410 protein-coding genes, 3 tRNA genes and 3 riboswitches (2 of these 416 running past the window's edge) are annotated in these 461,373 nt (G+C 34.6%); of the genes, 212 read left to right on the top strand and 201 right to left on the bottom strand.

Annotated elements, in window-relative coordinates; genetic code table 11:
- From JHL15_RS02560 to JHL15_RS02545, 4 genes are all read left to right on the top strand, one after another.
- Nucleotides 1-253, top strand: the 3' portion of a protein-coding gene (locus tag JHL15_RS02560; protein ID WP_200242429.1) for a cation:proton antiporter. 1,034 nt of this gene lie to the left of the window's left edge; the window shows 253 of its 1,287 coding nt (coding positions 1,035-1,287); the start codon falls outside the window, past its left edge; it ends in the stop codon at nucleotides 251-253.
- A 13-nt stretch (nucleotides 254-266) separates the two neighbouring features.
- A complete protein-coding gene (locus JHL15_RS02555) occupies nucleotides 267-986 on the top strand; it encodes a DNA alkylation repair protein (protein ID WP_200242427.1) in 720 nt (239 codons plus the stop codon).
- Nucleotides 986-1,315 carry a DUF6122 family protein gene (locus JHL15_RS02550; protein WP_200242426.1) on the top strand — a complete coding sequence of 110 codons (330 nt, stop codon included), beginning with the start codon at nucleotides 986-988 and terminating at the stop codon, nucleotides 1,313-1,315. Before JHL15_RS02555 ends, JHL15_RS02550 begins: the two co-directional genes overlap by 1 nt.
- A 65-nt stretch (nucleotides 1,316-1,380) precedes the next feature.
- On the top strand, nucleotides 1,381-2,451 hold the full coding sequence (locus tag JHL15_RS02545; RefSeq protein ID WP_200242425.1) for a calcium:proton antiporter: 1,071 nt from the start codon (nucleotides 1,381-1,383) through the stop codon (nucleotides 2,449-2,451).
- Here JHL15_RS02545 and JHL15_RS02540 read toward each other — a convergent pair.
- Entirely contained in the window at nucleotides 2,448-2,831 is a 384-nt protein-coding gene (locus tag JHL15_RS02540; protein ID WP_200242423.1) for a group III truncated hemoglobin, read from the bottom strand. The two genes, JHL15_RS02545 and JHL15_RS02540, sit on opposite strands and share 4 nt — an antisense overlap.
- Before the next feature lie 125 nt (nucleotides 2,832-2,956).
- Here JHL15_RS02540 and JHL15_RS02535 point away from each other — a divergent pair, with 125 nt between their 5' ends.
- The 3 genes from JHL15_RS02535 to JHL15_RS02525 all read left to right on the top strand — a co-directional run bounded on the left by JHL15_RS02535 (nucleotide 2,957) and on the right by JHL15_RS02525 (nucleotide 4,850).
- Nucleotides 2,957-3,928 carry an ion channel gene (locus tag JHL15_RS02535; RefSeq protein ID WP_200242421.1) on the top strand — a complete coding sequence of 324 codons (972 nt, stop codon included), beginning with the start codon at nucleotides 2,957-2,959 and terminating at the stop codon, nucleotides 3,926-3,928.
- A complete protein-coding gene (locus JHL15_RS02530; protein ID WP_200242418.1) occupies nucleotides 3,928-4,416 on the top strand; it encodes a YkgJ family cysteine cluster protein in 489 nt (162 codons plus the stop codon). The genes JHL15_RS02535 and JHL15_RS02530 overlap by 1 nt, the downstream gene beginning before the upstream one ends.
- 119 nt (nucleotides 4,417-4,535) lie before the next feature.
- Nucleotides 4,536-4,850, top strand: a complete 315-nt coding sequence (locus JHL15_RS02525; protein ID WP_200242416.1) for a hypothetical protein — start codon at nucleotides 4,536-4,538, stop codon at nucleotides 4,848-4,850.
- A gap of 41 nt (nucleotides 4,851-4,891) precedes the next feature.
- Here JHL15_RS02525 and JHL15_RS02520 read toward each other — a convergent pair whose 3' ends face one another.
- The 4 genes from JHL15_RS02520 to JHL15_RS02505 form a co-directional block, all read right to left on the bottom strand.
- Entirely contained in the window at nucleotides 4,892-5,260 is a 369-nt protein-coding gene (locus JHL15_RS02520) for an iron chaperone (RefSeq protein WP_200242414.1), read from the bottom strand.
- Between the two features lie 128 nt (nucleotides 5,261-5,388).
- On the bottom strand, nucleotides 5,389-6,747 hold the full coding sequence (gene gdhA, locus JHL15_RS02515) for an NADP-specific glutamate dehydrogenase (protein WP_200242412.1): 1,359 nt from the start codon (nucleotides 6,745-6,747) through the stop codon (nucleotides 5,389-5,391).
- Nucleotides 6,748-6,937: 190 nt separating this feature from the next.
- The gene (dprA, locus tag JHL15_RS02510; protein WP_200242411.1) at nucleotides 6,938-8,047 is read right to left on the bottom strand and encodes a DNA-processing protein DprA; all 1,110 of its coding nucleotides are present in this window, start codon (nucleotides 8,045-8,047) and stop codon (nucleotides 6,938-6,940) included.
- Nucleotides 8,048-8,081: 34 nt separating this feature from the next.
- Nucleotides 8,082-8,849: a rhomboid family intramembrane serine protease gene (locus JHL15_RS02505; protein WP_200242398.1), complete on the bottom strand. Its 768-nt coding sequence runs from the start codon at nucleotides 8,847-8,849 to the stop codon at nucleotides 8,082-8,084.
- A 270-nt stretch (nucleotides 8,850-9,119) separates the two neighbouring features.
- Between JHL15_RS02505 and JHL15_RS02500 the strand changes: the two genes are divergently transcribed.
- Nucleotides 9,120-10,043, top strand: coding sequence for a DUF3078 domain-containing protein (locus JHL15_RS02500; protein ID WP_200242383.1), 924 nt, complete (start codon nucleotides 9,120-9,122; stop codon nucleotides 10,041-10,043).
- Nucleotides 10,044-10,108: 65 nt separating this feature from the next.
- On the opposite strand, the gene sufD is transcribed toward JHL15_RS02500, so the two are convergent.
- The 5 genes from sufD to JHL15_RS02475 all read right to left on the bottom strand — a co-directional run bounded on the left by sufD (nucleotide 10,109) and on the right by JHL15_RS02475 (nucleotide 14,668).
- Entirely contained in the window at nucleotides 10,109-11,416 is a 1,308-nt protein-coding gene (sufD, locus tag JHL15_RS02495) for a Fe-S cluster assembly protein SufD (protein WP_200243740.1), read from the bottom strand.
- A gap of 118 nt (nucleotides 11,417-11,534) precedes the next feature.
- Complete coding sequence (sufC, locus tag JHL15_RS02490) at nucleotides 11,535-12,278, bottom strand: Fe-S cluster assembly ATPase SufC (RefSeq protein ID WP_200242380.1); 744 nt, start codon at nucleotides 12,276-12,278, stop codon at nucleotides 11,535-11,537.
- A gap of 18 nt (nucleotides 12,279-12,296) precedes the next feature.
- Nucleotides 12,297-12,803: a GNAT family N-acetyltransferase gene (locus JHL15_RS02485; protein WP_200242378.1), complete on the bottom strand. Its 507-nt coding sequence runs from the start codon at nucleotides 12,801-12,803 to the stop codon at nucleotides 12,297-12,299.
- A 4-nt stretch (nucleotides 12,804-12,807) separates the two neighbouring features.
- The gene (gene sufB / locus JHL15_RS02480) at nucleotides 12,808-14,256 is read right to left on the bottom strand and encodes a Fe-S cluster assembly protein SufB (RefSeq protein WP_200242375.1); all 1,449 of its coding nucleotides are present in this window, start codon (nucleotides 14,254-14,256) and stop codon (nucleotides 12,808-12,810) included.
- Between the two features lie 82 nt (nucleotides 14,257-14,338).
- Nucleotides 14,339-14,668, bottom strand: coding sequence for a HesB/IscA family protein (locus JHL15_RS02475; RefSeq protein WP_200242371.1), 330 nt, complete (start codon nucleotides 14,666-14,668; stop codon nucleotides 14,339-14,341).
- A 212-nt stretch (nucleotides 14,669-14,880) separates the two neighbouring features.
- Between JHL15_RS02475 and JHL15_RS02470 the strand changes: the two genes are divergently transcribed.
- Both JHL15_RS02470 and JHL15_RS02465 read left to right on the top strand, forming a co-directional pair.
- Nucleotides 14,881-15,837, top strand: coding sequence for a GLPGLI family protein (locus JHL15_RS02470; RefSeq protein ID WP_200242369.1), 957 nt, complete (start codon nucleotides 14,881-14,883; stop codon nucleotides 15,835-15,837).
- Between the two features lie 13 nt (nucleotides 15,838-15,850).
- Nucleotides 15,851-16,711, top strand: a complete 861-nt coding sequence (locus JHL15_RS02465; protein WP_200242367.1) for a GLPGLI family protein — start codon at nucleotides 15,851-15,853, stop codon at nucleotides 16,709-16,711.
- Between the two features lie 45 nt (nucleotides 16,712-16,756).
- On the opposite strand, the gene ypfJ is transcribed toward JHL15_RS02465, so the two are convergent.
- The 14 genes from ypfJ to JHL15_RS02395 form a co-directional block, all read right to left on the bottom strand.
- Nucleotides 16,757-17,614, bottom strand: coding sequence for a KPN_02809 family neutral zinc metallopeptidase (gene ypfJ / locus JHL15_RS02460; protein WP_200242365.1), 858 nt, complete (start codon nucleotides 17,612-17,614; stop codon nucleotides 16,757-16,759).
- Nucleotides 17,615-17,705: 91 nt separating this feature from the next.
- Nucleotides 17,706-19,784 (bottom strand): LTA synthase family protein, encoded by a 2,079-nt coding sequence (locus JHL15_RS02455; protein ID WP_200242363.1) that lies wholly within the window; start codon nucleotides 19,782-19,784, stop codon nucleotides 17,706-17,708.
- Between the two features lie 12 nt (nucleotides 19,785-19,796).
- Entirely contained in the window at nucleotides 19,797-20,315 is a 519-nt protein-coding gene (gene ribH, locus JHL15_RS02450; protein WP_200242361.1) for a 6,7-dimethyl-8-ribityllumazine synthase, read from the bottom strand.
- 3 nt (nucleotides 20,316-20,318) lie between these two features.
- A complete protein-coding gene (locus JHL15_RS02445) occupies nucleotides 20,319-21,026 on the bottom strand; it encodes a YfgM family protein (protein ID WP_200242359.1) in 708 nt (235 codons plus the stop codon).
- 70 nt (nucleotides 21,027-21,096) lie between these two features.
- On the bottom strand, nucleotides 21,097-21,633 hold the full coding sequence (locus tag JHL15_RS02440; RefSeq protein WP_089028495.1) for an adenine phosphoribosyltransferase: 537 nt from the start codon (nucleotides 21,631-21,633) through the stop codon (nucleotides 21,097-21,099).
- Nucleotides 21,634-22,827 carry a hypothetical protein gene (locus tag JHL15_RS02435; RefSeq protein WP_200242356.1) on the bottom strand — a complete coding sequence of 398 codons (1,194 nt, stop codon included), beginning with the start codon at nucleotides 22,825-22,827 and terminating at the stop codon, nucleotides 21,634-21,636.
- A gap of 114 nt (nucleotides 22,828-22,941) precedes the next feature.
- The gene (locus tag JHL15_RS02430) at nucleotides 22,942-23,805 is read right to left on the bottom strand and encodes a GLPGLI family protein (RefSeq protein WP_200242353.1); all 864 of its coding nucleotides are present in this window, start codon (nucleotides 23,803-23,805) and stop codon (nucleotides 22,942-22,944) included.
- Nucleotides 23,806-23,834: 29 nt separating this feature from the next.
- Nucleotides 23,835-24,857: a hypothetical protein gene (locus JHL15_RS02425; RefSeq protein WP_200242352.1), complete on the bottom strand. Its 1,023-nt coding sequence runs from the start codon at nucleotides 24,855-24,857 to the stop codon at nucleotides 23,835-23,837.
- A gap of 151 nt (nucleotides 24,858-25,008) precedes the next feature.
- Nucleotides 25,009-26,340, bottom strand: a complete 1,332-nt coding sequence (locus tag JHL15_RS02420; RefSeq protein ID WP_200242350.1) for a quinol:cytochrome C oxidoreductase — start codon at nucleotides 26,338-26,340, stop codon at nucleotides 25,009-25,011.
- 8 nt (nucleotides 26,341-26,348) lie between these two features.
- Complete coding sequence (locus tag JHL15_RS02415) at nucleotides 26,349-27,047, bottom strand: c-type cytochrome (RefSeq protein ID WP_200242349.1); 699 nt, start codon at nucleotides 27,045-27,047, stop codon at nucleotides 26,349-26,351.
- Nucleotide 27,048: 1 nt separating this feature from the next.
- Nucleotides 27,049-27,570 (bottom strand): DUF3341 domain-containing protein, encoded by a 522-nt coding sequence (locus JHL15_RS02410; RefSeq protein ID WP_200242347.1) that lies wholly within the window; start codon nucleotides 27,568-27,570, stop codon nucleotides 27,049-27,051.
- Complete coding sequence (nrfD, locus tag JHL15_RS02405) at nucleotides 27,557-28,954, bottom strand: NrfD/PsrC family molybdoenzyme membrane anchor subunit (RefSeq protein ID WP_200242346.1); 1,398 nt, start codon at nucleotides 28,952-28,954, stop codon at nucleotides 27,557-27,559. The genes JHL15_RS02410 and nrfD overlap by 14 nt, the downstream gene beginning before the upstream one ends.
- 25 nt (nucleotides 28,955-28,979) lie before the next feature.
- Nucleotides 28,980-32,027 (bottom strand): TAT-variant-translocated molybdopterin oxidoreductase, encoded by a 3,048-nt coding sequence (locus tag JHL15_RS02400; RefSeq protein ID WP_200242343.1) that lies wholly within the window; start codon nucleotides 32,025-32,027, stop codon nucleotides 28,980-28,982.
- Between the two features lie 22 nt (nucleotides 32,028-32,049).
- Nucleotides 32,050-33,405, bottom strand: coding sequence for a c-type cytochrome (locus JHL15_RS02395; protein ID WP_200242338.1), 1,356 nt, complete (start codon nucleotides 33,403-33,405; stop codon nucleotides 32,050-32,052).
- A gap of 185 nt (nucleotides 33,406-33,590) precedes the next feature.
- Between JHL15_RS02395 and JHL15_RS02390 the strand changes: the two genes are divergently transcribed.
- Entirely contained in the window at nucleotides 33,591-34,127 is a 537-nt protein-coding gene (locus tag JHL15_RS02390) for an SPOR domain-containing protein (RefSeq protein WP_200242336.1), read from the top strand.
- Between the two features lie 54 nt (nucleotides 34,128-34,181).
- Here JHL15_RS02390 and JHL15_RS02385 read toward each other — a convergent pair whose 3' ends face one another.
- Nucleotides 34,182-35,456 (bottom strand): DUF6080 domain-containing protein, encoded by a 1,275-nt coding sequence (locus JHL15_RS02385; protein ID WP_200242334.1) that lies wholly within the window; start codon nucleotides 35,454-35,456, stop codon nucleotides 34,182-34,184.
- A gap of 320 nt (nucleotides 35,457-35,776) precedes the next feature.
- Between JHL15_RS02385 and JHL15_RS02380 the strand changes: the two genes are divergently transcribed.
- Genes JHL15_RS02380 through JHL15_RS02365 form a run of 4 tightly spaced genes read left to right on the top strand, consistent with a single transcriptional unit; the run spans nucleotide 35,777 to nucleotide 44,620 of the window.
- Nucleotides 35,777-37,390 carry a T9SS type A sorting domain-containing protein gene (locus JHL15_RS02380; protein WP_200242331.1) on the top strand — a complete coding sequence of 538 codons (1,614 nt, stop codon included), beginning with the start codon at nucleotides 35,777-35,779 and terminating at the stop codon, nucleotides 37,388-37,390.
- A gap of 23 nt (nucleotides 37,391-37,413) precedes the next feature.
- Nucleotides 37,414-40,542, top strand: a complete 3,129-nt coding sequence (locus JHL15_RS02375; RefSeq protein WP_200242329.1) for a hypothetical protein — start codon at nucleotides 37,414-37,416, stop codon at nucleotides 40,540-40,542.
- A 6-nt stretch (nucleotides 40,543-40,548) separates the two neighbouring features.
- Nucleotides 40,549-44,064, top strand: coding sequence for a DUF6443 domain-containing protein (locus JHL15_RS02370; RefSeq protein WP_200242326.1), 3,516 nt, complete (start codon nucleotides 40,549-40,551; stop codon nucleotides 44,062-44,064).
- A gap of 1 nt (nucleotide 44,065) precedes the next feature.
- A complete protein-coding gene (locus tag JHL15_RS02365) occupies nucleotides 44,066-44,620 on the top strand; it encodes a hypothetical protein (RefSeq protein WP_200242324.1) in 555 nt (184 codons plus the stop codon).
- Nucleotides 44,621-45,009: 389 nt separating this feature from the next.
- Here the strand turns inward: JHL15_RS02365 and JHL15_RS02360 are convergent, their stop codons facing one another.
- The 5 genes from JHL15_RS02360 to JHL15_RS02340 all read right to left on the bottom strand — a co-directional run bounded on the left by JHL15_RS02360 (nucleotide 45,010) and on the right by JHL15_RS02340 (nucleotide 51,872).
- The gene (locus tag JHL15_RS02360; RefSeq protein ID WP_200242322.1) at nucleotides 45,010-45,963 is read right to left on the bottom strand and encodes a T9SS-dependent choice-of-anchor J family protein; all 954 of its coding nucleotides are present in this window, start codon (nucleotides 45,961-45,963) and stop codon (nucleotides 45,010-45,012) included.
- A 75-nt stretch (nucleotides 45,964-46,038) separates the two neighbouring features.
- Nucleotides 46,039-47,580, bottom strand: a complete 1,542-nt coding sequence (locus JHL15_RS02355) for a protein adenylyltransferase SelO (protein ID WP_200242319.1) — start codon at nucleotides 47,578-47,580, stop codon at nucleotides 46,039-46,041.
- 73 nt (nucleotides 47,581-47,653) lie between these two features.
- Nucleotides 47,654-50,035, bottom strand: coding sequence for a transglycosylase domain-containing protein (locus JHL15_RS02350; RefSeq protein ID WP_200242317.1), 2,382 nt, complete (start codon nucleotides 50,033-50,035; stop codon nucleotides 47,654-47,656).
- A 6-nt stretch (nucleotides 50,036-50,041) separates the two neighbouring features.
- A complete protein-coding gene (locus JHL15_RS02345) occupies nucleotides 50,042-50,503 on the bottom strand; it encodes a gliding motility lipoprotein GldH (protein ID WP_200242310.1) in 462 nt (153 codons plus the stop codon).
- Nucleotides 50,496-51,872: a PSP1 domain-containing protein gene (locus JHL15_RS02340; RefSeq protein WP_200242309.1), complete on the bottom strand. Its 1,377-nt coding sequence runs from the start codon at nucleotides 51,870-51,872 to the stop codon at nucleotides 50,496-50,498. The genes JHL15_RS02345 and JHL15_RS02340 overlap by 8 nt, the downstream gene beginning before the upstream one ends.
- Nucleotides 51,873-52,148: 276 nt before the next feature.
- Here JHL15_RS02340 and JHL15_RS02335 point away from each other — a divergent pair, with 276 nt between their 5' ends.
- The 5 genes from JHL15_RS02335 to JHL15_RS02315 all read left to right on the top strand — a co-directional run bounded on the left by JHL15_RS02335 (nucleotide 52,149) and on the right by JHL15_RS02315 (nucleotide 57,955).
- The gene (locus JHL15_RS02335) at nucleotides 52,149-53,384 is read left to right on the top strand and encodes an OmpP1/FadL family transporter (protein WP_200242308.1); all 1,236 of its coding nucleotides are present in this window, start codon (nucleotides 52,149-52,151) and stop codon (nucleotides 53,382-53,384) included.
- Nucleotides 53,385-53,394: 10 nt separating this feature from the next.
- Nucleotides 53,395-54,852 carry an SGNH/GDSL hydrolase family protein gene (locus JHL15_RS02330; protein WP_200242307.1) on the top strand — a complete coding sequence of 486 codons (1,458 nt, stop codon included), beginning with the start codon at nucleotides 53,395-53,397 and terminating at the stop codon, nucleotides 54,850-54,852.
- Nucleotides 54,853-54,937: 85 nt separating this feature from the next.
- The gene (locus JHL15_RS02325; protein ID WP_200242306.1) at nucleotides 54,938-55,876 is read left to right on the top strand and encodes a ribose-phosphate pyrophosphokinase; all 939 of its coding nucleotides are present in this window, start codon (nucleotides 54,938-54,940) and stop codon (nucleotides 55,874-55,876) included.
- A 55-nt stretch (nucleotides 55,877-55,931) separates the two neighbouring features.
- Nucleotides 55,932-56,573: a 50S ribosomal protein L25/general stress protein Ctc gene (locus JHL15_RS02320; RefSeq protein ID WP_200242304.1), complete on the top strand. Its 642-nt coding sequence runs from the start codon at nucleotides 55,932-55,934 to the stop codon at nucleotides 56,571-56,573.
- A 161-nt stretch (nucleotides 56,574-56,734) separates the two neighbouring features.
- On the top strand, nucleotides 56,735-57,955 hold the full coding sequence (locus tag JHL15_RS02315; protein WP_200242302.1) for an aminotransferase class V-fold PLP-dependent enzyme: 1,221 nt from the start codon (nucleotides 56,735-56,737) through the stop codon (nucleotides 57,953-57,955).
- 41 nt (nucleotides 57,956-57,996) lie between these two features.
- Here the strand turns inward: JHL15_RS02315 and JHL15_RS02310 are convergent, their stop codons facing one another.
- Nucleotides 57,997-58,122, bottom strand: coding sequence for a GNAT family acetyltransferase (locus tag JHL15_RS02310; protein ID WP_200242299.1), 126 nt, complete (start codon nucleotides 58,120-58,122; stop codon nucleotides 57,997-57,999).
- A 209-nt stretch (nucleotides 58,123-58,331) separates the two neighbouring features.
- On the opposite strand from JHL15_RS02310, the gene JHL15_RS02305 reads away from it, so the two are divergent.
- Nucleotides 58,332-59,150: a T9SS type A sorting domain-containing protein gene (locus JHL15_RS02305; RefSeq protein WP_200242297.1), complete on the top strand. Its 819-nt coding sequence runs from the start codon at nucleotides 58,332-58,334 to the stop codon at nucleotides 59,148-59,150.
- 93 nt (nucleotides 59,151-59,243) lie between these two features.
- Here the strand turns inward: JHL15_RS02305 and hemE are convergent, their stop codons facing one another.
- From hemE to hemA, 4 genes are read right to left on the bottom strand one after another with little or no spacing between them, the layout of a single operon-like run.
- The gene (gene hemE / locus JHL15_RS02300) at nucleotides 59,244-60,275 is read right to left on the bottom strand and encodes a uroporphyrinogen decarboxylase (protein WP_200242296.1); all 1,032 of its coding nucleotides are present in this window, start codon (nucleotides 60,273-60,275) and stop codon (nucleotides 59,244-59,246) included.
- Nucleotides 60,276-60,321: 46 nt separating this feature from the next.
- Nucleotides 60,322-61,005, bottom strand: coding sequence for a uroporphyrinogen-III synthase (locus JHL15_RS02295; RefSeq protein WP_200242294.1), 684 nt, complete (start codon nucleotides 61,003-61,005; stop codon nucleotides 60,322-60,324).
- A gap of 36 nt (nucleotides 61,006-61,041) precedes the next feature.
- Nucleotides 61,042-61,950, bottom strand: coding sequence for a hydroxymethylbilane synthase (gene hemC, locus JHL15_RS02290; protein WP_200242293.1), 909 nt, complete (start codon nucleotides 61,948-61,950; stop codon nucleotides 61,042-61,044).
- Nucleotides 61,937-63,211: a glutamyl-tRNA reductase gene (gene hemA / locus JHL15_RS02285; RefSeq protein ID WP_200242292.1), complete on the bottom strand. Its 1,275-nt coding sequence runs from the start codon at nucleotides 63,209-63,211 to the stop codon at nucleotides 61,937-61,939. The genes hemC and hemA overlap by 14 nt, the downstream gene beginning before the upstream one ends.
- A 242-nt stretch (nucleotides 63,212-63,453) precedes the next feature.
- On the opposite strand from hemA, the gene JHL15_RS02280 reads away from it, so the two are divergent.
- The 6 genes from JHL15_RS02280 (at nucleotide 63,454) to JHL15_RS02260 (ending at nucleotide 69,803) form a co-directional block, all read left to right on the top strand.
- Nucleotides 63,454-64,479, top strand: coding sequence for a rod shape-determining protein (locus tag JHL15_RS02280; protein ID WP_034680746.1), 1,026 nt, complete (start codon nucleotides 63,454-63,456; stop codon nucleotides 64,477-64,479).
- A gap of 26 nt (nucleotides 64,480-64,505) precedes the next feature.
- The gene (mreC, locus tag JHL15_RS02275; RefSeq protein ID WP_200242291.1) at nucleotides 64,506-65,360 is read left to right on the top strand and encodes a rod shape-determining protein MreC; all 855 of its coding nucleotides are present in this window, start codon (nucleotides 64,506-64,508) and stop codon (nucleotides 65,358-65,360) included.
- Nucleotides 65,353-65,859, top strand: a complete 507-nt coding sequence (locus JHL15_RS21190; protein ID WP_089028523.1) for a rod shape-determining protein MreD — start codon at nucleotides 65,353-65,355, stop codon at nucleotides 65,857-65,859. The genes mreC and JHL15_RS21190 overlap by 8 nt, the downstream gene beginning before the upstream one ends.
- Nucleotides 65,856-67,886, top strand: a complete 2,031-nt coding sequence (locus JHL15_RS02270; RefSeq protein WP_200242290.1) for a peptidoglycan D,D-transpeptidase FtsI family protein — start codon at nucleotides 65,856-65,858, stop codon at nucleotides 67,884-67,886. The genes JHL15_RS21190 and JHL15_RS02270 overlap by 4 nt, the downstream gene beginning before the upstream one ends.
- Nucleotides 67,883-69,112: a rod shape-determining protein RodA gene (rodA, locus tag JHL15_RS02265; protein WP_200242289.1), complete on the top strand. Its 1,230-nt coding sequence runs from the start codon at nucleotides 67,883-67,885 to the stop codon at nucleotides 69,110-69,112. Before JHL15_RS02270 ends, rodA begins: the two co-directional genes overlap by 4 nt.
- A 109-nt stretch (nucleotides 69,113-69,221) precedes the next feature.
- On the top strand, nucleotides 69,222-69,803 hold the full coding sequence (locus tag JHL15_RS02260) for a pentapeptide repeat-containing protein (RefSeq protein ID WP_200242287.1): 582 nt from the start codon (nucleotides 69,222-69,224) through the stop codon (nucleotides 69,801-69,803).
- A gap of 165 nt (nucleotides 69,804-69,968) precedes the next feature.
- Here JHL15_RS02260 and JHL15_RS02255 read toward each other — a convergent pair whose 3' ends face one another.
- From JHL15_RS02255 to JHL15_RS02225, 7 genes are all read right to left on the bottom strand, one after another.
- The gene (locus JHL15_RS02255) at nucleotides 69,969-70,679 is read right to left on the bottom strand and encodes a C40 family peptidase (RefSeq protein ID WP_200242285.1); all 711 of its coding nucleotides are present in this window, start codon (nucleotides 70,677-70,679) and stop codon (nucleotides 69,969-69,971) included.
- A gap of 304 nt (nucleotides 70,680-70,983) precedes the next feature.
- Nucleotides 70,984-72,090, bottom strand: a complete 1,107-nt coding sequence (locus JHL15_RS02250) for an efflux RND transporter periplasmic adaptor subunit (protein ID WP_200242282.1) — start codon at nucleotides 72,088-72,090, stop codon at nucleotides 70,984-70,986.
- Nucleotides 72,091-72,121: 31 nt separating this feature from the next.
- Nucleotides 72,122-75,391 (bottom strand): efflux RND transporter permease subunit, encoded by a 3,270-nt coding sequence (locus JHL15_RS02245; RefSeq protein WP_200242280.1) that lies wholly within the window; start codon nucleotides 75,389-75,391, stop codon nucleotides 72,122-72,124.
- A 32-nt stretch (nucleotides 75,392-75,423) separates the two neighbouring features.
- Entirely contained in the window at nucleotides 75,424-76,815 is a 1,392-nt protein-coding gene (locus JHL15_RS02240; RefSeq protein ID WP_200242277.1) for a TolC family protein, read from the bottom strand.
- A gap of 102 nt (nucleotides 76,816-76,917) precedes the next feature.
- Nucleotides 76,918-78,270, bottom strand: a complete 1,353-nt coding sequence (locus JHL15_RS21335; protein ID WP_200242275.1) for a sensor histidine kinase — start codon at nucleotides 78,268-78,270, stop codon at nucleotides 76,918-76,920.
- On the bottom strand, nucleotides 78,267-78,959 hold the full coding sequence (locus JHL15_RS02230; RefSeq protein WP_200242273.1) for a response regulator transcription factor: 693 nt from the start codon (nucleotides 78,957-78,959) through the stop codon (nucleotides 78,267-78,269). Before JHL15_RS02230 ends, JHL15_RS21335 begins: the two co-directional genes overlap by 4 nt.
- Nucleotides 78,960-79,099: 140 nt before the next feature.
- Nucleotides 79,100-81,295: a glutamine synthetase III family protein gene (locus JHL15_RS02225; RefSeq protein ID WP_200242271.1), complete on the bottom strand. Its 2,196-nt coding sequence runs from the start codon at nucleotides 81,293-81,295 to the stop codon at nucleotides 79,100-79,102.
- 283 nt (nucleotides 81,296-81,578) lie between these two features.
- On the opposite strand from JHL15_RS02225, the gene JHL15_RS02220 reads away from it, so the two are divergent.
- The 3 genes from JHL15_RS02220 to JHL15_RS02210 all read left to right on the top strand — a co-directional run bounded on the left by JHL15_RS02220 (nucleotide 81,579) and on the right by JHL15_RS02210 (nucleotide 85,947).
- Nucleotides 81,579-83,270 carry a DUF6909 family protein gene (locus JHL15_RS02220; protein WP_200242269.1) on the top strand — a complete coding sequence of 564 codons (1,692 nt, stop codon included), beginning with the start codon at nucleotides 81,579-81,581 and terminating at the stop codon, nucleotides 83,268-83,270.
- A gap of 220 nt (nucleotides 83,271-83,490) precedes the next feature.
- Nucleotides 83,491-83,964 (top strand): DinB family protein, encoded by a 474-nt coding sequence (locus tag JHL15_RS02215; RefSeq protein ID WP_200242267.1) that lies wholly within the window; start codon nucleotides 83,491-83,493, stop codon nucleotides 83,962-83,964.
- Between the two features lie 138 nt (nucleotides 83,965-84,102).
- Entirely contained in the window at nucleotides 84,103-85,947 is a 1,845-nt protein-coding gene (locus JHL15_RS02210; RefSeq protein ID WP_200242265.1) for a M1 family metallopeptidase, read from the top strand.
- A gap of 41 nt (nucleotides 85,948-85,988) precedes the next feature.
- Here the strand turns inward: JHL15_RS02210 and JHL15_RS02205 are convergent, their stop codons facing one another.
- On the bottom strand, nucleotides 85,989-86,171 hold the full coding sequence (locus tag JHL15_RS02205) for a bacteriocin-like protein (protein ID WP_200242263.1): 183 nt from the start codon (nucleotides 86,169-86,171) through the stop codon (nucleotides 85,989-85,991).
- A gap of 242 nt (nucleotides 86,172-86,413) precedes the next feature.
- The gene (locus JHL15_RS02200) at nucleotides 86,414-86,602 is read right to left on the bottom strand and encodes a bacteriocin-like protein (protein ID WP_200242259.1); all 189 of its coding nucleotides are present in this window, start codon (nucleotides 86,600-86,602) and stop codon (nucleotides 86,414-86,416) included.
- A gap of 232 nt (nucleotides 86,603-86,834) precedes the next feature.
- Here JHL15_RS02200 and JHL15_RS02195 point away from each other — a divergent pair, with 232 nt between their 5' ends.
- The 3 genes from JHL15_RS02195 to JHL15_RS02185 are packed head-to-tail and all read left to right on the top strand — an operon-like array spanning nucleotide 86,835 to nucleotide 89,134.
- Complete coding sequence (locus JHL15_RS02195; protein ID WP_200242255.1) at nucleotides 86,835-87,593, top strand: type III pantothenate kinase; 759 nt, start codon at nucleotides 86,835-86,837, stop codon at nucleotides 87,591-87,593.
- A complete protein-coding gene (locus JHL15_RS02190; RefSeq protein WP_200242252.1) occupies nucleotides 87,593-88,123 on the top strand; it encodes a GNAT family N-acetyltransferase in 531 nt (176 codons plus the stop codon). Before JHL15_RS02195 ends, JHL15_RS02190 begins: the two co-directional genes overlap by 1 nt.
- A gap of 54 nt (nucleotides 88,124-88,177) precedes the next feature.
- On the top strand, nucleotides 88,178-89,134 hold the full coding sequence (locus JHL15_RS02185) for a hypothetical protein (RefSeq protein ID WP_200242249.1): 957 nt from the start codon (nucleotides 88,178-88,180) through the stop codon (nucleotides 89,132-89,134).
- A 3-nt stretch (nucleotides 89,135-89,137) separates the two neighbouring features.
- Here the strand turns inward: JHL15_RS02185 and JHL15_RS02180 are convergent, their stop codons facing one another.
- The 11 genes from JHL15_RS02180 to JHL15_RS02130 all read right to left on the bottom strand — a co-directional run bounded on the left by JHL15_RS02180 (nucleotide 89,138) and on the right by JHL15_RS02130 (nucleotide 97,763).
- Nucleotides 89,138-89,569, bottom strand: coding sequence for a nucleoside deaminase (locus JHL15_RS02180; protein ID WP_200242246.1), 432 nt, complete (start codon nucleotides 89,567-89,569; stop codon nucleotides 89,138-89,140).
- Nucleotides 89,569-90,198 (bottom strand): energy transducer TonB, encoded by a 630-nt coding sequence (locus tag JHL15_RS02175; RefSeq protein WP_234047667.1) that lies wholly within the window; start codon nucleotides 90,196-90,198, stop codon nucleotides 89,569-89,571. Before JHL15_RS02175 ends, JHL15_RS02180 begins: the two co-directional genes overlap by 1 nt.
- A 56-nt stretch (nucleotides 90,199-90,254) precedes the next feature.
- A complete protein-coding gene (locus JHL15_RS02170) occupies nucleotides 90,255-91,175 on the bottom strand; it encodes a helix-turn-helix transcriptional regulator (protein ID WP_200242244.1) in 921 nt (306 codons plus the stop codon).
- A 195-nt stretch (nucleotides 91,176-91,370) separates the two neighbouring features.
- Nucleotides 91,371-91,544 (bottom strand): hypothetical protein, encoded by a 174-nt coding sequence (locus JHL15_RS02165; RefSeq protein ID WP_200242242.1) that lies wholly within the window; start codon nucleotides 91,542-91,544, stop codon nucleotides 91,371-91,373.
- A gap of 188 nt (nucleotides 91,545-91,732) precedes the next feature.
- Nucleotides 91,733-92,290: a hypothetical protein gene (locus JHL15_RS02160; RefSeq protein ID WP_200242241.1), complete on the bottom strand. Its 558-nt coding sequence runs from the start codon at nucleotides 92,288-92,290 to the stop codon at nucleotides 91,733-91,735.
- Nucleotide 92,291: 1 nt separating this feature from the next.
- Nucleotides 92,292-92,975, bottom strand: a complete 684-nt coding sequence (locus tag JHL15_RS02155; protein WP_200242240.1) for a hypothetical protein — start codon at nucleotides 92,973-92,975, stop codon at nucleotides 92,292-92,294.
- Nucleotides 92,976-93,047: 72 nt separating this feature from the next.
- Nucleotides 93,048-93,620, bottom strand: a complete 573-nt coding sequence (locus tag JHL15_RS02150) for a DUF2589 domain-containing protein (RefSeq protein WP_200242239.1) — start codon at nucleotides 93,618-93,620, stop codon at nucleotides 93,048-93,050.
- 373 nt (nucleotides 93,621-93,993) lie between these two features.
- On the bottom strand, nucleotides 93,994-95,031 hold the full coding sequence (locus JHL15_RS02145; protein ID WP_200242238.1) for a patatin-like phospholipase family protein: 1,038 nt from the start codon (nucleotides 95,029-95,031) through the stop codon (nucleotides 93,994-93,996).
- A gap of 191 nt (nucleotides 95,032-95,222) precedes the next feature.
- On the bottom strand, nucleotides 95,223-95,723 hold the full coding sequence (locus JHL15_RS02140; protein WP_200242237.1) for a M15 family metallopeptidase: 501 nt from the start codon (nucleotides 95,721-95,723) through the stop codon (nucleotides 95,223-95,225).
- 296 nt (nucleotides 95,724-96,019) lie between these two features.
- The gene (locus tag JHL15_RS02135) at nucleotides 96,020-96,631 is read right to left on the bottom strand and encodes a YdeI/OmpD-associated family protein (protein WP_200242235.1); all 612 of its coding nucleotides are present in this window, start codon (nucleotides 96,629-96,631) and stop codon (nucleotides 96,020-96,022) included.
- A gap of 4 nt (nucleotides 96,632-96,635) precedes the next feature.
- Nucleotides 96,636-97,763: a serine hydrolase domain-containing protein gene (locus JHL15_RS02130; protein ID WP_200242233.1), complete on the bottom strand. Its 1,128-nt coding sequence runs from the start codon at nucleotides 97,761-97,763 to the stop codon at nucleotides 96,636-96,638.
- Between the two features lie 98 nt (nucleotides 97,764-97,861).
- Between JHL15_RS02130 and JHL15_RS02125 the strand changes: the two genes are divergently transcribed.
- On the top strand, nucleotides 97,862-99,175 hold the full coding sequence (locus JHL15_RS02125) for a M48 family metalloprotease (protein ID WP_200242231.1): 1,314 nt from the start codon (nucleotides 97,862-97,864) through the stop codon (nucleotides 99,173-99,175).
- A gap of 23 nt (nucleotides 99,176-99,198) precedes the next feature.
- Here the strand turns inward: JHL15_RS02125 and JHL15_RS02120 are convergent, their stop codons facing one another.
- Nucleotides 99,199-100,731, bottom strand: coding sequence for a hypothetical protein (locus JHL15_RS02120; protein WP_200242228.1), 1,533 nt, complete (start codon nucleotides 100,729-100,731; stop codon nucleotides 99,199-99,201).
- 76 nt (nucleotides 100,732-100,807) lie between these two features.
- Complete coding sequence (locus tag JHL15_RS02115; RefSeq protein WP_200242224.1) at nucleotides 100,808-102,349, bottom strand: glycine--tRNA ligase; 1,542 nt, start codon at nucleotides 102,347-102,349, stop codon at nucleotides 100,808-100,810.
- Nucleotides 102,350-102,634: 285 nt separating this feature from the next.
- Between JHL15_RS02115 and JHL15_RS02110 the strand changes: the two genes are divergently transcribed.
- The 3 genes from JHL15_RS02110 (at nucleotide 102,635) to JHL15_RS02100 (ending at nucleotide 105,516) form a co-directional block, all read left to right on the top strand.
- Entirely contained in the window at nucleotides 102,635-103,690 is a 1,056-nt protein-coding gene (locus JHL15_RS02110) for an alpha/beta hydrolase (protein ID WP_200242222.1), read from the top strand.
- A gap of 24 nt (nucleotides 103,691-103,714) precedes the next feature.
- Entirely contained in the window at nucleotides 103,715-104,410 is a 696-nt protein-coding gene (locus JHL15_RS02105; protein ID WP_200242220.1) for a pseudouridine synthase, read from the top strand.
- An 83-nt stretch (nucleotides 104,411-104,493) separates the two neighbouring features.
- Nucleotides 104,494-105,516, top strand: a complete 1,023-nt coding sequence (locus tag JHL15_RS02100; protein ID WP_200242219.1) for a quinone-dependent dihydroorotate dehydrogenase — start codon at nucleotides 104,494-104,496, stop codon at nucleotides 105,514-105,516.
- Between the two features lie 470 nt (nucleotides 105,517-105,986).
- On the opposite strand, the gene JHL15_RS02095 is transcribed toward JHL15_RS02100, so the two are convergent.
- Nucleotides 105,987-106,871 carry a hypothetical protein gene (locus JHL15_RS02095; protein ID WP_200242218.1) on the bottom strand — a complete coding sequence of 295 codons (885 nt, stop codon included), beginning with the start codon at nucleotides 106,869-106,871 and terminating at the stop codon, nucleotides 105,987-105,989.
- A 31-nt stretch (nucleotides 106,872-106,902) separates the two neighbouring features.
- Nucleotides 106,903-108,147 carry a DUF445 domain-containing protein gene (locus JHL15_RS02090; RefSeq protein WP_200242216.1) on the bottom strand — a complete coding sequence of 415 codons (1,245 nt, stop codon included), beginning with the start codon at nucleotides 108,145-108,147 and terminating at the stop codon, nucleotides 106,903-106,905.
- A 104-nt stretch (nucleotides 108,148-108,251) separates the two neighbouring features.
- Between JHL15_RS02090 and msrB the strand changes: the two genes are divergently transcribed.
- The 4 genes from msrB to JHL15_RS02070 all read left to right on the top strand — a co-directional run bounded on the left by msrB (nucleotide 108,252) and on the right by JHL15_RS02070 (nucleotide 110,617).
- A complete protein-coding gene (msrB, locus tag JHL15_RS02085) occupies nucleotides 108,252-108,695 on the top strand; it encodes a peptide-methionine (R)-S-oxide reductase MsrB (protein ID WP_200242214.1) in 444 nt (147 codons plus the stop codon).
- Nucleotides 108,696-108,701: 6 nt separating this feature from the next.
- Nucleotides 108,702-109,091 (top strand): DUF7079 family protein, encoded by a 390-nt coding sequence (locus JHL15_RS02080; protein ID WP_200242213.1) that lies wholly within the window; start codon nucleotides 108,702-108,704, stop codon nucleotides 109,089-109,091.
- 338 nt (nucleotides 109,092-109,429) lie between these two features.
- Nucleotides 109,430-110,188, top strand: coding sequence for a murein L,D-transpeptidase catalytic domain family protein (locus tag JHL15_RS02075; protein WP_200242210.1), 759 nt, complete (start codon nucleotides 109,430-109,432; stop codon nucleotides 110,186-110,188).
- A gap of 48 nt (nucleotides 110,189-110,236) precedes the next feature.
- Nucleotides 110,237-110,617: a cupin domain-containing protein gene (locus JHL15_RS02070; protein WP_200242209.1), complete on the top strand. Its 381-nt coding sequence runs from the start codon at nucleotides 110,237-110,239 to the stop codon at nucleotides 110,615-110,617.
- A 231-nt stretch (nucleotides 110,618-110,848) separates the two neighbouring features.
- Here JHL15_RS02070 and fabF read toward each other — a convergent pair whose 3' ends face one another.
- The 7 genes from fabF to JHL15_RS02035 all read right to left on the bottom strand — a co-directional run bounded on the left by fabF (nucleotide 110,849) and on the right by JHL15_RS02035 (nucleotide 116,919).
- A complete protein-coding gene (gene fabF / locus JHL15_RS02065; RefSeq protein ID WP_200242207.1) occupies nucleotides 110,849-112,090 on the bottom strand; it encodes a beta-ketoacyl-ACP synthase II in 1,242 nt (413 codons plus the stop codon).
- 2 nt (nucleotides 112,091-112,092) lie between these two features.
- Nucleotides 112,093-112,518: a PaaI family thioesterase gene (locus JHL15_RS02060; RefSeq protein WP_200242206.1), complete on the bottom strand. Its 426-nt coding sequence runs from the start codon at nucleotides 112,516-112,518 to the stop codon at nucleotides 112,093-112,095.
- A 10-nt stretch (nucleotides 112,519-112,528) separates the two neighbouring features.
- Nucleotides 112,529-113,797: an acetyl-CoA C-acetyltransferase gene (locus JHL15_RS02055; RefSeq protein WP_200242204.1), complete on the bottom strand. Its 1,269-nt coding sequence runs from the start codon at nucleotides 113,795-113,797 to the stop codon at nucleotides 112,529-112,531.
- A 10-nt stretch (nucleotides 113,798-113,807) separates the two neighbouring features.
- Nucleotides 113,808-114,413 (bottom strand): TetR/AcrR family transcriptional regulator, encoded by a 606-nt coding sequence (locus JHL15_RS02050; RefSeq protein WP_200242203.1) that lies wholly within the window; start codon nucleotides 114,411-114,413, stop codon nucleotides 113,808-113,810.
- A 98-nt stretch (nucleotides 114,414-114,511) separates the two neighbouring features.
- Nucleotides 114,512-115,492: an alpha/beta hydrolase gene (locus JHL15_RS02045; RefSeq protein WP_200242201.1), complete on the bottom strand. Its 981-nt coding sequence runs from the start codon at nucleotides 115,490-115,492 to the stop codon at nucleotides 114,512-114,514.
- A gap of 48 nt (nucleotides 115,493-115,540) precedes the next feature.
- Nucleotides 115,541-115,957, bottom strand: coding sequence for an OsmC family protein (locus JHL15_RS02040; protein WP_200242199.1), 417 nt, complete (start codon nucleotides 115,955-115,957; stop codon nucleotides 115,541-115,543).
- An 89-nt stretch (nucleotides 115,958-116,046) separates the two neighbouring features.
- Entirely contained in the window at nucleotides 116,047-116,919 is an 873-nt protein-coding gene (locus JHL15_RS02035) for a helix-turn-helix domain-containing protein (protein ID WP_200242194.1), read from the bottom strand.
- 355 nt (nucleotides 116,920-117,274) lie between these two features.
- Between JHL15_RS02035 and JHL15_RS02030 the strand changes: the two genes are divergently transcribed.
- The 14 genes from JHL15_RS02030 (at nucleotide 117,275) to JHL15_RS01965 (ending at nucleotide 141,575) form a co-directional block, all read left to right on the top strand.
- On the top strand, nucleotides 117,275-118,267 hold the full coding sequence (locus tag JHL15_RS02030; protein WP_200242190.1) for an EndoS/ChiA family endoglycosidase: 993 nt from the start codon (nucleotides 117,275-117,277) through the stop codon (nucleotides 118,265-118,267).
- A 226-nt stretch (nucleotides 118,268-118,493) separates the two neighbouring features.
- Entirely contained in the window at nucleotides 118,494-119,372 is an 879-nt protein-coding gene (locus tag JHL15_RS02025) for an AraC family transcriptional regulator (protein ID WP_200242187.1), read from the top strand.
- 431 nt (nucleotides 119,373-119,803) lie between these two features.
- On the top strand, nucleotides 119,804-122,764 hold the full coding sequence (locus JHL15_RS02020; protein WP_200242184.1) for a SusC/RagA family TonB-linked outer membrane protein: 2,961 nt from the start codon (nucleotides 119,804-119,806) through the stop codon (nucleotides 122,762-122,764).
- A 15-nt stretch (nucleotides 122,765-122,779) separates the two neighbouring features.
- On the top strand, nucleotides 122,780-124,414 hold the full coding sequence (locus JHL15_RS02015) for a SusD/RagB family nutrient-binding outer membrane lipoprotein (protein ID WP_200242181.1): 1,635 nt from the start codon (nucleotides 122,780-122,782) through the stop codon (nucleotides 124,412-124,414).
- Nucleotides 124,415-124,584: 170 nt separating this feature from the next.
- Nucleotides 124,585-125,877 (top strand): MFS transporter, encoded by a 1,293-nt coding sequence (locus tag JHL15_RS02010; protein WP_200242178.1) that lies wholly within the window; start codon nucleotides 124,585-124,587, stop codon nucleotides 125,875-125,877.
- Nucleotides 125,878-125,919: 42 nt separating this feature from the next.
- On the top strand, nucleotides 125,920-126,891 hold the full coding sequence (locus JHL15_RS02005; protein WP_200242175.1) for a glycoside hydrolase family 130 protein: 972 nt from the start codon (nucleotides 125,920-125,922) through the stop codon (nucleotides 126,889-126,891).
- A 105-nt stretch (nucleotides 126,892-126,996) separates the two neighbouring features.
- Nucleotides 126,997-129,231: a GH92 family glycosyl hydrolase gene (locus JHL15_RS02000; protein WP_200242173.1), complete on the top strand. Its 2,235-nt coding sequence runs from the start codon at nucleotides 126,997-126,999 to the stop codon at nucleotides 129,229-129,231.
- 32 nt (nucleotides 129,232-129,263) lie between these two features.
- Entirely contained in the window at nucleotides 129,264-130,691 is a 1,428-nt protein-coding gene (locus JHL15_RS01995) for a glycoside hydrolase family 125 protein (protein ID WP_200242172.1), read from the top strand.
- Between the two features lie 46 nt (nucleotides 130,692-130,737).
- Nucleotides 130,738-133,062 (top strand): glucosamine-6-phosphate isomerase, encoded by a 2,325-nt coding sequence (locus JHL15_RS01990; RefSeq protein ID WP_200242170.1) that lies wholly within the window; start codon nucleotides 130,738-130,740, stop codon nucleotides 133,060-133,062.
- The gene (locus JHL15_RS01985; protein WP_200242168.1) at nucleotides 133,034-135,517 is read left to right on the top strand and encodes an endo-beta-N-acetylglucosaminidase H; all 2,484 of its coding nucleotides are present in this window, start codon (nucleotides 133,034-133,036) and stop codon (nucleotides 135,515-135,517) included. Before JHL15_RS01990 ends, JHL15_RS01985 begins: the two co-directional genes overlap by 29 nt.
- Nucleotides 135,518-135,704: 187 nt before the next feature.
- A complete protein-coding gene (locus JHL15_RS01980) occupies nucleotides 135,705-136,571 on the top strand; it encodes an ROK family protein (protein ID WP_200242166.1) in 867 nt (288 codons plus the stop codon).
- A 12-nt stretch (nucleotides 136,572-136,583) separates the two neighbouring features.
- Nucleotides 136,584-138,854, top strand: a complete 2,271-nt coding sequence (locus JHL15_RS01975) for a GH92 family glycosyl hydrolase (RefSeq protein ID WP_200242164.1) — start codon at nucleotides 136,584-136,586, stop codon at nucleotides 138,852-138,854.
- Nucleotides 138,855-138,888: 34 nt separating this feature from the next.
- Nucleotides 138,889-139,386, top strand: a complete 498-nt coding sequence (locus tag JHL15_RS01970; protein ID WP_200242162.1) for a cupin domain-containing protein — start codon at nucleotides 138,889-138,891, stop codon at nucleotides 139,384-139,386.
- 77 nt (nucleotides 139,387-139,463) lie between these two features.
- Nucleotides 139,464-141,575: a glycoside hydrolase family 97 protein gene (locus JHL15_RS01965; RefSeq protein WP_200242159.1), complete on the top strand. Its 2,112-nt coding sequence runs from the start codon at nucleotides 139,464-139,466 to the stop codon at nucleotides 141,573-141,575.
- A gap of 34 nt (nucleotides 141,576-141,609) precedes the next feature.
- Here the strand turns inward: JHL15_RS01965 and JHL15_RS01960 are convergent, their stop codons facing one another.
- The 10 genes from JHL15_RS01960 to JHL15_RS01915 all read right to left on the bottom strand — a co-directional run bounded on the left by JHL15_RS01960 (nucleotide 141,610) and on the right by JHL15_RS01915 (nucleotide 156,334).
- Nucleotides 141,610-142,956: a sugar porter family MFS transporter gene (locus JHL15_RS01960; protein WP_234047666.1), complete on the bottom strand. Its 1,347-nt coding sequence runs from the start codon at nucleotides 142,954-142,956 to the stop codon at nucleotides 141,610-141,612.
- 5 nt (nucleotides 142,957-142,961) lie between these two features.
- Entirely contained in the window at nucleotides 142,962-144,716 is a 1,755-nt protein-coding gene (locus JHL15_RS01955) for a class I mannose-6-phosphate isomerase (RefSeq protein WP_200242154.1), read from the bottom strand.
- A 32-nt stretch (nucleotides 144,717-144,748) separates the two neighbouring features.
- Nucleotides 144,749-145,669: an ROK family protein gene (locus JHL15_RS01950; protein ID WP_200242153.1), complete on the bottom strand. Its 921-nt coding sequence runs from the start codon at nucleotides 145,667-145,669 to the stop codon at nucleotides 144,749-144,751.
- 8 nt (nucleotides 145,670-145,677) lie between these two features.
- Nucleotides 145,678-149,007 carry a glycoside hydrolase family 38 N-terminal domain-containing protein gene (locus tag JHL15_RS01945; RefSeq protein WP_234047665.1) on the bottom strand — a complete coding sequence of 1,110 codons (3,330 nt, stop codon included), beginning with the start codon at nucleotides 149,005-149,007 and terminating at the stop codon, nucleotides 145,678-145,680.
- 68 nt (nucleotides 149,008-149,075) lie between these two features.
- Nucleotides 149,076-149,831: a GntR family transcriptional regulator gene (locus JHL15_RS01940; RefSeq protein ID WP_200242152.1), complete on the bottom strand. Its 756-nt coding sequence runs from the start codon at nucleotides 149,829-149,831 to the stop codon at nucleotides 149,076-149,078.
- 328 nt (nucleotides 149,832-150,159) lie between these two features.
- The gene (locus JHL15_RS01935) at nucleotides 150,160-152,838 is read right to left on the bottom strand and encodes a TonB-dependent receptor domain-containing protein (RefSeq protein WP_200242151.1); all 2,679 of its coding nucleotides are present in this window, start codon (nucleotides 152,836-152,838) and stop codon (nucleotides 150,160-150,162) included.
- A gap of 67 nt (nucleotides 152,839-152,905) precedes the next feature.
- The gene (locus JHL15_RS01930) at nucleotides 152,906-153,268 is read right to left on the bottom strand and encodes a hypothetical protein (protein ID WP_200242150.1); all 363 of its coding nucleotides are present in this window, start codon (nucleotides 153,266-153,268) and stop codon (nucleotides 152,906-152,908) included.
- A gap of 19 nt (nucleotides 153,269-153,287) precedes the next feature.
- Complete coding sequence (locus JHL15_RS01925) at nucleotides 153,288-153,938, bottom strand: hypothetical protein (protein WP_200242149.1); 651 nt, start codon at nucleotides 153,936-153,938, stop codon at nucleotides 153,288-153,290.
- A gap of 78 nt (nucleotides 153,939-154,016) precedes the next feature.
- Nucleotides 154,017-154,703: a response regulator transcription factor gene (locus tag JHL15_RS01920; RefSeq protein ID WP_007842513.1), complete on the bottom strand. Its 687-nt coding sequence runs from the start codon at nucleotides 154,701-154,703 to the stop codon at nucleotides 154,017-154,019.
- Nucleotides 154,704-154,786: 83 nt separating this feature from the next.
- Entirely contained in the window at nucleotides 154,787-156,334 is a 1,548-nt protein-coding gene (locus JHL15_RS01915) for a sensor histidine kinase (protein WP_200242147.1), read from the bottom strand.
- Between the two features lie 200 nt (nucleotides 156,335-156,534).
- Between JHL15_RS01915 and JHL15_RS01910 the strand changes: the two genes are divergently transcribed.
- The gene (locus tag JHL15_RS01910; RefSeq protein WP_200242145.1) at nucleotides 156,535-157,032 is read left to right on the top strand and encodes an SRPBCC domain-containing protein; all 498 of its coding nucleotides are present in this window, start codon (nucleotides 156,535-156,537) and stop codon (nucleotides 157,030-157,032) included.
- Nucleotides 157,033-157,132: 100 nt separating this feature from the next.
- Here the strand turns inward: JHL15_RS01910 and JHL15_RS01905 are convergent, their stop codons facing one another.
- From JHL15_RS01905 to JHL15_RS01890, 4 genes are all read right to left on the bottom strand, one after another.
- Complete coding sequence (locus tag JHL15_RS01905) at nucleotides 157,133-157,474, bottom strand: hypothetical protein (RefSeq protein ID WP_200242135.1); 342 nt, start codon at nucleotides 157,472-157,474, stop codon at nucleotides 157,133-157,135.
- Nucleotides 157,467-159,518: a S9 family peptidase gene (locus JHL15_RS01900; protein ID WP_200242132.1), complete on the bottom strand. Its 2,052-nt coding sequence runs from the start codon at nucleotides 159,516-159,518 to the stop codon at nucleotides 157,467-157,469. The genes JHL15_RS01905 and JHL15_RS01900 overlap by 8 nt, the downstream gene beginning before the upstream one ends.
- Nucleotides 159,519-159,691: 173 nt before the next feature.
- Nucleotides 159,692-160,432, bottom strand: coding sequence for a uroporphyrinogen-III synthase (locus JHL15_RS01895; protein WP_200243733.1), 741 nt, complete (start codon nucleotides 160,430-160,432; stop codon nucleotides 159,692-159,694).
- 12 nt (nucleotides 160,433-160,444) lie between these two features.
- Entirely contained in the window at nucleotides 160,445-161,206 is a 762-nt protein-coding gene (locus JHL15_RS01890; RefSeq protein WP_262895613.1) for a DUF4271 domain-containing protein, read from the bottom strand.
- On the opposite strand from JHL15_RS01890, the gene JHL15_RS01885 reads away from it, so the two are divergent.
- From JHL15_RS01885 to JHL15_RS01870, 4 genes are all read left to right on the top strand, one after another.
- Nucleotides 161,190-161,906: a polyprenol monophosphomannose synthase gene (locus JHL15_RS01885; protein WP_200242127.1), complete on the top strand. Its 717-nt coding sequence runs from the start codon at nucleotides 161,190-161,192 to the stop codon at nucleotides 161,904-161,906. The genes JHL15_RS01890 and JHL15_RS01885 overlap by 17 nt on opposite strands.
- Before the next feature lie 85 nt (nucleotides 161,907-161,991).
- Nucleotides 161,992-162,360 carry a DUF4296 domain-containing protein gene (locus tag JHL15_RS01880; RefSeq protein ID WP_200242124.1) on the top strand — a complete coding sequence of 123 codons (369 nt, stop codon included), beginning with the start codon at nucleotides 161,992-161,994 and terminating at the stop codon, nucleotides 162,358-162,360.
- A 62-nt stretch (nucleotides 162,361-162,422) separates the two neighbouring features.
- Nucleotides 162,423-163,553, top strand: a complete 1,131-nt coding sequence (gene tgt / locus JHL15_RS01875) for a tRNA guanosine(34) transglycosylase Tgt (protein WP_200242121.1) — start codon at nucleotides 162,423-162,425, stop codon at nucleotides 163,551-163,553.
- A gap of 9 nt (nucleotides 163,554-163,562) precedes the next feature.
- Nucleotides 163,563-164,675, top strand: coding sequence for an LptF/LptG family permease (locus JHL15_RS01870; RefSeq protein WP_200242118.1), 1,113 nt, complete (start codon nucleotides 163,563-163,565; stop codon nucleotides 164,673-164,675).
- Here the strand turns inward: JHL15_RS01870 and JHL15_RS01865 are convergent.
- Entirely contained in the window at nucleotides 164,669-165,382 is a 714-nt protein-coding gene (locus JHL15_RS01865; RefSeq protein ID WP_200242116.1) for a biotin--[acetyl-CoA-carboxylase] ligase, read from the bottom strand. The genes JHL15_RS01870 and JHL15_RS01865 overlap by 7 nt on opposite strands.
- Nucleotides 165,383-165,468: 86 nt before the next feature.
- On the opposite strand from JHL15_RS01865, the gene rsfS reads away from it, so the two are divergent.
- The 5 genes from rsfS (at nucleotide 165,469) to JHL15_RS01840 (ending at nucleotide 170,112) form a co-directional block, all read left to right on the top strand.
- A complete protein-coding gene (rsfS, locus tag JHL15_RS01860) occupies nucleotides 165,469-165,837 on the top strand; it encodes a ribosome silencing factor (protein WP_200242114.1) in 369 nt (122 codons plus the stop codon).
- Nucleotides 165,838-165,852: 15 nt separating this feature from the next.
- Nucleotides 165,853-167,841: an ATP-dependent zinc metalloprotease FtsH gene (gene ftsH, locus JHL15_RS01855; protein ID WP_200242108.1), complete on the top strand. Its 1,989-nt coding sequence runs from the start codon at nucleotides 165,853-165,855 to the stop codon at nucleotides 167,839-167,841.
- Between the two features lie 135 nt (nucleotides 167,842-167,976).
- The gene (locus JHL15_RS01850; RefSeq protein ID WP_200242107.1) at nucleotides 167,977-168,558 is read left to right on the top strand and encodes an LUD domain-containing protein; all 582 of its coding nucleotides are present in this window, start codon (nucleotides 167,977-167,979) and stop codon (nucleotides 168,556-168,558) included.
- Between the two features lie 24 nt (nucleotides 168,559-168,582).
- Nucleotides 168,583-169,455, top strand: a complete 873-nt coding sequence (locus tag JHL15_RS01845; protein ID WP_200242106.1) for a phosphatidate cytidylyltransferase — start codon at nucleotides 168,583-168,585, stop codon at nucleotides 169,453-169,455.
- A 3-nt stretch (nucleotides 169,456-169,458) separates the two neighbouring features.
- Nucleotides 169,459-170,112, top strand: coding sequence for a phosphatidylserine decarboxylase family protein (locus JHL15_RS01840; RefSeq protein WP_200242104.1), 654 nt, complete (start codon nucleotides 169,459-169,461; stop codon nucleotides 170,110-170,112).
- 179 nt (nucleotides 170,113-170,291) lie between these two features.
- On the opposite strand, the gene JHL15_RS01835 is transcribed toward JHL15_RS01840, so the two are convergent.
- The 4 genes from JHL15_RS01835 to JHL15_RS01820 all read right to left on the bottom strand — a co-directional run bounded on the left by JHL15_RS01835 (nucleotide 170,292) and on the right by JHL15_RS01820 (nucleotide 174,045).
- Nucleotides 170,292-170,642, bottom strand: coding sequence for a DUF1801 domain-containing protein (locus tag JHL15_RS01835; RefSeq protein ID WP_200242101.1), 351 nt, complete (start codon nucleotides 170,640-170,642; stop codon nucleotides 170,292-170,294).
- Nucleotides 170,643-170,665: 23 nt separating this feature from the next.
- Nucleotides 170,666-172,504, bottom strand: coding sequence for an ABC transporter ATP-binding protein (locus tag JHL15_RS01830; RefSeq protein WP_200242098.1), 1,839 nt, complete (start codon nucleotides 172,502-172,504; stop codon nucleotides 170,666-170,668).
- A gap of 53 nt (nucleotides 172,505-172,557) precedes the next feature.
- Nucleotides 172,558-173,481, bottom strand: a complete 924-nt coding sequence (locus JHL15_RS01825) for a M28 family peptidase (protein ID WP_200242095.1) — start codon at nucleotides 173,479-173,481, stop codon at nucleotides 172,558-172,560.
- 174 nt (nucleotides 173,482-173,655) lie between these two features.
- Nucleotides 173,656-174,045 carry a DUF4293 family protein gene (locus JHL15_RS01820; protein WP_200242092.1) on the bottom strand — a complete coding sequence of 130 codons (390 nt, stop codon included), beginning with the start codon at nucleotides 174,043-174,045 and terminating at the stop codon, nucleotides 173,656-173,658.
- A gap of 143 nt (nucleotides 174,046-174,188) precedes the next feature.
- Between JHL15_RS01820 and rho the strand changes: the two genes are divergently transcribed.
- Entirely contained in the window at nucleotides 174,189-175,991 is a 1,803-nt protein-coding gene (gene rho, locus JHL15_RS01815; RefSeq protein WP_200242087.1) for a transcription termination factor Rho, read from the top strand.
- A gap of 176 nt (nucleotides 175,992-176,167) precedes the next feature.
- The gene (locus tag JHL15_RS01810; RefSeq protein ID WP_234047663.1) at nucleotides 176,168-176,764 is read left to right on the top strand and encodes a superoxide dismutase; all 597 of its coding nucleotides are present in this window, start codon (nucleotides 176,168-176,170) and stop codon (nucleotides 176,762-176,764) included.
- Between the two features lie 48 nt (nucleotides 176,765-176,812).
- Here JHL15_RS01810 and JHL15_RS01805 read toward each other — a convergent pair whose 3' ends face one another.
- Together JHL15_RS01805 and JHL15_RS01800 are read right to left on the bottom strand one after the other, a co-directional pair.
- Nucleotides 176,813-177,235: a DUF6146 family protein gene (locus JHL15_RS01805; protein WP_200242084.1), complete on the bottom strand. Its 423-nt coding sequence runs from the start codon at nucleotides 177,233-177,235 to the stop codon at nucleotides 176,813-176,815.
- 30 nt (nucleotides 177,236-177,265) lie between these two features.
- On the bottom strand, nucleotides 177,266-178,453 hold the full coding sequence (locus JHL15_RS01800) for an endonuclease/exonuclease/phosphatase family protein (protein WP_200242081.1): 1,188 nt from the start codon (nucleotides 178,451-178,453) through the stop codon (nucleotides 177,266-177,268).
- 216 nt (nucleotides 178,454-178,669) lie between these two features.
- Between JHL15_RS01800 and JHL15_RS01795 the strand changes: the two genes are divergently transcribed.
- Both JHL15_RS01795 and JHL15_RS01790 read left to right on the top strand, forming a co-directional pair.
- A complete protein-coding gene (locus JHL15_RS01795) occupies nucleotides 178,670-181,537 on the top strand; it encodes a carboxypeptidase-like regulatory domain-containing protein (protein WP_200242077.1) in 2,868 nt (955 codons plus the stop codon).
- Between the two features lie 31 nt (nucleotides 181,538-181,568).
- Nucleotides 181,569-182,870: a DUF5689 domain-containing protein gene (locus tag JHL15_RS01790; protein WP_200242074.1), complete on the top strand. Its 1,302-nt coding sequence runs from the start codon at nucleotides 181,569-181,571 to the stop codon at nucleotides 182,868-182,870.
- 66 nt (nucleotides 182,871-182,936) lie between these two features.
- Here JHL15_RS01790 and JHL15_RS01785 read toward each other — a convergent pair whose 3' ends face one another.
- The 5 genes from JHL15_RS01785 to JHL15_RS01765 form a co-directional block, all read right to left on the bottom strand.
- Nucleotides 182,937-183,407, bottom strand: coding sequence for a DUF6702 family protein (locus tag JHL15_RS01785; protein ID WP_234047662.1), 471 nt, complete (start codon nucleotides 183,405-183,407; stop codon nucleotides 182,937-182,939).
- 58 nt (nucleotides 183,408-183,465) lie between these two features.
- Complete coding sequence (locus tag JHL15_RS01780; RefSeq protein WP_394369163.1) at nucleotides 183,466-184,218, bottom strand: LOG family protein; 753 nt, start codon at nucleotides 184,216-184,218, stop codon at nucleotides 183,466-183,468.
- Between the two features lie 8 nt (nucleotides 184,219-184,226).
- Nucleotides 184,227-184,940, bottom strand: a complete 714-nt coding sequence (locus tag JHL15_RS01775) for a nucleotidyltransferase family protein (protein ID WP_200242068.1) — start codon at nucleotides 184,938-184,940, stop codon at nucleotides 184,227-184,229.
- Nucleotides 184,941-185,001: 61 nt separating this feature from the next.
- Nucleotides 185,002-185,409, bottom strand: a complete 408-nt coding sequence (locus tag JHL15_RS01770) for a RapZ C-terminal domain-containing protein (protein WP_200242065.1) — start codon at nucleotides 185,407-185,409, stop codon at nucleotides 185,002-185,004.
- Between the two features lie 77 nt (nucleotides 185,410-185,486).
- A complete protein-coding gene (locus JHL15_RS01765) occupies nucleotides 185,487-186,506 on the bottom strand; it encodes an aminoglycoside phosphotransferase family protein (protein WP_200242062.1) in 1,020 nt (339 codons plus the stop codon).
- Between the two features lie 198 nt (nucleotides 186,507-186,704).
- On the opposite strand from JHL15_RS01765, the gene xrtF reads away from it, so the two are divergent.
- The gene (gene xrtF, locus JHL15_RS01760; RefSeq protein ID WP_200242059.1) at nucleotides 186,705-187,235 is read left to right on the top strand and encodes an exosortase family protein XrtF; all 531 of its coding nucleotides are present in this window, start codon (nucleotides 186,705-186,707) and stop codon (nucleotides 187,233-187,235) included.
- Nucleotides 187,222-187,656 (top strand): exosortase F system-associated membrane protein, encoded by a 435-nt coding sequence (locus JHL15_RS01755; protein WP_200242056.1) that lies wholly within the window; start codon nucleotides 187,222-187,224, stop codon nucleotides 187,654-187,656. Before xrtF ends, JHL15_RS01755 begins: the two co-directional genes overlap by 14 nt.
- A gap of 14 nt (nucleotides 187,657-187,670) precedes the next feature.
- On the opposite strand, the gene JHL15_RS01750 is transcribed toward JHL15_RS01755, so the two are convergent.
- From JHL15_RS01750 to JHL15_RS01735, 4 genes are all read right to left on the bottom strand, one after another.
- Nucleotides 187,671-188,651 (bottom strand): cation diffusion facilitator family transporter, encoded by a 981-nt coding sequence (locus JHL15_RS01750; RefSeq protein ID WP_200242053.1) that lies wholly within the window; start codon nucleotides 188,649-188,651, stop codon nucleotides 187,671-187,673.
- Between the two features lie 69 nt (nucleotides 188,652-188,720).
- A complete protein-coding gene (locus tag JHL15_RS01745) occupies nucleotides 188,721-189,713 on the bottom strand; it encodes an aspartate-semialdehyde dehydrogenase (protein WP_200242050.1) in 993 nt (330 codons plus the stop codon).
- A gap of 30 nt (nucleotides 189,714-189,743) precedes the next feature.
- Entirely contained in the window at nucleotides 189,744-190,175 is a 432-nt protein-coding gene (locus JHL15_RS01740) for a hypothetical protein (RefSeq protein ID WP_200242039.1), read from the bottom strand.
- 136 nt (nucleotides 190,176-190,311) lie between these two features.
- Complete coding sequence (locus JHL15_RS01735; protein WP_200242037.1) at nucleotides 190,312-190,644, bottom strand: DUF2845 domain-containing protein; 333 nt, start codon at nucleotides 190,642-190,644, stop codon at nucleotides 190,312-190,314.
- Between the two features lie 235 nt (nucleotides 190,645-190,879).
- Between JHL15_RS01735 and JHL15_RS01730 the strand changes: the two genes are divergently transcribed.
- From JHL15_RS01730 to JHL15_RS01715, 4 genes are all read left to right on the top strand, one after another.
- Nucleotides 190,880-191,167 carry a class I lanthipeptide gene (locus JHL15_RS01730; RefSeq protein WP_200242035.1) on the top strand — a complete coding sequence of 96 codons (288 nt, stop codon included), beginning with the start codon at nucleotides 190,880-190,882 and terminating at the stop codon, nucleotides 191,165-191,167.
- Nucleotides 191,168-191,263: 96 nt separating this feature from the next.
- Nucleotides 191,264-192,469 (top strand): lanthionine synthetase LanC family protein, encoded by a 1,206-nt coding sequence (locus JHL15_RS01725; RefSeq protein ID WP_200242032.1) that lies wholly within the window; start codon nucleotides 191,264-191,266, stop codon nucleotides 192,467-192,469.
- 24 nt (nucleotides 192,470-192,493) lie between these two features.
- A complete protein-coding gene (locus JHL15_RS01720) occupies nucleotides 192,494-195,592 on the top strand; it encodes a lantibiotic dehydratase (RefSeq protein WP_234047661.1) in 3,099 nt (1,032 codons plus the stop codon).
- 20 nt (nucleotides 195,593-195,612) lie between these two features.
- A complete protein-coding gene (locus tag JHL15_RS01715; RefSeq protein ID WP_200242028.1) occupies nucleotides 195,613-197,814 on the top strand; it encodes a peptidase domain-containing ABC transporter in 2,202 nt (733 codons plus the stop codon).
- A gap of 29 nt (nucleotides 197,815-197,843) precedes the next feature.
- Here JHL15_RS01715 and JHL15_RS01710 read toward each other — a convergent pair whose 3' ends face one another.
- From JHL15_RS01710 to JHL15_RS01625, 18 genes are all read right to left on the bottom strand, one after another.
- Nucleotides 197,844-198,584: a nucleotidyltransferase domain-containing protein gene (locus JHL15_RS01710; protein WP_200242026.1), complete on the bottom strand. Its 741-nt coding sequence runs from the start codon at nucleotides 198,582-198,584 to the stop codon at nucleotides 197,844-197,846.
- A 74-nt stretch (nucleotides 198,585-198,658) separates the two neighbouring features.
- Complete coding sequence (locus JHL15_RS01705; protein ID WP_200242024.1) at nucleotides 198,659-201,292, bottom strand: TonB-dependent receptor; 2,634 nt, start codon at nucleotides 201,290-201,292, stop codon at nucleotides 198,659-198,661.
- Nucleotides 201,293-201,501: 209 nt separating this feature from the next.
- Nucleotides 201,502-202,362 (bottom strand): carboxylating nicotinate-nucleotide diphosphorylase, encoded by an 861-nt coding sequence (gene nadC / locus JHL15_RS01700; protein ID WP_200242022.1) that lies wholly within the window; start codon nucleotides 202,360-202,362, stop codon nucleotides 201,502-201,504.
- A gap of 15 nt (nucleotides 202,363-202,377) precedes the next feature.
- A complete protein-coding gene (gene nadB, locus JHL15_RS01695; protein ID WP_200242020.1) occupies nucleotides 202,378-203,949 on the bottom strand; it encodes an L-aspartate oxidase in 1,572 nt (523 codons plus the stop codon).
- A gap of 29 nt (nucleotides 203,950-203,978) precedes the next feature.
- On the bottom strand, nucleotides 203,979-204,605 hold the full coding sequence (locus JHL15_RS01690) for an NAD(P)H-dependent oxidoreductase (RefSeq protein WP_200242018.1): 627 nt from the start codon (nucleotides 204,603-204,605) through the stop codon (nucleotides 203,979-203,981).
- A 124-nt stretch (nucleotides 204,606-204,729) separates the two neighbouring features.
- Nucleotides 204,730-206,724, bottom strand: a complete 1,995-nt coding sequence (locus tag JHL15_RS01685; protein ID WP_200242015.1) for a T9SS type B sorting domain-containing protein — start codon at nucleotides 206,722-206,724, stop codon at nucleotides 204,730-204,732.
- A gap of 137 nt (nucleotides 206,725-206,861) precedes the next feature.
- Complete coding sequence (locus JHL15_RS01680; RefSeq protein ID WP_200242014.1) at nucleotides 206,862-209,123, bottom strand: T9SS type B sorting domain-containing protein; 2,262 nt, start codon at nucleotides 209,121-209,123, stop codon at nucleotides 206,862-206,864.
- 117 nt (nucleotides 209,124-209,240) lie between these two features.
- Complete coding sequence (locus JHL15_RS01675) at nucleotides 209,241-211,502, bottom strand: T9SS type B sorting domain-containing protein (protein ID WP_200242001.1); 2,262 nt, start codon at nucleotides 211,500-211,502, stop codon at nucleotides 209,241-209,243.
- Nucleotides 211,503-211,689: 187 nt separating this feature from the next.
- Nucleotides 211,690-212,166: a ribonuclease HI gene (gene rnhA, locus JHL15_RS01670; protein ID WP_200241997.1), complete on the bottom strand. Its 477-nt coding sequence runs from the start codon at nucleotides 212,164-212,166 to the stop codon at nucleotides 211,690-211,692.
- A gap of 32 nt (nucleotides 212,167-212,198) precedes the next feature.
- Nucleotides 212,199-213,785 (bottom strand): replicative DNA helicase, encoded by a 1,587-nt coding sequence (dnaB, locus tag JHL15_RS01665; protein WP_200241989.1) that lies wholly within the window; start codon nucleotides 213,783-213,785, stop codon nucleotides 212,199-212,201.
- Nucleotides 213,786-213,942: 157 nt separating this feature from the next.
- Nucleotides 213,943-216,069, bottom strand: a complete 2,127-nt coding sequence (locus JHL15_RS01660; RefSeq protein WP_200241986.1) for a T9SS type B sorting domain-containing protein — start codon at nucleotides 216,067-216,069, stop codon at nucleotides 213,943-213,945.
- A gap of 114 nt (nucleotides 216,070-216,183) precedes the next feature.
- The gene (locus JHL15_RS01655) at nucleotides 216,184-218,262 is read right to left on the bottom strand and encodes a T9SS type B sorting domain-containing protein (RefSeq protein WP_200241984.1); all 2,079 of its coding nucleotides are present in this window, start codon (nucleotides 218,260-218,262) and stop codon (nucleotides 216,184-216,186) included.
- Between the two features lie 11 nt (nucleotides 218,263-218,273).
- Complete coding sequence (locus tag JHL15_RS01650) at nucleotides 218,274-218,891, bottom strand: tetratricopeptide repeat protein (protein ID WP_200241983.1); 618 nt, start codon at nucleotides 218,889-218,891, stop codon at nucleotides 218,274-218,276.
- A gap of 88 nt (nucleotides 218,892-218,979) precedes the next feature.
- Entirely contained in the window at nucleotides 218,980-220,215 is a 1,236-nt protein-coding gene (locus JHL15_RS01645; protein ID WP_200241982.1) for an MFS transporter, read from the bottom strand.
- Nucleotides 220,216-220,307: 92 nt separating this feature from the next.
- A complete protein-coding gene (locus JHL15_RS01640; protein WP_200241981.1) occupies nucleotides 220,308-220,670 on the bottom strand; it encodes a hypothetical protein in 363 nt (120 codons plus the stop codon).
- Between the two features lie 69 nt (nucleotides 220,671-220,739).
- Nucleotides 220,740-222,239, bottom strand: coding sequence for a GH3 auxin-responsive promoter family protein (locus JHL15_RS01635; RefSeq protein WP_200241980.1), 1,500 nt, complete (start codon nucleotides 222,237-222,239; stop codon nucleotides 220,740-220,742).
- A 125-nt stretch (nucleotides 222,240-222,364) separates the two neighbouring features.
- Nucleotides 222,365-222,664, bottom strand: coding sequence for a hypothetical protein (locus JHL15_RS01630; RefSeq protein WP_200241979.1), 300 nt, complete (start codon nucleotides 222,662-222,664; stop codon nucleotides 222,365-222,367).
- Between the two features lie 183 nt (nucleotides 222,665-222,847).
- The gene (locus JHL15_RS01625; protein ID WP_200241978.1) at nucleotides 222,848-223,240 is read right to left on the bottom strand and encodes a hypothetical protein; all 393 of its coding nucleotides are present in this window, start codon (nucleotides 223,238-223,240) and stop codon (nucleotides 222,848-222,850) included.
- A 257-nt stretch (nucleotides 223,241-223,497) separates the two neighbouring features.
- On the opposite strand from JHL15_RS01625, the gene mfd reads away from it, so the two are divergent.
- The 7 genes from mfd (at nucleotide 223,498) to pth (ending at nucleotide 232,096) form a co-directional block, all read left to right on the top strand.
- Nucleotides 223,498-226,860 carry a transcription-repair coupling factor gene (gene mfd / locus JHL15_RS01620; RefSeq protein ID WP_200241976.1) on the top strand — a complete coding sequence of 1,121 codons (3,363 nt, stop codon included), beginning with the start codon at nucleotides 223,498-223,500 and terminating at the stop codon, nucleotides 226,858-226,860.
- Nucleotides 226,861-226,999: 139 nt separating this feature from the next.
- Complete coding sequence (locus JHL15_RS01615; RefSeq protein ID WP_200241974.1) at nucleotides 227,000-227,821, top strand: hypothetical protein; 822 nt, start codon at nucleotides 227,000-227,002, stop codon at nucleotides 227,819-227,821.
- 3 nt (nucleotides 227,822-227,824) lie between these two features.
- Nucleotides 227,825-228,640 (top strand): hypothetical protein, encoded by an 816-nt coding sequence (locus tag JHL15_RS01610; RefSeq protein WP_200241972.1) that lies wholly within the window; start codon nucleotides 227,825-227,827, stop codon nucleotides 228,638-228,640.
- A 3-nt stretch (nucleotides 228,641-228,643) separates the two neighbouring features.
- Entirely contained in the window at nucleotides 228,644-229,387 is a 744-nt protein-coding gene (locus JHL15_RS01605; protein ID WP_200241970.1) for a hypothetical protein, read from the top strand.
- 140 nt (nucleotides 229,388-229,527) lie between these two features.
- Nucleotides 229,528-230,415: a hypothetical protein gene (locus JHL15_RS01600; protein WP_200241967.1), complete on the top strand. Its 888-nt coding sequence runs from the start codon at nucleotides 229,528-229,530 to the stop codon at nucleotides 230,413-230,415.
- Between the two features lie 102 nt (nucleotides 230,416-230,517).
- Entirely contained in the window at nucleotides 230,518-231,447 is a 930-nt protein-coding gene (locus JHL15_RS01595) for a hypothetical protein (protein WP_200241964.1), read from the top strand.
- An 85-nt stretch (nucleotides 231,448-231,532) separates the two neighbouring features.
- Nucleotides 231,533-232,096 carry an aminoacyl-tRNA hydrolase gene (gene pth, locus JHL15_RS01590; protein ID WP_200241962.1) on the top strand — a complete coding sequence of 188 codons (564 nt, stop codon included), beginning with the start codon at nucleotides 231,533-231,535 and terminating at the stop codon, nucleotides 232,094-232,096.
- 44 nt (nucleotides 232,097-232,140) lie between these two features.
- Here the strand turns inward: pth and JHL15_RS01585 are convergent, their stop codons facing one another.
- The 8 genes from JHL15_RS01585 to JHL15_RS01550 all read right to left on the bottom strand — a co-directional run bounded on the left by JHL15_RS01585 (nucleotide 232,141) and on the right by JHL15_RS01550 (nucleotide 238,812).
- Nucleotides 232,141-232,563 (bottom strand): hypothetical protein, encoded by a 423-nt coding sequence (locus tag JHL15_RS01585; RefSeq protein WP_200241960.1) that lies wholly within the window; start codon nucleotides 232,561-232,563, stop codon nucleotides 232,141-232,143.
- Nucleotides 232,564-232,782: 219 nt separating this feature from the next.
- Complete coding sequence (locus JHL15_RS01580; protein ID WP_200241958.1) at nucleotides 232,783-233,418, bottom strand: carbonic anhydrase; 636 nt, start codon at nucleotides 233,416-233,418, stop codon at nucleotides 232,783-232,785.
- Between the two features lie 56 nt (nucleotides 233,419-233,474).
- Nucleotides 233,475-235,067, bottom strand: coding sequence for a SulP family inorganic anion transporter (locus JHL15_RS01575; protein WP_200241957.1), 1,593 nt, complete (start codon nucleotides 235,065-235,067; stop codon nucleotides 233,475-233,477).
- A gap of 142 nt (nucleotides 235,068-235,209) precedes the next feature.
- A complete protein-coding gene (locus JHL15_RS01570; RefSeq protein ID WP_200241956.1) occupies nucleotides 235,210-235,509 on the bottom strand; it encodes a hypothetical protein in 300 nt (99 codons plus the stop codon).
- 20 nt (nucleotides 235,510-235,529) lie between these two features.
- Nucleotides 235,530-236,198, bottom strand: a complete 669-nt coding sequence (locus tag JHL15_RS01565) for a carbonic anhydrase (RefSeq protein WP_200241955.1) — start codon at nucleotides 236,196-236,198, stop codon at nucleotides 235,530-235,532.
- A gap of 314 nt (nucleotides 236,199-236,512) precedes the next feature.
- A complete protein-coding gene (locus JHL15_RS01560; RefSeq protein ID WP_200241953.1) occupies nucleotides 236,513-237,070 on the bottom strand; it encodes a serine acetyltransferase in 558 nt (185 codons plus the stop codon).
- 36 nt (nucleotides 237,071-237,106) lie between these two features.
- Nucleotides 237,107-238,255 (bottom strand): glycosyltransferase, encoded by a 1,149-nt coding sequence (locus JHL15_RS01555; protein ID WP_200241951.1) that lies wholly within the window; start codon nucleotides 238,253-238,255, stop codon nucleotides 237,107-237,109.
- Nucleotides 238,255-238,812 carry an acyltransferase gene (locus JHL15_RS01550; protein WP_200241948.1) on the bottom strand — a complete coding sequence of 186 codons (558 nt, stop codon included), beginning with the start codon at nucleotides 238,810-238,812 and terminating at the stop codon, nucleotides 238,255-238,257. Before JHL15_RS01550 ends, JHL15_RS01555 begins: the two co-directional genes overlap by 1 nt.
- 58 nt (nucleotides 238,813-238,870) lie before the next feature.
- On the opposite strand from JHL15_RS01550, the gene JHL15_RS01545 reads away from it, so the two are divergent.
- Nucleotides 238,871-239,101: an acyl carrier protein gene (locus JHL15_RS01545; protein WP_200241945.1), complete on the top strand. Its 231-nt coding sequence runs from the start codon at nucleotides 238,871-238,873 to the stop codon at nucleotides 239,099-239,101.
- Here JHL15_RS01545 and JHL15_RS01540 read toward each other — a convergent pair.
- Genes JHL15_RS01540 through JHL15_RS01520 form a run of 5 tightly spaced genes read right to left on the bottom strand, consistent with a single transcriptional unit; the run spans nucleotide 239,098 to nucleotide 243,817 of the window.
- Entirely contained in the window at nucleotides 239,098-239,736 is a 639-nt protein-coding gene (locus JHL15_RS01540) for a GNAT family N-acetyltransferase (protein WP_200241942.1), read from the bottom strand. The genes JHL15_RS01545 and JHL15_RS01540 overlap by 4 nt on opposite strands.
- Nucleotides 239,733-241,178 carry an AMP-binding protein gene (locus JHL15_RS01535; protein ID WP_200241939.1) on the bottom strand — a complete coding sequence of 482 codons (1,446 nt, stop codon included), beginning with the start codon at nucleotides 241,176-241,178 and terminating at the stop codon, nucleotides 239,733-239,735. Before JHL15_RS01535 ends, JHL15_RS01540 begins: the two co-directional genes overlap by 4 nt.
- Before the next feature lie 36 nt (nucleotides 241,179-241,214).
- Nucleotides 241,215-242,387 carry a glycosyltransferase gene (locus JHL15_RS01530; protein ID WP_200241936.1) on the bottom strand — a complete coding sequence of 391 codons (1,173 nt, stop codon included), beginning with the start codon at nucleotides 242,385-242,387 and terminating at the stop codon, nucleotides 241,215-241,217.
- A 51-nt stretch (nucleotides 242,388-242,438) separates the two neighbouring features.
- Entirely contained in the window at nucleotides 242,439-243,272 is an 834-nt protein-coding gene (locus JHL15_RS01525) for a glycosyltransferase family 2 protein (RefSeq protein WP_200241933.1), read from the bottom strand.
- A gap of 5 nt (nucleotides 243,273-243,277) precedes the next feature.
- A complete protein-coding gene (locus tag JHL15_RS01520) occupies nucleotides 243,278-243,817 on the bottom strand; it encodes an acyltransferase (RefSeq protein ID WP_200241930.1) in 540 nt (179 codons plus the stop codon).
- Between the two features lie 158 nt (nucleotides 243,818-243,975).
- Here JHL15_RS01520 and JHL15_RS01515 point away from each other — a divergent pair, with 158 nt between their 5' ends.
- Nucleotides 243,976-244,746 (top strand): class I SAM-dependent methyltransferase, encoded by a 771-nt coding sequence (locus JHL15_RS01515; RefSeq protein ID WP_200241926.1) that lies wholly within the window; start codon nucleotides 243,976-243,978, stop codon nucleotides 244,744-244,746.
- A gap of 86 nt (nucleotides 244,747-244,832) precedes the next feature.
- Here the strand turns inward: JHL15_RS01515 and JHL15_RS01510 are convergent, their stop codons facing one another.
- From JHL15_RS01510 to JHL15_RS01420, 19 genes are all read right to left on the bottom strand, one after another.
- A complete protein-coding gene (locus JHL15_RS01510; RefSeq protein ID WP_200241923.1) occupies nucleotides 244,833-245,771 on the bottom strand; it encodes a glycosyltransferase family 2 protein in 939 nt (312 codons plus the stop codon).
- A 49-nt stretch (nucleotides 245,772-245,820) separates the two neighbouring features.
- On the bottom strand, nucleotides 245,821-246,762 hold the full coding sequence (locus JHL15_RS01505; RefSeq protein WP_200241920.1) for a glycosyltransferase family 2 protein: 942 nt from the start codon (nucleotides 246,760-246,762) through the stop codon (nucleotides 245,821-245,823).
- A gap of 5 nt (nucleotides 246,763-246,767) precedes the next feature.
- Complete coding sequence (locus JHL15_RS01500; protein WP_200241918.1) at nucleotides 246,768-247,703, bottom strand: glycosyltransferase family 2 protein; 936 nt, start codon at nucleotides 247,701-247,703, stop codon at nucleotides 246,768-246,770.
- A complete protein-coding gene (gene asnB, locus JHL15_RS01495) occupies nucleotides 247,703-249,499 on the bottom strand; it encodes an asparagine synthase (glutamine-hydrolyzing) (protein WP_200241915.1) in 1,797 nt (598 codons plus the stop codon). Before asnB ends, JHL15_RS01500 begins: the two co-directional genes overlap by 1 nt.
- A 14-nt stretch (nucleotides 249,500-249,513) precedes the next feature.
- Nucleotides 249,514-250,272, bottom strand: coding sequence for a class I SAM-dependent methyltransferase (locus JHL15_RS01490; RefSeq protein WP_200241912.1), 759 nt, complete (start codon nucleotides 250,270-250,272; stop codon nucleotides 249,514-249,516).
- A gap of 21 nt (nucleotides 250,273-250,293) precedes the next feature.
- On the bottom strand, nucleotides 250,294-251,211 hold the full coding sequence (locus JHL15_RS01485; RefSeq protein ID WP_200241909.1) for a glycosyltransferase family 2 protein: 918 nt from the start codon (nucleotides 251,209-251,211) through the stop codon (nucleotides 250,294-250,296).
- Nucleotides 251,212-251,223: 12 nt separating this feature from the next.
- Nucleotides 251,224-251,892: an NAD-dependent epimerase/dehydratase family protein gene (locus JHL15_RS01480; protein WP_200241907.1), complete on the bottom strand. Its 669-nt coding sequence runs from the start codon at nucleotides 251,890-251,892 to the stop codon at nucleotides 251,224-251,226.
- Between the two features lie 21 nt (nucleotides 251,893-251,913).
- The gene (locus JHL15_RS01475) at nucleotides 251,914-252,846 is read right to left on the bottom strand and encodes a glycosyltransferase family 2 protein (RefSeq protein WP_200241905.1); all 933 of its coding nucleotides are present in this window, start codon (nucleotides 252,844-252,846) and stop codon (nucleotides 251,914-251,916) included.
- 9 nt (nucleotides 252,847-252,855) lie between these two features.
- Complete coding sequence (locus tag JHL15_RS01470) at nucleotides 252,856-253,794, bottom strand: glycosyltransferase (RefSeq protein ID WP_200241894.1); 939 nt, start codon at nucleotides 253,792-253,794, stop codon at nucleotides 252,856-252,858.
- Nucleotides 253,791-254,615 (bottom strand): glycosyltransferase family 2 protein, encoded by an 825-nt coding sequence (locus JHL15_RS01465; RefSeq protein ID WP_200241891.1) that lies wholly within the window; start codon nucleotides 254,613-254,615, stop codon nucleotides 253,791-253,793. Before JHL15_RS01465 ends, JHL15_RS01470 begins: the two co-directional genes overlap by 4 nt.
- A gap of 3 nt (nucleotides 254,616-254,618) precedes the next feature.
- Nucleotides 254,619-255,518: a glycosyltransferase family 2 protein gene (locus tag JHL15_RS01460; protein ID WP_200241889.1), complete on the bottom strand. Its 900-nt coding sequence runs from the start codon at nucleotides 255,516-255,518 to the stop codon at nucleotides 254,619-254,621.
- Nucleotides 255,518-256,618: a DegT/DnrJ/EryC1/StrS family aminotransferase gene (locus tag JHL15_RS01455; RefSeq protein WP_200241886.1), complete on the bottom strand. Its 1,101-nt coding sequence runs from the start codon at nucleotides 256,616-256,618 to the stop codon at nucleotides 255,518-255,520. The genes JHL15_RS01460 and JHL15_RS01455 overlap by 1 nt, the downstream gene beginning before the upstream one ends.
- A complete protein-coding gene (locus JHL15_RS01450) occupies nucleotides 256,611-257,390 on the bottom strand; it encodes an N-acetyltransferase (RefSeq protein WP_200241883.1) in 780 nt (259 codons plus the stop codon). Before JHL15_RS01450 ends, JHL15_RS01455 begins: the two co-directional genes overlap by 8 nt.
- Nucleotides 257,391-257,425: 35 nt before the next feature.
- The gene (locus tag JHL15_RS01445; protein WP_200241880.1) at nucleotides 257,426-257,821 is read right to left on the bottom strand and encodes a sugar 3,4-ketoisomerase; all 396 of its coding nucleotides are present in this window, start codon (nucleotides 257,819-257,821) and stop codon (nucleotides 257,426-257,428) included.
- A gap of 6 nt (nucleotides 257,822-257,827) precedes the next feature.
- Complete coding sequence (locus JHL15_RS01440) at nucleotides 257,828-259,081, bottom strand: ABC transporter ATP-binding protein (RefSeq protein ID WP_200241877.1); 1,254 nt, start codon at nucleotides 259,079-259,081, stop codon at nucleotides 257,828-257,830.
- 61 nt (nucleotides 259,082-259,142) lie between these two features.
- Nucleotides 259,143-259,991, bottom strand: coding sequence for an ABC transporter permease (locus JHL15_RS01435; protein ID WP_200241863.1), 849 nt, complete (start codon nucleotides 259,989-259,991; stop codon nucleotides 259,143-259,145).
- 171 nt (nucleotides 259,992-260,162) lie between these two features.
- Nucleotides 260,163-261,026: a glucose-1-phosphate thymidylyltransferase RfbA gene (rfbA, locus tag JHL15_RS01430; RefSeq protein WP_200241860.1), complete on the bottom strand. Its 864-nt coding sequence runs from the start codon at nucleotides 261,024-261,026 to the stop codon at nucleotides 260,163-260,165.
- A gap of 57 nt (nucleotides 261,027-261,083) precedes the next feature.
- Nucleotides 261,084-262,163, bottom strand: coding sequence for a dTDP-glucose 4,6-dehydratase (gene rfbB, locus JHL15_RS01425; RefSeq protein WP_200241858.1), 1,080 nt, complete (start codon nucleotides 262,161-262,163; stop codon nucleotides 261,084-261,086).
- A gap of 142 nt (nucleotides 262,164-262,305) precedes the next feature.
- Nucleotides 262,306-263,619: a UDP-glucose dehydrogenase family protein gene (locus JHL15_RS01420; protein ID WP_200241856.1), complete on the bottom strand. Its 1,314-nt coding sequence runs from the start codon at nucleotides 263,617-263,619 to the stop codon at nucleotides 262,306-262,308.
- Nucleotides 263,620-263,834: 215 nt separating this feature from the next.
- Here JHL15_RS01420 and rimP point away from each other — a divergent pair, with 215 nt between their 5' ends.
- The 3 genes from rimP to infB all read left to right on the top strand — a co-directional run bounded on the left by rimP (nucleotide 263,835) and on the right by infB (nucleotide 268,599).
- Nucleotides 263,835-264,302, top strand: a complete 468-nt coding sequence (gene rimP / locus JHL15_RS01415) for a ribosome assembly cofactor RimP (protein WP_200241855.1) — start codon at nucleotides 263,835-263,837, stop codon at nucleotides 264,300-264,302.
- Nucleotides 264,303-264,318: 16 nt separating this feature from the next.
- Entirely contained in the window at nucleotides 264,319-265,554 is a 1,236-nt protein-coding gene (nusA, locus tag JHL15_RS01410) for a transcription termination factor NusA (RefSeq protein WP_200241854.1), read from the top strand.
- A gap of 78 nt (nucleotides 265,555-265,632) precedes the next feature.
- Nucleotides 265,633-268,599, top strand: coding sequence for a translation initiation factor IF-2 (gene infB, locus JHL15_RS01405; protein ID WP_200241853.1), 2,967 nt, complete (start codon nucleotides 265,633-265,635; stop codon nucleotides 268,597-268,599).
- Between the two features lie 54 nt (nucleotides 268,600-268,653).
- On the opposite strand, the gene JHL15_RS01400 is transcribed toward infB, so the two are convergent.
- On the bottom strand, nucleotides 268,654-269,331 hold the full coding sequence (locus tag JHL15_RS01400) for a hypothetical protein (RefSeq protein ID WP_200241851.1): 678 nt from the start codon (nucleotides 269,329-269,331) through the stop codon (nucleotides 268,654-268,656).
- A 357-nt stretch (nucleotides 269,332-269,688) separates the two neighbouring features.
- Between JHL15_RS01400 and JHL15_RS01395 the strand changes: the two genes are divergently transcribed.
- From JHL15_RS01395 to pckA, 8 genes are all read left to right on the top strand, one after another.
- Nucleotides 269,689-272,553: a SusC/RagA family TonB-linked outer membrane protein gene (locus JHL15_RS01395; RefSeq protein WP_200241849.1), complete on the top strand. Its 2,865-nt coding sequence runs from the start codon at nucleotides 269,689-269,691 to the stop codon at nucleotides 272,551-272,553.
- Nucleotides 272,554-272,565: 12 nt separating this feature from the next.
- Nucleotides 272,566-274,152, top strand: a complete 1,587-nt coding sequence (locus JHL15_RS01390) for a RagB/SusD family nutrient uptake outer membrane protein (RefSeq protein ID WP_200241833.1) — start codon at nucleotides 272,566-272,568, stop codon at nucleotides 274,150-274,152.
- 138 nt (nucleotides 274,153-274,290) lie between these two features.
- The gene (locus JHL15_RS01385) at nucleotides 274,291-276,228 is read left to right on the top strand and encodes a putative porin (RefSeq protein ID WP_200241816.1); all 1,938 of its coding nucleotides are present in this window, start codon (nucleotides 274,291-274,293) and stop codon (nucleotides 276,226-276,228) included.
- Nucleotides 276,229-276,242: 14 nt separating this feature from the next.
- Nucleotides 276,243-277,829: a bacillithiol biosynthesis cysteine-adding enzyme BshC gene (bshC, locus tag JHL15_RS01380; RefSeq protein ID WP_200241814.1), complete on the top strand. Its 1,587-nt coding sequence runs from the start codon at nucleotides 276,243-276,245 to the stop codon at nucleotides 277,827-277,829.
- A 38-nt stretch (nucleotides 277,830-277,867) separates the two neighbouring features.
- Nucleotides 277,868-279,811, top strand: a complete 1,944-nt coding sequence (locus JHL15_RS01375; RefSeq protein WP_200241805.1) for a LysM peptidoglycan-binding domain-containing protein — start codon at nucleotides 277,868-277,870, stop codon at nucleotides 279,809-279,811.
- 68 nt (nucleotides 279,812-279,879) lie between these two features.
- Nucleotides 279,880-280,755, top strand: a complete 876-nt coding sequence (gene fabD / locus JHL15_RS01370) for an ACP S-malonyltransferase (protein WP_200241775.1) — start codon at nucleotides 279,880-279,882, stop codon at nucleotides 280,753-280,755.
- Nucleotides 280,756-280,765: 10 nt separating this feature from the next.
- Entirely contained in the window at nucleotides 280,766-281,668 is a 903-nt protein-coding gene (locus tag JHL15_RS01365; protein WP_200241771.1) for a GYDIA family GHMP kinase, read from the top strand.
- Between the two features lie 130 nt (nucleotides 281,669-281,798).
- Nucleotides 281,799-283,415: a phosphoenolpyruvate carboxykinase (ATP) gene (pckA, locus tag JHL15_RS01360; RefSeq protein ID WP_200241770.1), complete on the top strand. Its 1,617-nt coding sequence runs from the start codon at nucleotides 281,799-281,801 to the stop codon at nucleotides 283,413-283,415.
- Between the two features lie 79 nt (nucleotides 283,416-283,494).
- On the opposite strand, the gene JHL15_RS01355 is transcribed toward pckA, so the two are convergent.
- Nucleotides 283,495-283,899 (bottom strand): type II 3-dehydroquinate dehydratase, encoded by a 405-nt coding sequence (locus JHL15_RS01355; protein ID WP_200241769.1) that lies wholly within the window; start codon nucleotides 283,897-283,899, stop codon nucleotides 283,495-283,497.
- Between the two features lie 246 nt (nucleotides 283,900-284,145).
- A riboswitch (SAM riboswitch) is annotated at nucleotides 284,146-284,242 on the top strand.
- An 85-nt stretch (nucleotides 284,243-284,327) separates the two neighbouring features.
- On the opposite strand from JHL15_RS01355, the gene JHL15_RS01350 reads away from it, so the two are divergent.
- Together JHL15_RS01350 and JHL15_RS01345 are read left to right on the top strand one after the other, a co-directional pair.
- Nucleotides 284,328-287,243: a SusC/RagA family TonB-linked outer membrane protein gene (locus JHL15_RS01350; protein WP_200241768.1), complete on the top strand. Its 2,916-nt coding sequence runs from the start codon at nucleotides 284,328-284,330 to the stop codon at nucleotides 287,241-287,243.
- A 17-nt stretch (nucleotides 287,244-287,260) separates the two neighbouring features.
- Nucleotides 287,261-288,754: a RagB/SusD family nutrient uptake outer membrane protein gene (locus tag JHL15_RS01345; RefSeq protein WP_200241767.1), complete on the top strand. Its 1,494-nt coding sequence runs from the start codon at nucleotides 287,261-287,263 to the stop codon at nucleotides 288,752-288,754.
- A gap of 148 nt (nucleotides 288,755-288,902) precedes the next feature.
- On the opposite strand, the gene JHL15_RS01340 is transcribed toward JHL15_RS01345, so the two are convergent.
- Nucleotides 288,903-290,129 carry a protein O-mannosyl-transferase family gene (locus JHL15_RS01340; protein ID WP_200241766.1) on the bottom strand — a complete coding sequence of 409 codons (1,227 nt, stop codon included), beginning with the start codon at nucleotides 290,127-290,129 and terminating at the stop codon, nucleotides 288,903-288,905.
- A gap of 151 nt (nucleotides 290,130-290,280) precedes the next feature.
- Between JHL15_RS01340 and JHL15_RS01335 the strand changes: the two genes are divergently transcribed.
- The 20 genes from JHL15_RS01335 to JHL15_RS01240 all read left to right on the top strand — a co-directional run bounded on the left by JHL15_RS01335 (nucleotide 290,281) and on the right by JHL15_RS01240 (nucleotide 314,312).
- Nucleotides 290,281-290,604, top strand: a complete 324-nt coding sequence (locus tag JHL15_RS01335) for a DUF6660 family protein (protein ID WP_200241765.1) — start codon at nucleotides 290,281-290,283, stop codon at nucleotides 290,602-290,604.
- 139 nt (nucleotides 290,605-290,743) lie between these two features.
- Nucleotides 290,744-295,102: a CusA/CzcA family heavy metal efflux RND transporter gene (locus JHL15_RS01330; protein ID WP_200241764.1), complete on the top strand. Its 4,359-nt coding sequence runs from the start codon at nucleotides 290,744-290,746 to the stop codon at nucleotides 295,100-295,102.
- A 1-nt stretch (nucleotide 295,103) separates the two neighbouring features.
- Nucleotides 295,104-296,351, top strand: coding sequence for an efflux RND transporter periplasmic adaptor subunit (locus JHL15_RS01325; RefSeq protein ID WP_200241762.1), 1,248 nt, complete (start codon nucleotides 295,104-295,106; stop codon nucleotides 296,349-296,351).
- A gap of 40 nt (nucleotides 296,352-296,391) precedes the next feature.
- Entirely contained in the window at nucleotides 296,392-297,132 is a 741-nt protein-coding gene (locus tag JHL15_RS01320; RefSeq protein ID WP_200241759.1) for a methyltransferase family protein, read from the top strand.
- A 30-nt stretch (nucleotides 297,133-297,162) separates the two neighbouring features.
- Complete coding sequence (locus tag JHL15_RS01315) at nucleotides 297,163-298,035, top strand: bestrophin family protein (protein WP_200241756.1); 873 nt, start codon at nucleotides 297,163-297,165, stop codon at nucleotides 298,033-298,035.
- 23 nt (nucleotides 298,036-298,058) lie between these two features.
- Complete coding sequence (locus JHL15_RS01310) at nucleotides 298,059-298,955, top strand: cation diffusion facilitator family transporter (RefSeq protein ID WP_200243716.1); 897 nt, start codon at nucleotides 298,059-298,061, stop codon at nucleotides 298,953-298,955.
- Between the two features lie 15 nt (nucleotides 298,956-298,970).
- On the top strand, nucleotides 298,971-299,390 hold the full coding sequence (locus JHL15_RS01305; protein WP_200241754.1) for a Fur family transcriptional regulator: 420 nt from the start codon (nucleotides 298,971-298,973) through the stop codon (nucleotides 299,388-299,390).
- A 44-nt stretch (nucleotides 299,391-299,434) separates the two neighbouring features.
- The gene (locus JHL15_RS01300) at nucleotides 299,435-301,393 is read left to right on the top strand and encodes a heavy metal translocating P-type ATPase (RefSeq protein ID WP_200241751.1); all 1,959 of its coding nucleotides are present in this window, start codon (nucleotides 299,435-299,437) and stop codon (nucleotides 301,391-301,393) included.
- Between the two features lie 180 nt (nucleotides 301,394-301,573).
- A complete protein-coding gene (locus JHL15_RS01295; protein ID WP_234047660.1) occupies nucleotides 301,574-301,933 on the top strand; it encodes a hypothetical protein in 360 nt (119 codons plus the stop codon).
- 134 nt (nucleotides 301,934-302,067) lie between these two features.
- Nucleotides 302,068-302,343 (top strand): YHS domain-containing protein, encoded by a 276-nt coding sequence (locus tag JHL15_RS01290; RefSeq protein WP_200241748.1) that lies wholly within the window; start codon nucleotides 302,068-302,070, stop codon nucleotides 302,341-302,343.
- Nucleotides 302,330-303,013 carry an SCO family protein gene (locus JHL15_RS01285; RefSeq protein WP_234047659.1) on the top strand — a complete coding sequence of 228 codons (684 nt, stop codon included), beginning with the start codon at nucleotides 302,330-302,332 and terminating at the stop codon, nucleotides 303,011-303,013. The genes JHL15_RS01290 and JHL15_RS01285 overlap by 14 nt, the downstream gene beginning before the upstream one ends.
- A gap of 140 nt (nucleotides 303,014-303,153) precedes the next feature.
- Nucleotides 303,154-303,828 (top strand): superoxide dismutase, encoded by a 675-nt coding sequence (locus tag JHL15_RS01280; RefSeq protein WP_200241742.1) that lies wholly within the window; start codon nucleotides 303,154-303,156, stop codon nucleotides 303,826-303,828.
- A 3-nt stretch (nucleotides 303,829-303,831) separates the two neighbouring features.
- Nucleotides 303,832-304,200, top strand: a complete 369-nt coding sequence (locus JHL15_RS01275) for a hypothetical protein (RefSeq protein ID WP_200241739.1) — start codon at nucleotides 303,832-303,834, stop codon at nucleotides 304,198-304,200.
- Between the two features lie 200 nt (nucleotides 304,201-304,400).
- Complete coding sequence (locus tag JHL15_RS01270) at nucleotides 304,401-305,237, top strand: MbnP family protein (protein ID WP_200241737.1); 837 nt, start codon at nucleotides 304,401-304,403, stop codon at nucleotides 305,235-305,237.
- Nucleotides 305,224-306,276 carry a cytochrome-c peroxidase gene (locus JHL15_RS01265; RefSeq protein ID WP_200241735.1) on the top strand — a complete coding sequence of 351 codons (1,053 nt, stop codon included), beginning with the start codon at nucleotides 305,224-305,226 and terminating at the stop codon, nucleotides 306,274-306,276. Before JHL15_RS01270 ends, JHL15_RS01265 begins: the two co-directional genes overlap by 14 nt.
- 12 nt (nucleotides 306,277-306,288) lie before the next feature.
- Nucleotides 306,289-307,248 (top strand): transporter, encoded by a 960-nt coding sequence (locus JHL15_RS01260; RefSeq protein WP_200241733.1) that lies wholly within the window; start codon nucleotides 306,289-306,291, stop codon nucleotides 307,246-307,248.
- 101 nt (nucleotides 307,249-307,349) lie between these two features.
- Nucleotides 307,350-307,534: riboswitch (cobalamin riboswitch) on the top strand.
- 113 nt (nucleotides 307,535-307,647) lie between these two features.
- On the top strand, nucleotides 307,648-309,672 hold the full coding sequence (locus tag JHL15_RS01255) for a TonB-dependent receptor (RefSeq protein ID WP_200241731.1): 2,025 nt from the start codon (nucleotides 307,648-307,650) through the stop codon (nucleotides 309,670-309,672).
- A complete protein-coding gene (locus tag JHL15_RS01250) occupies nucleotides 309,669-310,805 on the top strand; it encodes a YncE family protein (RefSeq protein ID WP_200241729.1) in 1,137 nt (378 codons plus the stop codon). The genes JHL15_RS01255 and JHL15_RS01250 overlap by 4 nt, the downstream gene beginning before the upstream one ends.
- A gap of 12 nt (nucleotides 310,806-310,817) precedes the next feature.
- Nucleotides 310,818-312,011, top strand: coding sequence for a cell surface protein (locus JHL15_RS01245; protein WP_200241728.1), 1,194 nt, complete (start codon nucleotides 310,818-310,820; stop codon nucleotides 312,009-312,011).
- 27 nt (nucleotides 312,012-312,038) lie between these two features.
- Entirely contained in the window at nucleotides 312,039-314,312 is a 2,274-nt protein-coding gene (locus tag JHL15_RS01240; protein WP_200241727.1) for a T9SS type A sorting domain-containing protein, read from the top strand.
- Between the two features lie 287 nt (nucleotides 314,313-314,599).
- On the opposite strand, the gene JHL15_RS01235 is transcribed toward JHL15_RS01240, so the two are convergent.
- From JHL15_RS01235 to JHL15_RS01225, 3 genes are all read right to left on the bottom strand, one after another.
- A complete protein-coding gene (locus tag JHL15_RS01235) occupies nucleotides 314,600-315,388 on the bottom strand; it encodes a T9SS type A sorting domain-containing protein (RefSeq protein ID WP_200241725.1) in 789 nt (262 codons plus the stop codon).
- Between the two features lie 307 nt (nucleotides 315,389-315,695).
- Nucleotides 315,696-316,904 (bottom strand): MFS transporter, encoded by a 1,209-nt coding sequence (locus tag JHL15_RS01230; RefSeq protein WP_200241723.1) that lies wholly within the window; start codon nucleotides 316,902-316,904, stop codon nucleotides 315,696-315,698.
- Nucleotides 316,905-316,961: 57 nt separating this feature from the next.
- Nucleotides 316,962-317,621: a FadR/GntR family transcriptional regulator gene (locus tag JHL15_RS01225; protein WP_200241721.1), complete on the bottom strand. Its 660-nt coding sequence runs from the start codon at nucleotides 317,619-317,621 to the stop codon at nucleotides 316,962-316,964.
- A gap of 213 nt (nucleotides 317,622-317,834) precedes the next feature.
- Here JHL15_RS01225 and JHL15_RS01220 point away from each other — a divergent pair, with 213 nt between their 5' ends.
- Complete coding sequence (locus tag JHL15_RS01220; RefSeq protein ID WP_200241719.1) at nucleotides 317,835-318,215, top strand: tautomerase family protein; 381 nt, start codon at nucleotides 317,835-317,837, stop codon at nucleotides 318,213-318,215.
- Between the two features lie 82 nt (nucleotides 318,216-318,297).
- Here the strand turns inward: JHL15_RS01220 and JHL15_RS01215 are convergent.
- From JHL15_RS01215 to JHL15_RS01190, 6 genes are all read right to left on the bottom strand, one after another.
- Nucleotides 318,298-318,369: transfer RNA gene (locus tag JHL15_RS01215), tRNA-Glu, on the bottom strand.
- A gap of 74 nt (nucleotides 318,370-318,443) precedes the next feature.
- Nucleotides 318,444-318,515, bottom strand: a tRNA-Glu gene (locus JHL15_RS01210).
- An 11-nt stretch (nucleotides 318,516-318,526) separates the two neighbouring features.
- A complete protein-coding gene (gene rpsT / locus JHL15_RS01205; RefSeq protein ID WP_200241716.1) occupies nucleotides 318,527-318,781 on the bottom strand; it encodes a 30S ribosomal protein S20 in 255 nt (84 codons plus the stop codon).
- Between the two features lie 67 nt (nucleotides 318,782-318,848).
- The gene (locus tag JHL15_RS01200; RefSeq protein WP_200241714.1) at nucleotides 318,849-319,169 is read right to left on the bottom strand and encodes a hypothetical protein; all 321 of its coding nucleotides are present in this window, start codon (nucleotides 319,167-319,169) and stop codon (nucleotides 318,849-318,851) included.
- An 11-nt stretch (nucleotides 319,170-319,180) separates the two neighbouring features.
- Nucleotides 319,181-319,255 (bottom strand) — tRNA-Glu (locus JHL15_RS01195).
- 58 nt (nucleotides 319,256-319,313) lie between these two features.
- A complete protein-coding gene (locus tag JHL15_RS01190) occupies nucleotides 319,314-320,609 on the bottom strand; it encodes an N-acetylmuramoyl-L-alanine amidase family protein (RefSeq protein ID WP_200241712.1) in 1,296 nt (431 codons plus the stop codon).
- A 53-nt stretch (nucleotides 320,610-320,662) separates the two neighbouring features.
- Between JHL15_RS01190 and JHL15_RS01185 the strand changes: the two genes are divergently transcribed.
- The 3 genes from JHL15_RS01185 to JHL15_RS01175 all read left to right on the top strand — a co-directional run bounded on the left by JHL15_RS01185 (nucleotide 320,663) and on the right by JHL15_RS01175 (nucleotide 324,237).
- Entirely contained in the window at nucleotides 320,663-323,263 is a 2,601-nt protein-coding gene (locus JHL15_RS01185) for a putative LPS assembly protein LptD (protein WP_200241710.1), read from the top strand.
- 138 nt (nucleotides 323,264-323,401) lie between these two features.
- The gene (locus JHL15_RS01180) at nucleotides 323,402-323,782 is read left to right on the top strand and encodes a RidA family protein (RefSeq protein ID WP_200241708.1); all 381 of its coding nucleotides are present in this window, start codon (nucleotides 323,402-323,404) and stop codon (nucleotides 323,780-323,782) included.
- A complete protein-coding gene (locus JHL15_RS01175) occupies nucleotides 323,782-324,237 on the top strand; it encodes a hypothetical protein (RefSeq protein ID WP_200241705.1) in 456 nt (151 codons plus the stop codon). Before JHL15_RS01180 ends, JHL15_RS01175 begins: the two co-directional genes overlap by 1 nt.
- A 57-nt stretch (nucleotides 324,238-324,294) precedes the next feature.
- Here the strand turns inward: JHL15_RS01175 and JHL15_RS01170 are convergent, their stop codons facing one another.
- On the bottom strand, nucleotides 324,295-325,830 hold the full coding sequence (locus JHL15_RS01170) for a trypsin-like peptidase domain-containing protein (RefSeq protein ID WP_200241703.1): 1,536 nt from the start codon (nucleotides 325,828-325,830) through the stop codon (nucleotides 324,295-324,297).
- Between the two features lie 405 nt (nucleotides 325,831-326,235).
- Between JHL15_RS01170 and trhO the strand changes: the two genes are divergently transcribed.
- Entirely contained in the window at nucleotides 326,236-327,600 is a 1,365-nt protein-coding gene (gene trhO, locus JHL15_RS01165) for an oxygen-dependent tRNA uridine(34) hydroxylase TrhO (RefSeq protein ID WP_200241700.1), read from the top strand.
- A 50-nt stretch (nucleotides 327,601-327,650) separates the two neighbouring features.
- Nucleotides 327,651-328,196 (top strand): 5-formyltetrahydrofolate cyclo-ligase, encoded by a 546-nt coding sequence (locus JHL15_RS01160; protein ID WP_234047658.1) that lies wholly within the window; start codon nucleotides 327,651-327,653, stop codon nucleotides 328,194-328,196.
- On the opposite strand, the gene JHL15_RS01155 is transcribed toward JHL15_RS01160, so the two are convergent.
- Together JHL15_RS01155 and JHL15_RS01150 are read right to left on the bottom strand one after the other, a co-directional pair.
- Entirely contained in the window at nucleotides 328,145-328,729 is a 585-nt protein-coding gene (locus JHL15_RS01155) for a hypothetical protein (protein WP_200241695.1), read from the bottom strand. The two genes, JHL15_RS01160 and JHL15_RS01155, sit on opposite strands and share 52 nt — an antisense overlap.
- Nucleotides 328,713-329,891 carry a hypothetical protein gene (locus tag JHL15_RS01150; RefSeq protein ID WP_200241694.1) on the bottom strand — a complete coding sequence of 393 codons (1,179 nt, stop codon included), beginning with the start codon at nucleotides 329,889-329,891 and terminating at the stop codon, nucleotides 328,713-328,715. The genes JHL15_RS01155 and JHL15_RS01150 overlap by 17 nt, the downstream gene beginning before the upstream one ends.
- Nucleotides 329,892-330,074: 183 nt before the next feature.
- Here JHL15_RS01150 and JHL15_RS01145 point away from each other — a divergent pair, with 183 nt between their 5' ends.
- On the top strand, nucleotides 330,075-330,416 hold the full coding sequence (locus JHL15_RS01145) for a hypothetical protein (RefSeq protein WP_200241693.1): 342 nt from the start codon (nucleotides 330,075-330,077) through the stop codon (nucleotides 330,414-330,416).
- A gap of 58 nt (nucleotides 330,417-330,474) precedes the next feature.
- Here JHL15_RS01145 and JHL15_RS01140 read toward each other — a convergent pair whose 3' ends face one another.
- From JHL15_RS01140 to rmuC, 4 genes are all read right to left on the bottom strand, one after another.
- Entirely contained in the window at nucleotides 330,475-331,251 is a 777-nt protein-coding gene (locus JHL15_RS01140) for a TrmH family RNA methyltransferase (RefSeq protein WP_200241692.1), read from the bottom strand.
- A gap of 20 nt (nucleotides 331,252-331,271) precedes the next feature.
- Complete coding sequence (locus tag JHL15_RS01135; protein WP_200241691.1) at nucleotides 331,272-332,063, bottom strand: CPBP family intramembrane glutamic endopeptidase; 792 nt, start codon at nucleotides 332,061-332,063, stop codon at nucleotides 331,272-331,274.
- 89 nt (nucleotides 332,064-332,152) lie between these two features.
- Nucleotides 332,153-333,007, bottom strand: coding sequence for a LytTR family DNA-binding domain-containing protein (locus JHL15_RS01130; RefSeq protein ID WP_200241689.1), 855 nt, complete (start codon nucleotides 333,005-333,007; stop codon nucleotides 332,153-332,155).
- Nucleotides 333,008-333,060: 53 nt separating this feature from the next.
- Nucleotides 333,061-334,563: a DNA recombination protein RmuC gene (rmuC, locus tag JHL15_RS01125; protein ID WP_394369161.1), complete on the bottom strand. Its 1,503-nt coding sequence runs from the start codon at nucleotides 334,561-334,563 to the stop codon at nucleotides 333,061-333,063.
- Nucleotides 334,564-334,787: 224 nt separating this feature from the next.
- Between rmuC and JHL15_RS01120 the strand changes: the two genes are divergently transcribed.
- From JHL15_RS01120 to JHL15_RS01100, 5 genes are all read left to right on the top strand, one after another.
- Nucleotides 334,788-335,462: a response regulator transcription factor gene (locus JHL15_RS01120; RefSeq protein ID WP_200241683.1), complete on the top strand. Its 675-nt coding sequence runs from the start codon at nucleotides 334,788-334,790 to the stop codon at nucleotides 335,460-335,462.
- A gap of 1 nt (nucleotide 335,463) precedes the next feature.
- Nucleotides 335,464-336,825: a sensor histidine kinase gene (locus JHL15_RS01115; protein ID WP_200241681.1), complete on the top strand. Its 1,362-nt coding sequence runs from the start codon at nucleotides 335,464-335,466 to the stop codon at nucleotides 336,823-336,825.
- A gap of 102 nt (nucleotides 336,826-336,927) precedes the next feature.
- Nucleotides 336,928-338,202 (top strand): TolC family protein, encoded by a 1,275-nt coding sequence (locus JHL15_RS01110; protein WP_200241675.1) that lies wholly within the window; start codon nucleotides 336,928-336,930, stop codon nucleotides 338,200-338,202.
- A gap of 2 nt (nucleotides 338,203-338,204) precedes the next feature.
- On the top strand, nucleotides 338,205-339,323 hold the full coding sequence (locus tag JHL15_RS01105; protein WP_200241673.1) for an efflux RND transporter periplasmic adaptor subunit: 1,119 nt from the start codon (nucleotides 338,205-338,207) through the stop codon (nucleotides 339,321-339,323).
- Complete coding sequence (locus JHL15_RS01100) at nucleotides 339,323-342,421, top strand: efflux RND transporter permease subunit (protein ID WP_200241670.1); 3,099 nt, start codon at nucleotides 339,323-339,325, stop codon at nucleotides 342,419-342,421. The genes JHL15_RS01105 and JHL15_RS01100 overlap by 1 nt, the downstream gene beginning before the upstream one ends.
- 119 nt (nucleotides 342,422-342,540) lie before the next feature.
- On the opposite strand, the gene JHL15_RS01095 is transcribed toward JHL15_RS01100, so the two are convergent.
- From JHL15_RS01095 to JHL15_RS01070, 6 genes are all read right to left on the bottom strand, one after another.
- A complete protein-coding gene (locus tag JHL15_RS01095; protein ID WP_200241667.1) occupies nucleotides 342,541-342,777 on the bottom strand; it encodes a hypothetical protein in 237 nt (78 codons plus the stop codon).
- A gap of 241 nt (nucleotides 342,778-343,018) precedes the next feature.
- Nucleotides 343,019-343,993: a DUF6624 domain-containing protein gene (locus tag JHL15_RS01090; RefSeq protein ID WP_200241665.1), complete on the bottom strand. Its 975-nt coding sequence runs from the start codon at nucleotides 343,991-343,993 to the stop codon at nucleotides 343,019-343,021.
- A 39-nt stretch (nucleotides 343,994-344,032) separates the two neighbouring features.
- Nucleotides 344,033-344,626, bottom strand: a complete 594-nt coding sequence (locus JHL15_RS01085) for a hypothetical protein (protein WP_200241662.1) — start codon at nucleotides 344,624-344,626, stop codon at nucleotides 344,033-344,035.
- 1 nt (nucleotide 344,627) lies between these two features.
- Entirely contained in the window at nucleotides 344,628-345,098 is a 471-nt protein-coding gene (locus JHL15_RS01080) for a YciI family protein (protein ID WP_200241660.1), read from the bottom strand.
- Between the two features lie 66 nt (nucleotides 345,099-345,164).
- A complete protein-coding gene (gene pncB, locus JHL15_RS01075; protein ID WP_200241657.1) occupies nucleotides 345,165-346,343 on the bottom strand; it encodes a nicotinate phosphoribosyltransferase in 1,179 nt (392 codons plus the stop codon).
- A 94-nt stretch (nucleotides 346,344-346,437) separates the two neighbouring features.
- Entirely contained in the window at nucleotides 346,438-346,914 is a 477-nt protein-coding gene (locus JHL15_RS01070) for a Dps family protein (RefSeq protein WP_200241654.1), read from the bottom strand.
- Nucleotides 346,915-347,016: 102 nt separating this feature from the next.
- On the opposite strand from JHL15_RS01070, the gene JHL15_RS01065 reads away from it, so the two are divergent.
- From JHL15_RS01065 to JHL15_RS01030, 8 genes are all read left to right on the top strand, one after another.
- Entirely contained in the window at nucleotides 347,017-348,609 is a 1,593-nt protein-coding gene (locus tag JHL15_RS01065) for a hypothetical protein (RefSeq protein ID WP_200241651.1), read from the top strand.
- Nucleotides 348,610-348,718: 109 nt separating this feature from the next.
- Nucleotides 348,719-349,132, top strand: coding sequence for a 30S ribosomal protein S12 (gene rpsL, locus JHL15_RS01060; RefSeq protein WP_002983146.1), 414 nt, complete (start codon nucleotides 348,719-348,721; stop codon nucleotides 349,130-349,132).
- A 23-nt stretch (nucleotides 349,133-349,155) separates the two neighbouring features.
- A complete protein-coding gene (rpsG, locus tag JHL15_RS01055) occupies nucleotides 349,156-349,632 on the top strand; it encodes a 30S ribosomal protein S7 (RefSeq protein ID WP_200241649.1) in 477 nt (158 codons plus the stop codon).
- Between the two features lie 6 nt (nucleotides 349,633-349,638).
- Nucleotides 349,639-351,756, top strand: a complete 2,118-nt coding sequence (gene fusA / locus JHL15_RS01050) for an elongation factor G (protein WP_200241646.1) — start codon at nucleotides 349,639-349,641, stop codon at nucleotides 351,754-351,756.
- Nucleotides 351,757-351,772: 16 nt separating this feature from the next.
- On the top strand, nucleotides 351,773-352,078 hold the full coding sequence (gene rpsJ, locus JHL15_RS01045; protein ID WP_002661363.1) for a 30S ribosomal protein S10: 306 nt from the start codon (nucleotides 351,773-351,775) through the stop codon (nucleotides 352,076-352,078).
- 158 nt (nucleotides 352,079-352,236) lie between these two features.
- Nucleotides 352,237-353,061 (top strand): GLPGLI family protein, encoded by an 825-nt coding sequence (locus JHL15_RS01040; RefSeq protein WP_200241643.1) that lies wholly within the window; start codon nucleotides 352,237-352,239, stop codon nucleotides 353,059-353,061.
- 210 nt (nucleotides 353,062-353,271) lie between these two features.
- Nucleotides 353,272-355,455, top strand: a complete 2,184-nt coding sequence (locus JHL15_RS01035) for a TonB-dependent siderophore receptor (protein WP_200241640.1) — start codon at nucleotides 353,272-353,274, stop codon at nucleotides 355,453-355,455.
- A gap of 109 nt (nucleotides 355,456-355,564) precedes the next feature.
- Nucleotides 355,565-356,056 (top strand): low affinity iron permease family protein, encoded by a 492-nt coding sequence (locus JHL15_RS01030; RefSeq protein WP_200241638.1) that lies wholly within the window; start codon nucleotides 355,565-355,567, stop codon nucleotides 356,054-356,056.
- 40 nt (nucleotides 356,057-356,096) lie between these two features.
- Here the strand turns inward: JHL15_RS01030 and JHL15_RS01025 are convergent, their stop codons facing one another.
- The 7 genes from JHL15_RS01025 to JHL15_RS00995 all read right to left on the bottom strand — a co-directional run bounded on the left by JHL15_RS01025 (nucleotide 356,097) and on the right by JHL15_RS00995 (nucleotide 365,078).
- Entirely contained in the window at nucleotides 356,097-358,805 is a 2,709-nt protein-coding gene (locus JHL15_RS01025; RefSeq protein ID WP_200241637.1) for a hypothetical protein, read from the bottom strand.
- Nucleotides 358,806-358,847: 42 nt separating this feature from the next.
- Nucleotides 358,848-359,849 carry a hypothetical protein gene (locus JHL15_RS01020; RefSeq protein WP_200241636.1) on the bottom strand — a complete coding sequence of 334 codons (1,002 nt, stop codon included), beginning with the start codon at nucleotides 359,847-359,849 and terminating at the stop codon, nucleotides 358,848-358,850.
- Entirely contained in the window at nucleotides 359,849-360,262 is a 414-nt protein-coding gene (locus tag JHL15_RS01015; RefSeq protein WP_200241635.1) for a hypothetical protein, read from the bottom strand. The genes JHL15_RS01020 and JHL15_RS01015 overlap by 1 nt, the downstream gene beginning before the upstream one ends.
- Before the next feature lie 133 nt (nucleotides 360,263-360,395).
- The gene (locus tag JHL15_RS01010) at nucleotides 360,396-361,196 is read right to left on the bottom strand and encodes a hypothetical protein (protein ID WP_200241634.1); all 801 of its coding nucleotides are present in this window, start codon (nucleotides 361,194-361,196) and stop codon (nucleotides 360,396-360,398) included.
- Nucleotides 361,197-361,214: 18 nt separating this feature from the next.
- Entirely contained in the window at nucleotides 361,215-361,946 is a 732-nt protein-coding gene (locus JHL15_RS01005; RefSeq protein WP_200241632.1) for an MIP/aquaporin family protein, read from the bottom strand.
- A gap of 25 nt (nucleotides 361,947-361,971) precedes the next feature.
- Complete coding sequence (glpK, locus tag JHL15_RS01000) at nucleotides 361,972-363,468, bottom strand: glycerol kinase GlpK (RefSeq protein ID WP_200241630.1); 1,497 nt, start codon at nucleotides 363,466-363,468, stop codon at nucleotides 361,972-361,974.
- Nucleotides 363,469-363,482: 14 nt separating this feature from the next.
- Entirely contained in the window at nucleotides 363,483-365,078 is a 1,596-nt protein-coding gene (locus tag JHL15_RS00995; protein WP_200241628.1) for a glycerol-3-phosphate dehydrogenase/oxidase, read from the bottom strand.
- Nucleotides 365,079-365,192: 114 nt separating this feature from the next.
- Between JHL15_RS00995 and JHL15_RS00990 the strand changes: the two genes are divergently transcribed.
- From JHL15_RS00990 to rplQ, 29 genes are all read left to right on the top strand, one after another.
- Nucleotides 365,193-365,957: a DeoR/GlpR family DNA-binding transcription regulator gene (locus JHL15_RS00990; RefSeq protein WP_200241625.1), complete on the top strand. Its 765-nt coding sequence runs from the start codon at nucleotides 365,193-365,195 to the stop codon at nucleotides 365,955-365,957.
- Nucleotides 365,958-366,184: 227 nt separating this feature from the next.
- Nucleotides 366,185-366,811: a 50S ribosomal protein L3 gene (gene rplC / locus JHL15_RS00985; RefSeq protein WP_007839520.1), complete on the top strand. Its 627-nt coding sequence runs from the start codon at nucleotides 366,185-366,187 to the stop codon at nucleotides 366,809-366,811.
- Nucleotides 366,802-367,431 (top strand): 50S ribosomal protein L4, encoded by a 630-nt coding sequence (rplD, locus tag JHL15_RS00980; RefSeq protein ID WP_200241622.1) that lies wholly within the window; start codon nucleotides 366,802-366,804, stop codon nucleotides 367,429-367,431. Before rplC ends, rplD begins: the two co-directional genes overlap by 10 nt.
- Before the next feature lie 3 nt (nucleotides 367,432-367,434).
- Nucleotides 367,435-367,725, top strand: coding sequence for a 50S ribosomal protein L23 (gene rplW, locus JHL15_RS00975; protein WP_200241619.1), 291 nt, complete (start codon nucleotides 367,435-367,437; stop codon nucleotides 367,723-367,725).
- A 22-nt stretch (nucleotides 367,726-367,747) separates the two neighbouring features.
- Entirely contained in the window at nucleotides 367,748-368,569 is an 822-nt protein-coding gene (gene rplB, locus JHL15_RS00970; protein ID WP_184164778.1) for a 50S ribosomal protein L2, read from the top strand.
- A gap of 2 nt (nucleotides 368,570-368,571) precedes the next feature.
- Nucleotides 368,572-368,850: a 30S ribosomal protein S19 gene (gene rpsS, locus JHL15_RS00965; protein ID WP_034702850.1), complete on the top strand. Its 279-nt coding sequence runs from the start codon at nucleotides 368,572-368,574 to the stop codon at nucleotides 368,848-368,850.
- 2 nt (nucleotides 368,851-368,852) lie between these two features.
- Nucleotides 368,853-369,251 carry a 50S ribosomal protein L22 gene (rplV, locus tag JHL15_RS00960; RefSeq protein WP_089028766.1) on the top strand — a complete coding sequence of 133 codons (399 nt, stop codon included), beginning with the start codon at nucleotides 368,853-368,855 and terminating at the stop codon, nucleotides 369,249-369,251.
- A 7-nt stretch (nucleotides 369,252-369,258) separates the two neighbouring features.
- A complete protein-coding gene (gene rpsC / locus JHL15_RS00955; RefSeq protein ID WP_034684829.1) occupies nucleotides 369,259-369,993 on the top strand; it encodes a 30S ribosomal protein S3 in 735 nt (244 codons plus the stop codon).
- A gap of 78 nt (nucleotides 369,994-370,071) precedes the next feature.
- Nucleotides 370,072-370,497, top strand: coding sequence for a 50S ribosomal protein L16 (rplP, locus tag JHL15_RS00950; protein ID WP_200241617.1), 426 nt, complete (start codon nucleotides 370,072-370,074; stop codon nucleotides 370,495-370,497).
- 12 nt (nucleotides 370,498-370,509) lie between these two features.
- Nucleotides 370,510-370,698: a 50S ribosomal protein L29 gene (gene rpmC, locus JHL15_RS00945; RefSeq protein ID WP_200241614.1), complete on the top strand. Its 189-nt coding sequence runs from the start codon at nucleotides 370,510-370,512 to the stop codon at nucleotides 370,696-370,698.
- A gap of 11 nt (nucleotides 370,699-370,709) precedes the next feature.
- Nucleotides 370,710-370,967 carry a 30S ribosomal protein S17 gene (rpsQ, locus tag JHL15_RS00940; RefSeq protein ID WP_053073319.1) on the top strand — a complete coding sequence of 86 codons (258 nt, stop codon included), beginning with the start codon at nucleotides 370,710-370,712 and terminating at the stop codon, nucleotides 370,965-370,967.
- On the top strand, nucleotides 370,967-371,335 hold the full coding sequence (gene rplN / locus JHL15_RS00935) for a 50S ribosomal protein L14 (RefSeq protein ID WP_007839504.1): 369 nt from the start codon (nucleotides 370,967-370,969) through the stop codon (nucleotides 371,333-371,335). The genes rpsQ and rplN overlap by 1 nt, the downstream gene beginning before the upstream one ends.
- 22 nt (nucleotides 371,336-371,357) lie before the next feature.
- Nucleotides 371,358-371,684: a 50S ribosomal protein L24 gene (rplX, locus tag JHL15_RS00930; RefSeq protein ID WP_179469468.1), complete on the top strand. Its 327-nt coding sequence runs from the start codon at nucleotides 371,358-371,360 to the stop codon at nucleotides 371,682-371,684.
- 13 nt (nucleotides 371,685-371,697) lie between these two features.
- Nucleotides 371,698-372,249, top strand: coding sequence for a 50S ribosomal protein L5 (gene rplE / locus JHL15_RS00925; RefSeq protein ID WP_200241613.1), 552 nt, complete (start codon nucleotides 371,698-371,700; stop codon nucleotides 372,247-372,249).
- A gap of 3 nt (nucleotides 372,250-372,252) precedes the next feature.
- Nucleotides 372,253-372,522 carry a 30S ribosomal protein S14 gene (gene rpsN / locus JHL15_RS00920; RefSeq protein ID WP_027387207.1) on the top strand — a complete coding sequence of 90 codons (270 nt, stop codon included), beginning with the start codon at nucleotides 372,253-372,255 and terminating at the stop codon, nucleotides 372,520-372,522.
- A gap of 144 nt (nucleotides 372,523-372,666) precedes the next feature.
- Nucleotides 372,667-373,065: a 30S ribosomal protein S8 gene (rpsH, locus tag JHL15_RS00915; RefSeq protein WP_089028771.1), complete on the top strand. Its 399-nt coding sequence runs from the start codon at nucleotides 372,667-372,669 to the stop codon at nucleotides 373,063-373,065.
- Between the two features lie 17 nt (nucleotides 373,066-373,082).
- Nucleotides 373,083-373,628 (top strand): 50S ribosomal protein L6, encoded by a 546-nt coding sequence (gene rplF, locus JHL15_RS00910; RefSeq protein WP_200241612.1) that lies wholly within the window; start codon nucleotides 373,083-373,085, stop codon nucleotides 373,626-373,628.
- Nucleotides 373,629-373,642: 14 nt separating this feature from the next.
- Nucleotides 373,643-373,996, top strand: coding sequence for a 50S ribosomal protein L18 (gene rplR / locus JHL15_RS00905; RefSeq protein WP_172284525.1), 354 nt, complete (start codon nucleotides 373,643-373,645; stop codon nucleotides 373,994-373,996).
- 19 nt (nucleotides 373,997-374,015) lie between these two features.
- Nucleotides 374,016-374,537 carry a 30S ribosomal protein S5 gene (rpsE, locus tag JHL15_RS00900; protein WP_200241611.1) on the top strand — a complete coding sequence of 174 codons (522 nt, stop codon included), beginning with the start codon at nucleotides 374,016-374,018 and terminating at the stop codon, nucleotides 374,535-374,537.
- A 10-nt stretch (nucleotides 374,538-374,547) separates the two neighbouring features.
- A complete protein-coding gene (gene rpmD, locus JHL15_RS00895) occupies nucleotides 374,548-374,724 on the top strand; it encodes a 50S ribosomal protein L30 (RefSeq protein WP_007839493.1) in 177 nt (58 codons plus the stop codon).
- 18 nt (nucleotides 374,725-374,742) lie between these two features.
- Nucleotides 374,743-375,192, top strand: a complete 450-nt coding sequence (rplO, locus tag JHL15_RS00890) for a 50S ribosomal protein L15 (protein WP_089028775.1) — start codon at nucleotides 374,743-374,745, stop codon at nucleotides 375,190-375,192.
- Between the two features lie 9 nt (nucleotides 375,193-375,201).
- Nucleotides 375,202-376,581 carry a preprotein translocase subunit SecY gene (gene secY / locus JHL15_RS00885; RefSeq protein WP_089028776.1) on the top strand — a complete coding sequence of 460 codons (1,380 nt, stop codon included), beginning with the start codon at nucleotides 375,202-375,204 and terminating at the stop codon, nucleotides 376,579-376,581.
- A 3-nt stretch (nucleotides 376,582-376,584) separates the two neighbouring features.
- Entirely contained in the window at nucleotides 376,585-376,800 is a 216-nt protein-coding gene (gene infA / locus JHL15_RS00880) for a translation initiation factor IF-1 (protein WP_047401287.1), read from the top strand.
- Nucleotides 376,801-376,863: 63 nt separating this feature from the next.
- Complete coding sequence (gene rpmJ / locus JHL15_RS00875) at nucleotides 376,864-376,980, top strand: 50S ribosomal protein L36 (RefSeq protein WP_007839480.1); 117 nt, start codon at nucleotides 376,864-376,866, stop codon at nucleotides 376,978-376,980.
- 9 nt (nucleotides 376,981-376,989) lie between these two features.
- Nucleotides 376,990-377,367, top strand: coding sequence for a 30S ribosomal protein S13 (gene rpsM, locus JHL15_RS00870; RefSeq protein ID WP_002983260.1), 378 nt, complete (start codon nucleotides 376,990-376,992; stop codon nucleotides 377,365-377,367).
- A 12-nt stretch (nucleotides 377,368-377,379) separates the two neighbouring features.
- Entirely contained in the window at nucleotides 377,380-377,769 is a 390-nt protein-coding gene (gene rpsK, locus JHL15_RS00865) for a 30S ribosomal protein S11 (protein WP_200241610.1), read from the top strand.
- A gap of 19 nt (nucleotides 377,770-377,788) precedes the next feature.
- The gene (gene rpsD / locus JHL15_RS00860) at nucleotides 377,789-378,397 is read left to right on the top strand and encodes a 30S ribosomal protein S4 (RefSeq protein ID WP_200241609.1); all 609 of its coding nucleotides are present in this window, start codon (nucleotides 377,789-377,791) and stop codon (nucleotides 378,395-378,397) included.
- 33 nt (nucleotides 378,398-378,430) lie between these two features.
- Complete coding sequence (locus JHL15_RS00855) at nucleotides 378,431-379,426, top strand: DNA-directed RNA polymerase subunit alpha (RefSeq protein ID WP_089028779.1); 996 nt, start codon at nucleotides 378,431-378,433, stop codon at nucleotides 379,424-379,426.
- Nucleotides 379,427-379,432: 6 nt separating this feature from the next.
- Entirely contained in the window at nucleotides 379,433-379,960 is a 528-nt protein-coding gene (rplQ, locus tag JHL15_RS00850; RefSeq protein ID WP_200241608.1) for a 50S ribosomal protein L17, read from the top strand.
- A 148-nt stretch (nucleotides 379,961-380,108) separates the two neighbouring features.
- Here rplQ and JHL15_RS00845 read toward each other — a convergent pair whose 3' ends face one another.
- Nucleotides 380,109-380,537, bottom strand: coding sequence for a hypothetical protein (locus JHL15_RS00845; RefSeq protein ID WP_200241606.1), 429 nt, complete (start codon nucleotides 380,535-380,537; stop codon nucleotides 380,109-380,111).
- Nucleotides 380,538-380,711: 174 nt separating this feature from the next.
- Between JHL15_RS00845 and JHL15_RS00840 the strand changes: the two genes are divergently transcribed.
- The 11 genes from JHL15_RS00840 to JHL15_RS00790 all read left to right on the top strand — a co-directional run bounded on the left by JHL15_RS00840 (nucleotide 380,712) and on the right by JHL15_RS00790 (nucleotide 393,387).
- On the top strand, nucleotides 380,712-382,574 hold the full coding sequence (locus JHL15_RS00840) for a glycoside hydrolase family 35 protein (RefSeq protein ID WP_200241604.1): 1,863 nt from the start codon (nucleotides 380,712-380,714) through the stop codon (nucleotides 382,572-382,574).
- Nucleotides 382,575-382,706: 132 nt separating this feature from the next.
- On the top strand, nucleotides 382,707-383,339 hold the full coding sequence (locus JHL15_RS00835) for a response regulator transcription factor (RefSeq protein WP_200241602.1): 633 nt from the start codon (nucleotides 382,707-382,709) through the stop codon (nucleotides 383,337-383,339).
- Between the two features lie 5 nt (nucleotides 383,340-383,344).
- Nucleotides 383,345-384,193 carry a hypothetical protein gene (locus JHL15_RS00830; protein ID WP_200241600.1) on the top strand — a complete coding sequence of 283 codons (849 nt, stop codon included), beginning with the start codon at nucleotides 383,345-383,347 and terminating at the stop codon, nucleotides 384,191-384,193.
- Between the two features lie 618 nt (nucleotides 384,194-384,811).
- Nucleotides 384,812-385,600 (top strand): sensor histidine kinase, encoded by a 789-nt coding sequence (locus JHL15_RS00825; RefSeq protein ID WP_200241598.1) that lies wholly within the window; start codon nucleotides 384,812-384,814, stop codon nucleotides 385,598-385,600.
- A gap of 115 nt (nucleotides 385,601-385,715) precedes the next feature.
- Complete coding sequence (locus JHL15_RS00820) at nucleotides 385,716-386,042, top strand: hypothetical protein (protein WP_200241596.1); 327 nt, start codon at nucleotides 385,716-385,718, stop codon at nucleotides 386,040-386,042.
- 17 nt (nucleotides 386,043-386,059) lie between these two features.
- The gene (locus JHL15_RS00815; RefSeq protein ID WP_200241595.1) at nucleotides 386,060-386,260 is read left to right on the top strand and encodes a hypothetical protein; all 201 of its coding nucleotides are present in this window, start codon (nucleotides 386,060-386,062) and stop codon (nucleotides 386,258-386,260) included.
- Nucleotides 386,260-386,841, top strand: a complete 582-nt coding sequence (locus tag JHL15_RS00810) for a hypothetical protein (protein ID WP_200241592.1) — start codon at nucleotides 386,260-386,262, stop codon at nucleotides 386,839-386,841. The genes JHL15_RS00815 and JHL15_RS00810 overlap by 1 nt, the downstream gene beginning before the upstream one ends.
- Nucleotides 386,842-387,050: 209 nt before the next feature.
- A complete protein-coding gene (gene eno / locus JHL15_RS00805; RefSeq protein ID WP_200241590.1) occupies nucleotides 387,051-388,343 on the top strand; it encodes a phosphopyruvate hydratase in 1,293 nt (430 codons plus the stop codon).
- An 84-nt stretch (nucleotides 388,344-388,427) separates the two neighbouring features.
- Nucleotides 388,428-389,714, top strand: coding sequence for a citrate synthase (locus JHL15_RS00800; RefSeq protein WP_200241587.1), 1,287 nt, complete (start codon nucleotides 388,428-388,430; stop codon nucleotides 389,712-389,714).
- Nucleotides 389,715-389,879: 165 nt separating this feature from the next.
- Nucleotides 389,880-390,941 carry a helix-turn-helix domain-containing protein gene (locus JHL15_RS00795; RefSeq protein ID WP_200241585.1) on the top strand — a complete coding sequence of 354 codons (1,062 nt, stop codon included), beginning with the start codon at nucleotides 389,880-389,882 and terminating at the stop codon, nucleotides 390,939-390,941.
- 79 nt (nucleotides 390,942-391,020) lie between these two features.
- Nucleotides 391,021-393,387 (top strand): TonB-dependent receptor domain-containing protein, encoded by a 2,367-nt coding sequence (locus JHL15_RS00790; protein ID WP_234047657.1) that lies wholly within the window; start codon nucleotides 391,021-391,023, stop codon nucleotides 393,385-393,387.
- 37 nt (nucleotides 393,388-393,424) lie between these two features.
- Here the strand turns inward: JHL15_RS00790 and JHL15_RS00785 are convergent, their stop codons facing one another.
- A complete protein-coding gene (locus tag JHL15_RS00785; protein WP_200241583.1) occupies nucleotides 393,425-393,589 on the bottom strand; it encodes a hypothetical protein in 165 nt (54 codons plus the stop codon).
- Nucleotides 393,590-393,858: 269 nt separating this feature from the next.
- Between JHL15_RS00785 and JHL15_RS00780 the strand changes: the two genes are divergently transcribed.
- The 5 genes from JHL15_RS00780 to JHL15_RS00760 all read left to right on the top strand — a co-directional run bounded on the left by JHL15_RS00780 (nucleotide 393,859) and on the right by JHL15_RS00760 (nucleotide 399,408).
- Nucleotides 393,859-394,773, top strand: a complete 915-nt coding sequence (locus JHL15_RS00780; RefSeq protein WP_200241582.1) for a dimethylarginine dimethylaminohydrolase family protein — start codon at nucleotides 393,859-393,861, stop codon at nucleotides 394,771-394,773.
- Nucleotides 394,774-394,855: 82 nt separating this feature from the next.
- The gene (locus JHL15_RS00775; RefSeq protein ID WP_200241581.1) at nucleotides 394,856-395,263 is read left to right on the top strand and encodes a four helix bundle protein; all 408 of its coding nucleotides are present in this window, start codon (nucleotides 394,856-394,858) and stop codon (nucleotides 395,261-395,263) included.
- A gap of 58 nt (nucleotides 395,264-395,321) precedes the next feature.
- Nucleotides 395,322-396,251 carry a citrulline utilization hydrolase CtlX gene (gene ctlX, locus JHL15_RS00770; protein WP_200241580.1) on the top strand — a complete coding sequence of 310 codons (930 nt, stop codon included), beginning with the start codon at nucleotides 395,322-395,324 and terminating at the stop codon, nucleotides 396,249-396,251.
- Nucleotides 396,252-396,420: 169 nt separating this feature from the next.
- A complete protein-coding gene (locus tag JHL15_RS00765) occupies nucleotides 396,421-398,175 on the top strand; it encodes a discoidin domain-containing protein (protein ID WP_200241579.1) in 1,755 nt (584 codons plus the stop codon).
- 21 nt (nucleotides 398,176-398,196) lie between these two features.
- Nucleotides 398,197-399,408 carry a serine hydrolase domain-containing protein gene (locus JHL15_RS00760; RefSeq protein WP_200241577.1) on the top strand — a complete coding sequence of 404 codons (1,212 nt, stop codon included), beginning with the start codon at nucleotides 398,197-398,199 and terminating at the stop codon, nucleotides 399,406-399,408.
- A gap of 55 nt (nucleotides 399,409-399,463) precedes the next feature.
- On the opposite strand, the gene JHL15_RS00755 is transcribed toward JHL15_RS00760, so the two are convergent.
- From JHL15_RS00755 to recJ, 7 genes are all read right to left on the bottom strand, one after another.
- The gene (locus tag JHL15_RS00755) at nucleotides 399,464-400,315 is read right to left on the bottom strand and encodes an alpha/beta hydrolase (RefSeq protein WP_200241574.1); all 852 of its coding nucleotides are present in this window, start codon (nucleotides 400,313-400,315) and stop codon (nucleotides 399,464-399,466) included.
- A 77-nt stretch (nucleotides 400,316-400,392) separates the two neighbouring features.
- On the bottom strand, nucleotides 400,393-402,693 hold the full coding sequence (locus JHL15_RS00750) for a TonB-dependent receptor domain-containing protein (protein ID WP_200241572.1): 2,301 nt from the start codon (nucleotides 402,691-402,693) through the stop codon (nucleotides 400,393-400,395).
- Nucleotides 402,694-402,764: 71 nt separating this feature from the next.
- Nucleotides 402,765-405,026 carry an outer membrane beta-barrel family protein gene (locus JHL15_RS00745; protein ID WP_200241570.1) on the bottom strand — a complete coding sequence of 754 codons (2,262 nt, stop codon included), beginning with the start codon at nucleotides 405,024-405,026 and terminating at the stop codon, nucleotides 402,765-402,767.
- Nucleotides 405,027-405,410: 384 nt separating this feature from the next.
- Entirely contained in the window at nucleotides 405,411-405,752 is a 342-nt protein-coding gene (locus JHL15_RS00740; RefSeq protein WP_200241568.1) for a DUF3817 domain-containing protein, read from the bottom strand.
- Nucleotides 405,753-405,757: 5 nt separating this feature from the next.
- Entirely contained in the window at nucleotides 405,758-406,450 is a 693-nt protein-coding gene (locus tag JHL15_RS00735) for a hypothetical protein (protein ID WP_200241566.1), read from the bottom strand.
- Between the two features lie 116 nt (nucleotides 406,451-406,566).
- Complete coding sequence (gene nadD, locus JHL15_RS00730; protein WP_200241564.1) at nucleotides 406,567-407,151, bottom strand: nicotinate (nicotinamide) nucleotide adenylyltransferase; 585 nt, start codon at nucleotides 407,149-407,151, stop codon at nucleotides 406,567-406,569.
- A 165-nt stretch (nucleotides 407,152-407,316) separates the two neighbouring features.
- A complete protein-coding gene (gene recJ / locus JHL15_RS00725) occupies nucleotides 407,317-409,029 on the bottom strand; it encodes a single-stranded-DNA-specific exonuclease RecJ (protein WP_200241562.1) in 1,713 nt (570 codons plus the stop codon).
- A 260-nt stretch (nucleotides 409,030-409,289) separates the two neighbouring features.
- Here recJ and JHL15_RS00720 point away from each other — a divergent pair, with 260 nt between their 5' ends.
- The 3 genes from JHL15_RS00720 (at nucleotide 409,290) to JHL15_RS00710 (ending at nucleotide 411,762) form a co-directional block, all read left to right on the top strand.
- Nucleotides 409,290-410,000: a ferritin-like domain-containing protein gene (locus JHL15_RS00720; protein WP_200241559.1), complete on the top strand. Its 711-nt coding sequence runs from the start codon at nucleotides 409,290-409,292 to the stop codon at nucleotides 409,998-410,000.
- 25 nt (nucleotides 410,001-410,025) lie between these two features.
- Nucleotides 410,026-410,841 (top strand): ferritin-like domain-containing protein, encoded by an 816-nt coding sequence (locus JHL15_RS00715; RefSeq protein ID WP_200241556.1) that lies wholly within the window; start codon nucleotides 410,026-410,028, stop codon nucleotides 410,839-410,841.
- 108 nt (nucleotides 410,842-410,949) lie between these two features.
- The gene (locus JHL15_RS00710) at nucleotides 410,950-411,762 is read left to right on the top strand and encodes a M48 family metallopeptidase (protein WP_200241554.1); all 813 of its coding nucleotides are present in this window, start codon (nucleotides 410,950-410,952) and stop codon (nucleotides 411,760-411,762) included.
- Nucleotides 411,763-411,831: 69 nt separating this feature from the next.
- Here JHL15_RS00710 and JHL15_RS00705 read toward each other — a convergent pair whose 3' ends face one another.
- On the bottom strand, nucleotides 411,832-413,454 hold the full coding sequence (locus JHL15_RS00705; RefSeq protein WP_200241552.1) for an ABC-F family ATP-binding cassette domain-containing protein: 1,623 nt from the start codon (nucleotides 413,452-413,454) through the stop codon (nucleotides 411,832-411,834).
- 119 nt (nucleotides 413,455-413,573) lie between these two features.
- Between JHL15_RS00705 and smpB the strand changes: the two genes are divergently transcribed.
- The 5 genes from smpB to JHL15_RS00680 all read left to right on the top strand — a co-directional run bounded on the left by smpB (nucleotide 413,574) and on the right by JHL15_RS00680 (nucleotide 418,307).
- Nucleotides 413,574-414,032 (top strand): SsrA-binding protein SmpB, encoded by a 459-nt coding sequence (gene smpB, locus JHL15_RS00700; protein WP_200241550.1) that lies wholly within the window; start codon nucleotides 413,574-413,576, stop codon nucleotides 414,030-414,032.
- A 77-nt stretch (nucleotides 414,033-414,109) separates the two neighbouring features.
- Entirely contained in the window at nucleotides 414,110-415,618 is a 1,509-nt protein-coding gene (locus tag JHL15_RS00695) for an OmpA family protein (RefSeq protein WP_200241548.1), read from the top strand.
- Nucleotides 415,619-415,712: 94 nt separating this feature from the next.
- Nucleotides 415,713-416,453: a YebC/PmpR family DNA-binding transcriptional regulator gene (locus JHL15_RS00690; RefSeq protein WP_200241546.1), complete on the top strand. Its 741-nt coding sequence runs from the start codon at nucleotides 415,713-415,715 to the stop codon at nucleotides 416,451-416,453.
- 58 nt (nucleotides 416,454-416,511) lie between these two features.
- The gene (locus JHL15_RS00685; RefSeq protein WP_200241544.1) at nucleotides 416,512-417,339 is read left to right on the top strand and encodes a UDP-2,3-diacylglucosamine diphosphatase; all 828 of its coding nucleotides are present in this window, start codon (nucleotides 416,512-416,514) and stop codon (nucleotides 417,337-417,339) included.
- Complete coding sequence (locus JHL15_RS00680; protein WP_200241542.1) at nucleotides 417,336-418,307, top strand: glycosyltransferase family protein; 972 nt, start codon at nucleotides 417,336-417,338, stop codon at nucleotides 418,305-418,307. Before JHL15_RS00685 ends, JHL15_RS00680 begins: the two co-directional genes overlap by 4 nt.
- On the opposite strand, the gene JHL15_RS00675 is transcribed toward JHL15_RS00680, so the two are convergent.
- Nucleotides 418,296-418,586 (bottom strand): GNAT family N-acetyltransferase, encoded by a 291-nt coding sequence (locus JHL15_RS00675; RefSeq protein ID WP_200241539.1) that lies wholly within the window; start codon nucleotides 418,584-418,586, stop codon nucleotides 418,296-418,298. The two genes, JHL15_RS00680 and JHL15_RS00675, sit on opposite strands and share 12 nt — an antisense overlap.
- A 105-nt stretch (nucleotides 418,587-418,691) precedes the next feature.
- Nucleotides 418,692-419,441, bottom strand: coding sequence for an RDD family protein (locus JHL15_RS00670; RefSeq protein ID WP_200241536.1), 750 nt, complete (start codon nucleotides 419,439-419,441; stop codon nucleotides 418,692-418,694).
- A 27-nt stretch (nucleotides 419,442-419,468) separates the two neighbouring features.
- Here JHL15_RS00670 and JHL15_RS00665 point away from each other — a divergent pair, with 27 nt between their 5' ends.
- The 8 genes from JHL15_RS00665 (at nucleotide 419,469) to JHL15_RS00630 (ending at nucleotide 426,737) form a co-directional block, all read left to right on the top strand.
- Complete coding sequence (locus JHL15_RS00665) at nucleotides 419,469-420,452, top strand: stage II sporulation protein M (protein ID WP_200241533.1); 984 nt, start codon at nucleotides 419,469-419,471, stop codon at nucleotides 420,450-420,452.
- Nucleotides 420,439-421,398, top strand: a complete 960-nt coding sequence (locus tag JHL15_RS00660) for a DUF4013 domain-containing protein (protein ID WP_234047656.1) — start codon at nucleotides 420,439-420,441, stop codon at nucleotides 421,396-421,398. The genes JHL15_RS00665 and JHL15_RS00660 overlap by 14 nt, the downstream gene beginning before the upstream one ends.
- Nucleotides 421,391-422,188 (top strand): DUF4129 domain-containing protein, encoded by a 798-nt coding sequence (locus tag JHL15_RS00655; RefSeq protein WP_200241527.1) that lies wholly within the window; start codon nucleotides 421,391-421,393, stop codon nucleotides 422,186-422,188. The genes JHL15_RS00660 and JHL15_RS00655 overlap by 8 nt, the downstream gene beginning before the upstream one ends.
- Before the next feature lie 13 nt (nucleotides 422,189-422,201).
- Nucleotides 422,202-423,365 carry a hypothetical protein gene (locus JHL15_RS00650; protein ID WP_200241525.1) on the top strand — a complete coding sequence of 388 codons (1,164 nt, stop codon included), beginning with the start codon at nucleotides 422,202-422,204 and terminating at the stop codon, nucleotides 423,363-423,365.
- A 71-nt stretch (nucleotides 423,366-423,436) separates the two neighbouring features.
- Nucleotides 423,437-424,468, top strand: coding sequence for an AAA family ATPase (locus JHL15_RS00645; protein WP_200241523.1), 1,032 nt, complete (start codon nucleotides 423,437-423,439; stop codon nucleotides 424,466-424,468).
- A gap of 107 nt (nucleotides 424,469-424,575) precedes the next feature.
- Nucleotides 424,576-424,869: a four helix bundle protein gene (locus JHL15_RS00640; RefSeq protein WP_317193018.1), complete on the top strand. Its 294-nt coding sequence runs from the start codon at nucleotides 424,576-424,578 to the stop codon at nucleotides 424,867-424,869.
- A gap of 45 nt (nucleotides 424,870-424,914) precedes the next feature.
- Nucleotides 424,915-426,237 (top strand): DUF58 domain-containing protein, encoded by a 1,323-nt coding sequence (locus JHL15_RS00635; protein ID WP_200241521.1) that lies wholly within the window; start codon nucleotides 424,915-424,917, stop codon nucleotides 426,235-426,237.
- 80 nt (nucleotides 426,238-426,317) lie between these two features.
- Nucleotides 426,318-426,737: an OsmC family protein gene (locus tag JHL15_RS00630; protein WP_200241519.1), complete on the top strand. Its 420-nt coding sequence runs from the start codon at nucleotides 426,318-426,320 to the stop codon at nucleotides 426,735-426,737.
- Nucleotides 426,738-427,036: 299 nt separating this feature from the next.
- Here the strand turns inward: JHL15_RS00630 and JHL15_RS00625 are convergent, their stop codons facing one another.
- Nucleotides 427,037-429,643, bottom strand: a complete 2,607-nt coding sequence (locus JHL15_RS00625) for an MGH1-like glycoside hydrolase domain-containing protein (protein WP_200241517.1) — start codon at nucleotides 429,641-429,643, stop codon at nucleotides 427,037-427,039.
- A gap of 189 nt (nucleotides 429,644-429,832) precedes the next feature.
- Nucleotides 429,833-429,942: riboswitch (SAM riboswitch) on the top strand.
- Between the two features lie 62 nt (nucleotides 429,943-430,004).
- Here JHL15_RS00625 and JHL15_RS21180 point away from each other — a divergent pair.
- From JHL15_RS21180 to metF, 7 genes are all read left to right on the top strand, one after another.
- A complete protein-coding gene (locus JHL15_RS21180; RefSeq protein ID WP_234047655.1) occupies nucleotides 430,005-430,979 on the top strand; it encodes an alpha/beta fold hydrolase in 975 nt (324 codons plus the stop codon).
- Nucleotides 430,980-431,006: 27 nt separating this feature from the next.
- Nucleotides 431,007-432,545, top strand: coding sequence for an ACT domain-containing protein (locus JHL15_RS21175; protein ID WP_234047654.1), 1,539 nt, complete (start codon nucleotides 431,007-431,009; stop codon nucleotides 432,543-432,545).
- A 118-nt stretch (nucleotides 432,546-432,663) separates the two neighbouring features.
- Entirely contained in the window at nucleotides 432,664-433,824 is a 1,161-nt protein-coding gene (locus tag JHL15_RS00615) for an O-succinylhomoserine sulfhydrylase (protein WP_200241515.1), read from the top strand.
- Nucleotides 433,825-433,893: 69 nt separating this feature from the next.
- A complete protein-coding gene (locus tag JHL15_RS00610) occupies nucleotides 433,894-434,904 on the top strand; it encodes a homocysteine S-methyltransferase family protein (RefSeq protein WP_200241512.1) in 1,011 nt (336 codons plus the stop codon).
- An 81-nt stretch (nucleotides 434,905-434,985) separates the two neighbouring features.
- Nucleotides 434,986-436,077, top strand: a complete 1,092-nt coding sequence (locus JHL15_RS00605; RefSeq protein WP_200241509.1) for a fatty acid desaturase family protein — start codon at nucleotides 434,986-434,988, stop codon at nucleotides 436,075-436,077.
- Nucleotides 436,078-436,084: 7 nt separating this feature from the next.
- The gene (gene metH / locus JHL15_RS00600; protein WP_200241507.1) at nucleotides 436,085-438,745 is read left to right on the top strand and encodes a methionine synthase; all 2,661 of its coding nucleotides are present in this window, start codon (nucleotides 436,085-436,087) and stop codon (nucleotides 438,743-438,745) included.
- Between the two features lie 6 nt (nucleotides 438,746-438,751).
- The gene (gene metF / locus JHL15_RS00595; protein WP_200241505.1) at nucleotides 438,752-439,711 is read left to right on the top strand and encodes a methylenetetrahydrofolate reductase [NAD(P)H]; all 960 of its coding nucleotides are present in this window, start codon (nucleotides 438,752-438,754) and stop codon (nucleotides 439,709-439,711) included.
- Nucleotides 439,712-439,764: 53 nt separating this feature from the next.
- Here the strand turns inward: metF and JHL15_RS00590 are convergent, their stop codons facing one another.
- Entirely contained in the window at nucleotides 439,765-440,919 is a 1,155-nt protein-coding gene (locus JHL15_RS00590; protein ID WP_200241502.1) for a hypothetical protein, read from the bottom strand.
- 97 nt (nucleotides 440,920-441,016) lie between these two features.
- Here JHL15_RS00590 and folE point away from each other — a divergent pair, with 97 nt between their 5' ends.
- From folE to JHL15_RS00555, 7 genes are all read left to right on the top strand, one after another.
- Nucleotides 441,017-441,682 carry a GTP cyclohydrolase I FolE gene (gene folE, locus JHL15_RS00585; protein ID WP_200241500.1) on the top strand — a complete coding sequence of 222 codons (666 nt, stop codon included), beginning with the start codon at nucleotides 441,017-441,019 and terminating at the stop codon, nucleotides 441,680-441,682.
- A 189-nt stretch (nucleotides 441,683-441,871) separates the two neighbouring features.
- Complete coding sequence (cysS, locus tag JHL15_RS00580) at nucleotides 441,872-443,338, top strand: cysteine--tRNA ligase (RefSeq protein WP_200241498.1); 1,467 nt, start codon at nucleotides 441,872-441,874, stop codon at nucleotides 443,336-443,338.
- Between the two features lie 267 nt (nucleotides 443,339-443,605).
- Complete coding sequence (locus JHL15_RS00575) at nucleotides 443,606-444,772, top strand: T9SS type A sorting domain-containing protein (protein WP_200241497.1); 1,167 nt, start codon at nucleotides 443,606-443,608, stop codon at nucleotides 444,770-444,772.
- A 125-nt stretch (nucleotides 444,773-444,897) separates the two neighbouring features.
- On the top strand, nucleotides 444,898-447,549 hold the full coding sequence (locus JHL15_RS00570) for a 4-alpha-glucanotransferase (protein WP_200241496.1): 2,652 nt from the start codon (nucleotides 444,898-444,900) through the stop codon (nucleotides 447,547-447,549).
- 140 nt (nucleotides 447,550-447,689) lie between these two features.
- The gene (locus tag JHL15_RS00565) at nucleotides 447,690-448,646 is read left to right on the top strand and encodes a hypothetical protein (RefSeq protein WP_200241495.1); all 957 of its coding nucleotides are present in this window, start codon (nucleotides 447,690-447,692) and stop codon (nucleotides 448,644-448,646) included.
- A gap of 185 nt (nucleotides 448,647-448,831) precedes the next feature.
- A complete protein-coding gene (locus tag JHL15_RS00560) occupies nucleotides 448,832-449,278 on the top strand; it encodes a hypothetical protein (protein ID WP_200241493.1) in 447 nt (148 codons plus the stop codon).
- Between the two features lie 126 nt (nucleotides 449,279-449,404).
- Complete coding sequence (locus JHL15_RS00555) at nucleotides 449,405-449,914, top strand: ferritin (RefSeq protein ID WP_200241491.1); 510 nt, start codon at nucleotides 449,405-449,407, stop codon at nucleotides 449,912-449,914.
- Nucleotides 449,915-449,984: 70 nt separating this feature from the next.
- Here the strand turns inward: JHL15_RS00555 and JHL15_RS00550 are convergent, their stop codons facing one another.
- From JHL15_RS00550 to JHL15_RS00510, 9 genes are all read right to left on the bottom strand, one after another.
- Nucleotides 449,985-450,452, bottom strand: coding sequence for a hypothetical protein (locus tag JHL15_RS00550; RefSeq protein WP_200241489.1), 468 nt, complete (start codon nucleotides 450,450-450,452; stop codon nucleotides 449,985-449,987).
- 187 nt (nucleotides 450,453-450,639) lie between these two features.
- Nucleotides 450,640-451,176, bottom strand: coding sequence for a hypothetical protein (locus tag JHL15_RS00545; RefSeq protein ID WP_200241487.1), 537 nt, complete (start codon nucleotides 451,174-451,176; stop codon nucleotides 450,640-450,642).
- Between the two features lie 2 nt (nucleotides 451,177-451,178).
- Nucleotides 451,179-451,790, bottom strand: coding sequence for a hypothetical protein (locus JHL15_RS00540; RefSeq protein WP_200241485.1), 612 nt, complete (start codon nucleotides 451,788-451,790; stop codon nucleotides 451,179-451,181).
- Between the two features lie 5 nt (nucleotides 451,791-451,795).
- Complete coding sequence (locus JHL15_RS00535) at nucleotides 451,796-455,899, bottom strand: PAAR-like protein (protein ID WP_234047653.1); 4,104 nt, start codon at nucleotides 455,897-455,899, stop codon at nucleotides 451,796-451,798.
- 4 nt (nucleotides 455,900-455,903) lie between these two features.
- A complete protein-coding gene (locus JHL15_RS00530; RefSeq protein ID WP_200241483.1) occupies nucleotides 455,904-456,707 on the bottom strand; it encodes a hypothetical protein in 804 nt (267 codons plus the stop codon).
- A gap of 443 nt (nucleotides 456,708-457,150) precedes the next feature.
- Entirely contained in the window at nucleotides 457,151-458,335 is a 1,185-nt protein-coding gene (locus JHL15_RS00525; protein ID WP_200241480.1) for a hypothetical protein, read from the bottom strand.
- Between the two features lie 15 nt (nucleotides 458,336-458,350).
- A complete protein-coding gene (locus JHL15_RS00520; protein ID WP_200241477.1) occupies nucleotides 458,351-458,797 on the bottom strand; it encodes a hypothetical protein in 447 nt (148 codons plus the stop codon).
- Between the two features lie 7 nt (nucleotides 458,798-458,804).
- Nucleotides 458,805-459,734: a DUF3289 family protein gene (locus JHL15_RS00515; protein ID WP_200241474.1), complete on the bottom strand. Its 930-nt coding sequence runs from the start codon at nucleotides 459,732-459,734 to the stop codon at nucleotides 458,805-458,807.
- Nucleotides 459,735-459,744: 10 nt separating this feature from the next.
- Nucleotides 459,745-461,373, bottom strand: the 3' portion of a protein-coding gene (locus tag JHL15_RS00510) for a type VI secretion system Vgr family protein (RefSeq protein ID WP_200241471.1). The gene runs 297 nt beyond the window's last position; only the last 1,629 of its 1,926 coding nucleotides appear in the window; its start codon lies off the right edge, out of view; its stop codon occupies nucleotides 459,745-459,747.

The raw sequence follows: 461,373 nt of genomic DNA, 5'->3' as shown, positions 1-461,373 counted from the left end.
TTTTAGAACGAGATTTAGCCCGCAAACAATTAAAGTTTTGTTCTGGGGCGGAATTCGTGGTGGAGTGTCTATTGCACTGGCGATGTCTATTCCTAAAAGTGAATACAGTAATATTATTTTAAGTATCACTTATTGTGTGGTGGTTTTTTCGATTGTTGTACAGGGGCTTACAATTGCTAAGGTTGCCAATCCTAAGAAAATTGCTAAAGAAGAATTGGAACAGGAAAGTATCGCTTTAGATGATAATGCTTAAATAATTGATTTCGATGAGTTCTATAATTAAAGAAATACACGAAGCATTAGCTGTTTTATCAATTCCTGAAAAAGCAGCATTTTTTCCTAAATTTTTCAAAACAGGAAAAGGAGAGTATGGTGAGGGAGATGTTTTTCTGGGAGTCAAGGTACCAGACCAAAGAGTTGTTGCCAAAGAATATTATTCCAAGATTACCCTGAAGGAACTTGGTGAATTGCTTTCCTCAAAATTTCATGAACATCGATTAACTGCATTGTTCATATTGATCACAAAGTTTGAAAAGACAAAAGATCCGAAGCAGAAAAAAGAGATTATAGATTTTTATCTCGATCATTTACCCCATATAAATAATTGGGATTTGGTTGACTCAAGTTGTTATAAAATTTTAGGACGATATGCATTTGAGAATCAACAAGAAGACCTTTTGAGAAATCTTTCTCATTCCGATGACATGTGGCACAAAAGAATTGCTGTTGTAGGAACAATGCACTATATAAAAAAGGGTTCTTTTGATTTGACTAAAGAATTTGTAACGAATAATCTGAAACACTCCCACGATCTCATGCATAAAGCCAATGGTTGGCTATTGAGAGAAATGGGTAACAAAAATGAAGAAGAACTGATTCTTTATCTGAATACCCATTATAAAGAAATGCCCAGAACTTGTTTGAGGTATGCTATTGAAAAATTGGACGAGGAAGTAAGACAAGATTATTTAAAAGGAAGAATCTAATGGATTGTTTATTTTGGAAAACATGTATGCATTATTTTTTGCACCTTGTGTTTCCGGTTTTTATCGCTTTGGCCTTTTATAAAGATAACTGGAAAAAAGTCTATCTTATTTTGTTAGCTACTATGCTGGTAGATCTGGATCATTTATTTGCTAGTCCTATTTTTGACCCTACAAGAAACAGTATTGGATTTCACTTTTTACATTCTTATTATGCGATTGCGGTGTACTTTTTGATGCTTTTCTTTAAAGGAAATATCAGAATTATTGGCATAGGGTTGCTGTTTCATATGTTCACCGATTTTCAGGATTTTAACTTCTGGTGCCATTAAAATATTATTAATATTTTCTTTTAATATTTTAATCTTCATTGATTTTTTGTATTTTGTAGACACTTATGAAATTAAAAGAACTTTTACACTATACATTCATTTTTCCTGTTTTAGCAGTGGGTTATTACTTCTCAGGGCTGATGGAAAATGGTGTTATTTATGAGATTATTGCTGGAATTTTACTTACTGGAAGTGTATTATCGGCTGTTCACCACGCTGAAGTGGTAGCTCATAAAGTAGGAGAGCCTTTTGGTACTATTATTCTTGCACTGTGTATTACTATTATTGAGGTAGCGTTGATCATTTCTTTGATGGTCGCAGGTGGAGATCAAGCGGTTACGTTAGCCCGGGATACTATTTTTGCTGCAGTAATGATTATTCTTAACGGGATATTAGGAATATGTATTCTGGTTGGAGGGGTAAAGTACTATGAACAGTTTTTTGCAAGAACCTCAGCTACAACCTATCTGGTAAGTATCGTTTCTATATTGGTTCTGACATTGATCCTTCCTAATTTTACGTCAAGTGTAAACGGACCTTTTTATAATACACCCCAACTCATTTTTGTTTCTATTGCGTGCTTGGTTATTTATGGAGTTTTCCTGATGGTTCAAACTGTAAGACATAGGAATTATTTTATTATCGCTGGTGATGATCCTGATTCTCATTATGTTCCTTCAAAAGCTGCAACGATCATTAGTTTTATATTCCTGATCATCTGTCTTATAATTGTTGTATTAATGGCCAAAGGTCTTTCAGCAACAATTGAGGATATGGTACAAAGCGTAGGAGCTCCAAAATCACTAGTTGGAGTTATTATTGCAGGAGTTGTGTTACTTCCGGAAGGAGTTGCGGCAATACGCGCAGCAAGAAATAATCAGATACAATCGAGTGTGAATCTGGCATTAGGATCAGCATTGGCAAGTATTGGATTAACGATCCCGGCTGTGTCTGTGGTTTGTATTATGTATGATATTCCTTTTGTACTGGGACTTGATAGAAAAGATATTATTTTGCTTTCCTTATCTGTATTTATTGTAATGCTTTCTTTAAGCAGGGGAAAAACAAATATATTGTATGGAACCGTTTTACTTGTGAACCTGGCAGCATACATTTTTACTGTAATAGTTCCTTAGTTAAGCTTTCTGGCCATTTCCATTTTGTAAGACATTAATTTGGCGATATTTTCAGATTTATAGATCGCCATATCTGCACTTTCACCAAAGAAATTTTCTTCGATGGTTTTTTTCCATAGGGAAAGCCACTGATCAAAGTGCTTTTTCTCCATTGCCTGAAGTTCGTTAATAGGGAAATGAACAGCCATTGGGTTTCCTTTGTAGCTCATTTGGCCAAATAGAATAGTTTCCCAGAAAGAATACATTTTCGGAAGGTGTTTATCCCAGTCTACCTTAATAATATCCTTAAAGAAAAACCCAATAGTTTCATCCTGAACTACTTTTTCATAAAATGAATTAACTAAAAGTTCGATGTCTTCTCTTGATTCAAGCTTTTTCATATCTCAAAGTTAACTTAAAATGAATTGACAAATTCAATCATTGACTTGATAAATTTCATGAAAACAATATTTTATCTTTGCATATTGTGATACACCCTTATTAATAAGAAAGAAATTAATTAAAAATGGCAAGAGGATTCAGGCAAAAAATTCGACAAAAAGATACCGATAGTAGTGGCTTTGGAACTAACGCCTCAGGAAGGTTTATTAATAAAGACGGTCTGCCAAATGTTCGAAGAAAAGGGGTCAATGTTTTCAATAGATTGAGCTGGTATCATACCATGCTTAATTTATCAACATTCCGTTTCCTTTCTTATCTGGTTGTTGCCTATATTTTGGTAAATATTATTTTTGCATTAATTTATTACTCAATAGGGGTTCAGCATCTTACGGGGATTGATAAAAGTGATCCGGTTAATGAGTTTATTGATGTGTTTTTCTTCAGCTCACAAACATTTACAACTGTTGGATATGGGAGAATTGCCCCGGTAGGTTTTCTTGCGAGCTTAGTAGCTACTTTTGAAGCCTTCCTGGGATTGCTTACCTTTGCGATTGCAACGGGTTTGTTTTATGGAAGGTTTTCGAGACCCAGGGCGTATTTAAGATTCTCAGATATTGCTTTAATTTCGCCCTTTCAAAATACAAATGCTTTAATGTTCAGGTTGGCTCCATATAAAAATAATGCACTTACAGATGCGGATGTTATTGTATCTGCTGCTATCGAGGTCATTGAGGATGGAGTGGCTAAAAGTAATTTCTATAGACTGGAAACACGGTTAAATAAGATCAATACATTGGCGCTGAATTGGACCGTGGTTCATATTATAGATGAAAATTCGCCGTTTAATGGCTTTTCTGAAGAAGACTTTAAAAATACGGATATAGAAATTATTGTACAGGTTAGGGCTTTTGATGAAGTATTTTCCAATACTGTAGTTCAAAGATCATCTTATGTGACCCGGGAAATAATTTATGGAGCTAAATTTGTTCCGATGTACTATCCGAATAAAGACAGCCAGTCTACCATTCTGGATCTGGATAAAATTAATGAATATCAACAAGTAGATCTTCCTGTTTTAGCTGAAGAGAAAGGATAATGAATATAGAATTGTACAAAACACAGGCTTTACAGAAGCAAAAAGAGCACAAGAAGTTTTTAGACGGATTAAAGAAAAAACCGCCTAAAAACCTTGATTATATTGTTCAGGAGACGCATGAGGAAGTCTTTGAAAAGGTGGATTGTCTTCAATGTGCGAATTGTTGTAAAACAACAGGTCCTTTATACACCGAAAAAGATATTGAGCGTATTGCAAAACATCTTCGGATGAAGCCCATGGACTTTGAATCAAAATTTTTGCGCGTAGACGAGGATAATGATAAAGTGCTGCAAAATCTTCCTTGCTTTTTTCTTAACGATGATAATACATGCTCGATATATGAAGTAAGGCCAAAAGCATGCAGGGAATATCCACATACGGACAGAAAGAAGATTTATCAGATCAATTCTCTGATGATAAAAAATACAGTTATTTGTCCAGCTGCATTTGAATTTGTAGAGAGAATTATGAAAAATTTAGGAAAATAACCTATAATCAAAAATCATCTTAAAATAATATAAAGTACGTTAAATAAGAAACTTAGATATAATTTAATATAATAAACGGCGTTCTAGAATTATCAAACACCTATTTAAAATATTAGAATATGAAAAAGTTAATCTTAACAGCAGCGTTTTCTTTAGCAGGAATCGTTGCCGTTTCTGCTCAGACAGAAACACCAAAGAAAGTTGATCCTAACCAGACAACAACACAAACGCAGCCGCAAACGATGCAATCGAACACCAATGCGACTACGCAGAATAAAACTCAGGATATGAGTTCAACAGCTACTGTAGATGCATCAAAAAACACTTCAATGACAACTGATGCAACTGTAAGTACTGATACTAAAGTAGAAGCGACCAAGCCAACAGAAATGACTAAAGAAGAGAAAAAGGCTAAGAAGAAAAAATCTAAATAATCAGTTAAAAAGTAGAAATGGGATCCTGAAATAATATTATTTCAGGATTTTTTTTGATGTATAGTTGCTATTTTAAACTGAATGATTTTCCGGATCAATGCTGAAGGGATTTCCTTATCAAGTGAAAACTGAACAGCCCCTTTTGAGAATTTATATTTATTTTCTAAAAAATCTTTCTCGAAGTTTTTAATGCCTTGATCACCGGGATAAAATCCAATGTGGTTTTTATAAGCTGCGAAATAAACCAAAGGCTTTCCTTTATATCTGAAAGCAGGCATCTGGTACCCGATATACTCTTCTATTTCTGGATTTTCAGAATGAATAATTGCTCTTAACTGGTCGAGCTTCTTCTGAACGTCTTCAGGAAACAATAAGATATATTCGTCAATATTTTTAAATGTATTTCCCATCTTATAAAAATAAAAAAAGCATTGAATATATCAATGCTTTCTCCTTTCACTTTTTACTTTTTTCCCATTTTCCCGGGAACAGGCTATAAGAAAAAAGGTCGGGAATTTCCCAACCTTTATATTTTGTTTTATACTACTCCTTGAGCTAGCATTGCTTCTGCAACTTTTACGAAACCAGCAATGTTTGCACCTTTTACATAGTTTACATAACCATCTTCTTCTTTTCCGTAGTCTCTACAAGCTTTGTGGATTCCGATCATGATTTCCTTTAATCTTGCGTCTACCTCTTCAGATGTCCAGTTTAGACGGATAGAGTTTTGAGTCATTTCTAGTCCTGAGGTAGCAACACCACCAGCGTTAGACGCCTTTCCAGGAGAGAATAATACTTTGCTGTCTAAGAAATAGTTGATTGCCTCAAGTGTTGAAGGCATGTTTGCAGCTTCTGTTACACAAAGAACTCCATTTTCAACCAATACTTTAGCATCTTCAAAATCTAATTCATTTTGAGTAGCTGAAGGAATAGCCACGTCACATTTAACCTCCCAAGGACGTTTTCCTGCATGGAATTCAGCTGATGGATATTTTTTAGCATAATCTTCAGCTCTGTTATTTCCTGAAGATCTTAACTCTAATAAATAATCAATTTTATCACCATCGATACCATCTTTATCATAGATGTATCCGTCAGGTCCGGAAATAGTTACTACTTTTCCTCCTAGTTCAGATACCTTCTTGATAACTCCCCAAGCTACGTTACCGAAACCTGAAACAGAAACAATTTTATCTTTAAATGTTTGATCAATAGTCTTAAGCATTTGCTCAGCGAAGTAAACAACACCATATCCTGTAGCTTCCGGACGGATCAATGATCCTCCGTAAGCAAGACCTTTTCCTGTAAGAACACCAGTGAATTCGTTTCTTACTTTTTTATATTGTCCGAAAAGATATCCGATTTCTCTTGATCCTACACCGATATCTCCTGCTGGAACGTCAGTTTCTGGTCCAATGTGCTTACATAATTCAGTCATGAAAGCCTGGCAAAAACGCATTACTTCCATATCAGATTTTCCTTGTGGATCAAAATCAGATCCTCCTTTACCTCCACCCATTGGAAGAGTAGTCAATGAATTTTTGAAGACTTGTTCGAAAGCTAAAAACTTAAGAACTGACAAGTTTACAGTTGGATGGAAACGGATTCCTCCTTTATATGGTCCGATTGCGGAGTTCATCTGAATTCTGAAACCTCTGTTTACCTGAATTTCTCCTTTATCATCAACCCATGGAACTCTGAAAATAATGATTCTCTCAGCTTCAGCCATCCTTTCAAGAAGCTTCATTCCTGTGTATTCTTTCTTTGTAGCGATAAACGGAATTACTGTAACTGCAACTTCTTTTACGGCTTGTAAAAATTCTGGCTCGTTAGGGTTTTTTGCCTCAATTTTTGCAATAAACTCCTGGATTTTCTGGTCAATATTATATTGTTCCATATATTAAGGTTGAATATTATTGCCAACAAATTTAATTTTTTTTTCAAGATTCACAACACCTTAATTGATGATTGTTGAAAATTTAATACTTTTGAGAGAAATTATTATTAAATTGATAATTTGTCTTTAATTTTTATTAAAAATTAAATGTTATTTGTGAAATAATGCAATATTAAGAAATAGTTAAATTTTAAATTACTTCAAATTGCCTCCCAGAAAATGATTTCACTTTACCTAAAAGCTCTAATTCTAAAATTATGGGTAAAATTCTATGTGTTGGAAGCGATATTTGCTGTGATAAATCATCTAAATTAATTTGTGGATTTTCTGCAATGTAATTATATATTATGCTCTGATTTTCAGATAATTGTATGGTTTCGGAAGAGTCAGGGAAAAGTTCTTCGATTTTTTCCTTTGGCTTATTAAAACCTAGGTTCGTTATAAGATCTTTGATCGTAGAAATAGTGGCTGCTTTATTGTGGAAAATGAGCTGATTACAACCTTGACTATAGGGATCCGTAATTTTTCCGGGAAGGGCAAAAACATCTCTATTATAACTATTGGCAAAAGTGGCAGTACTTATAGAACCTCCACCAAAAGCTGACTCTACAACTATTGTTGCCGGAGATATTCCTGCAATAATTCTGTTTCTTTGGATAAAATTTTCTCTATCGGGCTTTCTGGATGAATTAAATTCTGTAAAAAGCACACCGTTTTCTTGTAAGATTTTATCAGATAATCTTTTGTTCTTTGCAGGATATAGCGTATGAAAACCATGTGCTAAAATGGCTGCGGTAGGAATTTTGCGATGTAAAGATTGTTCATGAACTTCTTTATCCACTCCTAAAGCTAATCCGCTTATTGAGATGAATTGACTGGATTTGGCTTCTTCAAAAAAATCTTTTATAAACTGTTTGCCATAAGGAGTGATATTTCTTGTACCTACAATACTTAAAGGCTGTAATGTGTCATTGTATGTTCCTTTTTGATATAAAATAGCGGGAGCGTCATCGCATTCCCCAAGGAGGGAGGGGAGTTCTTTAAGGTGTCTTAATCTGATTGTAATAGAATTGTTTTCGCAGAATTTTAATTCCTTTTCAGCAAAGTGTAAATGAACAGATTTACCAATATCAGATATGACCTTCTGACCTAATCCATCTACTTTTCTATACTCTTTCTTAGCATGCTCCCATGCGTTTTTAGCATTTCCAAATGCTCTTATAAGTTTAAGGAAATTAATATCACCAATTAGATTACATTCGCGTAATGCGATTGCATAGAGATGTTCTTCGGAAACCATTTGTGCTTTTTATTCAAATGTAGCGAATTAAGATTTATCTTTTTCTTAATTCATCCAAATGATCCCAGATATCATCTCTTTTTTTATAAGGTAATTCTAAAAAGTCTTCAGGATGATTTTCTTTATACTCCTGCCACAGTTTATCATCTTTTTCACTGTAGTAATTCGGAAATTCCCAAATATATTTTTTCTTTTTTTCACCAATATTCTTAAATGCAAAAGCGATGATACTTCCTACTACAGCTCCGGAAAGGTGGGCTTGCCATGATATTTTGCTGGGTTCCTGAAGATTATAAAACAGCTCCTCTGGAAACATTCCCCAAACTAAACTTCCATAATAAAGTACAACCAGTAGAGAAATGGTCAATAGTTTCATATTCCATTTAAATACACCACTAAAGAACAGAAAAAATGCTAGAACATATACAATACCACTGGCGCCAATAGTGCATGTATACATATATTCACCTGTAAGTATATCGATTGGAGGAAGTAACCATAGTAGTAGTCCTGTTGCCAGCCAGCCTATAACAAATACCTTGTTTGCAACTAATGGATAAAATTGATATAAAAGAAACATCAGTACACCAATAGGAATGGAGTTACTGATAATATGATCCATATTTCCATGCAAAAGTGGAGAGGTGACAATTCCCAAGAGTCCTTCTGGCAATAAGGGAATAATTGCACCAAAGCAACTTTTAAAAAAACCTTGTGTCTGTAAAAAGTAGCCCAGCCACATTGCAGAAAGCATGAGCAATGGACTTATAATAGCCTTTTTGGAAATTGCGTTTTTAAACATGAAGAGATAATGTCAAATCAAAAGCCAATAATAAATTTCGGAAAATTTGGCGATGATTTTTAAATGGAAGGATAATTTTTAAGACAAAAGGTACTGATTTTAATCAGTATTTATATTTTAAAGAATTATTAGGGATTTAAATGCATAAAAGTGGCTCGTTTTTAGTAGGTTAAAGAATGATTTGTGAATTAAACAGGCTATTTGCTGTATAAATTGTCGGTCTGCACAAATTATATTTTATACTTTTGTAATGGAAAAATTTTTTATTTTATGAAGAAGTTTTTATTGCTTGTGGGCATTGCAGTTGAGATTTTCGTAAGTGCTCAGGATATAAAAAAAGATTCAGTAGTTGTAGACACTGTAAAACATTGGTCAGTTTTAGGCAAAAATACTTTAATGTTCAATCAGGCGGCCTTTTCGAATTGGGTTGGTGGGGGAGCTAATAATGTTGGCTGGCTAGCAGGAATTGATTATAATCTTACCTACGAAAAAGATAAAGATTTGTGGGAGAACATTATTATCATGGGATATGGACAGAATAATACAAAAGGGGTAGGAACTCGGAAGACCCAGGATGTTCTTAACATTTCTACAAACTATGGAAGGCAGTTTTCTAAAAGCTGGTATATTTCTTCGGGAGCAAGTTTGCAATCACAATTTTCGGCGGGATATGAAGATGGAAATAATCCTGAAGCCAAGAAGATATCTAATTTTATGGCTCCCGGATATTTTAACATGGGTTTGGGGGTTACATACAGGCCTGATGATAATCTAACCGTAACACTACGCCCTGTCAATGGTAGATGGACATTTGTTTTAGATACAGACCTTCAGAAAGCTGGGAATTATGGTTTAAAAGCAGATGGAGATAGTTCTTTATTACAATTTGGTTTTTTAGGAAATGCAGTGTATAAAGTGAAGCTGATGGAGAACGTAAACCTAACCAATACAGCATCTGTATTTTCAAACTATCTCGATCATCCTGAAAGGTTGGTATTGGCTTATGGAGCCGTTTTAAATTTAAAGATCAATAAGTATATTTCATCTAATATAACCGTTGATGTTCTATATGATCATAATCAAATTAAAAAGACACAGCTTAAGCAAACCTTGGGTATTGGTTTAGCCTACACGCTTAATAATGGGGTGAAGAGATCAGACAGAAAGGATAATCAATGGTGGATTAAGAAATAGAACATAGCGAATTATAAAAAAAAGCACTTCATTTGAAGTGCTTTTTTGGGTATCAATTTATTTTCTTAGAATTCAATGTCTACTTCTAATTTTTCTGCCAATAGTTTTGATATTTTTTCCTTTAAAGGTTCGATATCAATGTTTTGCATTGCATCATTAGCAAATGCATATAATAATAATGCCTGAGCTTCTTTTTTAGATATTCCTCTTGCTCTTAAATAAAACAAAGCATCTTCATTCAACTGACCAACGGTACAACCGTGAGAACATTTTACATCGTCTGCAAAAATTTCTAACTGAGGTTTTGTATCAATTGTTGCTCCTTCACTTAGCAATACATTATTGTTCTGCTGATAAGCATTGGTTTTTTGAGCTATTTTGTCAACGAAAACCTTTCCGTTAAATACCCCATGAGCTTTATCACTGAAAATACCTTTATAGTTCTGGTAGCTTTCACAATTCGGTTGATTGTGGTGAACCGCCGTGTGGTGGTCTACCAACTGATCTTTTCCAATGATTGTAATTCCGTTCATGAATGAATTGATATTTTGTCCATTATGAATGAAATCCAGATTGTTTCTTACCAGTTTTCCTCCAAAAGAGAAAGTATTGACTGTTGTTAAACTATCTTTTTCTTGTTTAGCAAAAGTATTGTCGATAAGATAAGAAGTATCATTATCATTTTGAAGTTTATGCCAATCCGCCTTTGCATTAGGATAAGTGAAAATCTCAGTTACTGAATTTGTTAAAACAAATGTGTCATCAAAGTTATGGTGACTTTCAATAATTTCTACTTTTGCTCCATCTTCTACGATCAATAAATTTCTTGTATTGTAGAATGTGTTTTCTTCTTGATTTTGAGATAGGTAGAAAACATGGATTGGTTTTTCAATAACTACATTTTTTGGAACTTTCAGGAAAAAACCATATTTGCAGTAAGCAAGATTTAGATCTGTAAAAGCAGATTTATCTCCCGCAATTGTATTGAAATATTTATCAAAAACTTCCTTATGTTTCTTATCATTCAAAGCATAGTTGAATGAAAGAAATTCTATATTTTCAATAGAAACCTTTGATAATTCTTTGTGAAGCTTACCATTGACAAAAACGATCCAGTCAAAATTTTCCTCGCCAAGATGCAATTGTTCCAATTGTTCCTTAGTGATATTATGACCTTCTTTCGGGAAAAAATTATAGTCTTTTTCCGTGATCTCTTTTAGGTTGGTATATTTATATTCTTCGTCTTTTTTGGTTGGAAAACCAATGCTTTCGAACTTTCGAAGAGCTGATTTTCTATCTTCATCCAGAAATCTGTGACGAAGACTTTCCAAAAACTTATCGTGGTTGTCAATAATTTGATCGTATAAAGCCATTACTGAAATTTCGGCCATCACACCTTTTTTATATTTTAAAAATTGTATTACTGTTTGCGGTTTTTCCGCTTTAATTTTTAGTGTAGATTGATAAAATCGCGACTAAAATTATTTCTTCTTAATTAAGAAGCCAATCATAACCTTTTGCTTCCAATTCCAAAGCAAGAGATTTGTCACCAGTCTTTATGATCTTACCATTAGCAAGAACATGTACAAAGTCTGGTTGGATATAGTTAAGCAATCTTTGATAGTGAGTAATCAAAAGAACTGCGTTACCTTCATTTTTAAAGTGGTTTACACCATCTGCAACGATTCTCAAAGCATCAATATCTAATCCTGAATCTGTTTCATCAAGAATTGCTAATTTTGGATTAAGCATCATCATTTGGAAGATCTCATTTCTTTTCTTCTCACCTCCTGAAAATCCTTCATTCAATGATCTTGAAAGGAAATCTTTTTTAATTCCCAATTGTTCAGACTTTTCACGAATCAGTGCAAGCATTTCTTTTGCTGGCATTTCTTCCAATCCGTTTGCTTTTCTGGTTTCGTTTAAAGCAGCTTTAATAAAGTTAGTTACAGAAACTCCTGGAATTTCCACAGGATATTGAAAAGAAAGGAAGATCCCTTTGTGTGCTCTATCTTCAGGAGCATCTTCGTTGATATTTTCACCTTGGAAAAGAATTTCTCCCTCAGTTACTTCATAATCTTCTTTTCCTGCGATAACAGAAGAAAGAGTAGATTTTCCAGCTCCGTTCGGCCCCATGATAGCGTGAACTTCACCTGGTTTTATTTCGAGATTAATACCTTTTAAAATTTGTGCGCCATCTTCAATTCTGGCGTGTAAGTTTTTTATTTCTAACATTTTATTTGCTTAAACAAATTATTTTTGAATTCTATATACTAAACTTTCCGGTTGGTCTGGTATATCATTAAGTTTTCCAGTTTGTTCCATCCCTGCTTTTTCCAGGACCTTGATCGAGGCTATATTATCAGGACGAACAACACCAAAAATTTCCTTTTTATCTAAATTATTAAAACCGAAGTCAATAGTTTTCTTTGAAAATTCTGTTGCATATCCTTTCCCCCAAGCTTCCGGAGCAAAACGATATCCAAGATTCAATTTTTCATCTTCACCATACATTTTATAGCTCAATCCACCAAAACCAATGATCTTTTCAGGATTTTCTTTTTCTAAAACTGCCCAGCCACCAAAATTATTTTGATTCCAATGCTCAAGCATTCTATTAAATGTATTTTCTGCTTTTTCAAGACTCATTGGCCCATTCGGATTATAAAGATTGGTTTGCGGATCTTTATTAATTTCAAAAAATCTTTCAAAATCTTCTTTTTCAGGTTTTCTTAAAATTAATCTTTCCGTAGTTTCCATCTTTTTATCCTACTGAACCTTCCAATGAAATTTCTAACAACTTCTGAGCTTCAATAGCAAACTCCATAGGAAGTTTGTTTAGAACCTCTTTACTGAAACCATTTACGATCAAAGCAATTGCTCTTTCTGTATCGATTCCTCTTTGATTACAATAGAAGATCTGATCTTCTCCGATTTTTGAGGTTGTAGCCTCATGTTCTAATTGTGCTGTAGGATCTTTGATCTCAATGTATGGGAAAGTATGGGCTCCACACTCATTACCCATCAACAGAGAGTCGCATTGTGAGAAATTTCTTGCTCCTTTTGCAGAAGGCATTACTTTTACCTGTCCTCTGTAAGAGTTTTGAGATTTTCCTGCAGAAATACCTTTAGAAATAATCGTTGATTTTGTATTTTTTCCGATATGGATCATTTTTGTTCCTGTATCAGCATATTGGTGATTGTTTGTCACTGCGATAGAGTAGAACTCACCAATAGATCCGTCTCCTTTCAAAATACAAGATGGATATTTCCATGTTACAGCAGACCCTGTTTCAACTTGTGTCCAGGAGATTTTTGCATTTCTTTCACAAAGACCTCTTTTCGTTACAAAGTTGAATACCCCTCCTTTTCCTTCTTCATTACCAGGATACCAGTTTTGAACTGTTGAATATTTAATTTCAGCATTATCCATTGCAATTAGCTCTACAACGGCTGCATGTAATTGATTTTCATCTCTGGAAGGAGCTGTACAACCTTCAAGATAAGAAACGTAACTTCCTTCATCTGCAATGACAAGAGTTCTTTCGAATTGTCCTGTTCCAGCTTGATTAATACGGAAGTAGGTAGAAAGTTCCATAGGGCATCGTACTCCTTTTGGAATATAACAGAAACTTCCGTCAGAAAATACTGCAGAATTTAGAGCAGAATAAAAGTTATCTCCTCTAGGAACTACTTTTCCTAAATACTTTTTCACCAGATCAGGGTGATTTTTTATTGCTTCAGAAATAGAGCAGAAAATAATTCCTTTTTCTGCCAAAGTATCCTGGAACGTAGTCTTTACAGAAATAGAGTCGATTACAATATCTACTGCTACTCCCGAAAGTCTTTTTTGTTCCTCGATATTAATTCCTAATTTTTCAAAAGTTTTAAGTAGTTCAGGATCTACTTCATCCAGACTTGCAAGTTCTGGATTCTTCTTTGGAGCTGCATAATAACGGATAGCCTGAAAATCTGGTTTTTCATATTTAATGTTTGCCCAGGTAGGCTCCACCATTTTAAGCCATATTCTGAAAGACTCCAAACGCCATTCTGTCATCCATTCCGGTTCTTCTTTTTTAGCAGAAATAGCACGGATGATATCTTCATCTAAACCAATTGGGAAATCTTCATAATCGATCTTTGTTTCCCAACCGAATTCATATTTTTTATTTTCTAAATCGACGCGTAAATCGTCTTCTGTGTATTTACTCATTATTTTTTTTTAGATTTCAGATGTTAGATTTCAGATTTCAGACTTGGTCTGTTTCTGCTATCCAGCATCTAATGTTTTTTCTCTATAGAGAAAAACTTTCTCCACAACCACACGTTCTGGATGCGTTAGGATTGTTAAAAACAAATCCTTTTCCGTTCAAACCTCCTGAATATTCAAGAATTGTTCCTGCTAAATAGAGGATAGATTTTTTGTCTACAACAATTTTTACGTCATTGTTTTCAATAATTTGATCTGTTTCTGCTTTTTCGTTGTCAAACTTTAAAACATATTCCAAACCAGAACATCCTCCACTTTTCACCCCCACTCTTATATAATCTTCAGCAGGGTTAAAGCCTTCTTCCGTCATAAGTTGGATGGCTTTTAACTTCGCTTGATCTGATACTGTTATCATTGTATTTATTTAGAATGATTTAATCCTGCAAAAATACGAACTAATTTCCGCAATCTCAAATTGAAGATATCTATTTTAATGATTAGAATCTTAGTAAAATCATTATACATATGATTGCTAGTGTTAAATAATGTATAAATTTTATTTCACAAATTTGTTGATTTTGTTTTTGATTTAACTTTGGAAAGCATTTTTTATCTATAAATAATATTATGAAGAAAAAATTACTCGTCATATTGATATTGTTTTTGTTAACAAAGTCTTATGGACAAACTACACGTTATATCTACGAAACGTCAGTAAATCCAGATTCAATTAATCTGGTCAGCATGAAGGTTGAACGGACTTTTTTAGATATTAAAGGAGATAAGTCTCTATTTATTAGTGAGCATAAATTAATAAAAGATTCTATAGTAAGTGCTTTTAAACAGGATGGTAAGATCGATAATAAAAAGGAAGAAAAAGATTTTTCAAAACTTGGAAGAGTGAAATTGGGCGAGCAGACTTTTTTTGATTTTTTTATTGTTAAGAACATTCCTGAGCAAAAAGTGTATTATTATGACAGAGCAGTAGGAAGACAAATTTATTATCTGGAAGACAGGCCTGTAAAATGGGAAATAACGAATGAAGTTGAAAAGCAAAACGGATATTCTGCCCAAAAAGCAACCGTAAATTTCGGAGGAAGAATTTGGACTGCATGGTTTGCAAAAGATATTCATATTTCTGATGGGCCATATAAGTTTTCTGGGCTACCGGGATTAATTGTAAAACTTGAGGATGATAAGGGAGACTATAAATTTGATCTGGTTCAAAAGATTATTGTAAAAAATCCTTTTGAGGAAACAATAAACACGAATGCAAAGGAAAGTTCAAGAATTAATTTTCATGGAGATAAGGCTGCACTGGAACTAGAGTTTAGTAAAAATAGAAAATCTATGGCTGGAAATGCTGGAGGAGATATGCAAGGTTTTGAAGGAGGAGGAAAACATGGCGGAGGAATGAATGGTGGTGGAATGGGCGGAATGAGAGGCGGTGGAGGCCATGGTGGTGGGATGCATCGCGGTGGAATGGGAATGAACGGAGGGAATAGTGGTTTTTCAATGCCGAGTTCCGGAGGAAATAGTGGGGCTTTGAGTGGAGGAATCCAGAACCCAATAGAATTACAATAAAAATATAATACAAATGAAAAAAATAGTCATTATTGCTTTAGCTTTTTGTATACAGAATGTTTTTGCACAAGCTAATAGATTTGTATATCAGGTTACAATGAAACCGGATGCAGCCAATAAAAATGATATAAAAACGGAAAATGCTTATCTGGATATCTCGCAGGAAAAATCTGTTTTCTATTCTGAAAATAGGGTTAAGAGGGATTCTATTATGCAAAAGACATTTCAAAGTGGCGGAGCAATCAGTTTTAACAGAGATCAAATGGAAGGGCTGAGAAGTAACATCAATTATTCTGTTGAAAAAGATAAAAAAAATCAGAAAACTTATTTCAAAGAAAGACTGGGTCGGGATATGTATTCCTATGAAGAAGATCGTCCGCTAAATTGGAAAATATTATCGGAGACTACAAAAATCGGAGAATATAAGGTTCAAAAAGCTGAAACCGATTTCGGAGGAAGAAAGTGGACTGCCTGGTTCACTACAGATTTACCATATCAGGATGGTCCATATAAATTCAGTGGGCTTCCCGGTTTGATTATAAAAGTAGAGGATAGCCAGGGTGATTATTCTTTTGACCTTATGAAAAACTATAAAATTGCTGACTTTCCTTCAATGAATCAATTTGGGAATACAATTAAGGTTAAAAGAACGGATTATCTAAAACAACAGAAGAAGTTTCAGGAAGATCCAGTTTCGTTCATGACACAAGGTGGAGGTGGATTTGCTCAAACCAGAATAGGTGGCGGTGGCGGAATATCTGCTCCAAGAGGTAATAGTAGAGGCGGAGGAAACCCCGGAGACTTTAGAAAAAGAATGGAAGAACGAGTAAAAGAAGATGCCAAGAAAAACAGCAATCCGATCGAAATACAATAAAAAAAATCCCTGAAGTAATTCTTCAGGGATTTTTTATCGAATATCTTATTTCAAAAGTTGATTGAACGTATCTCCTTGTCGGATATCTCCGGTATTAAATCCTTTCATGAACCATTCTTTACGTTGAGCAGATGAACCATGCGTAAAACTTTCCTGGTTTACATAGCCTTGTGCTCTTTTTTGGATATTATCATCACCAACTGCTTCAGCAGCATCTATTGCGGATTCAATATCACCGGGTTCCAGAATATGTTTTTTATCGTTGGTTTTTTTTGCCCAAAGTCCCGCATAGAAATCAGCTTGTAATTCTGTGGCTACAGAAACTCTATTCATATCTGCTTCAGAATATCTTCCGCTTCTTCTAAGTGCATCCACTTTTTGAGTAGTCCCTAAAAGAGTCTGTACATGATGTCCTATTTCGTGTGCGAGAACATAAGCAACTGTAAACTCTGTTACTTTGGCTCCAAACTTTTGTTGTAATTCATTGAAAAAGCTCATATCCATATAAACTTTCTGGTCTGCCGGGCAGTAAAAAGGTCCCATTGCAGATTGTGCTGTACCACAACCAGATTGTGTTGTATTTTCAAAAAGAACTATTTTAGGTGGAGTATAGGTCATTCCATTTTCTTTGAAAACTTCAGTCCATGTAATGGTGTTCCATCCATCCATCATATCTACCATTTCATAGATCTTTTTCTCATCGGCATTTAATTCTCTTTGCTCTGTTTGACTAGGAGCTGACATGCTTCCTGAGCTTAAAATACTGGATGGGTCACCTCCTAAAAAGAAGACAATCGCAGCAATAATAAGTGTTCCTAATCCTCCTCCTACGATCATACCTCCGTTTCCTCCGGAACCACGACGGTCTTCTATGTTTCCGCCTCTATCGTCTGTCCATTTCATAGTAAATAATTTTATAAGTAAATTTAAAACTAATATTGATATGTGGATATTATTTTTAAAACATACTCAAAAATAATACCTCAATGATCATTTAGCGGTTAAGCTGATTATTCTTTAACCAATAAGAAGTAGACTGATATGCAGAAATAGCATCGTCAACAATCTTTTTGTTAGTTTCTTTTAGCAGCTTTTCATCATAGTAAATACTAAATTCAGGAGTCAGCTTATCTTGCTTTTGAGAAAGAGTATATTGTTTTATTTTTTTTACCGGAGAAATTACAGTTAAATACCCATCCTTTACAAAGCCTAGATCCTGATAGGTCGCAATGTATGCTTTAGACTGAAACTCCTTCTTAAAGACATCCTGTCCCAAAAACTTAGATTGATAGTTAAAGTTGAGCAATCCCAAAACTGTTGGCATTAGATCTATCTGAGACATGAGTTTATCAAATTTTTGAGGCTGGATAAATTCTTCTGAGAAAACCATTGCAGGGATTCTGTATTTATCCATTGGTAACTCCGTACTTCCAGCGCTTGATGCACAATGATCCGCTACAATAACGAAGACCGTATTTTTATACCAATCTTGTTTTTTAGCCATTTCAAAAAACTTGCGAAGTGAATAGTCGGTATATTTTACGCCCCCTTCTCTGGATTTAGCGTCTCCAGGAATATCTATTCTTCCATTTGGATAAGTAAAAGGTCTGTGATTAGAAACAGTCATCCAATGATTGAAAAACGGTTTACCAGATTTTGATTCAGCATTCATTACCTGAATTGCTTTTTTCGCCATATCCTCATCGGCAACTCCCCAGACATTGGCGAAAGTGATTTCTTCCGGTTTAAAATTATTTCGATCAACAATTCCATATCCGTTACCTGCGAAGAAATCCTGCATATTATCAAAATAGCTATATCCTCCATATAAGAATTTCACATCATACCCTTTGGATTTGAAAATGCTTCCCGTGGTGAATTTATTTTTGTTATTTTCTCTTTTAATAATACTTTCTCCAGCTGTTGGTGGAATACAAAGTGTCAGTGCTTCAAGGCCACGAACTGTTCTGTTTCCGGTTGCATACAAGTTGGTAAATAAGATGGAACGATCAGCAAGACTATCTAAGAAAGGTGTTATTTTCTGTTCGTTTCCATAATGCTGCATAAATTCGGCAGATAGACTTTCTATAGATATCAGAACTACATTTTTTTTAAGTTCAGGCTGTTCTGAAGTAACATTTCTTGTTAAAAGGGGAGCGGAAAACTGGCTCAAAAAATTACTTTCAGCCTGCTTTTGATCTATCTGGGGATAAAACTGGAAATAATCTAATTCATTGTGAGTAAATGCCCAATAGAACTTAGGAAATCCGTTCGCTTCAATTTCTTCAGCAAATACATTCGATGATTTTATTTGTGTTGTAACACCTAAACAGACTAAGCTGATTCCAACAAGTAAAATAAAGGAGCCCAATAAGACCAATTTCTGTTTGAAATTGGGTAAACTTTTAAGTTCATCTTTTGTTTTCTTATAAATAACCCATGTGATAGCTGTTGTAATAGCAAATATAATCAGAAACAAAGGTACTACCGGATAGCTTTCCATGATGTTTCCAATTACTTCATTAGTGTAAATTAGATAGTCTACAGCAATGAAATTATATCGCAGTCCAAATTCATTATAAAAGAAGTATTCACTAACTGCGTTAAAAACAATAAGCAATACGTATAAAAATAAGGTAATAAAGTACAGAGTATTTCGGATCTTAATTCTTTTAGAGGGAAGAAAAAGCATTAATGCAAAGCAGATGATTTTCAACCCGATAAAAGCAAGAGCAACTTCTGCTATAGATCCTCCATATTGCTTGAAAATATTATTAGGAATAAGGAGAATGTAGAAAAAAAGGAGCACTAATGCTCCTAATATTGTGTGTCCATATGGTTTTTTATATTTCGAATCAGAAAGAAATAGAAAGTATAGAGCCAAAAATGTACTTGCTAAAATGAAAACAAAAACATCATTAGCGATCCCTATTACCAAGACTTTCAGTACCTCAAAAAAGCCAAAATGGGCTGTAGTTATCGGATGAAAAAAGAATACTATCCGTACAATCAATGATACGATGAGATAAAAAAATCCCAGGTATAAGAATGGTTTTATTTTTTGAGGATACATAGTGATAAGATATTAAGAATTTCCAAAACCTATATTAGTCTTCTTGTCAGATAGTTTCTTTTTGAAATCTATCATTCTTAGAGCTGTAACTGCAGCTTCTACTCCTTTATTGCCTAAATCGCCTCCGCTACGGGCAATAGACTGTTCTTTGGTGTCATCTGTAAGTACACAAAAGATAGTTGGAGTATCGGTTAAAATATTACAGTCTTTAATTCCCTGTGCTACAGCCGAAGATACGAAATCAAAATGAGGTGTTTCTCCTCGGATAATACATCCTATTGCAATTACGGCATCGAATTTTCGTTCTTTGCATAATTGCATGCTTGCGTAGTTTAATTCAAATGCTCCAGGAACTGTAAAAAGTTTTATATTTTCTTTTTTTACCCCTTCTTTTTCAAGGATTTCTAAAGCTGCATCACGAAGATTGTAAGTTACAAAGTCATTCCACTCAGAAAAAACAATGCCGATAGAAAAATCCTCGGCATTAGTTATATTAAGTGGCTTGTAATCGGAAAGATTAACTGTTGCCATTTTTTAATAATATTTAGTCATTTCAATATAAGAATCAGACATTCCGTTGTCGTAGTCCTGATATTTTTCGTCAATAGTTGAAAAGTATTTTTTAGCATCTGCATCTTTCTTTAATCCTAAAGCAACGATACCTGCTTTTCTTGTAAAATAATAAGAAGTATAAGGATCAGATGAAGTTGTAGCAGCTTTGTCCAGCAATGTTAAAGCCTCATCATTTTTGTTAAGACCAGATTTAGCATCAGCCATAGCCCCATACTTCATCGCCATTAATGTTTTATTATCTGATGAAAATTTATCTAAAAGATCATAAGCTTCCTGAAATTTTCCTTCTTTGAATTTTAATAAACCAGCATTATAAGCAGCAAGTTTACCTATTTCAGTAGAAGAAAAATCATTGTAAGTTCCTACAAAACCTGGGTTTGCAGCAGATTTTCCTCCTAAAGCTTCTTTATCTTTACCTTCAGTAAGATTTTTTTGTGCGGCAAGGAATGTTTTTACTGCTTCAGCGTTTTGAGGAGCAACAACAAATTGTTTGTAGGCGAAAAATCCTAAAACTCCCAAAATCAAAGCCCCAAAAACAATACCTAGTGGTTTTGAGTACTTTTCAAGGAATCTTTCTGTGTTTAAAGCCTCTCTGTCAAGATCTTTAAAAAATTCCACTGTTTCTTTACCTTCTTGCTCTTTTTGAGCATTCTTTGCAAGTTTTGCCATAAATTCTTAAAAATTGAATTGCAAATTTAATTGTTTCTGAGGGATTTACAAAATACTTTGAATGTATTATTTAATATTCTAAAATATGATAGATTTCCGCATTGAATTTTTTCAGTTTTTCATCACCATTTAAATCCTTTAAAGCGGTTAAAAAACTAAACTGAGTTACTTTAGCACCTTGTTTTTCAACTAATTTTGCCGCAGCTTCGGTTGTCCCTCCAGTTGCCAATAAGTCATCATGAATGAGAATTCGTTGTCCTTTCTTTATCTGTCCTTCACGCGTTTCTATTTCTGCGCTTCCATATTCGAGATCATATTTTTCTGAAATAATGGGAGGAGGAAGTTTACCTTTTTTTCTGATAAGAATAAATGGAACCTCCAGAGCAACAGCGATCGCAATTCCGAAAAGATATCCGCGGCTTTCAATCCCACAAACAGCATCTATCTTTCCTTTGCTGAATTTCACAAGATCTTCAATTACATCTTCATATAATTTTGGATTTAAAAAAATGGGTGAAATGTCTTTAAACTGGATTCCCGGAATAGGAAAATCAGGGACGTTTTCAATGGTATTTTCTAATTGTTGAATTAATTCTTGTGAAGCCATTTATGGATTTATTTTGTAGCTGGAAATTTTCCAGTCTCCGTTTACGTTCTTAAGCCCAAAAGTAACTTTCAGGGAAGTTGTTTTTCCGTTTTTATCTGTAACGTCATACGTTGCATTAACACTAGAGTTATTAGCATTAGTTGCATTGGAGGTAATATTTTTAACGGTTACATTTTTTACAGAACCGAAACCAGAAGTAGGATTTGCGAAAGACTCATAACTTCCCCAACTTGGGTTATTAGATGCTTCAAACGCTGCTTTAAGATTTTGAGAACTTACATTATTTAAAAACTTACTTACTGTATTTTTGGGATCAGCTACAGGTTGTTTTGGTGTTGCTGGAGCCGGAGTTGCATTAGGGTCTGCAGGGACAGGAACTGTTCCTGTTGGGTTATTAGGATCAATTACCGCATTTGGATCTGTAGTTACTGCTGTAGAATCTGTTTTAGGGGGAGCTGGAACTTTTAATGCAGATGGATTCACATCCAATCCGATTTTGGACATTTTAAAAGTTTTGGCTGTTGTTTTAACGGATACCGTAATATCTATTTTATTGTCTACCACCTTTGAAGCCAAAAGCGATGAAAATCTTAAATTAAAACCTTTGAAATTATTATCAGTCATTAGGTTTTTAGCTGTTGAAAGCTTTACACCATTACTAAATACTTCTAAAGTTGTTTCTAAGCCAGCACCTGTAAATGTAACTGGATTTCCTGCATTATCTACTAGTTTAGGGATGATTTGAATGGCAGTTGCTCCATTTCCATCATCTGCGGATGGTCTGGTAATGATACTTAATGAATTTGCCTTAACATCATTAGGATCACTTTCTTTTGCCTTTTCATCTCCAAAGATGTTCATTTCTCCTAATGAAGGAGGTGCTGTACTTGCCCACTCAATATTATTTTTTTGAGCAACTTCATCAGCCATTGCTAGGATTTCAGGAACTTTTTTCCCATTGATAAGTTTGCCAAGAGCTTTGACTTCATTTACGTCACCTTCAGCGTCTACTCCAAATGTTTTAAGGATATAAAGCGCTTCATTAAACTTAATCTGTTTAATAGTTGACAGGCTGGAAGCCATATCATTGATACTTGACTGTAAAGTTTTTGTACTCGTAGCATCTACATGATCTTTCTTACATGCTGTAAATAGCAATAAACTGAAAATTAGTAGAAGAGAAAACTTTTTCATTTTTATTCGGTTTGTTACAAATTTACTAAAACCTTTATTAATAGAAATTTTTATTTTTTATTTTCATCGTTAACCAACCCGACTAATACGGAAAAGAATAATTTTTTGATGCGCTTATTTCTGTTTTTCTATAATCTCTATGCGATTATTGTATTTATTAAAGTGCTCTTTAGCTCTTTTTTCTATTTCTCTCATTCCTTCCTGAATAGATGAGCCATCAGGTAAGGTTATACCAGACGGAAGAGTAGAAGCCATTTGTCTTGTTTCTGAAAAAGGATCTTTCTTATAATTTTCAAAATTTTCATAAAATTTCTCTTTGGTGATTTCTTTTGAGCCAGATTTTTGTAAATCCTCAAGATACAATGTATCCTTTATAGACTTGATTTTTCCATTGCCTTTTAACTCCCAGGAGAAATTGTTTTGCTCATCTTCAATTTTTATGATTAAACCAGGTAATCCGTAAAATTTATATGGCCCATCCTGTATGGGGATTTCAGAAGTAAACCATGCAATCCATTTTCGACTTCCAAACTCGGTAGTTGCTTTTTGAGAAGTATAGGAGCTTATTTTTTGTTTTTCAGGTAGAATTTTCCAGTCAAAATTGGGGTTTTCATAATAAAAAAAAGAGCTTTCAAATATTTTATCCTTATACATTATTTTACTTATCGGGTAGATTTTAAGAATGCGATGTGAAAAGCTTGCTGGTTTTTGTTGCGGCATTTTACTAAAGTCTGCAAAAAGTCCTGCCTTTTCAGTTTTGTCAAGCATTGTATTTAAAATTGAGTCCAATACCACAAGTTCGTAGGATTGATAAACAGATTGATCTCCATCTGTATCTAAAATCATCATTTCTTTTTCTGTATTCGCCGAATCCTTATTGGGTTTGAAGGTAAGCTCGTAGAAAAATCTGTTCGTCTTATTTTGAGCAAATGTTATGGTGAAAAGAGAAATTAGAATAATTTGTATTATTTTTTTCATTTTCGGAAGGGATTTCAAGATGCATCATACTATTTTTTGGTTTTATTTTCCTGCTCTTTCAGATCATCTTTAAAAAATGAGCTGAACACACTTTGCATATTGGGAAATGAAGGATCTTGCCAATATTGTGTTTTGTAGTTGCTATTATCTTTATCAAATTTCACTCTTTCAATATCATCATTATTATCAAAAGAGATCTCAGTAGGATAGAAGTTAGTATAAGATTGAATTTGGTTGTATTCTGGTTCACTTTTATGTTTTATTTTAATAAAAACCCGATCATTATATTCCAGAAAATCTTTCAGTCCTTTTTCAGATCCCTTTTCGAAAGAAAGGTTTACAATTGTTCTTATATCATAAAAACGGAAACCAAAGAATGCAAACTCTTTTTCCTGTAATGCTTCACCAGAGATTTCTATTTGATCTTTTTTGTCTCCTTTTAATTCTTTTATAATGTTTACCTTATTTTTATATTCATCGGGGTTTCCTATTTTTTTTAGTTTGGGGAGATTTAATGAGTTACCATAATCCCATGCAGATGTTTGTTTTTTTTCGTTTTTAGGATCTGTCAGCCTGTAAATTCTATATTGCTCTGCGTTGGTGCTCTTTAGTTTTTTAGTTTTATTATCAAATATATAAGTTACAACACCATCTGCATAGCAATTTAATTTATTATTTAGTGTGACATAAGAGTTGAAATTTCCTTTGATAACAATGTATTTCGCTGGTTTATTATTTTTAATGACTACGGTCTCAATCTCCTTTAGCTGGTCATTTAATTTTATAATATCATGATCAATTTCAGAATAGGAGAGTGTTGCTACGGGGTAGTTATCATAGACCAATTGAAATTTTTCCTGGGATGGAGTTAGGGCTTGTTTATCTATTTTTCCATCAATATCTGAATACGCTAAGATGCTTCCATCCTTTCCAAAAACAGAAACTTTCGGTAGAGGCTTATTATTTTTTTCGGAAATAAAAGTAATTGTCTGTGCATTGATAAAGTTGAATAACAGTATAAATAGGATTTGTAATAAATAATTTCTTTTCATAAATAGTCGATTTTGAAGATTTATATTACGGGCTTTATTTATAAGACATCAAACTTTTAAAAAGGTTGCACAAAAAGTTAAATTTTTTACATAAAAAAAGACTGATTACTAAATAATCAGTCTTTTTTATATTTTATCTTGTTACAAGTCCTTAGAAAGGATACTCATAAATTTCAGATTCGTGTAAGAAAGGGTTTCCTGTAGGAATTAGTTTCAGTTTAGATAATGCTGTCATTACAGTAAACATGAACAACCCAACTATAAATAGGATAGATCCTAGTATTAAGATGAATACTTCAGGAGTTTTCCAGTATGGTCCAACCGTTCCAGGCATTACCATATTGAAGTAATCTAAAATATGTCCTAAAATAACAACCACTGCCATTACAGTAACTACTTTGTAGTTTCTCTTAATGCTACTACTTACTAATACTAATAAAGGTAATAGGAAGTTGATAATTAACATTGGCAAGAATGTTGGCGAATAGTGTTGGAATCTTCCAAAGAAGTAGTTAACCTCCTCTGGTACGTTTGCATACCAATAAAGCATAAACTGTGCAAACCATGTGTACGTCCAAAGCATACTTGTAGCGAAAAGGAATACTCCAAGATCGTGTAAGTGATTATCATTGAACTGAGGTAAGAATCCATTTTTCTTAAGATATACACTGATCAAAATAATCACAGCAATACCACTAGAAAGACAACTTACCATAGAATACCAGATATACATTGTAGAATACCAGTGAGGGTCAATAGACATCAACCAATCCCAAGCCCAAGCAGCTGAACAGAATCCGAAGAATACGATATATCCTACTGCCCATCTGTAAAGAAATTGATACTCTACTTTTGATTTTGTATCATCTACTTTCTTAGATTGAGCTTTCAGTTTCCATGCAAAGAAAGATGCTCCAATTACATATAAGAAAGTTCTGAATGCATAAAAAGGTATGTTTAAGAATCTTTTCTTTTCAAATAATATGACATCAAAATGCGCTGAATTAGGATCTGTTAAATCCGGATCCATCCAGTGAAAAAGGTGTCCTTGGTGGAAGATATTTAATAGCATAAGGATAATCAAAATAGCTCCTCCATATGGAATATAAGAAGCAATAGCTTCCATTACTCTTGTAATAATGATTGGCCAACCTGCGTGAGCAGCATGCTGAATACAGTAGAAAAATAATACTGCACAACTTACTCCAAAGAAAAACACAGCTACAAAGTGTAGAGATGCTAAAGGTTGGTTGTGAACCTGTAATTCTGCATGTTCTAAATGAGCAGCATGATCCTGAGGACCTACCATCTCACTTGAGTGTGTAGGAGCATTATGACCTGAAGCATGAACAGCTTCCATCATCTGTTCAATTTTTTCTGTGCTGATTCCTTTGTTCAAGAAAAAACCAATACCAAATAGAACTAAACCTACAACAAGCAGTATTATAGAAGTTGATTTTAATTTTGGTGAAAAAGTATACATTTCTTTTCTTATTTTTTAGTTGCGGTAGTAGTCTCAGTTGTTGCTGCAGCTGGTGTAGCTGGAGCTGTAGTAGCTGCTGCAGGTGCTGCGTTTTTCTTGAAAGCACTTATCACATACATTGCCACTCTCCATCTATCTCCTGCGTTCAATTGTCCCGCATAAGAACCCATTGCATTTCTACCGTTTGTTAATACATAATGAACAGATCCCACAGTAATTTCTCTATCAGCGTAATTAGGTACACCAGAGAAAGCACCACTTTGTACAATTGGTCCTTGTCCATCTCCTCCTGTTCCATGACATGCTGCACAAGTATGATCAAACAACATTTTTCCTCTTTCAATATCCTTAGCTGCATTAGCTGGATTTAGGGGAGAAGCTGTCAATTTTTTTGATGCATCATATCCTGCATTATATTCATCTACATTTTTTGGAAGTAAACCTTCTTCAAAAATTCCGTCTTTATTTTGAGCAACACTTCCTTCTACTGGAGCAAGTCCTGTTGCAAAGCTATTTTTTACAAACGCTGGAATTTCATTCTCATGATCTGAATAAGCATCCTGAGCTTTCATCAATGGATCATAAGCTACCGGGAAATACATATCCGGGAAATATACCAGGGGTGCATTTTCTTTCGGTCCGCAAGAATTAAGTAAAACTGTTGTTAAACCTAAGATTGCAGTAATTCTTAGTACATTCTTTTTCATTTTAAGCGTCTTTAACAGTTATTTCTTCAACTCCAGTTTCAATAAGTAGCTGTTTTACAGATTCTACATCTTCAGTTACAAATTCCATCATGAATTTGTCATCCGTTGTTCTTGGATCTGGATTTTGCGCTGGAGCTCCAGGATACATCTTGTTTCTAGCTAAGAAAGTAAGAGACATCATGTGAGCAGCACAGAATACCATTAATTCAAACATTGGAACTACGAATGCAGGCATGTTGTGTCCCCAATCGAAAGCAGGTTTACCACCAATATTTTGAGGCCAGTCATGATTCATTACATACCAGGTTACTGTTGCACCGATGGTAACACCGTAAAGAGCATAGAAGAAAGCAGCATCAGAAATTCTTGTTTTCTTTAAACCTAAAGCTTTATCTAGCCCGTGAACAGGAAATGGAGTATAAACTTCGTTTATCGTTATTCCTTTATCGTTGAATGCTTTAACGCCGTTCATTAAATCGTCGTCATCAGCATAAAGTCCGTATACAATTTTAGTGGTGCTCATCTCCTTCTTTTGCTTTATAAGTTTCACCTGAGATTTTCAAAATCGATTTTAATTCAGCCTGTGCAATTACAGGGAATGTTCTCGCATATAATAAGAATAATACAGAGAAGAATCCGATTGTTCCTAAATATACACCCACGTCAATAATCGTTGGTTTAAACATCGTCCATGACCCTGGCAAGTAATCTCTTGAAAGGTTGATAACGATGATATCAAAACGCTCAAACCACATACCGATGTTGATAATTAATGCAACAATAAATGTCCAGATAATATTCGTTCTTGCTCTTTTGAACCAGAAAGAAGCCGGGATCACAAGGTTACAGATAATTAGTGACCAGAAAGCCCACCAGTAAGGTCCTGTTGCAGCACCTGGAGAAAGATAAGTAAAGTCTTCAAATCTTGATCCGGAATACCATCCGATGAAATATTCAGTTGCATATGCTACAGTTACCATCCCACCCGTTACAACGATTACGATGTTCATAATCTCGATGTGATACATCGTGATATAATCTTCTAAGTGGCAAACTTTTCTAGCAATCAACAATAGTGTTTGTACCATTGCGAATCCTGAGAAAATCGCACCTGCAACGAAGTAAGGAGGATAGATCGTAGAGTGCCATCCTTTAATAACCGAAGTTGCGAAGTCAAAAGATACGGTAGTGTGTACTGAGAATACAAGTGGAGTTGCTAAACCTGCTAATACCAAAGATAATTCTTCGAATCTTTGCCAGTGTTTTGCTTTACCACCCCAACCGAATGCAAGGAATGTATAAATTTTTCTTGTCCAAGGAGTTTTAGCTCTATCTCTGATCATTGCAAAGTCAGGGATCAATCCCATGAACCAGAATACTGTAGATACTGAGAAATACGTAGAGATCGCAAATACGTCCCAAAGTAGAGGAGAGTTAAAGTTCCCCCAAAGAGAACCAAACTGGTTAGGAAGAGGGAATACCCAATATCCTACCCAAACTCTACCCATGTGAATTACAGGGAAGATTGCTGCTTGTACAACTGCGAAGATTGTCATCGCTTCAGCTGAACGGTTTACAGACATTCTCCAACGCTGTCTAAATAATAATAATACCGCTGAGATTAGGGTTCCGGCGTGACCAATACCTACCCACCATACGAAGTTGGTAATATCCCAACCCCAGTTAATAGTTCTATTAAGCCCCCATGCTCCAATACCTGTTCCGATAGTATAAGCGATACACCCGAATCCATAGATGAATAGAACTAAGGCTGCATATAGTGATACCCACCATAATTTACCTGCTCTTTCTTCGATAGGTCGTGCAATATCTTCTGTGATATCGTGATAAGTTTTGTGACCAATAATTAGAGGTTCCCTTATCGGAGCTTCGTAATGTCCTGACATTTTTTACCTATTTATTATTTAAACTTTATTTTTCTACTCTGTTTCTTACTTTAGTGTGATAGAACACATTTGGCTTTGTTCCGATCTCTTCTAGTAAATAATATCTTCTGTTGCTAGAATATAATTCTCTCACTTCAGATTCTTTATCATTCATGTCTCCAAACGTCATTGCTCCGGTAGAACAAGCAGCAGCACAAGCACAAGAATTTTTGAATTCGTTGTCTGTTACTTTTCTGTTCTCTCTCTTAGCAGCTAAGATTGTAGCTTGAGTTTCCTGGATACACATTGAACATTTCTCCATTACCCCTCTTGTTCTTACTACCACATCTGGGTTAAGTACCATTCTACCTAAATCATTGTTCATGTTGAAGTCGAACTTATCATTCAGGTTATAGGTAAACCAGTTGAAGCGTCTTACTTTGTATGGACAGTTGTTTGCACAATATCTGGTACCAATACATCTGTTGTAAGCCATGTGGTTTTGACCTTGCTTACCATGAGAAGTAGCCGCTACCGGACATACAGTTTCACATGGAGCGTGGTTACAGTGCTGACACATTACCGGTTGGAAAATCACATCTGGACTTTCATTTGGTTCGATTAAGATGTCATATAGATTAGGAACATTTAATCCTCTGTCAATACCTTCTTTAGTTTCAATTTTCTCTTTAGCAGAGTAGTAACGATCAATTCTTAACCAGTACATATCTCTTGACATTCTGATCTCTTCTTTACCTACAACAGGAACGTTGTTTTCAGCCTGACAAGCAATGATACATGCTCCACAACCAGTACAAGAGTTCAAGTCGATTGATAAGTTGAAGTGAGGACCGTCTGTGTCATCAAAAGCATCCCAAAGATCTATTTTTCTAGCAGGAAGAGCTCCACTGATTGTATGGTACTCCAAAGGCTTGTTCCATCCTTTGTGCTCATCATCGAATGCTACATTTAGGTATTCTGTTAAAGGAACTTCCTTAGCAATTTCGTAACGACCCATTAGAGTGTTTTGAAGCTGGATACCTGCAAACTCATGATCTTCACCTGTTTTTTCTATTTTAGCGTTTGATACAACTAAATTAGAACCATCAAATAAAGGATATGCATTTACTCCTGTATCAGCAGTAGCTCCGGAATCTTTTTTACCATATCCAAGCGCAAGACCTACTGATCCGTCCGCCTGACCTGGTTGAATAAATACAGGAACATCTTTTATTTCTACTCCGTTTACAGTAAGATTTACAATAGAACCATCTAACTGCATTCTTGCATTAAGATCGTTTTCTATTCCTAATCTTTCTGCATCTTTAGGAGAGATTGTCAAATAATTATCCCAAGACATTCTTGTCAATGGATCCGGTAATTCTTGTAACCAAGGGTTATTAGCCTGAGTACCATCTCCAATAGATGTCTTAGTGTATAATACCAATTCTAAATCAGAAGCTTTAAAGTTTCCTAATTCAGCAAGAGCCTGAGCGGCGTTTCCTCCTGCATAAGATAACGTAGTCGCATTGTTTGAAGGAACGATACCATTGTATAAAGCCTTGTTGAAAGAAGTTGCTCCCAAGATAGAAGCTGCACTAGCTTTTAAATAGTCATAGTAGTTGTTTGCAGCATTGTTTTTTCCATTTTTCCAAACCAATAAAGATTCTTCGATCTGTCTTGATTTATAGATTTTCTGGATAGTAGGCTGCATTAATGTATAAACTCCAGTCTGAGGCTCCATATCACCCCAAGATTCTAGCCAGTTAGCTACAGGAATTACAGCTTTTGCTGCTTTATACATTGCATTTTTCTTATCAGCAACAGCAATTACATAAGGAACCTTTTTAATTGCTTTTTCAAACTCAGCACCTTTATAGTGAGAATAAATAGGATCAACATTGTTTGTAATTAATACACCAACTTGTCCAGCATTTACCCATCCAAGGAATTCCTGATATCTTGCTTTGTCAAATTCTTTTAAGAAGTTTGCTTTACCAGTGAAAGCAACTGATCCTAATTTCTGATTAATAAGGTGAGCTAAAACCTGTGCTGCTTTAGAACCATCTGCAAAAACAACAGCTTTGCTTCCTTTTGTCTTAAGTTCTTTTACAATTTCAGTAGCCGTTTTATCTGATGTAGCTCCACCTCCAACAATTGCATTGTAGACTTCAACTAATGTCTTGTTTACTGCACTTGGTTTTAGTCTGTATCTTGAATCAGCGTTAGCACCTGTTAAAGACATGTTTGATTCCACTTGAATGTGTCTCAACATGTTTGCTCCCGGTTTTCTTGCCTCGGCATAAGATGTTTCAAGACTTGCAGCGTTATATTCTCCTAAGAAATCTGCTTGGAAAGAAACAATGAGTTCAGAACCTTTAAGGTCGTAAATCGGTAATGCTCTTTGTCCGAATACTTCTTGAGCAGCATCTAATGCAGCAGAGTAAGGGAAAGCATCATATGTTACAAGTTCAGCTGTAGGATATTTAGCTTTAAATTCAGCGAAAAGCTTTTTGAAAGTTGGTGAAGCGAAAGACTGAGATAAAAGAACAATCTTTTTACCTGCTGCTTGAGCTTCTCCTAAACCTTTAAGAACGAAATCATCTACTTTATCGAAAGTTTCGTCTTTACCGTCTAGCTTAGGTTGTTTTACTTTATCATTATCATAAAGAGAAAGTACACTTGCCTGAGCTCTGGCGTTAGTTTTACCTAAATCACCTGCAGCCGGGTTTGGATCAATTTTAATAGGTCGTCCTTCACGTGTTTTTACTAAAACACTAGCGAAATCGAAACCATCAAAATATGTTGAAGCGTAGTAGTTAGGAACCCCAGGAATGATGTCATGAGGTTTTACCACGTAAGGAATCGTTTTAATTACCGGAGCTTCACAAGCAGCAAGTGTTACTGCTGCAGTAGAAAATCCTAATAACTTTAAGAAATCTCTTCTTGAAGTACTTGATCCGTTCTGTTCAGCATCTCCAAGGAAATCTTCTACCGGAATTTCTTCCTGAAACTCTTTTTGAGCCAGCTTATTATTTAAAGCTGGGTCTTTAAGTTCATGAATACTTCTAAATTGTATTTTGTTTGAAGCCATTTATACTTCTAATTTTTAGTTATTAATAATGACATTTACCACACTCAAGACCTCCAATCGCATCTACAGTAATCTTACCACCATCTTTAGGGTATTGCTTTTTAAGCTTGTCATGTAGATTCTTGAAGTATTCTTTATTATAACCGTTGTTCATATCAACTTCTGTAGTTCTGTGACATTCGATACACCATCCCATTGTGAAGTCATTAGCCATTTGAACAACATTCATTGTGTCAATTTTTCCGTGACAAGCTTTACAAACAACATCAATTTTGTTTGTTGGATTCTTTTTGTTGAAAGAATTGATAATCGCCTGCTCACCTGCTACAACGTGCTGAGAGTGGTTAAAGTATACGAAGTCTGGCATGTTATGGATTCTTGTCCATTCTACTGGTTCAGTTTTTCCTGTATACTGTTGTTTAGCAGGATCCCAACCTGTATGCTGATAAATCTTTTGGATTTCACCATCATAGAATGCCTTGTCTTTTCCTGGCTCCATATAGTGTTTTGCATTGTATTCAGAAATTGTTCTGTGACAGTTCATACAAACGTTCATAGAAGGGATTTCAGATACCTTACCATATTTAGCACTAGAGTGACATAATTGACAGTCAATTTTTTGCTCTCCAGCATGGATTTTATGTGAGAAATAAATAGGTTGCTCAGGCTTATATCCTTTGTAAACACCGATCCACATGATCCAGTTCCAAATTCCATAAGTAGCCAGGATAGCAAGAATTGCTAGTAATCCTTTACCTATATAATGGTATTTTTCATAGATTTCACTGAATGAACGAACTCTTGTTTCGTTTAATCCCGCTAAGTCTTCAGATTGACCTAACTTAACTAATTGTCTTAGTTTAAGTAAGATCCAAACCAATAAACCTGCAATCGCTAAAAGTGAAATGATTACAACATTGGTAGTTGTTTTGTCTGCTGGTGCAGCAGCAGCTGTGTCCGTTGCTGTGGTAGCAGCTGGCTCCGGTTCCGGAGCTGGAGGATTAGTTGTAAAAGCTAAAATATCATCAATATCCTTCTCTGTAAGATTAGGAAACTGTAACATTTCAGTTTTATTAAATTTTTCAAAAATCTCATTAGCGTATTTATCCCCAGAAGCTCTTAGAGCTTTATTGTCTTTGATCCACTTATGAAGCCAATCTCTGTCTTTACCACCCTCTGTCTTTACTCGTTCTACAACTCCTTTCAAAGGAGGTCCTATCACTTGTTTATCCAGAGCGTGACATGCAGTACAATTCGCTTTGAAAAGTTTCTCGCCGTTTTTAGGATCGCCGTCTTGCCCGTAAAATGAAGCACTGGTTGATAGCAATAAGCCTATTGCGATCAACGTTTGTTTATAATGCTTTCTCCAACTAATCATTTAAATTATCTTATGTTAGTAAAATATTGAACATTCAATCAATCCCGCAAAAATAATATTTTTAACAGGAATTTAACGGCATAAGGAAAGGGGAAAATATCATTTACGTTTAATTTGTATTGATTCTAAATAACTCTGTTTGGTATAATTTTTTAATTTGTATAAATTTGCGCAAACAAGTTTAAATGAAAAATTTAATCAAAATATTGTCACTATTATCCTTTTTTGGATTTTATACTATTGAAGCCCAGCAGGTTGTAAAGAAGGATACAATATCCGGAACGGAATTAATAATGTCTATGGATCCAAAAGTTAAAGACGCTTTAGAGAACCTGGAGGACAAATGTTCCAGAGTTGCAACGAATACAATTCCTAGAGACAATACTGAAGAAACTTATACAAAACCTACAAAAATATATGTTCCGAATAGGGAATTGACAAATGCTGAAATATGTAGAAAAAATCCAAGAATTCTTGGGTATAAGATACAAATTACTACAGTGAAAAGTAATGATGAGGCGAATGAAATTAAATCTTATTTTAGAAAAAGATTTCCAAATCTGAAAGTAGAAACGGATGCTTCATTGAGACCGAATTATAAGATTTTAGTGGGAAGTTATTTTACGAAACAAAGTGCCTCTTCAGATTTGTCTAAAATTAGAGAGTATTTTAAATCCGCAATTGCAGTACAATATAGAATATTCTGTGCAGAAGCTAAATAACTTCTGTTTTGATATAAAAAATAAAAAGCTGAGAAGAAATCCTTCTCAGCTTTTTTATTGGTAGTAAGAGTTTAAAAACCAGAAGAATTCTGTCATTCGGATGTAATTATTGATTATTAAGTAAATCAATAGTATTCCTATTGTAACAGTGAGGAAGGATAATACTCTCGGGGAAGAATGGTAAGAATAAAATAGCCATCCTAAAAGCAGAGGATAAACAAAAATAAAATGACCTCCATAAATATATGATGTGTGTAATCCGAATCTCATAATACAATGAATAACTATATCCAGGATGAAAGATATCATGATTATTTGTACGAGTTTATTTTTAAAATTCCTGAAATAACTCCAAAATATCAGGCCTAATAATATTGCAATAAACACATAAGGAATCCATGATGAATAAACATCCATGATTAAACCTTTGAAGTTGAAACCCTTCATATTGTTCTTATCACGAATAATAAAGTTTGAAAAAAGAATATTGCCACCAAAGAAATAGGAAAGAATCATGTCCCATGTTGGAGTAGATTTTACATTAGAGAACTTTTCATATTGTTCATTGGTCTTGTTAAAAATGTTTTTGTATTTAAAATCAATCCGGTTTAAATAAAGTAGAATATAACAAACGAATGTTATTGTAACTCTTAAAGCTGCATTTCCAAACTTTTTCCAACTCCAAAATAGTTTTTTTTCAAACAGAACTGGAATAAAAACTTTAATGATATTTGTAATCGTAAGTCCACCCACTGAAATTCCGGCAAAGACAAGTGCTATTCCTGATATTTTTTCTTCTTTTTTAAGCTTAATAGCTGCATAATGATTGTATAAGCAAAGAAGAAATAAGGTATAAGTGAAGTTTTCAGGGGTAAATGAAAGCAGAATATTTGTAGAGAAAAAACCGAAAAAAGATACCAGCAATAAGCTAATGATCAAAGGGAGTCTGATGATATTTTTTAGATATTTAAAAACTTGCAGGACACTTAAACTTACAGCTGTTGTACTTAACCAAGCTAAAACTAATCGAAATGTGGAGTCTGTTTTTCCATTCGATATCAGAAATGCAAACTCTCTTATCCAATTGAAAAAATAGTAAGAAAGAGGGTGTCTTTCAAAGCTTCCCCCCGTCATGACAATTGAACGATTGTCAAAGCTAAAATAAGCATCCCACGGTATTCTGTTATCAAAAATGATAGTATAATTAATAGCAATATATGATCCCAAGATTCCATAAAGCGTAATGAAGAATAGAAATACCCATAATTCAGTCAATGATGAAGGAAAGATGAGTCTGAAAAAATTGATCAGTTTTGATTTGAAATTCACTTGTTTAAAGTTTTTGCAAAAGTAAAATAAAAAACTCACCAATTTTGGTGAGTTTTAATGGAAGTATAAAAAGTTGTTATTCCTTGATTACTTTTTCTGTGGAGTAGATTGTCCTAAGGATGTTTTGAATTATACATATATATTATATAAGGAATACAGTAGAGAAGATAAACACGACGATTTTTGTCGCTTCAGAGAATTAGCTTTGCATAGTCATTGAGAGTTTTAATTAAATCTTATTCATAAGTCTTTCCGCCGTGATGTAAAAAGATTACTTTTGCGGAATTATAAACGTACTAATACTCAATTAAATATAAGGTATGAAAAAACTATACTTAAGTGCATTTTCTATGTGTATTTTCACAGGGCTGTCAGCCCAGGAAGTCGTGTGGCAAAAAGACATTAAATCTTCAACTCAGGATTTTTTAAGTCAGGTGACAGCGACTATTGATCAGCAGTATTTGATTACGGGGAGTGCTATACAAGCTGGAGGTCAGAAGCCGGATGCTGGAAGTAATGCAAAGCAAAATAACGGATATGATTTTCATTTGGTGAAATTGAACCAACAAGGTGATCAGGTTTGGGAAAAATATTTCTCAGGAAGCAACCATGATTATCTATCTGCAACAGTGACTACTCAGGACGGTGGGTTCCTTCTTTCAGGAACCACCTATTCTTCAAAGGGACTTGATAAAAAAGAGGAATCCAAAGGTGAATCTGATATATGGCTCATTAGAATCAATGAATTCGGTGATGAATTGTGGCAGAAAACTTTAGGAACTTCAGCGGACGAAGAAGCCAGAGCTGTTATTCAAACTACAGACTTAGGATTCTTTGTAGCCGGAAATGTGCAGAATGGATCAAAAGGATATGGGTCAAAAGATGTTTGGATCACTAGACTCGATAAAAATGGAAAAGAGATCTCACAATTGATTTTAGGAGGAAACGGATTAGATGAAGTGGAGAAAATGATTCCAACGAAGGATGGTGGAGCATTATTAGGGGTTTATTCGAGGAGTTCCGAGGTTCGGGGTTCGAGTTCTATGAATGAAACCCCAACAAAAGAAACCTTGAATCTTGTATCCCGCTACCAAAAAGTAACCACCAATGAAGGAGAAGGCGACTATTGGATCATAAAGCTTGACAAAGACGGAAAAGTAGAATGGGAAAAGAATTTTGGAGGAAAAGGTGATGATCATTTAAGAATATTGGCTTTAACTGCAAATGGATATATCATTGGAGGAGAATCAAGAAGTGAAAGATCAGGAAATAAGACTGTTGGTATCGAAGAAGGAACAGATCTTTGGTTGATTTCTTTAAACGAGAGAGGCGATGAACAGTGGCAGAAATCCTACAACTTTAAAAATAGAGATGTGCTGATGGGAATGAGCGTGATTCATGCTGCAGATGATAAAAACTCTAAAGGAATTCTATTAGGTGGTTATACTCAAGCTGAAGGAAGAATAGAAACTGATGATGAAACATTCTGGATGCTATATCTGAATCGGGATGGAAATGAGCAGTGGAGAAAATATGTAAAAGGAGAATCCAGAAAGAGAGAGGAAAGATTATCCGATATCAAACTCAATAGAGATGGATCGATAATTTTAGCAGGAACCAGCGCAGAGGAATTAGGAAAGGAGAACTGGAAGATTATCAAATTAGGAGATAAGCAATTGGAGTACTTGATTGAAAAACAAGATATCAAAATCTATCCGAATCCTGTATCTGATTACGCTTATGTAGAAATAGGGTTTGATTTCAAGGAGGCAGATATCACTTTGTATGATATGGGTGGAAGACAGCTACAGACTTTGAAAACGAAGAATAAGGTGACAAAGATTAATACTCAAGCTTTGATACAAGGAGCTTATTTGGTAGTAATCAAAACGGATACAAATAAAACGGCTAATGCTAAATTGATTAAGAAATAAAAATGAATATAAATATAAATTCCATGGGCAAATTATTACGCCTGTTGTTATTATGCATTTCTTCTTGGATATACTCTCAAATATCAAATGGTGCAAATGAAGAAAGTAATTTTTCCTACACTATTTTATCAAATATAAAATCCCCTCAAACTAGTGAATTTACAAGATATGGTAATATTCCTATTAACAAATTTGTTGGTGAACCCAGTCTTGATATCCCATTAATAAATGTTAGAACAAGTCAGTTAGGAGATAATATTTCAATGTCGCTAGGTTATAATTTTTCAGGCTTTATGCCCAATAAGAGGCCTGATATTGTAGGCTTGGATTGGCATCTTAATGTGGGAGGAGTTATAACAAGAGAAATAAAATCTATTGCTGATGATCAAAAAGGATCAAGTGCTACCTCAGGTGGCCTTTTTGGTCAATCCAAGGATGGGCTCATTGTTGGATTGAGAAGTAAGCAAAATTGTCTTCCTTTGCATACGAATGTAGGAATATTTAATTTGAGTTCTAGTACGGGGAGCTTTACTGGTGATCTTGATTACAAAATGAAAGGATGTGATATTTCTACAGCTTATGATGGTGATGCAGATATTTTCAGTTTTAATTTTAATGGAACTAGTGGCAAATTTTTTGTGGATAATGATAATCAAATTAGGATTCTTAGTGACAATGCAAAAGGATTTAAAATTGACATATCCAATGTAAGCACCCAGCCAATAACCAATCAGTGTAAGCCACTAAATTCTGAAATTAAAATTACAGATAGTAGAGGAAACATTTATTATTTCGGTGGTGAGTCCAAAAATTTAGAATACAATGTCAATCTTTCACGAGATCAGCAAAATCGTGAGAGCAAATCTGGTCTTCCAGTTATTACGGCATGGTATTTAAGAAAAATTGAATATAGTAATGGTGAAGAAGTCAATTATAATTATAGAGACGATTCTATATTAAGTGATTCATTTTGTTTTGGAAATACAGACATTTCTGATTGGCATGGCACAAATAATACAGTACAGCTTAGAAAACAGTTTATTCTTTACAATAAATTATATCTACAGGATATGAGATGTAATTTGATAATGCCGGATCCATGTGTGGGTAGTGAAAAGGCTTATTCAATTACTAAAAGAGTAATTTTGGACAATATAACAGGTACTAATTTTAATGTAAATATTAAACAGTCTCTACAACCTTATACTTTTAACTATGAGACAACTGACTTATCTTTTTTTCAGAGAATACAAAATACAAAAGTCGATTCTATTACTCTATACTCAGGCATAAAAAAGATAAACCAATATGTTTTTAATTATGAACTATCAGGAGGAACTTCAAGCCAAGGATCATTTCCAAGATTATTTCTAAAAAGTATAAAAGAAGATGGTAAAAATCCATATATTTTCAACTATGATATTCCATCCTCAACATTATTTCCCAAAGCAGTAACGATGCAAATCGACTACTGGGGATTCTATAACGGAAAAACAGGGAACGAAAATCTTCAATATTTAATACCACAAGAGCAGTATGATGCTGCCGGTGATTATTATTATACATCTGCTATTCGCGAACCTGATTTTAATTTTTCTAAATTGGGACTATTGAAGGAAGTTGTGTATCCTACTAAAGGCTTAACAAGATTTGAATTTGAAGAACATAATTATAATTACAGAATAGAAAGAAAAAAGAATAATAACTATTTACCTCAAGCACTAACATTTAGTGGAATTGCGGGAGGAGCCAGAATAAAAAGCATTAGCCAGGAAATTGATGGAAGTATTGTTCAAAAAAAGGAATACCTATATGCTGATGGTATTTTAAATCAATGGCCACGTTATACAATGCGTCTCAATATACCAGCTGGAGATTTTGCTCCTCCCCAAACTATTCTTTATTGGAGATCATCGTCATTATTACCAAACATACAGGAATCCTCGATGATAAACTATGGTAAAGTAACCGAATTACAATCAAATAAAGGAAAGATAGAATCTTATTTTTCCAATTATTTAACGAATCCAGATATCAATGATACGAATGTTCTAATTAATATAAATAATTCTTTACGTCTAGCAGATGATGTAGAACTCGCAAAAAACTATATTGGAATTTATTTAAATGATGTAAGTGAGGAAAGAGGAAAAATTAAACAAGAAAAAGTCTATGACAATCAAAATTTTTTATTGAGAAATGATATCTATACTTATAATGAGAATTCGAATAGATATAATGAATATTCTGCAGAAATACATTTATCCGGACCAGCCGTACAAGCTAACAAAAGATATTATTATCAAACCAATCTCAGTAAAAAAGAGAGTCATGAGTATTTTTTAGAAAATGGGTTAACAAAAGAAATCATGCAGACCGAAAATTTTGTATATAGCTCTGCACCAGATTATCAATTGACAGACAAGCAAACTATTTCTCCTGATGGCGTAGTGGATCAAGAGCAAACTATATATGCTTATCAGAATTCAAATGCCTTGATGATCAGTAAAAATATCATTTCTGTTCCTATTGAAAAAATTATTTTGAGGAAAGAAAATATTAATGCTAATGGGAAAATGATACATCATAGTAAAGATATTTATCCTACTTCATTGCCAACACCACAAACAGGGAATATTGTATTACCAACTTCAGTATTGTCTTATGATTTACAAAACCCAACATCTACTACCACAGAAATGCTTTATGATAAATATGACTTCAAAGGCAATTTACAGCAGTATACTACCAAAGATGGAATTCCGACAGCAATTGTCTGGGGATATAATAGTACACAGCCTATTGCTAAAGTACAAGGTGCTACTTACGATCAGTTAGTGAGCTTAGGACTTGTGACTGCTATTGTAAATGCTTCAGATCAGGATGCATCCAATTCTGCTAATGAACCTGCATTAATTACAGCACTGGATACTTTCAGAAAGAACTCAGGTTTGTCTACTTATCAGGTTTCTACTTATACCTATGATCCACTCATTGGCGTTACGAGTATTACTCCACCTTCAGGAATCAGAGAAGTATACATTTATGATACTGCTAACCGATTAAAAGAAATCCGTCAACAGGAAAAGGATACTAGTGGAAATATGGTGTATAAAGTGGTGAAAGAATTTAAATACAATTACAAAAACTAAGACACGATGAAAAAGATACTCATTCCAATAGGAACATTACTAATAACAGGCATGGTTCATGCCCAGCTTTCTCCAACGGAAAATTATGTATATTCAAAAACCTACCTTGATTACAATACCAGTAATGTAGCCACCAAAACTTCAGAAACCGTTCAGTATTTTGATGGACTGGGAAGACCTAAACAGGTTGTGAATATAAAAGCATCTCCTCAAGGGAAAGATGTGGTTACTCCTATTGAATATGACGGATTCGGAAGACAGGTAAAAGATTATTTACCTATTCCCCAGTCTAATACATTAAATGGAGCAATTGTTCCAACTCCTTTAGCTAATGCTACTCAACCTGGAATTTATGGGCAAGAGAAGATCTATGCTGAAAAGACCTTAGAAAATTCTCCTCTTGACAGACTTCTTGAACAAAAACAAGTAGGAACAGCATGGAATGATAAACCTGTGAAGTTTCAATATGATGCCAATATCCATGAGGATTATGTTAGAAAATATAAACCCACAACGACATGGGATCCTACAGGGAAAATGACAGTCACAAAGATTGAGTTGCTTGAGTATTTTTTACCTAATACCCTCTATAAAAATACCGTTACGGATGAAGATGGAAACAAAACCATAGAATTCAAAAATGGAAAAGGACAAGTTGTACTGGTTCGAAAAGTGATTAGCCCTACTGAAAATGCAGATACTTATTATGTGTATAATGAATATAACCAGTTAGCGTTTGTAATTCCACCAGGCTCTCCAGCCACACCAGATGATACCGCATTGAATAATTTCTGTTATCAATATCGATACGATGGAAAAAGCAGATTGGTTGAGAAAAAGCTACCTGGCAAAGGTTGGGAATACATGGTGTATGATAAAGCAGACCGATTAGTGATGACCCAAGATGCCAATATGAAACCATCAGGGAATTGGCTGTTTACCAAATATGATAAATTCTCAAGGGTTTTGTATACAGGTATTGCTGCTATTGGCGCTCAGTTTAGCAGAGGACAGGTTCAATATAGCACAGACTATTATATTGATCAAGGACAGCCTTCTAATGAAGAACGTAATACAACAGGTTTTACCAATAGTGGAATGGCTATTTATTATGGTAATGCAGTATATCCTACTACTATAGATAAAATTTTAAGTGTTAATTACTATGACACTTATCCAACATATGGTTTCAATCCTACCTTTCCTACCGATACTTTTGGAAAACCAATTTTAACAGATAACGCAACCGGAAGTAATATCAGTACAAAAAGTCTTCCTGTAATGGGTTTGATTAAAAATATAGAAGATGACAACTGGACCAAGAACTATACGTATTATGACACGAAAGGAAGAGTGGTTACCAGTCACTCGATTAATCATTTAGGAGGTTACACGAGGTCTAGTTCTGAATTAGACTTTGCGGGAATAGTAAAACAAACCATCATAAAACATAAAAGGTTAGCAACAGATACAGAGAGAACAACCAGGGAGATTTTCACCTATGATAATCAAAACAGACTTTTAACCCATACCCATCAAGTGGGCACTGGAGCTATTGAGTATTTAACACAGAACAAATACAATGAACTTTCCCAGTTAGAATGGAAAAAGGTTGGGGGAACTAGTACAGCAGCTCCACTCCAACAAGTAGACTATAAATACAACATTCGAGGCTGGATGACCCAGATCAATGATCCAACTGCTTTAGGAACAGATTTGTTTGGGTATAAGATCAAGTATAACCAGGTTGAAGGATTAGAAACACCTAATATGGATTATTCTACTCTAAAAGTACTTCCAAAATTCAATGGTAATATAGCAGAAGTAGATTGGAAAACCTCTACCATTCCTAATGACAATATCAGAAGGTATGGTTACGTGTATGATAATCTGAACAGGTTACTAGCTGGATTTTATCAAAAAGACACCAATCCATCAGGAAAGGAATATTTTGAAAAGATGGATTATGATTTGAATGGAAACATTACCAATCTAAAGAGATCAGCAGACCTTCTTTCTGGGGATCCTACTTCAAAATTAATAGATAACCTGAAGTATGATTATACGGGAAATAAACTCACAAAAGTTACTGATGAACAACAGAATCCATCAGGTTACCCTTATATAGTTACTCCATTCGAAATTACCTATGATAATAATGGAAATATGACTCGTCATCGAGATAAAGGGATAGATTCAATTGAATATAATTTTTTGGACCTTCCAAGTTTAATAAATGGAGCTCCGGGTAAAAAACAGAAAATTACTTCATATATATATAGGGCAGATGGTGTAAAAGTGTCTAAAATATATTTTCAAAGACCATTAGATACTACTACTACAGACTATCTTGATGGTTTTCAGTATGAATTTTATACAGATTCAGTTACTCCGCCAAATCCGAATGGACTAAAGTTTGTTCCTACATCAGAGGGGTATTATGATTTTGAAAAAAATAAGTACATTTACAATTATACAGATCACTTAGGAAATGTACGATTAAGCTATCAAAAGGGTACATCCGGAATAGAGGTCATTGAAGAAAATAATTATTATCCTTTTGGATTGAAGCATGAAGGTTATAATGGGTTGGCTGGAAATCCTGCATATCAATACAAGTACAATGGTAAGGAGCTTCAGGAGACGGGAATGTATGATTATGGAGCGAGGATGTATATGCCGGACTTGGGAAGATGGGGTGTAATAGATCCGTTGGCGGAAAAGTCCAGAAGATTTACACCTTATAATTATGCCATCAATAATCCTATTAGGTTTATCGATCCAGATGGTAGATCAGAATCGGATTGGATCAGGAAAGACGGGAAATGGCAGTATGATGCCAATGTAACTACTGTGGAACAAGCTCAGAAAATGAAGGATGTAGATGGCTTTGCTAAAAACGGGACTGTTCTTGCGAATGCAAATATTAATGGAGGAGAAACAGGATATGTGAGATTAAATGAAGGGGGAACTACCGATTTTAATCCTGTGTATGGCTTTGTAGATTCTCTCACAGACGCAATGCCCATGTCACTTGGCGGAACATGGACAACTTGGACCCATGAAAATTTTTTCAGTTTTTCAGGAGGAAACAATGATCCCGACAAAGAAACTCTTAATAAGCTCAGACCAGGAGATACATTTGAAAGTAATAATATGTTTGAGTATATGTTTGGTGGATATGGAAGAAATACAAAACTTAGTGGTGGTACTACAGGTTTTCAAGAAGCTCTTGTACAGTTTGGTCTTGATGTAGAAGGTATTGGAAATCCATTTGGAAAGTCATCAGAGCCTGCAAACTCCGACACACTTAGTTTTTCTGGTTCTCAAGCAGTTGGTCTTAATATTTATAGAGGATCTGGAGACAGAATAACCGGTGTTGGTGTTAAAACTCAGGATATTCATCTAAATGGTCTATCAAGAAGTCAAAAGGACTCTGTAAGTAGAAGATTTAATGCTGATGATGCAAAATTTAATAATCAAAAAGACTCTGTATTAAGAAGAATAATGAAATCAAGATAATATGAAAGCTAAAATAATTTGTATACTAATTTTATTCATTATTTTTTCTTGTAAAAAAGATGAAACCAAAAGTTTTAAAGAAGAATTAACCCAATCTATCCAAAAAAAGATTATACAAGAGCTTAAAGAAGACGGTTCTTCTTTAGAATCCATTCAGCTTGCAAAATATGATACTTTAATGGAATGGCAGGAAGCTGACCTATTATTGCAGTATTCTAATCAAAAATTAATACGTTTAAATAAACAACAGCAACAGTTAACAAAAGAGCTTGATAATGTTAAAACAATAAAGGATTTAGAACGAGTCGAGTCAAAATACACAAAAGTAAAGGACAGTATGAAACACGAAATAAAGATTGGAGAAAGTGTAAGTCATCTGGAACCAAAAAAAGATAGAACAGGTAATTATCAGGCAATCTTTCTTTTAAAGGTTCATGATAAAAAATCCAATACGGTTAAAAACGATTCTTTATTTATGTATGTAAATGACAAAAAAGTAATCTTCACACAGGCACAATTTATTGAACAGTGTATTAAGAAATTTAATAAAGATTAGTCCAATGTCGCATATTTATAATCTGTGATCAGATACAAATAACCCCACCGCATTGCAGTGGGGCTTGTATTTTATAATGCAGCAATATTTTTCTGGAGATAATCTTTAAACCGTTTTTGATAATCAGAAAAGAATACAGAAGGAAATATGTCAAGGGAGCAGTATGTTGTAGATTTTCATAAGAGTGGTCTTTATGTAGGAGGAATATTGACAAAATGCAGGTAATTATTTGAATTTATATAGAAAAAATTGTTGCTGCTCAAAGTTGTAACTTAATAATAAAACAAAACCCACTCACTGAGCGGATTTGTTGTTTATCTAAAATCTGTACAATGTGCTTATCGAATACAGTATTTTCCCTTCCTCGATTTATTTATCTGTAAAAGCTATTACTCTTTGATTACTTTTTCTGTGGATGAAGTTCCATCTGCAAACTCAACTTGCATTAAATAAGTTCCCTTAGAAAATGATGAAAGGTTTGGCTTAGCAGAAGTTGTTTTTAAAACTGATCTACCAGAAACATCGAAAATAGAAACTGATTTTATCTTTTTATCAGTTTTGATTTCAATTTCCCCTTTTGTTGGGTTAGGATAAATGCTTGTTTGGGTTTTAGAAGACACCTCGGAAGTAGATAAAGTACCAGTAGTGACTTTAACATCATCTACCATAAACATATATCTATTATCAGACATGTATTGGATACCTATTCTGATAGTTTGTCCACTATATGTATCTAAGCTTTGTGTTACCTGTTGCCATGCTGCATAAGGAGCAACTGAAGGACTAGCTCCGGAAATTATGGTAAAGTTAGCAGCAGAAGTAGGGGTTCCGCTACCAATATAAACTCCTATTTTATAGTTTTCTACATAGTCTGGAGAAAGAGCCTTTACCCAAAGGCTTAATTGATTACCTCCAGCGCCTAATGTTATAGGTGGAGAAACAAGCCAATCATTATTTGCTGTAATTGTAGGTGTTACAACAGCTGCCCAGGATACTGCCATTTTTTGGCCTCCATGTGGTGTGAAATTTCTTACCTCTTCATCTACACCAGGTATTGGGGTAAGATTGTTTGTAGCATTGCTTGCAGAAGGATTGAAGATTTGAAATGCCATCGCGGCTCCTCTATTTGGCCAGTTTGCAGTCCAAGTCGGAACTGTACTACCTCCAATTACGGGTCCTCCTCCTGTGTAAGTAGGTAAGCCATCTAGATCTAAAGTTTGCCAGCTACCAATACCAGTAATAGCAAAGTTGGTATAGGATTCGAAACCTTCGTCTAACAAAACGGTTTGGGCAGTACCCATCACGCTTGTTAATAATACTAAAGAAAGTAGAGTCTTTTTCATAATGCAATTTTATTTATGCATTAAAAGTAAGAATTTTTTTAATAGGTCTAGTGTATGTTGTTTAATATTATGAACTTACGAGCTGCAGGAAAGTGTGGAACATCCTGAAATATCATCATAATTACCTGGTCTCTTTACAGAGAATTCGGGGTAAATTTCATGATATGGATTTTCTAATGCGTGGGTTAATTTTTTCAACAATTCGGTTTTGCCTTCATTTACTTCATCGATGCATTGATACAAAAGATAATTTCTTAGAATAAATTTTGGATTTGTTTTTTGCATCAGATGTAGAGATTCTTCCTTTGAAATTGAATTTTTTGATAATCTTTCCTTATATTTTTCAATAAAGTGTGCAAGTTTTTTCAATAAATCATCGGTTAGGTCTGTGTAAGAAATGTCTTTAAACAATGACTTTAGATCACTCTCAACTTTCAGTTTTTCCAATTGATTAAAAAATAAAGTATGATCAAATTGCAATTCCTGCATCAATCCCTGCCAGTTGCTGAAAAATTCTTCATCTCCTTCCAATAATTCATCAAAACCGAACTTTTTACAAAGCATTTTATCGTGGGTTTCCCAGAAATAGGTGCCATAATTATTGAGTGTATCTTCCAGAAATTTTTCGTCTTTAATTATTGGGTGTAGTGCATTGGCCAACTGCCAAAGATTCCATTGGGAAATCTGCCCCTGTTTTCCGAATGCATATCTTCTTCCAGGTAAATCAGTAGTATTAGGAGTGAAATTCAAATCATATTCATCCATCATAGAATAAGGGCCATAATCAATGGTCAATCCGAGAATTGACATATTATCTGTATTCATTACGCCATGAACAAAACCCACTCTGAACCATTCGGTAATCATATCAGCGGTTCTTGTACAAACATTTTTAAAGAAATCTTTATATTTTTCGGTGTCTGAAGAGATGATTTCCGGGAAATAATTTTGAATTGTATAGTCAAGAAGTTCCTGCAAGGTATTATATTCTCTTTGGGCAGAAGCTAATTCATAATGACCAAATCGCAGAAAACTTTCTGCAGTTCTAATGATTACTGCTCCTTTTTCATTTTGAGGATTTCCATCATACATCATATCCCTGATGACATTTTCGCCCGTAAAGCATAAGCTTAAAGCTCTTGTAGTAGGAACTCCTAAATGATACATGGCTTCACTCATAAGATATTCCCTGACAGAAGACCTCAATACTGCACGCCCATCCGCATGTCTTGAATATGGAGTTGCTCCGGATCCCTTCCATTGGATTTCGGTTTTTTGTCCGGAACTATTTATTATTTCTCCTGCTAATATGGCCCGACCATCACCAAGCTGCCCTGCCCAGTTTCCGAATTGATGTCCTGCATAGGCAGTAGCATATGATTGAATATTTGCTGGAAGATTATTTCCAACCAGAAAATCAAGATCAGTATCTTCAAATTTTCCCAAACCAATTTCATCCGAAAGCTTTTCATTAAAAGCAATCAATTGAGGACTTTCAAATCCTGCAGGAAGGGTAGTGGAAAATACAACCTTAGGAGTGATTCTTTGCATTGGGTTTCCGGAGAAATCACCGGGAAAAGTTTCTATAAAGGGTTGTTTGATGTCTTTAATATTCATGATTCAAAGATACGATAATAAAAAAAGACCTTTCAAATTGCTTGAAAGGTCTCATATATTTCTAAAAGAGAAATTATTTATTAAAATCTATTTCTTCATTTTTATTTAGATTTTCATTTACATTTTCTTCTTTTTTAGTAGCATTGTTTTTCGGTGTTGGATCAGCAGGTTTTGGATTCTTGATCTCGTCAATGGTCTGTAAACCTCCATCATCACCATACCCTCCACTTAAACCTTTAAGATCTGAACAGCCGTCTTTCCAGTCTGATGGTTTTGTAAATTTGTCATCCGGAGTAATTCCTAAACTCTTATCCGCCCAAACTTTTTTCATGAAGATAGCCCAGATTGGCAATGCCATTCTTGCTCCCTGTCCTTCTCCTGTTCCAAAGAAGTGGGTCGCTCTATCTTCCCATCCAACCCAGGCTCCGGTAGCAAGTTTTGGAGTGATACCCATAAACCAACCATCAGAGTTGTTCTGTGTTGTACCTGTTTTTGCAGCAATCTCAACCGCTTTTGAGATTCCTCTTCTTGAAAGTTCTCCAGAAGCTGTCCCAAATTGTGCTACTCCTTTCATCAGTTCAATCATGGTGTATGCATAACGTGGATTCATTACCTCTTTAGGATCTACATTTACTTCCTTAATTACTCTGCTGTTGGCGTCTTCAATCCTCCAGATCATTTCCGGCTTGTTGTAGTTACCATAGTTAGCAAAAGTACTGTAGGCTCCTAGCATTTCATAAATCGTAATATCTGATGAACCTAACGCAATAGTATTGTTTCTTGGTATTTCTTCTGTAACTCCAAGATCTCTTGCTGTCTGTATTACCGCATCTACACCCGTCATTTCGATGAGTCGGGCAGCAACAGGGTTTTGAGAGTGTGCTAGAGCATCTTTTAATGTTAACATTCCACCTCTACCAGGGACATGCCAGCCATTGTGGTCGTAAGTTCCATTTGAAACTGCTGAACAAGGAGTCATCCCTAATTTCATAATTGCTGTTGCATATACGAAAGGCTTAAATGTTGAGCCCACCTGTCTCTTTCCTTGTTTAATGTGATCGTATTGGAAGTGCTGCCAGTCAATTCCTCCTACCCAAGCTTTAATTTCACCTGTTCCCGGAACCATCGACATTAGTCCTGCCTGAGCGATTTGTTTGTGATATCTGATAGAATCCCAAGGAGACATTTCAACTTCTTCTTCTCCATTCCATGTAAAACGAGATGTCTTTATAGGCTTATGGAACTCCATTAAGATGGAATCTTCTGATACTCCTGCTGCTTTTAATAGTTTATAACGCCCAGTTCTTTTCATCGCCTGAACCATTACACTATTGATCTGCTTATCTGTTAGATAATAGAAAGGTCTGTTTTTTCTTCCTCTTTGTTCTGCGTCAAATCTTTTTTGTAGATCAGTTAAATGTTCCTTAATAGCCTCTTCTGCATATTTTTGCATTTTTGAGTCAAGAGTTACATATATCTTAAGACCATCTTTATAAAGATTTAATTTTTTACCGGTTTCTTTTTCGTTTTCTTTAAGGTAAGAGTCTATTTCTTTCTTTAAATAAAACTTATAATAAGCAGAGTAGTCATCATTGATGTTTTTAATCGGATGATAATCTAAGGTAATAGGAGTTGCTACAGCTTTGCTATAAGTGTCCTCATCAATATAACCAGTTTTTTGCATTTGTTCCAAAACAACATCTCTTCTTGCTTTTGCTCTGGTTTCATTACGCATTGGATTGTTCTTAACCGGATTTTCCAGCATGGCAACAAACATAGCTGCTTCGGGCAAAGTCAATTGATTTGTATTTTTATTGAAATAGATCTTTGAAGCCATTTCAATCCCGTTTGCATTATATAAAAAGTCGAACTTATTGAAATATAATGTTACGATTTCTTCTTTGGTATATCTTTTTTCAAGACTTACAGCTACAATCCACTCTTTTAATTTTTGGAATGCTCTTGCAAATTTGTTTTGTGAAGCACCTCCAGTAAAAAGTAATTTTGCAAGCTGCTGGGTAATCGTAGATCCCCCACCTCTTCCTCCACCATAAACTACAGCTCTTGCAATTGATTGCAAATCAATTCCTGAGTGTTCTTTAAAACGTTCATCCTCTTTAGCTTGCAAAGCATAAACTAAAAAAGGAGGAAGGTCTTTATAGGTGATCGGCTGGGTTTTTTCTTTTTCAAATTTGCCTAGTAGTACCCCATCAGCAGAAAAAATTTGAGAAGCAACATAAATATCTGGATTCTCAAGTTCTTCTACGTCTGGCATTTCACCAAGGAAGCCTTGTGAAACAGCAAAGAAAGTTCCTGAAATTCCTAAAACAACTACAATAAGTCCAAGCCAAATAAGTCTTACCCATTTCTTCCAACCGGTATTTTTATTATTCTTTTTGGGGGGAAGAGGAAATGTTTTTCCTTTAGTCCCTGTGTTTTTTTTGTTTTCTTCCATTTATGGTTACGGTTTAGCCGTTTCTATTTTAACTCCAATATCTTCAATTCCCGGAAGGAAATCATTTCTCATTGCTTGTATCAATCCAATTTCATATTTTCCCTTTTCAGGAAATTTGTAATTTAATTTATACTGAAAGAGCGTTTCCTTCGTATCTCCAAAACCTGTTCCAAGCCATTCTCCATTGGGTTTTGTAAGAACATAATTCAATGTGTCTGTCTCTTTTTTCTTGTTTTGAAGATTGGTGAAATTAACAATAAACCTAATATTGCTGTAAGGATAATTATTGTTATTTCTTACAACAAATATAATATTTTTAGGATTCTGCGGATCTGAAATTTCAAGATTAAATTTTTGCTCACTCTTCTTATTCCATTTGTTATCAACAGAATTCATGGTGATGTTTTCTCCTGAAGAATTACAGCTCAAGAAAAGAATGAGGGATAATAATCCTAAAATTTTACGCATTGTTATCTTTTTTTGGAGGGAATTTCTTTTTAAATTTTTTCTTATTAGGAGCCTGTTGTGGTTTTTTCTCCTGATTAGAAGCTGCTTCTACTTTTTCTAACTGAACTTTGGGCTGCTGTTGCGGCCTTGGCTGCTTTGGATTGTGGTTAGAATTAGTATTTTCAGACTTCTCAGGTTTACTTTTCCTTGGTCCCTGATTGTTTTGTCTGTTCTGGTTATTATTATTGTTGTTATTGCTGTGATTCTGGTTCTGGTTTCTGTTTTTATTAAAACCACGATTCTTTTTCTCGAATCGATCTACACTGTTTTCCTGAATCAAATCAATACTTTGTAATGGGATATCTGGTTGTTTCAGATCTTCCAGAGGTAAAATTCTTTCTCCTCTTTTATTCTTGGAAATGAATTGTTTTACCAAATCAATATCAAAGTCGTACCATGCAACAGAGCTATCAACATAAGCAAACCACATTTTCTTTTTGAAAACATCAATTTTAATACAGAAGGCTCTTCCTTTTTCTGTATCTAATGTAGTTGATGAAGATGGGAAATTGCTTAATGCGTCTAAATAACTGTCCAGTTCATAATTAAGACAGCATTTTAGCTTACCACATTGTCCTGCAAGTTTTTGAGGATTAATACTCAACTGCTGATAACGTGCTACGTTGGTATTTACAGATCTGAAATCTGTAAGCCATGTAGAACAACAAAGTTCTCTACCACACGATCCAATACCTCCGATTTTTGCCGCCTCCTGTCTGAAACCAATCTGTTTCATATCAATCTTGGTTCTGAAAGTAGAGGCATATTCTTTTATTAACTGCCTGAAATCTATTCGATTATCTGCAGTGTAATAAAAAGTTACTTTTGAAGCATCTCCCTGATATTCAACATCAGTAACTTTCATTTCGAGTCCTAGACCATGCGCGATTTTTCTTGCCTGGATCTTGACACTATCTTCTTTTTTTCTAGCTTCTTGCCAAACTTCAATATCTTTTTGGTTGGCTAATCTATATATTTTTAGCGAGGTCTCTTCAGATGATTTTTTCTTTTTCATCTGAATTTTCACTAATTCGCCGGTGAGACTTACCACACCGACATCATGTCCGGGACTTGATTCTACAGTGACTACACTACCTATATGTAAAGGAACATTATTTACATTTTTATAAAACGATTTTCTGTCATTTTTAAATCTAACTTCTACAAAATCACACCTGTTAGATGCAGGATTATTGATGTTAGACAGCCAGTCGAAAACACTTAATTTATAACTATTACCACAGGTATTTACATTTTCACAACCATTCGCGGATTTCTTGGGTCCGCAAGAATGCGCAGAATCGCCGGATGTTTTACATCCACAACTCATATAACTAATATTTAATCTTGCAAATTTATATATTTTTATCTTTATGTAATTCTAAAAAATTCAAATATTCATCAACATGATTGTTTAATCTTAAACGGAAAACGCAATTACTCAATGAAATATTATCAATGTGCTAGTATATATGCCTTTAGGGTGAATTTTTTCTAAAGTGTTATTTTAAACATAATTTTCTTTTCCGTTATTGTTTAAAATATTAAGAAATATTAACAGACGTATTCAAAATAATTTTATATTTGGGTTATATAATAATAGTCTATGAAAAAAATATTAGTATCCACTGCTTTATTGGCGGGTGTTTTATCTTACGCTGGAGGCTTCAGAGTCTCTTTGCAGGGGGTGAAACAATTGGCAATGGCACATACTAGTGCTCATGCTGAAGATGCAAGTGTGGCATTTTTTAACCCAGCGGGTATGTCATTCATTCCTTCTAAACTGAGTATAGTTGCCGGAGGATTTGGAGCAAGTAATAAAGTTACTTTTCAGAATTTAAATACTTTACAAAGTTCAGAAACTGATAATCCTCTTGGGACACCAATTTATGCGGCTATTGCTTATAAACCGCTAGAAAATTTATCAGTTGGTTTTAGTTTTTCAACGCCTTTTGGTAGTACTATTCAGTGGCCAAATGATTGGGAAGGAAAAGAAATGGTTCAAAAACTTGAATTAAAGAGTTTTTATTTCCAGCCAATGGTTTCAGTGAAGCTTGCACCATGGTTAGCTTTCGGAGCTAGTTATATCTATGCAAGAGGAAAAGTGGACTGGGATAAAGCGGTTACTCAATTTGGAGGGCAAGTTAATATTAATGATGAAAAAGCGAGTGGACACGGATATGGTTTTGGTTTCTATTTCAGACCTGAAGAGAAATTGGATATAAGTATCGCTTACCGTTCACCTGTAGATATGAAAGCTAAGAATGGAACGGCAACATTTAAATTCCCTTCACAGTCTATTTATTCATTACTAGGTTTAGGAGCAAACGGGCAGGATAGCTTTACAGCTACCTTACCTTTAGTAGAAGAATATACTGTCGGATTAACTTATAAGATTACACCAAAATGGTTAGTGTCTGCAGACTTTAACTATCATGGATGGGAGAGATACAGTAAATTAACATTGGATTTTGCAAATGCTCCGATCGGAAATCAGGCAGATCCTACGGTTCTTGTGGCTCCTAAAAACTTCAGAAACTCTAAAACATTCAGATTAGGAACTCAATATGCATTTAGCAATATGATCTTTGGACGTTTAGGTGCTTATTATGATGAATCTCCTTATTCTGATAATAACTTTATTGCTGAAACGCCTTCATTTAATACCTATGTAGTAACAGGAGGGGTTGGATTTAAATTGAAACAATTTGGCGTTGATATCGCCGGTGGTTATGCAATGCCACAAGCCAGAGATGTCAATAATACGAATTTAGGTTTCGTTGGTCAGGCTAAAGCTAGAGCGTTTTATTTTGGTCTAGGTTTATCTTATAATCCTTTTTAATTGAAAGACTATGAAAAAAATTATAATTTCTACAATCGCTGTTTCTGCTCTTTTATTTACGACAAGCTGCGAAAATGATTTTGATACGGATGTAAAAGATATCCAGGTGACTAAAGGCGATGCTGATTTCTCTAAATATATTTCTTTAGGAAATTCCCTAACTTCTGGTTACAGAGATGGAGCGCTCTATAGCAGCGGACAGAATGAATCTTATCCAAGTATGCTTGCCATGCAGATGAAGCTTGCTGGAGGTGGAGCTTTTAAGCAGCCTTTAATGCCAAATGATACAGGAGGTTTTACAAATTTGTTTAATCCTACTACTGGTGACTATGCTGGAAAATATGTATTAAGTTTTGTAAATGGAGCTTTATCTCCTGGCCCTACTGCTCCCGGTGCAGCTTTAGATGATATAAAATCAGGTGGCCCTTACCAGAATATGGGTGTTCCTGGAGCTAAGGTAGCACATCTTATTGCTCCTGGGTATGGAAATCCAGCTGGATTGAATCCAGCAGCACCTACTGCAAATCCTTATTTTGTGAGATTTGCGAGCTCAGTAACGACTTCAGTAGTTGCGGATGCTTTGGCGCAGAACCCAACCTTTGTTTCACTTTGGATCGGGAACAATGATGTTCTGGGATATGCTACTTCTGGAGGAGACGGAAGTAATCCTATCACTCCGGATGCTGGAAGTTTAGGAGTTGGTTTCACAGCAACATATACTTATTTAGTAAATACTTTATTTCCTGCGGGAGCAACTAGAAAAGGAGTTGTGGCTAATATTCCAAACGTAACTAATGTTCCATTTTTCACAAGAGTTCCGGCTATGCCACTTACAAACTTGACAGATGCTCAGGTAACCCAGTTAAACGGGGGGTATGCACAATATAACGGTGGTTTAGCTCAGGCTAAAGCATTTGGATTAATCAATGATGCTGAATACCAAAGAAGACTTATCAAGTTTACGGCGGGTGCTGTAGCAAATGGAGCAGTAATTGCAGATAAGGACTTAACTGCTGTCCCAGGATTACCTAAATATAGACAAACGACATCTAAAGATTTAATTTTGCTTCCAGCTAGTAAGGTGCTTACTCCACAAGCCGGAGGAGGAACGTCTGTTCCATTAGAGGATAAACTTGTTTTAACTGAAGCAGAGACTGCGAAGGTATTAACTGCTACTGCAGCATACAATGCAACAATTAAAAGTGTAGCTGATTCTAAAGGATTAGCATTTGTAGATATGAATGCTAAAATGATAGAATTGAATTCCCAATCAGGAATTTCTTGGGATGGTGTAAGATACACGGCTACTTTTGTAACCGGAGGTGCTTTCTCTCTTGATGGAGTTCATTTGACGGGAAGAGGATATGCTATTGTTGCTAATGAATTTATTAAGTCTATCAACGCTAAGTATAAATCCACACTACCACAGGTAAATGTGAATAATTATTCAGGTGTAAAATTCCCTTAAAATATAAAGGGAAATAAAAACTTAGAAACCACAAGAGTAATTCTTGTGGTTTTTTTTTAAATTTGCAAAATCTTAAAAAGTAAAAATGGCCGATCAGTTAAGTTATCTATTTAGTACAAGAACCAGTAAGGACTTGGCAGAAAAAATTGCTCAGCATTATGGGCAAGGATTAGGAAAAATAAACTTCCAGGAGTTTAGTGACGGGGAATTCGAACCTGTATTAGACGAGTCTGTAAGAGGAGGAAGAGTTTTCCTGATAGGATCTACATTCCCACCTGCAGACAATCTTTTGGAGCTTCTTCTAATGATTGATGCTGCAAAAAGAGCTTCTGCAAAAAGTATAACTGTTGTACTTCCATATTTTGGACTTGCAAGACAGGATAGAAAAGATAAACCAAGAGCTCCGATAGGTGCTAAATTGGCTGCGAATCTTTTAACTGCTGCGGGAGCAACAAGAATTATGACTATGGATCTGCATGCAGATCAGATTCAAGGTTTCTTTGAGATTCCTGTAGATCACCTTTATGCTTCTACTATTTTTGTGGATTACATCAGGGATCTGAATTTGGATAATCTTACTATTGCTTCACCAGATATGGGAGGAGCAAAAAGAGCTAAAAACTATGCAGGTCACTTAGGTGCTGAAGTTGTAATTGCTTACAAGGAAAGAAAGAAAGCAAATGTTGTAGAAGAAATGTTCCTGATTGGAGATGTGGATGGTAAAAATGTTATTCTTATTGATGATATGATCGATACTGCAGGGACACTTTGTAAGGCTGCAGATATTTTAATGGAAAAAGGAGCAAAAACAGTAAGAGCGATGGCTACTCATGGAGTGCTTTCAGGAAAGGCTTACGAGAATATTGAGAACTCTCAATTGTTGGAAGTTATTGTAACTGACTCAATTCCTGTGAAAAATAATTTGTCATCTAAAATAAAAGTGCTATCTTGCGCCCCATTATTTGCAGACGTTATGAAGATGGTTCATGAGCATCAATCAATCAGTAGTAAATTTGTTATCTAATTGATTATTTGCGGTTTGCGAATTTTATATTAAACAAAATTTTAAATTTTTATAAATGAAATCTATTACAATTCAAGGTACAAAAAGAGAAAGCGTGGGCAAAAAGTCGACAAAAGCTTTACGTGATGCTGAATTAGTTCCTTGTGTTGTCTATGGAGGTACAGAACCTTTAAACTTCTCTGCAGAAGAGAGAGCTTTCAAAGGTTTAGTATATACTCCTGAAGCACACACGGTATCTATTGAAGTTGACGGACAAACAATTCCAGCAGTTCTTCAGGATATTCAGTTCCACCCAATTACGGACAAAATCCTTCACGCTGACTTCTATCAGTTATCTGATGATAAGCCAGTTATTATGGAGGTTCCTGTAAGAGTTACAGGTCGTTCTAAAGGTGTTGTAGCTGGTGGTGTTTTACGTCAGTCTTTCAGAAAATTAAAAGTGAAAGCAATTCCTGCAAACTTGCCGGATGAGATCGTAATTGATATTACTTCACTTAAAATTGGTAACAAATTATATGTTGGTGCCATTAAAACTCAAGGATATTCTTTCATGCACCCTGACAATGCAGTTGTTGTAGCTGTTAAGATGTCTAGAAATGCAATGAAAGGAGGTGCAGCAGCAGCTGATGATGACGATGAAGAAGAAGTTGTAGCTGAAGGAGCCGCTCCAGCAGCTGAAGAAACTGCAGCAGAATAAGAATTGCTGATAAACAATTATATAAAAACCTGTCATTTTTTTGACAGGTTTTTTATTTTAGATTGCATCTATAATGCAATTCATTCTTTATCCTTTCGAAAAAAAAGCTGTAAATTTGAAGTGTTCTAAATAAGAGCGCTATAATTTGTAAAATTTATAAAATGTTTGACATTCAAGAAATAAGAAGTCAGTTTCCTATATTAAATCAGGAGGTTAATGGTAAGCCTCTGGTTTATCTGGATAATGCAGCAACGTCTCAAAAACCCAATTCTGTTTTAGAAGTTTGGAATCAATATTATACTGAAATTAATGCAAATGTTCATAGAGGAATTCATACTTTAAGTCAGCTTGCTACAGAAGAAATGGAGCTTTCAAGAAGGAAGATTCAAAAATTCATCAATGCAAAACATGATTTTGAAGTGATCTTTACGAAAGGGACGACTGAAGGGTTAAACCTGATCGCCTATATCCTGACGCAAGAGCTAAAAAAAGATGATGAAATTATTATTTCATATTTAGAGCATCATTCCAATATCGTTCCCTGGCAGTTGTTATGCGAAAGAACAGGAGCGAAACTTCGTGTGATTCCTATCAATGAAGAGGGTGTTCTGCAGTTGGATTATTTAGATGAATACCTAAATGAAAAAACAAAAGTAGTTTCAGTAAATCAGGTTTCCAATGCTCTGGGAATTGTAAATCCAATAGAAAAGATTATAGCAAAAACCAGAAAGAATTCTAATGCTTATATCGTTATTGATGGAGCGCAATCTGCACCGCATTTTGAGATTGATGTTCAAAAATTAGACTGTGATTTTTTTGTGTTTTCAGGACATAAAATGTATGCTCCAATGGGCACTGGAATTCTTTATGGAAAACAAAAGGTTTTAGAATATTTACCACCATTCCATGGAGGAGGAGAAATGATTGCGACATGTTCATTTGATGGAACAACTTACGCAGGTTTACCATTTAAATATGAAGCTGGAACTCCTAATGTGGGAGGAAACATTGCATTAGGTGCCGCTGTGGATTTTATCAAAAAAGTTGGACAAGAAAACATTCAGAGGCATGAAAATGTTCTTTTGGAATATGCTCAAAAACAACTTTTGGAAATTGAGGGTCTTAAAATCTATGGAGAAAAGGCTCATAGAACGGGTGTTGTTTCTTTTAATTTGGAAGGTGTAGGTATTTCCTCAGATGTGGGAATGATCTTAGATAAAATGGGTGTAGCGGTAAGAACAGGACACCACTGTACTCAGCCTATCATGAATTTCTTTAATATTGCGGGAACGGTAAGAGCAAGTTTTGCAGTATATAATACTTTTCAAGAAATTGATTTGCTTGTAGAAGGAGTAAAAAAGGCTAAGAAAATGCTTAGCTAAAAAATAAAAAGCAGTTGTAAAACTGCTTTTTTTGTTAGTTCTTAATCATTAGGAACGCAGTAGCATCTTCCATTGATGATAACCTGATGATAATCATTGGCACATTCAAGACAGATTTCACGTCCTGCTACGATTGTTTTCATTCTTTCTTTGTTTAGCTTTTTCATGGTAATGATTTTAAAGTGTTAATAATCAAATATAAATATAAATTTTATTACAATAAGAATTATATTTTCCAGGCCTCTAAAACAAAGATATCGGTTGAAAAAGAGAAGTTAAATTAGTTTTTGATTTTCATTGAAATTCATTATTATGTTAAATTTAATAATTGATATTTATTTAATTGTTAAATTTGTTATAACTAATAAAACGAATCATGAAAAATTATTTACTTTTTTTATTTTTAATCTATGGAGTCTGTAATGCACAGATTTTCTCTGAAGATTTCAATGGAAATGTTTTGCCTTCAGGGTGGACGACCAATAACCCAAATACCACTTATAATTGGGGAGTGGGTACGCAAAATGGATTTGCCTCATTTCCTAGTGGTGCCGCTTTTTTTGATGACGACGATGCGGGGCCAAATGGCATCAATACGAATGCGAGGTTAATTTCTCCAGTAATCAATCTTTCGGCGGTTTCAAATCCAAAGCTGTCCTTTAAGTATGCTAATATGATTTATGATCTTGACTCTACATTGAAAGTTGAAGTTTTCGATGGGACATCTTGGGTTCAGGTATTTATACATGCAGGAGATGCTGGTGACTGGGATATAGATTTTAATACTTTTATGTATGTAGTGACGAGTTATGATACTGCAACTAATATAGATTTAACTCCTTATGCCAATGCTAATTTTCAAATGAGATTTGTATATGATGATGTAGGAGACTATTCGTATGGGGTCGTAGTGGACGACATTGTTATTACATCGGGATTATTAGGGACTTCGGATGTTTCTGTAGCGGATAAAATGGAAGTCTATCCAAATCCTGTGAAAGATTTTGTACATATCCAATCAGGAAATCTGAAATTTGACTCCAGGATTACTGTGCTTGATATGGCGGGTAGAAAAGTCAAAAGCTTTATTGGAGAAGCTGATGGGTATAATCTTTCTGATTTACCAAAAGGAAATTACCTGATTTTGATCGACAATAAAAAAGAAATTATAAGCAAAAAGATTATAAAAGAATAATATATAATCAACTTAAAAAGGATCCCTTCCAATTATTGGAAGGGATTTTTGTATATCATAATGCAATCTGTATGGATTACAATGTTTGTATAATTAGATATTTGGTTTCCAGTCGACTACAGCTCTGATAAATGCTTCTGCATTTTCTACAGGAATGTTAGGTAAAATTCCATGCCCTAGATTAGCAATGTAGCGGTCCTTTCCAAAACGATTGATCATTTCATTGACCATTTTCTTGATTGTTTCAGGAGTTGAGTGTAATCTTGCAGGATCAAAGTTCCCCTGAAGTGTCATTGTGTGATTGGTTAAAGTTCTGGCGAATTCAGGTTTGATCGTCCAGTCTACTCCTAAAGCAGAGGCTTTAGACATGGTCATTTCCTCTAAAGCAAACCAACATCCTTTTCCAAATACAACCACGTGAGAAAGTGGGCTTAAAGCTTCAACGATCTGGTTGATGTATTGCCATGAGAACTCCTGATAATCTTCAGGAGAAAGCATTCCTCCCCATGAATCGAAAATCTGTACCGCAGATACTCCTTTTTCTACTTTTCTCTTTAAATAGGCAATTGTAGTGTCTGTTATTTTTTGAAGCAACAAATGAGCAGCTTCTGGTTGCTGGAAACAGAATGATTTAGCAATGTCAAACGCTTTGCTTCCCTTTCCTTCCACGCAATAGCAAAGGATGGTCCATGGTGAGCCTGCAAAGCCGATCAATGGAATTTCATTATCCAATTTCAGCAATGTTAGCTCAATTGCGTCAAAAACATAACCCAAAGTATCGTCAACGTTAGGAACGGGTATATTTTGAACATCCTCCATTGTTCTGATAGGATTATCCAACCATGGGCCTACTGATTCTTTCATTTTAAAATCAATTCCCATCGCCTGAGGAACCACTAAAATGTCCGAAAATAAAATAGCAGCATCCAAAGGAAATCTTCGAATAGGTTGCATAGTGATTTCAGCAGCTAGTTCCGGAGTCTGACATCTTGTGAAGAAATCATATTTGTCACGAAGAGCAATAAATTCTGGCAAATATCTTCCAGCTTGTCTCATCATCCAGACAGGAGGTCTTTCTACGGTTTCTCCGCGAAGTGCTTTTAAATATAGGTCGTTCTTAATCATAATCTATTTAAGCTAATCTTTGATGGTTAATCTTATAATTAATGAATCAAAGGTTATTGTTAACTTCTCTTCTGATCATTTCTGTTATAGAAATCAGATTGTTGCCTTCAGAAGTAAAAATCTTTTCTTGGGTATATTTTCTTAATTCATTAGATGTAGTTTCTCCTATAGAGAAGAGTTTTAAATTGTCTAGTGAATTTTGTTTTGCAAAACTACGAACTCCGCTTGGACTGAAAAAAACTATAGCATGATATTTTTCAGTTACCAAAGGATTGGTCTCTTCAGTGTTATAAACTATTACTTTCTTGTATTTGATGTTCTGTAAAGGAAGAGCATTGTCTAAAACATCAATAGCCAGGTTTCCGCAAAAATGTATAAATTGCTCATGTGGGCAATGTCCAATGATAAACTCGGAAAGGGTTTCTGCATTTTTTAAAACTTTAAAAGTCCCAAAACCATTTTTTCTAAGCTCTCTCTTTGTTTTTTCACCAACACAATAGATCTTATTGTAATTCTTGGTTGTGAAATTTTCATTGGGTTTGAAATGATTCTTGAAAAAAGCGATCACACCATTTGCGCTGGTGAAAATAAGTGAATAGTTCTTAAGATCAAAAGGTCTTACCTGTATAGGGGTTGTTTTAATTACCTCAATACAGTCCACCAAAATATGTTCTCCTAATTCTTTGGATAAAACAGATGGGTCTATATTTTTGGTAAATAACATTTTCATTGAGATCAAAATAAGGGTGAACTGAAAAGTAGAAGTTTATATCTGGCTTTTTATTTCTGCCATCAACTCTTTACCCCCGTTTTCAAGAACAATTTTTGCAAATTTTTCTCCAAAATTCTCAGTATCGTTGTATACAAAATTTTCATCAGTAGCGATACAGTTCTTACCATCTAGTGAACAAAGAGCTGCCTTAAAGCGGATCTGATCATCAAATATTTCAGCAAAAGCTCCGATTGGGGCAGTACATCCTCCTTCAAGAGTGCTTAAAAAGTTTCTCTCTATCTCAACGCAGATCTGAGTCTGTTTATGATTGATCTTGCTTACGATTTCATTGATTTCTTTTTTATCGGAGTGCCCGGCAATGGCAATAACTCCCTGAGAAGGCGCTGAAATCATTAATGGAAGCATTTCATAATCAATATCCATCTTCATTCTTTTGATCCCTGCCAATGATAATATAGTAGCATCGAAATCCTGTTCTTCCAATTTTTGAAGACGAGTCTGAATATTTCCACGAATATCAGAGAAAGTGGCATCAGGATAGTACTTTAACCAAAATGCTCTTCTTCTCAAGCTACTCGTAGCCAACTTTAATTCATGGAACTCTTTATCCTTAGCAGACTCTTTTCTTATCAGAACGTCTTGCGGATAATCTCTTTCCAGATAAGCAATGAGCTCAATGTTTTGAGGCAGTTTAGTAGGAACATCTTTTAATGAATGAACTGCTATGTCAATTTCATCATTTAATAATGCGGTATCCAGGTCTCTTGTGAAAACACCTGTAATTCCCAATGCATAAAGAGGTTCAGTGAGATTTTTATCTCCCGAAGAAAGAATCGGGACGATCTCAGTAGTGTAATTATTATTCTGCAAATATCTTGCAACTTCTCTTGCCTGCCAAAGAGCAAGTGCGGAATTTCTCGTTCCTATTCTAATGCTTTTCATTGAATTCGTTGTTTGGTTGTTCAACTAATATTTCGTGCATTAATTTACTAATTTCTTCGGCTTTCCAAGGGTTGTCTATGATGTATTTTGCAAAACGATTGGTGATTTTCTGAATCATTTTCTCAGAAAGCGCCATATCGTCTATATTGATGTACTTATTTTTTCTGTAGAACTGGTGCATTTCATTACGTTCCATATTCTTTAAGACCGCTTTAAAATGGTGGATATTAGGAGCTAATTTTCTCTTTTTTTCCCATTCAAGAAAATCTTTTGCCATTTCCTTAATGATAAGTTCTGCTTTTGGAATTTCTTTTTCTCTTTGTTGAATGGTTTCCTGGATTTGCTTTGAAAGCTCGTCCACATCAATTAATGTTACATTTTTGTTGTTCGTAACATCTTTTTCAACGTTATGCGGAATAGAAAGGTCAATGACTAAAGTTTCTTTTCCATTTGGAAAATGAGAAGCATTCACAATTGGATGTTTCGCCCCTGTTGCAACGATCAGGATATCTGTATTTTTCAGTTCCTTATCAAAATCAGCATAGTCAACATGAGGAATTGTATATTTCTCGGAAATCTTCTCTGCTTTCTCCTGAGTTCTGTTTGTGATTTTTATTTTTGGCTGATAAACATGTTTTACTAGATTTTCAACCGTGTTTTGCCCGATTTCTCCGACACCTAAAAGTAAAATGTTTTTTTCAGTAATCCTTTTCTGGTTGTTAAGGATGTAATGAACGGCAGCATAGGAAACAGAAGCAGCACCATTTGAAATACCTGTTTCGTTTTTGATCCTTTTTGAAATCTGAATCGCTGAATTGATCGCTCTTTCCAGGTAAGGATTGGAATTTTGTCTTTCCTTCTTAAATCTGCTGTATGCTTTTTTGATTTGTCCTATAATTTCAAAATCTCCTATGATTTGGCTCTCAAGACCAGCTGCTACTCTGAACAGGTGTGTTAAAGCTTCCTCTTTGGTCAGAATATTGGCAAATTGTAAAAAGTCTGTGATATTCACTCCAATCGTTTTGCAGTATTCTTCAGCCACCAAAAGATAATTGGAAGTAGTGGTATAAATCTCAGTTCTGTTGCAAGTGGAAACAACAAAAGCGTCCCCTAAATTTTCATCATGAATTCGGGTAACGAAACTTTTTATGTTTTCATCAAAAAATGCAAACTTTCCTCGTGTTTCTCCATCAGCTTTTTCATAGCTTATAGAAAGTACGGCGAAATTTGAAGTTTGATGTGTATGAGAGTATTGTAACATATCCAGGCGCAAATTTACGTTTTTTTTAATTAAACGCTTTCTGAAATTATGTATGATAATTATCGTAAAAAACTATAAATTCAGCGGTATTTTAGGATCAAATTTAATATTATAGTGAAATTATATTAATCGTTAATAAAATATTTCAAATTTTAATAAAATTTTAACCAAATTATATGCTTGCCAAATTTCATTAGTAGTGTATAATTTATATCTTTGTAAACTTAAATCCGAAGAAAAATATGAGTTTATTCGATATGTTTACGCAAGAAATTGCGATAGACTTGGGAACTGCTAACACACTTATCATCCATAATAATAAAATTGTTATAGACCAGCCGTCAATTGTTGCAATTGAACGATCTACTGGCAGGCCGATAGCTGTGGGGGAACAAGCTAAACATATGCAGGGTAAAACCCATGAAGATATCAAAACCATCCGTCCTTTGAAAGACGGGGTTATTGCAGACTTTCATGCTTCTGAGCATATGATCAAAGAATTTATCAAGAAAATCCCTGGGATTAAAGGTAAATTTATTCAGCCTGCTTTAAGAATCGTAATCTGTATTCCTTCAGGAATTACAGAAGTGGAAAAAAGAGCAGTAAGAGATTCTGCACAGAAGGTAAATGCTAAGGAAGTAAGACTTATTTATGAACCAATGGCAGCTGCAATAGGAGTTGGAATCGATGTACAGAAACCTGAGGGGAATATGATCATCGACATAGGTGGTGGTACTACTGAAATTGCAGTAGTGGCATTAGGAGGTATCGTTTGTGATAAATCCGTGAAAATTGCAGGAGACGTATTTACAAATGATATTGCTTATTTCCTGAGAACACACCATAACCTTTATATTGGTGAAAGAACTGCAGAAAGAGTGAAGATTGAAGTGGGGTCTGCTGTTGAAGATTTAGACGTAGATATTGAAGATATCCCGGTACAAGGTAGAGACCTTATTACAGGGAAGCCAAAAGAAATTATGGTGGGTTACAAAGAGATTGCCCGTGCATTAGACAAATCTATTATTAGAATTGAAGATGCTGTAATGGAAACTCTGTCTCTTACTCCGCCGGAATTGGCCGCTGATATTTATAAAACAGGTATTTATCTTGCAGGAGGAGGTGCATTATTGAGAGGTCTTGCAGACAGATTGCATAAGAAAACCGGTCTTCCTGTTTTCGTAGCTGAAGATCCTTTAAGAGCCGTAGTTCGCGGAACAGGGATTGCACTTAAGAATATGGATAAATTCAATTTCTTAATTAAATAATTTTAACTTTTTACGATACTATCTGAATGGGATTTTTGCTGAGATTATTTTCGAAGAACGCTCTTTTTGTCTTCTTTATTTTCTTGCAAATTATTGCTCTGATTCTTATATTCTCTAAAAATGCCATGCAGAAATCCTGGATCGCTGGTCAGTCGGCCGCTTTAAATTCTTGGGTTTCGGGGTATATTGATGAAGGGGTTTCCTATTTAAAACTTAAGCAGATCAACGAAGATCTTGTTGCACAGAATAAAGCTTTAATGATTGAGCTTTATGGAAAAGATGGGGCTAAAAAACCAGTTTTCAGAAAAGTTCATGATACGTTAGGAGGAGGGCAGATCTATACATTTGTAGATGGTGAAATTGTTTTTAACAGTATCAATAGACGTAATAATTATTTTACAATCAATCGCGGCCGAAGAGATGGAGTATTTCCTCAAATGGGTGTTATGGCTCCAAAAGGAGTAGCGGGGATTGTTATTAATTCTACAGATAGTTATGCATTGGTTCAATCGGTTTTAAGTGTCAACAGAATCCGTATCAATGCATCTTTAAAAAAATCAGGATATTTTGGAACATTAACTTGGAATGGTGATAATTCCAGAATAATGCATTTATCAGATATTCCCAAGTATGTAGCATTAAAGATCGGAGATACTATCGTTACTGATGGTAAATCTGCAATTTTCCCAAAAGGGGTTATGATTGGTACAATTGCGGGATATTCCGTAGATAACAAAACAGGATTTTGGGACATTTCAGTAGAACTTAGTGAAAAGATGGGACCTCTAAACAAAGTATATGTTGTGAAGAGTCTTAAGAAAGCTGAGGTTCAAAAGATTCAGGATACGTTACAGGCAGTAATAAAAAAGGAAAATGATTAGCAGAACACTATTTACTGATATTTTAATCATGATTTTTCTTGTTGCATTACAAATTTTTGTTTTGAACAGGATTACGCTGTTTGGAAAATACACACCAGTGTTATATCCTGTGTTTGTCATGTTCTATCCTTTTTTCAGAAATAAATTTCAATTTTTGGCATTAAGTTTTTTAATAGGACTTTCAATAGATGCTTTCTTATATTCATGGGGGATTAATGCTCTCGCGACAACGCTCATTGCGTATTTCAGAACATTGATTTTCAGGACATCCACTGACACGTCTACGGATTTCTTTTCTTTCCAATCCCTTCAATGGGGACAGTTTTTACTGTTTCTTTTTTCAAGTATTTTCTTGCATCAGCTTTTAGTACAATACATTGAGTTCTTCAAGTTCAGCAGATTTTTTGAAATATTATTTAATGTGTTGGTAACAAGTGTAATTTCCTTTATATTTATAGTTATTTACGCATTAATATTTAAAATCAAACAAAAAGTTTGAACACACGTTATTTAAAAATCTTTGCCGTTGTCGCTGTTATTGCCCTCATTTTTGTGGCGAGGCTTTCTTATTTACAGTTATTTACAGATCGTTATGCCCTGAATGCGGCGAATACATCCATTAAAATAGAATACGTTATTCCGCAAAGAGGTGTTATTTTTGACAGGAATGGTAAAATAATGGTAGGTAATCAACCTGCTTATGAAATCTCTTTTACCCAGGCATTAATGAAACCGGATTTTGATACCCTGGGATTTTGTAATTTAATGAAAATAGGCAAAACTGATTTCATTAATAAAATCAATGCCATTAAAAAAGAGAAATACTATTCCAAGCTGACTCCTATGACATTTATCAAGGATCTTAGCAGAGAAGATATTGCAAGGGTTCAGGAAATCATATTTAAATATCCTGCTTTTAGTATTGTTTCAAGACCTCAGCGTCAGTATGAAGTTTCTACTTCAGGAAATCTTTTAGGTTATACGAGTGAGGTGAATGAAAGAGATATAAAAAAGGATTCTACCTACTATCTTCCTGGAGATTTTATTGGAAAAACGGGAGTTGAAAAATCTTATGAAAAGCAACTTCGAGGGGTTAAAGGGCTGAAATATATCCAAAAGGATATCAGACTTCGGAATATTGGATCATACAAAAACGGATCACTGGACAAAGATGTAATTACGGGAAAAGATATTACTTTAACTATTGATTACGATCTCCAGAGAATGGCCGAAGAAATGATGGTGAATAAACACGGAGCAATTGTTGCCTTAGATCCGAATAACGGAGAGGTTTTAGTTGCTGCAACTGGACCGGATATTGATCCAAATCTTTTTACAGGACCATCAAAATCGAAAAACCTGTACGCTTTATCTAAAGATACAATATACGAAAATAAGCCTACCTTTGACAGATCACTTCAAGCAGCATATCCTCCGGGATCTACTTTTAAACTACTAACTGCTTTAGCAGGTATGCAGATGGGGGTAATGGATGAGAATACTGTTTTTCCTTGTGGAGGAGGATTTAATTACAGAGGTTTAAGAATTAAAGGTCATGGTGGAGCAATTCCTTTGATTCCTTCCATACAGGTTTCGAGTAACTGTTACTTCTCTTACGCATTTTTGGCGATTGTTAATAAATATCCTGGAAACCCTTCAAAGGGGGTTGATGAGTGGAAATCTATTATGAGTAGCTTCGGAGTAGGAGAATTCCTGAATAATGACTTTGCTGTAGGAGCAAAAGGCAGAATTCCATCAGGAGAGTTTTATGAAAAAAGAATGAGCAATATCCTTAAAGCCAGTGGTTCCAAAAAGGATGGTAAGAACTGGGATGTTTTAGCGACTGGTGCTGTTTTCAATGGAATGGGACAAGGGGACGTTATGGTTACACCCCTTCAGCTGGCAAACTATGTTGGGGCTATTGCTAATAAAGGATGGTATTATACGCCACATATTGTAAAATCTATTGACGGGAAGCCTAATCCTGATCCAAGATTTAAGGTGAAACATAAAACTTTAGTTGATCCTAAACACTTTGGTCCTGTTTTAAAAGGGATGGAAGCGGTGGTTTTAAATGGTACGGCACGAGGATTAAAATCAAATGACTTTACCCAATTGGCTAAAACAGGAACAGCACAGGTTCCACAAGGAAAAGATAATTCAATTTTTGTATTGATTGCACCTGCCGACAAACCTAAAATTGTTGTCGTTGCTGTAATGGAACATGCTGGATTTGGTGCTACTTGGGCAGGACCTGCCAGTACTGTAATTGCAGAAAAGTATATAACAGGAGACTTAAAAAGAGAAAATCTTTATAAGAAGATGACCTCAGCGAGTTTCATGCCTGAATATAAAAGACAGTGGATTGTTGATTTAAAACGTAAAGGATTGTATAAAGATCCTAAGCTAGACTCTGTAAAACTCAAAAGAGCACAAGACAGCCTGGATTTTATCAAAAAGCAGAAAGAAAAATTACAGAAACAGATAGACGCAGAAGTTCAAACTAAAAAAAATAAAGAGCAATGAAATGGACAGAGGGATTAGATAAGTTAGGTCTTGGTCTGTATTTCCTGCTTTGCATTTTTGCGATAGCAAATATTTACAGTGTGGAACCAGCAAGTGGAACCAGACAAGCTGTATGGTTTGGGGTTTCAGTTTTTGTTGGTTTGATTATCTTTTTTACCCGAACAAAATTCTTCGAGAATATGGCGGGGATTATCTATATCATCGGAGTCTTATTGTTAATTGGTTTATTCCCTTTTGGAAAAGAAGTTCTAGGTCAGAAAAACTGGTATAAGTTTGGACCTCTAAGTTTACAGCCTGTAGAATTTGCTAAATTGGGAACAGCGTTAATGCTGGCCAATTATGTTTCCGGACCTGATTTTAATTTAAGTAACAGAAAATCTCTTTTAACATCCTTAGCCATCGTGGGAATTCCTGCGATAGTGGTATTGGCTATCCCTGATGTAGGATCATTACTTGTTTTTGTTGCATTTTTCATTGCTTTATATCGAGAGGGCTTAAGTGGATTATTATTCGGAATCGGGTTTCTTTTTGCTTCTGTTTTCCTGGTCTCACTGGCGATAGATCCTATTTATGTAGTGATTGCTATTTTAGTGATTGCCGGAATTTTGATCGCGATGAATTACTATAAGATGTCCTGGAATATCATTTCAATTTCGAGTATTGCCGGGTCTATTATACTGTTGTGTGGTTTGGCTTTTGCGACACCCTACATTTTAGAAAAATTACCTAAACACCAAAGGGAAAGAATAGAGGTTCTTTACAAAGGAGAAAAAGCTTTTAGAGATACTTCCGGATATAATTTGCTTTATTCTAAAACAGCAATTGGTTCTGGTGGACTGCTGGGAAAAGGATATCGCGAAGGTTCTGTGACTCAGGGTAAATTTGTACCCGAACAAAGTACCGATTATATTTTCTGTACTGTAGGTGAAGAATGGGGATTTGTTGGAAGTGCAGCATTGGTTTTATGTTATATGCTTTACATCGGTAGAATCTACTATCTTGCAGAAAAGCAGAAATCCACTTTTAACAGAGTATTCGGCTATTGTTTCGCCTCGATCTTACTGATGCACTTTTCGATCAATTTAGGGATGGTTATGGGGCTTTTTCCAACAGTTGGGATTCCGTTGCCTTACTTTAGTTATGGAGGCAGTTCTTTGCTTGCCTTTTCTACGATGACTTTTATCTTTTTTAAACTTAATTATTCGGATAAGAACAGTTTGGTGTAGCGGGATTTAGGCTGAACTGCAAAATGGCAGAAAAGCTGTTGTTCTTCTGTTGTTTAAAAACTCTGCCTAAGGGTAGACTATCCTTTTGTTTACAAATCTTATAGTAATTATGAAAGACATATATATTCTTGATCAGAACTTTGATAACATAGACTTTACTCTGCAACCTTTGGATAAAGGAGAATACGAAAATTGTACTTTTAGGAATTGTAATTTTGAATACGCTGATCTTTCCGGATTCAATTTTAATGACTGTGAATTTACCGGATGTAATCTAAGCATGATAAAACTGGTATCTACTGCTTTTAGAGATGTTATTTTCAAGGAATGTAAGATGCTAGGACTTCAGTTTAATGAATGTAATGAGTTTGGCTTATCTTTCAAATTTGATGGTTGTGCTTTAAACAATTCTGTATTCTATAAAACCTCACTTAAGAAAACAGTATTTAAGAATTCGAAACTAATAGAAGTTGACTGGGCGGAGTGTGATTTATCAAATGCATTCTTTATGAACTGTGATTTATCCGGAGCTGTCTTTGAAAATACAAATCTGGAGAAAGCAGATCTTAGAACTTCCTTCAATTATACCATCGATCCTGTTTTTAATAGGCTAAAGAAGGCTAAATTTTCACTTTCTGAAGTACATGGTCTTCTTTATAAGCTAGATATTGAGATCGATAAGAATAGCTAGTTATGTGAGTGGAAAGTGGAAAGTTCCTGGTTTGAGAATGAAAGAATAAATTTAATTCGATAAGGCTGTCAGAGCTTCTTATTGGTTTTGATTCAATAGCTATAATACAAAGAAAAAGCCATCAAACATTTGATGGCTTTCAGTATTTAGATCAATTATTTAAAATTAAAAACTTGTCGCTGTTGATGCTGTAACTGCAGCTAGGTTGTTATATGCATCTCCTTCTTCGTTGATTACTCTTTTCGCAAATCTGAATTTAGGTCCCCAATAAGAATCATTAAGTGAAGAAATCATAACTCCTTTCGAAGTAGCTGCGTGGATAAATTTAATTTCACCATCTTCAGAAACACTTTCTACAATACCTACGTGAGAGATTCTTCTTCCATGTGAAAAGAAAATCAAATCACCTTTCTGTAGGTTTTCCTTTTCTATTCTTTCTCCTTCCTGAGATTGAGAAGCGGCTACTCTTGGTAAGCTAAGACCTGCTGCAGCTCCGAATACAGAAAGAACAAAAGCTGAACAATCTATACCGTTTCTTGTTGTTCCTCCGTATCTGTAAGGAGTTCCCAGGTATGTTTCAGCTTCAGTAAGGATGTTGTCGATCGTTTTATTGTGTTTGATTGCTTTTGCAATCTCAGAATTTCTTAAAGTATTTTTTGCGTTAGATAAAACTGCTGCCTTTTCAGAGATGAAAGAGTTGATCAATTGCTTTTTATCTTGTTCCATTTTCTTGGTGTCGATAGAAGCTAGTTTGGCATCTGTTTTGTATTCTTTAGTGTAAGTTGCTGGTTTTGATACCACATAGTTTGTAACGCACGATTGCAGAGAAACTGTAGAGACTAAAGCAACTAAATAAAACAAAACTCTTTTCTTCATATATATTTGATTATCCGTGTTAAATAAAGGAATATTTATTTCCAAAAGCATTACAAAAGTAGAGATTCCGACCAAAAGAGCTTTGATATGATTAATGTCAGGTTCTTACTTTAACACATTTTAACATATTATTTACGTATGTTAAAGAAAAACAAACCGCAACATCCCATTTTTGGTGATACTGCGGTTTTTTTTATTAAGATTCTTTAACAAAGTGGATAGTCATTTCTTTGCTGCTGGGATTTTTTTGTGTTTAATCAGAAAATGGTTAAAAATTATCTTTTAACATCGAATTAAGATTAATTTATTTTGAAAGCTTTACTTGAATACTTTGTCCATCACGGATTTCTTCTGTAGCTGTTTTGATAATCACATCATTAGGACTCACTTCACCAATGATTGTCGTAGTGTCTCCATTTGAAATACCAGCTGTAACGGGTACCCATTTAGCGATGTTTTTTTCTACTCTGATTACGAATACCCCCAATGTAGAATTTAATACTGCTGAAGTAGGAACAGATAGTGCTTTATTATTTTCGCTTAAAGGTAAAATTACATTAGCGACCATTCCAGGGAGTAATCTTTTGTCTTTATTGTAAACATCCATTTCTACTGATTGGGAACGTAAGCGGTTATCTAGAGCACCGGCAAATCTTGATACCTTTGCGGTAAAAGTTTCTCCGGGAATAGATTGAACAGAGAATTTGATATCTCCGTTTTTATTAAGACTTCCTGTATAAGATTCGGGAACATTCACTGTTAAACGTAATTTATTTTGCTGTACCAAACTAAAGAGAGGAAATTCAGATCCTTTTCCTGATGGGCCAACATATGCTCCTGCACTTACATTTCTAGTTGCAATATTTCCACTGAATGGTGCTCTGATCTCTAAATAACTTTTAACATCCATTACTTCTCGATAGGATGCTTTTGCTGCCTCCAGCTGAGCGATGTCGGACTGCTGGGCTGCAAGAGCCTGTTCCAGATCAAGAGCAGATATTGTTCCTGGTGTTTTGCTTGTTTCTTTTAATCGGTTATATTTTGCTTTACTTGCAATGTATATGGCTTCTTTTGATTTTAATGTAGAAGCGGCTGCACTTTGCTGTGCGTTAAGTTCAGGTGCTTCCAGAGTTGCAAGGAGCTGCCCAGCTACCACTTCATTTCCCACATCCACATATAATTTTTTAACAAAACTGCTGATCTTAGCATAGACATCAACTTTTTGAAAAGGTTGAAGTTCCCCCGGAATCGTAGTAGAAGATGCAAAATCTCCCTGTTTAGGATTTACAGCTTCTATTTCAGGTGCTGAAGGAGTTGTTGTTTTTTTTACTTCTGCTTTGTTTTGCTCACAACTTTGTAAGCTGAAAAGTAAAACTACTGCCGGAATGAAATATTGATATAATCGGTTCATATTTAAATTTTTAATAGCCGTTAGGTTATTTTTATTTTGAAAGTTCAGGAATAAAATGGATACTCTCTTCGTCCTCAGGGTCAAGTGATACACTTTGTGTTGAGGTTTTTCCTTGTCCCCAAGCAAATGCTAGCGGAAGAATGAATAATGCCGCGAATGTAGAGGCTATTAGTCCTCCAATTACTGCCCGCCCCAGTGGTGAAACCTGATCTCCGGCTTCCCCTAATCCTAAAGCCATAGGAACCATTCCTACTACCATGGCCAGAGCTGTCATTACAATCGGTCTTATCCTTAACGCTGCGGCTTCTTTAGCTGATAATAAAGCATCTCCATTATGTTTTCTTAATTGTTCCGCGTTGGTGATCAGTAATACTGCGTTTGAAATAGATACCCCGACAGACATAATGATCCCCATATAGGATTGAAGGTTAAGAGTAGAACCTGCGATCATCAGTAAGGCAAGGGATCCTAATAATACAGCGGGTACTGTAACCAATACAACTCCGGATACTTTAAATGACTGGAAATTGGCTGCCAGCATAAGGAAGATCACTAATATAGCAATGATCAAACTGCTTTGTAAGCTACTTAGAGTGTCGTTAAGTGTTTGGCTCAACCCAATTAATCCAACATTTAATCCTCTTGGTAATTCTCCGAGGTTATTAATCGCTTTCTGAACATCTTTTGATGCTTTTCCTAAATCCGTATGATTTAAGTTCGCTGTTACTGTCAACATAGGCATTGCACCCAAATTGTCGGTCTCACCATAAGTGTAGCTGTTCTTTATTGTTGCAACGTCTCCTAAATTGGGTCTGTTAGAATTTTTCTGTAAAGGGATTCCGGCAATTTCAGCTTTGCTATTCATTTTGTTTTCTGGAATCTGCACTTGCACATTATAACTATATCCAGCCTTTTCATCGGTCCATATATTCTTTTCAGTATATCTCGAAGAAGAAGTAGATGCTACCAATGAACGTGAAATGTCCGTCATGTCTACTCCTAGCTGTGCTGCTCTGATTCTGTCTACATTGATATCAATAGAAGGATATTTAATCGATTGCCCTATTTGTACGTCTCTTAAATAAGGAATCTTTTTAAGCTCTGCTTCTATTTTTTTTGCATAAGTTTCGTTCAGCTCTTTGCTTCTTCCCGATAACCGAACTTCAATAGGAGTAGGAGAACCCTGGCTCAGAATTTTTTCCGTTAATTCGATTGGTTCAAATGATAGCTTCATCTCTGGATTAATGCTTTTGGCTTTTTCCCGGATCTGATCTTTGAGATCATCTAAATTAGCATGAAAGCCTTCTTTTAATCCTACCTGCAATACTGTTTCGTGAGATCCTGCCATCCAAAGATATATTGGACTCACAGAGAATAAATTAGGATGGTTTCCTACGTATGCTGATGTGATCGAAATATTATCCTTTCCTACAATATCTTTAATTCCATCCAATAGTTTTAAAGTCTGAAGTTCTGTTTTTTCAATTCTGGTTCCATCCGGAATACGCATTCGTACCTGGAATTGTGTACCGTTCACTTGTGGTAAAACGTCTCTTCCTATACTGTTAAGAAGTAATGCAACAACTGCCATTGCAACTAAAATATAAGCTGAAACAATTATTTTTCGGAATGGCATTATTCGATCCAGGAATTTGAGATAACGGAATCTCATTTTTTCGAACATGCTGACTTTGCCATCTCTATTGCTGTCAATATTTTTCAGTAATATTTCTTTTTGGCTCCAGGTATCATTTTCATCACTTAAACCTGCTGCTTTTAATTCCTCGGCTTCCGACATGATGTGCCCGTCCTTTGCTTTGTGATGTTTTACTTTCATAATCCAGTTAGCCATTACCGGAACGAAAGTTTGTGCCAGAAAATAAGAGATGATCATGCTGAATCCAATTGCTAAAGCAAGGGGAAGGAATAATGATCCTGGAATACCTTCCATGGTGAATGCCGGTGCAAAAACAGCAAGGATACAGAATAATATTAATAGTTTAGGAAATGCAATTTCCTTACAGGCATCCCATATTGCTAAAGCTTTCGGTTTGCCCATATCCAGATGCTGGTGTATATTTTCTATGGTTACTGTACTTTCATCGACGAGAATCCCGATGGCAAGTGCCAGACCACTTAAAGTCATAATATTAATGGTTTGCCCAAAAAGATTAAGGAATAATACGGCTGAAATAATGGAAATAGGAATCGTGAGGATTACGATTATAGCTCCCCGTATGTCTCCAAGGAATAAGATTACCATTAATCCTGTCAGTAAAGCTCCAATAGTTCCTTCGCTCATCAAACTTTTAACAGAATTGATTACATACGTAGATTGGTCGAATTCAAAACTGACTTTTACATCATCAGGAAGATTCGATTGGATCTGTGGAAGTTGTTTTTTAAGATTCTGAACAACGTCCCAGGTTGATGCATCTGCACTTTTGGCAATACTTAAATAAACAGAGCGTCGACCATTTACCAATGCATAACCAGAAGTCATATCAGCACCGTCGGTTACGGTTGCCACGTCTTTTAAATAAAGATTTTGTACTCCACCCTTATATAAAGGAATGTTTCCAAAATCTTTTACATTTTTGATCATGGTATTCGTAGGGGTGATATAATATTTATCACCAATACGAACGTTTCCTGAAGGAGCAGTTTGATTGTTTAATCGCAATGCTTCTACCAGCTGATCGGGAGTTAAATTATGTTGACGGAGTAAATCCGGGTTTGCATTGATCACTACGGTACGGATGTTCCCTCCAAAAGGTGGAGAAGAAACAATTCCGGGAATTGATGTAAATGTAGAACGCACATAAACATTGGCCAAATCGAGTAGTTCATTATTACTTCTTTTGTCACTGCTTAAAACCAATTGCCCAACAGGAAGGGTAGAAGCATCAAAACGAATGATAAAAGGAGGGTTGGAACCAGGAGGAAATGCTGCCTGGATCCTGGTTGAAAATGAATTGAGCTCGGCTGCCGCCTGTGCCATATTAGTGCCTGGATAGAAATTGATTTTCATCAATGTCAGACCCTGGATATTTTTGGTTTCAATACTTTTAACTCCATTTACAAAGAGGAATATATTGATATATTGCTTCGCGAAGAATGCTTCCATCTGTTGAGGAGTATATCCACTAAAAGGGTGCGAAACATAAATAACCGGTAAATCCAGTTTTGGGAAGATGTCGACTTTGATAGAGCTTGCTGACCGTATTCCAAAGAAAAACAGCCCTGCTACAAGTACCAGAATCGTAATGGGTTTTCTTAATGCAAATCTTATTAAGTTCATTGATCTATTATTGATGTAATTTATATATAGACTTACAGCTCACTTTCAAAAACTGTAAAATCACCTGTTGCTGCTGCTTTTAATAATAGGGCGTTCCACACATTGCTCACAGCAATATCTCTATCAGTTTCAGCCCTGATGAGTGCGTAGATAGCCTGGGAGAGATCAACCAAATCGGTTAACCCGTTTTTGTAAAGTACAGATCTTTGTGTGTAGGCATCTGTAGCGGATTTTAGCTGTGTAGGAACCTGATCGTAGACTATTAATGCATTGTTCCATTTATTTTCAGATAAATCCAATTGGGCTTTTAGCTGTTGCTCTGCCAAATCATATTCATGTTTTAATCCCTGGCTTACATAATCCTGAGCATTTATTTCTTTAGATAGTCTAAAAGTTTGTGTAAAATTCCAGGATACACCCAATCCGATGAGATAATTGCTTCTGGTAGGATGGATTCCATCCCAATATGACGTGGAGTAGTCATTCTGATTTTGAGCATATCCATTTCCAAATCCCGATGCTCTGGTCTGTATAATTCCTACCATAGAAAATGATGGATAGTATTGAGTTTTCAAAAAGTGTTTTTCTTCTTCACTTACATCTATTCTGCTTTTATAAAATGCTAAAAGCGGATGGTCTTTTAAAACAGATGTTGTTTCTGATGGAAGGTCGGCAGGAATCCTTTTGAGAATAGTGCTATCCAATACAAATTCCTGAGCTGGAATACCCATAAGTTGAGCCAATTTATTTTCCTGTTCCTGTTCATTATCTTTAGATTTTGTGTAGGTGATCATGGCATTGGCATAATCCGCTTTAGCAAGGGATAAATCAACTCCGGGAACCAGTCCGTTTTTCTCTTTAACCTCAACGATCCTTCTTATGGTATCAGTTCTTGCTACATTTTTTTCGTAGGAGAGCTTTAGTTTTTTAGCGGCTAATACATTAAGATAAGCGGCAGCCACTTTTATTTTATGCTGAAATATTTCATCGGAAAGATCTTTTGTATCTCTTTGATTTTTAAATTCGGCGACTTTTACTCTCTGTTTAGCTTTGCCAAATGAGAAGAATTCCCAGTTTACATTGGCAAGATACAGGGCACCAAATGATGCATTCCAATTTTGTTCCGGAAGAGGAAGTCCTGATGAGGCTACACCTAAACCCCCAAATCCATATAAAGGCCCGTTTTGCCCATTTACAGTTCCGAAATCCTGCTGTACACTTAAATTAAGATTCGGTAGATACTGCCTCTTCGCCAGTTCTACAGATTCCTTTGATGATAGTCGGTAGGATTCCTTTGCTTTAATAGTTCCGTAGTTATGAACGGCTGTTTCAAGTGCAGATTGGAGTGAGATAACTTCTTGTGCACTCACTTTGTTGATTAAAAAAATCGTTGAGATGGATAGAATGAAAGCTCTTAAAAGCATCGAGTATATTTTTTCTTTATTCAAAGTAAAAAATACATTTTGAAGCAAATTTGAAGTTACCTATAAATTATTCAAGTTAAATATTAATGAAGGTGAATTTTTTTATTCGGCGAAATTAAAAGTGGGTTGTATAGCTCCAATTTCTGCTACCGGGTTTGGCTGAGTGCTGGTGGAACGGAAAAATTGTGACTTCCTATTATCAAAGTATACAGTAATAGAATGCCAGCCATCCGCAAAATCATAATGAACAGGAAATGTATTCACATCACAAATCTGTTGTACAATAGATAACCCTAAGCCGATACTTTCAGTAGATTGATTGCTCTTTTTGAATCTTTTGAACAGTTCCTGAGTCGGAATGTCAGGAGGAAGTCCGGTGTTGCTGATCTGAAAGAATTTGCTGGTCAGTTTAATTTCTATTTTACCATTTTTAAGATTATGTCGAATAGCATTGGATAAAAGATTATTTAAAAGAATTTCCGCTAATGCAGGATGTATTTTTACAAATACATCTTTTTCACAATGCCTGTTCAGGGTAATGTTTTTTAATGCTAAATGATCGGAATAAGCCTGGATTACTTCTTTTTCAACTTTACAGAATTTTAATTTCTCCTCAGTTAAAAACTCATGATTGTTGAGCTTGGTCAGTAAGATCAGGGATCTATTGATCCTGCTTAACTTATCAATAGAATTTTGGATATCAGTAAGTAAAGCAGCTTGTTTTCCATTGATTTCTGTTTCGGCTAAAAGTTCAATCTTGCTTTGTATAATGGCCAATGGGGTTTGTACCTCGTGAGAAGCATTTTCGCTAAACTCTTTAACCGAAGTATAGTCTTCAATTGCTTTATCTGTCATTAACCTAAGAAATTCGTTAAGCTTTTTAAATTCATTGGTGCTTGTGGGAAGCAATTGAAGCGGTTCTCGTTTTTGAATATTAAATTGATGAATATTATCAATGGCGTGATGAAAGGGTTTTAGTATATACCGGGATAATATTCTTGCAGTAATGAAAACAATTGCAGTAATGAGAAGTACCTTTAATATCAAAGCACTTAGCATGCCCTTCATGATTTGTTCTGTAGATGTTATATAACTGTACGAAGAAATTTTATAAGTTTTGTTAGCGGCTGTTACAAAGGAGTTGATCTGTATTTTACATTCATTCTTCGAAACTCCATTGTTATCAAGGCAGGTATGAATGATTTCGGGGTTTGTGGGAATGATCCCGCTTCCTGCGTATGGTTTGATTGATATGGGTAAACCCTGAGATGTTTTTTCTGGCGTTTCACCTCTTTTTAACTGAGCGGCTACATAATTGTTCACTGATCTGAGACGCTCTATTTCAACATTATCCAGTCGCTTTTTGATGTTAGTATACGATATATACATACTGAGAGGGGTGACCAATAGTACAATGGCGATAAACCAAATGGATATTTTATTTAATAGATTCACGGACTGGTATATTTTAACGCGTTGAACTTGTATCCCAAACCATAAATAGTTTCAACATAATCATTGCCTTCTGCAGTAGCTATTTTTTTTCTGAGATTTTTAACGTGCTGATAAACAAAATCAAAGTTAGCTAAATTATCTGTGTAATCACCCCAAAGATGATTAGCGATTGACTGCTTGGATAAAACCCGGTTTTTGTTGACCAGAAAATAAAGCAACAATTCAAATTCCTTTTGAGTTACCTCTAGTCTTGTTTCATGGATGAAAACCTCAAGTGTGTCTGTATTCAATAAAATCTCATTAAATCTTACATCATTATAACCGTCCATTTTTTTTCTTCTGTACACTGCTCTTAACCTTGCGTGTAATTCTGGTAAATGAAAAGGTTTGGTAATATAATCATCTGCTCCTTTTTCAAGACCTTTAATTTTATCATCTAATGCATCTTTGGCAGATATAATTAATACACCGCTATTGATCTTTTCATTTTTGATATGGTTAAGAAGATGTAAGCCGTTGCCATCCGGAAGCATAATGTCCAGTAATATACAATCATAAGTATTGAAGCTCAGGCGTTCCAAAGCTTCATTGTAATTATATGCACACTCGCAGATATAATGCTCTTCTTCAAGATAATATCCCATGCTCTGGGCAAGTTCTCTATTATCTTCGATGATCAGGATTTTCATGAGGTACAAAGTTAAATCTAAATTTTATACGAATTTTGAAGTTGTGTAAATTATTGGTTTTGAGAATGAAATTAATTTAAATATAATAAAAAACTCCCCGAATACATCGAGGAGTTTCACTAATATGGACTATACAAATGTTACTTTGTAAATAACATTTCTCTGTATTTTGTCATTGGCCAAAGCTCATCATCCACCATCATTTCAAGATTGTCAGAAGCTTCTCTGATTCCTTCAAATAAAGGGATTACTTTATTACAATAGTCTTCTGCTTGCTTTTGGCTGTTTGATACTGCTTTTGCAGCTTCTCTTGCTTTGATTAGAGCTTCAACTCCCAATTTGATTATAGAAACGTTTTCAGAAATGTGGCTGATCAGACTCATTTGCTCTTTCGCTAATGTTTTGAATTCTTTATCTCCGAAGATTTCTTTAAGACCTTTTACATTCTCAATTAATCTATTTTGATATTTCAATGCAGAAGGAATGATGTGGTTTCTGGCGATATCGCTTAGAACTCGTGCTTCAATATCGATAACTGTAGAATATTTTTCAAGTTTGATCTCGTTTCTTGCTTCTACTTCTCTGTGAGTGAATACTCCTATTTCTTCATATAATGCAAGGAACTTTTTATCCATCTCCTGTTTAAGAGCTTCCGGAGTTGTCTTCAAGTTGTTCAGACCTCTCTTTTTAGCTTCTTTTGCCCAGTCATCAGAATATCCATCCCCTTCAAACATAATGTTTTTACACTGCTTGATGTATTCTCTTAACACATTGAAGATCGCTTCATCTTTCTTCAATCCTGTTTCGATAAGTGCATCAACTTCTTTTTTGAAGTCATTTAATTGTTTTGCAGCGATCGTGTTCATTACGGTCATAGATTCTGCACAGTTTGCAGAAGATCCTACTGCTCTGATCTCAAATTTATTTCCAGTAAATGCAAATGGAGACGTTCTGTTTCTATCCGTATTATCTAGTAGGATTTCAGGAATTTTTCCAACTACATTTAATTTTAATTCTGTTTTTTCTTCAGGAGATAATTTTCCGTTTGTTACTTTCTCCAATTCTTCTAAAACTCTGAACAGCTGACTTCCAATAAATACAGAAATAATTGCTGGCGGAGCTTCATTAGCACCTAATCTGTGATCGTTACTTGCAGAAGCAATACTTGCTCTTAAAAGGTCAGCATATTCGTGAACTGCTTTGATCGTGTTAACGAAGAATGTTAAGAACTGTAAATTTTTCTTAGGGTTTTTCCCTGGGCTCAATAGGTTTTCTCCTGTATCTGTTGCCAAAGACCAGTTATTGTGTTTTCCGCTTCCGTTTACTCCTGCGAATGGCTTCTCGTGGAATAAGATATGGAAGTGGTGCTTGTGAGCAACTCTTGCCATGATATCCATCAATAAAGAGTTGTGGTCTACTGCAACGTTTACTTCTTCAAACATTGGAGCCAACTCAAATTGGTTAGGGGCTACCTCGTTGTGTCTTGTCGTTACAGGGATTCCCAATTTCATACATTCTATTTCCAACTCTTTCATGAAGTTCATTACTCTCGTTGGGATAGATCCGAAATAGTGGTCATCCAGCTGCTGTCCTTTTGCAGGTGAGTGACCCAATAAAGTTTTACCTGTCAATACCAAGTCCGGACGCGATTGGTATAGTGCTGAATCCACTAAAAAATATTCTTGCTCCCATCCTAATGTAGGAGTTACTTTTGTTACGTTTTTGTCAAAATACTGCATTACGTTTGTTGCAGCTTCATCCACAGCGTTTAGAGCTCTTAAAAGTGGAGCTTTATAATCTAGTGTTTCTCCTGTATAAGAAATAAAGATCGAAGGAATACAAAGTGTAGTTCCCATAATGAAAGCTGGAGATGTTGGATCCCAAGCCGTATAACCTCTTGCCTCAAAAGTGTTTCTGATTCCTCCGTTCGGGAAAGAAGAAGCATCCGGCTCTTGTTGGATAAGTAAGTTTCCACTGAATCTTTCAATAGCTCTTCCGCCTTCAATCGGTGTGAAAAAAGAATCGTGCTTTTCAGCAGTTGTACCTGTTAAAGGCTGAAACCAGTGAGTGTAGTGTGTTGCCCCTTTGCTCATTGCCCAATCTTTCATAGCTACTGCTACCTGATCTGCAATATGTCTCTGGATTTTAGTTCCTTTCTTGATAGCATCCATAATAGAATTGAATGCTTCTTTCGTTAAATATTCTCTCATTGTTTCCTCAGAGAAAACATTTAGACAGAATAGCTCAGACAATTTTGCAGGAACTTCAATAGAATTATCTTTTCTAAAGTCCTTAAATGGTAATGTTTCTAACGCTTTGAATCTTAAAGTTGACATAATAGGGTTAATTTTTACAGGGCAAATTTACAAAAAAAATGAATTCAAAATACTTTAGCCCTAAAAATTTTAGGGGTGTTGTTGAAAATTTATGAATTTTAATTGAGAATTTAATTTTTTTTGGACAGGGATGTCTCAAAAGGGATCAAAGTTCAGGGCTTGAACCCATGAATATATTCTATATTGGAAATGTACAAAAAATATCCAAATTTTAAACTCCTTATTAAAAGATAGTTAAAATAAGTTGGGTGGAGATTTTGTATATTTGTGTGAAATTTATTTTATGACAAATTCTAGAGCAAGAGAGACAACAGAGGCTATTGAAAGATTATACATCTCTATGAGACATTTATTTTATAGAGGATTTTTCAAGCCAGGTGGTGTTTCAGGAGAAAGTATAAGAAGTTTGTTAAAAACAATCAACCCTGAGATTTATGGTACCATGAATGTTCCTAATAAACTGGAGCTTGATGGTTTGATGTATGTTTTGGACAGACTTCCTGAAGGAATTGAGGAATGTGCTTTTATTCATCTTACATCAGATGAGGGTTTTGATAAAGGAAGTTTCGAACCTATTGTTCCTAAAAAGAGAAGAAGAAACTGTTATAGAATTGATGAACACCAGATGAATATCGAGGTTCTTTTGGGGCGTTCAGAGATCTATGATATTCTTACTCACTTAACATTCTTATTTATAGAAGCGGACAAGATCCGTAACCTGGCTTTCATTCAGGATGAAAACTGGAAGCCAACACGAGCTTTTAAAATTATCGAAGAGGTAGTAAAAGGAGAAAAGAAATTCAGCAGAAAAGAAAAAGAAGTAGCACTTATTCATCTTTCTTCTTTAATAGGAAGAACTTTCGAAGAGACCTTAAGAGCTTACAATACTTTTGGAGATGATGAAAATCCTGACCGTTTATTTAAGATCATCTATAATTTAGGAAAAGTAAGTTTGGACGATGCTAAACAAAGCAGAGAAAGAGAAATTCATTTCAGTGCTATATTAAAGGAAAGAGTAGGACACCATTATTTTGGTGAAAAATGGGCCAATAAAGTAAAAGAAGTTTTATTTGAAAACGATCTTCATATGCGTCCGCTGCATATTATTTCTGCGAATATGCACTCCGTAAAAAATATGCTGTATGCCAATGATGCATTAAAGAAAAAAGATCATAAGGAAGTTGACTATAAGTTATATGGTGATATTTCTGATAAAAAAGACCTTCGGGATAAAGTTTCAAAATATGCTGCTGATCAAGGATTAATCTATATTGATGACAAAAGTGGAAGTAATATAGACGTTCAGATCATTGACCTAAGCAAAACGGATCTTAAAAATACACCTTTCGGAAATACTAAATATTCAGGAGACGATGTGATCATGGTCTTTGATTATGCATTCGGAGAGCAGGCTTATGAGGTAATGGATGAACTTTTAAGACCTTTCGAACATAAAGGAGAAGTCTATATGATGAAAGTGAAATCTGTTTCCATTATGGGGAAAGCGGGAATTCTTAGTGGAGAAAAAGGAGATATTATGATTCCTACATCTCATATTTTTGAAGGAACGGCTGATAACTACCCTTTTGAAAATGCTTTAAAATTGGAAGATTTTAAGGATGATGAGCTGAAAGCTTTCGAAGGTACAATGATTACCGTTTTGGGAACTTCACTTCAAAATAGGGACATTCTTTCTTATTTCATGAATACTTCATGGAAGGCAATAGGTCTTGAAATGGAAGGGGCGCATTATCAAAAAGCGATTCAGGTGGCATCTAAAATAAGACATCATATTGCGCCGGACTTATTTGTGTGTTATGCTTATTACGCTTCGGATAACCCACTGGAAACAGGAAGTACACTTTCTTCAGGAGGGCTAGGTCTTACAGGCGTAAAGCCAACCTATCTGATTACTTTAAAGATCCTTGAAAAGATTTTACAAAGTGGAAAGAAAGAAGTTTCTGCAAAAAAATAATCTTATTTTATATTAGATATAAGCCTTGAGTATAAAAACTTGAGGCTTTTTTATGTTTTAAACACGAATGGCACTAATATTTTTTCACAAATAACACGAATATATTTGTGCTTAAAATTGTGTAAGCATTTGTGTTATTGGTGGTTTGAAAAAGATTTGCTAAATCAGCGAGAGTTTAAAAAATCCAAATTATTATCTTTAGGAAAATAAAATTAAAACAATGAGTTCAGCTACGCAATTATCAAAAAGATTCAGAGAAGTTCTGCTTGATGGTTTTTGGATCGCCAATACCAATTTTAAAGATCAGCTTTCGAATGTAACCTGGGAGCAGGCTACGACAAAGGTTAGTTCCTTGAATACGATTGCTGCTTTAACTTTTCATATTGATTATTATATTGCAGGGATTGTCAATGTATTTGAAGGGGGTGACCTTGAAATAAAAGATAAATACAGTTTTGATCTTCCTCCTATTGACTCACAAAAGCAGTGGGAAGATTTGCTGGATAAATTGTGGATGGATTCTGAAAAGTTTGCTACATTACTTGAACAGATACCGGATGCTCAATTGGATGAAGTTTTTGTGGATGAGAAATATGAAACTTACAGAAGAAATATAGATGGGATGATTGAACATAGTTATTATCATTTGGGCCAGATTACCCTCATCAGAAAATTATTGAATTCACAATCATAGATTTTTTAATCTCTTGTAGATTTTATGAGGAATCATTTGAATGATCTGTAGCCGGATTAGATCGTACAAACCTCAACATACCCCACATTGTTGAGGGTCTTGGATAATTTAACTACCTTTAAAAAAAATAAATTTTAAATGAAAAAGTCGATTGCAATCATTTTTGCGTTTATCATTTCACAATTTCAGGCGCAGCAAAATCCTTATTATCAGCAGGCTGCGAAGTACAAAATGGATATTGATGTTAATGCAGAAAAATTTACTTACCAGGGAAATCAAACATTACAATACACGAATAACTCACCGGATGAGCTGAATGTGGTGTATTTCCATTTATATTGGAACGCCTTTAAACCCAACTCAATGATGGATCAAAGAGTTGCCAGTCAAGGTAAAAATGGTGATTCAAGATTGCAGAAAGACGGAATTTCAAGATTAGCTTCTATTCCTAAAGATCAGGAAGGAGCGCAAAATATACACTGGATCAAACAGAATGGGAAAGATCTGAAGTTTGAGGTTCAGGAGACAATTATGAAGGTGTATCTAAATGAATCCATTAAACCGAATTCTACTACATCTTTTACAATGGAATGGGATGCAGTGATTCCACAGCAGATCAGAAGAAGTGGTAGAAATAATAGAGAAGGAGTAGATATGACCATGACCCAATGGTACCCGAAAATTTCTGAATACGATTATGACGGATGGGCTACCTTCGATTATATAGGAAGAGAATTTCATGCACCATTCTCAGATTTTGATGTTACCATTAAAATTGATAAAGATTATGTAATTGGAGCCGGAGGAATTTTGGAGAACCCGAAAGAAGTTAAAGGTTATGATGCCAACGCCAACATTAAGGCTGAAAAGAATAAAAAGGCTACCTGGAAATGGACAGCTAAGAATATTTTAGATTTCGCGTGGAGTGCCGATAGAGATTACATTGTTAAAAGTTTTGATGTTCCTGATGGACCAAAAGTTTATCTGGTTTATCAAAAAAATGATAAAACGAAAGTTTGGGAAGAGGCTCAACCTTATGTAACCAAATATTTCCAAATCATGAATTCTCACTTTGGAAAATATGCTTATCCTACATATGCCTTTATCCAAGGAGGTGATGGAGGAATGGAATACGGAATGTGCACGATGATTTTAGGTGAGTCAAAAAGTATGGAAGACTTAATGGGGTTGATGGCGCATGAAGGATCACATTCATGGTATCAGCAAATGCTGGCAACTAATGAATCGGTACGTCCTTGGATGGATGAAGGATTTACGAGCTACGCGGAAGGTTATGTGATGAATCAGTTATTTCCTCCTAAAGATAAACTTCCAAATCCTTTCGTTGAAAGACTGGAGGCTTACAGAAACTTTGTGAAAAAAGGGATAGAAGAACCTGCTGTTTGGCTAGGAGATCACCATGATAATGGTACATCGTACACGTATGCTTCTTATATAAAAGGAGAATTATTTTTGGTGGAATTAGGATACATCGTTGGTGAAGAAAATCTATCAGAAATTCTGAAGCAGTATTTTAATACCTGGAGTTTAAAGCATCCAACAGATAGAGATTTTCTGCATATCGCACAAAAAGTTTCCGGAATGGATCTGAAATGGTTTCATCATTACTGGATCAATACAACAAAAACAATTGATTACGGAATTAAAGACGTGAAATATGATGCTAAGTCCACAACTATTACTCTTATCAATAACGGACAGGTTCCTATGCCAATTGACTTCAGTATATTGACCAAAGATAAAAAGATCGTCACTTATCAGATTCCTACGAATCTTACACATACATGGAAACAGAAAGATGAGTATGGCGATTTCAAAACAGAGAACTATTGGCCTTGGACACAGAAAGAATATACCTTGACAATTCCATATACCCAATCTCAATTGCAGTTGTTAGGAATTGACTTTAGTCAGAGATTAGCTGATGTAAATATGAAAGATAATTTTGTTGAAGTCAAATAAAAATAAATAAAAAAGGAGTATTAAAAAATACTCCTTTTTTATTAAAATCCACCGTTGGGAGCACATGAAGCCGGAACGATGCAGTTGAGAGCAGTACAAGGGTTTGCGGGACATCTTGTTCCCGGGCATATTGCAGGAACGCTGCTTCCTGGTACCGGACAGTTTACATTTCCTCCTTGTATGGATTTCAATGCAATTCTTGACATTTTCTTAAAATTTTTCATAGCGTAATGTTTTACATTGGTTTTAATAATCCAAATGTATTGTAAAGCACTTGGTCATAATAGGACAAATTGATAAGCGTATTCATAATCTTTATAAGTGTAATCTAATGATGGTTATTTGTAATTATGCATAATGAAATGAACTTATTCAAATAATTTTCGATTGTACTGAAAAGGGAGTTACAAAAAGAGAGCTGTATTAAAAAATACAGCTCTTTTTTCTTACTGAGAAATTAAGAAGTTTACAATGGCTCAGGGTTGCCACAATCTTCTGAAGATCTTAAACAGAATGGTCTCGCTTTACAGGGGTCCGGTGGACATACTGTTCCCGGACATAATGCAGGAGTTCCGCTTGGCATAGGGCAGGATACATAACCGCCACCATTAATTGATCTTAAACCACTTCTTGAAAGCTTTTTTAAATTTTTCATAGTATATATGTAAATTAGGTTAGTTGTTTTAAATGTAATACATTTTGAAGAAAAGAAATAGAATAACTGCACAGCTGTAGTGTGTTTTTTAGTAAGTGTAACAGGAATAAGATTAAATGTTGGATAATTTTACGAGAAACAACCTCAAATTAATATACAGTTTCATTGAGCTTTTGATCATAAAGCTTTATTTTTACAAATATTTTCAAACCCTTTTAGTTTAAAAAAGTAAATGAATTCTATCGTAATTAATGTAGGAAACAGCAATATCAGATTTGGCCTTTTTGACGATGACAACTGTGATATTTCATGGGTTATTAATACAAAGCCTTATAGAACGGCTGATGAATTGTATGTTCAGATGCTGATGCTATATCAAACCTATAAAATAGAACCGGACGCCATAAAAAAAGTGATTATAGGTTCCGTAGTGCCTCAGCTTACAAAAGTAATAAGCTCAGCCATAAAGAAGATCCACGGTATCTCTCCGGTTATTGTAGATAGAAATACACCTTCCGGAGTACAGGCAAAATCTAAGCAAATGGGAACGGACATTTATGCTAATCTTGTGGCAGCACATACCATGTATCCTGATCGAAAGAAAATTATCATAGATTTTGGAACGGCGCTTACGGCAAGCTGTGTTACTGAAACCGGAGAAACACTGGGTGTTATTATTGCACCGGGAATTGTAACTTCATTAAATTCTTTAATCAGTCAAACAGCTCAGCTTCCTGAAATAGAGCTGAAAAAACCGAAATCAGTTTTAGGTCTTGATACGGTAACCTGTATGCAAAGTGGTATGGTGTATGGCTTTTTAGGAATGGTAGAAGGATTTATAGACCGCATTAATGAGGAAGTAAATGATGATTGTTTTGTCATTGCAACAGGAGGGGTCTCTCATGTTTATAAACCTTTAACCACTAAAATACATATTACAGACAGGCTTCATACGTTGAAAGGTTTATATTTTTTAGGAAAAGATAAATAATGAAAAAATTTCCTGCAATAGAAACAAAAAGGCTAATTCTCTCCCAACTGGAGGAGAGTGATATTCCTGATGTAGTTGAGTATCTTCAGGAAAAAGTTTTTTCAGAACTTACTAGCAATATTCCTTATCCTTATACCCAAAAAGATGCTGAATTCTGGATTAAAATTTCACATGAAGCTTTTGAAAACGGGTCAGGATATACTTTTGCTATCCGCAATAAAGAGCATCAGATTATTGGAGCTATAGGAATTCATGATAGAGGGGATGATAAAGCTGAATTAGGATATTGGCTTGCTGTTCCTTTCTGGAATAAAGGGTATGTGACAGAGGCGGCTTCTGCAGTTGTAGAATTTGGTTTTAAAGAATTAGGGTATAATAAAATATTTGCTACTCACTTTTTTCATAATCCATCTTCAGGAAGGATCATGCAAAAAATTGGAATGGAGCAGGAAGCTGTATTAAAACAACATCTTAAAAAGGATGGGGAGTACTTTGATATTCCCATGTATTCTATTTTTAAGAAAAAGTAATTTTTTCTGTATATTAGGAATGGCTTTCTTTTTTGAATTTCATAAACTAATCTCATGAAAAAAATAACGAATTGTTTCTTCGTATTATTTACTTTACTCATCAATGCTCAAACAAAAGTTGCCGGTACTTATCATGTCGATTCAGGGAATCCTGATGATGGTGGATACAACTGGATGCTTTTAGAGAATCATACTTTTGCAATGGTCACTTTCGGTCAGATTATTGCAGGAACGTGGAGTATTGATAGCAACAATATAATATCCTTCACACCGTCTACTCCCAAGTATCCTTTTGATGTGTATGGAAGATATGATGCGGACCAAAAAGGGACCAAAATCATGTTTGATAACTTTGACCGAAGCTCAAAAGCTTACATGGGTAATACTGAACAAGGATTACAGCCTATATTAAACGAAGATGCCAACTGTTTTTCTTATCCGATGGTTAAGGAGTTTAACAATAACTTTAATGATATCGTGCTGTCGATCAAATTGTTTGATCAGGTAAAAGACGTTTTTTATGTAGCAGAAAATAAAAAGTATAATAATTTTATTATTATGTATTATGCATCTACAGCGAGACAACGCCCTTTTACTGCACGTTTGAAAGAAGGACGACTGTATTTCAGAAATGATGACCGTCCATCTTCTCCCCGAAAGGATGTACAACCACAGGAATTAAAAGAAATGGGAAAGTTTGTCGCTAATGGATTATCTGGCTTTTCCAAAGAATCTATTATAAGCAATAAAGCATATAATATCGAAGCCTATGGACCAGGTGAAAGATCTATGGAAGAAGACTTTGATGAAGAGTCCTACCTAACATACAATTATAATTATGACCGTCCAAAAGAGATTTATACTGCAAAGTATCCCCGAGGAGCTTCGGAAGATGATGCATACCATGATCTTGATACCATGTATAAGTATAATCGGATTGAGCTTAAACCTAATCAGAATTCATATAAAAAAATAGAAAAGAGCATTTTTACGATTACCTGTAAAGAATAAAACTTATCTCTTGGATCTGAAGAATTCTTTAACAATCGAAGAACATTCGTTTTCCATAATTCCTGTTACAACTTCTGTTTTAGGATGGAGGCTAAGGTGTTTATTAATGAATCCTCTCTGCTCATCTCTTGCTCCAATCACAACTTTTGAAATTTGTGACCATGAAAGAGCTCCAGAACACATCACACAAGGTTCCAATGTAACATACAATGTGCAATTGATTAAATACTTTCCTCCTAAAAAATTAGCCGCGGACGTAATAGCCTGCATTTCTGCGTGAGCGGTAACATCATTCAGGGTTTCTGTAAGGTTATGTGCCCTCGCTATAACACGGTTGTTAGAAACGATTACACAGCCAATAGGAACCTCATCTTTTTCAAGAGCTAATTCTGCTTCCTGAAAAGCCATTTTCATGAAATATTCGTCAGTAAACATTAGTCAAAGTTCATTGTTAAAGGAAGCTTAAAGCGATATCTCACAGGATCACCATTAATGATCGCAGGAGAAAATTTTTCTGAGAGAGAGTATAACGCAATTTGGGCTTGCCTGTTGAAAGTAAAATTATCTCCTTGTGCCTCTACATTGCTTATACTTCCATCCTTTTCAACAATGAAAGCAACATTAGCCTTTACTATTTTCGTGTCGGAAAAGACCCCATCTATGTAGAAAAGATGAGCAACCTCTTGGCGCAAGGCATTCATGCCTCCTGGATAATCAGCTGACTGATCAGTAATAGGAAATACCTCTGTTAGTTTCTCTGGGAAAGTTTTTTTGTTTTCTAATTGTAATCTGCTGAGGTCCTCTGTGTTTTTTACTCTTAATAAAGCACCAATTAATGCTACATTTTCAATACTGTCCATTTTCTTCATGAACAAAAGAAAATCTTGCTTTATGGATGCCTTTTGAAAATTACCGGTTTCTGCATCAAACTTCTTCTTAAACTCAGTATTCAGCATATTCCGATGCTGGTTATAGTAAGATTTTACCATCTTAAACTCTTCTCTTTGCTGAGAAAATAGGATGGTAGAAAAAAGACAGCATAAAAAGAGAAATAGCGATTTCAATTTTGAGATATTTATGTAAAAGTAATCAAAATAAACTAAAATTAAATGATCATAGTTTAGTCTTCCAGGTAGCTGTTTAATGATTCTTTCAGATGATTGCGGATTTCATCAACTAAAGATTTAGGCTCAAGAACTTTTACTTCTTTTCCGTAGGAAAGAATTTCCTGCATAAAATCATAAGTAGGGTGCAAAAAGAACTCAAAGTATATATCCTCAGGAGTTTCTTTAATCTCATTTTGAGACTGGTGAAGCGGAAAACTTTTGATGTATTCTCCCTGATGACGCGAGCATTTCAATGTGATTTTCTGAGGTTTTTGTTCCGTTAAATTCATAACCCCGAATGCATTTTTAAAATGTTCGCGAAAGTTATAACGATATTTTTCCCGGAACTTGGTCTTGCTTACATCCAGATAATTGATTCTATCCAGCCCAAAAGACTTTAATAGTTGATCATTTGTATCGATAGCAATAAGATACCATCGGCCTTTAGACTCCTTCAAGGCTAAAGGGTGTACTTTCCTGGAAGTCATCAGTTTGTTCTTAAAATTATAATGCTCAAAAGTAACTACTCGTTTATTACGGATGGCAAAGAAGAGATCATAAAAATGATCTACTCCGGTTGGTTTTCTGGATTCAAAGAAAATGTAACCTGAAAAATCCGGATGAACATTCAGAGCATTACTTACCTGAAAGGATTCCAATAGTTTTTGATTGTATTCGTCTACTTCCATCGTCGGACGACTTTCAATATAATAACGATTATCACCTTTCTTTTTATTGTGGATGGAAAGATTGAATAGATTTGAAATTTCGCGAATATCCCTCTGTAATGTACGGATCGAATAGCTCTTGATATCCGCATCTTGAAATTCAAAAGAATTCAAAAGATAATCTTCCAGCTGGGCATAGGTAGCTGGTGCACTTTCTAGTTTCTTTATAATTAAAGCATATCGGGTAAGGTAAAAGTCCTTTTTCATTCGGTTATATTTCTATAACAAATATAGAATGTTCTGACGACAAAATATGTCGTAATTTATTTTTGTGGATAAGTTTTGGAATTGGTTGTTTAAAAAGTTCCGGCTATCCAATAGATGTGAATGGTTGTTCAAAGGTATTATGGAATTAAGATGAAAAATTATTGGATAGCTCAGAACTTGGTTACTAACATGTGTTTATAAATAAATATCCCCTTCGAGGGCTTCATTTTCAAAGTCTTCTTTGAAAAAGAGTTCAATGTCGTTAAGATAGTTTTCATAGTCTATCTCTACGTTTTCGATATCACTCCACTCAATAGTATAGAGATCTGTATCGAAAATTATATCTGGATTGTGATTTGGCGTTTCCATGTTTGGTGTTTTAAAGGTTGAACATATTTCAGGCTGTCCAGCATTAATTAATGTTGAATTCAATAGCTTTTAAAAGTTTTTAAAGATTGTTTTTTTGTGTCTTGGTTTATATTTCAAATGTAGGGAGGAAAGGCGACAAAACTTGACGTAATAAAAAAAATAACTCAAAAAATTGAGCTATTTTAGTTTTAGGAAAAATCTTTGATATCTATCTCATCTCCGATCAACAGGATGATGTCCATTTCTGAAAGCATTGATTTAAGCTTCACGCCTCCTACATTCAGATCTGGATTTGAAAGGATATACCACCAGACTCTTTGGATAAAATCCTCAAAATTCATTTCAGGACTATAGTGCTGGGTTTTTGTTTGTGCTGTTAATACCAATAATTGTTTTGTAATATCCCGGCATTCATTCATCTTTCCTTCATGAGGAAGTAAAACATTGAGCACACAATTTTGTGCATTATAAAGAAGGTTGGCTGCAATTTTAATCTGATTCTTTTTACCATTAAATCCTCTTTCGTCGCTGATCTTTCCAGCGAGAATATTAGCCCTGAAGCCAGCTATTTCTGAAACTTCGCTGATGTTGTTATTAGAGAAGATCTCTTCTGCTGACTTTAGCCATGAAAATGTTTTTTCAACAAAAAAAGGATCTTTTTTTTCTAATGAAGAAACAATGCCTGGAAATTCCATCAGCTTTTCTTTTAGCTGGCTAACTAAAATAAATTGTGATTTTTTCATCATATTATTCAGGAATTAAAGTTTCTATAACATTTCCATTGATATCTTCATATCTTGACCATTCCATACCTGCTTCACTAACACTCATTTTAGCATAGATCAAACATTTTACATCTAACTGCATCAGTTTGCTGGCTTCTACTATAATATCATAATCTTCAGTTTTTTCAATCACTTTTCTTGCTTCACGGATCACTCTGTTTGATATGCTTTGTTGAAAAAATTCCGGATCAGTTTGTACCCATTTGAAATTAGGCAATGACCGACAGAATTCTTTTGTATATTTTGGAATGATCTCAAAATATTGTATTTGTGAATCAGTAATCGTTGTGGTATTGTCATCACGTACTTTTTTAAGCGCATCGTTATAATACACTTCCAGATCAACTATAAAAGCTTTCAGACTTTGGTCATTCTTTGTGTCAGACGGATCATAATCTGTTTTGGCGACTTTGATGATCTCATCATAGAGAAAATCTCTAAAGACCATTGGTGTTGAACCTCCTGCAGTGGCAAACGGAATGGTGAGGTCTACCGTTCCTACTTTCATTCGGGGAATAGAGAAATGTTTTAATAAATCATCTTGTGCATATTCCTTTGCAATCTGTACGGTTTGCAAGTCGGCCATTTTTCTCGCAGTGGCAATTTCAGAGACGATTCCTCCCAGGTATTCATTCAATTTTGGCATAATAAGTTTTTTTTAATTAAAATAGTTTGTTTAAAAAGGATGGCTGCCGGAGCAACCATCCAAAAAAGAAGATTAAGCTGTAGGCGCAGCGTTAGCTACAATAGCATCTTCCAACATATCCATAATTCTTGCAAGACCAGCCGGCAATTCATCATTCACAGCTTTTACATGTACACCCAAAGTGTATGTTTTTTCTGTAGTAGATGTACTTGAATTCGTCTTCTTGTAAGAAGCAGAAGCATTAAACTTAACTTTCCAGATTTTTCCACTTACAGAAGCACTTCCTGTAAATTCACTTGAGATAGCCTGCGTTTCTACTGAATTTAGTTTTGCATTAAAATCAATTGTCATTTCGTCAATTCTCAATGCAGGGATGGTAAGCATTGAAAGAAACGGAACCTGTAATGTAACAGTAGATTGTACTACCGTATCATTATCTCCAGGAACTGATTTTTTATACTTAAAATCTACATATCTAAGCTCTCCGGGAGCCGTAGCATGATTGGCTGGATTAAAGCCGACTTCCTTGATGAAGTTTACCTGCGAAATAGAAGCATCGTGTTGCGCTTTAATAGCGGCCTGCATAGGCCCACCGATGTATACGCTGAAATCTAAACTGTTTAATTCTTGTACTAAATTTGCCATAATTTAAAATTTTAAGGTTATTAATAATTGGTTAAATAATATATAGTAGTGCTAGCAGACTAATATTCAGTAAGGGGAATACATATCCTGTTCAGTATTTTGTAAACTGAAATTTCTTTATTCATTAAAAATAAAATGGATAGTTATAAAGTCGGGGCAAGTTTATTTAGCTCTTGTTTCCCTGGTTATTTTGTTAATTCAAAGATAGTTTTTGGTGACGTCAAAACTCGTCGTATTATAATTTTTTTTCATCAATGTATTGTATCAAATTGATGTCTTAGCATCAAAACCTGCGTATTATATCAGAGTTATATTTAAATCATTATTATCATAAGCTAAAAAACTTATATTGATTAATTATAAGCTTTTTAGCTTATATTTTATTTCTAATGAGTTTTTGTACAATCTGATTGAGTGTTTCTCTATTATCATCAATATAACTTAATCCGGCCTGGATCAGGTTTTCGATATTGGAACGTCTCACGTTATCCATTGATGGAGAAGCATTTTTCAAAGATGGGTTAATGCGGTAATAATTCTTTTGATTTCTCAGTCCCAATGTCTGAAACATTTGGCAAAGCTGATAATCAACAGTTTCTGCATTCGCAGACATCAAAATATCAATTATAGGTGTTACCCAACCGATTTTTCCGGCTTTTTCCAACTTTTTGAAAGAATAACTTCTCGCCTCAATTCCTGTTCCGATAGATACTATGATCATATCATTTACCATTGGATGATTGGCTTTCTGATGATTTTTCAATACTTCTGCGAAGGGAATTTTTCTTGCTTCTGCATAAGCACAAAGTGCAGGATTATTAGCAAACATCCCTCCATCAATAAGGCTGAATAACTGCCCATACATCGATTTAATCTGAACCGGACTGAAATAAGTAGGCGCTGCTGAAGTAGCACGACAGACATCTTTTACATAAAAATTGTCGGTACTTAAACTAGCTTCCCACGAATTGAAAAGTTTTGCTCTTCTGTTTTCTATATCATAACTGGTAATTAAACAAGGTTTTATTAATTCTTTTAATTCAAGATGTCCAAAAAAATCATTCAGGTTTTTTTCAAGCGCTTCCTGAGAAATCTTTTCATTAAGAAGCCCAAAAGGGTTTACTAATTTCTCCCAAAAAGAAACCTGAAATATATCGCCTCCTTTTTCAGCATATAACTCTAATCCTTTCTGAATAGAATACTTTGCTTTTCGATGTTCATCCGGGCATAAAATAATAGACGCAATAAGTCCTCCCGTGCTGCTTCCTGCTACCAAATCAAAATAATCCCCAAGTTTAGCCGTGGGCTTATCATAATATTGTAATTGCTCTTCTATATACCGCAGAATAATACAGGTGATAATACCTCTTATTCCGCCGCCGTCTAAAGAAAGAATGGTTGTCTTTTTCATTGTTATAGTATTAATTGTTAATGGGACACTTACAATCTTTAATAGTCAAAACCAATTGTCATTCTTCTGGATAAAACAATTTCTTTTATCATGTAGATTTTATTGTTTTTTGTTGTTTTCTTGTAAAGCAAAGGTATAGTATCATAGCGACAGAACTTGTCGTATTATAATTATTTTCAAAAAATAGAGAATTAATTTACAATGTATCCGGCCTTATCCCTGGCCATTTTAGAGAGTGTTCTCCAGTTGGTTTTTACCAGACCTTTTTTTGTAGGAAAGTTCTTTTTTTCAAAGTGAGGAAGGTCTTTGAATGTTTTCCAGTTTCCACCCCAATCCCAACCATGTTTTGCAAAAATCTTTACACATTCATACCAATCGGCAACGCCATCATTGTCCCAATCTTTTGCTGTATCCCAGCTTGCGCTCTTCCCATCGATCATTAAACAGATGTCAACAGCCAGTCCATAGTTATGAATACTTTGTCCTGCTTTTGCATTGGTTACCTTCTTTGCTGTGGTTAGCCGCCCGATTGCATATAGTTTTTCCTGCTCTTCAAAAGAGCGTAAACCCTGAGTGATTCTCACTTTAGCTCTTCCGGTTAGGGCTTCATCACATTCTTTAATGATTTGTTTCACTTCTTCTCTTACCAGGGGGTGAAGCTTTTCTATTCGTTCTAACGTCACTTTATCCATAATCTCAAACTTTTAGTATTTTTAGAAAACAAAAGTAGGAGTGGACCACGCCAAAACTCGACGTATTTGAAATAATTAAAGTCTAATTTATTTCTTAAATATTATATTTCTAAGTTCTGAAAAGTGGATTTTTTTTAGAATGCTGATAATGGCTTTATCCCGATTAAATTATATAAGACAAATGAAATCTTTACAAAAAGAAAATTTTCATGTTGTTAGTAAAGCAGCAATATACTTATTGGCTACTTTGATATTCCAGAAAAACAATTATTTGTAGATTAAGCAATCAGGACAATCTATTTTCTTTCATATTTCCAGTTTCTTGCCTTCCCTTCTTCAATCCACTCCAATGCCTGTTCCATTCTTTTATTTCTGGTAGCATCAGTTTTGGCATCTGTGATCCACATAATATATTCTTTTCTAAAAGATGGAGATTTTGATTCAAATACTTTTAAAGCTTTTTTATTTTGCTGTAAAGCTTCCTTGAAATAATCCGGGATTTCAGTTTCAGTTTTTGTAGGTGCTGCTTTTTTCAAGGTCACTCCCATATCTGTTAATTCCATGGCTTCAAGAATTGCTTTTTTTAATATAGATTTTGAAGGAAGCTCGTCCATTTTGGTAATCTTACCTAAACTGAACATTGAGCTTTTTTCAGCTGAGGTTTCAAGTTCCTTTATCGTTTTCATTTCTCCATGAAGCCAGAATCCAAGACTGCAATATTGTTTGAAAGAGGTAATTGAACAAAGGATTTTCCCTTTATACATAAAAGTGGGGAATTTCCATTTGATGGCTTCTTCCGTGTCAGGGCAATACTCGTGAATTGTTTCGCGAAGGTAATGCAAAATAGGTTTGGCAAAATCCGGAGATTGCTCAATATATTCGTCAACTTTACTGCTGTGTTTTTCCATGATTTTAATTAAATAGTTTTACGGTTTCATTGACAAGAAATTTTACCTGGTCTGGTCTTCCTCTGTCATTTTTAGGAGAGTTCTCATAGCTACCCGTTCTTACAATAACCATATTGTAATCTGGTACCATAATGATATACTGACCTTGAAGTCCCAGAAAATAATAATGTTTAATAGGATTGTCATGATTGATCCACAATCCCATTCCATAAATTTCTTCTGATTTTTCTGTGGGAGTTCTCATTTGTTCAATAAAATCAGAATTGAGAACCTGAATCCCATCAGCTTTACCATCGTTTAGAAATAATTGTCCAAGTTTTGCAAAGTCTCTGGAATTTGAATGAATACAGCAGTATGTTTTCTCCATTCCATTTTCATCTACACTCCATTCTGCATTTTGTTCCATGCCCAGAGGGGTCCAGAATTTTTCTGATAAATAGGTGGCTAGTGGTTGGCCTATCATCTCTCTTACTGCAAAACCTAATAATTGAGTCGAGCCGCTTTGGTATTCAAACCTGGTTCCCGGTTCTGTTGTAAATCTTCTTGAAAAAGTAGCTTTGATCAAACTTCTCCCATAATATGCCTTAGCATTGGGGCGGAAAGGATTTTTGTAATCTTCATCCCAGTCCAGGCCCGCTTCCATTTGGGCCAGATTTTTTAAGGTAAGCAGATTACCCAGTTCTCTATTTTTAAATGCTTCAAAAATATCCGAAAACTTCATATCAATGGATTGTATCTTTCCTTCTTCCAGAGCTTTTCCCAAAAGCATAACAGTAACTGCTTTTGCCATAGAAAAAGAATTCGTTTTAGAAAGTTGATCATATCCGTTCCAGTATTGTTCGTGGAGCAATTTACCGTTTTTAACCACTAAAAAAGAAGCGGTTTTAGAATGAACAAGATCGTCAACGATATTTTTAGGTAATTCTGTTTTATTGTACGATGCATCCTCTTCCCAAAGTTTTGGAGACTCTGTTACAATGATATTACTGGGAAACAGTTTTCCATCATCTATGTTTGCACTTGATTTGCCTTTCAAATACGTTTTAGCAATCCCGCTAAACAAATAATCATATCCCAAAAAGTAGGAGAGTGCTACCGTGGCAGCTGCCCCACCAATAATATATTTTAGCATTTTGTTCGAATGTGTCTTAAACAAATTTAAAATAAATTTGACATGAAAATAAAAATCTAATAGCAAATAAGTTATTTTTGCGCTTATTGATGAAAAAAATGATTAATAGATTTATTGTACTCATAGTATTAGTATTCTTCGTAAACTGTTTTTCGCAGGTCTATAAGCCAATTGATACTGCTGATTATCAGCAAAGAACAGCCTTTTTAAAAACGTTTAATATTAATAATGAACTTTTTATTAAGAATCTAAAAGCTAATTATTCAGGAAAAACCGGGTCAGAATTAGCCAAAATTTATAAAGAATTAGGGACTGATTTTGAGAAACAGGTTAAGAATAAAGACTTCATTTTCAAGTCGGAATTCGATCCTATGATCAAATCCCTTATCCAACGGTTACGAAAAAATAATCCACAGATTCCTGATAACCTAACCATATTAATTGCCAGAGATAATACACCCAACGCTTACTGTCTTGCGGATGGGACTTTTGTGATCAATATGGGACTGTTTAACTGGATGACTAATGAAGAGCAGATTGCTGCTGTTATTTCGCACGAATTAGGGCATAAGCTTAAAGAACATTCCCTTAAGATTGTAGTTGATATTATCGAGCAAAATCAGCTGGATAAAATTGAGGTGAGGAATCTGAAAGCCACCAATGATAATTTAAATAAAAAGGCATTTGATATCCTTAAAAAAAGAATTTATAAGAAGGGGATTGAAAAAAGGCAACAGGAAATACAGGCAGATTCTTTAGGCTATGCACTGTATAGAAATGGAGATTTTAAAAAGGAAGATTTTATCAATACCTTAAAAAGACTGGAAGATTTCGATACCATCTCTCCAAGAAAACTAAAAATAGAGACCTACAAAAAGTTCTTTAATTTACCTAAACAGGCTTTCAAGGAACAGTGGTTGAAAAAAGAAGATTTTTCTTTATATAACTATAATTTCTATAAAGAAAAGCTCAATAAAGACTCCGTGGCATCGCATCCGGAAATTACTACGAGGATCAATAATTTAAAGAAGATATTTCCTGAATTAGCAAAACCTGGTGAGCCGCAAAAAGCATCTGAAAATTTTACAGCCCTTAAGAGGAAGGCAAGGATGGAAATTCTCCCAAACTTTAGGCATTCTGAAGATTACGGGTTGGGGATCTATACCTCTTTACAGTTTTTGCAGGATGGTGAGGAAGAAGAGTATTATAAAAAATGGCTTGGAACCTGCTTTGCAAAAATATATGAAGCAAGAAAGAATTATAACCTGAATCGCTATCTCGATCGCGTAGAATCAAAAGATCAAAGTGAAAGCTATCAACAATTTCTGAACTTCATGTGGAATCTGAGTTTAGATGAAATCAAAAATATTGCGGATTATTATCAATCCTTTTATCAAAATAAAGAATCCTGATCACTGATCAGGATTCTTTATTTTTAGTAATTAAGTTTTTCTAAACGGATTTTATTGAATTTCTCTTTTTCGTTGTATTCCCGAAGAAGGATATAGCCTTCTTTTCCTACATAAGGAGTTACAATATAGTTATCTTTTTCAGAGATAGGAACTACCTCCTGTTTGAAGTTTCCGTCAATAACTGTATTGATGAAAAGATTCCATTTTTTCTGTTTGGTTACTTCATCCTTTTGATAGTCACGGTAGAAGAACACCACGTCTTTGCCGTTGTTGAGGTATTGTGAAAAAAGATAGTCGTTATTAGCCCATCTTGTTTTCTCTTTTTCAAAGACTTTAAGCTCTTTTATTTTAAAATCTTTATCAGTATAAACGTAAACCAGGTCTGTAGTTTTAGGCGCATTGTATTCTCCCTCAGGTTTGAATTTTTCCGATAAGATTCCGACACTTCCATCACTCATAAAATACAAGTCTTTTGTCTGAAGTCTATACCCACTTTCTACAACACCATAGGCATTGATTTTAGGAAGATATTTTTCAAAATTTGGCTTGAAATTTAAAGTTTTGGTATCAAAAGTAAAATCAGATTTATTGATCATAAATCTTGCAAATCCCACAGAGTTTAATTTTGCATAATTTCTTCCCACCATTACGATTTTATCGTCAAAGGTTTTATCATTGTCTATTCTCGAGCCATACCCGGAATAAAAAGAGTCAATATAATCAATGGATTCATCAGAAAGACCTGTTATAGGCTTATTAGCCACCTCTTTTCCGGTTTTCATATCGAGAACAACAAGATTAAAAGATGCTTTATCATCATCTACTTTTTTCAGAATAGTATAGATGTTATTTTCATCTTTTTCCAGAACAGATAAAGTGGCAAAACTTTTTTTCGTACCGTTTGTATTGTATTGATACCTCCAGACTTCTTTTTTGTTATCGTCAAACTTGATCAGGCTGTTGTTGCTGACATATCTTCCGTAATCTTTATATTCAATAGCGAAATACCCGCCTTCTTTTATTTCTCCTACTGCAGAAACATAATTGTATCCTTTTTCTTTTTTCTCTTCACGATTTTCTTTGCGTTGTTCCTTCCAGTTTTTAGGCTGGTCGATTTCTTTAAAAGTTCCATCTTCAAGATAGTCGTAATATACTTTTCTCTTAATTGTATTGGTTTTAGGATCAATGACCATTGAAACCGGAGTGAAGAGTTCCCTGTTTTTAACCAATGAATAATCCATTCTTGTAGGCTTCAGGATGATTTGTCCTTTAAAATCTACATAACCACCATAAGAAGCTGCTGTGATATCTCCTTCAAATTCTTTATTCGCAACCGGGTTGAGGTTTTTATCTAAAATAACGTACTCGAATTTCTTGGTTTTGTCTCCGGATTTTCCATAAGAATATACCGAAACATAGCCATAAAGATTTTCTTTATCATCCAATAGGGCATTCATCCCAACATGCTCTCCTGCTGCCAGTTTCGTTAAATCTTGTGTTTGTGAATGGTATAACGTCTGAACAAGGCCAAAAGCCATTAATAAAAATTTTTTCATTCTTCTAATTTGCGCCAAAAATAATAAATTATGGGATAGAAAATAAAAAAGCCTTGAAAAAATCAAGGCTTCGTTTTTATATTTTTGAAAGTAAATTTCTAAAGTTGGTTTTCTCATCAATGATCCTTCTCAATTCAGATACCGGAACTCTTTCCTGCTGCATCGTGTCCCTGTCTCTGATCGTTACTGTATGATCAGTAAGAGAATCGTGATCTATGGTGATACAGTAAGGAGTACCAATGGCATCCTGTCTTCTATAACGCTTTCCGATAGCATCTTTCTCTTCATAGAATAAATTGAAATCATACTTCAGATCGTTGAAGATATTTTCTGCATATTCTGCTAAACCATCTCTCTTCATTAATGGAAGAATAGCAGCTTTAATTGGTGCTAATGCCGGAGGAAGGGATAAAACTGTTCTTTCAGAACCATCTTCCAATACTTCATCTTTAAGACAATGAGAGAAAATAGAAAGGAATAATCTATCTAAACCTACAGAAGTTTCCACCACATAAGGAACATAGTTTTCATTTCTTTCAGGATCGAAGAACTGAAGTTTTCTTCCTGAATGTTTTTCGTGAGCTTTTAAATCGAAATCAGTTCTTGAGTGAATACCTTCCAGTTCTTTGAAACCAAAAGGGAAATTGAACTCAATATCAGCAGCTGCATTCGCATAATGAGCTAATTTTTCATGATCATGGAATCTGTAATTGTCGTTTCCTAGACCTAAAGCAAGGTGCCAGTTCAGACGTTTTTGCTTCCACTGCTCATAGAATTCTAATTCAGTACCAGGAGCAACGAAGAATTGCATTTCCATTTGTTCAAATTCACGCATTCTGAAAATAAACTGTCTTGCAACGATCTCATTTCTGAATGCTTTTCCGATTTGCGCGATACCGAAAGGAAGTTTATGACGGGATGTTTTTTGGACATTTAAAAAATTAACGAAGATACCTTGAGCCGTTTCAGGTCTCAAATAAAGATCCATTGCAGAATCTGCAGAAGCTCCCAATTTAGTTCCAAACATCAGGTTGAATTGTCTTACTTCCGTCCAGTTTTTAGAACCTGTATCTGGATCAGCAATTTCCAATTCCTCAATTAATGCTTTTACATCAGCAAGATCTTCATTCTCTAAAGACTTTGCTAATCTTGAAAGAATAGCTTCTCTTTTTGCGCGGTATTCTATGATTTTAGGATTGGTCGCTTCAAATTGAGCTTTATCAAAAGAATCTCCGAATCTTTTGGCCGCTTTTTCGATTTCCTTATTCTCTTTATCTTCAATTTTGGCACAATAATCTTCTACCAAAACATCTGCTCTGAAACGTTTTTTAGAATCTTTATTGTCGATCAATGGATCATTAAAAGCGTCTACGTGGCCTGATGCTTTCCAAGTGGTAGGGTGCATAAGGATCGCCGAATCAATACCCACAATATTTTCGTTAAGCTGTACCATAGCTTTCCACCAATATTGCTTGATATTATTTTTTAGTTCAGCTCCATTCTGCCCATAATCATAAACAGCGGATAACCCGTCATAGATCTCACTTGAAGGGAAAATAAAACCATACTCTTTAGCGTGAGAAATCACTTTCTTGAAAACATCTTCTTGCTTTGCCATAATTTTTTTTACGTCTGATGTGCAAAAATAGTGAAAATGTAGGAAGATGGAAGCGGGAAGATGGAAGTTTTTATAATGCAGAAAATCAGGAGCCGGGAACCTGCTTTCGCTACTCGCTATTTTGATATTTTCATTTCGGCGGCGAAGCCGCCGAAATGAAAATATCAAAATGAGCTCAAACATGCCGCTCAATCAGGGCTAAATAGGATCAAAAAATAAAATTCAGTCATTAATGTCTTATTTTGAGACAATTTAACGAGATTTGTTTTCAATTAAAGTTTTACAATGAAAAGAAACGGATTCATACTTTTAATTTTTGTTTTACTGGCTCAATTTTTAGGAGCGCAGAAAATTCCTGAAGGAAAAGTGGTTACAACTTATATTACAGCCAAAACTTTACAAAATAAAGCAGGAGAAAATCCTAAGCGAAGAGTTTCAATATATCTGCCACCGGATTATGAGAAATCTTCAAAAAGATATCCTGTAATTTACTTTTTGCATGGTTTTTTCTGGAGTGATAGTTTGTTGGTTAGTAATGATAAAATTAATCATATTGTTGATCGTGCTATCCATTCAAAGAAAATAAAGCCGGTTATTATGGTCATGCCGGATGAAAGTACGGTTTTCAAAGGAAGCTTTTATGCCAATTCAAAATCTTCGGGAAATTGGTCGGATTTTACGTCGATTGAGTTGGTGGATTTTATTGATAAAAATTACAGAACCATCGCGAATAAAGACAGTCGCGGAATCACAGGACATTCCATGGGAGGAAATGGCGCGTTACGAAACGCTTTCCTGCATCCTGAAATTTTTTCATCTGTTTATGCGCTTTCCCCAGGGGTTTTAGATGCTCAATATTTTGCACTAACAGAAATGGATTTATATAAAAATGTAAAAAATATTAAAGAAATCAAAGACCTTTCAAAACCTGAAAATGCGGGAACAAACATTATTTTTGCCATTGCAAGAGCATACAATGGAAATGAAAACAAATCTCCGTTTTTTGCAGATCTTCCCTTTTCTTTTGATGGAGAAAATGTAAAAGTAAACGCTTCTGTTGCAGAAGAATTAAAGAAAAATTCTACTTCCGAATTAATTTTCTCTCATTACAATAACATCAAAAAACTGAAAGCCATAAAATTTGACTGGGGCAGGAATGATGAATTTAAACATATCCCTGTAAGCTGTATGAATTTAAGCAAAAACCTTGAAATGCTTAGAATTAAACACGAGGCAGAAGAATATATCGGAACCCATGGAAGCGAAGTCAGCAGAGAAAACGGAAGAATAGAAAATCAAATGCTGCCCTTTTTTAATATGAATCTGAAGTTTGAGGAATAATCAGAAAACTTCTACTTTTGCCAGATGTTAGAAATTCTTTATCGCGACGAACATCTCATTGCTATCAATAAACCCAGTGGATTATTGGTGCATAAGTCTTTTTATTCCGGAGAAGCAGATACCTATGCTATTCAGGAATTGAGAAATCAAATTGGGCAAAAAGTTTATCCGGTGCATCGATTGGACCGAAAAACTTCGGGTGTTTTATTGTTTACTTTAGATAAAGATACGTTGAGAATAATGAGCACTCAATTTGAGGAGAAAATTGTTGAAAAGAAATACATCGCCATTCTTCGTGGTTGGGCGAAAGAAGAGGAAACCATCGATTATGATTTAATTAATGAAAATGAAGTCAAGCAAAACGCGATTACCTATTATCATCGTTTACAGACCTCAGAGATAGAATTACCTTTTTTAAAACATCAGACTTCAAGATATTGTCTGGTTGAAGCCATCCCTGAAACAGGAAGATTTCATCAGTTGAGAAAACATTTTAAGCATATTTTACATCCTATTTTAGGCTGTCGTAAGCACGGATGCAACAAACAAAATAAGTTGTGGCTTCAAACATTTGGCATCAATAAAATGACGCTTCACGCCCATCAATTGGCTTTTAATCATCCTGTTTCTAACGAAAGAATTACGGTAAATGCAACTATAGATGATGAATTCAAAAGAGTAGGAGACATTTTAAATTTCGATTTGGCCTTATATTCCTAACATGTTTATAAGACTTCTCAACTTTCCACTTTCCATTTTCAACTCTCTACCAAAACCCCTATCTTTGTATTCCAAAAAAAGGCATGTACAAAACCCTGATCCGTCCCATTCTTTTTAAATTCGATCCTGAAGAAGTTCACTATTTCACTTTTTCAATGCTTAAAAATTTTCCTTTCTTAACGAAGCTTTTTCTTCCAAAACCTATTGAAGACAAAAGATTAGAAAGAGAAGTTTTTGGACTGAAATTTAAAAATCCGGTAGGATTGGCAGCTGGTTTTGATAAAAATGCAGTGCTTTTTGAAGAGCTTTCAGATCTTGGTTTTGGTTTTGTAGAAATCGGTACACTGACTCCAAAGGGACAGCCAGGAAATGATAAAAAAAGACTTTTCCGTTTAAAAGAGGATTCTGCGATCATCAACAGAATGGGGTTCAACAATGAAGGGGTAGACGCTGCGGTTGAAAGGCTTAAGAAAAACAAAAGTGTATTGATTGGTGGAAACATCGGAAAAAATAAAGTAACCCCAAATGAGGAAGCTGTAAATGATTACAAAATTTGTTTTGAGGCACTTTTTCCTTATGTAGATTATTTTGTAGTCAATGTAAGTTCTCCCAATACTCCAAACCTTCGCGAACTTCAGGATAAAGAACCTTTAACACAGCTTTTAGGTACTTTACAACAGATGAACACAGAAAAATCTAATCCAAAGCCAATTCTTCTTAAGATCGCTCCGGATTTATCCGATGATCAGTTGTTAGATATCATTGATATTGTGAAAGACACAAAGATTGCTGGAGTTATTGCTACGAATACAACATTGTCTCGTGAAAACCTTACTTCTGAAAATAAATCTGAAACAGGAGGCCTTTCCGGAAAACCATTAACAAAAAGATCTACGGAAGTCATTCGTTTTCTTTCTGAGAAAAGTGGAAAAGCATTTCCTATTATTGGGGTTGGAGGAATTCATACTGCAAAAGATGCAATTGAAAAACTTGATGCAGGAGCAAGTTTGATCCAGCTTTACACAGGATTTATCTATGAAGGCCCGGAATTGATCAATGAAATCAATAAAGAATTGTTGGTAAGAGCTTCCAGGTTACCGAGATAAAATCGAAAACATTATCGTATCAAACTATAAAAGAATTTCTTCTGTTATCAGAAAGAGATCGATTACTAATTCCCAAAATTTAATAACTCCTTTTGTCATTTTCTAGATCTAAACAAATTTATGTGAGGGTGCAATTCGTGTTGAGATTCTTTCAGAATGACAAGGTTGCGTTTTGAATATTCTCTCCGATAACTAAATAATGTTTTGAGATTTCTCCAACATATCGAATGTTTTGAATAATTCTAATTATTAATAAAAAGTTGTGACAAATACAAAAAGTTTAGGCTGTTGCTAAAATATCTATGATCATTATTAATCTCCAACATTTTATCTCCCTTTTTGTCATTCCGTAGGAATCTAAACAAAGCTTCGTGAGGATGCAATTCGTGGTGAGATTCTTTCAGAAATCAAAGATTCTGCGAAGTCAATGACAAAATTGGGTTTTTACGCTGTTTTAATCATTCTCTTTTTTATTTTGATTTTACAACCGAAGCATGATTGACATCTACAATGAGCGTGTAAGCAGGATTTGTCGTCGTTTTCTTTATGCTAAACTTTAAAATTTTCGGATCTTTATTTTTACTGACCGTAGTATCATAGATATTATTGATACAGCTTTCTGTAAGAAAATCTTCATGTCTTTTATAATTCCAGTCATTGGTAAAATATAAAACCCTGTATCCCTTTTCTCCTTCGCTGGCACCACACATTCCGCATGCATTAAAATTAGAAGTATGTTCAAAATACAGTAAAACCCTGTTTCCCGTTTTATCTGAGCTGTAAGATAATAATTTGTTTCCACCATAACGATCTATAAAATCATACGTGTTGATCTTCTTGTTATTAGGAAGAGTAAGGTAATTATTAAATCTGTAGATCATGCTATTTTTCGTCAATAGCTTTGCTGGTTGTGTTTTACTTCCTAATATAAAAGAACCTGAAATTTCACGATCCGAATGGTCGTTTGTAAAAGTCAAGGTTTCTTTAGGGTTCAGCGTTTTAGCAATACTATCAGTTTTCTCAATCAGTCGGGGTGAGGTGATCTTCTCACCAAGTATTTTAGAGTTCTGTTTTTGTTTGTTTCCAAAATGATACAGATATAAACTTCCATGATCGTAAATACCAGTTAGAGGGATTTTTTTCTGATACTTGTCGTAATAGTACCATCCGTCTACAAAATGTTGGTATTGGTTACAATCCACGATTCCGGTGTAACGCAGCTGAATAGTAATTGGAATGTTTGCAACTTCTCCTTTGAAGATTTGTGATGAATCGATACTGTTTTTTAATTCAACATGTTGAGCGAGACAAAGAAAGCCTGTTGAGCACAGGAATAGTAGAATGAGTTTTTTCATGATTGGTGGATGGTTAGTTTTTAGTTTTTTATCATATAAAGAAGTTGGCAATTGTATAAATAATCAAACCGACCAATCCTCCTACAAGTGTACCATTTACGCGAATAAACTGAAGATCTTTTCCAACTTCCAGCTCCATTTTCTCGCTGAGCTCTTTACCTTTCCAATTACCTACAGTAGAGCTGATGAGGTTTCCAAATTGATGGGTGTTTTTCAGAATATATTTATAAGCAGTGACACGTACCCAATGATCTATTTTATTTTGAAGCTTTTCATCGGTTTTTAGATTCTGGGAGAATTCATTTAAATTTTTAGAAATATAATTTTTTAATGAAGAATGATCCTCCTGTAGTTCTTTGGTGAGCGTGTTTTTGATGGAGGCCCAAATGTCATTAGAATATTCATTCAGCTTATCATTTTTTAGCAGACCATTTTTAATGTTGTCAAATTCTCCTTCCCATTTTGGATCTTCTTTTAAGTCCAATGAAAATTCATAAATCTTTTTTGTAATTAAAGATCGTATCTCATGTTGCGGATCTTCTTCCACTTCTTTGAAAAAATCTGACAGGCCGCTAGCAATTTTTTCGGCAATTTTATTATCAACAAAAGATGGGATGAAAGAATAGCTTCCTTTTTTTACCCGTTCTTCAATCATTTCATCATTCTCGATAATATAATCTTTGATCTGCTTTGAAAGATTGGTAATGATTCTCTGATGATCATTTTTATCCAAAAGATAATTAATTCCATTTCCGATAATAACATTAAACTTAATTCCGTTCGTCATTTCAGAGACTTTCTTACTGATAAAATCACTTACCACAGAATCATCCAGTTTATTGAGAATGTCCAGAACAATGTCTGAAAGGTTTTTAATTAAAATTTCCTGATTCTTTTCCTTTACCAACCATTCGCCTACGAAATTTGATATTTTAAGTTTCTGAATGTAGGGGCGTATATTTTGGGGTGAGAGAAAATTCGTCACTACAAAACTCCCAAGGTTATCTCCCAATCTTTCCTTGCTGTTTTCAATTAAATTGGTATGTGGAATGGGTAGCCCGAGAGGATGACGGAATAAGGCAGTCACGGCAAACCAATCCGCTAAAGCACCTACCATAGCTGCTTCAGAGAATGCCCGGACATAACCGATCCAGTGAGAAGTATTTGTTTTCTGGAGAATAGTGGTAATGATAAAAATAATCACCATTAACACAAATAATCCTGTAGCAAACGCTTTATATTTTCTTAATTGTTTTCTTTTGGCTTCATCGTTCATATAGTCAAATTTAGTAAATTTGATTATGAAATTTTAATTTCAATCATACTAATCATTTTCTGCAATCATGTTCGCAGAATCATCAACCTATCAAAATTACATCTATGGAAAACCATGCAAAAAACAATCCATACTACTCACGAACAGATACCACAAAATTGGATGTATCCAACGAAGAATGGAAAAAGATTCTACCTCCGGATTTGTATGCTGTGTCAAGAGAAGCAGCTACAGAAAGGGCCTTTACTGGAAAATATAATGAATTTGATGAAATAGGGGACTATTATTGTGCCGTCTGTGGAAATCACCTGTTTCGTTCCACATCAAAATTTGCGAGTAGTTGTGGTTGGCCAAGTTTCTTTGAAGCGGATAAAGAAGGGGTTTATTATAAAAGAGATACAGCCTACGGAATGGAACGGGTAGAGGTTCTTTGTAAACGATGTGACTCCCATTTGGGACATGTTTTCGATGACGGACCAAAGCCTACAGGATTGAGGTATTGCATGAATTCAGTAAGTCTGGAATTCGTTTCTGATTCTATAGTTTAGATTTCTATGGAGGGGCTGCAGTATCTTGATGAACGGAAATTAGTCTGGGAAGCATTGTCAGAATTATATCTGGATACAGAGCTTCAGGATTCAGATTTTCAGTATGTTATCCGAATCTTAGTTAAAAGTCCCTTTACTTTTGAAGAAATAAAAAAGATAGATCAATATGAAGTTTTCCCTGTGCTATTTTCCAATCTTTTAATTCCCGCCGGAGAATGGGCAGGATTTGATGGAAAAAGATTAGCTAAAAATATCATGAACTGGATTGGAAGCAGAAGTCAACTGGATATTTTTGCCATCAAATGCATTTATGTTTTATATGAGCCTATAAACAAAGCATATTGGGAAAAACTTGAAGAGATGTATAATCAGACAGATATTTCTGATAGTCATTAGAATTTCTATAATTGACTTAAACTAATTATTTGATAACGAATAAATTTCTTAAAAGAAAGGGATGACTTACGGATATGAAGAATTTGGCTATTTTTTCAAGGATATAATTCCCACTAAGACATGTTTTCGATGACAGCTTAAAGCCCATAGTAACTACAGAATCGTATGAATTTCGTATGTCAGGTATTCGGTTAGAACTTATGAAAATAAGTCGTTTAATTCACAGAATCAGGACGTTAAAGTTTCTTAAATAGCGTTAAACTTAGATTGATTTTAACCTTCGGGTGGCTATGTTTTTATAATTTTGCCCCACTAATTTATTTTTACATAGTTATTGAATGAAAGGATTATATAGCCTGTTAGGCTTTGCGTATATGGTTACCACTTCATTTTACATTTCCCCGGAGAAAGGAAATTTGAGAAGTGAAACCATAAGCACAGAAAAAATTGAAAGATTATCCGACACGAAATCTGAGAAGGCAGTAAAGGCTGTATCTTCATCAGAAGCATTATATAAATCAATTACATTTGAACCTGGACATGAACTGAATGAAGAAGTATTTTTAAAAGCTGTAACAGGTTTTGAAAATTTAAAAAAAGCGGGATTACTAAGCCAGGATTCGCATTTATTAACAGTTTGTGATTTTTCTATGTCTTCCAATACCAATAGACTGTGGGTAATTGATACACAAGAAAAGAAAGTTTTATTTAACTCCCTGGTTGCTCACGGAAAGAATACGGGAGAAGAATTTGCAACCAATTTTTCAAATACTGAAAGCTCACTTCAGAGTAGTATGGGATTCTATATCACAGATGCTACTTATAATGGAGATAACGGATATTCTTTAAGATTGCTGGGAATGGACAAGGGATTTAATGATGCAGCTTATAAAAGAGCAATCGTAATGCATGGAGCGAATTATGTAAGTGAAGAGTTTGCAGCAATGCATAAAAGAATAGGAAGAAGCTGGGGATGTCCGGCAATTCCTAAAGATCTTACAGCTCCGATCATTAATACTATAAAAGGAAGAAATTGCCTGTTCATTTATTATCCTGATCAGAATTATCTTTCTTCTTCAGAATGGTTAAAGGCTTAAGAAGGGTATTGCCATAAAGGCGATCCATCAATAAAAGTAAAAGTTCGTATGAAAAGTACAAGTGAGTTTGTTCCAGCTTTTAGGTTACTCAGTAATTCTGATGGAACGAGCAGGTTCGAAAAAGGTAAAATACCTACTTTGAAATCCATGAACACAACTACTTTTTGGATAAGTACGATAACAGAAGAATGGGAAAAAAATACACATCCGGCTCCGAGGAGACAGTATGTGGTAACATTAAAAGGAAATATTTTATTTAAAGTTAGTGATGGTTCCACATTTCTAATTGAACCGGGAATAATTTTAGTAGCAGAGGATACAGATGGTGTTGGGCATAGTTGGGAAATAATAGAAGGAGATCAGTGGGAGAGGCTTTATATTCCAATTGAAGAGGAAGCAGATGATTTTTTTATTCCTGAATCCGAATAAAATAGAAAAGCAGTCAATTTTGACTGCTTTTATTATTTGTAATTGTTAATAGGTTGGTTAATCGCAAAGCCGCAAAGAAATTTTTATTTGAAGTAATTTTTAAGGCGCAAGAAAATCAAAGATTTTCAATGTTTTAAATTCTTGGAAAAAATATTTTTATCGGAGATAAAAACCTTGCGCCTTAAAAACGTTAGATTAAAAAAATTAGCGCCTTCGCGATTAACTAATTCTTTAGCTAAACTTCTTAAAGATTAAGGTCGCATTATGTCCTCCAAATCCAAAAGCATTACTTAAAGCATAAGTAATATTTTTCTCTTTAGCCTCATTGAACACGATATTAACATCTTTAGGAATGTTCGGATCAATATTGTGCAAATTGATTGTTGGTGGGATAATCCCATTCTGAATCGCTTTTATAGAAAGAATAGCCTCCGCTGCGCCAGCTGCACCTAATAAATGTCCCGTCATCGACTTTGTTCCACTGATGTCAAGTTTTTTGCTTCCTTTGAACAGACTATTGATTGCTTTTAATTCCACGATGTCTCCCATAGGAGTTGAAGTAGCATGAGGATTAATATAGTCAATGTCTTCTGTATTGATCCCCGCTTCCTGAAGAGCAAGTTGCATGGCTTTGATAGCACCGGTACCTTCCGGATGCGGAGCAGTCATATGATAGGCATCCGCAGTCATTGCTGCACCTACTAATTCTGCATAAATTTTTGCTCCTCTGCTTTTTGCGTGCTCATATTCCTCAAGAACTAAAGATCCTGCACCTTCTCCGATGACGAATCCATCCCTGTCAGCATCATAAGGACGGCTTGCTGTTGCAAAATCATCATTTCTGGTAGACATCGCTTTCATAGTAGAGAACCCGCCTACAGAAGCCGGAGTAATACCTGCTTCGGAACCACCACTGATAATGACTTTTGCCTTCCCTAAGCGGATATAATTAAAAGCATCCATTAAGGCTGTATTCCCTGTAGCACATGCAGAAACTGTCGTGTAATTAATTCCCTGAAGTCCATATTTCATGGAAATCATCCCGGAAGCCATATTTGCAATGAATTTTGGAACAAAGAACGGGTTAAAACGAGGCGTTCCATCGCCAGTATAATATTCTGCGACTTCATTTTCAAAAGTTAGCATACCTCCTTGTCCTGTTCCCCAGATCACACCAGTATCAAAAGGATCCATATTTTCAAGATCTAATCCTGAATCCTGGATCGCTTCTGCAGATGCATACATTGCGTACTGTGTGAAAAGATCACTTCTTTTTATTTCATTATGAGTTAAATGTGTTTTAGGGTCAAAATCTTTTACTTCACATGCAAAATGAACTTTAAATTTCTCTGCATTGAAATGTTTGATCAAAGCCGCTCCGCTCACTCCATTAATACTGTTTTGCCAGAAATCTTCGACATTGTTTCCTAAGGGTGTGACTGCACCCATTCCTGTAATGACAACTCTTTTCATACCTAGTTATTGATTTTAAATAAATTAGAGGTTCCTCTAGCAATTAATCTTGTTTTATCTGCGTTCCATATTTCGCATTGGGCATTTACAAATTGCTTCCCTCTTTTAATGATTATAGTTTCGGCTACAATATTATCATTTTCTTTCGCAGTTGAAAAATAATCGATGACATTATTTATCGTTGTTATGAAAGAATTTTCGTTTAATGAAAACATGGTGGCTCCAATGATGTCGTCCACAATAGCTGCAGTTACTCCGCCATGAAGATTACCAATAGGGTTCAGCCACTCTGGCCGTACAGTATATTGGAACTCCAGCTTTCCTTCTTCTACAGAAAGAACAATGGGATTCAGCCATTTCATAAATGGTGAAGGAGACTGATCAAATTCTTTTCCAATAAACTGTTTTAACTGTTCTAATCGATCCATATTGCAATTCTTATTTTTCTAAAATCATGGTGACTCCCTGTCCTCTGGCGGCACAAATAGAAATAAAGCCTTTTCCGCTTCCTTTTTCATTTAAAAGTTTGGCCAGAGTAGCTATAATTCGTCCACCTGTTGCTGCAAATGGATGGGCAGCTGCAAGGCTTCCTCCTTTTACATTCAGCTTGCTCCTGTCAATTTTACCTAAAGCTTTTTCAAGACCAAACTTTTTAGCGAGGTCATCATTTTCCCAGATTTTAATAGTTGCTAAAACCTGTGCTGCAAACGCTTCATGGATTTCATAATAATCAAAGTCTTCAAGATTCATTCCTGCTTTTTTCAGCATTCTATCAGCGGCAAACACAGGGGCGAGAAGTAAATTTTGTCTGTTCTCGACATATTCTATCCCGGCTATTTCTGAGAAAGTGATATATGCTAAGATGGGCAAATTATTGGCTTTAGCCCATTCCTCACTGGCTAGTAAGACTGCAGAGGCTCCATCTGTAAAAGGAGTAGAGTTTCCTGCAGTCAGTGTGCCGTTTTGTTTATCGAATGCTGGTTTTAGTTGAGCTAATTTTTCCAGCGTAGTATCAAGACGAAGATTATTATCTTTCTCTAGACCAAATGCAGGTGTGATCATATCATTGAAAAATCCTTCATCATAAGCTTTTGCCATATTTTTATGACTTTTAAAAGCTAATTCATCCTGATCTTCACGGGATATCTGATAATATTTAGCGGTGATTTCTGTATGTTCACCCATTACCAAGCCTGTTTTAGGCTCTTGTCCTTTATACGGAATAGGCATCCAGTCTTTTAGGGATGGGCTTAAGAGGTATTTTAATTTTCCAAAAGCTGATTTTTCTTTATTAGCTTTTAGAAGAGCTTTTCGTAGTCTAGCGGAAGATTCAAAAGGGATATTGCTCATAGCTTCTACACCACAGGCGATTCCACTTTCTATCTGTCCCAGCGCTATTTTATTTCCGATATAAATCGCTGCTTCAATTCCCGTGTCACAAGCTTGTTGCAGATCACACGCAGGCGTTGCTGGATCGAGAGAAGTATTCATTACCGTTTCTCTGATGAGGTTGCTTTCGGATATGTGTTTGATTACAGCTCCGCCAGCAACTTCGCCAAGAAGTTTTCCTTTCAGGTGGTAACGATCTATTAATCCATTTAAAGCCGAGACCAGCAAATCCTGATTTCCGGCATCGGAATATGCGGTATTCATTCTGGCAAAAGGAATTCTGTTGTATCCTACTATAGCCACTTTTTTTGTTTCCATATGATAAAATTTATGATGGAATAATGTTGAGTTCCTGATCAATAATTGACAGTATTCTGTCCAAAGCAAGGTTCAGAAAACTTTCATCACCTGTCGTTTTTGAAAGTAAAATTCCACCTTCCGTCAGCATAATGAATAAAGATGCTATTTCGTTAGCATTGGCTTTTTTATTCAGTTCTCCATTTTGCTGACCTTCAATAATTGTTGTTGAAATTTTTTTGATCCAGCCTTCAAAAGATAGGGTTACCTGTTTTTTAAGTATAGGAAAAGTATCATCTGCTTCAGTGGCGGCATTCATTAAAGGACATCCTCCATTTAAAAAAACAGCTTTCCAGCTTTTGCGGTAAAAATTGACAAAAGCTTTTAATTTATCTGTAGCAGAAGGAAAGTCTTCTCCCAAAGATCTGGCCATACTTTTAGTCAGTAATGTTGCATTGTATTTGTAAGCTGCAAGTGCCACTTCATCTTTGTTTTCAAAATTACCGTAAATACTACCTTTTGTTAATCCTGTCGCTTCCGTAATGTCCGAAAGTGTCGTTGAGAGATAGCCCTTCTTATTAAATAAGGGAGCAGTAGTCTCAATGATAAACTGTTTGGTCTTTTCTGCTTTTGACATGATTATGAAATTATATGCAAATATACAAAAATATACCAAATGGTATATTTAGGTTAAAAACTAAGTCTGAGTAATTGATCACCCAGACTTAATGTAATTTATTTAAACAGAGCTTCTTTTATCGTAGAAGCAGCATGAGTGATGGATTCCTGAATTGCCGGAACATGAGCTATAGGGTTTAGTAGTCCATAATCATGGATGAATCCTTTGTAAACTGCCAGTGTTGTAGCAACTCCTGCTTCATCAAGCTTTCTTCCGTATGCCACTCCTTCATCATGAAGGATATCATTTTCAGCAACATGAAGTAATGCAGGGGGTAATCCTTTTAATTCTTCAAGTGATGCCTGAATAGGAGAAGCATATTTTTCCTTTCTTTTTTCAAGATCTGTAGTATAATTATCCCACATCCATTTCATTAATGGAGCTGTTAAGAATCTTTCCTGTCCATATTTTTCATAAGAATCTCTGGTAAAGTCAGAATCAGTAACCGGCCATAATAAGATTTGATATTGAAGCTTGGGTCCATTTTTATCTTTTGCCATCAATGCAACTACTGCTGCCATATTTCCACCGACGCTATTTCCAACAACGGCTAGTTTTGAACCATCAACACCGATTTCTTTTCCATTTTCAGCAACCCACTTTGTGGCGGCATATGCCTGATTGATCGCAGTTGGGTACTGAGCATCCGGTGATGGAGTGTAGTCAGGGAATACAGCTATCGCACCACTTTTTACAACTAGGTCTCTTACTAATCTTTTATGAGTAGGAAAATCTCCTAAAACCCATCCGCCACCATGGAAAAACATAAATACCGGAAGATGATCTTGTGCTCCTTTAGGTTTTACAATATGGATATTTACTGTAAGCCCATCTTGTGTAATCATTCTTTCAGATTCTTCAATATCTGAATAATCAAAACTTACTGATTCTTGCGCTCCTACAAGAACTTGTCTTGCATCTTCAGGAGACATTTCTTCAATTGGTTTTCCACCTCCACTGTTAAGATCCTTAAGAAAAGCACGGATGTCTTTTAAAATTTGAGGATCGTTTTCTGCTGGTTGAATTGGTAGTGACATAATAATTGATTTTTTAGGTTGTTAATTGGTTATAATAGTAAGGTTGTTTTAAGCTAAAGTCGCATTCAATGTAATTTCAAAATTGAAAGCTGCACTTACAGGACATCCTTCTTCTGCTATTTTAGCATACTTTTGAAAATCTTCCTCTGAAAGACCAGGAACTTTTGCTGTTAATGTCAGTTCTGATTTGGTAATTTTCCCAATGCTCGGGTCAAGAGTAATAACAGAAGTTGTTTTCAGTTCTTCAGGAGTAAAACCCGCCTGTGATAATTCTGCGCTTAATTTCATGGTAAAACATCCTGCATGAGCAGCTGCTAAAAGTTCCTCAGGATTTGTTCCTACACCATCAGCAAATCTGCTGTTGAAAGAATACTGAGTTTCATTTAATGTGGTGCTTTGTGTTGTTAAGCTTCCTTTTCCTTCTTTGATGGTACCGTTCCAAACGGCTGTTGCGTTACGTTTCATAATGTTTTGTTATTGAGTTAATATTTAAATTGATTTTTGATATGACAAAGGTATATCGTATGTGAATCGATTTCAATAGATAAAAAGTACTAAATATTGTACTTTTTTCCCGAAGAATAATTTTTTTTGAAATTTGCAGGAGTGCTTCCGACCTTATTCGTAAATAATCTATTAAAGTAGGCCGGATCTTCATATCCCAGATCGTAAGCGATTTCCTTTACAGGCTTATCAGTATAAAATAAAAGTCTTTTTGCTTCTAATAAAATTCTATTAATGATCAGCTGGTTGGGAGATTCAAGATTTAAATGCTTGAATTTATGAGTGAGTGTCTTTGGAGCGATACGAAGAATTTCAGCATAATCCACAACATTGTGTTTTTCTCGGAAATGAATTTCAAGATTTCTGCTAAAATCCCTGAAAACATCCAGTTCGTTATTAGGAATATTAACGACATCAGTTTCCAGATTTTGTTTTTTCCATTTTCTTGTCGAATGAATGATGATCTGTTTGAGATAAGTTCTGATCATTTCTTCATTGGAAGATTGTTTCCATTCCAGCTCATCCTTTATATTGTGCAATAAACTTTTGATGATCGTGGCTTCATCTGAATCCAACTCTACTTTTGGAATTTCAAAAATATTATGGAAAAGAAGTCCATCACAGGCTACTTCTTTATCATGAATCTGAATACAGTAAAAATCCCTGTTATAGTACAGAAGAACAGACTCATCTATGCCTCCTTTTTTTACATCTAAATATTGATTGGTAAGAAAAAATAAAGTAGGAACTTCTGTTTTATAATGATTGAAATCCACGCTCAATTCATATCCTGAAGGAACAAAGAAGATTTTAATTTCAGAATGAAATTTATTTTCTTTAAGTGTATTTAGATTTTCCTGAGTGAAAATGTTGAATCCAAATTTCTTATAGGGGTCTTCAAAAATAAAACTTTGTGGCAGCATTGATAAACTTTAAAACTAAAGGTACAAAAAAGCCTGGTTTGAAGATGTTAAATCAATGAAATAGAATTTTAATTTAAAATGAATAGGCTTTTAATAAGAAGAAAGGTAAATGAACTATGTAAGATGTGGTTGAGATGTGTAAGTATTTGTTTTATAGATTTTTATAAAGGGTGTGAAAAATAGTACTATTTAATGATAAAATAGTATTATATCTGTTTCTCTGCAAAATTTAGATTTGTTAATATGAATTTAATCTTAACAATAATTTAAATATTTCTTATGTATTGAATGCAATGTGCAAGAAATTAAAGCTCTATTTATTGATGTGTTAAAAAACCAAATAAAAAATGTAAAGATGAAAAAACAAACAAGAATTTCTTTTTTAAGTGTATTACTAATTCTAATAAATCTCAGTTTTATATCTTGTAATGATGACGAAACAACCCCAAACGAAACCACTCCGATTGAAGTGATTAATGGTAAAAAATTTAAGGTAACAGGGTATTTTAATGGATTGACAAGAGGGGGAATGGTACCTGATTATTATAATTTAAGAGATATTCCGGAAGGGGTGGATATTGTTAATCTCTTCCATCGCTTTTTAGGATTAAGTAATTTGAAGCGAGGTGACAGGGCTCCGGGAGCTACAGGAGAAGATGCTAAAACACTGACTGAGATTATTAATGACGTTCAATTCCTTAAGGCCAGAGGGACAATTGTTGTTCAGACACAATTTGGTAATGAGATTTTTGAGAATTATAAAGATGAAAGGAAAACCATAAAATTTAAAAACACGACTGAAGATTACAATGCCTACGCTAAAAAAGTTTCTGATTCATTAAATAAATGGGGAATTGATGGAGTAGATTTGGACCTTGAGCCGGGGTATACAGACGTTGGCTTTAATGACGGAGATTGGGACCTCTATGTTCAGGCTTTTGCTAAATATTTTGGACCCAAGTCAATGTCGGGAAAATTGTTGATTATTGATACCAATGCAGGATTCTCGGAATTGAAGCTGTCAAAAGAAACACTTGCTAAAATTGATCTTATTTATATTCAAGATTATTGGGGAAGTGAAGCAGACACAGATGGCAAAATCGATGGCTACTTGCAGGCTGGTTTCCCAAAGAAAAATATATTCCTAATTTCCGCCGATTTTGAATCTTCATATTCCAACAGTAGCACTAGCCAGGGACCTTTGAGGTTAAAAGAATATTACAGCTCTTCAAAATATCAGGACAAGGCAGGCGGATATGGGGCTTATGGTTTTAATTTTGATAAAAAATTAGATTATAAATATTATAAGGAAATGATATCAAGCTTAAAGCTACTAAATAAAAAATAAAAATAATAGCTTTTGCTAAAATAAAGCCGTTTCTACACCTTGTGATACGGCTTTATTTATGAACTAAAAGATGTAGTGAATCTGGATCAAAGAAGCCGATCCTAATCTTTTATAAAAATAAACGTACTTTAGTCATTCTAATTATAAGGACAACTGGGTATAAGGATTACAACCTTGAATTTTCATATAGTGACTCCAATTCAATGATTTAATTACTGTAAAATACATGAGCAGCTTAGAAAATATTTTAAGAGAAATAACTCCGCTATCTCCGGAAGATAGTTTTCTTGTATTTGACAGGATAAAAACATCTTTTGATTTCCCCTATCATTATCATCCTGAAATTGAAATCAATTTTATCTACAAGGGAAAAGGCTACCGCCGGATGGTAGGTGACCATACAGGAGAGATTGGTGATATAGAATTGGTGTTGGTGGGACCCAATCTTCCGCATTGCTGGGCTAACTATAGATGCAAAAACAAGAAGACTTATGAGATCGTAGTTCAATTCAATCAGGACTTTTTTAATCAGTCCATGATGCAGAAAAATATTCTAAAACCCATCAACAACCTGATCAAAGAATCTATCAGAGGAATTATGTTCTCAAAGGAAACAGCTGAAAAACTGAAAGAATCGTTTCTTAATTTATCGAAGATGAATAGTTTTGAGTCTTTCATAGAGATCATGAAAATTCTTAATGAATTAGCGACTGCTGAAAATAAGACCTTATTATCTTCTTACAGTATTGAGCTTGAGACGTTTGTAGATAGTGATAAAATGAAAATTATCCACGATTTTGTCCATAAAAACTTTGAAAATAAAATAACACTGGAAGGAGCGGCCTCATTGGTCAATATGAGTAATGTGACATTTAACAGATTTATCAAAAAAAGAACGGGGAAAACTTTTGTGAATTACCTGAATGATATAAGAATCAGCTATGCAGCCCGCTGGCTGATGGAGAAAAATCTTACGATTTCTGAAATTGCTTTTGAAGCGGGTTTTAATAACATCGCCAATTTTAATAAAGTTTTTAAATCAATCAAAAAAACAACACCAACAGAATTCAGAGAACAATTCAAGGGAGTAAAGAAAATAGAATGATATTTTTATTTTAAAAGAGTTTTATATTCTAGAGTCCGGATTTGGTGTCCGGATTTTCTTTTTTTACGTCTTAAATTGACAGGAATAATAAGAAAAATTGAACATAAATCACTATTTGCTTATAAAAATCATTGAAAATAAGCAAAATGATGAATTGTGAAAACTGATATAAAACCCTGTATTTCAGCGTAAAAAAAGGTCGTTGAGAAAACGTTAGAAAAAATAATATCGTTTTATGACAAAATAGTATTATATCTAATTGTGCACAAAAATTAGATTTGTCAATATGAATTAAATTTTAACGAAACTTTAAATGTTTAGTATTTATGATACATAAATGGTAAGCAAAATAAAAGTCAATTTGCTTTATAAGTAAAACGAGTTTCAAAGTAGACTTTTGATTCTAAAATTAAACACTATTTAATCTACCTATGAGAAAAACTGCTATACCGGTTTTATTAGCTTTTTCTGTGTTTGGATATGCACAAGTAAAAAAGCCTGCCGATTCAACTAAAACAGCCGATATTGAAGAGGTTGTTGTGACATCTTTGGGGATCAAAAAACAAGCACGCTCACTTACCTATTCAAGCCAGCAAATTGGCGGAGATGAGCTGACGGCGGTAAAGACTCCCAATCTTTTAAATTCCATTAACGGAAAAGTTTCCAATGTGCAGATCAATAGAACCAATGGTGTAGGGAGTTCCGTAAGGGTAGTGATGAGGGGAAATAAATCTGTATCCAATAGCCAACCGTTGTATGTGATCGATGGTATTCCGATTATTAATGATGCAGGAAAAGCACCTGAAATAAGTCAGTACTCAAGTATGCCAGATGCAGGTGATGTATTAAGTTCCATCAATCCAGATGATATCGAAAGCATGAATTTTCTTAAGGGAGCTTCAGCTTCGGCATTGTATGGTTCTGCAGGGGGTAATGGTGCAATATTGATTACAACAAAAAAAGGAAGAGCGGGTAGAAGTTCTATCAGTTACACTTCCAGCTTTAGTGTAGAGCAGGCATATAGTCTTCCCAAGTTGCAACATAGCTATCTCTCTTATGATCCTTCTGTATCAGGTGATGCTCCAGGAGCCTCTGTACAGAGCTGGGGAGCAAAAGGTTCTTCTAAAGATTATCTGAAAGACTTTTTGCAAAATGGAACAACTTGGGTCAATAGCCTTTCTTTTCAATCAGGAAATGAAAAGTCAACGAATTATTTCTCTCTTGGAAATACAACCAATAAAGGTGTTGTTCCACTGTCTTATTTTGATCAATATAATGTCTCTTTCAGAAACTCCAGTAAATTTCTGGATGATAAGTTGACATTAGATGCTAACTTTATTGGTTCTATACAGAACAGTGTAAACAGACAATCTCCAGGAGTTTCCTTTTCTCCTTTAACAGGTTTATACTGGCTACCAAGAGGGGTAGATTTTGATCAGTATGGACCAGATAATTATTCGTACATTGATAAAAATCGTTTACTTCCAGCACAAAATTGGTGGGAGGTAAAGCCAGACGGATCATTTAAAGGGAATCCGGCTACACAGAATCCATATTGGATATTGAATAGGGACAAAGTTACAGTAAATAACAAAAATACATACAGTGCAGTTGCTTTATCTTATCAGATCAATCCGTGGTTGACAGCAAGAGTACGCGGAAATTATAGTTGGAGCATATCAGATAGTCAGAGAGGGATTTCTGCCTACTCTGATCCAGCATTACTAGTCAATGGCACTAATGGCAGATTGCTTAGAAATACATATGAAAATTCTTCTACTTATGGAGATGTTTTATTGGTTGGTAGTCCAAAATTGAGTGAGGATATTTCTTTAGACTTTACAGTAGGAGGAAGTATTAACACAACAAGAAATAAAGTAACCCAAATTGATAATGCCAGTCTTGTAACACCCAATTTATTTTCATTAAATAACCTTTTGTGGCCAGGAAACAGAGCTCCAGGAGATGGGTATCATTATATTTACTATAATTTAAAAAAACAGGTACAATCATTTTTTGCCAGTGCGTCCGTTGGATATAAAAACATGTTGTATCTGGATATGACATTCAGAAACGATTGGGATTCAACTTTGGCTTTAACCGGCAGAAAAGGGTTTGATTACGAATCAATAGGAGCAAATGCTATATTATCATCAGTCTTTAAACTTCCAGAAGTCATTAATTTCTGGAAAGTAAGAGCTTCTTATGCTACGGTTGGACTAGGACTTCCACCGAACATTTCGAACGCTATGTTGGAATATAATAAAGGATATTCTTTTGGAGTAGATGCCGGGACAATTGTTTATCCTAAGAGTTCATTTGTTACTGATCCACGTTATAAAGATTTGTTTCCAAAGCCTGAGTTGAATAAGACTTTTGAAGCAGGTACAGAATTAAGATTACTTAGAAACAGACTTAATTTTGATTTTACTTATTATGATTCTAATGCGACTAATCAATTGTTAGAAACATTGATCTCTTCCAATTTAGGTGGTATTCCTACAGGTTCATACTACATCAATGCTGGAAAGATACAGAATACAGGTTTTGAATCTTCATTGTCATATAAGGTGTTCAACACAGGGAAATTTGACTGGACAGCTACATTAAATGGATCTGTGAACAAGAATAAGATCGTTGAGCTATTTCCTTCAAGTCTGAATATTCCACAGGATCAACTGTTTTCATTAACAGGAGGAGGAAACTATACAAAAATGAAATTAGGGGGATCATTTGGGGATATTTATGGAATTAAATATCAAAGAGATGAGCAAGGACGCATTTTAGTAGATAAAGATGGTATTCCGTTAGCAACTACAGGAAGTCTTGGCTACTTAGGAAACCCAAATCCTAAATTTATTTTGGGCTTCAATAATAGCTTTAATATTGGTAAATTAGGTATCTCCTTCCTTGTTGATGGGAAATTTGGAGGACAGGTATTATCCCTTACTGAAAAAGCAAATGATGTATATGGTGTGAGCCAGAATTCTGCGAATGCTCGTGATGCAGGCGGGGTATCTATTCCAAATTCAGTATATGCACCGGGAACACCTAATGCAGGGCAAGCCTATAATGGGAAAACTGATCCAAAAGCATATTATAAAGCAGTAGGAGGGATTGAAAATAATACAGGGATTGATGAAGCCTACATGTATAGCGCTACAACAGTACGTTTACGTCAGGCATCAGTCTCATATACTTTTGATGTAAATTCAAAATATATGAAAAGTGCAACGCTAAGTCTTGTAGGAACCAATTTGTTTTTCTTCTACAAAAAGGCTCCGTTTGATCCTGAACAGGTGTCAGGAAATACACCTGGTGGGGTGGGAGTAGATTCTTTTGGATTACCAATCACCCGCTCTATTGGATTATCATTAAAAGCTAACTTCTAATTTTACAATACGAAAATGAAAATCATTAATATAAAAACATGGGTACTAGGTGCGATAGTATTGGCTTCTGCTTCCGGATGTACCAGTGAACTTGATCAATATAATCAGGAAAAATTAGGAGGCCCTGAAAATTTTTATGCTGACTTTAAACTAGTTGTAGACCCTTTGGTATCTATGCAAAGAGGACTTCAAGCAGATTATCAGCTGTATCCTAATTTGAGCGCTGATATGTTCAGTGGTATGTTTAGTACAGCATCACAATTTAATGGGGGAAAAAATAATATGACCTATTATATGATGGATGGATGGAATAACAGAATTATTGCCAGACAACAGGATATTTTCAATTATTCTATCAACATGGATAATGCTGCAGAGAAAATCTATCCAGGTATAAATTTTAAAGGGACATTTGCAGTTAAAAAAATATTGAGGGTTATTACTGCTGCGAGAGTCTCTGATAACCATGGTCCAGTGGTGTACAGTAAATATGATACACCAAATGCGAATGGTACAACAGATTTTGATTCTCAGCAAAATGCATATAATCAATTTATTATAGATCTTACGGCAGCTATTAATGACCTACAAACGGTACAGACTAGCCCAGCGACACAAAATGTTGAAGATAAATCTGCATTGAAAAAAGCAGATCTTGTATATCAGGGGAACATGGCAAAGTGGGCAAAATTAGCTAACTCGCTTAAACTGAGATTGGCGATGCGTATGAGTTATGCCGATCCTGCTAAATCTAAACAATATGCAGAAGAAGCGCTTGCATCACCTGCAGGATTAATTAGTGAAAATGATGATAATGCTTTGATCAGTGTTGGTCAGTCCGAATTGAGCTTTATCATCTATTCTTGGGGAGATTGCCTTATAGGAGCACCATTGATGGCTTATATGAACGGATACAATGATCCTAGGCTTCCTGCCTATGCGATTCCTGCAACAGATAGTAATCCCCTTATCAATGGTAAATATATTGGAATCCGTCAAGGAATTGATTTACTAAATGGAAAATCGACCTATGGAGGGTTTTCTCAGCCACAGGCAAAATCAGCTAACGGAGATTATTTCTCAGCTACAGACGGTAAAATGAAGCTGTTCACGGCTGCCGAAACCTGGTTCCTGAAAGCAGAAGCTGCGTTGAGAGGTTATACAGGAGCAGGAGAGATCAAGGCAGATTATGAAGCAGGGGTTCAACGCTCATTTGGAGAGTGGGGAAAAAGTGCAAGCGTTGCTACATACCTGGCCAACACAACAGATACAGAAGCTCCATATGTGGATCCAAAAAATGCAGCTAACAATATCGGGGTAGGACATCCTGAGCTGAGTACTATTACTATTGCATGGAACAATGCCGATTCTAATGAAAGAAAATTGGAAAGAATTATTACTCAAAAGTGGTTGTCTCTTTATCCGAATGGCCCGGAAGCTTGGGCAGAACAAAGAAGAACAGGGTATCCTATTCTTTTCAAAGTGAGACAGAATGATAGTGGTGGATTGATCAGTACAGATGCGATGATCCGCAGAATTCCGTTCACTGTAGATACTAAGAATTCACTATTTAATTATCCTCAGGCTTTACAATATTTAGGTGGAGCGGACACAGGAGGAACAAAACTATGGTGGGATAAAAAACCTTAATTTTAATTCAATAATTTAAAAGTACAGAGGCCGTCTCAAATGACAGATATGAATTGATATTTTTCATTTCGGTGTAAAAATCTACAGTATTTTTTATTTCTCACAATGTTTCGTTTATGCCGGAATAGAACTTTTGAGATGTCCTCTTTCTTTATCATCTATAATTTAACATGGGAAAAAACATTTCCGGAACCCGTTCAATACAGCCTATTCTGTGGATTTCAACGTTATATTTTGCAATGGGGGTACCCTTTGTGACGATTAATGCGGTTTCCGGGATTATGTATAAAGACATGGGAGTTTCGGATTCAAAGATTGCTTTTTGGACGGCTCTCATTTTGTTTTCCTGGACCCTGAAACCTCTTTGGAGTCCTTTTCTTGAGATCTATAAAACGAAGAAATTCTTTGTCGTTTTTACCCAGTTTGCTATAGGAATTCTGTTTGCTTTGATTGCATTAAGTCTTCCTATGCCCAATTTTTTTAAATACAGTATTGCTCTTTTTGCTGTTGTAGCATTTTGTGGAGCAACTCATGATATTGCTGCGGATGGTACTTATATCAATTTTTTGACCAACAAGGAGCAGGCAAAGTACATCGGATGGCAAGGCGCATTTTATAACCTGGCTAAAATTATCAGCAGTGGAGTGTTGGTTTATTTTGCCGGAGTTCTCGAAAAAACAAAAGGAGTTACCCACGCCTGGATGATCATAATGGGAGTCTATGCATTTCTATTTTTTGTTCTGGCTATTTATCATTATTCTATTTTACCAAAAGAAAACAAATCGGAAAAGCAGAAAAATGAAAAAACTGCTGGAAATGTTCGCAAGGAACTTCTGGAAGTGATCACTTCTTTTTTTACCAAACGAAATATTCTCTGGTCTGTATTGTTCATTATCCTGTATCGTTTTGCAGAAGGATTTGCGATTAAGATTGCACCTTTATTTTTCAAAGCTCCCAGAGCTTCGGGAGGTTTAGGATTATCTACTTCCGATATTGGACTTATTTATGGGACTTACGGCTCAGCAGCTTTTATTTTGGGATCTGTATTAGCCGGATATTTTATTTCTGCACGAGGATTAAAAAAGTCATTGATCTGGTTATGTTGTGCATTCAATATTCCATTTGTGGTATATGCTTTATTAGCCCATTATCAGCCGGACACTCTTCTTCCGGTAAGTATTGCCGTTGTGGTAGAGTACTTTGGTTATGGATTTGGCTTCGTTGGACTTATGTTGTACATGATGCAGCAGATAGCACCTGGTAAACATAAAACGGCTCACTATGCATTTGCAACGGGTATTATGAATCTTGGGGTGATGATCCCTGGAATGTTCAGTGGGATGATCAGCGACTGGATAGGATACAAAATGTTTTTCATCTGGGTTCTGATTGCTACGATCCCTGCATTTTTGGTCACTTTAATAGCACCTTTTCCGCATCCGGAAAAGCAAAAAGAAGAATAATTCACTTATTATAATAATTTAAATAAAAGTAAAAAATACTTTATGACACCTCAATCAGCAATGATCCCTTGGCAGGATCGTCCGGTAGATAGTCACGATATTATGTGGCGTTTCTCCGAAAACCCAATCATCAACAGATATGCAATTCCTACATCAAACAGTATATTTAATAGTGCTGTAGTCCCTTTTGAAGATGGGTTCGCAGGCGTTTTCAGATGTGATAATAAAGCGGTGCAAATGAATATTTTTGCAGGCTTTAGTAAAGATGGTGTTCATTGGGATATCAATCATGATCCTATTGAAATGCAGGCTGGTAACACCGAAATGATTGAATCCGATTATAAGTATGATCCTCGAGTTGCGTTTATAGAAGATCGTTACTGGATCACTTGGTGTAATGGATATAATGGTCCTACAATTGGGATTGGTTATACGTTTGACTTCAAAGAATTTTTCCAGTGTGAAAATGCTTTTCTGCCTTTTAACAGAAATGGAGTTCTTTTCCCTGAAAAGATTGATGGGAAATATGCCATGTTGAGCCGTCCAAGTGATAACGGACATACGCCTTTTGGTGATATCTATATCAGTTACAGTCCCGATATGAAATACTGGGGAGAGCATCGTTGTGTGATGAAAGTAGCTCCTTTTGAAGACAGTGCATGGCAGTGTACAAAGATTGGAGGAGGTCCTGTTCCTATAAAAACTGAGGAAGGATGGTTACTTTTCTATCATGGGGTAATCAACACATGTAACGGTTTCAGATATTCAATGGGAGCTGCATTGCTTGACCTTGAAGATCCATCAAAAGTATTGTACAGAACAAAACCTTATTTATTGGCTCCGGCAGAATTGTATGAGCTTACAGGAGATGTTCCGAATGTGATTTTCCCTTGTGCAGCTTTATCAGAAGGAGATAAAGTGACTGTATATTATGGTGCTGCAGATACTGTGGTTTCCATTGCCTTTGGATATATTTCAGAAATCATTGATTTTATGAAAAAGAATTCTCTTTAAAATTAAATAGACTTAAAATTGTAATGAAAAGCGTCATTTTCTCGCTTTTAAAATAAAATTTTCATTTTTTTGTGTTGTCTTAAAAATGTTCAAGATCTCTCTATTATGAAAAAAGAACTGTTTATCTATATTTTTGTTGCTCTGTTTTTTCAAACCAGTAATGCCCAATTACCGAAAGGTGATGTTCTATCATGGGTAGATCCATTTATCGGAACGGGAGGACATGGTCATACATTCCCCGGGGCTACAACGCCTTTCGGAATGATACAGCTGAGTCCGGATCAAAATACCAAAAGTGGTGACTGGGACTGGTGTTCAGGTTATCACTACAGCAGCAAAACGATTATGGGATTCAGCCATAATCACTTGAGTGGAACAGGCTGGGCAGATCTTGGAGATATTTTGGTGATGCCGACTACCGGAAAAGTAAAAATGGTTCCAGGGTCAGAAGACAATCCTGAAACCGGTTATCGTTCCAAATTTACTCATGAAAAAGAAACAGCATCGCCGGGATATTATTCCGTAATGCTGGATAGTTATGGTATAAAAGCTGAACTTACGGCTTCTCCAAGAGTAGGATTTCATAAATATACTTTTCCAAAGAGTGATGAAGCTAACATCATCATTGATCCAACCAACAAGATCTTTGGAAATATTTACCACACGCTGGTAAGAATCGAAGGGAAAAACAAAATTTCAGGATATTGTTACAGCAATGGTTGGGGAGGTAAAAGGTTTGCTTATTTCGTAATGGAGTTTTCAAAACCTTTTAAATCATATGGAACTTATTCAGGAGGAAAAATAAACGACAATGAGAAATTTGCCCTTGCTAAAGATGCAAAAGCCTTTGTGAGGTTTTCTACAGAACAAAATGAAAGCATTGAAGTAAAAGTTTCTTTATCTCCGGTTAGCACAGAGGGAGCTCAGGAAAATTTTGATGCAGAAGCAAAGAATGTTGATTTTGCTAAAGCTAAAGAAACAGCTCAAAATACATGGAGAGATCTTATCAACAGATTTCAGATAACAGGAGGTACTGATGACCAGAGAAAAATCTTCTATACCGGAGTTTACCATACTTTCATTGCACCGAATCTTTATATGGATACCAATGGAGATTATGTGGCGGCTCAGGAAAATATGAATACGAAATGGTTTACCAATTACAGTACCTATTCATATTGGGATGGCTTTAGAGCAACACATCCGTTGCTTACCATTATGGATCAGAAGCATACAAAAGAATTTGCAAATTCTCTGATCAGCAGGTATACAGATCGTAAAGATCATATGCCAATATGGGAGCTGTGTGGATATGACAACTTCTGTATGCTCGGGTATCACAGTGTTTCTGTTATATGGGATGCAATTTCTAAAGGAGTTCCTGGAATCGATCAGGAAAAAGCATTTGATGCCATGAAAGACGCTTCATTAACAGATAAAATGAGTAGCAGTGATGGCGGAGGAGGCCTCAATGATTATATTAAACTGGGCTATTCCCCATCAGAAAATGGAGCTTCTGTTTCTGCGACACTGGAATATGCTTATGATGACTGGTGTATCCAGCAACTGGCTGAAAAATTAGGTAAAAAAGAAGATGCTGAGGTCTATAAAAAACGCTCCATGAACTTCCTTAATACTTTCAATAAAGAAAATAATCACTTCTGGCCTAAACAAAAAAATGGACAGTTTCTACCGGATTTTCCTCTAAACGATTGGAAAAAGCTTCAGCCACATTGGGTTTCAGGAAATATTTGGGCATATGACTTCTTTGCTCCTCACCAGATCGATGAAATGATGAATCTGTATGGCGGGAAAAAAGGCTTTGAAGAAAAACTAGATAAAACATTTACAGAAGCGCTTAAAATGGAAGGTGAACAGCATGTGGATATTTCTGGATTTATTGGATCTCTTGGATTTGGAGACGAACCGGGACATCATGTTCCTTATCTTTACAATTATGCCGGAGCACCATACAAAACGCAGAAAATGATCAAATTTATCCGCGATAATATGTATGCTGCAAAACCTGATGGAATTGTGAACAATGAAGACTGTGGACAAATGTCGGCATGGTATATTTTCTCTTCATTAGGATTTTATCCGGTTACTCCAGGTAAGCCTGTCTATGCGATTGGAGCACCACAATTTCCAAAAGCTTCTTTGAAACTTGAAAATGGAAAAACATTCACCGTGATTGCAGACAAAATATCTGATAAAAATATCTATGTTCAGAAAATGTTTTTAAATGGTAAAGAGTTTAAAAGTTGGGAAATCAATCACAGCGATATCATGAACGGAGGAGAATTAAAATTTGTCATGGGAAGTAAGCCTGTAAAATAGAATTAATAAAAAATAACGAAATAAACGTATCAATGGAAAGGAGAAAATTTATTAAAACAAGTGCATTGGCAGGAGCCGGATTATTATTTGCGCAAAATACTTTTGCAAAAGGATTAAGCGTAGAAGAATTTCCTATTGTCCGTGTTCCAAAAGATAAAAGACATTTTACCAGTGAAACGGTAGAAAGTGCCATTTCGGCTTTCAAGAAGAAAGTTAAAAATAAAGAATTAAGCTGGCTTTTTGAAAACTGCTTTCCGAATACATTAGATACAACGGTTTTCTATACAGAAAATAATGGAACACCAGATACTTATGTTATCACCGGAGATATCGATGCAATGTGGCTTCGTGATAGCTCTGCTCAGGTTTTCCCTTATTTACAGTTTTCAAAAAAAGATGAGAAACTGCACAAATTGATATCAGGAGTAATCCATAAGCAAACCCAGTTTATTTTAAAAGATCCTTATGCAAACGCATTCTATAATGACGATCAAAAAATAAGCAAGTGGAAAGAATATGATCACACAGACATGAAGCCGGGTATCCACGAAAGAAAGTGGGAAATCGATTCATTATGTTATCCTATTCGTCTTGCCTATCACTTCTGGAAAACAACTGGAGACATCAAGCCATTTGATAATAATTGGCTACAAGGAATTAAACTGACTTTGCAAACTTTCATAGAACAACAGAGAAAGACAGGTTTAGGACCATACCAATTTGAGAGAACAACAGCTTGGGCTACCGATGGAATCCCAATGGGAGGATATGGCTATCCTACGAACCCGGTTGGTCTTATCAATTCTATGTTCCGCCCAAGTGACGATGCTACGATTTATGCATTTCTTATCCCTTCCAATTTGTTTGCTGTTGTAAGCTTACGTCAGGCCGCAGAAATGGTTTCGGATATAAAAAATGAAAAAGCACTGGCAAAGCAATTAACCAGCCTTGCCGATGAGGTAGATGCTGCGATCAAAAAATACGGAATCTACGATCATCCTCAATATGGAAAAATATATGCTTTTGAAACGAATGGTTTCGGGAGTTATAATTTAATGGACGATGCGAATTGCCCAAGCCTTTTAGGATTGCCTTATCTGGATGCTGTAAAAGCAGATGATCCGGTATACATCAATACCAGAAAATACATATGGTCAAAAGATAATCCATTCTTTTTCAAAGGTAAATTGGCTGAAGGAATTGGAGGACCTCACATCGGTTTGGATATGATCTGGCCAATGAGTATCATCATGAAAGCGCTTACGACTAAAGATAAAGGTGAGATCAAATGGTGCATTGAAACGTTACAGAAAACCCATGGTGGAACAGGTTTTATGCATGAATCTTTCCATAAGGATAACGATAAGAAATTTACCAGAGAATGGTTTGCATGGTCCAATACTTTATTCGGAGAATTATTGTGGAAAACCTTTAATGAAAATCCTGAACTATTGGCATAAATACAAAGCTTTATAATCACATTTAACACAAATACAAAGTTTTAAGATGGAAAATAACAAAATTTTCACCCCTGTAGAGCACACCTTTTTGAATGATGTTCCAAGAAACAATAAGGTGAATGTTCCCTATATCGTTGTCGATAATTTTCCGAAACTGGGAATGCTTTCTGCGTTCCGGTTTTTGGAATGGGTACATAAAAATCCAAAAGGAGTCATCAGTCTGCCAACCGGAAAGACCCCGGAATATTTTATCTATTGGACGAAATATATCCTGGACCATTGGGAAGAAGAAAATGTTGTCAAGCTTAGAGAAAAACATCAGCTGTTATTTGCTGATAAACCATCACTGGCTGATCTTCATTTTGTACAGATTGATGAGTTTTATCCCATTAAATCTTCACAGGGTAACAGCTTTTACCATTATGTAAACAAATATTACATTGAAGGTTTTGGGCTCAAAAAGGAAAATGCGTTGCTTATTAATTGTGACGAAATCCTTTTGGCTGAGGGTAAAAGTTTTGAAGAAGTTTTTCCGGATAGTAAAGTAAACCTTGAGCTGAGATATCGTGAAGCTCAGAATCCTACAGAAAAACTGCAAAAAGAATCCATCTTTCTTATTGATAACTGGTGTTCGGAGTACGAGCAAAAGATCCGTGAATTGGGGGGGATTGGTTTTTTCCTTGGTGGAATTGGCCCAGATGGGCATATTGCCTTCAATATCAAAGGCTCTGATCCTTATTCTACAACTCGATTAACTTCTACGAACTTTGAGACACAGGCTGTTGCTGCCGGAGATCTGGGAGGAATTGAAATTTCAAGGGAACGCTTAGTCATTACAATAGGATTAGAAACTATTATTTATAACAAGGATGCTGTGGCTATTATTTTTGCTGCAGGAGAGGCAAAAGCTCCAATGATAAAAGATGCATTGGAATTACCTCCATCTAATTTATACCCGGCTTCCGTTCTTTCCCAACTTCCTAATGGAAGGTTTTATATTACCCTGGGTGCAGCCAGTATGCTGAATGATCTTGTTGATTATTACTATCAGTCAGGGAACTGGTCTCAGGAAAAAACAGATCGGGCAGTTATGTCCCTGACACAGAAACTCAACAAATATGCAGAACATCTTACCTTAGAAGATCTGAAACAGGACGAGTACACAAAATTAATTCCCGGACTTAATGATACAACTGTACAGCAAGTCATTACATCCATTGAAGACAAAATAAAAATTGGGACAAAACCATTGAGTAATGAAGTTTTTTATCACACAGGACCCCATCACGATGATATTTCTTTAGGGCTGTTGCCATATATTCATTATCAATCCCGTAACGAGACCAATGCGTCTCACTATTCGGTTCTTACCTCTGGATTTACAGCGGTTACCAATAAGTTTTTAATAAAGATCCTTCATGATACGCTTTCTTTTATTGAAAGAGAAGAAATAGAAATGCTTAATTATCCGGACTTTTTTGAAATCGGATATAAAAATAAAAAAGACAAAGATGTCTATCATTACCTGATCAATATTGCCTCTGAAAACGAGGAGGAGAGATCGAGAGCTGTTTCCCATAGAATGGTCAGAAATGTTGTTGAACTCTGGAACTTGAAAAGCAAGTCAGGCTTAACTGAAAAGATCAGAGAGATAGTAGATACAGTCAACTCCAGCTATGACGGTCAGAATCCTGAACCTAAAATTCAGACCCTGAAAGGGATGATCCGGGAATATGAAGAAGAACTGGTATGGGCTCATTTTGGAGTGCGCACAAAGAATGTCAGCCATTTGAGGCTTGGTTTTTATACAGGTGCTATTTTCACAGAAAAACCAAAAAGGGACAGGGATGTTCTTCCTATTTTAGAACAGTTAAGAGAGATTAATCCAACGGTCATAAGCTTAGCTTTTGATCCCGAAGGCAGTGGTCCAGATACCCATTACAAGGTTTTGCAGGCGATAGCAGAAGCGGTAAGAGAGTGGGGGAAAGAAAAAGATCTTTCGGGTCTTAAAATCTGGGGGTACAGAAACGTTTGGTATCAATTTAATGCAGCAGATGTTTCTCACATTTTCCCAGTATCACTCAATGCGATGAGTACGATGGATGAGAGTTTTACCAATAGTTATCTGAGCCAGGTAGAGGCATCTTTCCCAAGTTACCGTTACAATGGAAAGTTCAGTCATTTGTCCATACAGACCTGGGTGGAGCAACTCAAAGCAGTACAATTGGTATTAGGGAAACCTTATTTTTATGATAATGACAGTCCAAGGCTTCGGGCTACTCACGGATTGCTTTTCTTTAAAGAAATGAATGTAGAAGAATTCCTTCAGTCTGCGAGAGAACTTGAAAAATCAACAGAAGGAGCTTTCTGATTGTTCCGGTATTGCTGATTTCAATGATGAAAATTTTAAACAGATCAAAAACAAAACAAACTATACTATGAAAGGAAAATCTATTCTTATTGCTTTGATCATATTGATCTTTCAGGCAAAATCATTGTTGAATGCACAGCTTAATCCTTTAGGAATATGCTATGTGGAAGTGAATAACAGCAATATGCTGAATGCTGGATCTTATACTTTACAAAACACGAATAAACAGCTCTTTGATGTAGCCATTATTTTTGCGGCGAATATCAATTACGATGCTTCCAAGAGCAGAGCTTATATTTCCAGCAATAACAATGTCACAAAAGTATTGAATGATGTGAATACCTATGTACGACCTTTACAGCAGAAAGGAATAAAAGTGCTGCTGGATATTTTAGGAAATCACCAGGGAGCAGGTATTTGTAATTTCCCAAATAGGGAAGCAGCACGTGATTTTGCTTTGCAAATTGCAAATACTGTTTACACCTATGGTTTAGATGGAGTTGACCTTGATGATGAATATGCAGATTATGGAAATAACGGAACGGGACAACCAAATAGCAGTTCTTTCGTTATGCTGTTACAAGAACTTAAATTAGCTATGCCAGATAAATTAATTACCTGGTATTATATTGGCCCTGCAACAACAAGACAAGCTTATAACGGGGATAATGCTGGAAATTATATCAATTATGGATGGAATGCTTATTACGGAACATATAGCGCTCCTTCGATACCACCTCTTACCAATTCTAAGATTTCTGCAGCAGCAACATGGATACAAAATACTTCTGCTTCTACACTTTCCACTTTAGCAACCAATTCAAAAAATGATGGTTATGGAGTGTTTATGTGGTATGATCTTAAAGGAACCAATGCTGCCAGTTATTTGAGTACAGGATCAAATATCCTTTATAATGAAAATACACAATTGAGCGGTCAGCTTTATTCGTGGACTCAAGGAACAACATGTGATCCTCCATTAGGTCTTGAAGTTACTAATGTTACAGGGACTTCCGCTAAATTGAACTGGACGTCTAATGGTTCACAGACTTATAATATCGATTACAAAGCGGCTGGTTCAACAACATGGACAAGTGCAGCAACAGCTTATTCCGGAAGTAATATTACCATTAACAACCTTGCGCTGAATACGGATTATGATTGGAGGATACAATCCAACTGTTCTTCGACATTAAAGAGTACTTATCTTTTTGCACCGAGATTTAACTCCGGAAGTGGATGCGAAATCCCTGCCAGCTTACAGTCACAGAATTATTTAGGGACTTCTACGAAATTATCATGGACTGCCGGAACTGCTTCTTCCTTCAATCTGCAGTACAAAACCACCGCAGCTACTACGTGGACGACAGTGCCTAACATTACGACAAATACATATACTTTACAGAATTTAACAGAAAATACAAATTACGTCTGGAAGGTGCAGTCTATATGTGGTACTTCAAATACTAGTGCCTACTCAGCTGAAGCTTCATTTAATAGTGGTTTTGCACCTGTTCAAAGTCCTGGACCAAGATCTCTTTCTTTTAATGGAAGTACAAATTATCTTAATGCAGGACAATTTAACCTTAGCGGAAATGCTCTGACATTTGAAGGTTGGGTAAAAGTGAATGCATTCAAATCAGCGTTCCCTTATATTTCTTCAGTGATGGGTATTGAAGTCGGAGATAATAATTCTGCAATTCTGAGATTTGGAGATGCTAATCTTGCCAACAATAAATTACAATTTATTCTGAGCTTCGGTTCTTCTCAAATCAAGCTAAACAGCAGTACGGGGTTGAATACCAACACATGGTATCACATTGCTGCGACCTATGACGGAACTGCAATGAAACTTTATATTAACGGGACTCTTGATGCAAGCATTAATGCTACAGGAAACTTTAATGCCAATGGTATTCTTTATCTCGCAAGAAACTATGATAATTCAAGAACATTGAACGGTTTTCTTGATGAATTCAGAGTTTGGAAAAAAGCACTGACACCTCAGGAAATTACGGACAACAAATGTAATATTGCGCCAACTACTCCAAATCTTGAAGCCAATTGGAAAATGGATGAAGGAAGTGGAAACGGAGCTTTAGATGCTACCTCAAATACCCATTTTGCTACTTTGACCAACATGTCAAATGCTAACTGGAGTACAGATGTAGCTTGTAATTCTAATTTGTCTACAAAGGATCTCGCTTTTGAAAAAGAAAACAATGTTTATCCAAATCCTGTTAAGAAGGGGAATGATATTCATTTTATGATTAATGATCGCTCTGTAAATGAAGTGGCACTCTATGACATTTCAGGGAAACTGATAAAAAAACAGATTGTTGATAAAAATAATGTTACCATAAATACCCAGAATTTATCAAGTGGAATTTATGTGTATAAAATGAAATCCTCGAATGATCAAATAAAATCTTCAGGAAAAGTAATTGTAGAATAAATATCAGAAATAATTAATAAAAAGTATACAGTTAGAATTAAATTAGGATCTAAGATGGGCAGACAAGTGGCAGAATAGGTTAAAAAAAGTTTGATTATTTTGCTTTATTAGCTCTTGTTTTCTTGTTTGTCTGTTTTTGGATTATAAGATGATTTAATTATTGACTGGAAGTAAAAGTAAAAGAATTATGCAAAATGTAGTAGGAATAGACATTGGAGGATCACATATCACAATGGCTCTGGTAGATCCTGAAAAACGTGAAATTATAAGTTCCACTTATATCAGGGAGCACATTGATTCTTTTGAACCGAAGGAAACTATTTTTTCAGCATGGATTTCAGCCATCAAAAAAGGGATGGTTGATCTTTCCAAAGATGATCTTCTAATAGGGATTGCAATGCCGGGACCTTTTGATTATGAAGTAGGTACTTCTCTTATGCAACAGGGTAAATTCATTGATCTGTATCAGGTTAATGTTAAAGAAGAGCTGGCAAAAAGATTAGCCATTTCTCAAGACCAGATTCATTTTGTAAATGATGCTGCCGCTTTTTTGGAAGGTGAAGTTTTTGGAGGCTGTGCACAGGGATACCAGAGAGTTTTCGGAGTGACCCTTGGGACAGGACTTGGCACAACATTTTATGATGGTACTACTTCAACTGATGAAGATTTATGGGATTCTTCTTTTAAAGATTCTATTTGTGAAGATTATCTGGCAACCCGCTGGTTTGTGAATCGATATGCAGAATTAACCGGAGAAGAAATTTCCGGAACCAAAGAATTGCTGGATAAACCAAAAGAGATTCAGTCTCAGGTATTTCAGGAATATGCAGATTCTTTTTCAGAATTCATTGTGAAATATGTACGGGATTATAATCCTGAAGTCTTAGTAATAGGAGGGAATATTGCGAAAACGTTTCCTTATTTTGAACAAAGATTTAATGAGAATTTAGCAAAAAATAACATTAACTTGCCTGTTAAAATTTCAGCTATTTTTGAAGACGCAGCCATATTAGGAGCTGCTAGCTATGCTTTGAAGAGAATCTTAATCAACTAATACAACGATACGATGAAGTCTTTATTTTCAACTTTTTTCCTTTTGTTTAATGCACTGGCTTTTAGTCAGAATTCCTCACCTGCGGATTATGTGAATCCATTAATGGGGACCCAATCTAAGCCTTCGCTGTCTAATGGGAATACGTATCCAGCCATTGGTCTTCCGTGGGGAATGAATATCTGGACTCCCCAGACAGGTAAGATGGGTGATGGATGGGCTTATACTTACGATGCAGACAAGATCAGAGGATTTAAACAAACGCATCAGCCTTCCCCGTGGATGAATGATTATGGAGCTTTTGCGATCATGCCGGGAGTAGGAAAACTAAAGTTCAAAGAGGAAGATCGTGCAAGCTGGTTCAGCCATAAGGCTGAGGTTGCAAAACCTTATTTTTATAGTGTTTATTTGGCTGATATTAATGTTACGACAGAATTTACACCTACAGAAAGAGCGGCATTTTTTAAATTTGATTTTCCTAAAACGGATAGTGCATATGTGGTAATTGATGCCTTAAATAAAGGCTCTTATATCAAAATTCTTCCTAAACAAAAAAGAATCATAGGATATACGACCAAGTATGCCAGAGGAAAATATGAGAATTTTAAAAACTATTTTATCGTTCAGTTTGATAAAGATTTTGATATAACAACAGGCTGGAAAGACGATCAATTTGTCAATAACCAATTGGAAATTACCAGTGATCACGCCGGAGCGGTAGTTGGATTTAAACTTAAAAATAAAGAATCTGTCTATGCAAAAGTAGCATCGTCATTCATTAGTTTCGAACAGGCAGAATTGAATCTTAAAAGAGAAATCGCCGATCGAAGTTTTGATCAGGTAAAAGATAATGCCAAAGATGTTTGGAATAAAACACTCGGTAAAATTGAAGTAAAGGGCGGAACTGATCAGCAAATGAGAACCTTCTGTTCCTCTTTATACAGAACCCTGTTTTTCCCACAAAAATTATATGAGATAGATGCTCAGAATAAAGTAAAGCACTGGAGTCCTTACAATAGTAAAATACTAGATGGAAAAATGTTTGCGGGAACTGGTTTTTGGGATACGTTCCGTGCATTGTATCCATTTCTGAATTTAGTATACCCAAGTATCAATGCAGAAATGCAGGAAGGCCTTGCAAATGCATATAAGGAAGGAGGATTCTTGCCAGAGTGGAGCAGTCCTGGATATTCCGATATTATGATTGGAAACAATTCAGCTTCCGTTGTTGCTGATGCTTATATTAAAGGATTACGCGGATATGATATTGAAACATTATGGCAGGCTGTAAAACACGGAGCAAATAATGAGGGCCCTATCGAAGCTGTTGGCCGTAAAGGAGTAGAATATTATAATACTCTGGGGTACGTTCCATATGATGTGAAAATTAATGAAAATGCTGCCCGTACTTTAGAATATGCATATGATGATTTTTCTATTTATCAACTAGGAAAAGCTTTGGGAAAACCAGCTTCAGAAATTGATATCTATAAAAAACGGGCTTATAACTATAAGAACATGTTTGATCCTGAAACAGGTCTGATGCGAGGGAAGAATAAGGACGGAAAATTTCAGTCGCCGTTTAATCCTTTTAAATGGGGAGACGCATTTACCGAAGGAAACAGCTGGCATTACACATGGTCGGTTTTTCAGGATATTGATGGTTTGACAAAATTAATGGGTGGACAAAAGAAATTCGAAGCTAAACTGGATGAGGTATTTTCTCTTCCACCGGTTTTTGATGATAGTTACTATGGAAGTGTAATCCATGAGATCCGCGAAATGCAGATCATGAATATGGGACAATATGCTCATGGTAACCAACCTATTCAGCATATGATCTATTTATACAATTATGCGGGAGCACCGTACAAGACACAGTATTGGGCTAGACAGGTAATGGATAAACTCTATCAGGCAACACCTGACGGATATTGCGGAGATGAAGATAATGGACAAACTTCTGCATGGTACGTTTTTTCTGCATTAGGATTTTATCCGGTAACACCTGCAACAGATCAGTATGTTTTAGGAGCTCCATTGTTCAAAGAAGTGACGGTGCATTTGGAAAATGGGAAAAATATAACAATCAAAGCTCCGGAGAATAGCAGTCAAAACCTGTATGTAAAATCTCTCAATGTAAACAATCAGCCTTATTCAAAAAACTGGCTAAGCCACAAAGAGCTGATGAAGGGGGCTGTTTTGGATTTCAAAATGAGCAATCAGCCAAATAAAGAAAGAGGATCACAGGAAAAGGATTTTCCTTATTCGATGTCAAAAGAATAAATCATTTAACAATTAACTTAATAGCAATAAATATATGAGTGCGGAAAAGAAAGAAATATTTGATAAAGTAGAGAAGATGTTAGGGGCTCAGGGCTTTAATCTTGTTGCGAAAGACGATACAAGACCTTGGGGTGGCTTTTTTGTGATTGATGAAGTTCAGGCACAGGATTTTGCAAATCAATATTTTGATGGGATAGATGTGGAAAGTTTGAAGATTGGAGGGAAACTAAGCCCAAAAATTCTTCTGGTAGCACCACAGGCAAGATTGAGCTGGCAATATCACCACAGAAGAGCAGAGATCTGGCAGGTAGTGGAAGGAACCGTAGGGATAAAAAGAAGTAATACCGATGAAGAAGGTGAATTGAAGGAATACAATCCAAAGGATCAGGTAAAACTTCAGCAGGGAGAAAGACACAGGCTGATCGGGCTAGACGGCTGGGGTGTTGTTGCTGAAATCTGGCAGCATACAGATGCATCCAATCCTTCAGATGAAGATGACATCGTAAGAGTACAGGATGATTTCGGAAGATAATTCCAATAAGTATAATTGATCTCTGTCCGCCATTTTCTCAGGGAATGGCGGACAGTGTTTTTTTTAAGATGAATATAATGAAAAGAAAGACTATATGCTTTTGTATGAGTGTGCTGTTTGCGATTGTTACGAATGGGCAAATACTCTCATCACCCAATAATCAGTTTAAACTGAATTTTAAAATAGAAGGAGAAGGAACTCCATATTATTCGTTGAATTATAAGGATAAAACGATTTTAAAAGAAAGCCAGTTAGGATTTGTCTTAAAACCGGCTTATTCCTATTTCTCTGAATTTAAAGTGGAGGGTGTTGACTACTCATCTTCCAATAAAACCTGGAAACCGGTATGGGGACCGAACAAAGAAGTGGTTGATCACTACAACGAAATGTTGGTCCATTTAATACAAAATAAAACAGGCTGGAAGCTGGATATTAGGTTCAGGCTATTTGATGATGGATTAGGTTTCAGATATGAGTTTCCTGTTCAAAAAGATCTAAGGCATTTTACGATAAGCAGTGAGAAAACCAGCTTTAATTTAGGAAAAGATTATAAGGTATTTTGGATCCCAGCCGATTATGATACCAATGAGTTTCCAGTAACAACCTCCAATCTTTCTGAAGTTTCAAAACTGATCGATGATGTTCGGAAAGAACCGTTGGCAGCAAAAGCTCCAAGTGCAACTCTTGCCGTACAGACTCCATTAATGTTGAAATCGCAAGATGGCGTCTATATCAATATTCATGAAGCAGCTCTTACCAATTTTGCTGCGATGACGCTTAACCTTGATGAGAAGAATTTTATTCTTTCATCCAATCTGACTCCCGATAAAAATGGAGATAGAGGTTTTATTCAAACCGGTTCTGTAAGTCCATGGCGAACAATGATTATCAGCAGTGATGCAAGGGATATTTTGTCTTCCAACCTGATCGTTAATCTTAATGAGCCAAGCAAAATTGACGATACCTCATGGATCAAGCCTACCAAATACATTGGAGTATGGTGGGAATATTTTACAGGAGGTGGCTCTACATGGGCATATTCTGATGATCAGGATGTCAGAATTGGACAAACCGATTATAAAACACTAAAGCCAAATGGCAGGCATGGAGCGAATACCCAACATGTCAAAGAATATATTGATTTTGCCTCAGAAAACGGATTTGATGCTGTTTTAGTAGAAGGTTGGAATGAAGGCTGGGAGGATAATCAGGCATACAGAAAAGAACATATTTATAGTTTTACAAAAGCTTATCCCGATTTTGATGTCAAAGAACTTCAGGCGTATGCTAAAAGTAAGAATGTAAAGATCATTATGCATCACGAAACGACATCATCAGTAGTGGATTATGAAAAGCAGTTAAAAGATGCATTTCAGTTTATGCAAGATAATGGGTATGATGCTGTAAAAACAGGATATGTAGGACCGATCATTCCGCGAAGTGAATACCATGACAGTCAGTGGATGGTGAACCATTATAGTTATGTTGCTGAAATGGCGGCAAAATACCATATCATGGTAGATTCACATGAAGCAGTACGGCCAACAGGTTTGTACAGAACTTATCCCAACTGGATTGCACAGGAATCGGCACGGGGTACAGAATTTGAATCTTTCAACGGGAACCGTCAGGACCACACTACCATATTACCATTTACAAGGTTAATAGGAGGTCCAATGGATTATACACCGGGGATATTTGAAGGAGATCTCTCGGTTTATGGAACCAATAAAGCCAAGCTAAGTACAACGCTTACCAAGCAATTAGCACTTTATATCACCATGTATAGCCCACTTCAGATGGCTGCAGACCTGATTGATAATTACAAAAGATATCCTGATGCTTTTCAGTTTATCAAAGACGTTGCTGTGGATTGGGATTCCTCTTACATCCTTGAAGCCGAACCGGGAGATTATATTACCATCGCAAGGAAGGCTAAAAACAAAGATGAATGGTTTGTTGGAAGTATTACCGATGAAAATTCAAGAGAAGCCACTGTAGATTTTTCATTTCTGCCAAAAAATCAAAAGTTTGAGGCAATCATTTATAAAGACGGAAAAGATGCCAGCTGGAATCATCATCCTAAAAGCTATGAGATTTCAAAACAATCTGTAAAATCGAATATGAAGCTGAAAATCAAAGTGGCTCCAGGAGGAGGGTTTGCAATAAGTATAAAACCGATAAAATAGAAAAAGGATGATTGAAATTTCAATCATCCTTTTTTTATAAAGAATTCTCTATTTCCTCCAATGATTTTCCCTTGGTTTCAGGAACTACTCTCCAGATAAATAATAAAGCGATGACTGCAATTCCCATATAGAGCCAGAAAGTATAAGCGTTACCTATAGTCCCGATAAGAACTGGAAAAGTTTGGGAAACCAAAAAAACAGCTGACCATAAAAAGAAAGTAGCTACAGACATGGCGGTAGCACGAGCCTTTGTTGGAAAGATTTCTGCAATAACCACAAATGCAAGAGGACCCAGGGACATGGCAAAACAGGCAATGTATCCAAGAATTGCGATAAGTATAAGATATCCCTTTTGTTCATTAAAAAAGGCAAACCCAACAATAAACAAGCAAATAGCCATGCCGGAAATACCAAGAAGCAGTAATTTTTTTCGGCCCCATGTGTCTACGTAGTTTATCGCTACAAAAGTAAAAGCAACATTGATGATCCCCACCAAAACGGTTTGCATAAATGCAGAATCAGATCCCACACCTGTAGACTTGAAAATTTCCGGGGCATAGTACATAATGGCATTGATACCGGTAATTTGAGAAAATATAGCTAGGAAAATGCCTATAACCAACGCCCTTTTCAATTTGGGTTCCTTAAGTGTGCTGAATGAAAAAGGCCTTTCATCTTTCAAAGATTCCCGGATAGAATCCAGCTCCCACTGGGCAGTAACAGAATCGTTGATGGTTTCGAGGATGACTAAAGCCTCTGTTTCTCTTTTTTGTCCGGCCAGCCAACGAGGGCTCTCAGGGACAGTAAGGAGTAACAAAATAAAAATAATGGAAGGAATAATTCCTGAACCAAACATCCACCGCCATCCTGTAGAAACATTCCAGCTTTCGTCATGAATGCCGGCAATATAGGCATTCACAAAATAAATAACCAGAATGCCAGTAACTATGCCCAGTTGAAATATGGATATCAAACGTCCTCTTATAGCTGCCGGAGCCATTTCTGAAATATACATCGGCGACAGCATGGAAGCGATTCCAATACCCATTCCCCCTATAATGCGGAATACTACAAATATCCATAGATTTGGAGCTAATGATGTTCCTACTGATGAGATAGTAAACAATAAACCGGATAGCATTAATACTTTTTTACGGCCGATACGATCACTTAATGCTCCCGAGTACATAGCGCCTATGATGCAACCCAGCAGTGCACACGAAGCAACCCAGCCTGTCATCAGATCGGATAAATGATAATAGGTTCTCATAAATCCAATAGCCCCGGAGATTACAGCAGTATCATAGCCGAATAATAATCCGCCAACTGAGGCTACAAGGGTTGCCTTATAAATGATAGAAGAGTTTGATGTTCCTTGCATAAGGGTTATTTTAAAACTTTTTGAGAAATCATTTGGGTACGTACACTTGCTTTGATCGTCACACATTCTTTTCCTTCACTCTCTCCATGTGGGCTTATGGTATAGGCTCCGACATGAGCCGGGACAATAAATGTTTCCGCATAATGAATAACATAGGGCTCAAAAAGGTGATCAGGACTTTCGATAATAATTTCCCTGCCATCCACAAGATTGAGCACATTTACGACACCTTCAGTGTGATGAACTACTTTTTTAGTGAACCAATGTCTTCTTGTTTCAATAAATGATAATTTATCCAGGCCAGTGCGTTCTTCCCTCCAGCCATCTCCTTCAGCAACGGGCTCTCTGAGGTTCAATATATTTTCTTTTGTCCATGAAGTGGTTCGGTCCCATTGTATAACGTTTTTACCATGTGCCAATGATATCGAACGCGGTTTGCCATCCAGTCCCATACGTCCCCAATCCCATAGTTTAAAAGTAAAAATATAAGGGGTGGCACTGATTTCCAATACCACAGAATTCGCTCCCGAACAATGTACAGTACCGGCAGGTATAGATACATGATCATGCTTGCGGACCGGCCATTTTTGTACATGCTTTTCTGCATAAAAAGGAATCTGATTAGACTGTGCAGCTTCCAGCTCCTTCATCATGAGTTCAGGATCAACATTTTCTTTTAATCCCAAATATACAAAAGCGTCTTCCTTGGCATCCAGCATATAATAACTTTCATCCTGCGTATAGGTCATTCCAAACTTTTCTTTGATATATTCCTTCAATGGATGCACCTGTAAGCTTAGGTTGCCCCCTTCCATGGTGTCCAGAAAGTCAAAACGGATCGGAAACTCATCACCAAATCCCTCATATACTTCTCTTCCCAACAAAGCTTCAGGCTGAAAAAAAACAAGATTGGAAGATGGTATTTCCACAACATGATTTCCAAAGCCCAATAAAAGGCTATTCTCTTCAGGGACACAATCAAATCCCCATGCGTAATTCGGAAGACTTCTGTCCAGGTCACATACTTCCTTTAGCCACTGTCCTCCCCACGGTCCCGGATCAAAAAACGGAACAACTCTGAAAGGAGTATTTACCGTTTGCTTAAGCGCATCAAATAAAGCGCTTGTACTTATCATTTTGGGCTGATGAGGTATGGTCGTATCCAGAAGAAACTGACACTTACTCAATATTTGTTTTTTATAATGGTCGCTTACACGCCAGTCTACAAAATAAGCATGTTTGTATTGATAGGCAAAAGAATCTGTATAATTGGTTCTGCCCAGATTGCAGGCTGTATCTTTTCGGAAGCGCATTTGTATTTCCCAACGGGGCATATCTGCATAAAGGGAGAGATCTGCTTCGTCCGCAATCAAAGTAGCACCAGGCCCTATGATCACCGTGCAACCTTTGATCTCTGATATATGGCTTTTAAAATATTTAATCTTACCGAAATCGAAATAGTCTTCCAGTGTAAGAGAAGTCATATATCCAAATACTGGATCATCCGTTACATAAGGTTGTACCATTGCTGCAATTTGTTCTTCCGATTTCATGGCCTGAACTGTATTGATCAGCAACTCCGGGTTTAATCCCTCTTTCACTGAATTGATTAGCTCTTCCACATAGACACCTGGATAGCATTCAATCGCGATAACTTTAGGCTTGCTTTCTTTTAATTGTTCAATAATATGCTCCCAACCCGCAAAACAGGCGTGGCCTTTTATTTCAATGACTGGAAATTTATTAAAATTTGATTTCATCTTGTGCTATTTTATCTGTCATTATTATTTGATTAGTTGTTGATGAGATGGGCTATTCCCAATAGTGCAGCTGTACCGGGAAATTTTCCTTCAATGATGTTAACCTTCCCCCATGGAGTCCATGCATACGTTTCAATGTGCTGTTGTAAGTAAGGAATGATGAAAGAACTACTGGCCATAATTCCGCCAGTAAGTACGAGTATTTCCGGATCATAAGCATGAATAAGATTAACAGCACATGCAGACCATGCCTGGAGACTCTGATTTCTGATCTCTAAGGCTGTTGCGTTACCTTTTTCAGCCAGATTAAAAATCATTTCATAATCAATGACTGAAGAAGCTGGAAGCCCTTCTGATTTCCCAATGTTTACGAGGTTCCATGTAGAAGCTTCTGTCTCTACACAACCTTTATTGCCGCAATTACATATACTGCCTTTATAGTTGATCACTGAATGTCCACCAAGGATACCTGCTGTAAAATGTTTGCCTCTCAGTAATTTTCCTTCTATGACGGCTGCGCTGCCTATTCCTGTTCCCAGGGTCATAAGAACAGCATTGTCATGATCTTTGGCATTACCATATTTCGATTCTCCCACCAACGCGCTCCGGGCATCATTTTCTATGCAGAAAGGAAGGTTAAAGGTCTGTAAACACCACTCCTCTAAATTAATATCAGGAGCATCTCCAAATTTCTTATCAATACAAAGGACTCTTTTCCGATGACTATCTATAATACCCGGAGAAGCAATTCCCAATCCTCCCATATCAGATAAAGAAAGCCCTTGCTGTTTGAGTAAATTCTCTATGGCCTCCTGAATATATGGAAGTCTGTACCTTAGCCCCTTTCCAGAGTGAGCATCAATAGCAGTAGAGTCAAGTAAAATATCATGATGCACAATACCAATTTTGATTCTTGTCCCTCCCATATCTATGGCAATAATCGGTTTCGACATGACTTTAATTAAGGAATAAGTTTAATTTCACTAACATCCATGCCTGATAAACTAAGTTTTTCGTTAGGTGCTATTGTTTTACTTGTTTTTACATCAATAAGCTGAGAGGGTTTTAGCTTTTCCCAGGCAAATGTTGTTGTCTGTTCCTGTTCGTCCGGATTATATAGTCTGATAATAAAACTGTGATCTTCTTGTGGTGTTACACTTGTCACAACAATTTTGTCATTGCCTACTTTGAAAAGGCTTCCACTAATCTTGGATTTTTCATCGACAGGAATGGCAATAAGAGGTTGCGTAAAAGCAGCCGCATACTTCTCATTTTCTACAGAATCAAATGATCCATGTGGACGTAAGGCATAACGGTAATGCGCAGGACCTTCCTGATCTGCTTTATAGTTAGTGTGCCAATAGTTGTTCATCGCATAGCTGAACCAATTGGTAGTGCCGGGAGTTCCTTTGTCTTTCCATTTTTTGTGGCTGTTATCGATAACCATTCTTTCGTCGATCATCTCATTCGCTTCAATAAGGGGTGCTTCTAAAACCATCCATTGCATTCCCTTTTGTCCAAAAGAAGCATCTACCCATCGGCGGCTATACCAGTAATCCATGTTAGATCCAGGAAGCTGATCGGTAAGATACCTCATGATACCATAACCGGCATCTACTGTTATGTTCTTAAACCCAGCATTGAAAGGAAAACCAAAGTGAACCGCTTCTTTGGTACGTACAGGTTTTTTATCCACAATATTTTCCAATCCTACTTCATCACGATCCGCAAACAAAGTAAGAATTCTTTCCAGTTTATTAGCACCTGGTGCTTCTGATATCAGAGAGATTTTGCTCATAACAGGTCCGTTCTCTAATACTTTTACCTGTACATTCATATTCGATTGAGCTTCCTTTGGATCAGAACCCGGAACATACCAATAGCTGTTTAACCCTTGGTTATTAAAACTTCCTGCATAATTAATATTGTTGTTATCGGTGAACTGGGTAATGCTTCCGGTCTTATTATCCCAGGTCACAGCAACCTTTCCATTAGAAATACTATTATTGGTGACAGAAAAAGACTTTGCATAAGACACTTTTGTTTTAATGATAGTGTAGTTTGCTGATCCCAGTGGTGGAATATCTTTAGCGATGAACACCATAGTTCCGTCTTCCAGTTTTTGTAAAGGATTTGTACGACCTGATGCATCCTGAACGGCATTCCCCAATGTCGTTCCCGGAATGATTACCGGACCAGTCCGTAACCATGATGAGGTGTTGAAAACTGCAATGGTTTTAGATGCAAGATTGGTCATAGGCTTTAATAAATCAGCTTCCAGTTTATTGGCCAAAGAACTCCCATCAGTTGAAAACTGCTTTTTTACCTGCCATTGATCTTTCACGAACGGAAGGTCAGGAGCAGTAATACTGTTAAAAGCTCCCCAGGTATGCTCATGGAATAAAATCACATTTCTCCATGCTTCATAAAAACTTTGACTGTTATATTGAGCCGGGTTGAGCATAGAGTAGAGGGTGGTCAGCTGTTGTAATTTCAAACTGCTGTTTCTGTTAATTCCTTCTTCTTTAGCTGTAGACATTGCTCCATCTTCCCAATGAGGGCTGATATCCCCTTTTACGATAGGAAGTTGATCTCCGTATTTTTTTTCAAATACTTCAAACATCTTTTCATTCGTACTGAGTACGATTTTAGGTGAAGTATATTTTTTATTCCATTCATCTACAAACTTAGATATAGAAGGATCTATAGGACCGTTGTCTGAAACAATATTGTAGCGCCATTGCACGATATCGTATGGATAATTAGTTCTGGTTAGGTCATCGAGGTATTCTGCAATTTTTCTCTGCCCATTTTCAAATACACCGCCTGGATGAATACCATGCCACGAAGAATAACCTCTTCCGGCTGTCCAGAATAATATTTTTTCTTTACCAGATGGTGATTGCCACCATACCGGTTTATCACCCCAGTTTTTCACAAAGTTCCCAACACGATCTCCCAGATATGGATTCGTTTTTCCAAGATAATTGGGACCACTGGAAAAATATTTTACTCCTGATGCAGTAAGTGCGGGAACCAATGACCAGGCAAATCCCGGAACATCAGACATCATTGCACTGTTGATTTTCAATCCATATTCTTTCTCCAGCTTTTTCGCATATTCCGTATAGTGGTATAATTCTTCTGGCTGGCTAAGCCCTGTTAAAATATTTCCATACATAGCCGAAAGGCCAATGCCCCCTTCTTTTACAGCTTTAACAAATGATTGTTTATCCTGAGGAGTAGCTTTGCGCATAAAGTTTTCTACATCCCATAACGCTTCAACGTTATATTTAAAACGGGCTTCTTCAGGCAGGTTTTGCGTTTCCTCAATCATTTTCAGGGCATCATATATGTTTTGAGTATGAATCCTTTCTACTTCAGATTGTAAATGGGAATATCCCACATCAGTATGAGAATGGTGGATAAAATATAAGGTACGGGGAACGATGGCTCCAGCTTCAATCGTTTTACGAAGAAATTCCTTTTTACCAGAGGTAACTGATAATTCTACTTTACCTCCTTCTTGTGCAAGAGTTATCGGAATATCAAATGTTTTAATACCATCCGGCATCGTAAAGGAGAAAGAATCTTTATTATTTATTTTGGCTGTAATCTTTTGTTCCGGCCCAAAGTGTAATGTCGTAAGGGTAATAAGACGCTTTCCATCTTTTAAAATGAAAGGAGTCGGAGAAGCATCCATTTTCTCCTGAAAAGTAAATTTATAGGTCATAAACCAATCCCTGCTGTCCTGAGCTTGTCCTACAAGCTTCAGACGTAAAGGTTTTCCTGGAGTCACTTTATGGGTAGGAACTCTGAGATAGGCAATACCATAAGAGTCTTTTAATCCATCCATTTTTGTCTGATGGAATACGAAAGCGGTGCTGTCTGCTGCTTTCGAAATCCAGTCCGGGTATTTATTTCCAGGGTAAGTCGTAAGTGTTACTGCTTTTTGATCGTTGATGTACAAGTCAAAGTGACGAATACCTCCGCTGCTTCCTGACGAGTGAGAAACCAGCCAGTTAAAATAGATATATTGACCACTATTTTTTTGAGGTGCAGGAGCCGTTTCCCACTCAATAGTTTTAGCTCCGTCGGTCGTTCTGGTGAGCAAGGCACGCGTTGCGTGATCAGGAAATGCTGAGAAATAATCAATATTCTCACCACTTATTTCCTTTTCATAACCATTGGTAGACTGTATCTTACCAAAGTAGGGAACGGTTTTTTGACTATACACAAAATTGCCTGTCATCAGGAAGGACATCAGCAAAAGAAGATACTTGTTATACATGGACTTCATTTTATGATTATATGTTAGAATGTTTGAACATATTATTATTTAAAAAAATAAAACCTATCCTAAGAAGATTTATTAATATCAATTGTATAGGTAAATTTATCTGAGCGATAATATCCTATATTATATTCCACCGGTTTTCCATTGATATCATACACAAAACGTTCACGCTTCAGAACCGGAAAAGCAGCAGGTACTTTTAGTTTTTTTCCTATCACGGCTCCTGCCTGACAAGCGCTAATATTTTCGCGGGATCGGTGTACTGTTACGCCATGATTTTCCTGCAGCATGCTATACAAAGGCATATCGAAATCATCACTTTTATCAAGCCCTATTCTTGGGTGGAAATAGCTTTCAAAATAGACAATAGGGTCACCGGAATCTTCACCCTTTAATTTTGAAAGTTTAAATATTTTCTTTTCTGGTGAACTGTTAAAGAAATTGCACATTTCTTCATTCGGTTGTACCATGTCTGTCTTTAGTAATTGATTGACCACATGGATTCCCTTCTCCTGCATTTCTCTTGTAAAACTATACCAATGATCCAGTCCGGTTGTCAAGCTTTTGTTTTCTGCGACACGAGTTCCAACCCCTTTTTTGCGTACAATAAGACCTTCATGTTCCAGCTTATTGGTTGCCTGTCGAATCGTATTTCTGGATACTCCCCAAAGATTCGCTAAGTCAACTTCCTTAGGCAATAGCGCCCCTTTTTTGTAAGCTTCCATCTTGATAAGTTTACGGAAAAGTTCTTCTACCTGTACATGCAAAGGGAGTTTACTGTGATGATCTATCGTGAAATCTTTAGTTGGTATGTTCATACATATAAGAAAGTGTAAATATATAATTTTTTTTTAATGAATTGCTTTTTAAGTGGCAAAATCGCAAAATCGCGGATTCGCAAAACTGCTATCGACTGCCTTTAACACATCTTTGTCATTTCGACGGAGGAGAAATCTCTTTTTTCTCTGGCGAGTTTAAACTGTGTTTGAGTGAAAGGTGATGGGTATGCGAAACGTCTTTTCGATACGGTTTTTTACAAAAACCATATCGAGAAATTATATCTTAGAAAATATCTTCGTTAAGATTTTTTTCAAAACAAAAGCAGCACCAATCAGGTGCTGCTTTTTATTTTAAAGTAAGTATATTCTAGAATGTCACATCCAGCCCTACATAAACATTAGCTTTCATAATAGGAGCGTAGATAATTCCGCCATCAAAATAATTTCCGAAAGGATTTTTAAAATCTACAATCGCGTTCTTCTGGTAGTAAGAAGTTAAATTTTCACCACCAACATAAGCTCTCAGCTTTTTATTGAAATTCCTTGAGATCTGCGCATTTAAAATAGCATAAGATTCAGAGTATCCTGGAAGCTGAAATTCTGACGGATTGCTTGATGTGTTAGGAAGTCTTTGCTTTCCAACCCAGTTTACTGTGGTGTCAAAACTCCAGAAACCTCCTTTTTCACTTTTATTGGTAGAATAGGCAAGGTTGACGAATCCACGGTTTTTAGCCATAAAAGGAATTTCTCTTCTACCGTCAAGATAATCGGCCTGTACATCATAATATTTGTACGCTACTTTTACCTCAAAGTTCTTTACAGGCATAAAATCCCATTGTACCTGTAAACTATTAGCGAAAGATTTTCCTTCCAAATTATAAAAAACAAGTTGCTGTGGTGATCTGTCAAGGTCAACCATTACCTGATCCTGGAAATCTGTTCTAAAGAAATCTGCGACTATTGAGGATTTTCTTCCGAAAAGTTTAAATTCCTGCTGTAAACTTGCTCCGTAATTCCATGCAATTTCAGGTTTTAAACCATAAATATCTCCACCATTCTGTATAATCTGAATAGTACGGTTCGATGCAAAATACTGCTGATTTTCCGCAAAAACAGAAGCGGTTCTGAAACCTCTTCCTGCTGACAATCTTAAAATAGTTTGCGGAGTGAAATCATATTTGAAATTTAATCTTGGCGTAAACTGGGTTCCCGCAAGGTTATGGAAATCTACTCTTGCTCCGGCTACCAGGGTATATTTTAATCCTGTTAAAGTATATTCGGCAAAAGCTCCCGGTACAATTTCATTTCTTTTGTAAGGAGTGGTAAGGTAGGTCTCATCATAACCATCATACATAAAACTTGCTCCGGCTTTATATTTGTGGTTCGTATTTCCGATAATACTTTCAAATATTAAATTGGAATAAAATGTATTCTGCTTTCCTGAGTAATTTCTCAATCCAAAAAAGCTGTCCTGCTGAAGATATACATATTGATTCATCCAGCCTATACTTTGATAAGGTTTTCCTTTAAAAACATATCCGGTTTTGTTCCATACCTGAAATCTTGAAATATCAATACCTACTCCGTAAGCACTCTGCTTATCCTGAGCCAATCTTTTATCAAAATCAGTCTGTCCTGCTGTTCTGTTATCCTTCACAAAATTAATTCCGAAGTGAGACCCAAATCCGGATTTTTCAAGATCATTATAATTAAGAAGGTAGGCTGCATTGATTTGCGTTCCTTTTGGACGATCAAGAAATCCATCATCATTCATATCTGTATTCCCGAAAGTTCCATTACCATGCAATAAAAAAGTCTGCGACCATTTTTCGTTGATAGGAGAGACGCTTGTAATATTCGCTTCTGCTCTTCCATTGAAATCAGAAAAAAGGTTAAGTGATGTTTCAGGAGTCTTAGCATTTTTCAAAAGCTCAGTATTGATTTGTCCGGTAATGCTTTCATATCCGTTAGTTACTGTGCTTCCTCCTTTTGTCAGCTGAATGCTTTCGATCCATCTCCCCGGAATAAAATTTAATCCATAAGCCGAAGCCAAACCTCTGATTTCTGGTAAAAGTTCTTTTGTTAAGCTGGTGTATTTCTGATCAAGACCCAACATTTTAAGTTGTTTCGTTCCGGTCACCGCATTACTGAAAGAAACATCTACCGTAGCATTTGTTTCAAAGCTCTCAGATAAATTACAGCAAGCAGCTTTCAATAATTCTTTTTTATCAATATTAAAAACCAATCCCGCATCTTTTTTGCTTAATGAAGTAGAAGCTTTTGAAGCAGATAACTTTACCTCTTCAATATTCTTTTCATGATTTCCATGGTTTTGATTATCTGCAGAGGTATTACTTTCTTGATGATTCTCTTCTTCAAAATGTACATTCGGACCTTTTTCTCCTAACGCAACATTTCTGTCATAAAGACAACATGATGGAAGACCATTGTAAACGCTGTCGGTTGAAGTGTACTTTTCGTTATCATGACCTACATCGGCGATCTTTTTTAAAATTTTATCTGCTGAGGTTTTTGAAGCATCAAAGTCTAAAACAACAGATTGCTTTTCAGCACTCCATTCCGCAGAATTGGCTCCGGCATCTTTTGCTGCTTTTTCAATCCTTGCTTTACATGATGCACAATTTCCTTTGACATAAAATTCATTGTTGGCTTTGGATTTTTGTACTACCGCGCTTGTACTTGCATTGGAAGGTTGAAGAGTTCTCTCGTAATGACAACAGTCAGGAAGACTTTGATACACTTCATCAGATGCTTTGAATTTCTCATTATCATGTCCTGCTTCAGCTACCTTTTTAAGAATTTCATCCGTAGAAGTATTACCTTCCGTTTCTAAGGTTAAAGTTTGAGAATCGACAGAATATCTTGCTGCTTTTGCGCCTGCCATTTTGGCTGTGGTTTCTATTCTTTCCTTACACATTTCGCAGTTTCCTTTTACCTGAAACTGGCTTTTAAGATCCTGAGCGAATATAAAGGGTGCAGACAATAAGCATAATCCAAGAATCAACTTGGAAATAAATAATTTCATTTTGTTTAAAATTTAGATTAATTAAAAAACGGTCCATTAGCAGTCTAATGAACATACATATAATTAATTAAGCAAGTTTAGGCGGTTCCCAAATCTCTTTTAAACGGTCTGAAAGGTGAGGGTCACAATATTGGAATAATAGTTTCTTATTGGCTTTGTAATAAGACAGCTCCAATATAAAACTTTTAGAAAAAGGAGTTTCAATGAATGAAAAACAAGCTACGCATGTTGAGCAGCAATCATCAGTACACGATGATTTTGATTTTTCATGTTGTTTGTTGGATTTAGATTGATGATTTTTGCAACAATCCTCCTTTTTAGAATTTGATTTGCAGCAACTTTCCTGAGCTGCTTTCAGTAAGAAGTTATCTTTAGGAATTAAGAAAATCCCTAAGCAGAAAATGATGGTTAAAATCTGAACTAACTTCACGATGGCAAAATTACAAAAATTATGGCAAAGGATCGCCTACTTTTACTGAACAATTATGGAAAGGCTCTCCATGAGCCGGATTTAGCTTCGGTTTATCACCACTTGCAAGAGTTTGTTGTGGCGCTGGTGCAGGAGTACTTTGTACAACATTTTGAACTGGCTGAGGAGCGGGTGCTGGCTTGCTGTTTAATGGCTGTCCTACCGGAATATCACATCTGTGACCTGGTTGTCCGTGGGGTGGATTCATACCCGGAGCTGTTTTTACCGCTTTCCCTGTCTTGTTATCAACTGTGAATTTCCCCGGTTGCAGAGAATTCGGATCGATCTGGATTGTTTGAGATCCATTATTATTAACAGTAACATTTTGAGTGGCTTGAGCGGGAGCAGGTTTGCTATTTAGAGGCTGTCCTACCGGAATATCACATCGGTGTCCTGGTTGTCCATGAGGAGGATTCATGCCTGGAGCTGTAACAGCAATAGGAGTCACCGTATTCTGTGTATTTGTTTTAATTCCTGCCTGATCTAAAATTGAAGGTTTTGGAGTATTGTTAACAGCAACAGTAGGTTGTTGGATTGCTGCTTCCTCCTTAATATAGGTAGCTCTTTCATCTTTTTTACAGGAAACTGTAAACACGGAAATTGCCACAAGACCTAAATATATATTTTTCATATCCTATCGTATGAAACAAAATTAGCAAAACATTTTCAATTGTTTTGCTAATTTTATATTTATAATCTTGTTTTAGAATTAATTCTTAACTAAAAGTCTGAATCCTTCTCCATGAACATTAATGATCTCTAAACCTTCATCGTCTTTCAGAAGCTTACGAAGTTTAGCAATATAAACGTCCATACTTCTTGCAGTAAAGTAGTTCTCTTTTTTCCAGATCTTTCTCAATGCCAGGTCTCTAGGCATGAAATCATTTCTGTGGATGCAAAGAAGTTTAAGCAATTCATTTTCCTTTGGAGAAAGCTTATATTCTTTATCACCTACTCTTAATTGTCTTAGCATAGAATCAAAGAAAATATTGCTGATCTTAAATTGTTCCTGCTCTTCATTTTCCAGCGTAGAACTTCTTTGAAGAATTGCTTTGATTTTGTATAAAAGCAATTCCGTATCAAATGGTTTTGTGATATAATCATCTGCACCCAATTGATATCCTTTCAAGATATCTTCTCTCATATTTCTTGCAGTAAGGAAAATGATAGGTGTATTTTTATCTATTTTTTTTACGTCTTCAGCTAATGAAAACCCATCTTTTTTAGGCATCATAACATCGAAAATGCAAATGTCAAATTCATTTTCTGTGAATTCTTTTAGCCCCTGCTCTCCATCTGTTGCAAGAGTTACTTCAAAATTATTTATCGTTAAATAATCTTTCAAAACAGCTCCAAAACTCTGATCGTCTTCTACTAATAATATTCTGTTGCTCATAATTTTAAAAATTAAAAATTAATAATAAGAATGCACTTTCTCACTCTCTCTACTTTTATATTTGTTATTTGGTTTCTCTTTTACTAGGTCATTGGAAGTTTAATAGTGAATATACTTCCTTCTCCTTTGTTTGATTCTACGATAATTTGACCTTTATGCAGTTCTACAATCTTTTTAACATAAGATAGTCCCAGACCTTGGCCTTTTACATTATGGATATTTCCGGTTTCTTCCCTGAAAAACTTCTCAAAAATTTTCGTTTTATTCTGGGTTTCCATTCCCATTCCTTTATCTGAGATCTCAATGACATAGAAGTTTCCTTCATTCCTCGTTTTGATCTTGATATCTGGGGTGTCTGGAGAATATTTATTAGCGTTGTCCAATAAATTTACCAGCATATTTGAAATGTGGAACTCATCAATTTTAAAGTTGTATTTATCAGCGGTAAACTCTTCAGTAAGGGAGCCATTTCTCTGTGCTACAATGAGATTAAAAGATTCTGTAGTCTTTTTGATCAATTCTCTTACATTCGTTTCTTTTAAAAACAGGTTAACTTCATTTCTTTCAAGCTTTGACATATTAAGAACATTCTCAACCTGCTTTTTCATTCTCAGGTTTTCCTGCTTGATAAGAGTAGAATAATATCTTACTTTTTCCGGGTTGGTTGCAATTTTATCATTTGCTAAAGAATCTGTAGCCACGGAAATAGTTGCCAGAGGAGTTTTAAACTCGTGAGACATATTGTTGATAAAGTCAGTTTTTATTTCTGCCAGCTTCTTCTGTCTCATCATATAATTAATAGATATGATGTAAATTCCCAATATGGTTAATAGTGAAAGGAAAGTTCCTAATAGCATTGGCCAGTTATTCATAGCCAAAGAATATTCTTTTTTAGGGAAAACCAAAGACAGGCTGTATAAGGTTCGTTCTTTCTTATCTGTAAAAAGTGGATAGCTATATGTGTTATTATCCTTTTTCTCTTTATAAACTTTATTGAAAACAGTGGTAAGCGAGTTATTTTTATCTGTAACCCCAAAACCAAACTTAGCCGTAATTCCCTTCATTCTCAATTCTTTTGTAAGAACTGAATCCAAAATTTTATCATCCACTCTTTTTGTAATAGGAAGATTATTCCCGTATACTTTAGCAAACTCCTTCATCGAATAATCCCCACTTTCAATGTCTTGGTTGATATCCGCTGTAAGAAGTTGGCGATTAGTCGTGTCTCTTTTTAATTTATATGCAGCTTCGTCAGTATATAAAGTGGTAAGATTTAAAGAATCTCCCTTTTTAGAAATAGGAAGTTGTGTTTTTTCAATGATATTTTTGGAGTAAATAATCTGTCTCTGTGTGCCAGAGTCTTCTACCTGTTGGATCGTAGTTGAAGACGGTTGATTGTTGTTGGCAATTACGTTTTTCCTGAAATTTTTAAAATCATCATTCAGATATTTTTCGACTTCAATTTCGGAGATATTTTTAGCTGTGCTTTCCAATGCGGAATATACTTTATTGGAGAAATCCTGTTCTAAAGCTCCATAATATCCTTTCAACCAATAAAATTGGAGTGTAACAAAGACAATCAGTGAGATTGTCATAAACACTGAAATTATTGGGATGAATTTGTTATTCATTAGCGTATTTTAAGTTGTTCGGAATGATGAATGTTAAAATTAATTGTTTTAAGACTTGATAAACAAAAAACGAGCCAAAAAATTGTATTTTTTTTCTTAAAACGATGTTTTTTAACATTTTTTTATAAATCAGAAATTACTTGTCCTATGAAAAGCCTCGCCCGCAAATAAAGAAGTAAGTTTGTTAAAAATAATTACGTATGGAATCAAGTATCATTTTTAACAAAGATTTTGACTCGAACAGTGTGTATGTTATGAAAGTATTCAGCGCTGATGTTTCGAAAGTGTGGGATTATTTTACCAAATCTGAATTATTGGATCAATGGTGGGCTCCAAAACCCTGGAAAAGTGAAACGGTAAAGCTCGATTTTAAAGAAAATGGCATATGGCACTATGCAATGGTGGGGCCAGATGGGGAAAAAATGTATGGGCAGTTTAAATATGGAGAGATCATGGAACATAGAAGTTTCGATGGAGTAGATGCTTTTTGCGATAAAGAAGGAAATATCAATAATGACTTTCCACAGGCTCAGTGGCTGTTCGGATTTACTGGAATTGAAGAGGGAACAAAAGTAACAATCAATATTCATTTTGCATCACAGGATTCGCTGAAGAAACACCTTGAAATGGGATTTGAAGAAGGATTTAAAACGGGATTAGATCAACTGGAGGAAATTTTTAGAAATAAAAATTTATGAAACTTTAACCATTAAAAAATCATTAAGAATTAATTTCAGTTAAAGTAAGATCATGTGACAAGTGGAAAGATGTTTCTTTTGTCACATGATCATTTTCAGATTATAGCAGTTCTTCATCCTGGAAGTACTGAATAATTGCTTTTTTCATAAGCAATGTCTGCTCATTAGTTCTTAGTTCCGGAAGATCTTCCAGCTTTTCAAACTGAGGCCACCCATCTTCATAGTGTGTAAATTTATAATAACCAAAAGGTTCTAATAATCTGCAAACAGCAATATGAAGGATGTTTAATTTATCGTCTTTTGAATATTTTTGCTGACCACTACCCAACTCTTGAAGCCCAATTAAAAATAATATTGTTTCAATAGGTGGACTTGCTTCAGTCTCGAAATTATCTACAAAAAACTGTTCTATCTTTTTCCAATATTCCGCTTCGTTAATCATTTTTCTTGTTTTCTAATTTTAATAAAAATGCATATTCTAGTGCATCCTCTTTAAGAGATTCAAATCTTCCACTTGCTCCGCCATGTCCGGAGCTCATGTCGGTTTTGAAAAGTAAGAGATTATCATCTGTTTTCAGCTCCCGTAGCTTGGCTACCCATTTTGCAGGTTCCCAATATTGAACCTGGGAATCATGAAAGCCTGTTGTAATCAACATATGTGGATAATCTTTTGCTTCTACATTGTCATACGGAGAGTATTCTTTCATATAATGATAATATTCCTCATCATTGGGATTTCCCCATTCATCGTATTCTCCGGTAGTTAAAGGAATTGTTTCATCTAACATGGTAGTTACTACATCCACAAAAGGAACCTGGGCAACAATACCATTAAATAAGGTTGGCTCGTAATTAACAACAGCTCCCACTAATAATCCGCCTGCGCTTCCTCCCATTGCATAGAGATGCTTTGATGAAGTGTAGTTCTCTTTGATCAGGTATTTCCCTGCATCTATAAAGTCAAAGAAAGTATTCTTTTTAAATAGCATTTTGCCATCTTCATACCACTCTCTCCCTAAATATTCCCCACCACGGATATGAGCAATCGCATAAATAAAGCCTCTATCTAAAATAGACAGCCTTACATTTGAAAAACTTGCATCGACCGTATGTCCATAGCTTCCATATCCATATAGAAGTAAAGGTGTATTTTCAGATTTTTTAGTGTCTTTGTGGTATACTAATGAAATCGGGATTTTCGTTTCTCCATCTCTGGAGTCTGCCCAGATTCTTTCGGAAATATAATTTTGAGGAAAGAATTTTCCACCTAAAACCTCCTGCTGTTTCAGAAGTACAGTGGTTTTGTCTTTCATATTATACTCGTAAGTCGAACTTGGTTGTGTTAAGGAAGTATATCCATACCGTAAAACCTCTGTGTCGAATTCTAAATTAATTCCGATATAAGCCGTGTAAGTAGGATCTGAAAAAGGAAGATAATACGCTTCCTGAGTTTTTTCATCGATAATTTTTATCTGTAACAATCCCTGTTCTCTTTCCTCAAGAACAAGATAATCTTTAAAAATTTCGAAACCTTCCAATAAAACTTCTGCGCGGTGTGGGATTACATCTATCCAATTTTCCATTCCGCAATTGTCTATTTTAGCTTTTACAATTTTGAAATTGAAGGCATCATCAGCATTAGTGATGATATAAAATTCATCTTCGTAATGTTCAACAGAATATTCAAGATCTTCTATTCTTGGCTGGATAATTTTCCAATCTGCAAAAACATTATCAGAAGGAATGAATCGGTGCTCATCAGAAATAGTACTTGAGCTCGCAATGAAAATATATTGTAAAGATTTTGTTTTAAAAACATTTACATCAAAGGTGTCATCCTCTTCATGGAAAATTAAAATATCTTCTGAGGAGGGAGTTCCTAATTTGTGTCTGTATACCTGGAATGCGCGTAAACTTTCATCCTTTCTGATATAAAAAACGTGTTCATTATCATTAGCCCAAACTGCTTTACCCGTTGTGTTTTCTATTTTGTCTGAAAGAATTTCTCCCGTTTCCAAATTCTTGAAATTGATGGAGTAAATTCTACGTCCAACATTATCAGAAGAAAAGGAAGCTAATGTATTACCTGGGCTTACCGCTACGCTCCCAACCTCAAAAAAGCTTTCTCCTTCCGCAAGGATATTGACGTCAAGAACTATTTCTTCAGGGTTTTCTAAACTTTTATATTTTCTGCAGAAAATTGGATACTCTTTCCCTTCTTCATAACGAACCATATACCAGTATTCATTAAAGAAATAGGGGAGGGACTCATCATCCTTTTTATAGCGGGATTTCATTTCCTCATAAAGCTCTTCCTGAAAGGCCTCCGTTTCTTTCATCATGAAGTCTGAATAGGTATTCTCCTCTTCTATATATTTTGTGACTTCAGGGTTTTCCCTTTCATTAAGCCAGAAATAATTGTCAATTCTTTTATCTCCGTGTTTTTCAAGTAATTTTTCTATTTTTTTTGGCTGGGGAGCTTTCATCCGGATATTTTAATTTTTTTATTGATAGGATGGGACATCTTTTATATTTTCTACTATAGGAAATACTATTAGGAAATGTTCCATGCAATATTAATTTTTGTTCAAATTTAATTAAAAAAAAGCCATCTTTTCTTTAATCGAAAAGACGGCCGTTTTATATAGGATATTAAAAACTATTTATGAAGGCTTTTAATATATTTTTCAAGTGCCATTGTCATAGATGGTGTTTCCTTGGTAGGTGCCATTACATCTACTCTTAACCCAGCTTCTTCTGCTGCATTTAAAGTTGTGTTTCCAAATACTGCAATTTTCGTTTCGTCTTGTTTAAAATCTTCGAAGTTCATCTGAAGAGATTTAATTCCTTGTGGACTGAAGAAGATCAGCATGTCGTAATCTTTGATTTTAATATCGCTAAGATCACTGCATACCGTTCTGTACATAATTGCTCTTGTCCAGTCAATATTTGCGGCGTCTAATGTCTTAATCGTATCAGGACTTAAAACATCTGAAGACGGAAGTAAATATTTCTCAGTTGGGAATTTTTTGAAAAGAGGCAATAGGTCTGAGAAGTTTTTCTCCCCAAAACTAATTTTTCTCTTTCTGTAAACGATGTGTTTTTGAAGATAGTTAGCAATTGCTTCAGACTGGCAGATATATCTCATCGTATCCGGAACCGCAAAACGCAGTTCTTCAGCGAGCCTGAAGTAATGATCTATCGCATTTTTACTGGTAAAAATAATGCCTGTATATTGCGTTAGATCTATTTTTTGTGTTCTAAGTTCTTTGTTATCAACTCCCTCTACGTGGATGAACGGACGGAAATCGATCTTTATTTTTTCCTTCTTCGCAATATCCAGATATGGAGAAGATTCACTCGGCGCTGGTTGAGAAACCAATATAGACTTTATTCTCATCATTGACTTTTATTAAAAAAATAACAATTTCCAAAGCAACAACAATGGTGCAATTTGGAGGGTGCAAATATACAAAAATTTATAATACCATTTTTCAGGTAAGATCTTGTTCTTGTGAAATAAATAGAAAAAAACCTTAAAAATAAATACAAAAGAAAAGAATGCTAAATAATAAAAAAACATTTTATTTCTGTCGATTGGGAAATAATAGTGGGCTACACACAGAATTATTAGTAAAAAAGACAGGATGAAATAAAATTTGGTGGAGGTGAAGTAAAAAATTAACCACTTTTTTGTATCACCTATACTTTGATAAAATAAAAAACCTAAAGTTGATTTTACCAGATAAAAAATACTGATTGCAAACAAACAATATCCAAATTTATTCATTTGGTAACCTAAAATTTGTAAATCGGCAATATATTTTGGAACAATGGGTATGTATTGAGACAATAATACGGCAAAAGTAAGGGTGATCACGCAGGAGGTTACAATCCAGCTCGCTAAGTTATTGCTGGCATCAAAATACTTTTGAAGCAAGAAGTCTTTTAGATTGGCTCCTCTTTCTACGATATTAAACATAAAAAGATATAAAAATATACAGCCCAGCAATATAAAGATTACCCAATCATTGTTCTCAGGAATCCTCACATGGTTTACGAAATTTTGTGATAACAGCAACCTATTGTTTTTTGCAAAATTATAGAATATTTTGTATAAAATAAAAAGGTTAAATAAACTATCTTTGCAAACTGAAATGAAAAAACTTGTCATTATTCCAACTTATAACGAAAAGGAAAATATTGAAAATATTATTTCCGCAGTTTTTGCATTGGAAGATGACTTTCATATTCTTGTGGTAGACGACTCTTCTCCGGATGGAACCGCAGAAATTGTAAAAGATTTACAAAGAAGATTTTCCCATACCCTACACCTATCGGTAAGACATGTTAAAGATGGTTTAGGAAAGGCCTATATTCATGGATTTAAATGGGCTCTTCAAAATAATTTCGATTACATTTTTGAGATGGATGCTGACTTTTCCCATAATCCAGAAGATCTTCCTAAATTATACGAAGCGTGCCTGAAAGCTGATATGGCAATTGGTTCGCGTTATTCAAAAGGGGTAAATGTGGTTAACTGGCCAATGGGTAGAGTATTATTGTCTTATTTTGCATCAAAATATGTGAGGTTCATTTTAGGATTACCTATTCATGACACTACTGCCGGATTTGTATGCTTTTCAAGAAAGGTTCTGGAGAATATAGATTTAGACAATGTAAGATTAAAAGGATATGGGTTCCAAATTGAAATGAAATTCAGGACTTTTAAAAAGGGCTTCAAAATTGTAGAGGTACCTATTATTTTTACCAACCGTATTTTAGGAGAAAGTAAAATGAATGGTGGAATTATACATGAAGCTGTTTTTGGTGTTTTAAATTTAAAATGGAAATCATTAATTAACAAACTATGAAACGGAGTATGACCAAGTTTTCTTATACAGAGAAATATTTCTATACGAAGCTCGACGAGGTCATTAAAAATATAAAAATAAACTGATGAAAAAATTGATTTTTCTTTTTGTTTTGATGTTTGTGTTTTCCTGTAAGAAATACATTGATAAGCCTAAAAATCTTGTGTCTACTGATAAGATGTCAGAGATTCTAACAGACTTGGCGATCAATGATCAGGCGACATTTATGTTTCCGAGTACTAATTTAGAAAGCGGAACCAGATTTGTCCTTAAAACCCACAACGTAAAACCGGATGATTTTGTAGAGAGTTTTAAATACTATGTTGTGGAACAAAAGATGAATGGTATTGCTGATGAGGCACAAAAAATATTATTGAAAAAAGATCCGAAAGCAGATCAATATGTAAAAGATAAAATAAAGAAAAACCAGGTCCTCCCTGTTTTATCAAAATAATGTAGAAAGTATCCATCTGATGAAAATAAATTACAGATGGCAATGAATAATAAAATATACGAATGAAATTTTTTAATATAGAAAAAACCTCTGAGGGAAAGGCTAGAGCCGGAGAACTTATTACTGATCACGGTAAGGTACAGACTCCTATTTTTATGCCTGTCGGAACTGTTGCCAGTGTGAAAACAGTTCACCAAAGAGAATTAAAAGAAGACATTAAAGCCCAGATTATATTAGGGAATACCTACCACCTCTATCTTCGTCCTGGTATGGATGTTATGCAGGAAGCGGGTGGATTACATAAATTCATGAACTGGGATCTTCCCATTCTTACAGATTCAGGAGGTTTTCAGGTGTTTTCACTTTCAGGAAGCAGAAAAATGTCTGAAGAAGGGGTGAAATTCAAATCTCATATTGACGGAAGTTATCATCTTTTTACGCCCGAAAAATCAATGGAGATCCAAAGACAAATCGGAGCCGATATTTTCATGGCTTTTGACGAATGTGTTGCCTATCCTAGCGAATACAACCAGGTAAAAGCTTCCATGGAAATGACGCACCGATGGTTGAAAAGATGCATCGACTGGAATGAGAAGAATCCTGAATTATATGGACATAAACAAAGATTTTTCCCTATCGTTCAGGGATCTACATATTCTGATCTAAGAAAAATTTCTGCTGAAGTTATTTCAGAAGCAGGAGCTGAAGGAAATGCAATTGGTGGACTTTCTGTGGGAGAACCGGAAGAAGAAATGTACAGAATTACAGATGAAGTCACAGATATTCTACCTAAAGACAAGCCTAGATATTTGATGGGAGTTGGTACCCCTTGGAATATTTTAGAATCCATTGGATTGGGAATCGATATGATGGATTGTGTAATGCCTACAAGAAATGCAAGAAATGCAATGCTTTTCACATGGCAAGGAGTAATGAATCTAAAGAATGAAAAATGGAAGAAAGATTTTTCGCCTTTGGATGAATTTGGGACAAGTTTTGTAGATAGAGAATATTCAAAAGCATATGTTCGCCATTTGTTTGTTTCAAAAGAATATTTGGGAAAACAAATTGCATCCATTCATAATTTAGCTTTTTATTTAGATTTGGTAAAAGTTGCGAGAGAACATATTATTGCAGGTGATTTTTACGAGTGGAAAAAATCCGTTGATCCTATTCTTAGACAAAGATTATAATAAGAAATTATGTTTACAATTATAGATAGGTATATCATTAAAAAATATCTTGGAACCTTCGGTTTCATGCTCATATTATTGTCTATAGTTGTACTCGTGATCGATGTTCAGCAGAAGATTCCAAGAATAGAAAATGCTACTGCTATTGATGCGAAACTTAATCTTACTTATTTTCTTGTTCATTTTTACCCCTTCTGGATCATCAATCTGGTCATGACCTTCTTATCTATTCTGGTATTTATTTCAGTAATTTATTTTACCTCCAGAATGGCAAATAATACCGAGATTGTAGCTATTATCAGTAGTGGAGCTAGTTTTCACCGTTTTGCAAAACCTTATTTGCTTACCTCTTTATTTATTGCATTTCTCTCACTTGCTGTCAATCATTTTGTTTTGCCTTGGGCTAATATTAAAAAAAATGAACTGGAAGCATATACCTATAATGCAGCGAATAAAGAAAAAGTTTTAGGAACCGCACCAGTTACTGCGCAGCTCAGCAGAACAGAATATATTTTTATCAATTCATGGAATAAAAGAGAAAGAAGAGGATCTGGATTTATTTTTCAAAGATTTGATAAAAACAGGAAAATGCTTTATGAGCTAAAAGCTTCTGATGTATATTGGGATAAGGACAAAAAGCAGTTTGTACTGAATAATTACGCTGAAAAAAATATTAATAAAGATGATTCTGAGAAGCTGAGTAACGGTTCTGAACTGAGGAAAAGCTATGGCCATGCTCCTGAAGAACTCTTTCCTAATGAGCTTTTAGGACAAAATAAAACCACTCCCGAACTTTTGAAATTTATTCAGAGGGAAAAAGAAAAGGGCAACAGTAACCTGAATACCCATTTGAATGAGCTTTATCAAAGAACTTCAATGCCTATTTCCATTGTCATTCTTACATTTTTAGCACTCTCGCTTTCTTCTCAAAAGAAAAGGGGAGGGTTGGGAATTAACCTGGCAATAGGGATTTCGTTGGCTTTTATCTTTGTATTTTCATTTGAAGCCTTAAAAGTGGTTTCAGAAAATAAAAGCATGTCTCCAGCCTTAGCGATGTGGTTCCCGAATATTATCTTTTTTCCAATCGCATTGTATTTGTATATACGAAGAGCTAATCAATAGAGCAGTTTGACCTCTTTGTGATAAAAAGAACGCAGGCCATCTTCTAATTCAATCCAGATGGCTCCCTTTTCATCGGTAAATTTTATAATGCCATTTTGTCTCTTTTTGTCAATTTCAAAAACAGAGATCTCATCCTTTCTGAATAAATGTTGATTGAATTGTTTTAAAACTTCATCTTCAGAAGGAACATTCTTTAGCCTGTCAATCAGGAAATCGTTCAGCTGCATGGTAACATCATTCAGGTCGAATCTTTTATTGATTAGGCTTAAAATTGATCCAGCATTAGAAATTTCATCAAATTTCTCTTGAAGAATGTTGATACCTGCTCCTATAATGAAATAATTCTTTTGATTAATTTTTTTCTTTTCAATCAATATTCCCACTATTTTCTTACTTTTAAGAATAATATCATTAGGCCATTTTATCTTTACATCACAAGCAGTCATATTGGCAAGGAAATCCCTGATAATAATTGCGGTATAATAATTGAACATAAAATCGGAGAGCGTGAAATGATCGGTACTTACAGCCAATGTGTAAGCTAAATTCTTTTCAGCAGTGGAAGTCCACGTATTTCCATATTGTCCACGACCTTTAGTTTGGTTAAATGTATGCAGGGCAATAAAATCTGAATTTTCGTAAAGTAAAAACTTTGAAATTTCGTCATTAGTAGAAGAGCACTCTTTTAGGTAGAATAGTTGAGCCATTAAGAAAACTTTAAGACTTTAAAAGGGTAAAAGTAAGGTTAAAGTAAAGAAAAAACAATAAATTTGCAGATTATAGTATTTTTTTAATGAATAAGACAGTAGAAAAGCAAGAATTAATAGATAAAATCGTTGAAGCTATCCAGGATGTAAAAGGAGAAGACATTATGATCTTTGATCTTTCCAACATTGAGAATTCAGTGGCAGAAACGTTTGTAATATGTAGTGGAAACTCAAACACACAAGTTTCTGCATTAGCAGGAAGTGTAGAGAAGAAAGTAAGAAACGAACTTCAGGATAGACCTTGGCATGTTGAGGGTACAGACAACGCAATGTGGGTTTTGGTAGATTATGTTACAGTAGTCGTTCACATATTCCAAAAGCAGGTACGTGAGTACTATGATATTGAGGAATTGTGGGGTGATGCCAAAATCACCAAAATTGAAAATGAAATTTAATTTTAAAAAGTATAAATGAACAATAAAGGATTTAACTGGTTTTTTCCAATTGCAATCATAGCTCTTTTGTTATTTTTTGGATCCAATTTTTTAGGAGACAACAGTGCAAAAGCTATCGATGAAGATGGTTTCTTCAGAGAAATGCAAACAGGAAAAGTTCAGAATATTATTATATATAAAGACACTGAAAAGGCTGATGTATTTTTGACACAGGCTGCTAAAACAGCAATGGTGAGTAAAACCACCAAAGAAAATAATCCTTTGTCAGCATTCGAAATGGCTCCTAAAGCAGATTACACTGTGAAATATGGAGATCTTCAGCTTTTCCTTCAAAAATTTGATCAGATAAAAGCTGATAATGCAGCTATTAAGACAACCAAAGATTATGGTGCGGGTAAAAATCCTTTTATGGATATTTTATTCTCAGCATTGATCTGGATTGCTATTTTAGGATTATTCTATTTCCTTCTTTTCAGAAAGATGGGTGGAGGTGGAGGCCCTGGAGGACAAATCTTCTCTATTGGTAAATCTAAAGCGAAACTTTTTGACGAAAAAGAAAGAATTCAGGTGACATTTAAAGATGTTGCTGGATTAGAAGGAGCAAAAGAAGAAGTACAGGAAGTTGTAGATTTCTTAAAGAACTCTGAAAAATATACGAGATTAGGTGGTAAGATCCCTAAAGGGGTTTTATTAGTAGGGCCTCCGGGAACAGGTAAAACTTTATTGGCTAAAGCTGTAGCGGGAGAAGCAAAAGTTCCTTTCTTTTCTCTTTCAGGATCAGACTTTGTTGAAATGTTTGTTGGAGTTGGAGCTTCAAGAGTGAGAGATCTTTTTGCTCAGGCAAAAGCTAAATCACCGGCAATTATCTTCATAGATGAGATTGATGCGATTGGACGCGCCAGAGGAAAGAATAACTTCTCAGGAGGGAATGACGAAAGAGAAAATACCCTGAATCAGCTTCTTACTGAAATGGATGGTTTTGGAACTGACGTTAACGTAATTGTAATGGCTGCAACGAACAGAGCTGATATTTTGGATAAAGCATTGATGAGAGCAGGACGTTTTGACCGTTCAATCTATGTAGACCTTCCGGAATTACATGAAAGAAGAGATATTTTTGATGTTCACTTGAAGAAGATCAAATTAGATGAAAATGTAGATAGAGATTTCTTAGCGAAACAAACACCAGGATTCAGTGGAGCTGATATTGCGAATGTTTGTAACGAAGCGGCACTTATTGCAGCGAGAAATAGTCATACATCAGTTACGAAACAAGATTTCCTAGATGCTGTAGACAGAATCATCGGTGGTCTTGAAAAGAAAAATATGGCGATCAAGCCTTCTGAAAAGAAAAGAGTAGCTTATCATGAAGCTGGTCACGCAACAATTTCATGGTTGGTAGAGCACGCGTCTCCACTATTGAAAGTAACGATTGTTCCAAGAGGACGTTCTTTAGGAGCAGCTTGGTATCTTCCCGAAGAAAGACAGCTTACAACTACTGAGCAGATGTTAGACGAAATGTGTGCTACACTGGGAGGTAGAGCAGCAGAGGAGGTGATATTTAATAATATTTCTACTGGTGCATTATCTGATCTTGAAACAGTAACCAAGAGAGCTCAGGCGATGGTAACGATTTACGGATTGAGTCCGAATATTGGTAACATTTCTTACTATGACAGTTCAGGGCAATCTGAATATAACTTTGGAAAACCGTATTCTGAAGAGACTGCTAATAAGATTGATGTTGAAATAAAATCGATTATTGAAAATCAGTATGTAAGAGCAGTACAGATCCTTACAGGAAATAAAGATAAGCTGGATGCTCTGGCAGGTAAACTTCTGGAAAAAGAAGTGATCTTCCGCGAGGATTTAGAGGAAATATTCGGTAAAAGAGCATGGGATCCTGAATTAACAGAGAGACCTGTAACGAATACGATTCCTTTGATAAAGGATAAAGAAGAAGAAAGTGAAATTCAGGCTCCAGAAAGCCCGACTCAACTTTAAAATTCTTAAAAAATAAAAGAAATGAAACCTGGTAATTTCAAAATTGCCAGGTTTTTTCATATTTAAAGCTACATTTTTAGAATCTATTATAATTTATTTTCTATTTTTGTATAAAGTTGACTAAAAAAACATAAGTTGAGTTTATTTAAAAAAATTGTAAGCAAACTAACCAACCAACCTGAGGAGGATGATAGCCAAAGTTTGGAAAAGCTGGGAGATTCGTTGAAAAATGCGGATCTCGACTATAAGTTTGCGCAATTATTTACGCATTCGGGGGGATTTTTTAATTATTGTGCAGATGAAGCGGAAGCTCTACAAACTTTAAATCAAATTATTAAAATAGAAGGTATTCACAATATGTTCTGTTGGGACAAAGAACTTCAGAATTTTTTGAATGTTGTAAAGACTCCCTGTACCTCAGAGCTAGAGCATTCTAATGATGCCGCATTCATTACCTGTGAGTATCTTATTGCTTATGATGGAAGAATTATGTTGTCACATAATAATATTCTTCATTACCACTCATCAAGATTACCGAATAAAATTGTTATCATGGCTAATGTTTCTCAGATTGTAAATAATCTTAATGATGCAATGGGAAAAATAAAGCGGAATGGGAATATTAAAAATCTCACATCAATTAGTGGAAGTCAATCTAAATTAGATACATCTTCTAATTCTAATACAAAACTGTTTTTATTGTTGCTTGAAGATTAAGCATCAATTTCTAAATTATACATTTTGGACAAAAATCTCATTCAAAGAACCATCTCAGGGATTGTTTACATTGCAATTATTATTCTTTGTGTAACCCCATTAGGCGCTCAGCTTATCAATGGTATATCTCCTGGACTAGTTAAACAGGAATATTTGTATTACGGATTGATCACATTTTTAATGATAGTAGGCGCATGGGAATGTGTAAAAATCATGAAGTTTGGAAAGGGCTATGAAAAGTGGATTGTTCTTCCTGTAGTTGCCATTATCTTTTACATGTTCTCGAAAAGATTTTTTTATCACGATTTCTTTTTTGATTTTCGATTAAGTGAAATACTTGCATTGTCTTTAATAGCGATTGCTGTAGTTACTTTATTTAAATATCCCACCGAATTGTACTACGACAGCGGAAAACTGATTTTTACGGTCATATACGTTGCTCTACCGTTTAGTTTTGCATTGGGACTTCCAAAGTATTCCAGTTATGATAGTTCATTTTCTTTAGAAGTATTGTTTTTGTTTATTCTGATCTGGAGCAGTGATACCTTTGCTTACCTAACAGGAAAGTTTTTTGGAAAACATAAAATGGCACCCAAAATATCTCCAAAGAAAACATGGGAAGGATATGCTGGAGGTGTTATTTTAACTTTGGTCTTATCTTATTTTATAGAAAAATATCAACATGACCTTCGTGGAAACTGGATGGTTGTAGGTTTCTTAGTTGCTTCTTTCGCTCCTTTAGGGGATTTGGTAGAAAGCCAGCTCAAAAGAAACTTTGGAGTTAAGGATAGTGGAAACATCATTCCAGGGCATGGTGGTGTATTAGATAGACTGGATAGTTTTTTAATCTGCGTTCCTGTCGTATATTTGTACTTTATTTTAGAAAAATTTATTTAACTCATGAAATTACATAAAGAATCAAAAGGAACGATTACTGTAGCCACAATACTTTTCATTATAATTGGAGCCTTAGCAATTTATTTTCTTAAAATGTGGTCGCTGTTGATCATTTTACCTTTATTGGTTGTTTACAGTTTGGTATTTTGGTTTTTCAGAGTTCCTAACCGGGATATTCTTGATCATAAAGAGAATGTCATTGCACCTGTAGATGGAAAGGTAGTAATGATAAAAGAAGTTGAGGAAACAGAATTCATAAAAGGAAAAGCAATTCAGGTTTCTATTTTCATGTCTCCTTTGAATGTGCATATTTGTAGATACCCTGTTTCAGGAGAAGTGATCTATAAAAAATACCACCCGGGGAAATATCTAGTTGCATGGCACGAAAAATCTTCTACCGAGAATGAAAGAACAACAGTAGCCATTGAAAGTTTAACAAACCATAAAGTTGTTTTCAGACAGATTGCGGGTTATGTTGCCAGAAGAATTGTTTTCTATTGTAATGAAGGAGATCAGGCAAAAGCAGGTCATGAATTTGGTTTCATAAAATTCGGTTCAAGAATGGATGTATTCCTACCTTTAGATACTGAGATTATCTGTAAAATTGGAGATATAACAAAAGGAGGATTGGATGTTATAGCAAAAATGAAAGAATAAATTAATTCAAAAATATATTAAGGACTGTTTCAAAGGAAGCAGTCTTTTTTATTTAAACACAAATGACACGAATATTTTCTCACGAATAGTACAAAAACAACCAATCCTATTTCTGTTAATAAAGACGAGCACGGAAATTCGAGCTTAAAGGTTTGGCCCTTTTCCCTATATCCTAATTCCTAAGCCCTAATAAGCTTTTTCACCTCATTTATAAGCTCTAAAATAAATGGGACAGGTAAATCCTCCTCCATATCAATTAAAAGGATTTTAAACTTCTTTCTGCCTTCCTGCATTAATTCAGGAGCATCCAGTCGGTCGCCGTGATAAAAACTAATGTAATGTTTTTTATGCTTTTTGCTATAATACAGGTAGCATAGCATTTTCTTTTTGTATTTAAAAAATGGGAGACCAAAGCTGAGAGTTTCAGTAATGTTCTCCTGATCAGATTCCAGGATCTTTTTTCTTAAAAACAAAAGAGTACTTCTGGCAGGTTCTTCGATTCTGTAGAAATACTCTTGTATAGGATTCATTTTAAATTGAAATTTAAAAAGATTTAATCAAAATTTTGAAGCTCAACTAATTTGTGGTAAACACCTCTCTTCGCAATAAGATCATGGTGACTACCTTGCTCTACAATGTCTCCTTTTTCCATTACCACAATCCAGTCAGCCTTTTGTATTGTTGAAAGCCTGTGGGCAATAACTAATGATGTTCTGTTTTCCATCATTTTTTCCAAAGCATCCTGTACAAATTTTTCAGACTCCGTATCCAAAGCTGAAGTTGCTTCATCCAAGATCATAATTGGTGGGTTTTTAAGGACTGCTCTTGCGATGGAAACCCTTTGTTTCTGACCTCCTGATAATTTACCACCGTCATCTCCGATATTGGTATCATAACCATTTGGAAGTTGTGTGATGAAATTATCTGCATTGGCAACTTTAGCTGCTGCAATCACCTCTTCTTTGGTCGCTTCAGGTTTACCCATCAGAATATTATTGTAAACAGAATCATTAAATAATACAGACTCCTGAGTTACCATTCCTAAAAGCTTTCTATATTCTTGCAATTTTAGGTGTTTAATATCAGTGTTGTCAATGAGAATTTCACCTTCTGAAACATCATAAAATCTTGCTAAAAGGTTAGCAATTGTTGTTTTTCCACTTCCACTTTGTCCAACCAAAGCAACTGTCTTTCCTTTAGGAATTGTTAAATTGAAATTTTTAAGAATTAGATTATCTTTATCATAATAGAATCCAATATCTTTGAAATGGATATTATTCTGAAGGGTAGATATTGAAACCGGAGCAGCTACTTCTTCAATTTTTACATCTGCATCTAAAATTTCCAATACTCTTTTTAAAGAAGCTTCTCCTTTCTGAACATTAGAAATAGAGGTTGATAAACTTTTTGCGGGAGGTAATATCTGGAAGAACATTCCTAAGAAAACCAGAAAGTCTGCCGGTGAAATGCTTTGCTCCACAATAATTTGCTTTCCTCCATACCATGCAATGATCAAAAATGTGATAGATCCCAAAAATTCGCTCATTGGCGAAGCAAGTTCTTTTTTTCTGCCCAAACTTATGGAGCTGGAAATCCATTTATTCATAGATTTCATGAATCTGGTGTCCATTATTTTCTCAGCATTAAAGATCTTGATAACCTTTGAGGATTTTAAGGTTTCATCTACTATAGAAAATATATTTCCCATCTCGTGCTGAGCCTCATGAGAATCTTTTTTAAGGCTTTTTCCAACCAAAGCGATCATCGTTCCCATTACAGGCAGAACCAGTAATGAAAAAAGAGTCATTTCAGGGCTTAAAAAGAATAATGTTATTAATGTACTGATCAACATAAATGGTGCGTTGATCAAATCTATCAAACTGCCTAAAATATTCCCTTCCACTTCGCCAACGTCATTTGACATACGGGACATCAGATCCCCTTTTCTGCTTTCAGTAAAAAATGAAACAGGTAAGGAAAGTATTTTACGGTACATGGCTCCTCGCAGATCCTTGGTAACACCTACCCGGTAATTAATCAAGAGAAAAGATCCGAAATAACGGAAGGCATTTCTCAAAAGAAACATGAAAGCAGTGATTATACACAGCCATGCAAGTACTTTCAGTGAACCATACTCTGTAACCATACTTTGTACAAAGTAATTAGAATAGTCTTTTATGTAAGAAAAGAAATCAAGAATATCTCCTGAATAAACAGGTGCTGATTCATATTTCTCGGGTTTTATAGTACCAAAAAGCATTCCCAAAACCGGTAAAATAGTTCCTAAAGAAGCTATCTGAAACACAGAATACATAAGGTTGAAGAATAAACTTCCATAAATGTATTTCTGGTGTGGTTTTGCGAATTTTAGTATTTTTTTATATTCGTTCATTAATGAAAAAATTGGAAACGCAAAATTACGTAATTTTAAAAGAGTAGACGTTTTTAATTGAATTTTACCTTATCGTTATATTTTGGAGTAAAATTCTTTGGACTTAATTTTTCTAAAGTCTTCCCTAGATTATTGATGATTTGAGTAAGATTATTAAAATCTACGATGGATACATCATCGCTTTCGTTGTGATAATGAGTAGCTTTGGTCATATCAACTGTGGAAAATGAATGCGCAATTATTTTCTTTTTTACAAAACTTACATTGTCTGATCTGTAGAATAATTGTTGTGAAGCATAGGGGTCAGGATATATTTTTAAACCACCTGCTGCATTTTGATTAAATAATTCATCCAGGTCAGAAAATTCATCACCTGTCATAAATAAAGCATTTTTCCCAAACTGAGATTCTGTAGCAACCATCTCAAAATTGAAGAGAGCAGATAAATTATTGTAGATAGGGTCTAAGTTGGTATCCTTTGAAATAGCTCTGGAACCCAACATTCCTTTTTCTTCTCCATTAAATGCAATAAATGCCATTGAAAATTCAGGAGTCTTGTTTTTGAAATAATCAGCAATTCCTACTAGGGTAGTAATTCCGCTGGCATCATCATCAGCTCCGTTGTAAATGTTATCACCACTTTTTTTACTTGTCCCGATGTGATCAAAATGTCCGGAAAAACCTAGGTATTTATCTGTTTTCCCTTTTTTGATTCCGCAGACATTATACACTGTTTTTCCCTTATACTGGAAAGGAACGAGATAAGAATTTCCTGTACAGTACTCTAAATTGTTTTCTTTAAAAAGCTTGGCAATATAGTTGGCTGCATTATCATTTTCCGGTGTTCCTATTTCACGGCCTTTCATTTCATCAGATGCTAAGGTTGAAAGAACAGTAGTAACTGTACTGGTTTGTACTTCCTGAGCAAATGTAATTACAGAGAAAAGCGAGAAAGTAAGGTAAGCTATTTTTTTCATTGGAATCCTTATTATAAGTTTATATGTCGTTGAATTATAGAAAATGTTGCAGGCTTTTAAAAAAAATATTAAAAAGCCTTTTCATGAGAACCTAAAGGTAACCATTTAAATAGAGATTAAAAATAAAAAACAGCTCCAAAAGAAGCTGTTCTTACTCAAAAAATCGTTGTAAGGTTATCGAAGTCTGTCTACAGATTTTACGAGCCTCTCATCTTTACGGATATAAATGTTTGAAATAAACAAACAAATAATCGCAATCAAAGGGAAAGTAGGCTCAATACCCTTCTCAGGAAATTGAATTCCTCCGGGTAAGTTGAGTAGCCAATAAGCCAATACACCAATCAACAAAGCGTTTATAATAATGCTGATTGTGTTCAGCAAGATTTGTCTTTTTCTGTTTTTAAAACTAAATACACTAAGCAATCCAATCAAAACCAGTGCAATACTTGCACCATCTACAACAGGAATATTACCAAAAACAGCAACATCTTGTCCGGTGATGAAAAGAAAAACCGCAGCTAAAACTGCCAGAAAAGTCCATATAGTTTGTATTCTTTGTAACATGGAATATTAAATTCTGGGCAAAAGTAGCATAAATTTTGCACAATTCAAAAATAAGTGTAGATTTGCATTATACAATGTACTTGAAAACAAAAGTCACCGGACTTACTTTTCTTACTCACAATTAATTACATTTTTACATACATATGTTTAACATTGAAACGTTAAGGTCAAAATCCGTAACGGAATTGACTAAAATCTTAAAAGATTTAGGCGTTAAAGTTGCAAGAAACAGCACTGAAAATGATAAAATTTTTGCTGTTCTTGATTTTCAAGCTTCAAACCCTAAAGTCACCAAAGATTATTTCAACACCACAGAAAACAGTGTAACCACTGAGGAAAAAGCGGTGGAGAAAGAAATTAAAACCCCTGCTAAAAAAGCCGCTCCGAAGAGAACGGCAAAACCTAAAACGGAAAATAAAGTTCCAACAGAAACAGTAACGAGCGCTGAAGAAAAGGTAGAAGAAAAAGAAATTGTTGCTGAAATACCAAAGCAGGAAGAAACTACAGCTTCAGTACCACAAGAAGCACCTGCTTCATCTCAGGCAAAGAAAAAAAGAAAGAGAGTTCTTCCCAATACTGGTAATGCAGAAGCACCAGTTCAAGAAAGAACCGAAGCCCCAAAAAACACAGAGACTCAAGAATCTGCTCCAGCAGAAGAAAAGCCGAATAACCCTCAGCAGGCTAGACCTCAAAAAAGTCACAATCATCCACAGAACAGTGGAAACTCTCATAAAAATCAAAACCAGAATCAAAATCAAAGCCACAATCAGAACCAAAACAGGCATTCTGATAAGCAGGAAGAGCACCACGAATCTAAAAAAGAATTCCATTTTGATGGGATGGTGAGTATAGAAGGTGTTCTTGAGATTCTTCCGGATAATTATGGTTTCTTACGTTCTTCTGATTTTAGTTATATCTCCTCTCCAGATGATGTGTATGTGTCTACTGCACAGATCAGAAATTTTGGATTAAAGACTGGAGATACCGTTAAAGGTATTGTAAGACTTCCAAAAGAAGGGGAAAAATATTTCTCATTATTAAAACCTACTGAGGTCAACGGTCGTGATTTAGCATTTATCAAGGATCGTGTAGCTTTCGAATATTTAACACCACTTTTCCCTGAAGAGAAATTTAATCTGGCAGGAAGCAATTCAACTATTTCTACGAGAATCGTAGATCTTTTTGCTCCTATTGGAAAAGGACAAAGAGCAATGATTGTTGCGCAACCTAAAACGGGTAAAACAATGTTGCTTAAAGATATTGCCAACTCTATTGCAGCGAATCACCCTGAAGTTTATATGATGGTTCTTCTTATCGACGAACGTCCTGAGGAGGTTACTGATATGGAGAGAAGCGTAAATGCAGAAGTAATCGCTTCTACATTTGATGAAGCAGCAGAGAAACATGTAAAAGTTGCCAACCTTGTTTTAGCAAAAGCCCAGAGAATGGTTGAATGCGGACATGATGTGGTTATTTTACTAGACTCAATCACAAGATTGGCAAGAGCATACAATACAGTGACACCTGCTTCAGGAAAGGTTCTTTCCGGAGGGGTAGATGCTAATGCTTTACATAAGCCGAAAAGATTCTTTGGAGCTGCAAGAAAAATTGAAGGAGGAGGATCTTTAACGATTATTGCTACTGCACTTATTGATACAGGTTCTAAAATGGACGAGGTAATCTTTGAAGAATTTAAAGGTACTGGTAATATGGAACTTCAATTAGATAGAAAAATAGCTAACAGAAGAATCTATCCAGCTATTGATCTGGTATCTTCCAGTACAAGGAGAGATGATTTACTTCTTGATGAAGTTACTTCTCAAAGAATGTGGATCTTTAGAAAATACCTTTCTGAAATGAATCCTGTAGAAGCTATGGAATTTGTAAATAAAAACATCAAAGGAACTCTTAATAATGAAGAATTCCTGATGTCTATGAATAGATAGATTAATTTAATATTGTTACATAAAAAGCACAGGTTATAAAATCTGTGCTTTTTACTTTAAATAAGATATTTTGAATCTAATCCATCAATGTTAAAGATTTATTAAAATAATCCGCTATTTTTGATAATCGGTCAATTAATGGCTAACTTTGGAATATAACATTAAAAATAAAAATTATGTCATTTGAATTACCAAAACTAGGATATGCGTATGATGCATTAGAGCCAACAATTGATGCAAAAACTATGGAAATTCACTATACAAAGCACCATCAGGCTTATATAGATAATTTAAATAAAGCAATTGAAGGGACTGACCTAGCTGGAAAAACTATTGAAGAAATCTGCAAAATCGGAACTGATAAGCCTGCAGTAAGAAATAATGGAGGTGGACATTTTAACCACTCTTTATTCTGGGAAATTTTAACTCCTGGAGGAAGCAAAGAACCAGTTGGAAATGTAAAAGCTGCTATCGAAAATTATGGAGGTCTTGAGAAATTCAAAACTGACTTTTCAGAAGCTGCTAAAACAAGATTCGGTTCTGGATGGGCTTGGTTAGTGAAAAATGCAGACGGTTCTGTTTCTGTATCTTCTACTCCAAATCAAGATAATCCTCTAATGCCTGTTGCAGATGTTAAAGGAACTCCGGTTTTAGGATTAGATGTTTGGGAACATGCTTATTATTTAAACTACCAAAACAGAAGACCTGACTATGTTGCAGCTTTCTTTAGCGTAGTAAACTGGGATAAAGTAGAAGAATTATTCAATAAATAATTTTAACTATTTATAAAGCAAAAAGGTTCAGAATTTCTGAACCTTTTTTTAATATCTTGTAACATCACTCCCACTTAATCCATTCATCCGCAGTCCATATTTCCAGTTTACATAAGCAAAGACCTGATAAAGCTTGTACTCAAACTTCAATCCATAATTTTCTTTTGGATCATAACTTATAGATGATTCGATTACATTTCTGTATTTTCCGGAACTGAAATAAGAATTCCACTCACTCACCAATAATGTATTTTTTGATTTTAGATAAGATTCTGAATATTGATTCATTGGTTTAGCAATAGCGCTAAGGAAATAATCGTATTGAGTATCCAAAACATTAATATCCCATTCTCCATCGTCATTCTTCGATGGTTTGATTTCAGATTTCTCTTTGTCGGTTTTAGTCTTGTTTTGTGATGAACAGCTAAGAGGGAGACAAAATATGCATAGTATTAAGATCAGGGTTTTCATACTTATAAAGTTACGCAAAAGTACTTTATACTAAGGTTCTTTTTGAACAATTACAAATGCGGGGAAATGGTCACTGTATCCACCCGTGAATTGATCTCCATTCCATGACCTGAAAGGATAACCTTTATAATTTCCTTCCTTATTGATTAAATAAGGAGGAGCATAAATTTCCGTCTTATAAATAGAATATTCTTTGGTAACCTTATCGGAAATTAGATTTTGAGAGACTATAATTTGATCAAATAGGTTCGGAGTATCTTTGTAAGCTAAAGAGGCAATTCCTTTTTTATACAAAGGATACATCAGATTTAAATAAGGGGTGTTTTCACTTAAATCCTTCGGGTTTCCTACAGCCTTTAAATGATTTTTTAAACTTGAACTCACAGGATCATCATTAAAATCTCCCATTGCAAAAAGTTTCGTCGAAGGGTCAGCTGTTCGTACACTATCCATCTGTTGTTTTAAAAGGGTAGCAGCAGCATTTCTTTTAGGAAGTGAAATTGCTTCACCTCCTCTTCTTGAGGGCCAATGGTTCATAAAGAAAGCCACTTTTTCATTATCTAAAAAGCCTGTAACTACAAGAATATCCCTTGTGTATTCTCTTTTTCCATTTTCATTAAAAATTTTCAGTTCCTTTTTTAATGAGTGGGTTACCGTAAATCTTCTTTTTTGATAGATCAAAGCAACATCGATTCCTCTGTAATCATATGAGTTGTAATGGATAATCCCGTAATCGTATTTTAACAAAGCTGGCTCCTTAATGAGATCCTCAATTACTTGTCTATTTTCAATTTCTATCAGACCAACAATAGCAGGTGCTGTTTTGGTATATTGTGCACCTAGCTCAGAGATTACTTTTGCTTCATTAGCCAGTTTGGTTTTGTAGATTTTAGTGTTGTAATTCTTTGGACTTTTGGGAGTGAATTCATCAGATGCTCCTTGATATCTTACAACTTTTTTTCCTTTAAGCAAAACATCGCTCCACTGGCCACCATATTTTTCATGTTCTAAAAATTGAATGGAATCTATAGGAATACTTCTGTGAAATGCAGGGTTACCAATCGCTTTGGTTCCATCAATATAGTCTGCAGATGGAATAGTATCATATAAGTTTTCAACATTTAAAAAACCTATTGTAACAACCTTTCTCAGTTTCCCTTGCTGTGCATGAGTTATTACTGAAAAAAGAATAATAAAAAGGATAATAATTTTTTTCATCTTGTGTTAAATTAATGGGTTGTTATTACTTTTTAAGTCCTTTCACTTTTAAATATAAGTAAATTAAAAGTAATCCTTTGGCTAGCTTTTACAGAATGAGTTTTTAATTTAAAAATAATTTTAAACGGTTTTGAATTATAAAAATTTGTTAAATTTATGATACTCCATATTTTTAAAGAGTTGAAAATTAATGGGGAACTAAAAAAACACAAGCTTATGATGAAGAAACTATCATTAGTCTCTTTGTTTACTTTATTTCCAGCATCTTGCTATTTTTCACAAACCACAGTGTTTGCTTACTTAAAAGATGTCAATGGAAAGCCTATTGAAAGGGCAGGAGTAGATTTAAAAGGGAATGGAAATGATGTCATGGCCGATAATATTGGATATTTCCAATTTGTCGATGTACAGCCGGGGCATTATCAAATTGTAATTACGAAATCCAATTACGAAACTAAAGTAATGGAGTTCGATGTTTCCGATAAGGAAAAGAGAAAGGATCTGGGGACTATAACCTTGTATTCTAATTTGTTATCCAGTGTGGATCAGGGGTTAGCTATCATTGATAGTGACGACGATGATGGTAATAGCCAAACGTCGACAGTAGGCTTACTTCAATCTTCTCAGGATGTATTTAATCGGATTGCAGCATTTGATTTAGGATTTTATTGGTTTCGTCCCCGTGGGATCGATGGCAGATCTGGAGAAATAATGCTCAATGGTATTTCTATGATCAAGCTTGATAATGGAAATGTAGATTTTGGAAACTGGGGTGGACTCAATGAGATTACAAGGTATCCTGAAATCTCAGTTAACCATGCTCCTTCGGAATATGCATTTGGAGGTAATAGCTCTGTTGTTTATAAAAATACTAAAGCCAGTGAATACAGGAGAGGCTTTCAATTCACTCAGTCTCTCACCAACAGAAATTACAGGAACCGGACGTCTTTACGCTACAGCTCAGGAATGAATAAAAAAGGTTGGGCATTTACGGTAATGGGTGCAAGAAGATGGGCAGAAGAAGGAATACAGGAAGGAACTTTTTATGATGCTTATAGTGCCTATTTAGGGATTGAGAAAAAACTTAGTGATAAGCATAATTTAACATTCAATATTATTGCTGCTCCTTATAGAAGATCTACTGCCAGCCCGAGTACACAGGAAGTGTATAATTACAGGGGAGTACACTATAATTCTTATTGGGGATATCAGGAAGGAAAACAAAGAAGTGAAAGAGTAAGGCAAGGCTTTCAGCCAATTTTTCAGATCCAGGACTTTTGGAAAATCGATAAAAAATCAAGTCTTTGGACTTCTGTTTCTTATCAGTTTGGAAAAGATAGAGGTTCTCGTTTAGACTGGCAGAATGTACAGAATCCTTCTCCGACCTATTATAGAAATTTACCCAGTTATTATGATTCTTTAGATCCTAATGCATCAGAGCCTGCTGGTCCGGATGGAGTAGTGACTGGTATGCAACAGGCTTATCAGACTTCTCTGTCTGCGTGGACTTCAGGAGATCCAAATGTGACTCAATTGAATTGGGATAATCTTTATAGAAGAAATACCCAACAGCCTAAAGGAACATATTATGGGCAGACAGGAAAAAGAGCATTATATTATCTTGTTGATGATGTAAGTGATGATAAAATTTTTAATGTATCTACTCACTTTATCCACAACTTTAATGATACCACTAAGTTTTTACTTAATGCGTCTTATCAAAATTACCGTTCTCAGCTTTATAGGGAAGTAAAAGACCTTTTAGGAGCAGATTTTGTTTTAAACAGGGATCCATTTGCGGCAACAAACCAGCCTGGAAGATCAGGGCTGTTCAATGAAGGAGAAGAGAATGTGACTAAAAAGGTTGGTGACCGATTGACTTATGACTATATCTTTAGGAGACAAGAAATAAAAATTAATCCCGGATTAAAATTTGCAACTGGAAATTTTGATGTATTTGTTTCCGCTCTTGCGGGATATTCGACTTCAAGCAGAGAGGGATTATTCAATCATTATTTATATAAAGACTCTAAAGGGAAGAGTACAGATTACAACTTCTGGAATTACGGATTAAAAGGACAAATCATTTATAAACTGAACGGGCGGAATTTCTTTGTATACAACGGAGCTTACTATTCTCAATCTCCTTATCTGGAGGATTTGTTCATTAATCCCAGAGTTAATAATTCTGTAGCTCCTAATATCAGGAATATGGTCATTAATGCAAATGATGTAAGCTATGTCATCTCCTCTCCGTTTTTAAGGCTCAGATTAACCGGATATTTAGTGGATACAAGTAATGAAACTATGGTGCAAAGATTCTTTGCAGATGGAATTCAACTCAATAATGCAGATGATCAAGGAAATGAAACTTTGGTACAAAGCGCTTTTGTAACTCAGGTAATGACTGATGTTAAAAGAAGAAATTTAGGAGCTGAACTAGGAATTGATATCAAAGTCATACCCACACTTTCTTTACAAGGCTTAATAAGCTATGGACAGTTTACCTATCAGAATGATCCTGTTACTTATTTTGCTTCAGATGCTGCAGGTGTTTTCTCTAATGGTCTCTCTTATATGAATTTGGGGAAAGCCTATATTAAAAACTATCGACAAGGAGGAACTCCACAGCAAGCTTACTCATTAGGATTTAGGTATAACTCTCCTAAATATTGGTGGTTTGGTGGCAATTGGAACTATTTTGATGATAATTATCTGGATCCTTCGGCATTAATCAGAACAGAATCATTTGTTCAGAACAGTAATACTTCAACGCCTTATCATAATCTTACCGAACCTGAGTTAAGAAGAGTACTTGAACCCAATAAGTTGCCTTCTTCCTTGTTTATCAATGCGAATGTCGGTAAATCATGGGTTATTGGGAAGTATTACATTTTATTTTCAGCAACAATGAATAACATACTGAATAACAAAAGATACATTACAGGAGGTTTTGAACAAACCAGGAATGCCAAATTTCCAAATTTTGCCCAGGATAATGATCGGGAGTTTACTTTGTTTGGTCCAAGATATTGGTATACCCAAGGCAGGTCTTATTTCGCTAATCTGCAGTTTAGGTTTTAATTTATAATGCAAACTATTTAAAAAAAACAAAATGAATATAGAAAAATACTTTATTTTATTGGTAGGAGTTGCTTTTGCAGCAATTTCTCTTATCTCGTGTGTGCAAAAAGATGATTGGGAAACGCCTCCTATTAGATGTACAAATAGATTTCCTGAAGCCACAATGACAATGGCTGATTTCAAAGCTCAGACTCCTAAAACTGGTTTTATTTTGATTGAAGAAGATCAGATTTTTGATGGATATGTAATTTCATCTGATGAAAATGGGAATTTTTACAAAACCATTTCTTTTCAGGACAAACCGGAAAATCCAACAGTCGGGTTGCAAATTGAAGTTGATAAACCAGGTAACTATGCTGATCTTCCAGTAGGAGCTCATATAAGAATTAATGCTAGAGGACTGAGATTGGGACTTGATAGAGGAGTAGTGAAAATAGGTTCAGTAGATCCAACTTACCCAATAGGTAGAATACCGGGGGCCTTATTCAGTAGGTATATTTCTGGTGTTTGTAAGGGATCAGGATTGGATATTGCCAATATGGTGCCTCTGAAATTAGATAACTTAAAGCTTACCCAGGATGTTAATTATTTGAATATGCTGGTTAGGGTATCCAATGTCCAGTTTGCTCCTTCTGAATTGGGAAAGAGCTATATTAATTATGTTGCCGGATCTGGAGTCGATACGGGTAGAAGTGTTGTTGATGTCAAGGGAAATGCTACTGTACTGAGAAATTCTGGATTTTCTACATTTGGAGCAACTTTACTTCCTGAAGGAAAAGGGGACCTGACGTTTGTAGTCAACCGTTACAATACTTCGTGGCAAATGATGATCAGGAATTTGAATGATGTTCAATTTACTGGTAAAAGATTTTTCTTTGAAGGCTTTGATGGTGGGAACTTGGATAACTGGTTCAATGTAAGTGTAACAGGATCTCAGGTTTGGAATATACAGCAATTTGGAAATCCAAGACCTTGTGTTGTAATGAATGGGCTCAATAATGCTAATGAAGATTGGCTGATTTCTAAACCTATTTCTTTACAAGGGTTTACTGCAGCAACTTTATCCTTCGATACCGATGTGAGGTATAATGGAAATCCACTGGAAGTATTTATTACTGAAAATTATACCGGAGATCCTACGACTACGACATGGATCCCATTATCAGCTGTATTAGATCCAAATGCTTCTTTATTTAATACATGGACATATTCCGGAGATATAAATCTTAATGCTTATCTGAATAAAGATGTTTCTATCGGATTTAAATACACTTCTCTTCCATCCGCTGCTGCCACATGGCAATTGGATAATATAAGAATAGTAGGGGATTGATCAATAAATAATCAAAATTAAAAAAGCCACTACCTAAGTAGTGGCTTAATAATTTAAATTAAATTTTTAAAAAGATACTTCATTTACTTCTTTTCCACGTTGGAAATTCATTGCTTTCTGACTTCCTTTATAAGAGATCGTAACGATATTACTCTGTTTCGGAAAAGCGCTCAGAAGGATCGTATTTTTTATTTTTAAGGTATTGATATCTGAAACACCTCCGGTTTCAAAATATACCCATACAGTTTCTCCGCTTACCTGACTTCCTGTAAATGTTATTGTTTTAGGAGAGCCGTTGACGTACACATCAAAATTATTATTTACATATTTTTTTACTTCTGCTTCAAATCCGGCTGTATTTGGATTGATTTTAATAGCATCGGAAATATGATTCGTATTCATTTTCGTGGTGAACTTCAATGTTTTGCTTCCATCAATATAATCAACTTTTGTCATTGAAGAGAAAAAGTCTACATACATAAAACTCATTAACACAAAAAATGTTAAAATTCCTGATATATATAAAAGTTTTTTCATCTTAATTAATAGATTTACAATCATAATTGTTAGTTATAGGTCACAAATAATATGCCAATTAAAAGTTTACATTCACTGCATACTTGTCATAAAATGCTTTAATGTGTGCTACAGCCTCATCAGCAGTATCTACCACTCTGTAAAGATCCAAATCATCCTCGGCAATCATTCCTTCTTTTAGTAAAGTTGCTTTGAACCAATCCAGTAATCCACCCCAAAATTCAGACCCTACCAATACAATCGGGAACCTTCCTATTTTGTTGGTTTGAATTAATGTGATCGCTTCAGTTAGTTCATCAAGGGTACCAAATCCTCCCGGCATTACGACAAATCCCTGAGAATATTTTACAAACATTACTTTTCTTACGAAGAAGTAATCAAAATTCATTGAATAGGATTTATTGATGTAAGGATTAAAGTGTTGTTCAAATGGAAGGTCAATATTTAACCCAATGGATTTTCCTTTTGCATTAAAAGCTCCTTTATTTCCAGCCTCCATAATTCCAGGACCACCACCGGTAATAATACCAAAGCCTATTTTCGTTATTTTTTCTGCAATTTCTACAGCCATTTCGTAGTATTTACTCTCAGGCTTTAATCTTGCTGAACCGAAAATAGAAACACAAGGTCCTATCTTAGCTAATTTTTCATATCCGTCTACAAACTCAGCCATTACCTTGAAAACCATCCAACTGTCTTTTGTGATGATCTCGTCCCAGGTTTTTTGTCTTAAGCTGTTTTGTAGTTTTGTTTCGTTGATATCAAATTCTGGATTTATTAAACTTTCATCCTTTGTTCCCTCCATTTCCATTGTAAAAATTATTTAAAATGTTTTTCGGCCTCTATTACAGATTCTGGTCTTCCAACGTCTACCAAAAGACTGTTGTGCACAAAACCGTGTATATGCTCGGTTTGCATCAGATCCAGATATTCTTCCATAACAGAAAATTTACCCGTTCTTTTTATTTTTTTAAAGATACTAGGATTAATACAGTGTACTCCGCTAAAAGCTAATGCCTTAAATCCTTTGTTGAATTCAGCAAGTCTTTGTTCTCCGGTTTGTACATTGAGCCAACCCCTTAGTACCAAATCATCATTGAAAAGTAGTTTTCTTGAACTTTCTCTATCCGAAACAGCTAAAGTAGCAAAATCTTTTATCTTTTTGTGATAACTAACCAGGTCATTGATATTTATAGTGGTTAGAATATCAGCATTCATGATTAAAAAATCTTCTCCATGATCAAGGAATCTTCTAGCAAAAATTAAACCACCTCCGGTTTCAAGCAATTCCTGGCTTTCATCAGAAATTTCAATATGGCTATTGAAATTGTTGTTTTCTTTTAAAAAATCAACAATCTGATTTCCGAAATGATGAACATTGATCACAAAATCATTAATTCCAAAACTTTTAAGGTATTGAATATTTCTTTCCAGTAATGGGACTCCATTTACTTTTGCCAACGCTTTTGGATGATGATCTGTAAAAGGTTTAAGGCGGGTTCCCTTACCAGCTGCAAAGATTAAAGCTTTCATTTGTTACAATTAATATTGAATAAGGATTGAGAGAATATACATTGTGTAATTAATCCAGCAATTATGAATTCAGGTGATGTTGTTCATCGTGATGTAGACTCACTTCTGTTCCCTGAGGATATTTCTCATGGATAAATTCTGCTATTTTTATGGCAGAATATACAGATCTGTGCTGCCCACCGGTACAACCGAAATTGATCTGAAGGTTTTCAAATCCTCTGGAAAGGTAATTATCAATGTTGATCGATATGATACCTTTTACCAATTCTAAAAATTTAGGCATTTCAGTTTCATTTTCGAGAAACTCCTGAACTCCTATATCATTTCCGGTTTGGCTTTTATATTCTTCAATTCTGCCAGGATTAAGAATTCCTCTGCAATCGAATGTAAAACCACCTCCATTACCGGTTTCATCTTTAGGAATTCCTCCTTTCTTGTATGAAAAACTGTGGATGTCTATGTGTAGCATGTTTTTTTATTTTTAAACCATTAAGGTTTTATTAAGTTGTTAAGAATAAAATCAAGGTTATTTAGAAACTATTTCTATTAATGATTTACTAGCTGATTAATTTTAAATTTCGTTTCAGGTAAAGATAATTGCTGTACCACACTTTTAAGTTCGGGATAATCATTCATATTTTCCCATGTTTCAGCAAAGTGTACGATATTTTTGATTCCTTGTTCAATACTGGTTATAAAGTGCTGTTTTCTCTGAATAAGTCCCCTAAATCCATAGGCGCCTAAAACCTGCAGGAATCTCATCATCTGGATTGGTTTTACCGATTCTTTTAGTTGATGTTGAGTTTCTTCATTTTCAAATTGACTGATGTAAAAATCTAACATCTCATTTTTGAAATCTTCAGGGAAGTTGGCTTTTGCTTGAAAGAGAAATGAAATAACATCGTAGATAAAAGGCCCTTTCATTGCAGATTGATAGTCTATAAAAGAAACATTATTTTCCCCATCCACCATAATATTTCTTGCCTGAAAATCACGGATCATTAATCCTTGAGGAGTTAAATGCTCTATAACTTGGGCTATTTTTTTGAACTCCTTTAATAAAGTAGATTTATGATATTCCAATTCAAGAACATCCACGATAAAGTTTTTGAAATAATATAAATCATGAATTACCGGAAGTTCATCATAACTTTCGTATTCGAATGTTTTTGTAAAATCTATTTTACCTTGGGTCTGAATTTGTAGGTGAAAAAGTTTTTCTAATGTTTGTTTTACCAGAGATTTTACTTTGGTGGATAGGCCCTCCTGGGAGATAATTTCAGAGAGAGTATTTTCACCTAAGAACTCCTGAACGTATATTTTACGGTCATCTGAAATAATAAATATTTCAGGAGTATTGAGCTTGAGCTGAGAGAAAAGTTTTGAATAGTAGAAAAAACTTTCATTTTCCTGAATGTTCGCATTATAGGTGATAATGTATTTTGTATTGTCAACTTTCGCCCAGAAATTCACCCTCGCAGATCCGCTTTGAGCTAATGTGACGAACTCAGAAGATTTTTTACCAATATAGTTTTCAAAAAATCGTTGTGCCTTTTCAGAAGTCATAATATGAAAACAAATATACTAAATTTCCGGAAAGGAAGCTGGAGGCAGTAACAGGGAAGTTTTAGGTCCAAAATTCTATCCTGGATTTGAAAAAGGATTTGAATAAATAAGGAGATAATTTTTCAGGACTCTTAAAACATAGCATTTATATAAATAATCACAGCTTTGCACTTTCTGACTTTTCTTTATATTTGTATTATGCTAAAGGATTTTAAACCAGTTTTAAGTATTCTGTTGAGGTTCATCATCATCTATCTGGTGTTGCTTTTTTGCTATCAGTTTTACCTGAATAGTTTTAAAGAAACAGGGCTGGATCCTTTTTCAAAAATGGTTGCCAATCAGGTAAGCTCTATTCAAAATGCTTTACATTATCCTACACAGCTATATAATGATGTGGCAAAGGAGCAAGTATGGTTTTATGTGAAAACTGTTTATGTAACAAGAATGGTGGAAGGATGCAATGCTATTTCTGTGATGATCTTATTTACTTCTTTTGTTTTTGCATTTTATAAAGGACCTAAAACTTTTGTTTTTGTATTAGTAGGGCTCCTATTACTTTATGTGATTAACTTGTTAAGAATTGTTGGAATTAACCTTTTGGTTCGTGACTACAAAGAATATGAGAGGATAGCTCACGATTTTCTTTTTCCTGCTATTATTTATGGAACAGTGGTCGTGCTTTGGCTTGTTTGGATTAAATTATTTGCACTGAAAAATGAAAATTCTTAATTGGCTTGTTGTAATAATCGGAATCTTTGGATTAATAAGTGTTCGAATCTTTGAGCACAAATTATTTTATGATCCATTTCTGGGCTATTTTCATGAAGCTGATAAAAGTATTGCTTTTCCATCTTTTGAATGGGGAAAGCTTATTTTGGGACATTTGTTCCGTTTTATTCTGAATTTATTTTTTTCTTCGTTAATTATTTTTTTCATGTTTAAAAATAAGACATGGACGATACAAGGAATTATCTTGATCATAATAATTTTTCTTATTACTTTTCCGATCTATCTATATTGTATTCATGATAGATTTCAGATAGGTTATCTTTTTTCTTTTTACATGAGAAGATTTGTGATCCAGCCTTTAATATTACTTTTAATAGTCCCAATGTTTTACTACAGAAAACAAATGTTGAAACAAAAGTAAAATCTTTGAAGGTTTTATTCTGCGGTGTGTTTAACTTCCAAGGTTATATTTTCAGAAGTCCATTCCACTCTCTTTACAAAATCCCTTTCACGCACGGGGCAATCTTTAATCTGGCAAACAGGACAGGAAATGGTTTTACAATCGTCCATATGAAAATTAAATTCAATCGTACGTTTTATATTCTTAGCTAAAAGAATAATTACATTTTCCATTTCTTTATGAGCATCACGCAAACTGTAGTACCATGGAAGTGTAATATGCGCATCGATGTGCAGAGATGCACCAAACTGCTGGATTTTCATATTGTGAACATCTATCCATTCGTCTTTTCTATTATTTTCGAGAATGTGGACAATCTGAACAAGTATTTCTGGGTCTTGTTCGTCCATAATTCCGCTTAATGACTTTCGGATGATCTTATATCCCACAAAAATAATGTAAGCGCCAAAAATCAAAGCTACAACTGAATCCAGCCAGTATATTTTTGTAAAGTAGACAATGACTAAACTGAGAACAACTCCAAGTGTAGTTATCGTATCAGACTGTAAGTGCTTTCCGGAGGATATAAGGACTAAAGAATTATCTGCTTTTCCTTTTTTAATGGAAATATACCCCAATAAATAATTAACCACAGCAGTAGCAGCAATAATAGCGATTCCCCAATCGAGCTGGTTAAGTGTCTTACCAACGATTAAACTATTAACACCCTCGTAGATGATCATTATTCCTGCAATGGCAATTAAAGCACCTTCTATACCTGAGGTGACGAATTCTACCTTTCCATGTCCGTAAGGATGACCTTCATCTTTAGGTTTAGCTGCCAAATGTAGTGAATAGAGTCCCATGAAAGCACTGATGACATTTACTACACTTTCCATCGCATCTGAGAACACAGCATCTGAATTGGTGAGTTTCCAGGCAATCAATTTACCGATGAACAAAATGACTCCGAAAACAGCAATCCATCTTTGAAAGCCTATCTTATTTTTATTCATATTCTTTAATCTTCGTAGTTTGATAAAAAAAAGAATCTCAATTTTGAGACTCTTTTTTATTTTGTTAGTTTAAACTAAGTTATTTGATACTAAATATTCTGCGATCTGTACTGCGTTCGTTGCAGCTCCTTTTCGCAGATTGTCTGCTACGATCCAGAGATTGAGCGTTTTCGGCTGGGAGAGGTCTCGTCGTATTCTTCCAACGAAAACTTCATCTTTCCCCTCAGAGTTCAGTGGCATTGGATATTGATTGTTTTTCACATCATCTATCACAACGACTCCAGGCGTTTCAGATAAAATTTTTCTCACTTCATCCAGTTCAAATTCATTTTCAAATTCGATATTCACACTTTCAGAATGTCCTCCCTGAACCGGTACTCTAACTGCTGTTGCCGTTAAATTAAATGTATCGTCCCCTAAAATCTTCTTAGGTTCTTTCATTAATTTAATTTCTTCTTTCGTGTAATCGTCATCACTGAAAACGTCACAATGTGGTAAGGCATTTTTAAAGATCTGATAAGGATAAACCTTTGCTACAGAATCATCACCCTTAATTTCAGAATTTAACTGATCTACGGCTGCTTTTCCTGTTCCGGTTACGGACTGATACGTAGAAATAACCACTCTTTTCAGATCATATTTCTTATTAAGCGGGCCTAAAACCATTACCAACTGAATGGTAGAACAGTTTGGATTAGCAATGATTTTATCGTTAGCAGTTAATACCTCTGCATTGATTTCTGGAACTACCAGTTTTTTATCAGGATCCATTCTCCAGGCAGAAGAATTATCGATTACAGTAATTCCTGCTTCTGCAAATTTTGGTGCAAATTCTAGAGAAGTTGATCCTCCTGCAGAGAAAATTGCAATATCAGGTTTGGCAGCTATAGCGTCATTAATGCTTACAATCGTATACTCTTCCTGTTTATACTTCACCTTCTTACCAATAGATTTTTCCGATGCTACCGGAATTAATTCTGTGATAGGGAAGTTTCTCTCCTCCAAAACTTTAAGCATAACTTGTCCAACCATTCCTGTTGAACCTACTACAGCTACTTTCATCTTAATGATTACAATGTTTAAGTTAATATATTATGCCCCGAAGACTCTTGTCCAAGGGAACGCGAATGCGAATAAACCAACTGCAATTAATCCCATAATTACAATTCCTAAAGAAATCGTATCATTGGATTTTACTTTTTTATTGATGATCGTCATCAATACAGCTGCAATTAGCATAGAAAATGGATGTTCTACATACTGAAATCTTAGATCAGCATTTTTCATTACTGCTCCCATATCCAATCCTTTTGTAAAATTGGTGATCAACATAATGATCCCAATCAGAAACTGAACGTGGAAGAAAATCATTGTGAAGAGGGTAGTCTTCTTTAAAAATTTGTTCACTTTTCCACTGAAACCAAACATGGTTCCTAAAAGTGCGATAATAAATAATGCTACTAAAAGAAGCTCTAAATACCCAAATCCTTTATGGGCATTAAGTAAAATCTTGTAAAAATCCATATCCTGTTTTTTCTATTTTTCTAATCAACAAAGATAACAAAAAATCCCGGCGAAAGCCGGGATTGATATTTATAAAATCTAAATTTATGTTATTAATGTCTTAATACAATTGAAGCTCCTCATAGAGCTGTAAATATTAAGGATGAGTTACAATTGTAGGTGAATTGGTATTTGATTCCTGCCCTTGTTCAAGAGCAACTAATTTTCCGTCTTTAAAAGTTAGGATATTTGTTATTGAGCTATTTCCCAGATTGAAATTTTCTTTATAAAATAAAGATTCTTCCATCTCCCCGGTGTCTTTATTCTTTGTAAATGCGGACTTATAAGGTTGTCCAAATTTTGATATAACCTGTTCCTTGGTCATTCCAATGCTTACTGATTCAGAAGAAAATTTACTCCTTGTTGTGCAGGAAGTTAAAGAAGCTAAAATTAGGACTATAGATATTGTTTGAATCAAAAATAAACGCATAATTTTTTATTTAAAGATATAAAAAATATTAGATTTTCATGAACTTCATGAGTAAATGTGAACTGTAAATACTTGACAAGTTGTTTTTTGCATTTTTTGTATTTCTTTTAATGATAAAAAAATAATAACTGGATTAATCGGTATTTTGGAGAAATTGTTAATGAAATATAATATATGTTATTTCAGAATTTCAGATATAAATGTATATTTGATATTAGGAAAAATAAAAAATTATATGAAAAAGAAAAAAATCATTAAATTAGAAATTAACAAGGAAGACATTCTTAATCTATCACAAGATGAATCTCAAAAAATTATAGGAGGAGGGGGTGGAAACGTAGTTACCGTAGACCTTAGCCAGTGTCCAGGAAATGCATGTGATGAAACAGAGAGGTGTAATACAAATGATTGTACAGATGAAGATTGTACATATGGAGGTTGTACAGTGAATGACACAGACGATACAGGTTGTATTACAGACATTACACAAGATGGTTCAGGACTGTGTGATGACAGAACATAATATTTTTGTTATTTACGATTAAAATAAATACGGATAGTTTTTCTATAAAGAAAGATATCCGTATTTATCTTTATACCAAAGATGAATTGATTATTTATGACGAAGAATTTGATAAAAGAAATAAAGAATATAAAAAGTAAAATAGATAATTTATATCAAAGTAAAGATTTATATATTCCAGCACTACTTTATGAATTAGGGGGTATTTGTCTTTTTTATTTTTATTACGGAAAAACTTTTAATGATTCCAAAAGTTTAGACAAGGGAAATATATTGGTTGATCATATTTTGGAAGGTATTAAGACTAATATAAAATATAATAATTATAGATTTAGTACTGGTGTTTCAGGTTTAGGATGGTTATTAAAATTTCTTCATAAAGAAGAGTTTATTGATTTTGAAGTAGAAGATGCACTGTCTGATTTAGATGAATATATTTATAAGTATGCCATTGAAGAAATAAATCGGGGGAACTATGATTTTTTACATGGAGCTATAGGAGCTTTATATTACTTTACAGAGGGAGCCCATACAACAAACGAGTATATAGAAAATATTACTTCCAAAGTAACGTTGGGTAATGAAATTACAATCTATAATAAACCTTATTGGCCATCTTTTAATGTAAGCGAATCTAAAAGGCATGATGATATACTCAATTTCGGCCTATCACATGGACAGCCGGCTATTGTATCTGTTTTGTCTAAAATTTATGAGCTGAATTCTAGTAATGAATTGAAGATCTTACTAAGTGATGCAACATATGCAATGCTGGATTTTAAATTTAAAACGAAGAGGAATTCTCTTTTCCCTACGATGACATCTGCAACTGAAGATATTGAACAAAATATGAGTAAGGGATCTCGGCTTGGATGGTGCTATGGAGATTTGGGAATGGGTGTTTCATTGTGGGATGTTGGAAAAGCCATTCAAAATGAAGATTTTAAAAAGATCGCTTTAGATTGCATTAATTTTTCAGCACCTAAAAGAGATCTGAATCTTAATAGTATCAAAGATGCTGGGGTTTGCCATGGATCATCAGGCGTAATGTATATTTTTAATAAGTTTTCTTATCTTAATAAAGAAGTTGATTATTCTGAAACCGTAGAATATTGGAAGAACGTAACTATTGAAATGATTCATTCCGAGCAAGAAAAATATACAACGGGACACAGTGCTTGGCATAATGAACGGGGATATTATAATGATTTCGGTTTTTTGCAAGGTCTTAGTGGTATCGGGTTGTCTTTACTTTCTTTGATTGATCCTGATATTAAATGGGGTGATGTTTTATTAATGTAATGTTTTTTTATTATATAAACAACAATGTACGAGAGTGATTTTTATGCAATGAGGCAGCCTCTTCTGCCTTTGAAAAAACTTTTTGAATTTTATAAATTTTCTAAAACTTATCATGATAAGGAGATTCTTAATTATCTTGTTAAAGAATTTTCTGAAAACTATCAATTAAATGAGGCATTATATCTGGCATCTAATATTCTATATAATGAAACATTAAAATATTCTGCAACTCCCGACAATTTCTCAGATAAGGACAGAAAGAAACTGCTACATTCTTTAGCTAAATATTACATTAGATCTGCAAGCCGCTGTACTCCCTTTGGGCTATTTGCTAATTTTAGCCAAGGTATTTATAAAGAACAAATAGAAAATAAAGAAGCACTAACTTCATTACAGTATTTTCCGCGTCTTGATATGGAGGTACAATATCAAATAGGAGATTATATTTCTAAGCTTGACGGAGTTCAAGAATTCCTAATCTATAGAGTAAACAATAGTTTGTACGAAGCAGGGGGAAAATACAGATATGTAGAATACAGACTAAAAAAAACGATTCTAAGCCATCACTTAGTGTCTTTACAGTATAATGAAGTGCTATCTTATATTGTTAAGATATCCCGAAAAGGAATTGGCTATACTCTGTTGATCGATAGATTATTAAGTAAATATGATGTTTCAAAAGAAGAATTAGTACGTTATGTGGATGAACTAATTTTTAATAAAGTTTTAACAAGTAATCTGGACATAAATGTTTCTGGAAGAGATTATTTTGATCTCCTGTTAGAATTTTTGGAGCACCTGCATAAAGAAGGAATAAATGATAAGATTTCTGAAATCAGGAATATTTTATTAAACGTAAAAGGACTATTACTTCAGGTTAGTAATAGTCGATCAAATATAGAATTGTATAAAGAAATACATAAGCATGTTATTGCTGTATTGCCTCACATATCCGAGAAGAATCTGATACAATTGGATGTAATAGATTTAAAAAATGATGAGACCTTTAGTATTGAAACAAAGAAAGAACTAAAAGGTTTAATCAACATGGTCTCTAAGTTTTCTACACCATCTTCTCAAAACTCTTGGTTTGAAGTTTTTAAAAGAGCATTCAAAGAACGATATGAAGATGGAAAGGTTAAATTAGCAGAGGCGTTAGACGGTGAATTGGGGATAGGCTACAAGAGTGCGAGAAGCCTCAGAGATTTTTATGATACAGGAAAGAAAAGTGATAACAGTAAACTGACAACTTTTGTTCTATATAAGTATCATCAATATTTAAAACAAAATAAAGATCAAATTACTATTGATGCGACTGATATAAAAAATCATTTTAATGATACTGTACCAGTTGAATTGCCACATGTTAATTTTTTTTTAAAAATTTACCCTCAAAAGAAAGAGAACCTCATTCAAATTTCATCCCTTTCAAGTTCTTTAGGGAATAACCTTTTAGGGCGTTTTTGTTCTTCACACAATATGGTTTATAATAACTTACATAAACTAATAGATGAACATGAAGAACAGAATGAAAACTACATTTATGCAGAGGTTATTCATTTACCACAAGCAAGGGCAGGAAATGTAATTGCAAGACCTCATTTTGGAAAATATGAAATTCCTTATTTGTCTAATTCTGTGCTTCCTGAAAAACAAAAAATTTACTTAGATGATCTTTATATTCAGCTAATAAATAATGAATTATTTTTATTTTCCAGAAAGCTAAAAAGGCCAATTAAACCTCGTTTATCCAATGCCCATAACTTTAGTAAGAATGGACTTCCTATCTATCATTTTTTATGTGATATGCAGTATCAGGGTAATCCCAATATTAAAGTATGGGATTGGGGAATCATAGATTCTATTGAAGAGTGTTTTCCAAGGGTAATGTATAGGAATTACATATTAGAACCCAAAAAGTGGATGATTAAAAATGAAAAATTTCTTGAATTAAAAAAATGCAAAAGTCTTAGTGATTTCAAAGATAAATTTGGGAAGATCAAAAGAGAATTAAGTATTTATGATTTAATAGTCTTTAAAGATGGAGATAATACAATTTGCCTTGATATATCGACGTCCCTAGGAATGGATATGCTGTGGAAAATCATTGACAAAAAAGATAAATATATTACTTTATACGAAAGTTTATTGGAAGATATGAATGAATATGAAAGTTCTGCTTATCATAAAGAAATTATAGTTCCTTTTATAAACAAAGGTAAAAAGTATCCCAATATAAGAGCTACTATAGAAAGAAAACTAAATATTAAAGATGATTACAATACTACTAAAGTATTTATTCCGGGATCTCATTGGATTTATCTTAAAATTTATCTAGATTTTAAATTCATCAATAAAATACTTTTTCAACTTGTTGATTGTATTGAAAATAAATTTGTTAAAAAGGGAATTGTTGAAAAATGGTTTTTTACAAGATATTCAGATCCCAAACAACATTTGAGATTACGCCTTTATGTGAACGATTTGCAATTTCTTTCTCTAGTAATGAATGCTTGCTACAAAATATTAGCACCGTTGGTTAAAAAAGGATATGTGTCGAATATTGTCCAAGATACCTATATTAGAGAGTTAACAAGATATGGGGGTAAGAATATTATTAATTCGGAAACTCTGTTTTATTATGATTCATTATTGATATACAATATATATAATTGCCAGAAAAGTATAAATTACTCGGATATGTTTTTAGTTGGGTATTACCTGACAGAGAACTATCTTAATCTTTCTAATATTAGTGATGAGGTTAGGTTAAATTTTTTGGAAAGACAATTTAATTACTATGCAAGAGAGTTCGATTATACGAAAGACAAGATAATGAGAAATACTTTACATGAAGAGCAGAGGAGAATTAAAGATATTGTAATTGAAGAAAAACTCAGTGAAGATGTAATAAAACTTATCAAACAATCCAGTTTAAAACAAATTATTGACCAAGTTAAAACAAATGTTGAAAATGATTATCTAAATGTTTTATCAGGATATATTCATATGAGTATGAATCGATTATTTATAGAAAAGCAACGCTTTAATGAATTTAAGATTTATTTTTTCTTGTTTAAAAAGTATCAGTCGATTAAGGCACGGAAATCTTTTGAAGTATAAGTTTATTATTTTAAATCATTGTGAAAAAATTCCCCTTTTACCGCCAGCCTGATGCTAAAGATTGTGGTCCGACTTGCTTACGCATTATTAGTAAATATTATGGTAAGTTGGTAGGATTACAGTACATCAGAATGCTTTCCGAAACGACAAGAATAGGAAGTAGTTTACTAAATCTCAGTAATGCTGCAGAAAAGATGGGATTTAAAACGAATGGCGTAAAAATAAATTTTGATATTCTCACAAGAGGTATTCCTCTACCATGTATTGTACATTGGGATAAAAAACATTTTGTAGTAATATACGAAATCAAGAAGAAATCTAAAGATTATTTAATCTATATATCAGATCCTGCGTATGGGCTTGTCACTTACAAGAAAGATGAATTTATAAAGCATTGGATCGGAAATAATGCAGATGAAACATTAAAAGAAGGAGTTGCTCTGGTGGTAGAAACTACTCCAGCCTTTTATGATACAGAATGGGATGATGAAGGGAAAAAGCTAAACCTAAGGTTTCTTAGCCGTTATGCTATAAAATATAAGTCACTAATTATTCAATTGGCTGTTGGTCTCCTTGCGGGAAGTTTACTTTCTCTAATACTTCCTTTTCTTACCCAAAGTATTGTTGATGTCGGGATTCAGAATAGAGATATTAATTTTATTTATCTAGTACTAATTGCTCAATTTATGCTGTATCTCGGAAGAATGGGAGTTGACGTTGTCAGAAGCTGGATTTTGTTGCACCTGAGTACCCGAATTAATATTTCTTTAGTTTCAGATTTCTTTATTAAGCTAATGAAATTACCTATAAGCTTTTTTGATACCCGAATGACAGGAGATATCATGCAGAGGATTGGAGATCATTCAAGAATAGAGCAATTACTTACAGGCTCAACATTGAGTACATTGTTTTCAATTGTTAACTTTTTTGTTTACAGTATTATTTTATTGCTTTATGACTATAGATTGTTTCTTGTATTTGTAGTTGGGGCTACATTGTATTCAATGTGGATTCTTTTTTTTCTAAAAAAGAGAAAAGATCTGGATTATAAAAATTTCTCTCAAGTATCTCAGACCCAGAGTAAGGTGATTGAGTTGATTAATGGTATGCAGGAGATTAAAATGCAAAATGCTGAAAAGAAAAAGAGGTGGGCTTGGGAATCGTTACAGGTAAAGATATTTAGGATAAGAATAGAAAGTCTTTCTTTGGATCAATGGCAGTCTATTGGAGGTGGATTTATTAACCAAATAAAAGATATGATTATTAGTTTTCTTTCTGCTAAATTGGTCATTGATGGGAATATTACTTTGGGAATGATGATGTCTATACAGTATATTATAGGTCAGTTAAATGGGCCAATAGGTCAAGTTATAGGATTTATTAAACAACTACAAGATGCTAGTATTTCATTAGAAAGGCTTAATGAAATACATGAGAAGGATGAAGAAGAAACTGAAGAATCCCAATTTGCTCCTAATATATCTGGAGGAGATTTATTTGTTCATAATCTTAGTTTTAGATACACAGGATCAAATCAGAATGTTTTCGAGAACCTGAATCTGGTAATTCCTTATCAGAAAACGACAGCAATCGTTGGAGTTAGTGGTAGTGGTAAAACTACACTGATTAAGTTATTATTGAAATTTTACGAGCCTACAAAAGGAGATGTAAAATTGGGAAACCAAAATTTTAAGAATATTTCTCCAACAATGTGGCGAGATCATATAGGTGTTGTGATGCAGGATGGTTATATTTTTAATGATACGATTGCAGATAATATTGTGGTAGGAGATGATGATATTGATAAATCTAGATTAAAACATGCTGTGCATATTGCTAATATTAAAGAATTTATAGAAAGTCTTCCATTGACCTATAACACTAAGATTGGTAATGAAGGTATGGGAATAAGTGGAGGGCAAAAGCAACGCTTATTTATTGCTCGGGCTGTATATAAATCTCCAGAATATATATTTTTTGATGAGGCGACCAGCGCCTTAGATGCAAATAATGAAAGGACCATAATAGACAATCTTGAACATTTTTTTAAAGGGCGAACAGCTGTTATCGTTGCGCACCGCCTATCTACAGTGAAACATGCGGATAAAATTATTGTTCTGGATCAGGGAAAAGTTATAGAGGAAGGAACTCATATTGAATTAGTCGCTTTAAGAGGATCTTACTACCAACTTGTGAAAAATCAATTGGAGCTTGGGAATTAGCTCCTATATATCATTTTTTCAAAGTAAAATTAAAATATATTTTCCTCCCGCACCACTTCGAAATCTCTTCCTTCTATTTGTGTCATTTTTGATTGCAGATAACTGTAGATTTTTGTAACATTCTCATTATTATATTCTTTTTCTATGCAATCTATCCAAATTTGAATAAAAGTCTTGTCTGGATAATCCTGCCATAAGTTGATCTTTCTATAATTAGCATTATTTAATATTAAATCTGTTTTTACATCAATAAATGATTCGTAGCTTATAAACCATGAGTAGGTATGTAAGACATTTTTCATAAAGCTCATGTAATTATAAATGTAGAGCTTTGAAGATTCATTTTGCAATAAGTAATTATAATTAACTGATAATGAGTAGGTTTTTAATATGATAGCGTCTCTTTTATGCTGAACATTCCTAAAAGGGGTATTCATAAACTTTTGAGCAATTGTAACCAACTCATCGATTGCATCATCTTTTTTATACAGTATCTTTCCGATGCTAAAAAGCCTGGCTTCGAATTTTATATTACGTATAAAATCTTGTTGCATTCTTTTTTTTACTGATTCAATACTTTCGGCGAAATATGAAATTTTATTTTTTATCCCTTTCAGAGTTGTTTTTTGTGTATTATCAAATATAATTCTGATGTCAATATCAGAGTTCTCATTTTGTAGCCCTAATGCATAGCTACCAGTTAAAAGAATTCCAATTACATAATTTTTGGATTTCCAATGTTCGATAAATTCTTTAAGAGCTATATCCATTTTTTTAATAAAGATAAAGATAAACATATAAAACCCGCCATTGGCGGGTTTTATATGTTTATGTAATTTAAATTTTAGAATCTATAAGAAAGAGAAGCAGCCCAAGTTCTTCCGAATCCGAAATAAACGCTGTTAGCTGTATCCAATCCTTTGTAAACCCCTTTTGATTTGTCGTTAACAAATATACTTGATCTCAAATCAGAAATGTAAGTTGTGTCAAATACGTTGTAAACATTTCCTGTTATGATCAATCTGTTTCCATTTTTTAAGTTAAATGTATAAGAAGCTCCTACATCAGTTAAATTGTAAGATGGTGCTTTCAACGAACCATTTTGAGCTCCTGATGGAGTTACTCCAGGTGTTGTAATAATATAACTGCTATTGATACTAAAAGTTCCATATAAATTATCATAATATCTCCATGTTGCGAAAACATCAAGGTTTTTAACAGGTTTCACTGTTGCACCTATTGCTGCAGTTGTTTGCGCAGCATCTCCAACTTTCATTCCATCTAATGCCAATACAACTTCGTCTTTTCCGTTTGTGGAAATTGGATCTCCGTTTACGTCAGCAATTCTTCCTGTTGGGTTGTTTTTATATTTCCAGTTTCCTATAGAAAGCATTCCATTGAACTCTAACCAGTTTAAAGGTTTGTAGAATGTCTCTAATTCAACACCCATATGCACTTCTCGTACACCTGTCAAACTTGCAGTACCATTTGTACCAGTAGTATTATCAGGATTAGTATAAGTAATACCTAAAACACGAACAAATCTATCTTTCCAATCTGTATAATATCCATTCAAGTTTGCTCTGAACTTTCCACTTTTGAATCCATAACCGATTTCAGCAGAAGTTACTTGTTCGTTTCTTATATCTTTGTTTTCGATTTGTTGATACAAAGAACCGAATGTTTTTGTTGGCAAATTATAAGGGAAAATAGCATTTTGATTTGGTTGTTTAGAATAAATACCAACATTTACGAAAACATTGTGCTGTTCGTTGATATTATAATTCACACCGGCTTTTGCGTTGTATCCGAATCTGAATTTCTGCTCTGTTTTTTGGTTTACCACTTGTCCTTGCTGTGTAGTAGATATTCCAGTAGGAACGGTAGATGTTCCATCCCAAACCCACTTATCAATTCTTTGGTTGCTCTGCTCAGATGCAGAACCCTGTACGAAAGCTGAAATTTTATCATTCGTATATTCTAACTGTCCGAAAACTCCTCCCCAAAGAACTTTACCATCATAATTTCTGTATACAATCTGTGATTTGTCTTTTACTGCAGCTGCAAACGGGTTTGCAGAAGGTGTTGCATTGTATGATTGTGTAACTGTATAATATGGATATTGATTGAAGTTTCCAGCTTCACGGTATTCTGTGTTTCCTAAGAAGTCAGTAACAAGACCTGGGTGATAGCCATAGTAATATCTTGCGTCTATACCTACTGAGAAGTTCCAGTTGTCATTGACTTTATGTTGGAAATTGGATAGAATTCCATACCAGTCATGTGAATTTACACTAGCTCTTCTGGTAATACCATTAGAACTTGTACCAACAAATGGAGTTTTGTTATTCGCTCCGAAATCAGCAACTGTTTGTCCTGTATTCCAAGCATAAATATCATCAAAACGAATTAAACCGTCTGTACTTTTTGGTAAAGCATTGATACCCTTTCCATTGATAGAGCCTAAAATTCCAGTTCCACCACCTCTACCCCAAGATGCATATCCTACTGTAGATAATTTTGATTTTTCAGAAATATTCCAGTCCCAGTTAATTGATGCAACAGGTTTGCTATAGTAATTTACCGTTTGTGAATATTGTTGACCATTTAGATATCCCCAGTTAGAGTTATATTTTCTGTTTGGTTTATCAGATAAAACACCGTCTAACTTTCCATCACCCATATCTAAGTCGGTTGCGATGCTGTTATTAAATGTTTGATTATGCCATTGTGGAGCGCCTGTAAATGTAAATTGGAAATCGTGTTTTTTATTTGGCTGGAAACCTAAAGCGAAATAGTAGTTGTATGCTTCAAAATCTGAACCATCAATATACATTGCTCCCGCTGTTCTACTCATCAAAAATGAAGTAGACCACCCTTTTGCAGATTTTCCTGTATTATAAGAAAATAAAGTTTTAAGATAGCCATCATTACCAACACCTAGAGTTACATTACCCTCTCTCTTTTTATCTGCTGATCTTGTGATAATGTTAACAGTACCTCCAACTGAAGCAATTGCTAATTTTGAAGCTCCTAGACCTCTTTGTATCTGCATTGCAGAAGTTACATCAGATAGTCCAGCCCAGTTAGACCAATATACTGAACCTCCTTCCATGTCATTAACAGGAACTCCATTAATCATTACTGCTGTATTAGAGGTGTCAAAACCCCTTACGTTCATACGTCCATCTCCAAAGCCACCACCCCCTTTTGTAGCATAGATAGAGGGAGTTGTCGATAAAATCTCAGGGAATTCTTGGTTACCCAATCTTTGTACGATTTGTGCTTCTTTGATTGTTGAAACTGCTACCGGAGTTTTCCTATCTTTAGCGATATCAGCAACTCCTGTTAGTACAACCTGCTCAATGTCTTTCGACCTTGTGTCTTTAACAGTGTCCTGAACTTGTTGTGCGTAATAAACACTAGCTGTTGATAAAGTTATTATCGCAGTTAGCATCGATTTGTTGATTAATTTCATAATCGTTAGTAATAGTTAGATTTAAATTTTATGCAAAAGTCGATAAATAAAATTTAACCAATATTAACTCAATGTTAATTTTTAACGAATATTAAGAATAATTAACTTCCTGGTTTTTAGTATTTTAGTTGAAAAGGGTGTTTTTGTGTTAAAAAAATGCGTTGCATAATATGTAAAAAAGTGCTGTTATTTTTGTTAAAAATATAACATTACTTCACGGCTTTGAGGCTTAAATCTATGTTCTCAGCCGAATGGGTAAGGGCCCCAACGGAGATATAAGTAACTCCGGTTGATGCAATATCTTTAAGCTCATCTCTGGTAATTCCTCCTGAAGCTTCAGATTCACAAGCGCCGTTAATCATTTCAACTGCCTGCTTCATTGTTTTTACATCCATATTATCCAGCATGATTCTGTCTACCTTTGCTTTAATGGCCTCCTGAACCTCTTCCAAATTCCTGGTTTCAACCTCTATTTTGAGTTTTTTCTTATTTTTTTTGACGTAATCCTTGGCCATTTTTACAGCATTGGTAATACTTCCATTATAATCAATATGGTTATCTTTTAACATGATCATGTCGTAAAGACCGTATCTGTGGTTGGTGCCTCCTCCTATAGCTACAGCCCATTTTTCACATATTCTGAAATTTGGGGTTGTTTTTCTTGTATCTAATAATTTAGTTTTTGTTCCTACCAGTCTACTGTCCCAGTCGTGAGTAAGTGTTGCAATACCACTCATTCTTTGCATACAATTAAGAACAAATCTCTCAGTAGAAAGAATGGATTGTGCAGAACCAGTAACAATAAAAGCAATATCACCGACCTTAGCAGCTTCTCCATCTTTTATAAAAGTTTCAATTTTTAAATTTTTATCAAAAGTTTTAAAAATGATCTCTGCTAATTCAACTCCTGCAATAATACAATTTTGTTTTACCAAAAGTTTAGCACTCTGTTTTAGATCTTTGGGAATTGTGGATAATGTGGAGTGATCACCATCCTGAATATCTTCTTCCAAAGCAGATTTTATAAATGTCTTAAGTGCTTTATCTGTTACGTAGCTTGGCTTTTTCATATGCTTGTAGGCTTATTAGGCTAAATCTTTATTATAAAATGCTCCCTTATTTTCTGTCATTTCCATAGATTGGGTGATGATGAGGTGAGCAACGGTTGTTAAATTTCTCAGTTCGGATAATTGAGGGGAAAGAATAGAGTAGTGGTAGATCTCATCAACAGCAGCAGCAATTTCATGATGCTTTTGTAAAGCCATTTTGAGACGTCTGTTGCTTCTTACAATACCAACAAGGTCGCTCATCATTTCCTGTAGCTGTTTTCTTAGATAACTCACAATCACCATTTCATCTATAATTTTCATTCCTTCCTCATTCCATTCAGGAACAGCTTTTAAGTCATCAAAGTTGAAATTATTATTATTTAATAACTCAACAGTTTTCATTGCTGCATTATGTCCAAAAACAAGACCTTCCAATAAAGAATTAGAAGCAAGTCTGTTAGCTCCATGTAATCCGGAATTGGTACATTCTCCTACGGCAAATAGATTTTTGATTGAAGACTGTCCATCTCTGTCTACTTCGATACCTCCCATTAAATAATGACATGCAGGAACAACCGGGATGAGTTGTGTAAAAGGATCAATGGCTTCTTCTCTGCATTTTTTATAAATATTTGGAAAATGATCTAAGAATTTCTCCTGGTTCATTTCTCTGCAGTCTAGTCCTACATATTCATCACCGGAAATTTTCATTTCGTTGTCAATTGCTCTGGCAACAATATCCCTGGAGGCAAGTTCTTCACGCTCATCATATTTATGCATGAATTTTTCACCTCTTTTTGTTCTGAGCTTTGCTCCGTCTCCGCGCACTGCTTCGGAAATTAAAAATAACATTCCATCAATTTTGCTGTATAAAGCTGTAGGATGGAACTGATAATATTGCATATTGGAAACGTTTCCTTTCGCGCGGGCAACGAAAGCGATGCCATCTCCTGTTGCAATAGTCGGGTTGGTTGTGTTTTTATATACGTGTCCTGCGCCTCCGGTAGCAACAAGTGTTATTTTAGAAGTTATTTTTTTGATGGCTTTGGATTTTTCATCCAGAATATAGGCACCATAACAATGGATGTCTCCTTCATTTAATTCTTTTCCCGGAACATGGTGTTGAGTAATAATATCGATCACATAGTGATGATCTAAAATTTCAATATTGGGGCTGTTTTTAGCAGTTTGCAAAAGTGCTCTTTCGATCTCGAAACCCGTAATGTCTTTGTGATGTACAATTCTATTCTCTGTGTGTCCTCCTTCTCTTCCCAGCGCAAATTCTCCATTTTTCATGTCAAATTTTGCACCCCATTCTACGATTTCATTAAATCTTGCAGGGGCTTCCTTTACAACCATTTCTACCACGTCTCTTTTACTTTCTCCATCACCTGCACGCATGGTATCTTCGATATGCTTGTCGAAATTGTCTTTCTTAAAATCTGTAACTACTGCTAGACCACCTTGAGCATATTTGGTGTTACTTTCGTCCTCATCGGATTTTGTTACTATAATTATTTTGGCATCAGGAAGTTGTTCAGAAACTTTAATGGCATAAGAAAGTCCGGAGATTCCGGAACCAATTATTAATACATCCGCTTTTATCATATGCTTGCTTTAAGACAATGGTCTAATCATTAAATAAATTTAAACAATTTTTCGTTTGGTTTCCTTACTTTTTTCATGTATTGAAAGGCATCTTCTTCAGAACGGTAGCCAATTGCCAGAGTAACAGTTACTTTTTCTGTTTCGGGGTTTATACCTAAAATTTTCTCGATCATGTCTTCACGAAAACCTTCCATTGGGCAGGTGTCTATATTTTCAATAGCTGCAGCGTACATTAAGTTGGCTAAAACGATATAGGACTGTTTTTCGGCCCAGTTGAAAATTTCATCCTGGCTTTTTTGAACGATATGCTGGTTGATGCTCTTTTTAAATAGATCCAGATTTTCCAAGGGAATATCTCTTACTTCAGAAATATGATTAAAATAGCCTCTAATGTAGCTCTCATCAATTGTTTTTTTTGAAATAATAACAATAAGATGGGAACATGTGGAAATTTGGGATGGATTATAAAAAGCTGGAATCAGCTTTTGTTTCATTTCTTCGCTTTCTACAATTAAGATTTTGTAAGGCTGAAGCCCTAAGGAACTTGCAGACAGTTTTCCTGACTCAAGAATATTATGAAGTGTTTCCTGAGGAATAATCTCTTTATTGAATTTTTTTACAGAATATCTTCTGCTTAAAGCTTCCAAATAATTCATAAGCCAAATTTAAGAATAGAATATGAATAAAATAGAGTTATCACAAAATATCTGTTTATAAATAACCGAAAAAGGATTGCCTCGTTTATGAAGCAATCCTTTTGATATAGAAAGTGTGATTGTATTATTCTCTGTTTTTAACTAATATCCATCCAGAATATTTAATAGGGGTATTCTTTTTGTCATTTTCATTCCAGGTTACCGAAAACCAATAGCTTCCAGTTGAAACCTTTCTACCACTTATGGTTCCGTCCCATCTGTATTTATTGGATTTGTCACCCTGATGGATTTTGGCGCCATATCGATCAAAAATACTGAATGTCAGGTTTTGTTTACCAGCCAGTGCTGAATAGTCTATCACATCATTTACTCCGTCTCCATTAGGGGTAATGACGTTCACTAGATTTGGAATAGTTACGGTGATATCAATAGGATCACAGTCATAAGCGTCTTTTACATATAGTGTAGCTTCCCCTCTTGGTAAATTAGAGAACACATTAGAGGTTTGCCAGTTAATATTATCCAACGAATATTGATAAGGTGGTGTTCCTCCTATTACATTTACTGTGATTGTAGAACTTGAAATATCTACATTAGTGATCACAGGTTGTTCAGAAGGCAATACTTTTACATTTTGAGTGGCAGTACATTCTCCAGTTTTCAGTTTTACCCAATAAACTCCAACTCCTACATTGGTTATCGTTTGAGTTGTAGCTCCGGTGCTCCATAAATAAGATACAAAGCCAGGTCCTGCATCCAAAGTTGTTTTATCTTCAATACAGATTGTTTTATCTTTTAAAACTGTAGATAGTACAGGTGCTATTACGATGAGTGTTACTTTAGCTATTGCATAGCATCCGTTGGAGTTCGTTACTTTGATGTAAACTACTCCGTTTGGTGCGATATAGGCAGAAGGGTTTGTGATTTCATTGGTCCCATTGATAGCGTCTGTTAAAGAAGGGTAATACTTTTTAGTGACTCCAAGCTGTAATGTTACCGATGCTCCGGTTAGATTGAAAGTGCCGGTAGCAGGACTTGATTCTATGAAACAAGATCTTAGAGTAGTGTCATTTACCGTGACAATGGGTGCTACTTTTAAGGCTATTGTTGCGTCGTTGTTATCACATAATACTGATGTGGGATCTTTGATGACAACTGAAATATTAGTGTCGGCATTATATTCGAAGTTTGTAGGATTGGGAATCGGGGTTCCGCTTCCGGTAATATAATAGGTGAAGTTATAGTTACTCGGGGTTGCAGTAAACTGAGGATTGAATGTTGTTAAGTCAATATGTGCCATTCCAGCGAGGTCGGGGCAAATCGATTTGGTAATTGCTGTTTGTAGAAGAGGGATCTTATCCACATATACTTTTACATTTTTAATGGAATGTCTTGATCTTGCTCCTCCGGTGGAAGCTGAAAATCCAAAATATCCTACAGTCATTGCGGCTGCTGCACCTGAAGGGGCAAAAGATTGGTTGACGATTAAATTACCATCAAGTGTTATTTTTACGATCCAGTTGGCCGGAGCAGCGGGATCTACTTCTCCGCTTACTTCAACATGCTTATAAGTCGTTCCCTGAAACGGTTGTGTTGCATTGAGATCTGCTGAGTGGAAAGAACTCCCGGGAACATTGAAAAATTCCACATTGTTAGTATCAGTAGTATTTTGAACCTGTCCATAAGCTACATGTACTTTACTCATTCCTGAAGTGCCTGTAGCATTGTTGTAGGTGTCAAAACCGGTAATAAAACCTATTGCATTTTGAGATACACCCAATCCGGAACCAAGGATGCTCGCTACCGGAGGATTGGCTAAATACCAAAAAGCGATACCATCTCCGGTATAATTTTGATTTGAATCCATTCTGAAATCAAATTCTACGCGCCATTTATCACAATATTTAAGGTTTATGGGTTCGTTTAGTCTTATAGAACCTGATTTGTCATTTGTATCTGGTGTAAGCTGTACAAAGTCTGTATTAACAACGGTGGGTGCAACCATGGTCCATCCGGTTGTGTTGACAGGGTTTCCTGATAACTGGTAAGTCTGTGATGTGAGCTTTATAGGTAAGCAAAGTAAAATAATTAGAAGATAAAAGAATATAGATTTTCTCATAGTTATTAGATTTTTTATTTTGTAATGTTGTGTATATAGTGAATATGGGATTTAGATTATTTGGATATTATATTTTGATCTGATATAATAAAAAGAATCACTACAATTTTTTGGAGTGATTCTTTTTATGTTTTTAATTATTCTCTGTTCTTAACTAGTATCCAACCTGAATATTTAAAGGCCGTATTTTTTTTGTCATTTTCATTCCAGGTTACCGAAAACCAATAGCTTCCCGTTGAAACCTTTCTGCCACTTATGGTTCCGTCCCATCGGTACTTATTGGATTTGTCACCCTGATGGATTTTCGCTCCATACCGATCAAAAATACTGAATGCCAGGTTTTGTTTACCAGCCAGTGCTGAATAGTCTATCACATCATTAATACCGTCTCCGTTAGGAGTGATGACATTGATCAGATTTGGAATGGTTACTGTAATGTCAATAGGGTCACAATCATAAGCATCTTTCACATATATATTAACTATGCCCCTTGGTAAATTAGAAAACACATTCGAACTTTGCCAGTTAATATTATCTAAGGAATATTGATAAGGTGATGTCCCTCCCGTTACATTTACGGTGATTGTAGAACTTGAAATATCTACATTGTTGATCACGGGTTGTTCAGAAGGGAATACTTTTACATTTTGAGTGGCTGTACATTCTCCAGTTTTCAGTTTTACCCAATAAACACCCACTCCTACATTGGTTATGGTTTGAGTTGTGGCTCCGGTGCTCCATAGATAAGAAGCAAAACCGGGTCCTGCATCTAGAGTTGTTTTATCTTCGATACAGATTGTTTTATCTTTTAAAACTGTAGATAGTACAGGTGCAAGTACAATTAATGTTACTTTGGCTACCGAATAACATCCGTTGGCATTGTTTATAACCTTAATGTAAACTACTCCGTTTGGAGCGATATAGGCTGCTGGAGTTGTAATTTCATTGGTGCCGTTAAGAGCGTCGGTTAACGATGGATAATATTTTTTACTGATTCCTGTTTGCGTAGTTACAGATGCGGCGGTTAAGTTAAAAGAAGCCATTGCAAGATTTGATTCCAGAAAACAAGATCTTAAAGTAGTATCATTTACAACTACAACAGGGTTAATGTTTAAAGTAATTTGCGCTACGTCTACGCAGCCTTGTGGGGTTGTTACTTTTACAAATACAGAACCTGCAGGAGACGCATAAGCTGTTGGATTTAAAATTTCATTAATTCCCGCGTTAAGGTCGATCAATGAAGGATAATAGTGTTTCGTTACGCCAGGTACAGTGGTTACTGCAGCTGTTGTTAAGTCAAATATGGCTGTTCCTGCATTATTGTTGTTACAACCTGTTAAAGTTACGTCATCAGCGGAGAAAGGGGTAGGGTTTAGCTGGATGACTCCGTCTCCATTGTCACATAAAGTAGATGAAGGATCCCTTACTACAACTGTGATTGTTGTAGCGCCGGTATATTGAAAACTTGTTGGGTTGGCGATAGGAGTAGAGCTTCCCAATACATAATAAGTGAAAATATAATTGGCTGGAATATTTACAAATTGAGAATTGTAGGAAGTCAAATCTACTGTTCCATTTCCTGTGGCAGGGTTAACGCAAACAAATGGGGTAATAGTACCTTGTAGAATAGGAACTTTATCTACGAAAATTTTAGCATTTTTAATAGAATGTCTCGCGCTTGCACCTCCAGTGGCCGCTGAAAAACCAAAATATCCCTGAGTCATTCCAATGGCGCCTCCTGAAGGAGCAAATGACTGATCAGCAATTAATACCCCATCAATTCTGACTTTGATGATCCAATTGGTAGGATTGGTAAGATCTGTTTCACCATTTACTTCTACATGTTTGTAGTTTGCGCCGACAAAAGGTTGTGTCGGATTAAGGTCCGGTGAATGAAATGTACTACCAGGGGTGTTATTGTATTCTATATTATTATTGAGTGAGTTGTTTGTTCCGTACAGGATATGAACCTTACTCATCTGGCCTTCTGTGGTATTATTGAAAATGTCAAAGCCTACCATTAGACCGGATGCATTTGCCGGAATACCTAATCCACCACCCGAAACAAATCCTGTTGGAGGATTGGCTAAATACCAGAAAGTAAATCCGTCTCCTCTGCCAAATTGGGCTGTTCCATTTCCATCGATTCTAAAATCGAATTCTACTTTCCATTTATCACAATACCTTAGATTAATAGGGTTGGTTAATTTTATAGCTCCATATTGATTGCCTTGATCAGCTGTAAGTTGAATAAAATCAGTGTTTACATTGGCACTTGAAACAAGATCCCATCCGGTTGTATTTACAGGATTTCCTGATAATTGATATGTTTGGGATAAAAGAGTGTTGGGTAGATTAATTAAAATAATAAAAAGGCAGAACAGTAAAGTCTTTTTCATTGAAGTGAGGGGTTAAATTGTTAATGTTATCCATTTATTTAGTTTCAAGTGTTTTGTATTATAGATTAGGTGGTTATAAAAAAAAGACCACTACCAATGCTGGAGTGATCTTTTTTGTTATTCCCTATTTTTTACCAATACCCAGCCATTGTAAGTTGTTTGAGTATTGTTTTTATCGTTTTCATTCCATGAGATTGTATACCAGTATGTAGCGGTAGATATTTTTTTGCCACTAGCTGTGCCATCCCATCTGTAATTTCTTAATTTATCGGCTTCGTATAGCTTATTTCCATATCTGTCATAAACAATAAATGTCAGATTCTTTTTGTAAGCCAGAGCAGAGTAATCAATATAGTCATTAATGTTGTCTCCGTTAGGAGTAATGGCATTGATTAGATTAGGAACGGTGATTTGTACGTCAATAGGATCACAGTTGAAATAATCTTTTACAAATACTTTGTGTTCTCCTCTTGATAAACCTGCAAATACGTTAGAATCTTGCCAGTGGGTACCATCCAATGAAAATTTATAAGGAGGAGTTCCTCCGTTTACATTAATAGTGATTGTGCTGTTGGTAATATCTATGCTTGTAATGACAGGTTGTGGAGCTGCTTTTACTCTTACAATCTGACTGGTAAAGCAATTTCCGGTTTTTAAAATTACAGAATAAATTCCTACAGGAACATTTTGAATGGATTGCGTTGTTGCTCCGGTACTCCAAAGATATCCATCAAAACCAGGGCCTGCATCTAGTGTTGCAGTTTCATCAATACAAATTGTTTGGTCTTTAAGAACAGTAGAAGATACTGGAGGCAAAACAATTAGCGTAATTTTTACAATAGTATAACAGTTGTTGCTGTCAGTTACTTTTACATACACTACACCATTAGTAGAAACATATGCTGAAGGATTTACGATCTGATTGGTGCCACTCATTGCATCAGCTAAGTTTGTGTAATACGTTTTAACTAGTCCTGCCTGAGGTGTTACATTAGCAGCTGTCAGATCAAATAACGCAGAAGTAGTATTGGTATCAATAAAACAAGACCGTATAGTGGTATCATTAGCTATTACTTCCGGAAGGAAGGCAAGGGTAATTTGTGCTGTTCCGGTACATCCTTGAGGAGTAGTTACTTTTACATATACAACTCCCGGAGCTGATATATAGCTTGTAGGATTTGTGATTTCATTAGTTCCTGCGTTAAGATCAGTAAGGGTTTTGTAATACTTTTTAATAGCTCCCGGTACACCAGTTACAGGCGCTGTGGAAAGATTGAATGTTGCTGTTCCTGCTTTATTGTTGTTACATGCAGAAATCGTTACACTGTTGGCTGTAAACGGTGCAAGAACGAGTTGTATCTTGCCGTCAGGATTATCACACAGAATTCCAGCATTATCTTTGATGACGACAGAGATTGTCGTATTGGTGTTAAACTGATAATTGGTAGGATTTGCGATCGGTGTAGAGCTGCCAAGAACATAATAGGTGAAAGTATAATTAGCAGGAGTACTAACGAACTGTGAATTGAATGTTGTAAGGTTAACTACACCGTTTCCTGTAGAAGGATTAGGGCAAGAAGATTGGCTTACAGAATTCTGTAAAATAGATACTTTATCAGTATAGATTTTTACATTTTTAATGGAGCTTCTTGCTGATGCGGCTCCTGTAGATGCGGAAAAACCAAAATATCCCTGAGTCATTGTTGCTGCAGCTCCGGCAGGGGCAAAAGATTGATTGATCACAGAAGTTCCGTCAATTTTTAAAGAGATAATCCAGTTTGTCGGAGTTGCGGGATCCACTTGTCCGGTTACTTCAACATGCTTGAAAGTAGGACCAACTAAAGGGATAGTAGATGTAAGATCAGCAGAGTGAAATGAACTCCCTGCCGTGTTAAAGTATTCTATATTATTGTTGTCTGTGGTATTTTGTACAACACCATATGCAAGATGTACTTTATTCATTTGACCTCCTGTAGTATTGTTATAAAGGTCAAATCCTATCATAAGGCCGATAGCATTTTGTGGAATTCCCAAACCTGAACCCAATTGACTGGTTATTGGTGGGTTTTGTAAATACCAGAATGCAAAGCCATCTCCTCTTCCGGAAGATGTCCCGTTCCCGTCCAGTCTGAAATCAAATTCAATTCTCCACTTGTCACAGTATTTCAGATTAATGGGATCATTAAGTTTTATAGCTCCTGATTTATTGGTTAAATCATCAGTAAGCATAACGAAATCTCCATTTACTACAGCAGAAGGAACCACTGTCCATCCCGTAGTATTTACCGGATTTCCTGTAAGCTGGTAAGTTTGTGAGAAAAGATTTCCAGATAAGCAGAATACAATTAGAGAGAAATAAAATAGTAATTTTTTATTCATTAATTAGGATATTTAAAAATTGGACATGTAAATATATTAAATCCTAACTGATAAATGTGTACTCTGTGTTAATTATATGGAAAATATTAATAATTTTTTAATAAAAGTTAAGTTGAGTGATGAAATAGGTAATTTAAGGTAGGGAATGGTTCGAATTAAAAAGACAAAGTGGATTGCTTATTTTTAATTAAAAAAGGGAATTATTTTCGAGGTTTTCAAAAAAGGTATCAACTTCTAAATTTGAGGAAGCAGCAGCTGCTACTGCCAGTTTATCACATAATTCATTTTCAAAATGGCCTGCATGACCTTTTATCCAATGCATTTTGGGAGTATGTAGATTATAGAGTTCAACGAATCTTTTCCAAAGATCAGGGTTCTTTACATTTTTCCAGCCTCTTTTTATCCAGCCGGTAATCCAATTTTGATTAATAGCATCTGCGACATATTTGCTGTCGGTAAAAACATGGATATCATTATCTGTAGACTTCAGTTTTTCGAGAGCTGTAATTACAGCCAGAAGTTCCATTCTGTTGTTGGTCGTCTTTCGGAACCCTTTAGAAAAAGTCTTTTGATAATTTTTTTCAGGAACACGCATGAGAATCCCATAACCTCCTTTTCCAGGATTTCCACTACATGCTCCATCAGTATATATTTCGATTCTCAAAATTTCAGATCTTGTAAAGATATTTTATCATTTTAAAATGGGAAATCATCATCATCATCAAAATCATTCATTGAAGATCCGGAAAGCTGAGAATTATCCGGAAGGTCAAATGCTGCTCCAGGTTGAATTGTCGTTTTTATTTTATCAAATCCGCTTGGCTCATTAGAATTGAAGTTAGATGGGTATCCAGGAGCCCCACCCATAGCTGCTTCTACATCCCCGAATTTTGCGAAATGTTTCAAGAAAGATAGTCTTACATCTGCTGTGGCACCATTTCTATGTTTTGCAATGATAAGTTCAGCTTGATTTTCTGTAGAAGTTTCCTGTCCTTCTTCATCATTATCCCAAACTGCAATTTTATAATATTCTGGTCTGAAAATAAAAGATACAATATCCGCATCCTGCTCGATAGCTCCGGATTCCCTTAAGTCAGAAAGTTGAGGTCTTTTTCCAGGACGGGTTTCCACACTTCTCGAAAGCTGTGAAAGGGCAATTACGGGAACATTTAATTCTTTAGCGATTGCTTTCAATGAACGGGAAATCATGGATATCTCCTGCTCTCGGTTTCCTGTACCTTTTCCACCACCTCCGGCAGTCATTAGCTGAAGGTAGTCAACCATGATAAGTCTAACGCCGTGTTGCATAACCAGTCTTCGGCATTTTGCACGGAAGTCGAATATGGAAAGTGAAGGAGTCTCATCAATAAAAAGAGGTGCGTTTTCTAGTTCTGATACATTAGAGAATAGCCTTTGCCACTCTTCATCATCCAGAGTTCCTTTTCTTAATTTTTCTGAAGAAATTCTTGTTTCTGACGCGATCATCCTTGTGATCAACTGCACTGATGCCATCTCGAGAGAGAAAAGAACCATAGGTATTTTATGTCCTACTGCAATATTTCGGGCCATAGAAAGAAGAAAGGCTGTTTTACCCATTGCCGGACGTGCCGCAATAATAATAAGGTCAGAGTTTTGCCATCCTCCGGTTTCTTTATCTACATCTCTAAATCCTGAAGGTACTCCAGAAAGACCTTCTTTATCTTTTAAAGATTTAATAGTATCGATAGCTTGTTTTACTAATGAGTTTGCTGTATCAAATCCCTTTTTGATTGTTCCATTAGTGATCTCAAAAAATGATTGCTCTGCTTTGTCTAACAATTCAAAAACATCCGTTGATTCTTTATAAGAAGAATCGATAACATTGGCAGAAACATTAATCAAACTTCTTAGAATATACTTTTCAAGAATGACACGAACATGGTATTCTATGTGGGCAGAAGAGCTTACCCCCATCGTCAGATCTATAATATAATGATCACCACCAGCTAAAATTAATTTGTCTTCTTTTTTTAAGTCCTGTATAATGGTCATCAAATCAACAGGGTGGTTGGCTTCATATAGTTTTAAAATGGTACCAAAGATAACCTGATGTCTTGGGTCATAAAACACCTCTGGAGTAAGTAGGTCGATAGAATGGTCAAGCCCTTTTTTATCAATTAAAAAAGTTCCTATAATCAATCTTTCAAAATCCACCGCATTAGGAGGCATTTTTCCATCAGCAATTGACAATTCTTTCGCAAAGTTTCCGTGTGTAAGAGATGATAATGTTTCTTTCTGCGCCATTTTGCAAAGATAGTTTATTTAAAAAATAATTGGAAAATAGTATTCAACAAATTATCCGTAATGGGTAACAAAATACCACTAACAAAAGATAAGATATGTTGATAAAAAAATCACCTCAATTTTGAGGTGATTTTTTAGATTTTATTAATTATTTAAATTATTCTCTGTTTTTTACCAATATCCATCCACTGTATTTCGTTTCGGTATTGTTTTTATCATTTTCATTCCATGAAATAGTATACCAATAAGTTCCTGTAAGAATTTTCTTACCACCGGAAGTACCATCCCATCTGTAACCTCTTGTTTTATCAGCTTCATATAATTTATTTCCATATCTGTCATAAACAATGAAAACCAAGTTTTTCTTATATCCTAATTCTGAATAATCGACGTAATCATTTACATTATCCCCGTTAGGAGTAATAGCATTAATTAGATTAGGAACGGTTACCTGAATGTCAATAGGTGTACAGTCAAAAGAGTCTACAACATATATTTTGTTTTCTCCCCTTGGAAGTCCTGTGAATACATTAGAATCCTGCCAGTTGATACCATCCAATGAATATTTGTAAGGTGGAGTTCCTCCGGAAACATTTACCGTTATGGTATTATTTGAAATATCTAGACTGCTAATCACTGGTTGCTGAGAAGCCTTTACGTTCACTTGTTGTAATGTAAAACATTTTCCGGTTTTTAATTTAACCCAATAAGATCCCACAGGTACATTGGTAATTGATTGCGTTGTTGCTCCGGTGCTCCATTCATATCCATCAAAACCAGGACCGGCATCTAACGTAGCTTTATCTTCCAAACAAATAGTAACATCTTTTAAAACCGCAGATTTTACTGGTGGTAGAACCTTAAGTGTAATTTTTGCAATAGCATAACACATATTGGCATCAAATACTCTTACATATGCAGTCCCATTGACGGAGATATAAGCTGTTGGGTTTGCTATTGGATTACTTCCGCTAACAGCATCTGCCAATGTTGCATAAAATTTCTTAGTAATTGGACTTTGGCTTGAAACATTAGCTGTTGTTAAGTCAAATGCAGCTGTTAAAATATTAGTATCAATATAGCAAGACTCAAGAGTAGCATCATTAACAACTACAACTGGATGGAATTTTAGTGTAATAGAAGCAGTAGCTGTACAATTCTCGGGAGTTGTAATTTTTACATAGACTGTTTTTTCTACAGAAACATATGCATTAGGGGTTGAAATCTGATTGGTTCCAGCATTTAAATCAGCAAGTGTTGGATAATATTTATATGTTGCAGTTCCAGAATAATTATTCGCCAGTGTAAGATTGAATGTTGCAGTTCCTGCGCCATTATTATTACAGGAGTAAATAATATCATCTCTCGCGACAATTGGACCTTCTCTGAATTTGAATTTTCCTGTTTGAAAGCACCCATTAATTGGGTTGTCTGGGTCCGCAGGATCTGTATACTTTAATCGATAATAGTAAATGTCTGTATCGTTTACCATTATTGGTGCCGTAATTGGAGCATTTCCTGTGACCGCGTCATTGACATTTAAATGGTAAGTAACTGAAAAGTTAGGATTGCCATTGATAATACCAGTTGATAAGGAGCTAAAATCAAACATTGTTGGCAAAGAACACCTTATGATTTCATTAGGAGAGGTTGGAGTAGGACCAGGAACGCCAGGAGCAATGAAAGGAAATGGAGTAAGTGCGGGGTCAGTGAATGCAGAAGCTAAAGTAGCTGTGCCTCCCCATGTTAAAGAAAATCCAAATACATTGGTACTATAGTTACTTACTAATAATACATAGGTTTCACCTGCGGTAACATTCATTGGTGGATTATAGCCTCCATTGGGTGCATTTGGGGGGCTGGCTGATAAGCCTGTAGGATAAGGCCAAAGGCCACTCCGTGGGGCAAAGTTACAAGTTACCGGAGCTCCAAGATTTCCACATGTCGGGCTTGGGCCCCATACGGCCCAGTCATAATCTGCGGCATTATTGTTAGGGTCATTTGGTGGAAGATTTGGGTCCGTATTTGGAGTTATCTCAAAGGTTAATGTACCTGAAGTAGCTATAGTAAATGAATACCAAACGGAATATTTTTCACCGCCTTTAAGGCAAAGGTAATCGGGAACATTATCTGGGGGAGCGGGTATATCAACTACAGTTCCTGAACCTGTCGGTTGATAGGAAATGTTTGAGTTTCCACAAACAGGAATTGCTGTAATACAATCCGATTGTGAAAAATATAATTGAGATAAAAATAAAATAAAAAGAAGTAGGAATTTTCTCATTTTAAAATGAATTTTTATGTAACAAAAATAGCGAAAATAACAAAGTTATTACTTTATTATTCGTATGAATTGATAAAAACCGCTTTTTCAAGCGGTTTTTATCAAGAAATATAATTATTCTCTGTTTTTTACCATAATCCAGCTTGAGAATTTGATAGGAGTATTTTTCTTATCATTCTCATTCCAGGTTACAGAGTACCAATAAGTTCCGGTTGAAACTTTTTTACCTCCATTGGAAGAACCGTCCCATTTGTAACCATTTGTTTTATCTGCCTGGAAAATTTTAGCACCATATCTATCAAAAATACTTAATACTAAATTCTGTTTGCCAGCCAGCGCTGAATAGTCTATCACGTCATTAATACCATCATTATTTGGTGTTATCACATTGACTAGATTTGGAACGACTACTGTAACATCAATAGGGTCACAATCATAAGCATCCTTTACATATATTTGGCTGTCTCCTCTAGGAATATTATTGAATACATTAGAGTCTTGCCAATTGATATTGTCCAGTGAATACTTGTATGGAGGAGTTCCTCCGTTAACTGTAACTGTAATGGTATTGGTTGAAATATCTATATTGGATATTACAGGTTGTTCTGAAGGGAAAACTGTTACTGTTTGTGTTGTAACACATTCTCCTGTTTTCAATTTTACCCAATAAGTACCAACTGCTACATCGGTGATTTTCTGAGTAGTTGCTCCTGTACTCCAGAGATAAGAAACAAAGCCTGGACCAGCATCTAATGTTGTTTTATCCTCCATACAGATGATTTTATCAACCAAAACTGTAGATTTTACCGGTGGTAGCACAATTAATGTAATTTTAGCTACTGTATAACAGCCATTTCCGTTTGTTACTCTTACATAGACATAGCCATTTGGAGCAATATAAGCTGTAGGTGTAGTGATCTGATTGGTTTGGTTTACTGCATCAGTTGGTGATGGGTAGTATTTCTTTGTCATTCCTGTCCCAGTACCAGTTACATTGGCCGCCGTAAGATCAAATGAAGCTGTAGATGGATTTGATTCAATGAAACATGATCTTAACGTTGCTTCATTTACAACGACTACCGGATGGAAAGCTAATGTGATTTTTGCAATGGCAGTACACCCTGCTGTTGATGTTATTAAAACATATACAGGTCCGCCAGCGGAAGTATACTGATATGGATTTGTAATTTCATTAGTTCCTGCATTAAGGTCTGTAAGTGTTGGATAATATTTCTTTGTAACCGTAGGGTCTGCAATAACATCAGCAGTGGTCAGATCAAATACCGCAGTACCTGCATTATTGTTGTTGCATTCCGTTAAAGTAACATCCTTTCCTGTAATGGCTCGCTGTATAAATTTAAACTTACCAGGAATTCTACACCTGTTGATCGCGGTCGCAGGAGCACCGGGAACTGCATAGGTAATTGCATAGTAATATATATCTGTGGTATTTACAGCTATCGGAGTTGTTATTGGGCTATTACCAGATATCGCATCATTTGAATTTTTATAATATGATACCGAGAAATTAGGATTATTATTTATAATTCCTGCAGATAACGTAGTGAAATTAAAAATTGCAGGATCCTCACATATAATAACTTCTCTAGGGTCATTAGGATTTGCCCCCGGACTTCCAGGTTCCATAAAAGGATATGGTTGATAAGCACTGTTAAAAGGAGATACTAAAGTAGCTGTTCCTCCCCAGGATAGTACAAAACCATTGGCACTAGAAGAGAAGTTATCAACAATGAGATAATATGTTTGTCCTGCTACAACGTTCATGTAAGAGCAGAATGGAGGTCCTCCGGCGTTTTCAGATGTGCCGGTAGCAGTCATGTTTAATCCTGTAGGACCATCAGCGCCAGAATAATTACATCTTATCGGAGTTCCTAAATTACTACATGTAACATCCGGACCGTATACGGCCCAATCATAATCGTCAGCAAAAACATTTGGATCTATATTAAATGTTAATGTACCAGATGAAGCAATAGTGAATGTATACCAGATTGAGAAGTGTTCGTTACTAAGACAACCTCCTAAGCTTTCAAGTACATCTCCTGGGCCGGTAGGTGTGAAAGAAATAGGAGTATTTCCACAAACCTGAACATTTCCGCCACAATCAGAGCTATTTTGAGCAAAACTTATCTGAGAAATAATTATCAGAAAAATAAGTAGAATTTTTTTCATTTTGATCAATTTTAATTTTTTACTTGAATTAACTGTCTACCCCATGTAGGTGAAGGTTTGCCTGTAGAATTTTTGCTATCAAATCCGCTTGCTGCTTTTTGAAGCAATTTTTCAGCATTCGCTTTATCACCTGATTTTTCTTTTAATCTTGCTTTTAGAATAGCAAGCCTAAGGTTGTTAGGTGAAGCTGCTTCAGCTTTTGCAATAGATTTCGTAATGACTTCCATGTCCTGAGGGTCTTGAGATCCATTGATCTGCATTTTTTGAAAGTATATCAATCCAAGTAAAATATTAGCTTCTGCATTATCCTGCTGGGAGTTGAGTGCTCCTTTGGCAAATTTTCTGGCAACAGCATTGCCTCCTGGAAGATCTTCATGAACTGTTTGGTTCAATTGTCCTTCTATTTTAAGATACATAGATACAGCAGCATAATAATATGCTTCCCATCTTTCAGAAGTTTTATTTCCGGTAAATTTGGAAAATTTCTGAAAAAGGTTGTCATAATCACTTTTTGTTTTGGCTGTATTGATTTGTAAAACAGATTGTTGAAAGTCTTTTTCTGAGTAGGACTGAGCGTTCGCCCAAGAACCAACCACGAAGAAGCCTAAAATTAGTAGAAATTTTTTCATAAGGGGGATTTTATACGACAAATATAAAAAATTATTAACCTTCAATTAATGTTTTTAAGATTTATTTAATAGAACGGTAAATATGTATTTAATATTGCATTTTTCTTAATTTTGGATTTGTGCTTCCAACAATCAATGCAATAAGGACTGTCATACTTCCTCCAAATATTACAGAACGTACGACTCCCAGAAGCTTTGCAGATAATCCACTTTCAAATTGTCCCATTTCATTACTGGACATAATGAATATTGAATTGGCACTCAGGACACGTCCCCTTATGTGATCTGGTGTTTTCAATTGTACAATTGTTCCACGTATGACAACGGAAATGCCATCCAGCATTCCACTTAATACCAGGAACATGAATGAAAGCCAGTATATATTGGATAATCCAAATCCGATGATACAAAGTCCGAACCCTGTAACAACAGCAAGCAGTATTTTGCCCTGGTTTTTCCTTAGCGGGATAAGTGATAGAATAGTAATGATGCACATGGAGCCAATATCAGATGCTGCATTTAACAGACCGAAACCTTCCGCACCAACTTTAAGTATATCAGTTGCGTATACGGGAATCATGGCGACCGCACCTCCAAAAAGAACAGCAAACATATCCAAACAAAGTGCACCTAGAATTTCTTTGGTTTTGAATATGTAAGAAACGCCTTCTCTCATACTTTCTATGACACTTATATTTCCTTTTTTATATTCAGAATGTTGCTTTTTAAGTTGCCAGAAAAATAATGACGCAATGAAGATAAGAGAAATGATCACAATCAAAGTCCATTTTACACCAAAATAACCAATTAAAAAACCACCTATTGCGTGGCCACAAACCGAGGAAATCAAAAAAGTTGCCTGATTAAGTGTTACAGCGTTAGGTAAGTTTTCTTTTTTAACAATCTTGGGGATCATTGATGGAACAATGGGGCCGATAAAAGCTCTTGCTATTCCCGTAAAAAAAATCACACTATATATGTAATAGGTGATCTGATGGCCTGTGAAGTGCATTTCAACATTAAAAAAGGCAGGAATAAGTAACAATCCTATGAGAAAGATATATGCATAGGTACATATAAGCAAAAGCCTCTTCTTTTCATTCATGTCAATCACATGTCCAGCGTACAATGCGCAGCTTACAGCTGGAATAACTTCTGAAAGACCTATGAGTCCAATGGAAAATGGGTCTTTTGTTAATTGATATACCCACCATCCTAATAAGGTCGCAAGCATTCTGAAGGCTAAAACAATGAAAAATCTTCCGGTAAGTAGATTTCTGAATTCAAAATTTTTTAGTGTTTGTAACGGAGTAAAGGAAATCATACGCAAAAGTAGCTCTAAATATTTATTTAGAGCTACTCAGAAGTTGATTTTTCAAATGATAAATCAAATGTATTTTGAAAGATAAAATCTATTTAGTCGGCTCTTGAAGCGCTCACTACAATGGCAGCGGCGGCTGCAGCTCCTATTAATACAGCTCCTCCTGCTACTCTGGCTCTTGATCTGTCTTTAACTGCTGCAACATTTGCTTTAGGAATAATCACTTCTGTACTGTCTTTTTTTCCTGCAGTTCCAATAATGTTGTCACCTTGTATATTGCGGAATAACATTTTTTGTTTTTTAGAACCGTCTTTCATAGTGACAATGTAAATTCTTCCTGCTTCTAAATTAGAGTAATTATTTTTTGAAACATCTTCGCTGTATTTAGTAGTCGCACAAGAAGAAATTAAAAATAGAGAGGTCAATAGAGATGATTTTAAAAGTACAGATGCTTTCATTATTTTTATTTAGTTTTTCAAATTTATAATTTTTTTTGAATATATGTTTTTTGAATTGAAAAAATATGGTTAAAATTTATAGATTTCCAATAAATCGGCAATTTTTCTATCGTTTGCTAATCTAGGGGTTTTATTTTGACCTCCAAGTTTCCCCTGGGATTTTGCATATTCATGAAATGCATTTTTTCTCAAACGACTGATATGTAATTTCTGTAAAATATTTCCTGAAATAAGGTCATCATAGTAGTTATTTCGTTTTCTAAGCTGCTCATCCAGCTCATCTCTGAAAATTTGAAGATCAGCCGGTTCTTTTTCAAACTCAATAAACCATTCATGAAAAGGAAGTCCCTCAGCTGGATTTACCTGAGGAGCCAAATGAAATTCAGTGATTTGTGCAGAATATTTCTCTAAGGTAGCTTTCATAGCTTCCTCCACTTCAAATGCAATAACGTGCTCACCAAAGGCAGAAGTGAAATGTTTGGTTCTTCCACTTACCAAGATCCGATGAGGTTTTTTATCGATAAACCTGACAACATCTCCAATCGAATAAGCCCATAGTCCTGAATTGGTGGTGAGGATTAAAGCATAGTCTTTGTTAAGCTCGATATCTTTTAAGGTTAGCCTTCTTGCGCCAGGCTTTCCGTATTCCTCCAAAGGGACAAATTCGTAAAAAATACCATGGTTTGTCAGAAGGAGAAGGCCTTCTTTGGTGTAATCATCCTGAAATGCGAAAAATCCTTCAGAAGCGGGAAAGGTTTGAATAATGTCAACATCTCCACCCATGAGATCTTCCATTTTATCACGATAGGGTTCATAATTTACGCCACCGGTAACGATAAGTTGCAGATTGGGGAAAAGCTCTTTGATTTTTTTACCATGCTTTTCATTCAGTTTTTCGAAATACATGATTAACCAGGGTGGGATTCCCGAAATTAGGGTCATGTTTTCTTTTTCAGTTTCTTCTACAATTTTATCAACCTTTGTTTCCCAATCATCTATAATGTTAGTTTCCCAACTCGGAAGGCGGCTTTTTTGAAGGTAGTTGGGTATATGGTGTGCAACGATCCCGGAAAGTCTTCCTGTTTTTATTCCATAAACTTCCTCCAATATGGGACTCCCCTGCAGAAAAATCATTTTTCCTGTGACAAAGTTGGCGTTTTCTTTTTTAGAAATATAATGAAATAAGGCGCTTTGGGCTCCTGCTATCTGGTAAGGCATTCCTTCTTTTGAGATTGGGATATATTTTGATCCTGAAGTTGTTCCTGAAGTTTTTGCAAAGTACTCTGGTGTGTCTGTCCAAAGGATATTGGATTGTCCTTTTTTTACCCTTTCGATATACGGTTTTAGATCTTCATAGTCAGCTATTGGAACATTTTGCTGAAAATCTGTAATGGATCGAATATTTTCAAATTGATGTTCTCTTCCAAACAGCGTTTTTTTTGCGGTGGCAATCAAGGATAAAAGTAACTTTTCCTGGTCTCTTTCCGGATTATTCTTGAATTCTTTTGCTTTTTGGACATGTTTTTTTGCCCATGCAAGTGCTATATTTTTCTTAAGGAAACTTAACATGGTTCAAATTTATAAATAACTAAAGAATCTGATAGCATTTTATGAAATATGAAATAAAAAAAACCGATGATGAGTTCATCGGTTCTTCGAAATTTGATTATGAAAATAACAACTATATGTTGAGTTTACTTGTTGGCTTTGTACCTTTTGTCAGGTGTGCCGTCTTTTTTTAAATGTTTGTTTGCTTTATACCTTTTGTCTGGAGTTCCGTCTTTCTTCATTTTCATTCCATCCGCAGAGGTAGAGGCAACTGCTGGTTTTGCTGTTTTTACTTCAGCTGCTTTTAGAGTTTTTGGAGCTTCCTGAGCTTTCAAAGTTTTTGGAGCCTGCTGAGTAGTTTTGGTAGCCGTTGCCGGAGCAGTTTGCTGAGCAGTAGCAAGGCCTAATCCTAAGACTAGTGACATTGCTGTTAGTAATTTTTTCATAGGGATTATATTATTTTGTTTTGCTAAGTAAAGGTATACAAAAATCAGGCTGAAAAATCTAGCCTCTAGAAACTTAACTAAAGTTTATTACAGATTAAAAAAAGATTAAAGATCGTGGTTATACAAAGAAAAACCTGCCTCTAGTGTAAAGGCAGGTTTGATGAAAAAAAAGAATATTTTGTTTTATCGTGTACAATTTGCAGTCCACGTTTTTCCATCTTTAATGTAAAGGATTTTCAGTTCATTATTGTCTATTCTTATATATGATGTAGCTGTTGACCCAATCATAACTAAACTGTTATCTCCCTTTTTTTCGAATTCAATTCCATTAAGGTTTGGGATTCCATTGGAGAATGCAAAATTATATTTTGTTCCACTTGCTATTTTGGTAACAAATACACTTCCGTTATCGGTACTTGTATTCGTTGAGCCTCCATCATTATAAGAAACACTTCCACGGTAGGTGCCTGCAAAGAAGTCATTATTTGCCGGATCATCGTCTCTGCTACATGATGCTATTGTGAAAAGGCCAAATACCAGCATGCAAATTCCTAAAATCTTAATTGCTTTTTTCATAATACTATTTTTTTAGTGTTTAGTGTTAAACAGTTTTTCAAACATTATGCCATGAAGTAAAATGATACTTTTTTTAACTTTTAATTAGATAAATTGGCAAAGTGTTATTATTTGTTTGATTACGGGTTGTTTATTTTGTTTTTTGAATAATTCGTAATTTTTTTAATTAGAAAAAAATATGGTTACCTTTGTATAAAGTCTTGAACGGTTTCGGAGAACTCCCGAAATCGATTTTGTCGTTTACACCATTATTACTTATGCAGTTAAAACCCATCCACGAGAAGTTTCTTCCGGATTTATTACAAAAAGAATTTGGAAAAGAGATTTTCACCCAACTGGAAGCTCATCAGCATATTTCTGTAAAGGGAAGTGCAGGTTCTTCAGCTTCCGTTTTTGTAGCGGAGCTTTTCCTTACACAAAAGAAAAATATTCTTTATTTGGTAGATGATAAAGAGGATGCCCTATATGCCAATACGGAAATAGAAGACTTGTTAGGAAAGGATAAAGTTCTTTATTTTCCAGCAACCCATCTCGAGCCCTATCAGGTAGAAAAAACTCAGAATGCTAATCTTGTTTTAAGGACAGAGGTTTTAAATAAGATCAACTCAGGTAAATCCCCGAAAGTAATCGTTGCATATGCTGGCGCCTTATCAGAAAAGGTGCTTAAGAAAGAAGATTTCAAAGCAATTTCGCATCACATAAAAGTAGGTGATCAGTTGGATTTTGATTTTGTAGACGAGCTGCTTTCCCATTATCAGTTTCAACAGGCGGATTTTGTATCTGAACCAGGAGAATTCTCCGTGCGTGGTGGGATTGTAGATGTTTTTTCTTACTCTTATGAAAAACCTTATAGAATAACATTCTTTGGAAATGAAGTAGAAAATATCAAGACATTTGATATTGAAACCCAACTTTCAATTGATAAGGTAAAAGAGTTTCAGCTGGTTTCAAATATGAACTTTTCAGTGTCTGGAACTAAAGTTTCCTTGCTTCAGCTTTTGCCGAAAGAGAGTTTTGTTGTTTCCAGAAATGGAGTTGTAGGATTACAAAAGATAAAATCTTTTTATGAGAAGGCACTGGAAAAATATGAAACGCTAAGCAAAGATATTGCTCACCGGATTCCACAGGAGCTATTTATTTCTGATCAGGAATTTTTATTTGATTATAAAAAATTTAAAACAATTGATTTTACCAGTGTTGCGATTGATGAGCTGAAAACTTTTGATATTAATATAGATCAGACTCCTCAACCTTCTTTTCATAAAAATTTTGAATTACTGATCGAAGACCTTGAAGAAAAACAAAGTAGTGGTTTTGATACATGGATTTCTTTTTCAACAGAAAAGCAAAAAGAAAGATTGGAGTCTATTTTTGAGGAACTTGAGCATAAAACGGTTTTCAAAAGTTTTAAATCCGAACTTCATGAAGGGTTTGTGGACAATCACCATAAAATTTCTGTCTACACTGACCACCAGATTTTTGACCGTTACCAGAGATATAAGGCCAAAAACACCTTTGCAAAATCTGAACAGCTCACTTTAAAGGACCTGATGTCTTTAAAGATTGGAGATTATATTGCTCATATCGACCATGGGATTGGTAAGTTCATGGGATTGGTAAAGGTAAATAATGATGGGAAAATCCAGGAATGTTTTAAACTAACCTATAAAAATGGAGATTTATTATATGTAAGTATCCATTCTTTACATAAGATATCTAAATATAATGGACCAGATGGAAAGGAGGTCGTTTTAAGTAAATTAGGTTCACCAGCCTGGAAGTCTTTGAAGCAGAAGACGAAAGCGAAGGTAAAGCAGATTGCTTTTGACCTCATAAAACTTTATGCTCAAAGGAAAACGGCTCAGGGATTTGCTTATACTCCTGATTCTTATTTACAGAACGAGCTGGAGGCTAGTTTTATCTATGAAGATACTCCGGATCAGGAGAAGGCAACCATCGATGTGAAGGCAGATATGGAGGCCAGTACTGTGATGGATCGTCTGGTATGTGGGGATGTTGGTTTTGGTAAAACTGAAGTAGCGATCCGAGCTGCATTTAAAGCTGCAACAGATGGGAAGCAGGTGGCTGTTTTGGTTCCGACAACTATTTTGGCTTTCCAGCATTACAGAAGTTTCAAGGAGAGATTAAAAGATTTTCCGGTTACTGTTTCCTATGTAAACAGATTCAGAACAGCAAAACAAAAATCTGAAGCGTTGGAAGGTTTGAAAAATGGAAAGGTAGATATTATAATAGGAACACATCAATTGGCAAGCAGTAGTGTCAAATTTAAAGATCTGGGATTGCTGATCATTGATGAGGAGCATAAATTTGGAGTTTCTGTTAAAGATAAATTGAAAACATTAAAAAGTAATGTAGATACCCTTACTTTAACGGCTACACCTATTCCAAGAACGCTACAATTCTCTTTAATGGCTGCAAGGGATCTATCGGTTATTAAAACACCGCCGCCAAACAGGCAACCTGTAGATACTCAGATCATTGGTTTTAATGAAGAGATTTTGCGCGATGCCGTTTCATATGAACTACAAAGAGACGGGCAGGTATATTTCATTAATAACAGGATTGAAAACCTAAAAGATATAGCAGGGCTGATCCAAAGATTGGTTCCTGATGCCCGTGTAATTACAGGGCATGGTCAAATGGAGGGAAAGCAGCTGGAGAAAAATGTACTGGATTTTATGGAAGGTAAATATGATGTGCTTGTTTCAACGACTATCGTAGAAAGTGGAGTGGATGTTCCGAATGCCAATACTATTTTTATTAATGATGCTCAAAGATTTGGTATGGCTGATCTTCACCAGATGAGAGGAAGGGTAGGAAGAAGCAATAGAAAAGCTTTTTGTTTTCTGATCACTCCGCCTTATGATATGATGACTTCTGATGCCAGAAAACGATTAGAGGCTATAGAACAGTTTTCCGATTTAGGAAGCGGTTTTCAAATTGCAATGAAAGATTTGGAAATCAGAGGAGCCGGGGATTTGTTGGGTGCTGAGCAAAGTGGATTCATAAACGAAATGGGATTTGAAACCTATCAGAAACTAATGCAGGAGGCATTAGAGGAGTTAAAAGACGATGAAGATTTTGAAAACTTATTTGAAAATGAAGAGGACAGACAAAAACTTTTCAAATCTGTAAAAGAGGTTAATATTGATACGGATCTGGAACTTATGCTTCCTGACTTTTATATATCAAATACAGAAGAAAGGTTATTGCTATATCAGAAAATTGCAGAAATTGATAATGAAAAAGATCTTCAGAAATTTGAGGCAGAGCTTGTCGATCGATTTGGTCCTTTGCCTAAAGAAGCAGTTAATCTTTTAAAAAGTGTTGCTTTGAAGTGGTTGGCTGCAGACATTGGATTTGAAAAGATTGTCATGAAAAATGGTGTCTTTTTAGGATACTTTCCAAGCAATCCGCAGGACAAATTTTATCAGACAGACAAATTTAGACATATTATAAATTATCTTACCCAAAATCCTTCTGAAGCGCAACTTAAAGAAAAAATGGGGAAAGAAGGAAATAATTTGATGATGCGAAAAGATAAGGTGAAAAATGTAGATGAAGTAAATATTTTACTGAAATCTATATTGGAGTTATAGGTTGTTTTTTGCCCTGTTTTAAAGATAATTCTACCTTTTGATATAAGGAGTTCTATAAATATGTAGGCATATTTCTATGAGATAAATAATTAAATAATAGCGGGTTGTATTAAAATTTTGTACATTTGCACCGCTTATTATGAAAAAAACTATATATTTCGTCATGGCGGGACTATGTTCCTTCTATGTACACGCACAAGTGGGAATTGACACAAATGTCCCGAACGCGACTCTCGACGTTAATGGGAAAACAACCCTAAGAAAAGAATTAAGAGTAGGAGGAACTCCAGCTCTTGTAGGAAATGCCGGACTAAACGGACAAGTTTTAGTTTCGCAGGGAGAAAATTTACCTCCGGTTTGGAAATCAATCAATGTATCTTTTATGGAAGAAGGACAGTACAAATTAATTAATTCGTTCTTGTCTCTCGATCAAAAAGGAATTACAACTTTATCTAATGGTGTAGCAGGTGATAACATCTATACCAGTACGGTCGGTGATAATGTAACTGATACAGGAAAAGGTAAATGGGTAAAGATTGAAGGGCTAGAAAATAATTTTACGGTAAAAAATCCAAGAAATAGGATTACTTATCAATTTCAGTCAGGAATTGAAATGAAAGCTCCTGTGGCTACTACTTCTCAAAATATAAGCTTTGCATGTGGCGTATTTAGAGGGGGAAAACTTGTTGCTGTAAGACCTGACAAGGTTTCTACAACAAATAATAGTGCTAAAGGAGGATTCCAGGAATATATTTTCACGCTTAATTATACTGAGCAGAATGTTCCTTTAGGAGCTCAGAAAATTGAAGTAGCTTGTAGGAAAATTGAAACTTCTGATGTTAATAGCCAATTTACAATTGGACGTAACATTTCGAATTCCAATACAGTTTCCAATGCATTTACTTTAGAGTCAGATCTAAAGATTGACATTATTGAATACGTAACCTACAAAGCCAATTAATTCATGAAAAATATATTATCATTCCTATTTTTATCAATAGGGCTTTCTCTTTCTGCGCAAATAGGAATAAAAACAGTAACTCCTAAAGCAAAATTAGACGTAAATGGAGATGTAAATCTTCGTAATAAACTGGTTGTTTTAAATACAACAGACAATAGTCTTGTTCAGGGGACTAATGGTCAGATATTAGTTTCACAGGGAGAAGGTTATCCTCCAATATGGAAAACGCTTAGAATTCCTGAGTATGAACCTAATCAATTTTACTTGATCTTTAATAATTCATTCTCAGATAGAACAGGTGTTACTTTCACGGGTACTCAAGAATCTACTACAGCTTCTACAAGATCTGCTAGTTTTGTAAAAGGAAGTGACTTCAGTACTTTTAATAATTTTAAAAAGATTACTTCTTTATCTCAGCCTTTCCAGGTGAATAGTACAGAAAGCAAAACTTACTTTCAGTTTGAAACGGTAGTTCATACTAACTTTCCGGCAAATGCTGCTACAGATACTTCCATTGATTATGCTTGCGGAATTTTTGTAGATGATAAATTGGTGAACCTTAGACAAGGAAACATTAAAGCGAGTAGTGCAAGTAATACGTTTTTGACTCATAATCAAATTGGAATTGCTTCAAATCTTACAAAAGGAACACATAACATCAGTGTAGCTTGTTCAAGATTACAATCTTACAATACAAACAACGCTACCTTAGGGATAGGAATTAATGTTGCAACCAACATTGATAGCTTTATTGCTCAATCATCTTTAAAAGTAGATGTATATGAAATCCCTCAAGTATTTAACCCCATTTTAAATTAAATCATGAAAAAAATATTTTTAATAACATTATTATTAGGTATTGGTTTATCTAAAGCTCAAGTGGGTATAAATACTAACACTCCCGTGAATACGCTTGATATTAACGGAGATTTGAATGTAAATAAGGAGTTTAGAACAGGCGGAACTAATACTGTGAAAGGAAGTGCCGGAAATGCTGGAGAGATTTTTCATAACAATTCCGATTTGGTAGCTAACGATTGGAAAAGCATAAAGATTGCTGACGGACAAGGAAGTATGGCATTGTTTTCTATCAATACGGTTTCTGATAAGGTAGGAGCTACGTTTAGTGGTGCAAATGGATCAACAGCACCTTACGCTGAAAATGCTGCTTTAGATGCAACATGGACTGTTTTATCAGGAGCAGTAGATACTTTCTCTATAACTAATGCAACGAATAAGGTTGTATTTACTTTTCAGACAACGACACAGAAAACAGCGAATGCTGGATCCTCAATAAGTTATGCTTGTGGTATTTTCGTGGATAATACTCTTAAAGCTGTAAGAACTGACGTTTTGGTAGGAGGTGATGGTACGAACAAGATTTTTAATCTTAATGCAACCCTTACTAATCTTACTCCTAAGAATAATTATAGCGTTAAGGCTGCTTGTACAAAAAGAAACCTGAATTCGGGAACCTTAGGTACTGGAAAAGCAGTAAATATGACTTATTTAAATGATGATATGGCTCAATCAGTATTGACTACACAAGTATTACAACCGTATTAATTTTTATAAATACATTAATAATATTAAAAATCTAAAAGCATTGCTTTTAGATTTTTTTTTGATGAAAAATATTGAAATTTCTTTTTTCAGAACGTATTGTAAAATAAATTATATTTGACGACTAAGAAAATTAATAAACTATGAAAAAAAACTACTTCTTAAAAGTGTGTAGTTTGGCACTCTTTGGACTCTTTATGTCATGCGATAATACAACCGCAGATCCTATTAATAACAATAAAAATAATCCTAATAACCCTTCTAATGGAAATGGTGGTGGAACAACGATTACGGGACCAAGAATTCTTGAGAAAATTACCGTTAATAATGTTGTTAATGAAGAGTATATAACTAACGCAGGTTTTCTTGACAAAGCGATCTTTAAAGATGATAGTGGTCCCAATTCTTTTATTACAGGAAATGTTACATATACCAATAATAAGATCTCAAGGGTGAAATTTGTGTCAAATGCTTCCGGGAGTCTAATGTATGATTATAATATTACCTATGATGGAGGTGGTAAAATTTCAGGGACTACAAACAGTACAACGATGGGTTCGGTTACAGTATCTCAAAGTGACTATGTTTATTCCTATGATTCTACAGGAAAGATCTCAAAAATCCTGGAAAAGAAAAAAATGGCAGGGACATCTACCTATACAGGTTTTACTGAAAATGTAATCACTTATTCAGGGGATAATGTGTCTAAAGTTATCTGGACCATGGGAATTATGGATTCTAATGGTAATCCGGATATGTCTAATTCTAATTCCGCAACCTATAATTATCAGAATTATGACAGTAAAATAAATCCATATACTACACTTCCAAAAACGTTTTTTGTAGTATGGAGTTTATTCCATCCAGCTAACTTTTACACCCTTTCTGCAAATAATCCAGCAACATTAAACTTTGTTTTCCCTCCACCTGCACCTGCAATTACCGCTCCCAAGACGTATTTGTATGATTCACAGAATTATCCGGTGTCAGATCAAAGTCAGTTACAGAAATATATTTACAAACCTTTATAGGTTGCTAATTTAATTGCTAGTTTTATTATAATATGAATAAATATATACTTTTTGTTTAAAAAAAAATTATATTTGTGAAAAAATAAATAATCCCCCCTGGAAATGAAACAACTTTTCTATTTTATTTTACTGTTAGCCGGTTTTTCTTCCATTCATTCTTGTAAGGATTTAGTTGATGAAGAAGGAAATCCACTCATTGACTTACATAATAATACTGGTTTAAATGGCCCTAGAGCATTGTACAGAGAAATTACAGATGCAGATACAATTGCAGAATATCATTATAATGGATTGCTTTTATCCAAGGTACTTTCAAAAGGAAAATCTGTTACAGATATACAGTACAGTGGTAACAATGTAAGCAATGTTACGTTCAATGGATTTGTGGACTCTGATAATGATGGAACTCTGGATGCAGACAGCACATCGTATAAGCAAATTTTCACCTATGGTAATAATGGAAGACTGACAACTATTTCTGAAAGTCGTACTACTTATAATAGAACGCCAGCAATACCACCTACTACACCTCCGGGACCATGGACAGTTTTAGCAAAGACTAAAATACTTTATAATATTGCTTATAGTCCTACGACAGGTAAGTTGGCAAAGATTACGATGCAAAACGGACCAGATGCCGGACCAATATTTAATTTTACCGATTATTCTGAAACAACATATGATTACTTAGGAGATAATGTATCTAAAGTTGTAAGACAATATGGTACTATAGCAGGAGGGGTGTTCAGTCCACCTACAAAAAAACTGGGATATGATTATTCCAATTTTGATACTCAGATAAGTGCATATACATTGCTTCCTTTTGCATATAAGTTATCTGTTATTTTATCTACAGAAATGAATGATAGAAGAAGTTTGATACTTTCTCCTAACAGTCCTAAAAGAGTGGCGATAACCGACCTTACAACACCGATACCTGTGCCGGCTATTTTCAGTACAGATTATCATTATGATCCTCAGACCTATGTGACAGCAGGATTTGGTATCAATTATATTTATAAGCCTTTATAAAAATTCTTTTAATAATATATAAACTCAATTCCTAACAGAATTGAGTTTTTTATTTTTTATCTCTTAATTTTGCAAAAAATTTCAAATGAAATATTTAATAGTAGGGCTCGGTAATAAAGGAGCTGAATATGAAAATACACGTCACAATATAGGTTTCAAAGTTGCAGAAAAAATAGCAGAGACTCTTGAAGTTTCTTTTAATACTACCAATTTTGGTTGGATGGCTGAAGGAAAATACAAAGGGAGAAAAGTGTTGGTTTTAAAGCCTGATACTTATATGAATCTTTCTGGAAATGCGGTGAAATATTGGATGCAAAAAGAAAATATTCCTTTAGAAAATATAATGATCGTTACAGATGATCTAGTGTTGCCATTTGGAACATTAAGGATGAAAATGAAAGGTTCTGATGCAGGCCACAATGGACTTAAAAATATTAATGAGGTATTACAAACTCAGAACTACGCGAGGCTTCGCTTTGGAATTTCTGCTGACTTTTCAGAGGGAAGGCAGGTTGATTATGTTCTAGGTACCTGGAATGAAGAAGAGAAAGAAAAACTTTCTGAACGAATTGAAAAATTCTCAAAAGCATGTTTATCATTCGTTTTTGCAGGAATTAACAATACGATGTCTGCTTTTAATGGTAAATAAAGATTGGCCTGATTATAAATAAAACCTCTATTTTAGGGGTTTTGTTATTTAGTGACTACAATATCTCTCACTATTTTTTTCTCAAAGAAGTTTTTTTCACTTACAGTAAAACGATAAGTATGCTCCTGTTCAAAGAACTCTATCGGAGTAGTTGGAGAAGTGTCTGGTTTCCATTTAATAGTTAATGTGACCTCATGATCAGTGTTTATGTCTTTATTTGAAAATCTGAATGATGTACTAGGTAAAGGATTACTCTGATTATCTGTAATATCCGATTTCGCCTTCTGAGGTTGCAGTTGGGTCATATCTTTTAGCAATAAAGAAAAAGGTTTCCCAATATACTTTTCTTTATTTGTCTCAAATTTTCTAGCATAGGCAAGTGTATCACTAACTGTCTTTTGAGCTTTTATATGCCCATTTAAGAAAAATAAAGTTCCAATCAGAATTGTATTTGCCAGTGTTTTCATAAGTTTATTGGTCGTGCAATTTTGAATGTCAAATGTAAGTATTTTCAAAATGTATAAGAATTGACATTTAGTTAAAACTATATTAAAACCACTTGTAAACAATAAAAAAGACCACCGGATTTCGATGGTCTTCCAATGTGATTTAAAAATTAATTTATCTATCTTATAACGTATTTCACATTTAGTTTTGTCAAGATAAAATATAAGTATTTTAGCCTCTTATAACCAGGTTACAGCCCCTGTTTCAACATCGTAATTTGCTCCAACGATTTTGATTTTACCTTCACTTTCAAGGTTTTTAAGCGTTGAACTTTGATTACGGATATCTTCGATTGCATTTTTTACATTCTGCTGATTTAATCTTTCTAGTAGAGAACTGTTTTTTGATGAGCGTTCTTCATTTTCTTGGATCACGTCATTAATGATCGGGTCAAAATGGTTAATCAGGTGGTTGAGATTATCCATTCCCATTCCTTCGATTTGTGCTGCGTCAAGACCTCCTTTTAAAGCGCCACATTTTGTGTGGCCTAAAACCACGATTAATTTTGAACCTGCGACATTACAGCCAAATTCCATTGAACCTAAAATGTCTTGATTGACAAAATTACCTGCGATTCTGATGCTGAAAACATCTCCGAGCCCCTGGTCAAAAATAAGTTCTGCAGAAGTACGGCTATCTATACAGCTTAAAACGACTGCGAAAGGCCATTGTCCTTCACGTGTAGCATTTACCTGTTCAAGAAGGTCTCTGTTTGCCTTAAGATTATTTACAAATCTTTGGTTTCCCTCTTTTAAAAAATTTAATGCTTTTTCAGGGGTAATCGTAGATTGAGTTTCAGATGTATGTGCTTTCATATAATTGAGTTGTTTTGAATTTTAAAGTTAAAAAAAATAATTGTTAATAAATGAGCTTACATAGCTCTTCTGTGGGTAACCAAAATATGAGAATCCTGATTGGTTTCATAATCTCTGTAGGATGTTTTGAAGCCCAAAAGTTCTACATTGATATCTTCTTCCTTTGCTCGGATATTGGCAAAGTCCTGGATCATTTCCAGTACATCTGTTGCAATATACGACGTATCTCTTGCATCAATGGTTACCGAAGAATTTGGTTTTATATTTTTAAGTGTTTTTTTGATAGCTGCTTTATTTAAAAATGAAACTTCTTCAGCTAGTTTAATGTTAATTCCATCTGCATCATCCAGTTTTTCTCTACTTAAATAATAAGCTCTTTTCATATTTCCCTGAAGAATATAGAAAATAGAAATCGCAAGACCTATTCCGACTCCTTTTAATAAGTCCGTTGCTACAACTGCAACAACAGTTGCTACAAATGGAATAAACTGGAATTTTCCTAATTGCCAGAAATGCTTAAATGTAGCAGGTTTTGCTAATTTATATCCTACTAAAATTAATACCGCAGCTAATGTAGCAAGTGGAATCAGGTTTAAAATTACCGGAATAGAAAGCACACATATTAATAAGAAGATACCATGAATTATAGTTGATGCTTTAGAGGTAGCTCCTGCATTTGCGTTAGCAGAACTTCTCACTACAACTGAAGTCATAGGAAGTCCACCAATAAATGAACTGATGAGGTTTCCTATTCCCTGAGCTTTTAATTCTAAATTGGTATCTGTAATCCTTCTTTGTCTATCCAATCTGTCAGAAGCTTCAATACAAAGTAGTGTTTCAATAGAGGCTACAATAGCAATTGTAGCTCCTACGATCCATACTTTGGGATTCGTAAAGCCATTGAAATCTGGTGTAGTAATCAAGTTTTTAAAATCATCCAAAGACTGGGGAACAGGTAATGAAACCAAATGCTGTGTCTGGATGGCCAAAGGGCTTCCTGTAATTTTAAATATTTGATTTAAACCAATACCAGCAATTACAGCAACCAATGCCCCAGGTAACATTTTCATTCTTTTTAGCACATGGATTTTATCCCATGCGATAAGAATAGCTACAGACACTAAGGTAACAAGAATAGCTCCGGGATGAATTGCTCCAAATAATTCAGTGAAATATCCAAAGTTCAATCCATTATCAAAAATAGATTCGTGGCCTTCGTAATCCTTGTCAAATCCCAAGGCATGAGGAATCTGTTTCAAAATAATGATAATTCCGATTGCGGCAAGCATTCCCTCGATCACATTGTTTGGGAAATAGTTGGAAATACTTCCTGCTCTTACAAACCCCAAAACTAATTGGATAAGTCCTGCAATGATTCCTGCACAAAGGAAAAGTTCGAATGCTCCGAGATCAGTAATTGCGGTTAGTACAATCGCTGTTAATCCTGCAGCAGGACCAGAAACTGAAATGTTTGAATTACTGATTGTTCCTACTACCAAACCTCCTACAATACCCGCAATAATTCCGGATAAAGGGGGAGCGCCTGATGCTAAAGCAATTCCTAAACATAGTGGAAGTGCTACTAAAAATACTACGAGTCCTGAAGGGAAATTCTCCTTGATTCCTCCTATTAATGATGTCTTTTTCATGATGTAAGCTGTGAGATATAACCAACCTATTTGTCTTTAAATAAGTCAATTATAAAGATTGGAAATTTAATTTTTAAAGGACATGTATATTCCATATCAAAAACAGATATAGAATAGCTATCAAAAAATCTAACTGTAAAAATTAAGCTTCCGGAGGCGGAGAAAATATCGTTAACAGAGGTGACAGATGAAAAGAATCATCTATCAGGACAAATGATTTGTCTTCTATAGAGGGTTCAAAAAACTTCAGATAATCAAAGACATCTAAAGGTTTTGGAAGTGTTTTTTCGTAAACTATAAAAGAGGTAGGATGAGAGTGTGGCTCTTCTTCATTAAGTACTACATTGGTTCTCGATAAATCCCAGCCCAATATTACAGCAATGCTTGGCAATGCTGTAAAGTTTAGGAAAACCGTTAATACAATAATACTCCAGAACTTCATCTTATCTTTTTTGTGAAAAACTAATTGGTTTTTCTATTCATTACCCAATCTGATTCTGTCAGGTTATAGATTTTTTGGATATCCTTTAAAACTTTTTCAAAATCTATATCCAAATCAATAATTTTTCCTGTTCTCAGATCGAATACCCAGCCGTGAACAATAGGATACTCTTCTAAAATGTATCTTTCCTGTACACAAGCCATTTTTATTACGTTGATACACTGCTCCTGAACATTAAGTTCAACAAGCCTGTCATATCGCTTGCCTTCATCCTGAATAGAATCAAGTTCTACCTGATGCAATCTGTAAACATCACGAATATTTCTCAACCATGGATTTAATAGTCCTAAATCCTGAGGAGTCATCGCTGCTTTTACGCCGCCACAGTTATAATGTCCACAAACAATAATGTGTTTTACTTTTAAATGTTCTACAGCATATTGAATAACAGCTGTTGAACTCATATCCAAAGTATTAACAACATTGGCTATATTTCTGTGAACAAAAACTTCTCCAGGCTTGGCTCCCATTAATTCCTCGGCTGTTGCTCTGCTGTCTGAACATCCTATATATAGATAATCGGGATGCTGAGTTTTAGCTAATTCTTCAAAGAAAGTTGGATCCTGTGAAATTTTGGATTCTACCCATTTTCTGTTATTTTCGAAAATAGATTCGTACGATTGGGACATAAAATAAATTTTTAAGGTTTATAATTATTTATTTCGTTTAAATTATTTTCGAATTCAATAGACTGAATCAATAATTATGCAAAAATATAATTTTTGCCGAATAGTTGAACTCTTTTAACAAAGTTTAATATTAAAATGTGCTTAAAATCATACTTAGTTGTACAATTAAGCATCAGTCTTATGCTGTCTTTATTAATAATTTAAACATAATGAAATCAATATAAAAGTACGAACAATTACGTATAAGGAAATAATTTAGTAATTAAAATATTATTAAATGGGAAAAGAAGTAGTATTAGAAATAGGGAGATTTTTTATATTTTATTATTGATATAGCCTTCTGTAGCATCCTCCCTTGGATATATTTTTCCTGGATTTCCAACGACAACAGAGTTAGAAGGAATATCAAAATTAACGTATGAATTGGGTGCGATTAAGACATTGTTTCCAATAACTACCCCTCCAACAATTACGGCATTGGCTCCGATCCATACTTCATTTCCGATGGTTGGAATTCCAGTATTCTTTCCACGGTTTTGCTGCCCAATAGTTACCCCTTGGGCAATATTGCAGTTGATTCCGATTTTAGTTTTAGGATTAATGACAAGGCTTCCCCAGTGTCCTAAATAAAAACCTTCTCCAATTTGAGTTTCCGGATAAATTTGAAAACCATATTTTATCTGGTGATGTCTTAGTACAAACCTCCAAAATGCTCCAAGAACAGATTTCTTTTTGTAAGTCTGGGCTTTTCTTAGAATGTAAATGAAATGTAAATTGGGGTTTACACACTTTGCCCAGATTTCAAATTTTGAAAGCCATTTTCCATTTTCCCTGTAAAAATCTTTTTGGATGGTGGTATATTTATCTGACATGTGGCAATATGTATAAGATTGAGAAGATAAATTGAGTTACAATTCGTCTAAGATACTGGTTATTTTATTAACCGAATTCTCAAGATTAAATGGCATTTGATAATAATTTAATGCTTCTGAATATTTTACAAAAATTTCAGGTTGTAGTAATGCCTTTTTCATTCCGGAATAAATTCCTTCTTCTGAGTTTTCAATAATCAAGCCTAATTTTCCCTTATCTAACATTTCTTTTACACCAGAAACTTCTGTTGCAATAATTTTCTTTTTCAAAGTTATGGCTTCAAATAAAACGGTTGGAAAACCTTCATATCGAGAACTCAGGATATAAAAATCAGCATTTTTGAAATACGGGTAAGGATTATCTGTGAATCCTAACATAGTAGCCGTATCATCAATACCAAGCTCAGATTTTAATTTTTTAATATTTTCGAAATCATATCCATCTCCAATAATTAAAACCCTATGCTGTAAACCTTCATCTATCAGTTTTTTATGAACTTTTAAAAGTCTGTCAAATCCTTTTTGAGGAAATACTGTTCCTACAGAAACAAAGGTTAGAATAGTTTGATCAAATTGATATTCTTTGACCGGTTCCTCAGCTTTTGTAAGAATTTCGTAAGTATCTAGTGGATTATAGATCTTAACGATCTTCTTTCTCTCAGTATTATCTTTAGCTAAAGAATGAAATAATTGTTCAATTTTCTCAGAGATTACAAGTATTTTATCAAAGCCAAAAAATTGACGGATCTCATCATTGGTATATCCCTTTACTTGTGATAGGTCGTTGTGGATCCAAACTACTTTTTTAGATGATTGAAGAGGAGAGTTTAGAATTTCGTCCCGCATTCCATGAATAGCAGCAAATTCTATATCATATTTTTTATTTCTTAACTTTCCTTTGTAGAGAAGGTTAGGGAATTTCTTTAATGTATTTTGGTAAATGACTCTCAAAGTCTTTTTAGGTATATCCTGAAGACGATTGGTTGTAATCATCTCTCCTTTATTTAAGTAAATTACATTAATCCAATCTGGGATATCAGATAAATACTTTCCTGAATATAGGTTTAAAAGAAGGTCAATATCGTACTTCTCCCGAGGTAAATTTTTTAAAAAAGTAGCTAATACTTTTTCTGCGCCACCGTGACGAAGGGAACCAATTCGGATAAGGATTTTTTTCTTTGGCACTATTTCGTGGTTTTGAATTTTTCAGGTAAATTCAATTTCAGCCATTGATTAAGCTCTTTTCTGTTTTTTTCCAAATCAATAGGATAATCAACAGTGGTTTTTTTCAAAACGTCAGCATAATCTTCTATTTCGCATACGTATTTAGCGGGGTTTCCTGCATAGACGGTATGTTCCGGCATTGATTCTGACAGTACAGAATTTGCACCCAGAACACAATTGTCACCTATTTCTACATTTTGTAATATGACAGAATTGCTACCAATAGCACAATTTTTTCCAATTTTTATCCTTCCAAAGTTTCTTACTTCTTCGTAGCCCTTCAGTTTTCTTATGTTTGCTGTTGCTCCAGAATGAGTAACAAAAGTTACTCCTGACGCAATTCTTGTGTCATCTCCAACTTCCACTAAAAAAGGCTCAGAACCAAAAGAAACATTATTTCTTACCACTACATTTTTGCCTAGTTTTAAGCCACTATTTATGCAGATTTTGAGATAAACAGAATGCTGGAAATCCTGAGTGAGGGTAGATATTTTGTTAATAATTTTATATATCATCATAGTAAAAACAAAGTTAGAAATTATTTTATAAATTTGCCTGTTCAAATATTACAACACAATGAAGGTCGAACATTTTTGCGAACTGCTTAAACAAGAACTAAACGAAAAAGCTACAATAACTCCAGACACTAATTTTAAAGAATTAGAAAGCTATGGCTCTTTGTCAGCTGTATTGGTTATGCAGTTGGTTGAAAATCAATTTGGGGTGAGCCTTAATCCCCGATCTTTCAGAAATATAAATACTATAGGAGATTTAACGGAAGCCATTGGAAAGGAGAAGTTTGATTAATTTTTAAAAACTTTCCGTAAAATAACCTTTTTGATACAAGGATAAATCATATTTTCCGGAGTATCAATATCCATGATTTTGTATTCTGAAAATCCAAATTTTGAATAATATTGTATAAGGTGTGGACTATTTTCCAGTACATCTATATAAATTTCGTTAGCCTGATTTTCAACCTGTGTAATGATATGGTTTAATAAAAATTCAGCAATTCCTTTACCCCTGAAATGATCATCTACAAAAACGTATTGAATAAGATATTTGTTTTCAGAATAACTTTTGGTTTCAGGTAAACCTTTTACCTTGTTAATAAACGACTGTAAATGCTCGCCTTTTAAATGAATAGGAAATAGTTCGCTTTTATTCTGATAATAGTTTGAATCTGTAAAAATAAGGGCACAACAGCCTGCAGGCTTGCCATCCACTTCTGCAATGGTATATGAATTCAATGAAAGTTCTGTGTCAAAATTTTCATCATCCAAAAAAAACTGATTAAGGTATTCTTTTGTAGTTAAAGAATCAGTCCCGAATATATTACTGTAGGTATCAGATTGTGATATCGGATTGGTTTCAATAGCTATTATACCCTTTATAATTAATGGGATGTCAGTTTTTGTTGCTTTTCTGATACTAATCATGACAGTGTTTTTTTTAATTCATTCCGGTCTATTTTTCCAGATGTATTGACTGGGAACTTTTCCAGTTTAATAATTTTCGAAGGAATACAGTATTCAGGTAAGTTATCTTTCAGATGAGAAACGATTAGATTTTCATCAATGTTCATGTCATTAATAAAAAGGACCAGAAGATCGTTGTTGTTGTTATCTTTATGGATGAGAGCAATGCTGATGGAATTATTCAGTTTTTCATTTGCAAAGTATTCGATTTCAGCTAATTCCACTCTGAAGCCATTTATTTTAGCTTGAAAATCTATTCTATTCAGATAGAAGTAGTCTCCCTCAGTATCTCTTAAGCACCAATCACCAGTTCTGTAAAATATTGTATCATCTTTTTGAATAAAAGCCTCATTGGTTTTTTCTTCATTCTTCCAGTAAGAATTCGCTAATAATTTTCCTGACAATAATAATTCCCCTTCATTAGTATCATCATTAGAAAAACTCATCATAGAATTGATCATAGACTTTCCAATACTTATAATTCCATTTTTTTCTTTAATAGGTGACTCAACTTTATAATAGGTACAGAAAATAGTATTTTCTGTTGGCCCATATACATTATAGATATTTGCGTTGGGAATAAAGTCTTTCCAACCCTCAATCTGCTTTGTTAATAACGCTTCTCCACAGAATAAATTGAGCCTTAAACTTTTATTTTTTATTTCTGGATCCAGGTAGGGGATAATCAGATTTAAAATACTTGGAACCATGAGGGCTATAGTAATCTTATTGGCTTCTAATAAGTCCAGAATCTGTAAAAATTTAGTTTCTTTTTTATGAAGGCCTACTACTGCAGCTCCATTTAACCAGGGAATCATATAACTCATCACAGATAGATCGAAAGTGAGCTCAAACATCTGTAATATATGATCATCGGACTTTAGTTTTCCAAAAGTTGAATGAAAGGCTTCCGAAAAATAATATAAGTTTGAAAATTGGATAGGAACTCCTTTGGGGTTTCCTGTACTTCCTGAAGTAAAAAGAATGTAGGCATTGTTATTAATAGATGCTTCAGAAGGTAGAGTAGAGGGGTCTTTATCAAACACTTTTTTAGTGTCGATAAGTTTAATTTGATAATTTTCTATTATTTCCACTGAGGTTAGAATCACTTCTATATCCGCTTGCTGAATAACATTGATATTCTTATTCATTGGAAAATCAGGATGTATTGGAACATATGTTTTTCCTGAGAACCATACAGCAAGAATTGAAGCATACATATGCACATCATCTGTAAGATAAATTCCTACATTTTGAGAATCAACTTTCTGTAACTGGTATCTGATCTGATCTGAAATATGTAACACCTCTCCATAGGTGTAGTTTTTATCCTCAATGCTAAAGCATGTATTGGTCTTATGCTGAAGAAATGATTGGTATAAATTTTCGATAAAAGGATTCATCATTCGAAATTTGTGTTATGATGTAATTTAAAAAAATTACGGTGTGGGATTTTCATTTTGATAAAGCTTCTCAATGATATTTTCTACGGCTTTGAAAATTTTGTCGTTATCAAATTGTTTTTCAATATCTTGTAAATTTTCCTGAATATGCTGGATAAGGTTTTTATTCGTTAAAAACTCTTTAATACCATCATACAAGCCTTCCTGGGAATAATCTGTTAAGTAACCTGATTCCTTATGGGTAACCATCTCAGGAATTCCTCCTACATTGGTTGCTAATATTGGCTTTTGTAGAATCAACGTCTCTGCAATAATTAATGGCCATCCTTCACTTTCTGAAGGCATAATATAAAAATTGGCGTTGGAAACATATGGATATGGGTTCATTTGAGTACCCAGTAGTTTAAAACTATCCTGAACTTTCAACTCTTCAATTCTTTTAGAAAGAAGATCATAATCCTCTCCATCTCCAATGATTATGATATTATGTTTGAATCCATCATCGATAAGTTTTTTATGAACTTCAAGAAGTGTTCTGTATCCCTTTCGGTAATGGAGTCTTCCTACAGATACAAATGTAGGAGTGTCTCCAAATTCAGGAGTAAATGCTTTTGCTTTTTCTTTTAATTCTTTTATGGGAATAGCATTGAGGATTACTTCTCCTGGGGGAAGTTGGAGATCAGGAAATTTTTCAGCTAATACATCTTTGCACTGTTGCGAGCCGTAAATGATGTAATCAAACTGCTGCATGTTCTTAAAAATTTCCTCCCGATAAGGAGCGAATCCATCTAAGGATAGATCTGAATGGAGCCAAGCAATTTTTTTTGATTTTTTATTGGTTGAGTTTAGTACTGTTTTGTATACCCCGTAAGTGGTAGCTATTTCCACATCATATTCGTCTTTTAAAATACGATCAGTAATTTTGGGATTTTTATTGACTTTATCCAGTTTAAACTTTCTTCTGGCCAATTGAATTTTTTGAATCACTGTGTTTTTGGAGAAATCTTCTTTACCGTCTGCTATATATACTTTTCTAATATCGCTGGGGAATTCATTTCTTAGTTCTCCCTGGTTAAGATTCAGGCATATCGTAAGTTCAAATTTATCTTTATCAAGATTGTTAAGCATACTTAGTACAACCTTTTCCACGCCTCCCATTTCCATAGAGCGGTGCCTGAAAAGAACTTTTATTTTTTTATGAGGCCTCATTATTTTGAAAGGTTTTTAGAGGGAATTAATTTTTTTCTGTTGTGTTAGATACTAATTATTTTGAAGAAAAGTTAATATTTTGACTTTTAATCTATGTATTCTTTTTGTCTGATAATCAAGTAAGCTGAAAATATCCTCTGCATTTTGATAAACTTCTGGGACTGCTTTTTTATTTATGGAAGTAATATTTCTTCTTTTTAAAGTGTTGAAAATAACTTTTGCAAATGAATCCTTTGCTTTTCCTTTGGATGTAGCTTGGGACACTCCATTTGGATGAAGTCTGTATTTATAAAGATCTTTGGGGATAAAATAGGCATCTCCAAAGTCCAGAACTTTCAAGTATAAATCCTGATCAACTGCGCTTTTTAAAGCAGGATCGATACCATCAGTTTTTAAATATGCCTCTCTTCTGAATGCTACAAAATGAGCAATCTGAATTGGGAAGTTGAAAAAATAGGGATCTTTGTTAAGAACCTGTTTTGCACCCTTGAAAGGATAAAGAATATTTAAATTTTGATCACAAGACAGAAATCTTGAATAGGTAAGAACTACATTTTTTTTCTGTTTGAAAATTTCTATTGAATCTTCAATTGCCGTAGGAAAAATAGCATCATCAGGATCTACAAATCCACAAATTTCTCCTGTTGCTAATTCAACACATCTTCTTTTAGTATACCCGACTCCCTTATTAACTTCATTTTCAAAGAAAACAAATCTACTGTCACCAGCTATGAGTGATTTTACAATTTCTTTTTCAGTGTCATTGGAATAATCATCTACAATAATCGCTTCCCAGTTAGTATAGGTCTGTTTTTGAAGACTTTCGTAACAGTCTTTAAAGTAATTACCATTGTTATAATGTGCGATGAGAACTGAAAATTTCATTTGTATTATGGTTTGAAAATTAATTCCTGTTTATTAACAATGGTTGTATTTGAGGGGATATCTTTATATATAGTACACCCTGCACCTATGATGCAATTATCACCAATAGTCACACCTTTTAGTATGGTGACATTACTGCCCAGCCAACAGTTTTTTCCAATTTTTATTGGAGCCTTTGTAAACTCACTATGAAAAATTCTAAATTCTGGGGAGCTTTGATGAGCGTGATTATGATCATATAATTTTACATTTTCACCAAATAGAGTATTCTCACCAATGAAAATACTATCTAAGCAATTGATGGAACAAAAATTATTCATGAAAACGTTATCCTCTATTTCTAAAGTTGCATTATCCTGAACTAAGATATGAATGTAATTTCTAAAACGGATGTTGTTACCAAGTACTATTTTTTTGACGTTCTTATAAACAACAAAATGATTGCCGATCCCCAATTTTATACCCTGTACACTTACTTTGGGGTGTTTATGGAGTATAGAAATTTGTTTTTTCCTTTGAAGTGTTTCAAAAAGTTGGGAAAGCATGTTTTCTAAATATCTTTGTTTATTTGTGTATATAAAATTAGTGGCAAATATTTTGCTAATAATTTAAACTAATTTTTATTATTTAAACTATAAGAATTGATCTTATTTTAAACAAATGTAGCTAAAAAAAAATATATTTTTGCAGTAAAATAAACACAATGGGTGAATTAAACAGAGTTTTTAAAACATTTATAGCATACTTAAAAAGACCTGATCTTTATCCCGAACTTGGGCGGAAAATTTTGAAAAATACGGTAAACAGGAATAATGCTTTTAAAGGAAAAGAGAAGACAAATTCATGGGCGAAATCAAAAGCTATTTCTCAAAAGGAAGCAATAACCAAACTCTTTGGTGTCGACATGTTTTCGTTTACAACTGAATATCAGAATATTTTGAATAATGCTGCACAAAAAGAGAAGAAGTGTCCTATTAAAATGGGAGGTCCTGGAGCATTAGAACTTATTTATTATGCATGTGAGTTCTCTCAGGCAAAAAATGTAATAGAAACTGGTGTTGCATACGGATGGTCCTCATTGGCATCTTTGTTATCTTTAGAAAAAAGAAATGGAAAATTATATAGTTCTGATATGCCATATCTGGGTCAGAATGGAGATCAATATGTAGGATATGTAGTTCCTGAAAACTTAAAGACTAACTGGAAGCTTTTTCGTTTTGCAGATAAAGAATCTCTGCCGAAAATTTTCGGTGAGAATGGAACTTTTGATGTTGTCCATTATGATTCTGACAAGAGCTATGATGGGATGTTCTGGGCTTATAATGAATTATATACCCATTTGAGAAAGGGAGGAGTGTTCATTAGTGATGATATTGGTGACAATTCTGCTTATCAGGATTTCTGTGAAAAGAATAATATAGACAGTACTATTATTGCAATGGATGATAAATATGTAGGCGTTTTCGTGAAATAGGAATCTATAATTTATAAAGAAATAGCCCAACTTTACAGGAAGCTGGGCTATTTCTTATTTTAGCATTGATATTTTAAATAAATGATTTAAAGTAAATATCTTCTAAAATTAATATTATATAATCCAGATTTAATACTGCGATAATCTGTAAATAGGTATTTTGTAATCATTCCCCATTTTTTAGGAATAGAAGCTTCAGCAATCTGAAAACTGCGGAGAGTCCTTTCGATATGTTTCTTTATATCGGTTGGAATTGAGCCTTCATTTTTCGCCCAATTATTTACTTCTGTCCAAAGCAGAATCCTTGTAGAAGATGGTTTTATTTTCCCAATGTCTACTTGTGTAATTCTGTTATTTTCGTGAACGCCTCTCACTGCAACAGCATTGTTGAGTGTTCCGGGGTATAGATGAAGATAATAGGAAAGTCGAAAAATAAATTCTGTATCCTGGTGAAGTCTCAAAGAAGTTTTGAAGAAAGCTCCAAGCTTAGAGAGCGAACTTTTTCTAATTGTTAATCCATCAAGACTAAAAAGGCCAAAACTACCTCTCATATTAAGAAGCCCCGGAAAAACATCTTCAGGAGCATGTTCTTTATATACTGTCGTTAGACGTTCTTCAAAAAGTTGGTAATATTGTTCCTTAGCTCTCTGGGAATAGTAATGCACTCCGATAGCGCCATACACTCCTTCCACTTCAGGGTTTTGAAAAAGCTCTTTTTCAGCATCAAACCGATTGGATAGATAATAATCATCAGCATCTAAAAATGCAATAAAATCTCCGGTTGCTTTTTGCATTCCCAGATTTCTGGAGGCTCCGGCACCATGATTCTGTTTATCTGGGTGTTGGTAAAGTATTACTCTATCATATTCTTTCGCTAATTTCTGGCAAACTTGCAAAGCATTATCAGGAGATTTATCCTCTACAAGAATTACTTCAAACACTTCATCAAACTGAAGAGCTGACTTAACAGCTTGTAAAATATAATTCTCTGCATTATAAACAGGAATGATGACAGATATTTTCATTGTTGTCAATTAATTTAGCAAACAAAACGGTAGATACTAATATGCAAGATTACGAAATTAATGAATACCTGAAGTTAATATTATATAAACCTGATTTTATGCTCTGATAATCAACGACTAAATATTTAAGAATCATGGCCCATTTTTTTAATTTTGGAGCATTTGCAATCTCAAAACTTCGTTGCATCCTTTTAATGTGGATTTTAATATTTTCAGGGATTGTTTCTTCGTCTTTTACCCAATTATAAGTTTCATTCCAAAGTATAACCCTTGAAATGGCTGGTTTGGCCTTGTTTGAATCTACTTTGGTAATTCTGTTACTTTCATGTACTCCCCTCATTGCAACGGCTTCATCAATAATTCCAGGGTATAAATCCAGATAATAAGACAAGCGAAATAAAAATTCAGTGTCTTCATGAAGTTTCATTGGTTTGAATAAGAGTTTTACTTTCTTTATTAAGGATTCTCTCCTAATAGTTAGCCCATCAAGACTAAAAAGTCCGAAACTTCCTAACTTATGAATTAATCCAGGGAAAACCTGCTTTGGATCATGTTTTTTGTAAACTGTAGTAAGTGAATTCTTGAATAAATTATAATACTGTTCTTTTGCTTTTTCAGAATAATAATGTACTCCTAAAGCTCCATAGACTCCCTCTACTTTTGGATTTTTAAAAAGCTCCTTTTCAGCATCAAACCGATTGGCTAGATAATAATCATCAGCATCTAGAAATGCAACGAAATCTCCCGTTGATTTCTGTATCCCCAAGTTTCTACTGGGGCCTGCACCATGATTTTGTTTATCAGGATGTTGATATAATTTTACTCTATCATACCTTAGTTCCAATTCCTCACAAGCCTGCAAAGAATGATCTGGTGATTTGTCTTCGACTAAAATTACCTCAAATACTTCATCATGCTTAAGAGCAGATTCAACAGCATCAGCAACATACTTTTCAGCATTATAAACAGGAATGATTACTGAGATTTTCATTTCATCTATTTTTGATAGTTAAATCGATATTGTGTTTTTAGTATATTGGGATTTTTAATTGCTTCAATAAAGATATTATAATATTTTGAAACTCCAGTTTTCTGAGACAAATCAAAAGACTTATATCTTAAGTAAATTTTTTCTTTGTATTCAGAAGGTATATTGTTTTTTGTAGACCAATCATATAAAGAATTCCAAAAAAGAAGTTGCCTCTGATTATATTGGGGAGAATATTTTATGATTTTAGTAATTCTGTTATCATCATGGATTCCCCTTATAGCCACTGCCTGATCTATTATGCCTGATTTTAAATAACAATGGTAGGCTAGTTTAATAATGAAGTCAGAATCCTGATGAACTCGAAGAAGTTCATTGAACTGTAGATTATATTGGTCAATAGATGACTTTCTTATAGTTAGAGCATTGAGATGAAAGAATGTCCCGAAGGTTTTAGGCGTTAAACCCAAAAGGCCCTTAAAAACTTCTTTACCTTCTGCAGGATAATTTACTGTGGTAAGTAAAGTGTCACTAAATTTAGACTGGTATTCCTGTTTTCCTTTTTCGGTTAAGTATTCAATACCAATTGCCCCAAAAACTCCTTCTATTTTGGGGTTATTAAATATTTCTTTTTCGGCTTGAAATCTGTTCGGGAGGTAATAATCATCAGCATCCAAAAATGTAATAAAGCTACCAGTTGATTTTGCAATCCCTAGATTTCTTGAAGCCCCGGCTCCATGATTCTTTTTATCGGGATGTTGGAATAAAATTACTTTTTTATTTTTAGAAACTAAATTTTGACAAACTTCCAAAGAGTTATCAGTTGATTGATCTTCAACTAAAATAACTTCCTTAACTTCCTCAAATTGTAATGCAGAATGGACTGATTTTTCTAAAAACTCAGCAGCATTGTATACAGGTATGATGACAGAAACATCAAGCATTATAATACATTTTGATTGTTATAGGCCCACAGAGCAAGTTGTAGCAAATTCCAGTGTTTATGATCTTTAGTCAGGAACTTTTGAGTATTGCCAAAATCAATATAGTTAAAAATTTTCTGATTAGGATCTTTAAGTAGATCATTGGAAAGATTAACAAGGGATTCTTCCTCAAACCAAGCTTTAACACTCATTCCAAATCCTTGTTTATGACGGTTTCTTATTGTTTCAGTCCAATATGAGCCCATCGTCTCCCGAAGTATAATTTTGTCATTTTCATTGTCCAGTTTCAATTGTTCTGGCAATTGTATACAGAATTCAGCAAAATCAAGATCAAGGAATGGAGTTCGTACTTCTAATGAATTGGCCATGGCCATTCTGTCGGATTTCATCATCATATCACCTGGGACATAGTTTTCGAGATCCATTCTCATAATATCATTCAACGAATCAGAATTGGGTGTAAAACTATAAGGTTGTTGAAAGTCTGATGAAACTCCTAATAAACTTTTTTCTTTTTTGTTAAATGCTGTTCTAACAGAATTCTGATGAAAGTCTAGAATAGATGAATATTGTAAATTACTTTGTGTGACGAAAGAAGTCTCCTTGAATTTTTGATAGAGTTTTAGTCCAAATTGAGCCACCATGTTTTTATAACTAAAATGATGTCTTAACTGATTCTCGACTTTATAAAAATGATAACCTCCAAATAATTCATCTCCCACATCTCCTGAAAGAACTACTGTCAGACTTTTTTTTGCATTTCTACAAATCTCATAATGTGGAATATATGATATATTTTCAAAAGGTTCATCCAAAAAAGGAGAGACTTTTAAAAGTGATGCAGCTATATCCTGTTTTTTTTCATGAACTTCAATATGATTGGTATGGTATTTTTCTGCGATCTCTTTTGCATATTTTAGCTCACTATCTTTATGGTCGTATCCGAAACTAATGGTTGTTTGTTTTGGCAAAAATTCATTGACCAAGCCAACGATAGAAGAAGAATCTAATCCTCCGCTTAAAAAGCTACCTACTTCAACGTCTGCGATGAGTTGCTTTTTAACAGCATTTTTTAAAAGATACAAAAACTCTTCCTTTGCATCAGATAAGCTTATGTTCCTATCTTTTGCCGGCAGACTATAGTAACGTGAAACCTGAACTTCTCGATTTTTATAAATCAATTGATGAGCAGGAGGAAGTGTGAAAATATTGCTATAAATACTTTGATAGGTGTTTACATATCCATATTGCAAATAATGAGATAAGGCATCAAAATTTACCTGTGGATGAATTAAACCAGAAGCCAGAATCGCTTTAATTTCTGAAGCAAAAATAAATTCATTATTATGACCGATAGCATAAAAAAAAGGTTTTTCCCCAAAGCGATCCCTAGCACAAAACAATTGTTGCTTTTGATCATCCCAAATTGCAAAAGCAAACATTCCTGGAAGATCATGAATAAGATTTTCCTGTTTTCTCTGATACATTGCTAGAATAACTTCTGTATCGGAGCTTCCATGATAGGGATATTCTGGATACTTTTTTTTGATATCAAGATATCCGTAAATTTCACCATTCAGTACAATGCATTCATTTTTAGTATTTGAAAACATGGGTTGCTTGCCATTTTCCGAAAGGTCTATAATTGAAAGTCTGCGATGGCCTAATGCTGCCTTTTCATAAAATTCATGATGTGCAGAATCTGGACCCCGGTGTGCTAAAACATCAGTCATTTTTTTTATTTCATTTGCATAGTTTTTAGCATTAGAAGCTATTATTCCAGCTATTCCGCACATAATATTGTATTTTTTTAATTAAGATTTTCTTTTTTGCAAAAGAAAATATCTTCTTCAGGATTTACTCCAAATTTTTTATATTTATTAGAAATATTTACTCTTTCGACAACAAAACCAACGTTTTCTAATCTTGTAACATAATCTTGGCCATAGATTCTGACATGATCAAATTGCCCAAAAAGCTCTTTTCTCTTTTGAGGATCAGAAATTGTGAAATCTTCATGGGTTTGTATACTATTTTTAGAAATCGGAACTTGTAAAATAGCTTGTCCTCCGCGCTTTAATACCCTTGAAATTTCTTTCATCGCTTTTGTATCGTCAGGAATATGTTCTAGTACATGATTGCAAATTACCATGTCAAAGTATTCATTTTCATAGGGAATGTCTAAAACGTTGATGTTTTTCACATGCTCTGGGTAATGATAACTTTCTGTAAATAGGTCTCCACAAATGTATTCTTTTAAATTATGATCCAAAAGAATTTTAGATAATTTAGGTTCTGGGGCAATATGTAATACTGTAATTTCTTTTGGAAGATTCAACTCTTTAATAATAAATGCATATAAAAGTCTTTCTCTATCTCTTGAATTACATTTATAACAACCAGCAGCTCTCCTTCCTCCTCCTATAACATGTTTTTCTATTAAAACAGGTAAATTATGTCCCACTACCTCTAAATCTTTAGAGTTGTACCCACAGAATGGACAATGATAAGTAGAGCCCGAATGAGAGAAGAGGGTAAGCCTTTTTTTTATTCTTTCTAAGATTTTCATATTTGTGTTTTTTAGATTAATTTATAAATTCAGAAAGGTTGTACCAACTTGGATAACTCTTTTTCGTATTTCAAGCAGTTCTTTTTCTTCATCAGAAATCTTTTTATATTTTAAAGATAATTTCTTGTAATTGTCAAACTTTCCTGTTATTATATTTTTTAAAAGACTTTGTTTAAGTGATTTCTTCTCTAAATGTAGAGCATTATTTAGATTAGGATTGATGATTTTAGTTTCTATCCTCAGATCCGGATATTTATTGTAGTCAATCTTTGTTAAAAGCTGCTTCCCGTCATGAACGACCCTGCTATTGGGAACAAGTAATATTTTTTTCTTATGGAAAACTACGCGGTTGGTATATTCAACATCTTCCCCATAATGAAAAAAATAGGGATTAAACCCACCCACAGTTTCGATAGTATGTTTTGGAAGAAGCCAATGTGCAGCATTGATAAAACTAATCTCATAAAAGGGTTTTGTGGTTTGAAAATAAAGATCTGAGATCATTCTGGTTTCAAAATTGTTGGCTATATATTTATCTAAAAAAATATCCAGATATTTTTCTGAACCATCTACATGCATAGGACTTATAATTCCTACTTCTTTTTGATTGGGATGATTATTATATACTTCCAGAAGTTTTTCGAGACTGTCAGGATAAAGCCAGGCATCCTGATTCATTAAATAAAAAAAATCTGCCCCTTCTTTATAGGCTTTTTCGATTCCTATATTATTGGCTTTGCCAAAGCCTAAATTTTCTGAAGACTGAACAAACTGAACTTCTGGAAAGTTTGTTTTGATATATTCCTGAGTATTATCTGTAGACCCATTATCGACTACAATACATTGTACAGGAACAGAAGATTGCCTTAAACTTGTAAAACATCTTTCTGCCCATTTCATGGCATTGTAAGTAACAATAATAAAATAAATCTTAGGCATTATTTTTTATTTTTAAATATACTTTACTGCTAGAGTTTTCAAATAATTATCTGGTTGTACTTCGGCGAAAAATGCATCTGTGTTGTGATCAAAAGTTACTTTGTAAAAATCACCTTCATCTACTTCGTCATAATCAGCAACCTGCTTCATTCTATCCTCAATGGCATTGATGATCTCTTTTAAATTATAATAATATGGGAAAGCAAAATTGATAGTTTCGTTTTTTACAGATCTACAAGTACTATTTAAAAAGCCAGAAATATCATCGATGTCTAACAAAAGTCTTCTTGCATTACGATGAAGTACAAACTTATGATTGTCTTTAATTTTTGTTTTAAGAAAATTGAAAAGCGTATTTGGATTTCCTCCTTTTCCTACAATATTTCCAATTCTTAAGATAAGATAATTATCGGAATTGTTTTTTATATAATTTTCCATTTCAAGTTTATGCAGGACATAATGGCTGTTCTGCTTTGACCGGTCATGAACACTTAATGTAGAGAAATAAATGAATTTCTTTTCTTTATTATGTTCAAGGGTATTTCTTAAAAGGTTGAACTCTCTTTGAAATTCGGCATCTTTTGTTTCAAGAGAATTTGAAACTCCTGAAGCAAAATACAATATTTCTTTTGTATCAATATTTTTTAATGAATTGGCAATAAGTCCTGTTCCTATAATCATTTATGCTGTCTTTTTTAAAGTCTATACAAAACTATTGTTTTGTTTTTTTATATGGTATTTTTGTTTGATAGTTCGATAACTCCATTTAATGGTGTGATATAATTTTACGGGAACAAATGAGAATTTAGACAAAACGTTATAAAAAAAATACCCCGTACTGGCTTTGAAAAAATCAAACTTAGATATAACATTTGAATAAGTCATCAATGTGTAATAAAAATAGCTTTTAAGCTTCAGGCTACTGTAATCTGAACCATATTTTTTTATAAAAGGAATGATAGCGAAATCTCTTTTCATGACCTCGGATGTTACATTTTTTGAAATGCTGGCACTAAATTGTCTATAAGTACTCATTTGTTCGGGGAGTATTTTTACTTTGCCATAACAGCCAGCTAATAAATAAAGGCATCTATCTGCAGAAATAATATCCGTAGGAAAATCGTCTTTCAAAATATCTTTTCTAAAGAAAAATGTTGAGGTCTGGCATATTTTTAAATCTGTTAAATCATCTTTTGTCAGTTCATCTCCGGGATGGTCAGTGAAGCTATGGCTAGGTGTTGGAGTATCTTCATATACAACTTTGGAATCTGTCCCTACTGCTGAAAAATCAGAATGAGTTTCTAAAAAATCGAATTGTTTTTGAAGTTTTGAATTATTTATCCAAAGATCATCACCATCTAAAATAGCTATATATTTTCCTGAAGCTTTTGAAAAAGAAAATAAGGTGTTTTTTACATACCCTAAATTCGGAACATTCTTAAAATATTTGATTCTGTCTCCGTTAGGATGTGTACTGATAATATTATCAATTACAGCTTCTGTATCATCTGGAGAATTATCATTACACACAATGATTTCATAAGTACCTGAAAATTCTTGAGCAAAAATGCTCTCAAGACATTCCTTGATATATTTTTCATGTTTATAGGTGGTAATACAGATACTAATGTCCATGTAGTTTTATTAGATTGTAAATATATCAGTTAACTTTAAATCAAGATATTGATGACGAATACATTTTGCCATGTATATTTTCTTATCAAAAAAATTCATGGTTTTTAAGTATGAGTTTCTATTTTTAATGAATAAAGAGTAAAGCTCAGTCTTGTATAAATCCTCCGTTGGATTTATTTCCTGAAATCTTTCCGTAGCTTTTAAATAAGGCCACACATACTCTTTAAAATATTGCTGGCTCTTAGAAATATTTTCTTTGTTTTGATTTTCCTCAGATTTATATCTTAAACCATAAACCTGTCCCGGGTGTAATCTGTATGTAGACAGGGCTTTGGGAATAAATCCCAATGTATTTTTAATACTTAATTTTTGTACGATAAAATAATCATGGGCTATAGGGAAGTTTTTGATACTGTATTTTTCTAAAGCATTTTTTCTTATAGCAAGTGCACAGCCTAAAATAAAACTTCCTTTATTAACGAGTGAAACAAAAAGGTTATTCTCATGAATATCTTTAATAACACTATCATGGCTGATATATTTCCAATTTAAATAAGATGGCTGTACAATTTCATTATCCATTAGTTTTAAATCATGAAATACTCCGTCAAATTGAGGGTTATTATTAAAAAAATCAATTGTTTCCTTTATCTTATTTTTGTCCCAAATGTCATCCTGATCACTAATAATAATGATTTCATTAGAGCAAAGGTAGATTGCTTTTTCAAAGTTTTTTATAAACCCTAAATTATTTTCATTTGAAAATATTTTGAAAATTTGCGGGTGATTTTTCTGATACTCATTAAGTATCTCCATTGTTTGATCAGAAGATCTGTCATCACAAATAATAATTTCATCAGGCAGTAAAGTTTGATCTAAAATGGTATCTAACTGCTTTGATAAATATTTTTCTCCATTGTATGTACATAATGCTACTGATACTTTCATAGCTTGAAAAATTTAAAAACTTTATTGGCTAAAAGATATCTTTTGCTGTTCAAAACAGATTTCAAATGATTATTTTCAGAGATTAACTTTGTATTACGATCATATAGGCTTTCAAAACTTCCCAGTTCTTTCGTAAAAAACTCTATATGTTTTCTATAAATTATATTATGAGTAATTAATTTTTTATGATCACCATTTGCCGACATTTCTTTTATCATAGATACTTCCTTGATTCTATAATAAAAACCAATATCTTCTAACTTAAGTACTTCGCCACCTTCTTTTAGAATTGCGATCCAAAAATCCCAATCTTCCCAACCATATATTAAGCGGGTATCATATCCACCGACTTTTTTCCAATCTTCTTTAGTGAAAAAAGCCGTACAAAAAATCATATTTTTTACTGCAAGCATTTCTCTGCTATAAGTTGGAAGATTCCATTTTCCATCCTCTGATCCAAATTTTTCAGCTTCACAATAAATAATCGTGTATCCTTTATCAAATTCTTTTTCAGCTAATTCTAGATATCTTTTATTTATTTTATCATCTGCATCGAGGGGTAATATCCAAATACCCGAGGCAATTTCTATTCCTGCATTTCTTGCAGACGACAAACCTCCATTTTCCTTATAAAGGTATTGAAAACGACTATCTTTTTGAACCCAATTTTTTGCAATTTCTTCAGTATTGTCTGGTGAACCATCATTCACAATAATACATTCCCAGTTCTGATAAGTTTGATCGAGAACTGTTTGTAAGCAATCATCAAGATATACAGCCTGATTATAGCAAGGAACGATTATGGAAATTTTTGGATTCATTGTTTATATGATCTTATTTAAAAATTTATAAAGAAATACCGGAACTTTATACTGCAATGCTATACTTAATCTTTTTATATTAAAAGGATATTTTTTGTAAGCTTCAATATACTGTAGAGACATTTTTTCTCCAGCGATATATTGTTTTTGGGTTATACCATTTAATTTATCTTTCACATCTCCATCCTTGTCAAACATCATTTGAAGAATTAAGGTTTCTATATCAATTCTCTCTTTTTTAGAAGAAGAAAGATTGGATTCATGAATTCTGTAATAAGCTAATTTTTGAGGAATATAGGCGATATAGTAAAGAGCGTTGATCTTTAACCATCTAAAGTAATCCTCTGTAATAAAATCAGATTTATATTCTCCCGTTTTTATGAGCGCCTCCTTTCGCATAACAACAGTCAGAGCTGCAATTCTATTTCCCTTAATTAACTGTTTTCTAAAGATATCTTTATCAATATTCCCAAGAGAATCATAATCTGCAATATCCGGGATTCTATTTGAGTTTTCATCAACTCCATAAGTGTCTGTAAATACCATTCCAAAATTATTACCTAATTTTTCTAATTCTTCAACACTCTTTTCTATAGCTTCAGGGTGAAGAAAATCATCAGCAGCAATCAATTTTATATACTTACCTTTTGCAAGTTTAATACATTCGTTAAGAATCTCTGCCAAACCCGTATTCTTCGAATGAAATTTTTTTTCTGCTAAAAAATTATTATCAGATAACCAATTTTCAAAGATTGAGACAGAGTTATCTTGTGATGCATCATCTCCTACGATCAATTGGATATTACTATACGTTTGATTTTTTATACTGTCCAGACATTCTTTAATATAAGCAGAATGATTATAAGAAATGACGACAACAGTTACTAAGGGAACTTCCATCATTAATATTCATTTAGAGCCTTAATAATAGTGTCAATTTCTTCGTCTCTTAAAACAGAAGAAATCGGTAAACTTAATACTTCTCTATGTATTTTTTCACTAATAGGAAAAGAAAGCATATTCATTTCTTTATAAGCCTCTTGATGATGAGGGGGAATAGGATAATGAATAATCGTGTGAATTCCTTTTTCAGCTAAATAGGTCTGAAGATCATCTCTGTTTTCAGTTCGTATTACAAAAACATGCCAAACATGTTCTTTTTCGTTGGATGGATTTTCAGGTAAAATGATTTTTGGATTGGAGATCTCCTTGATAAATCTTTTAGCAATTTCCCTGCGAGCATCATTTTCTTCATGGATATATTTTAATTTTATATCCAATACAGCTGCCTGTATTTCATCGAGTCTTGAGTTAAGACCTTTGTATATATTGACATATTTTTGGTTTGATCCGTAATTTCCTAAAGCACGAATAGTTTCAAATAATTCTTTATTGCTGGTCGTCACAGCACCAGCATCTCCTAAAGCGCCAAGGTTCTTTCCCGGATAAAAACTAAATCCGGCAGCATCCCCAAGGTTTCCAGATTTTATATTGTTCCATTCTGCACCAATTGCCTGAGCGTTATCCTCTACAATTTTTAATTGGTGTTTTTCTGCAATACGTTTTAACTTTTCTGAGAAAATAATTCTTCCTTGTAGGTGAACGATAAGAATTGCTTTGGTTTTCGACGTGATTTTTTCTTCAATTTTTGAAATATCAATATTATAAGTATTGATTTCTGGTTCAACAAGGACCGGCAATAATCCATTGTCAGATAAGGCAAGAATAGAGGCAATATATGTATTGGCAGGGACAATTACTTCATCCCCCGGCTTCATAATTCCCAATTCTATATATGCGCGAAATATTAAACGTAATGCGTCTAAACCATTTGCTACCCCTAAAGCATATTTTGAACCAATATAATCGGATAAGTCGGCTTCAAAATTTTTAAGCTCGTTTCCTAATAGATACCACCCGCTTCGAAAAACTTCCAGAAGTTTATTTTCAATTTCTTCTTGATATTTTAGGTTTATTTTTTTTAAATCTAAAAAACTAATCATTTTCGTAACCACTTTTTAATTTCCAATTCTCAAATCCTTCTTGTTCCCAAGGCATATTTCTGGAGAAATTAATTGGCCAAGGGTAATGTGATGCGTCTGTTCCTTTTAATTTAAGATCACGAACATCTTTTATTCTTTTAGCTGGATTTCCTATAACTAAAGAATAATCTTCATGTTTTCCACCTACAAGTGATTGAGCACCAATGAGACAGTGCTTTCCTATTTCTGTGGCAGGAAGCAAAACGGTTCCTACGGCAATTTGAGAAAAATCGCCAACAGTTGGCCCAATACATACATCTGAAGGTGGTGTAGGGTCGTTCGTAAAAACAACATATGGGTAGATGAAAACATAGTTTCCTATTTTAGACTTTTGCCCTATGTGTACATTACTGTGTAGCCAACAGCTATCTCCAAATTCAACATGTCCTTGTATATCAGAAACTGTTCCAACTCTACAGTTATTCCCGAATTTAGAATTTTCCCGGATAGTTACACGGTGACCGGTTGAAAATTTCTTTCCAAAGCTGGAACCTGCATATATAATAGAATGACTTCTTATAAAAGCTTCTTCTGCTATAATAGTTTTGGGATTTTCATAATTATTATTAAAATAATAATCATTTAATGGTTCACCTATTACACAATCATTACAAATAATTGAATTGTCACCAATGATCACATTATCGTATATAACTGTATTGTCTCCTATTTTTACGTTTTTTCCTATTGTAGCTTTTTCGCTAATATATACATTGATATTGTTGAACTTCATAGGTAATATATGTTTTTGTTATGGTAGCTTGGTGTTTAGTAATCTTTAAAATCTGCGTAGTCTCTAAAATAATCGTTTTCATCATAAAACTGTGAAGCTAAGCATAATAGAACGGCATTATGTGAAAATTTGATGTCTCTCCAAATTAATTTAGGAATATATAATCCTTGTGAAGGATTGTCAAGGATAAAAGTTTTTTTGTTTCCTTCCTTGTCTTCAATATTAAATTCTATCATACCTGAAACGGCAAATATTATTTGTTCAAGGTTTTTATGAGCATGCCCTCCTCGCATAATATCCTGAGGAGTATAATAAGTCCAATATACTCTCTTAATTTCAAACGGAATGTTTTTAAGGTTCTCAGCTACAGTGATAAAGCCTAGTGATGAGCTACCTATCTTTTCTAAATTAAAATATTGCACTTTATTCATTGCTACCTATTTTATATCATAATTAAAATTGGGTCTAATAATTCCCGGTAAAGCATTAATATTTTTCCCCATTTTTACATTTTCAATTTCAAATCCAATTATTTCATTGGCAATATAAAGAGGAATTTTTTGATCTTGACCAAACATAATCTTAAAATAATAATTTCCTGCATTGAGCAGACTTGCAGGAATTTCAAATTCTACAGTGTATTCCTTTTTTCTGGAACTATTATTTGTTGTGACGAAAGCTCCGGTGTGAAAGACAACAGCTTCTTCATATGTTCTTAGCTCGAAAGTAGTATCCAGATTGATATTTTCTCTATAATTATAGAATCTCAATCTTATTTTTACGCCAGATTCAATATCTAAAAATGGACCTGAAGCCGGTTTGGCTGAAAACTCCAATATTCTGATGTTTTGATTTCCCAAAGCCGTTTCTAAAATCCCTTCATGAATGTAACTACTTTGTCTCTCCGCATTTTTTTGATACTCTGCTATTGTTTGCAGAATATTTCCTGAATAATCCAAATGTCCTTGGTTCAATAAAAGTCCGCTCTTACAAAGTTCTTTTATGGCTGTCATATTATGACTTACAAAAAGAATAGTTCTTCCTTCTCCTTTTGTAACATCACCCATCTTTCCAAGGCATTTTTTTTGAAAATCGGCATCTCCCACCGCTAATACTTCATCTACAATAAGTATTTCAGATTCAAGGTGAGCTGCAACCGCAAAAGCCAGACGAACATACATTCCTGATGAATATCTTTTTACAGGTGTATCGATATATCTTTCAACTCCAGAGAAATCTACAATTTCATCGAATTTACGTTTGATTTCTTTACGGGTCATTCCTAGAATAGCCCCATTTAAAAAAACATTTTCCCGGCCTGTCATTTCAGGGTGAAATCCTGTGCCCACTTCCAATAGAGATGCAATTCTTCCCTGAGTGTAAATTTTTCCTGTGGTAGGTTTGGTGACTTTACTTAAAATTTTTAATAAGGTAGACTTTCCTGCACCATTTCTCCCAATAATTCCTACCGCATCTCCTTGCTCAACTTCAAAATTGATATCCCGAAGAGACCATACATATTCGGAATTACCCTTGGTGGTTCTGTCATTAGTATCTCCAATTTTTAAATAGGGATCTTCTTTTCCTCTTACTCTATACCAAAATCTGTTTAGGTCATGGGTTAGAGTCCCTGTTCCAACTTGTCCCAAGCGGTATTGTTTTGATATATTTTCAGCTTTTAAAGCCAGCATGTTTTTTAATTTAAAGAAATTAGACTTTTATAATAAATTCTAACAGTTTTTACTGTTTTGCTTAGACAGTATCCATAAAAGTTTTTTCAACTCTGTTGAAAATAACAGTTCCTATTGCCAATAGTATCATAATTATGGCAGTACTTATCCCTAACATGAGCGGGGAAAAATTTCCGACACCTAACCATGCATATTTAAAGCATTCGAAGATCCCTGTCAAAGGATTATAATAAGCAATGCTTTTGAAACCAGCCGGAAGTGAAGAGGTAGGATATATCACCGGAGTGGCATACATGTACAAGCTTACACCAAATCCAAGAAGCATATTTAAATCCTTATATTTTGTAGTGAGAGAGGAAAATATCATTCCGACTCCTAATGCGAACAAAGCCATGAGTATTACTAAAAAAGGTGTAGCAAGTATCCAAATATTGGGATGTGCCTCTCCTCTTACAAAGTAATATCCCCACACGATCATAAATAGGATAAACTGTACGCCAAATCTCATTAGATTGGAAATAACTATTGATAATGGTGTTACCAATCGGGGAAAGTATACTTTTCCAAATATACCGGCATTTCCAGCAAAAGTATATGATGTCCCTGTTAACGAAGTTGAAAAATAATTCCAAAGAGTAATACCAGCAAGGTAAAACAATAGAGGAGGAGCGCCGTCGGTAGGCAACTTAGCTATTCTTCCAAAGACAATTAAATAGGTTATGGTAGTAAAAATAGGATTGATGAAAAACCAAACAGGTCCTAATACGGTTTGTTTAAAGCTTGATACGAAATCTCTTTTAACAAACATATATATGAGATCCTTATATCTCCATATCTCTTTGAACTTTAGATCAAACAGAGAATGGCTAGCCTCAATTGTTTCTGTCCACTTTTGTTGTGGTTCATTCATTTGTGTTATGTTTATGCAAATTTATAATAATTAATTTTCTCATAGTTCCTTTTATTATGAATTGTTATTCATGTAAAAACTAAAAATTATAACTAATATATTGATATTTCTTATAATAGACAAAAGCTGTAGTCGGTGAAGACAACAGCTTTATAGAATTTTTTGAGGGAATTATTTTTTTACAAGCTGGGTGAGGTACTTTCCATATCCACTTTTGCCATATTTTAAAGCAGTCTCTAACAACTTTTCCTCATCAATAAATTTATTTCTGAATGCAATTTCTTCAATACATCCTATTTTAAAGCCTTGTCTTTTTTCTATAACGCTAACAAATTCTGAAGCGTCATGAAGTGAGTCAAAGGTTCCAGTGTCAAGCCACGCTGTTCCTCTGTCCAGAACTCCTACTTCCAGTTTTCCTTTCTTAAGATAAACATTGTTTACATCAGTAATTTCAAGCTCACCGCGAGCTGATGGTTGTATGTTTTTTGCAATTTCTACGACTTCATTGTCATAAAAATATAATCCTGGAACAGCATAATTAGATTTGGGGTGTGTTGGTTTTTCTTCGATAGATACAGCCTTAAAATCTTGATCAAATTCCACTACACCATATCTCTCCGGATCAGAAACGTGATATGCGAAAACTACACCACCATCAGGGTTTGTTTTGTTCTTTAATAAAGTCCCCATTTCGGAGCCATAGAAAATATTATCTCCAAGTACTAATGCAGCAGAATCATCTCCAATAAAAGAATCACCAAGGATGAAAGCCTGAGCAAGCCCGTCTGGACTTGGTTGTACGACGTATTCTATATTGCATCCTATCTGAGAGCCATCTCCTAATAGCTTAATAAAGCCTTCCTGATCATGAGGTGTTGTTATAATTAATATATCTCTTATTCCTGCTAATAATAATGTGGATAGAGGATAATATATCATCGGTTTATCATAAACCGGCATGAGTTGCTTACTTACAGCAATAGTAAGAGGATAGAGTCTTGTACCAGAACCTCCGGCTAAAATTATTCCTTTCATTTATTTTTTTTTCTATTAGTGATGGTGATGAAAATCGTCGATTTATGCTTGAAGGATTTAATGATATTGTTTTTCATAATACTTTTGATAGTCTCCTGAAGTAATATTTTCTAACCATTCTTTATTTTCAAGATACCACTCAATTGTTTTTCCCAATCCTTCTTCGAATGTTACAGAGGGTTTCCATCCTAAGTCTTTGTTTAATTTGGTGGCGTCAATAGCATAACGTTTATCATGTCCTGGTCTGTCTTTTACAAAAGTGATTAGCTTTTCAGAATAACCAGCTGGTTTCCCAAGCTTAGCATCCATTTGTTTGATCAGTTCTTTTACCAAATCGATATTCTGCCATTCGTTAAATCCTCCAATATTATAAGTTTGGCCGGTTTTGGATTCATTAAAAATTTGGTGGATTCCTTTAGCGTGATCAATTACGAATAACCAATCTCTCGTATATTTACCATCACCGTAAATAGGCAATGGTCTCTCATTAATAATATTGGAAATACATAATGGAATTAATTTTTCCGGAAAATGATTAGGCCCATAATTATTTGAACAGTTAGAAATAATAAAAGGCATACCATAAGTATTCCCGTAAGCCCTTACTAAGTGGTCAGAAGCGGCTTTTGATGCAGAATAAGGAGATTGCGGATCATACGAAGTTGTTTCCAGAAAAAATCCTGTTTCGCCTAAGCTTCCATATACTTCGTCTGTTGAAACGTGATAGAATAAGTTCTCTCTTTTTTCATCAGGAAATCTTCCATGGGTGTGTTCTAGATTCAGTGTCCAGAATTCCTTACATAAATTAAGAAGGTTGGCAGTACCATTTACATTCGTGTTGATAAAAGCCATTGGATCAGTAATACTTCTATCTACATGGCTTTCTGCTGCTAAGTGTACAACCGCGTCAGGATTATATTTTTCAAAAACAATTCTTAGTTCTTCGGGTTTTGTTATATCGGCTTTTTCGAAAACATAATTAGGTTCGTTTTCGATGTCTTTTAGATTTTCTAAATTCCCTGCATAAGTAAGAGCATCTAAGTTGATGATTGTTGTGTTGGGATTATTTTTTACAAATTCTCTTACAACGTGGGAACCGATAAATCCTGCCCCTCCGGTAATGATTATGTTTTTCATTTTAATATTTTGAAATAGTTATGGTTTAAAGATAATAAAGTGTTGCACTTACATTACATCATAAAAACTGTTTTTGATTCTTAAATAAGAGATAATGACAGCTTATCTGATAACTAGCATAGCTGCTATTTTATTGAATTAACTAATTCAATATGGTTTGTCTTCCTATGCTTTTATAATAAAATCCGTTTTGTTTAGGAACTTCCAGAGGAAACATATTTCTTCCGTCAAAAATGACCTTGCTTTTCATCTTCTTAGCCATCAACTCGAAATTTGGATTTTTAAACTCTGGCCATTCTGTAGCAATAAATAGTGCATCAGCTCCTTCTAAAGCATCATACATAGTTTTTGCATATTGAATTTGATCTCCAATAATATTACGGACATTATTCTCCGCGACTAGATCATAAGCAATTATTTCTGCTCCTTTTTTCAATAAAAGATCGATGTTGTCTAGAGATGAGGCTTCACGAATATCATCGGTATTGGCTTTGAATGCTAATCCCCAAATGGCGATTTTTTTTCCTTTAAGATTACCTTCAAAATATTTTTCGATTTCCGATACCAAAATTACCTTCTGAGCAACATTCACGTTTTCGGTAGCCTCTAAAATCTGAAAATTAAAATCTTCTTGTTTTCCTGATTTGATAAGCGCTTTTACATCTTTAGGAAAACAACTTCCTCCGTATCCGATACCAGGAAATAAAAATCGATGTCCTATCCTGTCGTCACTTCCCATTCCCAGTCTTACTTTGTCAACATCGGCACCTACTTTTTCACAATAATTGGCAATCTCATTCATAAATGTAATTTTTACTGCTAAAAATGAATTAGATGCATATTTAGTAAGCTCGGATGATTTTTCATCCATAAAAATAATTGGAATTCCAGTATTTGTAAAGGGTTGGTAAATTTTAGACATGATTTCCTTTGCTTTTTCTGAACTTGATCCTACAACAACTCGTGCTGGATTCATTGAATCTTCTACGGCAAAGCCCTCTCTTAAAAACTCGGGATTAGAAACAACATCAAAAGCTATATCTGTTCTTGAAGAAATAACTTCTGTTACTTTCTCGGCAGTTCCTACGGGAACTGTACTCTTATTGACAATCACTTTATATTCCGTCATCAGGTCTCCTATGTCACTAGCGACACCTAGCACGTAAGAAAGGTCGGCTGAACCATCCTCTCCTGGAGGAGTAGGGAGTGCCAGATACACGACTTCGCTTTTATCCAATGCTTCTTTTAAATTAGTTGTGAAAAACAATCTTTGAGATTGTATATTTCTATGAAACATTTCTTCAAGGTTCGGCTCATAAATGGGAACTACGCCGTTTTTCATACCTTCTACTTTTTTTTCATCAATGTCAACACAGTATACTGAATTGCCAAGTTCTGCGAGGGTAGTTCCTGTAACTAACCCTACATAACCTGTTCCTACAATTGTTATATTCAAAATGTCTGTTTTTTAAAATTCAAGACAAAAATAATAAAAATACTTTCAACACCTCTCTAAATTTAATGTTAATAGATCATGCAGTTATTTATCTGATAATAAGTTGATTTTGCTTTTTTAGAAAAAATATCTTATATTTGCAGTGGATTTACGGAAAAAAATGGGAAGGCTTCGGAAGAAAGCCTTTTTTCGTACTGTAAATCAAGCATAAAATTATGGAGTTTAGAAAAAGAATTGAAGAATTATTAAATGAATTCCTTGAAACCAGAAAAGATTTATTTCTTACTGATCTAAAGATTTCTGCAGGGGATGATATTACAGTGATTTTAGATGGTGATAATGGAGTTTCTTTGCAGGATTGCCTTGATGCAAGCCGAGCAATAGAATTCAATATGGATCGCGAAGAGCATGATTTTAGCCTTCAGGTGATGTCTGCTGGATTAAGTGAGCCTTTATCAATTCCAAGACAATTCAATAAGAATATTGGAAGAGAAATTGAGATTCTACTTGAGGACTCTTCAAAAATAGAAGGTGAGTTGTTAAAAGTAGATGAAGAGAAAATAACACTTATCCTACGTTACCGTAAACCAAAAGATATTGGGAAAGGTAAAGTAGACGTCGAAGAGGAAAAGGAAATTCCTTATTCTCAGATTAAGAAGGCATTAGTAGTAATTAAATTTTAAAAAGAAAAAAGAATAAATGGATAATATAGCGTTGATTGAATCCTTTGGTGATTTTAAAGACGAAAAAGGGATCAGTAAGATTGATCTTATGGCAATTATTGAAGATTCACTGAAAACTCTTTTGAGAAAAAGATTTGACTCAGATGATCATTTTGATGTGATTGTGAACCCTGATAAAGGAGATTTTCAGATATTTTTAAATAAAACGATTGTTGAGGATGAAATGTCGGAAGATGATGATTTGGAAATTGAAATTTCTGAAGCAAAGAAAATCGACCCGACTTTTGAGGTAGGAGAGGATTTTACCATGGAGATTCCTGTTGCACAATTAGGAAGAAGAAACATCCTTACGTTAAAGCAAATTTTGGCTACTAAACTACAAGAGCATAATAATGCAATGTTGTATGAGCAGTTTAGAGATAGAATCGGGGAAATTGTTGTTGGAGAGATTCACCATATTCGTCACAAACATGTAATTTTGTTGGATGATGAAGGGAATGAGTTTATTTTACCAAAAGAAAATCAAATTCCATCTGACTTCTTTAAAAAGGGAGAAAATATCAGAGCCATTGTAGAAACAGTTGATTTTAAAGGATCCAAGCCACAAATTATTATTTCAAGAACTGCACCGAAGTTTTTGGAGAAATTATTAGAGCTTGAGATTCCTGAAATTCAGGATGGAACTATCATGCTGAAAAAAGTGGTTAGAATTCCTGGTGAAAAAGCAAAAATTGCAGTAGATGCTTATGATGATAGAATTGATCCGGTTGGTGCTTGTGTGGGTGTTAAAGGATCCAGAATTCATGGAGTTGTAAGAGAGTTGAAGAATGAGAATATAGATGTTATTCAGTGGTCTAAGAACCCTGAGATTTTAGTGAAAAGAGCATTAGGAAATGTTACGATCAATAAAATTGACATCAATGAGAACAGTAGCTATGCGTTAGTTTATACACCTGTAGAAGAAATTTCTAAAGTAATTGGAAAACAAGGTCAGAATATCAGACTTGCTTCTTGGTTGACAGGATATGAAATTGATGTATATAGAGAGTCTAGCGAGGATGACGATGTTGATTTGAGAGAATTTAATGACGATATCGAGCAGTGGATTTTGGATGAATTTAAGAAAGTAGGTCTTACTACAGCAAAATCAGTATTGGATAAAGATACTGAGAGTCTTTTAAATATGGTCGACTTGGAAGAAGAAACCATTGAAGATGTAAAACGCATTCTGAGAGAAGAATTTGAAGATTAAGATTTTAAATAAATTTTAATAAAAAGTAAAAAAGAAATACTTTAATTTTAAGAATTAAAAAAACAGTAAATAATATAAATGCCAAAAATAAGATTAAATAAAGCGGTTAAGGAATTCAACATTTCGATGTCCAGATTAGTAGAGTTTTTACAGTCAAAGGATTTCGAGGTTGAAAACAATCCTAACGCTCAATTAGAAGAAGCGGCATATTCTGCATTGGAGGCTGAGTTTGCCAAGGATGGCGAACAACGTAAAGCTTCCCATGAGGTGGTGATCATCAAGGTTCCGGAAGAGAAACTGGAAATTGAAGAAAAGAAAACATCTGAAGTAATAAGAGCTAAAGCTAATAAACCAGAAACTAAAATTTTAGGTAAGATAGATTTGGATTCTAAAAAGCCTGAGGTTGAAGAAACTTCTGATGCTCCTGTTGTTCCTGTAACTCCCTCTGTTGAGGAGAAAAAGGAAGAAGTAGTGACTGAATCTGAAGTTAAATCAGCTCCCGAAAAACAGGAATTTAAAGTTCTGGATAAAATTGATTTGTCACAAATTGAGACAAGAAATAGACCAGTTAAAAAAGATAAACCAAAAGTGGAGGAGAAAAAAGCTGAAGAAAAACCAATTGAAGTTGTGAAAGAAACTCCAAAACCAGTTGTTGAAACTGAAACAAAACCAGTTGCTGAGGTGAAAGAAGAACCTATTAGTAATGATGACCAATCTCAAGAACCTCAAAAAATTGAGACGGTTTATCAAAAATTGGACGGTCCTAAGATTGTTGGTGAAAAAATTGATTTAACTCAATTTGCTCCTAAGCCAAATTCTGGAGCGAAAAAGAAAAGGAAAAGAATTGAAAAACCAGGTGGTCCTAACCAACAAGGTACTGGAAATAACCAGCAAGGAGGAGGAAACAATAACCAACAGGGAGGTGGTCAAAACCGTCCTCAAGGGCAAAGTGGTCCCGGTGGAAATCGTCCACAAGGTCAAGGAGGTCAGGGAAATCGTCCTCAAGGGCAAGGTGGACCTGGTGGAAATCGTCCTTATAACAATAATAATCAAGGAAACCGCCCTCCAGGTCAAGGAGGTGGATTCAAGAAAGGAGGTCAGAACAACAGACCAGGGCAGAGAACAATGCCTGTGGAACTAACTGATGAACAAGTTAAGAATCAAATTAAGGAAACCCTTGAAAAATTAACGAATAAAGGAGGTAAGTCTAAATCTGCTAAGCATAGAAAAGATAAGAGAACTTATCGTAGAGAGCAAGATGAACGTCAACAAGAAATTGATGCTCAAGATAGAACATTAAAAGTTACAGAATTTATTACAGTTGGTGAATTAGCCAGCTTAATGAATGTTTCTGCAACTGAAGTTATTTCTGCTTGTTTCTCCCTAGGAGTAATGGTGACAATGAACCAAAGACTTGAAGCTGATACCTTGTTATTAGTAGCTGATGAATTTGGTTATAAAATTGAATTCTCGGATGCAGATTTAGAAGATGTAGAATCTGAGGAAGATATGGATTCTGAGGAGGATCTTTCTCCTAGAGCACCAATTGTAACGGTAATGGGTCACGTGGATCACGGTAAGACCTCTCTACTTGACTATATCAGAAAAACTAACGTTATTGCTGGTGAGTCAGGAGGGATTACTCAACATATTGGAGCTTACAATGTAAAATTAGAAAACGGACAAAGAATAACATTCTTAGATACACCGGGTCACGAAGCGTTTACGGCAATGAGAGCCAGAGGTGCTCAGATCACTGATATCGCTATTATTGTAATTGCAGCGGATGATGATGTGATGCCTCAAACAAGAGAAGCTATTTCTCACGCGCAAGCTGCCGGTGTACCAATGATTATCGCATTGAATAAGGTTGATAGACCATCAGCAAATCCTGATAATATCCGTCAACAGCTTTCTGGAATGAATATTCTGGTTGAAGAGTGGGGTGGAAATGTTCAGTCTCAGGAAATTTCAGCGAAGTTTGGTAATAATATGGATGTTCTATTAGAAAAGGTTTTACTTCAGGCAGAAATGTTAGATTTAAAAGCTAATCCGGATAGAGCAGCTCAAGGTGTTGTGATTGAAGCTTCATTAGATAAAGGAAGAGGGTATGTTGCTACGATGCTAGTACAAACGGGAACTTTAAGAGTTGGAGATTATGTACTTGCGGGTAAAAACCATGGTAAGGTAAAAGCGATGTTGGATGAAAGGGGTAGAAACCTTAAAGAAGCAGGTCCTTCAATTCCAGTTACTATATTAGGTCTGGATGGTGCTCCTACAGCTGGTGATAAGTTTAAAGTATATGCTGACGAAAGTGAAGCAAAAACTATTGCTAACAAGAGAGAACAACTTCAAAGAGAGCTTTCTATCAGAACTAAGAAACATACAACACTTGAAGAACTAGGAAGAAGAATTGCTTTAGGTGAGTTCAAGGAATTGAATATTATCTTAAAAGGTGACGTGGATGGTTCTGTGGAGGCATTATCAGATCAATTACAAAGATTGTCAACTGAGGAGATCAGTGTAAACATTCTTCACAAAGGAGTTGGTCAGATTACCGAATCTGATGTTAACCTTGCTACTGCTTCTGATGCTATTATTATCGGATTTAATGTTAGAGCTGGTGGTAATGCTAAAGAATTGGCAGATAAGGAAGAAATTGAAATCAGAACTTATTCTGTAATCTATGCCGCTATTGATGAGGTAAAAGAAGCGATGGAAGGTATGCTTTCCCCTGAGATTAAAGAACAGGTAATCGGTAATGTTGAGATCAGAGAGGTATTTAAAATTTCAAAGGTTGGAACAATTGCAGGATGTATGGTTCTTTCTGGTAAAGTAACAAGAAGTGCAAAAGTAAGAGTTCTAAGAGATGGTATTGTTAAATTCGATGGTGAACTTGAAAGCTTGAAACGTTTTAAAGATGATGTAAGAGAAGTAACTAAAGGTTACGAATGTGGATTGAACTTAAAAGGTTACAATGATATTGAAATTGGAGACATCCTTGAAGTATACGAGGAAGTTGCTGTTAAGAAAAAGTTGAAATAATTCACTTTTATTATACAAAAAAACCACTTTGAAAAAAAGTGGTTTTTTGTTTTTTTAATTTTGATTTAAGAAGTTGACTAGTTTTATTAAATCTTCTTCTTTGTCAAATTTTATTTTATTTGATTTGAAGAAAGATGCTAAGCTTTCATTCTTATCCGGAAATTGCTCAGTAATATCTTTCTGATTTTTGGGCTTTTTAATAAAGCTTTTTTCAGTTTTGATATAATAAATAGGGTCTAAAGTCTTAAAAGTTGCAGGTTTATCACTAGCATAACCATTAGGAGCGGGAATAATATCTGTAAATTTAGTTTTGACCTTTTTGTATAAAGAAATCTTACCACTTACAAGTTCAAAGAAGTATCCACTTAAATCATCTGCAGTATCTAATAAAACAAGTGTTGCTTTAGGTGAGTTAATTTCTATTTTAGAGTATTCCGGTCGCTTAGGAAGTGCTAAAACATTATCTTCTTTCTTAAATTCAATTTCATCATTATAACTATTATATCTTACTAATGTTTGTTCTAAAACTCCAGATATTTTAGCGTTAGAAAAATTTTTGTTAGGGTATGGGCTTCCTAGAATATCATCATAACTCAAGACCTTACCTCCTGATCTCAAATTATAAAATACGGCTTGACTTCCTAAAGTATTATTTGCAGTGACAACTTGTTGTTGTGCTAAGCAGAAGAAAGTATTTGCTAGAAGTGAAATACTTGTAATGATTTTCTTCATATTGATGTAAGTTATTGTTATAAATCAAATGTAGAAATATTATTTCAATTGGATGGTTTTTTATCGTGTTTTTAATGTGAGTCATTAAAATACAGATGGTTAATAGGAAATAAAATGAAAAAAAATAATTTATATTCATTCTAAATAAATTGCAAAATAATGATAATTAAATGTTAAAATTTAGTTTTTTGAATAATTTTTGTATTTTGACTATTGTATTTTTTAACTAATATTTTGAAAAATTAATATTTTTTTTTAAATAACTATGGTGTGAGATAAATATATTTTATCTAAGGCTTGCTAGTATTAATAATTTTTAACATATTTGCCCTCTTAAATATATTAAAATTTGTTAATATGAATGTGAAACTACGTGTATTAAGTGCTGGAGCATTGTTCTTTTTAGGACAGGTTGCTTTTGCACAGAGAACAAAAAAAGATACTCTTCCTAAAGAAAAGCAAATCGAAGAGGTTGTCGTTTTAGGTTATGGTAAGACTGCTACAAGAGCAAAATCAACTGCAGCATCAACTACCATATCTGATAAGGTTTTAGAAGATCGTCCAAACGCTTCTTTCTTAAATTCTTTGCAAGGTGCAGCTCCTGGTATTACAATTAACTCAAGTTCAGGTTCTCCGGGATCTGGTAGAATTGATGTTAGAGTAAGGGGTATTGGGTCACTTAATTCCGCTATGGATCCTTTGTATGTTATCGATGGTATGAGTACAAATGGAACGCAGTTTAGAAACTTAAACACAGAAGATATTGCTTCAATCTCTGTGCTTAGAGACGCTGCCGCTACTTCAATCTATGGTAATAGAGCTGCAAATGGAGTTGTTGTAATTACAACTAAATCAGGATCGTATAATAGTGGGATGAAACTTACGTATGGTACTACAATAGGTTTCTCAACATATCCAAATCATAATTATAATTTGGTGAATGGGAGCCAATACAGAAATTTGCAAAATGAATTTGTTTTTGGCCCAAATGATCAATATACACCTGAAGAAGTTCAAAATGCTCCTAATACAGATTGGAAAAAACAGTATTTCCAAACAGGGATGACCCAACAACATAACTTAGGATTGACTTTTGGGGGTAAAAATATTAACGTTTATTCATCATTAGGATACTATGATATGACGGGGATTATGAAATCTACCGATTTTAAGAGATTTACCTTTAGAAATAATATCAATGGTAAATCTAATGATGGTAGATTCACTTATGGAAGTCAACTTGCAGTTGGTTATTCTAAAAGACATCAGTTAGATCAAGAAACTAACGTTGCTAATTTGGTAGCTAATCCGCTTCAAAACCCATTGTTTAGTTCAATTTTAGCGAGACCTGATCTAGAACCAAATCCATATGGTAGAGGATCTGATATGTATAAAGCTATTGGGACTGGATATAGTGATAGAATTCCTTGGGTAACTCAGGATATTATAAATGGAGGAATTCAGAATGAATATACCGAAACAAGTGTTCTAGCAAATGTTAATTTTGCGTATAAACTAACTGATTATTTAACAGTAGGGCATAAATCTGGAATCGATTTTAAAGAGTCGGACAGAGCTTTTGCACGTGCGCCTTATGGATATTTATCATTGGTAGCTAAAGCTGGAAATGATCCATATGGAGGTTTAGAGGTATTAAATAATGTTAAAGATTTTAACATTAATAGTATTACAAATTTAACATTTAATAAATCTTGGGGAGAGCATACTTTAGAAGTTGGCGCTTATCTTGATTATATAAAAGCGCATTATAGAACCAAGCAATACCAACAGAATGGATTAAATCCATTAACTTGGAGTTTGGGTTCAGGAACTGGATATGTGCCTTACAGTACTACTACACCTACTTTGTATGTTCCGAACGTTCAAGCACAAGCAGTTAACGCAGGAGCTTTAGCTTATTTTGCAACAGCAGACTATGATTATGCAGGTAAATATGGATTTACTGGTATGGTAAGAAGAGACGGGGCTTATAGATTCTCAAAAGATAACAGATGGAATACTTTCTGGGCCGTGTCTGGTAGATGGAATATTGATAAGGAAGCATTTATGGAAGGCTCAATATTCGATATGTTAAAACTAAGATCTTCTTATGGTACACAGGGTAATCAGAATTTAGGTATTACAGCAAATAATGTAAACCCGCTTGTAAATGCTGCTACAACAACATTGTTTAGAAATGTTTATTCTACAAATACAGCATATCTTAACCAACAAGGATTAGCATTAACAACTCTTGGAAACCCTGATGTTCGTTGGGAAACTCAGAAAATGTTTAACGTAGGTCTTGATTTCGTTTTATTCAATAGAAAATTAGAAGGTAACTTCGATTATTATATCAAAACTACGGATAATCTATTCAATAAATTAAATATATCAGCTGCTAGTACAGGTACATTTACTATTGATGGAAACAATGGACGAATGAGAAATAATGGGGTTGAAGGTATTCTTAAATATAACATTATCAATAAAGGTGATTTAAGATTGTCTGTTTTTGCTAACGGCTCATGGAATAAAAATAGAATTCTTGAATTACCATATGGATACTCACCTGCAGACAATGTAAATGCAGCAGGATCATTGGCATTCCAGTGGAATCTTATTCGTTACGCAGGAGTTAACCAAGATACTGGTGAGATGCAATTCCTAGATAAGAATGGAAATATTACAGAGAATCCTAATGACAGTGATAGAGTGTTATCAGGAAAGTCATTCTATCCTAAATACCAAGGAGGATTTGGATTAAATGGTTCATTTAAAGGTGTATTTGCTGATGTTTTGTTCTCTTGGCAAGCAGGTGGTTGGCAGTTTGATAACCTATATACTTGGCTAATGGATCCAAATGGTTTAGCATCTGGTAATAATGTGAGTGCAGATTTATTAAATTCTTGGACTCCTGATAATAGAAATACTAATATTCCTTCTATGACTGCAAACAATACAGGTGCAGATGGAAGTTCTGATAGATATTTATATAAAACGGACTTTATCAGATTAAAAACGATTTCACTAGGTTATTCATTCCCTAAAGCAAGTTTAGGAAAACTTCCTATTACTGGATTGAAGATCTTTGTTCAAGGAGAGAATCTTGTTACTTGGAGCAGCTGGAAAGGTCTTGACCCAGAGCCTGTTACTGATTATTCATTAAGTGTTTATCCAAATCCTAAAACATTCTCTTTAGGTTTCAATGTGGAATTTTAAAATTTAGAAAAAATGAAAAGAAATATAATAAAGTTATTATTTGTAGCAGGATCTTTAACGGCATTGCCCTTGCTTAATAGCTGTAGCGATGCGATAGATGCTATTCAGCCGGGTCAGTTGGATGATTCTCAAGCGTTTGGTTCAGTGGATGCTTTACAATCTTTCCTTATCGGAAGTGTATATGGAAATTTAGAGACAGCTAATGAAGTCTATTTAACTTCTGTTATTACAGATGAAGTTAAGCCAGGTGATGGTAGTGGTGGACAGGAATTTCAATTGCACCGCTTGATTGTAAGCGGTGGTGTAGGTAGTTATCCAGAGTTGATTTGGGCATCCCATTACAGAACTATTAATAGAATTAATAGATTATTAGATGGTGCAGATAAACTTACTCCTAATAGTCCAACAGAAGCTGCTAATTACAAAAAGATTATAGCTCAGGCTAGAGCCATCAGAGCATTCTGTTATCTTGAGTTGGAAACTTATTTTTCTCCAAATATGGAAGATCTAAATGCATTAGGAGTTGTGTTAAGTGATAAACCAGAAGGTAATTTTGTTCAGAAGCCAAGAGTAGCAAATAAAGATATCTATGCACTTATTGATAGTGATCTTCAATTTGCAAAAGCTAATTTTGATGCTTCTTCAGATGCTAATAAGTATTATGTTGGAAGAAGCTTTGTTAATGCTATTAGCGCAAGATTCAATCTATATAGAGCCAACTATGCTCAAGCTAAAACTGACGCTCAGGCAGTAATTACTGCAAGTGCTGGTTTATTCCCATTAAGTTTGGGGACACCAATTGTAACAACAGCAGCTCCTGTAATAGGTGCAGGGACTTGGAATTCAGCGTTTTATGCTACCTCGAACTCTTTCAATCCTTACAGAAATTTATGGGATGACAAAGATGGGAATAGAGGAGAGATTATTTTCTCATTAGGAAGACAGGCTACAGGAGCTAATGGTATAGCCATTGGATCTAGATATAATTTGAATAACTCTAGTGTAACAGGTACACCATGGTGGTATGTAGGCCGTAATCTATATAATAGTTTAAATAGTTTACAGGACGATGTAAGAAAATATGCCTTTGTAGACCCTTCAAGCCAACCCAACCCTAATTATCTTGCACCAGGAGCAAATACGAGAGCTGATAAATTAATTGTAGATAAATATCCTGGTAAAACAGGGACGAATACGAGAAATGACATCAAATCCGTTCGTTTATCGGAAATGTATTTCATTCTAAGTGAAGTTGCTATTCATGATGGAGATCTTTCTACAGCGGCTAATAATATTAAGAAAATTAGAGATGCAAGAAACACTTTAGGTACGGCTGTTACAGCTCCTACATATGCTAATGCAACGGCTGCTTATAAAGATGTTTTGGCAGAAAGAAGAATTGAACTTTGCTTTGAAGGTCACAGATATATTGATTTAAAGAGACTTGCTGTAAAGGCTGGAGTATCTATGGATAGAAATATTACTGATGATGTAGTGACAGTTTCTAATCTTCAGAATGGAGATTACAGATATACATTACCAATTCCAAGTAGTGAGATTTCTGGTAATCCAGGTATTCAACAAAACACAGGTTATTAATCAACAATAATCATATAATATGAAACCCTGCTTTAAGCAGGGTTTTTTATTTCCTTTTATTTCTTATTTTTGCTGTACAAAATGTAATATGAAAACCGTTATGGTTCTGTATCACTTTTGAACCATATAAATTTACGCATGAAATATATATTTCTTATAATTCTTTTCTTTGGTAGTTTTTCTAATGCACAGGTTGTTAATAAAACAGATTCTAACAAGCTTGAGAAAAAGCTGGCAGATACTTTGGTTATTGACTCAGGAAAAAAGGATTCTTTAAAAATATTCAAACCTACCATCAATGATTATCTGTATCAGACACAATTTTCTGAGAAGAAAATATTTGATACGGTGATGACTTATGATAAAACTTATATTTTTTCACAATATAATAACAAAGATAATTTTGGAAGAGTGCAGTTTCCAAATGTTGGATCAGGATTTAATCCTCTTTCTTATGAAGTAAATGCAGAGCAGAATTTATCATTGCTCCCATCTAATAAATCATATGGGATTATCGGAATTAGTGATGTGAAATATTATGATGTAAAAACGCCGACTGCAAATTTTGTTTACCATAATTCTATAAAGAATGGAGCCGTTTTAAGATCTACGTATACCCAGAATATTGGAAAGCGATTTAACTTTGCATTGGAGTATATGGGACTTCGCTCACAAGGTCTTTACAGGAATTCATTGGCGGCTAATAATAATACCTTGTTTTCGGGACATTATATCAGTAAGAGTGGAAACTATGAATTGTTTGCCCATTATTTGCACCAGAATGTAAATAATCAGGAGAATGGAGGAATTGTTGCTGATAATCTTTTTCAGAGCGGAAATAGTGATTTTAGTAACAGACTTAATGCGGAAGTGAATCTTGCTTCTTCAAGTTCCCAATTTGGATATAGGCGATATTATTTAAGCCATCAGTTTACTCCTTTTAATTCAGAGAAATTTCCTTTTAGAATTAGACACACAATCTTTAATCAGGGAAATAAGTACTATTATACAGAAGGAGCTTTAGAAGGATATTGGAATACTCCACAGACTGAACTTGTTGCAGGCTTTCCTCTTTCAACAAAAAAATATTCAAATAATCTAAGTAATACGGTAAGCCTTGTTTGGGATAATGAAAAATTTAAATTGGATGCAGGGGTACGTTATCAGATGTTGAAATTTGGTGATACACAAACTACTTTACCTGATTCACAAATTCCTAATGAGCTAAAAGAAAACAGAATTGGAGCGGTTGGAAATCTTCAGATAAAACTATTAAATAAGATTCAGCTCAATTCATTTGTTGAATTTTCTAATGGAAGCCAGTTTGGGACCTATTTAAGAACAACAAATAATATTAAATTCGAACCTATTAAAGATTATTTTGTAAATGCTAAAGTGAATTTCCAAAGCGCTTATCCATCATTTAATTATCTTTTGAATACCTCAGTGTATAAAAAGTTCAATTATGTTCTTCAGAATGTTAAAAATCAATCAATAACTGAGATTGGCGGGAATATCAATTTGAAATGGTTTAAAACAGAATTGTTCGTTAACTATTTTAGAATTGATAATTATACCTATTTTGATGCAGCATCAATGCCAAAACAAAGCCAAAATCCTTTAAGTATTTCTCAGATAGGAGGGGACGCTACATTCAGTTTTGGAAAATACCACCTAAATACAAGAGTGCAGTTTCAAAATGCATTAACCAATAAAGACTTGTATCCAATGCCTGGTTTCATAGGAAGAGCGAATTTTTTCTACCAGACCAAGGCATTTAAAAATGCTGCTGAACTTCAGGCAGGATTGAAAGTTTATTATTTTTCAAAATTTGCATCCAGAGAGTATTTTCCAATACTTAACGAATATATTTTACCGAGAGCTGATTCATTTTCAATCGGTGGCCAGCCTATAGCTGATATTTATATCAATATGAAAGTCAAAAAAATGTTTTTCTTTATTGAAGGACAGCAGATCGGTACTGTCATCTCATCAAATAAAGCCTATGCATTCCCACACTATCCGGTTTATGACTTTAGACTGAACCTGGGAATTGTTTGGTATTTGTTCAACTAAAAGCTTAACCACAGTTGAAAACAATTAATAAAATATCATTTAACGATATAGAAAATATTCCTCAATTAGTAAAAGATTTTTTAAATCAGAAAATTGAGGGTTTTGAAGAAAATACTTTTTCTTTAGATCATTTTAGAAAACAGATTCATCTAAAACAGGAATCTTTTAGTTTAGAACAAAGACAAATCCTGTTTGATGCTTTTGAAGAGCAGCTTGCAGGTCTTGCACTTTCTACAAAGCAAAAAGAGAATTTAAGTAATGTAAAGTTACCAGATACATTTACAATTACGACGGGGCACCAGCTTAATTTATTCTCAGGACCCGTTTTCTTTGTTTATAAAATTCTGCAGACGATTAAGACATGCTCCTATTTAAAATTCAATTTTCCTGATTTTAATTTCGTTCCGGTTTACTGGATGGCTTCAGAAGATCACGATTTTGCTGAAATCAACCACTTCAAAACAGAAAATAATTACTACGAGATCAATGAAAAATCTGGAGGGCCTGTTGGGAAAATTCAAATCACAGATACATTTTTCATTTCTGAGTTTGAAAAAGAGTTTAAAGATTCTGTCTTTGGAACTGAGCTTATTTTAATGCTTAAAGAGTCTTATAAAGTTGGGAATACACTTACAGAAGCCATTAAAATTTTGGTAAACAGACTTTTTTCTGATTTTGGATTATTAATCCTCGATGGAGATTCTAAAGCTCTGAAACATCAAGTGAAAGATATTTTTAAGGATGAGATCATTAATTCAAGTTTATATAATACTTCAAAAGAGAAAGTAAGATTCCTTACAGAAAAATATGGGAAGGTACAGGTAAATCCTCGCGAAATTAATTTATTTTACCTCTCAGAAACAAGAGATCGGATAGATTTTGAAGGCGATAACTATAAAATAGTTGACACAAATATTCAGTTCACTAAAGACGAAATTATAAGCGAATTAAAAAATACCCCTGAAAAGTTTAGCCCAAATGCTTTAATGCGTCCAGTATATCAGGAGAAAGTACTACCTAATTTAGCTTATATCGGAGGGAATGCTGAAATTATGTACTGGTTGGAATTAAAAGATTATTTTGAAAAAGTCAATATTCCTTTTCCTTTGCTAATTCCGAGAAATTCAATGCTTTTCTTACCAGAAAAGACATTGAAAAAAATAGATAAATTAAATCTGAAAATAGATGATTTTTTCCAGAATTTTACGTCTATTACAAATAATAAACTATTGGATGATAGTAGTATTCTCAGACTGCTTGAAGAAAAAGAGGATCTTTTAATCAATAATTTTTCTGAGTTGCGAACAATTGCAGGAACCACTGATAAGTCCTTTGAAAATATGGTTTCAGCTGAAGAGGTAAGACAACTTAAATCTTTTAAAAGAATGAAAAAACGTCTTCTTCATGCCGAGAAAATAAAACAAAGTGAGCTATTGGAAAGGCTTGAAAATTTATTTTTAAATGTACATCCTTCTAAAACATGGCAGGAAAGAGTTTATAATTTTAGTGTATTTTTCGCGGATTATGGATATTCATGGCTTGAAACTTGTTTAGAAGAAATGGTGGTTCAAGAATCCAAATTAATAATTGTTGCCATTTAATTTTAAAGAAGTATTTTTGTAAATTATAATTATCTACTATGATAAAAAGGTTTTTTATTCTATCCAGTTTATGTATGGTTTTGGGCGTTTCTGCTCAACAATCACATACCGTAGTTAAAGGAGATAATCCTTATAATATTGCTAAAAAATATGGCATAACTGTGGATGAACTGCTGAAACTAAATCCAAAATTTAAAGAAGGCAAACTTGCAATTGGTGATGTCTTGACAGTTAAAGCTGATAAAACTAAAACAACTACTGTCACTAAAGCTGCGGTTATTGAAAAGGCTAAACCCGCTTCCTCTCAATTAGGTAAAATTGTTTTGCAGCCAAAACAGACCATATATGGAATCACTAAACAATATCGTATTTCTGAGACAGATTTAAGAAAATTGAATCCTGAACTGGATTCACATATGAAAATTGGTGATGAGATTACTCTGCCTTTTGAAAGTATTAAAAAATATGGCGGTGAGCAACAACAAGTTGTAGCTTCTAAGCCAGTGGAAACTGTTACAAATGTGCCAACAACACCAGTGGCAACGAATGAAGAAAGCTATACTATTCAGGCAAAAGATAATTATTATAGAATTACCAAACAATTTGGAGTAAGCCAACAAGAATTGTATACATTAAATCCCGGATTAGAAGAAAAGGGATTGAAGCCTGGTGAAGTTATCAAAGTTAAAAAAGCTAATACAACAGCTGCCGTTTCTGAACCGGTTAATCCTAAAACGAAAATGGATTCAGGCAACGAAAAGTCTTCTAATAATTCATCCAATACCAGTAATGTAGATTCATCAGATGATTATGTAACCTATACGGTTCAGCAGGGTGACACTGTTTTCTCTATTATTAATAAATATGGAGTTTCTATTGACGAATTAATAGCTTTAAATCCAGATCTATCTCATGGATTAAAGACAGGAATGGTTTTAAAAATTAAAAAACTTGATCCTGCATATATTAAGAAAAGCGGAGATGCGTTAAGCGTTGTATTAATGCTTCCTTTCGGATATAGTACTAATGAGACACAGTACCGAACAATGGCAATGGACTTCCTTACTGGTGCCAAATTAGCTATTGAAAGAAATGCCAGAAATGGGCAGAAGTTAGATATTAAAATAGTGGATTCCGGAAATGAAGCATCATTTAGAAATTCACTAACGCAAATCAATCCAAACAATACAGACTTGATCATTGGACCTTTCTTTAAATCTAATGTGATAGATGTTCTGGATTTTACTAAAACTCAAAAAATTCCTATTGTAGCTCCATTTGCTAATTCTCCGGAATTGTATAACTACAGTAATCTGGTTATTATTGAGACGAATGACCAAACCTATGCTGATAAAATTGTTGATGAAGTAAAAGCAGTATATTCAGATCAAAAGATCTATATCGTTGCAGATGGTAAGAAAGAGAATGCAAATTACATCAAAGCAGGTCTTGAAAAAGCAGTTAAAAATCCGAATGTAACTATTGTAAACTCTCCAGCCGATGTGAAGTCAGATCAGAATATGATGACCGGACAGTCTGCTCCTGTTATAGCGATTTTAGCTAGTGACAATGATGGAGTTGGGGAAGCTTTTTCAAATAGAGTAATTGCTCTAACAAAAGAAGTACAGGGAATAAAAGCTTTCAGTATGTATTATGTTCCAAGTTTTGAGAAAAAGGTAGATGACCTAAGTCAGGCTAATCTTGTTTATCTGATGGACAGAAAAATAAATACAGACGGAAGTTTTGAAAAAGAAATTCTTGCTGCCTATAAAAGTAAATATTGTAAAACTCCTCCAAGATATGCAATCATTGGTTTTGATGTCGTAAATGACATGTTGACCAGAGAAAACAAAAAAGGGGAAATCTTTAAACAGATGAACAAAGTTCAGACCCAGCTTGCCACCAAGTTTGAATTTGTAAAGTCCAAAGCCAACGGAGCTTACGTGAATACAGGATATCGTGTTATTCGTTTAGTTCCTTAGAGAAGCGCATTGTTGTAAAGGATTTCTTAATATTATATTTATATTTGCATAATATTTTAAATTAATAGATGAAAGCACTTGTATTTCCTGGGCAGGGTTCTCAATTCGTTGGGATGGGAAAAGAATTATATGATTCTCGAAAAGACATAAAGGATTTGATGGAATCTGCCAATGAAATTTTAGGTTTTGACATTCTATCTCTTATGTTTAACGGAGTAGATGAAGATCTTAAGAAAACAGAGGTTACTCAGCCCTCTATTTTTATACATTCAGTAGCTGCTTTAAAAGCAGTAAATGGTCTTGGTGCCGAAATGGTAGCCGGACATTCTTTAGGTGAATTTTCAGCATTAGTAGCTAATGGAGTACTGTCCTTCGATGATGGTCTTAAATTAGTTTCTGAAAGAGCGAGAGCAATGCAGGAAGCGTGTGATGCTAATCCCAGCTCTATGGCTGCGATTTTAGGATTGGAAGATGCCAAAGTTGAAGAGATTTGTGCTCAGATCAATGGTATTGTAGTTCCTGCAAATTATAACTGTCCCGGACAATTAGTAATTTCCGGAGAAACAGCTGCAGTAGAAGAAGCTTGTATAAAATTGAAAGAAGCAGGAGCGAGAAGAGCTTTGTTGTTACCTGTGAATGGGGCTTTCCACTCTCCTTTGATGCAACCTGCACAAGAGAAATTGGCAGCTGCCATTGAGCAGACAAAGTTCAGAAAAGCAACGATACCTGTTTATCAGAATATAACTACAACAGCGGTTACTAACCCTGATGAAATTAAACGAAATCTTATTGCACAACTAACAGGTCCTGTAAAGTGGACGCAATCTGTTCAGAATATGATCAAAGATGGTGCTTCTAACTTTGTAGAAGTTGGACCTGGAAAAACGTTACAAGGATTGATCAAGAAGATTGATAGTTCTGTAGACGTTGCCTCTGCAATTTAATAGAAATACTATGGTCGAGATATTTTCACCAGGGAAGCTAATGCTTACTTCAGAATATTTCGCAATAGACGGAGCTCTTGTTTTAGCGGTACCCACCAAGCTAGGACAAGAGTTTTTCTTTGAAGAACAAAACGATGGGAAGTCATTGGTTTTCTGGGAAGCTTATCATCAGAATAAGATTTGGCTAAAAGTCATCATCAATTATGAAACTTGGCAAATTATTGAAACCAATAATTCTTCAAATGCTGAATTCATTTTAAAAACTTTAAAGAATGTTCAGCAACTTTCTGACAAGAAATTTACCTTTACAGACACTTATTTGTTAAAAACAAATCTCCAGTTTCCTTCCGATTTTGGATTTGGCAGTAGCTCAACTCTAATGAATAATCTTTCTGTTTGGGCAGATGTAGATCCATTTCAATTGAATACTCTGAGTTTGGGTGGAAGCGGTTATGATATAGCCGTTGCCAAAGAACAGTCTGCTATTCTATATCAGAACAAGCCGGAAATACAATATAAGAAAGTAATCTTTGATCCTGAGTTCAAAAACCAGTTGATCTTTATCCATTTAAATCAAAAACAAGACAGCAGGGAAGGAATTAACCTTTACAAATCCAGGACTAAATCTCAGGAACTGGTAGATGAATTTTCAAAACTTACCCATGATATTTTATTATGTAGTGAATTATATTATTTTTCACATTTAATGACGATTCATGAGCAAAAAATTTCTCAATTTTTGAATATTCCTACTGTTAAAGAAAAACTCTTCCAGGACTGTCCGGTTTTTGTGAAAAGTTTAGGAGCCTGGGGTGGAGATTTTGTCATGAGTGCCAAATTTAGGGGCTTTAAGGACTATTTTCGGGGAAAAGGTTTTACTACTATTTTTGAATGGAACGATATAATTAATTGATTTTTAATCATTTGCTATCCCGTATTTTTCTTTGCCATTCTGACTTATATCATTATATTTAACCACCTGTAACAATAAATTAATATTTAATTTTGTTGGACTAAAAAAAGAAATAGAAAATATAAGTAAAATGAAACACGCTAAAATCATCCAGGATTTACAAAAATTAGGGATTAAAGGAGACTACGAACTCATATATAATCCTTCTTATGAGGAATTATATCAGGCAGAAGTTTCTTCTGATAATCAGGGGTTTGAGAAAGCTGAGCTTACGGAATCTGGTGCAGTATCAGTAAAAACAGGAATTTTTACTGGCCGTTCTCCTAAAGACAGATATATTGTTCAGGATGATGTTACAAGAGACACAATTTTCTGGGACGGTAAAGTAAATTTACCAACGACAGCAGAAATCTTTCAGTCTTGTAAAGGATTAGTGCTAGACCAACTTTCTTCTTCTAAGAAAATTTATGTAGTAGATGCTTTTTGTGGAACAAATGCAGATACAAGACTTAAAGTAAGATTTATCGTAGAAGTTGCATGGCAGGCGCATTTCGTTACTAATATGTTCATCCGCCCTTCTCATTATGAGCTGGAAAACTTTGGAGAACCTGATTTCACAGTAGTGAATGGTTCTAAAACAACTAACCCGAACTGGGAAGCTCAGGGATTACACTCTGAAAACTTTGTAATGTTTAACCTTACTGAAAAGCTACAGATCATCGGTGGTACTTGGTATGGTGGAGAAATGAAAAAAGGAATGTTTGCAATGATGAACTATTACCTTCCATTGAAAGGTATGGCATCTATGCATTGTTCTGCAAACGTAGGTGAAGAAGGAGATGTTGCTTTATTCTTCGGCCTTTCAGGAACTGGTAAAACAACCTTATCTGCAGATCCGAAAAGATATCTAATTGGGGATGACGAGCATGGTTGGGATAATAATGGAGTATTCAACTATGAGGGAGGTTGCTATGCTAAAGTAATTGATTTATCTGAAGAGAAAGAACCGGATATTTTCAGAGCAATTAAAAGAGATGCTCTTCTTGAAAATGTTGTGGTACACAATGGTGCTTCTGATTATACAGATGGTTCAATTACAGAAAATACAAGAGTTTCTTACCCAATTTATCATATTAATAAAATTGTTTTGCCTTCAAAAGCAGGACATGCGAAAAAGATTGTTTATCTATCTGCAGATGCGTTCGGAGTATTGCCTCCGGTTTCTATTTTAGATGAAAATCAGGCACAGTACCACTTCTTATGTGGATATACTTCTAAACTAGCGGGTACTGAAAGAGGGATTACTTCTCCGGAACCATCATTCTCTCCAGCTTTTGGTGAAGCGTTTCTTACATTACACCCTACAATGTATTCTAAGACATTGATTGGTAAAATGAAGGAGCATGGAGCAAAAGCTTACTTGGTAAATACTGGTTGGAACGGTACTGGAAAAAGAATTTCATTAAAAGATACAAGAGCTATTATCGATTCAATCATTGATGGATCAATTGAAAATGCTCCTAAGACAAGAGTTCCAATTATGAACTTGGAAATTCCTACTTCATTACCAAGCGTTACTGAAGGTATTTTGGATCCTAGAAATACATATAATGATGCAAGTGAATGGGAAGAAAAAGCAAAAGATCTGGCATCAAGATACATTAAGAACTTTGAGCAGTATTGTAACACTGAGGAAGGAAAAAAATTGATTGCATCAGGTCCTCAATTACAAGAACAAACTATTTAAGATATACAATCTGAATATAAAATAAAATGAAAGCCTCATCATCGATGAGGCTTTTTGGGTATTCTTGTTTTAGCAAAATTTAAAAACTCAGAAGTGCCAATCTATATCCCTGCAGACCAAAACCTGATAATACAGCATCTGTATAAGTAGCGGTCACGGATTTTTGACGAAACTCTTCCCTTTTATATATATTGCTAATATGGACTTCTATTTTAGGTTTTTGAATATTTTTTAAACAATCAGCTATTGCATAAGAGTAGTGCGTAAAAGCTCCGGGATTAATTATAACTGCATCGAAATTATCTTCCTGAAGCCTGTTGATCAATTCTCCTTCAATATTAGACTGATAATAATTCAATTCATAGGAAGGAAATTCAGTTTTCAGTTTTTCTAAATATTCTTCCATTGAAATTGTACCATATATTTCAGGTTCCCTTGTGCCTAATAAATTGAGATTAGGACCATTTACAATTAAAATTTTCATAGTATAAAATTAAAAAAGATTTTTTTGATAAACACCAAGGCTTTCTATTTTTATTTAGATTGCGATTATGTGGTATTGTTTTTAATGATATTTCTCATGTTTCTGATACTCTAACTTTCGTAAAGGCTTAATAATATACTATTTATGAAAAATTTAAGTTAATTTTTGTGAAATAAGGATAAAAAAACAATTAGTCTACTTGTTTTGTAGACTAATTGTTTTTAGATTTGCATCCATATTTCGATCGGCTTATAAAGAAAGATGGAGGGAACTGACCCTGTGAAGTCTTAACAACCTGCCTGAGGCAAGGTGTTACATTCAGCCTTTTAAGGAAAGATAAGCATTTGGTTATCAATTATATTGGTGCCTTTTGCTGTATTTCAATAAAGGGTGATTTTTTTCGATATATTTGATAAACAAAATTAATTATGAATAGTAAAACTTTATTTAATGCTAAAATCTGGATCCCTCCAGGTGCTTTATTTTTTCTGGGAATTATAAGTGTAAGTGGCCAGGAAATAAAACTTAAAAAAGATACACTTCGTGAAAAAGATATAGACGAAGTTGTGGTAGTAGCTTATGGAAAAGCTAAAAGAACAAGTTATACCGGTTCGGTAGCAACAATCTCCAGTGAGAAGATTAATAACAGACCTGTAACGAATATCACTAAAGCTCTTGAAGGGCAGGTTGCAGGATTGCAGGCAGTAAGCGCTTCAGGACAGCCCGGTGCAACTGCAACAATTCGTATTAGAGGGATTGGCTCTATCAGTGCTTCAAGCAATCCGTTATTTGTAGTAGATGGGATTCCTTTTGATGGAAATATTAATTCTATCAGCCCAAATGATATTGAATCCATTAGTGTATTAAAAGATGCTACTGCAAGTTCTTTATATGGATCAAGAGGGGCGAATGGGATTATTATTGTTACCACTAAATCCGGGAAAAAAGGAGAACCCCGTGTTAATTTTAATATTAGCCAGGGATTTTCAAGTAGAGCAGTAAAGGACTATAAACAAGTAAATACAGATCAGTACTTTCAGTTGTATTGGGAGGCTTTGCGAAATGGATACAGATCCCCTCAGGTTTCATCACAACAGGCAGCACAGATGGCTACTAATAATTTAGTAAATGAATTGGGAATTAATCCGTATGGTCAGAATTATGCTCAGCCAGTGGGGACAGATGGGAAACTTTTACCAGGAGCCAAAGCTTTATGGAATGATGACTGGAGAGATATTCTTCAAAGAGTTGCTTCCAGAAATCAGGTAGATCTCGACTTTAGTGGTGGAAATGAAAAAGGAAATTATTTTTTCTCATTAGGATACCTGGATGATAAAGGAATTGCCATAGGTTCTGGTTTTACAAAATACAGTGCAAGGCTAAAGATTAATAATGAAGTTAAAAAATGGTTAACTGTAGGAGCTAATTTGAGCTATACTAATAGTCTTCAGGAAGCTCCGCCTTCTTCAGATTCAAGAACGGATAATATTATCAATGCTGCCAGAGTGATCCCTTCTTTTTATCCATATTACGAGCGAAATTCGGATGGAAGCTATCGTCTAGATGCTAATGGAAACTATATCTACGATTTTGGAAAGTACAGACCTACGGCTGCATTGCAAAATCAAAACGCTGCCGCAACCTTACCATTAGATAAAAATGAGAACAGAGAAGATAACTTTTCAGGAAAAGGATTTTTGGACTTTACCTTTTTGCCGGAATTGAAATTTAAATCCAGTTTCTCGGTTGATCTCGTGAATTATAACGGACACTACTATTCCAATCCGTTACTAGGAGAGGGAAGTGAAATAGGAGGCTCTGTAACAAAAACAAATTCGAGAACTTTATCTTATACAACGAGTAATATTTTGACATATGATAAAAAATTCAACGAACATCATTTTAATGTTTTAGCGGGACAAGAGTTTTATCATTATGAATATCAAACCATTTCAGGAAATAGGAGTCAATTTTCTTTACCTTATTATTATGAGCCAGATGCTGCAGCATTATTAGGTGGTTTCAGTGGGAATAGTGATAAATTAGGCTTACTGAGTTTTTTAGGTAAAGCAGAATATGATTTTAAAAATACCTATTTTGTTTCCGGATCTATAAGAGCAGATGGCTCTTCAAGATTTTCACGTGAAAATAGGTGGGGGACATTTTGGTCTGTAGGTGGTTCCTGGAAATTATCTAATGAGAGTTTTATTAAAAATATGAACTTCTTTAATCAGCTTACTCTTCGTGCAAGTTATGGAGGGCAAGGGAATGATAAATTAAGTACTTATTATGCTTATCAGAGTTTATATGCATTTTATAACAATTTGGGTGAAGGAGGAACAGTGGCGAGCCGACTTCCTACTCCGAGTTTAAAATGGGAGACTAACCTTAACTTAAATGTAGGACTTGAATTTGCAGTATTTAATAATAGAGTTAAAGGAAATGTAGAATATTTCCAGCGTCAGAGTAAAGATCTTTTGTTTGACAGGCCCTTAGCTCCTTCTCTTGGCTTTACGGGTTATTCTGCAAATATTGGTGAATTGAAAAATACGGGATTTGAATTCTCACTATTTACAACGCCAGTTAAAACAGACGATTTTCAGTGGGATGTTGATGTGAATTTGACTACGTTGAAGAATAGAATTACTAAACTTCCAAAAGGTTCGATTGTAACCGGAACTAAATTATTAGAAGTAGGAGGTTCTGTTTATGACTTTTTTATTCCAGAATGGATAGGTGTTGATCCAAGTAATGGAGCTCCTCTATGGAAATATATCTATCAGGATACAAATGGTAATACTGTAGAAGGTACAACCTCAGAATATGCTAAAGCTACAAAAACTCTACAGGGTTCTTCTTTACCTAAGATTTCGGGTGGGATTACCACAAGTATAACATACAAAAATTTTGATTTTTCAGGATTGGTAACTTTTAGGGTTGGAGGAAAGATTCTTGATACAGACTACACGATGTTAATGTCTAATGGAAGTGCCGGAGGTCGGGCATGGAGTGCTGAAATGCTTAATAGATGGACTCCAGAGAATCCAAATACAGATGTTCCTGCTTTAAGTACAAAAACCAATAACTGGACATCCGCTTCTTCAAGATTTTTATATTCAGGAACTTATGCAAGGGTGAAAAATGTTAGTATTGGGTATACCCTACCTTCTGATTATTTTGGAAAGCTAGGATTGAGAAAGTTCAGAATCTACCTTCAGGCAGAAAACCTGCTGACATTCTCTAAGCATAAAGGAATGGATCCTGAGCAGGCTATAGATGGGACAACCTATTATAGATATCCTGCGATGAGAACAATAACCTTTGGTCTTCAAGCCACTCTTTAAACTTTAAAATTAAAACAATGAAAAAAATAAAATATTTATCATTTGCATTGATCACAGCACTTTCCATTACGGGGTGTACAAGTGATTTGGAAACTGCACCGACCAACCAGGCTAATGAAGAGGAAGTTTTTAAGACTGCCGAAAGTGCAGAAACTGTTGTTAATGGGACGTGGGCAAAATTTAATGACGATGGAACAAGCTATGCTAATATTGGATATTCTACGGTGTTGAGAACAAGTGATGCGATGGGAAGTGATGTAGCAGTTTTGACTAATAAATATGGGTTTGCTTCTCCCTATGCCTTTACTGATTTAGTAAACAATACGGGAAGTCGCTCATTGTTTATCTGGAGTTCATTGTATGCTGTGATAAACAATATGAATAATGTGATCAGTAGAATAGATGGAGTAACAGGAAGCCAATCAAAAAAAGACCAGGTAAAAGGCCAGGCAAAAGCTTTACGTGCTTTTTGCTACCTGAATCTGGCGAGTTTTTATCAATTCAGCTATTTAAAAGACAAGAACGCTCTGGTTGCTCCTATTTATACAGAACCTACTACAACAAACTCCGTAGGAAAGAAAAGAGCTAGTCTTGAAGAAATCTATACTTTGATCAAAAATGATCTATCTGAAGCAAGTCTTTTATTAACCAATTACACCCGAAATAATAAGGATAAAATTGATAAATCTGTTGTAAATGGATTATTGGCAAGAGCTTATTTGAATACTGGTGAATGGGATAAAGCCGTCACTGCTGCACAAATAGCAAAGGCTGGTTTTCCGTTAATGGCTCCAGAAAAATATAAAGATGGTTTTAATGATATTACAAACGCTGAATGGATATGGGGGCACGGCCAGACTCAGGAGCAGTCCGGAGAAAGCTATGCATTCCACTATCTAGATGTTTCTTCTTCAGGAAGTTACTATTATAGTTTTATGGCTGATCCTTATTTTAAAGACCTTTTTGATACCAATGATATCAGATATCAATTATTCCAATGGGACGGACTTCCAGGAAGAGAAGGTCTTTTGAGATATGCTAAATTTAAGTTTAAAGCCAATCTGATTGCAGATATCGTGTTCATGAGAGCTGCTGAGATGTATTTGATCGAAGCAGAAGCAGCAGCCAGAAATGGTAATATTACCAATGCTGTAACAGTTTTAAATCAATTAAAATCAGCTCGACATGCTAATATTTATAGTGGACCTTTAGCACAAAACGATGTGATTAAAGAGATTCTGATTGAGCGAAGAAAAGAATTATTTGGTGAAGGTTTTTCCTTATCTGACATTATCAGAACGCAAGGAACAGTTGTGAGAAAACCATTTACAGATGCTAACGGACAACCCATCAAGGTACAGATAACGACTCCTGATGGAACAGTAAAAACAGTTAATGGAAGGGGGCATTCTATATTTTCTTTCCCTGACCAATCTGCCTTTGCTCCGAATAGCAGGTATTATTTGTTTACAATTCCTCAGAAAGAGGTGGAGAATAATCCGAATCTTTAAGAAATATTTCATTCGATACATTGAAAATCCCTCATAAATAGTGAGGGATTTTTAATGTATTGGGACATTTGTTTGATTATAATCTAGTTATCTTTTTCAGGTGAGTTTTTAGTAAATCTTAATTCATGTTGTATTTTTTAAATGTGATTTATTTTCTCATATATTCATCTTTAATACTCTCCCATTTTATAACATCTGGATATAAGCTTTTTAAAGCAGGGTCTCTGTATAAAGAGTCTTCTTTGTACTTAAGAATAAAATAGTTTAGATCTGGATTTTTATTTAAAGGTGGAAATAACATATACCGTGTACCTCCTTTATACCCTTTTTCTTTTTCAATCTGCTGTCCTATTGAAGTTTTCTCTATGACTTTAAAAGTAAGAAAGTAGAAAAAGGGGAGTAGTATAGGAAGAAGTATGTATAATTTAGGGAAATAATCTAAACCTCTTCCAATGAAGATTAAAATGAAAATATAAGGTACTAAATGAAAAACATGAATGTCTGACACATTGTGCTTAATACAGAAAGCAAAAAATGGTAAAGCTCCTATTGCAATGTAGTCAAGAAACTTTTTATTTCGTAGTCCCCAAAACAAGAATATAATGAAATACAAAAAGTTATAAATCAAAATGCCTGAGTTCTTTACAATGCTTTTTAAAATAATTTTTATATCTAAATTAAAAACAGAATCTGTATAGTCGGGATTACTTAGGATAGCACCAAATGTATGATGACCTAAAAAAGGAGGAATCAACAAAATAGAACATAGAAAGAATACAATCCATATCCCATAAATGCAATGCTTTTTTAAATGCTTGAAATTTTTAAAAAGAAAATAAAAATATATAGGAATAAAAAGAATTGATTGAATATGGATTAAGAAAAGGAGACCAAAGAAAAATGATAAATAATAAAAATATTTTGGTCTTTTATCCTGAATAAATTTAAATAAGTTGATCAGAAAAAGAGCAACGAATAACAAATAAAATGTATAAACCTCTGTTATAATAGATTGCCTCCAAAAGGTAAATGATAACCCCAACAATAAAATACAGATCAGAGATGATCTAGGAGAGACTCCCACGATTTCTAATAATTTTTTTAGATAGAATAAAAATAATAAACTACAAATTATACTTACTCCAACAAAAAGAAAATGAACATTGATAAAGGGAAGTATTTTATGAAGAAATGCCAAAACATTAGAAAATAACAGATGATTGGTTGCATTTGAGTCAAATTCAAATCCATTATATCCCTGTACAGTAAATACTATACTGTCTCCCAAAGAAGGATCCTTTGCGACTGAGAATATATATATAATCAGTAAAAATAAAATGCTGGAAAGTAATTGGAGAGTATATTTCTTGTTCATATTTCGAGACACTAATCATTATATGTTTTCAGATGTAAAATTAATGAAACTTCACTAGAATTGAAAAAGAATGAAAAATAACTATCCTCCGAATAGATAGTTGTATATGGATTTAATATTTTTTTAATAAAAAAATTCTACCTTTGTCAAAATGAACTTCTTAAGATTGATTTTAGCATTGTATTTTGTGGCATTGTCTCTGATGCCATGTGAAGATGTGCATAAACAATTGAGTTCTTCTAAAGCTGGCTTCTCATTAAATATTGAAGAGTCTCATTCAAAGGATCGAGGTGATATTTGTTCTCCCTTATGTGTTTGCAATTGTTGTCAGATGACCGTTGCAGCTTTTAAAATGGAACCTCAGATAAACATTCCAAAACAAATTCAATCTTACTTTTCAAAAAAGATCCTTTTCCACAAAAATGATTTTGCCTATCAGGTTTACGAAAACATCTGGCAGCCCCCTAAAATTTAATTTTATTGAATATTAGAAAGTAACCCTTTCTAACCCTAGGTGAAACTTTGCAATTCCATTGCAGAGATCTTCATGATATTTTTGCACCTGACATTTATATTGTCAGATGTACATATTTTCAATAAAATAAATCTTATTTGTGTTAGATAAAATCATAAAATTCAGTATCAAAAACAAGTTCATTGTAGGTATTATGACCTTGTTGTTGATTATCTGGGGAGTCTGGAGTGCTACCAAACTACCCATAGATGCAGTGCCTGATATTACCAATAATCAGGTGCAGATTATTACTGTATGCCCTACGCTGGCAGGACAGGAAGTAGAGCAGTTAGTTACTTTTCCTATTGAACAGAGCATTGCTAATGTTCCTGGAATTGAGGATACAAGAAGTATCTCAAGATTTGGACTTTCGGTTATTACCGTAGTTTTTAAAGAAGATGTAGATGTTTATTTTGCCCGACAGCTGATTAGTGAAAAGCTGAAACAAGCTGTGGAAGAAATCCCGAAGGGGGTGGGAACGCCGGAATTAGCTCCGGTAAGTACCGGGCTGGGAGAAGTATATCAATATATCCTTCACCCGAAAAAAGGAAGTGAGAAAAAATATAATGCCAAGGAACTGCGTACAATGCAGGATTGGATAGTCCGAAGACAGCTCAACGGGACTCCGGGAGTTGCGGAGGTTAACAGTTTTGGTGGAGAATTGAAGCAATATGAAGTGGCGATCAATCCCAACCGTCTTAAAGGAATGGGAGTGAGCATCACAGATATTTTTACAGCCTTAGAAAAAAACAACCAGAATACGGGTGGTGCCTATATAGATAAAAAACCGAATGCATATTTTATTCGTGGAATTGGTATGGTAACATCTTTAGATGATGTTAAAAACATAGCGGTAAAAAATGAAACAGGAAGCGTTCCTATTTTCATAAAAGATGTTGCAGATGTGCGTTTTGGAAGTGCTGTTCGATATGGTGCAATGACCTTTAACGGAAAAGTAGATGCAGTAGGGGGTGTTGTAATGATGCTGAAGGGAGCAAACAGTAATGAAGTAGTTGGCAATATTAAAGCTAAAATACCCACTATTCAGAAATCTCTTCCTGATGATGTTGTTATTGAACCATTTCTGGATAGAACAGATTTGGTGGGAAGAGCAATGAAAACAGTAGAAAAAAACTTAGTGGAAGGAGCATTAATTGTCATCTTCGTACTTGTTATTTTTCTCGGGAATCTTAGAGCTGGACTTATTGTAGCATCAGCAATTCCACTTTCGTTATTATTCGCATTAGGGATGATGAATGTATTTGGAGTGAGTGCCAATCTAATGAGTTTAGGAGCAATTGACTTCGGGTTAATTGTAGATGGAGCTGTTATCATTGTAGAGTCGACATTACATATATTGAATCATAAAAGTAAGGGACGGCTTACTCAAATCCAGATGGATCAGGAAGTAGGAACAGCTGCATCCAAAATGATGAACAGTGCCATATTTGGACAGGTCATTATTTTAATTGTATACATTCCTATTCTGACATTAGCAGGAGTAGAAGGGAAAATGTTTACTCCAATGGCAAAAACAGTAGGATTTGCAATTATTGGAGCAACAATTTTATCAGTGACCTATATTCCAATGGTAAGTGCATTGTTCCTTTCGAAAAACATTAAAAATAAAAAAACAATCAGTGATAAAATAATGGACTTTTTGCAACGTATTTATCAGCCGTTGCTACAAAAAGCCATTAAATTAAAATACATGATTGTCTCTATAACAATTTTCATTTTCGTTGTGGCTGCTTTTATATTTAAAGGTATGGGTGGAGAATTCATTCCGCAACTACAGGAGGGAGATTATGCTTTCCACTGTATTTTGCCACAAGGAAGTTCTCTAAGCCAAAGTCTTGAGACTTCTATGCAGGCTTCAAGAATTATCAAACAATTTGATGAGGTAAAAATGGTAGTTGGAAAAACAGGTTCTGCAGAAGTACCAACGGATCCAATGCCACCTGAAGCCACTGATATGATCGTCGTTTTAAAACCACAAAGCGAATGGAAAACTAAAAAATCCTATACAGAACTAGCTGATGAGATCAGTGAAAAACTAGAATCAATTCCTGGAGTATTCTTTGAGAAGAACCAGCCAATACAAATGCGTTTTAACGAATTGATGACGGGGATCAGACAGGATGTAGCAGTTAAAATTTTTGGAGAAAATCTTGATTCTCTTTCAATTTATGCAGACAAAGTGGGTAAAGTCATTCAAACGGTAGATGGAGCAACGGCCCCACAAATCGAGAGGGTAAGTGGTCTTCCACAGATTAATGTTGTGTATGACAGAACAAGAATAGCGAATTATGGATTAAATATTGAAGACGTAAACAATGCTTTAAGTACAGCTTTTGCTGGAAAAAGTACTGGGCAAGTCTTTGAGAATGAAAGACGTTTTGATTTGGTCGTTCGATTGGATAGCCTTAACAGAACCAATATTGATGATGTCAATAATTTGATGATCACAACCAACACAGGAGCACAGATTCCTCTCTCTCAGGTTGCTAATGTTAGTTATAAATTAGGGCCTGCACAAATCAGCCGTGAACAAGGAAAACGAAGAATTGTAATCGGATTCAATGTAAAAGGCCGTGATGTTGAAAGTGTCGTAAAAGATATTCAGGTTAAACTTGAAAAACAGATAAAATTACCAGCAGGATATTACTTTACCTATGGAGGACAGTTTGAAAATCTGCAAGAGGCAAGTCAGCGTCTTACCATTGCAGTACCTATATCTTTGTTTTTGATTTTCATGCTGTTGTACTTCACCTTTAATTCATTTAAACAGGCTGCTCTAATCTTTACAGCGATTCCAATGAGTGCAATAGGAGGAATATTTGCCCTTCTTTTAAGAGGAATGCCATTCAGTATCAGTGCTGGAATTGGATTCATAGCTTTATTCGGGGTTGCAGTTCTAAATGGAATTGTTTTGATAGGTACTTTTAATGAATTAGAAAAAGAAGGGGAAACCAATATTCTAAAAAGAGTAATGGAAGGAACAAAAACAAGACTTCGTCCTGTATTGATGACGGCTACTGTAGCATCCTTAGGATTTTTACCAATGGCAATATCAACAGGAGCGGGAGCAGAAGTTCAAAAGCCTTTGGCAACAGTAGTCATTGGAGGATTAATTACTGCGACATTTTTAACGCTGTTTGTGTTACCAATGTTATATATTATTTTCAACACGAAAATTCCATTAAGGAAGATAAAAGTGAAGCCATTAGCTACAATAATTATTTTTGGATTCTTAATGTTAGGCCAAACATTAAATGCCCAATCTAAAACACTTTCCATAGAACAGGCGGTTTCAACAGCAGTAGATAATAATTTATCCCTGAAGTCGAAGGACCTCAGTATTCAGTCTGCCGAGGCTTTAAAACCTACAGCAACTGAGCTTCCGAAACTTGCTTTTGATGCTCAGTTGGGGCAATACAATAGTCCTAGATTTGATCAGTCATTTGCTATTTCACAAAGTATTCCTTTTCCTACAATATTTAAAGCCAGGAAAGAATTAATTGCTGAAACCATAAAAAGTAAACAGATTGATAAAGAGATTTCTATAAATGAGCTGGTAAAACAGGTACGGTCATATTACTATCAAATAGAATATCTACAGTATAATAAATCGCAGCTTGCAAACCTGGATAGTCTATATCAGGATTTTATCCGAATTGCAACCGTAAGATATAAAGCAGGAGATATTAAGAAAATAGAAATTAGTACAGCTGAAACACAAAAAGGAGAAATCAGTCTTTTATTGAATCAAAATCAGGTGTATCTAAATAATGCTTATAAAAATCTGAAGACTCTTTTAAATGTATCTGAAGATTTTGAAATTCCATTTAATGACAAGTATGAACCCTTAAAAGCTGAAAATATTCTTGATACAAAAGTACTGGATAACAATCCTACTATAAAGGCTTTTTATCAGGAAATGGAAATTGCAGAAAGAAATAAAAATGTTGAAAAATCACAAGGACTTCCGGAATTCAGTGTTGGATATACCAATCAATCACTGATGGGATTGTATCCAAAAAATGGACAGGAGGTATTTTATAACTCAGGGAACCGTTTCAGCTCTGTAACTCTTGGTATTGCAATTCCATTGACTTTTGGAGCTACAAAGGCAAGAATTAAATCATTGGAATATCAGAAACAGGTAGCGGAGACCAATGCGAGATATCAAAAGAATCAACTTGCCACACAGTTGGAAAATGCGATCACGCAGTATCAGCAAGATACACAACAGTATAGTTATTATATAGGACAGGCAATCCCTAATGCCAATAAAATTGTAAAGGCAGCTCAGTTGGGATATAAAACGGGAGAAATTACCTATGTGGAATATCTATTTGCCTTACAAACTGCCACTAACATTCAATTAAAATATCTGGAATCAATTCAACAGGTCAATCAATCTGTAGTTACCATTAATTCAATAATTAATAAATAAAATGAGAAAAAAACACATCATCATATATTTTACATTCCTTTCTTTAATAGCCATTAGTTGTGGTGAAAAGAAAGAGGTAACTGAGAGTGCTGCGGGGAAAACAGAACAAAAAGCTGAGAAACCCGCAGATGCCCCTCAAACGATCGCAGCACTTACTGAAGAACAGATAAAAGCTGTAGGAGTTACATTGGGTACCATTGAAATGAAAGAACTGACTTCGACCATTAAAGCCAATGGTTTATTAAGTGTTCCAAATAATAACAAAGCAACAGTAACTTCTTTATACGGTGGGATTATTAAAACACTGAATGTTCAGGTAGGAAGTATTGTAAGCAAAGGACAAGTAATTGCAACCATCACAAATCCTGAATTTATCCAGCTTCAGGAAGATTATCTTACCACGAACAGCAGAATTACGTATGCAGAGCAAGAATATAGAAGACAGAGAGAGCTTTTCGATAATGATGCCGGCGCAAAGAAAAATCTTCAAAGTTCAGATTCGGAATTAAGAACATTAAGGACCAGAAAATCATCCTTATTGAGACAGCTTCAAATGATGGGAATTAATCCGGGAAGTGTAAATAATGCAAATATGAGATCAGGCCTTGTGATAACGGCGCCTATTAGTGGGACGATCAGTAGTATAGCTGCGCAAATAGGGAGTTATGTAAATGTCTCTTCTCCTGTTGCGGAAATTATTGATAATCAATCTATACATTTAGATTTACAGGTTTTTGAAAAAGATCTTCCAAAAATGAGAGTGGGGCAAATCGTTCATTTTAAATTGACAAATAATCCTGAAGCAGAATATGATGCAAAAGTGTATAGTATAGGTTCTTCTTTTGAAAACGAAAGTAAAACAATCTCTATACATTGTACTGTTACCGGAAATAAATCAGGATTAATAGATGGTATGAATATTACAGGAATTGTAAGCCTTGACAAGAGTACAACTCCAGCGATTCCAAATGAAGCTATAGTAGAAGCAGACGGGAAATTTTATGTTTTTGTACAGACTGATAAAAAGCCAGAGGAGGATCATGATGAAGAACCATCCAAAGAAGTGAAAACTAAAAAAGAAGTTAAAACAATTAATTTTGAGAAAATAGAAGTTGTAAAAGGATCTTCAGATATGGGATATACTGCAATAACTCCTGTTGGTAATATTGAGCCGAATGCTAAGATTGTAGTAAAAAGTGCATTTTTTGTTAATGCTAAATTGACCAATGGTGGTGAACACGACGAATAAATCATCTCAATAAAAAACACACAAATAGAAAAATCATAAGATGGTTTTAAAGGAAGAACTTGAAAAACAGGGAAACTGGTTGTTTAGATATAGAAGTACTTTGCCGATTGGTATTTTGCTTGTCGGTTTAGTAGTTTCTATTCAAAACAATTTAAAAGAAGAAGCGACCAGTTGTATTATACTCTATGAATTTGCTTGCTTATTAGTAAGTGTTATAGGGCTAGGGATTAGGGTATATACAGTTGGATATACACCTAAAAACACCTCAGGAAGAAATACCTCAGAAGGACAGGTCGCTGATACACTCAATACAACAGGAATGTACAGTGTTGTAAGAAACCCTTTATATTTAGGGAACTTCTTTATGTGGTTAGGACTTGCAATGTTTACGGAGAACTTGTGGTTTGTGATTTCTTTTGTTCTTTTTTATTGGATTTATTACGAAAGGATTATTTATGCTGAGGAACAGTTTTTAGAAAGAAAATTTGGTGAAAAATATAGAAATTGGGCATCTAAAGTACCGGTTTTTATCCCTAACTTAGGGTTGTTTTCGAAGAACGATATGTCTTTTAGTATAAAAAAGGTATTAAAGAAGGAAAAGAATGGGCTTTTTGCAATGTTTCTGATTTTCATGTTGTTTGATTTAACCAAGGAGTGGATCGGAAATCACTCTGATCATAATTTGTTTTTCATTTCAGGGACTCTTCTAACAATGATTATTTACATTGTATTAAAAGTGCTAAAAATGAATACGAGAATTTTAGAGAGCGATAGGTCATAAAGAATTAGAACTTAATTAAACAAAATAATTATGTTATTAAACAAAAGATTATCCATTTGGTATTTCATCAATGAAATAAAATCCCAGATCCTTTTCATTTGTGTATTTGCGATTTGCATAGGACTTTTGGATTTATTACCAGGATTTCGTAAAATATCACTTCCACTGAATGTACCTGCACTGGTAGGAACTGCGGTGTCTTTGCTATTAGCATTCCGAACTTCTCAATCTTATGAAAGATGGTGGGAAGCAAGGATTGTCTGGGGAGCTATTGTAAATGATTCCCGAACAGTGACTAGATTGGCCATGCAATTTTTACCAGAGAAAGAAGCAAGAGAATTGGCTGAAAGGCAAATTGTCTGGACATATGCATTGGGAGAGTCTTTAAGAAAACTACCCTTTTCTAATCGGGTACAAGAATATATAAATACCCATGGAATTCAAGCAATGAATATTCCTAATGCATTGTTAGATGAACATTCCCGACAGGTGAAGGAAGCTGCTACTGCAAAATTGATCTCAGAATTTCAGCAATTACAGCTGAATGATGCAATTACTAAACTTTGTGACAGTATGGGAAAATGTGAGAGACTGAAAAATACAGTTTTTCCCAGATCATACAGTATTCTTGTTCACATCTTGATCTATGTTTTTGCAGCCATCTTACCATTTGGTTTGGATGACAACCAATTGATGGTTGAGATTGTAATCACTATTCTTGTACCTACCATGTTTATTGCTATAGAAAGAACTTCTATCATCATGCAGGACCCTTTTGAAAATTCACCTGTTGATACACCTATGACTTTTCTGGCACAGACCATAGAAATAAATATAAGACAAATGATAGGAGAACAAAATGTTCCCATGAAGAAGGAAAATCCTTTATACTACGAAATGTAATATAACATAACAATTCTGAAATGATGAACGAAAAAAACACACAACCTACTTCAGCCGCCAGTAAACATAAGAAAAACCTTTTGATTGTATTATCATTAAGTGGGACTTATCTTATTGCTGAGGTTATTGGAGGAATTCTCACGAATAGTCTTGCCTTGCTTGCGGATGCTGCGCATATGCTAACAGATGTGGTAGGCTTGCTTCTGGCGTTTATTGCTATAAAAATAGGTGAGAGAAAAGCCAATACTAAAAAGACATTTGGATATTATCGTACAGAAATACTGGCTGCTGTTATCAACGCAGTTGTATTACTTGGTATCTCCTTATATGTTTTATATGAAGCATATCAAAGGTTTCAGAATCCTCCGGAGGTTCAAAGTAAATCAATGCTGATCGTAGCGGGTATCGGACTTCTTGTAAATGTTGTGGGGATGATGATTCTCAGAAAAGATTCTGAGGCGAGTCTCAATATGAAAGGTGCCTATTTTGAAGTCCTTTCAGATATGCTTACTTCTGTGGGGGTAATGATTGCCGGTATAATTATGCTTACCACCAATTGGTATTATGCCGATCCATTGATCTCTGCAGCAATAGGACTTCTCATCTTTCCGAGAACATGGCGTCTTTTAAAAGAAGCAATTGATGTTTTACTAGAAAGCACACCTAAAGATGTAGATATTGATCAGCTACGCCAATCATTGGAGAAAATACCTGGGGTAGTAGAACTGCATGACCTTCACGTGTGGTCTCTTACATCAGGTGTTAATGCAATGAGTGCTCATGTTGTTAAGGATAGTAGTAATACCACGAATCAGTTGTTAGAAAAATTAACAAACGAGACAATGAACAATTTTAAAATCACTCATACCACTTTTCAGATTGAAGATGAAGGATACAAAGAAGGGATTGTACATTCTTAATTAAAAATAATAGAAATGAAAAAAGAGATAGAAGATAAACTGATAGATAAGAATACCAAGCCAACAAGTATGCGGATTTTGGTATATGATTTTTTGAGCTCTCAGGAAATGGCTCTGTCCCTATCTGAAATTGAGAACTATTTTGACAATGCAGACAGAACAACAATTTACCGGACTTTAAAAACCTTTGAAGAAAAGGGGATTGTTCATAGCATACAGGAAAATACAACAACCAAGTACAAGCTTTGTGATGACGGATGTGATGAAAAGACCCATAAAGACTGGCACCTGCATTTTTATTGTAAAATGTGTAAGCAAACTACATGTAAAGAGGATATTTCCTTCCCTGAAAATATTAAGACCAATTTCAGAATAGATGAAATAAGGCTCTTTGCAAAAGGAATTTGTGAAAACTGCCTGGAAAGTTTGCAATAGTATTGCAACTGTTTTAAAATTAATTTTGTTGAAAATTATAAGTTATGGAAAAATGCTGTAATACAAAGCCTCAGGAAAAAAAGACAGACCACTTCGAAGGAGATGGACATGATCATGGGCATTCTCACGATACATCAGATAAAACTACTTTTCAATTATTTCTCCCTGCAGTTATCTCTTTTGTTCTGCTAATGATAGGAGTAGCTCTGGATAATTATATAAAAACAGAATGGTTTACCGGATGGGTTCGCATTGTCTGGTATTCGGCAGCATATATTCCTGTTGGACTTCCTGTATTAAGAGAAGCTTACGAAAGCATCATTAAAGGTGATGTGTTTTCAGAGTTCTTTTTAATGGGAATTGCAACGATTGGTGCATTCGTTATTGCCCAATATCCGGAAGGGGTAGCAGTAATGCTATTTTATGCTGTTGGAGAAGTATTCCAAACACTGGCTGTTACAAGAGCAAAAAGCAATATTAAATCATTACTCGATCAGCGCCCTGATGAGGTTACCATTATAAAAGACGGGCAGCCTCAAACAGTAAAAGCCGAAAAGGTAGAAATTGGAGCAATTATTCAATTAAAATCTGGTGAAAAATTAGGTTTGGATGGGGAATTACTATCAGAATCTGCATCTTTTAATACGGCAGCACTTACAGGAGAAAGTAAACCTGATACGAAGGCAAAAGGAGAAACTGTTCTGGCAGGAATGATCAATCTCAATACTGTCAGCCAGGTTAAAGTAACCACTGCTTATCAGGATAGTAAGCTGAGTAAAATTTTGGAATTGGTTCAAAATGCAACTGCACAAAAAGCCCCTACAGAATTATTCATTAGAAAATTTGCAAAAGTATATACTCCGATAGTAGTTTTTCTTGCTATAGGAATTGCTTTATTGCCTTACTTTTTTGTAGCTGATTATCAATTTAAAGATTGGTTATACAGAGCCTTAGTATTCCTCGTGATTTCTTGTCCTTGTGCTCTAGTTATCTCTATCCCATTAGGATATTTCGGAGGGATTGGAGCTGGAAGCCGAAATGGAATCTTATTTAAAGGAAGTAATTTCTTAGATTCACTTGCCGCAATTCAGAATGTGGTAATGGACAAAACCGGTACCATGACTGAAGGGGTTTTCAAAGTTCAGGAAGTAGATTTTAAATCCGGATTTGATAAAAATGAAATCCTTAAACTGGTCAATCTTTTAGAAAGCCAGAGTACTCACCCGGTCGCAACTGCTATTCATGAATATGTGGGTGAAATAGACCATACCATTCCAATGGATAATGTGGAAGAAATTGCAGGGCATGGTTTAAAAGCGACAATTAATGGAAAAGAATTGTTAGTTGGAAATTTTAAGCTGATGGATAAATTCAATATCAAGTATGATATCAATCCTGATAATATAGTATATACTTTGATTGCGGTTGCTTATGATAATACATTTGTAGGATATCTTACGATTGCAGATACTATTAAGACAGATGCGCAATTGACGATCAATAAATTAAAAGCATTAAATATAAAAACAACCATGCTTAGTGGAGATAAAACATCAGTGGTAAAATATGTTGCAGATGCTTTAGGAATTCAGAATGCTTATGGAGATTTGCTTCCAGAAGATAAAGTGAATAAAGTAAAAGAGATCAAAGCTAAAAATGAAACGGTAGCATTTGTTGGAGATGGTGTGAATGATGCTCCTGTGGTTGCTTTGAGTGACGTGGGAATTGCGATGGGAGGATTGGGAAGTGATGCAACAATTGAAACTGCCGATGTAGTAATTCAGGATGATATGCCTAGTAAAATTCCAATGGCTATCAATATTGGGAGAAAGACTAAGCAGATCGTTTGGCAAAACATTGTCTTGGCATTTGTAGTTAAAGGAATTGTTTTAATTCTTGGTGCTGGTGGTTTAGCAACAATGTGGGAAGCTGTATTTGCTGATGTAGGAGTTTCTCTAATTGCTATTCTTAATGCAGTAAGAATCCAACGGATGAAATTTTAAATCCTTGTGCCTGAAAATATCAAATATTAATAATGTGCATATTCACATTTAACTCAATTATATTGAAGCTCTACTGAAATCCGGTAGAGCTTTTTGTTTTGCGAAAATTATGAATGACTTTCATCATAAATTAGGCATAAGAAAATTTTGAGTAGTATATTTGTGGAATAGAAATACTATTTGAAATTTTTCATATCCATATTCGTTATTTTTACCATAGCACTACGTCCCGTATTGCCATTGATAAATTACGCGGTTAACTATGACTATATTGTCAAAAATCTTTGTGAAAACAGATTCAAAGCAGAATCTACCTGTAAAGGTAAATGTTATGTAGAAAAAGAATTGGCAAAGACCGAAAGACAATCCGGTCCTCAAACGATAAAAATTTCAGTACTCGACGTATTCATTGCAAATGATATTCTGTCATTTTCTAAAGAGAAAGGATTTGATATTTTACAAAAGACAGCAAATTCAGTCTATATTAATTCTCATACGTCAGCGTATTTCTCCAGAGTATTTCATCCTCCGCTTGCTTAGATTTTGTTCAACTAATTTTTTAGTGAGTATTTTTATTTTTCTTAGATCAAAACATGTTTTGATTTAAGGTCATCACTAAATTTTATTTTACGAATCATTTCATTTTTTATCATTATTAATTTCATTTCAATCCAATGAAACATAAATTCATTTTGACAGCATTGCTGTCGATATCACTGTTATCTTGTGCACAGGAGGCTCCTAAAGTAAAGCATGCAAAAAATATGAATATGCCGAAGGAGAATCTTAAAAATGTAAAAGTTGTCAATGCTGAAGATCCGGTATGTCATATGAAGACTGCTGATTATTTAAAATTTACAGCAACATACAAAAATAAGGTGTATGGTTTCTGTAGTGCTTCCTGTAAAGACGAGTTCAATAAAAATCCTGCAAAATATGTCCAAAACTAAAAAAACAACGAAAAGTGCAAAAAGCAAGATCGTTATTCCCATAGCGGTAATTGCACTTATTTTCCTGGGTGTAGGTTTTGGGATGAGCTATTTTAAGAATAACTTTTATACAGTAATGAAAGTTCCTGATTTTGAACTTACCGATCAGAATAATAAAAAGATTACTAATAAAGATATGCTCGGCAAAGTTTATCTCGTGGAGTTTTTCTTTAGTAAATGTCCTACCATTTGCCCTATAATGAATAGCAATATGAAGGTAATTGATCAGGAAATCAACAATCCTGAGTTTGGCATTATTTCTATTAGTATTGATCCGGTAAATGATACGCCGGAAACTTTAAAACAACATGCCAAAAGAATTGGAGTACAATCTCCAAACTGGCATTTTTTAACCGGAGACAGAACCTATATTGGAAATCTTGCAGATCAATTCAATATTTATGTAGGAGACAAAGAGGATGAGGGTGAAAGCCTTAATCACAGCGGAATGATCGCTCTCGTTGATCAGGAGGGAAATATCCGATGCAGATATAACAAGGACAATATGCCTATTCTTTATTATTCAGGATTAAACTATAAAGACCCTGAAGGAAAAGAAACTGATCTTACTGGAAAATATCATCCGGATAGAGAAAAGCTGATTGAAGATATTAAAAAGCTTTTAAAGTAGTTGAAAATTGAAAGTTAAAAGTTGAAATTGGAATGTTTGGAGAGGTATTCATCTAGTAGATCTTTATTGACTCCCTTCTTCCATCTTCATGCTTCCTTTCTTATAACAAAAACATTGTTAAACCATAAATACAAAACATTATGAAGATTATGAAAATCGCTGCCTTAAGTGCAGTTTTCGCAGCACAATTTGCTTTCGGTCAGTTTAAGCAGACACCTCTTTCTTATGCATACAATGCACTTGAAGGATCTATCGATGCTCAGACAATGGAAATTCATTATACAAAACATGCTGCTGGCTATGTGAGTAATTTGAATAAAGCTATTGCAGGAACTCCTCAGGAAAAAGAGACTTTATTTCAGATCTTATCTAAGGTTTCTACACTAAGCCCTGTTATCAGAAATAATGCAGGTGGTCACTTTAATCATGAGCTTTTCTGGACAATGCTTACACCAGAGAAAAATACTCAGCCTTCTGCTCAACTACTAAAAGCAATTACAGCAACTTTCGGAAGTCTGGATGCTTTTAAAGAGAAAATGAGCAAGGCAGGTGCTGATCGTTTCGGTTCAGGATGGGCATGGCTTTCTGTTGATAAAAACGGGAAACTATTTGTTTCGTCAACACCTAATCAAGATAACCCTTTAATGGATGTTGTGGAAGAAAAAGGAACTCCTATTTTAGGAATTGATGTTTGGGAACATGCTTATTATTTAAAATATCAGAATAAAAGAGCAGATTATCTTACCGCTATCTGGAATGTATTAAACTGGAAAGAAGTAAGCAAGAGATACGAAAACGCGATCAGCAAGAAATAATTCATGAACTATATTTGCAGCATATTCCTTACTTTCTATATGGTGTTCAGGCCCCTGATCCCCATCATGGAATATGTTGCAAATTATAATTATATCGTTGAAACTCTTTGTATCAATAAAGACAAGCCTGAACTTAATTGTAATGGTAAATGTTATTTGAGTAAAGAGCTTGCTAAAACCAACGATACAGAATCAACTCCTTTATCCAAAGGGAAAAATTCCGGCCAGAAAATTCTTGATATTTATATTCTTCCGGATATCACAGAGATAAAAAACACATGTCAACAATACGGTTCTGATTTCAATTTTATTTACCAAAAGAACTATTCTTTTCTTTTTCTAAAACATATTTTCCGACCTCCGGTTTTTTAAGTTGTTTACCCACTTTAGCCACTCAATTTTTAAAGTTCACATGAAGTGAAAATCTCAAATTTTCAAAAAGCTTAAGTGTTCTTTATAATCGTTTTATTATTCACTTTAAAGATTCTAAAATGTTTAAAACGTGGTTAAAAAATGAATGTTTCTACATTCAAAAATTTCTATTCAAACAAATACAACTTAAAAAATCAACAATGAAAATTTATAAATTTTTATCACTATTCTTTATTGCCTTTACTCTATTGGCAGTTTCTTCATGTCAAAACAATGACGATGATGATAATCCACAAGATACAACACCCGGAAATCTTCAGATTAAATTTGAAAACGGATTCAATAATCTGGGAGGAATTGTTCTCAATCAAACAACCCAAACTTCTTCAAGTGGGCAAAAACATCAGTTTTCGACTTTAAAATATGTAGTAAGCAACATCAGCCTTATCGATGAAAATGGAAAAGAATTCAAATACAATGAAAACAATCCTGACAAAGGAGCTTTCATAATTGACCAGGCCGATGCGGTAGCGGGAATTGTATATGTAAATCTTACGGGTGTCCCGAAAAATAATTATAAAAAAGTGAAATTCGGATTAGGAATCAGTCAGAATGCATATCTCCTGGGACTTGATGGACAGGCTGAATTCTGGAATAAGGCGAAGGCAAAAGGAATGTCATGGTCTTGGGCAGCAGGTTATGTTTTTGTAAAACTAGAGGGAAAATATGGTGCCACCGCTGCTGATAAGGAGTTTATGAACCATACCGGAAATATGGGGAATGTAACGGCTAACAATACACCTGATTTATACAGAGAAATTACCCTGGATCTTCCTACCACAGCGAGGGTAACCAATAAAATAAGACCGTCTATCCATATTCTTGCAGATCTTAATCAGTACTTAAGTGGGAATACAGCACTTACGCTCAATACAAACAATGATATGATGATGGGATCGAGCCCACATTTAGTAAGTGTAACCAATAATCTTACTAAAATGTTTACTGTAAACCATGTTCACAATGATGAAGATTAAGGAAGTATTAAAATTTGGATTAATCATCATTGGCTTTTTTAATATCATATCATGTTCAGATGAGGTGATTGAACCTTTAGAAAAGGATGAAGCATATAATCTGCAATTTCCATCTTATTTTCCTGAAATAACTTTTGATAAAGCTGGAAATCCGGTTACTAAAAACGGAGTAGAGCTTGGCAGAAAATTATTTTATGAGGGCAGACTTTCACGTAATAATACAATCTCTTGTGGATTCTGTCATATTCAGGAGAATGCCTTTACCCACCATGGCCATAATGTGAGCCATGGTGTGGATGACAGGATTGGAATCCGGAATGCTCCTCCTATTCAGAATATGGCATTTTTAAAAAGGTATATGTGGGACGGGGTTATTCATAACCTCAATGAACAGCCTATTGTCCCCATCACAGATGCTAATGAGATGGATAGTTCTATGCCCGAAGTGATTTCAAAATTAAACATGGATGACAAGTATAAGAAGCTATTCAGGGCAGCGTATGGTGATGAAAATATTACAGGTGAAAGAGTACTGAAGGCTTTATCCCAGTTTATGGTAACTATGATTTCTGCCGATTCAAAGTATGACAGATACAAACAGGGAAAAGAAACTTTATCATCTGTAGAATCGCAGGGGATGAGTTTGTTCCAGCAAAAATGTGCTTCCTGCCATAGTGGAGAATTGTTTACAGATGAGAGCTTTCGTAATACGGGAATGTATTACAATACTCAATTTAAAGATGCTGGTCGCTACCGGGTAACGCTGGATCAAATGGATTGGATGAAATTCCGTGTGCCTAGTTTGAGAAATGTAGAGTATACAGCTCCTTATATGCATGACGGAAGGTTTTACACCCTGGATGCTGTTCTCAATTTCTATTCTGATAACGTAGAAGACAATCCTAACCTGGATCCACAACTTAAGCAAAACGGACATATTGGAATAGCTATGAGTACTGTTGAAAAGCAATCTATTATTGCTTTTCTGAAAACATTGTCTGATAAGAGCTTTATTACAAACTCTAAATTCTCTGAATAAATTTAATCAAACATGAAAAATATATTTTTAATACTATTGAGTCTATTTCTATCTAAAATGGCTCGGGCCGAACCCGCAAGAGATAGTCTTTATATACCTCAGAATCAGAATAGCTTTACTTCTATTAAACTTCTGGAGGATGATTGTGATGCATGTGGCTGCGCTGCAGGAAACGGGTCATCAGGATTTGAATCGTTGCTAAACCCACAATTCATAGGAATAAAATACTTTGCGCAGCACTATAAAGCAAAAGAAAACCTTTTTGTAAAAGACCTAACCCAGGATCAGTATTTCAATACGATTCAGTTATGGGGAAAAATTCCCATTACAAAAAAACTAAGCGTTTATGGAAGTCTTCCCTTTCAGTTTCATGAGAAAAAAACGATGCAGGGTGATATCAGGATCAATGGAATTGGGGATTTAAATGTGATGGGTATTTATCAGTTGATCAGTTCTAAAGATTCATTTCACCAATTGAATGGGGGACTTGGTGTAAAAGTTCCGTTGGGGAAGTTTGATGAAAAAGGGATTACGGGAGTTAACCCGAGTTTTCAGCTGGGAACCGGAAGTTGGGATTATCAAATGGTCCTTAATTACAAATACCAAAAAAATAAAGTAGCAGTTCTGATTAATACAGATTATACCATTAAAACGGAAAATAAAAAGTATTACCAATTTGGTAACCAATGGAACTATGCTGCAACCGGATTCTATCAGATCCATGCTGATAAAAAGATCATCCTTTCCGGAAAAGTAGGATTACAGGGAGAAGTTTATGATAGGAATAAGCAATTTAACGAAGCCTTACCCGATACTGCGGGAAGCGCATTATATGGTAAATTAGGTTTTGAACTTTCCTATAGCAAATGGAGTCTCGGGAGTGAAGTGATGCTTCCTGCCTATACCAATCTGGCTGGAGGAAATATTGAAGCTAAATCCAGATTGAGCGTATTTATCAACTTTGGAATTTAATTAATTAATCAAACATTCCGTTACCATGGTAACGGAATGTTTTGTTTTATCTTGTTGGTTATTATTATGTTAAGTTCGGCATTGTTTCTTGTGATAATTTTCTATCTTTGCCGAATTCTGGTGAGCCTTAAAAGGTTCTTAAAAGGGAATCCGGTGTAAATCCGGAACAGACCCGCTGCTGTAAGCTCTAAACCAAAATTTTTGAAACATATATCCACTGTTTTTTAATGGGAAGGATTTCAAAAATGGAGTAAGTCAGAAGACCTGCCGGAAAGATTAAAGTTTGATGCTTTCGTGGAATAAAGCTTAGGACAACAATGATTCTGTGCAGTTATCGCTGTACGTTGTCATTGCTGCTTTCTTATATCCATTAGCATTAAAATTATTTTCAACGAGCTAATGGAACTAAAATTTACTTTTAAAACTGAAAAAATAATTATCACAGTTCTTGTGCTAATTGCTCAACTTTACTTTTCTCAATCCAGAGATACGATCAAGGAGCATGTCATTGTTCCTGTGAGTCTTCAAAAAAAGAATTTTAAAGAAATAATTCCTGCGCAAACCTTGTCAGGAGAAGACTTGGAAAGGCTGAATAGTCAGTCTGTAGCGGACGCCCTTCGTTATTTTGCCGGGATTCAGATTAAGGATTATGGTGGAATTGGTGGATTAAAAACCATCAATATTCGCAGTATGGGGAGCCAGCATGTCGGGGTTTTTTATGATGGAATTCAATTGGGAAATGCTCAAAATGGAGTTGTGGATTTAGGAAGGTTCTCTCTTGATGATCTCGAAGAGATTTCATTATATAATGGGCAAAAAAGTGAAATCTTTCAGCCAGCAAAAGATTTTGGATCTTCAGGATCTATTTATTTACAACCCAAAATCCCAAGTTTTAAAAATGGGAGAAAAACAAATTTGGTAGTAAGGCTTAAAAACTCATCTATTGATTTATTTAACCCCTCATTTCGTTTAGAACAAAAGATCACAGATAAGATTGCGGCGAGTTTTAGCTCTGAATTTATTCAAACTGATGGTATCTATAAATTCAGATATAAAAGATACTATCCTGACGGGCAACTTGCGAATGACACCATTGCTAAAAGGCATGATTCCGATTTAAAATCAAAGCGTTTTGAAGCCAGTCTTAATGGCAATGTAAAAGATGGAAGCTGGAGTGTGAGAGGATATGGTTTCTTATCAGACAGAGGAATTCCTGCGGCTATTGTAAATGGACGATTTGGGGGAAGAGGGCAACGTTTGGAAGACGAAAGCTATTTTGTTCAGGCAAGTTTACGAAAGAAGTTATTTCCAAAATTTGAAACCCAGCTTAAAGCTAAATTTGCATATGATTACACTCATTTTGTAGACACCATCGCTACAGAGGCAGAATTTCCTGTTAATAATACTTATATTCAGAGGGAGTTATACATTTCGTCATCTAATATGTATTCCATTAATTCTAACTGGGACGTTAGTGCAAGTGTAGATTTTCAATATAACAATCTTGATGCAGATCTTGAGAATTTTTCTTATCCCACTCGTTATACTTCCTTAGTAGCTTTTGCAACAACTTATCAGTGGAACAGATTTAAATTCCTGGGGAGTGTTTTGGGAACATTTATTCATGAAGATGTTGAAAAAAACTCAAAATCTCCCGATAAAACAGAGTGGACACCCTCCGCGTTTTTAGCATATCAACCCTTTAGTTCAAAAGATTTTACAATCCGAGCATTCTACAAAAGAATTTTTAGAATGCCAACATTTAATGATCTCTACTATACGATGATCGGGAATGTGGATCTTAAACCTGAATTCACCAATCAGTATAATGTAGGTTTTACTTATGAGAAATCTTATAATAATTGCATTTTTAAAGGATATTATATCAAAGTAGATGGCTATTTCAATAAGGTTGAAGATAAAATTATCGCAGCCCCTACCGGGAATTTATTTCGATGGACGATGTTGAACTTGGGAAGTGTGGAAATTCTGGGAACGGATATACAAGCACAGGCAAAACTAGCTTTTGGGAAAGTAGTTCTAAGACCACAGATCAATTATACTTATCAGAGAGCCAGAGATTTTTCCGATAGAGACGATTCCTTTTTTGGAGATCAGATCCCATATACACCATGGCATAGTGGAAATTTTACAATGAAGGCTGATTACAAAGCCTGGGGTTTCAACTACAGTTTTATATATGTGGGAAAGAGATATGACGGGCAGCAAAATAATATTCAATATAATTATATCCAGCCCTGGTATACCCACGATCTTTCAATTCAAAAACAAATCAACGTGGCAAATCATCAATTTAAGGCAAGTCTTGAAGTGAATAATATTTTCAATCAATACTATGATGTCGTGCTCAACTACCCAATGCCTGGAAGGAATTTTAAACTAATTGTAAGCTTCACATTATGAAAAAACTGAACTTTTGCTTGCTTGCCTGCCTCTTATTCTTTTTGTTTTCATGCAGAACGGATGAGATTATTCCCCGTGAAGAAAGAGTAGAGGGACTTGCACCACCTGAAAATACGGCAATTAAAGGTTTCTATGTTCTGAATGAAGGAAATATGGGAAGCAATAAATGTACACTGGATTTTTTTGATTATACCACAGGAACGTACAGACGAAATATCTATGCTGAAATAAACCCGACTGTAGTAAAGGAATTGGGAGATGTCGGGAATGATATTCAAATCTATGGAAGTAAACTTTATGTCGTGGTGAATGTTTCCAATAAAATTGAAGTGCTGGATGCAAAAACGGCAAAACGGATTAAAACAATTCAGTTACAGAATTGCAGATACGTGAAATTCAAAGATGGAAAAGCTTACGCAAGTAGTTATGCTGGGCCAGTTGATATCAATCCCAATGCTCCAAAAGGAAAAGTTGTAGAAATTGACACCACTTCACTTTCCATCCAGAGACAGGTGACGGTAGGATATCAGCCTGAGGAAATGGAAATTGTAGGGAATCAACTTTTTGTTGCAAACTCCGGGGGGTATATGGTTCCAAATTATGATAAAACAGTTTCAGTAATCGATCTGAATACATTCACAGAAACTAAAAAAATAAATGTTGCCATCAATCTCCATCGTCTTAAAAAAGATGATTACGGAGATCTTTATGTCAGTTCCAGAGGAGATTATTATAATATTCCTTCGAGCTTGTATCTGGTAGATGCTGCTACGGGAACCGTGAAAAAAGATTTTCATGTAGCGGTGAGTGAAATGACAATAGTGAACGACAAGCTATATTACTATGGGAATGAATTTAATTACAATACCCATTCCTATACTAAATCCTTCGGGATTATTGACGTGAAAACGGAACAAATCATTTCCAATAAGATTATTGATCAGGAATATGTAGATGCTATTAAAGCGCCTTACGGGATTGCTGTAAATCCTATTACAGAAGATATTTATGTTACCGATGCAAGAAATTATGTGTCTACAGGATTTGTTTATTGCTTTAACAAGAGCGGACATTTCAAATGGAAAACTGAAGGTGGAAATATCCCTGCTCATTTTACTTTTTTATATAAATAACCGAATTAAAATATGGATAAAAATATTTTTAAAATTTTAAAAACTATACTGGTGGTATTTCTTTTAGTAGAAGTGACATCATGTAAAAGTGATAGAGATGAAGAATCACCATTCAATGGCCTGGAAGAATCTTACACGATCAGTCGTTTCAAGGTTTTGAATATTGCGGCCAATGTTTCTGGTAAAATCACATGGAGTATTAAAGACTCTATTATTGCTGATGGTTCAGAACTGGACTTTATCAGTCCTTATGCTAAAACCTATCCACTTACTTTAAAAATAGACCAAAATGGACAGGTGAAAACTTACCAATCGACCATTATTGTAAATAAAGAGCAAGGTTCTTACAGTAAGTACATTTCCAACGTATTTGATTTTCGTCCTGCTGTAGGGCAGTTTACTAATGAGGTTCCGGAATATGAAGCTGGAAATACTGCCAGTGCTATGCTTCAGAAAGCCAGAGAGTCTTTGGTAGGTTCTAATTCTACAATGGTTAGTCTTGGAGGCTTCGGAGGTTATGTAGTTTTTGGCTTTGATCATACTATTCCCAACATGGATGGAAGAGATTTTAAAATCCTTGGAAATGCTTTTTGGGCAAGTGGGGCCAATGATCCTCGTTCAGGAAATTGTGAGCCGGGAATTATTATGGTCGCTTATGACAGAAATAAAAATGGAAAACCTGATGATAATGAGTGGTATGAAATTGCCGGAAGTGAATATTTTAAAAATACTACAGTAAAAAATTACAATATCACTTATTTCAAACCAAATGAAAATAAACCTCCGGTTCCCGGAAATGAACCCTGGCAAGTTGATATAGAATATATCAAATGGCAGGACAATCTTGGAAATACTGGGTTTAAGACAAAAAACGGATTTCATGATCACAGCTTTTTCCCATTATGGATCTCCGATGCTTCCTACAGTTTCTCGGGAACGAAATTACTTAATAATTACTATGATCAGAGTGGTAATGGAACATATTGGGTAGGTAAATCTTACGATTTCGGATATGCAGATAACGCACCGAACAATGATGAAGCCTCAAATATTGATATTTCCTGGGCTGTAGACAAGAACGGAAAGTATGTAAAGCTTCCCGGGATCGATTTTGTAAAAGTGCATACGGGAGTTAATCAGGAAGCTGGCTGGCTTGGAGAAGTTTCGACTGAAGTAGCCGGAGCGTATGATTTGTATATAAAATAAAAATTCAACAATAAATTTATTTAAAAAATGAAAAAGATCTATCTTTTAACATTGCTGTTATTTTTTGCATTTTTCACTAATGCACAGGTAACGGTTCAGGGAGTACCCCGCAATGACATTAAGCCAAACTCAATACACAGGAATGAGCTTAAAACAACAACTACAGTTACTGACTTTTCTGATATTCAGTATTGGGTGGGAACTGGTTCTAAAAAGGCTGCTTTTGTTGTACAATGGAATGATGGAAAAAATCCTGACGCTTTAGTTTGGGGATTTAAATGGGATGGAAATGCAACTGGAGAAGATATGCTGAAAGCCATCGCAAAAGCGGATCACCGTTTTTATTCTTTACTTTATCAGGGAACAACTTTTGGAACTGCAATTGGGGGACTTGGTTTTGATCTGAACGGACAAGGTACCAATGGACTTTATAAGAGTGGAAACACTACATACCCGATGTATCCGCTTAATGGGATTATCAATACTACAGCATATGATTTTGATGATTATACTGCTATAGACGCAGCTAATGATCATTGGAAATCAGGTTGGACTACAGGATATTGGTCTTACTGGGTGAAAAATCCTACGGATGCTGCTTTTGGATATTCAAGTTTAGGGGCGAGTAGCCGTGTTTTAGAAAATAATTCATGGGATCTATGGAATTTCTACCCGGGAATGGTTGATCAGCCTATTTCAACAACTTTGACACCTGTATCAGCTTATTCGTCACCAACTACATTTACAGATGGTTATTTTATGGTGAATGAAGATTGGTATGGTCATACCAATGGTTCAGTAAATTTTATTAACAATAATGGACAGATCAATTACAGAGTGTATAGCAACGCGAATAACAATCAGGCATTTGGAGCAACTACACAGTATGGAACGATCTATGGAGATAAATTTTATTTTATTTCAAAACAAGCTGCTGACGGAGGTGATACACAATACACTCCAGGTGGTAGGTTAGTAGTTGCTAATGCTACAACCATGCAGAAAATAGCTGGATTTAATACAATAGGGGATGGTGACGGAAGATCTTTTCTTGGAGTAAATGAACATAAGGGATATATTGGAACGACCACAGGAATTTTCCTTTTTAATATTGATAATTTACAGGTTGGAAGTTTAGTTCCCGGGACGAATGGAAAAGGACAAATAGGAAACATGATCCGTACTTCTCAATATGTGTTTGCAGTAACCCAGAGCGGAGGAGTGTTGGTTATTAATCCTAATACCAATGCCGTTGTTCAAACTATTGCGGGTGCATTCTATTCAATTGTGCAGGCTAAAGATGGAAGTGTTTGGGGGATTCAACAACAGAAATTGGTGAGTATTAATCCAACTACTTTTGCCACATTGGAATATCCAATTCCTACTACGAAATACTTCGGTGACTGGGGAGCTTGGTATGCTGGAAGACTGACTTACAGTACACAGCAAAATGCTTTATACTGGATCAACTCTGTAAGTGCTTTTGCTTCCGGAACACAAATTGTAAAATTTGATGTTACTGCTAAAACATTCAATGAAAATTTTGCTGCAGTTCCTGGACAGACCGGAACGTACAAGCAGATTCCTTATGGAGCTGGATTGCGTGTTAACCCTCTTACAGATGAACTTATTCTAAATACTACGGAAAGTGGTTTTGGAGCTCATTATCAGAAAAACTGGATACACACATTCAGCAATACCGGAACACTTACAAATACCAAGATATTAAATGATTATTATTGGTTCCCATCAATTGCTGTATTCCCGGATAACAATGCTCCGGTTGTAAAAAGTACATTCCCATCACAGACAACTGTGAATTCTACAACTACAATTGATTTGAAAACTGTAGTAACGGATACTGATAATTTAGCAATAGCTATCGTTAAATCTATTAAATCTAATAGTAATACAGGAGTTGTTACAGCTGTAATTAATACGAATGATGAACTTGTTCTGACACCACAGGGTACTGGAGCAGCTACTATCATATTAACCTTTAATTCTAATGGAAAGCTAGTAGATAAAACTCTTACTGTACACGCAAGTACTTCAACACTAGGAACTGCTGAAGTGAAAAAACTTGAATTAGGAATCTATCCTAATCCGGCTACTGATGTTCTTACTATCAAAACTCAGGATAGAGTAATGAGTACTGTTGTTTATGATGCATCAGGAAAAGTTATGAATACTCAGTTTAATAATGGACAAATTAATGTAAGTACATTGACTAGAGGAATTTATATTTTAAAAGTCGTTACGGATAAAGCTGTTTATCAAGAGAAATTCATCAAAAACTAATTTGATCAAATCATTCTATTATAAAGGCCTCTGCTTAGAAAGCAGAGGCCCTTTTTTATATGTTTTAAAAGTAAATGAAGTAGTGTATTCCTGTGTAATCCCGAAGGTAGAGCAAGATGACTCCACGCTTATTATGTTAACTGTTAAATAGGCTACAGGTTTATAACTCCGGAAATCTTATAAATTAGTTCTAATTCTTTTATAAGAAGGTTTCAGATAGTAACATACAGGTAAAAAAACTTCGGCAGGCTAAAAGCCTGCCGAAGTTTTTGGGTGTGTTTTATATCTTATTTAATCATTATTTTTTTCGAGTAGTTCTTTCCTTCTTTGGTTTGAACGGTCAGGATATATAACCCTTGAGGTTGTATAGACTCAAATGTTTTTGATCTAAATTTAGAACGGTAAACTTCTTTTCCTGATGAATTAACTAAAGTAATTTCAGAACCTTCTAATGGAACATTTCCATCAAGAGTAATTTGGCCATCCTTATTGTATGCAAGTAAACTAATGTGTGGATCTTTATATTGATATGCGTAATAAATTCTGAATCCACCATTTAGGTTAAGTAAACCAGAGTTCAGGCTTATTTTAACACGGTCATAAGGTTTGTTCATTGTAAGTTCAAGTGCTCCTCTGCTTGCGTCTGTACCTCCAAGTTTAAGCACATCATCAAAAATATTCATATAATCATTATTAGATACATCTCCAAGAAATGTCTCTACAGATATACCACCTATCAATTGAGCGGTTAGAATGGATTGATCAGTACCAACACCGATGACAAGCTTATTGGTATCTGCAAGGATATTAGATGTAGGAAAGATCAGAGTCTGTTCTGTTCTTCCTAATAGTCCAATCGGAACAAGAAGTGTTGAGTAGTCACTTTCATTACTGCCCACTGCATTTTCTGGATTTTGTACGAAACAAGCGACACAAATACCATAAGCCCGGTTTGTTTGGCTACTTGCATACACCTTGTTCAATTGTGCAAAAGACATAGCGTTCATAAGGAACAATAAAGACGCCAAGACTACTTTTTTCGTCAGAGATTGGCCTGATAATAGATTTGTTTTCATGGTTAAAAAATTTAATAATTTTCGTTCTGATAAAGTTACATATAAATTGATTATGTTGTTTAATTTATTTCATTTTTATGTGATTTAGATTGTATTTTATCTTTTTAAATATCAGTAGATCAGTTATAGATGGAAATTGTTTGTTTAAATTAGGTAAAAAATAGGTTATTAATTATGTAATTAATTAAATGTAATAATAAATTAATCCTAATTTAAAAACACTAAAGCTACGGTGCTCTGAAAAAATAAAACTCTTTACCAGAGACGGTAAAGAGTTTTTTAATAACACATTATAATTAATGTAATGCTATCTTTTTTTTGTTCCTTTAATGTTTGGTAAAAATGCAGTTATTATACCCATCAAAGGTAGAAATGCACAAATTTTGAATACATATTCTATACTTGTATCATCTGCTAAAGCTCCTAAAACAGCAGAACCAATTCCTCCCATCCCAAACATGAATCCAAAAAATAATCCGGCTACCAGTCCAATTTTATCAGGCATCAGATCTGTGGCATAGACTAGAATAGCAGAAAATGCTGAAGCGATAATAAGTCCAATTATAATTGCAAAAATGATGGTCCATACTAAGGAAAGGTAAGGAAGGCACAATGTAAACGGTGCAGCTCCCAAAATAGAAATCCAAATGATTTTCTTTCTTCCATATTTATCCCCTAATTTTCCTCCTAATATTGTTCCTATTGCAACAGCAGCAAGAAACATAAATAAATAGAGCTGGGAATCTTTTACGGAGATATGAAATTTATCAATCAGGAAGAAAGTAAAGTAGTTGGTCATCGATGCCAGGTATATATATTTTGAAAAAACCAAAGCAAGAAGAATTGTAATTGAAAATATAACTTTTCTTTTTGATAGATTAATACTTACGATAACATCTTTATGTTTTGCCGCTTTTCTGATCGATAATCTTTCAGCATACCAGTTTCCTATTCTCCATAAAAGAATAATTCCAATAAATGCAGCAATAGCAAATAAACCTACGTAGCCTTGTCCTAAAGGAAGCACAATAAGTGCTACCAATAATGGCCCAATCGCACTTCCAGAGTTACCGCCAACCTGGAAAATAGACTGAGCTAATCCCTTTTGTCCTCCGGAGGCCAACTGGGCAACTCTGGAAGCTTCCGGATGAAAAACTGAGGATCCCATTCCAATTAATGCAACAGAAATAAGAATCATATAATATTCATGAGCAGCGGCTAGAAGTAATAACCCTGCCATTGATAAGGTCATTCCTATAGCAAGAGATCTTGGATTCGGTTTTTTATCCGTATAAATACCAACAAAAGGTTGTAAAATAGATGCTGTGAGCTGGAATACCAGAGTGATGATTCCAATTTGAGCAAAAGATAGTCTAAACTCTCCCTTCAGAATTGGGTATAATGAAGGAATTGTTGATTGGATAAGATCATTGAGGAAATGGGAAAAACTGATCATAAATAAGATGGGATAAACAATCTTACTTGTATCAATGGCTTTTGTAGTTACGTCGTTCATATGATAATTATTTTAATTCATCTTGTCATCTGATGAATTTATGGTTGCTAATTACTTTTATAATAACTTGTTGATGATTTTTTGTGCTGTAATAGCTGCGTTTTCAGCATCCCTGTTTTTTATGTGATTGTAAAGGTCCGTATGTAACTTTTGTGATACTCTAAAAGCATCTGTATTATTGTTGTGGCTAATTTCAAAAACTCTTAAGACCTGCCTGCTTGCAATTTTATAAATCTCTTTCAGCAGTTTATTACCACACGCTTCAGCAATGGCGAAGTGAAAATTAATATCAGCCTGATAACATTCGGAGGCTAATTTCTCTTCAGCAAATCTATTTCTCAGCTCTAAGTATTCCTTTATCGTTTTTAATTCCTCTTCTGTACGATTAAGAGCAGCTCTTGCTGCAACTTTTGCTTCCAGTAAAGACCTCACTTCTTCTACCTCTTCTATTTCTGCGTTGCTCATCTGGGCCTCCAAAGATTCCTGAATATTCTTTGAGACCACAAATGTACCGACACCTTGTTGTACACTAAGCATACCTTTAATAGATAAGATCTTAATAGCTTCGCGGATACTGGAGCGTCCTACACCATATATTTTCATTAATTCAGGTTCAATAGGTAATTGATCCCCAATTGCGTACATATCATTGAGTATTCCTTCGGTAAGCCTTTCAGAAACTTCCTGTGCTAATGATTTCTTTTGTATTTGCGTCATATACATCTTATCATCTGATGAATGCAAAGATACGATTTACATAGGATATTCCAATATATGTAATTCAGAAAATTAGATATAAAAAAGGAAAGAGCAGTCTATTTGTTTTTTATTTTTGTGATATACTTCTGGCAAGCCTTGTGATTGTTGAAGAGAGAGCGATGCTAGGCTGTTGGGTTTTATATAAATAATTAACATTAAATTTTTACAATTATGCCATTGATCACTATTACTTCCCTGAAGGGAAGATCAAAAGAAGAAAAGCAGAAAATAGGTGAAGCTATACATGAAGCTATTGTGGAGTCAGGAGTTCCGCCTGAAGATCGTTTTCAGAGATTCCTGGATCTTGACCCTGAAAACCTCTTGTATGATAGATATTATCCGAATCTTGAAAAGGGTCGGTCAGAAAACTTTATCATCATTGAGATTCTTCTTTCCGTTGGACGCAGTGTTAAAGTAAAACGTAAAATTCTGGAAAGCCTCATTACCAAATTGAAAGAACAGTCTTTTGATCCTGAAGATGTATTTGTTTCTTTCCAGGAAACGGCTTGGGAAAACTGGTCATTTGCAAGTGGAGAAATACTGCATATATAATACAATGAGTAGAGTTATTGAAACAAAAAAAAACTGCAAACATTGTTTGCAGTTTTTGTAAGCTCTGATCTTTAAGCTTCCGTAGCCCGTAGGGGAATCGAACCCCTCTTACCAGAATGAAAATCTGAGGTCCTAACCGATAGACGAACGGGCCATCTACCATTACATTAATATAAACTAATGTAATGTGTTAGTTTTTTGTTTTTATAAGTTTACAACTCTTATTAGTAGCCCGTAGGGGAATCGAACCCCTCTTACCAGAATGAAAATCTGAGGTCCTAACCGATAGACGAACGGGCCAACTATCCGTGTTACGCTAATTTATTAACGTGCTTAGTTAATTTACTTTTCAAGTTAGCAGCTTTGTTTTTGTGAATAATGTTTTTCTTAGCTAACTTATCCAACAAAGAGATAACTTTTGGCAATTGCTCTGCAGCAGCAGCTTTGTCTTCTTCATTTCTCAATACCTTCATTGCTGATCTAGCAGTCTTGTGGTAGTATCTGTTACGAACTTTTCTAACTTCGTTTTGTCTAATTCTCTTTAATGCTGATTTATGATTTGCCATATCGTTCAAATGTGAGTGCAAAAGTAAAACCTTTTTTTTTATCTGCCAAATTTATTTTTAAATAATTTCAATTTTCTTCAGATAAGTATTTTCTCAGTTTGTCTATTGCTTGTTCTATTTTAAAATTTTCTTGTTCTTTATCTATTTTTTTGATAATATTTCCCAACATTATCATTGCGTTGTTCCATTCTCCAGTTGTATTGGTGAAGGTGAGTTCATCTATAGTTACTTCAAAAGCTACCCTTTCTCCATACCTGTAAAGCCTGAAACTTATTTTATCATCTCTGCCTATTATCCCATCTTCATTAACTTTCAAGTCGTAACTTTTTGGGTTAGAGTGGATCTTCTTAAAAAGCAATGTAGCTTCTTGAATTTTTAAATCCGGCATGATATCAAATTTGGTAGCCTATAGGGGAATCGAACCCCTGTTGCAAGGATGAAAACCTTGAGTCCTAACCACTAGACGAATAGGCCAAATTTTGAGGTTGCAAAAGTAATAATTAACTTCTTAACTTCAAAATTATTTTTTATACTATCTGTAAACTTTTTGAATAATTGTGTTCTTAATGCCCTTTGCTTCAAGGCTTTTCTGTATTTTCACAGCATCTTCTAAAGTAAATACTTTTCCGTAGGTATAATAGAAAACTCCACTTTCTTTGTTTCTTTCGACATCTTTCAATGTCTGAAGGATAAATGAATTTCCATTTAATTTTTCACCTACATAGACCTCGATAGTGTAATATCCGGTGCTTAATTTTTGGTTAGGCATAAATCCTACAGCAAATGCGTTTCTAAATCCGGCATCCTTAGCTGTTTTCAGATTGATATCTTTTACAGAGGCCATGTTTGTTACGCCATAATAGTATTTATACTGCCCGTTTTCTTTGATTGGAAGGATGTAATTAAGTCCTTTTAAAGCCGGATCTCCATCATTATATTTCGTTGGAGAACTCATTAGTAAGATTCTGAAATCATTTTTTAAAGCAACTTCTACAGGTTTCTCAGGCTCAGGTTTCTTTACTGTTATATTATTAGAAGCTCCTCCTGATTTTCTGTCAATTGCTTTCTTGTAGTCGATGATAGCCTGATAGATACTTTCTGCAATTTCATCTTGTCCTTTTTCAGAAGCTAAATAATGACTTTCTTCTGCGTGATTGATAAACCCGGTTTCAATAAGAACAGAAGGCATTGCATTCATACGAAGAACGTGTAAGTTTTTTTGAAAAACTCCTCTGGAAAATCTTTTGTCTTTATTTACGAAATTATCTTCGACCAACCCTCCTAATAGAAGACTTGATTCCAGATATTTACTCTGCTGAAGTTTTAAGGCGATCAAAGATTCTGGTGAACTAGCGTCATAAGAACCGAAAGTTTGTCTATCCTTTTCATCCAGAAAGATTACATCATTTTCTCTTTTGGCAACTTCCAGATTGGTGTCATTTTGGTCAGGTCCCTGTACATAAGTTTCTGTACCATAAGCTGAAGATCGTTGTGCTGAGTTGCAGTGTACCGATACGAAAAGATCTGCTTTGCTCCTGTTGGCAAGATTGGTTCTGTCTGAAAGAGAAGGGTATTCGTCAAATTTACGGGTGTAAATTACTTTGAAATCTTTATTTTTTTCGAGCATTCTTCCTACTTTTAGTACTACAGAAAGAGTTACATCTTTTTCTGCTAAAAGTCCAATATCACTATAACTCCTCTTTGCTCCGGAATCACTTCCTCCATGCCCGGCATCTAAAACAATCGTGAATTTTTTTTGTGAAAAAATAAAATTACTCAAAAGTATGAGGAGAAATGATAAAATTATTTTAAATTTTTGTTTGTACATCTTACAGTTTTAAAAATTATATTAATTTTGAGCCTTAATTATATAAAATAAAATTGGCCAAAACCGTCCTCAAAAATATATTACAAATTTTAATTATCCTAATTTTTAACAGTTTTTTAGCACAGAAAACGCCTGAAAAATTGCCTGAAAATAGGGTTATTAATGATACTATTTCCAAAAAGGATACCATTGTTGCACAGAAAGAGTCACTGGATGATGTTCTTATGACAAAGGCAGATAATATCCGTAGAGATTTTCCGAAAAAAATGATATACCTGAACAAAAAAGCTCAGGTAAAGTATCAGGATATGCAGATCGATGCAGATTATATTTCCATCGATGAGCAAAAGAATTTAATCTATGCAAGAGGAAAACAAGACTCTTTAGGAAAAAAGTTCATTGAACCTGTAATCACAACGCAGGCTGGTAAAAAATATGAAACAGATCAGTTCAATTATAATTATAAGACCAAGCAGGCCATTGCTTATAATGCAAGAACTGAGGAGAGCGAAGGGGTAATCATTGCCAATAAAACAAAGAAATACAGTGATTCCGTTTTTGCAATGAGACATGCATTGTATACTACTGATGAATATTTCTTAAAAAAGAAAGATACACTGGCGGATTACCATTTGCTGGCATCCAATATTAAATTAATAAAGACTAAAGAGAAGTCGCAGATCATTACCGGACCTATACAAATGTATATAGAACAGGTACCTACACCTCTTATTATGCCATTTGCCATTTTACCCTTTTCGAGTAAAAGATCAGCTGGTATTTTGATCCCAAGTTTTGGAGAAAGACAGGATGTTGGATTCTTCCTGAATGGTATCGGATACTATCAGCCGATAGGGGAGCATTTTGATATGAAGGTTCTTGCGGACATCTATACCAAGGGAAGCTGGAATGTACGACCTGAGATGAATTATGTGAAAAAATACCGTTACTCCGGTAATTTCACAGCAGATATAGGAACTACAATCAGAGGTATCAAAGGATTGGATGACTATTCCAGAAGCAGTACTTACAGAATTGCCTGGAGACATACACAGGATACAAAGGCAAATCCGTTTCTTACATTCTCTGCTTCTGTAGATATTGTAAGTAACAAGTTCTATAATAATACCATTAATAACAACTATATATTCAATCAGAATGTATTGAATACTCAGCAGAATTCAACGGTTACATTAACGAAAAGATTTTTAAAGTTGCCTGCTACCATTACGGGGACAGCTTCTTATTCACAGAATTTTGCTACAGGTTTAGCAGACTTGCGTTTGCCGCAAATGAACGTTGCTATCAATCAGTTCTACTTATTTAAATCAAAAACAGGAGTAAGACAAGGTCTATTAGAAAATATTACGGTAAATACAGGTTTAAATTTAACAAACTTTGTGACAACAAACGAAGGAGAACTATTTACAAAGGCAATGTGGGATAAGCTTCAAACAGGTCTTACAAATAATATTACTTTAGGGACAAATACTACAGTAGCCAAATATTTTACATTCAGTTTAGGAACTACTATTAATAATGCCTTAACAACTAAAACACTTACCAGATACTATGATCCTTTAAGCAACAATTCAAATAAAGTAGTTAATCAGGTAAATAAGCAGATTGCAGGATATTCTTATTTTTCCAGTACGGCAAGTTTACAGACTACATTGTACGGAATGCTGAATTTCAAAAAAGGGTCTGCGATAGAAGCTATTAGACATATGATGACTCCAAGTATTGGTTTTACCTATTCTCCGGATTTTGGAAAACCTGGTTTTGGATATTATAAGAATTACTATGATGCGAATGGAGCATTAACACCGTATTCTATTTTTGACGGGGGGATCGTTGGATCACCTACAACCGGAATGCAAGGGTCTTTAGGTTTCAATATTGGGAATAACATCGAAATGAAGGTGAAGTCTAAGAAAGACTCTACAGGAGTGAAAAAAATAAAAATATTCGAATCGTTAAACCTTTCCGGAAGTTATAATTTTGCAGCTAAAGATCATCCATGGTCAATCTTTACGATTAATGGGCAGTCTTCATTCTTTGAAAATAAATTGAGTGTAAATACAAGCTTGTCATTAGATCCGTACAAAATTATTTTTGCTCCGGGATCTGACACTGGAATCAGAACAGAAAAGTTTGGTAGCTTCAGTGTACAGGGATTTAATATCCAGGTGTCTTATCCGTTAAGCAGTGAGATCTTTGGAGAGAAAACAGATTATGCCAAGAAGTATCAGTCTAAAGGAGAAATAAGAAATGAGAACTATTATTTCGATGATGATCATTATGCACATTTTGATCAGGCATGGACTTTAAATGTGAATGCAAACTACGCCTATTCAAAAAGTTTATCACGTTTTGGTAATAAAATTGCTTCTGTAGGATTGGATGGAAGTCTTAAGTTAACCCCATACTGGAATATTAATGGGAGTACCCATTACGATATGATCACCAAACAACTGGCATATACGAGAATAGGTTTCTCAAGAGATCAGCGAAGTTTTACCATCAATTTCAATTGGGTTCCTTTCGGACAATATAAAGTGTATGACTTTTTTATTGGGATAAAAGCTAATATTTTAAGTGATGCACTTAAATATAAAGACAGAAGTTTTACTCAGCCAAATGCTCCTTTCTAATAAGAGGCTGATTTTTGAGAATAAATTTTATATTTGCACCCGAAATAAATTGTAATGAAATCTCTGTATGAAAATTATTTAATGCATAGTAGAGTAGATGGCGATTACAGATGAATTTAAAAAAATAAATATCCACATATGAAACAAATAATCAATACAGTTAATGCTCCTGCAGCTATCGGACCTTACTCACAAGCAAACTTTGCAAACGGAGTTTTATATATATCTGGTCAGATTCCTGTAGATCCTGCAACAGGTAAACTGGTAGAGGGAATTGAAAAAGAAACGCATCAGGTAATGAAAAACCTGGAAGCTATTCTTACTGAAGCTGGAATGACTTTTAAAAATGTTGTAAAAGCATCAATATTTCTTAAGAGTATGGATGATTTTGCGGTAATGAATGATATTTATGCATCATATTTAGATGCTGAAAGCTATCCGGCTCGTGAAACTGTACAGGTTTCTTGTCTGCCTAAGAATGTTGATATTGAAATTTCGATGATTGCACATCAGGATTAATGAGCTTTATAAGAAATACATTTGCGGTGTTGGTGGGCCTCAGTATAGCTGGGCTTATTATTACTCTGGGTATAAGAGTTTTTCCGCAGTGGATTACTTTTGATGCCTTTGCCCCATTTGAACATTGGCAAAGATTCCTTTACAGCATGAGAAATGATGAGGCATTTTTTGGATTCTTATTATTTATTTCAGGATTAGGAACAACGGTAGGCGGAGTAGCAACAGCTATTATTGTAAAGTATGCGAAGGTAGCTTATGCGATCCTTATTGGCTTTATAATGCTGTTTATTGCAATGCTTGATGTTATTATATTTCCATACCATCCTACCTTTTATAAGATCTCAATATTTCTAACCTTTTTCCCCTTTTCGTGGATAGGAGGTAAAATAGTAGAGATCATTTATGAAAGAAATAAGAAGAAAAGAGTTGCTGACAAAATGAACAATACCAAATAAAAAAAACGCTGCATTTGCAGCGTTTTTTTTATTTACATTTTTACTTTTCCAAATCTATTAGGGCATTTTAAAACCTTTAGTGTAGATTCTTCCGTATTCATCTACAAACTTCACCTGAACGTTACCCTGATACTTGTTAAGAGCTTTCTCAACGTCGTCTTGTGAATTTACGGGCTTACCATTGATTTCAATAATGATGTAGTTATCAACTACTCCAATTTTAGCCATTTCACTTCCTTCTGCTACATTTTTTGCAATAACACCACTATTTAATCCATAGCTTGTTTTAAATGAATCGCTTAAAGGTGTAAATTCAGCTCCTATTTTTTCTGTTACACTCAGATCAGCTTTTGTTCTTGCAGAAGTTCCGCCTTTTTGATCTTTTAGCGTAACAGTTGTTACATTTTCTTTACCATTTCTTGTGTAAGTTACCTGAACTTTATCACCAGGTCGTTTGCTTCCCACTGCCATTGAAAGGTCTGCGAAATCAGTAATTGCAGTTCCATCAATTTTTGTGATTATATCTCCATTTTTAATTCCTGCATTTTCAGCACCACTATTATCTGTAACTTCAGTCACATATACACCAGAACCTGCTTTCAGATTAGCTTTCTTTTGCTTATTATACATGGCAACTTGCTGGTCATCTGAAAGATCTAAAGAAGCGACTCCTAAAAATCCTCTTTGTACAATTCCGAATTTCTTGATGTCCTCAACAATTTTTCTTGCTAAGTTAGATGGTATTGCAAATCCATACCCTTGATAATATCCGGTAGTTGATTGGATAGCAGAGTTAATTCCGATTAAATCACCATTAGCATTTACCAATGCACCTCCCGAGTTTCCAGGATTAATAGCAGCATCAGTTTGGATAAAGCTTTCAATTGGATTGCTCGCTTTCCCTTGAGATCCCAGAATGCCAATTCCTCTTCCTTTTGCTGAAATAATACCTGCGGTAACAGTTGAGTTCAATCCAAGTGGATTTCCGACTGCAAGAACCCATTGTCCTACTTCAATATTATCAGAGTTAGCAAAGTTCAGATATGGTAATCCTTTTTCTTCTATTTTTAATAAGGAAATATCTGTATTAGGATCAGTTCCTATTAATGTTGCGATGTACGCTTTCTTATTGCTTAAAACAACTTCGAGTTTATTAGCGCCTGCCACTACGTGGTTGTTGGAAATGATATATCCATCAGGGGAAATAATAACTCCTGATCCCATCCCTGATGGCATATTGTCCGGAGCCTGTTGCTGTTGTTTTTGTCTTTGTTGTCCGCCGCCTCTTCCGCCAAAAGGGTCACCGAAGAAAAAGTCAAATAAATCTTGCTCTGAAGCTCTGCTTGACGTTCTTGACTGGTAATTTTTGATAGTAACAACAGCTGGAACAGTTGTTTTTGCAGCTTTTACGAAATCATCTCCTGTAGTTGCTGTATTCATTCCTACGAATGAAGTATTGGCAGCAGAAGTGAAATAAGACTGGTCGCCATTATTAGCACTATGACCAAAATATTGTATTGTGCCAACGGTAGTAGCTCCTGAAATAACTCCTACTACAGCAAATGGTAATAGTTTTTTTAAAGTACTCTTCATTGTATATCTTCTTTTATTTTATTAGTTAATTTAGGTTTTAAGGTAAACAAATTTAATGCTAAATAGGTATGCGATTGGTATGGAATGTTTCAATTTTAACTAAAATTTAACGGCAATTGCAATAATTTATGGATTATACTATAATTCTTACGATCTCAATTAACGGAAATTAAAAAATTATTAAAGACAATATGACATATAGATGGTTGTATTGTCATGAAGTTAAGAATAATTATCAATAAGTAAAAATGATTCTTAAAAACACAGGTAAAATCTATGATTAATAGTAGTGATTTCTTATGATCCATTTTTATAGGATATACAATGGCTGTTTTGCTGATCAATCTCCCCAATTGAAAAATTATTATATTTGCAAAAATTTTTCTCACTTAAAAAGTTTATAGCATGCAACTGTACAACACCTTAAGCGCAGAAGAAAGAGCTCAACTTATTGATGAAGCTGGTAAGGAACGTCTTACATTGTCTTTCTATGCGTATGCCAAAATTGAAGATCCCAAAAAATTTCGCGACGAATTATTTATAGCCTGGAATGCATTAGATGCGCTTGGTCGTATTTATGTTGCAAATGAAGGAATAAATGCTCAGATGAGTGTTCCTGCGGATCAGTTTGAAGCATTTCGTAATACGCTGGAAGTTTATGACTTTATGAGGGGAATCCGCTTAAATGTTGCTGTTGAGCAGGACAATCATTCTTTTTTAAAATTAACGATAAAAGTTAGGCATAAAATAGTTGCAGACGGTTTGAATGATAAAACTTTTGATGTTACCAATAAAGGAATTCACCTGAAAGCTCAGGAATTCAATAATATGCTTGAAGATCCGAACACAATTGTAGTAGATTTTAGAAATCACTATGAAAGCGAAGTTGGACATTTCGAAGGTGCAATTACTCCTGATGTGGAAAACTTTAGAGAGAGTTTGCCTATTATCAATGAGCAATTACAGGATTTTAAAGAAGATAAAAATCTTTTGATGTACTGTACTGGGGGGATTCGTTGTGAAAAGGCCAGTGCTTACTTTAAGCATCAGGGCTTTAAGAACGTTTACCAATTGGAAGGAGGAATTATTGAATACACCCGTCAAATTAAAGAAGAAAACATTGAAAGTAAATTTATCGGGAAAAATTTCGTGTTCGATCACCGTTTAGGGGAGAGAATTACAGACGATATTATTTCGCAGTGTCACCAATGTGGAAAGCCTTGTGACAATCATACGAATTGTGCGAATGATGCTTGTCATTTGTTGTTTATTCAATGTGATGAATGTAAAGAAGCGATGGAAAATACATGTTCTACAGAATGTCTGGAAACAATCCATTTGCCTTGGGAAGAGCAGGTTGCATTAAGAAAAGGCTTACAGGTTGGAAATAAAGTTTTCAGAAAAGGAAAATCCGATGCCTTGAAATTTAAAAATTCAGGGGATATGTCAACTCAACCTTTAGGAAAAGTGACAATAAAACCTGAAACAAAAGATATTCGTCAGAAAATAAAAGTTAAAAAGACGTTGATTGGAAAGGCGGAACATTATTACTCAAAATCAAAAATTGCACAGTTTTTAATTGAGAATAAAGAGCTTTCAATTGGTGATAAGGTTTTGATTTCTGGACCAACAACAGGTGAGCAGGAAGTTATAATTACTCAGATATATGCCAATGGAGTGCCTTGTGAAACAGCAAAAGTAGGTGATCAGATCACTTTTGAGCTTCCTTTCAGGGTTCGATTGTCAGATAAATTATATAAAATTGTATAAGTTGATAATGCATAATGATTATGTTTAAAACTGAACTTAGAAAAAAATATATGCAAAAAAGAAAAGCCTTATCAGATGATGAGGCTTTCTTGTTATCAGAAAAGATTTTTGATCATTTTATTAGCTATTTTAAACCTTTATCGAAACAAAAAGTACATATATTTCTTCCTATTGAAAAATTCAATGAAATTGACACTCGGATCTTTATTCAATATTTTCTGAGGCAAGAAATTAGGGTTTTTGTTCCAAAGGTCGTAGGAGAAGAACTTATTTCGGTTGAAATATTTCCTGAAACAGAGTTTGAAACCAGTTCCTGGGGAATTTCGGAGCCTGTTTCTTATAAAGATTCCGGTGAGGTGAATTTTAATTTTGTGATCACTCCTGTGCTGTATTGTGATGAAAAAGGAAATAGAGTGGGGTATGGCAAAGGATTTTATGATGGGTTTTTTCTGGGCTTGTCTGAGGGATCAAAAAAAATCGGAGTGAATTACTTCAACCCCGATGAGATTATTGATGATATCTGGGAAAATGATATCGCTTTAGATTATTTAGTGACCCCAACGGAGGTGCTGTCTTTCTTTGGAGGAGAAGAATAGAAATTCAAAAAATAAAACTTAAACTCTTTTTTGAATTTTATGGGTTTGGACATAAGGGTATACTGTGCTTTTTTTTCAAATGTTCCCAAAGACCTGTTCTTATCATCGAAATATTCCACATTAAAGGTAGCATAGTCTAATGTGTCTTTTTTATAGTAATCTTTAACCACCTGCAGATTATTTACTTTCACGGTTTTTACCTTTAAGCTATCTAATTCCTTGAATAATTTCTTAAAAGTAAGGCTATCCGGTCTGTGAAAATAGCTTTCCATTTGTGAGTAAATTACGGTATCAATTTCTGTATTCCTTTTTCCGGATAAATAAAGAGTAGACAGGTCCAAAAGTTCCTGTACCTTTTGCTTGGTAATAGAATTGATGGCTTGCATGCTGTCCATTTGAACTGCAGGATAGCTTTTTGTATTGGTGCTGTTTCTTAGCTTATCCAGATCACTTACTTCATTCTTTTTATTGTTACAGGCAATAAAAGCAATCAGTAGTAACAAGGCAATTAAAAAATTACTTATTCTTTTCATCAGTATTTGCAATTTTAAATTTAATGGATATTATTTTTCCGCCGTCCTTTTTCATTTCTATCACCTTAAGATTCTTTAGAGAGGTTGTAGGTGTCGTTACGAGGGTAATATATTTTTGTTTGTCTAAAGTTTCTATACCATAAGTATCATTGTCATATACCTGGTAAATTACAGCATTGTTGCTGATCAGATTCTCCAGTTGTTTTCTTTTTTGTTTAATCAGCGCGAACTGCTCTTCAGGATTACCTCCTTTTACATCTTTTATAGAGAAATAATAAGCCGCCATTTTATAATCATCAGGCTTCATCTCGATCATTTCTTCTTTAGGAGCATTTTCCAGGCTACGATTTACTGTAAGTGGTTCGTAAAATGGTGCTGTGATCTGCATTTTAAGAATTTTATCCTTTGTCGAATACCTGAAGCACTCTCCGGGATTTATTTTAAACAATATTGGTGATTCATTTTCCTTGAATACTTTTATTTCTAAAGTGTTAATCACTGAAACGCCTCTGTCAGCATCCGTAAAACAATATTTGTATTCTTTAGAGAAAATTTCGTCTTTAAAACCTAAAACTCCGGTGATAATAATTAAAACTGAAGTAATCATAGCCCAGGCATTCTTTTTTATGAACTTTTTGTTGGGTTCTGTAAGGGTATTCTCTTCTGAAGTGTTAAAATTTTTATTTTGGCTAATTGTTTGATTTTCAGATATTGATTTTTGTAAATCAGTGTTTTCTGTGGTTTTTGGTGTTGTTTTTTGGGAAAAAACTTCCGTTTTTGATGTTTGAGGAAGCTGATTGATCGTTTCCTCTAATTCCTGAATTTCCTCATCATTAAGATCCTTCTCATCCTGTAGTAATTCTCCTGCAAAAAGATGTTGCTTTTTGAATTCGTACCAAGAGTCATAACCTGCATAGATACTCAGTAAATTGAGCATATCTATTCTGGGTAATTTGGTAACAGGTGAGTTTTTAAAATAGGTATAAAATGATTTTTCGCTGATGTTTCCTTTAGCCTTTTTACGAAGATCTTCCTGGAAATATATAATATCAATCCCCTTCCATTTAGAAATATCATCATAGGAAGGAGTGTATTCTTCTAAATATTGAGCCTGTACATCCTTTTTCAGCTGCTCAAAGTGTAATAGATCTAAATCTGTCAAGTTTATATAAAGTGATTAAGTTATTGGTTATCAGATATATTTATTTGTAAAATTGTTTTACAAAGGTATTACAATTATTTTTCATAGACAAATTTTCTATCTGCTATACCTTTGTCTTGTTCAAATAATAGAACGAAAGAAAATTTTATAAAACAATATTAACAAAATTAAATTTAATTTATTATGAAAAAGTCATTATTCGTAGCTGCTATCGCTGCAATCTCTCTAGTTGCTTGTAAAAAAACTGAAGCTACTTCTACTGAAGGTGCTGCTGATTCTGCTGCTGTTGCTGCTACTGATTCTGCTGCTGTTGTAGCTGATTCTGCTGCTCAAGTTGTTGATTCTGCTGCTACTGCTACTGTAGACGCTGCTAAAGGTGCTGCTGCTGCAACTACTACTGCTGCTGCTGACGCTGCTAAAGGAGCTGCTGCTGGTGCTGCTGATGCTGCTAAAGGTGCTGCTGATGCTGCTAAAGATGCAACTAAAGAAGCTGCTAAAGAAGTTAAAGACGCTGCTAAAAAATAATTTTAGCCAGACTAAAATAAAAGAACCGTTTCGCCCAGCGAAGCGGTTTTTTTATGCTTTATAGTTTCTGAGTCTTTTTTTGCTTTAAAGATTCATAGCAGGTAATAGCTACTGCATTACTTAGATTTAAAGAATCAATACTTCCTGTCATAGGAATCAAAGTATTTTTACCCTTCCCAATCCAGAAATCACTTAATCCCGAATGCTCAGTGCCAAACAACACCGCTGAACGTTGAGTGAAATCTCTTTTATACAGGTCTTCAGCGCTCTCATCCATTAGGGTAGTATATATATTGAACTTGTTCTTTTGAAGGAATTCAAATGTTTCTGTATTTTCAGCCTGAAAGACTTCCATTCCAAAAAGACATCCAACACTGGAACGAATTACATTAGGATTATAAAAATCAGCTTTTGCATCAGCAACAATGAGTGCATCAATCCCGAAAGCCTCGCAGCTTCTTAAAATAGCCCCTAAATTTCCTGGTTTCTCAACCCCCTCAACGACAATGATACTTGCATTTTCTTTTGGTTCGAATGTAGAAAGTTCAGATTCTTTCGTTTTATAAACTCCAATGATCCCTTCAGAACTTCCCCGATATGCTATTTTCTCATATACTTTTTCACTTACGTAATGTGTCTTTCCCACAGGAGCTTTACCCTTGAAAATATTTTCACAAATGAAAAACTCTACAGGCTCAAAATCAAATTTCTGGGCCCTTTCATTTTCCTGTTGCCCTTCAACAACAAATACTTTGGATTTCTTTCGGAATCTGTTATCTGTAAGAAGTTTAGTAATGTTCTTGATTTTTTCGTTCTGGAAACTTTCTATTAGCATCCTGCAAAATTATGCAAAATTTATTGTTCAATTTCCCCCCTTTTTAAGAAAAGGCTTTTCATTGTAATGTTAAAAGGGATTTTCTTTTTCTTTTTATAATAGATGGTAATACCTATCAGCAGGAGTACAGATAGGAATTTGAATATATTTCCATATAAATTGCCTGAAACATTATCTGAAACGGCAAAGATTTCCCAATACAGATTCATAAAGAAGTGTACAAAAACTGCTATCCAAAGATTAAAATTCCATTCAAAATAGATCCACGCAAAAAGAATAGATCCTAAAAATGTGATGCTTAGTATTTCGATGATTTCTTTGGTATCACTACTTTGATATAAATGAACCTGCGCGAACAGAAGGGAGCCAAACAGTATGGAAGTGATAAACCCCATTCCTGTATATCTATATAAGATCCCTATTAAAAAAGCTCTGAATATTATTTCTTCAAATAGAGCAGAAGATGCTGTATTGATAAATAATGAATCAAAATGAATGTCTTTCACCAGGTGAAAAAATAGAAAATAACCAATTAGCATGGGTAAAGTTGTTACACAGGCTACAACATATCCAACAAAAATGGGCTTGTCAACAGAAAATAGTTCAGATAGTTTCTTTTTGGGGAATAAAAGCTTTGCTGTAAGGATCAAAGGAATCAATGTGACGGAATAAGCAATCACGTGGGCAATCGCTTTATTATTCATGGTTTCTTTGCTAAAATTTTGAATGGTTTTAAAGCAGAAAAGATCAAAGAAATAATAGGTTAAAAAACCAAGGATAAATACAGTATAGAAATAAACAGTTTTACTCATGTTTGAAAATTTGAGCAAAATTGTGGCTTATTATTCCTGTAATCAAATTTATGTGACGAGTAACATGATAATGTGACGGACGACAAAGGTCATTCAATCAGGCTTTGCAAATGATTAATGGTAGTTGACATGAAACTTCTGGACACCGGAATTGTGAAGTCAATATTTTCGATACTTAACTTGTATCCTTGAGCATTACCTTTTACATGTGTTACTTTGGTCAGGTTGACGATATAAGATCGATGGCTTCTTTTAATCGAATGGATTTCTATTTGATCCAATAATTTTGATAGGCTGATTCTCAAAAGAACTTTTTTGACGGAATTATATTCTATATAATAGATAGCACAGTAATTTTCCAGAGATTGGGCGCAAAGGAAATCACCTTCGGAAATTTGTAATTGAGCAGTACCGGCAATAATGTCCAATGTTTTTTTTTCCGAATGAGTAGTAAGTTCAATTTCATCCAATTGAGTAGAAATCTTATCAGCCGTGTTTTCGTGATTTTTTTTCAGATAAATATACCTTGATAGAACATAAATAATGGAAATAGGAATTCCTAATGCAAAAGTGAGCATAACCATGTAGAGATAATTTGAGAAACTCAGTTTTACATGGCTAAGGAATAATGTATTATAAAAATAAGAAGGGATAGAGGCTAATAAAAGGATGACCGCTATTTTTAGTAATTCATAAACAATATTCCAGTTGTTGATTTTTATAGTGAGGAGATTGACGATAAAAAAAGAAGCTCCAAAAATAATGGAATACGGAAAAAGTAAAAGGTACTTAAGCTTATGCTGAAATTGATCCGTTCCAAATGGTTGAAAAACTATTAAAAACAGATAAATCAGAATTCCTGCAAGTACAGAGGAAATTAAAATCTCTTTTTGAGATTCCGATTTTGGATAGGGAAAGGATGTAAAAGAAACTCGCTGACTCATCTTACAAAATTTAAATCCTGTTTTTATGAAACTTCACCATTTTTCAGATGTTATTATTCTATATTGGGGATGATTTCATTGGTGTCAATCAGACTTTGAGGCAATTCTTTCTTATTCTTTATTCCTAAAGATTTCAATTTCTGGGTTTGATTGATCAGATTGTCATTACCTGTTGATAATTGCTTATAAGCATCATTGTAAACATTTTTCGCCTGATCCAGATTCTTACCTACTTTTTCAAGATTTTCAACGAAACCAACAAACTTGTCATACAATTTAGCTCCTCTATCTGCAATCTCCATTGAATTTCTATTCTGATACTCACGTTTCCAAAGATCGGCAATCAGTTTTAATGAAGTAATTAAATTGCTTGGATTCAAAAGTAAAATCCTTTTATCATATGCAAAGTTCCAAAGATTTTGATCCGCCTGCATTGCAGCAATATAGGCAGGCTCGCTGGGAATAAACATCATTACAAAATCAAGAGATTTTCCATAATCATCGTACGCTTTTTGACTTAGCTGGCTGATATGATTTTTTACAGAGGATAAGTGTTGATTGAGTTTTATAGCATAGATTTCCGGATCGGTTTCATCCACTAATTCTGTAAAAGCAGTTAAAGAAACTTTAGAATCTACGATAACATTTCTTTCATCAGGATATTTTACAACAGCATCAGGACGCATTTTCTTCCCGGAAAATTCTGAAAATAGTGCCTTATTATCTTCATCCCGAAGTTCATGTTCCAGGAAATATTCTCTCCCTTTTACCAATCCTGACTTTTCAAGAATACTTTCAAGGATCATTTCACCCCAGTTCCCTTGGGTTTTACTTTCTCCTTTTAAAGCTCGGGTCAATTTTTTTGCATCTTCAGAAATCTGCTGATTGAGTTCTGCAAGTTCCTTTACCTTTTCGGCTAAAGAAAATCGTTCCTTGTTTTCTTTTTCATAGGCCTCATTGACCCTGTTTTTTAAATCAGTGATTTTTTCCTGAAAAGGTTCAAGAATTGTTTTAAGATTATTTTGATTCAGTGTAGTAAATTTTTCTGCTTTTTCTTCAAGGATTTTATTGGCCAGATTTTCAAATTGAATTTTTGAATCTTCCTGTATTTTAATAATCTCTTCTTTTTGAGTCTGAAGAGATTTCTGCAGACTCTCATTGATGGCTGATAGCTCAGAGTTTCGGGCAAAAATATTCTGCTTTTCAGTTAGAAGGGTTTCTATTTGAGAAGTTTGCTTGCTTGTAAAATGTTTTTGCTCCTGATATTGGGAGCTTAAAGAAGAATGCTCAGCAGAAACTTTAGCATATTCATTTTTAAGATCATTAAGAAGATCTGATTGTTGCTGATTATGTTCCTTTTCGGAATTGATATCCTGATGTAATTCCTGAATTTTCTGATTCATATTTTCTACATCAGAATTTTTTTTGATGTAAAGATTATTGATCTCATCATAAGAAGATCTTGAAACCATAGACGATTTCAAGATAAAATATAATATAACAGCGCCCAACAAGCCACCAATAATAAAACCTATGATTAAATATGTCATCTCCATTTTTCAAAATTATGAAAAAAGGCTGGAAGCTGGAAGAGGGATGCTTTTATGATATAAATAAAAATAATTTGTAATTGTTCCACAAGATTCGATTATTTTCCCTTCATTATAAATAATGCTGTCCATCATTTTATAACTTTCAATCTTCAACTTTCAATTTTCAATTTCCCTCCAGTTCCCTTTCTAAACAAGAATACTTATATTTATGGGAAATTTCAGAATACATGAATATTTTACTAGTAGAAGATGATGAGCGAATCAGTAAATTTCTTGTAAAAGGTCTGGGTGAAGCAGGTTATCAAATGGTTCTTGCAGACTCTGGCGAAAAGGCCCGTGACCTTATTAATACTTACGATTTTGATATTATTTTAATGGATATTATGCTGCCAGGTCTGGATGGAATGCAGCTGACACAGATTATCAGGTTCAAAAAAAATTATACACCGATATTGGTTCTCAGTGCATTAAATAGTCCGGATGATAAAATAAAGATGCTGGATCTGGGTGCTGATGATTATCTATCCAAACCATTTCATTTTGAAGAGCTGATCTCAAGGATTAAAGCATTGACCAGAAGAAATAAGCTGAGCTATCAGGAGGAAACTCAACTTTTAAGCTGTGGAAATCTTACCATAGATACCGATCTTCATAAGGTGGTTCAGAATAATAAAGAAATAGAACTTTCTCCCACAGAATATAAGCTCCTGACTTTCTTATTGGAAAATAAAAATAGGGTTCTAAGCAGGACGCAGATTCTGCATAATGTTTGGGGAATTAATTTTGATAGTACCACCAACGTAGTAGATGTTTATATTTCTTATGTGCGAAATAAAATTGACGAGAGTGAGCAAAAGATTATTCATACGATTAAGGGAACCGGTTATCTGATTAAAGATTAAAATGACTTTACGGAACAGATTTACCATCATTTCCAGCCTTTCCTTTGGCATTGTTACCATCATTACTTTTGCAGTGGTGTTTTTTGTCTATTATGACAGTACAAAGATCTCTTATTTTGAGAGACTCAGAAATACAGCCCTTATTTCAGCCATTTATTATTTGGAACAAGATGAACTTCCAAAAAGCAGGCATGCTCAGATCAAAACAGAATACAATCATTTAATTGAAAATAAAAAAGTAGCAGTTTATAATAAATATAATGAAGTTACTTTTGGTCAAAACCTTAATGATGCGAATATTAAGGCGATGCATCTGAAAACTGCCAGGAACAATAAAGTGGTTCAGTTTATGTCAGATAATAATTTCTATTATGGTATTTTTTATCCTGACAATCAGGGGGATTTTGTAGTTTTTGTCAAGTCTCCCAATGATTCCTTTAAGTCACAAATGGTAAGGCTTTCTATTATTATGCTTGCCGTCTTGATTTTGGGACTGCTGGTTATTTATTTTCTGAGCAGATATCTTTCTAAAATAGTTTATAAGCCTCTTTCGAATGTTGTAAAGAGAATTAATGACGTAGATTATACTACCATTTCCAATGCTATAACCTCTACCAATACACATGATGAGATTGAAGACCTTATTAAGTCTTACAATAAATTATTTGGAAGAATCTCCGAAAGTATTTTATTGCAACAGAATTTTATCAATTATGTCTCTCATGAATTCAAAACACCACTGGCAGCCATTTCGGGTAATTTGGAGGTTTTTGCTCAAAAAGACCGTTCGCCGGAGGAATACCGGAAGGTGGTCAATGAATCACTAGAGAATGTATATGAAATTGAAAGCATTCTCAACAATCTTTTGTTAATGTCCGGTCTGGCCAAACTTGAAAAGTCACACCAACAAGTAAGAATTGATGAGCTTATCTGGAAGATCTACGAAAAGCTTAATCCTAAAGCCCAGGATAATAATTCTTCAATTAAAATAAATCTGCAGGTCAGTACATCCGAATTATTGGAATTCCCAGGAAATGAGACCTTGCTTTATTTAGCCTTATATAATATTGTAGAAAATGCAATTAAATATTCTCATAACCATCCAATAGAAATTGTTCTTTTAGAAAAAGATAAACATCTGGTGATTGAAATTAAAGATCAGGGTAGGGGAATTTCCTCTGATGATCTTGAAAAGATTACAGAGACTTTCTACCGGGGTAAAAATGTAGATCAGGTAAAAGGGAGCGGAATCGGGCTTTCTTTGTCTAAAAGTATATTTGATCATCATCATATTCAAATGAAAATTGAATCTTTAATAGATGCCGGAACGCAAGTCATCCTTACTTTTCCTGCCATTAAATAAATACTCTAATCGAATTCTAATGTTGGGCTAACCGAATCTTAATTTGATTTGAAATTGGCTTTAATGTTTACAAAATAGCTTTGTGGTCTTAAACAAGAGACCTTGAAGAAATTTATTTTTACATTATTTTACATTCACCTTTTTGGGTTCTTTTCAGCACAAATTGTAGATACTATACAAATTGGAAGGAAAGAGGCAGAAACGATATTTCTTGCCAATAACCTTGACCTTATTGCCCAGAAATTAGAGATTTCCCAGGCGGAAGCCCGTGTTGTTCAATCCAAATTTTGGCCTAATCCTAAATTGACCGTCAATGAAATCAATCTTTGGCGGACTTATGATATTGAGCAGCAACCAGCGTTAATTGGCAATTGGGGGAAAAACACTCAGTTCTCTGCTGAGATAGAACAGGTGATCCAGACGGCAGGGAAGAGAAGAAAGAATATTGAACTTCAGAAAATTGAAGTTGATGGTGAAAAGTTCGAATTGCAGGAAGTACTGCGTGAACTCAAAAAATTATTACGAAATACCCTGACAGACATTATATACAATCAGGAACAGCAAAAATTGTATAAAGGGCAGATCTCTTCCATTGAGAAACTGACAAAGTCTTATCAAAATCAATTGAACCTGGGGAACATCAGTAAATCTGAATACGTCCGGTTGAAAGCACAGGAAATTGAATTCAAGAAGAAGCTAATTTCATTACAGCAGGAAATTACAGAACAACAGGTTGAATTAAAAGCATTGCTTATTCTTCCTTCCAAGTCTTATCTCGTCATTACAGATCATTTATCAATGCCTGAAAAAGAACTTTCAGAATTGGAATTACCAAAGTGGCTGGACATTGCAAAGGAAAACCGACCGGATATTTTAATCACAAAAAATAAAGAGAAACATGCTCAGAAAAACCTGGAATTACAGAATGCATTAAAGACGCCTGATATTGCATTTTCTGTAGGGTATGATCGAGGGGGGAATATCATGAAGGATTTTGTTGGATTGGGTATTTCATTTGATCTTCCGATTTTCGACCGAAATAAAGGGAATATTCAGGAAGCCAAACTGGAAATTACAAAATCCAATTTTGAGACCCGAAAAAGCATTCTCAAATCTGAAAACGAAATTACTTCCGTATTTCAGAATTACACCCGGACTCAGAAAATCTCTCAGGAACTGGATGATTCTTATGAAACGACTTTAGATGGTTTATTGACAAGTCATGAAAAGAATTTCAGACTCAGAAACATCAGCATGCTGGAATATATGGATTTCCTTGATACTTATATAGGAAACAAAATGATCATACTTGATACCAAAAAGGAACTTAATCAATATTATGAAAACCTGCAATATGTTGTGGGGCAAGATCTGTAATTATGAAAATGAATACTACAAAATATAAAATAGCAATGTATTTCTCAGTAATTGTTGTGTTGGCATCTTGTACTGAGAACAAAAACACCAAGGATGCTGAGCCTCAAAATTATTGTATCAGTAAAGAATTAAAAAAAGATCTTAAGCTTGCTAAAGTAGAAATGCGCTCTGTAGAAGAGAGCATTACCCTTACAGGAGAAGTGGAAAGTAATTCTGATAAAACAGTCCCTTTTGTAAGTCTTGTGGACGGGGTAGTTACAGAAACCTACTTTTCTTTAGGAGATTATGTAAAGAAAGGGCAAGTGTTAGCAACGATAAAAAGTGTCTCATTAAATGAGATGCAGGACGATACCCAAACCTTGCAGGCACAATTGGCTGTAGCCAAAAGAAAACTATCCTCCGTAGAGGCCATGTATAAAGATGATATTGCATCACAAAAAGACTTGCAGGAAGCCAGATCTGAAGTTCAGATCATACAGTCTAATATTTCTAAAACAAGAAAGAATATGCAACTCTATTCTGCTGGCAGTAGTAATATACAGGTCAAAGCTCCTGCAGAAGGTTATGTGATCGCTAAAAATATTTCAACAGGAATGCCTGTTACGGCTGGAGGAGAGCAGTTATTCACAATTTCCAATCTTGATAAAGTCTGGGTAATGGCTAATGTCTATGCAACTAATATGAGGCATGTTTATGTTAATCAACCTGTAGTTGTAAAGACACTGGCGTATCCTGATGATAGTTTTGCCGGTAAAGTAAATGTTATCTCTCAGATTTTTAATGAAAACGAAAGAGTATTGAAAGCTAAAATCATCATGGACAATCATAACATGAAATTAAGACCCGGAATGTCTGCGGATATCGTTTTACCAATCAATGCGCAAAATAAGACCGGATTGGCCATTCCAGCTAAAGCTCTGATTTTTGATAATAATCAAAGTTATGTAGTCGTGTATAAAAAAGATTGTGATATGGAGATAAGAGCAGTTACAGAAATTGCTTCCAACAGTCAGTATATCTATGTAGAAGGAGATTTGAAACAAGGGGAAAGTGTAGTCGCTTCCAATGGATTACTCATCTACGAAAACATGAAAAATCAATCCAATAATTCTACTAAGTAATGCGAAAATTTGTACAGAATATTGTTTCTTTCTCGTTAAAAAACTCCCTGATCGTGCTTTTGGGAACTTTCCTTTTACTTGCCGGAGGAATTTATTCTTACATGCGCACGCCTATTGAAGCCTTTCCGGATGTTACCAATACCAGAGTTAGAGTGATTACTCAATGGCCAGGCCGAAGCGCCGAAGAAATAGAAAAGTTTGTAACCTTACCGATTTCCAAAGAAATGAATACCATCCCGAATAAAACCTCGGTTCGGTCCATTTCCTTGTTTGGGTTATCTGTAGTTACCGTTATTTTTGATGATCATGTAGATGATTTTTATGCACAGCAATATGCTTCCAACAGATTAGGAAATGTTAAACTTCCTGATGGAGCAGATTACAGTATCGAACCTCCTTCTGGTGCAACGGGTGAAATTTATCGGTATATTATAAAAAGTAAATTACCCATCAAAGAGATTACTTCTATTCAGGATTGGGTAATCGAAAGAGAACTTCTTGCCGTTCCCGGAGTTGCTGACGTAGTAAGTTTTGGAGGAGAAGAAAAGACTTATGAAATCAAAATTAATCCTACAGAATTACAGAATTATGATCTGTCTCCTTTAGATGTATATGAGGCCGTTTCCAAAAGCAATATCAATGTCGGCGGTGATGTCGTCTCAAAAGGAGATCAGGCATATGTGGTCCGGGGAATTGGACTTTTGGAAAGCAAAGAAGATATTGAAAACATCAAGATCGAGGTCAAAGGTTCTACCCCTATTTTAGTAAAGCATGTTGCTGAAGTAAAAGTTTCTGCGAAACCTCGATTGGGACAAGTAGGTTATAATAAAGAAGATGATGTTGTAGAAGGAATTGTCATAATGCTTCGTGGGCAAAATCCAAGTGAGGTAATTGGAAGATTAAAAGAAAGGATTGCAGAACTTAATGGAGGAGAATTGCCTGGGGATGTTAAAATTGTTCCCATCATTGATCGTACAGAACTTGTAAATACAACCGTTCATACTGTATCTAAAAACTTAGTTGAAGGAGTTGTATTAGTCTCCATCATTGTATTTATCTTTTTGTACAACTGGAGAACCACCTTTATTGTAGCCTCAGTGATTCCTTTAGCATTTTTATTTGCGATTATTATGCTTAGGATTCAGGGATTACCAGCCAACCTTATTTCGATGGGGGCTCTTGATTTTGGATTGCTCCTCGAAGGAACCCTTGTGATCGTGGAACATGTTTTTGTAGCCCTCGAGCAAAAAGCAAACAAAGTAGGACTGAGGCGATTTAATAAAATGTCTAAACTGGGGATCATTAAGAAAAGTGCAGGTAGCGTAGCCAGCTATATTTTCTTTGCCTTGTTGATTCTTATCGTTGCGTTGATGCCTATTTTCTCTTTCCAGAAAGTAGAAGGGAAAATGTTCTCCCCACTGGCATTTACACTAGGTTATGCTTTACTGGGTTCTTTGATATTGAGTTTAACTTATGTGCCGGCAATGTGTAAACTTTTGCTGACAAAAAATATAGAAGAGAAAGAGAATTTTATTTCCAGATTCTTCAGAGTTAATATTTATAAGCTGTACGAAATAAGTGCACGATACAAAAAAGGGTTTATCATTGGTTTCGGTGTGTTGTTAGTAATTTGCGGATGGAGGTTTTCAAACTATGGATCCGAGTTTTTACCTAAATTAAATGAAGGTGCTATCTATGTTCGGGCAACCCTTCCAAACAGTGTCAATCTGGATGAATCGGTAAGGCTGACAAAAGAAATGAAAAATATTTTAGCTAAATATGATGAAGTAGCTTTCGTAATGACACAAACAGGTCGCCCGAATGATGGAACAGATCCTACAGGATTTTTCAATATTGAATTTAATATTCAGCTGAAACCTGAAAGCGAGTGGAAAAAGAAGATTTCAAAAGAAGAACTTTTGGAGGAAATGAGAGTTTCTTTGGAGAAATATCCAGGTATTAATTTTGGTTTCAGCCAGCCTATTCAGGATAATGTGGAAGAATATGTAGCAGGGGTGAAAGCACCCTTAGTGATTAAGATTTTTGGAAATGATCTTTTTCAGCTTGAAAATTATGCCAATCAGGTGGCTAAATCTATAAGAACGGTTCCAGGAATTTCTGATGTGAATGTTTTTAAAAATATCGGTTTACCAGAGTTAAGAATTCAATTGCATGATTCAAAAATGGCAAAATACGGTGTTTCTACTGCCGATGCACAAGCGGTTATTGAAATGACGATTGGAGGACAGGCTGCAACAAAATTCTACGAGGAAGAAAGGATGTTTGATGTAATGCTAAGATTTGAAAAACAATATCGTGATAATCCGGAAAAGATCGGAAATATCCTGATTCCGACCCAGGATAATAAGAAAGTACCATTGAAGGAAATTGCAACAATTGATTATCATACAGGCCCCTCATTTATTTACCGGGAAGGAAATAGCCGATATATTGGTGTTGGATTTAATATAGAAGGAAGGGATCTGGGAAGTACCATTAAAGATGCCAAAGCCAAGGTTGAAAAAGAAGTAAACATTCCTAAAAATCATAAAATGACCTGGGCGGGAGAATTTGAAAGTAAAGAAAGGGCGGCTAAGCAATTGGCAATGGTGGTTCCGATCTCGTTGGTACTTATCCTGATGTTATTGTATTTTAATTTTGGAAATATAAAAGACACACTCATCTCTTCGGTAACATTAGCATTTGCTTTTATTGGTGGGTTTCTGTCGCTGTGGTTCACGGGAACTATTTTTGGAATCTCCGCGGGAATTGGATTTATTATCCTTTTTGGTGTGGCAACCATTGATGGGATTGTGCTCATCGGAGTCATGAAAGAAAACCTCCAGAATAAGATGTCTCTTAAAGAAGCAATTGCACAAGGAGTTAAAAGCAGAATTCGTCCGGTAGTAATGATCGCTTTAATGGGATCAATGGGGCTTTTTCCTGCAGCAATATCCAATGGAATGGGTTCTGAAATTCAAAAACCTTTAGCCATTATGATCGTAGGTGGATTGATTATTTGTATGATATTATCTTTTACAGTATTACCCATTATCTTCTACTACGCTTATCAGAAAAAATATAAAGCAACATCATAATTCTTTCAATTTTATATGTTTGTTTTGTTTGCCGGAATGTGAGGATTCCGGCATTTTTTTGATTTATAGATAAAAAAAGTGAGCCGGAAAGCTCACTTTATATATTGTCGTTGGTCAGATTATGGAGTAAGAATAACCGGATCCGGGAACGGCTCAAGAACTATTGGCTTACACATTGCGGCCGGTTCACATCTTCCACCCATACATATAAAATTAGTCATCGTGGTAGAACCGTCAGGACATCTGATCAAGGCCTCACCAGGACATCCTCCTGGACACTGGGCCGGATACAATGTTCCTCCAAATACATCTTTCAATTTTGTTCTTGAAAGTTTTGATACATTCATTTTTTTCATGGTTTAATTTTTTTTGTTAGTAATTAGTTTGGTTTGTAACTTTCTTATAATTAAATAAGTATGGTTGTAAACGATGAACTAAAATACTAAATTATTCTATACTTTTTGAATTAATTAGTACAAATATTAAAATAAACCATATTATTTGTCATTCAGAATGGAGCGAAGTGGAATGAAGAATCAAATGAGTAAAAAAGCCAATATACCTTTAAACACCTTATTTCTCATAAAGCTTCAGGCGTTATTTCCGTTTTGATTTATTCTCCAGCTTAGGCAGATCTTTTTTGTATTGTTCAACATCCCATTTGATTTGCCAGTTTTTTACGTATTCTGCTAATGGAGGAAGTCCAACTTCTGCTCGCCTTTTATCAACATTGTCCGGATCTTCTAAAGGAGACACAAAATAGAGTTGCGTTTCGGGATCACGACCAATCTGACTTCCATAGATTTGCTTTTTACCTTGTCTTAAAGCGACTCTGTCTTCTAAAAGAGCCAGACTACTGCTTTGGGCTTTACCATTTTTTACAGCTTCTCTCATCATGGGTAAATATTTCTCCTGTGTTGCCAAATCAGCATGTTGGATAACAAGAAATAGGGTAATGCTCCCTTGGGCACCGACAACATCAGGGCCTAACCAACCATATTTATCAAGAATAGCTTTTACTTCTATTAAATTTACAGAATCTTTTTTAGCTATAGTTTTCCAATGCTCTTGCATTTCCTTCGAATCAGCTCCGTATTTTTTTTCAATACCCTCGATTTGTTGTCTGTATTTTTGGTCTTCTTCATTAATATTGCTAAGCTTTGTTACTAAGGGTTTATTCAAACTAGCTTCTGCTTTTTCCTGATTTTGTTTGATCTTTTCGACTAAAGGCTTCCATCGCTTATCAGTATGCAAAGAGCTAAGGTCTGTATCGGTTGTTATATGGTTATAATTAATGAATTTTACAGCAACCTTGTCAAGTTGTGAAAATGCACTATCCGGCACAGAGGCCATTGCCCATGAGCATGCAGCATTATATCGATCATTAAGTGAAGCTTTCCAGCCATTAGATTTAAATGCTTCAGAATAATTATTTGCCGAGCTTTTAAAGTCCTTAGCATCATAAAATGCTTCAGCCTTTTTTACTTTCTCAGTATATTCTTTTGGAGTATTTTGTCCAAAGAGTGATTTTGCAGATACTAAAAATATCAAAACGAATAGTATTCTTTTCATGGTTGTTATTTTGTTATTAGTGAAGATATAGCTAATATTTTAACTAGGAATAAATAATATGAAATAAAAGCAGTTAAGCAAAGTTGCAACAAATGATGCAATAAATACAGCCAGATTGTCTCTTGTTTTTCCGGTGATCCACCTTATTATCCAATAATTAATTATATAAAGAGGGATTAACAGGCCAAAAGCAAAAACGGATAAAAAGATAAACTTATACAGAACAACTAGGATAAGGATCGTGCTAATAATAGAAGCAATAAAAGCTCCTGCAAAACTATTTATCCATGTTTTAGAATCTAATTTTAAATTCTCTACATTTTGATGAATCTGATTGTATTTCTTTTCTACAATAAGCTGTATACTTTCTTGACGCAACAGATCAGATTTTACCAAGGATAAACATTCCTGCATTGATGCCTTGTTCATATAATGGTGATGAACTTCTCTTATAATCCTATTTACTTCATTCAATACAAGATTGTTGATTTTAATTTTGGCATGAAACTCTTCAAGAGATCCTCTTCTTAGAATTTCTTCTAAAATTTCTTTGCTGGCTTTACCTTGATAATCAATTTGATTTGTATAAGATTCTATCAGATCTGCCTCTGAGAATTTGGTATAAAAGCCCATTTTATGGATTTTCCTTTGTAATCTCTTCGTGATGTTTTAAATATAAAGGCAATGCTGCTGAACCATACCAAGGGAATATTTCATAACCAAAAACCCCGGCTTGTACTGCAGGATCTGTTTTTACCCATTGCTCAGCTTCCTCTTTAGACTTTGTATTGAAAATAAACATACCACGATATGTTTCTTTATTTTTTTCTAAAAAAGGTCCGGCTACTATGATCTTGCCCTCATCTGCCAATTTACCGATATTGGTCATGTGTCCTTTCATCAATTCTCCCACCTTAGCCTTATCTTCAATCTTTGCAGATCCCGTTGTAAGCATAACGATAGTGTAAGCTTTCATTCCATATTGATCTGCTCCTAATGAGGTTGCCAATTCCTGATTGAATTTTGGTTTAGCTGCTTTTTTCTCTTGAGCGAAAGATAAAGTTGCCATCAAGAGACTAAGAGATAAATAAATTTTTAATTTCATGATATAGTAGTTTATTTGGTTATAAGTCTGGCATCTGAAATCTGACATCTGATATCTAGCGTCTACTTAATCTTTTATTCTAAGAAATTCTTTTGCTAGTTCAATCATCTTTGGATCACCAGTGTATTTTCCATGTTCGTCGGATAGTTTTACGGTAGGGATCCATTCTTTATTGGGAGCTTGTACTCCGATTAATTTCATGACAATATTCATTGGTTTTAATCCTACATCATTGGTAAGATTGGTTCCTATACCAAATGAAACACCTATTTTTCCTTTGCAATATTTTGTGATTTCTTCTACTTTTTCAAGATTTAAAGCATCAGAGAAAATAATATACTTAAATAAAGGATTGATCCCATTGTTTTTGTAATGTGCAATCGTTTTATCAGCAAATTCCAAGGCATCTCCACTGTCGTGACGAACTCCATCGAAAAGTTTTGCAAACTTTTTATCAAACTGTTGGAAGAATACATCTGTTGTGTAAGTGTCAGAAAGGGCAACTCCCAAATCTCCTCTGTATACATCTACCCAATGTTCAAGGGCTAATTCATTGGCCATTTTAAAACCATATTCAGCTCCGTGAAACATAAACCATTCATGGGCATGAGTTCCAATAGGCTTTACACCAAATTTCATGGCGAAATGCACATTCGAGCTTCCCGCAAACGTAGAATCTTTTTTCTGGGTCAATGCTTCCATTACCAGATTCTGAACTTTATAGGAATGTCTTCTTCTGGTCCCAAACTCTGCAAAAGTAACACCCAGCTTATTTAAGGAATCAGCTTTTTCAAGCGTCCTGTTCATAACCACCTCATTAGAATCCCTTTCCATATGGTTCATCTCATAATGCAATTCGCTGATCAATGCCAATAACGGAACTTCCCAGAGAATGGTTCTGTACCACAATCCTTCAACTGTAACAGAAAGCTCATTACCGGTCTGAACGATTTTTACTTCTGATGGATCATAATGATATCCTTCAAGAAAATCAAGATAGGGTAGGTCTATATAAGGGCAGGTTTTTGCCATGAATTTTTTTTCATCTTTGGTAAGTTTGAGTTCTGCCATTTTAGAAACGGCCTCTCTCAAAGCAACGTCAAAACCTTCAGGGAAAAGATGTTTTCCTCTATTGATAAATTCATATTTTACAATGGAGCTTGGAAATAATTTTACCACCGCATTCTGCATGGTTATTTTATAAAAATCATTATCTAGAATAGAATTCAATCGTACATCGTGCATATTGTGTAATTTTAACGCAAATTTAATAATTAAAAATAAAAATCGTCTAAATGTAAGACGATTTTTTTAAAATATATCGATGATCTTTATCTGGTTATTTACCAAGATAAGAGTTGTACATCCAAACCTCTTTTTCCTGTTCAGTGATATAGTCGCTCATTTGAGAATTTGTTCCTTCATCACCTGCCTTATCGGTAATATCTAAAAGCTCTCTTTGTAAGTCAAGAACTACCTTGAAAGAACTTAGAATATTTTCTACACTCTTTGTTCCGTCAGTTACTTCTTTACTTTCCTTTATACTTGAAACTTTTAAATAGTCTGAATAATTATGTGCAGGTGTTGCTCCCAGTGTAAGGATTCTTTCCGCGATCTCATCAATCTTTAGAACAAGGCTATTGTATAATTCTTCAAATTTGGGATGCAATGTGAAAAATTGGTCACCTTTAATGTTCCAGTGGGAACCTCTTGTGTTTTGATAAAAAACTGAATAATTAGCAAGAAGTATGTTTAACTTCTCTGAAATGTTTTTACAATCGGCTTCCTTCAGACCGATAATGCTTGCATTTTTCATACGTTTACTTTTTTATGCTATAAATGCAGTAAATATTATGCCGAAATAGTAGGTTCCTGATTGATGATACTTATCTTTGGTATTCTTATAATTTATCATAAAATGCCCTCATCCAGAAATATTGGTTTACAGAGTTTTTTTTTATCTCTTGTTCTGTTTTTTATTGTATCCCTTTTGTATTATATAGGTTCGGTTGCAAAAACAGATAATCATTATATATATCCCATTGATGATGCTTATATCCATCTTGCAATGGCAAAGAATTTTGCTTTGCATGATATCTGGGGAATTACAAAGTATCAGTTTTCCTCGACTTCATCTTCACCGTTATTTACCCTTATTATAAGCTCTTTAATTACGGTTTTTGGAAATAACGATCAGATTCCACTGTACTTTAATATAGTTTTCAGTGTGGGAATCATTTATTTCCTGTCTATATATTATGCTGAGGTATTTAATAATATAAAGAAGACAACTTTTGCGGTTGTGTTTACTTTATTTTTTGCTGTTTTGCACTTGCAGATGTTATCGGGTATGGAGCATACACTCCAGGTATTTCTTTTTGTGGTCAACATTTTCTGCTTTTATCATTGGGATAAAAATAAATATGCAATTTTAGGATTTTATGTTTCAATTCTATTAATGGGACTGGTTCGTTTTGAGAGCATGTTTTATTTTGTAATTCTTGCTTTTGTTTTGATGTTAATTAAAAAATGGAAAGAAGCAGCCGGAATATTGATTTTAGGTTTTCTTCCTATTTTGCTGTTCTGTTATTTTAATTATCAACAGGACGGTTATTTTTTTCCTAATTCTGTAGTCGTAAAAGGAACGAAATTAGGTTTAGATTCTAATTTCCTATCACAGCTCAAAATTATCATGGTTGATAATTTTATATTCAATATAAGCTTTTATAAAGTAGGTGTTTTTCCTGTTTTGCTATGCGCCGTTTTTCTTTATAGAGATTTGAGGACCAAGACGATTAAAGAATCTATTGATAATAATTTTTTCCTCATCGTCTTGTCCTTATTAATGATATGTCATACAATGTTCGCAGATCTGAAAGGATTGTTCCGTTATGAAGCATATCTCCTTACAGGATTTTCTATGGTGCTTATTCCAAAAATTAAAGGTGTGTTTTTCGGCTTCAAGAATTATTTAAAAAAAGAAAAGCTGATTACCTTATTAATTGTGATGAACATTGTTCTTTTTTTCTACAAAGGCTGGATGGCGCATCGAATGTTAGAGAATGGAGGGAAAAACATTTACGAACAACAAATACAATCTGCTCATTTTTTACATACTTATTATAACAGTTCCAAAGTAGTGGCAAATGATATTGGGGCAATTACTTATTATACAGATATTCATTTATTAGATATTGCAGGACTGGCATCCACAGAGATGATACCTTTTAATGAAAATAAAAAGCTTTTTGATGATAAATTTAAAGACTTTCTCACCAAATATGGTTCTGAAAATAAATATGAACTTGCAATAGTTTATGATATCTGGCTGCAAGGCTATGTTCCGGAAAACTGGAAAAAGGCAGCAACGCTTACGATTAAAAATAGAGTTACTGTAGCGAGAGAAGAAGTATCTGTATATTCTATAGACACCGCCAATCTGGAATCTCTAAAAAGAAATATCCGAAATTTTAAGTGGAATAAAAATGTTGAGGTAAAAATCGTTGATTAATCGTAACTGTCTGTTAATTAATTTTTAATAAAAATAATTATTTGCATATAGCTGCTTGTCAATTAAAAAATAATTGCTATTTTTGCAGCTTAAAATAAAAAGCAATTAAATGCCTACTATTCAACAATTAGTAAGAAAAGGAAGAGCCACGCTTGCCAAGAAGAGCAAATCGGCTGCCCTTGATTCTTGTCCACAAAGACGAGGTGTATGTACGAGAGTATATACTACCACTCCTAAGAAACCTAACTCTGCACTTAGAAAAGTAGCAAGGGTAAGACTTTCTAACGGTAAAGAAGTTAACGCCTACATCCCGGGCGAAGGACATAATCTTCAAGAGCACTCGATAGTATTGGTGAGAGGCGGAAGGGTGAAAGACCTACCGGGAGTACGTTACCATATCGTAAGAGGTGCATTAGACACCGCTGGTGTTAATGGAAGAACACAGAGAAGATCGAAGTACGGAGCTAAGAGACCTAAACCAGGTCAGGCAGCTGCTGCACCAGCAAAAGGAAAGAAAAAATAATCATTAAATAAGGTACAAAAACAATGAGAAAGACAAAAGCGAAAAAAAGACCGTTGTTACCAGATCCAAAGTTTAATGATCAATTGGTAACTAGATTTGTAAATAACCTAATGCTAGACGGTAAAAAGTCTATCGCATTCAAAATTTTCTATGATGCATTAGATATCGTAGAAAATAAAAAAGGAGAAACTGAGAAGACTGCCCTTGAAATCTGGAAAGATGCACTTACAAATGTAATGCCTCACGTAGAAGTACGTTCTAGAAGAGTAGGTGGAGCTAACTTCCAGATTCCTATGCCAATCAGAGCTGATAGAAAAATTTCTATGGCAATGAAATGGTTAATCAAATATTCAAAAGCTAGAAATGATAAGTCAATGGCTTTGAAATTAGCTAATGAAGTTGTTGCTGCTTCTAGAGAAGAAGGTGCTGCTTACAAAAAGAAAAGTGATACTCATAAAATGGCAGAAGCTAACAAAGCTTTCTCACACTTTAAATTCTAATTTGAAATGAGTAGAGATCTTAAATTTACAAGAAATATTGGTATTGCCGCTCACATTGATGCTGGTAAAACTACTACTACGGAAAGGATTTTATTCTATACTGGTGTAAACCACAAAATTGGAGAGGTTCACGATGGAGCTTCTACAATGGACTGGATGGAGCAGGAAGCAGAAAGAGGTATTACTATTACTTCTGCAGCTACTACTTGTAACTGGAACTTCCCAACTGACCAAGGAAAAGCTTTACCAGAAACTAAACCTTACCACTTCAACATCATCGATACACCGGGACACGTTGACTTCACTGTAGAAGTAAACAGATCTTTAAGAGTATTAGATGGATTGGTATTCTTATTCTCTGCAGTAGATGGTGTAGAGCCTCAGTCTGAAACAAACTGGAGACTTGCTGACAACTACAAAGTTGCAAGAATGGGATTCGTAAACAAAATGGACAGACAAGGTGCTGACTTCCTTAACGTGGTAAACCAGGTTAAGACGATGTTAGGATCTAATGCAGTTCCAATCGTTTTACCAATCGGTGCTGAAGAAGATTTCAAAGGTGTTGTAGACTTAATTAAAAACAGAGCTATCATCTGGGATGAAGCAGGACAAGGAGCTACTTTCGAAGTAGTGCCAATTCCTGAAGACATGAAGGCTGAAGTTCTTGAATATAGAGAGAAATTAGTAGAAGCTGTTGCTGACTACGATGAGACTTTGATGGAGAAATTCTTCGAAGATCCAGATTCAATCTCTGAAGACGAAATTAACGAAGCGCTTAGAAAAGCTACTATCGATTTATCAATTATCCCAATGACTTGTGGTTCTTCATTCAAGAACAAAGGAGTACAATTTATGTTGGATGCAGTATGTAAATACTTGCCTTCTCCATTGGATAAAGATGATATCAAAGGTACTGATCCAAGAACAGACGCTGAAATTACAAGAAAGCCATCTGTAGATGAGCCTTTCTCTGCTCTAGCATTTAAGATTGCTACTGACCCATTCGTGGGAAGATTAGCATTCTTCAGAGCATACTCTGGAAGACTAGATGCTGGTTCTTATATCTTGAACACTCGTTCAGGTGATAAAGAAAGAATCTCTAGAATCTATCAGATGCACGCTAACAAGCAAAACCCGGTAGAATATATTGAAGCTGGTGATATTGGTGCTGCGGTAGGATTCAAGTCTATCAAAACTGGTGATACGATGTGTGACGAGAAAAACCCAATCGTTCTTGAATCGATGGTTTTCCCTGATCCGGTAATTGGTATCGCTGTTGAGCCTAAAACTAAAGCTGACCAGGATAAAATGGGTAACGCTTTAGCTAAATTGGCTGAAGAAGATCCAACGTTTACTGTAAGAACTGACGAAGCTTCTGGACAAACGATTATCTCTGGTATGGGTGAGCTTCACTTGGATATCATTGTTGACCGTATGAAGAGAGAGTTCAAAGTTGAAGTAAACCAAGGACAACCTCAGGTAGAGTACAAAGAAAACTTAACAAAAGTTGCTAGCCACAGAGAAGTTTACAAAAAACAATCAGGTGGTAAAGGTAAATTTGCTGATATTGTATTTGAACTAGGACCTGCTGACGAAGGTAAAGTTGGTTTAGAATTCATCAATGAGATCAAAGGTGGTAACGTTCCTAGAGAATTCGTTCCTGCAATTGAAAAAGGATTTAAAGCTGCAATGAAGAACGGTCCATTGGCTGGTTTCGAAGTTGAAGGTATTAAAGTTACTCTTAAAGATGGATCTTTCCACGCGGTGGATTCTGATGCTCTTTCTTTCGAATTAGCTGCTAAATTAGGATTTAAGGAAGCTGGTAAAGCTGCTAAACCAGTAATTATGGAGCCTATTATGAAACTGGAAGTTGTAACTCCGGAAGAATATATGGGTAACATCATTGGTGACCTTAACAAGAGAAGAGGTACGATCAGTGGTCAGGAAGAGAAAAACGGTGCTGTTGTAATCAAAGGTTCTGTTCCACTTTCTGAAATGTTTGGATATGTAACGACTCTAAGAACACTTTCATCAGGAAGAGCTACTTCTTCTATGGAATTAGAGAAATATTTACCAACTCCACAAAACGTTGCTGAAGAAATCATTGCTAAAGCAAAAGGTTAATTTTTAAATTAAAGAAATGTCACAAAGAATCAGAATAAAACTAAAATCTTACGATTACAACTTGGTAGACAAGTCTGCTGAGAAAATCGTAAAAACGGTAAAGGCTACTGGTGCTGTTGTAAACGGACCAATTCCATTGCCAACTAATAAGAGAATCTTCACTGTATTGAGATCTCCACACGTAAATAAGAAAGCTAGAGAACAGTTCCAACTTTCAGCTCACAAGAGACTAATGGATATCTATTCTTCTTCTTCTAAAACTGTGGATGCTCTAATGAAATTAGAGTTACCAAGCGGTGTAGATGTTGAAATCAAAGTGTGATAACGAGCACTAAGCCGAGATTATATAAAAATCCGTTCCTGCAAAGGGACGGATTTTTTTATTAACAGATTTTAGTGTATTATGCATATTAATATTTAAAATTAAGTATTTGGTATTGCATGGTTCTTTATATTATGTATATTTGTGAAAAAATTACTATGAAAAATATATTTTTAATTCTTGTATTCGTAGGGTTGGCTGCTCAGGCACAGACTCATCGTTTTATTTATGAGTTACAATATAAGAGTGATTCAGCAAACAATCATCTGGATAAAATTAACCTTGTATTGGATGTCAATCCCAAAGATGTGAAGTTCTATGAATATGACTATCTTAAAGCAGATTCTATTAATCGTGTCAATGGTAATTATGAATACATGTATGGCGGAAGATTTGAATCTATTAAGAGACAAAGAAACTCTTTTAAGAACCAAAACTATGAATTGATAGGTGAAGATATGTACAGCTATCCTACAGATGATCAAATGAAATGGAATCTAAGCAACGAAACTAAGAAAGTGGGTGAGTATACATTACAAAAAGCGACAACTCATTTTGGAGGAAGATTTTGGACCGCATGGTTTACGAAAGATATCAATATATCAGAAGGGCCATATAAATTTTATGGTTTACCTGGTATGATCTTTCAATTGCAAGATTCAGGATCCAACTTTATATTTACGCTGATTCAGAGCAAAAATCTTAAAGAAACATATAATACTGTTGGTTTTATCGAGACTTTTTATGGACGAAAACCACTGGAAATTTCTGAGAAAGTTAGACAACGAAAGAGACTGGAAATGTATAATGATCCACTAAAAGAAATGAGAAAGAATTTTAAGGAAAATTCAGGTGGTGAAATGAATGTAATGGGTACTAAAATTACTCATATAGATCAATTTAAGGATCTTACTACAAAAGTACAGGAGTATCTTAAAAAAAGTAATAATCCTATTGATCTTGACAGGGCGATAAAGTATTAATATTATCCTAAAACTAAATATTTGAAAGAAGTAACTGATTGGGTACTTCTTTTTTTTGTCAATAGATATAAGAGGTTATGGTTATGACTCTTTAAGGTAATCACTGTGATATATTAAGATCTTACAAATGACAATTCTTCTCAATGAGATATATCATTTTGCATTATTTATTTAGAATCATTAAAAATAATATTTTTGCAAAAAATGATTATGAAGAAAACAGTATCTATTTCATTAGCAGTATTAGGGATTGGTTTTACCAGTGCTCAAAAAGTAAGTGATACGCTAAAAAGAGAAAAGGCAATTGAGGAAGTTGAGCTATTTGGAGAAAGAAAAAAGCAGCCTGAAGGGTTAGAAGTAATTACAAGATTGCCTCTTAAAACCAGAGATCAGATTCAAAGTATTTCGGTAATTTCTTATAAAGTAATTGAGGATCTTGGAGGGCTTACAGTTACAGATGTTGCTAAGAATATTCCAGGTGTTACCCAATTTGGTAGCTATGGAGGAACAAGAGAAAGTATGTCTATCAGAGGATACCGAGGTGTTCCTGTTTTGAAGAATGGAGTACAGATGGATTCTGATTTCCGTACTGGTGCGATGTTAACAGATATGCAGGGAGTTGAAAGTATTCAGGTAATTAAAGGGTCTGCTGCAGTTACACAGGGTATTGGAGATGGATTGGGTTCAGCAGGAGGAGTGATTAATGTAGTAACTAAAGTTCCGAAATTTATTGACCAGACCAATGTTGGATTCAGATATGGAAGTTGGGACTTTTATAGACCAACAATAGATTTTCAAAGAGTATTGGATTCGCAGGGAAAAATTGCAGTACGACTGAATGCGGCTTATCAGGATAATAATAGTTTTAGAAGATTCATTCATACAGATCGTATCTACGTAAATCCATCAATTGCTATTCGCCCTGATGACAAAACTGAAGTGGTGGTAGAAATGGATTACATGCACAACAATACTACACCGGACAGAGGGACTGTAAATCTGGCAAAAGGCGATGTTGAAGCTATATATAGAATGCCAGGTCGAAAGTTTCTTGGTTTTTCTACGGATAATGCAAAGATGGAAACCTTCAACTTTTCCACCACAGCAACAAGAAAATTGACTGATAAATTGAAAATAAGAGCTGCATTTATGAGTTCTTCTTATCAATCTGATATTGTAGGAGCAGCTTTAGCTCCTATTAATCCAAAGAATCCAAACGAAATAAGGGATAGAAGTTTGACAAAATCTGAGCGTGAAGACTTGAACAGAGTTTTCCAATTTGATTTTATCGGAGCAGATGTAATGACTGGATTTATGAAACATACCTTCCAGGTTGGTTTTGATTGGAAAGAATCTAATGTTACAACAACATCATATAAAGGAAAATATGTTGATCAGATCAATGTTCTTAATGACATCAATAACATCCTTCCTTCTGCAATCAATGCAGGCAATTTTGCTTTAATAGATAAAGATCCTATCATCAACACAGTGACTCCGACAATGGGATTAATGGCTCAGGATGTTATCACTTTTAATAAATACATCAAAGCACATTTAGGAATTCGATACAGCAGATTAAATGGTTCAGAGAAAGATCCTAGTTATGCATGGAATCCATCATTAGGGCTTATGATTTCACCGATTGAGAACATGAATATTTTTGGTTCTTATACAAGTACTACTTCTTTAAGAAGCGCTAATAATGTATTATTGGGAGGAGGAACTGTTGGAGCTTCTACTACCAAACAATGGGAAGCTGGGATAAAATCGGATTGGCTTAATGAAAGATTAAGATTTAATGTAACATTGTTTAATATTAATACTGATAATCTATCATATGAAGTATTAACTGGTGGAAATAGTACGGGAACTTATGCTCTTGCAGGTGAATTAAAAAGAAAAGGAATAGAAGTGGAGTTGATTGGAAAAATCCTTCCTAATCTTCAGGTTATGACCGGATGGGCTTATGTAGATGCTCAATACAAAGACAGTCCTTCTTTTGTTAATGGTTCTGCCCCAATTAATACACCCAAAAATTCAGCAAATGCGTGGCTAAATTATAAATTTAATACAGGTGCTCTAGAAGGTCTTGATGTTGGAGCCGGAGTTTATTATGTAGGAACAAGACCTGTTGATGATTATAAACAAAAGTATTCCAATGCAGCTAATGGTCATGTTAACGGAACACAGCTTGGAGAAAAGCCTTTTAATATGCCTCAATATACAACGGTAGATGCACAGGTTGGATATGCTTTCAAAAAGGGACTTGGGTTAAGAGTGTTCTTTAATAATATTTTTGATACTGTAGGCTACAATTCATATTTCAGAGGGGGCTACATTGATCAGATTCAACCTAGAAATTTTGCTGTGCAGGTAAACTATAAGTTTTAATAAAGCAGAACATAAGTTTAAAGAGTAAAACTGGTCAGATTCTTTGTGTTTTTATTTGCTTAAAGAACAATATTATTTAATACATTTATTCTTTAAAATAATAAGCACAATGAGTCATAAGAATAATAATTTTTTTGAAAAGTTTTCAGATTGGGCAACAAAGTTTACAGGAAGCTCATATGCTTTCATTGGAGCGACAGCTATTGTTGTTATTTGGGCTCTTTCGGGACCCGTATTCCACTATTCTGAAACATGGCAATTAGTTATCAATACCGGAACTACGATTATTACTTTCTTAATGGTATTTCTTATTCAGAAGGCTCAGAATAAAGATTCCAAGGCAATACAAATTAAGCTCAATGAATTGATTGCCGCTCATGAAAAAGCAAGTAACCGAATTGTAGACATAGAAGATCTATCTGAAAAAGAATTGGATCAGCTGCATATTTATTATGAAAAATTGGCGGACTTTGCTGAAGATGATGTAGACATTCATACTTCTCATTCGATCGATGCTGCTAAAAGAAATCAGAATTACAAACATGATCTCTTTAAAAAGAAACATGATGAATGGCTGGAAAAACAAAAAAAGGAATCATAACGATTCCTTTTTTTTATCCTTAAGCTGAAAGCTTTTGTTGCTATTTCATGAAATAGTTAAAATAAGAGCAGCTTCCCATAAGACTTTTTGCTGCCTCGGTATTGGCATATTGAGTTTTCAGCAATGCAAAATAAGTACGGAATTTTTGATTTTTAGTATAATCCAATTCTTTTTGATAAGCATCACTTTTCTCTGAATACTTCGGATCTGAATAGCTGATCTTAGAAGGATTTTTTGCTTCATACTGATAGTATTTCCCTTGTTCAGCGCTCGCCATCTGGAATAATATTCTCGCTTTTACCTCTTTGTTTGTTGAAAGATCTAAAGCTTTTTTATAATAGCCAATTGCCAAATCAAAATTATCAGGCTCCATATAAGATTTGTAAAGGAAGTTTTTGTAATAATACTGATAAGGCGTTTTCTTATCTGTGTTCCAGAAATCATACTTGCCTCCATTGCTGTTATCAACATCCATTACAAACAGCTGTCTGTAATAACCAAGAATAGAAGTATTGTATAATAAATTCCCAATCAGCTGGCTTGCTCTAGCTGCCTTTTCATCATTTCCACTTCCTATCTTTTTAAGCTGAATAGCTGCCTCTGCCAATTCAAGTTTATTCATCATCGTCTTGATGAAAGGAAATTGAGCATAATCCTCATCTTCCATGCTTGTAGCATCATCACTTCCAAAGCTCTCCCAAACATTATGACCGAAGACATAGCTGGGAATATTCCTGAATCCATTGTATTCTCCCTCTTTATATTGATGAGGAACTTTAGGCTGCTCACTTGACACCCAGTCATAATTAATTCTAGGAATTCCGACAAAGTCCTGAGCTTTTTGATAATAGGATTTTGCCTTTTCAAAATCAGCAGTTCTCATAGCGCGGTCTCCATAGATCACACTGAAAAAAGCTTCAATGTTTCCTACATCATCCATATTTTTGGCGATGATCTGCTGTTCAAATTGATTCTTATTTGTTTTTCTGTAAAAATCCTCTACGCTTTTTACCAGGCTTGAATTAGGATTATATTGAAGATCCGAAAGTTTATTACTCATCAGGAAAGATTTTCCATCCTCTCCCTGTAAGAAATAACGGTTTGCTAAAACATCTTTAAGAAAAGAAGCAGTAGAAGGCACAGGACCATAATATTCATCATAGTCACTTCTTGTACTATCTTTCTTAACTTCTTTCTCAATGAAATATTCGGGATAATCTTTCATTAAATGATCTTCATATTCTGAAGTTATTTTTGGCTGAGAAACAATATCATTCAGAACTTTCATTCTTTTGATCTCCTCAAGGTACTCAGGGTTAGTAGTTTTGATATCTTCTAAAATCTCAGTACTTGCTTTATAGTCCTTTTTCAAAAACTTAAGATAAGCATCTGCAATTTGCCAATATTCGTCTTTAGATTTCTCCTTGGTTTTTGTAGTGAACTTTTCAAGGTCATTCAGGAAGTCTGTTTGTTTGTTATCACCATACCAGTAATTCTGATTCTTTGTGTAGAATGGAATTCTGTTTGGATTGTCCAATAATTCATCATCACTCTGATCAGATTTCCCGTCAGCAGTCTTTTCTGATTTTGATCCTCCAAACAGGTTTTTGAAAAATCTTACGATCTTCTGCCAGAATGAAAGTTCCTTTGGTTTTACTTCAGTAGTTTCCGGCTTGGATTGAGTTTTAGAATCTCCTGTTTGAATTGTTGCATTATCGGTGTCATCAGAAGCACCGTAATAAGTTGGCAAATATGTTCTTTCCAATTCATTAATACTTCTTACAGCCATTACCTTTAAGATCTCCGAGTCAGGATTGATATCAAACATCTTTTCCATAATAGGAATAGGGTTGGTGAAATCTTCATACCCTAAAAGAAAATAGGCCATATTCTTTTCATTATTCGTCCCCGCTCTTTTTAAGATATTATTAAAAGATGCGCTATCCGAAAGTTTCATAGAAACAAAAGCAGATTCTTTTCGGCTGTCACTATTCATGAAAACCTGGAAAAAATTCCAGTTGGCATCACCGTTCATTTGTAAGCCTCTTTGTGCTCCTGCCAATTGGTCAAGAGCCATAAAATAAGGAGCACCTTTTAATTTTATAGGTTCAATATAAGTTTTGAAGGCCTGAAGTGCTGCATCATAATTTCTTGTGTAATGATTGAAACGAACCAATTGATATCCATATCGCTGTTTGATCTCAGGATTTTTCGAAGCATTATACAAGGATGTTAAAGCGGAAATCGTTTTGGTATATTCAAGATTCGTTGCATTTTTATCACTTTGAGGGCCGTTATAAAAATAAGAATTTGGATTTTCGACAAAATTAATTCTCATATAAGGTTCAAGATATTTGGCCTCTATTAAATAATCAATCCCTTCTCTGTATTTTTGATAAAAACCACTTCCTAACTTTTTTAGTAATGAGTTATTTGGATTGCCCTTTTTTAGTTCGTTAAGGTCATTCATACTCATTTTATTCACCAGATAATCTGTTTCTGAATAATTTAATTGATTCCCGAAAAAAGATTTCCAAGCTCTAATATTTTCATCCGGTATTAGTGATGTGTTGTAATCTGTATAAAACCTTGTTGAATAACTCAGAAGAAATGGAAGATAAGATTTGTCTTTTATGATACTCTGGGTAAATAGATTAAAGTATTCATAATCCGGATCTGACCATGCACACGCGTCATACTTAGTATAGAAAAGCGTAAAGAAAGCTAGAGAAAGAATATATTTTTTCATAGTAGTTTGTGATGTTTTTGTGTTTTGTAATACCCGATGATTTTAAAAGTCCCCCTGAAATTTGCAAATCAGTTGAAAATTTTGATTGATAACAAATTTACTATCTAATTGATAATAAATAATATTAAACTGTGGTATTTTTTTATCTAAAAAACTGATAACATCACTAAGTTGTTCATTTGTTATTTCCTCCACTTTGATCTTGAAGCCTTTATTTAAATAACTTCCAAAATAAAATCCATCCTTTAAAATTTCAATTTCATGAGTTGAAACTTTCTTAAAGTTAGAATTATTCAGATCACTCTGAGAAAGGGCATTGATAAGTTTATGTTTCCCCAGGTGATTCGTAACAATCCCCCAGGAGTAGATCGGTAGAGCCACTTCTATATTTTTTATAGGATAATCTTCCAGTTTTGAAAGATAACTTTTCAGAATGTTAACATCCAGAATAGAATTTTTATCTGATGTTGCCAAAGGTGAGGATGTAGAATAGCACATAAGATATACTTTTTCTACGGGTGGTATACCCATTACTTCTTTATCTTTTACCTGATGAAGGCGAAGCGTGCAATTGACTCCTTTCCCTGAAATTTTTCCTAGTTCTTTTAAAAATTTGAAATAATCATCCCGGGTCCCTGCAGTCCAGTCACAATCTATTTGAATTTCCTGATTAGCCTTTAAATGATAATCAGTAATTTTCTTTTGTATTAAATGATGGATGCTTTTAGCAAGAAACTGAATTTCTTGTTCTGAAATATTTAAAAAAGTCTGGTTTGTTATAAAGATGGTTGGAACAATTTGTTTATCAGTCTGGAAGCTTTTGTCATTCGTAATAACTGCAACCGGCTGAAATCTGCCATCCACTTTATTGATATCAAAAAATCTGGTATACAAGTAGGGTACGCTAGCCTTATCTAAAGCTTTTTTCTCCTTTTCATCTAATGATAACTTTGTCTTCCAGTAATAAAATGTGTGGGGGTGTCTTTCCTTTTCGCTGCAGGAGGTGAGCAAAATAAGGAATAATAGAAATTTAATTGCTTTCATTATTGATAAAAAGCGCTTTCGCAGGTACAACTTCCTTTATCACTTTCTAATGTTGAGCAGCAATCCTCAGACTTCTGGATATTTCCATTCTCGTCAGTAAGATAGATTTTCTCTTTATCGAACTTCACATAAAAAATTTCGTTGAATTTTTTGAATTGAGCTTTCATTACTTTTGGGTTATATTTTCCGGCATTCATTTCTTCAGTTGTTTCCTCGCCACTCGCCTGGTTTACCTGTACGTAGCCAAAATACACATCACCGCTTTTTTTAACGTCAACATAATAAGCTGGAGTGCCCGTTCCACTGAATCCTTCAATAATATTAAAAGATCTTTTCCCTGTAAACGGAGCTTTAGACTGAGCAGAAGAGAGGATACCTATACATAGAATAAGTAAGCTAAGTATCTTTTTCATTTTTTTTCTCAAATTTAGAAACAATTATGCAAGAATGGGACCGTAAAAACCCGGTATTTACTTTGTTTTTGGGCTGAAAAATAAAAAAGCCATTCCTACAACGGAATGGCTTTTTTGTTATAGAAGAGTATTCTTAAAATACTGTTGCCGCAAGTTGAATTCTTGCATATTTGTTGGAAGGGTTCCACATCGCCATCATAGAGACGGGTAATGTGTAGTGTTCAGTTATCTTTAAGGCTTTGCTGGCTTTTATACCAACATTTACAATATCAAAACTGTTTTTCCCATTTCCATATAAAAACGTACTATCATTGAAAGCAAATCCTCCACCAACAAAGGCATCCAGATTTACCTTTTGATGGGCAATAACAGGATAACTTACCTGTACATATGTAGAATATTTATTCTTCTTATAGCTTCCATCCGGTTCCAAAACTACTTCTCCGGCATTGGCTCCTCCATATAGCATAATATCAGCTTCAACATTTAAAGGAAATGATGGACCAAAAGTATAATTCGTTCTCAGGTCAATAATGTGAGCGGTTCTTCTGTTTGAATAATTAAAAATATCATCTGATGCGACAGCTGTATTGATATTTCTGGAATTAAATAAATCCCATAATCCAATATAAAGTCGACCATCAGAGTATTGTACGTAGTAATTGATCTCTTTATAGTGCGTACCATCTTTATCATCTGCTAAAGCAGATGCTCCCCATATTCCTACTTTCCATTTCTTTTCTTTATCTAATGCATAAGAAAGATTTCCCATTACCACAGGTTTATCCGTAATAATTAACCCCCTCCATAAATGGTTGTTCTGAATGTTGGCAGTGAAATCTAAACGACCGTCGTCTTTAGTTTCCGTATTTTCCTGAGCAAAAACACTCCCTGTACCTAAAATAATCAGGCATATAAAAAATATTTTTTTCATTGTATGAACTTTCTGTGGTTAACTTAAAGCGGTATGTAATAAAGCTGCAAGAGTGGCTCCTAAAACCGGTCCTACAATAGGAATCCAGGCGTAGCCCCAATCACTGCTTCCTTTTACTGGAAGAATGGCATGCATAATTCTAGGGCCTAAATCCCGGGCAGGATTAATAGCATAGCCTGTTGTTCCTCCCAAAGACAAACCAATTACCCAAACCAGTAATGTAACAGGTAGTGCACCAATTGTTCCTAATCCTATTTTTGCGTTTGGATCCGTATTCAAAGTAAGACTTGGATCAGCAAAATGAAAAATCACAAAGACAAGCACAAAGGTTCCAATGATTTCACTGATAAGATTTGAAATTGGTTTTCTGATAGCAGGACCTGTGCTAAAACATGCTAGTTTTGCTCCCTCATCTTCTGTAATGGCGAAATGATCTTTATTAAACAACCAAACCAGGAACGCTCCTAGCATGGCACCAATCATTTCTCCTGCAATATAAGTGAGAACAAGATCCCATGAAAATTTTCCTGCAATGGCTAAACCTAATGTAACTGCAGGATTAAGATGGGCGCCACTAATTGGCCCCGCAACAGTTACACCAACGAAAACAGCCAGAGCCCAAGCTGTGGTAATCACAATCCACCCGGAACCGTTACCTTTCGTACCCTTTAAAACAACGTTGGCCACTACACCGTTTCCGAGTAGTATCATAAGCATTGTTCCGATAATTTCTGCTATAAATGGAGTCATAGTTTATATTTTTATTTGATGGAAATTAATCTTCAATCCAGCTTTGGGAACGTTTAACAGCTTTATTCCAGAAGTGAATCATTTTGTCAGCCTTTTCTTTTTCCAACTGAGGATGGAAATCTTTATCTACAATCCATTGAGATTGTATTTCGTCTATATTTTTCCAGTATCCAACCGCAAGTCCCGCCAGATAAGCCGCACCTAACGCTGTCGTTTCTAATGTTTTTGGCCTTGTTATTTTAAATCCGAATAAATCCGACTGGATCTGCATCAATAGATCACTTTTAGAAGCACCACCATCTACTCTCAGCTCAAGGCTGCCAGTTCCGGAATCAGCTTCCATGGCTTTTACAATATCGTAAACCTGAAAAGCAATACCTTCTAAAGTTGCTCTGGCAATATGGGCATTGGTTGTTCCTCTGGTAATTCCTACAATTGTTCCTCTTGCATATTGATCCCAATATGGAGCTCCCAATCCTGTAAGGGCAGGAACAAAATATACTCCGCCATTATCTTCTACGCTTTCAGCTAAATCATTAATTTCTTCAGCTGAATCGATTAATTTAAGACCATCTCTTACCCACTGTATTGCAGCGCCACCAACGAAGACACTACCTTCTAAAGCATAATTTACTTCCCCATTTATTTTCCAGGCAACAGTCGTAAGCAGATTGTTTTTAGAATGTACAGCTTCTTTTCCTGTATTCATTAATAAGAAACACCCTGTTCCATAAGTGTTTTTTACCATTCCCGGAGTTGTACACATCTGTCCAAACAAAGCAGCTTGTTGATCTCCTGCTATACCTGCAATAGGGATTTTAGTCGAAAATAGAGTAGTAGCTGTTTCACCATAGATCTCACTGCTTTGCTTTACTTCCGGAAGAATAGATTGAGGAATGTTGAATAATTCCAATAGCTCCTGATCCCATTCTAATGTCTGTATGTTAAGAAGCATTGTTCTGCTGGCATTGGAAACATCCGTAATGAACATTTTTCCACGGGTCAGCTTCCATACCAACCAAGTATCAACCGTTCCGAAACATAGTTTTCCTTCTTCTGCTTTCGCCCTCGCTCCATCTACATTGTCAAGGATCCACTTCAGTTTAGTCGCTGAAAAGTAAGCGTCCAAGACAAGACCTGTTTTATCCTTGATCATATCCGTATATCCCTGTTCCTTTAGAGAGTCACAATATTTGGATGTTCTTCGGTCTTGCCACACAATTGCATTGTAAACAGGTTCGCCTGTTTCTTTGTCCCATACAACAGTAGTTTCACGTTGATTAGTGATTCCAATTGCTGCCACTTCTAATCCTGAAATCCCTGCTTTTGCAATAACTTCTGCAGCGACAGAAATTTGCGATGACCAGATTTCGTTAGGATCATGCTCTACCCAACCTGGTGTTGGGAATATTTGTTCGAAACTCTTTTGTGAAATGTATTTTATTTCTCCGCTGTGATCGAATAGAATAGCTCTAGAAGAAGTCGTACCTTGGTCTAAAGCAAGAATTAATTTTTCACTCATGACATCTATATTAATTAAGGTTGATTGTTTTTAGGTGAGTATGGGGTTAATAAATAACCATTAGCTAATTCAATGAATTCGTTGGCGTGCTGATTAGCCCATTCTGCATCGTATCCTTTTTCTTTTGCAATAATCGTTGCTACCTTTTGTGCGCTATCTATTGCTGCTCTTGCATCCATAAATAAAAGTCGAACTCTTCTCGCTAAAATATCTTCTATGGTTTCGGCCATTTCACTTCTTACTGCCCATACAACTTCCGCTACCGTAAATGGATGGTCGGGATGTAATTTTTCTAAAAATTCAGGGTTGCTTTGTTGTAATTTTTTGATCTCAGGAATATCAGAACCATATACATATAAATGATTGCTTCTGTCAACGGTTTCGGGCTTCACATTTCCGTGGATGGAAAGATGCTCTGTCTTAGATCCTGTCATTCCTAATTGATGAACTTTCATGGCTTCATTAATGGTGTCTTCTGCCATTTTACGATAGGTCGTCCATTTTCCTCCAATGATAGAGACAAGGCCAGTGTCAGACGTAACGACTTTGTGGCTTCTTGAAACTTCTTTTGTGCTTTTGCTTCCGTCTTTTGGTGCTGCAAGTGGACGAAGTCCTGCAAATACAGATTTTACATCTTCACGTGTTGGTTTTTTACTTAAATATTGTCTTGCAGTATTTAAAACAAATTTAATCTCTTCTTCCAAAGCACGTGGCTCAAAGCTTTCACTTTCCAGTAATGTATCAGTGGTCCCTACCAGGGCTCTGTCATGCCAGGGAACAACAAATAATACCCTTCCATCAGAAGTTTTTGGAATCATGATAGCATCATCACTTTTCAAGAAAGATTTATCCAAAACCAAATGAATTCCCTGGCTTGGAACCACGAATTTTCCATGTTTCGGATTGTTCATGTTTAATATATCGTTCGTGAAAACTCCAGTTGCATTGATAACAACCTTTGCGTGGATTTCGAATTGCTGTTTGGTAAACTGATCTTCTGCGATAACACCAATTACTTTGTTGGAATCGTTTTTAATTAAATTAATTACTTTAATATAATTAATAGCAGTTCCGCCTTTTTCAATAATTGTTTGTGCTAAATTAATTGCCAATCTTGCATCATCAAACTGTCCGTCCTGATAAACAACTCCGCTTGCCAGGTTTTTTTGCTCAATAGTCGGAAGTTTTTCAACTGTTTTCGATTTACTGATATATTTTGTCTTGCCTAAGCTTAATTTCCCTGCAAGAAAATCATAGATTGATAATCCTATTTTATAATAGATTCCTCCCCACCACGTATAATTAGGGATAATGAAAGATTGGTTCTTTACTACATGTGCAGCATTTTTTGCCAACAATCCTCTTTCCTTTAATGCTTCTTTTACGAGGCCAATATCTCCCTGTGCTAAATATCTTACTCCACCATGTACCAGTTTTGTACTTCTGCTGGAAGTGGCTTTCGCAAAATCGTGCGATTCCAACAGTATCGTTTTAAATCCTCTGCTTACTGCGTCTAATGCCGAACCTAAACCGCTTGCTCCTCCACCGATGACTAAAAAGTCCCATTCTTTTACGGTAGTTATTTTGCTGAGTTCTTCGTTTCGTTTCATAATGTTTCGTTAAGTTTCGAATTCAAAGCTAATAATTAAAAATGAAAGTAAAAAGAAAATAAGTGAAATTTTTAGATCTTGAAAAAAAATAATAACTTTGGTGAAAGAAAGAGAATGGAAAAATTAATACCAAGGCATAATGCGATACTGCATGAACTCGATAAAAAAGACTATGTTCTTGTTCAGGAGCTATGCGAAAAGTATAATGTTTCCTCAGTTACGATCCGAAAGGATTTGAATTATTTAGAAAGCTTGGGACTTCTTTTTCGAAATCATGGAGGGGCCAGTAAACATGTAAGATATGCTTATGAAAAGAATGTTGATGAGAAAGAAAACATCAATGTAGAGGCAAAACAGAGTATAGCTAAGGCAGCTTTAAAGTTGATTGAGGAAAATGATTGTATTATTTTGGCTTCAGGAACCACGATGCATTATCTGGCCAGAATGTTAGTGAACTTTGGAAGGCTTACTGTTCTTACTTCATCATTAAGAGTAGCATTAGAGTTATGTAATAATCCTAACATAAATATTATACAACTGGGTGGGGAAGTAAGAAAGAGTTCCACTTCTATTGTAGGTTCCATATCTGAAACCATCCTCTCGCAGTTCTCTTGTAATAAATTATTTCTTGGTGTTGATGGAATTGATATGGAATTTGGAATCAGCACATCCAATGCTGCAGAAGCTCATCTTAATCAACTCATGATAGAATGTTCTGATAAAGTGATGATTTTAGCAGATTCTTCAAAACTGAATAAGAAAGGATTCGGGAAAATTGCTTCTTTAGACAAGATAGATTATCTGATCACAGATGAAGGGATTCTCGAAGAAGACAAAAAGAACCTGGAGGAAATAGGTTTGACTGTTGTTACGAAATAGTTCCAGCCTTGTTCTAAGGCCAGTTCAAAATAAACCAAAAAGCAGATTTTATTTTGTAAGCTACTAAAAATCAAAATATTTTGCTAGAAAATTTGTCAATCTAAAAATTATCCATAAATTTGCACACTCATTTTAGGGGAAAAGTATGCCCATCTCAAACGTGGAAATTACTTTAGCTTTCTAAAAATGAGCATAAATAAAGGATAAATTTTATTATAACATAAACAATGTCAGGTATTATTGGTAAAAAAATCGGTATGACGTCTTTGTTTAACGAAGAAGGAAAAAACATTCCTTGTACAGTTATTCAAGCTGGTCCATGCTCGGTTTTACAGGTCAGAACCATTGAAAAGGACGGCTATAAGTCAGTTCAGTTAGGTTTCGATGACAAGAGTGAAAAGAACGTTGGTAAAGCGTTAGCTGGCCATTTTAAAAAGGCTGGTTCTGCTCCTAAAGCTAAATTGGTAGAATTCTACAGAGAATTCGTTGATGAAGTAAAAGTAGGAGAAGAAGTAAAAGTTGATCTATTCGCTGAAGGTGAATATGTTGACGTAACAGGAACTTCAAAAGGTAAAGGCTTCCAGGGTGTTGTTAAAAGACACGGATTTGGAGGTGTAATGCAAGCTACTCATGGTCAGCACAACAGACTTAGAGCTCCAGGTTCTATCGGTGCTGGATCGGATCCTTCGAGAGTATTCAAAGGAATGAGAATGGCAGGTAGAATGGGAGGTAAGCAGGTAACTGTTCAAAACCTTCAAGTATTAAAAGTGGATCAAGAACAAAATCTTTTAGTAGTAAAAGGTGCTGTTCCGGGAGCTAAAAATTCTTATGTAATTATCAGAAAATGGAACTAGTAGTATTAAATACATCAGGAAAAGAGACCGGAAGAAAAGTAACTCTAGACGAAACAGTATTCGGAATTGAGCCAAATCAGCACGCGGTTTACTTAGAAGTTAAGCAATATCTTGCCGCTCAGAGACAAGGTACTCATAAATCAAAAGAAAGAAGCGAAATTACTGCTTCTACGAAAAAACTTAAGAAGCAAAAAGGATCTGGTTCTGCTAGATATGGTGATATTAAATCTCCAACATTCAGAGGTGGAGGTAGAGTATTCGGTCCAAAACCAAGAGACTACAGATTCAAATTGAACAAAGCTCTTAAGAGATTAGCTAAAAAATCTGTTTTATCTCAGAAATTGAGAGATAACAGCATTAAAGTTTTGGAAGACTTGAGCATCAACGCTCCTAAAACTAAAGATTTTATCAACGTATTAAATGCTTTGGCATTAAACGATAAAAAATCTTTATTCATTCTTCCTGAAGCTAACAAGAATGTGTATTTATCTTCAAGAAACTTACCTAAAACTAAAGTAATGAACTTTAACGAAATCAGTTCATATGACTTAATCAATGCAGGTGAGATCGTATTCTTAGAAGGTGCAGTTGAAAAATTCCAGGAAAATCTAAAGAAATAAATCATGTCAGTTATTATTAAACCAGTTATTTCAGAAAAAGCAAACTATCTTACAGACTTAAGAGGTGCTTATTCTTTCTTGGTAGATACTAAGGCGAATAAAATCCAAATTAAGAAAGCTGTAGAGGCAACTTATGGTGTGAAAGTAGCAGACGTTAGAACAATGATTTATGCTCCGAAGGTTTCTTCGAAATACACTAAAAAAGGTCTTCAAGTAGGAAAGACGAACAAATTGAAAAAAGCGGTTATTACTCTTGCTGAAGGGGAAGTAATCGATATTTTCGCTGTAAATTAATTATTAATTATAAATAATAGTAATGTCTGTTAGAAAATTAAAACCTATCACCCCAGGACAGAGATTCAGAATTGTAAACAATTTTGAGGAAATTACTACCAACAAACCAGAGAAATCTCTAACAGTTGGTATTAGTAAGTCAGGTGGACGTAACCAAACTGGTAAAATGACCATGCGTTACACCGGAGGTGGACACAAAAAGAAATACAGAATTATCGACTTCAAAAGAAACAAGCATGATGTTGAAGCAACGGTAAAAACTGTAGAATATGATCCAAACAGAACTGCATTTATCGCTTTATTAGAGTACGCAGACGGAGAGAAAAGATATATCATCGCTCCAAACGGTATTAAAGTAGATCAAAAGGTAGTTTCAGGAGAAAGCGTTGAACCAAACGTAGGTAACGCAATGAAATTGAAAAACATTCCATTGGGTACTGTAATTTCTTGTGTTGAAATGAAGCCTGGACAAGGTGCTATTTTAGCAAGAAGTGCTGGTTCTTCAGCTCAATTAACTTCAAGAGACGGAAAATATGCAATCATCAAATTGCCTTCAGGAGAATCTAGAATGATCCTTACTGAGTGTTATGCAATGATTGGATCTGTTTCTAACTCTGATCATCAGTTAACTGTTTCAGGTAAGGCTGGTAGAAGCAGATGGTTAGGTAGAAGACCTAGAACTAGACCGGTAGTAATGAACCCTGTAGATCACCCAATGGGAGGTGGTGAAGGACGTTCTTCTGGAGGTCACCCAAGATCTAGAAACGGTAAGCCTGCTAAAGGTTACAAAACTAGAAAGAAAAACAAAGTGTCTAACCGTTACATCGTATCTAAAAGAAAATAATTATGGCAAGATCACTTAAAAAAGGACCATTCATTCATCATACTTTAGATAAGAAGGTTCAGACAAACATTGAGTCTGGTAAGAAGACAGTTATTAAAACTTGGTCTAGAGCATCGATGATCTCTCCGGACTTTGTAGGACAAACTATTGCAGTACACAACGGGAAATCTTTTATCCCTGTTTATGTTACTGAAAACATGGTTGGTCACAAGTTAGGCGAATTTTCTCCAACAAGATCTTTCAGAGGTCATGGTGGTAACAAAAATAAAGGAAGCAGATAATCATGGGATCAAGAAAACAAGATAGTTCAATCGCAAGAAAAGAAGCTAACAAAGACGTTGTAAAAGCTTCATTAAATAATTGCCCGTCTTCTCCTAGAAAAATGAGATTAGTAGTTGATATCATTAGAGGAGAGCAGGTAGATAAAGCTCTTTATATCCTAAAATATTCAAAGAAGGATGCATCTAACAAGTTAGAGAAATTACTTCTTTCTGCTATGGCAAACTGGCAGGCTAAAAACGAGGGTGCTGATATTGAAGAAGCAAACCTTATCATTAAAGAAATATTCGTGGATAGTGCAAGACAATTGAAGAGGCTAAGACCAGCTCCACAAGGTAGAGGTCATAGAATCAGAAAAAGATCTAACCACGTTACACTAATCTTAGGTAATAAAGAAAATTAATCAAGGTATGGGACAGAAGACAAATCCAATTGGTAACAGATTAGGTATCATCAGAGGATGGGATTCTAACTGGTTTGGTGGAAACGATTATGGAGACAGAATCGCTGAAGACTACAAAATCAGAAGATACCTTGAAGCTAGATTATCTAAAGGTGGTATTTCAAAAATTTATATTGAAAGAACACTGAAATTAGTAACAGTTACTATTACTACTGCTAGACCGGGACTTATCATCGGTAAAGGAGGTCAGGAAGTTGATAAATTAAAAGAAGAATTGAAGAAATTGACTAAAAAGGATATTCAAATCAATATTTTCGAAATCAAAAGACCTGAACTTGACGCAGTATTAGTTGCTGATAGCATTGCTAAGCAAATTGAAAACAGAATTTCTTACAGAAGAGCTGTTAAAATGGCGATCGCAAGCACAATGAGAATGGGTGCAGAAGGTATCAAAGTTCAAATCTCTGGTAGATTGAACGGTGCTGAAATGGCAAGAAGCGAATCTTTCAAAGACGGAAGAATTCCTTTGTCTACTTTCAGAGCTGATATCGATTATCATATTGGAGAAGCATTGACTCAATATGGTAAACTTGGAGTAAAAGTTTGGATCATGAAAGGTGAAGTTTACGGTAAAAGAGAACTTTCTCCACTAGTGGGACAACAGAAAAAAGGACCTTCAGGAGGTGGAAACAGAGGAGACAGAGATAATAGAAGACCTTCAAGAGATAAAAAAAATAATTAATAAAATTTTAGAGGATAGTTTTTAAATGACCGTTACTTTTTTAAAATCTAAATTCTAAAATCTAAAATTTAAGAAATTATGTTACAACCAAAAAGAACCAAATTCCGTAAAGTTCATAAGATGAAAATGAAGGGGATTGCTCAGAGAGGTAATCAACTTGCTTATGGAACTTTTGGAATCAAAGCTACAGAAGGAGCTTGGATCACTGCAAGACAAATTGAAGCTGCGCGTATTGCTGCTACAAGATATATGAAGAGAGAAGGTCAACTATGGATCAAAATATTCCCGGATAAGCCGATTACTAAAAAACCAGCCGAAGTAAGGATGGGTAAAGGTAAAGGTGCTGTTGAATATTGGGTAGCTGTAGTAAAGCCAGGTAAAATTTTATTCGAAGTTGGAGGTGTACCTTACGATATCGCTAAGGAAGCTTTAAGACTTGCGGCTCAAAAATTACCGGTAGTTACCAATTTTGTAGTTGCTAATGATTTTGTTAAACCTCTATAATCTTTGAATACAATGAAAAAAGCTGAAATTAAAAATCTAAGCGCAGAAGATATTCAAGCTAAATTGACTGAAGCTAAAGCTGAATTCACTAAAATGAAATTAGCTCACAAAATCAGTCCACTTGAAAATCCAATTCAAATCAAAGATTTGAGAAAGACAATCGCAAGACTAAATACAGAGTTAACCACTAAACAACAATAAGATTTTCATACATTATGGAAAGAAACTTAAGAAAAGAAAGAATCGGAATAGTTTCCAGCAATAAAATGGAAAAGACCATTGTTGTAAGTGAGACTACTAGAGTGAAACACCCGATGTACGGTAAATTCGTATTGAAAACGAAAAAATATACTGCACACGACGAAAACAACGAATGCACAGAAGGAGATACAGTTCTTATCCAAGAAACTAGACCTTTAAGCAAGAGTAAGAGATGGAGATTAGTAAGAATCATTGAAAAAGCTAAGTAATGTTACAAACAGAATCAAGATTAAAAGTTGCTGATAACACAGGTGCTAAAGAAGTATTGGTTATCAGAGTTCTGGGAGGAACCAGAAGAAGATATGCTTCAGTTGGTGATAAAATCGTAGTTACTATCAAAGATTCTACACCATCAGGAAATGCTAAAAAAGGTCAGGTATCTAAAGCTGTAGTAGTAAGAACCAAAAAAGCAGTTAGAAGAAAAGATGGATCATACATCAAATTCGAAGACAATGCTTGTGTATTACTAAACGCAGCAGGAGAAATGAGAGGAACGCGTGTTTTCGGACCTGTTGCTCGTGAGTTGAGAGACAAAGAATATATGAAAATCATTTCATTAGCTCCTGAAGTACTTTAATTTTTAAAATTTTTAAAAGAAAATGTCAAAGTTAAAAATAAAAAGAGGAGATAACGTAATCATTACTACTGGTAAGAAAGATATCAAAGGTAAAACTGGTGAAGTTATTGAAGTGATCAAAAAAGAAGGAAAAGACCCTAGAGTAATCGTTGCAGGACTTAACATCATTAAGAAACACGTTAAGCCTTCAGCTTCAAATCCTCAAGGAGGAATCGTAGAAAGAGAAGCTTCTATTCATATCTCAAACATAGCTTTAGTTGGTAAAGACGGAAAAGCTGTAAAAGTAGGTTACAAAACTGAAGGAGATAAGAAAGTAAGAATCGACAAAAAAACGGGTGAAACTTTATAATTTTAAATAACACATGGAATATATAGCAAGACCCAAGAAAGCATATAAAGAAACAATTGTTCCTGCAATGATGGAAGAATTTGGGTACAAATCTGTAATGCAGGTACCTAAATTGGAAAAAATCATCCTATCTCAAGGATTAGGTGATGCTACTGCAGACAAAAAGATCATTGATTATGCTGTAGAAGAACTTACGAACATTACTGGTCAAAAAGCAGTAGGTACGATTTCTAAGAAAGACGAAGCTGCTTTCAAATTGAGAAAAGGAATGCCTGTAGGAGCTAAAGTTACTTTAAGAGCTAGTAAAATGTATGAATTCTTAGACAGACTTACAGCTTCAGCTTTACCACGTATTAGAGATTTTTCTGGTATCAAAGCTGATGGTTTCGATGGTAGAGGTAATTATAACTTAGGTATTACTGAGCAAATTATCTTCCCTGAGATCGTAATCGACAAAGTGAAAAAAATCCAAGGGATGGACATCACTTTCGTTACAACTGCGAAAACAGATAAAGAAGCGAAAGCATTATTAACTCACTTCGGTTTACCATTTAAAAAGAACTAAGAAATGGCTAAAGAATCAATGAAAGCGCGTGAGCGCAAAAGAGAAGCACTAGTTGCTAAATACGCTGACAAAAGAAAAGCTTTAAAAGAAGCAGGTGATTACGAAGGACTTCAAAAATTACCAAAAAATGCTTCTCCTGTAAGATTACACAACAGATGTAAACTAACAGGTAGACCAAGAGGATACATGAGAACGTTTGGTATTTCCAGAGTAACTTTCAGAGAAATGGCTAACAACGGACTTATCCCAGGAGTTAAAAAAGCTAGTTGGTAATAATTACTTAATAATCGGGACAATTAAGTTGTCGAGATACTAAAGAAAAAAAATATCAGACCTAAGATTTCTGAAGTCTGATATTTTAATCTTCAAGTCTTTTCAATACTGATTGTTCTTCAACCAATAATTTAAAATAGAAAAATGGTAACAGATCCAATTTCAGATTTCCTAACAAGAGTAAGGAACGCACAAAGCGCAGGCCACAAAGTGGTGGAAATTCCTGCATCGAAAATCAAAAAGGAGATTACGAAAATCTTATTTGATCAAGGGTATATCTTAAACTTCAAGTTTGAAGATAGCGCTGTTCAAGGGACAATCAAAATCGCTTTAAAGTATGACAAGCAAACTAACAAACCAGCTATCAAGTCTATTCAGAGAGCTTCAAGACCAGGTTTGAGACAGTACAAAGGTTCTGCTGAACTTCCTAGAGTACTAAACGGTTTGGGCGTAGCTATTATCTCTACTTCTAGAGGAGTAATGACAGATAAGAAAGCTAGAGAAGAGAAAGTAGGCGGTGAAGTAATCTGCTATGTTTATTAATTTTTAATCAAAGGAAAATGTCAAGAATTGGTAAAGCAATTATAACAATTCCTGCTGGAGTTACAATCACTGAAAATGAAGGTGTAGTAACTGTAAAAGGTCCTAAGGGAGAACTTTCTCAGGAGCTTACAGAAGGAATTACTTTAGAACAAAAAGATGGAGAACTGAATGTAAACAGACCATCTGATTCTAAACAACACAGAGCGCTTCACGGTTTATACAGAGCGTTAATCAACAACATGATTGTTGGTGTATCTGCAGGTTTCGAAAAGAAACTAGAACTAGTAGGGGTAGGATATAGAGCTTCTCACTCAGGTCAAAAACTTGAGTTGGCTTTAGGATTCTCTCACGGTATTATATTAGAACTTCCTGGTGAAGTTAAAATTGATACATTGACTGAAAAAGGTAAAAACCCAATTATTACTTTAACGTCTTACGACAAGCAACTTCTTGGAATGGTAGCTGCAAAGATCCGTTCATTCAGAAAGCCTGAGCCGTACAAAGGAAAAGGTGTGAGATTCGTTGGTGAAAATGTTAGACGTAAAGCTGGTAAATCTGCTTAATAAATTATAAGAAAATGGCATTAAGTAAATTAGAAAAAAGAATAAGAATAAAAAGAAGAGTAAGAGGAAAAATCTCTGGATCTTCTGAATTGCCAAGATTATCGGTATATAAGAGTAATAAGGAAATTTACGCTCAGTTAATCGACGATAAAGATGGTAAAACTTTAGTAGCTGCTTCTTCAAGAGAGAAAGGAGTAGATGCTAATGGTACTAAGATTGAAGTTTCTGCTGCTGTTGGTAAAGCTATCGCTGCTAAAGCTATCGCTGCAGGAATTGAAAATATTGTGTTTGATAGAAACGGTTTCGTATACCATGGAAGAGTGAAAGCTCTAGCTGATGGTGCGAGAGAAGGTGGACTTAAATTCTAATCATTAAATTTCGGAAAATATGTTAGGACTAGATAATATAGAAAGAGTAAAACCGGGAGGATTAGAATTAAAAGATCGTCTCGTTGCTGTAAACAGAGTAACAAAAGTAACTAAAGGTGGTAGAGCTTTCGGGTTCTCTGCAATTGTAGTTGTTGGAAATGAAGATGGAATTATTGGTTACGGATTAGGAAAATCTAAAGAAGTTGCTTCTGCAATTGCTAAGGCAGTTGAAGATGCTAAGAAAAATCTTGTGAAAGTTCCTGTAATGAACCACACAATTCCTCACCAAACTGCTGCTAGATACGGTGGTGCAGATATCTTCTTAAGACCTGCTTCTCACGGTACAGGACTTATCGCCGGTGGTGCGGTAAGAGCGGTATTGGAATCTGCTGGTATTCACGATATCCTTTCAAAATCTAAAGGATCTTCTAACCCTCACAACGTTGTGAAAGCTACTTTCAAAGCATTGTTAGATATCAGAAGACCTGAAGAAATTGCAAGAATGAGAGGAGTTTCTTTAACTAAAGTGTTTAACGGTTAATAATAAAACAATGGCAACAATTAAAGTAAAGCAAGTAAGAAGCGCTATTGGAAGAACAAAAACCCAAAAGAGAACGCTTGAAGCATTAGGATTTAAGAAACTTCACCAAGTTGTAGAGCACGAAGCTACGCCTTCTATTTTAGGGATGATAGCTGCAGTTAGTCATTTACTTGAAGTTCAAAAATAATTTTAAAAAGAAATTAAAATGAATTTAAACAACATAAAACCTGCTGCAGGTTCTACTTTTAGTTCAAAAAGAATTGGTAGAGGACAAGGTAGTGGAAAAGGAGGTACTTCTACAAAAGGACATAAAGGTCAGAAAGCTAGAGCTGGTTATTCTCAGAAAATCGGTTTCGAAGGTGGTCAGATGCCTTTACAAAGAAGATTACCTAAATTCGGTTTCAAAAATGTAAACAGAAAAGAGTTTAGAGCTATTAACTTGGATTCTATTCAGACTTTAATAGAAAATAAATCTATCACTGGAGATATTACTAAAGAAGTTTTGGTAGCAAACGGTTTAGCAACTAAAAACGAAATAGTGAAAATTATGGGTAGAGGTGAATTGAAATCTGCGGTTTCAATCTCTGCTGACAAATTCACTAAATCTGCTGAAGAGCTTATCGCTAAAGCAGGTGGAAAAGCAATTACATTATAATAGTAACTAATGAAAGAATTTATACAAACCCTCAAAAATATTTGGAGCCTTAAAGAATTAAGAGATAAAATTATCTTCACTTTAGGTATTATCCTTGTGTATAGATTCGCATCTTATATCTCTCTACCTGCAATTAACCTTGCACAAGTAGGAGATCTCTTAGAGCATTATAAAAGTCAAGGCGGTAACAAGCAAGGAGCAGGTCTCCTTGGCTTGCTTTCGTCGTTTACAGGGGGGGCTTTCAGCCACGCTTCTGTAATGGCACTAGGTATAATGCCTTATATTTCAGCTTCTATTATTGTTCAGTTGATGGGGATGGCAATTCCTTATCTTCAGAAACTTCAGAAAGATGGAGAGTCAGGTAGAAATACATTGAATCAAATTACTAGATGGTTAACGATCGGAGTTTGTTTAGTACAGGCACCTTCTTATTTAACTTCTATTACTCAGTTATTTTTACCATATGCTCAGTTCCAGTCTGCATACTATGTAGAGCCAAATTCTATCATGTTCTGGTTACCAAGTATTGTTATTTTGGTTGCCGGTTCGGTATTTGCAATGTGGCTAGGTGAGAAAATTACTGACAAAGGAATCGGAAATGGTATTTCTATCCTTATTATGGTTGGTATCTTATCTAGATTACCTGAAGCATTTGTACAGGAAATGGCCGTGCAGAACGGAAAAGGAGGGATGGGATCTATTATGATCCTTATTGAGGTGATATTCTGGATGTTGGTGGTTCTTTTAGCAGTAGTATTATCTGTTGCTGTGAGAAAGATTCCAATTCAATATGTAAGCAGAGCACAAGCAAGAGGAGGTGTAAATAAAAATCTTATGCAGGGAGCAAGACAATGGATCCCATTGAAAGTTAATGCTGCTGGAGTTATGCCAATCATCTTTGCTCAGGCATTGATGTTCGTACCAGGTTTATTAACGAAATTTGACGAATCCAATACTTTTCTTGCAGGTTTCAAGAATGTTTTTAGCTGGCAATACAATGTATTGTTCGCATTGCTGATTATAATCTTTTCATTTTTCTATACTGCGATTACAATTCCGGTTAACCAAATGGCCGATGATCTAAAGAGAAACGGAGGTTTAGTACCGAAAGTAAGACCAGGAAAAGAGACCGCTGATTATTTAGATGATATTTTATCAAAAATAACCTTGCCAGGTGCAATATTTTTGTCTATCTTTGCAATCCTTCCGGCAATTGTACACGGAAGCTTAGTTCAGACAGATGCGTTCGCCTTATTTTTCGGGGGAACGTCACTATTGATTATGGTTGGAGTTATTTTAGATACTGTTCAACAGATTAATACATATCTGCTGAACCATCATTATGATGGCTTAATGCAGTCTAAATTATCAAGAACGACTGGATATTAATTTATGGCGAAACAAAAACATATTGAACAAGACGGCGTTATTACGGAAGCACTTTCGAACGCTCAGTTCCGTGTAGAACTAGAAAATGGGCATATGCTTATTGCTCATATTTCTGGAAAAATGAGAATGCATTATATTAAACTTTTACCTGGTGATAAGGTAAAACTAGAAATGTCTCCCTATGATTTGACAAAAGGGAGAATTACATTTAGATATTAAACAAACGCCAAATGGAGTCTACGGGTTTCCATTTGGCTATTGTTAAAAAATAAATACTATCAAATGAAAGTTAGAGCATCAATTAAGAAAAGAAGCGCTGATTGCAAAATTGTACGCAGAAAAGGTGTACTTTTTGTGATCAACAAAAAGAACCCAAAATTTAAACAAAGACAAGGCTAATATTAAATTATGGCGAGAATTGCAGGTATTGATTTACCAAAAAACAAAAGAGGCGTTATCGGTTTAACTTATATTTATGGGGTGGGAAGAAGTACTTCTTCTGAAATCCTTAAAGCTGCCGGTATCAGCGAAGACAAGAAAGTCAACGAATGGAATGACGATGAATTGGCTGCAATTAGAACTTATATTTCTGAAAACGTAAAAGTAGAAGGAGAATTGAGATCTGAAGTGCAATTGAACATCAAGAGATTGATGGACATAGGATGCCAACGAGGAATACGTCACAGACTAGGACTACCTTTAAGAGGCCAGAGAACGAAAAACAACTCTAGAACCCGTAAAGGAAAGAGAAAAACTGTTGCTAACAAGAAAAAGGCAAGTAAATAATCGTTAGGAATTATGGCAAAACAAACTAAAGTAGTTAAAAAAAGAAAAGTAAAAGTTGAAGCTATTGGTGAAGCGCATATTCAAGCTTCTTTCAATAACATCATCATTTCTTTAACAAATAAAAACGGAGAAGTTATCTCTTGGGCATCTGCCGGTAAAATGGGATTCAGAGGTTCTAAAAAGAATACTCCATTTGCTGCTCAAATGGCAGCAGAAAATTGCTCTAACGTTGCTCACGAAGCTGGGTTAAGAAGAGTAAAGGTGTTTGTGAAAGGTCCAGGTGCAGGTAGAGAATCTGCAATCAGAACTATTCACAATTCAGGAATTGAAGTTAGCGAAATCATTGATGTGACTCCTATGCCGCACAATGGATGTAGACCACCAAAAAGAAGAAGAGTTTAATTTTTAGAATTTACCCATTATGGCAAGATATATTGGACCTAAAACTAAGATTGCTAGAAAGTTTGGTGCTGCAATCTACGGAGATGATAAAAACTTCGAAAAGAGAAAAAACCAACCGCCAGGACAACATGGTCCTAACAAGAGAAGAGGTGCTAAAAAATCAGAATATGCAGTTCAGTTAGCTGAAAAACAAAAAGCTAAATATACTTATGGTATTTTAGAAAGACAGTTTGCAAACTTATTCGATAAAGCACACAGAAGTAAAGGTGTAACAGGGGAAGTTCTATTACAACTTTGCGAATCTAGATTGGATAACGTAGTATACAGATTAGGTTTTTCTAAAACCAGAGCTGGAGCTAGACAATTGGTTTCTCACAGACACATCACTGTGAATGGAGAACTGGTAAATATTCCATCTTATTTGCTTAAAGCTGGTGATGTAATCGCTGTAAGAGAGAAGTCTAAATCTCTTGAAGTTGTTACTGATGCATTAGCTTATAAAGCAAACTATGAGTGGTTACAATTCAACGATGAGAAAAAAGAAGGTACTTTCGTATCTGCACCTGATAGAATCCAAATTCCGGAGGAAATCAAGGAACAGCTTATCGTCGAACTTTACTCTAAATAATTTTTTAATCAAATTTTTGCTCAACCCAATAATATGGCAATTTTACAATTCATAAAACCCGATAAAGTAATTTTACTTAACTCTGATGAATTTAAAGGTCAATTTGAATTCAGACCTTTAGAACCAGGTTTCGGGCTTACAATAGGTAATGCTTTGAGAAGAGTGTTGCTTTCTTCTCTGGAAGGATATGCTATTTCATCTATCAAAATAGAAGGTGTAGAGCACGAATTTTCAACTATTCCAGGAGTAATCGAAGATGTTACTGAAATTATTCTTAACCTTAAACAGGTGAGATTAAAATCTACAGCAGAAAACCAGTCTAATGAGCAGGTTGTTGCTAAGGTTTCAGGACAAACGATTATTACTGCTGGAGATTTAGGTAAATCAATCAACGGATTTGAGATCTTGAATCCTGAGTTGGTAATTTGTAACCTAAACAGTGATGTAACTTTCGAAATTACTTTCAATGTAGAAAAAGGTAGAGGGTATGTTCCTTCTGAACAAAATAAGTCAAACAATGCACCTGTAGGTACTATTGCTATTGACTCTATTTTTACGCCAATTAAGAAAGTACAATACAGTATTGAAAATTATCGTGTAGAGCAAAAAACAGACTACGAAAAACTTGTATTAGATATAGAAACTGATGGTTCCATCAGCCCTCAAAACGCTTTAACAGAAGCTTCTAAGATATTAATTTATCACTTCATGTTGTTCTCTGATGAGAGAATCACTCTTGAAACTGAAGCTGTAAAAGCATCTATCCAATACGATGAAGAAACTCTTCATACTAGACAACTTCTTAAATCTAAATTAGCAGATATGGATCTTTCAGTGAGAGCTCTAAACTGTTTGAAGGCTGCAGAAGTTGAAACGTTAGGAGAATTAGTTTCTTACAGTAAGTCTGATTTGATGAAATTCAGAAATTTTGGTAAAAAATCTTTGACAGAACTAGAAGAATTAGTGCATTCAAAAGGTCTTAACTTCGGTTTCGACGTTGCAAAATATAAGTTAGACGCTGATAAATAATTAATAATGAGACACGGTAAAAAATTCAATCACTTAGGAAGAACAGCTTCTCATAGAAGTGCTTTACTTTCTAATATGGCTTGTTCTCTAATTGAGCATAAAAGAATCAACACTACTGTAGCTAAAGCGAAAGCTTTAAGAGTATATGTTGAGCCCCTATTAACAAAAGCAAAAGAAGATACTACACATAACAGAAGAATTGTTTTTTCATATCTTCAAAGTAAAGAAGCAGTAACTGAACTATTCAGATCAGTAGCTCCTAAAATCGCTGAAAGAAATGGCGGTTATACAAGAATCATCAAAACTGGTTTCAGACAAGGTGATGCTGCTGATATGGCTCTTATCGAGCTAGTAGACTTCAATGAGCTTTACAATCCTAATGCTGAAGAGAAAAAGACTACAAGAAGAAGTAGAAGAGCTACAACTGCTAAGAAAGTAGAAGCTGTAGTTGCTGATGCTCCTGTAGTAGAAGAAAAAGTTGAAGAGCCTACGGCAGAAGCAACTGATTCTACAGAGGAAAAAACTGAAGAATAATATTCATTCAGATATATATAAAAAGCCGTTCAGATTTCTGAACGGCTTTTTTGTTTTGTAACCCGAATTATAGGAATAGTTTTTTGTAATACTCGTAAATAGTCAATATCCTCGCGGATTAACCTCGAAACCCGTATCTCGAAACTCTCTAGATTTTCGTTCTCTTCAATTCAATTACATTATTTCCTTGTTCAAGGTGTAAACTATCTCCTTTTACCCTTGCAGTCATATCATCTTTCTTATAGATAGTTTCCCCATCTTTAGTTTCTGTTTTTGGAAGTGTAAAGGTCTTTTTATTACTGGTGATAGCAACAGTACTTTCTTTTGGATCATTTTTGAAAACTACTTTTACCAAGGCTCCATCTGTTGCTTTATAAACAAAATCAGTCTTTTCATACCTTTTTCCATTCACATCAACTATTGTAGAGCTGGCAGAAGCCGAATCTATTTTGCCATTATTATCTGTAACTACTGAACTATCAGTTTTAATAATACTTTTATTTCCACCTTCAGCCTTTTTGCAACTTATCAATGATAAGGCAGTCAATCCAACTGCTACCAGAATTCCTTTTTTCATGTTGATTATTTTTTAATACGTTTTAATTATTTCTTTATGGTTAGAAAAATTTATTTAAATTTAGTAAAAACAAAAAACAAACCAATAGTTTCGAATCCAAATATTCGTGAAAGAGAGAAAAAGCAAGCTTCTACGAATACTTAAATCAAACTAGAGATTTCCAAAAAATACCTGATGAAAAGTCTAATTAAATTCCTCTACTTCATTTTTATACTGTGTACTAATCTGATATTGGCACAACAGCCAAACAAATCTTTTGAAATTAAAGATGGTCATTTTTGGCTTAATGGAAATCAGTTTTCCATTTATTCTGGAGAGATGCATTATCCCAGGATACCTGTGCAGTATTGGAAACATAGGCTTGAAATGATGAAGGCAATGGGCCTTAATACAGTTACTACTTATGTTTTTTGGAACTATCATGAAGAATCACCTGGGAAATGGAACTTCTCCGGTGAAAAAGATCTGCAGAAATTCATTAAAACAGCTCAGGAAGTTGGGCTGTACGTTATTATACGTCCGGGACCTTATGTTTGTGCAGAGTGGGAATTCGGGGGATATCCATGGTGGCTTCTTAAAGATAAGGATTTAGAAATCAGATCTGATAATAAGGCCTTTCTTGAACAATGTGAGAAATATATTAATCAACTTGCCAAACAGATTATTCCATTGCAGATCAATAATGGAGGTCCGGTTATTATGGTACAGGCGGAAAATGAATTTGGATCCTATGTTGCACAGCGAAAAGATATTGCATTGGAGAAACACAGAATATATAGCCATAAAATAAAAGATCTGATCATAAAGTCCGGAATTACGGTTCCTCTTTTTACTTCTGATGGGAGTTCACTCTTCAAAGGAGGAAGCATTGAGGGAGCTTTGCCTACAGCAAATGGTGAAGACAATATAGAGGTATTGAAAAAAACGGTCAATGAATACAATAATGGTAAAGGCCCCTATATGGTGGCTGAGTATTATCCAGGTTGGCTTGATCATTGGGCAGAACCTTTTGTTAAAGTTTCTACTGAGGATGTTGTTAAGCAGACAAAAGCATATCTTGAAAATGGAATTTCCTTTAATTATTATATGATTCACGGGGGAACAAATTTTGGATTTACCAGTGGGGCTAATTATGACAAGGACCATGATATACAACCTGATATTACGAGTTACGATTATGATGCTCCCATAAGTGAAGCAGGATGGGCAACTCCTAAATATATTGCTTTACGGGATATATTCCAGGCAAGAAGTAAAGAAAAATTTATAGAAGTCCCTAAATCCGTTAAAATAATTACCTTTTCAAACGCGGAATTTTACAAATCTATATCCCTCTTTGATTTAATCGATGACAAAAAGAAGATTAAAGGGGATCAGCTATTGACTTTTGAAGAACTTAATACGGGGCATGGATATGTTCTGTATCGAAGAAAGTTTGATAAAGATCAACAGGGAAAATTAGAAATCAATGGATTGAGAGATTATGCGACGATTTATATAAATGGAACAAAAATAGGAGAGCTTAACCGGTACTTTAAAAAATATGATCTTGATATAAAAATTAAAGCTGGGGATGTTCTGGATATTCTTGTTGAAAATATGGGAAGAATTAATTATGGATCTGAAATAATACATAATTTCAAAGGAATCATCAGTCCGGTAATGATCAGCGGTATTGAAATTAAAGGGAATTGGGAAATGTTTCCGTTTCCATTTGATCATATGGTCGCATTCAAAGATCAAAGGAAAAAAACTATAGCTGGAGTTCCTGTTGTAAAAGAAGCTTTGTTTACATTGAAAGAAACAGGAGATACTTTTCTTGATATGCGGGATTTTGGAAAAGGGAGTGTTTTCGTAAATGGGAAAAATATAGGGAGATATTGGAGTAAAGTAGGTCCACAGCTTACTTTATATGTTCCTGGAGTCTGGTTAAAGAAAGGAGAAAATGTTATTCAGGTTTTCGATCAGATTAATGATCATCCTGTATCCAAAATAAGTGGTATTAATAAACCTATTCTTGATCAGTTGGTTAAGTAATGAAAATTGATTAATTTTAAGAAGAACAAAAAACAAACTAATAACCCGGAACTTAAATTTTAAAATTACACAAAAGTGTAATTGATTCTACTTTGTTTTCTGTTGAAATTTGTCATTAACAAAATAACGGACATGAGCATTTCCATAGCCATAGTAGAAGATGAGAAAAACTACAACAATGCGTTGAAGAAGGTCATCAATTATCAAACTGACATGAAAGTGATCGCTCAGTTCTTTGATGGCAATGAAGCATTAAACAATCTACCAAAAATTTCTCCGGATGTGGTAATGATGGATATTCAGTTGCAAGATATGCTGGGAATTGAAATCATCGAAAAGGTACGGAAAGATATGCCCGATACTCAGTTTATCATGTGTACCAGCTTTGAAGATGATGAAAAGATTTTTAACTCTCTTAAAGCGGGAGCAATGGGATATCTTATTAAAGGAGAAAGCATGGATAAAATTCTCACCTCTATCCGTGATGTATATAACGGAGGAGCTCCCATGAGCTTTTCTATTGCAAGAAGAGTTTTAAATCATTTCGAAAAGAAAACTACAGAAGTAAAAGGATACGACGAATTAACCAATCGGGAAAAGGAAATTCTTGAACTTCTTTCACGTGGCTTGTTATACAAAGAAATTGCAGATCAGAAATGCATAAGCATGGATACCGTAAAAAAACACGTCGGAAACATCTACAGAAAATTACATGTAAGCAATAAAGTAGAAGCTATCAATAAATTTAACCATTTTAAAAACTAAAAACCATGAAAACAAAATTTATTATTTTAATCTTGGCATTGATTACACTGTCAGGATGTTGTAAAAAAGCAGATCAGCAATCTCCCAAACAGGAGGAGTCAATTGGTGGTCCTAAACAGATAAAAATACCAAAAGCCACAGCTGCTGAAATGAAAACAAATTTTGGTGCAACCAAAAAGCTATTGAATGATGCAGGAATAAAAACCTTTGACAGCTTTCAATTAAATCTTACCGCCCTTGAAAATATGCTTTGGATTGAAAATGAAACTGGAGATGAGCCCTTGTTTGATGAGATTAGAATTTATTTCATCCAATATCTGAAAAAAGATAATTTAAATTATAAAGATTTGGATCCTTTTGATAATGCCCTCTACATGGTTTATTCAAAAACTAAAAATGGAGTTGATATCCCCAATTATTATGCAGTTTTTTCTCTCAACAAAAAAGTTGAAATTAAGCCGGAAGATTTTAAAAAAATGAAAGAGAATTATCAAAAGAATATTAAGCCAATAATTAATCAAAGAGTAAAAGACAGCACAAAAATAAATACTGATTATGTGAAAATACCTAGAGAAGAACTTTATAATCACTATGGAAAAATAAAGCTCTATGACACCATGAATGCCAATACGGTTAAAAAAGTTGGCTTTATGAATATTTGTTTATCCGAAGCTTTGGACTATAAAAAGGATAAGGACTTTAATAATATTAGGGAGTTGCAGCTTTTGGATCAGAAAAAATATATGCCTGGCCAGCTAACGGTCATTTTTGATGTGGATGATAGTAGCTCTCTTACTATAGATAATTTATCAAGTTATGATATGAACTCTCTATGTCCACAACAATGTCCTTAAATAGAATTTATGAAATTGTTGTTTTGATTAGTTTTTTGTATTCATTATATCTGTGGATTTTTAATGCGAAATCAAAACAACAATTTTACTTTTATATCTATCTACTTTTTGTAATGTTAGTAGATATTATTCCAGTAAATTTTCCATATTTAATAGAATTTAATAGGAATATCTTGTTTGCTTGTTATATTCTCTTTTCAATGGTTTATTTTGGAACAATTTATTACCAAAAAATAAAGAGTAAAAGTTTTAGAATTTTAACCATTATAGTGGTAGCTTCTTTAATATTTCTAAACATCTATAAAATCCAAAATCAAGAAATGGAACAGCTCAGCTTCATTCTAGTAATAAGTCTTCCTGTTTTGTTTATTTATCTTTCAATATTTTGGTATTCGTATAGGTTGCAGAATGTTGATGAATCTAGAATGACTCATAATTTTTTATTTTGGATTAGTTCAGGTCTTCTTATTTGGTCTGTATTCTTTATTTTTAGAGCTATACCCATGTATTTTTTAGAGGAAAATGATCCAAAGCTTCTTAGTTTTTTAATTACAACTTTTTCTGTTGTTAATATAATCACCTATTTATTTTTTTTAATAGGTTTAGTATTTGTTAAAAATGAAAGAACTTCCTAACGAGCTTAAGATTACCTATATAATTACTATTGCTATAATGATGTTCTTTGTGGCATTCATCATTTTTGTGGTATTAATGTACAATAGAAAACAGCTCTTATATCTCAAAGAAAAACAGCTTAAAGAAGCAGAACATCAAAATCAATTGCTTCAAAAAGAACTTGAAAAACAAAAATCAATAGAATTAGAACGGGAAAGGATTTCTCATGATATGCACGATGATCTGGGAGCAGGAATTTCTGCACTTAAACTGCAAGCTGAATTTTTAAAACAAAAAGCAAAAGAGAATGATCTGAAGAGCGATATTGATGAGTTGTTGAAAACCTCAGAAGAAATGAATATTTCTATGCGTGAGATGCTTTGGAACCTGAATTCTGGAAACGATACTTTAGGAAGTTTAATTGGCTATACAAAAATTTATGCTGAAAATTTCTTGAGAAAAACAACGATAGCGTTGATAGTAAAAGAGCAGAACATAATTTCAGATAGACCAGTTTCAGCGGAAGTAAGAAGAAATATATTTTTGTGTTTAAAAGAATCACTAAATAATGCTTATAAACATAGTCAGGCATCCGAATTAAATCTTTCATTTTTACAAAATAATAATGAATTCACTATAGTGATTTCTGACAATGGAATTGGCATTCGTAAAGATGTAGTTGAAGGAAATGGCCTTCGAAATATGAAACGGAGAATGAAGGAATTGAATGGGGAATGCAAAATTGTACCTACAGAAAAAGGAACAGAATTACTTTTTAAAGTAAAGATATGATGTGTATGAAAATTAGCATGGTACTTGTTGTGATTATGTTTATTACAATCACCCTTTTGTGTAATTGACTTGAGTCTTTTTTAGTGAGAAATTTGATACAATAAAACTCACGATCATGAAAACTACAATTAATAACAGTTTTGAAGATTTCAAACAAACTTTAAGCAACAACAATAAATTACAGCAGGAATTTAGAGATAATCCTATTCAGGCTGTAAACAGTATTGAAGTAAAGAACCCAAAAGAAACAGATACCTGGATATATAGAATTATCGTCTTAATGTTTGGGCTTGCCATCATTGGTATAATAACAGGATTGATCGTACTTTCTCTACACGAGAATGTTAAACTAAATGAACAGTTAATTACAATTTTCACTGCAATTTCATCTGGAGCAATTGGGGCATTAGCCGGACTTCTTGCTCCTTCACCCAACAAATAAAAATAAAAACAAAAGTCATGAAAACGATCACAAACTATTTATTAGACTGGAATATCAGCTCTAAAAAAGGAAAGGTCATCTTAAAATTTAAAGATGCAGCATCTGAGGAAATTATGGATGATTTAGATTACGAAACTTTCAGTGCATTAGCACATGTACTTGGAAAAGGCAAAGCCAAATATGACCCAACGGATAACTCAATTTTTAATGTAATGTGATGAAAAATATATTTTTAGTTTTAGGAATTGCCCTATTGTTTACTTCTTGTAGTAATCTGCATAAGGCAACATTAGAAGAGCTGAAAAATACGACTTCAAATTATCAGATGTCGTATGATGCGATGCGAAGAGGGGCAATAGTAAGTATCAAACCAGATGGGAAGATCAACAAAATATTATCCGAAGTACAACCAGATGCAGCTATTGCCAGAACTACGGACATAACAAGTAAGCTGATGGGTAAACTGAGTTCCGGAGATAGTGTCTCTGCAGAACAAATGACCAAAATAACAGAGAGCCTGTCTAAACTTGGTGAGAGGACTGCTCCGGTAAATATGCTTAGAGATGCATTGTATAGATTGGAAGAACACTGTATTAATTTTGAAGAGCAATGCAAAGGAGAGTTATATTGGAATAGTTTTAATAACATTGTTAATAGTATCACCGCACTTCAAGGCAAAATTTCGGAAACGGCAAAAGAAGAAGCTGATAAAGCAAAGGCTCAGGCTGAAGAAGAAAAAGCTAAAACTTTAAGAACACTGACGCCAGAAGAGCGAAAAAAATATGACTTAACTCAGTGAGTTCAATGATGAAAATCAGTTGTTATGCAACACATTTTTAAATTCTCCAAAATGTACTTAAAATTTTGGAGAATTTTATGTTTTATTACCAAATATTAAAGTCTAGTTTTTTCATGACACTAATTTTTTCATTAAATTTGTGACTCAAGTATATTAATAAATAATAAACAACCAGATGCACTTCTGCAGATGGTTTAAACAGAAAAATTATGAGTTACATTTCTTACATTGAAGCAAGACAAATTTTGGATTCAAGAGGGAATCCTACAGTTGAAGTGGATGTATTCACGGAAAATGGTGCAATGGGACGTGCTGCGGTACCTTCCGGAGCTTCTACAGGAGAACATGAAGCAGTAGAATTGCGTGATGGTGGTTCAGAATATTTGGGGAAGGGTGTCCTTAAGGCTGTTGAAAATGTAAGAGAAGTAATTGCTCCTGAATTAGTAGGTCTTCCAGTATATGATCAGAATCTTTTGGATCAGATCATGATCGACCTTGATGGGACTAAAAATAAAGGAAATCTTGGGGCAAACGCTATTCTTGGAGTTTCATTGGCAGCAGCAAAAGCAGCAGCAACGGAACTGAGAATGCCTTTATATAAATATGTTGGGGGTGTAAATGCAAATACACTTCCTGTTCCTATGATGAATGTAATCAATGGTGGTTCTCACTCAGATGCACCAATTGCATTCCAGGAATTTATGATCATGCCGGTAAAAGCAGATTCTTTCTCTCATGCATTGAGAAAAGGAACTGAAATTTTCCACAGTTTAAAATCTATCCTGCATTCAAGAGGTTTATCTACGGCAGTAGGTGATGAAGGAGGTTTTGCTCCTACATTCAGCGGAACTGAAGATGCTTTGGATACTTTGCTTCAGGCTATTGAAAAGGCAGGTTACAAGCCAGGTGATGATATTATGTTAGCATTAGACTGTGCTGCTTCAGAATTTTACAAAGATGGAATCTATGATTACAGAAAATTCCAGACTCCTGATGCTGCTCAGTTTACAAGCAGCGAGCAGGTTTCTTACTTAGCTGAATTGGCTGCTAAATACCCAATTATTTCTATTGAGGATGGTATGCAGGAAAATGACTGGGAAGGTTGGAAAATGTTAACCGATAAAATCGGAGATAGAGTTCAATTGGTAGGAGATGATTTATTTGTAACAAACGTTGAAAGATTAGCAAGAGGTGTTAAAGAAGGAATTGCTAATTCAATCCTTGTAAAAGTAAACCAGATTGGTTCTCTTTCAGAAACTATGGATGCTGTACAAATGGCTCAGCACAATAAGTTCACCTCGGTAATGTCTCACAGATCTGGAGAAACAGAAGATTCTACAATTGCTGATTTAGCAGTAGCAATGAATTGCGGACAAATCAAAACAGGTTCAGCTTCAAGATCAGATAGAATGGCTAAATACAACCAGTTATTGAGAATTGAAGAAGCATTAGGTGAAACTGCTATTTTCCCAGGATTAGAAGCATTTAAAATCAAAAGATAATTGAAAATATAAATGACGGCAAACGATAATTTGTTTGCTGTTTTTTTATTGAATTTTAGTAAATTTAAAAAAAATAAATAAATAATGTCAGACAACAAAGTTATATTGAATTACGACGGTAATTCGTATGAATATCCTATCGTGGATAGTACTATCGGAGACAGAGGGATAGATATTTCAAAATTAAGAGACCAAACTGGTCTGATCACCCTGGATTTAGGTTATAAAAATACTGGAGCTACAATTAGCGATATCACTTATTTAGATGGAGATCAAGGAGAATTACTTTATAGAGGATATCCAATCGAACAGATTGCTGAAAAATCCAATTTTACTGAAGTAATGTATCTTTTATTACATGGAGAATTACCTAATAAAGATCAATACGGTTCTTTCGAAAACAATATCAAAAAATATAACTTCATCGCAGACGAAATGAAAAAAATCATTGATGTTTTTCCTCGTTCTGCTCACCCTATGGGAGTTTTATCTTCTTTAACTTCTGCATTAACTGCTTTTAACCCTAAAGCTGTTAACGTAAATTCTAAAGAAGAAATGGATCATGCTGCTGAATTAATGATTGCTAAATTCTCTCACCTTTGTGCTTGGACTTACAGAAAAACTCAGGGATTACCTATTAATCATGGTGACAACAGCTTAAACTATGTAGAGAACTTCTACAAAATGGCTTTCAGACTACCAAACGAACAGTTTGAAATAGATCCAGTAGTTGTAGGTGCTTTAGATAAATTATTAATTTTACACGCAGATCACGAACAAAACTGTTCTACTTCTACAGTGAGAATGGTAGGTTCTGCACATACAGGACTTTTCGCATCTATTTCTGCAGGTGTTTCTGCACTTTGGGGACCACTTCACGGTGGGGCTAATCAGGCAGTAATTGAAATGCTTGAACTTATTGATAAAGATGGAGGTGATGTATCTAAGTATGTTGCTAAAGCAAAAGATAAAAATGACAGCTTCCGTCTAATGGGATTCGGACACAGAGTTTACAAAAACTTCGACCCAAGAGCAAAAATTATCAAAAAAGCTGCTGATGACATCCTTAATGCATTAGGAATTCAGGATAAAGCTTTGGATATTGCAATGCAATTAGAAAGAGTAGCTCTTGAAGACGACTACTTCATCGAAAGAAAATTATATCCAAACGTAGATTTCTATTCAGGAATCATCTACAGAGCGTTAGGAATTCCTACTGAAATGTTTACAGTAATGTTTGCATTAGGAAGACTTCCAGGATGGATTTCTCAGTGGAAAGAAATGAGATTGAAAGGAGATCCAATCGGAAGACCAAGACAGGTATACCAAGGAGCTCAACAAAGAGACTATATCGATATGGTAAACAGATAAGAACTGTTTCAATGATAAAAAAAATCCCAAAGTAAGCTTTGGGATTTTTTTATGCAAAGTTTTTACCGAATCAGATTATTTAACATCGAAAAAAATTTAAGTAATTATCTAAAATTGAATATCAAAAATTTGTTATTTTTACTAAGTATAAAAAACTAGTATACAATGACTTTCGGGCAACAAATGTTATTCTTCTTTAGTGCAGTGGGAGCTTTCAATGGGCTTTTGCTTGGGGTATATCTTTTGTTTGTTAAAAAGCTTAAATACATTCCTGATTTCTTCTTAGGATTAATTTTATTAACCTTAAGCATCAGGGTTGGAATATCCGTTTGCATTTATTTTTATCCGGATTTACCACGAATTATTCCTCACCTGGGCCTGGCAGCCCTGTTTTTTACGGGTCCTGCCTTGTATTACTATATCAGGTCATCCTTTTTACAGGAGCATTTCATTCTTAAAAACTGTAGACGCTCGTTCGGCATTCTGACATTAATCTTAGGAGCTGTTGGTCTTTTATATTTATTTTTTCCTGTTACCTGGGATACTTATTATGGAACCTTTATTTATACGGTTTGGACAATTTTCGTCTTTTGGTCTGTTTACGAATATTATACTTTATCAAAGAAGTATGCAGAGAAACCTAATAAATTTATTCTACCAGTTTTAATTAGCAATACGATCATATTTTTAGCTTATCAGTTAATTGCCACAGGATGGGTTCAAATTTATTGTGCAGGAGGAAGTCTCGTATTCTCATTTGTTTTGTATGCTAATTTTTTGATTTTATTTAATAAAAAGTATCGTTTGAGCGAGACGAAGGAATTAAACAGATATTCCAATAAAAAAATATCCGATGAACGGGCAGATGGCTTTGTCTCCAAACTCGAAAGACTAATGAATTCTGAAGAACTGTATAAAAATCCAAATTTAAAATTAAATGATCTGGCTACAAGGATGAATATTTCATCTCATCAGCTCTCTCAATTATTAAATGATAATCTTGAAAAAAGTTTTTCTACCTACATCAATGAATATCGAATCAATGAAGCATGTGAAATAATTGAAAACGGATCTTATCTGAAGATTGAAGAGATTGGCTATGAAGTAGGATTTAATTCTAAATCAACATTCTTTTCAACGTTTAAGAAAATAAAAAATACAACACCCCTTTTGTACCGTCAGTCGCAAATGCCTTCTGAAAGGGAACTTCAAAGTTCAAATTTATAATTTCGCACTTCGGAATTTAAACTTCAAAACCCTATTTCTTTTCTCCGGATCTACTTTTGGTTCATAAAAATTAAGATTTATGAGCTTCAGATTATGGACTTTAATTATGTTGTTGTTTTTATCTTTTTTTGCTGCCAATGCACAGACAACAATCAATGGTAAAATACTGGATACAGAAACAAAAACAGAACTGTCTCAAGTTGAAATTTCACTTTTCAGCATTCCGGGTAATAAATTAATTCAAAAGACAATAACAGACTCTTTAGGTAAATTTCAGTTTGGAGATCGTGGGCAAGGTGTCTTTCTTGAAGCTAAAAAAGGGGGATACGAAACTAAAAGATTAGATAAGATCACTGGGATTTTTACAATTGAAATGACGCCTGTAAGTAAAGCTATTGATGAAGTAGTTATTCAATCAAGACCTCGAAATATAAAATTAAATGATGGAAATAGGATAATGACTGTTGCAGGGAATAAGGATTTTAAAACTTCTACACATATTCTCGAAGTATTACGAAAAACACCAGGTGTAACAGTTGATCCGGAAGATGGTATTTTCATTGGAGGAAGAATAAGCCCAGCAATATTTGTTGATGGAAAACCTCTTGTAATGAGCCCTCAGGAAATCCAGGCCTACTTGAGATCCTTGTCACCAGAAATGGTTGAATCTATTGAAGTAAATACGAATCCTTCTTCTAGGTATGATGCAGAATTCAAAGGGATTATAGATATCAGACTGAAAAAAAATGGAAATCTCGGTTGGAAAGGAGCTTATAACGGAAATGTTTCTGTTAACAGATTTAATTATCGTGAAAACTCTATTAACGGTTCATATAATACAGAAAAGATAGTATATCAAATGCAATTCGGATACAATGACGGAATTTCAACCTACCGATACAACGCATTACAGCGGCTTGCCAATACTAATGTGATGAGGACTAATACCTATCAAATAGATGAAGGAAAGGCTTATACTGCTCAAGCGGGAATTGATTATCGACTGAATGATAAGAATAGAATAGGGGTCAACTTGCGAGGTAATTTTAGAAATAATGATCGGATGAGAACAGGTTCTTTATATACTACAAATAAAGATGAGTCACAACTAGTCTTTAATACCGGCAGTGAAAACCCAACTGATTATAGACAGGATAACTATGGAATAACTACAGATTATTCCTTTAATAATAAAAATTTTAAACTTAACTTCTTGGGAAACTATCTTTTGGTGAGCAATAAACAGAAAGATGATTTTACGAATAAAGATTTGCCAACCTCTCAACTTTTGTCTTATTGGAAATCAGATTTATTTAATAAAATAAATATTTATGCAGCTCAAATTGATGCAAGTCAGAAAGTAAAAAATGCCAATTTTGAGATGGGAATAAAATATAGTGATACGCGTACGACTAATAATATCAGATATGATACCCTATCGGTAAATAATCAATTTGTTTTTGATCCCACACGAAGTAACATGTTTTCGTATAAAGAACAAATACTGGCTGGATATTTAGCTTATAGTCAAAAATTCGACAAATTTCAGATCAATGCCGGGATCAGGGTTGAGAATACAAAAAGTATTTCGAATGCGGTAAGCTCTGACTCTATAGTATCGAGAAATTATTTAAAATGGTTACCTTCCTTCAGTATCAATTATACATTTAATAAATCCAATGAATTGTCTCTTTCCTATAGTCGGAAAATTACCCGACCAGTATTTTCTCAACTCAATCCTTTCAGGTTTTATTTCAGCCCATTAAATTATTGGATTGGAAATCCTTATTTACAACCTTCATTTACCAGCCAAATCAAAGGAACTTATCGTTATAAAAATTGGATTGCGAGTTTAGCTATAGGAAAAGAAAGTGATGTAATGGTGCGATATCCGAGATATGATCCGAAGACCAATGTTTTAGAATACTTAGGAACAAATTTACCTTATAGAAATTTTGCTAACCTGGAGATTAGTTTCCCTCTTAAAATTACTAAGTGGTGGAATGTAAGTACACAACTTGTAGGATATTATAACTATGAGTTTCGTCCTTATCTTGATGAAGTATTCGCAATGAAGATTTATAATTATGAAGTAAGGCTTAATCAGGTATTTTCCTTGCCAGGAGGATATACTGTAAATCTTTTTGCCAACTATGAATCTAAAACGGGTAATAGCCTTTACATTATAAAACCAAGATATACTGTAGACCTTTCAATACAAAAATCATGGTTTGAGAACAGGCTAAATACCAAGATCAGTTACAATAACATTTTTGATTCGTATGATCAACGGTTGGTTTTCAGACATAAGCAGATTATTGATAATCAGTTTACCCATTGGTGGGACAGTCAAAGATTACTACTGGCAGTGAGTTATAATTTTGGTGGTTCAAAATATCAGGGGAAGGAAATTCAAAGATCAGAGGAAGAGATCAGGGCAAGATAAAATAAAACCTGCTAAGAATAGCAGGTTTAGTTGTTTATTAAGGACATACACAATTTCCGCAAGTCCAGATTCTACAGCTTCCATCGTCATTCCATTCGCAGCAGTATCTTGGTTTTGTAGGTCCTGCTCCTCCTTTAATTGATTTTTGTTCTTCTCTTCCTAATTTTTGTGCATTTTTTAGCACTGAAGCATTTTTGTTCATGATTTTGATTTTTTGATGTTAATGATTTAGTTTTAATTTCAATGAAATTATATCACTAAGATATGAATTCGATTTCATTTTTTGCAATAATTTTTTAACAATTGTAGATGATAGACAGTTGTTTATAGATTTTTTATTTCTCGAGTATTGTTTTAGAGGAGTCAATAATGGGATGATACTTTAATAGAGAATTAATTCTTAGGAGAAACTAATTCAAAAGTTTTCCAGATAGAGCCCTTTCCCTATATTTGTATATTGCATAAATCTTTATGAAACTAAATATTAAAAACGAAACAGGAAGGTTAAAATCAGTTGTTCTGGGCCAGCCTAATTCTCTGGGACCTGTTCCCACCCTTGAGGAAAGTTATGACGCGAAGTCATACTACTCAATCGAACACAATATATATCCGAAAGAATCGGATATCATTGATGAAATGAATGCTTTTGAAGCTGTATTGAAAAAATATGACGTAGAAGTTTTACGTCCAAGTATTATCAAGGACTACAATCAGGTTTTCGCCAGAGATGTAGCATTTGTAATTGATGATAAAATGATCATTTCAAATGTGATTGTTGATCGGGCAGATGAACAAGAAGCTTATAAAAAGGTTTTTGAAAAAGTAGCTTGGAGAAAAATCATCAATCTACCCGAAACAGCTCACATTGAAGGGGGAGACGTAATTGTTTGGGATGATTTCTTATTTATAGGGACTTGTTTTAGTGAAGATTACAGAAACTATAAAACAGCAAGAACGAACGAATACGCAATAGAAATTCTGAAAGAGTACTTTCCGAAAAAAAGGATTATTGACTTGGAATTAAAGAAGAATGATAAAATTCCTTTTGAAGGAATTCTGCATTTGGATTGTACATTCAACCCGATAGGAAAAGATAAATGCCTTATTTATAAAAACGGTTTTGTGGATGAAAGTGACTATCGCCTGATTATTGATATTTTCGGTGAAGAAAATTGCTTCCATCTTACAGACGAAGAAATGTTTGAAATGTTTCCGAATATTTTCTCAATCTCTCCGGAAATAGTAGTTTCAGATAAAACATTTACACGAATGAATAACCATTTGAGAAACGAATGGGGAATGACAGTGGAAGAAATTCCATATCGTGAAATCTCTAAAATGGGAGGTCTTCTACGTTGCTCTACAATGCCTTTGGTAAGAGAGTAAGAGAGTAATAGAGTGGGAGGGTTCGAGTGTTTGAGAGTAGGAGGTTTTGAGGGTTTTGTTTTTTATGTATAAAAGTAAAATTATGTCAACAGTTAAGTTTCATCAGGATTTAAGAGTTTTTCAAAAGTCTTTTGAAATGGCTATGGCAGTTTATGAAATTTCAAAATCTTTTCCGAAAGAAGAACTTTATTCTCTTACAGATCAAATCAGAAGGTCATCCAGATCTGTGTCAGCTAATATTAGTGAAGCCTGGGGAAAAAGAAAGTATGAAAAATCTTTCATTGCAAAACTTACAGATTCAGAAGGTGAAGCAAGAGAGACCCAAACATGGCTACAATTTTCTTTAGCGTGTAAATATATTAATGAAGATCAATTCAATAACTTAAATAATCAGTATAATCAAATAATTGGGATGTTAGTTAGTATGATAAGTCAATCGGAAAAATGGTGCTCATTTTCATCTTTTAATCGAGAGGAGAATAATTTCTAGTTTCAATCTGATTAAGACTCTCATACTCTCAAACCCTAATGTTCTCAAACATAAAAAAATGCAAACAACAGATACAGTATTAATGATAGAACCGATTGCTTTCGGTTATAATGCGGAAACCGCAGAAAATAATTATTTTCAGGTTGAACAGAAAGATTCTGATGTTCAAGCTAAAGCCTTAGGCGAATTCAACATTTTTGTTGAGAAATTAAGGAATAAAGGAGTTAATGTGATCACAGTTAAAGATACTTTAGATCCTCATACTCCAGACTCTATTTTTCCAAATAACTGGGTAAGTTTCCATAAGGACGGAAAAGTTGTTCTTTACCCTATGTTTGCCTCAAACAGAAGAGTAGAAAGAAGAGAAGATATTCTGGAAACGATAAAAAGCAAAGGTTTTGAAATAACTGAAATAGATGATTGGTCTCTTCCTGAAATTCAAGGACATTTTTTGGAGGGAACAGGAAGTATGATCTTCGATCATGATAATAAAATAGCTTATGGTTCTGTGTCTTTAAGATTAGACGAAAAACTATTCAGAGACTTTTGTGAGAAGTATGGCTTTGAACCTATCGTTTTTCATTCTTTTCAGACAGTAGGATCAGAAAGGCTTCCTATTTATCATACCAATGTTATGATGTGTGTCGCAGACAAATTTGTCGTGATCTGCCTGGACTGTATCGATAGTGAATTGGAAAGAAGCAAGGTTATAGAAACCATTAAAAATTCCGGAAAAGAAATTATTGAAATTTCCGAAGAACAGATGCAGCAATTTGCCGGAAATATGCTTCAGGTTCAGAATAAGGATGGTGAGAAGTTTTTAGTAATGAGCCAGACTGCCTACGAGTCTTTGACATCAGATCAGGTTTCAGCTATTGAAAAATATTGTGAAATCATCTACTCAGATTTGAATACGATAGAAGTAAACGGTGGGGGAAGTGCTCGTTGTATGTTAGCGGAAGTTTTCTTACCTAAGAAATCAGTTTAAAATAAGGAAAATACTTACAAATATTCTTCTGGTTTTGGAAACGAAACCAGAAGATTTTGTTTTTATGCAGTTCCAATTTGAAAGATCGAGCAATGAGGTTCATAAATGACACATAAGAGAAAACCGAAAAAAGTTAAGTAGATTTGTGTTTTAAGTAAAAATTATGAAGATGCAGAAGTATTTTTTTATAATCCTTATTGTATTGGGATTTGGCTTGAATGCTCAACAGAAAACATTTTGTAATCCCATCAACATAGATTACGGATATACCCCATTCGAGTCTTTTTCAAAACAAGGAAAACACCGTGCTACAGCTGATCCTGTCATTGTTAATTTTAAAAATAAACTTTTTCTGTTTTCAACCAATCAGGAGGGCTATTGGTACAGTGATAATATGCTTGATTGGAAATTTGTAAAGAGAAAGTTTCTTAGGGATAATAAGTATATTCACGATCTTAATGCGCCTGCAGTTTGGGCAATGAAAGATACCTTATATGTTTTTGGTTCTACCTGGGAGCAGGATTTTCCAATTTGGAAAAGTACAGACCCTACCAAAGATGATTGGAAAATTGCAGTAGATACTTTAAAAGTTGGCGCCTGGGATCCTGCATTTCATTATGATGAAGATAAAAACAAACTGTATTTGTATTGGGGTTCAAGTAATGAGTGGCCTTTGTTAGGAACTGAAGTGAAAGTTAAAACCTTACAATCTGAAGGTTTTGTAAAGCCAATTCTAAGATTGAAGCCTGAAGATCATGGTTGGGAACGTTTTGGTGAGTACAATGATAATGTTTTTCTTCAGCCTTTTGTTGAAGGAGCCTGGATGACAAAACACAACAACAAATATTATATGCAGTACGGTGCTCCTGCCACTGAATTCAGTGGTTACTCAGATGGAGTTTACGTTAGCAAAAATCCTTTAGAAGGATTCGAATACCAACAACACAATCCATTCTCCTATAAACCAGGTGGTTTTGCAAGAGGAGCAGGACATGGGGCAACCTTTGAAGACAATTATAAAAACTGGTGGCATATTTCAACGATTTTTATTTCCACAAAAAATAACTTTGAAAGAAGATTAGGAATCTGGCCTGCTGGTTTTGATAAAGATGATGTAATGTATTGTAACACATCTTATGGGGATTATCCTACCTATCTTCCACAATATGCTCAGGGTAAAGATTTCTCTAAAGGTCTTTTCACGGGCTGGATGTTACTGAATTATAATAAACCGGTTCAGGTTTCATCCACTTTAGGAGGTTATCATTCCAATTATGCAGTAGATGAAGATATCAAAACCTATTGGAGCGCTAAAACTGGAAGTTCCGGTGAGTGGTTTCAGACTGATCTGGGTGAAGTTTCCACAATTAATGCCATTCAGATTAATTATGCAGACCAGGATGTGGAGTTTCTGGGAAAGACTCTGGGGATGATGCATCAATACAAAATCTATGGTTCAAATGATGGAAAGAAATGGACCGTTATCGTAGATAAAAGTAAAAATACCAAAGATGTTCCCCATGACTACGTAGAACTTGAAAAACCAGCAAAAGCAAGATTTCTAAAAATGGAGAATCTGAAAATGCCTACAGGAAAATTTGCATTAAGTGGATTTAGAGTATTTGGAAAAGGAGGAGGAGAGCAACCTTCAAAAGTTCAGAACTTTGTTCCTCTACGTGCAGATGCAAAAAAATATGGAGAAAGAAGAAGCATTTGGATGAAATGGCAACAAAATCAGGATGCAGATGGTTACGTTATATACTGGGGGAAATCTCCGGATAAATTGTACGGAAGTATTATGGTGTATGGCAAAAATGAATACTTTTTCACTGGAGCAGATAGGACAGATGCCTATTATTTTCAGATTGAAGCTTTTAATGCCAATGGAATTTCAGAAAGAACAGAGATCATGAAATCAGAATAAAACTAAACCAACTATAACACCATGAAAACACTCAATTTTTTACCTATCTTATTGTTCCTGCTAATCATCTTAGGGTGTAAGAATAATGAGGCTGAAGAATATCAAACTGATCTTGACGCTGCTATCAGGAGAATTCATGCTGATCTTCAGAAAGAACTGAATACAGATGTTCCCTCATTAAGCGTTTATATTGTTTCACCGAAAGGAACATACTTTAGTACAGTAACGGGAAGTAATGGTACTCTTGTAAGCAAGAAAACCAATTTCCGTTTTGCGAGTAATACCAAGAATTTTACATCTACAGCTATTTTAAAAATGATGCAGGACGGATGGTTGAAATTAGATGATAAAATTACAGCCAATATACCTGGAACAAATACTCCATATGTTCCTAATACTGCAGAGTGGAATTTCCCGAATAAGGATCAGATCACGATTCGAGAGCTTTTGCAGCACAATGCCGGAGTCTATGATGTGACAAATGATGCATCTCAATATAATGTAAATGGTGAAACCTATACGGATTATATGTTGGAAAACTTTCCTGACCATCAATTTTCCACAGGTGAATATGTGAAAATCCTTACCGACCATAATCTCACTTATGGTTTACCCAATACGGTATATCATTATTCAAATACCGGATTTTCTATTTTGGGAGAAATTATTTCGAGAGTGTATTCACAGAAATCCGGTTCGTTTAAAACTTATGGGAGCTATATGTATGATAAAATCGTGGGGCCATCTTCAAAAGTTCCATTAGATATAAAATTTCCTGAATTAGCATCGGACAAAAACCTGGTAATACCTTACGTTAAGGGCTTTATTAAATTTGCTGACCATAATGAGATAACAGATCAAAAGAACGCAAGTGCCCATGTAGCAGAGGGAAATGGAGTAGGTAATATGGTTATGCTCTCCGACTATATAAGAAGTATAATGAAAGGAGAAAATGTTCTTAATGTTTCAAGCGTAGAACAGATGAAAACGAGTAAAGGCTCAGCCACAACTTCTGGTTACGGGTTAGGATGCTCTTATGTTCCGGGGGTAGGATATGGGCATAATGGTGCTACGGAAGGGTACCTTTCCACAATGCTTTATGACCCTGAAACGGATTTTTCAGTAGTCGTTCTTCTTCCTTTCTGGGATTTAAGAAATATGAATAATTTCACGAAATGTCTTTCTACTTTGAATACTACAGCACTCGAAGCGAAAAAAGCATTGAAATATTAGGGAAAGAAATAACTCAATAAATTGAAATAGAACGCTTTGATTAAGTTCAAAGCGTTTATTGTTTATCCAGATCCTGTATAAATTGAGCCACTTTATTAATAAGGAAAGTATTATTCTTGTCTTTATCCCAATCAAGATGCCCTCCATTAAATTCAAAAGACTGATGAAAGACATTGTTTTTGTTTAGGACAGAATCTAAAATTACTTTTTGTGATAACGGAATAACCTGATCATTTTTACCATAATAAGAAAAAGTGGGAGCTGAGGTTGTATTGATCCAACGAACAGGACTTATAAAATTTGCCATTGATAAACCGGAAGGAAGTACTTTTGGATCTGCCAGATGGTTTTCAACAAACGAATAATCAAAATAAGTTTTAAAAGCAGGATCGGCCAGGTCAGAAGGCCCTACAATATTGATAACGGCTTTTACTTTTTTATATGGATCATATTGATAAGCATAAAGCATTGATAAATGACCACCAGCACTGTTTCCCAGAAGTATAAATCTTGGTTTATACTTTAACATTTTTTCTAAATGTTCAATGGCCTTGCTGATATCATCACTTTGGTTTGGGATGCCAAAACGAGAGATGGATGCTAGTCTGTAATTAATATTCGCAAAAATAGCTTTAGGAAGCTGTTGCATCATTTGTAAAGTAAAAAATGTGAGCTCAGATTTATTTCCACTACGCCATCCACCACCATGTATCATTATAAACACAACAGGTTTTGAGTTAGAATGGGCAGGAATATATAAATCTAACTTTTGTTCAGGATCATCACCATAAGAAATGTTTTCTTCACTTTCGAAAGAGGTCTTATTTCCAAGCTGTATTGTTTTTTTCTTACAACCATTAAATAAGAGTAATAGCAAGCAGCCAAAAACAATAAGTAATTTTTTCATAAGTTATAAAGATAAAAAACTCACTGAAAGATCAGTGAGTTAATACAAAATAATTGATATGAAGAAATGAATGTTTTTTATCTTGTTCTGCTTTTAATAGCGTCTGAGGCACCTTCAATGTCCCTGATTTTTTTCACTTTTTGATTTCCAAAATTGTAAGTGATGCTTAGGGTCATGCCTCTTCTATATTGGTCGTTTCGGATATAATTGTAATTTCCGTTTGGCTGATAATCTTCTATTTCGACGATGTTCGTTCTTAATACATCATTTACATTGAGTGCAAAAGTCCAATCATTCCAGTTTTTCTTGATGCTCAAATCCAGACTCATTAGGTTTTTTAACATTCCTAATTCGATTTGTTGTTTATCAACAAAGAAGTAATTGACACCTAAGAACCATGTTTTTTTCTTATCCAAACGAATGGTGTTGTTACTTGTAATTACAATACTTGTTGATTTTACAGTATTAGTATACACCAATGGTTTTCCGTCTTTGTCTACAAATGTATCTCCACTTGTAGGATCCTCAGCTAATGATCCGTTATTAATGTTGTGCTGAACTCCTGCATTAAAGTTCAACGTTAAATATTGTTTAAAGAAGCTTTTTTGAATTCCAACCATCGCAGACATTTCCTGTTTGTCTCCAAAATTCGTTCTGATATAACGCAATACATTTTGAGTGCCTATTTTCCCATCTGCAGATTTTATGAAGCCCTGTAATGGAACCTGAGTAATCTGATCTTTAAAATAAGAGTGATTCAAAATCAGGAAATAGGAATTTTTATACATATAAGTCAATTCCTGATTATAGGTAGAAGAAGCTTTTACAAATGGATTGTTTTGCGTATAATTAAATTCTGTAATATAGTTTCTTACCGGATTCAGTTCCCAGAAACTTGGTCTTCTCATTCTGCTTGAAAATGAATAAGAGATATTATTCTTATCATTAATAGCATAATTAAAGCTTAAATACGGAAGGAAATTATTATAATCTCTCTCAATTCTTTGATATTTTTGGCTTTCTATGGTATTTGTAGGGTTATCTGCTGTTCCTAAACTTTTTGTGATCTCATACCTTGCTCCTACTTTTCCTGAAAATTTATCTGAAAATTTCTTTTCGAGTGTGAGATAGGCTCCATATATATTTTCGTCATAAATGAAATGATTGAAATCAGGCTTACCTGGTGGATTCTTAATTTCGTTACCATTTTCATCTATGAACTGATACGTAAAGTTTTTAGTATCATTATTTGTTTTGGTTTTATTAAAGTTTCCTCCTAAGGAAAGAGTAAAGTCATTTTTAAATTTCTGGATATAATCAATAGTTCCTGAAAAGTTGTTGATAATCTGTGGTGTTTCCTGTGTGATTGTTTGCCCAGGTGTGGAATAACCACCCATCTTATCTGGTAGCATTGTATTGTTTTTTGCAAACTGGAATCTCTTATATATAAGATATGCAGCATTAGCATTAAATTTACTGCCAAGTGAATCTAATTTTATCTCATAATTTAAGTTTACAGAATTATTGTAGTTTCTGCCGTCAGCTCTATTTTTAGTCCATGTATGTGTTGTTTCTGTAATCCCCTTTTTATTTGGCTGTGTTAAAGTATTAAACAGGTCGATGGTAGAGTTATTACTCTTATTTGCCCATGAGTTCCATGATAAGGCTAAATTACTTTTCTCTGTTAATTGATAATCAATATTAAGATAACCTCCGAGGTTTTTATTAGGATCATCTATATCACCTACAGATTCATTTTTTAATTTATCCGTTCCATTTCTTAGAATATAAGATTGTGGTTCTATATTTTCACCACCATTCAGATTAGCACTGATTCCTAATTTATCCTTTCTGTAATTAACTGAAAAACTAGCTGAGCTTGCATTGTACTTATTTTGAGTGTTGGACATTCTCATGTTTCCATTCAGTCCGTCGCTCATTTTTTTCTTTAAAACAATATTGATAATTCCATCCGAAGATTCTACTTGATATTCACTTCCTGGAACGGTAATAACTTCAATCTTTTGAATGTTTTCTGCAGGAGTGTTTTTTAAAAATTGTACAAGAGATTCTGCATCCATATTCGTTTTTCTTCCGTTAATATAGATGAGGGCGTTATTCTTTCCTGCGATTTTTAAAGTTTTATCATCTGTTGATGAAAGCAGGGGAGTTTGCTTTAATATATCGAATGTTGTATTTCCTTTGGCAACGGGGGAGGCAGCAACATCATAGACAAAACGATCACTTTGTTTTTTGAATACTTGTTTTGTTAAAGTTACCCCTTCTATGTTTTTGGTTTTTACGGAGTCTGATTTTTTTTCCTGAGCAAGAGCAAGTCCGCTGAAAAATATGGCTGCAATGAGTAGTGGCGTTTTCATGAGTTTATTTTTTAAGTTGAGGTTTTGATTCTGAATGGGGCTTAAAACAGAATCTTAGAGAGGTTTATTAATTAAGTTCTTGATTTTACAGCATCATTGGCTGATTTCATTTCTCTGGTTTTTTTGAGTTTTTGATTACCAAAATTGTATGTAACACCTACGCTGAAAATTCTTGGATACTCAAAATTCGTAACATTGTTAAAGCTTCCATCAGGTTGAACTCCTTTGATTTTACTGAAGTTTTGATTGAATACATCATATACTTCAACTAGGACAGTCCAGTTATTAATAATCTTTTTCACATTAAGATCTAAACTTTGTCTGGTTCCTAATTCTCCAATTTCTATCTGGCTTTTTCCTCCGTAGAAATAATTAACTCCCAGGAACCAGTCTTTTTTAGAAGAAAGGCGAATTGTATTATTGAACTGTGCTGAAATATTGAAGTTTTTTACATCAATAACATATGGGGTAAGTACTTCTGTTTGTCCTGGAACTGGTCTTGATGTTGGATCTTCAGATACGGTACCGGAATACATAGCATACGCTAAATTCACAGAATAATTCGTTGTCCAGATGTCTTTGAACCAGGATTTGTTCATTCCTAATGTCAAACCAAGTTGTTTGTTATTACCATAATTGGTTCTGATGTACCTTAGGAATTTTGTGGTAACCATAATAGGATCTCCGCTATTATCAAGTATTATTTTTCCATTTTCGTCCTTTTGAGGTTTTGTTACTGTTCCCTGTAAAGGAACCTGGTTTGAAGCATCTTCTACATAATTAAAACTTAGGTTTGCATAAAAAGCATTCTTAAACATATAATTGATTTCCTGATTATAATATTTAGAAGCTAAAACAAACGGGTTGTTTTGGGTGTAATTATCTGGTGTGAAGTAAGTTCTGGATGGGTTTAGTTCCCAGAATCTCGGTCTTCTAATTCTGCTTGAAAAAGTATAGGTGATATTATTATCTGCATTGATAGCATAATTGAAATTAAGATAAGGAAGTAGGTTATTATAATTTCTGTCAAATCCGGTCTTTCCTAATATTTCTCCGGTACTTCTTGTCATTTCATAACGCGTTCCTATTTTTCCGGATATTTTTTCGCTTAATTTTCTTTCGTACGTAAGGTAAAGCCCCAGGATATTTTCTTTATAAATGAAATGATTGGTCTGATCGAAATCGTTTACGAAACTGTTACTGGCTTTTGTATAAACATCTTGTCTTGTATCATTATCTGTTTTAGTGTTATTATAACTGATTCCCATTAACCATGAATTCCCTTTCGCCGTTTTTTTAACATAATCTATATTGGCTGCGTAATTGTTAATAATCTGTGGAACCCATTGTTTAAAAGCTCCGTATTTATTATTATCAGCGTCATAAAAAGGGAATGTTTCGTTGATGCTGTATTTATCTCTATTGAACCATAAGTAAGAAATGTTGGAAGTCAACTTACTGCCCAATGAGTCTGTCTTGATTTCATAGTTTAAATTAAAAGAATGGTTTCTCGTTTGTGCATCCTCGTCATTTACAGTTCTGTTTTTCAAAACTCCATTTTGAATATTGGTGATATCTAAAATTGAATTAAAGCTTTTATTGTATCTCATATTGTATGTGAAACCTAAACTTTGCTTTTTATTAATTTCGTAATCAACATTAACGCTTCCTCCAAAATTTTTATTAGGATCATCATTGAATCCAAAAGATTCATTTTTGAAAGTGGAGTTTCCGTTTGAAAGTCTATACTTTTCTCTGTCTGTCCAGCTTCCTGTACTGAAATTGGTACTAACGGCGAATTTATCTTTTCTCAAATTGAATGATGCACTTGCAGAAGGGTTGTTATAATAAGCCTGCTCATTCTGCATTTTTACTGTCCCGTTATAACCATTATTTCTGCTTTTTTTCATCACAATATTGATGACACCATCATTCGATTCAACTTGAAATTCACTACCAGGAACTGTGATAACTTCAATTTTCTGGATGTCTTCTGAAGGAGTGTTCTTAAGCATTTCAATTAATGCCTCAGCATCCATATTAGATTTTTTATTGTTGATGTAAATGACCACTTCAGATTTTCCCATGATCTTCAATGTTTTTCCATCAATACTGGAAATCATTGGAGTTTGTTTTAGAAGGTTGAATGTGTTCGTTCCTTTTGCAATTGGGGAAGAAGCAACATCATAAATAAAGCGATCACTTTGTTTTTTGAAGACTTGTTTCTTTAAAGTAATACCTTCTATATTTTTAGTTTTTAGAGTGTCTGATTTCTGTTGGGCAAAAACAAATCCTGTGAAAAATAAGGCTGCTAAGAGAGTGGGCGTTTTCATGATTCTATTTTTTATTTGTTAATAGCTTGTATTTGTTATTATTTAACATTACAAAGATATATAATAAATTTAGTATTATGCAATACAAAGTACTTAAAAAGTTTTTACAATATTTTTAACTTATTGATTTTCAGTTAATAAAATTTTAGTTAAAAATTTTTATATAATTTAATTGACTCATTTATTAGACAACTTAACAAAAGAAGTTATTACATTGAAACTAAAAATTAGAAGAAATTAACATAAAAAGAAGCAACATAGAAGCGCCTCAATTCCAAATATTGGTGAGTAATGTCCTGTTTGCCAAAAAAACGGCACGAGAATTTTGATGAGTTGTTGTAGTAATCTTAAAAATAAAAAAAGGACTAATCCAGTCCTTAATTCTTACTCTCTATCAAAACGGGCTAGCTTTTTATCTACCCAGATTGTTGCAAAAGGGAAAAATGCGGAAAGCAATGCAAAGACAAAATCTTCATCATCCCACTTAAAAATCTTTCTTACAGGAAGGCAAAGTAAAAGATAGATCGTGAAAAACAGGCCATGGATGTTTCCTATAACAATAATAAAAATCGTAGGTAATAATCCTTCGTCGTCATATCTTTTCCAGATCATGGCAACTCCATAAAGTAAGAAACAAGATAGTGCTTCAGCTACACAAATTTGCTTAAACCATTTGATGATTTTTTCCTGAGAATATTTTGAGAAAAATTTTTCGATGAAGTTCATTTTAATTATTTATAATAAATTTTAAAAGATTTTTTCACACCACGCAGGACGTTTTGCCTTGAAAGTGCAAATTTACTGGATTTAATAAAATTTCTAATTTTTTTTTCAAAATAAGGGATAAACTGTTCATTTTGTTGATTCTCGAAATGATGATTTAAACCTTCTAATTTTAAGGTATAGTTTTCTTCATCTAATTCTAATGTAACTTCAGTAAATGATTGATTCTCTTGTGTTGAATATTTATAGCTTTGTGGATATGTGAAGTTTTTAAAAAAATATTCGTTGATTAAAATGTCCGCTGGTTGAGGCGTTCCTTCATAAAGCCAATAAGTATGATCGTTGTATTCGAAAATTGAAGATAGATTTTCATTAATATGTTCTAAAATTGATTGTTTTATAATGTTATTAATAAAATCTTCACCAAAATTTTTCTCTGTAAAGTAGTTCATGTATCGATGATAACATAAGTTATCTGTATAATGTAAAGGTATATCACTACCCATCACAGTTCCTCCCCAAATAATATTATATTTTTTTAAAGCTTCTCCAAGTTCTTTTTTTGCAGGAAAATCATCTCCACCTGGAGCAATAAGGTATATAAAATATTTATTTTCAACCTTTGAATCGATAACTGCTTTTACTGAATCACTACTGCATTGTTTTCTAAAATATTTTAGTCTCTCTTGATATCTTTTCATGTACTCTATTTCTCTTACCTTTTGGAGAGAATCTTCTACTTTAGTAGATGTATCTTGACAAAAGAAAAAAGACTGTGTGAATAAAATAAAAAAGAGTATATACAATCTCATACAAATTATTTATAAAAACTACTACCATCCAAATATTCAAAAACTTCGGGAGGAAGCATAGGTCTTACATTTTTGCCCTGCTTGATCATACTGCGGATTTCTGTTGCTGAAATTTCTATGACAGGTGCCTTAATAAGGGAAATATTTTCATGTTGTAAATAATCTGAATCTTTTTTCTCACCCTCAAAAACTCTGGGATACACAATAATATGATAATTTTTTATCAGTGTTTCCGAGTTTTTCCATTTATGAAGACCATCCAGATTATCTTCACCCATAATTAAACTAAATGAATGATCAGGATATTTTTCATTAAGATAAGTGAGCGTATCGATCGTATAGCTAGGCTTGGGAAGAGAAAACTCTACATTCGAAGCTCTCATGTTAGGATAGTTTTTTATTGCAGCCTGAACCATATCTAACCGGTTATGATCTTTCAATAACGATTTTTTATCCTTAAATGGATTTTGCGGGCTTACAACAAACCACAATTCCTCCATATCGGAATTCTCCAAAATGTAATTCGCTAAAATAAGATGTCCAATATGTATTGGATTAAATGAGCCGAAAAAGAGACCGATTTTTTTCATTTTACTTAGATGGCAGATGATAGTTTATAGATTGCAGTATTAATGTGTTGTGTAGTTGGTATTAAATTTCTTTTTAACTCTTTGAAATATGTAAAGCAATTAAAAATAAGTAATCTGGGTATTGGTTTTTCTGCTACCTGCTACCTAGCACCTAAAACCTTATCCCTAATCTCTAAACTTCACATCCTTAATATTCAGATAATGAGTTACATTTCCTTTCCAATGGTTTTCTTCTAAAGTAAATGCCAAATCAAAATATTTGTTTCTGAAATCTTCTGAGAATTGGCCTAATTTAAAACCAACACATTCGATATTTCTGCCAGTAGATTCTTGTTTAATATAAAACTTAACATGGTTATTATCTTTTCCCATTGTTTTTATATATCCCGATAGTTTCTGGTTTTTTAATGCCAGAATAGGTTTCATATTATGAGGTCCAAATGGTGCTAATTTCCTATGGAAGTTAATAAACTCTCTGTTGATCTCATCTATTTCAATTTCAGAATCAATGATGATGGAAGCTTCCTTTTGATGCTCCTGAATCTTTTCAGTGACCACCTTTTCGAATTTTTCTTTAAAAGCTTCAAATTTTGATTTTTCCATCGAAAGTCCGGCAGCGGCATGATGGCCTCCAAATTTTAGAAAATATTCAGAACAAAGATCCAATGCCTCATGCACATCAAAATCAGAAACTGATCTTGCTGATGCTACCATTTCACCATTATTTCCATCGGTAAAAACCAAAGTAGGTTTGTAATAGGTTTCAATAAGTCTTGAAGCTACAATTCCTATAACTCCTTTATTCCATTCCGGATGATAAACAATAGTAGTAAGCTTGGTTTGTTGCTGTGATTCTATAATTTGGTTTAATGCAGAAAGTGTCGAGTTCATATCAAGCTCACGTCTTTCATCATTAAGCCCCATGATATCACTCACGATCTGATGGGCGTGCTTCAGATTATCCGAAACCATCAGTTCTACGGCTGCCTTTCCATGAGAAATTCTACCCGCAGCATTAATTTTTGGAGCAATCTCAAATACAATATTTGAAATTTCGAAATGAGAAAGTTTGTCTTCAGGAATGAGAAGTCTTAAGCCCAAGTTTCTTGTTTTTCTTAGAGTTTTCAAGCCCATTTTAGCTAAAACCCTGTTTTCTCCCGTCATGGAAACAATATCAGCTGCAATAGATATAGCGAGAAGATCTGTTAATTCAAATAATTCAGCATCTGGAATTTTATAAATTGTATTTAATCCCTGACATAATTTGAAACCTACTCCACATCCTGAAAGTTCCTTGAAAGGATATCTGCAGTCACTTCGTTTAGGATCCAGAACGGCAACGGCATTGGGAATCTCTTCACCAGGTAAATGGTGGTCACAAATAATAAAATCAACATCTAAACTTTGTGCATAGCTGATCATATCAATAGCCTTGATGCCACAATCCAGTGCAATAATTAAAGAAAAGCCATTTTCTTTTGCAAAATCAATCCCCTCTGTTGAAATCCCATAACCTTCGGAATTTCTATCAGGAATATAATAATCCAGGTATTTTTTTTGAACTATTTTGCTGAGGTACAGATACATTAGTGCAACAGCTGTGGTTCCGTCTACGTCATAATCGCCGTAGACTAATATTTTTTCTCCATTTTCAATTGCTGTTGCAATACGCTCTACTGCTTTTTGCATATCAGCCATTAAAAAGGGACTGTGTATATCGGTAAGATTAGGCTTAAAAAATTCTCGGGCCTTTTGATAATTGTCAATTCCTCTAAGAACAAGAAGTTTAGATTCAAAAGTTCCGAAACCAAGGGACGAACTTAATCTGTCTACAACTTCCTCATCGGGTTCAGGTCTGTAAATCCATTTTTGACTCATTTCACAAAAATAGGGAAAATATATTTTAAAAAGGAATGATCAACCGTTAATATAATAATATAAAATAAAGGAGCCAGGTCGCATAAAATACATCTGAATTTAATTCATTGTAAATATTTAATGTTTTGGTTTTTAGTTGTTTAATATTAAAAAATCATAAAACTCTAATAAGAATTAATAAAATTTTGGATTTTGTAAATCCAAACATAATGGATTGTCGTAAATGATATTAAATAACTAAACACTTTAAAATTAATATTATGAAAAAGACAATTAATGTTTCTAACCAGGGAGCAACCTTGGATACAGGGAGAAGAAATTTCTTGAAACTCGGAGGTATTGGGCTTGCTATGGCAGGCTTAGCATTAGTGGGTTGTGACGATAATGATGATTTCCAGATGGATGATAGCAAAGTATTTGATCTTGGATCCGGAGATGTAGGTGTACTTAATTATGCGTATGCTCTTGAGCAGCTTGAAGCAGATTTTTATACAAAAGTAGTTAACAGTTTCTATACTGGAATTTCAACTGCTGAAAAAGAATTATTTACAGATTTATATCATCACGAAGTCATTCATCGTGATTTTTTTAAAGCTGCAATAAGTGGGGTAACTTCTAATGTATTACCAAAGCTTGAGTTTCAATATCCCAACGTAAATTTTAGTAATAGGAGTTCGGTATTAGCTACAGCAAAGGCTTTGGAAGATACAGGTGTAGCAGCATATAATGCTGCAGCAAAGTATATTACAAAACCAGACTACTTGGTAATTGCAGGGAAGATCGTTTCTGTAGAAGCCAGACATGCATCTGCAATAAGAAATGCTATTAATCCAGGATCAGCTGATTTTTCTGGAGATGATGTTATAGATGCTAACGGATTGGATGTAGCTAAAGAGCCAAAAGATATAGTAATGGCTGCTGGAGGATTTATAAAAACGCCATTTACATGGAAAGAAAGAGGCATTAATTAAACTATTAACTTTTAAACTTACAGTTATGAACATTCTTAAATTACTAGATAAATTTTCTGATGATAAATTTTTTACAACAGAAGCTTCAAGATTAGAAACCCTTACAAATATTTCTGCGTTTGGAAAGAAAGCGGCCATTGCATCTGTTCCTCTTGGACTAGGGCTAGCAATGTCAACTCCTGCTAAAGCAGAGACTCAAAGCATAGAAGTTCCGGGAAGTTTCTTTAAAACTGCTTTAACAGATGCATTACAATTAGCTTTAACTTTAGAATATTTAGAAAATGAATATTACGCTATGGGGCTAGGTGCAGCAGGTTTAATTCCTAATGGGGATCGTACAGTTTTTATGCAAATTTCTAAGCATGAATCTGCACATGTGGGTTTTCTAAAAAGTACATTGACGTCCCTAGGGGTTACACCAGGAGCAAAACCTAATTTTGACTTTACTGCCGGAGGTAATTTTGCTCCGTTTACAGATTATAATCAATTTTTAGTTCTCGCTCAGGCTTTTGAAGACACCGGTGTAAGAGCATACAAAGGACAGGCGGGAAATGTGATGTCAAATAAAGTCGTGTTACAGGCTGCTTTACAAATTCATTCAGTTGAAGCAAGACATGCTTCTCAAGTAAGAAGAATGAGGGCTAATAAAGGATGGATAGAACTAGCGAATGGTGGAAATATGCCTGCCGCTACAAACCCTGTATATGCAGGAGAAGATAATACAAATCAAGCTGGATACAATACTGCAACAGCATTTGGAGCAGCAGCTGGTTCTGCCGCTTATGATGAAATTTTAAGTGGTAGTGACGCAACTGCAATTGCTTCTTTGTTTATTGTATAAAGTGATTTCTTAATATTAGGTGTGAGTCTCTTTCTGGAATTTTCTAGAAAGGGACTTTTTTAGTTAAAAAAATTATATATTCGCTGCTCAAACCAAAATATAATTTATATGAAGAAAATTATTTTAAGTATATGCTTAATAGGAGCTGTACATGCATTTCAAGGGCAGAAAATTAACCTCGGAAAAATCACTGATGTAGCTTCTAAAGGAGCAAAAGCATTAACATTCACTAATGAAGATGCTGTAAAATTATCTAAAGAGTCTGTAGATTGGATGGATAAAAATAATCCGGTTGCAGGGGCAAAAGACCCTTATACGGTAAGACTGAATAAGCTTTTTGGTAAGCATAAATCACAAGATGGTCTCAATCTTAACTATAAAGTATATAAAGTAAAAGACATCAATGCCTTTGCTTGTGCCGACGGAAGTGTGCGGGTATTTTCATCATTAATGGATATCATGACCGATGATGAGTTGTTAGCAGTAATAGGACATGAAATAGGACATGTGAAAAATCAGGATACAAAAGATGCCATTAAATCGGCTTACTTAAAAGCAGCGGCTTTGGATGCGGCATCTTCCGCTTCATCTACTGTAGCTACCCTAAATGATAGCCAGGTTGGTAAGATGGCCAATGCATTCCTGGATGCTTCTCATAGTAAAAAGCAGGAATCTGAAGCAGATGTTTATTCTTACGATTTTATGAAGGCTAATAAATACAATGTGGTAGCAGAATATACGGCATTTAAAAAGTTAGCATTGCTTTCAGAGGGAAGTACACAGTCTGGTTTCCAAAAAATGTTTAATTCTCACCCGGATAGTGAAAAAAGAGCTCAGAATATAAAGAAGAGAGCAGAAAAAGATGGGTTATGGAAAGATCCGGGCACGGTTACTTTACCGACAGCTAAGCTTACGAAATAGCTTGATGTCCTAAATAAAAAAAGCCTCAAATATTTGAGGCTTTTTTATTTTAAATATTTTCTTAGTCAATTAAGAATACATTTTCTCTCTTAATTCTTTCACTTTTTTATCAGCAAGATATTCGTCATAGCTCATTTCTCTATCGATAATTCCATTAGGAGTTAATTCGATGATCCTGTTACAGACTGTTTGAAGCATTTCGTGGTCATGAGATGCTAACAAAAGATTTCCTTTGAAGTTAGATAAAGAGTTGTTTAATGTGGTAATACTTTCCAGATCCAAGTGATTGGTAGGTTCATCAAGAAGTAAGATATTAGCTTTTTGAAGCATCATTCTACTGAACATACATCTCATTTTTTCACCTCCGGAAAGTACTTTACAAGATTTTAAAGCTTCATCACCTGAAAATAACATTCTTCCTAAAAATCCTCTCATGAATTCTTCATGACGTTCCTCGTCATTTTTAGTAAATTGTCTTAACCAGTCTACTAAGTTGATATCTTCTTGGAAGAAATTAGTGTTATCTAAAGGCATGTGAGACTGGTTCGTTGTAACTCCCCATGCAACAACCCCTTTGTCGGCCTCAACATTTCCAGCCAAAATCTCGAAAAATTCTGTAATAGCTAAAGAGTTTTTAGAAAGTACAGCTACTTTATCTCCCTTTTTAAGATTTAGATCTATGTTTGAGAAAAGTAATTCACCGTCTTTAGTTTTTTCAAGACCTTTAACATCTAAAATCTGATCTCCTGCCTCTCTTTCCATTTCGAAAATAATTGCCGGATATCTTCTTGAAGATGGCTTAATGTCATCGATATTTAATTTATCGATCATTTTCTTTCTAGCTGTAGCCTGTTTAGCCTTAGCAACGTTTGAACTAAATCTTGCAATGAAATCCTGAAGTTCTTTTTTCTTTTCTTCAGCTTTTTTATTAGCCTGTGCTCTTTGTCTTGTTGCTAATTGAGATGCCTGATACCAGAAAGAGTAGTTACCTGTATAAAGATTAAGTTTTGCATAATCTAAATCTCCGATATGCGTACACACCGTATCAAGGAAGTGACGGTCGTGAGATACGACAATAACTGTGTTTTCATAATCAGCAAGGAAATTCTCCAACCAGGCAATAGTGTCAATGTCAAGGTCATTGGTAGGCTCATCCAGAATAAGTACATCAGGATTACCGAACAGAGCCTGAGCCAAAAGAACCTTTACTTTGTCCTTGTTCTCAAGTTCTCCCATCATCTGCCAATGCATATCGTCTTTGATACCTACGTTAGAAAGCATTGTCTGAGCATCAGATTCTGAATTCCATCCTCCCATTTCATCATAAACAACGCCTAATTCTCCTGCTTTGATACCATCTTCATCAGAAAAATCTTCTTTTGCGTATAACGCATCCATTTCTGCCTTTATCTCAAATAACTTTTTGTTACCTCTTAGTACTGTTTCCAGAACATTATATTGATCGTATGCAAAGTGATCCTGCTCTAAAACAGACATTCTTTTTCCAGGCTCTAATGATACACTTCCTGTAGTTGGGTCCTGTTTTCCTGTTAATATTTTAAGGAATGTAGATTTTCCTGCTCCATTAGCTCCGATAATCCCATAACAATTTCCTTTAGCAAACATGATGTTTACTTCGTCAAAAAGAACTCTTTTCCCGAATTGTAAAGATAAGTTAGATACTGTTAACATATAGTTTTGTAAATTTGGCGCAAAAATACGAAAAGAATTTGGGTAATTTATAATAATGTAATAGTCAAGTTTTTAAATGAAAGGTATTTTTGTATATTTCATAATGAAATTTTAATATAATGAAGATCGAAAAAACAGTCAACATATTAAATAGAAAAGCCCGATTTGAGTATGAAATCGTAGAAGAAGTAGAAGCAGGAATGGTTTTAACAGGTACAGAAATAAAATCTTTGCGTTCTTCTAAAGCATCCATTGCAGAATCCTTCTGTCAGTTTATTGATGGGGAATTATATATCATTAATATGATGATTGATGAGTATAAATTGGGAACTTTTTACAATCATAAAACAAAAAGGGAACGGAAATTGCTCTTGCACAAAAAAGAATTACAAAAATTCGAAAAAAAGTTAAAAGATGCAGGGAACACAATTATACCTCTGAAATTATATATTACCGAAAAGGGAAAAGCTAAGGTCTTAATAGCCCTTGCCAGAGGTAAAAAGCTTTTTGATAAAAGGGAAGCGATAAAAGATAGAGAAAATAAACGAACCCTCGATAGAATATTAAAGAAAAGTTAAAAATCATTCAAAAAACTTTGTATATAAAGAAAAATTATATTTATTTTGCAATATCAATTATTTAATCATTTAATTCTATGAAAAATCTAAAATTAGGAATTTCAGCATTGGCGCTTACCGTTGCCTCTACTGTTTTCGCGCAGACTACCAATAATCCGTGGTTGATCGGAGTTGGTGCTCATGCAGAAAACCATAAAGCAATACGAAGTGACTTTGGTAACACTTTCAGTGCGAGAAATTTAACGAAGACAATGTTCAATATGAACAACTTCTCTATTACTCCTCCATTATCTAAACTTACAGTTGCTAGAAACATTGGTAAAGGTTTAGTTATTGACTGGCAGACTTCCGTAGGAAATGTTGAGAATAAAAGATTCAACATGGGGAAAGAATTTATGTTAATGACGGGTCTTGGTTTCCAAGCTAAAGCTGCAGGTCTTTTATGGAACGAAGAATCTTGGTTTGACCCTTACTTAAGAGTAGGTGCTAACTATTTAAGACATGATTATACTTCTCTAACTTTCCCAAGACAATCTGTTAATGGTGAGTGGGTAAGTAACGGAGACGGTGGTAACGAAAATGGTAAAGCTAACTTCTTTACAGTTTCTACTGGTGCAGGTGCTAACTTCTGGGTAACTAAAAACTTCGGTTTAGGTATTCAAGGAGATTATGTATCAACTCCAGGTGATAAATCTAACGTTGCTAACTTCTGGCAAGCTTCTGCTTCATTATTATTCAGATTTGGTAACAGAGATAGAGATAAGGATGGTATCTTAGATAAAGATGATCTTTGTCCTGATACTCCAGGTTTACCAGAATTCCAAGGATGTCCTGATACTGACGGTGATGGAGTTCCAGATAAAGACGATCAATGTCCAGATGTAGCAGGACCAGTTGAAAACAACGGTTGTCCTTGGCCAGATACTGACGGAGATGGTGTTATCGATAAAGATGATGCTTGTCCTACAGTTGCAGGTCCAGCTGAAAACAACGGTTGTCCTTGGCCAGATACTGACGGAGACGGAATCTTAGATAAAGATGATGCTTGTCCTACAGTTCCTGGATTACCAGAATACAACGGATGTCCTAAGCCTAAAAAACAAACAGCTACTGAAGTAGAAAACGAATTCAGAAATGTTTATTTCGATTTCAACAAATCTTCAATCAAAGCTGAGTCTAAACCAGCATTAGATAGAGCTGCTGAAATCATTAAGAAAGATGGAGGTCACTATCTATTAGAAGGTAGAACAGATGCTAAAGGTTCTGAAGTTTACAACTTGAAGTTATCTAGAGAAAGAGCTGCTTCTGTGGTTGCTGCTTTAGATGCAAGAGGTGTAGAGTCTAACTCACTTAAATCAGTAGGTGTTGGTAAAGCTAAAGCTACAGTTCCTGCAACTGCAACTGACGCTGAAAGACAAGCTGATAGAAAAGTAGTTGTAACTGCTATCGAAGATGATGCTCAATGGAATACAATCGCTAAGAAAGATTACGCGGATGCTCCAGTTAAAAAAGCAACAGCTAAGAAGAAAGCAACAGCTAAGAAAAAAGCTCCAGCTAAGAAAGCGACAGCTAAAAAGAAAAAATAATTAATTTTTCTAAATAATTAATACCTCCAATTTTTTGGAGGTATTTTTTTTTTGTTGACTTTTAAGTAATTTTGTTGAAAATTTAAAAATTAAAATGGGAAGAGCATTTGAATATAGAAAAGCTTCTAAAATGGCCCGCTGGGATAAAATGGCCAAAACTTTCTCTAAAATTGGTAAAGATATAGCATTAGCAGTAAAAGCTGGTGGAACAGATCCTGAAGCAAACCCTGCTTTGAGAAGATGTATCCAAAATGCAAAAGGGGCAAACATGCCTAAAGATAATGTAGAAAGAGCAATCAAAAAAGCAAGTGGTGCAGATGCTGAAAACTATGAAGAAGTTACCTATGAAGGATATGGTCAGGGAGGAGTAGCATTTTTCGTAGAATGTACTACAAATAATACAACCAGAACGGTAGCTAATGTAAGAGCTGTTTTCAATAAATTCGATGGTAACCTTGGAAAGAACGGGGAATTAGCATTTATCTTTGACAGAAAAGGAATATTCTATATTGATACGGCACAGGTGAAAATGGATTGGGATGAATTCGAAATGGAGATGATTGATGGAGGAGCAGAAGATATAGATAAAGATGATGAAGAAATAATGATTACTACTGCTTTTGAAGATTTTGGTTCTTTGTCTCATAAATTAGATGAGCTAAAAATTGAGGTTAAAAGTGCAGAACTTCAAAGAATTCCAAACAATACCAAAGAGGTTACTGAAGAGCAGTTTAAAGCGAATATGAAAATGCTTGACCGCTTTGAAGAGGATGATGATGTGCAAAACGTGTATCATAACATGGAAATCACAGAGGAGTTAATGAACTCTTTGTAAAAAAATAATATAACATTCATATATAGTTAACTTTCAATTAGTTTCTTTGCATAAAACTATGAGAAGAAACGTTGAATTAGTTGTTATTTCGGATGTACATTTGGGAACTTATGGATGTAAGGCTAAAGAATTATTAAGATATCTGAATTCTATTCAACCTAAAACTTTGGTTTTGAATGGTGATATTATAGATATCTGGCAGTTCAAAAAGTCTTACTTCCCTAAACCTCACCTGAAGGTAATCAAGAAGATTCTCTCTTTTGCCACTAAAAATACTGATGTGTACTACATCACAGGAAATCATGATGAAATGTTCAGGAAGTTTACCGATTTTGAATTAGGTAAACTGAAGGTCTGTAACAAAATTTGTCTTGATATCGATAAAAAGAAAACATGGATTTTTCACGGGGATGTATTTGATGCATCTGTTCAACACTCCAAATGGATCGCAAAACTGGGTGGAAAAGGATATGATATGCTGATTGTAATCAATAATGTTGTCAATTGGATCTTAGAGAAGATGGGTAGAGAGAAATATTCATTTTCAAAGAAAATCAAGAACAATGTAAAAAAAGCGGTGAAGTACATTGGAGACTTTGAGCTTACTGCTTCTGAACTGGCCATAGACAATCATTATGATTATGTAATCTGCGGACACATTCATCAACCACAGATTCGGAATGTTGTTAATAAAAAAGGTTCTTGTACCTATCTTAATTCTGGTGATTGGATAGAGAATTTATCCGCTTTGGAGTATGACAATAAAGAATGGAAAATTTTTTATTATGATGATCATAAGCATTTGCTCCAGGAAGATGAGACAGAAGAAATTCAGGATCTTGATACTGCCGATCTTTTAAAAATAGTAACTAACTTTTCTGAATGAAAATCCTATATGCATTTCAGGGTACCGGGAACGGGCATGTTGCCAGAGCTCAGGAGATTATTCCCATCTTAAAAAAATATGCTTCAGTTGATACGTTAATCAGTGGACATCAATCGCAATTAAAAGCTGATTTTGACATTAACTTTCAACATAGGGGTATTTCTTTGCTTTATGATAAAACAGGCGGTTTATCCTATCGAAAAACATTTACTGAAAATAAATTCATTCAGGCGATAAAAACAATTAATGAATTAGAATTAAAACAATATGATCTGATCATTAATGATTATGAGCCTTTAACAGGTTGGGCAAGTAAATTGAAAAAATTGCCAATGATTGAACTAAGTCACCAGGCCTCAATGAGCTTTGCAGAAACTCCGAAACCTGAAAAGAAAGATTTTCTCGGCGAGTTTATTCTTAAGTATTATGTTCCAAGTGAGAGAAAAATAGGATTTCATTTTGAAAACTATCATCCGCAAATCAAGAAACCTGTTATCCGGCATAAGATTCGAAATCTTAATCCAGCTAAGAAAGGATATTATCTCGTTTACTTACCTAGCTTTTCAGATGAAAATATCATCAAGATTTTAAAACAAATTCCTGTAGAATGGAAAGTGTTTTCCAAATATAGCAAGGTGAGGGTTAAAATTAAAAATATAGAGGTCTTTCCAATTGATGAAACCGAATATCTAAAGTGTTTTGAAAACTGTGATGGTATCTTATGTAGTGCTGGTTTTGAAGCTCCTGCAGAAGCTCTCTTCCTCGATAAAAAATTATTTGTTATTCCAATCCATAATCAATACGAGCAGGAGTGTAATGCTTGCGCATTAGATAAAATGGGAATATCAAACTCTAAAATTTTAAAGCTTGAAGAAATCATGGCATGGGTAGCTTCTGATCATCATTTAAAAGTGGATTACCCTGATGATATAGAAGATATTTTGCTGAATGAAGTTTTAATTCTTTAATAAGATATCGTCAACATCACTCATTCTGGTCATAACCGATCTTGCATAAGAACAATGTGGATACACTTTCCAGTTGTTTTCTCTTGCAAATTTTATTGCTTCTTCTACCAGGTATTTTCCCATTCCTCGTCCTTCAAATTCGGGATGAACTAATACGAATGAAATAATCAGTTTATTTTCTTCAGGAAAAATAGTATATGTTAATCTTCCGATTTCTTTGACTTCATTATTTAGGGTAAGAACTCCGCCATTTCCGGATTTATTATTTTCAAATCTCATAATTAAAAGCTTAGTATTAATGAATGTACAAAAACTACACCGAGTTTGCGTTTAGGAATAAATGGCATATTTTAAATTATCCGGATAAAAAAATCAACCCAATGATTAATTGTCTTTTCCTGTATAATAATTGTAATCTTTAATGACAATGTTGATAAACTGTCTTTCTGTCATTTTCACAGGATCAATTTCCAATTTCAAAATATTTTTGATTTTATCGGACAACTTACTTATGATTTGTCTGTCATCTACCCTTAGCGCCTTCATGTAATTGTCCTTGATGATTCTCATATCATTATCACTTAAAGCAATAACCTGAGGAAATGAAGGAATATAATCTTCTTGAATATTTTCAAGAATGGTGTGAGAAATATTGATGCTGTTTTTTAGTGAAATTACAGCAGTACCTGATGCAATGTCTCCAAGTCGTTGATTGTTTTTAGAAACAATCATTGAAATTAAACCAATAACTCCGGCAAAAGAAGTATCTATTATTCTAAATACCCAACGGATCAGATAATCACCAAAGCTAGCCTGGTAACCATCAATTTTTACTACTCGTATTTTCATTACTTTTTTTCCTGGTGTTTGCCCTTCCATCAGACTTTCCAAGACCAAAGGATAGATATACACGGGAAATGTAATAGCGATATAAATGGCCATCTGAGACCACTGATCAAGACCATTTAATAAATACCCCAAATCAAAAAAATTGAAAAATACGTAGAAGGTGATAACTACATAGGCCACTTTTATCAAGAGATCAATAATAAATGCAAGCATTCTTTCTCCAACACTGGCAATGTTGAAGTTAATATTTACATTTTGTGAGGTATTAATCGCAATTTGAGACATAATTTTTATTATTTTAGCCTTTAGATTATGAGAGAAGTTTATTTCATAAAACAAAATAAAGAAAAATGGTTGGGAATTGAACAGGTTATTCAAGGGAAAATAAAAAAAAATCCGGATGACCTGTCTTCGCTATATATAAACCTGATCAATGATCTTTCTTTTGCACAAACTTATTATCCTAAAAGTAATACCACAGTTTATCTCAATCATCTGTCTTCACAGATATTCCAAAAAATATATAAAACAAAAAGAGTAGAGGAAAACAGAATTCTGTATTTCTTTAAGACAGAAGTTCCTCTGTTGGTATTTCAGTACAGAAGATATTTAATGTATGCTTTTTTGTTTTTTATTCTCTTTACTTCTATTGGGGTTCTTTCAGCGATCTATGATAAAGACTTTGTCAATATCATTCTTGGCGAAAGCTATGTAAATGAAACAATAGAAAACATTAAAAAAGGAAACGCTGTAGGAGTTTATCAAAGTGGCTCTACATGGGGAAGTACAATAGGTATCATTTTTAATAATATTGGAGTAGGTGCAAAACTATTTATTTATGGCGTTTTTGGTGGTGTAGGCACATTGTATGCTTTGCTTTCAAACAGTGTGATGCTTGGTTCTTTCCAGTACTTTTTTTATGACTATGGGGCATTAAAGGAAAGTGCAAGGGGAATCTGGCTGCATGGTGTTTTTGAAATTTTTGCTATGGTTGTCGAGGCAATGTGTGGATTAATTTTAGGAGCATCTATTTTGTTTCCTAAAACGCTATCAAGATTCAATTCTTTTAAAAATGGATTTAAAGATTCATTCAAAATATTTTTAAGTACAATTCCCTTTACCATTTGTGCAGGGATTATTGAAGGCTACATTACAAGACATGCATTAAAAATGCCCCTGGCCTTAAATCTGATCATCATATTGGGATCACTTGCGGTTATTGGGTATTATTACTTTGTTTATCCGTCCGTAGTCAATAAAAAAATTAATAAACACGTACATGATGCAATTTTATAAAAAAAGAGATTTTGGAACTTTTATTGGTGATAGTTTCAATTTTTTCAAATTATACGGAAAGAATTATTTTAAGAATTATATATTACTAAACGGATTATTGCTGATCTTAATGGTCACTATTTTTATCTTCGGATACCGAGAGCTTTTTTCACAGCTTTTTGGATCTAATATGAGTGGGAATAGTTACTACTTCCAGCAATATTTTGAAGATAATGCTGGAATGTTAATAGTCGTTGGATTAGTGACATTTTTACTCTTCTTAATCCTGATGATTGTTAATTATCTTTATCCTGTGTTTTATCTGAAAAGGATTTCCCGGGGAGAAGAAAAGATTAAAACAGATGATATCCTGAGTGACTTTAAAAGTAATGCAGGAAGAATAGGTATTCTTTGTCTGGGAATGATATTCATCGTTACTCCTTTGGCTTTTATTATAATAGGGATATCTTATGCCCTCATTTTAATCATTATCGGATTATTTATCATGTTACTGGTTTATCCTACATTATTTAATGTTGTTACATTTTTAATGTATGATTATTTTAACAGTGATAGAGGTTTTTTTGAAAGCTTAAGCTATTCAATAAGAGCCCAGTTTTCCTATGCGAATGGAAGAGAAAAGTCTCCTTATTGGAAGTATTGGGGGGCGACCACAATCGTTTTTCTTATCATGTATACGATAACAACCATTTTCACATTTATTCCTATGATGTTTTTCTACAGCTCAATTCTTACATCTACTCCAGATGGGAGCTTTGAACAAAATCCTTTTCAGGGAACGATGGGAATCTTATTTTTTGTGATTTATGGGATTTCAATGTTGTTGTCATTTTTTCTTTCCAATTTGATGTACGTCAACTCCGGATTGATGTATTACGACAGTAGAGCAGATCTTCATCAGAAAGTAGAACTTGCAGAAATAGAAACCATTGGTAACAATGAATAGAATTGTTTTTTTCTTACTGATCTTTTTCTCAATAGGATGTACATATGCTCAAAATGATGGTGACTATCCACCAGCAGAAAGGTATATTGAGGATTCATTGAGGACGGGACATTACAAAAATATGTACCGTGCAGATTCTGTATTGATAAAACATCCAATCTCTGAAAACACAGTTTATCCAAAAAAATTCAAAGATAATCTCAATGCCAGATACAAAGGAAATGAATTTGATTACACGACCATAAAACCTAAAGAATCATTCTGGCAAAAATTGCAACGAAAAATAGCTAAGATCCTCGAAAGCATTTTTGGAGAGAATAGTTTTGGAACGTCTGCAAAGATCACTACTGTAGTAATGCGCTTATTTGCAATTGTTCTCGTTGGATTCTTGCTATATTTTATTATTAGGTATCTGATAAGTAAAGATGGGAATTTCTTCTTTGGTAAAAAGAATAAAAAATTGAATATCAATGAGGAGGAACTGCATGAAAACATCCATGAGATCAACTTTCCCGAAAGTATCGCTAAGTTTGAAATCGCTGGAGATTACCGTTCGGCAATCCGTTATCAGTTTTTATTCGTTCTTAAAAAGCTAAGTGATAAAAAATTAATTATCTGGAATCCGGAAAAAACAAACAAAGATTATACAGCAGAACTTAAAGCTGAACAGGTAAAAAGTGAATTTTCTAAACTTTCTTATATATTTGATTATGTATGGTATGGAGAGTTTAGTATCAATGAAAATGATTACCTGAAATTTAAAAATCAATATCAGGCATTTAAGTTATAATTAAATTTTTTCAATGAATAAAACTTTCAAAATATATGCTATAATTTTCATCATTATCATGGTGATATTGGCGTTGCTTGAAGTTAATAAAAAAGAGGTTACAGATTGGCGTAAGAATTTCGATCTCAATGAGAAATCACCGTTTGGCCTATTTGTATTTAATAAAGAGTCAAAAGATCTTTTTGGAGGTAATCTTAAAAAGATAGACCAGACACCTTATGAATACTACAACCAGAATAAGAAAACATCTCATAATATTTTAGTTGTTGAAAAAGAGATTGATAAGGAATCATGGCGAAGTATCCTTGGGCAAGTTTCTACGGGCTCAGATGCAATGCTCATTGTAAGTAAAATTCCAAAGGAGATTTCGGACAGTATAGGCTATTATGATTCTCAAATTTCATTTAATGATCAAAATGTTCTAAAGCTTACAGATAAAAATTATCTGAATGATTTCATTAACTTAGACAAATTTCCTTCAGGTCGGGGATTTTCTTATATTAAACCTGGGGTTGAAATTTTAGGCAAAACGGTTGAGAAAGATAATATTGATCAGGCTAATTTCATTAAAGTGAAATTTGGAAAAGGAAATATATATGTTCACTGCGAACCGCTTTTCCTTACCAACTATTATCTTCTTAAACCTGGAAATGTAAGATATGCACAGGATGTTTTTTCTTATCTTAATGACAAGGAGACTGTTTGGTTTGTAGAAGCGGCAGATGCTAAAGCTACTTCTCGTTTTTTTATGAGATTTATCTTATCTAAACCAGCTTTGAAATATGCCTGGTGGGTGTTTTTAGCTGGACTTATTTTATTTATTTTCTTTAATGCGAAGAGAAAACAACGAATTGTTCCAATCATAGAGCCCCTTAAAAATACCTCAGTAGATTTTGTGAAAAGTATTGGGAATCTTTATTTGCAGGAAGGCGATTTCCATGATATGATGGCCAAGAAGGCTCAATATTTTTTGAATAAAGTAAGAATGGATCTTCTTATTGATACTCAGAATCTAGATGATGAGTTTGCCAAAAAGCTACAGTTAAAAACAGGAAAAACTATTGAGATCATTAATGAGGCAATTGTTCTCATTCGAAAAGCTCAGGATCCATATGCCAGTGTAATGAAAGAAGACCTTACAAGGATGAACAAGATCCTGGATGAAATAATAAGATAATAATATAACAATGCAGTAGTTTGTAATTTATTGATGAAATGATGCATTGACAAATGATAAATTAAAATTTTATGGAAAACCTTGAAAACCAAAATTTAGAAGATCAAAGTTCTATAAATCTTGATAAAAAAGAAACTGATTTTCAATCGAGAATCGATATGATCGAACTTCGTGTAAGTTTAGAAAAAGTAAAATCTGAAATTGCCAAGGTCATTGTTGGACAGGAAAGTATGGTTGAACATCTTTTGGCCGCGCTTTTATCAAACGGACATGTCCTGATTGAAGGAGTTCCGGGAGTTGCGAAAACGATAACTGCTAAATTGTTAGCTAAAACAATTGATGTAGACTTTAGCCGAATTCAGTTCACACCGGATTTAATGCCTTCCGATATTTTAGGAACATCAGTTTTCAGTGTAAAGAATTCTGAGTTTGAATTTAAAAAAGGTCCTATTTTTTCCAACTTTATTTTAATTGATGAGATTAACAGGTCTCCTGCAAAAACGCAGGCTGCCTTATTTGAAGTAATGGAGGAGAGGCAGATTACAATGGATGGGATTCGATATACGATGGAAGAACCTTTTTTAGTTGTTGCTACACAAAACCCAATAGAGCATGAAGGAACATATAGGCTTCCAGAGGCTCAGCTAGACAGGTTTTTATTTAAAATAAATGTGGGATATCCCAATCTCGAGCAAGAAATTTTGATCATCAAAAATCAGCATGAAAGCAGAACAGAAGATAAAACTGAAGCTGTTGGAAAAGTGATCACGGCAGAGCAGTTAAAAAATTATCAACAGCTGGTCAAGGAAATCATTGTTGAAGCACAGCTCATGGAGTACATTGCTAAAATCATTGTGAATACAAGAGAAAATCAGTTTTTATATTTGGGGGCTTCACCAAGAGCAAGCTTAGCTTTACTTACTGCCTCAAAGGCTTTTGCAGCCCTAAGAGGAAGAGATTTTGTAACTCCTGAGGATATCAAAGAAGCCAGTTATGCTGTATTAAGACATAGAGTAATTGTTTCGCCTGAAAGAGAAATGGAGGGTCTAAGTGCTGATGAAATTATCAGGCAAATTTTAGAAGGGATAGAGATTCCTAGATAAGTAGAAGATAGTAGGTATTAGGTAGCAGGTAATCAACAACAAATATTTGTATGGCAAATTTTAAAGAGTTATTAGTTTGGCAGAAATCTATTGATTTTGTTACTTAAATTTATAGAGTTTCAGATGATTTTCCTAGACAAGAAATGTATGGATTGACTTCACAAATCAGAAGAGCTTCCGTTTCAGTACCGTCAAATATTGCAGAAGGAAATTCAAGAAGAAGTAAACCTGATTATGTACAATTTTTAAAAATTTCCAGGGGAAGTTGTTCAGAAGTTGAAACTCAATTACTCATCTCTAAAAATCTAAATTTTCTGGAAGAAAATGAATATATAAAATTAAATAAGGATATTATAGAAATTTCAAAAATGTTGAACGGGTTGATTAACTCCTTGCAGTGAATGCATATGCCTGCAATCTAAAACCTTTGATCCGCAACCTGAAAAATGAAAAACTTATACATCAATAACCGTTTTTTCTACACGCTCATAGGAGTGGGGATACTCTATGTTTTAGCATTTTTTTTTCCATTCTTTATCTATATTGCTCATACTGTTTTATTGCTTTGTTTTTTAGCGGCAATGGTAGATTATCTTCTGCTTTTTAATCAAAAGGAGGGTGTTTTAGCACAAAGAATCTTGCCGGAAAAATTATCTAATGGTGATGAAAATCCGATAAAAATAGATATTAAAAATAACTATCGATTCAAGATCAATACGAAAATCATTGACGAAATACCTTTTCAGTTTCAAAAGAGAGACTTTTTAATCCAAAAAGAAATTGATGCAGGGAGAAATACCTATTTCCAATATATTTTAGAACCGAAAGAAAGAGGTGAATACAATTTTGGAAGCTTAAATGTTTATGCTGCTTCACCTATAGGTTTTATTTCAAAAAGGTTTAATTTTCAGAAAGATGCTAGCCTAGCTGCTTACCCGTCATTTATCCATCTCAGAAAATATGAACTGATGGCTCTTCAAAGTGAATTTTTACTTGGAGGGATTAAAAAGATCAGAAAACTGGGGCATACGATGGAATTTGAGCAGATCAAGGAATATGTTCCTGGTGATGATATTCGGACCATTAATTGGAAAGCTACATCAAAGACCAATCGTTTAATGGTCAATCAATTTCAGGATGAGAGATCACAGCGTATTTTTATGTTGATTGATACCGGAAGAACCATGAAAATGCCTTTTAAGGAATTAAGTCTTCTGGACTATTCTATTAATGCAACGATGGCTTTATCTCATATTATTTTAAAGAAAGGAGATCGTGCCGGGATGATGACTTTTTCCAAGAAGACAGAAAATAAAATAGCAGCCGAAAATAAATCGGGCCAATTAAAGAAAATTTCTGAATCACTCTATAATATCAAAACTAATTTTTTTGAAAGTGATTTTAACAGGCTCTATCAGGATGTAAAATATTCAATTAATCAAAGAAGTCTCATCTTACTTTTTACCAATTTTGAAACATTAGACGGATTAAACAGGCAGCTGAAATACCTTCGTGGAATTGCGAAAAACCATTTGTTGGTGGTTGTCTTTTTCAAAAACTCAGAACTTCAGACCTTAATCCATAAAAATCCAGAAAGTACACAAGAGATCTATGATGAGATTATTGCAGAAAAATTCGAATTTGAAAAGAAACTGATTATTCAGGAACTACGAAAATATGGGATTTACACAGTATATACGCTTCCTGAAAATTTGAATATCGATGTTATCAATAAATATCTGGAGATAAAAGCCAGAGGAATTTTATAATTTTGTACCTACAAATTCGCAATTTTGCTTACCTATTAGATTATAAGCTAATTCTAATGATCTTAAATATAAATACAACAATGAAAATAACACTAAACAGAATAAACGACGACTTTTTATTTGAGTGCACCAATTCTCAAGGAAATTCTATCCTTTTGGATAATACATCACAGCCTGGAGCAAAAGGTGTTTCTCCTATGGAAAGCGTTTTAATGGCAGTTGCCGGATGTAGCGGAATAGATGTAGTGTCTATATTAAAAAAGCAAAGACAAGAGATTACAAGTTTCAAAGCTGAAGTAGAAGGGGATAGAGTACCTGTAGGAGATGCTAAACCTTTTAAAGCGATTATGGTTAAATTCTTTCTAGAAGGGAATATTGATCCAGGTAAGGCTCTGAAAGCTGCACAGCTATCCTTTGAAAAATACTGTTCTGTTTCTAAGACACTAGAACCTAATGTAGAAATTGGATATGAAGTTTTTGTGAATGGAGAAAAAATTTAATAACATCAAGTAGAATAAAAAAAGCCGGATTATAAATCCGGCTTTGTGCTTATTATGAATTGTTGGGGTATCCCCCTTTACAATTGTAACTATCTTTTCAGTGTTAACAAAGTTGTTAAGAAAAGAATTAAACTGTTTTCAAGTTTTTACAGCACAAAGGTTAATATTTATTAATAATCTGTTATTGTGAAATATTTACTATTTTATTTTAATTATTGTTTGATAATAAATATTTTTAATATTGGAGATAGATCATATTAAATAAAAAACCTCTTTTTAAAAAGAGGTTTTAATGTTTTTTATCTTGGCTTCATAAGTTTGGCGACAGTAGCCGTCCATCCTGTTTGATGGGAAGCGCCTACTCCGCGCCCATTATCCCCATGGAAATATTCATAGAAAGTAATATAATCTTTGAAATGTTCATCATAATTGAACTTGTTATTTCCTCCATTGAATGCTCTTTGCCCACTTTCATCCTTTAAAAATATAGAACATAATCTGTTGCTGATATTCTGAGCTACTTCATCAAGATTTCTTTTATCTCCACTTCCAGTGGGAAATTCCACTTTTAAGCTGTTTCCATAATAGAAGTGAAATCGTTGAAGGCTTTCAACAATCAGAAAGTTAATAGGGAACCATATGGGACCTCTCCAGTTGCTATTGCCGCCAAACATACGGCTGTCACTTTCTGCCGGAGTGTAATACACTACATTTTCAGTACCATGAACAGAGAAAATAAAAGGATTCTCTTCATATACTTTGGACATTGCTCTGATTCCATAAGAGCTTAAAAACTCCTTTTCATCAAGCATTCTGGTAAGCACCTTTGATAATCTGTTTTTACGTAAGATACTCATCAAATGTTTCCTGCCATGGCCCTCTTCATCCCAATGGGAAACTAATTTTGTAAGCTCAGGTTTATTTTTTAATACCCATTCCATTCTTATTTTGAAATTAGGCATTTTTTCCAGTAAGCTATGGTCGATAATTTCTACTGCAAAGAGAGGAATAAGCCCCACGATACTTCTCAAACGTAGGGTGACACTTTCACCGTCGGCTAACTGTAAAACGTCATAAAAGAATCCATCCTCTTCATTCCATAATCCTTCTTTTCCATCACCCATATTTTCCATTGCTTCTGCAATATAAAGGTAATGTTCAAAGAATTTAATGGCCATATCCTCATACACCTGATAATACTGAGCAAGCTCCATAGCAATTCTCATCATGTTCAAAGCATACATTGCCATCCAGCTTGTTCCATCTGCCTGTTCAAGATGTTCTCCGTCTTTCAGTTCCATATTACGGTCGAAGGCTCCTATATTATCAAGACCTAAGAATCCACCACCAAAAATATTTTTTCCATTTTTATCTTTACGGTTAACCCACCATGTAAAATTGAGGAGTAATTTTTGAAAAACTTTCTCAAGAAACAATAAATCAGGCTTGCCATTTGTTTTTTCATCAATTTTAAAAACCCTGAAACATGACCATGCATGAACGGGAGGGTTTACGTCGCTTAAGTTCCATTCATAAGCAGGAAGTTGTCCGTTAGGATGCATATACCATTCCTTGGTTAACAACAGAAGCTGGTTCTTTGCAAACTGGGCATCAATTAACGCATAAGGAACACAATGGAATGCTAAATCCCAGGTGGCATACCATGGATATTCCCATTTATCAGGCATAGAAATAATATCCTTATTATGCATATGGTTCCACTCTGTATTTCTTACATAGTGATTAAAATCTCTTGGAGCTTCAAAATTAGGATCTCCTTTCAGCCACTTTCCAACATTGTAGTGATAGAATTGCTTGTTCCAGAGCAGACCTGCAAAAGCTTGCCTTTGAACATTTCTTTCATCCTCATTCGTTACATCATGCTGAACCTCATTGTAAAATTCGTTGGCTTCTGCAATCCGGGCTGCGAAGATCTCATCAAATTGATAGAAAGGCTCATCCATCTCACTGGGAGATAATCTGAAATCAAAAGTTTTACATTGTCCGCCATTGATAACTTCATCAATGATAAAAGAAGCCTTTGATCCCTTTTTTTCAGGATTAATAGTGTTACTTTTATGAATGATGTAGTCATTTATTCCATCTTTGAAATAAATATTCTCAGTCAATGGAGCCCCATATAATTTTGGGGTATTCGTTTCATTATCACAAAATACGCTGTTTGCATTTGTGTTTCTTGAATAAAACTTTTTGATAGAAATACTGTCGTGATTGATATCTATAGTTCCTTCCTGGCAAGCACTCAACTGTCCTTTGTACGTATTGTAACCCCATTTCCAATTGTTCCTAAACCATGCTGTAGGAGCTACAATGATAGGAGCGTCTTGCTGACTTCTGTTGCAAATCGTTATCCGAACCAGAATGTCGTCAGCTTCAGCTTTACAATATTCAATGAAAATATCGAAATACTCATCGTTATCAAAGATTCCCGTATCAATAATTTCATATTCAGCTTCTTTTTTGCTTCGTCTTCCGTTTTCAGATACCAGATGATCATAAGGGAATTCGTTGATGGGATATTTATACACCATCTTCATATAACTATGAGTAGGGGTGTTGTCCAGATAATAAAAGATTTCTTTGATATCTTCACCATGATTACCTTGAGGATTGCTTAATCCGAAAAAGCGTTCTTTTACCATTTTATCCTTCTTGTTCCAGAACGAAAGAGCGAAACAAAAAAGCTGTTTGGTATCAGATATTCCTGCGATTCCTTCTTCTCCCCAACGGTAGGTAGAACTCTCTGCTTTATCGTGGTTCGTATAGTTCCAGGCATTGCCATTGGGACTATAGTCTTCCCGAACATTTCCCCATTGCCTGTTACTTACATAAGGTCCCCAACTTTTCCAGTTTATATCTAATAATCTTTGTTTTTCTGCAGTCATAATTCATCATTTTACCCTACGAAGGTAATTTTTTTGAAAAATAATTCCAATTTTTTCCATCTGAATAATTATTAACATATCCCTGTAAGTCTTATAATTACAGGCTTTTTTAGAATAAATTATTTTTTTATTAAAAATTCTAAATAAAATATTATATCTTTGCACCATTCGATCATTCACATATTGAAAATGTTATCAAGAAAGGTTGAGGGATTAGACCCTATGAAACCTTAGCAACCCTTTGCGCAAGCGAAGAAGGTGCTACGTTCTACCAAAGAATTATTTTGGACAGATAACTTACTGAAGTTCTTCAGCCATTTCCTGTGGCATTTTCAATTGTATTATAAATTATATAATAGAATTGAAAACAGAACTAAAACATATTAATCTTTCTTATCAAACTATTTCCGGAAAGGAATATCATATCCCGTTGAGCTATCAGATCTTCGGGAAAGAGCTGTTTACAGCACCTATTATTTTAATCAATCATGCATTGACGGGGAATTCCAATGTTTCCGGGCAAAATGGTTGGTGGAAGCAATTGGTTGGAGAAGGTCAGATAATTGATGATAACACGTACACTGTTTTATGTTTCAATATTCCCGGAAATGGGTATGATGACTTTTTAATTGAAAAATATGAAGATTTTACACCTGCAGATATAGCTGATATTTTTCTGAAAGGTCTTGAATTTCTGAATATTAAAAATTTATATGCCATTATTGGAGGTTCTCTTGGAGGAGGGATTGGTTGGGAGATGTTAGCTAAAAATCCACAACTTGCCGAAATATTCATTCCTATAGCCTGTGACTTTAAAACGCACGACTGGCTTCATGCTCAATGTTTAGTTCAGAAGTTCTTATTGAATGGAAATGATGAACCATTACAGAAAGCAAGGATTCATGCCATGTTGTGTTACCGAACCCCACAATCTTTAAACGATAGATTTCAAAATAAATATAACATCGAAAAACAAAAGCTTGAGTCTGAAGACTGGCTTGTGTATCACGGAAAAACTCTTAATGAAAGATTTAGTCTTGAATCTTATAAGCTAATGAATCATTTACTGATGAACATTAATGCAGAAGAAAAGAGGCTGGAGAAAATTCAGGCACGAATGCACTTGATCTCCGTTGATACAGATCTATTCTTTCCCGCTTCAGAAATCAGAAATTGTTTTGAAAAACTGAAAAGTAAAAAGGAGAATGTTTTTTATCACGAGATCACCTCAGCTCATGGGCACGATGCCTTCCTAATGGAATATAAACAATTAAATAATATCATAAAAAACATTTTGTTACAGAAAGAAATCGAACAAACACAAGATTTTCAGTAACAATACTAAACAATAAAGAATGTACAGATGAAAAATGCTAACGAAATAAAATTTTTAAAGAACAGATCAATCATCAAATTTGAAGGAGAAGATTTCTTAGGTGAAATCGGTATTGACGGAAGAATTTTTAAAGCTCTTACTTTGGCTAGAATCAGCGTAGGAGTGATTTCACAACAAGCTATAGAAAACGGGATCTCAATTTTGGTTCATGAAAACGATTCCGAAAATGCTGTGAATTGTCTGATAGAAGAATTTGAAGCAGAAAGAAAATCAGGAGCTGTGTCTCAGATTTATAGTATTAATAATGTTTCTGTTTTAGGCTTTGTAGCTGAGGACTTTAATAAAGTGCTGGCAGAGCTGGCTAGAAATAATGTTTTCCCATTGCTTCTGAATCAAATAGCGAGTGAAAAACGAGTGAATATCGTAGTTACTTCATCACAGGATGAGAAAACTAAAAATATCATTGAATCAGAAATATCAAAAAAACCTAAAACAGTTCATCTTGCCATTATCGGGCATGGGAATGTTGGAAAAACCTTAATTGATCAGGTGCTTGAGTCTTCCGAAGAAATCAGAAGACGTAAGAAAATTGATTTGAAAGTTGTCGCAGTGGCTAACTCAAAAAAGATTGCATTCAATAAAAAAGGATTTGATAACAATTGGAATGACGAGGTTTTAGTAGCGGATAGCCCTTCTAATGTTGATGAACTAATTAATTTTTCAAAAGAGAATCAATTAGAAAACCTTATTGTGGTTGATAATACGGCCAGTAAAGATTTTGTTAAAAATTATCATGCTTTGGCAGAAAATGGATTTGATCTGGTTTCTTCCAACAAAATTTTTAACACCCTTCCCATTGAAGAGTATCGTAAACTAAGATATACGTTGAGCAAAAACAATAGACGTTATCTTTATGAAACCAATGTTGGAGCCGGTTTACCTCTAATAGATACGATTAAACTATTACATCTTTCAGGAGAAAATATTACAAGAATTAAAGGAGTATTCTCTGGATCTCTAAGCTATATCTTCAATAATTTCTCAGTTAGAAATGATAAGTTTTCAACAATAATAGGTGAGGCAATGGAAAAAGGTTTTACTGAACCGGATCCACGTGAAGACCTTTCTGGAAACGATGTTGCAAGAAAACTTTTAATCCTTGCCAGAGAATTAGATCTTATTAATGAATTCAATGACATTAATATTCAAAATTTGATTCCTGCTGATTTACTTTCAATTGATAAAAATGAATTTATCTCAAGGTTAGAAGAGCTGGATGATGAATATCAGAGCATCAAACAAAATCAGGATGCTGATCATGTATTACGCTATGTGGGTGATTTACATGGTGACTTGCAAAAAGAAAAGGGTCAGCTTGATGTGAAGTTAATTTCAGTTCCTGCTACTTCAGCTTTAGGACAGTTAAAAGGTTCAGATTCTATTTTTGAAATCTATACAGAAAGCTATGGTGAAAATCCTATTGTAATTATGGGAGCAGGTGCAGGCGCACAGGTTACTGCAAGAGGAGTTTTTGGTGATATTTTAAGAGTAAGCGAAACTAAATAAATTAATGTACCAATGTAGCAGTATAACAATGTACCAATAAACTACCCTGAAAAGATGAGTTCCTTCATTGGTAAACTGTTACATTGATATATTGTTACATTATTAGAATTAAAACTATATGGAAAATTTTGAAACCTTTGCGATAAGAACGCAGACGGAGAGAAGTCAATTTGACGAACATTCAACTCCATTATACCTTACATCCAGTTTTATTTTTCAGGATGCTGAAGATATGAGAGCGAGTTTTGCAGAAGAAAAACCTAAAAACTTATACAGCAGATTCTCTAACCCAAACGTTACAGAATTCACAGATAAAATAGTGAAAATGGAAGGTGCAGAAGCGGGATATGCTTTTGCTACAGGAATGGCAGCTATTTACTCAACCTTTGCAACTTTATTGGATGCTGGAGATCATATTGTAAGCTGTCAGTCTGTTTTTGGATCTACTCACACCTTGTTTACCAAGTATTTCCCTAAATGGAATATTGAGACCACTTATTTTAAAGCAGAAGATGCGGAGAATGTTGAAAATCTCATTAAGCCTAATACAAAAATTTTATATCTGGAAACTCCAACGAATCCGGCAATTGAAATTTTGGATTTGGAATTTTTTGGAAAAATTGCTAAAAAACATAATCTTATATTCATTGTAGATAATTGTTTTGCAACACCTTATCTTCAACAGCCTATCAAATATGGGGCTGATGTTGTAGTTCATTCCGCAACAAAACTAATTGATGGACAAGGTAGAGTACTTGGTGGAGTAGCAGTAGGTAGAGAAGATCTGATCAGAGAAATCTATCTTTTTGCCAGAAATACGGGACCGGCAATGTCTCCTTTTAATGCATGGGTTTTATCTAAAAGTTTAGAAACATTAGCAATCAGAGTAGACAAACATTGTGAAAATGCCTTGAAGGTAGCTGAATTTCTAGAAAGCCATCCAAATGTAGAACTTGTAAAATATCCTTTTTTACCTTCTCATCCAAGCTATGAAGTCGCGAAAAAACAGATGAAGTTAGGAGGAAATATTGTAGCCTTTGAAATAAAAGGAGGAATAGAAGGAGGCAGAAAATTTTTAGATAAAATACAAATGTGTTCTCTTTCAGCTAATCTTGGAGATACAAGAACAATTGTTACTCACCCCGCATCTACTACACATTCAAAGCTGACGGATGAAGAAAGAAATGAAGTAGGAATTACAGCAGGTCTTGTTCGTTGTTCAGTAGGACTGGAAAATGTAGAAGATGTTATTGCTGATCTAAGACAAGCATTGGATTAATTCAATAGGAATGGGCTTTAGCCCATTTTATGAAAAATAAAAATAACGGCTTTAGCCAAAACCTATAAAATGAAAAGTTCAGAACAATTATATAAAGCACTTTCCGAAAGAATTTTAGTTCTTGACGGAGCAATGGGAACGATGCTTCAGCGGTATAAGTTTGAAGAAGAAGATTATCGTGGTGAACGTTTCAAAGATTATCCGCATCTGGTTAAAGGAAACAATGACCTGCTTTCCCTTACTCAGCCACATGCTATTGAAGAAGTTCATAAAAAGTATCTGGAAGCAGGAGCTGATATTATTGAAACCAATACATTCTCGGGCACAACCATTGCTATGGCAGATTATCACATGGAAGATCTGGTGTATGAACTGAATTATGAGTCTGCAAAAATTGCCAGAAAAGCCTGCGATGAATTCACAGCTAAAAACCCTGCTAAACCGAGATTTGTTGCAGGATCTATTGGCCCTACCAACAGAACAGCCAGCCTAAGTCCGGATGTTAATGATCCGGGATACCGCGCGATAACTTTTGATGAATTAAGAATTGCTTATAAGCAACAATCAGAAGCGCTTTTAGATGGAGGGTCGGATATTTTATTAGTAGAAACCATCTTTGATACTCTGAATGCAAAAGCGGCCTTGTTTGCTATTGATGAAATTCAGGATGAAAGAGGAATAAAAATTCCGATTATGGTTTCCGGGACAATTACAGATGCTTCAGGACGAACATTAAGCGGTCAGACTGCAGAGGCTTTTTTAATTTCTGTATCACATCTTAACCTTGTAAGTGTTGGTTTTAATTGTGCTTTAGGAGCGAATCAATTAACTCCTTATCTGGAAACATTAGCACATAATTCAAACTTTCATGTTTCAGCTTATCCTAATGCGGGTTTACCCAATGCCTTTGGAAAATATGATGAAACACCCGAATTTATGGCGGAGCAAATAAAAGAATATGTAGAGAAGGGATTGATTAATATTATTGGTGGCTGTTGCGGAACTACCCCTGATCATATAAAAGCAATTGCAGATCTGGTTGAAAAATATGAGCCAAGAAAATTGAAGGAAATTGTGTGATTTAATAGATTTTTTTCATTGAATCCATTGTAAAAGAACGGTTTAGTATTATTATTTTTAAGTTACACTAAATGTAATAGTATGGAAAAGCCAAGTTATTTAAAGAGTACAGAAGATCTAAAACTTTTTAATGAATTAAGAAAAAAGGTGAACCAGCGAGTAGAAAACATAACGGAAAACAGAGATATTTATATTCAGATTAAAGCTGTTTTATTACCCATTGTATACATTGGGCTTTATGTTTTCGCCCTATTAAATGTTGAAAAATCCTGGATTTATATTTCCAGTTTTGTTCTTATGGGTATCACATTGGTCATTATTTATCTGAATTTAATTCATGAAGCTGCCCATAACAATATATTTAAAAGTAAAAGATTAAATGGATGGGTACTGCAGATCTTTGATTTTGTAGGAGCAAATTCATATATCTGGAAAAAAAGACATATCGCAAGTCATCATGCTTATCCTAATGTAGATGGTTGGGATACCGATATTGAACAGAGTGGACTGCTTTTAATAGTCCCATGGATTAAAGCAAAGGGAGTACAAAAGTACCAGCATTTGTTTTTCTTTTTAGTGTATCCATTGTATCTCTTCAATTGGATGTTTATAAGAGATTTCAGAGACTTTTTTGACAATGAAAGAGTGATTTTAAAGACACAGGGATCTATTCCTGTGATTGAAAAAGTAAAAATGGTCACGTACAAATTGTTCTATTTCTTTTATCAGATAATTGTTCCGGTTATTTTCTTTAAAGCTTCCATAGGGTTAGCATTAGGTGCCTGGTTTTTACAAGTAATTACAGCAAGTATTTTTGCATTATTTGTTTTATTGCCGCTTCACCCGCTTCCTGATAATGCTTTTCCAAGATTGGATGAGAAAAACGGACTTCCTTCAAGCTGGCTTCGTCATCAGATGGAAGTCACCAACGATTTAGCCAATAATAACTGGATGGTTAGGAATGTTTTGGGAAATTTCAATTTTCATGTGGCCCATCACCTTTTCCCCAATTACAGTTATATGTATTATAATGAGATCACGGAAGAGATTGAAGAGTTTGCAAAAGAGAATGGTTTAGCATACAAGAAGTTTCCAATTTTTACAGCGTTGGGCAAACATGTGGATTTGCTCAGGCAAAATGCAAATAATGCATATTACATTTTAGAAGAATAAAAAATTGATGAAATATTTGAGACTATCGGGGCTTGAGCCTCTTATCATAACGCCGGAAAGTAACTTCATCAATGTTGGTGAAAGAACTAATGTTGCCGGTTCCAAAAAGTTTTTACGATTAATTAAAGAAGAAAAATTTCCTGAAGCATTAGATATTGCACGACATCAGGTAGAGGGAGGAGCACAAATCCTTGACGTCAATTTTGATGATGGGCTGATCGATGGAAAAGCATCCATGATTAAATTTCTAAACCTGATTGCTTCTGAACCGGATATTGCAAGGATTCCTATTATGGTGGATTCCTCAAAATGGGAAATTTTAGAGGCTGGACTTCAGGTGGCTCAGGGAAAATGTGTCGTCAATTCTATAAGCTTAAAAGGAGGTGAAGAAGAATTTATCAGACAAGCAAAAGCTATTAAAAGATATGGAGCTGCTGTTATCGTAATGGCTTTCGATGAAGATGGGCAGGCGGATACTTTAGACCGTAGGATAGAAATTTCAAAACGGTCTTATGATATTCTTGTCAATCAAATCGATTTTCCGGCAGAGGATATCATTTTTGATTTAAATATCTTTCCTGTGGCTACAGGAATGGATGAGCATAGAAGAAATGCACTGGATTTCATTGATGCCACACGTTGGGTAAGACAAAATCTTCCTTATGCCTCTGTAAGTGGAGGAGTAAGTAATGTATCTTTTTCATTCCGTGGAAATGATACCGTAAGAGAGGCAATGCACTCTGTTTTCCTTTATCATGCAATCCAGGCAGGAATGAATATGGGAATTGTAAACCCTGCCATGCTGGAGGTGTATGATGAGATCAATAAGGAGCTGCTGGAATTAGTAGAGGATGTTATTCTTGATAAAAGAGAAGATGCAACAGAGCGACTTTTAGATTATTCGGAGAAACATAAATCTGTTAAGAAAGAAAAGGTTGAAGACCTAGAATGGAGAACAAAACCCCTTCAGGATAGAATTACCCATGCTTTGGTCAAAGGAATCGACCGCTTTATTGAAGAAGATGTAGAAGAAGCCAGACAAGTAGCTGAAAAACCATTACACGTTATTGAAATCAATTTGATGACAGGAATGGGAGTTGTAGGAGATTTATTTGGAAGTGGAAAAATGTTTCTACCTCAGGTTGTAAAATCGGCGAGGGTGATGAAAAAAGCAGTTGCTTATTTACAGCCTTATATCGAAGCGGAAAAAGATGGGTCCAGACCAGCAAATGGTAAGATATTAATGGCTACAGTAAAAGGAGATGTTCATGATATTGGAAAGAATATTGTGAGCGTTGTTTTAGGTTGTAATAATTATGAAATCGTTGACCTTGGAGTGATGGTTCCTGCTGAAAAGATCATTCAGACTGCGATTGAAGAAAAAGTAGATGTCATTGGGTTGAGTGGTTTGATTACCCCAAGTCTGGATGAGATGGTTTATATTGCTGCAGAACTGGAGAGACAAAATCTTGATTTTCCTTTATTAATAGGAGGTGCTACCACATCTAAAGCTCATACAGCCGTAAAGATAGATTTAAAATATAAAAATGCCGTAGTTCATGTAAATGATGCTTCGCGGGCAGTAAATGTAGTAAGTTCTTTATTAGGAGACCGGAATAAAGAATATGTAGATGACTTAAAAAGTGAGTACTCAGATTTCCGGGAGAAGTTTCTGAACAGACAGGTTGATAAAGATTATGTATCTATAGAAGATGCCCGAAAGAATCATTTCAAAATAGATTGGGAAAATGAAGATATTTTTACACCCAACAATATCGGAATAAAAATTTTCCAGGATCAGGATCTGAACGAGCTGGTTCCTTTTATAGACTGGTCCCCATTTTTCAGAAGCTGGGATCTTCATGGTAAATATCCTAATATTTTAGAAGATGAGGTCGTTGGTGCACAGGCAAAAGAATTATTTAAAGATGCTCAGGTTATTTTGAAAAAGATTCTTGATGAAAAGCTTTTAACCGCAAAAGCCATCTTCGGAGTTTTCAAAGCTAATGCTAATGAAACAGATGATATCATCATTTTTGATGAGAATGATCAGGAACAAGCCAGGTTTTTGACTTTGAGACAGCAGGTTCAGAAATCTAAAGGGAAAGAGTATTTGGCATTAAGCGATTTTATTGCTCCACAAAGTTCTGGTAAAACAGATTACATGGGAGCTTTCTGTGTTACTACAGGTTTTGGTACAGACGAATTATCTAACGAGTATGAAAAAGCCAATGATGATTATAATGCGATCATGGTAAAGGCTCTTGCAGATCGATTTGCTGAAGCATATGCTGAATTTTTGCACAAAAAAGTAAGAACAGAATACTGGGGCTATGCTAATCAGGAAGAGTTAAGTAATGAAGATCTTATTGCCGAAAAGTATAAAGGAGTACGTCCTGCACCAGGATATCCTGCTTGCCCTGATCATTTGGAAAAGAAAACCATTTGGGATCTTCTGAAAGTAGAGGAGAATATTGGGGTGTACCTTACAGAAAGTTTAGCAATGTTTCCAACAGCATCAGTTTCCGGATATTATTTTGGAAGCCCTCATGCCAAATACTTTGGTTTAGGAAAAATCACAGAAGATCAATTAAAAGACTACGCCGCACGAAGAGGTTGTAGCATCCAGGAAGCCAAAAAATGGCTGTCACCTAATTTAGCAGATTAAACAAACATGAAGATTACAGAACATATAAAAAATGCAAATGGAAAAACTTTATTCTCTTTAGAAGTTGTTCCGCCACAAAAAGGAATTGGTATTGAAGATTTATACAGGAATATAGATCCTTTGATGGAATTTAAACCGCCTTTTATTGATGTGACGACCTCCAGAGAAGAATATATTTATCTCGATAAAGGAAACGGTCTGGTGGAAAGGAGAATTACAAGAATGCGTCCGGGAACCTTGGGAATTTGTTCTGCAATTCAGCATAAATATAATGTAGACACTGTTCCACACTTACTCTGTGGTGGTTTTACCAAGGAAGAGACTGAATATCTTTTGGTGGATTGTATGTATTTGGGAATTGAGAATATTATGGCACTTCGTGGAGATGCTATGAAGGGACATCAATACTTTGAAGCAACACCTGGCGGGCATGAAAGTGCCATGGATCTCGTTCATCAGATCAATGATCTCGGACGGGGAAAATACCTCCACAATGAAGAAGAGGTTGGCGATGAGCTTAATAAATTCTGCATTGGAGTTGCTGGGTATCCTGAAAAGCATATTGAAGCTCCATCAATGAATTACGACCTGAAATGGCTGAAACAAAAAGTAGATGCAGGAGCGGATTATATTGTAACTCAAATGTTTTTTGATAATAAAAAATTTATTGAGTTTGTTCAAAAGGCAAGAGAAATGGGAATTACAATTCCTATTATTCCCGGAATCAAACCAATCGCCACAAAAAGACATTTAAAATTATTACCACAGGTATTTAAAATAGATTTGCCCGAAGAGTTAATTAATGAGGTTGAAAGTGCTAAAAACAACGAGGCTGTAAAACAAATTGGGGTTGAATGGGCAATCAACCAATGCAGAGAACTTCTGGATTTTGGAGTACCGGTTTTACATTTTTATTCAATGGGTAAAAGTGATAATATAAAGAAAGTCGCAGGGGAATTATTTTAATGAAGGAGTATTAATGAAAGGAAATCCCTGTTGTTCTATCAACAGGGATTTTTTTATAGCATGGGATGTCTTTCAAAAGTCTTGTTTCTATCAAATAAATAACGATAGGTTACTAATTTTCTGGTCACAGTAGTGTCGAGGGTCTCAGCAATTTTTATCATTTTTGGATTAAAATCTCCTATCCACTGAAGCTCTGTCACTTTAAAATCCGTATGTTTTCTTAGATGCTGTGTTCCTTCCCATATCATGTATCCGTCAATTCCTTTTCTTTGCCATTCTGGAATAACCCCGAAAACCAATCCTACCATCTTGTCATTTTTTTTGAATCTTTTATACCAAAGGAGTTTTAATTTTTCAATACATCCGAATTTTCCGTTGAGGTATTTTATCCATTGATTAACATCTGGAATATTCATCCACATGGCAATGGGTTTTTCATTTTCATAAACAAACCATGATATGTGTTCATTGATGATAGGTTTCATAGTATTGAACATTTTCAGAACCTTGGCTTCTTCCAGCCATTTCCCTTCACCATGTGCTGCCCAGGCATTGTTATAGACTTCTGTAAAATCTCTGGCAAATTTTTTCAGATTGTTTTTCTTCATGGGTTGCGCAGAGATTGCCGGATTTCGTTTATGTTTTTCATGCATTACTTTGAATACCCTCGAAACTTCAGCGAAAATAGGTCTTGAAAAACAAAGCTGTTCAAAATATAATTGGAATCCGTAATTTTCAAAAAGTTCCTTGTAATAGGGAAAATTGTAATTCATACCAAACAAAGGAGGTGAAAAACCTTCAATAAGAAGACCCCAGAATTTATCCCGTTCTCCAAAATTAATAGGGCCATCCATTGCCTCAATATCTTTTTCCTGGAGCCAGTTTTTACAATAATCAAAAATAAAATTGGCTGTTTCCTGATCATTGATGCAGTCAAAAAAGCCTATACCACCTGTCGGTTGATCTTGCTTGTAGAAATCATTGATGAAAACTGCAATCTTTCCAACAGTTGTATTGTTCTTATTTTTAAATAAAAATCTTTTACATTCACCGGTTTTGAAAAACTTGTTTTTGCCGGGATCGAAAACCTCTTCAATATCTTTATCTAAAGGTCTGATGTAATTTTTATCTTGTTGATAAAGTTCAGCTGGGAATTGTAAAAATTCTTTTTGTTGTTCTTCATTTTGTACTTCTTCAACAATAATCATAAATTTTATAAAAATAGAGGGTGAAAGATAATGTTTTTAGTTTCAATTGAAATCAATGAATCAATTTTATCCGTATTTTTGTTGCAAAATATAAAAAATGGTTGATTTTACTGATAACGACGATGATATTTTCACTGGAAAAGAACATACGCCTTTAAGGGAAGATGCTTTTGATAAATCGCCACAGGAAAAAATAGAAAAAATTACAGAGCTTTTTGGAGAAATCATGGAGACATTAGGAATGGATATGACTGATGATTCATTAAAAGACTCTCCAAGACGTGTGGCGAAAATGTATGTGAATGAAATTTTTGGAGGATTACTTCCGGAAAATAAGCCTGGGATTTCTAAGTTTTCCAACAAATACAAATACCGACAAATGTTGGTGGAAAAAGATATTACGGTATACTCATTTTGTGAACATCACTTTTTGCCAATTATAGGGAAAGCACATGTTGCCTATATTTCAAATGGCGACGTCATTGGTCTTTCGAAGATCAACAGAATTGTGGATTATTATGCAAAAAGACCGCAGGTTCAGGAAAGACTGACCATGCAGATCGTGAATGCATTAAAAGAAGCTTTAGGGACAAAAGATGTAGCATGTATCATTGATGCAAAACATCTTTGCGTAAATTGCAGAGGAATTAAAGATACAGCCAGTTCAACAATTACTGCAGAATTAAGTGGTATATTCAGAACGAATCCTATTACAAGACAGGAGTTCCTGCACTATGTAGGAAGTCATACGACTTTGGATTAATAAAATGGATTATCAGAATCGGTTAAAAACAATTTAATAATGATAAAATTTAAAAAAGTTTCGGATAAGATTTTTCTAGCAACCATTATTTGTTGTTGCTGTAAATACTGTTGTTAAAAGAAGATAATCTTTTAATACTAAAACTTTAAACTAAATTTATAAATCATTAAATCTTTTAATTTAAAATCAATGCAATTAAAAATATATAATTCGCTAACGGCTGAAAAAGAAATATTCAAACCTATTTTAGAGGGAAATATTGGGATGTACGTTTGTGGGCCTACTGTTTACAGCAATGTACACCTGGGAAATGTAAGAACTTTCCTTTCCTTCGACTTTATTTATCGTACCCTTATGCACTTGGGATATAAGGTAAGATATGTAAGAAACATCACAGATGCAGGTCACCTTACAGATGATGGAAATGTAGATAATGATAGATTCGTAAAGCAGACCCGTCTTGAAAAATTAGAACCTATGGAGATCGTACAGAAGTATACTGTAGATTTTCATAAAGTTTTAGATCTGTTTAATTTGTTGCCTCCTAATATTGAACCTACTGCCACAGGACATATTGTAGAGCAAATTGAATTAACTCAAAAACTAATTGAAAGAGGTTTTGCGTATGAAAGCAATGGTTCCGTGTATTTTGATGTTCTTGAATATAACAAAAGAGGATTGAACTACGGGGAACTTTCAAAACGTAACATAGAAGAGCTTTTTGCCAATACCCGTGATCTTGATGGACAGGGAGAAAAGAAAAATTCACCGGATTTTGCGCTTTGGAAAAAAGCATCTCCAGCCCATATTATGAGATGGAACTCGCCTTGGGGGGAAGGTTTTCCAGGATGGCACTTGGAGTGTACAGCAATGAGTACTAAATATCTCGGTGAGAAATTTGATATTCATGGTGGTGGAATGGACTTAAAATTTCCACATCACGAATGTGAGATTGCTCAGGGTAAGGCTTGCAATGATATCGCTCCTGTAAATTACTGGATGCATGCTAATATGCTGACGATGAACAGTCAAAGAATGAGTAAGTCCACAGGGAATTATATTTTACCAATGCAGTTGGTAACAGGAGAAAATGATTTTTTTGAAAAACCATTCCATCCGTCGATTGTAAGGTTTTGCTTTTTGCAGGCTCATTACAGAAGTGTTCTTGATATTTCTAATGATGCTATGATTGCAAGTGAGAAAGGTTTTGTAAGATTAATGGAGGCCGTGAAAGTTCTGAACTCGATCGCTCCTAATGATCAAAAAGAATCTGGATTCAATCTTGAAGAGTGGAAAACAAAAGCTTATGACGCTTTAACAGACGATTTTAATTCCCCGATATTGATTGCCCATTTATTCGAAGCCGTGAAATTTATTTTTGCTTTAAATGATGGTAAAGAAACTATTTCAACAAGTGATCTTGCTGATTTAAAATCTACTTTAAATGCTTTTATTTTTGATGTTCTTGGATTGCAGGCTGTAGAAGAAAATAACAATGAAAAGCTAGATCAGACTCTACAGGTTTTAATAGAATTGAGAAACCAGGCAAGAAAGTCTAAGAATTTTGATCTTTCAGATCAGATCAGAGATAAACTTCTTGCTGAAGGTATCGAATTAAAAGATGGAAGAGACGGGACTACTTATGTTTTAAATTAGAATAAAATTTAAAACTTTTTAAATAATCATCTCTCGCAGATTTTACAGATTACGTAGATTTTAAGAATAATCATCTGCTTGATCCGCTAAATCTGCGAGAGTTTTTTTATGTTCTTTATTCAATAGATAAAGAGTTTATTTTCTGTAAAATGATAATTATTGGAGTCAAATGTTATAAAATATTTAATTACTAGGTTTTTTTATTATTCAATGTAAAAATTGCATAACTTAGTAATAACAAATTTATTACGATCTAAATCCATAATTATGAAAAAACTTTTATTCCCTCTTATCTTGCTGTTATTAGGAGCCGAGGCTTCTGCGCAGCAGGATTTTTTTGCACTTACCGGAAAGGATACACCGAGTATTATTTTTAATGATTTTAGAGCAATTAATACCACTAGTGGTATTTCCGGAGAAACAATCTTTACAGCTGATTCTTCAGTTAAAATCTTTTCGCAGTCCAGAAATGGATCTGTAACAGAGGATAAGAATTCTTACAATCATGCTCAGTCTGCAACAATGGCGGCATTGGCTTATGATTCCTCAGGAAATAATTTAATATATATGCCTATGTTTTCCTCCAATGTATACATTCTGAATACCAAAACCAAAGAAATAACTTTGGTGGAAAATAATGTAACCAGAGTTACATCATGTGATATCAATTCTCATATAACAAGAATGGCGACAGGATATGATGGGAATATCTACGCTATTAATAACGCCGGAACTCAGTTTTTGCAAATCAGTAAAAAAAATAATCAATATTCGGTTGTTGATCTGGGAATTATCAAAGATGATACATCCAATGGCAAAAATTCGTTTACAACAATTGAAACTGGTTTCGGAGGAGATATGGTTGCAGACGCAGATAATAATTTCTATGTTTTTTCAACATCAGGAAATGTATTTAAAATAGTAAAGAAAGAACTCCGGGCTCAATTTATAGGAAAGATCAGTGGTCTTCCGGAAAATTATTCAGTAAATGGATCTGCTGTAAACTCAAAGGGTGAAGTAGTTATCGCAAGTGCAAAGGGAGCTCCTCTATATGCAGTAGATCTAAAGACATTAGCAGCTAAACAGCTTCCTGGAGATTTGAATTTGCATATTTATGATCTTGCAAGTAAATATTTCGCTAATGACAAATCGGTTACAGCAAATACGGGAACTCATTTGGAAATTTATCCTACTAAAGTGGATGAGCAATTTATTACTGTAGATGGTACTGATAAAAGTATAAAAGGAAATCTTACACTTAATGTTTTTGATATGTCAGGCAAAAATGTCATGAAATATAGCTTAACTGCAAAAGATGGAGCTTTATATCAAAAAATATATCTTAATAACCTTGTGAATGGGGCGTATATTGTAAACATAACAGAGGATTCTGGTAAAATATTATTAAATAAGAAAATCATTATTACTAAATAATATTTCAAATTTCTTTTGATTTAAGAACCTTTTCAATCTACTTGAAAAGGTTTTTTTAATGAACATTTGATATTCAAGAAGTTTTATTTTTCGAGATTATAATGTATTTTTATAAAAAAATAGAGATGAAATTATACTTCAATATTGGGTACAGTGCGAAAATAGGAGAGGGTTTGCAAGTGATCATCACTGATGAAGGAGCTGTGTCTAAGACCCATAAAATGTTTTATACAGAGAACGGCTTATGGAAATGTGAAGTAGATTATTTCTCAAAGACTATTACCTATCAATATCGACTTGTTGATGAAAAAGGAAATGTTCTAAAAGAAGAGTTCGTTGCACATCACCTTAATTTTCCACATAATTATAAGGAATTTTTAATCTTTGATGAGTGGAATAATAAAAACTTTCCTGAAAATTATCTTGACAATAAAATCCTTTATAATAAACTCAACCATTTTATTCCTGAGAAAGCTATTGTTTTAAAAAAACATACCCATCTATTCAGAATTGAAGTTCCCATCTACAATCCGGATTGGAAAATTGTGCTTTTTGGAAGTACAGAATCTCTGGGGGGATGGGATTATGAAAAAGTAATTCATTTATCTCAGATAGATTTTGGAGTTTGGGAAGCGTCTGTCGAAATTCCGGAGGATGAGTTTATCCAATATAAATATTGTATTTATGATAAAGGACTAGGGAAGGTTATAGATGTAGAAACTGGTGAAAACAGATTTACAGTTCCTAATTTGCAGAATGATGTTTTACAAATTCTTTCAAACCATTATTTTAAATTCAAAGCCTATCAGATGTATCATGCCGCTGGTGTGGCGGTTCCGGTATTTTCATTACGAAGCGAGGATGGATTTGGGGTAGGTGAATTTGCTGATATGAAAAAATTGGCAGAATGGGCTAATGAAACTAATCTTGGAATTATCCAGATCCTTCCCATTAATGATACTACAGCGAATTATTCATGGACGGATTCTTACCCTTATGCAGCAGTTTCAGTTTATGCTTTGCACCCGCAATATATATCGTTAGAAAACCTTGATTTTGCTTTGCCGGAGGATTTAGTTGAAGGATTTCAGTCAGAGAAAGCAGAATTAAATGGCCTGGAACTGATCGATTATGAGAAAGTTATTGCAGGGAAATGGAAATATTTAAAAGCTGTCTTTACTCTGGAGAAAACTAAAATTTATAAAGATCGGAATTTTAAGAAGTTTATAAAAGATAATGAAAGCTGGCTCATCCCGTATTGTGCGTTTTGTGTTCTTAGGGATAAATATAAAACACCTAATTTCAATGAATGGAAAACCCATAAAAAATATATTGCCGGGAAAATTGCCCCATTCTTTTCTTCAAAAAGTAAAGATTATGATGATTCTATGCTTCATGCTTGGGTGCAGTTTCAGCTTCATAAACAATTAAAAGAGACTATAGATTATATTCATAGTTTAGGGGTTTCTGTAAAAGGGGATTTACCTATTGGTATTTATAGATATTCAGTAGAAGCGTGGGCTGAACCTGAATTGTTCGGAATGGATTTTCAGGCTGGAGCACCGCCGGATCAGTTTACTGAGTTAGGACAAAACTGGGAATTTCCAACCTATAATTGGGAAGCAATGAAGAAGGATGATTACAGATGGTGGAAAAACAGGTTCAAAGCATTAGAACAGTATTTTGATGCCATGAGAATTGATCACATCTTAGGTTTTTTCAGAATATGGAGAATGCCAATTTCAGCTACTCAAGGGATTTTAGGGTATTTTCATCCTGCAGTTCCTATTGTTTTGGAAGAATTTAAGGCATTGAATATCCCTTTTGATTTTGATCGATATTGTAAGCCTTTCATTAATGATCGGATTCTTTGGAAATATTTTGGTGAGGAAAGTGGTAAAGCATTAGAGTTTATCAATAAAAATATAAATGGAACTTACTCATTTAAAGAAGAGTTTGATACACAAAGAAAATTGACAAACTATTTTAAGAAAAAGCCACAGGGTTCTATTGAAGAGAAACTGATATCCCTTTGTGCCAATGTATTATTTCTGGTGGAAGAAAGAAATGGTAAAAAAGTATATCACCCTAGATTTAATGTATATAATACGGATTCTTATGAATATCTCTCGGATTGGGAAAAAACTTCCATCTACAATTTATATCATGATTATTTTTTCAAAAGACAAGATCGTCTATGGTATGAAAAGGCAATGGAGAAACTCCCAATGCTTCTTAATGCGACAAAGATGTTGATTTGTGGTGAAGATTTGGGGATGGTTCCTTCATGTGTTCCTGTAGTCATGGATGAATTGGGTATTATAGCTCTAAAAGTTCAACGGATGCCATCAGATGATGTTCCGTTTTATAATCCGAACTATGCGAATTATATGAATGTGGTAACTGCTTCTTCTCATGATAGTTCTACCTTGAGGCAATGGTGGAAAGAAGATCCGGAATTAACCCAAAAATATTTTAACTGGCAATTGGTACAGTATGGGAAGGCTCCTGAGAATCTTGAAGTTCATTTGGCCGAAATTATTATGAAACAGCATTTATACAATGATGCAATGTTGGCTATTTTTCCTTTGCAAGAGTTTTTAGCGACAGATGAAGAACTGATGAATCCCAAAATGGATAATGAAAGAATAAATGATCCTGCAGTTTTTCCACATTATTGGCGTTACAGAATGCATTTGAAACTGGAAGATTTAATTGAAAAGACTTCCTTTAATCAAAAAATTAGTAATTGGGTGAAAGATAGTGGTCGAAAATAATATTTAACAATTGATTATCAATTATTTAATGATATTTTAAAAGAAGTTTAATCGAAAGATTTAACTTCTTTTTTTTATTTGTATCAAAGAGATAGAATAGAGATATTCTGCTATATATTAACCAATTAACAACATTAGAGATGAAAAATATACTTTTAGGATTTGCGCTGAGTTTGGCGACTTTGTCGTTTGCCCAGCAATATCCGAATAATGGCTGGGGAGATGATGGGTATAACAATAATAATGGTTACTACAACGATCAGGATGACCAGAATTATTTCCCGGACGATTATTATTATGACTACCCTAAAGATTATTACCCAAATGATTATTACCAAAGCTATTACAATGATTACAGAAATAGCGTTGTCAGTGTAAACTGGAATACTTTTTTTGCTCAAAACAGACTGAACCGTTGGCAGATTGATCAGATCCTTTATCTGAACAATTTGTATTCAAGTTTTTCAAGTTGGAATAACTTCTATAGATATAATCCGGACAGATGGTACTATGATAGATTTTATGCTATGGAAAGAATTTTAGGACCAAGAGTGTTTGTTATCTTTCAAAATAATTATTATCATGGTTCCAGCCCGATTGTCTATTTTCAGAATTACAGAAGAAGTTATTATGCTCCAAGATTTGCAGTACTTCCTCGCTATAGAAACATAAATATTAATATTTATAGAGTGGACAGGTCAAGGTTCCATCGTATGGATAATCCAACTCTGAAAATTGTGTCTACCCGAAATTATTCTGGTTTTAGAAATAATGATACCAGAAATCAGGGAAATAATGGATTCAGAAGTCAAGGAGGTTTTAGAAATAATGACAATAACGGAGTTAGAAATAACAGTGGCTTCAGAAATGATAACAATGTAAATAGAGAAAGAGCCAATAACAGTGGATTCCGAACTAATAGAAATCAGGATGCTGTAAGAGATAATGCTCCAAGAAGAGATAATAATAATGGTTTCAGAAGCGGAGGAGGTGATGGATTCAGACAACAAAGAACTGAAAATTCTGCCCCAAGACAGCAGAATAATGGAAATGATAATAGAGGTTCAGGATTCAGACAGAAACTAGCAAATAATTAATTTTCATATATTATATTTAAGTGGTGTGAAGGGCAGGTTTTTATAATCTGCTCTTTTTTTTGATTTTGTTTCAATATTATATTTTTCATATTAAAAATTAACATTTTTTATGAATATTTAATTTTAACTTCTGTTTTTATTAGTAATCAAAAAGATGTATAACAATTTATTAAAGATATAAAAAAATGAAAAAATTAATTTTAGCAATAGCATTTGTAGGAATAGGAAGTTTTGCAATGGCTCAACAAACCACTCCTCAGGACAAGCAAGCAAAGAGAGCGGAAATGCAGCAAAAAATGCAACAGAGAGAACAGGACCATTTAGAAAAGATGCAAAAAGATCTGAATCTAAGCCAGCAACAGGTTACTCAAATTAAGGATCTCCATGCAAAAAGGAAAGCAGAAATGATGGCTGAGTTTGATAAGAATAAAGGAGAAAGACAAGCCAAAATGGAGGAGATGAAAGCTAAGAGACAGCAAATGGATGCCGATATGAAAAAGATATTAAGCCCTGAACAATATGATAAATGGCAGGCTGACAGAAAGGCAAAAATGGAGAAAAGAAGGGCTGAAATGAAGGATAAAAAAATGATGGAAAAGCCGATGCCTGCTGCAACTACTAATGCAAATTAATAGTTTATAATAATTTTTTTTTAATGCTTTAAGGACGGAAGGAATTCCGTCCTTTTTGTATTAATTTTCATTAATTTTTTTGAAATCGGGCTTTAATTCCGTAATTTTGAATATAATCTTTTTATTATGGTAAGCGAAAAAATTGCAAAACTAATCAACGAACAAATAGCCCACGAACAATATGCTGCACAATACTACCTTTCAATGTCTGCTTGGTTTTCAAGTAAAGATCTTGATGGTATTGCTAACTATTTCAGGGTTCAAAGCAAAGAAGAATTGATGCATGCTGATAAAATGTTTGATTATTTAAATGATGTAGGAGGAGAAATTATTGTTGGAGAGATTCCAAAACCACCACATGAATTTGATAATGCTACAGACATTTTTGAAAAGGCGTTGGCGCATGAAAAAGTGGTAACTAAAAGTATTTTTAATATTGTAAAAAATGCTAATGATGAGGGAGATTTCGCAACAACTTCTTTTTTACAGTGGTTCATTAATGAGCAGGTAGAGGAAGAGGCTAGTGCATCTCAATTGGTTACTAAAATCAAAATGGTATGCGATAACCCTTCTGCATTATATCTTTTTGACCAGGAATTAGCTCAAAGAGTTTTTGTTCCTGCTGCTCAAGCATAAGGCATCAATAATTACAAATAAAAAGAGTGAATTTTTACAATTCACTCTTTTTTGTTTTTATATATAAAGTTTATTTAGATACTTTTAGATAAATCTGTTGAAGGTTCTCATTAATTTCGATAGTAGGAAACTTTTTATCATAATCGATGACGATATCACCTTTATCTTCAACACCATTTCCATTGGAATCCCAGCTAATGGTAACGTAATATTTGATTGGATCTCCTTTTTTTACTTCCGGTTTGATAAGGCTTTCCGCATTGTTTGGAACAGGCAAGTCGATCGTAAATGGAATTTTTTCCTGAGTATATTCTTTTTCAGTGATTAAACTCGCAGGAACATCTGCCATATTGGACTGGACAGCATACAAGCTTACTTTTAGCTTTGCATTTTTTGGAACAATGTTATCTGCACCAGTGAACTCGATTTTAACATTTTTTGCATCAGAAGCTTTATCCGTCATCACTTCTTTTTTGGGAGCATTGCAACTTACGAGCAGTAAAGCTCCTAAACTCATAAAGGTTATAAATTGTTTCATCTTAAATTTGTTTTAGAAACTAAATTTATGAAAAAAAATTAGAAGTAGGGATTTATTCTGCTGGTGGTCCATATCATTACCCTTTGAAGAGATACTATTCTATTGATTGCATTCTTTGATTAATTGAGTTATTTTATAAAAATTACCATTATAACAATTTTTGTAAAGAAAGTTAATGGATTATAATTTAATTACATCTTAATAAAGAAACCGTTTTTTTAGCTTGATCAAAAGGATTTTCAACAAAGCTTCTTTGTTGGCTCTTTTCATTATAGAAGCCTAACCATTCAATCTCAATACTATTTTCATTTATTTGCTTTACTTCTGCAATTACTTCTTTTCTTGAAAAATTAACCCAGGCTAAGTCTGCATTTCCTTTTGTAACACCTGTAAGCCCATCAAATTTAATTTGGAAATTATCCTTATCTTTTTGAATACTTAAATTCACTCGTGCCAACAGTCCACTTTTTGTATGGAAATCAATACTTGCCGAACCTTCATCAAAAAATTCAATACTCGCTTTATCATTATCACATTGGGACTTCCATACACCTTTGATGTTTAAAGATGTTTTTGTGCTAACAGAATCATAATCTGTAGCTTTTGGACTTTGAGCACTGAGAGTACTTTGCTTTGTCTCCTGATTTTTATTTTGAGTACTCTGGCTACATGAGAAGCTAGAAATACCGATTAAAAAAAATGAAACTATAATTCTTATTTTCATAATTATACTAAAAGATTTAAAAATATTTTTAAAGTACGATCATCTCGCCATTCAATCCAAAACAATTGATTATTTTGAGTTATATTTTTTACTTGTATCCAGTTTTTATCTACTTTAATAATGTTGATCTCATCATCTTCCGCCCAGTTTTCAATATTTATAGCTTTACCTTTTATAGATGATCGAGGGGGATTATCATGTAAATCCTTACTTCTTATACTGGTAACTTGATTTATTAAAAAGTCTGCCCATGGGTAATATATGATATTTTTGGAATGCTTTATATAAGCAAAGTGATTTTTTGAAATAATTATTTTGTAAAAATTTGGGCCCTTTTCAACACATGAGAAAAATAAAATACCATAATCCGGCTTATTCAAAATGGGAATAAACCTGTCACCAATTTGAGCATCTTTCATTTCAACTTTTGAAAAACTTCTATCAGAGTATAAAGTTATTTTCTCGCTTGTTTTTAAAAACTGAACCAATCCACTTCCTAAATTTTGGACTAGAGTATCGTTTTGATATTCTAATTTAGTTTTATTTTGACATATAAAACTCTCACAGATTAATAGAAATATTAATGTTATTCGGTATGCTAAAAATCTAGTCATATTTGTTATCTTAAGCCTAAATGGAAATGATCTTGATGCACAGATGTTGCTTTACCTGTGGTATTTTTTATACCTTTTTTATAAGCGTAATTTTTGTTAAAGCCCCATTTGACTCCTACAGAAAGTATATTTTCCAATGCTTCAATAAACTTCTCTTCACTTGGATAAGCTTTCTTCGCATCACTCCAAAGAGTTTGCCCGGCATTACTACTTCCAGGATATCTTATATCTATATCATTTCCTGATATATTGTGTCCGGAGTGTCCAATATTTCGTCCATCATTAGCAGAGATATCATTGAAATATAAACTATCCGCATAATTATTTTTTGGAAGTGAATAGAAGAACCCTAACAACGCTGCACATACTTTTTCATCTACCCAATTATCTCCACCAGAATCCCTTGTTCCAAATCGACCCCAGTTCGGTCCCGTTTCAGGAAATGGTAATAGCCCATGTTCATTTTTTTCTAATGTGATGGTTTTAATTAATTGGCCATTTTCATAAATATCATATTGATATTTTTTAGATGTTGTACTCTTCATTATTTTTGGATATGTAAACTTGTCAACATCTATCCTGTATTTGTTAATGTCTCCAACTACTATTTTTTCTAATTCACAACAATCATATCCAAATTTTTTCAAAAAACCTTTTTTGATATGTAAATTACTAATTCCTTTAAGTTCTTCTTTCAAGCATCTTTCATATTCAGCCAAGGCTCCTTCCATGGTCTGTGTTGGTTGTCCATATCTTCCAGGAGGTAAGCTGGCCCATTCATAGCTACCATACTTTTCCATTGCTTCCTGAGGCTTATTAGCTACTATTAAATCTAAGAATTTTTTACTTTGTTTATACTTAAAGAGGATTATACAAGTTTCATCTTGTGATTCCTGATTAAAACTTGATATTTGATATTTTTTAATATAATCATGCTCCTCTTCATATACTCCAGCCTTTTTGTTCTCTTTGGTTAATTTTTCGCCATTTACCCACCACCAAGTATATCTCATAACCTGGTAAGCTCCAGCTGCAGATGAAGAATAATTTCCGGCTGTTATAACTTCTTCAGGATGCTTGCTTAAATCAGTAAATTGTTTCCCGCTGTATTGCGTTGTATATCCTTGTTCTCCTTGAGTACCTTCACCTTTTCTTAACATCCTCATGAAGGCTCTTACCCTAGCCTCTGCTTCACAAATACTATCATCATCATTATCTTTTCCAGTTGATAATGTTTCCCTTCCAACTTTCACAGCTCCTTTGTTTTCTACCATATTAGGAAGAGTAGCGGTTGCATACAGGATAGCCATATCAGAATGATCAAGATACATCGCTTTTTCTTTAACTTCTTTTCCTTCCCCTTCAGTAACTTTGATAATTGCTGAAATCTTAAAGTAGTTCTTAGGTTTGCCTAATTTCGATGGATCTACTTTAAGTATTAGTTCTCCTTTCTTATTAATTTTACCTTCTTTTTTGTCAAAGAAAATTTCCTTGGCGAATTTATCTTTTACATCTTTCCAATCTTTCCATTGCTTTGGATTCCAGGCTATACTAAAGTACATATCTGATTTTGTAATAAACTGCACTTCAACATTTTTATCTACCATGTTAATGGCGTAAATTTTAAAATAAAGAGGAGTGCTTATGGGTGAGTTGTAACGTTTTTCCGTATCTGAAGCATCACAGAAATAAGCATCTACAATTTTAGGGACATCCGAAACGATAAGAGAAGAAGCAAGGGCTTTTTCTGAGTTTTGAATAATAAGGGATGAATTAGTGGATTTCATTTTGAAAAATAATTCTCCTTTTTTAGTAACTCCCTTACTTTGTATTTTTTGCTTTATAGAATCATCTAGTGTAAAAGGCCAGTACACTGCAGTAGCCGTATCATTTAAGATCCCGGATTTCTCAAAAATAATATTACTACCGGTGCTGTCATTATCATACACTTCTAATTTTACATTTTCGCCTTGCAGTCCTTCATATCTTACATAAGCCGCAATTTCTTGTCCATAACCGGCTTCCTTTATAATGTTTCCACTGCTTCCATCATTATCCATCCATTTTGCAGTATCAACCGTAATTTTGGGCTGTATTACATCTATTGTTAATGGTTTTTCACAATTTCTGCCACCCATACTACAATTAATAGTGTATTTTCCCGGGGCTGAAAACTTATGAGCAAACTTTTCGCCTGTTCCGGTTGCGGAGATTGGACCGGTTATTTTCCATATTATGGCACCATCTTTAGCAGCGTCGTAGTCTTTAATAAGCATTTTGCTTATTTCAAATGAAATATTGACCCCTACTTTTGGTTTCTTATCATATTTTATTTCGGTGACTACATTGTTTTTTACTTCAAAGCGCCAGTCATCATCTTCGTCTTTAGCTCCTTTCCCCGTTGCGTTTGCAACTTTGCTATAAGCTTCTACAACATATTTTCCAGGGGCCATGAGTTGGTTACCCGGTATTGTAATGCTTTTCCCTGTTCCCTGCAATACTCCATTCAAATTCCATTTGACTTCAGAAGACTCATCGGAAGTAAGGTCATAAACAGGATTATTTGTTCCAAAATTATATTTCATTTTAGAGACGCTAAAAGACATAGCTGTTCCAGGCCTTACTACTTCAGCTCCATGACTTATTCCAATTACAGCGTTGCCTTCACTTTCCCCTGACATTTGCTTTTCTATAACCTCTCCATTCTCATTAGTATATCTGGCTATGATAGTATATTTAGCTTTGGTATTTTGAGGAGTAAAAGTTAGTGTTTCTCCATTTTGGACTCCATCGGTTACAATATTTCCGTCACCATCCAATAGAGATAAGGTGAGTCTGGATTTTTCTTCCTCTGTAAGATTAGGAATGAAAAACTTTGCTTTAAATACAGAAGGCACGCCGCGTCTGAATTTCCTATTTTTAGAAGGATCGATGCGGGTAGAAAAATCTCCCGAAGTACATTCAATATCAATCAGTGTATTTTCTACTACCTCGATATCAATAGAACATGAAGGATCACATTTATCATATTTCCCTTTTTCAAAATCGGGGCTTTTAGGTTTGCCATATCCCTCCACTCTAAACTTTCCTAAATCAGCAAAGCTCTGTGAAAACTCAGTACCAATTTGTTCCTTTAGGAAAAGCCTGTTTTCTTTTTTACCTTGGTGATCACTATATACCATCCATGAGGTAAGCTGTTTGTTTCCGCTTTTTAAATTGGCTTTAAAATCTGCCTCTTCATTTTTACGGAGATAGATGATTTCCTTTTTCTTAGAATCTACTTCTTTAAAATCTTTTCTATCCTCAATTTTAGTGAGTGTAATAGTAGTAACAACAGGGTATTCTTCTTTTTTCTTAGGCTGGGCTATTGCCGGATTAACCATGGAAAGCTCCACCGGATTCGTATTGTCAGCATGAGCATTACTTACAGAATCTGTCTGCCCATGTTTGTCTATTGTTATTTTTCCTCCCACCATACATTGCAGTTCAGAAATTTCTGTGAGAGTATTTTTACCCATTACCTGAGTACTATCATAAGTTTTGCTCCATTTAGGGGCAGGTGCTAAAGCACATGGAAGATAGCCTCCTGGTGATGGTTTAAGTGTACATTTTCCAAACGTTGCAGCTGGGGGAATAAAGGTTTTATCTTCTTCTGTAGCGGCTAACTTAGAACTGTCATCATTGAGAACAATTATTTTATGAGTAGTAACTTGTAGGTCTGCAGTCTGTTTTGGATTTTCAGCTTTATCGCAAACACATTTGGCATTGTGCACCACAAAATATTTTCCGTCGTGATCACTTTTGGAAGCTTTCTCCTCTTTCTTTTTATCTTCTTCTTTTTTCTTTTCCTCACCCTGTTTTTGCTCAGCATCTTTTTGTTCTTCGGCAGGATCGGGTGGTGGAGTTTCACCATTCATCACATAAATTTCCTCTTTGGGTGGAGTTTGCAGGTTGAATCCGGTGTAAGGAACATTTGGGACCTGTGGGTTAGAGCCAGCATTCCGATTATGATATTCTTTGAGCTTAGTCCAGTCTTTTATACCCAATTTTTTGGCTATATCCTGTAACGTCTCACCGCTCTGGACTGTATATGGGATGGGTGTTGACATATCGCTATTTTGTTTGTATGGTTATAATGTGTTGGTAGTAGAACTTATTCTGTACTTCTATACAGACATCGGTTTCAGCTGTTTCAATTCTTCCTGTTGTACCCGTATAGTTGATGTTATGTTTGAAATCTGCATAGAGTGGAAGATTTTCTTCCTCAAAATCAACAGCATAATCATATTTGTGAATGTATCTGATAACATCATCCATGATTTCCTGTGCATTATCTATTTTGGGTTCGAAAGACAAAGTATTTTTCTCTTTTTGATATTGAGCTTCTCCTTTCCATTCTGATGTACCGATCGGAAGCACTTTCCACGAAGTTTCATACTGTTTTTTATTGCTGAACTTCTGCATACTTGCTTCTATAATTTTTATAAAGTGGAGCTCCTTGATGAATTGTATAAGACCATCTTTAGTTTCGGTAGCATTAAAAAATTGAGTGCGGATATGGTCTATACCCTCTCCGCTATAAATAGAATGTATTTCTGAATCTGTTGTCTTTATCCTTTGCTGTATCTCTTTTGTATTTTCTATTGTTAGTTTATACTTATCGATTTTACAGTGGATAGGAAATAACGCCTCCATGTAACTATTTGATATTTCAAGAAACTTGGTATCTATTTTTTTATTATTGACTTTAAGGTTTGTTCTGTTAATTGATAAGTCATAATCACTATCTTCTCCGGTTTCAACATATAGCGTATATGAGAGTAATGCTTCATATTCTTCTTTTCCAATTTTAATGGTAGATTTATCCTGAAGAAAATAGGTTGAAGTTGGAAATATGTCGGTTTTAGCGGATGTCATTGTTTTGTGATAATATAAGGATAGGACAAGTTTTTATTAGTGATTTATGGCCTTTATTGCCTGGGAACCATTAATTGTATATAATGCAAAAACTGAAATGATACTTATTATGTATAAGACAAATAGTATAATTAATCTAACTGTCTTTTTACGGTCTTTCTCATTACGCATGCTAAACATCTGGATCAAAAAAAGAATAGGATAAATAAATGCAACAGCAATGAAGAACACAAAAAGATAAGTCATAAATAATGAGAAGATTGCCTGGATGTTTGATGTGTCAAAGCCTCTGTTGAAATACTGGTGGGCTGATTTATCCCAATAATAAACAAAAGTGAGGATTGCAAATGCTATAAAAATAATAAGCTGAATATTAAATATCGTTTTCCAATTCTTTATTATAAAATTCTTTATCATAGTCCTTTAAATTATTTCATTACCAATTACTTTCCTGCGACATAGCCAAAATATCCATCTTCAAAAGGATCATAAGATACAGTCCACACTTTACTGATGTCGCCCCAGGTAAATAAAGTGAGTACAACTTTTTCATTTTTTTCATCTAATGTCACTCCTTTAAGTCCTACCCAGTGATTAGGAATAGTGAAGGTGCCCTTATTGTTATTTTGAAAATTTCCTGCTGTAATGAGAAGACCGACACTGTATCCATTTGTAAGAAGGTCTGACAGCTCATTTGCAGAGTTTTTTGCACTGGCCCATTTACTTGTTACCAGATTGGTTTCATTTTTTACATCACTATATGCAAGGATATTTTTCATCATGCTTGCTACTTCATGTGGAAGAGTAAGACCTGTCCCACCTTCTACAACACCTCCGGCATTTGCTCCGTCAGGATCATAATCGAAAACCCCGTTTAAATAATCTTTTATTGTAAATAAAAATATAAAGTCGGCATAAGACATTTTGCCGCCATTACTGTTATTCGGGTACGTGGCATCAGAGTCTTTTATTTTGATGAGATGTTCATCACTATCTAATTTTATTTTGTACTGGGTAGATGGAACAATAGCATCTCCGGTACGATGCATATCTAAGATTATTCTTTCATAATCAGATGGTTTTTGAATGGCGAGGAAATGTCCAATTAAGGCAATAGCACACATTGAACTTTGCCCCTGATCAACATCTTTTCCCGTATTCATTCTTTGCTGAATTTCAGATTTTAATGCCTGGCGATCAAAGAATCTAAATCTATTATGCTTGAAAAGGGTTAATTTTCCCTCATTGTCCATATCATTGATGTAAGCTTTGATCTCTAAATTGTTTCCACAACCATTTGCATCATTAAATGTAATGCTAATCTCATCACCACTATTGGGTCCTTCTAAAGCATTTTTATGAAATTTTCCAGTTTCATTATCGGTATAGCTAACTGCCCATTTAATCATACTGGGATCCTTTGGAGCATCATTAGTATATGTTTCAACCTTGAAAGTATATGTTTTACCATAAACAAGGCCTGACTTTTCCTTGATTTTCCTGCTGCCATCGTTCAAAGCACCATCATCTAAGTCAGAAATAAGTTTTATACTTTTAACCTGTGTTGGTTCTATCCCATTTCGGGGAGTATCTGTTTTTCCTTCAAAATTTACTCCTGGACCTGCCATTTTCCTGTGTTTTTATTATTGATCAAACTCAAAGTTCTCTTCCTTGTTGGTGAGAACATTGTAGAGCACGTTACCTTTTTCGATTACATAAAAAATATCTCTATTTCCCTTTTCATATCTGATGTAGGCGATTAGATCCTGATTATGGCCATCCAGGCCTTCCTTTCCTCCTTTGTACTCATTATTGAGTACATCTGTTTTTTTATAGATGTACACAGAATATAAGTTATAATCCTGTGTATTTATATTTCCCGTTTTTTCGTCAACTTTCTTTTTTAGTTTTTCATACTCATTATTGTCGTATGAAAAATTACGATCTGCATAAAAATAGTCGATTCTATTTTTATTTTCTCCTGCTTTAAACTCATAGGTGACTGGAGGTAAAGCAACCAACTGGAAGTCTTCCGACTTGTTTTGAATACATGCCACAAATAATGTCAATAAAATGATTAAGTTTTTCATGATAAATTTAGTCCTTGTCAGAATTTCCGTATAAATCTACACTTCGTTCCATTTCCGTAATGAAAGGTTTTGCCGTTCTATAATGCTGCAAGATATACCAGGCTTTAAAAAAATCTCCGGTGTGATACTGTGGAATTCGGTCTCCTCCATGTTTTACGATATCATCCCAGTCTAAACCGTAATGATCATAAAAGGTATATTTGAGTTTTCCGTTCCACATTTTGGTGCATTTATTATAAGAGTAATTTAAGATTTCTGCTTTAACACTCCAAACCTGATGTACAGTAATACCTAATCCGGATACTTTATCCCAAAAAGATGAGAAATTCAAAAGTCCCATTGAGATAATTCCCATGGAAGAAGGATCATAGTCATTTTTTTTCAGCTCCTTTTTTAAATCTGCAAGAAATGCAGCATGGTATTTTATAAATGCAGGATTATTAGCGATTTCCTTATTTAAAGTCTCACTTTTATAAGTTCCGCCAGTACCTTTTTTAAATCGATCAGACATTTCGAGAGCAACCGTTTCCATATCACCAATGGAAAGCGATTCCATTAGCTGATCCAGATAAGCTCCGAGAGTAGGGTCATTTAATTTAAAAACCGGATCATTTTTTATAGAAGCAGATGATGCAGGACTGTCAGCAAAATACATATCCTCTGACTTAGTGCCATCAAAATTGAATCCCGGATCTCTTTTAGCTTTACCAATTAATTTTTGACTAACCTTTATAACCCCTTCTTTACATCCTTCTTCACCTTTTCCATCTTTACCAAATCCTTGTAATATCGCACGTTTCTGGCTCGATAATTCAAGATTTTGTTTAGTCGCTTCTATAATTACATGCTCCGATTCTTCACTGGAAACTTTGCATAGATTAGTATAATTATTACTGACCTGTATATTGATATTATTAGCTTTTTTTACAATGGCCATGTCAATACATTTAATGTGAATTTCCTTGCTCTCCGCTTTGAGATTTTACTGTCTTCTCGCTTTGCAAAATCATATTTTCTTTGGTACTTACTACTGTTACCTTTTCCGCATAAGAATCGCTCTTTTTAGATTGAACGTTTCTTTCATTTTCAGCAATCTCTGTTCTCATGTCAGACGATTCATGAATATTTCCAGTAGCTGTCTGAAGTAAATCTCTTCCTGCCGTATCTACCATATTTACTCCCGCATTGGAAACGATATTTACATTAGCAGTTGAAAAAATATTGCTGCCCGCGATAGATGTAATATCATTTCCGGCAGACATTCTTATATTATTTCCGGCAGTGAATGTCATGTCTTTAGGTGCATTCACTATAATGCTACCTTTTCCATCCATGAAATAGGTGTTTCCACTAGGATCTTCTATATAGATACTTCCTTCGGCATCATTAAAAATGACTTTATTACCACTTCGGGTCTGTATTGATTTAATATGATTGTTGACTCCACCACCCAAGCCTACAGCTCCATGAAACATTCCTCCCATAGCAAAAGGAAAATCGGGATGATGATATTCAAAACCTACCATTACCTGGTCGCCAACTTCAGGAACTGCTACAAATCCTCTATTTTGAGTTATAACATCTGTTCCTCCGGCATCTGGGCTCATCATTCTGATGAAATGGGTTGTGTCATTTAATTGCCAATCAAATTGTACCTGTATACGACCTTGATTAAGGGGGTCAGTATTGGAAATGACTGTTGCAATTTGAGGTTCTGCGCTAGGGGTATTGAACTCTGGTTTAGGAATAAACCCGGTTCCTTCTGCAATAGCTTCGAATGTCCCGGTGTAAACACCCCTTGTATTTACTTCGTGAGAAACTTCAGTAACCATAAGTTTAGTGAAATAGGTCGTCTGATTGCTATCCGGTTTTCTCATTTCAATATCTGCGATGCAGCCTGGGTGTAAAAAAGGAACTGATGTGGTTCCTGAAATTGTAAACACTTCTACGGCAGCACTTCCTGCCGCACTTTTTTGAGAATCATCTACATTTAACGACATATTCGCGTTAATAGGAGAGGGATTTAATGAACGTGTTTTGTAAATATCATTATTAAGCTCATACGCTTTTGAAGCGAGTTGTCCCAGATGTTTAATATTTGCTGAGGTACTTAATAACTTTGTATGGTTGCTGCTGTTATACCCGAAGAATTCAGGTTTTGTATGTACAGCTTTTAATTCCACAGAAATATCATTTACATTACTTCCATAAGTAAGGCGTATAGCCTGTTCTTTAGGAGGCAGTTTCCCAAAATAAAGTGTTTCTCCATCATAATAAAACTGTTCTCCATAAGTTTCTGCCAGCCTTGCAAGGTAGTTGTAATGAGATTCTTTATATTGAGCACTGTAGTTGATATAACTTTTATTTTGTGTATCAATTTTATAATCGAATTTACCTGAATTCAAAGTTTCTTTGAGAATTCTATCAGCGATGATCGAAGTGTTCACTGGCTTTTCACCTCCGAAACTCTGAGTATGAGGAGCAGAATCCATTAGAATCGTAGGGCTTTGTCCCTTAAGAACAATATTACCCAAGCTCATTTTTTCCTGACTGAAGGCCACTTTTGTAATAATGCC

Source organism: Chryseobacterium paridis (assembly GCF_016595215.1).
In the GTDB taxonomy this organism is placed as follows: Bacteria; Bacteroidota; Bacteroidia; order Flavobacteriales; family Weeksellaceae; genus Chryseobacterium; species Chryseobacterium paridis.
This window is presented reverse-complemented; position numbering and strand designations above follow the sequence as displayed.

Excerpts from the sequence above, each read along its gene's own strand:
- JHL15_RS02555 (WP_200242427.1), top strand. The coding sequence starts at position 267 with ATGAGTTCTATAATTAAAGAAATACACGAAGCATTAGCTGTTTTATCA.
- JHL15_RS02550 (WP_200242426.1), top strand. The coding sequence starts at position 986 with ATGGATTGTTTATTTTGGAAAACATGTATGCATTATTTTTTGCACCTT.
- JHL15_RS02545 (WP_200242425.1), top strand. The coding sequence starts at position 1,381 with ATGAAATTAAAAGAACTTTTACACTATACATTCATTTTTCCTGTTTTA.
- JHL15_RS02540 (WP_200242423.1), bottom strand. The coding sequence starts at position 2,831 with ATGAAAAAGCTTGAATCAAGAGAAGACATCGAACTTTTAGTTAATTCA.
- JHL15_RS02535 (WP_200242421.1), top strand. The coding sequence starts at position 2,957 with ATGGCAAGAGGATTCAGGCAAAAAATTCGACAAAAAGATACCGATAGT.
- JHL15_RS02530 (WP_200242418.1), top strand. The coding sequence starts at position 3,928 with ATGAATATAGAATTGTACAAAACACAGGCTTTACAGAAGCAAAAAGAG.
- JHL15_RS02525 (WP_200242416.1), top strand. The coding sequence starts at position 4,536 with ATGAAAAAGTTAATCTTAACAGCAGCGTTTTCTTTAGCAGGAATCGTT.
- JHL15_RS02520 (WP_200242414.1), bottom strand. The coding sequence starts at position 5,260 with ATGGGAAATACATTTAAAAATATTGACGAATATATCTTATTGTTTCCT.
- gdhA (WP_200242412.1), bottom strand. The coding sequence starts at position 6,747 with ATGGAACAATATAATATTGACCAGAAAATCCAGGAGTTTATTGCAAAA.
- dprA (WP_200242411.1), bottom strand. The coding sequence starts at position 8,047 with ATGGTTTCCGAAGAACATCTCTATGCAATCGCATTACGCGAATGTAAT.
- JHL15_RS02505 (WP_200242398.1), bottom strand. The coding sequence starts at position 8,849 with ATGTTTAAAAACGCAATTTCCAAAAAGGCTATTATAAGTCCATTGCTC.
- JHL15_RS02500 (WP_200242383.1), top strand. The coding sequence starts at position 9,120 with ATGAAGAAGTTTTTATTGCTTGTGGGCATTGCAGTTGAGATTTTCGTA.
- sufD (WP_200243740.1), bottom strand. The coding sequence starts at position 11,416 with ATGGCTTTATACGATCAAATTATTGACAACCACGATAAGTTTTTGGAA.
- sufC (WP_200242380.1), bottom strand. The coding sequence starts at position 12,278 with ATGTTAGAAATAAAAAACTTACACGCCAGAATTGAAGATGGCGCACAA.
- JHL15_RS02485 (WP_200242378.1), bottom strand. The coding sequence starts at position 12,803 with ATGGAAACTACGGAAAGATTAATTTTAAGAAAACCTGAAAAAGAAGAT.
- sufB (WP_200242375.1), bottom strand. The coding sequence starts at position 14,256 with ATGAGTAAATACACAGAAGACGATTTACGCGTCGATTTAGAAAATAAA.
- JHL15_RS02475 (WP_200242371.1), bottom strand. The coding sequence starts at position 14,668 with ATGATAACAGTATCAGATCAAGCGAAGTTAAAAGCCATCCAACTTATG.
- JHL15_RS02470 (WP_200242369.1), top strand. The coding sequence starts at position 14,881 with ATGAAGAAAAAATTACTCGTCATATTGATATTGTTTTTGTTAACAAAG.
- JHL15_RS02465 (WP_200242367.1), top strand. The coding sequence starts at position 15,851 with ATGAAAAAAATAGTCATTATTGCTTTAGCTTTTTGTATACAGAATGTT.
- ypfJ (WP_200242365.1), bottom strand. The coding sequence starts at position 17,614 with ATGAAATGGACAGACGATAGAGGCGGAAACATAGAAGACCGTCGTGGT.
- JHL15_RS02455 (WP_200242363.1), bottom strand. The coding sequence starts at position 19,784 with ATGTATCCTCAAAAAATAAAACCATTCTTATACCTGGGATTTTTTTAT.
- ribH (WP_200242361.1), bottom strand. The coding sequence starts at position 20,315 with ATGGCAACAGTTAATCTTTCCGATTACAAGCCACTTAATATAACTAAT.
- JHL15_RS02445 (WP_200242359.1), bottom strand. The coding sequence starts at position 21,026 with ATGGCAAAACTTGCAAAGAATGCTCAAAAAGAGCAAGAAGGTAAAGAA.
- JHL15_RS02440 (WP_089028495.1), bottom strand. The coding sequence starts at position 21,633 with ATGGCTTCACAAGAATTAATTCAACAATTAGAAAATACCATTGAAAAC.
- JHL15_RS02435 (WP_200242356.1), bottom strand. The coding sequence starts at position 22,827 with ATGAAAAAGTTTTCTCTTCTACTAATTTTCAGTTTATTGCTATTTACA.
- JHL15_RS02430 (WP_200242353.1), bottom strand. The coding sequence starts at position 23,805 with ATGAAAAAAATAATACAAATTATTCTAATTTCTCTTTTCACCATAACA.
- JHL15_RS02425 (WP_200242352.1), bottom strand. The coding sequence starts at position 24,857 with ATGAAAAGAAATTATTTATTACAAATCCTATTTATACTGTTATTCAAC.
- JHL15_RS02420 (WP_200242350.1), bottom strand. The coding sequence starts at position 26,340 with ATGTATACTTTTTCACCAAAATTAAAATCAACTTCTATAATACTGCTT.
- JHL15_RS02415 (WP_200242349.1), bottom strand. The coding sequence starts at position 27,047 with ATGAAAAAGAATGTACTAAGAATTACTGCAATCTTAGGTTTAACAACA.
- JHL15_RS02410 (WP_200242347.1), bottom strand. The coding sequence starts at position 27,570 with ATGAGCACCACTAAAATTGTATACGGACTTTATGCTGATGACGACGAT.
- nrfD (WP_200242346.1), bottom strand. The coding sequence starts at position 28,954 with ATGTCAGGACATTACGAAGCTCCGATAAGGGAACCTCTAATTATTGGT.
- JHL15_RS02400 (WP_200242343.1), bottom strand. The coding sequence starts at position 32,027 with ATGGCTTCAAACAAAATACAATTTAGAAGTATTCATGAACTTAAAGAC.
- JHL15_RS02395 (WP_200242338.1), bottom strand. The coding sequence starts at position 33,405 with ATGATTAGTTGGAGAAAGCATTATAAACAAACGTTGATCGCAATAGGC.
- JHL15_RS02390 (WP_200242336.1), top strand. The coding sequence starts at position 33,591 with ATGAAAAATTTAATCAAAATATTGTCACTATTATCCTTTTTTGGATTT.
- JHL15_RS02380 (WP_200242331.1), top strand. The coding sequence starts at position 35,777 with ATGAAAAAACTATACTTAAGTGCATTTTCTATGTGTATTTTCACAGGG.
- JHL15_RS02375 (WP_200242329.1), top strand. The coding sequence starts at position 37,414 with ATGGGCAAATTATTACGCCTGTTGTTATTATGCATTTCTTCTTGGATA.
- JHL15_RS02370 (WP_200242326.1), top strand. The coding sequence starts at position 40,549 with ATGAAAAAGATACTCATTCCAATAGGAACATTACTAATAACAGGCATG.
- JHL15_RS02365 (WP_200242324.1), top strand. The coding sequence starts at position 44,066 with ATGAAAGCTAAAATAATTTGTATACTAATTTTATTCATTATTTTTTCT.
- JHL15_RS02360 (WP_200242322.1), bottom strand. The coding sequence starts at position 45,963 with ATGAAAAAGACTCTACTTTCTTTAGTATTATTAACAAGCGTGATGGGT.
- JHL15_RS02355 (WP_200242319.1), bottom strand. The coding sequence starts at position 47,580 with ATGAATATTAAAGACATCAAACAACCCTTTATAGAAACTTTTCCCGGT.
- JHL15_RS02350 (WP_200242317.1), bottom strand. The coding sequence starts at position 50,035 with ATGGAAGAAAACAAAAAAAACACAGGGACTAAAGGAAAAACATTTCCT.
- JHL15_RS02345 (WP_200242310.1), bottom strand. The coding sequence starts at position 50,503 with ATGCGTAAAATTTTAGGATTATTATCCCTCATTCTTTTCTTGAGCTGT.
- JHL15_RS02340 (WP_200242309.1), bottom strand. The coding sequence starts at position 51,872 with ATGAGTTGTGGATGTAAAACATCCGGCGATTCTGCGCATTCTTGCGGA.
- JHL15_RS02335 (WP_200242308.1), top strand. The coding sequence starts at position 52,149 with ATGAAAAAAATATTAGTATCCACTGCTTTATTGGCGGGTGTTTTATCT.
- JHL15_RS02330 (WP_200242307.1), top strand. The coding sequence starts at position 53,395 with ATGAAAAAAATTATAATTTCTACAATCGCTGTTTCTGCTCTTTTATTT.
- JHL15_RS02325 (WP_200242306.1), top strand. The coding sequence starts at position 54,938 with ATGGCCGATCAGTTAAGTTATCTATTTAGTACAAGAACCAGTAAGGAC.
- JHL15_RS02320 (WP_200242304.1), top strand. The coding sequence starts at position 55,932 with ATGAAATCTATTACAATTCAAGGTACAAAAAGAGAAAGCGTGGGCAAA.
- JHL15_RS02315 (WP_200242302.1), top strand. The coding sequence starts at position 56,735 with ATGTTTGACATTCAAGAAATAAGAAGTCAGTTTCCTATATTAAATCAG.
- JHL15_RS02310 (WP_200242299.1), bottom strand. The coding sequence starts at position 58,122 with ATGAAAAAGCTAAACAAAGAAAGAATGAAAACAATCGTAGCAGGACGT.
- JHL15_RS02305 (WP_200242297.1), top strand. The coding sequence starts at position 58,332 with ATGAAAAATTATTTACTTTTTTTATTTTTAATCTATGGAGTCTGTAAT.
- hemE (WP_200242296.1), bottom strand. The coding sequence starts at position 60,275 with ATGATTAAGAACGACCTATATTTAAAAGCACTTCGCGGAGAAACCGTA.
- JHL15_RS02295 (WP_200242294.1), bottom strand. The coding sequence starts at position 61,005 with ATGAAAATGTTATTTACCAAAAATATAGACCCATCTGTTTTATCCAAA.
- hemC (WP_200242293.1), bottom strand. The coding sequence starts at position 61,950 with ATGAAAAGCATTAGAATAGGAACGAGAAATTCCGCACTTGCTCTTTGG.
- hemA (WP_200242292.1), bottom strand. The coding sequence starts at position 63,211 with ATGTTACAATACTCTCATACACATCAAACTTCAAATTTCGCCGTACTT.
- JHL15_RS02280 (WP_034680746.1), top strand. The coding sequence starts at position 63,454 with ATGAGTTTATTCGATATGTTTACGCAAGAAATTGCGATAGACTTGGGA.
- mreC (WP_200242291.1), top strand. The coding sequence starts at position 64,506 with ATGGGATTTTTGCTGAGATTATTTTCGAAGAACGCTCTTTTTGTCTTC.
- JHL15_RS21190 (WP_089028523.1), top strand. The coding sequence starts at position 65,353 with ATGATTAGCAGAACACTATTTACTGATATTTTAATCATGATTTTTCTT.
- rodA (WP_200242289.1), top strand. The coding sequence starts at position 67,883 with ATGAAATGGACAGAGGGATTAGATAAGTTAGGTCTTGGTCTGTATTTC.
- JHL15_RS02260 (WP_200242287.1), top strand. The coding sequence starts at position 69,222 with ATGAAAGACATATATATTCTTGATCAGAACTTTGATAACATAGACTTT.
- JHL15_RS02255 (WP_200242285.1), bottom strand. The coding sequence starts at position 70,679 with ATGAAGAAAAGAGTTTTGTTTTATTTAGTTGCTTTAGTCTCTACAGTT.
- JHL15_RS02250 (WP_200242282.1), bottom strand. The coding sequence starts at position 72,090 with ATGAACCGATTATATCAATATTTCATTCCGGCAGTAGTTTTACTTTTC.
- JHL15_RS02245 (WP_200242280.1), bottom strand. The coding sequence starts at position 75,391 with ATGAACTTAATAAGATTTGCATTAAGAAAACCCATTACGATTCTGGTA.
- JHL15_RS02240 (WP_200242277.1), bottom strand. The coding sequence starts at position 76,815 with ATGCTTTTAAGAGCTTTCATTCTATCCATCTCAACGATTTTTTTAATC.
- JHL15_RS02230 (WP_200242273.1), bottom strand. The coding sequence starts at position 78,959 with ATGAAAATCCTGATCATCGAAGATAATAGAGAACTTGCCCAGAGCATG.
- JHL15_RS02225 (WP_200242271.1), bottom strand. The coding sequence starts at position 81,295 with ATGTCAACTTTAAGATTCAAAGCGTTAGAAACATTACCATTTAAGGAC.
- JHL15_RS02220 (WP_200242269.1), top strand. The coding sequence starts at position 81,579 with ATGACAAATTCTAGAGCAAGAGAGACAACAGAGGCTATTGAAAGATTA.
- JHL15_RS02215 (WP_200242267.1), top strand. The coding sequence starts at position 83,491 with ATGAGTTCAGCTACGCAATTATCAAAAAGATTCAGAGAAGTTCTGCTT.
- JHL15_RS02210 (WP_200242265.1), top strand. The coding sequence starts at position 84,103 with ATGAAAAAGTCGATTGCAATCATTTTTGCGTTTATCATTTCACAATTT.
- JHL15_RS02205 (WP_200242263.1), bottom strand. The coding sequence starts at position 86,171 with ATGAAAAATTTTAAGAAAATGTCAAGAATTGCATTGAAATCCATACAA.
- JHL15_RS02200 (WP_200242259.1), bottom strand. The coding sequence starts at position 86,602 with ATGAAAAATTTAAAAAAGCTTTCAAGAAGTGGTTTAAGATCAATTAAT.
- JHL15_RS02195 (WP_200242255.1), top strand. The coding sequence starts at position 86,835 with ATGAATTCTATCGTAATTAATGTAGGAAACAGCAATATCAGATTTGGC.
- JHL15_RS02190 (WP_200242252.1), top strand. The coding sequence starts at position 87,593 with ATGAAAAAATTTCCTGCAATAGAAACAAAAAGGCTAATTCTCTCCCAA.
- JHL15_RS02185 (WP_200242249.1), top strand. The coding sequence starts at position 88,178 with ATGAAAAAAATAACGAATTGTTTCTTCGTATTATTTACTTTACTCATC.
- JHL15_RS02180 (WP_200242246.1), bottom strand. The coding sequence starts at position 89,569 with ATGTTTACTGACGAATATTTCATGAAAATGGCTTTTCAGGAAGCAGAA.
- JHL15_RS02170 (WP_200242244.1), bottom strand. The coding sequence starts at position 91,175 with ATGAAAAAGGACTTTTACCTTACCCGATATGCTTTAATTATAAAGAAA.
- JHL15_RS02165 (WP_200242242.1), bottom strand. The coding sequence starts at position 91,544 with ATGGAAACGCCAAATCACAATCCAGATATAATTTTCGATACAGATCTC.
- JHL15_RS02160 (WP_200242241.1), bottom strand. The coding sequence starts at position 92,290 with ATGATGAAAAAATCACAATTTATTTTAGTTAGCCAGCTAAAAGAAAAG.
- JHL15_RS02155 (WP_200242240.1), bottom strand. The coding sequence starts at position 92,975 with ATGCCAAAATTGAATGAATACCTGGGAGGAATCGTCTCTGAAATTGCC.
- JHL15_RS02150 (WP_200242239.1), bottom strand. The coding sequence starts at position 93,620 with ATGGCAAATTTAGTACAAGAATTAAACAGTTTAGATTTCAGCGTATAC.
- JHL15_RS02145 (WP_200242238.1), bottom strand. The coding sequence starts at position 95,031 with ATGAAAAAGACAACCATTCTTTCTTTAGACGGCGGCGGAATAAGAGGT.
- JHL15_RS02140 (WP_200242237.1), bottom strand. The coding sequence starts at position 95,723 with ATGGATAAAGTGACGTTAGAACGAATAGAAAAGCTTCACCCCCTGGTA.
- JHL15_RS02135 (WP_200242235.1), bottom strand. The coding sequence starts at position 96,631 with ATGGAAAAACACAGCAGTAAAGTTGACGAATATATTGAGCAATCTCCG.
- JHL15_RS02130 (WP_200242233.1), bottom strand. The coding sequence starts at position 97,763 with ATGCTAAAATATATTATTGGTGGGGCAGCTGCCACGGTAGCACTCTCC.
- JHL15_RS02125 (WP_200242231.1), top strand. The coding sequence starts at position 97,862 with ATGATTAATAGATTTATTGTACTCATAGTATTAGTATTCTTCGTAAAC.
- JHL15_RS02120 (WP_200242228.1), bottom strand. The coding sequence starts at position 100,731 with ATGAAAAAATTTTTATTAATGGCTTTTGGCCTTGTTCAGACGTTATAC.
- JHL15_RS02115 (WP_200242224.1), bottom strand. The coding sequence starts at position 102,349 with ATGGCAAAGCAAGAAGATGTTTTCAAGAAAGTGATTTCTCACGCTAAA.
- JHL15_RS02110 (WP_200242222.1), top strand. The coding sequence starts at position 102,635 with ATGAAAAGAAACGGATTCATACTTTTAATTTTTGTTTTACTGGCTCAA.
- JHL15_RS02105 (WP_200242220.1), top strand. The coding sequence starts at position 103,715 with ATGTTAGAAATTCTTTATCGCGACGAACATCTCATTGCTATCAATAAA.
- JHL15_RS02100 (WP_200242219.1), top strand. The coding sequence starts at position 104,494 with ATGTACAAAACCCTGATCCGTCCCATTCTTTTTAAATTCGATCCTGAA.
- JHL15_RS02095 (WP_200242218.1), bottom strand. The coding sequence starts at position 106,871 with ATGAAAAAACTCATTCTACTATTCCTGTGCTCAACAGGCTTTCTTTGT.
- JHL15_RS02090 (WP_200242216.1), bottom strand. The coding sequence starts at position 108,147 with ATGAACGATGAAGCCAAAAGAAAACAATTAAGAAAATATAAAGCGTTT.
- msrB (WP_200242214.1), top strand. The coding sequence starts at position 108,252 with ATGGAAAACCATGCAAAAAACAATCCATACTACTCACGAACAGATACC.
- JHL15_RS02080 (WP_200242213.1), top strand. The coding sequence starts at position 108,702 with ATGGAGGGGCTGCAGTATCTTGATGAACGGAAATTAGTCTGGGAAGCA.
- JHL15_RS02075 (WP_200242210.1), top strand. The coding sequence starts at position 109,430 with ATGAAAGGATTATATAGCCTGTTAGGCTTTGCGTATATGGTTACCACT.
- JHL15_RS02070 (WP_200242209.1), top strand. The coding sequence starts at position 110,237 with ATGAAAAGTACAAGTGAGTTTGTTCCAGCTTTTAGGTTACTCAGTAAT.
- fabF (WP_200242207.1), bottom strand. The coding sequence starts at position 112,090 with ATGAAAAGAGTTGTCATTACAGGAATGGGTGCAGTCACACCCTTAGGA.
- JHL15_RS02060 (WP_200242206.1), bottom strand. The coding sequence starts at position 112,518 with ATGGATCGATTAGAACAGTTAAAACAGTTTATTGGAAAAGAATTTGAT.
- JHL15_RS02055 (WP_200242204.1), bottom strand. The coding sequence starts at position 113,797 with ATGGAAACAAAAAAAGTGGCTATAGTAGGATACAACAGAATTCCTTTT.
- JHL15_RS02050 (WP_200242203.1), bottom strand. The coding sequence starts at position 114,413 with ATGTCAAAAGCAGAAAAGACCAAACAGTTTATCATTGAGACTACTGCT.
- JHL15_RS02045 (WP_200242201.1), bottom strand. The coding sequence starts at position 115,492 with ATGTCACTACCAATTCAACCAGCAGAAAACGATCCTCAAATTTTAAAA.
- JHL15_RS02040 (WP_200242199.1), bottom strand. The coding sequence starts at position 115,957 with ATGAAACGTAACGCAACAGCCGTTTGGAACGGTACCATCAAAGAAGGA.
- JHL15_RS02035 (WP_200242194.1), bottom strand. The coding sequence starts at position 116,919 with ATGCTGCCACAAAGTTTTATTTTTGAAGACCCCTATAAGAAATTTGGA.
- JHL15_RS02030 (WP_200242190.1), top strand. The coding sequence starts at position 117,275 with ATGAAAAAACAAACAAGAATTTCTTTTTTAAGTGTATTACTAATTCTA.
- JHL15_RS02025 (WP_200242187.1), top strand. The coding sequence starts at position 118,494 with ATGAGCAGCTTAGAAAATATTTTAAGAGAAATAACTCCGCTATCTCCG.
- JHL15_RS02020 (WP_200242184.1), top strand. The coding sequence starts at position 119,804 with ATGAGAAAAACTGCTATACCGGTTTTATTAGCTTTTTCTGTGTTTGGA.
- JHL15_RS02015 (WP_200242181.1), top strand. The coding sequence starts at position 122,780 with ATGAAAATCATTAATATAAAAACATGGGTACTAGGTGCGATAGTATTG.
- JHL15_RS02010 (WP_200242178.1), top strand. The coding sequence starts at position 124,585 with ATGGGAAAAAACATTTCCGGAACCCGTTCAATACAGCCTATTCTGTGG.
- JHL15_RS02005 (WP_200242175.1), top strand. The coding sequence starts at position 125,920 with ATGACACCTCAATCAGCAATGATCCCTTGGCAGGATCGTCCGGTAGAT.
- JHL15_RS02000 (WP_200242173.1), top strand. The coding sequence starts at position 126,997 with ATGAAAAAAGAACTGTTTATCTATATTTTTGTTGCTCTGTTTTTTCAA.
- JHL15_RS01995 (WP_200242172.1), top strand. The coding sequence starts at position 129,264 with ATGGAAAGGAGAAAATTTATTAAAACAAGTGCATTGGCAGGAGCCGGA.
- JHL15_RS01990 (WP_200242170.1), top strand. The coding sequence starts at position 130,738 with ATGGAAAATAACAAAATTTTCACCCCTGTAGAGCACACCTTTTTGAAT.
- JHL15_RS01980 (WP_200242166.1), top strand. The coding sequence starts at position 135,705 with ATGCAAAATGTAGTAGGAATAGACATTGGAGGATCACATATCACAATG.
- JHL15_RS01975 (WP_200242164.1), top strand. The coding sequence starts at position 136,584 with ATGAAGTCTTTATTTTCAACTTTTTTCCTTTTGTTTAATGCACTGGCT.
- JHL15_RS01970 (WP_200242162.1), top strand. The coding sequence starts at position 138,889 with ATGAGTGCGGAAAAGAAAGAAATATTTGATAAAGTAGAGAAGATGTTA.
- JHL15_RS01965 (WP_200242159.1), top strand. The coding sequence starts at position 139,464 with ATGAAAAGAAAGACTATATGCTTTTGTATGAGTGTGCTGTTTGCGATT.
- JHL15_RS01960 (WP_234047666.1), bottom strand. The coding sequence starts at position 142,956 with ATGCAAGGAACATCAAACTCTTCTATCATTTATAAGGCAACCCTTGTA.
- JHL15_RS01955 (WP_200242154.1), bottom strand. The coding sequence starts at position 144,716 with ATGAAATCAAATTTTAATAAATTTCCAGTCATTGAAATAAAAGGCCAC.
- JHL15_RS01950 (WP_200242153.1), bottom strand. The coding sequence starts at position 145,669 with ATGTCGAAACCGATTATTGCCATAGATATGGGAGGGACAAGAATCAAA.
- JHL15_RS01945 (WP_234047665.1), bottom strand. The coding sequence starts at position 149,007 with ATGTATAACAAGTATCTTCTTTTGCTGATGTCCTTCCTGATGACAGGC.
- JHL15_RS01940 (WP_200242152.1), bottom strand. The coding sequence starts at position 149,831 with ATGAACATACCAACTAAAGATTTCACGATAGATCATCACAGTAAACTC.
- JHL15_RS01935 (WP_200242151.1), bottom strand. The coding sequence starts at position 152,838 with ATGAAATTATTTATTTCCAAGTTGATTCTTGGATTATGCTTATTGTCT.
- JHL15_RS01925 (WP_200242149.1), bottom strand. The coding sequence starts at position 153,938 with ATGAAAAATATATATTTAGGTCTTGTGGCAATTTCCGTGTTTACAGTT.
- JHL15_RS01920 (WP_007842513.1), bottom strand. The coding sequence starts at position 154,703 with ATGAGCAACAGAATATTATTAGTAGAAGACGATCAGAGTTTTGGAGCT.
- JHL15_RS01915 (WP_200242147.1), bottom strand. The coding sequence starts at position 156,334 with ATGAATAACAAATTCATCCCAATAATTTCAGTGTTTATGACAATCTCA.
- JHL15_RS01910 (WP_200242145.1), top strand. The coding sequence starts at position 156,535 with ATGGAATCAAGTATCATTTTTAACAAAGATTTTGACTCGAACAGTGTG.
- JHL15_RS01905 (WP_200242135.1), bottom strand. The coding sequence starts at position 157,474 with ATGATTAACGAAGCGGAATATTGGAAAAAGATAGAACAGTTTTTTGTA.
- JHL15_RS01900 (WP_200242132.1), bottom strand. The coding sequence starts at position 159,518 with ATGAAAGCTCCCCAGCCAAAAAAAATAGAAAAATTACTTGAAAAACAC.
- JHL15_RS01895 (WP_200243733.1), bottom strand. The coding sequence starts at position 160,432 with ATGAGAATAAAGTCTATATTGGTTTCTCAACCAGCGCCGAGTGAATCT.
- JHL15_RS01885 (WP_200242127.1), top strand. The coding sequence starts at position 161,190 with ATGAAAAAACTTGTCATTATTCCAACTTATAACGAAAAGGAAAATATT.
- JHL15_RS01890 (WP_262895613.1), bottom strand. The coding sequence starts at position 161,206 with ATGACAAGTTTTTTCATTTCAGTTTGCAAAGATAGTTTATTTAACCTT.
- JHL15_RS01880 (WP_200242124.1), top strand. The coding sequence starts at position 161,992 with ATGAAAAAATTGATTTTTCTTTTTGTTTTGATGTTTGTGTTTTCCTGT.
- tgt (WP_200242121.1), top strand. The coding sequence starts at position 162,423 with ATGAAATTTTTTAATATAGAAAAAACCTCTGAGGGAAAGGCTAGAGCC.
- JHL15_RS01870 (WP_200242118.1), top strand. The coding sequence starts at position 163,563 with ATGTTTACAATTATAGATAGGTATATCATTAAAAAATATCTTGGAACC.
- JHL15_RS01865 (WP_200242116.1), bottom strand. The coding sequence starts at position 165,382 with ATGGCTCAACTATTCTACCTAAAAGAGTGCTCTTCTACTAATGACGAA.
- rsfS (WP_200242114.1), top strand. The coding sequence starts at position 165,469 with ATGAATAAGACAGTAGAAAAGCAAGAATTAATAGATAAAATCGTTGAA.
- ftsH (WP_200242108.1), top strand. The coding sequence starts at position 165,853 with ATGAACAATAAAGGATTTAACTGGTTTTTTCCAATTGCAATCATAGCT.
- JHL15_RS01840 (WP_200242104.1), top strand. The coding sequence starts at position 169,459 with ATGAAATTACATAAAGAATCAAAAGGAACGATTACTGTAGCCACAATA.
- JHL15_RS01835 (WP_200242101.1), bottom strand. The coding sequence starts at position 170,642 with ATGAATCCTATACAAGAGTATTTCTACAGAATCGAAGAACCTGCCAGA.
- JHL15_RS01830 (WP_200242098.1), bottom strand. The coding sequence starts at position 172,504 with ATGAACGAATATAAAAAAATACTAAAATTCGCAAAACCACACCAGAAA.
- JHL15_RS01825 (WP_200242095.1), bottom strand. The coding sequence starts at position 173,481 with ATGAAAAAAATAGCTTACCTTACTTTCTCGCTTTTCTCTGTAATTACA.
- JHL15_RS01820 (WP_200242092.1), bottom strand. The coding sequence starts at position 174,045 with ATGTTACAAAGAATACAAACTATATGGACTTTTCTGGCAGTTTTAGCT.
- rho (WP_200242087.1), top strand. The coding sequence starts at position 174,189 with ATGTTTAACATTGAAACGTTAAGGTCAAAATCCGTAACGGAATTGACT.
- JHL15_RS01810 (WP_234047663.1), top strand. The coding sequence starts at position 176,168 with ATGTCATTTGAATTACCAAAACTAGGATATGCGTATGATGCATTAGAG.
- JHL15_RS01805 (WP_200242084.1), bottom strand. The coding sequence starts at position 177,235 with ATGAAAACCCTGATCTTAATACTATGCATATTTTGTCTCCCTCTTAGC.
- JHL15_RS01800 (WP_200242081.1), bottom strand. The coding sequence starts at position 178,453 with ATGAAAAAAATTATTATCCTTTTTATTATTCTTTTTTCAGTAATAACT.
- JHL15_RS01795 (WP_200242077.1), top strand. The coding sequence starts at position 178,670 with ATGATGAAGAAACTATCATTAGTCTCTTTGTTTACTTTATTTCCAGCA.
- JHL15_RS01790 (WP_200242074.1), top strand. The coding sequence starts at position 181,569 with ATGAATATAGAAAAATACTTTATTTTATTGGTAGGAGTTGCTTTTGCA.
- JHL15_RS01785 (WP_234047662.1), bottom strand. The coding sequence starts at position 183,407 with ATGAAAAAACTTTTATATATATCAGGAATTTTAACATTTTTTGTGTTA.
- JHL15_RS01780 (WP_394369163.1), bottom strand. The coding sequence starts at position 184,218 with ATGGAAATGGAGGGAACAAAGGATGAAAGTTTAATAAATCCAGAATTT.
- JHL15_RS01775 (WP_200242068.1), bottom strand. The coding sequence starts at position 184,940 with ATGAAAGCTTTAATCTTTGCAGCTGGTAAGGGAACCCGCCTTAAACCT.
- JHL15_RS01770 (WP_200242065.1), bottom strand. The coding sequence starts at position 185,409 with ATGCTACACATAGACATCCACAGTTTTTCATACAAGAAAGGAGGAATT.
- JHL15_RS01765 (WP_200242062.1), bottom strand. The coding sequence starts at position 186,506 with ATGACTTCTGAAAAGGCACAACGATTTTTTGAAAACTATATTGGTAAA.
- xrtF (WP_200242059.1), top strand. The coding sequence starts at position 186,705 with ATGCTAAAGGATTTTAAACCAGTTTTAAGTATTCTGTTGAGGTTCATC.
- JHL15_RS01755 (WP_200242056.1), top strand. The coding sequence starts at position 187,222 with ATGAAAATTCTTAATTGGCTTGTTGTAATAATCGGAATCTTTGGATTA.
- JHL15_RS01750 (WP_200242053.1), bottom strand. The coding sequence starts at position 188,651 with ATGAATAAAAATAAGATAGGCTTTCAAAGATGGATTGCTGTTTTCGGA.
- JHL15_RS01745 (WP_200242050.1), bottom strand. The coding sequence starts at position 189,713 with ATGAAAGTAGCTGTAGTAGGTTCAACAGGAATGGTTGGACAAGTTATG.
- JHL15_RS01740 (WP_200242039.1), bottom strand. The coding sequence starts at position 190,175 with ATGGATTTTTACAAGATTTTACTTAATGCCCATAAAGGATTTGGGTAT.
- JHL15_RS01735 (WP_200242037.1), bottom strand. The coding sequence starts at position 190,644 with ATGCGTTTATTTTTGATTCAAACAATATCTATAGTCCTAATTTTAGCT.
- JHL15_RS01730 (WP_200242035.1), top strand. The coding sequence starts at position 190,880 with ATGAAAAAGAAAAAAATCATTAAATTAGAAATTAACAAGGAAGACATT.
- JHL15_RS01725 (WP_200242032.1), top strand. The coding sequence starts at position 191,264 with ATGACGAAGAATTTGATAAAAGAAATAAAGAATATAAAAAGTAAAATA.
- JHL15_RS01720 (WP_234047661.1), top strand. The coding sequence starts at position 192,494 with ATGTACGAGAGTGATTTTTATGCAATGAGGCAGCCTCTTCTGCCTTTG.
- JHL15_RS01710 (WP_200242026.1), bottom strand. The coding sequence starts at position 198,584 with ATGGATATAGCTCTTAAAGAATTTATCGAACATTGGAAATCCAAAAAT.
- JHL15_RS01705 (WP_200242024.1), bottom strand. The coding sequence starts at position 201,292 with ATGAAATTAATCAACAAATCGATGCTAACTGCGATAATAACTTTATCA.
- nadC (WP_200242022.1), bottom strand. The coding sequence starts at position 202,362 with ATGAAAAAGCCAAGCTACGTAACAGATAAAGCACTTAAGACATTTATA.
- nadB (WP_200242020.1), bottom strand. The coding sequence starts at position 203,949 with ATGATAAAAGCGGATGTATTAATAATTGGTTCCGGAATCTCCGGACTT.
- JHL15_RS01690 (WP_200242018.1), bottom strand. The coding sequence starts at position 204,605 with ATGAATTATTTGGAAGCTTTAAGCAGAAGATATTCTGTAAAAAAATTC.
- JHL15_RS01685 (WP_200242015.1), bottom strand. The coding sequence starts at position 206,724 with ATGAGAAAATCTATATTCTTTTATCTTCTAATTATTTTACTTTGCTTA.
- JHL15_RS01680 (WP_200242014.1), bottom strand. The coding sequence starts at position 209,123 with ATGAAAAAGACTTTACTGTTCTGCCTTTTTATTATTTTAATTAATCTA.
- JHL15_RS01675 (WP_200242001.1), bottom strand. The coding sequence starts at position 211,502 with ATGAATAAAAAATTACTATTTTATTTCTCTCTAATTGTATTCTGCTTA.
- dnaB (WP_200241989.1), bottom strand. The coding sequence starts at position 213,785 with ATGGCGCAGAAAGAAACATTATCATCTCTTACACACGGAAACTTTGCG.
- JHL15_RS01660 (WP_200241986.1), bottom strand. The coding sequence starts at position 216,069 with ATGAGAAAATTCCTACTTCTTTTTATTTTATTTTTATCTCAATTATAT.
- JHL15_RS01655 (WP_200241984.1), bottom strand. The coding sequence starts at position 218,262 with ATGAAAAAAATTCTACTTATTTTTCTGATAATTATTTCTCAGATAAGT.
- JHL15_RS01650 (WP_200241983.1), bottom strand. The coding sequence starts at position 218,891 with ATGAAAAAATTTCTACTAATTTTAGGCTTCTTCGTGGTTGGTTCTTGG.
- JHL15_RS01645 (WP_200241982.1), bottom strand. The coding sequence starts at position 220,215 with ATGATTTCCTTTACTCCGTTACAAACACTAAAAAATTTTGAATTCAGA.
- JHL15_RS01640 (WP_200241981.1), bottom strand. The coding sequence starts at position 220,670 with ATGAAAGCATCTGTACTTTTAAAATCATCTCTATTGACCTCTCTATTT.
- JHL15_RS01635 (WP_200241980.1), bottom strand. The coding sequence starts at position 222,239 with ATGTTAAGTTTCCTTAAGAAAAATATAGCACTTGCATGGGCAAAAAAA.
- JHL15_RS01630 (WP_200241979.1), bottom strand. The coding sequence starts at position 222,664 with ATGAAAAAATTACTAACAGCAATGTCACTAGTCTTAGGATTAGGCCTT.
- JHL15_RS01625 (WP_200241978.1), bottom strand. The coding sequence starts at position 223,240 with ATGAAAAAAGCAATTAAGATTTTAGGAATTTGCATGCTGGTATTTGGC.
- mfd (WP_200241976.1), top strand. The coding sequence starts at position 223,498 with ATGCAGTTAAAACCCATCCACGAGAAGTTTCTTCCGGATTTATTACAA.
- JHL15_RS01615 (WP_200241974.1), top strand. The coding sequence starts at position 227,000 with ATGAAAAAAACTATATATTTCGTCATGGCGGGACTATGTTCCTTCTAT.
- JHL15_RS01610 (WP_200241972.1), top strand. The coding sequence starts at position 227,825 with ATGAAAAATATATTATCATTCCTATTTTTATCAATAGGGCTTTCTCTT.
- JHL15_RS01605 (WP_200241970.1), top strand. The coding sequence starts at position 228,644 with ATGAAAAAAATATTTTTAATAACATTATTATTAGGTATTGGTTTATCT.
- JHL15_RS01600 (WP_200241967.1), top strand. The coding sequence starts at position 229,528 with ATGAAAAAAAACTACTTCTTAAAAGTGTGTAGTTTGGCACTCTTTGGA.
- JHL15_RS01595 (WP_200241964.1), top strand. The coding sequence starts at position 230,518 with ATGAAACAACTTTTCTATTTTATTTTACTGTTAGCCGGTTTTTCTTCC.
- pth (WP_200241962.1), top strand. The coding sequence starts at position 231,533 with ATGAAATATTTAATAGTAGGGCTCGGTAATAAAGGAGCTGAATATGAA.
- JHL15_RS01585 (WP_200241960.1), bottom strand. The coding sequence starts at position 232,563 with ATGAAAACACTGGCAAATACAATTCTGATTGGAACTTTATTTTTCTTA.
- JHL15_RS01580 (WP_200241958.1), bottom strand. The coding sequence starts at position 233,418 with ATGAAAGCACATACATCTGAAACTCAATCTACGATTACCCCTGAAAAA.
- JHL15_RS01575 (WP_200241957.1), bottom strand. The coding sequence starts at position 235,067 with ATGAAAAAGACATCATTAATAGGAGGAATCAAGGAGAATTTCCCTTCA.
- JHL15_RS01570 (WP_200241956.1), bottom strand. The coding sequence starts at position 235,509 with ATGAAGTTCTGGAGTATTATTGTATTAACGGTTTTCCTAAACTTTACA.
- JHL15_RS01565 (WP_200241955.1), bottom strand. The coding sequence starts at position 236,198 with ATGTCCCAATCGTACGAATCTATTTTCGAAAATAACAGAAAATGGGTA.
- JHL15_RS01560 (WP_200241953.1), bottom strand. The coding sequence starts at position 237,070 with ATGTCAGATAAATATACCACCATCCAAAAAGATTTTTACAGGGAAAAT.
- JHL15_RS01550 (WP_200241948.1), bottom strand. The coding sequence starts at position 238,812 with ATGATGATATATAAAATTATTAACAAAATATCTACCCTCACTCAGGAT.
- JHL15_RS01545 (WP_200241945.1), top strand. The coding sequence starts at position 238,871 with ATGAAGGTCGAACATTTTTGCGAACTGCTTAAACAAGAACTAAACGAA.
- JHL15_RS01540 (WP_200241942.1), bottom strand. The coding sequence starts at position 239,736 with ATGATTAGTATCAGAAAAGCAACAAAAACTGACATCCCATTAATTATA.
- JHL15_RS01535 (WP_200241939.1), bottom strand. The coding sequence starts at position 241,178 with ATGAATCCTTTTATCGAAAATTTATACCAATCATTTCTTCAGCATAAG.
- JHL15_RS01530 (WP_200241936.1), bottom strand. The coding sequence starts at position 242,387 with ATGAGGCCTCATAAAAAAATAAAAGTTCTTTTCAGGCACCGCTCTATG.
- JHL15_RS01525 (WP_200241933.1), bottom strand. The coding sequence starts at position 243,272 with ATGAAATTTTCAGTTCTCATCGCACATTATAACAATGGTAATTACTTT.
- JHL15_RS01520 (WP_200241930.1), bottom strand. The coding sequence starts at position 243,817 with ATGCTTTCCCAACTTTTTGAAACACTTCAAAGGAAAAAACAAATTTCT.
- JHL15_RS01515 (WP_200241926.1), top strand. The coding sequence starts at position 243,976 with ATGGGTGAATTAAACAGAGTTTTTAAAACATTTATAGCATACTTAAAA.
- JHL15_RS01510 (WP_200241923.1), bottom strand. The coding sequence starts at position 245,771 with ATGAAAATATCTGTCATCATTCCTGTTTATAATGCAGAGAATTATATT.
- JHL15_RS01505 (WP_200241920.1), bottom strand. The coding sequence starts at position 246,762 with ATGAAAATCTCAGTAATCATTCCTGTTTATAATGCTGAAAAGTATGTT.
- JHL15_RS01500 (WP_200241918.1), bottom strand. The coding sequence starts at position 247,703 with ATGCTTGATGTTTCTGTCATCATACCTGTATACAATGCTGCTGAGTTT.
- asnB (WP_200241915.1), bottom strand. The coding sequence starts at position 249,499 with ATGTGCGGAATAGCTGGAATAATAGCTTCTAATGCTAAAAACTATGCA.
- JHL15_RS01490 (WP_200241912.1), bottom strand. The coding sequence starts at position 250,272 with ATGAAAATCTTAGAAAGAATAAAAAAAAGGCTTACCCTCTTCTCTCAT.
- JHL15_RS01485 (WP_200241909.1), bottom strand. The coding sequence starts at position 251,211 with ATGCCTAAGATTTATTTTATTATTGTTACTTACAATGCCATGAAATGG.
- JHL15_RS01480 (WP_200241907.1), bottom strand. The coding sequence starts at position 251,892 with ATGATTATAGGAACAGGACTTATTGCCAATTCATTAAAAAATATTGAT.
- JHL15_RS01475 (WP_200241905.1), bottom strand. The coding sequence starts at position 252,846 with ATGGACATTAGTATCTGTATTACCACCTATAAACATGAAAAATATATC.
- JHL15_RS01470 (WP_200241894.1), bottom strand. The coding sequence starts at position 253,794 with ATGAAAGTATCAGTAGCATTATGTACATACAATGGAGAAAAATATTTA.
- JHL15_RS01465 (WP_200241891.1), bottom strand. The coding sequence starts at position 254,615 with ATGAATCCAAAAATTTCCATAATCGTTCCTTGCTATAATCAGGCTGTA.
- JHL15_RS01460 (WP_200241889.1), bottom strand. The coding sequence starts at position 255,518 with ATGATGGAAGTTCCCTTAGTAACTGTTGTCGTCATTTCTTATAATCAT.
- JHL15_RS01455 (WP_200241886.1), bottom strand. The coding sequence starts at position 256,618 with ATGATTAGTTTTTTAGATTTAAAAAAAATAAACCTAAAATATCAAGAA.
- JHL15_RS01450 (WP_200241883.1), bottom strand. The coding sequence starts at position 257,390 with ATGAAGTTCAACAATATCAATGTATATATTAGCGAAAAAGCTACAATA.
- JHL15_RS01445 (WP_200241880.1), bottom strand. The coding sequence starts at position 257,821 with ATGAATAAAGTGCAATATTTTAATTTAGAAAAGATAGGTAGCTCATCA.
- JHL15_RS01440 (WP_200241877.1), bottom strand. The coding sequence starts at position 259,081 with ATGCTGGCTTTAAAAGCTGAAAATATATCAAAACAATACCGCTTGGGA.
- JHL15_RS01435 (WP_200241863.1), bottom strand. The coding sequence starts at position 259,991 with ATGAATGAACCACAACAAAAGTGGACAGAAACAATTGAGGCTAGCCAT.
- rfbA (WP_200241860.1), bottom strand. The coding sequence starts at position 261,026 with ATGAAAGGAATAATTTTAGCCGGAGGTTCTGGTACAAGACTCTATCCT.
- rfbB (WP_200241858.1), bottom strand. The coding sequence starts at position 262,163 with ATGAAAAACATAATCATTACCGGAGGGGCAGGATTTATCGGTTCCCAC.
- rimP (WP_200241855.1), top strand. The coding sequence starts at position 263,835 with ATGGAGTTTAGAAAAAGAATTGAAGAATTATTAAATGAATTCCTTGAA.
- nusA (WP_200241854.1), top strand. The coding sequence starts at position 264,319 with ATGGATAATATAGCGTTGATTGAATCCTTTGGTGATTTTAAAGACGAA.
- infB (WP_200241853.1), top strand. The coding sequence starts at position 265,633 with ATGCCAAAAATAAGATTAAATAAAGCGGTTAAGGAATTCAACATTTCG.
- JHL15_RS01400 (WP_200241851.1), bottom strand. The coding sequence starts at position 269,331 with ATGAAGAAAATCATTACAAGTATTTCACTTCTAGCAAATACTTTCTTC.
- JHL15_RS01395 (WP_200241849.1), top strand. The coding sequence starts at position 269,689 with ATGAATGTGAAACTACGTGTATTAAGTGCTGGAGCATTGTTCTTTTTA.
- JHL15_RS01390 (WP_200241833.1), top strand. The coding sequence starts at position 272,566 with ATGAAAAGAAATATAATAAAGTTATTATTTGTAGCAGGATCTTTAACG.
- JHL15_RS01385 (WP_200241816.1), top strand. The coding sequence starts at position 274,291 with ATGAAATATATATTTCTTATAATTCTTTTCTTTGGTAGTTTTTCTAAT.
- JHL15_RS01375 (WP_200241805.1), top strand. The coding sequence starts at position 277,868 with ATGATAAAAAGGTTTTTTATTCTATCCAGTTTATGTATGGTTTTGGGC.
- fabD (WP_200241775.1), top strand. The coding sequence starts at position 279,880 with ATGAAAGCACTTGTATTTCCTGGGCAGGGTTCTCAATTCGTTGGGATG.
- JHL15_RS01365 (WP_200241771.1), top strand. The coding sequence starts at position 280,766 with ATGGTCGAGATATTTTCACCAGGGAAGCTAATGCTTACTTCAGAATAT.
- pckA (WP_200241770.1), top strand. The coding sequence starts at position 281,799 with ATGAAACACGCTAAAATCATCCAGGATTTACAAAAATTAGGGATTAAA.
- JHL15_RS01355 (WP_200241769.1), bottom strand. The coding sequence starts at position 283,899 with ATGAAAATTTTAATTGTAAATGGTCCTAATCTCAATTTATTAGGCACA.
- JHL15_RS01350 (WP_200241768.1), top strand. The coding sequence starts at position 284,328 with ATGAATAGTAAAACTTTATTTAATGCTAAAATCTGGATCCCTCCAGGT.
- JHL15_RS01345 (WP_200241767.1), top strand. The coding sequence starts at position 287,261 with ATGAAAAAAATAAAATATTTATCATTTGCATTGATCACAGCACTTTCC.
- JHL15_RS01340 (WP_200241766.1), bottom strand. The coding sequence starts at position 290,129 with ATGAACAAGAAATATACTCTCCAATTACTTTCCAGCATTTTATTTTTA.
- JHL15_RS01335 (WP_200241765.1), top strand. The coding sequence starts at position 290,281 with ATGAACTTCTTAAGATTGATTTTAGCATTGTATTTTGTGGCATTGTCT.
- JHL15_RS01325 (WP_200241762.1), top strand. The coding sequence starts at position 295,104 with ATGAGAAAAAAACACATCATCATATATTTTACATTCCTTTCTTTAATA.
- JHL15_RS01320 (WP_200241759.1), top strand. The coding sequence starts at position 296,392 with ATGGTTTTAAAGGAAGAACTTGAAAAACAGGGAAACTGGTTGTTTAGA.
- JHL15_RS01315 (WP_200241756.1), top strand. The coding sequence starts at position 297,163 with ATGTTATTAAACAAAAGATTATCCATTTGGTATTTCATCAATGAAATA.
- JHL15_RS01310 (WP_200243716.1), top strand. The coding sequence starts at position 298,059 with ATGAACGAAAAAAACACACAACCTACTTCAGCCGCCAGTAAACATAAG.
- JHL15_RS01305 (WP_200241754.1), top strand. The coding sequence starts at position 298,971 with ATGAAAAAAGAGATAGAAGATAAACTGATAGATAAGAATACCAAGCCA.
- JHL15_RS01300 (WP_200241751.1), top strand. The coding sequence starts at position 299,435 with ATGGAAAAATGCTGTAATACAAAGCCTCAGGAAAAAAAGACAGACCAC.
- JHL15_RS01290 (WP_200241748.1), top strand. The coding sequence starts at position 302,068 with ATGAAACATAAATTCATTTTGACAGCATTGCTGTCGATATCACTGTTA.
- JHL15_RS01285 (WP_234047659.1), top strand. The coding sequence starts at position 302,330 with ATGTCCAAAACTAAAAAAACAACGAAAAGTGCAAAAAGCAAGATCGTT.
- JHL15_RS01280 (WP_200241742.1), top strand. The coding sequence starts at position 303,154 with ATGAAGATTATGAAAATCGCTGCCTTAAGTGCAGTTTTCGCAGCACAA.
- JHL15_RS01275 (WP_200241739.1), top strand. The coding sequence starts at position 303,832 with ATGAACTATATTTGCAGCATATTCCTTACTTTCTATATGGTGTTCAGG.
- JHL15_RS01270 (WP_200241737.1), top strand. The coding sequence starts at position 304,401 with ATGAAAATTTATAAATTTTTATCACTATTCTTTATTGCCTTTACTCTA.
- JHL15_RS01265 (WP_200241735.1), top strand. The coding sequence starts at position 305,224 with ATGATGAAGATTAAGGAAGTATTAAAATTTGGATTAATCATCATTGGC.
- JHL15_RS01260 (WP_200241733.1), top strand. The coding sequence starts at position 306,289 with ATGAAAAATATATTTTTAATACTATTGAGTCTATTTCTATCTAAAATG.
- JHL15_RS01255 (WP_200241731.1), top strand. The coding sequence starts at position 307,648 with ATGGAACTAAAATTTACTTTTAAAACTGAAAAAATAATTATCACAGTT.
- JHL15_RS01250 (WP_200241729.1), top strand. The coding sequence starts at position 309,669 with ATGAAAAAACTGAACTTTTGCTTGCTTGCCTGCCTCTTATTCTTTTTG.
- JHL15_RS01245 (WP_200241728.1), top strand. The coding sequence starts at position 310,818 with ATGGATAAAAATATTTTTAAAATTTTAAAAACTATACTGGTGGTATTT.
- JHL15_RS01240 (WP_200241727.1), top strand. The coding sequence starts at position 312,039 with ATGAAAAAGATCTATCTTTTAACATTGCTGTTATTTTTTGCATTTTTC.
- JHL15_RS01235 (WP_200241725.1), bottom strand. The coding sequence starts at position 315,388 with ATGAAAACAAATCTATTATCAGGCCAATCTCTGACGAAAAAAGTAGTC.
- JHL15_RS01230 (WP_200241723.1), bottom strand. The coding sequence starts at position 316,904 with ATGAACGACGTAACTACAAAAGCCATTGATACAAGTAAGATTGTTTAT.
- JHL15_RS01225 (WP_200241721.1), bottom strand. The coding sequence starts at position 317,621 with ATGACGCAAATACAAAAGAAATCATTAGCACAGGAAGTTTCTGAAAGG.
- JHL15_RS01220 (WP_200241719.1), top strand. The coding sequence starts at position 317,835 with ATGCCATTGATCACTATTACTTCCCTGAAGGGAAGATCAAAAGAAGAA.
- rpsT (WP_200241716.1), bottom strand. The coding sequence starts at position 318,781 with ATGGCAAATCATAAATCAGCATTAAAGAGAATTAGACAAAACGAAGTT.
- JHL15_RS01200 (WP_200241714.1), bottom strand. The coding sequence starts at position 319,169 with ATGCCGGATTTAAAAATTCAAGAAGCTACATTGCTTTTTAAGAAGATC.
- JHL15_RS01190 (WP_200241712.1), bottom strand. The coding sequence starts at position 320,609 with ATGTACAAACAAAAATTTAAAATAATTTTATCATTTCTCCTCATACTT.
- JHL15_RS01180 (WP_200241708.1), top strand. The coding sequence starts at position 323,402 with ATGAAACAAATAATCAATACAGTTAATGCTCCTGCAGCTATCGGACCT.
- JHL15_RS01175 (WP_200241705.1), top strand. The coding sequence starts at position 323,782 with ATGAGCTTTATAAGAAATACATTTGCGGTGTTGGTGGGCCTCAGTATA.
- JHL15_RS01170 (WP_200241703.1), bottom strand. The coding sequence starts at position 325,830 with ATGAAGAGTACTTTAAAAAAACTATTACCATTTGCTGTAGTAGGAGTT.
- trhO (WP_200241700.1), top strand. The coding sequence starts at position 326,236 with ATGCAACTGTACAACACCTTAAGCGCAGAAGAAAGAGCTCAACTTATT.
- JHL15_RS01160 (WP_234047658.1), top strand. The coding sequence starts at position 327,651 with ATGCAAAAAAGAAAAGCCTTATCAGATGATGAGGCTTTCTTGTTATCA.
- JHL15_RS01155 (WP_200241695.1), bottom strand. The coding sequence starts at position 328,729 with ATGAAAAGAATAAGTAATTTTTTAATTGCCTTGTTACTACTGATTGCT.
- JHL15_RS01145 (WP_200241693.1), top strand. The coding sequence starts at position 330,075 with ATGAAAAAGTCATTATTCGTAGCTGCTATCGCTGCAATCTCTCTAGTT.
- JHL15_RS01140 (WP_200241692.1), bottom strand. The coding sequence starts at position 331,251 with ATGCTAATAGAAAGTTTCCAGAACGAAAAAATCAAGAACATTACTAAA.
- JHL15_RS01135 (WP_200241691.1), bottom strand. The coding sequence starts at position 332,063 with ATGAGTAAAACTGTTTATTTCTATACTGTATTTATCCTTGGTTTTTTA.
- JHL15_RS01130 (WP_200241689.1), bottom strand. The coding sequence starts at position 333,007 with ATGAGTCAGCGAGTTTCTTTTACATCCTTTCCCTATCCAAAATCGGAA.
- rmuC (WP_394369161.1), bottom strand. The coding sequence starts at position 334,563 with ATGGAGATGACATATTTAATCATAGGTTTTATTATTGGTGGCTTGTTG.
- JHL15_RS01120 (WP_200241683.1), top strand. The coding sequence starts at position 334,788 with ATGAATATTTTACTAGTAGAAGATGATGAGCGAATCAGTAAATTTCTT.
- JHL15_RS01115 (WP_200241681.1), top strand. The coding sequence starts at position 335,464 with ATGACTTTACGGAACAGATTTACCATCATTTCCAGCCTTTCCTTTGGC.
- JHL15_RS01105 (WP_200241673.1), top strand. The coding sequence starts at position 338,205 with ATGAAAATGAATACTACAAAATATAAAATAGCAATGTATTTCTCAGTA.
- JHL15_RS01100 (WP_200241670.1), top strand. The coding sequence starts at position 339,323 with ATGCGAAAATTTGTACAGAATATTGTTTCTTTCTCGTTAAAAAACTCC.
- JHL15_RS01095 (WP_200241667.1), bottom strand. The coding sequence starts at position 342,777 with ATGAAAAAAATGAATGTATCAAAACTTTCAAGAACAAAATTGAAAGAT.
- JHL15_RS01090 (WP_200241665.1), bottom strand. The coding sequence starts at position 343,993 with ATGAAAAGAATACTATTCGTTTTGATATTTTTAGTATCTGCAAAATCA.
- JHL15_RS01085 (WP_200241662.1), bottom strand. The coding sequence starts at position 344,626 with ATGGGCTTTTATACCAAATTCTCAGAGGCAGATCTGATAGAATCTTAT.
- JHL15_RS01080 (WP_200241660.1), bottom strand. The coding sequence starts at position 345,098 with ATGAAATTAAAAATTTATTTATCTCTTAGTCTCTTGATGGCAACTTTA.
- pncB (WP_200241657.1), bottom strand. The coding sequence starts at position 346,343 with ATGCACGATGTACGATTGAATTCTATTCTAGATAATGATTTTTATAAA.
- JHL15_RS01070 (WP_200241654.1), bottom strand. The coding sequence starts at position 346,914 with ATGAAAAATGCAAGCATTATCGGTCTGAAGGAAGCCGATTGTAAAAAC.
- JHL15_RS01065 (WP_200241651.1), top strand. The coding sequence starts at position 347,017 with ATGCCCTCATCCAGAAATATTGGTTTACAGAGTTTTTTTTTATCTCTT.
- rpsL (WP_002983146.1), top strand. The coding sequence starts at position 348,719 with ATGCCTACTATTCAACAATTAGTAAGAAAAGGAAGAGCCACGCTTGCC.
- rpsG (WP_200241649.1), top strand. The coding sequence starts at position 349,156 with ATGAGAAAGACAAAAGCGAAAAAAAGACCGTTGTTACCAGATCCAAAG.
- fusA (WP_200241646.1), top strand. The coding sequence starts at position 349,639 with ATGAGTAGAGATCTTAAATTTACAAGAAATATTGGTATTGCCGCTCAC.
- rpsJ (WP_002661363.1), top strand. The coding sequence starts at position 351,773 with ATGTCACAAAGAATCAGAATAAAACTAAAATCTTACGATTACAACTTG.
- JHL15_RS01040 (WP_200241643.1), top strand. The coding sequence starts at position 352,237 with ATGAAAAATATATTTTTAATTCTTGTATTCGTAGGGTTGGCTGCTCAG.
- JHL15_RS01035 (WP_200241640.1), top strand. The coding sequence starts at position 353,272 with ATGAAGAAAACAGTATCTATTTCATTAGCAGTATTAGGGATTGGTTTT.
- JHL15_RS01030 (WP_200241638.1), top strand. The coding sequence starts at position 355,565 with ATGAGTCATAAGAATAATAATTTTTTTGAAAAGTTTTCAGATTGGGCA.
- JHL15_RS01025 (WP_200241637.1), bottom strand. The coding sequence starts at position 358,805 with ATGAAAAAATATATTCTTTCTCTAGCTTTCTTTACGCTTTTCTATACT.
- JHL15_RS01020 (WP_200241636.1), bottom strand. The coding sequence starts at position 359,849 with ATGAAAGCAATTAAATTTCTATTATTCCTTATTTTGCTCACCTCCTGC.
- JHL15_RS01015 (WP_200241635.1), bottom strand. The coding sequence starts at position 360,262 with ATGAAAAAGATACTTAGCTTACTTATTCTATGTATAGGTATCCTCTCT.
- JHL15_RS01010 (WP_200241634.1), bottom strand. The coding sequence starts at position 361,196 with ATGAAAAAAATATTTTTTATATGCCTGATTATTTTAGGTACAGGGAGT.
- JHL15_RS01005 (WP_200241632.1), bottom strand. The coding sequence starts at position 361,946 with ATGACTCCATTTATAGCAGAAATTATCGGAACAATGCTTATGATACTA.
- glpK (WP_200241630.1), bottom strand. The coding sequence starts at position 363,468 with ATGAGTGAAAAATTAATTCTTGCTTTAGACCAAGGTACGACTTCTTCT.
- JHL15_RS00995 (WP_200241628.1), bottom strand. The coding sequence starts at position 365,078 with ATGAAACGAAACGAAGAACTCAGCAAAATAACTACCGTAAAAGAATGG.
- JHL15_RS00990 (WP_200241625.1), top strand. The coding sequence starts at position 365,193 with ATGGAAAAATTAATACCAAGGCATAATGCGATACTGCATGAACTCGAT.
- rplC (WP_007839520.1), top strand. The coding sequence starts at position 366,185 with ATGTCAGGTATTATTGGTAAAAAAATCGGTATGACGTCTTTGTTTAAC.
- rplD (WP_200241622.1), top strand. The coding sequence starts at position 366,802 with ATGGAACTAGTAGTATTAAATACATCAGGAAAAGAGACCGGAAGAAAA.
- rplW (WP_200241619.1), top strand. The coding sequence starts at position 367,435 with ATGTCAGTTATTATTAAACCAGTTATTTCAGAAAAAGCAAACTATCTT.
- rplB (WP_184164778.1), top strand. The coding sequence starts at position 367,748 with ATGTCTGTTAGAAAATTAAAACCTATCACCCCAGGACAGAGATTCAGA.
- rpsS (WP_034702850.1), top strand. The coding sequence starts at position 368,572 with ATGGCAAGATCACTTAAAAAAGGACCATTCATTCATCATACTTTAGAT.
- rplV (WP_089028766.1), top strand. The coding sequence starts at position 368,853 with ATGGGATCAAGAAAACAAGATAGTTCAATCGCAAGAAAAGAAGCTAAC.
- rpsC (WP_034684829.1), top strand. The coding sequence starts at position 369,259 with ATGGGACAGAAGACAAATCCAATTGGTAACAGATTAGGTATCATCAGA.
- rplP (WP_200241617.1), top strand. The coding sequence starts at position 370,072 with ATGTTACAACCAAAAAGAACCAAATTCCGTAAAGTTCATAAGATGAAA.
- rpmC (WP_200241614.1), top strand. The coding sequence starts at position 370,510 with ATGAAAAAAGCTGAAATTAAAAATCTAAGCGCAGAAGATATTCAAGCT.
- rplN (WP_007839504.1), top strand. The coding sequence starts at position 370,967 with ATGTTACAAACAGAATCAAGATTAAAAGTTGCTGATAACACAGGTGCT.
- rplX (WP_179469468.1), top strand. The coding sequence starts at position 371,358 with ATGTCAAAGTTAAAAATAAAAAGAGGAGATAACGTAATCATTACTACT.
- rplE (WP_200241613.1), top strand. The coding sequence starts at position 371,698 with ATGGAATATATAGCAAGACCCAAGAAAGCATATAAAGAAACAATTGTT.
- rpsN (WP_027387207.1), top strand. The coding sequence starts at position 372,253 with ATGGCTAAAGAATCAATGAAAGCGCGTGAGCGCAAAAGAGAAGCACTA.
- rpsH (WP_089028771.1), top strand. The coding sequence starts at position 372,667 with ATGGTAACAGATCCAATTTCAGATTTCCTAACAAGAGTAAGGAACGCA.
- rplF (WP_200241612.1), top strand. The coding sequence starts at position 373,083 with ATGTCAAGAATTGGTAAAGCAATTATAACAATTCCTGCTGGAGTTACA.
- rplR (WP_172284525.1), top strand. The coding sequence starts at position 373,643 with ATGGCATTAAGTAAATTAGAAAAAAGAATAAGAATAAAAAGAAGAGTA.
- rpsE (WP_200241611.1), top strand. The coding sequence starts at position 374,016 with ATGTTAGGACTAGATAATATAGAAAGAGTAAAACCGGGAGGATTAGAA.
- rpmD (WP_007839493.1), top strand. The coding sequence starts at position 374,548 with ATGGCAACAATTAAAGTAAAGCAAGTAAGAAGCGCTATTGGAAGAACA.
- rplO (WP_089028775.1), top strand. The coding sequence starts at position 374,743 with ATGAATTTAAACAACATAAAACCTGCTGCAGGTTCTACTTTTAGTTCA.
- secY (WP_089028776.1), top strand. The coding sequence starts at position 375,202 with ATGAAAGAATTTATACAAACCCTCAAAAATATTTGGAGCCTTAAAGAA.
- infA (WP_047401287.1), top strand. The coding sequence starts at position 376,585 with ATGGCGAAACAAAAACATATTGAACAAGACGGCGTTATTACGGAAGCA.
- rpmJ (WP_007839480.1), top strand. The coding sequence starts at position 376,864 with ATGAAAGTTAGAGCATCAATTAAGAAAAGAAGCGCTGATTGCAAAATT.
- rpsM (WP_002983260.1), top strand. The coding sequence starts at position 376,990 with ATGGCGAGAATTGCAGGTATTGATTTACCAAAAAACAAAAGAGGCGTT.
- rpsK (WP_200241610.1), top strand. The coding sequence starts at position 377,380 with ATGGCAAAACAAACTAAAGTAGTTAAAAAAAGAAAAGTAAAAGTTGAA.
- rpsD (WP_200241609.1), top strand. The coding sequence starts at position 377,789 with ATGGCAAGATATATTGGACCTAAAACTAAGATTGCTAGAAAGTTTGGT.
- JHL15_RS00855 (WP_089028779.1), top strand. The coding sequence starts at position 378,431 with ATGGCAATTTTACAATTCATAAAACCCGATAAAGTAATTTTACTTAAC.
- rplQ (WP_200241608.1), top strand. The coding sequence starts at position 379,433 with ATGAGACACGGTAAAAAATTCAATCACTTAGGAAGAACAGCTTCTCAT.
- JHL15_RS00845 (WP_200241606.1), bottom strand. The coding sequence starts at position 380,537 with ATGAAAAAAGGAATTCTGGTAGCAGTTGGATTGACTGCCTTATCATTG.
- JHL15_RS00840 (WP_200241604.1), top strand. The coding sequence starts at position 380,712 with ATGAAAAGTCTAATTAAATTCCTCTACTTCATTTTTATACTGTGTACT.
- JHL15_RS00835 (WP_200241602.1), top strand. The coding sequence starts at position 382,707 with ATGAGCATTTCCATAGCCATAGTAGAAGATGAGAAAAACTACAACAAT.
- JHL15_RS00830 (WP_200241600.1), top strand. The coding sequence starts at position 383,345 with ATGAAAACAAAATTTATTATTTTAATCTTGGCATTGATTACACTGTCA.
- JHL15_RS00825 (WP_200241598.1), top strand. The coding sequence starts at position 384,812 with ATGAAAGAACTTCCTAACGAGCTTAAGATTACCTATATAATTACTATT.
- JHL15_RS00820 (WP_200241596.1), top strand. The coding sequence starts at position 385,716 with ATGAAAACTACAATTAATAACAGTTTTGAAGATTTCAAACAAACTTTA.
- JHL15_RS00815 (WP_200241595.1), top strand. The coding sequence starts at position 386,060 with ATGAAAACGATCACAAACTATTTATTAGACTGGAATATCAGCTCTAAA.
- JHL15_RS00810 (WP_200241592.1), top strand. The coding sequence starts at position 386,260 with ATGAAAAATATATTTTTAGTTTTAGGAATTGCCCTATTGTTTACTTCT.
- eno (WP_200241590.1), top strand. The coding sequence starts at position 387,051 with ATGAGTTACATTTCTTACATTGAAGCAAGACAAATTTTGGATTCAAGA.
- JHL15_RS00800 (WP_200241587.1), top strand. The coding sequence starts at position 388,428 with ATGTCAGACAACAAAGTTATATTGAATTACGACGGTAATTCGTATGAA.
- JHL15_RS00795 (WP_200241585.1), top strand. The coding sequence starts at position 389,880 with ATGACTTTCGGGCAACAAATGTTATTCTTCTTTAGTGCAGTGGGAGCT.
- JHL15_RS00790 (WP_234047657.1), top strand. The coding sequence starts at position 391,021 with ATGAGCTTCAGATTATGGACTTTAATTATGTTGTTGTTTTTATCTTTT.
- JHL15_RS00785 (WP_200241583.1), bottom strand. The coding sequence starts at position 393,589 with ATGAACAAAAATGCTTCAGTGCTAAAAAATGCACAAAAATTAGGAAGA.
- JHL15_RS00780 (WP_200241582.1), top strand. The coding sequence starts at position 393,859 with ATGAAACTAAATATTAAAAACGAAACAGGAAGGTTAAAATCAGTTGTT.
- JHL15_RS00775 (WP_200241581.1), top strand. The coding sequence starts at position 394,856 with ATGTCAACAGTTAAGTTTCATCAGGATTTAAGAGTTTTTCAAAAGTCT.
- ctlX (WP_200241580.1), top strand. The coding sequence starts at position 395,322 with ATGCAAACAACAGATACAGTATTAATGATAGAACCGATTGCTTTCGGT.
- JHL15_RS00765 (WP_200241579.1), top strand. The coding sequence starts at position 396,421 with ATGCAGAAGTATTTTTTTATAATCCTTATTGTATTGGGATTTGGCTTG.
- JHL15_RS00760 (WP_200241577.1), top strand. The coding sequence starts at position 398,197 with ATGAAAACACTCAATTTTTTACCTATCTTATTGTTCCTGCTAATCATC.
- JHL15_RS00755 (WP_200241574.1), bottom strand. The coding sequence starts at position 400,315 with ATGAAAAAATTACTTATTGTTTTTGGCTGCTTGCTATTACTCTTATTT.
- JHL15_RS00750 (WP_200241572.1), bottom strand. The coding sequence starts at position 402,693 with ATGAAAACGCCACTACTCATTGCAGCCATATTTTTCAGCGGACTTGCT.
- JHL15_RS00745 (WP_200241570.1), bottom strand. The coding sequence starts at position 405,026 with ATGAAAACGCCCACTCTCTTAGCAGCCTTATTTTTCACAGGATTTGTT.
- JHL15_RS00740 (WP_200241568.1), bottom strand. The coding sequence starts at position 405,752 with ATGAACTTCATCGAAAAATTTTTCTCAAAATATTCTCAGGAAAAAATC.
- JHL15_RS00735 (WP_200241566.1), bottom strand. The coding sequence starts at position 406,450 with ATGAAAAGATATCAAGAGAGACTAAAATATTTTAGAAAACAATGCAGT.
- nadD (WP_200241564.1), bottom strand. The coding sequence starts at position 407,151 with ATGAAAAAAATCGGTCTCTTTTTCGGCTCATTTAATCCAATACATATT.
- recJ (WP_200241562.1), bottom strand. The coding sequence starts at position 409,029 with ATGAGTCAAAAATGGATTTACAGACCTGAACCCGATGAGGAAGTTGTA.
- JHL15_RS00720 (WP_200241559.1), top strand. The coding sequence starts at position 409,290 with ATGAAAAAGACAATTAATGTTTCTAACCAGGGAGCAACCTTGGATACA.
- JHL15_RS00715 (WP_200241556.1), top strand. The coding sequence starts at position 410,026 with ATGAACATTCTTAAATTACTAGATAAATTTTCTGATGATAAATTTTTT.
- JHL15_RS00710 (WP_200241554.1), top strand. The coding sequence starts at position 410,950 with ATGAAGAAAATTATTTTAAGTATATGCTTAATAGGAGCTGTACATGCA.
- JHL15_RS00705 (WP_200241552.1), bottom strand. The coding sequence starts at position 413,454 with ATGTTAACAGTATCTAACTTATCTTTACAATTCGGGAAAAGAGTTCTT.
- smpB (WP_200241550.1), top strand. The coding sequence starts at position 413,574 with ATGAAGATCGAAAAAACAGTCAACATATTAAATAGAAAAGCCCGATTT.
- JHL15_RS00695 (WP_200241548.1), top strand. The coding sequence starts at position 414,110 with ATGAAAAATCTAAAATTAGGAATTTCAGCATTGGCGCTTACCGTTGCC.
- JHL15_RS00690 (WP_200241546.1), top strand. The coding sequence starts at position 415,713 with ATGGGAAGAGCATTTGAATATAGAAAAGCTTCTAAAATGGCCCGCTGG.
- JHL15_RS00685 (WP_200241544.1), top strand. The coding sequence starts at position 416,512 with ATGAGAAGAAACGTTGAATTAGTTGTTATTTCGGATGTACATTTGGGA.
- JHL15_RS00680 (WP_200241542.1), top strand. The coding sequence starts at position 417,336 with ATGAAAATCCTATATGCATTTCAGGGTACCGGGAACGGGCATGTTGCC.
- JHL15_RS00675 (WP_200241539.1), bottom strand. The coding sequence starts at position 418,586 with ATGAGATTTGAAAATAATAAATCCGGAAATGGCGGAGTTCTTACCCTA.
- JHL15_RS00670 (WP_200241536.1), bottom strand. The coding sequence starts at position 419,441 with ATGTCTCAAATTGCGATTAATACCTCACAAAATGTAAATATTAACTTC.
- JHL15_RS00665 (WP_200241533.1), top strand. The coding sequence starts at position 419,469 with ATGAGAGAAGTTTATTTCATAAAACAAAATAAAGAAAAATGGTTGGGA.
- JHL15_RS00660 (WP_234047656.1), top strand. The coding sequence starts at position 420,439 with ATGCAATTTTATAAAAAAAGAGATTTTGGAACTTTTATTGGTGATAGT.
- JHL15_RS00655 (WP_200241527.1), top strand. The coding sequence starts at position 421,391 with ATGAATAGAATTGTTTTTTTCTTACTGATCTTTTTCTCAATAGGATGT.
- JHL15_RS00650 (WP_200241525.1), top strand. The coding sequence starts at position 422,202 with ATGAATAAAACTTTCAAAATATATGCTATAATTTTCATCATTATCATG.
- JHL15_RS00645 (WP_200241523.1), top strand. The coding sequence starts at position 423,437 with ATGGAAAACCTTGAAAACCAAAATTTAGAAGATCAAAGTTCTATAAAT.
- JHL15_RS00635 (WP_200241521.1), top strand. The coding sequence starts at position 424,915 with ATGAAAAACTTATACATCAATAACCGTTTTTTCTACACGCTCATAGGA.
- JHL15_RS00630 (WP_200241519.1), top strand. The coding sequence starts at position 426,318 with ATGAAAATAACACTAAACAGAATAAACGACGACTTTTTATTTGAGTGC.
- JHL15_RS00625 (WP_200241517.1), bottom strand. The coding sequence starts at position 429,643 with ATGACTGCAGAAAAACAAAGATTATTAGATATAAACTGGAAAAGTTGG.
- JHL15_RS21175 (WP_234047654.1), top strand. The coding sequence starts at position 431,007 with ATGAAAAATGCTAACGAAATAAAATTTTTAAAGAACAGATCAATCATC.
- JHL15_RS00615 (WP_200241515.1), top strand. The coding sequence starts at position 432,664 with ATGGAAAATTTTGAAACCTTTGCGATAAGAACGCAGACGGAGAGAAGT.
- JHL15_RS00610 (WP_200241512.1), top strand. The coding sequence starts at position 433,894 with ATGAAAAGTTCAGAACAATTATATAAAGCACTTTCCGAAAGAATTTTA.
- JHL15_RS00605 (WP_200241509.1), top strand. The coding sequence starts at position 434,986 with ATGGAAAAGCCAAGTTATTTAAAGAGTACAGAAGATCTAAAACTTTTT.
- metH (WP_200241507.1), top strand. The coding sequence starts at position 436,085 with ATGAAATATTTGAGACTATCGGGGCTTGAGCCTCTTATCATAACGCCG.
- metF (WP_200241505.1), top strand. The coding sequence starts at position 438,752 with ATGAAGATTACAGAACATATAAAAAATGCAAATGGAAAAACTTTATTC.
- JHL15_RS00590 (WP_200241502.1), bottom strand. The coding sequence starts at position 440,919 with ATGATTATTGTTGAAGAAGTACAAAATGAAGAACAACAAAAAGAATTT.
- folE (WP_200241500.1), top strand. The coding sequence starts at position 441,017 with ATGGTTGATTTTACTGATAACGACGATGATATTTTCACTGGAAAAGAA.
- cysS (WP_200241498.1), top strand. The coding sequence starts at position 441,872 with ATGCAATTAAAAATATATAATTCGCTAACGGCTGAAAAAGAAATATTC.
- JHL15_RS00575 (WP_200241497.1), top strand. The coding sequence starts at position 443,606 with ATGAAAAAACTTTTATTCCCTCTTATCTTGCTGTTATTAGGAGCCGAG.
- JHL15_RS00570 (WP_200241496.1), top strand. The coding sequence starts at position 444,898 with ATGAAATTATACTTCAATATTGGGTACAGTGCGAAAATAGGAGAGGGT.
- JHL15_RS00565 (WP_200241495.1), top strand. The coding sequence starts at position 447,690 with ATGAAAAATATACTTTTAGGATTTGCGCTGAGTTTGGCGACTTTGTCG.
- JHL15_RS00560 (WP_200241493.1), top strand. The coding sequence starts at position 448,832 with ATGAAAAAATTAATTTTAGCAATAGCATTTGTAGGAATAGGAAGTTTT.
- JHL15_RS00555 (WP_200241491.1), top strand. The coding sequence starts at position 449,405 with ATGGTAAGCGAAAAAATTGCAAAACTAATCAACGAACAAATAGCCCAC.
- JHL15_RS00550 (WP_200241489.1), bottom strand. The coding sequence starts at position 450,452 with ATGAAACAATTTATAACCTTTATGAGTTTAGGAGCTTTACTGCTCGTA.
- JHL15_RS00545 (WP_200241487.1), bottom strand. The coding sequence starts at position 451,176 with ATGAAAATAAGAATTATAGTTTCATTTTTTTTAATCGGTATTTCTAGC.
- JHL15_RS00540 (WP_200241485.1), bottom strand. The coding sequence starts at position 451,790 with ATGACTAGATTTTTAGCATACCGAATAACATTAATATTTCTATTAATC.
- JHL15_RS00535 (WP_234047653.1), bottom strand. The coding sequence starts at position 455,899 with ATGTCAACACCCATCCCATATACAGTCCAGAGCGGTGAGACGTTACAG.
- JHL15_RS00530 (WP_200241483.1), bottom strand. The coding sequence starts at position 456,707 with ATGACATCCGCTAAAACCGACATATTTCCAACTTCAACCTATTTTCTT.
- JHL15_RS00525 (WP_200241480.1), bottom strand. The coding sequence starts at position 458,335 with ATGGCAGGTCCAGGAGTAAATTTTGAAGGAAAAACAGATACTCCCCGA.
- JHL15_RS00520 (WP_200241477.1), bottom strand. The coding sequence starts at position 458,797 with ATGAAAAACTTAATCATTTTATTGACATTATTTGTGGCATGTATTCAA.
- JHL15_RS00515 (WP_200241474.1), bottom strand. The coding sequence starts at position 459,734 with ATGGCCATTGTAAAAAAAGCTAATAATATCAATATACAGGTCAGTAAT.